The sequence below is a fragment of the Actinomadura luteofluorescens genome (assembly GCF_013409365.1).
GTDB lineage: Bacteria > Actinomycetota > Actinomycetes > Streptosporangiales > Streptosporangiaceae > Spirillospora > Spirillospora luteofluorescens.
Window position 1 is genome coordinate 2610370 of record NZ_JACCBA010000001.1, and the last position, 453991, is coordinate 3064360.

Consider the following 453991-nt stretch of genomic DNA (forward strand, 5'->3'; position numbering starts at 1 on the left):
CTCGACGAGCTTCTTCGGCCACTCGGGGTCGGCGTCCTCGGCGGGCGGGGGCTGCTCCTGCTCGCGCGCCTTCGCCGTGAACGCGGCCTTGCCGACCTGGATCAGCTTCGCGCCGCCCGGCTCGATCAGCCCGTGCCGCTCGAACGCGCCGAGCATCACCGCGTACTGGTACACGCCGAGCTGCGGATGCCGGGCGAGGTCGTCCTTCGGGACGGCGGTCGTGGAGGTCTTGATGTCGATGATGACGGCGCGGCCCTGCTCGTCGCGTTCGGCGCGGTCGATGCGGCCCTTGATGACGACGCGGCCGAGGTCGACCTTGAACGACTCCTCCAGCGCGACGACCTCGTTGGGGTTGTCGCGGTGCCAGGCGAGGAACTTGTCGACCATCGTCGCGGCCTGCTCGCGCTGCTTCTCCGAGTACCACGAACTGCGGAACTCCAGATCCTTCCAGATCTCGTCGAGGCGCCGCGCGACGTGCACCTCGTCGACGCCGTCGTCCGCGCCCGCCATCTCGGCGACGGCATGGACGACCTTGCCCATCGTGCTGTACTCGTTGGGCCCGCCCTCCTGGGCGCCGACCGCCGAGGCGAGCAGCCAGCGCAGCCCGCACGTGGTGAACGCCTCGACCTGGGACGGCGAGATCGCGATGGGCTCGTCCTCGGCGAACGCGGGCCCGCCGTCCGACAGGGCGGTGATGGCGTACCAGTTCTCCGGCCTCGCGCCGCGCACGCCCGCGCGCGCCAGGCGGGCCAGGTGCCCGGCCGCCGCCCGCCGCAGCGGCTCCGGGCGGGCCGGGTCGCCGACGACCGAGCGCAGGTCGGCCACCAGCGCCGACAGCGACAGCCAGCGGGTCTTCTCGTCCAGCTGGGACTGCTCGATCGCGCCGGGCAGCAGCTCGTTCAGGAAGCGGGACGGCCTCTCCTCGGTGTCGTCGCCCCCGACGGCCGTCACCACGAGCCGCCTGCGGGCGCGCGTGACCGCCACGTAGAACAGGCGCCGCTCCTCGTCGAGCATCTTGGCGGCCATCGAGGCCCCGGCGGCGGCGTCCCCGTCGGGCTCGGCGCCGGCCGCGTGCTCGATCAGCTCCTCGACGCCGAGCAGCGACCCGCGCAGCCGGACGTCGGGCCAGACGCCCTCCTGGACGCCCGCGACGACGACCACGTCCCACTCCAGGCCCTTGGAGCGGTGCGCGGTGAGGATCCGGACCGCCTCGCCCTCGGGCGCCTGCTCGGCCAGCGTGTCACCGGCGATCTCCTGGGAGGCGATGTTGTCGACGAACAGCTCGGGCCCCGCCTGGGGAAGCCGGTCCACGAACCGCGCGGCGTGATCGAACAGCGCCACCACCGCGTCGAGGTCGCGGTCGGCCGCCGCGCCGCGCGTCCCGCCCTTGACGCTCTGCTCCAGCAGCACGTCGGCCTGGCCGCTCTCCTGCCACACGGCCCACAGCACGTCCTCGGCGGTGCCGCCGTCGTGCACGCTGCGCCGCGCCACCTCGATCAGGTTCGCGATCCGCTCGGCGGGCGCGCGGACCCTCTCGTTGACCAGCACCAGCTCGCGGGGGTCGTTCACCGCCGCGACCAGCAGATCGCCCAGCGGGCGAGCCTCTTCTCGCGGCCCGCCCGACAGCTCCTCGAGGTCGCGCAGAGCGCGCTTGAGGCGGCGCATCGCGAGCGCGTCGGCGCCGCCCAGCGGCCCGGTCAGGAGGTCCTCGGCCACGACCTCGTCCAGGAAGCCCTTCTTCAGCGCGGCCCGCAGCAGGACGAGGAACGGCCGGACGGCGGGCTCCCCCACCAGCGGCACCTCGTCACCGGCGACGACCACCGGCACTCCGGCCTGGGCCAGCGCCCGCCGCAGCACCGGGACCTGCCGCACGGCGCTGCGCACCAGGACCGCCATCCGCGACCAGGGCACGCCGTCGAGCAGGTGGGCGCGGCGCAGCTCGTCGGCCACCAGCGCGGACTCCTGGCTCTCGGAGTCGGCGATGACCGCGCGCACCTCGCCCTCGTCCAGCTCCTCCACCGGCCGCAGCGCGCGGTGCTCGGCGGCGCCCGCCGACCCGGCGGGCAGCCGCCGCGCGACGCGGCGCGACGCGGTGAGGATCTCGGGCCCCATCCGGCGGCACGTCCGCAGCGCCACCACGGGCGCCGGGTCGCCGCCCAGGGTCGGGAAGCGGGCCGGGAACTCCTGGATGCCGCGCACGTCGGCGCCCCGGAACCCGTAGATCGACTGGTCCGGGTCGCCGACCACGACCAGGTCGCGCCCCTCGCCCGCGAGGTGGTGCAGGAGAGCCTCCTGCGCGGGGTCGGTGTCCTGGTACTCGTCCACGAACACCGCGTCGTAGGCGTCGCGCTCCCGGATCCGCACCTCCTCGTCCGCGAGCATGCCCGCGGCCAGGTGGATCAGCTCGCCGTAGTCGTAGGTGGGGACGGGGTCGAGCAGGAACCGGTCCACGTACCGCTCCATGAACCCGCCGATGGCGGCCCAGTCGTCGCGGCCCCTCACGCGCCCGAGAGCGGCGAGGTCTTCGGCGGCGTACTGCCGCTCGACCGCGCGCAGGGCGAAGTCGCGCAGCTCCTCGGCGAACCCGCGCGTCGCCAGGGCGGCCCTCAGCCGCTCGGGCCAGTCGCGGGCGCCGTCCGCGAGCTCGCCCTCCAGCAGCCGCCGCACCTCCAGCAGCTGCTCCGGGCCGGACAGCAGCCGCGGGGCCGGTTCCTCGTTCAGCACGGCGTCCCGCCGGATCAGCGCGTACGCATAGCCGTGGAAGGTGAGCGCCAGCGGCGTCCGCGTCGTCCGGTGCAGGCGGCCGGTGATGCGCTCGCGCAGCTCCCCCGCCGCCTTGCGGCTGAACGTCAGGACGAGCACCCGCTCGGGGTCGACGCCGCGGTTCTCGATACGGTCGACGACCGCCTCCACGATCGTCGTCGTCTTCCCGGTGCCCGGCCCCGCCAGCACCAGCATCGGCCCGCCGGCATGCTCGACCACCCGCCGCTGCTGCTCGTCGAGCACAGGCGGGACGCTCCGCGCGGGACCCGCGCGTCGCACGAGACGGTAGGAAGCTGACGGCACAACAGTTCATTGGAACAGATCACAGGGACCGTTCTGACCACAACGCACGCATGTCGCTAGAGAGAAATGCGACAAGCAGTACTACCCCGTCCACCTGGCGCGGGCCATGTCGACGCGGCGGCCGTCCGGGCGCAGCGGCGTCCCCTCGGCGCGGTAGTTCTCGTGGGCCTGGAGCTCGTGGCCGCTCGGCGGGTTCCCGTCCGCGCGGATCACCCGCCACCACGGGACGGCGCCCCCGTACAGCGACATCACGCGCCCGACCTGCCGCGGCCCGCCCCGCCCGACCAGCTCGGCCACGTCGCCGTAGGACAGGACGCGGCCCGGCGGGATGCGCTCCACCGCGTCCAGCACCGCCTCGGCGTACTCGTCAGGTTCCGACCACATCCGCTCATTCTCCAGGTTCGCGCTCGGCGCGCAGCAGGACGGCGGCGCCCGCCAGGCCGAGCAGGGACAGCGCGCAGATCAGCAGGTAGGTGAGGACGAGCCCGCCCGAGCGGTGCACGACCTGGACGGGACGGACCGGACCGGCCGCGAACCGCTTCCCGGCCGGCAGTCCCGCACCGCCCGTCCGCGCCGCCGCCAGGGTGTCGGACGCGGCGAGCGCGGCTGCGGCGTCGACCCGCCCGAACCCGACGCCCCGGTCGTAGCCGCGCGCCGGGCGGTTCCCGGTGCTCGCCACGATGGCCTGCGTGACCAGCGCGGGGGCGAGGCCGCGGTGGCGCGACCGGATGAGCGCGGCGACGCCGGACACGAACGCGGTCGCCGGGCTCGTGCCGTCCCCGATCCAGTACCGGCCGTCCGGGCCCGCGCCGATGATCTGCACGCCGGGCGCGGACACGACGACGCCGGAGTTGCGGTTGGAGAACCCGGCGCGCCGGCCCCGCGCGTCCACGGCGGCCACGGAGATCACGCCGGGGAACGACGCCGGGTAGAAGTACCCGGCGGACCCGCCGCCCCCGGGGCGCCGCGCCCCGCGCGGCGGGGCGGACCGGCCTCCCACCCCGCGGGGGTCGTCCTCGGCTCCGCTGTTGCCCGCGGCGGCGACCACGACGACGTTCCGGCTGATCGCGTAGGCGACGGCGTCGCGCTCGCGCGGCGTGGGGTAGGAGCGGCCGAGCGACAGGTTGACCACGTCGGCGCCGTGGTCGACGGCGTACCGGATGCCCTGGGCGATCGTGCCCGTGTAGCGCCCGCCGCCGGTGAACTCCGCGAAGCCCGGCTCGTCGCGCTCCAGGATCACCCGCAGCGACAGCAGCCGCGCCTCGGGCGCGACGCCGACGACCCCCTCGGCGCCGCCGGGGCCGTGCCCGTGCCCGGCGATGATCGACGCCATGTTGGTGCCGTGCAGCCGCTTGGGCGCGACGCCGGGCGGGTTCGCGCCGCGCGTGTAGTCGGGCCCGGTGGTGACGGAGCCCGCGAGGTCGGCCTGCCCCGCGTCCACGCCCGAGTCGAGCACGGCGACGGTCGCGCCGCCGCCCCTGGACGTCGCCCAGGCGCGCGGCACGTTCAGGGACTCCAGGACGGGCGTGACCCCGTCCCGCACCGGGTCGGAGGCGAGCGCGGCGCTTCGGGGCCCGGCGGCGCGGGCCGGCGGGGCGGCGGGGGCCGCGGCCAGCGCCAGCGCGGCGGCCCCGGCGGTCGCGCTCCTCAGCACCGCCCAGCGCCTCAGCACCGCCACTCCCGGGCGCCGCAGCGGACCGGGGCGGGTGCGGTCAGCGGCCGCAGGACGCTCTGGACGAGCTGCGGCGCCAGCTCGGCCGCGTCGGCCGGGGAGCCGCGCATCGCGGGACGTCCGTCGGCGTAACCGGCGGTCGCCGCGACCACGTACGGACCGCGCTGCGCGGCGCTGGACGTTTGCCGGGCGGTGTCGCCGAACCGGGCGGCCACCGAATCCGGGAACGGCAGCGCGCGGAGCCCCGGCCCCTGCCTCCGGGACGGGAACCAGGCGACGGCCTCGCGCGCGGCCCGCTCGTCCGGGAACACGACCACGCCGACCGTGACCGCCAGCCCCTGCGCCTGGTCGAGGTAGGTGGCGCGGAGCGCGGCGCGGCAGCCGCGGGCCGTGAGGGTCCGCGCGAACGCGTCGTCCACGGCCGTCTCGCAGCGGGTGTCGGGACCGATCCCCACCCGGCGGGCCGTCTCGGCGGACGCCTGGCCGAGCCGGTAGGGCAGGCCCGCGGGAAAGATCCGCCCGGCGGTCCAGGTCCGGTAGCGGACGGACGGCTCCGCCGCCGCGGCCGCCGCGCGCTCGGCCGGGGTGGGGGCGCGGGTCAGCTCGGCGGTCAGCCGCACCCCGGCGACGGCGAGGACCGTCGCGCACGCCAGGGCCGCGACCAGCGCGGCCGTCCTGCGGGAGACGCTCCGTCCGCCCGGTTCCGGCTCGCCGTCCGGGGCGGAGATCTCGGCGCGCGACACCAGCGGAGCGTAGCCCAAGGGGGGTCAGGACGGGGCGGCGGGCGGCCGCCCGGGGTGGCGCCGCCGGAACGCGACCGCGAGCGCGATGCCCCCGGCCGTCCCGCCGAGCCCGAGGAGCACGATCACGATGATCAGCGGGCGGACCCAGAAGGGCCGCTCGATGACCTCCACCGGGCCGGGGTCCTCCTTCCCGAACCGCTGCCCGGCGGGCTTGGCCTGCGCCGGGCCGGGCGACGCCGTGGCCAGCGAGTCCGCCGCGGACAGGGCGCGGGCCGCGTGCACCTCCCCGAACCCGACGTTCGGGTCGTAGCCGCCCGACGGGCCGTGCCGGGTGCTCTGGATCAGCGCCTGGGCGACGAGCGCGGGCGCCATCCGGGGGTGCTTCGCACGGATCAGCGCCGCGATCCCGGCGACGATCGCGCTGGCGTCGCTGGTGCCGGAGCTCGCGAGGTACCGGCCGCCCGGGGCCCCGACGGGCAGGCCCGTGCCCGGCGCCGACAGCAGCACGGAGTAGTTGCGGTTGGAGAACGGCGCGCGGGTGTGGCCGGGCTCGGTCGCCGCGACCGCGATCACGCCCGGGAAGGACGCCGGGTAGAAGTACGGCGCGAAGCCGTCGCCGTCCAGCAGCCGGTCCTCGTCGCCGTCGTTGCCGACGGCCGAGACCACCACGACGCCCTTGCCGATGGCGTAGGAGACGGCCTCGCGCTCGGCGGGGTCGTCGTCCCCGCTGCCGAGCGACAGGTTGATGACGTCGGCACCGTGGTCGGCGGCGTAGCGGATGCCGCGCGCCAGCGCGTCGTTCGCGCTGCCCGCCGCCCGGAAGCGGCGGTAGCTGGCGTCCTCCGGCTCGCCGATCGTCCGGACGGCGAGGATGCGCGCCTGCGGGGCCATGCCGATGACCCCGGAGCGGCCGCCGGGGCCGTGCCCCCGCCCGGCGATCAGCGTCGACATCCCGGTGCCGTGGAGCCGCGCGGGCGTCGTCCCGGCGTCGATCCCGGCGAGCATGTTGGGGCCGACGGTGACCTTGCCGCGCAGGTCCGGCTGCGTGGGGTCGACGCCCGAGTCGACGACCCCGACCGTCACCCCGGCGCCCTTGGTCACCTTCCAGGCGGTCTCCATGCCGAGCAGCGCGAGGATGGGACGCTGGGCGTCCCTGACCACGTCCGCGTGCGCGTGGACGGGCATCAGCCAGCTCCCGGCCAGCACCGCCGCTCCCACCGCCGCGGGCAGGCTCCGGCGCCTCGTCCGCCCTCCGCTTCCCCGTGCCCGCCTCAGCATTGCCACTCGGGCAGGTCGCAGTCGGGCAGCGCCTTGGCCGACAGCGCCCGCGCGATCGTGTGGGCGATCTGCGGGGACACCGCGAACGGCTCGCCCGGACGCTCCTTCTTGATCACGGAGGCGGGGCGCCCGTCGGCCTGGCCGGAGGCGGTCAGCACGACGTAGGGGCCGCCGCGGTCGATCGTCCGGTCCTGCCGGGCCTCGTCGGTGAAGCGGGCGGACGCCGTGCCCGGGAACGCGGCGGCGCGCAGGGCGGGGCGGACGGAGCCCGTCCCGTCCGGGCCCTTCGATCCGGGGAGCTCCTTGAAGGCCCGGTCGGCCTTCCACGGGTCGGGGAACGCCACCACGCCGACGGTGACGGCGACGCCCTGCAACTGGTCGACGTAGGTCGCGCGCAGGACGGCCAGGCAGCCGTGCCTGGTGATCGTCGTCGCGATCTCCTCGTCCACGCCCTGGACGCAGCCGGCGTCCGGGACGATCCCCGTCCGGGACGCGTACTCGGTGTGGTTGCCCGTCGGACGGTAGCTGAGCCGGTCGGGGAACACGCGCCGCGCGGGCCACGCCTCCCAGCGCCGCGCGACCTCCTTGTTGGCGGCGATCTGGAGTTCGGCGTTCGTGGGCTCGCGTTCGAGCGTCGTCCACGTCCCGAGGAAGGAGATCCCCGTGGCGACGAGGTAGCAGCAGCCGACGACCAGCGCCGCGATCGTCCACTGGCGGCCGGTCAGCCCGAGGACCGTCGGCGGGCCGGCCGTGCCCGCCGGTCGCGGCGGCGCGCCGAACGGGCGCGCGGGCGGACCGGGTGGTCCGGGCGGGCGGGGGCCGCCGGGCATGCCGGGCGGGTGCGGGGACCGCGGCGGGGGCGGCTGCTGGGAGGGGGGCAGGAATGCCACAACAGCCAAGATTAACGGCGCTTCACGACATTCCGCCTGTCATCCCGCGAAGGCGGCCGGCACTCCTCGCCAGAGCGACGGAGGAGGCCCCTCCTCGGAGGGGCCCCGGTCCGCGCGGTACCGCGGTCAGAGGTCGGGTCCGCGGCTCACTCCACGGAGCGCTTCGCCTCCTTGGCGGCGTCCTTGACCTTCTCGCCGGCCTGCTTGGCGCCGCCGGACGCGCGGTCGCTCTTGCCCTCGGCCTCCAGGTAGGGGTCACCGGACTGCCGCCCGGCCTCCTCCTTGCCCCGGCCCTTGGCCTGTTGCGCCTTGTTCTTCAACTTGTCGAGGAAACCCATGGTTCCTCCTCCTGTACGGAGAGTCGTACAACCGGCTATGCCCCCGATAGCCCGGATTATGCGGTCGTCCGGGTGCCGCGGCGCAGCCGCTCCGCCTCCTCGTGGATGAGGGCCTCGGTCTCCAGGAGCTTCGCCTCGGCCTGCTCCGTGCGCATCGCCGCCCGCTGCTCGCGCGGGCTCGGCTTGCGCCGCCTCCCCGCCGTCCGGCGCCCGGCCCGCTCCCCCTTGAGCCTCTTCATGAAACCCATGCCCGTCACCTCTCCTCACCCGCGGCCGGTCCGGTCGCCGGCCTCGCGCCCGTACGGTGCCCCTTTTATGGCGATCCATTCCGGTACCGGATGAGACACGGGCAACCGTCCGGCGGGCGCCTGCCGGGAATGCCGCAGCACATGGCAAGGTTGTGCCCTGGGAGGACGATGACGTCCCGCCGTCCTTGAACGTCGAGCGCCAGCACAGGAGCATTCACCGTGTCGTTGCCACCTCTGGTCGAGCCCGCCCCGGAGCTCACCCGCGACGAGGTCAACCGCTACTCGCGGCACCTGATCATTCCCGACGTGGGCATGGCCGGGCAGAAGCGCCTCAAGAACGCCAAGGTCCTGGTCGTCGGCGCGGGCGGCCTCGGTTCCCCCGCCCTGCTCTACCTGGCCGCCGCCGGGGTGGGCACCCTCGGCGTCATCGACTTCGACGTCGTGGACGAGTCCAACCTGCAGCGGCAGATCATCCACCGGCAGTCCTCGCTCGGCAAGCCCAAGGTCGAGTCGGCCGCCGAGACCGTCCGTGAGATCAACCCGCTGATCGACGTGGTGGTGCACGACACCGCGCTCGACCGCGACAACATCATGGACATCTTCTCCGGCTACGACCTGATCGTGGACGGCACCGACAACTTCGCCACCCGCTACATGGTGAACGACGCCGCCGTCCTGCTCGGCAAGCCGTACGTGTGGGGCTCGATCTACCGGTTCGACGGCCAGGCGTCGGTGTTCTGGGCCGAGCACGGCCCCTGCTACCGCTGCCTCTACCCCGAGCCGCCGCCGCCCGGCATGGTGCCCTCCTGCGCCGAGGGCGGGGTGCTCGGCGTGCTGTGCGCGTCGATCGGCTCCATCCAGGTGAACGAGGCCATCAAGCTGCTGACCGGCATCGGCGAGCCGCTCGTCGGCCGGCTGATGGTCTACGACGCCCTGGAGATGACCTACCGCTCGGTCAAGGTCCGCAAGGACCCCGAGTGCCCGCTGTGCGGCAAGAACCCGACGCAGACCGAACTGCTGGAGGACTACGAGGCGTTCTGCGGCGCGGTCTCCGACGAGGCCGCCGAGGCGGTCCGGGACTCCACGATCTCCGTGCACGACCTCAAGGCCATGCAGGACCGGGCCGACGACATCTTCCTGGTGGACGTCCGCGAGCCCAACGAGTACGAGATCGTCGCGATCCCGGGCGCCACGCTCATCCCCAAGGGCGAGTTCCTGAACGGCTCCGCCCTGGAGCGCCTGCCGCAGGACAAGAAGATCGTCCTGCACTGCAAGTCGGGCGTCCGCTCCGCCGAGGCCCTCGCCGTCGTGAAGAACGCCGGCTTCGGCGACGCCGTCCACGTCGGCGGCGGCGTCCTGGCCTGGGTCAACCAGATCGACCCCAGCCTCCCGTCCTACTGACGCCCGCCGGAAGGCCCCCGAACCCGTCCCGGGTCCGGGGGCCTTCCGCTGTCCGGGCCCCGTCCGGCACCGCCGCCGGAAAAGCCCCGGTCCAGATCTTGACCGCGTGATCGCCGGTATTTAGTTTGGATCACGATCAAAACCCGGCGAAGGGACGCGACCGTGATACGACGGCGCAGGAACCAACGGAGACGGCGGGCCGCGTTGGCCGGGGTGGTGGGCGTACTGCTCACGCTCGGCGTGCTGCCGGGGGGCATCGCGTCGGCGGAGGCGGCGTCCCCCGGCCGTCCGGCCTTCGACGTCCGGCCGGCCCGCGACGCGATCGGCCGGCTGGTGGGGGCGCGGTACGCGGGCCAGGTGAGCCTGGCGACCCTGCCCGGCACCGGCGGCAGGGACACCTTCCGGGTCTCCGTCCGCCATCGGCGGCTGGTCATCGCGGGCAGCAGCACCCCGGCGCTGCTGATGGGCTTCAACTGGTACCTCAAGCACACGGCCAAGGCCGATATCTCGTGGACCGGCGACCAGCTCGACCTTCCGCCCAGGCTCCCCCTGCCGGCGCAGCCGATCGAGAGGTCGTCCGCCGTCGAGCACCGGTTCGCCGGGAACGACACCGAGGACGGGTACTCCGGGCCGTACCGGACGTTCGAGGACTGGGAACGGCTCATCGACGTCTACGCCCTCCACGGCGTCAACGAGATGTTCATGCCGGTCGGCACCGAGGCCGTGTACTACGAGACGCTGAAGTCGTTCGGCTACTCGGCGGACGAGTTGCGCGGGTGGATCCCGGGCGCCGGCTACCAGCCGTGGTGGCTGCTCCAGAACATGTCCAACTTCACCTCGCCGGTCGGCGAGGACCAGATCCGCGCCCGCGCGGAGCTCGGCCGCAGGATCGCCGACCGGATGCGGCGGCTGGGCATCACGCCGGTGCTCCCGGGCTACTTCGGCACCGTCCCGGCCGGTTTCGCCACCCGCAACCCCGGCGCGGTGACCGTGCCGCAGGGCACCTGGGAGGGCATCGCCCGGCCCGACTGGCTGGCGCCGACGAACCCGGTGTTCGCCCAGGTCGCCGAGCGGTTCTACGGGGTCCAGGACCGGCTGCTCGGCCGGTCGACGATGTACAAGATGGACCTGCTGCACGAGGGTGGGAAGGCCGGTTCCATCCCCGTGGGCCAGGCTTCGGTCGCCGTCCAGGCCGCGCTGGAGAAGGCGCACCCGGGAGCGACCTGGGTGATCCTCGGCTGGCAGAGCAACCCGCGCCCCGAGACCATGGCCGCCGTCGACCGGAGCAGGATGCTCGTGGTGGACGGCCTGTCCGACCGGGCGCTCAAGGTCGACCGCGACGCCGACTGGAAGGGCGCGCCGTACGCCTTCGGATCGATCTGGAACTTCGGCGGCAACTCCACCGTCGGCGCGCCGATCAAGGCCTGGAACGAACGGTTCTGGGACTGGCGGGCACGGTCGGGAAGCGCCCTGGACGGCATCGCGATCATGCCGGAGGCGAGCTACAACAACCCCGTCGCGGTCGAGTTCCTCGCCGAGCTGCCCTGGCATGACGGCCCCGTCGACCTGCACCGGTGGTTCGACGAGTACGCCGACGCCCGCTACGGGGGCGTCGACCCGCAGGCCCGCGCCGCCTGGCGGGTGCTGGCCGGCACCGCGTACGCGATCCCCCCGACCGGCGGCCGCTCGTCCGGGCACGGCGGGCTCTTCGCCGCGGAACCGAACCTGGCGACGACCAGGCCGCACCGGTGGGCGCAGGCCGCGTTCGCCTACGACCCCGCCGCGTTCGCCCGGGCCCTGCCCGCGCTGCTGGCCGTCCGCCCGTCGCTGCGGCGCGGCGACGCCTACCGCTACGACCTGGTGGAGGTGGCCCGCGCGGCGGCCGACGACCGGTCCCGGACCCTGCTGCCGCAGATCAACGCGGCCTACCAGGCCCGCGACCTCACCGAGTTCTCCCGGCTGGCCGACGTCTGGACGGGTTACATCAGGGCCCTCGACGACCTCGCCGGCACCGACCGGTTCCACACGGTCGGGCCGTGGCTCCAGCGTGCGCGGCAGGCGGCCGCGAACCCCCGGGAGGCCGCGCAGCTGGAGTACGAGGCGCGCAAGCTGATCACATCGTGGGGCGACCGCGACACCGACCTGCACGACTACGCCTACCGCGAGTGGTCCGGCGTGCTGCGCGACTACTACGCGCCGCGATGGGAGCGGCTGTTCGACGGGCTGAAGACCGAGCTGCGCACCGGCACGACCGCGCCGCCGGTCGACTGGTACGCCATGGCCGACGCGTGGGCGAAGGACCGCGGCGAGTACCGGACGAGGCCGGTCGGCGACACCCACACCGAGGCGTCCCGGATGCTCCAGCGGCTCAGCGGCGACGTCTACGACCTGCGGCTGTCGCTGCGCCCGCAGGGGTCGGTCTCCGGCTCCGCCGCGGTGGCCGCCTCCGTGACCAACACCAACCTCTTCGCGCCGATGAGCGGGCTGACCTTCGACGTCGCCGCGCCCGCGGGCGTGCAAGCCCGTCCCGCCGGCCCCGAGCAGGGGCAGATCGATCCGGGCGCCACGCTGGAGCGGTCGTGGACGCTGCACCGCACCGGCGACCTCCCGGACGGGACGACGCAGGTCACGGTGCAGGTCACGGTCGGGTTCGACCAGGCCGGCCGGCACGTGGTCCGCAAGGCGGCCGCCGTGCTGCCGGTGGCCGCGGACGGCCGCGTCCAGCTCAGCGACCTGCCGTTCTCCTACGCGCGCAACCACGACGGCATCTACCCGGTGGCCCGCGACACCGTGACGCCCGCCACCCCCGAGGGCGACGGCAAGCCCATCCGCCTGGACGGGACCGCCTACAGCAAGGGCCTCGGGACGAACGCGAACGCCGACGTGCGCGTGGAACTGAGCCGCGGCTGCCAGAGGTTCACGACCGTCGTCGGGATCGACGACGCGATGAACCACGCGGCCGACGGTGACGTGGTCGTCCGGGTCTTCGGCGACGGCCGGCTGCTGCACGAGTCCGGCGTGCTGCGCAGCGGGCTCGCGACCTCCGGAGCGGAGGCGGTCCGGCTCGACGTCGACGTGACGGGCGTCCAGCAGCTGCGTCTCCAGGTCGACCAGTACGACGCGAACCGCTGGTTCGACGCCGTCTCGTTCGGCGTGCCGACCCTCGCCTGCACCTCGCCGCCGCCGGCCCGGTGAGCCGTTCCCCGGGCCCGTGTCCGCAGGCGGACGGGCGGGCCCGGGGACTTCGCCGATCCCTATACCCTCCAACCACAGGGGGCGGCACGGCGCGGCGGCGCCGCGGCGCGCGGGGAAGGCGAGGATGAGCAGGCCCGTCCGGATCACCGAGAAGGCGACTCCCGCCGTCCTGCGCGAGCGCAACACCGAGCTCGTCCTGCAGAGCGTGCTGGCGGGCGGCGGCACCGTGTCCCGCGCCGACATCGCGCGGTCGACGGGCCTGGCCCGCGCCGTCGTCTCGCAGATCATGGAGGGCCTGGTGGCGCGGCGGCTGGTGGTCGAGGAGACCGCCAGGCCGAGCGGGCGCGGCAAGCCGGCCACGCTGCTGCGGATCGACACCGGCCGGCACTGCCTGCTCATGGCCGACGTCCGCCCCGCCGAGGTGCTGGGCGGCGTCGTCGGGCTGGACGGCGCGATCGGCGCGACGGCGCGCACGGCACTGCCCGCCCGGCCGGGCGGCGCGGACGTGGTGGCCGCCCTCGTCCCGATGCTCAGGACCCTGGCCCGCGACGACGGGCGCGCGGTGCTGTCCGCCGGAGTCGCCGTCCCCGGCATCGTCTCCCCCGAGCAGCGCGTCATCGAGGCGCTGCAGCTGCGCTGGAAGGACGTCGACCTGGCCGGTCCGCTGGCCGGCGCGCTCGGGCACGAGGTCGTGCTCGTCAACGACGCGACCGCCGTGGGGATGTCCGAACTGTCGGTGCAGAGCCGGGCCGGTGACAGCGTGATCGTGCTGCACATCGCCGGCGGCATCGGGTCGGCGGTCCTGCTCGACGGCCGCGTCCACCTCGGCGAGCGGCAGCGCGCGGGCGAGGTCGGCCACATCGACGTCGGCGTCAGCGACCGCCGGTGCGAGTGCGGCAGGCGAGGGTGCCTGGAGACGGTCGCGAGCCTGCCGGCCGTCCTCGACGGAGCTCCCGTCGAGGAGTTGGACGCCGTCTCCTCGCCGGGTGACGCGCCCGCGACACCGGAGCTCGAGGCGCTCGCGGCACGGGTCGACTACGCGGGGAAGAGCCTCGCCGCCCTGCTCTGCGTCCAGGCCGCGATCCTCGACATCGGGGACGTCGTGATCGACGGACCGGTCCGCCGGGCGGGCGAGCGCCTGCTCGACGCCATCGAGCGGGAACTGGCCGTGCGGCTGCCGCCGAGCGACGTCCGCCGCCCGCGCTTCTCCACGATGGCGGAGCACAGCATCATGCACGGCGCCGCCGCGACCGCCATGCACCACCGGCTCGGCGTCATCTGGCACAGCGCCTGAACCGGGTCATCCCCTGACCGGCGCGTAGGTCAGGCCGAGCTCGACGGTCACCTCGCGCAGCATCAGCTCGAACATCGGCGCGGCGTCGCTCAGCGCGAACTCCAGGTGGCCGAAGACCTCCAGGCTGACGCCGCCCTGGAGCCTGATCCAGCACTTGAGGAACTGCTGGATCACCCCGAGCGGCAGGCCGATGCCGAGCACGTCGTCGCGGTAGCGGCGCAGCTCCTCGCGCAGGCCGGGGTCGATCTCCTCCTCGGCCATCACCGGGAACGGCTGCTTCCTCCACAGCTCCAGGAACAGGGACATGAACGTCCAGCCGAACTGGCGGGCGCACTCCTCGGCGAAGTCGACCTCCTCCTGGTGCGCGGCGCCGCGCACGGGCGTGCCGAACAGCAGCGAGTACTCGCGGGGATGCGCCAGCGCCCAGAGGCGGAACTGGCGGGCCACCGTCATGAACTTGCCGCTCATGTCGCCGCTCGGCACGTCCTCCATGGCCGCGTGCAGGTCGCCGTTCAGCTCGGTGAACAGGTCGCCGACCAGGTGCCGCAGCAGCTCGCCGTGGCTGCCGAAGTAGCGGTAGAGCGCGGGGGCGGTCATGCCCATCTCGCGGGCGATGGCGCGCAGCGTCACCGCGTCGGGGCCCTCCTCCACGAGGATCCGCCGGGCGGTTTCGGTGATCTCTTTGACCGTCGCCGCCCGCTGACGGTCGCGACGCGATGCCACCTCGCCCCCCTCTCTGCCGGGTGCCCGGCCGTCTCTCCGGCCGCCCTCGCATGATTCCGCAAAAACACCCTTGACGACAGCTAACACTGTATGCAAAGTTAACGCTGTTCTCAGTTTACGGCGTTCACTGAAATTACTCAAGGTTACGGAGTTGGGGGAGAAGCGTCATGTTCGATCGATGGGGCAGGTGGGTCCACCGGCGCAGGCGGTGGGTCCTCGCCGCCGCCGGCGCGTTCCTGGTGTTCGCCGCGGTGTGGGGCACGGGCGTCTTCGGCGCGCTGACCTCCGCCGGCGGCTTCGACACGCCGGGCAGCCAGAGCGCGGCGGCCGAGCGGATCGCCGAGCGCGACCTCGGCCGGGACGCGGCCGACGTCGTGGTCCTCTACCAGGGCGGGACGACGGTCGACGACCCGTCCTACCGGGCGTCGGTGGAACGCGCGCTGGCCGCGCTGCCGCCGGGCAAGGTCGCCAAGACCAGCACCTACTGGACGACCCACGCGCCGCAGTTCGTCAGCGAGGACCGCAAGGCGACCTACGCCGTCCTGCAGCTCGCCGGCTCCGACGAGGCCGCCCGGGAGGACGCCTACAAGGCGATCCGGGACGACCTCGCCGAGGTCGGCGGCGGGCTCACCGCGAAGGTCGGCGGGGCGGTCGGCACCGGGGTCGAGATCAACGAGCGCGTCTCGTCCGACATCGGCCGGGCCGAGGGCATGGCGATGCCGGTGCTGCTGGTACTGCTCGTGCTGATCTTCGGCGGGCTGGTCTCGGCGAGCCTGCCGCTGCTGGTCGGCGGCCTGGCCATCCTCGGCTCGTTCACCGCCCTGCACGCGCTGGCCTACGTCACCGACGTGTCGATCTTCGCGGTCAACATCACCACCTTCCTCGGGCTCGGCCTCGCGATCGACTACGGCCTGTTCATGGTCAGCCGGTTCCGCGAGGAGATCGGCCGGGACGGCGCCTCCGCCGAGGACGCGCTGGCCGCCACGATGGCCACGGCCGGGCGCACCGTCGCGGTCTCCGGCGTCACGGTCGCCGTGTCGCTGTCCGGGCTGCTGCTGTTCGACCAGAACTTCCTGGTCTCGATGGGCTACGGCGGCATCGCGACCGTGCTGGTGTGCATGGCCGGGGCGCTGACCGTGCTGCCCGCGCTGATGGCCGTCCTCGGCCCGAAGGTGAACGCGCTGCCGATCCGCCGGCGCCGGGCGCCCGCCGCCCGGTCCGACGGCTGGTGGGGACGGGTCGCGCGCAGCGTGATGCGCCGCCCGGTCGTCTACATGGTCGCGACCGTGGCGCTGCTCCTCGCGCTCGGCGCGCCGTTCCTGCGCATCAACTGGGGCGGGGTGGACGCCAAGGTGCTGCCGGACGGCGCGGACGCGCGGGTCGTCTCCGAGACGCTGGAGTCCCGCTTCGCCCGCAACGCCACCAGCCCGATCGAGGCCGTCGTGACCGGGACGTCCGACCGGGCCGCAGTCCAGGCGTACGGGGCCCGCCTGGACGCGCTGCCCGGCGTCACGGACGCGACGGTGACCGGCGCCGGCGGGACGACGACCCGGATCGCGCTGCGCTACGACGCCGACCCGAACTCCGGCGCCGCCCGCGACCTCGTCCAGCGGGTCCGCGACATCCCGCCCCCGCCCGGCGCGCGCGCCTACGTCGGCGGCGAGACGGCCGACGTGGTCGACCAGGTCGACAGCATCGGCTCGACCCTGCCCTGGCTGGCCGTGCTCGTCGGCGGCGCCACGTTCCTCCTGCTGTTCCTGGCGTTCGGGTCGGTGCTGCTGCCGCTGAAGGCGATCGTCATGAACATGCTGTCGCTGTCGGCCACCTTCGGCGCGGTCGTGCTGGTCTTCCAGGACGGCCACCTGTCCGGGCCGCTCGGCTTCACCGCGACCGGCGCGATCTCCCCCGCGATGCCGATCCTCATGCTGGCGATGCTGTTCGGGATCTCGATGGACTACGAGGTGTTCCTGCTGTCGCGGGTCCGCGAGCAGTACGACCTGACCGGCTCCAACACCGCGGCCGTCGCCGCCGGCGTGCAGCGCACCGGCGCCATCATCACCAGCGCGGCGGTGCTGTTCATCGTCGTGATCGGCGCGTTCGCGACGTCCGGCATCACGTTCATCAAGATGACCGGCGTCGGGATGGCCGTGGCGATCCTGCTGGACGCGACGATCGTCCGGGCGCTGCTCGTGCCCGCCACGATGCGGCTGCTCGGCCGCGCGAACTGGTGGGCGCCCGGGCCGCTCGCCCGGTTGTACGGCCGGTACGGGATCCGGGAGGGCGACGCCCCGGCCGCGCCCCCGTCGCGGCTGGAGCCCGTGGGCTGACGACCCGCCCCGGTGGCCGGCACGCCGAAGTGCCGGCCACCAATCGCCCCGAACCGCTTGTGGTCTCCTTCACCCGGCGCAAGACTGAACGCCATTCCACCGGCCGCACCCTCGCGTGACGCATTCCGCGACGGCCACGCCCGGCGGATCCCCGAACCCTTCCCGTGCCGGGATGTTCCTTTGGAGGCACCATGTCCGTGCTGATGGCCACCGAGGCCGACACCGCGCTCGCCCACCTGGAGCGGCTCACCGACGCCCTGCGCTCCGCCGGCTGGGCCGTCGAGGTCTCCGCGCCCGCCGACCGCCGCCCGACCGCGCACATCGCCGACCCGCGCCTCCCGCGGGTGAACGAGAGCGTCATCGCGGTGCGGGAACGTTCCGGCGACGGCTGGTCCTACTGCTACGGCTGGGGCGAGCGGATCGCGCCGTGCGCCGACCCGTCCGCCGCTGCCGCCGCCGTCGGCCGGGTCCTCGCCGCCCGTCGCGACAACTGAACCGCCCGGCGCACGCGGCCGTCCTCCCACCGATCGGGGGGATGCCGTTCTCCGCTCCGGGGGCATGCTCATGAGCCACCGAGCCCGGACGCCGCCGCCACGCACGCGGCGTCCGGCGCCCCGCACCACGGAGAGGAAGCGCCATGCGAACGCCCGTCCGCGCCCCCGTCCTGTTCGCCGCGTCCGCGCTAGCGGCGTCCGGTGCCGCGCTGGTACCGCTAGCCACCCCGGCCCTCGCCCGCCCGAGGCCGCACGCGATCGTCGTGCGCGGCCCGGACGCCGTCCACGACCAGGCCTTCCGGAACGCGAAGACCAGGGTCGCCGTCGTTCGTGACCGCCACCGGACCTGGGTCTCACTGCGGGTGTGGGGAATGCCGCGCGAGGCGGCCGGACGGACGTTCGGCGCCCACGTCCACGTGAACCGGTGCGGGCCGAAGCCCGGGGACGCCGGGCCGCACTACCACAACCCCGACGCGCCGCCCGGGACGCCGATGCCCGAGATGGAGGTCTGGCTCGACGTCACCGTCCGGCCCGACGGGCGCGGCCACTCCCGCGCCTCCGTGCCGTGGCGGGTCGCGGAGAAGGCCGCGGGATCGCTCGTCGTGCACGCCAAGCCCACCGACCCGAAGACCGGCGACGCGGGCGCACGGCTGATCTGCACCACCGTCCCGTTCTGAGCCGTCCCGTCCGCAAGCCGTCCCGACCCTGCCGCCGGCCGGTCCGGCGGCGGGGTCACGCCGACTTGCGGCCGCGGCTCTTGGCCGGCTCCTTCTTCGCGCCCGACTTCGACGGCGCGGACTTGCGCGCGGCGGGCTTCTTCGCCGGCGCCCCCTTGCCGGACGCCGCCTTCCCCGCCTTCTCGCCGCGGCCCTTCTTCGCCGCCTCGACGCTGGCGCGCAGCGCGCTGAGCAGGTCCGCGGCGGGCTCCTCCTCGCCCTCCTCGGCGGGCCGCGCCACCTCCCGGCCCTCGACCTTGGCGTCGATCACCGCCTGGAGCGCCTCCCGGTAGGCGTCCTTGTACTCGCCCGGGTCGAAGTCGCCCTCCATCGACTCGATCAGCGACGTCGCCATCGACAGCTCCTGCTTGCGGACCTCGATGTCCTCCTCCAGGAAGGGGAACTCGGGCGCGCGGACCTCGTCCGGCCACAGCATGGTCTCCAGGACGAACACGCCCTCGCGGACCCGCAGCGTCGCGAGCGACTCGCGCTGCCGCAGCGCCACCTTGACGATCGCGACCTGGCCGGAGGTCTCCAGCGCGTCCCGCAGCAGCACGTACGGCTTGGCGCCCTGCGCGTCGGGCTCCAGGTAGTAGGACTTCGCGAAGAAGATCGGGTCGACCTCCTCGCGCTCCACGAACTGCAGGACGTCGATCCGGCGGCTGGACGACAGCGGCAGGTCGGCGAAGTCCTCGTCGGTGAGGATGACCATCTCGCCGCTCGGCAGCTCGTAGCCCTTGGCGATGTCGGAGTAGGGCACCTCCTCGCCGTCGACCGTGCACACCCGCTTGTACTTGATGCGCCCCCCGTCCTCCCGGTGCACCTGGTGGAAGGCGACGTCCCGCTGCTCGGTCGCCGAGTAGAGCTTCACCGGTATGGTCACCAGCCCGAAGGAGATCGCGCCCTTCCAGATACTGCGCATGATCCGTCCTTACCCAGCACGTTCCTGCCCCTAGCGTCGCAACGTCGTTCGATTTGCGCCAGAAGGGCGTCGTGATCCTTTCCCCGCGCGGCGGGACGGGGTAAGACGGCGGTATGACCATGCCGTGGCCCGTCGAGCCGATGATGGCCTCCACCGGAGACCTCCCCACCGACGGCGGGAAGTGGGGCCTGGAGCTGAAATGGGACGGCGTGCGCGTCCTGTCGCACGTCTCCGCCGACGGCGTCCGCGCCGCCGGGCGGCGGGGCGGCGAGGTGACGAGCCGCTACCCCGAGCTGTCCGCACTCGCCGACCTGCTCCCCGACCACGACGCCGTCCTGGACGGCGAGGTCGTCGCCTTCCAGGAGGGACGCCCCAGCTTCGAACGCCTCCAGCGCCGGATGCACGTCCAGCGCCCCGACCCCCGACTGATCCGCGAGGTGCCCGTCCGCTACGTGGTCTTCGACGTCCTCTTCCTGGACGGGCACGAGCTGTACGAACTCCCCTACGCCGACCGGCGCTCGCTGCTGGCGGAGCTGGACCTCGCCGGCACCGGCCCCGTGGAGGTGCCCCCGTACCTGCACGGCGGTGACCGGCTCCAGGTGGAGGAACTGCTCGCCTTCACCCGCGAGCAGCAGATGGAGGGACTGCTCGCCAAACGCCTCGACTCGCCCTACCGCCCCGGGCGACGCGTCGACTTCTGGCGCAAGGTGAAGAACTTCATGACGCGCGAGGTCGTCATCTGCGGCTGGAAGCCCGGAAAGGGCCGGCGCGAAGGCGGCGTGGGTTCGCTTCTGCTAGGCGAGTACGACGTGAAGGGGCTGCTGGGTTTCGTCGGGCACGTCGGCACCGGTTTCAGCGACCGCGTACTGGACGAGCTGTACGAGACACTGTGGCCGCTGCGCCGTCCGACGAGCCCCTACGACGAGCCCGTTCCGCGCGAGTTCGCCCGTGACGCCCAATGGGTTGAGCCCCGGCTCGTCGGGGAGGTCGCCTACAGCGCCCGGACCAGGGACGGCCGCCTCCGCTTCCCGTCCTGGCGGGGCCTGCGTGACGACAAGGACCCCCTGGAGGTCACGAGTGAGCAGTAAGAAGACCGCCGTCGACGTGGACGGCCGTCAGCTCTCCCTCTCCAACCTCGACAAGAACCTGTATCCGGAGTTCACCAAGGGCGAGGTCATCGACTACTACGCCCGCGTCGCCCCGGTCATGCTCCCCCACCTGCGGGACCGTGCCGCGACCCGCATCCGCTGGCCGGACGGCGTCGACGGCGGCAAGTTCTTCGAGAAGAACGCGCCCTCCCACACCCCCGACTGGGTCCGCACGGCGACGATCCCCACCCCCGGCAGTTCCAAGGGCCGCGACACCCTCGACTTCGTCGTCGTCGACGACCTGCCCACGCTCGTGTGGTGCGCGAACCTCGCCGCGCTGGAACTGCACGTCCCGCAGTGGAAGGTCGGGCCGCGCGGCAAGGTGCACACCCCCGACCTGGTGGTCTTCGACCTCGACCCGGGGCCGCCCGCCACGATCGCGGAGGCGTGCGAGGTCGCCGCCCTGCTGCGCGACGTCCTCGCCGAGGACGGCCTGGAGTCCTACCCGAAGACGAGCGGCAAGAAGGGCCTGCACCTCTACGTCCCCATCGAGGAGCCGAAGGAGGCCGAGCGGACGTCCGAGTACGCCAAGACCGCCGCGCAACGCCTGGCCGACGAGAACCCGAAGCTGGTCGTCGCGAAGATGGAGCGGCGGCTGCGCAAGGGCAAGGTCTTCGTCGACTGGAGCCAGAACAACCCGGCCAAGACGACCGTCGCGCCCTACTCGCTGCGCGCCGGGGACCGCCCCTCGGTCTCGACGCCCATCACCTGGGACGAACTGGAGTCGTGCGGGGACGCCGCCGATCTCGTCTTCGGCCCCGAGGACGTCCTCGCCCGGGTGGACGAGCACGGCGACCTCCTGGAACCGCTTCTGAAGGACCACCGGCCGCTGCCCTGAGCGACTTCGGCGATCTCGCGTGCCCTATGTGTTCGAATCGGCACTCTCCGGGACCGCGTTCCGTCACCATGGTGCGTGGGGACACCACGGGTGGAAGGAAGAAACCGTTGTCGCACAACCATCACTACGATGCCGTGGTGCTGGGCGGGGGGACCGCGGGGGAGCTGGTCGCGACCGGCCTCGCCCGCGCGGGAAGGGACGTGGCGCTCGTCGAGAACCGCCTCGTCGGCGGGGAGTCGCCGTACTTCGCGTGCGTCCCGTCCAAGTCGCTGCTGCTGTCGGCGCGCCGCGGCGAGACCTGGGAGATGGCCCTCGCCCGCCGGGACGGCCTGGCCGGCAACCGGGGCGACGACCCCGCCGTCGCGCGGATGGCCGAGGACGGCGTGACCGTCCTGCGCGGCCGGGGGCAGGTCCTCGACCGCGGCCGGATCGAGGTGGACGGCGCCGTGCACGGCTTCGGCGACCTCGTCGTGTGCACCGGCAGCGAGCCGGTCATCCCGCCCGTCGAGGGGCTGGCCGACGTGCCGCTGTGGACGAGCGCCGAGGCGCTGTCGGTCCCCGACCTGCCGCGCCGGCTGGTGATCCTCGGCGGCGGCCCGGTCGGCTGCGAGCTGGCGCAGGTGTACGCGGCGTTCGGCTCGCAGGTCGCGGTCGTCGAGGCGTCCGGGCGGCTGCTGACCGCGGAGGCGCCGTTCGCCGGGGAGGTGCTCGCGGACGCCCTGCGCCGGATGGGCGTCGACCTGCGGCTCGGCGCCGCCGTCGCCGACGCCGAGCGCAAGGACGTCGGGCTGCGGCTGTGGCTGACCGACGGCGGGACCCTCGACGCCGACCGCGTCCTCGTCGCCGCCGGGCGCCGCCCCCGCGTGGAGGGCCTCGGGCTGGAGAACCTCGGCATCGACGTCACCCCCGGCCAGGGCATCCCCGTGGACGAGACGTGCCGGGTGCCGGCCGGCGCGGGCGGCGTGTGGGCGGCCGGCGACGTCACCGGCGTCGCCCGCACCACGCACGCCGCCCGCTACCAGGCGCAGGTCGCGCTGTCGAACCTGCTCGGGCACCGGCGCGAGGCCGACTACCGCGCCATCCCCCGGGTCGTCTACACGACGCCCACCGTCTACTCGGTGGGTATCTCCCCCAGGCAGGCGGAGGAACTCGGCATAGACATCCTCACCGCCGGGTACGACCTCGCCGCGACGGCCCGGGCGGCGGTCGAGGCCGACGAGCGCGGCCGGGTGGAGCTGTACGCCGACCCCACCCGCGGACTGCTGGTCGGCGCCGCCGCCGCCGGACTCCACGCCGAGGAGTGGATGAGCGAGATCGCCCTGGCCATCCGCGCGGAGACGCCGCTGAGCCTGCTGGCCGACGTCGTCCACGCGTTCCCGACCCACGGCGAGTCCGTCGAGGCGCCGCTGCGGGAACTGGCCGGACGGCTGTGAACCCCGAGACGGCCGCAACCCTGAGGCGGCCGTGAACCTGGAGGAGGACCCCGGATGAGCGAGACCGACGACCTGGAACAGCCCGCGCCCGACGACGCCAACGAGGCCGACGCGGCCGAGCAGCGCACCGCCCTCGGCGACGAGGAGCGCGTGGAGCGCGGTCCCATCCCGGACGACGCGAACGAGGCCGACGCCGCCGAGCAGCGGCGGGAGGTCCGGCTGGACGAGGACGACTACCGGTGACCCGCCCTGGCCCCCGGCACAGGAAGGAAGGTTGCCAGAAGATCGGGGCGGGACCGCTCCCGGTTCCGGCGGGAATACACTGACCTGCGCGATGCGACGACGGCGGGCGGTGCCCGTGACCAACGGAGTTACTCGCGCGTAGGATGATGAGATTGTTTCCCGGTGACGGACGACCCCCATCCGTCCCCACGATTCGGTGATCGGAGAGTGTGGTGACCGCGACCCCGGACGCCCGCCCCCGTGGCACGAGGCTGCCGCGACTGGCGCGCCGCAAGCAGCTGCTCGGCGCGGCCCAGGAGGTGTTCGTCGCGCAGGGGTACCACGCCGCGGCGATGGACGAGATCGCCGAGCGCGCGGGCGTCAGCAAGCCCGTGCTGTACCAGCACTTCCCGGGCAAGCTGGAGCTGTACCTGGCGCTGCTGGACGAGCACGCCGAGGCCCTGGTGAAGATCGTCCGCGAGGCGCTGGAGTCCACCACGGACAACAAGCTGCGCGTGCAGGCGAGCATGCAGGCCTTCTACGACTTCGTGGCGGGCGACGGCGAGGCCTACCGGCTCGTCTTCGAGTCCGACCTGCGCAACGTCGCGCCCGTCCGGGCCCGCGTCGACCGCGCCAACCAGCAGTGCGCCGAGATGATCGCCCAGGTCATCGCCGAGGACACCAACGCCCCCGCCGAGGAGGCGCACCTGCTCGGCATGGGCCTGGTCGGCATGGCCGAGGTCAGCGCCCGCTTCTGGCTCTCCCAGCACCGGGCGATCCCCAAGGACACCGCGGAGAAGATCATCGCCCGGCTGGCGTGGCGCGGCATCTCCGGCTTCCCGCGCACCACCGACCAGAGCTGACGCCGCGCGCGGCGCGACCGGCGCCGCGGGCCCGGACCGACCCCGTCCACCCCGCGGCAGGGGGACGTTCACCCTCGGCACAACCGGGCGGCGCCACCGCGCGGCGATCTCCGTGCGACCATCGGAGCGGGCCCGCCGGCGGTCGGCGGGACCGACGACGGGAGGCATCGCGTGCAGGTTCGCATCGGGGTCCAGAACGTGGCCAAGGAACTGGTGGTCGACACCGACCAGACGGCCGACGAGGTCCAGAACGCGCTCGGGGCGGCGCTCGCCGACCCGCACGGCGTGCTGGTGCTGAAGGACCGCCGCGCCGGCCGGGTCGTCATCCCCGGGGCCCGCGTCGGCTACCTGGAGATCGCCGAGGACGAGCAGCGCAGCGTGGGCTTCGGCACGCAGTACACCTGACCCGCGCGCGGCGCACCGCGCGCCCAGGGCACCTGGGGCAGGCCCTCCACCAGCGGCTTTACCTCGTTCCCCGCGCGTCTTGACTTGATTTTTGTTTCAACTTGGATGGAGGGGCATACCGATCACCGACCTCGGGCGACCGGCCCACGGAAAGGAAGGTTGATCGACATGCTCACGACGATCCTCTGGTTCATCGTCGTCGGTGCCGTCATCGGTGCCCTCGCGCGGCTGGTCGTGCCGGGCCGCAACCCAATCGGCATCCTGCTCACGATCCTCGTCGGCATCGCCGGCGCGATCCTCGGCGGCGTCGTCGCGGACGCGCTGGGGGCGGGGATGCTCGTCGCCTTCGTCTTCGCGGTGGTGATCGCCGCGCTGGGCGTGGCCGCGCTCACCACGATGAACACCCGCGGCCGCGGCCGCGGCCACGGCTGGCGGACCCGCCGCCGGAGCTACTGACCCCCGGCACCACCCCGGCGCAGGCCCCCGCCTTCCACGGCGGGGGCCTGCGCCGTCGTGAGATGTCCGGATGTGGCCGTCCTCGCCCCGGCTCCGACCGGTCCGGAGGCCCCGCCGCGCCGGGTGCGTAACGCCTGGCGGGCCGGGGACGGAATAGATGAAACCATGGAAACGTTGGGTCGAGTGACCGGCTATTGGTGTAGGCAATCAACGGTCGGTACACTGCGTCGCGGAGTGTGACCGCACGCAGCCACAGTGAGTGACTGCTTTCAACCCCTGACTGCGGTCGCCGGAAGATTTTGAGCAACGGCTGGTCCCTCCCGCGCGAGCGCGCGGCCACAGGAACGGCGGAGACGCCGGTTCGGCGGTTCACGCCGGCGAGCCGCGCCGCACCCGGGAGTCGGAGACCCCGCATATTGGAGGCTGAAAGCCCTGACTACCTTTCGTGAACTCGGGGTCGTACCCGAGATAGCAGACGCCCTCGAAGCCGAAGGCATCGTGGAGGCGTTCCCCATCCAAGAGCTCGCCCTGCCGATCGCGCTGGGCGGCCACGACATCATCGGCCAGGCCCGCACGGGCACCGGCAAGACCCTCGCGTTCGGCGCCGCGCTCCTGCAGCGCATCGAGCACGGCGGCCGCGAGCCGCGCGCGCTCGTCGTCGCGCCGACCCGCGAACTGGCCCTCCAGGTCACCGACGACCTGCTCGTCGCCGGCGGCAAGCTCGGCACCCGCGTCCTGTCGGTGTACGGCGGGCGCGCCTACGAGCCGCAGATCGAGGCGCTGCGCGAGGGCGTCGACGTCGTCGTCGGCACCCCGGGCAGGCTCCTCGACCTCGTCAAGCAGAAGTACCTCGACCTGTCCAAGGTCGGCGTGCTGGTGCTCGACGAGGCCGACCGCATGCTCGACCTCGGCTTCCTGCCCGACATCGAGCGGATCATCGACCGGATCCCGGCGCGGCGGCAGACCATGCTGTTCTCGGCGACGATGCCGGGCGAGATCGCCGCGCTGTCGCGCCGGTACCTGACCCGCCCGACCAACGTCCGGGCCGAGTCGCACACCGAGTCCGACGCGACGCCGCAGGTCGTCCAGCACGTCTTCCAGGCCCACCAGATGGACAAGCCGGAGATGCTGGCCCGCCTGCTGCAGGCCGAGGGCCGCGGGCTGACCATGGTCTTCTGCCAGACGAAGCGGGCGTGCGACCGGGTGGCCGCCGACCTCGCGCAGCGCGGCTTCGACGCCGCCGCCGTGCACGGCGACCTCGGGCAGAGCCAGCGCGAGCGGGCGCTGCGCGCGTTCCGCAACGGCAAGATCGGCGTGCTGGTGGCCACCGACGTGGCGGCCCGCGGCCTCGACGTCGACGACGTCACCCACGTCGTGAACTACGAGTGCCCCGACAGCGCCGACACCTACGTGCACCGCATCGGCCGGACCGGCCGCGCGGGCAAGGAGGGCGTCGCCGTCACGCTCGTCGACTGGTCCGACCTCAGCCGGTGGAAGCTGATCAACGGCACGCTCGACCTGCCGTTCGCCGCCCCGGAGGAGACCTACTCCACGTCCCCGCACTTCTTCGAGACCCTCGGCATCCCCGCGGGCACGAAGGGGACGCTGCCCACCGACCAGCGCAACGGCCGCGCCGGGCTGGACGCCGAGAAGCTGGAGGACATCGGCGAGACGGGCAAGGTCCGCAGCCACGACCGCGGCCGCGACCAGGACCGCGACCGGGAGCGGGAGCATCCCCGGCCGCGCCGCCGCAAGCGCGACCGTGCCCGCACGCGTGCGGGCAAGCCGGTCGAGGCCGCGGCGGGGGAGGCCGAGACCACGGCGGACGACAACGTCGTGGACGCGGTCGCCACCGAGCGCAAGCGCAGCCGGAACCGCCGCCGCACCCGCGCCGGCAAGCCGGCCGCGACCGCGGGCGGCACCGCGGAGGCGTCGCAGACCGCCTGATCGGCGGCGGAACACCCGACCGCGAGACTCGTGTCAGTCCCGCGGTCGCGTTCCGTCCGGGCCTCTCCCCTCGCGCAGCCTGAGGGCGAGGCCCGGATGGTCGGTGACGAGGACGGCGACGCGCGGGTCGCGCAGGAAGCGGCGCATCACGGGCTCGGCGTTGACCGTCCAGATCATGGCGGGGATCCCGGCGCGCCCGCACTGGCGCAGCACGCCGACGCGGGCGAGCCGGTGGTTGAGGGCGACCATGTCGGCGCCCGCCCGCCGGATCAGCCGCAGCGGCGCGAAGTCGTGCGCGGCGCCCCGCTCCCACAGGTTGCGGCCGACCGACAGGGCCGTCCGCACCCCGGGGAAGGTCTTCTTGATCTCCACGAGGGACGTGATCTCGCGGGTCGTCACCACGAAGTTCCCGGTGCCGAACGCCTCCACCGCCAGCGCCACGGTCTCGTGCTCGCAGCCGCGCTCCTTGAGGTCCAGATGCCCCTGCGCCCGGCCCGCGATGATCTCCATGGCGTCGCCGGCGAGCGGGACGGGCCGCACCGCGAGCTCCTGGATCCGCTCGTAGGGGAGCCGGTTCAGCCGGAGCCCGGCGATCTCAGGGTCGTGGTGGACGACGAGCCGGCCGTCACCGGTCCGCCTGATGTCGATCTCCACGTACTCGGCGCCGGACGCGACGGCGTCGCCGAGGCCCGTGAGGCCCGCTTCGTCACGGCGGTGGGCGGAGATGGCAGGCAGCGCGACCACGCTGGCGACGCTACCACCGAAGATTTCTTACCGAAGCCCGCAGGCCCCCATTGACTAAGGTTTCCACCGTGAGTACGCCCCGGTTCGTGAGTCTGCCCCCCGGTGTTCGCCGGACGACCGTCGAGACCCCCCGCGGCCCGTTCGCCGCGCTGGAGGCCCTCCCCGGATCGGGCATGCCCGACCGCTGTCCCGCCCTCCTCGTCCCCGGCCTCACCGGCAGCAAGGAGGACTTCCTCGCCGTCCTGGAGACCCTGGCCGCGTCCGGGCGCCGCGTCGTCGCGATCGACATGCGCGGCCAGTACGAGTCGCTCGGCCCCGACGACGAGAGCGCCTACACCCGCGCGGCCCTGGGCGCCGACGTCGCGGCCCTGCTGTCGGCGCTGGGCCCGGACCCCGTCCACCTGGTCGGCCACTCGTTCGGCGGCCTGGTGTGCCGCGAGGCCGTCCTCGGCGGGGCCCGTCCCGCGTCCTTCACGCTGATGAGCTCGGGTCCGGCCGCCATCGGCGGCCAGGCCGCCGCGAGGGCCCGCGCCCTGCGCGACGCCATCCCCGAGCTCGGCATGGCGCAGATCTGGGAGCTCAGCCTCGAACCCGACTACCTCGGCCGGGGCGTCCAGCGCGAGATCGTCGCCTTCCTCAAGGCCCGCACGCTCGGCAACTCCGAGAAGGGGCTGGCCCGCATGGCCGACGAGATCCTCACCGCCCCCGACCGCGTCGACGAGCTGGCCAAGCACTGCGCCGACACCGCCCTGCGCGTCCTGGTCATCTACGGCGAGGACGACGACGCCTGGGACCCGCGCGCCCAGGCCGCCATGGCCGAACGCCTCAACGCACCCAAGGTCGTCATTCCCGGCGCCGCCCACTCCCCCGCGTGGGACGCCCCCGAGACCACCGCCGCCGCCCTCCTCGCCCTCTGGTCCGACACCGAACGCACCCTCAAATAGCCGCGGCCCGGCGGCCCGCGGGCGCCCGGCCCGCGGTCAGGCCTTGAAGTAGTGGCCCGCCTCCAGGTCCTCGATGAGCCCGGGGCGGGTCGGCCGCCAGCCCAGCAGCTCCCGGGTCAGCGCGCTCGACGCCGGTGCGTCGGCGCCGAGCGGGCCCGCCAGCCAGCCGAAGTGCCCGGCCGCGTCCCCGGCGGCGACGGACTCCGCCGGGACGCCGAGACCGCGCCCGACCGCCTCGGCGACGGCGCGCAGCGGCACGCCCTCGTCGGCGTTCGCGTGCAGCACCGATCCCGCCGGCGCCTTCTCCAGCGCGAGCCGGAACAGGTGCGCGGCGTCGAGCACGTGCCCTGCGGGCCAGCGGTTGGCCCCGTCCCCGATGTAGCCGGAGACGCCCTTGTCCCTGGCGATGCCGACCACGCTCGCGATGAAGCCCCTGTCCCCTTCGCCGTGCACGGTCGGGGGAAGCCGGACGACGGACGACCGCACCCCGCGCGAGGCGAGCGAGAGTGCCAGCCGGGCGGTGCCGTGCCGCGTCTCCGCCCCGGGCCCCGGCTCGGACGGGTCGCCGCCGGCCCCGTCCCGTTCGGTCGCCACCCGCCCCGGCGCGAGGCCGAGCAGTCCGGAGGCGAGGACGAACGGCCGGCCGGAGCCCGCGAGCGCGTCGCCGAACGCCTCGACGGCGCGCCGGTCCGCGTCGGCGGCGTCCTGGAACCCGCCCGAGAACGCGATGTCGTGCTTGAACGCCAGGTGGACGACGCCGTCCGAGGCCGCGGCGGCGTCGCGCAGGACCTCAAGGTCGTCCAGGGTGCCGCGGCGCACCCCGGCGCCGGCCGCGGTGAGGGCGGCGGCCGAGGCGTCCGAGCGGGCGAGCCCGGTGACGCGGTGCCCCGCCGCGAGCAGTTCGGGGACGAGCGCCGAGCCGATCCAGCCGGACGCCCCGGTGACGAAGACGTGCATGGGAGACCTCCCGTTGAGCCGCCGGGCACGGTCGTGCCCGGGAACCGCGACTGATGTCAGTCACTGTCATCACCATACACGCGCGATGTCAGTGACTGTCATCGACTAGGATTCCGGCCATGGGGCGATGGGAGCCGAACGCGTGCGGCCGGCTCGAACAGGCGGCGCTGGAGCTCTACGGCGAGCGCGGCTTCGACGGCACCACCGTCGCGGAGATCGCCGGCCGGGCCGGCCTCACCGAGCGCACGTTCTTCCGGCACTTCGCCGACAAGCGCGAGGTCCTGTTCGCGGGCTCGGCCATGCTCCACGACCTGCTGACCATCGCCGTCGCCGACGCCCCGGCGACCGCGGCGCCGCTGGAGGCGACGGCCGCGGCGCTGGAGGCCGCCGGCGCCGTCTTCGCGGGACGCCACGACCACTCCCGCCGCCGCCAGGCCGTCATCGACGCCAACGCGGAACTGCGCGAACGCGAGCTGATCAAACTCGCCACCCTGGCCGGGGCGCTCGCCGGGGCGCTGCGCCGCCGCGGCGTCCCCGACCCGGCCGCGGCCCTCGCCGCCGAGGCCGGGATCGCCGTCTTCAAGGTCGCCTTCGAACGCTGGCTCGGCGACGGCAGCCGCGACCTCCCCCACCACATCCGCGAGTCGCTCGACGAACTCAGGGCCGTCACCGCCGCCAGGTGACCGGAGCGCCGCCTCGGCCGCCCCGCGCGGCCCCTCAGGTGAGATCAAGGCCGTCGAGGGTGGGGATCCGGCCGCTGAGCCAGGTGGTGGACGGGTCGGCCGGGCGGGAATCCAGGTGAGCACTCCGCCCTCGGTCAGGCCGGAGCCAGGGCGTGGACGCCGCGGGGGCGGCGCACCCCCCGATCTCTCAGTCGAGGCAGAACTCGTTGCCCTCGGGGTCGGCCATCACGATGTGGCCCGCTTCGAGCGGCGGCTTCGGATCGTGGCGCCGGAGGCGGGCGGCGCCGTGGGAGGCGAGGCGGTCGGCCTCGGCCTCCAGGGCCGCCATCCGCTCGTCGCCGCCGAGGCCCGGCGCGGCCCGCACGTCGAGGTGCACGCGGTTCTTGGCCTGCTTGCCCTCCGGGACGCGCTGGAAGAACAGCCGGGGGCCGGAGCCGCCGGGGTCGACCACCGCCGAGGCGTCGTTGCGGTTCTCCTGCGGCACCCCCATCGCCTCCAGGGCCTCGTCCCATGACGCGAAGCCGCCGGGCGGGTCCTGCAGCCGGTAGCCGAGGGCCTCGGCCCAGAAGGCCGCCAGCGCGGCGGGGTCGGCGCAGTCGAAAGTGATCTGGACGTCGCGGGCCATGTCAGCTCGCCTCCCGGTGAGTGTGCTTATGGAGATCGCGGAGCAGGCACACCTCGGACAGGTGGTGGATCAGCTCCCGGTTGATGTGCAGGACCAACGCTGCCAGGGGACGCTCGGCGTACGGTCCCTCGGCCTCCCCGCACGGGCGGGCGAGGCCGGTCTCGCCGAGCGATTCGACCCCGGCCAGCCACGTCGCGTACTCGGCGTCGAGCTGGGCCAGCGCCTCGTCCGCCGTCGCGGCGTACTCGAACGCCCGGTAGTCGGTGGGCGGGCGCCCGAAGTGCGCGGCGCTGCGCACCGCCAGCACGCCGACGATCACGTGCGCGAGCCGCCACGCGATCGTCGTGAAGGGGGCCGGGTCCGGGGCCGGCATCGCGAAGTCGATGGTCATCGCAGAGCCGCCCCGCCCGGGCGGGCGCACGCTCCAGCAGCCGGGCACCGGCTCCCAGAAGTACTCGTCGTCGGTGAGTCCGCTGATGCGAGGACGCAGCTGGTTGTCCCAGTGCCAGGCGATCTGGTCCCGGAGCAGCGGATTCCAGGTCTCGGTCATGAACCCACTGTCGCCCCAATAGCGGACAGGTACGGTCCGCGTTTCGTGCGACGATGGACGCGTGAGTGTCGAGGCGACGACCGAGCGGGTGCTGCGGCTTCTGGGGCTGCTGCAACGGCGGCCGTCCTGGACGGCGTCCGCCCTCGCCGCCGAGCTGGGCGTCACCGACCGCTCGGTGCGGCGCGACGTGGAGCGGCTGCGCGCGCTCGGGTACCCGGTGCACGCGACGGCGGGCGTGGGCGGCGGCTACCGGCTGGGCGCGGGCACCCGGCTGCCGCCGCTGCTCCTGGACGACGAGGAGGCGATCGCGACGGCGGTGTCCCTGCGGATGGCGTCCGGCGGGACGGTCGCCGGGGCGGGCGAGGCGGCGCTGCGGGCGCTGGCGAAGCTCGACCAGGTGATGCCGCCCCGGCTGCGCGCCGAGGTCCGGGCGGTGCACGGCGCCACCGAGACCCTCGTGGGCCCGGGCGTCCAGATCGACGCCGAGCTGCTGGTGACGCTCGCGCGGGCCTGCCGCGACGCGGTGCGCGTCCGGTTCCGCTACCCCGGGCGGGACGGCGCGGAGCGCGAGCGCACGGTCGAGCCGGTGCGGATGGTCGCCACGGGACGCCGCTGGTACCTGATGGCGTGGGACGCCGACCGCGACGGCTGGCGCACGTTCCGGCTGGACCGGATGCGCGGGGCGGTGGCGACGACCTGGCGGTTCCGGCCGAGGGAGCACCCGGACCCGGTCGCCTACGTGCAGCATGCCGTGACCGGGGCGCCGTACCGGCATCTCGCGCGCATCCGGGTGCACGCCACGCCCGACGAGGTGCGCGAGCTGATCCCGCCCCAGGTGGGACGGGTCGAGGACGATCGCGACGGCTGGTGCGTGCTCGTCGTCGGCGGGGCCGACCTGGACGTGCTCGCCCTGCACACGGCCCGGCTGGGCTTCGACGTGGAGGTACTGGAGCCCGCCGAACTACGAGAGGCCGCCGCCCGCCTCGCCCGCCGCCTGGGGCGTGTCGCGAAGTGAGGTCGGCCCAGCGCGCGAACGCGTGACCTGGCCGGTGCCGCGAAGCCGGAGGCGAGCGGCACCGGGCAGATCGCGAAGCGATGCCGCGTTCGCCCAGGCCCGGTCACGTAGCGAGCCGCCAGGCGAGCGAAGTGGGCCGGGCCTTGGAAACACAGCCTGGCGGGCCTTGCCGGCTAGGGCGCCGGCTGGAGATGGACGAGGATCATCCAGGTGCGGTCGTCGCGCGTGTAGGCGGCGCGCACGCGGTAGCGGCCGGGGGCCAGGTCGATGTTCAGGTGGTTGCCGGGTTCGGGGGTCGCGCCGGGCCAGGCGGAGTCGAAGAGGACGACGGCGCCGTCCACGTCCCAGCTGAGCTCCTCCTCCCACTCGACGCCGCGGACGGCGCTTCGGGCCGCCTGGAGGAGTTCGGCCTCGGAGTCGGCCGCCGCCCAGCGCAGGAACAGGCGCTCGTCCGGAAGGTAGGTCGTCGTGGCGGGTTCGTCGCCGAGGACGAGGCCCTGCCCGCCGCCGATGCCGACCAGCCCGATGTAGCCCTCGACCGCGCAGGCGCGCCCGTAGTCGCCCCAGGCCTCCACGGGGGCCTCGTCGTCCTCGCCGTCGGTGGCGCCCTCCCAACGGGCCAGCTGGGACGCGGGCGCGGCCAGCAGCGGGCCCCCACCGGACTCGACCCAGTCCATCGGCACACCCTCTCGTCGGTGGAGGCGTCACCTTACAACGCGCGTCGGACACCTTCCCTCTGACGTGGGCATATGCGACGATTGAAGTGGATTGTCACGATGTGACGGTGTGGCGGGAAGAACGGCCGGACGGGGCGCCGCCGCCGAACCTCGCGCGCGGGCGCCGGGCCGGCGAGGGGGAAGTATGCGCAAGGTGGCCGACTGCAGGGACATGCCGAGCGAGATGAACTGCACGCTCACCATCAGCGGCGAGCCGGACGAGGTCGTCCGCGCCGCCGCCGAGCACGCGGCCTCGGTGCACGGGCACGAGGACACCCCGGAGCTGCGGGAGGAGATCCGCACCCACCTGAAGGACGAGCACGCGACGGTCGGAGGCTGAGCCGGATGGGCTTCGTACAGATCATCGACTACCGCACCGACCGCCAGAACGAGCTGGAGGGCCTGTTCGACGAGTGGGCGAAGGCCAGCGAGGGCAAGCGCACGGCGACCCACGAGCTGCACACCAAGGACCGCCAGGACGCGTCCCACTACGTCGACATCGTCGAGTTCCCCTCCTACGAGGAGGCGATGCGCAACAGCGACCTGCCCGAGACCCGGCGCATCGCCGGGGAGATGGAGGCGCTGTGCACCGACGGCCCGCGCTTCCTGAACCTGGAGGTCGTGCGCGACGACCAGCTGTGACCCGGTAGCCATCGGACCGCGGCGGACGAGGACTTCTCACCTTTCGGGGAGGGGGCGGTGTCGTAGGCGGGCTGAGGTAATGACACACTTACCTCAGTTTGTCTCATGGAGGTGTACATGCCGGCGACCGTCCAGCCACCCGAGAGCGTCACCTGGCGCGTCCACATCGACCGGTCCATGTGGATCGGCGGGGTGCGCAGCCTGATGCTCCAGGCGCTGCACCCCATGGCGATGTGGGGCGTCTGGCAGAACTCCAACTTCCGCGAGGACCCGTTCGGGCGGCTTCAGCGCACGTCCGACTTCGTCGGCCTCGGCACGTTCGGCAGCCCGGAGGAGGTCGAGGAGGCCGCCTACCGGGTGCGGGAGATCCATCGGAGCCTGCGCATCCTCAACCACGACACCGGCAGGAAGGAGCGGCTCGACCAGCCCGAACTGCTGCTGTGGGTGCACTGCGCCGAGGTGTACTCCTACCTGGAGGTGGCGCGGCGGGCCGGGCTGCCGCTGACGGACGCCATGGCCGACAGGTACCTGTACGAGCAGCGCAAGTCGGCGACGCTCGTCGGGCTGCACGCCGACGACGTCCCCGGCTGCGTGGCCGAGATGGAGGCGTTCTTCGCCGAGATGCGGCCGCGGTTGCGGGTCACCGAGGAGGCCGCGGAGACCGTCCGGTTCCTCATGTGGCCGACGCTGCCGGACAACCTGAAGTTCCTCTCCCCCGGCAAGCCCGGCTACTTCCCGTTCGGGGCGCTCTGCTACTACTCGCTGCCTGACTGGGCCCGCCAGATGTACGGGGCCCTGCCGGAGGTGCCGCAGCCCGCGGTGACGGCGGCGCTGAAGTCGTTCCGGCTCGCGATGAACTCGGTGCCCGAGCGCGTCCACGACTACGCGTTCGCGAAGAACACTCGCGACATGCTGGACCGCTCCCGGCAGCGGCTCGCGGACGACGGCTACGACCTGAGCAAGGGCCTGTACGGCCTGCGCGACCCGCGCCGCTGGCCCGACCGCCGAGCCCTCACCCCCGCTTGAGGAGCCTTCGGCGTCGGGCTCGCGGGGCGCGGCTCGAAAGCGAGCCGGCCAGGGACTCCTAGACGGCGTCGACGGGGAGCGCCGCCCACGGCTCCTTGCGCGGGGCGGCCTCCCGGCCCTCCGGGCAGTGGCGGGCGAAGTCGCACCACGAGCACAGGTTCCCCGGACGCGGCGGGAACATCTCGTCGTACGGGGCGTGCTCGACCTCCCCTTCACGGGGCTTCGGCACCCCGGCGCGCTTCCCCGCGCCCGCGCGGTAGGCCTCGTCGGCGGCCGCGGCCTCGGCGGCGATCTGCTCGGCGCGCCGGATGTGCCGGGCCAGCGACTCCTCGGTGTGCTCCCACACCGCGACCTCGCCCGACGGCAGATGGTGCAGCTCGACCCGGCGGCACGGGCGGCGCAGGACGCGCGACGCCGCCACCGCGTAGATCGCCATCGCCAGCGAGCCGCGGGCGTCGTCGGCGGTCAGCACGTGCCGCCCGGTCTTGTAGTCCACGACGACCAGCTCGGAGCCGCGCGCGTCCAGCCGGTCGATGCGGCCGGACACCGCGATCCGGTCGGTGCGGGTCGCCACGGTGCGCTCGACGCCGAGCGGCTCGTCGGACGGGTCCAGCCCGGCGACGTACCGCTCCGTCATCTCCCGGGCCCGCTCGCGCCACTGCGCGGACTGCGCCTCGTCCCGGAACCCGTCGGTCAGCCAGCCGCGGAGCAGCAGCCTCCCGGCCGCCTCGGGGCTGCGCTCGTGGACGGGCAGCCGCCACCAGCCGGCCAGCGCGTTGTGCACGCTCGCCCCGACGCTGTTGTGCGCCCACGGCGGCCCCTTGGGCGGCATCGGACGGTCGAGGTACGTCATCCGGTACCGGCGCGGGCAGTCCAGCCACGTGTTCAGCCGCGAAGGCGTGCACGTGTAAAGCCGCTGAGGCATCCCCTCAAAGCCCAGCTGCTCAGCCACCGTTAGTCGTCAGACTCCCGCGCCATGGAGCCCCAGCTCTCCCAGCGGGCGTCCTCGTCGCCGACGGTGGTCTCCTCGCCCTGCGCGGGCAGGACCCGCAGGTCCTTCGGCAGCGGGGTCAGCAGCGCGCCGATCGAGTTGAGCTGCTTGCGCAGGTCCTCGTAGACGCCGCCGACCGAGCCGGGACGGCCGCGGTGCAGGGTGTCGCCGGAGAACAGCAGGCCGAGCTGCTCGCTGATCACGCAGACGCTGCCGGGCGTGTGGCCCGGGGTGTGCACGACCTCCAGCTGCGCCTCGCCGATCTCGAAGACGCCGCCGTCCTCCAGCCAGATGTCGGGTTCGAGGGAGCGCAGCGCCTTGGCGTCGTCCTCGTCGTCCTCCTCCTTGGCGAGGCGGCCGAAGTAGTCGCGCCACAGCAGCCGGTCGGCGCGGTGGAGCGCGATCGGCGCCCAGTCGTCCTCGTCCTCCTCTCCGGCCGCGGCCACTTCGAGGACCACGCTGAGGCGGTGCTCGTTGCCGTCGGTCAGCAGGACGGCCATGACCTCGCGGTCACCGACCTCCTTGAGGATGGCCTCGGCGTCGTTGGCCGGGTCGATCACGATGACCTCGTCGTCGTCGCCGACGATGTAGGTGTTGTTCTCGACGTCGTACTCGGTGTCGTCCAGGGTGAGCTTCCCTGACGTCACCACCTGTTCGATGCGCGCGTCCACGCTTCGCACCCTACCGCGATTCGCCGCGCCGGTCGGGCAGACGGAGATCGCCGCCGGTGGCGGCCGCGCGGAGCGTCTCGAAGGCGTCCGGCGCGGTGGTCTCGGCGCCGATCCGGTCGCCGGTGAACGCCCCGTGGTCGTCGCTGGAACCGGTCGCGGCGAGGCCCAGCGAGGCGGCCAGGCCGCGCAGGCGGGCGCGGTCCTCGGCGGCGTGGTCGGGGTGGTCGGTCTCGACCCCGGCGAGCCCGGCGGCGGCGAGCCTCTCGATCACCTCGTCGCCGAACACGTACCCGCGGCGGCGCGCCCGCGGGTGCGCCAGGACGCACACTCCCCCGGCCGCGCGGATGAGCGCGATCGCCCGCTCCGGGTCGAGCGCGTACCGCTCGACGTAGGCGCGGCCGCCCTGCGCGATCCACCGGGACGTGAACGCCTCGTCCGCCGTCTCGATCACGCCCGCCTCCACCATCGCGCGCGCGATGTGCGGCCGCCCGACCGCCTCTCCCCTGGCCAGCGCGCCGACCATGTCCCAGGTGACGCCGGCGCCGAGCTCGCGGAGCCGCTCCACCATGCCGCGCGCCCGGACCACCCGGTCGTCGCGGATCCTGGCCAGCTCGGCGGCCAGCACCGGCTCCGCCGGGTCGAACAGGTAGCCGAGCATGTGCAGGCTCCGGCCGTCCTCCTTGCACGACAGCTCGATGCCGGGGACGAGCGCCAGGCCGTCCGGGAGGGACGCGGCGGCCTCGTCCCAGCCGGCGACGGTGTCGTGGTCGGTCAGCGCGACGACGTCGACGCCGTTCTCGCGCGCCCGCCGGACGACCTCCGCCGGCGGCCGGGTCCCGTCGGAGGCGTCGCTGTGGCAGTGCAGATCGATCCGCATGGGCCCTTCATACCAGCGGGACGCCGCTCAGTCGTCGAGACGGGGGCTGTAGGCGCCGTAGGGGAGGTCGAGGTCCATGCCCGGCTCGCGGAGGTCGAGCAGGGTGAGGCGCTCCACCATGAGCACCCCGGCGTCGGCGGGCCACAGCACCGCCCACAGCCAGTTCCCCATCGCCTCGCCGACGTAGGCGGCGCGGTCGGGGCGGTCCCCGACCGCCCACATCGGGACCGTCTGCCCGCAGGTCGCGGCGGGGCCTCCGACGTCCAGCCGCACGTGCGGCGGGCCGCCGTTGAAGGCGGTGCCGGGGTCGGGGCCCGCGAGCCCCGCGAAGTGGGCGCCGAAGCCGATGCCCGGCTCCTCGGCGATCAAAACCATGTCGGCGGGGCCGTGCAGCAGCCCCGGCCCGGACACCGCGGCGGCGGTCGCGCGGGCGCCCGAGCGCTCGTCCCCGACCGTGGCGAAGCCCGTGAGGAGCCAGGCCGCCGGAAGCGGCCAGGGCGTCCAGAGGGGGACCCTCGCGTCCCGCAGAGCGACGGCCAGGCCCTCGGGGCCGGGACGGTTCGACGGCTGCCTCGGCAGTACGGCGCCGTGCACGCCGCAGCTCCAGTCGCTCGACCAGAGGCTCGGCGCGCTCAGAGGGCCCGCGCAGCGCGGGCATGTGGGCTCCGCCCTCATGCTTAACCACCCTGCGCGGCGACGTCCCGCCCCGTCAAGGGGCCGCGGGGGTCGCCGCCCAGGAAGCGGCGACACAATGGGGTCATGCGAGTGCGCTGCGTGGGCGGGATCGTGCGGGACGGCGAGGGGCGGTTCCTGCTGGTCAGGCGCGGACACCCGCCGGGCGAGGGCCTGTGGTCGATCCCGGGCGGACGGGTCGAGCCCGGCGAGGACGACCGGGCGGCGGTCGCCCGGGAACTGAGGGAGGAGACCGGTCTGGACGTCCTCGTCGGCGCCCTGGCCGGGACGGTCGAGCGCCCCGGCCCCGGCGTCGTCTACGAGATCCACGACTACACGGCGACCGTGGCCGGCGGGACGCTCCGCGCGGGCGACGACGCCTCCGACGTCCGCTGGGCGGCCCCCGGCGATCTCGGCGCCCTCCCGATCACGCCCGGCCTCCTCGACGCCCTCACCGGATGGGGCCTCCTATGAGGCGTGCACCGGCTCCGTGGCCGCCGTGACCGGCGTGTCGCCGTCTCCGGGGCCCGCCGTGACGGTCCGGACCCGCATCCGCCGGGCCAGCCACACGACGGCGGCCGCGTACAGCAGCATCGGGACGACGTCCGCCGCGACGACCTGCCAGGGGACGCTCCCCTGCTCGATGTCGAGCTCGCCGATCGCCGCGGGCCCGAGGAACGCCGTCAGGTTGTTGAACACGTGCAGGGCGATGCCGGACTCCAGCCCGCCCGTCCGCACCGCGAGCCATGCCGCGATCGCGCCGAACGCGAAGATGTCGAGGATCCCCCAGCCCGTGTAGCCGTGCCCGGCGGTGAACAGCGCCGAGCCCACGACGATCCCCGGCCACGGCGTGCGGAACACGACGCTGAGGGCGCGCCCGACGCGGTTCCTGACGTTCTCCAGGGTGCACGCGCCCACGGCCTGGAGCATCCAGCCGCGGAACGCGTACTCCTCGGCCGCCGACTGGAGCGGCACCAGCAGGATGATGACGATGGCCGGGGCGATGAACCGTCCCCACCCGACCCAGTGCTCGTCGCCGCCCGACTGGTCGTCGATCGCGGCCGAGGCGGCCAGCGACGTCCCGAAGGACACGACGCAGAACAGGATCGCCAGGCCCGAGCAGGCGAGGAGCCAGCGCCAGCGCAGCCGCCCCGCGACCGAGGACAGCGTGCCCGGCCGCCGCCGCTGGACGACCCACGCCGCGGCCAGCACGACCGGCAGGAACAGCGCCAGGGCCCCGAGGTTGTACGCCAGGTCGGCCGTCTGGTCGCCGAAGATCGCGTCGGTGTCCGTCCCGGAGGTGTCGGGGGCCTCGCCCGTGACCACCACCCGGACGATGACGCCCACGATCATCAGCCCGATGGCCAGCCCCAACCCCGCGGCGGCGATCCCGAAGGTCCCCGCCAGCGGGCGCCACCACCGGTGCACCTCGTTGCGCGCCAGCCGGTGGAACGGGGCCGCCTTGGGCGTCGCCACCGTCCAGGGCCGCTTCACCGCCTGGATCCCGTACCCGGGGCCGTAGGGGCCCGGGTGGTGCCCCCCCGGCGGCTGCGCCGGCGCCCCGTCCCAGTACGGCATCCCGGGCGTGTACCCCTGACCGTACGGCTGACCGGGACCGTACGGCTGACCGGGGCCGTGAGGCTGTTGAGGGCCGTAAGGCTGTTGAGCGCCGTAAGGCTGTTGAGCGCCGTAAGGCTGTTGAGCGCCGTAAGGCTGTTGAGGGCCTTGAGGCTGTTGAGGGCCGTGAGGCTGCTGGGCGCCGTGAGGCCGCCCGGCGTCATGGGGCGGCCGGGCCGGTTCCGGGGGCCAGGCGGCGGGCGCCGGAGGCTCGCCCTCCGGCATCGGCTGAGGACCGGACGGCTGCGACTCGCGCTGCGGCTCGCGCTGCGGCTCGCGTCCCAGCTCGGGGTCTAGGGGCGCCCAGCCGTCGCCGTCCCCTGGTCCTGCCACGTGTGGGCCCTCCTGGTCGATCTCGTTTACGTGGGACGAATCGTACGGTGCGTTCAGTTCCCGGACGGATCGAAGCGCTTCGTCCGGGCCATCCCCGCGGCGCGGCCCTTGGCGGCGATGACGAGCGCCATCTTGCGGGACGCCTCGTCGATCATCTCGTCGCCCAGGCGGGCGGCGCCGCGGCCCTCGCCGAGCGAGTGCTCGTAGGCGTCCAGGATCAGCTCGGCGTGGTCGTAGTCGTCCTGGGACGGCGAGAACACGGCGTTGCCCGCCTCGATCTGGGACGGGTGCAGCACCCACTTGCCGTCGAAGCCGAGGGCGGCGGAGCGCTCGGCGACCCGGGTGAAGGCCTCCACGTCGCGGACGTTGAAGTAGGGGCCGTCGATCGCCTGCAGATCGTGGGCGCGGGCGGCCATCAGGATCCGCATGAGGATGTAGTGGTAGGCGTCGCCCTCGGTGTAGCCGGGCGGCTGCTCGCCGACGACGAGGGTCTTCATGTTGATCGACGCCATGAGGTCGCCGGGCCCGAGGACGAGGGCCTCCAGCCGGGGCGAGGACGCGGCGATCGCGTCGACGTTGACCATGCCGCGGGCGTCCTCGATCTGCGCCTCGATGCCGATGCGGCCGGCTGGCAGGCCCGTCGCCCGCTCGATCTGGGTGAGGAGCCGGTCGAGCCACTGGACGTGGGAGGCGTCCGGCACCTTCGGCAGCATGACCGCGTCGAGGTTGGCGCCCGCGCCCTCGACGACCTCGATCACGTCCCGGTAGGCCCAGTGGGTGTCCAGGTCGTTGACGCGCACCACCCGCGTCCTGCCGGTCCAGTCGCCGTCGTTGAGCGCGGCGACCACGGTCGCGCGGGCGCCCTCCTTCGCCGACGGGGCGACGGCGTCCTCCAGGTCGAGGAAGATCTCGTCGGCGGGCAGCCCCTGCGCCTTCTCGATGAAGCGGGGGTTGCTGCCCGGAACCGCGAGGGTGGTACGTCGTGAGCGCATGGCCCCGGATGCTATCCAGCGGTGTGAGACCCTCGTGGCATGGGTCTGAACAGGGCACTGCTGGAGGAGGCGGCCAAGAAGTCGGGGCTGCTGTGGCTGGACCTGCCCGGCCTGCCCCAGCCGCGCGCCGCCTGGCACGTGTGGCACGACGGGTCGGCGTACGTGCTGACCGGCGGGGAGGGCGAGCAGCCGCTCCCGGGCCTGCCGGAGGCCGCGCGGGTGACGGTGATCCTGCGCAGTAAGGACAAGGGCGGGCGGCTCCTGACCTTCGGCGCCGAGGTCGAGCGGGTCGAGCCGGGCTCGCCGCTGTGGGACGAGGTGGCGCCCGTCCTCGCCAAGGAGCGCCTGAACGCCCGGACCCACGAGGGCCAGGTGGAGACGTGGGCCGAGGAGTCGTGGATCGTCCGGCTCACCCCGGCCGACGAGGTCGTGGAGGCGAGCGGGGAGTACGCGACCGTCCGGCCGGTGCCGACGCCCGCGACGACCGCCGGCGCGCCGCCGCGCCTGTACGGCGGCAAGCGCCGCCACGCCGACCGCTAGCCCGTGCTCCGGCGGGGCCTCACGGCGTCAGGCGGCGCCCCTCCGCGAGGGCGCGCAGCTTGTCCGGGTTGGCCACCAGGTGGATGGCCGTGACCCGGCCGTCCGCGTCCACGTCGGCGCTGACCGTGCTGATCGGCCCGTTCGGGCCGTCCACGACCAGGGCCGGAACGCCGTTGAGGTCGACCCGCCGGAAGCGCATGTCGGCCGGATCGACGCCCTCGTAGGGCTGGCCCTCGATGGCGGCGAGGAAGCGCGCGATCTTCTCCGCGCCGAAGACCGCCCGGCGCGGCGCCCGGACCTTGCCGCCGCCGTCGGACCACAGCGCGACGTCGGGCGCGAGGACCTCCAGGAGCCGGTTGAGGTCGCCGCCGAGGACCGCCTCGAAGAACCGCTCGGTGGCGGCGCGCCGCTCGGCGCCGCCCGCCTCGAAGCGGGGCCGCCGCGCCTGCACGTGCTTGCGGGCGCGGGTGCCGAGCTGGCGGACCGACGCCTCGGAGCGGTCCAGCGCGTCGGCGATCTCGGCGAAGGGGTAGCCGAAGACCTCCTTCAGCACGAACACGGCCCGTTCGAGGGGGCTCAGCGTCTCCAGGACGACGAGCATCGCCATCGACACCGACTCCGACAGCTCGGCGTCCTCGGCGACGTCCGGGGAGGTCAGCATCGGTTCGGGCAGCCACGGCCCGACGTAGGTCTCGCGCCGGGCCTGCGCCGAGCGCAGCCGGTCGAGCGCGACGTTGGTGGTGATCCGGACGAGGTAGGCCTTGGGGTCGGCCACGCCGGACCGGTCTCCGGCCGACCAGCGCAGCCAGGCGTCCTGGACGGCGTCCTCGGCGTCGGCCGCCGTGCCGAGCATCCGGTAGGCCACCGCGAACAGCAGGTTGCGGTGCTGCTCGAAAGGCTCTGCGAAGGCGTCGCTCACGGTCCCTCACCCTTTCACGTCCCTTTCGCCCCCCAGACTCCGGGTGACGGCCGGATGTGACATACCCGTCCGGATCAGCCGGGAGATCACGGGTAGTGTCCAGGCCATGAGCGGTGCTCCGTCACGGGTGTTCCTCGCCCGGCTCGCGGGTGTCGCGGTGTTCGACCCGGTGGGAGACCAGGTCGGCCGGATCCGCGACGTCGTGGTCGCGCTGCGCCTCGCGCCGCGCGCCCCGCGGGTGCTCGGGCTGGTCGTGGAGGTCGCCTCGCGCCACACGGTGTTCCTGCCGATCACCCGCGTCACGGTGATCGAGGCGGACGCGGTCGTCTTCGACGGGCGACTGAACGTGCGCCGCTTCCAGAAGCGCGAGTCCGAGACGCTGGTGATCGCCGAGCTGCTGGACCGGACCGTCCGGTTCCGCGACTCCGGCGACGCCGTCTCCGTCGTCGACGTGGCGATGGAGCCGACCCGCACCCGCGACTGGCTCGTCACCAAGGTCGCCGTCCGCCGCACGACGGGCCGGGGCCTGCGCAAGCGCGGCGAGAGCCGGATCGTGGACTGGGACGCCGTGGAGGGGTTCTCCGCCGTCGAGCTCGGGCAGGGCGCGGCCGGGCTGATCGCCGCGTTCGAGCGGATGAAGCCCGCCGACCTCGCCAACATCGTGCACGAGCTGCCGGAGAAGCGGCGTACCGAGGTCGCGGTCGCGCTGGACGACGAGCGCCTCGCCGACGTCCTGGAGGAGCTGCCCGAGGACGACCAGATCGAGATCCTCGGCAAGCTCGGCGTGGACCGCGCCGCCGACGTCCTGGAGGCGATGGGCCCCGACGACGCCGCGGACCTGCTCGGCGAGCTGCCGACCGAGCAGCGCGAGCAGCTGCTGACGCTGATGGAGCCGCGCGACGCGGCCCCCGTCCGGCGGCTGCTCACCTACCCCGACCACTCGGCGGGCGGGCTGATGACGACCGACCCGGTGATCGTCCCGCCGGACGCGACGGTGGCCGAGGCGCTCGCGCTGATCCGCCGCCCCGACCTGAACCCGGCGCTGGCCGCGCAGGTCTACGTGTGCCGGCCGCCGGCGATGACGCCGACCGGCCGCTACCTCGGCACGGTGCACTTCCAGAAGCTGCTGCGCGAACCGCCGCCCACACTGGTCAGCGGGATCGTCGACGCCGAACTGGACCCGCTGCGCCCCACCATGTCGCTGGAGGCGGTCGCGATGTTCCTGGCCACCTACAACCTGGTCGCGGGCGCGGTCGTGGACGAGAACGGGCACCTGCTGGGCTCGGTGACGATCGACGACGTCCTCGACCATCTGCTGCCCGAGGACTGGCGGGAGGCCGCGATGGACGCGGTCGCCGAGGAACCCGCCGATCCCGAGGAAGAGGCTCTGCGGGGGACGACATGACGACCACGACACGCGAGATCACCGCGCGCCTGGACCAGCCGAGGGAGCTGCGCCGGACGCTGCTGCCGCGCCGCCTCTACTACGACCCCGAGTCGTTCGGGCGGGTGTCGGAGCAGATCGCGCGCTTCCTGGGGACGGCCCGCTTCATCGTCTACATGACCGTGTTCGTCTCGGTGTGGCTCGTGTGGAACGTGACGGCTCCGGTGTCGCTCAGGTTCGACCCGTACCCGTTCATCTTCCTGACGCTGATGCTGTCGCTGCAGGCGTCGTACGCGGCGCCGCTGATCCTGCTGGCCCAGAACCGGCAGGACGACCGGGACCGCGTCCAGTACGAGCAGGACCGGTCGCGCAACGAGCGCAGCATGGCCGACACCGAGTACCTCACCCGCGAGATCGCGGGGCTGCGGGTCGCGCTGAGCGAGGTCGCCACCCGCGACTTCGTGCGCTCGGAACTCCAGCAGATGCTCAGGGAGATGGACGCCAAGAAGCCCGTCCCTTAGGCCCCCTCGTCGGCGAGCTTGTCCAGGATGTGGCCGAGGGCGCGCAGGTCGGGCTCGTCCAGCCGGCTGAGGATGTGGTCGCGGACGCCCTGCCGGTAGGTGGGGGCGGCCTCGGTGAGCCGGGCCCGGCCCCGCGCGGTCAGGACGGCGAACAGCCCGCGCGCGTCGCTCGGGCAGGACTGCCTGCCCACCAGCCCGTCGCGCTCCAGCCGGTCGACCAGCCGCGTCAGGCCGCTGCGCGACAGCAGCACGCGGTCGGCCAGGTCGTTCATCCGCAGCCGCCCGTGCGGCGCCTCGCCGAGGTGCACGAGCACCTCGTAGGAGCCGAGCGCGAGGTCGTGGCGGGCCAGCAGGTCGGCCTGCAGCCGGCGGGAGATCTGCGCCTGGGCGCGCAGCATCGTCCGCCACACGATCAGCTCGGCGGAGGCCGAGGCGAGGTCGGTGGTCACGGACCGATGGTAGGCCGGGCGGGCCGCCCGCGCGATGGACGCGCGCGTTCGCGTGCACGTCCGCGTGTACGCCGCGTGTGAGGACGGACACCCTGATTAGCAGGTTGGCGCGTCGGGTTCATACCATGGACGCATGGCCTCCCTTCTGACGACCGAGCGGGTGAACGCGGCTCTCGCCACGGTGCTCGATCCCGAGATCCGCAAGCCCATCACCGAGCTCGACATGGTCAAGAGCATCGACATCGACGCGGACGGCGCCGTCCGCGTCGGCGTCTACCTGACCGTGGCCGGGTGTCCGATGAAGGACACCATCACCAGGAACGTCACGGAGGCCGTGTCCAAGCTCGACGGCGTGTCCTCGGTGCGCGTCGACCTCGACGTGATGAGCGAGGAGCAGCGCAAGGACCTGCAGACCAAGCTGCGCGGCGGGCAGCCCGCCAAGGAGATCCCGTTCGCCCAGCCGAACTCGCTGACCAAGGTGTACGCGGTGGCGAGCGGCAAGGGCGGCGTCGGCAAGTCGTCGGTGACGGTGAACCTCGCCGCCGCGCTGGCCGCCCAGGGCCGCAAGGTCGGGGTCGTGGACGCCGACATCTACGGCCACTCGGTGCCGCGGATGCTGGGCGTGGACACCCCGCCCACCAAGGTCGAAGACATGATCATGCCGCCGAGCGCGCACGACGTGAAGGTGATCTCGGTCGGCATGTTCACCGCCGGGAACCAGCCGGTCGTGTGGCGGGGGCCGATGCTGCACCGCGCGCTCCAGCAGTTCCTCGCGGACGTGTACTGGGGCGACCTCGACATCCTGCTGATGGACCTGCCGCCCGGCACCGGCGACATCGCGATCTCCGTCGCGCAGCTGCTGCCGTCCGCGGAGATCCTCGTCGTCACCACCCCGCAGCAGGCCGCCGCCGAGGTGGCCGAGCGGGCGGGCGCGATCGCCGCGCAGACCCACCAGCAGGTCGTCGGTGTGATCGAGAACATGTCCTACCTGGCCTGCGCGCACTGCGGTGAGCAGCAGCACATCTTCGGCGAGGGCGGCGGCCAGACGGTCGCTGACGCGCTGACGAAGACGCTCGGGACGCGCGTCCCGATGCTCGGCCAGGTGCAGATCGACCCGCGCCTGCGCGAGGGCGGCGACAACGGCGTCCCGCTGGTGCTCTCCGACCCCGACGCCGGGGCCGCCAAGGAGCTGCGCACGATCGCCGACAGGCTCGCCGGCCGCAGCCGCGGCCTCGCCGGAATGTCCCTCGGCATCAGCCCCAAGGGCCGCTGACCACCGCCCGCCCGGGGCCTCCCCGGGCGGGTGTCACGCCGGTTCGGGCCCAGGGGGCCGCCGCGGCCCGGACGGGCGCCGCGGCACAGGCCGAGGGGTCAGGTCGCCTCGTTGTCGAAGGGCGGCTTCTCGCTCGGGTCGAGGCCCGCGGACGTCGCGTACGAGGGCTCGTCGTCGAAGATGCCCGAGTCGTTCTTCAGATAGGTCTCGTCGTCCTCGAACAGGTGCTTGCGGACGAACGTCTTCGGGTTGAGGTCGTTGAGGTCGAAGTCCTTGAACTCGGGGCCGAGACCTTCCTGGAGGTCGGCCTTGGCGCTGTTGGCCATCTCGCGGAACTGCCGCAGCATCCGGCCGGCCTGCCCGGCGACCTGCGGCAGCTTGTCGCCGAAGATGACCAGGGCGAGGACGACGAGCACCGCCATCTCACCGAGTCCGACGTCGAACAACCCGTCCTCCAACACACGGCCGGCCGCTCGCGCGGCCGACCCCACACATCCCGAAGGGGACCGGCCCAGAGACGGGCCGGTCCCCCCAGCGTATCCCCAGCCCGGATGAACCGGACTTGAACATCAGTGCCCTGGGCATCTTTCAAAGTGGCCTCGGCCTCGCGCGCGAACGCGTGACCTGCCCGGTGCAGCGAGGCCGGAGGCGAGCGGCACCGGGCAGATCGCGAAGCGATGCCGCGTTCGCCCAGTACCGGTCACGCAGCGAGCCGCCAGGCGAGCGAAGTGGGCCGGGACTGTGAGAACACTGCCCTAGTCGGAGCTCAGGGTCACCTGGGCGGTGGCCTCCTTGCCGCCGCGCTGGTAGGTGAGGGTGACGCGGTCGCCCGGCGCCCGGCTGCGGATCTGGGCGATCAGGTCGGTGGCGTCCTCGATCGGCTTGTCGTCCACCTTGGTGATCACGTCGCCGGGCTTGAGGCCCGCCTTGTCGGCCGGGCCGCCCTTGGTCACCGGGTCCTGCCCGTTGACCGGCTGCGGCATGATCCGGGCGCCGCCCTCCTGGTAGCGGGGGTCGGGCAGCACGCCGAGCTTGGCCTGCTTGACGGTGCCGGTCCGGATGATCTCCTCGGCGATCCGCTTGCCCTGGTTGATCGGGATCGCGAAGCCGAGGCCGATGCTGCCGCTCTGCTGCTCCCCGCCGAGCGACTGGCCGCCGAGCGTCGCGATCGCGGTGTTGATGCCGATCACGCGGCCCTTCGCGTCCACCAGCGGTCCGCCCGAGTTGCCCGGGTTGATCGCGGCGTCGGTCTGGATGGCGTTGAGGTAGGACGCGTCGCCGCCGCCGCCCTCGCCCCGCGTGGGCACGGCCCGGTTCAGCGAGCTGACGATGCCGGTGGTGACCGAGCCCTGCAGGCCGAGCGGCGAGCCGATCGCGATCACCGGGTCGCCGACGGCGATGGCGCTGGAGTCGCCGACCGGCAGCGGGGGCAGCGAGTGCTGGCCCTCGGGCTTCAGCACGGCGACGTCCGAGCTCGGGTCGGCGCCCTTGATCGTGGCGGGCAGCGTCTTCTTGTCGTTGAAGACGATCTGGATCTGGCCGCCGCCACCGCCGCCGCCGGAGGCGACGTGGTTGTTGGTGATGACGTAGCCGCCGTTGACGATGAAGCCGGTGCCGCCGATCTCGCCCTGCGACGACTGCACCCGGATCATCACGACGCTCGGCAGCACCCGCTGCGCGACGCCCGCGACCGAGTCCGGGGGACGGCTCTGCACCTTGGTGTCGTTGCTGTTGCTGCCGCCGAGGCTCACCGGGCCGTTGTCGTCGTCCCCGCCCGTCGCGATCACACCGATCCCGGCGCCGACGGCACCGGCCACCAGCGCGACGATCAGCGCGACGACGGCGAGGAGCCCGAGGCCCGGCCCGCCGCGCGAGGAGGACGGGGGCGCCGGGACCGGCGCCCAGTTCGGCCCGGTGCCGCCGGGCGGCATCCCGTAGCCCGCCATCGGGCGCGGGCCCGGGCCGCCGGGCGGCGGCGGGCCGGGCGGCGCGGGCGGCGGACCCATCGGCGGGCGGCCGGGAGCGGGCGGCGGCGGCCCCTGGTGGGACTGCTGCGGCCAGCCCCCGTACGGGCCGCCCTGCGCGGCCCTCGGGTCCTGGTTGTGCGGGACGAACCCGGGCCGCATCCGGTCGTCGGGCGCCTCCACGGGCGCCTTGTCGAGCGGGACGGGCGGCGGCGGCTGCGGCATATCGCGCGGCGGCACGTCCTGCAGCGGCACCTCCTGCGGCATGTCCGCGGCGGCCTGGGAGAGCACGTCCTCGCTGGTGTCGGGCGGTCCGCCGAGCGAGTCCGGCGGCGCGAACCCCCCGGCGACCAGGCGGTCGCCCTCCTCGCCGGCGTCGCGCCCGTCGCCGCTCGCGGGGCCGGCCCCGGCGCCGTCCTCGGCGCGGGCGGATCCGGGCTCGGGGTCGTCGGCCTCGTCCGCCGGCTGCTCCACGGGGATCCCCTGGTCGGTCACCGTCTCGGGAGGAGCCGCCGCCTCCTGCCGCTCAGGCTCCTGCCCGGGGACGACGTCGTCGTCCTCCGACGGCGCCCTCACCGGGCCGCGGTTGTCTTCCGTCATCCCCATCTCTCCTACCGAGCATGGTCCTCGTTATCGGTGCTCATGCTGCCCCGCGGGGCATGTGGCGAGCATAAGACTCGCCGCCAATACCCATATCTCGGGTCAATCGAACGGATTCACCGCCGCGACCAGGCGGCGGGCACCGCGGGAGAGCCGCGCCCAGAACGGCGCGGAGTCGCGCGGCATGTTCAGCGCCACCGCCGTGGCCGTGCTCTGCGGGGCGTCCGTCACGACGGTGTAGACGTAGCCGTTCCCCCCGGACACCGCCCAGCGCCTCAGGGACTCGCGGCGGTACACCGTCCTGCCCCGGCGGGCGGTCTTCTGCCAGCCCGCCATGCCGCGCGCGTCGAGGTCGCCGCGCTGCACGAACACCGAGACGGCGGCGAGGCCGTCGGAGTAGCTGAGATGCAGGGCGCCGCCGCCGTTCTCGCGGCGGGCCTCGTGGAGGGTGAGCCGGCCCGGCAGGTCCTTCGGGACGGGCCAGCCGCCGCCGCGCAGCCCGGCGAGGGCGGCGCGGTCCAGCTTCTCGCCCCACGCGCTCGCGGCGGCACGCGCCCCGCTGTTCTCGACGGGGCTGCCCGCGCTCGCCCCGGGGAAGCGGGACGGCCCGCCGAGCGGGCGGGCGAGGGGGGACGGCTCGACCGGCGAGACGGTGAAGCTGATCTCGGTGAAACCGGTGGTGATCACGGGACGGCCGGTGGCGTCGATCAGCTCGCGGTGCAGCATCAGCCCGGTGTCCCGGTCGATCCAGAAGCGCCCGGCGGGGCTGCCGTCGGCGCGGCGCGCCTCGACGACGCGGGCGGCGCGGCCGCAGATCGACGCGTCCGCGGCGCGCACCACCGCGTAGTTGCGGGTCAGCAGCGCCAGCGTCGCGGGCGTGAAGCCGGTGGTGTCCCCGGCGGACGACTCGGGCCGGTACCCCTCACCGGTGAGCCCGGACCGGTACCGGACGCCCGCGCCCGGCGTGTGCGACACGAGGACGCGCGCGGTGGCGGCCCGGCCGCCGCCCCCGGTGGTGAGGAACCGGCGGCCCTCGTAGGGGACGCGGCGGGCGGCGTCGGCCGCGGCGCGCAGCAGGCCGAGGGCGCCCGGGTCGCTGCGGGCGCGGCGCACGGGGGCGGGGTCGCCGGTGAGCGTCCCGGCGAGCGCGAGGGCGCCCGCGAGCCCGCCGGCCAGGACGGCGCTGCGCCGGCACCGCCCCGCCGGGGCCGGCCGCCTCACGGCCCTGGAGAGACCTGGACCTGGTTGACCGGGTCGGTGAGCGGATCGGTCATCGGCGCGTCGCCGGACGTGAGCGCGTGCTCGACGGCGAACCGGTCGAAGGCGGGCGTCACGGCGGGGGTGTCCTGGCGTCCGCCCGCCACGTAGGAGGCGGTGCCGAGGCTGAGGAACAGGGTGGCGGCGCCGACCACGAGGTAGCGGCGCCGGGGCTGGACGCGCATCGCGGCGGCGTGCCCGGCCGGGCGGTTGTCGCGCGGGCGGACGGCGTGCGGCGGCCTGGCGGGGCGGGCCGATGATCGAAGCGGCCGGTGCGGCCGGTGTGAGCGTTGACCCGCGTGCGGAACCGCCGTCTTCGGCGGGACGCCGGCAACGGGCGCGCCGGGGGCCTCGGCCGCGTCGGGAAGGCCGGACAGGTCGGGCAGGGTGCGCAGCCGGCTCAGGAAGTCGGGGGACGGAAGGTCGTCGGTGCCGTCGGTCGCCGGCAGCTCCGACAGGCCCCGCAGCCGTCCCTTGAGCTTGCGCAGCTGGTCGGCCTCTTCCCGGCAGTCGGCGCATCCCGCGAGATGGGCGAGGGCGCGCTCGCGCTCCTCGTCCCCCAGCTCACCGTCGACCAGCGCGGTCAGACGCTCCCCCAGACAACTCACGCCGCCTCCGTCGATTCCGTTCGGTCAGGCGCGCGGTCCCGCCCCGCGCGCGGTGCACAGCTTTACACGCCCTCCGGCAGCGGCCGGACACCGCCCGCCGCGTGCGCGCCTCCGGGCCCGCCTTCGAAGGCGGCCTCACCGCCGGCGGCGGCGACCTGGTAGTCGTTCCGCGTCCCCGGCCGGCGCCGGGTGGGCGCGCGGTGCTCCAGCGCCGAACGCAGCTGCGCCCGCCCCCGGTGGATGCGGCTGCGCACGGTGCCGAGCTTGACGCCGAGGGTCGCGGAGATCTCCTCGTAGGACAGCCCCTCGATGTCGCACAGCACGACGGCGGCGCGGTAGTCGGGGGCCAGCGCGTCGAGCGCGGCCTGGACGTCGGCGTCGAAGTTGTTGTCGTCGAACGCCTGCGCCGGGGTCGGCTCGCGGCCCTGGAGGCGTTCCGCGGCGTCGTCGGCGAGTCCCTCGAAGCGGATGCGCTGGCGGCGCCGGGCCATGTCGAGGAACAGGTTCGTGGTGATCCGGTGCAGCCAGCCCTCGAACGTGCCGGGCGTGTAGTTCGACAGCGAACGGAACACGCGGACGAAGACCTCCTGCGTGAGGTCCTCGGCGTCGTGCTGGTTGCCGGTCAGACGGTAGGCCAGCCGGTAGACGCGGGCGGAGTGCTCGCGGACGACCTCGTCCCAGGACGGCGGCGCCCATTCTGCCTCGGGCGCGTTCTCCCGGGTTCGAGCGGCGTTTCCCAGACCCTGCCTGGCGCCGACCCCAACAGCGCTTCTGAAACTGAGTGCTGCGACTCCCATGGTGCCGGGCTGTTCCTCTCTCGTGAGCCAAGGTCTCGCCTTGGAACGGCACGGTCTCGCCTGGGCTGGGGCGGTTCTGATACCGACTCGGTGCTTGCCTGTGTTGGTAACAACGCACTGAAACGCCAGTTGGTTCCCCTGCAGCGATATGGTCTTTCCAGCATGAGCCGTGCGGGGGTCCCAGGAGGAGGCAGCCATCGACGCCATTGAGGCCACCCGGGCCTATGTGGAGGATTTCCTCCCCGAGGACGAGCCGCTCCAGAACGCCCGGCGCCGCGGCCAGGAGGTCGGCGCGGTGCCGATCGGCCCGGCCGGGGGCGCGGCGCTGCGCTTCGTCGCCACCCTGATCGGCGCGCGGACGGTCGTGGAGGTCGGCTCGGGCTGCGGCGTGTCCGGCGTCTACCTGATGCGCGGCATGCCGAAGGACGCGGTGCTGACCAGCGTCGACATCGAGCCGGAGCACCAGCGGCTGGCCAAGCAGGCCTACCGGGAGGCGGGCCTGTCCGGCTTCCGCACCCGGATGATCATCGGCCCGGCGCTGGAGGTGCTGCCGCGCCTCACCGACGGCGCCTACGACATGGTCTTCTGCGACGCGGCGAAGCGGGAGTACCCCGAGTACCTGGTGGACGCGCTGCGCCTGCTGCGGCCGGGCGGCGTCGTCGCGTTCGACAACGCCCTCTGGCACGACCGGGTCGCCGACCCCGACCGGCGCGACCCCGACACCGAGGCGATCCGCGAGGTGCACCGCATGATCCGCGAGGACGACCGGCTCGTCCCGCTGCTGATCCCGGTGGGCGACGGCCTGCTCTGCGCCGTCAGGCGTGACTGAGGACGCCCTCCGCGACCGGGCCGCCGGGGAGGCCTTCGCGGTCCGGGTGCGGGTCACGTGGCGCGGGATGTGGCGGCTGGCCGCGTTCGTGATCCTCTTCCTGGCGTCGATGGCGTTCGTCGCGGGCGGGGTGATGCGCGGCGCGGGCGCCGGCAGCGTCGCGGTCATGGTGCTCGGGGTCGCCGGGCTCGGCCTCTTCGGGACGGGCCTGCTGGTGTCGGCCGGGCCCATGCTGTCGCGGCGCCCCGTCCTGGAGTTCGACGGCGGCGGGGTGCGGCGCCCCGCGCGCTGGCCGCTGCCGCGCCGGTCCGGTCGGACGCTGCCCTGGGACGAGGTCGCCGCGATCACGGCGCTGCGGCGCGGCGTCGGCGGCACCCGCCGCGGCGAGCAGGACTACCTGGTCTTCCTGCCGACCCCGGAGCTGGCGGAGATGGCCCGCACCTCCGAGCGGGCGCCGCTGGTGGCGCTCACGATGCGGGACGTGCCCGCCACGGCGGCGGCCGTCCCGTGGTGCTTCGCGGTCGAGCCGGGCTGGGACGCGACGCTCCCGGAGATCGTCAAGCAGGCCAGGCGCCGCCGCCGCGTCCCGGTGATCGACCGCCGGAACAAGTGACCGGCCGCTGCCCGGTCAGGCCGTCAGCCAGTCCAGCAGGAGGCGGGCGCCGTAACCGGTGGCGCCGCGGGTGATCTCGCCGTCCTCGGAGGTGGAGCGGCCGGGCCCGGCGATGTCGAGGTGCGCCCAGGGCCGGTCGCCCGTGAACTCGCGCAGGAACAGCGCCGCCGTGATCGAGCCGCCGCCGTAGCCGCCGCGCCCGATGTTGTTGATGTCGGCGACGTCGGAGTCGATCGCGGCGCGGTAGTCCTCCACGAGCGGGAGCCGCCACACGGGCTCGCCGGCGGCCGTCCCGGCCCGGGTGAGCTCCCCGGCGAGGGCGTCGTCGCTCGCGAACAGGGCCGCGTGCTTCAGGCCGAGCGCGACCTTGGCGGCGCCGGTCAGCGTGGCGACGTCCACCACCGCGTCGGGGTCGAGCCGGGCGTCGGCGTAGGCGAGCGCGTCGGCGAGGACGAGCCGCCCCTCGGCGTCGGTGTTCAGCACCTCCGACGTCGTCCCGCCGTAGTGGGTGATCACGTCGCCGGGGCGCATCGACGACCCGGACGGCATGTTCTCCGCCGCGGCGACCAGACCGGTGACGCGGGCGCGGACGCCGAGGGCCCGCAGCGCGCTCATCACGGCGATGACGACGCCGCCGCCAGCCATGTCGGTCTTCATCGTCTTCATGCCCTCGTTGGGCTTCAGCGACAGGCCGCCGCTGTCGAACGTGATGCCCTTGCCGACCAGGACGACATGGCGCGGGGAGGACCCCCCGGCGTCCCCCGGGTCATAGGAGAGCTCGATCAGCCGGGGCGGGCGGGCCGAACCGCCGCCGACGGCCAGCAGGCCGCCGAACCCCTCCTCCACCAGCTCCTTCTCGCCCCACACGCGGACGCCGAGGCCGGACTCGCCGGCGACGCGCTCGGCCTGCGCGGCGAGCCAGGACGGGTCCTTCTCGCCGGACGGGGTGTTGGCGAGGTCGCGGGCGAGGGCGGTGGCGCGGGCCCGCGCGGTGCCGAACTCGATCGCGGGGGCGTCGGACTCGGGGCCGGCCTCGGTCAGCACGGCGAGGGTGCCGAGCGCCTTCTTCGGCGGGGCGGCGCCGATCCTGAACTCGTAGGAGGCCAGCAGCGCGCCCTCGACGAAGGCGGCGAGGTCGCCGCCCGGGACGCCCGCGACGAGCGCCGTGCGCCCCCTGCCGCGGCGGGCCAGCGCGGCGCCGGCCCTGCGCAGGTCGCCGGGGGCCGCCTCGCCCACGCCGTAGAGCAGGAGTTCCCGCACCCGGTCGCCGACGCGGACCTGCGTGGCGACGATCTCGCCGGGCTCGCCCTTGGCCTGGTGCAGCGCGAGCAGCTCGTCCAGCGTGAAGGGGAGGGAGGCCGCCACCTCCGCCGCCGGGGCGGCGGGCCCCGACCGGACGGGCACGGCCACCACCTCGGCCCCGAGGTCGACCGCGGTCTGCGACACGGTGCCGCCGGCGCCGTGGATGCGGGTCTCGATGGGCATGGCGGTGGTTCCCCCTGATCGCTGGATGGTCACGGAAATGGCAAGGGCCCCGGCGTCGTCGCCGGGACCGTCACCAACAGGCCGGGAAGGCCGGGGCCGTCAGCCCACGACGCCCTTGATGGCCTCGCCGAGCTCCTTGGCCTCGTCGGCGGAGAGCTCGACCACGAGGCGGCCGCCGCCTTCGAGGGGGACTCGCATGACGATGCCGCGGCCCTCCTTGGTCACTTCGAGCGGACCGTCTCCCGTCCGCGGCTTCATCGCCGCCATGCGTGCATCCCCTTCCTGAGTAGGGCCGCGGCCTCGCACACCTCTGGCCGCGTGGCCGCGTGTCGCATCCGCGTCATCAGTAGTGGTCCATTATCTCGTCTTCCGGGCGCGAAGTGGTAACGATCAGCCTCCAGATCGGCAGCCGGGGCCCCGGGACGCAGGTCGCGGGCCGTGCCGGGCGTCCCGATCGGCGGGGGCGCGACGCCCGCTCCGCACGGCCGCGGACCGCCGCTCAGGGCGGGACCGCCCTTGCCGGGGCGCGGGTGTTCGTCGAAGGTGGCCTGGGAAGATCTACCCAGGACCGAGAGGACGACGATGCCGGAAACCGTGCTTTACGACGTGACCGACGCAGTGGCCACGATCACACTGAACCGTCCCGACGGGATGAACTCGCTGACCGTCGAGATGAAGGAGGCGCTGCGCGCGACGGTGGTGCGGGCCGCCGCCGACCCGGCCGTCCGCGCGGTGATCCTGACGGGCGCGGGACGGGCGTTCTGCGCGGGCCAGGACCTGCGCGAGCACGGCGACAACCTCGCCGCCGGCCGCGGCCTGGACGACACCGTCCGCAAGCACTACAACCCGATCGTCCTGGCGATCGCGGGCATGCGGAAGCCGGTCGTGGCGGCCGTGAACGGCGTGGCGGCGGGCGCGGGCGCGTCCCTGGCGTTCGCGTGCGACCTGATCGTCGCGTCCGACAGGGCCCGGTTCGCGACCGCGTTCACCGGGATCGGCCTCGCCCCCGACAGCGGCATGTCGTGGACGCTGCAGCGCCTCGTCGGCCGTGCCAAGGCCGCCGAACTGCTGCTGCTGGGCGAGCCGGTGAAGGCCCAGGAGGCCCTGGAGATGGGGCTGGTGACGCGGGTCGTCCCGGCCGACGAGCTGGCCCCGGCGTCGGTGGAGCTGGCGCGCCGCCTCGCGTCCGGCCCCACGGTCTCCTACGGCGCGGTCAAGGCGGCGCTCGACCACGCGGCGACGCACGACCTGGCGTCCGCGCTCGAACGCGAGGCGGAACTCCAGGACGAGTGCGAGAAGACGAGCGACCACCACAACGCGACCGAGGCGTTCCTCAAGAAGCAGCAGCCGACGTTCGAAGGCCGGTAGTCCCTCGGGCTCTCCCTGGGGTGGGGGTGGGGGCTACCCCCGCATGAACCGGGGAGGCCGCGCCAATGCGGGCGGTGGGCGCCCGGCGGTTTGCTGGACGGCATGACGCAGACAGCCGCCGCATTCCTCGCCGGGCAGGTCCACGACCATGTCGCCGTCGCCCGCGACGTCGTCAGGTCCTACGGGGCGGGCGAGAACGAGGTGACCGCCCTGCGCGGCGTCTCGGCGGCCTTCCCCCGGGGCCGGTTCACCGCGATCATGGGGCCGTCCGGCTCGGGCAAGTCGACGTTCCTGCACTGCATGGCGGGGCTCGACACCGTGACGTCCGGCTCGATCACGATCGGGGACGTGGACATCACCCGGCTCTCGCGGACCCGGCTGACGAAGCTGCGCCGCGACCGGCTCGGGTTCGTGTTCCAGTCGTTCAACCTCCTGCCGATGCTGACGGCGGAGGAGAACATCCGGCTGACCGGGCGCCTCGGGAACCGGCGCGCCGACCGGGAGTGGTTCGACACGATCGTGGACGCGCTCGGGCTGCGGGAGCGGCTGACGCACCGGCCGGGCGAGCTGTCGGGCGGGCAGCAGCAGCGGGTCGCGGTGGCGCGGGCGCTGCTGACCCGGCCGGAGGTGCTGTTCGCCGACGAGCCCACCGGCAACCTCGACTCCCGGTCGGGCGCCGAGGTGCTGGGCTTCCTGCGCACCGCGGTGGACGCCTACCGGCAGACGGTGATCATGGTGACGCACGATCCGGCGGCCGCCGCGCACGCCGACCGGGTCCTCTTCCTCGCCGACGGGATGATCGTGCACGACCTGCCCGCGCCGACGATCGACGGCGTCCACGCCGTGATGCGCCGGATGGAGGGCTGACCGGCATGTGGCTGATCGCGCGCCGCTCCTTCGCCGAAAGCTGGACGCGGCTGGCCGCCACGCTGCTGGCGGCGGTGTTCTCCATCGGACTGATCGCGGGCGCCCTGCAGTTCACGCTGCGGGCGCAGGAGGCGGTGTCGGGCAGCGACGCCAGCGAGTACTCCCGCGCCGACGTGCTCGTCCAGGGCGGCTCCGCCGACCCCGACGACCCGTACTCGCCGCCGGACGGCCGGGTCGCGGCGGCCGCCGTGGCCGGACGTCCCGGCGTCGCGGCGGTCGCGGGCGACGCGACGGTCCCGGTGACCGCGAGCGGCGCGGACGGCAAGCCGATCCTGCCGCCCGCCGGGGCGGGCACGTCCCTGCGGCCGTGGACGTCCGACGGCCGCCTCAACCCCTACCACCTGGAGTCGGGCCGCGCGCCCGCCGCCGACGGCGAGGTCGCCGTCACCCGGCACGTCGCCCGCGCGGGCGGGCTCGGCGTCGGCGACACGCTGAAAGTGCTGCTGCCGCGGCAGAGCCGCGACATGAGGATCGTCGGCGTCGTCACCGTGCAGGGGCACAGCGCCGTCGCGAGCGGCGACCTGCTGCTGGCGCCCCCCGGCACCGTCGCGCAGGCGGCGGGCCTCCCGGCGGGGACGTGGCAGAGCGTCTGGGTCAAGGCGTCGGGCGGATCGGTGCCGGCGCTCCGCGCCGCACTGGCGCGCGACCTCGGGAAGGACGTCACCGTCCGGACGGCGGCGGAGGTGCGCCGCGCGCAGTCCGCCGACCTCCAGGGCGCCGGGGCGTCGATCGGCGGCGCCATCGGCATGCTCTCGTCCGTCGCGGTGTTCGTGGGGCTGTTCGTCGTCGCCAACACCTTCGGCACGCTCGTACGGCAGCGGACCCGGCGGCTGGCGCTGCTCAGCGCGATCGGCGCGACGCCCCGGCAGATCAGGCGGCTGATCCGGTTCGAGGCCCTCGCCCTCGGCGCCGTCGCCTCCGCCGGCGGCGTGGCGCTCGGCTACCCGGTGTCGGCCCTGCTCACCCACCTGTTCGCCAACGACGGCTTCGACATCTCCGCCGCCGACGCGCAGTACGGCTGGATCGCGCTCGCGGTGCCCGCCGCCGCCGGCGTGCTCGTCACCCAGCTCGCGGCCCGGCGCGCCGCCAAGCGCGCCGCGAAGATCTCCCCGATGCAGGCTCTGCGGGACGCGAGCACCGAGACGGCGGGCCGCCGCTGGCCGCGCCTCCTCGGCGCCCTGGCGGTGTTCGCCTGCGCCTGGATCTTCTTCGGGGGCGTCTTCGGGATCCGCTACGAGGAGCCGCCCGGCCCCGAACGCACCGCCGGCACCAGCGTGATGACCCTCATGGGCTGCATGACCACCGTGGCGGCACTCGCCGTCCTCGCCCCGTTCTTCGTCGGCCCCCTCGGCGGCCTCGTCGGCCGCGTCGGCATGGCCGTCAGCGGCGAGGCCGGACGCCTCGCCCGCGCCACCATCACCCGCAGCCCCCGCCGCGTGTCGTCGGCGGCCTCGTCCCTCATGCTCGGCGTCGCGCTGGTCGCCTCCACGGCGCTGATCGTCCTGTCGGTGGGCGCGCGGTTCAACGAGGCCGGCCGGGAGGTGATGCGGGCCGACCACGCGGTCACGGCGACCGGAATGACCTCGGACGGGCAGGCGCCCCTCCCCCGCGACGCGGCGCGGAAGGCCGCCGCCGTGCCCGGCGTGTCCGCCGCGGCGGCGCTCACGATGTCGGAGGTCAAGCTCGTCTCTCCCCCGCCCAGACGGCCCTCGCCCGAGGAGGCCCCCGAGCCCTTCTACCTCGCCGTCACGGGCGCCGACCAGAACGCGCTGCCGTCGGTGCTGAAGCTCGGCGGCCGCCTCCCGCGCCTCGGCGACGGCCAGATCGCCCTCACGTCCACGGTCATGAAAGGCCAGCGGATCAAGAAGGGGCAGCGGATCGTGGTGCGCGGCGCCCGCGGCAGGATCGCGCTCACCGTCGCCGCCGCCTACCACGACCCGTCCCACCTGTTCGCCGACCAGGCCCTCGTCTCGGACGCGACGATGGACCGGCTCGACCCCACCGCGGCCGCCCAGGTGGTGCTCGTCCGCGGCGGCACCGAGCAGGCCCTGTCCCGCGCGTTCGCGGACGCGCCGGGCCTGAAGGTCGTCGACAGGGCCGGCTACGTCAAGGCGGCCGCCGACGCGATGACCAAGGGCATGAGCGTCATCTACGGGTTCATCGGCATGGCGCTCGTCCTCGCCCTCTTCGGCATGGCGACCACCGTGTCGATGAGCGTCGCCGAACGGACCCGCGAGTTCGGCCTGCTCGGCGCCGTCGGCGCCACGACGGACCAGATCCGCTCGATCGTCCGCTGGGAGGCCGCGACGGTCGTCCTGCTCGGCACCCTCCTCGGCCTCGGCACGGCCCTGGCCACCGCGTCCCTCCTGCACGTCGCCACAGGCAGCTCGTACCTCGCCCCCAACGCCCCCTGGTGGCTGTTCCCCGCAGTGATCACCGGCGCCGCCGCCGTCACCTTCGCCGTCTCAGCCCTCCCCGCGAAAAGAGCAGTGGCCATCGCCTCGACGCGTTAAGCAGCGCCGTGGCGGTGGCAGTCGGTGAGGTGGTCGTCTACCAGGCCGCAGGCTTGCATTAGGGCGTAGGCGGTGGTGGGGCCTACGAAGCGGAAGCCCTGCTTCTTCAGTTCCTTGGCCAGGGCCTTCGAGGCGTCGGTGTAGGCGGGAACCTCGGACATGACGGTATAGGACGGGGAGTCGGGGTCGGCGTAGCGCCAGGCGGTGGCGGCGAGGCCGCCGGGGAGGTCGAGGGCCGCGCGGGCGTTGGCGATCGTGGCCTCGATCTTGGCGCGGTTGCGGACGATGGCGGCGTCGGCCATCAGGCGCTCGACGTCGCCGGGGCCGAACGAGGCGACCTTCTCGGCGTCGAAGCCGTGGAACGCGGCACGGAAGCCCTCGCGCTTGCGCAGGATCGTCAGCCACGACAGGCCGGACTGGAACGCCTCCAGGCACAGCCGCTCGTAGAGGCCCTGGTCGTCGCGGACCGGACGGCCCCATTCCTCGTCGTGGTAGGCGACGTAGTCGGGCGCCGACAGCCCCCACGGGCAGCGCGCCAGCCCGTCCTCGCCCAGAATCGCGGTGGTCACCCGCCCGTTCTACCTCATGCCTGCGACAGAACGGCGAGGCGGCGCAGCCCGACCCCCATGAACGCCTTCACGACCGGTCCCGCGACCAGCCAGGCGGCGCGGCCGAGGGGGCCGAGGGGCAGGTCGACGCGCTCGGCCCAGACGACGCGGCTGCCGGAGCCCTCCGGGACGACCTTGAAGAACGCCTCGCCGCGCACGACGCGGCCGGTGTGCCGGACCGCGACGCGGCGGCCGTCCCGCCAGTCGGTGATCACCATGGTGTCGAGGAAGCCGACCGGGCCGACGCCCGTCCACGCCCGCAGCTCGTCGCCGACCTTGTCGCCGCCCTCCGCGCGGGTGAACGGCATCCACTCGGCGTGTCGCGGCCAGTCGGTGAGGACGTCGAAGAGCCGCTCGGGCGGGGCCGCCGAGACCGCCTCCGCGTGGACCGCGACCGCGCTCATCTGCTCTCCTCCCCGTCCGGCTCGAAGGACTCCTTGCGGAGCGGCACCCGGGCGGCGGGCTCCTCGATGCCGTGCAGGGCGCCGACCGGGCCCGCCGGTTCGGCGTCGTCGGCGCGCTCGCGGGCGTCGTGGAGCTGCCGTTCCAGGTCCTCCACGCGGGCGTCGCGCTCGTTCAGGGCCTCGGTGAGGCGGTGGAACGCGTCGTCCGTCACATGCGGCTGGTACCCCCACAGAGTCCGGGGGAACCTGAGGCGGGCGCCCTCCCAGCCGACGACGGGCCGCCCCTCGGCGTCCACGCTGACCGGCGGATAGTCGGGATGGGCCTCGGCCAGCTCGCCGCCCCTGCCCATGGCGAGGGCGACGACGGCGCCCAGCACGGCCACGCCGGCCAGGACGAGAACCACGACCACGATCACGCTCCGATCTGACGGCACCCCATCGGGAAGACGATCCCCCGTCCCCGATCGTGCCACGCCCGGCGGCGTGGGGTTGCACGAGCGCGGGGTCCTTCCACCGGGCGCGCCGGTTGCGGACGCGGGCACGGCGCCCCCGGCGAGTCGCCGAGGACGCCGTGCCGGTCACGCCGCGACGGGCGTGCGCGGGTCCGGTCCTCAGCCGCGCAGGCGGTGCCAGGGGCCGGTGATCGCGAACGTGGCCCCCGGGTCGGACTGGCGGTTGGCGAACAGGATCCGCCCGTCCGGGGAGAACGTCACGCCGGTGAACTCGCTGTCATTGAGGGCGTTGCGGGCCATCGCGAACGGCTCGTCCCGGCGGGTGGTGCCGATGAGGTACTGCTCGCCGTCGCCGTCCTCCGCGAGGATCACACCGCCGCCGTACGGGGAGACGGTGATGTTGTCGGGGCCGTCGAAGCGCCCGCCCGGCTTGAAGACGAGCTGGAGCTCGATCTCGCCGCGGTGCGGGTCGTAGGTCCAGACCTGCCCGGCGTGGTCGGCGGCGCCGCCATCGGCCTTCCGGGAGTAGCTGCACACGAAGTAGGCCTTGCCGTGGCCCCACCAGGCGCCTTCGAGCTTCTGGCTCCGCGTGACCGTGTCGAACTGCTTGCGGACCGACGTCTGCTTCGCCGACGGGTCGGGCACCTCCACCCAGCCCGCGCGCAGCCGCGTCCCGGGCTCCTGGACGGCCGACAGGTCCGGGACGCCGGGGACGTTCAGCGCCTCCAGCTTCCCGCCCGACATGTAGGCGTGGTAGCCGCCGCGGTGGGCGCGGGGCCGGAACCGGTAGAAGAGCCCGAACGGCTTGGCGGCGTCCTCGGTCAGGTACGCGGTGAGCGTGTGCGGGTCGACGGCGACGGCCTCGTGCGCGAACCGGCCGAGCCCGGTCAGCGGGACGGGCTCGGTCCTGCGGCCGGTCGGGTCGACCTCGAACACCCAGCCGTGGCTCTTGGTCTGGCCCGTGAAGCCTTCGGTCTCCTCGCAGGTCAGCCACGTCCCCCAGGGGGTCCGTCCGCCCGCGCAGTTGGTGGACGTCCCGGCGAGGCTGACGTACTGCGACAGCAGGTTGCCCTTGCTGTCGACCTCCAGGGTGGTGGTGCCGCCGTTGGCGGCCGGGTCGTAGGTCCACTCGGGACGGCCCACGGCGCGGGTGCCGTTGTTGCTCTGCTCGTGGTTGCGCACCAGCCGGGTGCGGCCGTGGCGGCCGCCGGGGAACGAGGCCATCCCGTCGTGGTGCCCGGGGACGACCACGCCCTCGGAGATGGGCTCGCCCTCCACCGACAGCGTCTTGTAGGAGAAGCCCTCGGGCAGGTCCAGGACGCCCTTGGGGTCGGGGATCAGCGGGCCGTAGCCGTGGGCCTCCCCTGTTTCGGCACCGGCGGACGTCTGGAAGATTCCGTCCAGGCTTCCGGCCAGGGCGATGGACAGCGCGCCGGCCGCGCCGCCCTTGACGACTCCGCGACGGGTCACGGACATGGGCACTCCTTCACGTGAGGGGATCACGCGGGAGCCTGGTCGCCGTCCCTGAACCGCGGATGAACGATCACTGGCCGGGAGGAGAAACCCCAGGACAACGTTGGTCCGCGGGCGCCCCGAGTGCCGGCGCGCGTGCGGAGCGCGGCCTCAGAGGAGCTCCACCGCGGCGTCGACGGCGCCGGCGACGTCGCCGTCCGGCGGATACAGCAGGGACCGGCCCACCACCAGACCCCGCACGGTCGGCGACCGCAACGCACGCCGCCACCCCTCACGCGCCGCACCCTGATCGGCCGCCACCTCACCGCCCAGCAGCAGCGCGGGCAGCGTGGACGCGGCCATCACCCGCTCCATGTCCGCCACCACCGGCACCTTCAACCACGTGTACGCCGACGTCGTCCCCAACCCCGAAGCGATCGCGACCGCACGCGTCATCGCCTCCGGCGACAGGTCATTGCGGACCCGCCCCTCCACCCGCCGGGAGATGAACGGCTCCACCATCGCCATCAGCCCATGCCCGGCCAGCTCCGACACCGCCCGAGCACACGCCTCCAACGTGCGCACGGTCGCCGGGTCGTCATCGTCCACCCGCACCAGCATCTTGCCGCCGTCCAACCCCGACGCCGCGATCGCATCCGCGCCGTAGGCCGTGAAACGGTCATCGATCTCGAACGCCGAACCCGCCAGGCCACCCCGGTTCATCGAACCGATCACGACCTTGCCCTCCAGCACGCCCAGCAGCAGCAGATCCTCGATCACATCAGGCGTCCCCAGCACCCCGTCCACACCCGGCCGCTCCAACGCCATGCACAACCGATGCAGCAACTCCCCACGATCGGCCATCGCCAACGGATCACCACCCACCGCCAGCGCACCCCGAGCCGGATGATCAGCCGCCACCAACATCAACCGCCCCGAACCACCCAGCAACGACGCACGCCGCACCCGCCCCCGAGCAGCCTCCGCCACCGCCCCCGGACGCTCCGCCCGCACCTCGGCCAACCCCGCGATCCGCTCCGCCCGCGCACCCGCGGACGTCACGAGGCCACCCGCCCCACCAGTGCATCGATCATCGTCCACCGTCCCTGTCCGCGACTGCGCGGCGCCGGGTCGCGCCACCGGCACCGCCGAGTCTGGTCAAGATCACGAACGGCTGTCAATCCGCCACGGGGCGCACCATCGGTGCCCCGCACGGGCGACCGTTCAGGCCCCGAGGCCCTTGTAGTCCGCGGCTTCGGCGATGGCGGACCCGGCCAGGTCGAAGCCCTCCACGCACGCCAGGTACCCGGGGGCCTCCCAGTCGCTGCCGCCGGGCTCGCCACCGAGCGGCACGTACGTCCCGCCCGCCTGCCTGACCAGCAGCAGCCCGGCGGCGATGTCCCACGCGTTGATGGACGAGTCGTAGGCCGCGTCCAGCCATCCGGCGGCGACGTGGGCGAGGGTGAGGGCGGCGCTGCCCGGACGTCGCACGGTGGCGAACGCGTCCACCACCCGGCCGTAGCGCCGCAGTGCCTCCTCGCGTCCGAGGCTCAGGTCGTAGGCGCTCGGGTAGGACGTGGCGACGACGGCGTTCTCGTCGCAGGTCGCTCCGCGGCTGTGGATCGGCTGGCCGTTGCAGGTGGCACCGTCCAGGGACGCGGTGAACATGTCGTCGCGCACCGGGTCGTACACCACGCCCGCCACCAGTTCGCCGCCCATGGCCGCGCCGATGGACACGCAGAAGAACGGCAGGCCGACGGCGAAGTTGGCGGTCCCGTCGATGGGGTCGACGAACCAGCGCAGGTCGCCGTCCCCGCCGTCTCCGCCGCCCACGCCGCCTTCCTCGCCGACGACGACGCTGCCGGGGGTGTGCTCGGCCAGCACCTCCCGGATCGTCTCCTCCGCCGCCCGGTCGTGCACGGTGACCGGGTCGTGGATGTCGCGCTTGAGATCGACCTCGGGACGCGACCGGAACGCCGTCCGCAGACGGTCCCCCGTGGCGCGGGCGGCGAGTTCGGCGATCCCGGCGAGCTCCCGCGAGGCGGGGACGTCGACGCTCATTGTTCTCCTTCGATCACGACAAGGTCACGAATGCGCACATGACGACCGTATCCGAGTGCCGCGAGGGGCCCGGGCGGGCCCTTTGTTACAGAGCCTCCGGCTCGGGCAGTGGGTCCCTGTGCCGGATCCGGCGTCGCCGTCCAAGGGAAAGAACATGAGGTACAAGATCGACAAAGGCACGGTCGTCGTGGTGACGGGAGCCTCCGGCGGCATCGGACGCGCCGCCGCGGTCGCGTTCGCGCGCCGCGGGGCCCGGGTCGCCCTCCTGGCCCGCGGGGACGAGGGCCTGGAGTCGGCCGCCTCCGACGTCGAGGCCGCCGGCGGGCGCGCGCTGCCGATCAGCGTGGACGTCGCCGACCCCCGCGCGGTGGACGAGGCGGCGGAGCGGGCCGAGAAGGAGCTCGGGCCGATCGGCGTGTGGGTCAACGTGGCGTTCTCCTCGGTGTTCGCGCCGTTCTGGGAGATCGAGCCGGAGGAGTTCAGGCGCACCACCGAGGTCACCTACCTCGGCTACGTCAACGGCACCAGGGCCGCGCTGCGGCGGATGATGCCGCGCGACCGCGGCGTGATCGTCCAGTGCGGGTCGGCGCTGGCCTACCGGGGCATCCCCCTGCAGAGCGCGTACTGCGGCTCCAAGCACGCCGTCCAGGGGCTGCACGACTCGCTGCGGGCCGAGCTGATGCACGAGCGCAGCGGCGTGAAGCTGACGATGGTGCAGATGCCCGCGGTCAACACGCCCCAGTTCGACTGGGTGCTGAACCGGATGCCGCGCCGCCCGCAGCCCGTCCCGCCCATCTACCAGCCGGAGATCGCGGCGGACGCGCTCGTCTACGCCGCCGAGCATCCCCGGCGCCGGGAGTACTGGGTCGGCGCCAGCACGGTCGGCACGCTCCTCGCCGACAAGTTCGCCACGGGGCTGCTGGACCGCTACCTGGCCCGGACAGGCTTCGCGTCCCAGCAGACCGAGCAGCGCACGCGTCCGGACCAGCCCGCGAACCTGTGGGAGCCGGCGGACGACGCCCCGGGCCACGACCACGGCAGCCACGGGCGGTTCGACGAGCAGGCGCACGCGAGGAGCCCGCAGGTGTGGGCGGGGCGCCACAAGTACCTGGTGGGAGCGGCGACGGCCGGCGCCGCGGCGGGGGCCGCCGCGGGCGCCGCCAGGCTCCTGCGGCGATGACGCACGAGACGACGAAGGAGAGAGCGATGGCGCAGCAAGTGGCCGACTACGTCCTCCGGCGGCTGACCGAGTGGGGCGTGAAGCGCGTCTACGGATATCCGGGCGACGGCATCAACGGGCTGCTCGGCGCGTTCGACCGCGCCGAGGGCGAGCCGGAGTTCGTCCAGACGCGGCACGAGGAGATGGCCGCGTTCATGGCCTGCGGCCACGCGAAGTTCACCGGCGAGGTCGGCGTGTGCGCGGCGACGTCCGGTCCGGGCGCGATCCACCTGCTGAACGGCCTGTACGACGCGAAGCTGGACCACCAGCCGGTCGTGGCGATCGTCGGGCAGCAGAAGCGCCTGGCGCAGGGCACGCACTACCAGCAGGAGGTCAACCTGGAGAACCTGTTCTCCGACGTCTCGGAGTTCTGCCAGATCGTCATGCACCCCGGCCAGATGCGGCACGTCATCGACCGGGCGTTCAAGACCGCCCTGACCACCCGCGGCGTATCGACGATCATCATTCCGGAGGACGTCCAGGAGGCCGACGCGGTGCCGTCGCCGCCCAAGGAGCACGGCTCGGTGTACTCCAGCGTGGGGTGGAGCAGGCCCCGCGTGCTGCCCGACCCCGACGAGCTGCGCAAGGCCGCCGACGTCCTCAACGAGGGCACGAAGGTCGCGATGCTGATCGGCCAGGGCGCCGCCGGCGCCGAGGCCGAGGTGATCGAGACGGCCGAGCTGCTCGGCGCCGGCATCGCCAAGGCGCTGCTCGGCCGCGAGGTCGTCCCCGACGACCTGCCGTTCGTCACCGGTCCCATCGGCCTGCTCGGGTCCAAGGCCAGCGACGAGATGATGATGAACTGCGACGTGCTGTTCATGATCGGCACGAGCTTCCCGTACGCCGAGTGGCTGCCGGACGAGGGCAGCTGCCGGGGCGTCGAGATCGACATCGACGGGCGCATGATCGGCATCCGCTACCCGATGGACGCGCACGTCGTCGGGGACGCGAAGGAGACGCTCCGGGAGCTGATCCCGCTGCTGCGCCGCAAGGAGGACCGCTCCTGGCGCGAGGAGATCGAGGAGAACGTCCGCGCCTGGGACGCGGTCATGGACAAGCGGGCCGCCCAGAGCTTCGAGGGAAAGATCAACCCGCAGGCCGTGGCGCACGAGCTGTCGCCGCTGCTGCCGGACGGCGCGATCCTCACCGCCGACTCCGGGTCGGCCACCAACTGGTGGGCCCGGCACATCAAGCTCCGCGACGGGATGCGGGCGTCGCTGTCGGGCACCCTCGCCACGATGGGGCCCGGCGTCCCGTACGCCATCGCCGCCCGGTTCGCCTACCCCGACCGGCCGGTGATCTGCTTCGTCGGCGACGGCGCGTTCCAGATGAACGGGATGAACGAGATGCTCACCGTGAAGCGGTACGCCGACCGGATGGCCGGCTCGCCGCTGATCTTCGCGGTGTTCAACAACCAGGACCTCAACCAGGTCACCTGGGAGCAGCGCGCGATGGGCGGCGACCCCAAGTACGAGGGCTCGCAGCGCATCCCGGACTTCCCGTACTCGAAGTACGCCGAGCTCTGCGGCCTCAAGGGGATCTACTGCGACGATCCCGGGAAGGTCACCGACGCCTGGCGGGAGGCCCTGGCGAGCGACCGTCCCGTCGTCCTGGAGTTCGTGGTGGACAACGAGATCGCCCCGATCCCGCCGCACATCATGAAGGACCAGGCCAGAAAGGCCGTCAAGGCGGGCCTCAGGGACCCGCAGAAGCTCGGCATCGCGGCCCGCGGCTTCCGCCAGAAGCTGACCGACATGTACGAGAACATGCCGGGCCGCAGGCACGACTGACCGGCGTCCGGAGCGGAGCGGAGGACGACGGTCAGTCCCCCTCCGGGGGTGTGGGGGTCGCCCCCCACAATGACGGACTCCGCCGGCGTCCGGAGCGGAGCGCCAGCGGAGCGGAGGACGACGGTCAGTCCCCCTCCGGGGGCGTGGGGGTCGCCCCCCACAATGACGGAGGCCGCCGGCGGCCGGGTCAGAGTTCGGCTTCGGCGTAGTCCTCGGGGGAGAACTCGATGCGGGGCTGGGACCGCTCCAGGAGGTCGAACGCCTCGGGGACCGAGTCCGTCCAGCCGACGGCGTCCCAGATCTTGGGGCGGGCGAAGCCCTGCTCGGTGAGGCCCTTCATCAGCTCGCGCAGCGGCTCGTAGACGCCGGTCGGGTCGAGGATGACGATGGGCTTGTCGTGCATGGTCAGCACGCGGGCCGTCCACACCTCGAACAGCTCCTCCAGCGTGCCGATGCCGCCGGGCAGGACGAGGAACGCGTCGCTGCGCCGGTCCATCTCGCCCTTGCGGGCGCGCATGTCGGCGGTGACGACCAGCTCGTCGTTGTCCTCGTCGGAGATCTCGACGCTGACCAGCCCCTCGGGGATCACGCCGACCGTGCGGGCGCCGCCGGCCCGCGCGGCGCGGGCGACGGCGCCCATGCACGAGACCTGGGCGCCGCCGCTGACGAGGCTGTGGCCGCGCCGGGCCAGCTCGGCGCCGGCCTCGGCGGCGAGGTCGACGTAACGGCGGTCGATCTTGCCGCTGGACGAGCAGAACACGCAGACGGCGAGGGGTTTCCGGGAGTTCACCCGGCCCAATCTAACCGCTCCGTCCGGTCGGGGCCCGTCGATTTTCCGGCCTAGGCGGTGGCCAGGTCCCTGCGGCGCAGACCGAGCAGGCCGAGGGCGGACAGGACGGCCGCGACCGCGAGCAGCCAGAGCAGCGGCACGGCCGTGAACGCGTGCCCCGGCAGCTTCGGGACGTGGGTGAACGGCGAGACGTCCAGGACCCACTGGTTCAGGTCGAGCCCGGCTCCGAAGAGCGTCACGACCGCGAAGACCCCGACCGCGGCCCAGGCGCCGCCGGTGAGCCTCGGCGCGAGGCCGAACAGCGCGAGCGCGATCGCCGCGACCAGCCACACGGCGGGCAGCTGCGCGAGCGCGGCGAGCAGGACGCGCGGCACCTCGCGGCCGGGGTCGCCGGTGTCCAGGCCGTGCGCGAGACCGGCGGCCAGGCCCGCGACGCCGAGCCCGGCGACCGGGCCGAGCAGCGCGAAGACCAGGTGGCCCGACGCCCACCGCAGCCGTCCGACGGGGGTGGCGAGCAGCGGCTCGGCGCGCTGCGCGGTCTCCTCTGTGCGCAGCCGCAGCGTGGCCGAGACGGCGTAGGCGGCGGCGATCAGGCCGAGCATGCTCATGATCGAGGCGAAGTAGGCGTCGGTGATCCCGCCCTGCCCGCCGAGCCGGGTGAAGATCTTCGCCAGGTCGGGGTTGTCCTTGACCATGTCGCCGACGCCGCCCGCCACCGCGCCGTACACGACGCCGAGCGCGGCGAACCCGGCGAGCCAGCCGTAGAGGGCGCGGCTCTGCAGCCGCCAGCCGAGGCCGAGGGACCCCGAGAGCAGGCGCGGGGCGTCCGCGGAGCCGAGCCTGGGCGGCAGCACGCCCGCTCCCACGTCCCGGCGCGCCGACAGCAGGCCCGCGGCGGCGACGAGGAGGGCGGTGAGCGCGGCGACCGGCAGGAGCGTCCACCAGCGTTCCCCGCCGTAGGCGCGCAGGCGGTTCTCCCAGCCGAGCGGGGACAGCCAGCCCAGCCACGACAGCTCGTTGCCCGCGCCGCCGACGTCGGCGGCCATCCGGACCACGAACGCGGCGCCGAGCGCGGCGATCGCCGTGCCCCTGGCCGCGCCCGCGCCCTCGCTGAGCTGGGCGGTGACGCCCGCGACGGCGGCGAAGACGCACCCGGCGGCGGCCAGTTGCAGGCCGAACGCCAGCGAGCCCGCGAACGGCAGGCCCTGCGCGACCAGACCCGCGGTGAGCAGGGCGGCGAGGACGAGGTTCGCCGCCATCGTCACGGCGAGCGCGGCGGCCAGGCCCGCGCCGCGCCCGGTGACGGTGGCGCCGAGCAGCTCGCGGCGGCCCGCCTCCTCCTCGGTGCGGGTGTGCCGGACGACGGTGAGCACGCTGATCAGCGCGACGACCACCGGGATGAACCCGGACCGCTGGGCGATGATCGCGCCGAGGCTCGTGTCGTACAGCGGCCCGTAGAGGGCGAGGAACGTCGGGTTGTTCCCCGTCGTCCGCCCGTAGGCGAGGCGTTCGGCGGCCGTCGGGTAGAGGCTGTCGGTGGCCGCCACGAAGTTGATCGGGATCAGCGCCAGCACGATGACCCAGGACGGCAGCAGGAACCGGTCGCGGCGCAGGATCAGCCGGATCAGCCCGCCGGTCCCGGTGAGCGACCGCATCGGCGTCGCGCGGGACGGCCGGGCCGCCCGCGCCTCGTGGACCGCCGCGCTCATCGGGCGGCCTCCGATGCGAGCTCGTCCTTGTAGTGGCGCAGGAAGAGCTCCTCCAGCGTCGGCGGGCGGCTGCTCAGGCTCCGCACGCCGACCTCGGTGAGCTGCCGCAGCGCCGCGTCCAGCTCGGGCGTGTCCACCTCGAAGCGGATCTTGTTGCCGTCGATCCGGACGTCGTGCGCGCCGGGCAGGGGCAGCCCGTCCGGGGACGACGCCAGCTCGGCGTCGATGGACGTGCGGGTCAGGTGCCGCAGCTCGTCCAGCGTCCCGGACTCCACCGCGACGCCCTTGCGGATGATCGTCACGCGGTCGCAGAGCGCCTCGACCTCGGACAGGATGTGGCTGGACAGCAGCACGGTCCGGCCGTCGCGCCGCTCCTCCCGGACGCACTCCTGGAACACCTCCTCCATGAGGGGGTCCAGGCCGGAGGTGGGCTCGTCGAGCAGCAGCAGCTCGGCGTCGGACGCCAGCGCGGCGATGAGCCCGACCTTCTGCCGGTTGCCCTTGGAGTAGGCGCGGCCCTTCTTGCGCGGGTCGAGCTCGAACCGGTCGAGCAGCTCGGCCTTGCGCCGCGCGTTCACGCCGCCGCGCATCCGGCCGAGCAGGTCGATCACCTCGCCGCCGGACAGGTTCGGCCACAGCGTGACGTCGCCGGGGACGTAGGCGAGCCGGCGGTGCAGCTCGGTCGCGTCCCGCCACGGGTCGCCGCCGAGCAGCCGGGCGGTGCCCCCGTCGGCGCGCAGCAGGCCGAGCAGGACGCGGATGGTGGTGGACTTCCCGGCGCCGTTCGGGCCGAGGAACCCGTGCACCTCGCCGGGCCGGACGGTCAGGTCCAGGCCGTCCAGCGCGCGGGTCCGGCCGAAGTTCTTGACCAGGCCGGAGAGGGCTATGGGGGGCGTGTTCGTGGTCACCGGTCCTCCTCGTCGAGGGGTCGCCCGCCGGGGGCGGGCAGGTTCTTCAGGGCGGCGCGCGCCTGCGCCACCAGTTCGGGCGACAGGAGCCGGTCGTCGAGGACGTCCAGCATCGCCAGCGCCATGCGGGGGTAGCCGTCGCCCAGGAGGACGTCGGCGCCGAGGGCCCTGGACATGTGCTCGTGCAGGACGATCACGCCGAAGCTCATGCCGGTCAGGACGGTCGCGTAGCCGTGCAGGTCGTCGGTGCTCGGCGCGGCCATGCCGGGGGCGCCGCGTTCGAGCATCTCCTCGCTGAACGCGACCGCGTCGTCGAAGAGCACGGCCGCGGCGGCCGATCGGTCGGTCAGGGCGCGGGCCAGGTAGCGCTGGACCGGCAGGGCCGTCCGCATGGCGATGCCGAGGAAGCTCGGATTGGCCATCCCGCCGCGCAGGGCCTCCTGCTTGGTCTCGCGGATCACCTCGATCACGTGCTCGTCGCAGGCCGCGCGCAGGGCCTCCTTCGTCCCGTAGTGGTGCTGGACGAGGGCGGGCGACACCCCGGCGGCCTTGGCGATGCCCCGGATCGTGGCGCCCTTCACCCCGTGCTCGGCGAACTCCAGCAGGGCCGCGTCCCTGATCCGGGCGCGCCCGGTCAGGTCGTCGGCCCGCTCCCGCGTCGCCATCCCCACCCCCTGTACGGATGTTCAGTTGCCTGTACGCTTGTACACTGTACTCGCGTACAGGCTCCCGTCAACCGGTGCGGGGCGGACCGTCCGGGCGGCGGGTCAGCCCCCGGGAAGCTGGCCGAGCGTCACCTGGACCTGCTTCTTCGAGCCGTCCGGACGCTGGAGCTCGACCTTCACCGTCTGGCCGGGCCTGAGGTCCGCGAGGACGGTCGTCAGCGCCGTCTGGTCGGGCGTCGCGACGCCGTTCACCGAGAGGATCAGGTCGCCCGGCCGGATGCCCGCCTTGGCGGCGCCGCCGCCCTTCTCCACCTCCACGACGGCGACCGCCGAACGCCGGCCGGTCTGCGGGTCGACGATCGTGCGCACCACCACGCCGAGCGCGGCCCGGCCCGAGTTCGACACCTTCCCCGACTCGATGAGCTGCGGAACGATCCGCTTGACCGTGTCGCTCGGCGTCGCGAACCCGATGCCGGGCGCCGCGGCGCCGATCTGCGGGTCGGAGGCCGCCGCGGTGGGGATGCCGATCACCTGCCCGTCCAGCGTGACCAGGGCGCCGCCGCTGTTGCCCGGGTTGATGTCCGCGCTCGTCTGGATGGCGTCGGCGATCGTCGACCCCTGGAAGGCCCCCTCCCCCTTGGTCGACACCGTGCGGTGCAGCGCGGAGACGATCCCGTTCGTCACGCTTCCGGAGAGGCCGAGCGGATTGCCCATCGCCAGCACGATCTGCCCGACCTGCGCCTTGCCGGACTCGCCCCACGACGCCGGTTTCAGCGACACGCCGCCGACCTTGATGACGGCCAGGTCGTCGGCGGCGAACGCGCCGACCATCGAGGCGTTCGCCGGGGAACCGCCGCCGGACGAGGTGACCTGGATCTTCTTCGCCCCGGCGACCACGTGCGCGTTGGTGACGATGTCGCCCTGGGCGTCGAACACGACGCCCGACCCCTCCCCCTGATCGGTCTGGATCTTCACCACCGACGGCAGGACGGCGTCCACGACCTTCACGTACTGCTGCTGCAGGTCCGACCCGGCCCCGGACACCGGGGCCGACGTCCGCACCGACGCCGGCCCCGCGTTCCCGGCCCTCCCGGCGTTCTCGGACTTCCCGCTGCACCCGGCGAGCACCACCGCCCCGGCCAGCGCCGCCGCGCAACCCCTCGCCCTCGCGCTCCTGTCCACGCTCCACCTCCAGAGGGCACCGTTCCCGCCCGCCGGGCGGCGGGCGCCGCGCCGCGCGCGATTTTGCGACGTCATGCCGCAGGCCAGGACCGCACCTGATCTTTGGCGGCCCCGGCGCGCACCGCGCCGCCCGGGAGGGGCCGCGGCCGGTTTCTCGTGATCGGTGAGGGGTAGCCGTCCGACCATGTCGCGCGGAGGCGGGCACGGCGAGAGGGGCCACCGGGGCGTCCCCCACACCGCCGACCTGCGGATCGAGGCGTGGGGGCCGACGCGGGAGGGCTGCGTCGCCGAGGCGGTGGCCGGGCTCGTGGAGTCGTTCGCCGACGTCTCCGGCGTCCGCCCGTCCGGCGGGATCCGGGTGGACGTGCCGCCGGGGCCGGACGCGGACCTGCTCGTCGCCGTCCTGGACGAGGTGATCTACCGCCTGGACGTCGACGGCGTCCTGGTCCTGGACGCCGAGATCGCGGCGGCGCCGGACGGCGGGCTCACCGCCCGGCTCGCGACCGGGGACGCGGCGGAGGCGGTGGCGACGGGCGCCGTGCCCAAGGCGGTGTCGCTGCACGAACTGCGGTTCGGCCGGGACGGCCGCGGCTGGTCCTGCGCCGTGACGATCGACGTGTGACGGGCGGCGCGCCAGACCGCGGCGCGTGACCGGCCCGGTCAGCCCTTCACGACGCCCAGCGGGACGAGCCGGGCGACCTTCCGGCAGAGCCCGGCGCCCTCCCCGGCCTCGACCACGGCGGACACGTCCTTGTAGGCGTCCGGCGCCTCCTCGGCCAGCCCGCGCCATGACGACGGCCGCACGGCGATGCCCCGCTCCTCCAGCTCCGCCCGCAACTCCTTGCCGCTGACGCCGCGCGCGGCCTGGTGGCGGCTGCGCACCCGTCCGGCGCCGTGGCACGTGGACGCGAACGCGGGCCCGCCCGGCACGCCCGTCAGGACGTAGGACGAGGTCCCCATCGTCCCGGGGATCAGCACCGGCTGGCCGGCCTCCCGCAGGTCCGGTGGCAGATCGGGATGGCCGGGCGGCAGGGCGCGGGTGGCGCCCTTGCGGTGCACGCACAGCCGCCGCCGCTCGCCGTCCACCCCGTGCTCCTCGAGCTTGGCCAGGTTGTGCGAGACGTCGTAGACCAGGTCGAGCCGGGCGCCCGCGACCCGCCGGAACACCCGGCGCGCCGCCTGGGCGAGCAGCTGCCGGTTGGCGCGGCCGTAGTTGGCCGCCGCCGCCATCGCGCCCAGGTAGGCGCGGCCCTCGGCGGACTCGACGGGGGCGCAGGCGAGCTGGCGGTCGGGGACCTCGATGCCGTGCCGCGGCATCGCCGCCTCCATCGCCCGGACGTGGTCGGTGCAGATCTGGTGGCCGAGCCCGCGCGACCCGCAGTGGATCATGACGCAGACCTGCCCCGGCCGCAGCCCGAACGCCCCGGCCACGTCCGCGTCGTAGACCTCGGCGACCCGCTGCACCTCCAGGAAGTGGTTGCCCGAGCCGAGGCTGCCGACCTGGCGGGCGCCGCGCTCCACCGCGCGCTCGCTCACCCGGCCGGGGTCGGCGCCCGCGACCGCTCCCGCGTCCTCGCACCGGCGCAGGTCGCGCTCGTCCCCGTGGCCCCGCTCGACCGCGTACCGCGCTCCCCCGGTGAGGATGCCGGTCAGCTCCCGCCGTCCCGGCAGGTGCCAGACCGCGCCCTTGCCCATGCCGCGGGGGATGACGGGGTCGAGGCCGTCCATCAGGTCGCGCAGGACGGGGGCGAGGCCGGAGGCGTCGATGTCCGCCGCCAGCAGCCGGACGCCGCACGAGATGTCGAACCCGACGCCGCCGGGCGAGACCACGCCGCCCTCGCGCGGATCGGTCGCCGCCACGCCGCCGATCGGGAAGCCGTATCCGAGGTGGATGTCGGGCATGGCATAGGAGGCCTCGACCACGCCCGGGAGCATGGCGACGTGGACGACCTGCTCGATCGCGTTCTCGGCGGGCTCCAGCAGCTCCCGCGACGCGAACACCACGCCGGGCACGCGCATGGCGCCGGTCGGCTCGATCCGGAACCGGTAGGGCCCCTCCTCGATCAGGTCGGCGGTCACAGGGCGGGGCTACCCCCGGCCCCGCCCCTCATGCGCCGTCGCAGGTCAGCGCCCGAAGGGTGCACGCGCTCCAGGCGGGTAGCGTGCGAACCATGCTCGCCGAACCCGCGCCCGCGCTGAGCGACCTCGCGCTCGGGCTGGTCGTGGTGGCGCTCGCGGTCCGGCTGGGACGGACGCCGGCGCCGCATCGGCACTGGCGCACGGCCTTCTGGTGGGCCGGGGCCGCGGCGCTCGCCGGCTCCGTCCACCACGGCCTGGTCAAGCACTCGCAGGAATGGTCGGGGCCGAGCTGGGCCCTGATCAGCGCCATGGTCGTCGTCGCGGTGTCCTACCTGCTGGCGGCCACCGTCGCCGAGGTGCTCGGCCCGCGCCACGGCCGGACGTTCTGGCTGCTGCGCTCCGTGGGGATCGGCGCCTACATCGTCCTCGCCGTGACCGGGCACGCCGGGGTCGGCGCCCTGCTCGCCTGCGAGAGCCTGACGATGGTGTGCATCCTCGCGCTCTGGGGCCGGGCGGCCCGGCACCGCCACCCGATGGCCGTCCCGGTGATCGTCGCGCTGGTCGCCAGCGCCGCGGCGGCCGCGACCAAGGCGATCGACCCGAGCGTCACCCGCGGCGTCGCGCTGGACCCGACCTCGGTCTACCACCTCGCCCAGATCGTCGGCATGGTGCTGCTCTACCTGGCGGTCAGCAACCCGCGCCGCCCGGACCGCGAGCGGCGCGCCCTTCCCGGATAGCACGCGGCCGCCCGGGACGGCACGGGCTCGGCGGGTCGCGCGGCACCGGCGGACAGCACTGGCCACGGTGGCACATTCCCCTAACGGAGGTGTCTTCCTTCTGTGCTGAAGGGTGCCCTTTCGGACACGGACGGTCACCGTTAGCTTTCAACCCGTGATCCCAAGCCACCGTCCCCGTGGAGGAAAGCGTTCATGACGGCCATCGCCAGCGTCTACCAGCACGACGTCGCCACCTACTGGAACACCGAGCGCAACCCGGTCAACCTGCGCCTCGGCGACGTTTCGGGGATCTACCACCACCACTACGGCATCGGCGAGGTGGACTGGTCGGTCCTGGAGACCCCGGAGGACGCCCGCGAAGAGGCGGTCATCGCCGAGCTGCACCGGCTGGAGAACGCCCAGGCCCGGTTCCTGCTCGAACACCTCGGCGACATCAGGCCCGACCACCGGCTGATGGACGCCGGCTCGGGCCGCGGCGGATCCAGCATCATGGCCAACGCCGCCTTCGGCTGCCAGGTCGACGGGGTGTCGATCTCCCAGGCGCAGGTCGACTTCGCCAACGGGCAGGCCGCCGAGCGCGGCGTGTCCGACAAGGTCCGGTTCCACTTCAAGAACATGCTCGACACCGGGTTCGAGGCGGGGGCGTTCCAGGCGATCTGGAACAACGAGTCGACGATGTACACCGTCCTCGACGACCTGTTCGCGGCGCACTCGCGGCTGCTGGCCCGCGGCGGCCGCTATGTCACGATCACCGGCTGCTACAACGACGTCTACGGGCTGCCGTCCCGGGCGGTGTCGACCATCAACGCCCACTACGTGTGCGACATCCACCCGCGCAGCGCCTACTTCCGCGCGATGGCGGCCAACCGGCTCGTGCCCGTCACCGTGGTCGACCTGACCGCCGACACCATCCCGTACTGGGAGCTGCGCGAGAAGTCGTCGGTCGCGACCGGCATCGAGAGCGCCTTCCTGGAGGCGTACCGCGACGGCAGCTTCCAGTACCTGCTCATCGCCGCCGATCGCATCTGAACTTTGGACCCGGACCGGTCGCCTTCGGGCAGAGGCAGGTGAGCAGACCATGGACACGACGCACCACGGGTGCAGCGGCCGGCGCGCGCCGCACGGCTCGTCCGCGCAACCCCGGCCGGGGCGGCCGTCCGGGCCGGGGACCGGGGCGGCGGCCCTGCCGTCGCTGATCGCCGCGGCGCGGCCCAGCCGGGAGGTGCCCTACGGCGACCTCCTGGCCGGGCACCATCCGCGCCCGGTCGGCGGCGGCGGGCCCGGCTACGTCGAGCGCGCCTGGGGGGACGGGTCGCACTCGCCGCTCTACTGCCCGCTCCCCGAGCGCGCCGACGACGCCCTCGCCGCCGAGGTCGACGCCCGGCTGGCCGCCTGGGCGCGCGACCGCGGGTTCGACGACCACGAACTCGACGCGCTGGGCAAGGCGGCCTTCGGGCGGCTGGTCACCCTCGCCCACCCCGACACCGACGACCCGGACGCCCTGCTCGTCGCCGCCCAGCTGAACGCCGGATGGTGGGCGGCCGACGACTACTACGCCGACGACACCGCACTCGGCGCCGTGCCCGCGCGGCTGCCGCAGCGCCTCACCCTGGTGATGGCGGCGATGGACCCGGTCCCATCCGCGGGCGAGTTCACCCCGCCGCTGAGCGAGGCCCTCCAGGGGGACGTCGTCCTGCGGATGCTCGGCTCGGCGGTCGGCCACCTGAAGCGCCACGCGTCCCCCGTGCAGGTCCAGCGGATCTGCTACTCCACGTTCGCCATGTTCGTGAGCTGGACGGCCTACGCGGCCTGGCGCGAGAAGGGCGAGGACCCGCCCGCCTGGGAGTACCTGGCGGCGCGCCAGCACGACAGCTTCTACACCTCGATGACGCTCATCGACGTCGTCGGCGGCTACGAGGTCCCGGCCCACCTGTACTACGACCCGCGCGTCCGCCGCGCCGCCTTCCGCGCCGGGACGGCGAGCGTGATCGTCAACGACCTGCACTCGGTGGCCAAGGACGCCGCCGACGAGAACCCGGTCTGCAACCTGGTGCTGCTGATCGCCGCCGACCGGGGCTGCTCGGTGGAGGAGGCGACCGAGACCGCCGTGCGCGTGCACAACGACCTCGTCCGCGACTTCGAGGCCGGCCACCGCGAGCTCGCGGGCGTCCCCTCCCCCGAGCTGCAGCGGTTCCTGCGCGGGCTGCGGGCCTGGATGGGCGGCGGCTTCGAATGGCATGCCACCAACCCGCGCTACCGCGAGGGAGCCTGAGGGTCCCGCGTCGCGGAGGCGTCCGGCGCCGGGCTTTCCCGAATTCGGGTGACGACCAAATCATGTTCGGTCGAGCGGAACGTGTTGATGGTTTTGCCACACGGAGTCAAGGGAGCAGCCAAAGGCCGAATGATGCGCAAGTGTGATCCGGCACGACCGACCGGGCGCGCACCGGAAAAGGCCGCCTGCATTACTCTCTCTGCGTCGCTGTACCCGGGGATGGAGCGAGGCGCACGGTGGAATTCCGTATTCTGCGCAAGAGGCTGGGCATCCGGGCGGGGAGCGGCGAATCCATCGCCGTGCCCCACCCGCACGCCCGCGGGCTGCTGGTGATGCTGCTGCTCGAAGAGGGCCGCCCCGTCCCGGCCGACGTGCTCGTCGAGCGGCTCGCCGACCCCGTCGGCGCGCCGGACCCCGCCGCGACGCTCACGCGGGCCGTCGGCACCGCGCGGCTCTCGCTCCCGCCCGGCCGCCTCGTCACCGAGAACGGCGGCTACCGGCTCGTCCTCGACGGGGACGACGACCTGGACCTGAGCCGGTTCCGGGCCCTCGCCGCGGACGCCCGGCGCCTGCGCGCCTCCGACGCCGCGTCCGCGATCGCCGAGTACGAGAGCGCGCTGGCTCTGTGGGGCGAGGAACCGCTGGGCGACCTGCCCGCCGCCGGAGCCCTGGACGCGACCCGGCGGGCGCTCGTCGGCGAGCGCGGCCAGGTGCGCGAGGAATTAGCAGAGGTGAAGCTCTCCCAGGGCCGGCACCACGACCTCATCGGGCCCGCGCACGGCTGGGTCGCGCAGGAGCCGTCGAACGAGCATCTGCGGAGCCTGCTGATGCTCGCGCTGCACCGGGCCGGGCGCAAGGACGAGGCGCTGCGCCTGTTCGAGGAGGCGGAGGACCTGCTGGCACCGGCCGGGCCCGGGCCCGCCCTCCGGCGGACCGCCGCACAGATCGGCCGCGACGACCCGGGCCTGGACTACCGGCCCCGCCCCGTCCTGGTGCCGCTTCCCGCGGACCGGGCCGCCGACCTGTCCATCGACACCCTCCAGGCCTCCCCCGCCCGCATCTACGACTACTACCTCGGCGGCAAGGACAACTACGCCGTCGACCGCGCGGCCGCCGAAGAGATCATGAAGACGGTGCCCGACGCCCCCGCCGCGGCCCGCGCCAACCGCGACTTCCTGACCCGCGCCGTGCGCCACCTGGCGCAGGCCGGCATCCGGCAGTTCATCGACGTCGGGACCGGCCTGCCCACGCAGGGCAACGTCCACGAGATCGCCCGTGACGCCGCTCCGGACGCCCGCGTGGTGTACGTCGACAACGACCCCGTCGTGCTGGCGCACGGCCGGGCCCTGCTGGAGGGCAGCCCCAGCGTCGCGGTCATCGAGGGCGATCTGCGCCGTCCCGAGGAGCTGCTGGCCGACCCGCGGCTGAACGAGCTGATCGACCTGCGCGAGCCGGTGGGCCTGCTGCTGGTGGCCGTCCTGCACTTCGTCCACGACGACCACGACCCCGCCGGGCTCGTCGTGCGGCTCGCCGGGCGGCTGCCGTCCGGCAGCCACGTGGTGGTCTCCCACGGCTACGACGGCGGCATGGACCCCGGCGACACCGAGCACTCCCGGGCCGTCTACCGCAGGTCGAAGCTGCCGATCTACTCGCGCGGCCCCGAGGAGGTGGCCCGCTGCTTCGCCGGGCTGGAGATCCTCGACCCCGGCATCGTGTGGGTCCCGCAATGGGGCCGCCCGCACCCGGCGCGGCCCGCGCGGGACCCGCAGTGGAGCCACTTCATCGGGGCCGTCGCCCGCAAGCCCTGACCGGCCGGCCCGCCTCACCCCGCCCTGAGAGTGATCACGGTCGGCAGCTCGGCGAACCCGCGCACGTACGGCGAGTTGACGCGCCGGGCCCCGGCCTCGTCGATGTCGTAGTCGGCGGTGCGGGCCGCGAGCTCCTCCAGCGCGACCCGGGCCTCCAGCCGGGCCAGGTGCGCGCCGATGCAGTAGTGCCGCCCCGACCCGAAACTGATCTTGGCGGTGGTGTCGCGGCCCAGGTCGAACCGGTCGGGATCGGCGAACGCGCGCGGGTCGCGGTTCGCCGCGCCGATCAGCAGCAGCATGCGGGCCCCGGCGGGGACGGTCACGCCGTGCAGGGTGAACTCCCCGGTCACCGTCCGCCCGTCGGCCTGCGCCGGCGCCTCCAGGCGCAGCGTCTCCTCGATCCAGTCGCCGACCCGCCCGAACGCCCCGGACGGCCGGTCCAGATGCCGCCAGGCGCAGTGCCAGGCACCCGAGATCAGGTTCGTGGCCGTCTCGTTCCCGGCCGCGATCAGGATGAACAGCACCCCCATGATCTCGGCCTCGGTCAGGTGGTCGCGGCCCTCGGCGACGTCCAGCAGCGCCGACGCGAGGTCGTCGCGGCGCCGCGCCCGGCGCTCGGCGATCAGGCCGCGGAAGTAGCCCACCAGGGCGGGGATCGCGTCGCGGCCCGCCTCGGTCACGTCCCGCACGCCCTGCTCGTGGTGGACGATCGCGTCTGCCAGCCGCCGCAGCTCGCCGCGGTCGGCCTCCGGGACGCCGACCAGCTCGGAGATGACGTCCATCGGCAGCAGCGCCGCGAAGTCGGCCACGAGGTCCAGCTCCGCGCCGCCCGGCCCGGCGCCGGCCAGCGCCCGGTCCAGGTGGCCGCGCGCGATGCCGCGGACCCGCTGCTCCAGCTCGGCGACGCGGCGCGGCGTGAACGCCTTCGCCACGAGCCCGCGCATCCGGGTGTGCTCCGGCGGGTCCATCGCGAGGAACGACGCGTGCGTCCGCGCCTTCGGGCCCCACACCGACGGCTCCAGCAGGATCCCGTTCGCGCTGGAGAAGCGCCGGAAGTCCCGGAACGCCGCGGTCACGTCCGCGTGCCGCGACAGGACCCAGAAATCCTCCTCGTCATTTCGGTAGACGGGCGCGTCCTCTCTTAACTGCGCGTAAACCGGATAAGGGTCCTGCTGAATTCCGTAGTCGTACAGGCTGTACCGCACACCCATCGCAGCCTCCTACCGCCATCGAAAGCCGCGCGCCGACCAGCATCCGCTTTCGGCGCCCTCCCCCCAACCCCAGCACATCATGAACCGGCCCAGGTGACCGATTACGGCCACCCCGCGGTGGACCGTGCCACACCTCCCAAACCCAGCGGGCCCGCGTAATGGTCGAAGAACAGGCGGGCCACCAGGTCGCCGCGGGACGCCGCACCCGACTTGGCGAAGATCGACTTCAGGTGGTCCTGGACGGTGCAGCTCACGCCGGCTGGCCACCCCGGAGACCGAGGATCCCGCGCGCGCCGTCCAGCACCTGCGCTACCGCGTCCTGCGCCCCTGAGCGGGGTTCAGCGCGGCAGCCGAAGGTCCGTGCAGCCGTGCCGCTTGGCGGCGCGCTCGGCGAAGGCGCGCAGCGAGGCCTTCAGGAACGACTTCGTCGGGGCCGCGTACTCGGTGGCATGGGCGACGAAAAGCGCCCGTGCGGTGCTCCCAGGGCAACGCGCGGTGGCCCAGGCGTCGGCGGCGTGGAGACCGGACTCGGCCTTGGTGCCGTAACCGTCGCTGCCGTATCCGCCGTCGTACCTGATGGTCCGCAGCCGCTGCGCGTACGGGCCGAAGTTCGCGTGGAAGTGGTACGCCGCCGCGGAGAAGGCCACGGTCTTGCCGAGGACGCACTCCTCGACCGGCGCCGTCCCGGTGCCGTCCGTCTTCTTGATCCAGTTGACCTCGCCCCGGTCCACGGCGGTCGCGACGGGGATGCCGGCGCAGGTGCCCGTCACGTTCTCGGGGACCGTCTCCCCGTCCGGCCGCGGTACGGGCGGTACCGCACCGCCGGGCTTGGCGTCGCATCCGTAGTGGCGGGCGGCCCGCACCGCTGTGGCGGTGACGAGCCGGGCCGCCTGGCGCGCCTCGGCCGGGCCCGCGAGCGCCTCATCGGAATCCGCGGCCACCAGCACGGACGAGCGCCGATCGGCGCAGGGCAGGACGACCGCGGTGTTGCGCAGATCGGTGTAGCCCTCCCAGCCGCCGCCCAGCGCCACCGGCTGTTCGGCGGAGCCACGGTGCAGGAGGGTGAGGAACCCGGCGGCATCCCCGTCGTTCGTCACCGTGTCGGCGACGTCCCCGATGACGAGGCTCAGCCCGGCGACCTTGCACTGCTCCCAGCGCAGGCCGTCATGCTCCGGGACGTGGCGGTCGCGGCCGAGGCGGCTCTCCTCGTGACCGGTGAAGACGGCGGACTCGGCCTCGGGGACGAGCCCCTGGCAGAAACCGGCGAGCCTGTCCCGGTAGCGCCAGTCCCTGCCGGTGTCGCTGAGCCGGTACCAGCCGAACGCGGCCACGGCGATCACCACCAGCGGCACCACCCCGAACAGTCCCACCCGCCGCAGCACCGGCATCCGCTCCGCGCCCCGCTTCCGGTCGGCCGCAAACCCCTCCGGCACACGGCACAAAGCCCTCTTCCTATCGGCACCGGCATGCACCGTCAAAACCCGTGCCAGGTGCCGTTGAGTACCGCAACGCGCGGACCTGAGTAGGCGCACGGATCGATCAAGCGGCCGGAAGCCTGTTCACTGAGGTCGTGACCACACAGAACACCGCCGCGGGCTCCCGGAAGCGCTCAGGCTGGCGAGTCGCCGCCGCGACCGCGCTCGCCCTGCTCCTCCCCGTCACCGTGCTCGCCTGGATCTGCGTGCTCGCGACCCCCGAGTACGGCCGGTGCCTCACCTACGGGGAGCAGTGCGACCCGGCCTCGGACGTCCTCCTGCCGATCGCCTGGTGGTCCTTCTGGGCCAGCGGCGCCGCCGGTGTCGCCGCACTGCTCCTCCGGTCCACCTGGACGGTGACCGCCCGAATCCGCCCGGCCCTGGTCCTGGGTCAGATGGCCCTCGCGATAGCGACCCCGGCAGCCGTAATGGCCAGCGCCTGACCCCGGCCCCGGCCGCGCCGAGTGAGGTAGGTCACGGGAACCCGGCCGGTCCGGTGAACAGTCCCTGCGTGTGGAGATGAGTATGCGTGCCCGGGTGCACGCCGGGGATCCGGATGCGTTCAGAGAGCTGTTCGACGAACATGTGCGCTCGGTCTACAACCACGCCTTCCGTCTGACCGGGAACTGGTCGACGGCGGAGGACGTGGTGTCATTGACCTTCCTGGAGTCGTGGCGCCTTCGCGAGAGGGTCGACGTCGACGTCGAGGGGTCGCTGCGTCCCTGGCTGCTGGGCATCGCCACCAACGTCGCCCGCAACGTGCGCCGCGCCGCCCGGCGCCACGACGGCGCGCTGGCGCGGCTTCCGAAGGGCGGCGTGGTCCCGGACTTCACCGACGAGACCGCGGGCCGCATCGACGATCGCGAGCGGCTCGCCCTGATGCGCAAGGCACTGGCGGCGCTGCGCGAGCCCGAGCGCGAGGTGCTGGCGCTGTGCGTCTGGTCGGGGCTCGGCTACGCCGAGGCCGCCGAAGCGCTCGGTGTGCCGGTCGGCACGGTGCGTTCCCGGCTGTCGCGCGCACGCAGGAAGCTCGACAGGCTCACGACCGGAGGAGTGCGGTCGCCCGGAGAAGACCGGGAACCGCCTTCCGGCCACGGACAGCAAGAGGGTGACCGCGAGATCGCGGTCCGGTCCGCTCAGGAGAAGACCCGATGAATTCCACCCCGATCCAGCCGAATCCGAACGAGCGCGAGGAGCTGGCCCGGCTGCTGCCGGCGCCGGTGGAGCGGGATCTCCCGGGCGACCGCCGCCAACGACTCCAGGAGTTCGTGATGAGCGAGATCCAGCAGGACCTTCGATCGACCGAGCAGGCCCCGCCCCGCCCCTCAGGACGGCGGCGCGTCCTCCTCGCCGCGGCGGGGACCGCCGTCACCGCCGCCGTCGCCGCAGTGGTGATCGGCACCGTCGGCGCCGGAGGGAGCGGCCGGCCGGACGAGGGTCCGGGCGCGTCCGCCCCGTCCGCACCGTCGGGCCGGCAGGTCCTGCTCGTGGCCGCCGCGAGCGCGGCGAAGGTCCCGGCGGGCGGCGGCGCGTACTGGCACGTCAAGACGACGTCCACCGCTCGTGAGGGCGGCGCCCGCACCTCGCTGGAGAGCTGGACCGGGCGCGACGGCCGAATCTGGTGGAAGGGGGAGAAGACCGGAGGCAAAGTGGTCGTGCTCACCCAGCCTGCTCCGTTCCGGCTCGGTGGGCCCGCCGTGAGCCTCGCCCAGCTCCAGAGCCTGCCGAGCACTCCCGGCGAGCTGAAGGCGTGGATCGCCGCCGCCGTGAAGCGGAGCGACGTCAGGACCGCCACCGGCCGCCCCGACGCCGCCGCGCGGGAGCGCTCCGTCTTCGACGGGCTGCTCTCCCTGGTCTCCCAGCTGCCGGCCCCGCCGAGGGTCCGCGCAGCCGCCTTCCGCGCGATCGCCTCCTACCCCGGTGTCAAGGACCTCGGTGCGGTCAAGGGCGGGCAGGGTTTGTCGATCTCCTTCGGCGGAGGCGGGGAAGCACACCTGGTCGTCGATCCGAAGACGTCCCGGATCACCGACACCGACTTCTTCGTCTCGGCCGACGGCGCGCGGGTCGCGGTACCCGGCGGCGCAGCGATCGTGGCCGAGTGGACGGACCAGGCCCCCAGGTAGCCCGGTCCGCGCGGGGAGAGGCCTCCCGGACCTGCATGATCGGGGCCGGTCATGCAGGTCCGCGGCGCGGGCCTACTCCCCGGCGGTCTCCTTGGCCTCGGCCGCGGCGCGGGTCCTCCGCCGGGGCACCGATCAGATATCTGATCGCCTTTGGTGGCCCGTTCGACAGTAGGGGCCCGGCATTGCCGGGCCCCTACTGGTTCGGGGACCCACGCCGCTCAGGCGCGGGTCTGCACGGTTCTGCGGGGGAACCGTGTGGTCGGGGGCTCGCGCCCGGTTCTGGCTCCACCCTTCAATAGCGGCCCCCCTTGGCCTCACGGTCCAGCGGAGGTGTTCGGCGGTGGGCTGGAGGTGGGTGGTGAGGAGGCGTTGGGCGGTGGGGCGGACCTGGTGTTCCTCGCGGGGTCTGGGCCGTGGGGTGCGGGTTCGAGGGGAGCCGGCCGGTTGTCGCGGGCGGCGCTATAGCGAGCGGCGTTGCGGCGTGCCGCTTCGAGCGTCGTACCGACGGGCGCGCGGGCGCGCGTTCCTGTCCAATTGGACAGGAACGGTCGGGGGCGGTTACCTTCCTGTCCATGTGGACAGGAAGAGAGGTGGCGCCGGGGGCTGATCCGGGCGTCGCGGGACGATCATTCGGCGGACGGCTGCACTACCTCGACTCGATCCGGATCGCCCTCTCGGCGCTGGTGATCCTGCACCACGCCGCCCAGCCCTACGGGCCGGTGGACTGGTGGTACGTCGAGGGGGAGCCCAAGGCGCGGTGGATCGAGGACTTCGCGGTGCTCAACGCACCGTTCAAGATGAGCCTGTTCTTCCTGATCGCCGCGTACTTCCTGCCCGCCGCGGTCGACCGGCGGCACGAGCGCCCCTATCTCGGGCCGCGGCTGCGGAAGCTCGGCGGGCCGATCCTCATCGGGTTCTTCCTCGTGATCCCGGTCCTGATGTTCGCCTACTACCGCGCGTTCCGCGGCTACGGCCCCATCGGGTTCGGCGACTACTACGCGAACGTCTACCTCGGCGCGGGCGAGGAGCCGGCCGGCTGGAGCGGCCCGATCTGGCCGGACCGCCAGTTCGGCCACCTGTGGTTCATCCAGCACCTGCTCGTCTACTCGCTGCTCTACCTCGCCTGGCGAGCGTTCGCGGACCGCGTGCGCGTCCGGCGGGGCGAGGAGGCGCTCCCCGGCGTCCGGGACGTTCCCGAGCGGGTGGGCGGGCTCGCCGTCCTAGGCTTCGCCGCCGTTGTCGCCGTCGGCACGGCGCTGCTGCGCGTCCGCTACGCCGTCGACGAGTGGATGCCGGTCGCGGAGATCATCCAGACCGAGCCCGCCGACCTCGCCCAGCACGTTCCCTTCGTGGTCGCGGGCGTTCTGGCCTACCGGCGCGGCTGGCTGGAGACCCTGCCGGCCCGGGTCGGCTACGGCTGGCTGGCCGCGGCCGCCGCGCTGAGCGTCGGCTATGTCGCCTTCCGGAGCGACCTGACCGGATTCTTCGAGCTGAGCGGCGCGAACGCGGGGCAGTTCGCGTGGGCCGGATACGAGACCGTGCTCTGCGTCGGGTTCGCCCTCGGCATGCTGGTCCTCTTCCGCGATCATGTGCGGGGCACGGGCAGGGCCCAGCGCGCCGCCGCCGACGCGACGTTCGCGATCTACCTCGTCCACCTGCCGATCGTCGTCGGCCTCCAGTACCTGATGCGCGACGCGCCGTTCGGCGCGAGCGGACGTTTCCCGCTCGTGGCGGCGGCCGCCTTCGTGCTCAGCGTCGGGGCCGCGCTGCTGCTGCGGCGCACGCCCCTCGTCCGGGCCGTCCTGTGACGGGGAACTGCGACTACTGTCGCCGGCATGCCGCAGAGACCGTCCGAGCCGTCGTCCAGGCCGAACCGCGGTGAGGCCCGCGAGGCGCTCATCGCCGCCGGCCGCCGCCTCTTCGCCGAGCGCGGCTACAAGGCCACCACCACCCGCGAGATCGCGACGGAGGCGGGCGTGTCGCACGCGCTGCTCCGCTACCACTTCTCGTCCAAGGAGGGGCTGCGCGACGCGGTGGACGAGAACGTCCTCGGGGGGTTCGAGCGAGCGTTCGCCTCGGCACGCGATGAGGGGTTGGAGAGCGGGACCCTGGCCGAGGCGGGGCGCGCGGCGGCCCTGATGTTCGGCGCGGACGAGGAGCGGCGCCGCTACATCCGCCGGGTGCTCGTCGACGGCGACGAGCGGGCGGCCGCGCTGCTCGGCCGGCTGGTCGAGGGCGCCCGGCGGGAGGTGGACCGGCTCCTGGCCGGTCCGGGTGCGCCGCCCGCCGAGGACCGGCGGTGGGCGCCGTACCAGGTCCTGTTCCTCATCCTCGGCCCGCTGCTGCTGGAGCCGGCGCTGGAGGCCGTCATGGGCGGGGATCCGTTCGCGCCGGAGACGCTCGCCGAACGCAGTGCGGCCAACCAGCGGCTCCTCCGGCGCGGCCTCTTCGGCCCGCGCTGACCCGGCGCCCGGACCTGCACGACCGGTCTGATCATGCAGGTCCGCGGCGCGGGGCTACTCCCCGGCGGTGTCGGCGGCCTCGGCCGCGGCGCGGGACTCGATGATCTCCTGCTCGGCCCGGGTGTGGCCCTCAGTGATGATCCTGACGACCTCCTCCGGGTCGTCGGTGAGGTGGAACAGGTCGATGTCCTGCGGCGAGATCTTGCCGGAGGTCAGCATCGACTCCTTGACCCAGTCGAGCAGCCCGCCCCAGAACTTCGTGCCGACCAGCACGATCGGGAAGCGGGTGATCTTCTTGGTCTGGACGAGGGTGATCGCCTCGAACAGCTCGTCCAGCGTCCCGAAGCCGCCCGGCAGGACGACGAAGGCCTGCGAGTACTTCACGAACATCGTCTTGCGGACGAAGAAGTACCGGAACTCCAGGCCGATGTCGAGGTGGTCGTTCAGCTTCTGCTCGAACGGCAGTTCGATGCCGAGACCGACCGACAGGCCCCCGTTCTCGTCGCAGCCCTTGTTGGCCGCCTCCATGATCCCGGGGCCGCCGCCGGTGATGACGGCGTAACCGGCATCGTGCAGGCGGGCGCCGATGTCGACGGCGAGTTCGTACTCCGGGGAGTCCGGCTTGGTGCGGGCGCTGCCGAAGACGCTGACGGCCTTCGGCAGCTCGGCGAGGAGGCCGAAGCCCTCGACGAACTCCGCCTGGATCCGCAGCACCCGCCACGGGTCGGCGTGCACCCAGTCGGCCGGGCCGCGGCTGTCCAGCAGCCGCTGGTCGGTCGTCGTCGGGGGGACGGCCCTCCCCCGCAGCATGGCCGGCCCCTGCCGGCGCGAACGGGAATTCACTTCCGTTGTCATGAAGCCACGGTAATGGGACCCTCAAGCCACGTGCGCATACGTTGCTCGCACTCGGCGATGAGGGGGATCTCGACGTACTCGTCCCGCGTGTGCGCGAGGGTGGGTTCGCCGGGGCCGTAGTTGACGGCAGGGACGCCGAGCTCGGAGAACCGGGCGACGTCCGTCCAGCCGAGCTTGGCGCGGACCTCGGCGCCGCTCGCGGCGGTGAACGCGGCGGCCGCCGGGTGGTTCAGCCCCGGTCGCGCGGCGGACGCGCCGTCGGTGACCGTCACCTGGAAGCCGGCGAAGGTTTCCCGGAGGTACGCCTCCGCGTCGGCCAGGGACTTGTCGGGCGCGAACCGATAATTCACAGTGACGACGCATTCGTCCGGGATGACGTTCCCGGCGACGCCGCCCGAGATGAACACCGCGTTCAGGCCCTCGTGGTACTCCAGCCCGTCCACGACCGGGCGGGACGACTCGTAGGCGCGCAGGACGTCCAGGATCGCCCCGGCCGAGTGGATCGCGTTCGACCCCATCCAGGCGCGCGCGCTGTGCGCCCGCTCCCCCGCCGCGGTGACCTGGACGCGCATCGTGCCCTGGCAGCCGCCCTCGATCAGCCCGCCGGTCGGCTCCATCAGCACGGCGAAGTCGCCCGCGAGCAGCTCGGGCCGGTGCTCCGCGAGGTGCCGCAGGCCGTTGCGCGCGGCCTCGACCTCCTCGCAGTCGTAGAAGACGTAGGTGACGTCGCGGTTGGGCGCCTCGATGGTCGCGGCGAGCCGCAGCGCGACCGCGACCCCGCTCTTCATGTCGGTGGTGCCGCAGCCGTAGAGCCGGTCGCCCTCCACGCGGGACGGGAGGTTGCCGTTCAGCGGGACGGTGTCGAGGTGCCCCGCCAGGACGACCCGTTCGGCCCGCCCGAGATCGGTGCGCGCGACGACGTTGTTGCCGACGCGCTCCACCGCCAGGTGCGGCAGCGCCCGCAGCGCCTCCTCGACGGCCCCGGCCAGGGATTCCTCCCCGCCGCTCACCGACTCGATGTCGACGAGCGCCGCCGTCAGGTCCGCCACGTCCGAGTAGAGATCAAGCCCCATGGTCGAAGGTTATCTATCATCGCGTTCGTGGAGATGCCCGTACTGGAGTGCGCCGTCCACTGGGCGCGTCCCGCCGACGACCCCCGGATGCGCGAACTCCTGGACGACGGGGAGCGCGCCCGCTACGCGCGGTTCCTGCGCGCCGAGGACAAGGCCCGGTTCGTCACCGGACGGTTCCTCGCGCGGACGGTCCTCGCCGAGGCCACCGGCAGGCCCCCGCGCGACCTGCGCTTCACCACCGTCTGCCCCCACTGCGGCGACTCGCACGGCAAGCCGCGGCTGCCCGGAAGCGGCCTGGACTTCTCGCTCTCCCACTCGGGCGACCGCGTCCTGCTCGTCCTGGCCGAGGGCGCCGAGGTCGGGGCGGACGTGGAGCAGGAGAGCGACCGCGACATCGACAGCCTCTCCCGGATGGTCCTCACCGCCGCCGAATCGGAGGTGCTGAGCGCCATGCCCGACCGGAAACGCGGCTTCCATGCCTACTGGAGCCGCAAGGAGGCCCTCCTGAAGGCGACGGGCCACGGCCTGGCCGCCCCGATGACCGCCATCCACGTCTCCGGCCCCGACGAGCCCCCCGAGGTCGTCGCCTGGGAGGGCGAGGCGGCCGTCTCGCCCGTCCGCCTCGCCGACCTGGACGCGGGCCCCGGCTACGCCGCCTCGGCCGCCGTGCTCACCGACCGGCCTCTCAAGATCGCCGAGTTCCCGCTCAGGTGTTGATGCCGTGGTCGCGGAGGATGTCGTTGAGGGACGCCTTGTCGTGGCGCTGCCCCTCCTCCAGCCGCTTGAGGATCAGCACCGCCGGAAGCCCGAACGTGCCGCCCTTGAACTCCTTGTAGCGGGTGCCGCCGACCGCGACGCACCAGTCGGGGACGCGCCCGCGGCTGATCTCCTCGCCGGTCTCGACGTCGATGACCGGCATGGACGCCGACAGGTTCGTGCCCGACCCGACGACGGCGCCGCGCCCCACCCGCGCCCCCTCGACGATCATGGACCGGCTGCCGATCATCGCCTCGTCCTCGATCACCACCGGCTTGGCGTTCGGCGGCTCCAGCACGCCGCCGATGCCGACGCCGCCCGACAGGTGGACGTTCTTGCCGACCTGCGCGCACGACCCCACGGTGGCCCACGTGTCGACCATCGTCCCGGAGTCGACGTAGGCGCCGATGTTGGTGAACGACGGCATCAGCACCACGCCAGGCGCCAGATGGGCGCCCCACCGCGCGATGGCCCCCGGCACGACGCGCACGCCGTCGAGCCGCGTCTTCAGCGGGATGCGGTCGTGGTACCGGAAGTCGCCCACCTGGGAGCGCGCCATGCCGAGCACCTTGAAGCTCAGCAGGATCGCCCGCTTGGCCCGCTCGTCGACGACCACCTCGTCGGTCGAGGGGTCGATCTGGGCGACGCGGGCCTCCCCGGCGTCGAGCTGGTCGACGGCGGCGACGATCGCCGCGCGCGCGTCGGCGTCGTCGGGCGTCAGCTCGGCGCGCCGCTCCCACAACTCGTCGATGCCGCCGGAGATCGGGCTGGTGAACGTTTCGGTCATGCCTCCTGAGCTTACTGGTGGCCATTCCCCAGTACTGTCTTCGCGTGGCTGTTTGGGCGAGGTTGAAGGCACGCCCCGAGGAGGGGGCGGGCGGCGGACGGCGCCGGCGCGGCGGCCGCTGGGCCGCGATCCTGTGCGTCGTCGTGCTGCTGGTGGGCGTGGGCGCCTACGTGGCCTTCCAGCGGGCGCGCCCGTACCTGCACGGGTCCGGGTGCGAGGTGCGCACGAGCCTGGGCAAGATGCCGCTCGACCTGGAGCAGGGCGCGAACGCCGCCACGATCGCCGCCGTCGCGTTCCGCAAGCAGCTCCCCGAGCGCGCCGTGGTGATCGCCTACGCGACCGCGATCCAGGAGTCCCACATCCACAACCTGCCGAACGGCGACCGCGACTCGGTCGGCATGTTCCAGCAGCGCCCGTCCCAGGGCTGGGGCACGCCGGACAAGCTCCGCGACCCCGTCCAGGCCACCAGCAAGTTCTTCGACGCCCTCGTCAAGGTCAAGGACTATCTCGACCGCGACCTGCACGACGCGGCGCAGAAGGTCCAGCGCAGCGCCGACGGCACCGCCTACGCCCAGCACGAGCCCGACGGCAAGCTCCTCGCGACCGCCTTCACCGGCCGCGAGCCCGCCACGGCCCGCTGCTGGTACCCGCCCGACAAGAAGGCGGCGTCCCGCCGCCCCGAGGCCCTCCGCGAGATGCGCCGCGCCTTCGGCAGCCGCCTGAAGGTCGGCGGCCCCGGCCCCCTCAAGGCGGGCGCCCCGTCCGACCCGAAGTCCTGGAACGCGATCCAGGTCACGAACCCCCGCTCGGGCTGGGCGGTGGCGAGCTGGGCCGTGACCCACGCCCAGGCCTACGGCCTGACCGAGGTCCGCTACGCGGGCAAGCGCTGGAAGTCCGACGCCGGCCACGACGGCTGGACGGAGGACAAGAAGGCCCCCCAGACCACCGTCATCGTCCAGTAGCGGAAGAGCCGGCTCACAGGTGGTCGACGGCGTTCAGGCAGCGGGCGGCCTGCGCGCGGAGAGCGCCCGCCAGTTCGGGCGGGCCGTCGTCCAGGTTGAAGTCGGCGTCCACCGATGTGATCATCCACACGAGGGCGGCCGGGGTGTCGGCGCCGACGTGCAGGAGGCAGCTGCGGGAGTCGACGGCCTCGACGACGCCCATGCCCGGCCACACGCGGTCGGCGACGGCCTCGGCGGACTCGTGCAGGGTGACCGTGGCCTGGCAGGTCCACGTCCGGACCGACAGGCGCCGCGCGAGGTAGGCCGCCACGTCGCCGTCCGGGGCGGCGCGGGGCGGGAAGCGCGGACCGGCCGGGAGCCGCGGCCGCATCCGGTCCACGCGGAACGTGCGCCAGTCGTCGCGGTCGCCGTCCCAGGCCACGAGGTACCAGTGGCGTCCGAAGTTGACCACGCTGTGCGGCTCGACCTGGCGGACGGTGTCCCCGCGCGGACCTGCGTAGCCGAACCGCAGCCGCTCGTGCCGGCGGCAGGCGTCAGCGACGGCCATCAGCGTGCCGGCGTCCACCTCGGGGGCGCGGGCGCCGACCCGGACGGTGGCGCGGGCGAGCGTCGCCACCCGGTACCGCAGCCGCGACGGAAGCACCTGTTCGAGCTTGGCGAGCGCCCGCAGGGACGTCTCCTCGATCCCGGCGACGGACCCTCCGGCCGCCGTCCGCAGCCCGAGCGCCACCGCGACCGCCTCGTCGTCGTCCAGCAGCAGGGGCGGCAGCGACGCCCCCGCCCCCAGCCGATACCCGGCCGCGCCCTGGGTGGCGTGGACGGGATACCCCAGTTCACGCAACCGGTCCACGTCCCTGCGAACGGTACGAGTGGTCACGGCCAGCCTTTCGGCGAGCTCGGCACCGGACCAGTCCCCGTGGGTCTGGAGCAGCGACAGCAGCCTGAGCAGCCGCGCGGATGTGTCCGGCATGACCCCACTATGGCAGCCCGCTTAGGACCGAACCCGTCCTAAGCGCTTCCTAGCGTCGTTCTCATGAGTTCCGACCGGGACATCCGTCCCTTCACCATCGACATCCCGCAGGACCGGATCGACGACCTGAACGCGCGGCTCGCGGCCGTCCGCTGGCCGGACGAGCTTCCCGGGGTGGGCTGGGACCACGGCGTCCCCGTCTCCTACCTCCAGGGTCTCGCCGAGTACTGGCGCACCGGCTACGACTGGCGCGCGCACGAGGCCGCGCTGAACGAGCTCCCCCACCACGTCACCGAGATCCAGGGGCAGCGGGTGCACTTCCTGCACGTCCGGTCGCCCGAGCCGGACGCGCTGCCGCTCGTGCTCGTCCACGGCTGGCCCGCGACGTTCACCGAGTTCCTCGACGTGATCCGGCCGCTCACCGACCCACGGGCCCACGGGGGCGACCCGGCCGACGCGTTCCACCTGGTCGTACCGTCGCTGCCGGGGTTCGCGTTCTCCGGCCCGACGCGCAGGCCCGGCGACGGCGACACCACACGCTACGCCGAGGTGGTGGCCGCGCTGATGGACCGGCTCGGGTACGGGCGGTACGGCACGCACGGCGGCGACGTCGGCTCATTCGTCTCGCCCCAACTCGGGAGGATTGCCCCCGAGCGCGTCGTAGGGGTCCACATGAACGGGCCGATGACGTTCCCGTCCTGGGACGGCGGAGACGACGACTACGACGAGGCCGACAAGGAGCGGCTCGCCGTCCTGACCGACCCGTCCGGTGAGCGGTTCGGGTATGGGGCGATCCAGTCGACGCGGCCGCAGACCCTGGCGTTCGGCCTGCACGACTCGCCGGTGGGGCTGCTCGCCTGGATCACCGACCAGTTCCACCAGTGGAGCGACCCGGCCAAGCGGCTTCCGGAGGACGCGGTCGGCAGGGACGCCCTGCTCACCAACGTCACGCTCTACTGGCTGACCGACACGCTGGCATCGTCGATCCGGCTGTACAAGGAGGCGTCGCAGTGGGGCGCCCCCATGGAGAGCTCGCCCGTCCCCACCGGATGCGCGATCTTCCCGGGTGACCTCACGATCCGGGCGCTGGCGGAGCGGCAGCACCGGATCGTGCACTGGGCCGAGTACGACCGTGGCGGCCACTTCGCGGCCATGGAAGCGCCGGACCTGCTGACCGACGACATCCGCCAGTTCTTCCGGAAGGTTCGCTGACATGGGCGCCCGCGAGGCGCTGTCCGCGCGGGCGCTCAACCGCGCGCTCCTCGAACGGCAACTGCTGCTGTGCCGCGCGGACCTCCCTGTGGTGCCCGCCGTCGAGCGGGTGCTCGGCCTCAACGCGCAGGACCCGAACCTGCCGTACCTCGCGCTGTGGAACCGGCTGTCGGCTTTCACGATCGATGATCTGACGGTGGCGATCGAGCACCGCGAGCTGGTGCGCTCGACGTCGATGCGCGCGACGCAGCACCTCCTGTCGGTGGCGGACTTCCGGCTGATCCGTCCGCAACTCGCGCCGCTGCTGCGCCGGGTGCAGCGCACCGCCTTCGGCCGCCGCACCGCCGGCGCCGACCCCGCCGCGCTCGTCACCGAAGCCCGCGACCTGCTCGCCGACGGCCGGACGCTCACCCGTCCCGAACTCGGCAGGCTCCTCGCGCGCCACTGGCCGGACGCCGACCCCGCCGCCCTCGGCTGGTCGGTGCAGTACCTCGAACCCGTGGTCCACCCGGCGCCGAGCGGCACGTGGAACGTCCGCGGCGCGACGCCGTTCGCCCGCGCCGACTGGACAGGCGTCCACCGGGAGCCGACGCTCCAGGACGCGTGCCTGCTGATCAGGCGCTACCTGGCGGCCTTCGGCCCCGCGTCGGCGGCCGACGCCCGCACCTGGTCGGGACTCGGCGGGCTCCGCGAGGTCTTCGACCGCCTGCGCCCCGAACTGCGGGTGTTCGCCGACGCGTCGGGGAGAGAACTCTTCGACCTGCCGGACGCGCCACGTCCCGACGACGACGCCCCGGCGCCCGTCCGCCTCCTGCCCGAGTTCGACGCGACGCTGCTCGCCCACGCCGACCGCACCAGGATGATGACCGCCGATGTCCGCCGCCGAGTCTGCGACGGCGCCGCCGTGGCCGCCACCGTCCTCGTGGACGGCACGGTAGCCGCCACCTGGACGACGAAGACCACCGCCGACACCGTCACCCTGACCGTTCGACCATTCCGCCCACTCTCACCGACGGACCACGCGGCAATCGAGGGGGAAGCCACCAACCTGCTCACCTTCACCCACCCGACCACCCGTCACCGTGTCGACCTGATGCCCATCACTGACGACTGACGAAGAGGCCCGGCGCCGAGCACTGGGTGTCGCAACAAAACGGGCAAAACACGAGGCTCGTCTGCGGAGAGGGGGCGAAATGGGGTCCCCGGAGGCTTTCGCTTGGGCCCTTGGGCCCTAGGGAGCCCGCCAATCTCTGAATAGCGTTCCGCATGTGCGACCCGCTGGAAGTCGCACAGTTCTCGCGGATGAATTCGAGAAGGGACTTCGCGGAATGAGGAAATCAGCAGGGGTGGCGGGAGGAATCGTCGCGGCGGCCTTGGTCGCGGGCGGTGTGGCCGCGGTGGCCCCCGACGACGGCCCCGCCGTCGAGCGCGTGGCGGCCACGTCGAGCGAGTCGGCCGGGAAGAGGGCCGGCCAGCGCTGCGCGATGAACACCAAGGTCAAGAAGGGCAAGTTCGTCGGGACCAAGTACGTCAAGCCCAACCGGCATCCGTGGCGGGTCACGGGCGAGGGCCCGAACTCCTACCTGGAGTACTCCGGCGAGGAGAAGGTCTCCAACAAGATCACCAGTAGTCTCAACGCGAGCTACGAGTCGATCAGCGCGAGCGTCGGATTCGAGGTGAGCGCGGAGAAGTCGACGAGACTCTCCTACCGCGTGAAGCTCACCAAGAAGGCCTTCTACACCATCCAGGTCGTCCAGGGGTTCAAGGGATGGAAGTTCTACGTCTGGCAGGACGTCGGCGAGCTTCGCATGGGCACTCCGCATTCCGGGATCGGCCTCTACTGCGACGTCAGCAAGCGCAACGTCTACCAGGGCGAGGCCGTCGCATACCAGTTCTGGACGCTCTTCAACAAGTGCAGCTACCGCGCGAAGGGAAAGACCAGGAACTGCTCGGCGTGACACGGCGCGACCCCGGATGACCAGGGTCGCCTGGACCGCCCTCACGCCGTCCAGGCGCCCCAGGTCAGACGTCGCGAGTCGCGCCCTGGCATGGCTGGGCGTGGGCAGGGCAGAGCGTCTTGATCCATCCCCGCCCGGTCTCGCTGCCCGGCTCGCCGCAGACCTCGCAGGTGCGGCGGGACTCGTCCCAGGCGGCATGCAGGATCGCCCTGACCCGGCTGCCGAGTTCCCGGCTGATGCCGAACTCGCCGGTGACGGGGTCGACGTACCCGCCCAGATTGACGTCCAGCATTCCCCACTTCTCCTTGACCTGGGACACCTGGTAGTTCGGCAGCACGGCGAGGAGTTCGGCATGGGTCCGCATCAGGATCCCGCGCCACCCGGGCCCGACATAGTTGAGGTACTCGGGTATCTGCCTGTCGGCCACATTCGCCATACCCCCGATTCTGCCCGAAGCGCACTACCGCCAACAGGCTCGCGGTCCAGCGTCAGCTCTCCTCAGGCAATTCGAGCACGTCCGCTCTCACGTGACTCAAGCCCGCCACTCACGCAAACGACTCATCAGATCACGAGCCGCAGCCGGCGTAAGCCTGAGCAACGGCCCGTCCGAGTCCTTGGAGTCCCGAACCAGAACCCGCCCCGACACAGCGGCAAGCTCCACACACTCACCACCACTGCCACCGCTGTAGCTGCTCTTGCGCCACACAGGCAAGCGTTGACGCTGCTGATTCATGGCTGCTCGGCTCGCAGCTGGCTGATCAAGACGCGCGCCGCCTCTAGCGTGAGCCCGAGTTGAGGGCCGTCCGGATTCTTGGAGTCACGGACCAGCAGTCCATCCGAAACAGCGGCTAGTTCCACGCATTCACCGCCGTATCCATCGCTGAAGCTGCTCTTACGCCACGCAGGCAGGCGTTGATGCCGCCGGTTCACGACCGCTCGGCTCGTAGTTGGCTTAGCAGGTTGCGCGCCGCCACCAGAGTGAGTCCGATCCGAGCGCCTTCCGGATCTTTGGAGTCACGGACCAGCAGCCCTCCGGGGCCTGCGGCAACTTCAACGCATTCGCCTCCAGTACCGTCGCTATGGCTGCTCTTCCGCCACCGAAGGTCCAACTGTCCCGAGCAGGTCACAGATACCCCTCACGTACGCGAAGCATGAACTCGATGGATTCGGCCTGACTGAGAGCTTCACCCATCACCAAGTTGAAATGTACACCGGCCTTGAAGAGAACGTCCTTGTCTCCGATGAGTTGGCTGATGTGACCTGCCTCGGTGTACATCAAGTCGGAATCTCGCACGAAGCTCAGCAGTATGAAGCCGCCTCCCAGCGCAAGTGGTGTGATCCTCTCGAAGGGCATGATGAGGACCTGAATGTTGGGCCGCCGAGTCATTTCGACGAGGTGGTCGATCTGTTCCACCATCACCTTGGAACCGCCGACAGGCCTCCGAAGTGCGGACTCGTCCAGGACGAACATCGTTTCCGGCGGGGTCTCGCGCAAGAAGATCCCTTGGCGCTCCATCCGTACGGCGACACGGGCATCAAGGGTTTCAGCCGGTTCGTTCTCGTCCATGATCCCCCGCGCATAGCCCTCGACCTGGAGAAGGCCAGGAACCAACTGGGCTGCAACGCAGCGGATGCCGATCGCCTGCGCTTCCTGCAGCCGGTAGTTGTCGAAGCTGGGGCGTAGGACGCGGTGGCGGCCGGCGCGGCGGATGGCGGTGTGGATGCGGTGGAAGTGGCCGTCGTCCTGGTCCCAGCCGTCGGTCTTGAAGTAGGTGTCCAGGTCGAGGGCGGTCTGCTCGGAGACGGTCTTGTCCGTCTTCTCAAGTTGACAGATCCACTGCGGGGTGCAGCCTAAGGCGTTCGCGAGCTGGCTCTGGGAGAGCTTCGCGCGCTGGCGCGTCCGGCGGAGCTCTTCACTGAAGTAGACGCGCAGCGCGTCGGGGTCTTGCTGGTCACTGGCCATGACGGGGGCCTCCGGCACTCGGTTGGCGGGGGCGTCGGGGGGTGGACGTCCAGTTACAACGGCTTCGTTGCCGACAGTAATCGCCCGACCGCAATCTGTCCCAAGAACCAAGCGAACGCCGACGAGCTCGGCCGTGAAGGGGCAGGTCAGCGCATGAAAGACACGCGAACGGCGGAGATCGAGCGGGACTTCCCCGCCTGGATGGTGTGGACGTCCCAGCGGGGCGAGTACTGGGGCGCGGTTCGACGCGATCCGAGGTCGAGCCTGCCCGCGACCGTCATAGCGGACTCCGAGAGGGAACTACGCGAGGCGCTGGCCACTCAGCCGTCCGCCGGGGAGCTGAGCCGATGAACCCTGCCGCCGGCCTGACGCACTGGATTCCCGGCCTGCAGGTCTGGTACGGCATCTACACACGCTCCTGGTGGGCCTTCATCCCCGGCCCCCCAGACCGCCTACTCGAAGCACCAACTCCAGACCACCTCGCCCAAAAACTCACCGCACTCTCCCTGCGAGCCACAGAACGCCACCTCGCCCCACTCCGGTAACAGCCATGCGGGCCCTAGACGACCGTGTCTGCGATCCCAGCGCAGTTGCGCGGCAAGGCCACTTTCATCCTCGGGTGACCTCGTCGTTCTGCAGCATCACCATGGTTCTGCCGTCCCCACGCATGCGGCAGGATGTAGTCCATGAGCGTTTTGGAGCGGTATCGATCCTTGTTGTGCGAGGAGTACGGCGAAGAACTCACCACTCGCATTTTTGACGACCCCGCGTTTCTCAATTTCGTCGCCGAAATGCATGAGCTGGAGGGCGGCGAGTTGGACGGAGTCGCCTGCGAAGTCGCCTTTCACCTGGTGGAGCACCTGGACGACAACCCGGGTGATTCGGCGAACGACGCCTATGCCGAGCTCCGACGGCGCCTGCATCCCCGGGGTTCAGCCTGAACCTGTGCTCACTATCGTCCTTGACGGCGACGAGCACCTTCAGGCGGGACGCCGTCCCACCCTTCTCGAATAAGCAGGCCCCTGGTAGGACGCTCGTCCACCTCACAGAGGCTCCGCATGCTCTTGCATCGTGTTTCGCTGCCATTGCCACGCCAGACCCTGACCTATGCCACCGGCGTCGTCCGCCGGCACCGCAAGAAGATCGGCAACAAGGTCCGAGCATCACCGCCCGGCCCGAAGTGCGTCAGGTCGATGAGACTGTGCCAACTCCCCTGAGACCGGCCCGCGAGGCGGTCCATCACTCGGGAGCGGGCCATTCCTCGGCCAGGAGCGCGTATGAGAGGCCGTCGAGCCATCCCTTGGTGCGGTGGAGAGAGTCTCTCACCGTGTGCTGCTCGCGGCGCATCCCAACCCGCTCCATCAGCCGCCACGAGGCTTCGTTGTCATAGAAACAGTCCGCTTGCAGGCGACGCAGGCCAAGACTTCCGAAGGCGACGTCAATGAGGGCGCGTACCGCTTCGGTGGCATAGCCCTTGCCTCCGTAAGAGGGATCCAACGTCCAGCCGAGCTCTCCTTGGACGCCTTTCGCCTGGTCAGCGACCTCCTCCTGGGCCCAGGCGTCGTGGATCTGAAGCATCAGATCGCCGATCACCCGGCCGTCCAGTTCGACGATGAGCAGGTCCGCGAGCCGCTCCTCGCGGAGAAAACGCTCACGGTAGTCGTCGTACGTCGTCGTGGCGGCCCCGACCCATTCGTAGACTTCCGGAAGCTGCCGGAAGGCCCAGGTCGCGTCCACGTCGCCGGGGCCAGCCCGGCGCAACAGCAGTCGGTCGGTGAGAATCGGCCAGTCCAGCCTGTCAAGAGGGTGGCGCATGGGCTTCATACTGGCAGAGAGCCTTGGCCACGCAGAACGGGTTACCGCGGGCGACGCCCCAACAACGACGCGGCGATCGCCCTACAGAAACTGATAGGACCCCGGCAGGGTCACGTCACGCCCGGCGTCGTCTTTGACATATGTGACCGCCCCTGTCGTACGACCGTCACGTTCCGCGCGGACGTGGACCAATCCCAACTCCACATCCGCGTCAAGTTTGATCTGGCTACCGTGCGGCAAGCCGATTTCTTTTGGAGGCAGCTTGAAGTCAATCCGGTGACGGTATTACAGCCCCCAGATCCCATGAAGCGGCCACGCGCCGCCAGAAGCGCTATTCAATCTCGGAAAAAGCAGCACCCAACCTCCCACCTCCGACCTCTTCGATACGATCAACCTTCCAAGTCTGATCGCCGACCGAAAAAGTGTCACCAAGGCGCAGGGTGAACTCATTCTCTCCCTCATCTTTGACGAAGAGAATCACCTCCGAGGGATCACCATCTTCTCCCATATTCACGTCGACCAAGCCCATCTTTGTCCCACCTTCCAGATAAGCCTGAGTTCCTTCCTGAAGGGCAACATTCTGAGGTGCCATGATTACTCCGATGTTGCGTAGCGCGGCCCTGCTTCGCGTTTGAACTCTTGGACTGTCATCGCCTCAGGATGCTTTTCACCCCACGGATTGCGCAGATGAACCCGGCCGCCGGCTGACGCACTGGATCCCCAGCTTGCAGGTCTGGTACGGCATCTACACACGCTTCTGGTGGGCCTTCATCCCGGCCCTCCAGACCGCCCGCTCGAAGCACCATCCCCAGACCACCTCGCCCAAAAACTCACCGCACTCTCCATGCGAGCGGCGCAACTAGATCGAGCGGGCTGCGCAACCTCAGCTTTTGCCACGGCGAGTCACTGACGGCACGGTTAACGGGCCGCCGGTTCAAGCAAGCTGTCAAGCTTAGGCAGCCTCGGGTGAAGCCGTGCCTATCACCGATTTACGGCCAGCGGGTGTGCGATCTGCTGATCCAGGCGATCGTCCCACTCCACACTGTTCGCGCGAGGCGCGCAATGCGCCCGGCCGTCAGTCGACCCTAGAGAAAACGGCTCCCCATCGATTTCTCACCGGCTCCCCGATACGATCGAGTTTCCAGGTTTGCTCGCCGATCAGGAAAGAGTCACCCGGGTGTAGTGTGTACTCTTTCTCTTCCTCATCTTTAACGCAGACGACCACCTCCGGAGGGACGCCATCTGTTCCTTCGATCACGCGAACCAGCCCCATCTGCATGCCGCCCTCCAGGTGCGCCTGAGTTCCCTGCCGAAGACCGATATTCTTGCGCGCCATGATCACTCCAGAGTTGAGTAGCAAGTCCGTACATTGCGTTTGAGCTCTTGAACCGTCATCTGAGCAGGGTGATCGATACCCCACGGATTACGCAGGTGCAGCTTACCTTGAGCGTCTATCTTGGTGACTTCGTAGACATGACCGGCGAAGAGGCCTTTTGGAAGACTCGATTCACCTGCCGCTAGCTCGCGAGTTCCCACCAGTACAGGCTTGTCGAGAGAGAGTCGCTGGGCGATCTCATCACCGAGTTGACGGTCCGCACTGCGCCCCTGCCGGTCATAACCACTCGGGAATTGTACCGTCCTGGCCGGAAGCCCCGTGAGCTGTGTGAGCAGTTCAGAGCGTTCATCAGGGGTGCTCCCCTGATTCAGCCGTACATAACCGGTTGGCGCATCCCCAGAATTACCTTGCGCTTTCCAGAGCTGCTTTGCCCTGTCCCAACGTTCAGCGGTCCACGACCTGTCCGCTCCAGCAATCGCCTTCTCCAGAACGGGAGCCCAGGCCGTGTTGGCCAAGGCAGGAGCAAAAACAGGCTTTCCGGGCTCATCATCCATGACCGGCAACTCGGGCGTCACCGTAAGTGTGATCGAGTTTCCAGTCGGCTCGTAGCACTGCTTGGCCCTTGAGTACTTCGCCTCGTGCAAACGTACCTGATAATTACCCTCATCGGTTTCATGTACACAAGAACGAAGGGCCTCTGGCCTAGATGCGGCGACCGCCCCCAAGGTGGCGATGATACCGCAATCGCCCAGTCCCCCTTGCTCCGCCTGCTCACGCTTCGGCATTCCATCGAAAAGCGGAATCCGAGTGCCGTCGGGTTGATCGAGCGGCATTCCATATCGATCTGGAATGAACTCGGGCTCTTCTTCGGGGTCTTGGAAATCCGGGCGGTCGACCACCCCTTCTATTTCCCTGGGGCGGTCGCTCCGATCCAGCTTGGCCGCCCACCGCTTCAGACGATCAGAAATCCCGCGTTCGGGGGCGTACTCATCGGGCTCGGCAATGCCCGCGCCCTCACCAGGCGGTATTTCAGCAAGACCCCTCCCGTTCGGCTCGTCCGAAAGGTCGTCTGAACTCTCAGAGGATGCCGGGAATTCCGGCTCACCGGCAGGGGCGGCTGTAAGGTCTGCGCCCGGCATCTCCTGCCGCTTTGCAGGCTCGTCTACGACTCCGCGCGCGTCCTGGCTGCCACCGTCCGCGGAGGATGATGTCACCGTGGTGACGGGTGCCTGCTCCGGCGCGAAAAGGGGGGGCTGATCCCCCGGAGACTCGATCTCTGTGCGGTCGCCCTCGGCAGACGAAGCAGACTCTCCTAGACCCTCTGCAGGAGGTGGGCTCTCAGGAGCCACGCCCTCAGGCTCCTGCGGCCCTCTCTCCTGGTGAACGAATTCGCGGGCGCGGGCGAGGCTTTCACGGCGGGACGGCTGGTGTGGGGAGCCAGGGTTGTCGGCCGGCAGGGTGTGCTGCTGTTTCGGGGAAACCGGTTCGTCGGGCGCCTCGGGTTTCTCGCCAACGCTTTTGGTCTGGGCGTCAGCGAGCTTGCCGTCACGGTTATCTTGCGACTCGCCGCCGCTTGGCTCCGCGTCGGTCTGCCCGGCCTCCTCGCTCTCGGACTGCTCTTCCTCTCCGCCCTCGCCCTGCTCGGACTCCTCGCCGGACTCGGAGCCGCCTGCTTTCACGTCCGGCTTGGCCGCGTCCTCTTCCCTGTCGGGGGTCTCGGGGCCGCTCGGCTCTTCCTTCCCCTTACCGCTGTCGGCCTGTGGGGAGGAAAGCTTGTCGTCGCGTTCTTCCGGCCCTCGGGAACCGCTGTCTTTGACCGCCACCTGTGATGTCCCGCCCTCTTGCGGGGCAGCTTCCCGGGCTCGGGCGAGGCTTTCGCGGCGGGACGGGTAGCCGGGGGCACCCGGAGTGTCACGCGGGGGCGCGGGCGGCTTGTCAGGCGGATCCGGCCGGTCGGTGTTCTCGACTTTGGTATCGGTCCTGGTGGGATGCTCCATGCCCACGCTGCGTCCCTTCCCCGAGATGTCACCGGCACCGGTTCGCCTCGCCTCATGCAAGCCTGGGCCACCGATGCCGAGCGGGGCCTTCGGCCGGTCGTACCGACGTTCATAAAAGCGCGGATCCGCCGGGATTGCACGTTTCATAGATCGCTGACTTGTAGCGCTGTTTCGATGCTGTGGCGAACCGGCTTTGGGTGCGATGTCATCGTCGCCATTCGCAGCCGGCGCCGCTGACTGAATCGATTGGGTGCTCGGGAACCCGACAGACGTTCAGGGCGAGCGTGTCAGGTCGCGCGGGCCCCGGGCGGTATCGAGGCCCATGAAGCGCAGGCCGCCCGTGTCGGCAGCGTCGCGGAGCTGCTCCGTCGCCCGGTGGTCGCACACGCTGGCCTCAAGGCGTCCACTGGGATGGTTGCGCCACACCGCACGCGGCGCCACGACGGCGGTGAGGTCCGCCGACCAGCGGCCCCTGCGCCGTTCCTTGCCCACCGCAACGGTTGAGGGGAGAAACTGCCCGACACTGTGCGGACGACCGTCCGGGACGGTCTCACGTATAGAACACGTCCATGCCGAGATTCTGCGCTTGGACGGTCATGAACTCGCCGTTCATGCGTATCGCGGGCGCGACCAGTTCGGGCCCGGCGGTCCCGTCGAGCGGAGGGTGGCGCCGCTGGTAGGCGCCGGAGATCGTGACAAGGCTGAGCGCGTGGATGCAGAAGATCAGCGCTAGTTCGTCATCGGAGGTCCAGCGGGACTCCGCGGGGAGCCCTTCCCTCGCTCCGGCGCGCCATCGGTCGAGATCTTGCGCCAGCCTCATGTCGATCTCGTACACCTGCGCGTCGGGACTCGGCGCCAGGCCCATGAGCCGGGCCACGGCTTCGACGATCGCCGGGGTGACGGTGACGATGCCGCCTGCCGTGACGCCTACCAGGATCTCTTTTATCCTCTTCGTCCAGCGCTCTCGGGGCGATCCTTCGAGCGCGGCCCGGACGGCTTCCTGAAGGTCTTCGAGGCTGACGGAGAACTCGGGGTCCTTCTGCAGCCTGTCTCCGAACTCAACGGCACTCGTCCCCTCGGCATGATCGCCGTCGGCGAGGTGCCATGCTTCGATGAGGCGCAGGAGTATGCGGTCTTGATGGTCGAGGGCCGGACGGCTGAGGTCCTTCGTCGTCATGTAGTGATGGACCGCGCCCGCCAGACGTTCCGAATCCTCGATGTCCGATGCGTCGACGGCCGGAATACCATCGTTCAGCCGAGCGCCCAGGACTCTCTTCCAGAGGTCCGAATCCTGTGGGGGGCGGTGGTGGGTCGATGGCGGTATCCACAACTCGTCATCACTTCGCGGCTCACCGCCACGACCGTCTGACGCGTCGGAACGATGCGTTACCGCGATCACTGCCGCCACGTGGACGACTTCCGCGGTGGCCGCCACTCCGATCGACGCCAGCCACAACTTCAGGACCGGCGCCATCAGAGCCGGGAGGAGCAGAGTTGCCAGGTCGGTCCGTCCGGCGTCGGCGTCCTCCTCCCCGGCGGCCAGCCGTTCGGCGAGCCTGCTGCGCTTCGCGCTGTCGGCGACGGCCTCGTGGAGGTCGGCTAACTCCCCGCTGTCGGCCAACGGGGTGAGGACGTCGGCCGCATAGCTTGAGGCCCGGATTTCGGCCAGCAGTTGTTCGGCGTCGTCCCGGGCGAGCAGTTCCTCTATCAGGACCTCGCTTGCGGGGCTGCCGCACAGGTCCGCCAGGAAACGCCTGCTCGGCACGGTGGAGAGCAGGTGCCGGCCGAGCAGGAGGAACCACCGATCGTCGACCATCTTCCTGATGAAGGAGGCGCCCTCGTCGGTCGCGGCGAGAAGGCGTGCGAGTTCCCGTCCGCCTTCGGCGTGGGCGACGGCCCCGGAGCACCTGTTCCGTGCTCTCACTGCCGGCCAGATCGATGAAGATCCGCGAAGCCCAGTCCCAACGTCGGCACAGCAGTGAGGTCGAAAGACTTCGGCCTGCCTCGCAGCCGGCGAGGCTCTCCAGGATTCTCCGTCCTGGGGCGGACGAGGCCAACCCGTGGTTGAGGGCTTTCAAGGGAGCCCCTATGAGGGGGAAGGAGAAGACGACGGAGTCGGCTGGCCCGTCCGCGAGTTTCGTGGCGAGCATATCGCTGTAGCCGTTTGCGACCAGGGCCTCGGCCAGCGCCGCGAAGTCGAGCCTTCTCAGCGCGGACTCGACTACCAGGTCACCTGCTTTGGTCTCGCTCAGATGGTCGGCGAGTTCCTCGGAGCGAGGAAAGAAAAGCGCTCTTTCGATGAGTGGCTTAAAGGAGGTAGGGCTCACGGACAACGATCTGAGGTCGTATCGAAAGTCCGGACGCGGCCTCGCAGAAGGCGCCGGACCGGCGGCACTCGCCCGGATGGCGGCGAGCTCACTGGCGTCCTGGGCCGAGGCGTCCTCTTCTGATCGGGTCTCGAGAAGAGAGATCAGCCTGTTGCGGAGCATGGGCTTCTGCGGCAGCCCGTCCGCGATCAATGCCAGCGACGACCGCGTCCGATCGATGGCCTGGTCGAGATCGCGCCGATTCCGGAGTGCCGCGAATCTGGATTCGTGTGTCAGCGCGAGATTGGCCAGCAGAACCGGCAGAGCCGGATGGACGTCGTACAGCAGATCTGAAACGTCGGAAGCGAAATCGATGGCGGCCTGCTTCAGTGGCTCGTCCTCACCGGTGCCCACCTGCGCAAGTAAGTCGTTGGCGAGAAAGGCGAGATAATGCTTGTCGAACTCCATGCCGGCCCGTCCGTCGATGTGCCGGGCCATGAGGGAGGTCGCGTAGACGAACTCGAGGTCATCGCCTCCTCGCGATCTCGCCTTCGCCCGGCACCAGTGGAACCCGCCCGCCAGCTGGATCATCGGGAGCGGCAGGCCGTCGCGTAAGACGTCCGGGGAATGAACCAGGGACACGAGCTCGCCGAGCGCTTCCGGCCGCGTGATCGGCACGGCGTCGCCCGCCTCGAACTGCTCGATCCTCCGGTTCAACGAGACCGTCGTAGCATCTGGAGACATATGCCGATCTCCGATCCGCGGATTGATCGACTTCGGACGCGCGGAAGACGATCTCAGTCCACCATTATCCGGATAAGCCTACGATACCTGACTTTTACGAGATCAGGGAGGAGTCGTGCGGTTCCCTGCGACCGGCGCGGGCCACGGGCGGGGGAAGCGGAGCGGGACGCGGCCCGCGCGGATCACAAAAGGCGGGCCCGGCTCGACGAATGAAGGCTATCCCGCGTCCCGCCGTTGACCACGTCATGACATGTTCATATGACAAGCCCGGCCCTCCTTTACCTTTGGTTAGGGGGTCGCAAGTCGTGTCGGCCGCCCTTGACGGCGACATATCGGCTCGTGGCCTGATGGATTGGTTGGGGGGCGGCTGGGCGGGAAATCGTGGACGCATGGAGATACCGCGGACGTTGGTGCTGACCGGGCACTTTCCACCGGAGCCCGGCGGTGTGCAGACGTTCACGTGGGAGCTGGTGCGGCGGCTGCCCGCCGAGCGGCTGGTCGTGGTGGCGCCCGCGTGGGCGGGGGCCGCGGAGTTCGACGCCGAGCTCGGGTTCCCCGTCGTCCGGCGGCACGCGTACCTGCTGTTCCGGGGGCTGCGGCGGCTCGTGGTGCGGCACCGGGTCGAGGCGGGGTGGATCACGGCGGCGGCGCCGTTCGGGATGTACGCGCCGCTGGTGCGGGCGGCCGGGGTGCGGTGGCTCGTCGGGTCCGCGCACGGGCAGGAGCTCGGATGGTTCCGGGCGCCGCCGACGCGGGCCGCGCTCAGGGCGGCGGCGCGGTCGTTCGACGTTCTCACCCATCTCAGCGCGACCACGCTGCCGGAGCTGAGGGACGCCGTCGGGGACCGGACGCGGCTGGCGCGGCTCGCCGGGGCCGTGGACACCGTGCGGTTCCGGCCGGGGATGGACGGGTCGGCGGTCCGCCGCCGGCACGGCCTCGGCGACGGGCCGGTGGTGCTGAGCGTCGCGCGGCTCGTGCGGCGCAAGGGCCACGACATGCTGATCCGCGCGTGGGCGGACGTGGTGCGGCGGCGTCCGGACGCCCGGCTGGTGATCGTCGGGGACGGTCCGATGCGGCGCAGGCTCGTCGAGATGGCGGACCGGGAGGCGCCGGGGGCGGTCACGGTGACCGGGCCCGTTCCCGCGGCGGAACTGCCGCGCTACTACGCCGCCGCGAACGTGTTCTCGCTGCCGTGCCGCGACGACCGGGCGGGGCTCCAGACCGAGGGGCTGGGCCTGTCGGTGCTGGAGGCGTCCGCGTCGGGGCTGCCGGTGGTGGTGGGCCGGTCCGGCGGCAGCCCCGAGTCCCTGATCGACGGCCGGACGGGGGTCCTGGTCGACGCCACCGGCCCGGACGAGATCGCCCTGGCCCTGCACCACCTGCTCGGCTCCCCCGCGCACGCCGCCGCGATGGGGGCGGCCGGACGGCGGTGGACGTGCGAACGCTGGAGCTGGGACGCCGCCGCGGCCCGGCTCGCCGCCCTGCTGGAGGGTTCCGTCCCCGACGCGCCGCCGAAGCACGACACACCGGGGATGGAGCCCGCATGGGACTCAGGGAGCAGCTGAACAAGCGCGACTTCCGGCGGCTCATCCTCGGCCAGACGGTGTCCTCGTTCGGCGACTGGATGGGCACGCTGGCGCTGATGTACTTCGTGCTGGAGCTCAGCGACTCCACGACGGCGGTCGGCGGCGTCCTGGTGCTGCGGCTGCTCCCGTCCGCGCTGGGCGCGCCGGTGGCGGCGCGGGTGGTGACGCGGTGGCGGCGGCGGAGCGTGCTGATGTGGGCGACGCTGGTCCAGACGGGCATGGCGGTGGCGCTGCCGATCGTGCCGTGGCTGGGGTGGGTGTACTTCTGGGCCTTCATGATCGAGGTGGCGGGCCTGATCTTCCTGCCGGCCCGGGACGCGTCCATCCCGTTCCTCATCGAGGAGGAGGAGAACCGGCACGACACCGGCACGCTGGAGATCGCCAACGGCATCACGATGGCGACCTCGTACGGGATGATCCCGGTGGGCGCGGGGGCGTTCGGGCTGATCCTGTACTTCTCGCAGCACATCGGCCTCGGCACCCACTGGCGCTACGTGGCGGTGTTCTGGCTGGACGCCCTGACGTATCTGGGCTGCTACTTCGCCATCCGCTCGATCCCCGACCTCGGTCCGGGACCGGCCGAGCGGCGCGAGGTGGAGCGCACCGGGGAGGAGGCGACGACCCGCGGTCTCCTCGCGGCGCTGCGGCTGCCCGTGGTGCGCGGCGTCCTGCCGGGGGTGGCGGTGGTGTCGCTCGGGCTGGGCGCGCTGTTCTCGCTGGGCGTGGTGTTCGTCCGGAACGTCCTGGCCGCGGGGCCGCTGGAGTTCGGGACGCTGGTGGTGCTGTTCGGGGTGGGCGCGCTCGTCGGCCTGCTGATCATCCATCGCAAGGTGCGGAACCTCGCGGTGCAGGTCCGGGTCGGGACGGCCGTGCAGGGCGTGGTGATCTTCTTCATGGCCCTGCTGGGGTCGGTGGCGTGGGCGTTCGTCGGGGCGGTGCTGTTCGGCGCGGCCGCGACCAGTGCCCTGGTGGGCGGCATCACCTACTTCCAGGAGGCGCTCAGCGGCGTCAACCGGAACCTGGCGCTCACGGCCTTCCACGCCGTCCTGCGGTTCGGCCTGGCACTCGCGGCGCTGCTGGCGGGGGCCGCGTCCGACCTTCTGCGGAAGGCGGGCGCGACCCCGCTCGGCCTGTCGCCGTCGCAGTTCGCGCTGGCGGCGTCCGGGCTGATCGTCCTGTTCGGGGCGGCCCTGATCCGGGTGCCCGACGGTGACGGCCCGTCCTCTAGGTGACCGGCACGGGGCCGTCCTCCTTCTCCGGTTCCAGAGCGGACGCCTCGCCCCGGCTGTTGGCGGCGCGCAGGGCCACGACCGCCGCGGCGACCAGGAAGAGGGAGCTTGCCAGCAGTGCCCGGGAGAACCCGCCGGTGAGCGCCTCGGGCATCGGCCTGCGGTCGGCGAGCAGGTCGCCGGTGCGGGCGGTGGCGACCGCGGAGAAGATCGCCAGCCCGAGGGCGCCGCCGATCTGCTGGGACGCGTTGAGCAGCGCCGCCGCGACCCCGGCCTTGTCCGGCGGGACGTTGGCGTTGGCCGCGGTGGTGACGGCCACGAACGTGAACCCGAGCCCGAACGAGGTGACCATCAGGCCGGGCAGCAGGTCGGTGAGGTAGTGGCCGTCCACCGGGATGCGCGACAGCAGGTAGATGCCGGCGGCCGCGAGCAGCAGCCCGGCGATCATCACCGGGCGGGTCCCGGCGCGTCCGATCAGCGGGGCGGACGCGCCCGCGGCGACGCCGACGCCGGCGCAGAGCGGCAGGTAGGCCGAGCCGGTCTCCAGCGGCGAGTAGCCGAGGACGTTCACCATGTACAGGCTGAGGAAGAAGAACATCGACAGGAACCCGGCGACCGCGACGAGCTGGGTGACGTCCGCGGCGGCCAGCCCCCGGATCCGGAAGATCGACAGCGGCACCAGCGGGTTCCGGCTGCGCTGCTCGTTGACCAGGAACGCCGCCAGGATCGCGGCGGCTCCGGCGAGGCCGCCGATCGTGCGGCCCGCGTCCCAGCCGACCTCGGGGGCCTTGACCAGGGTGAACACCAGCAGCAGCATCCCGCCGGTGACCAGGACGGTGCCGAGCGCGTCGAAGCCCGCGAGCCGGGCGGCGCGGCGGTCGCCCTCGACGAGCAGGAACAGCCCGGCGATGACGATCACGCAGACGGGGACGTTCACGAGCATCACCCAGCGCCAGCCGGGCCCGTCGGTGAGCAGCCCGCCGAGCAGGACCCCGGCGGCCGAGGCGCCGCCGCCGACGCCGCCCCACACGCCGAGCGCCTTGCCGCGGTCGCCGCCCTCCTTGAAGGTGGTCGTGAGGATCGACAGGGTGCCCGGCAGCATCAGCGCCGCGCCCGCGCCCTGCGCGAGCCGCGCCACGATGAGCGTCCCGGACGTGGTGGCGAGCCCGCCCGCGATCGAGGACAGCGAGAACAGCGCGGTGCCCGCGACCACGACGCGGCGGCGTCCGAGCAGGTCGGCGAGGCGCCCGCCGAGCAGCATGAACCCGCCGTAGGTGAGCAGGTAGCCGGACGGCACCCACTGCAGGTCCTGGACGGAGAAGTCCAGGTCGGCGCGGATCGCGGGCAGCGCCACGTTGACGATCGAGGCGTCGATGAAGTCCAGGAACGCGATGGCGCACAGCAGGGTCAGGGTGATCTTGCCGCGTCCGGTCGCGAGGAAGGACGGAGGGGAGTCGCTCATGAGACCTCCGGTCGGTGGGCCCGCGCCCGGCGGCCGCCGGGGCACGGGGAGCGCCAGGTTCCACTGGCCGCTTCGTTCCGCGACCCATGAGCGGATCGGGCGGAGGGAGTGTGACGCGGCGGGACGCGAATGAGGTCCAGGTCACATTTCGGCCGCGGATGTCACATTCCGAGGCCCTGCCTTGCTCTGAGTAGGGAGCGCACAGGAGGGCCGAGCCATGTCCGAGAGCACCACGGACGACACCGCGACGCGGGTGTTCGCCGCGCACCGGGAGCTGCTGTTCTCGGTGGTCTACAACATGCTCGGGAGCGTCGCCGACACCGAGGACGTCCTGCAGGACACGTGGCTGGCGTGGGCGGCCCGCAGCGCCGCCGGCGCCCCCGGGGAGATCGAGAACCCGCGCGCCTATCTGGTGCGGATCGCCGTCAACACGGCGCTGTCGCGCCAGGGCCGCGATCAGCCGCCGCCGCGAGACGTACGTGGGACCGTGGCTGCCCGAGCCGCTGGTGGCCCGCGACGACGCGGACGACCCGGCCGAGCGCACCGAGGCGGTCTCGATGGCGCTGCTGGTCGTCCTGGAGACGCTCACGCCGCTCGAACGGGCGGTCTTCGTCCTGCACGAGGTGTTCGGCTACGCCCACACGGAGATAGCGCCGATCCTGGACCGCAGCCCGGCGGCGGTCAGGCAGCTCGCGCACCGCGCCCGGGAGCACGTGCAGGCCCGCCGTCCCCGCTACCAGGCGGACCCGAAGGTGCAGCGGCAGGCGACGGAGCGGTTCCTCCAGGCCGCCCTCGGCGCCGATCTGGAGGCGCTGATGGAGATCCTCGCGCCGGACGTGACCCTGTGGACGGACGGCGGCGGCAAGTCCAAGGCGACCTCGGCCCTGCGTCCCATCCAGGGGGCCGACAGGGTGGCCCGCGCCATCGCCGGGACGACCGCGCGCAGGCCCATGGAGCTGGACATCATCTACCGGACCGTCAACGGCGACCCGTCCGCCGTGCTGTTCAACGAGGACGCGCCGTTCGCCGTCATGGTCCTCGACCTGGACCCGGACGGCCACCGCGTCCGCGGCGTCTACGCCGTCACCAACCCCGACAAACTGGCCCACATCGACGAGGACGACTGACCCAGCGCTCCACCGCCCGCGAGAACTTAACCAAATCAGTCGGAATAGTTGACTTCATGCGCGGGGCCGTGCTTCGCTGAAGCCAGGGTCCGAAGGGGTTCCGCGGTTCGCCCGGATACCGGGCCCGGCGCGGGGTGGCGCCGGGCCCGCCTCCGCGTCAGGGATGCGGCAGGACGCACATGGCGTCGAGGCCGAGGACGCGGTTGAGGCGTCCGAAGGCAAGCCAGGAGCCGATGCACATGCTCAGCTCCACGATCTCCGCCTGGGTGTAGCGGGCGGACATCCGGGCCCAGAACTCCTCGTCCAGGCCGTGGTGGTCGAGGACGTAACGCTCGGCGTACTCGGCGGCCAGGCGGGTGCGCTCGTCGAAGGCCTCGGTGGTGCGCCACTCGGTCACCGCGTCGGCGAACCCCTCCTCGACCTTCTCGCCGTCGCGCTCCGTCCGCCAGTCGAGGCAGAACAGGCATCCGTTCAGCTGGGCGACGCGCAGCCGGGCGGCCTCGAACTCGCGGAGCCCGAGGGTGGTGTGCGCGTAGACGGCGAGGGACAGATTCGAGGCGGCGGGGCCGATGCCCGGCACCATCTCGCCCCACACGTACTGGATCGGGTCCTTGCCCTCGGGGATCTCGATGTTCACGGGCCTGCCCTTCTCACGGCGCCTTCCAGAGTTTGCCCACGGCGGGACGGACGGGAACGTCGAGCGCGTCGTAGAGGCCCGGTTCGGCGTCCACGAGCCAGTCGATGGCGTTCACCAGGCGTCCCGCGGCCGTGGCGTTCCCACCGGCGGCCCGGTTGCCGTGCTCGTCGGTGGCCTCGACCGTGACCTCGATGCGCGGCACGCCCTCGATGACCACGCGATGCGCGCCGTCGCCGTCCGGAGGCACGGGCCAGTCGGGCGCGCAGGACGGGTGGATGCGCGTGACGTGTTCGACGACGATGCGGGGCTCGCCCGCCACGATGCCCTGGACCTCGAACCGCACCGCGCCCTGCGTGCCCTTCTCGAAATCGCCCATGGACGCGGTGGTGATCGTGGCGTCGAGGGGGCGCCGGTCCACGGTCTCGCGGATCTCGTCCAGCTCGGCGCCGAGGGCGCGGGCCATCAGCCTGACCTGCCCGCCCCACACCATCGTCGGGACGGTCGCGGCGAGCATCGGCGGCTCGTAGTCCATCGGCTGGCCCATGCCGACCAGGTACCGGACGGAGTCGGGCTGGTCGTAGGCGGAGTAGTCGAAGATCTCCTGGCAGCGGACGACGTCGATCGTGCCGGCGAGGCCGCTGACCAGCAGCGGCAGGACGTCGTTGCCCCATCCGGGGTCGACGCCGGAGGCGAACAGGGAGCCGCCGCCCTCGGCGATCGCGTCCAGTACCTGCGCGCGCATCTCGGGCGGGGCGCCGCGCTGGTCGTAGAGGGCGTAGAGGGCGGGGGTGACGACGACGGCGCCGGCACGGATCACCTGGAGGACGTCGGCGAGGGCGTCGTCCGGCCGGATGTCGCCCGACGCCGCGTACACGACGGCCTGCGGGCGGGCGGCGAGTACCGCCCCGGCGTCGGCGGTGGCCGCGACGCCGAGGTCGCGGCCGAGGCCGGCGAGGTCGCCCGCGTCCCGTCCGACCTTGGCGGGATCGTGGACGATCACGCCGGTCAGCCGGAGCCCCGGGTGCGCCTCGACGGAGCGGACGGCCAGCCGTCCCATGTTGCCGGTACCCCACACGACCACGGAGATCATGCGCGGAATGTACCAGGTCCCAAGCAAGCACTTGGTAGTCCACATGTGGTCATGAGAAACTCCCGGGTAACTCGTGACGCGCCTCACATTTGGCTATAGAACACGTTCTAATCTCACGAGTGAGGGAGGTCACATGCGTGACTCCACCCCGTCCCTTAGCGTGTCCCGTCGAGGTTTCATCGTTGGAACCGGTTCTATCGTAGGGCTGGGCATGCTCGGCCGGACCGGCGCCGCCGCGGCCCCGGTCCCCGCTCCGATCGCCAACGGCGCCCGCGTCCCCGTCCTCGTCGTCGGCACCGGGTACGGCGGCTCGGTCGCCGCGCTGCGCCTCGCCCAGGCGGGCGTCGACGTCCACATGGTCGAGATGGGCATGACCTGGGACACCCCGGGCTCGGACGGCAAGATCTTCTCGGGCATGCGGTCGCCGGACTACCGCGCCTACTGGCTCCGGACGCGGACCAAGCAGCCCCTCAGCAACTTCCTCGGCTTCCCGATCGACAAGGACGTCCCCAAGTACACCGGGATCCTGGACGCCGAGGACTTCGGCGGCATCCTCGTCTACCAGGGCCGCGGCGTCGGCGGCGGCTCCCTCGTCAACGGCGGCATGGCGGTCACGCCGAAGCGGTCGCGGTTCAGCGCCATCCTGCCCTCGGTCAACGCCGACGAGATGTACAACGTCTACTACCCGCGCGCCAACTCCGGGCTGGGCGTCAACGAGATCGACCGGGCATGGTTCGACACCACCGACTGCTACCAGTACGCGCGGGTCGGACGTAAGCACGCCCAGCGCTCGGGGTTCGAGTTCGTCTACGTCCCGAACGTCTACGACTTCAACTACATGAAGCAGGAGGCGGCCGGCGCCGTGCCGAAGTCGGCGCTCAACGCCGAGATCCTCTACGGCAACAACTACGGCAAGAAGTCACTCCAGAAGACCTACCTGGCGCAGGCCAAGGCCACGGGCCGGGTCGCCATCTCGGCGCAGCACAGGGTGACGTCGGTGTCGCCCGCGTCCGGCGGCGGCTACACGGTCGCCATCGAGCAGATCGACACGACCGGGAACGTCGTGGCGACCAAGACGGTGACCGCCGCACGGGTGTTCTTCGCCGCCGGCAGCGTCGGCACCAGCAAGCTGCTGGTCAAGCTCAAGGCGACCGGCGCGCTGCCCAACCTCAACGGCGAGATCGGGAAGGGCTGGGGCGACAACGGCAATGTCATGGTCGGCCGCGCCAACCACCTGTGGGACCCGACCGGCAGCCTCCAGTCGGGCATGCCGACGGGCGGCATCGACAACTGGGACGCCGGCGGCGCGTTCGCCGAGGTCGCGCCGCTGCCGACCGGGATCGAGACGTACGCCTCGTTCTACCTGTCGATCACCAACACCCCGCACCGGGCCGAGTTCTCCTGGAACGGCTCCGCCGGACGGGTCGACCTCAACTGGCAGACCGCCTGGAAGCAGTCCAGCATCGACATGGCCAAGTCGATCTTCGACAAGATCAACAGCAAGGAGGGGACGATCTACCGGACCGACCTCTTCGGCACCTACAAGATCTGGGGCGACCACCTCACCTACCACCCGCTCGGCGGCGCCGTCCTGAACAAGGCCACCGACAACTACGGCCGGCTGCACGGCCACCCCGGCCTCTACGCCATCGACGGCTCGCTCATCCCGGGCAACACCAGCGTGAACCCGTTCGTCACCATCACCGCCCTCGCCGAGCGGAACATCGAGAAGATCATCGCCACCGACCTGTGATGATCCGCCGGGATCCGGCCACGGGCGCGTGTGGCCGGACCCCCTCTACGGGCAGGCGGGGAACAGCCGTCGCGTCCCCGTCCCGGCCGCGTAGGCGGCGGGATCACTGAACCGGCAACCGTAGTCCGGACGCGCCACCACCGGCGGGCTCGTGGTCACATCACCCGCGGGCCGCGCGCCCCTGCCGATCCAGCGGACGAGATCGTCCCAGGCCGTGGCCGCCTCCACGTTCGAGAACTCGCAGTGCTGGGCCGTCCGGACGGCCCGCTGGACGAGCAGCCTCGACCGGTGGTTCCGCGCGACGTCCCTCGCGTAGATCTGCTCCATGGAGAACGGGACGAACAGGTCCCCCAGCCCGTGCAGGCTCAGGACCGGGACGTCCGGTCGCCCGTTGATGCGCGGCACCTGGGAGAGCCGGTTCGACAGGCGCGCCGGAAGGTTCTCGGCCCGCACCCGCTGGACCGTCCTGTTCACGTCCACCGGGCTGTTCGGCTCGTACCGGGTGAACAGGTTCGTCCCGACCTGGCCCGGGCTCTCGGCGAGGGTGGCGCCCGGAACGGACGGCTCGGCCAGCGTGAACGGGAAGTCCTTCCACACCGCGAACGACTGCTCGGCGCCCGGACGCGTACCGCCCGTCCGGCCGACGACGATCGAGCGGAACTGCTTCCCGCGCTCGTTCGTGGTGTCCGGCCCGCCCGGCCGCAGCACCGCCAGCCCGAGCGCCGCCTCGATCTTCGGGACGGTCACCGTCGCGTACCGGTCGGTGACCGGGTACTCGCGGACCCCCGACAGGTCCTGCGCGACGAGGTTGTAGTCGAGGAAGTAGTCGAACAGTTCGTTGTCGCCGAGCACTCCGCACATGGGCAGAGCGCCGCCGTAATAGCCCGGGAATTGCTCCAGCGAGCGTCCGATGATGTGCCCGCCCATGGAGACCCCGGCGATGATGCGCTGCTTGGGACGTCCCACTTCGCGGGCGAACAACTCGGCCACGTCCCGGGTGCTCAGCACGCCCGCGCGGACGTCATACCCGTTGTCGTAGTAGGACGACGCCGCCCACGCGTACCCCTGGTCGAGAAGGCGTTGCCGCAGGCCGTACTGCGGCGGCTCCACCTTCAGCACGCGGCCCTGCCCCGCATAGCCATGCGCCCACAGCGCCAGCTTGCCGTTCCACTGCGGCGGCACCTCGATGTCATAGGCCGCATGGCGATGGACGCCCTGCATCACCCGCGACGGTTTCCCGTGCACCTGGACGGGCGCGAGCGGCGGATTGTCGATGGTGTATCCGGGAAGCGGCTGGTCGCCGGGAACACGGTCGGCGCGAGCCGCACCCGCCGGGACGACCACCGAGAGAACGAGAGCGGAGAGAACGGCGAGGGGGCGGAAGCGCATGAAGCGCATTACATACCGTCCGGTCGGTAAGAGGAACGCCACGACCGCATCCGGTCTCGCCCCCCGGCGAGCGGACGGCGAGCGGCGCACGCCGAGGCAGCCGCCATGCGGAACGCATTGCACTTCGCGGCGTGCTGCGAACGGTCCCTCCCGTAGCACGCCTAGGGCACCGACCACCGCAACGAAAAAGGGCCACTTCCTCGGCGGCTCCGCGGAGATGTTCGCCAGAACGCCGAAAAGCGTCCGCATCCCGCGCGCCCTCGCCCTGCGTGGGGCAGATTGTAGATCTTGAACCGAACCCCCACCCAGGAGTCCTCCATCGACGAGTCCAACCGCCCCAGCGCCTGGCGCGACGAGGGGTATCGCCCTGAGTCGGCCGAATGGCCCCAACTCTGGTCCCGGCTTCAACTCGGGCAGCCCCTCACGGGAACCGTCGTCTGGGTCCCGCGACCGGGCGCCATCGGGATCGGCGTCGACCTCGGCCTCCCCGTCGGCGGCTTCGTCGACGTCCTCCACCTGCCTCTGGACTCCACGCGGTGGCCCGCCCAAGGAACCACCACCGATTTCACGATCTGGTGGATGGACGAGAGGCCCCAGGTCCGGCTGATGCCCGCCGACCCCCGCTACCGCCGCGAGGACTTCGACGACTGGATCCGGCATCAGAACACCGTGGCGGCCAAGGTCTTCCGCACGGGTGGCGCCGAGACGCGTGACTGATCAGACCGCGTCGGCCGGTCGGCCCTCATGAGACGTCATCTTGAGGATCAGGGGAACCGGCTTATCGCCGTGCTGCGCCGTACAGCGATCCCGCGAGCAGCGTGACACCCGACAGGGCACCGCTGACGAACGGGATCCACTCCACGGACGACGCCGCAGCCATGATCATTCCGGCTGCCCCGAGACCGGACAGCACGACCCCCGGCACCGCGATGGCGCCCCTCTTCCACACCCGTGCCAGCACGACGAAATGCAGGCCGACGATCAACGCGATCCAGGCGACGTTGACCTCCTGCGGCGCGTCCAGCGCCCTCAGCACGGCGATACCGCCGAAGATCAGCGCGAACTCCGCGACCACCACGAGCCCGAACCGCGGCCCGAACCACGCCGGCCGCGCGTCGCCGCGCTCCGTCCCGCCGCGCTCGGTCCCACCGCGCCGGTCCCCCCGGAAGCCGACCACCACCACCGCGGCCAGGCACAGCACCGCCAGGACCCGCAACGCGATCCCGACGGCCCCCGGCAGTGGCTCCCCCGCGTTGGCGAGCACGAAAGCGGTACCAAAAGCGGAACCGACCAGGAGACCGAGCAATTGCGGCGACATGCGGACGATCCTATTGACGACGACCTGCGGCGCAGGACGCCGGCCGCCCCCGGCGACCGCATCACCGTCGCCCGGACCGCGATCGGCGTGATCGGCGCGATGATCGGGGACGAGGTGTGGGTCCCGGAGGTGGCCCGCGTCCTCGCCCTGGAGGGAGCGGAACTCATCGTCCACCCGACCTCGTGGAGCGCCCCGGAGGCGATGCACGTCGCGGCGACCGAACGCACCGAGGAGGTCAGGGTGCACCTGGTGTCGGTCGCCCGGCCGGACTGCCCGGCAGCTCGTACTGGATCTCGACCTTCGGGAGTCCAACGACAAGATGATGGGCCACCACCTGGACCCGCTGGCCAAGCGAACCCCCCACCTGTACTCGATGTTCACCGAGCCCTGATCGAACCGTCGTGCGGGTTCGTTCCGGCTTCACAACACCGTGGCGGAAAAGCCTTCCGCACAGGTAATGACGTAACGCGCCGCTGATCAGATCGCACGCCACTTCGCCTGCCTGGCAATTCCTCTCGTCCGGCTCCCTTGCCGCGGACTACCGCGCCACTCGAAGAGTATTCCAGAACACTATTCGGCAAATTATCTCTTGCGTCCTCAAGAACGCTCCGGACGGTGAACTCCGAAACCCTACAAACAGAGCGGCCGGAGGCCACGATGACAACCTTTGCCGAATACGCGGACGAACTGACCCGCGTCAAGGACGAGCTCGCCGCCCTCGAAGCAGAGCTCGACGGGCTCGGCGACCAGGTCGATCCCCTCGACCGGATCAAGCTCAAGTTCGAGATCGGCAAGGCCCGGCTCGACGTCCTCAAGACGCAGTACGACACGACCAAGACCGAGGTCGGCGTCCTCACGACCGACTTCAACCAGATGAAGAACGAACAGCACAAGCGGATCGGCTACCGCGACACGCTGATCTACACCGCCTTCGCGGTGGTCGCCGGTGCGGCCTACGCCATCACGCAGGGAGCCTCCCTGCTCGTTCTGCTGGGTCTCATCCCGGCGGTTCTCTCGCTCGGGTGGATCTACCTGGCGAACGACACCAAGGTGTGCGAGATCGGCCAGTACGTCCGGTCCGAACTCGCGCCGCGCATGAAGCGGCTGCTGTCCGAGGGGGCGCTCCCCTTCGGGTGGGAGTCCTGGCACCGGGCCCTCCCGGGCCGCCGGACCGGCAAGATCGGTCACCTCGCGGTGACGCTGACGATCTTCTGCGCCTTCCCGGCGACCGCGTTCGCGATCGTCGTCGGGAACCTCTCCACCCTTCCCTCCTGGGTCTTCCCGGTGGGGGGAGCGGAAGCCATCGCCACCCTGTGCATCGGGTGGCTGTTCCTCCGCGCGAACCTCCGCCGGAGGACGCCGCAGGTCGTCGCCGCGAACACCGGCGACGATCTACTCGCGTCCGACTGAGGCAGCGCCTCGGCAGGAACGCATCCACACCCGAAGGGCCCGGCACACCCGGGCCCTTCGACTTTTCTTCATGAGTTCCGGTCAGCGTCTCGCCTGAGAGGAGCCCTCGCTGGAAAGGATTCTGAGAACCAGCGCGGCGATGTTCCAGGCATCGTCGGCTCCGCTGTGGTGGCGGCCCTCCAGGGGAAGGCCGGCGTGGTGCAGCGCCCCGCTCATGCCGAGCCTCCGCTGGAGGCCGAAACAGTCGGTGAAGGCTTGTTTGGCATTGGTGTGTCGCGAGCTGAACGGATAGGCGGCCCGACCGCCCGAACACTGGCGCTCGAACTGCTTTCGGTCGTAGTCGCCCCAACTCGCCCAAGCACGGGACCTCGACCGGTGTTCCTGTTCCAGAACAGCGCACGCCTCCCGGAACTCGACGCCGCCGTCGACCTCGTCCTGCGTCAGCCCCGTCAGCTCGGTGCAGAACGCACTGACCTCAGACCGGACGGGACGGACAAAGGATGCGGTGCTTGGCGACCCGGCGCCGCGACTCCACGTCCACGACGCACAGCCCGATCTCGATGATCTCGCTGACCTGCCCCGGCGGCGGCTGCCCGTCCCAGCAGGTCGCCTCCACATCGACAACATTGAGAAACCGCCCGAACCGCTCCATGGTCCGGCGACGCTATCCGCGCAACCCCGCACCTGGCGACCGTTTTAAAAGCGACCGCCGCACGAAATCCTGGTCAGCGGTGAAGGTCAAGGTCGCTGCGCTTCGCACGAGACAGCAACTCGGCGAACGCCTCACGCCCGAACGCCAGGCGTCCCCCGTCCGGATCCTTGGAGTCCCGCACCCACACCCGACCGCCCTGCCCCGCCAGTTCCACGCAGGCCTCATCGTTACCGCCGCCGGTATAGGAGCTCTTTCGCCAAGTGATCACTCGTACGTCCTCATCGTTCGCTCGATCAGGTCTTTCGAAGCCGCCCGCGATAGGGCCATTGCCCCGATCTGGTCGAACCGTATCGCCAAGACGTCCGCCTGTTCACCGGCCTCGATCAAACGCCCGTCGATCTGCGCCCCGGCATAGGCGATCTCGCGCCCGCATACCCGCAGTACCTGAAAGGGGCCATCGTGTCCCGGATGCCAACCCGCCTCCCGCGGGACGACCCGCACACAGACTCGCGGCAGCTCCGCCACTTCGAGAAGGCGCGCCATCTGCGCTCTCATGACCTCAAGGCCCCCGACGGGGCATTCGAGGACCTCTTGATCCATGAGGATCCAGAGGTGGGGCGGGTCGGCTCTGACGAGGATCTCCTGCCGCTTCATTCGAGCTTTGGTGGTCGCCTCCGCTGCATGTACGTGCCCTGCCGCACGCAGCACACCCTGTGCGTAAGCCTCCGTCTGCACCAGCAAAGGCACGTGCTTGCCATGGAAGACTTTGATGATCTCCGCAGCCATCTCGTATTGGATGTATTGCCGGAACCAGTCGGGATCATGACCCGCACAGGCGAACAGGTGAAGCCGCTCGAAGTGACCGCCGGTGTTCCATGCCTTGTCGAGACACTTCATGCAGGTGTCACTTGGCCGAAAACGGCCCGCCTCCCAGTTCGATACGGTTCCGCGCGTCACTTTGACGACCAAGGCGGTCTGGGCGAGCGAGAGACCGCGCTGCGTGCGGTAAAACCACAGGTCAAAGGCCAACCAGGCCCACAGGGAGGACTTGGGGTCGATGGACTCTCGCACGCTCATCGCTTACTCACAGGTGTATTGACCGCCGACCAATGCACAACACGTTATCCCGCAGTCACTCACAGTGAGACGAGAATTCGTCAACTCGGGATGGCCCTCATGAACGATCTTGAATTCATCATGTCGGCGCACGGAATTCCGGAGGTGCGCCTGACCTTGCTCGCCGTGCCGTCGAGCGTGGTGCTCGCTCGGGAGTTCGTCCGCTACACGCTGACGAACTGGGGTTTCGGCCGTGAAGTGATCGACGACGCGAGCCTCGTCATGAGCGAGATCGTGTCCAACGCCGTCGCGGCGGCCCCCGGGCACCGGATCCGTCTCGGCTGCGCCCTCCGGGAGGGGGCGCCGCTGCTGGAGTGCTGGGACCCGTCCCCCGGTCTGCCGGTCCGGTGTCCACCGTCGCCCACGTCCGAGAACGGTCGCGGGCTCGCCATCGTCACCGCCCTCGCCAAGGAGACCGGCACCCGCCCTTCCGCCACCGGCGAAGGAAAGGTCGTCTGGGCCCTCATGCACGCCTGAAGCCGTTCGCCCGGCGGCAGGCAGGCTCGGCGGCCTCCGGCCCGTGGGTTCACCCGGCCGGTGCCGAAGCGGCTTCTGGAGTGGTCAGGGGCGGGCCGAGGCGAGTCGCCGGGTGAGGAACCGCTCGAAGGTCAGCAGGTCGGGGTGCTGCCGGCGCAGGGCCGGGATGTCGGCCTGGTATCCGGCTTCGGCGAACCACTGGAACATGCGCTCTTCGATCGGGAGCGGCTCGAACCGGGTCGGGGTGCCGGTGACGCGCTCGTAGATCCGGGCGACCTCGGGGAAGGTGAGCTCGTCGCCGGCGAGTTCGATCTGGCGGCCTATGGACCGCTCGGGGTCGTCGAACGCGTCGGCGGCGAAGACGCCGATGTCGTCCGCGGCGATGAACTGCATGGGCTTGTCGGGCCTGACCGGCAGTGACAGCACCCGCTCGTCCCGAGCGTCGGCGTAGTGCAGCAGGTTGTTCATGAAGAAGACCGGGCGCAGGATGGTGGCGGGCATTCCGAGCGCCAGGATGTGCCGCTCGATCTCGGCCTTGCTTTCGAAGTGGTCGATGCCGGTGTCTCGTTCGGCACCGCCCACAGAGCTGTAGACCAGGTGCGCCACGCCGGACTCCTTGGCGATGTCGGCCACCGTCTTGCCCTGACGCACCTCGGCGGCCAGTGTGCGCGGTTCATAGGCCAGTGCCTGGACGCTGAAGACCGCGCGCACGCCGTTCATCGCCTTGCGCAGCGACTCGGCGTCGTCGAGATCGCCCTGGACGAGCACCGCGCCCCCGTCCCGCAGCCCACGGGCGGCGGGGCTGCCCGGGTCGCGCACCAGCGCGTGGACCCGCCGGCCGCGCGCCAGCAGCTGACGGGCGGTGGCGCCGCCCTGATTGCCGGTCGCGCCGATGACCAGGACGGCGTCGGAGGAAGACATGAGTGAATCCTTCTCATTCGGAGTGTTTCGCTCCGAGTAACTTAACTCGGAGCGATCCGCTCCGCAATGGGTATCCTGGACCCATGGCCGAAGCCACCGCACCGCGCAAGCGGGGACCCCAGGCCCGCGCGGCCCGCAACGATCGCGCGTTGATCGAGGCGGCCCGCGAGGTCTTCCTCAGCCAGGGGTTCGACGCGCCGGTGTCCGCCATCGCCGAGCGGGCCGGGGTGGGGATGGGCAGCCTGTACCGCCGCTACCGCACCAAGGAGGAACTGCTCCAACGCCTGTGCGCCGACTCCATGGAGCACCTCGCGGAGGCGGCGAGGGCCGGGCTGGCGATGGACGACCCGTGGCAGGGTCTGGCCTACTACGTCCAGCAGTGCGCACGATTCGGGTTCGGCGCTCTGTCCCCCTTGGCCGGAACCGTCCAGGTCACATCCGAGATGCGGCAGGCCGGCGAACAGGCCCAGCGCCTGGCCGACGAACTGGTCACCCGGGCCCGCGACGCCGGTGTGCTTCGCACCGGCGTGACGTCCATGGACGTCTTCCTGCTCATCAGGCAGTTCGGCCGCCCTGCCGCGGGCCCGTCGCCCCACGGCGAGGAAGAGGTGCGGTCCCGCTTGCTGGCGATCGCGCTGGACGGCCTCAAAGCCCACAACACCGATCCGCTACCGGGGGAACCGCCCGACCCCCAGCACTACCAGGCGCTCTGGAACACCTGATGGAACGTCGGTGGGAGGCGTGGTCGTCGGTGCTTTATTCGCTGGAGGCCGTGAGGTGGGGCCGGTACCGTGGGCGGCATGGCTCTAGGCATCTGGTCGCAGAAGGTTCGGTTCGCCCGCTGACGGCGGCGCCTTCTCACTTCTGAATCCGCGTTCGCCGTCCCGGTCCTGCCGGGCGGGCGTCTGATTCTGCCCGGCTCCACTGCGAGCTGCGGAGCACCCTTTGAGCCTCACCCCTTTTCCCGAGAGCACGTCCCTGCCCGTTCCGGCTGGCGACAAAGCCCATATCCGCGTCCAGGACGTCGCGGTGAGCCGCGGGTCGCGGCGGGTTCTGCGGGACGTGTCGGTCACCGTCTCGGCCCGGTCCCGGATCGCCGTCGTCGGCGAGAACGGCCGGGGGAAGACGACGCTGCTGCACGTCCTCGCCGGTCTGATCCCGCCCGATGAAGGCACCGTGCACCGCGCCGGCACGATCGGCCTGGCCCGCCAGGAACTGGCGGCGCGCGACGGGGAGACCGTCGGCACCCTGACGTCCGCGGCACTGGCCGCCCCGCTCGCGGCGCTCGCCGCGCTGGACGAGGCGACCGAGGCCGTGACCTCGGGTGATCCGGCCGCCGACGACCGCTACGCCGCTGCGCTGGAGGCCGCCACACGGCTCGACGCGTGGGACGCCGAACGGCGCGTCGACGTCGCCCTCGAAGCGCTCGGCGCCTGCACGGACCGTGGTCGCCGGTTGGCGACGCTGTCTGTCGGGCAGCGCTACCGGGTGCGGCTGGCGTGCCTGCTCGCCGCCCGGTACGACGTGCTGCTGCTCGACGAGCCGACCAACCACCTCGACGCGGGCGGCCTGGACTTCCTGACCCGCCGGCTACGTGAACATGACGGCGGCCTCGCCGTCGTCAGCCATGACCGGGCGCTGCTGCGCGACGTCGCCGACCGCTTCCTCGACCTCGACCCCAGCCGCGACGGCAAGCCGCGGCTGTACGCGGGCGGCTATGACGCCTGGCAGGACGCGCGGCGCGGCGAGCGCGCGCGCTGGGAACAGGACTACGAGGAGCAGCAGGCCGAGCAGCGGCGACTGCAGGACGCGGTGTCCAAGGCCCGCGACCGGCTGTCCACCGGATGGCGGCCGGACAAGGGCACCGGCAAGCACCAGCGCCAGTCCCGCGCGCCGGGCGTCGTCCAGGCCCTGAACCGGCGGCAGGACGAACTCCAGGCGCACCGCATCGATGTGCCGGAGCCGCCGCCGACCTTGCGGTGGCCCGACCTGGGAAGCCGCTCGCGAGCACCGCAACTGCGGGCCCAGGGCGTCACCCTCGCCGGGCGGCTGACCGGCCCGGTCGACCTCGACTTGGACGGCGGTGACCGGCTGCTCGTCACCGGACCCAACGGTGCCGGGAAATCCACGCTGCTCGCAGTGCTGGCCGGTTCCCTCCAACCCACGGCAGGACAGGTCTGGAGAGCGAACGACACTCGGATCGCCCTGATCACGCAGGAGACCACCGACCACGATCCCGAACTCACCGCCCGCGAGGCGTACGCCCAGCACGTGGGACGGCTGGTGGCCGGCGGCGTGCTGCGCGATGCCGACATCGTCCCGCTCGGGGCGCTCGGCCTCCTGGACTCCGCCGCGATGAGCGCGCCGACCGCGCGGATGTCGCAGGGCCAGCAGCGGCGCCTCGACCTGGCCCTCGCGCTGGCCGGGCGCCCCGGCCTGATCCTGCTCGACGAACCGACCAATCACCTGTCGTCGGCGCTGGTCGACGAACTGACCGGCGCGATCCGCGCCACCGGCGCCACCGTCGTCATCGCCACCCACGACCGGCAACTGCTGAGAGACCTCGCCGACTGGCCGCACCTGGAGATCGGCCGCCGGGAAGACTGAGGATGTCGCCGTGGTGGTCCGGCCGGTGGCCGGACCACCACGGCGGCCGATCGGCTGGCGGGATCGAGTGTCCAGGTACCGGAAGCGTCGCTCAGGAGACCGATGGAGGGGCGTGGGGCCGGGGATCGTCGGCGCGGGATCGCGGTTCGCAGCGATGCCCTGGACGGTGGGGGTGCTGGTGATCGCTCCGGATCAGGTCCAGCGGGCGAGGGCCACTTCCAGAGGCTCGTAACCGTCGTCCGCCCAGGCGACGTGGCCGTCGGGACGGACGAGGACCGCGTCCACGTCCAGGTCTCCGCGAGGGTGCGAGATGCCGCCGTGGCGCGGTTCGTCGCCCAGTTCCAGGACGGCGTGCCTGCCGGAGTGCAGGACGGCCGGGTCGAGCCCCGGCATGGTGCGGCCGATGAGCGGATGCCGTCCGGGGAGGTCGTAGCGGATGTCGAGACCGGAGATCAGCCCGGCGAGATGGCGGTTGGCCTCGGGGAGCGTCAGGAGGTCGGCCATGATGCCGCGCAGGGCGGCGATGTCCTCGTCGGGGATCAGCAGGACCCCCTGTGCGCGGGTGTTGGCGAGGACGGCCGCCCCGACCGGATGCCGTTCGGCGTGGTAGGTGTCCAGCACCGTGGTGTTGCCGCGCAGGTCGGCGGCCAGTTTCCAGCCGAGGTTGAAGGCGTCCTGGAGGCCGAGGTTGAGGCCCTGCCCGCCGGTGGGCGAGTGGACGTGGGCCGCGTCGCCCGCGAACAGCACGCGTCCGTGCCGGTACTGCTCGACCTGCCGTGAGGCGTCGGTGAAGCGCGAGGCCCACCGGATCTCCAGGACGTCGGGGACGGCGCGGCGCACCTCGTCCAGCGTGACGGGCGTCCCGCGGTCGGCGGTCTGCTGCTCGGGTCCGGCGATCAGGGCCCTGTACAGGCCGTTCTCCAGCGGCAGGACGTTCGCGACGCCGTCCTCGGGACGGTCGAACGAGGGCAGCCGCCACCGGCCGGGGCGCTCCCGCGTGAGGGTGATGTCGGCGACGATCGCGGATACGCGCCCGTCGCGGCCGGGGAACGGGACGTCCAGCAGCTTGCGGATCGTGCTGCGACCGCCGTCGCACGCGACCAGGTAGCGGGCGCGGAACTCCCGCCCGGCGCGGACGGTGACGCCGGCGCCGTCCTGATCGACCCCGGTCACCTCGTGCCCGCGCAGGACCGGGACGCCCAGCTCGGCGAGGCGTGCTTCGAGGTGCTCCTCGACGCGGGCCTGGGGAATGCCGATCTGCCGTTCGCCCCACGGCCCGTAGTCGAGCGGCAGGCCGGCGAAATGCCCGGCGGGGACCGTGTCGACCGCGCGCTTGAGCAGGGGCTCCAGCATGCCGCGCATGTCCAGGATCTGCGCGGAACGGGGCTGGAGGTTGAGCGCCCTGGACTGCCCGGACCGTTCCGGCCGCCTTTCCAGCACCGCGACGTCCGCCCCGGCCAGCGCCAGTTCGCAGGCCAGCATCAGCCCGGTGGGGCCCGCGCCCGCCACGAGCACGTCGGCGGTCATGCCCTCAGGTCCTTCCGCTTGGTGTAGACGAGGTGGAACGCGAACAGCGGCACGGCGATCACCGGCCAGATGAGGTTGAGCATGAGCGGCGCGGCGTCCAGCGGCAGGACGAAGGCGCCGATCACGTGCAGGACCGCGTTCAGGACAGTCGCCGCGCCCCACACGGCGGTCAGCGTCCGCAGGCCCTGCCGGAACCCGGCGTCGTGGTCCCAGCGGGCCTCCCACTCCCGCAGCCCCTCCGGCCCGACCTTGGTCAGGACGAACGAGCGGAACACCACCATCAGCGCGGGACGCCCGTATGCGACCGACGCCAGGAGCCAGACCCCGGCCACGCCCACGAGCATCCAGATCCAGGAGTCGCGGACGAGCAGCGTGCGCGGGTTCCCGGTCAGCAGGGACAGGACGACGCCGAACACCATCAGGACCAGTACGAACAGGGCCGAGTAGTCGACCACACGTCTCCGGACGAACCGGACGATCACCACCAGCACCGGCACGGCCGACGAGGCGACCAGCGCCTGCCACAGGGTCGCGCCCGCCGCGCGCAGCCCGTACAGCACCACCATCGGCAGGACGAGATCGACCGCGATCGGGATCAGCGGGGCCAGCCGCCCGGGGTTCTTCCGCGCGGCCGGGGCACCGGCCGGCCGCGCGTGCGCCGCGGGACTCACGACTCCCCCGCGCGGGTCGCCCGGTCGAACAGCTCCACGAGCTCGCGGGCGTACGCGGCGTGGTCCACGTCCGGCATCGTGGCGACGGCGTCGATCGCGGCGCGCAGGCTGACGGCCATCACGTGCGGGTCGAAGGCGCGGAACTCGCCCTCGGCCTGGCCCGCCCGGAAGAACTCCCGCGCCATCGCCGCGGGCGTGTCCGAGAACGCGACGCCCTCGCCCCCGCGCGTCCCCCCGATGATCTCGACCAGCGCGCGGATGTGCGCGGGGTGGTCGCGCATGAACGCCAGGTTCGACTCGATGTAGGCGGCCAGGGTGTCGCGGCGGGTGGCGGCCGCGTCCAGCCGCGGCCGCATGAACGCGGCCGCGTCGCCCAGCGCCGTGTCGACCACGGCCTGGATCAGCTCGCTCTTGCCCTTGAAGTGGTACGAGATCAGCCGGGTGCTGCTCAGCCCGGCGTGCTCGGCGATCCGTCCGAACGAGGCCTGGCCGTAGCCCGCCTCGGCGATGACCTCGATGGCCGCGGCCACGATCTGCGCTCGCCGCGCGACGGCGGCCGGGGAACGCGCCCCTTCGTTTACTTGCATGAGTAAGAGATTACTCAGCCAAGTAATTCTGTCAATGCCCGCCGCTCCGGACCGAACGCGCGAGGTGCGCGCCCGGCCGAGGTCCGCAGGCCGCAGCCCCGGCGTGACCTGGGCACTCTTGCGAAGAGACTTGGTCGTGTCACCGCCCCGAACAGCACGCAAGAACCCGGGCTTACAGACACGCCCCGGAATGGGGCGTCGCGCTGGGGGCGTTGTAGATGCAATGACTACTACGGTGGAGGAGCGGCGGACCGCGGGTCGCGTCGGCAAGCCCACGGCGTCGCTGACCGATGGCCGGGAGGGCGTCGTCGAGGCGTCGCCCCAGCCCCGGACGCACGAGCACGTCCCGAAGGCCACCATCTGATCATGATCAAGGTGCGCCCCTTTAGGGAATCCGACCGCGCGGAACTGCGCGGGCTGTTCCGGCGCGCGGGTGAAGCGTCCCCGAGCGCCGGCCTGTGGGGTCACGAGGATTCCGAAGCGGCCATCTACCTGGACCCGTACATGGACCTGGCGCCGGACTCACTCTTCGTCGCCGTCCTCGATGGAGCCCTGGTCGGCTATCTGACGGGGTGCCTCGACAGTGCGAAGTTCCCGAGTGAGAGCGAGCGCGTCGGCCGGGCCATCCGGAAGTACCGTCTGGCCTTCCAGCCCAGGAATGCCGCCTTCTTCGCGCGTGCGGCCTTCGACGCGGCGTCGGTCGCGCTGCGGCGGGAGCCCACCGCGCGGGCGTTGCGCGACGCCCTCCGGCCCGCGCATCTGCACATCAACCTGGCACCGGAGGCGCGGGGCACGGGTGCCGCCGACGCGCTGATGGACCGCTGGTTCGACCGGCTCAAGGAGACCGGCTCACCCGGCTGTCACTTGCAGACCCTGGTCGAGAACACCCGTGCCGTGCGGTTCTTCCAGCGCATGGGTTTCGTCGAGCACGGCCCGACCCCTGTCGTTCCCGGCTTCCGGTACGGCGGCAGGCGGATGCATCAGCAGACGATGATCTGGCCCCCTCGATCAGACGGGACCTGAGCCCCCGTCCTGGTCGCCACCTCGGCTTTCCTGGTTGGACGAACCTCCGTGTGGCACCCGCGATGAGTTTCCCGCCCCGCCCCGGTCTACTTGGTGACCCAAAGAAAGCGGAGGCATGAGATGAGCGAGACCACCCGGATCACGCAACTCGCCACGGTCGGGATCCGCGTCACCGACCAGCGGAAGGCGACCGAGTTCTACGTCGATGAGCTCGGCTTCGAAATACGCCGGGACGTGCCGTTCGGGCCCGGTCGCTGGATCGAGGTGGCACCGCCAGGGGCGACGACGACCATCGCGCTCGTTTCCGCAGAGATCCCGGCTGGTATCCGCCTGACGACCACGGACGCCGACGCCGACCACGCGACCCTGCGCGCACGTGGCGTCGACGCGGATGCGGAGGTCATGCGGATGGGGCCGGGAGTGCCGCCGATGTTCTCCGTCCGCGACCCGGACGGCAACACCCTCATTCTCATCCAGGACTCCTGAAAGGGCGATGTCGGTGATGGACGAGCAGTTCACTGCGCATCTGCAGAAGAGCCCGAGCAAGGGCGGCTGGACCTACGTCGTGTGGCCCGGGTCGGCCGAGTACTTCGGCACCCGTGGACGGGTGAGGGTCCGGGGCACGATCGATGACCATCCGTTCCAGAGTTCGTTCATGGCCCTGGGGGACGGCACCCACAAGCTGCCGGTGAAGGCGGACGTGCGCAAGGCGATCGGCAAGCAGGAAGGCGACACCGTGACCGTCCGTCTGCAGGAGTGGTCGAAACCCTAGCCACATTCCCGGAGACGATCGGCTCGATCAGGGGAAGACCGGTTGCGCGGGGGCCGCGGTGTAGACGGTGGCCCAACCTTGAGGGGCTCGGCCGTTGCAGTCCCACAGAAGCTCACGGGCCCTCGGCGATGGGCGGACCCCTCCCCACCACACCGAAGGAGGCGGGATATAACGACAGCATGGACTTTAAATTGGAGCTGGTCGCGGTGCCCGTTTCGGACGTGGACCGCGCGCTGGCCTTCTATACCGACAAGGCCGGGTTCGTCCTGGACCATGACCACCGGGTGAGCGACGAGATCCGGTTCGTTCAGCTGACGCCCCCGGGGTCGGCCTGCTCGATCGCCTTCGGCGAGGGGGTCGTCGAGACGGCGCCCGGCTCCCTCCAGGGCCTGCAACTGGTGGTCTCGGACGCTGACGCCGCCCGAGCGGAGCTTGCCGGACGCGGGGTCGAGGTCAGTGAGGTGCAGGAGTTCCCCTGGGGCCGTTTCGTCTTCTTCCAGGACCCGGACGGCAACGGCTGGAGCGTCCAGCAGCTCGTGTCGCGAGGCTAGACCCACTGAGCCCGGCTCGCGCCGGCGAATGCCTTGGACGGCGAAATCCTCACCGGCCAGGTCTCCATGCCGACCTTTAATGGACCGCCGGACGCCGCTGACGCCCGGGACGCTCTTCCCGAACGCGCAGATCGCCCTCGCCCACCTGGCCCGGACCCTCGCGGGTTACGGCATCGAGGTCGAGGTCATTCCGATCCCGCGCGAGGCCGCACCCTCGGTGGCGGCCTGACCGCCCCGATCGTGTCCGTCGCCGACCGCAACGCGCTGGGGCCTCACACCACGATGTGAGGCCCCAGCTCCCGGTGCGACAATGTGGCGCACATCACAGGCAGGCGCGTCATGTTCGCGGATCCCTTCCCGTCTGGTGTCCCGACCGGGCCTTACGGGCCACGTCGGCGGGAAGGGGAAGCGCGGTGGCGGGACGATGCCGCTGGACGATCGCGGTGGGGTTCGGAAGTTCCCTGATGACGGGGCAGTGGACGGCCGCGATCGGGCTCATCATGCTGGGTGGAGGACTCCTCGCAATGCTCGCGCTGCTGGTCGGCGTGGCCGTCCTGGGACGTCCGGCTCACAGCGGGCGGGCTCTGCACCTCATCGACCGGTTCACCGCCGCCGCGTCCGGCCGTGAGGACGTGACGGCGTGCCGCGGTCCTCACTCGCCATGGGAGGAGGGAGACCGCCTTGAGCCGGGAGAGGACGCCGGATCCTCCTGACGACAAGGCGCTGATCTCCCGCGCCCGCACCGGTGACGTGTCCGCCTACGCGATGCTTTACGAGTGCCACGTGGACGCGGCGCGCCGTCTGGCCCGGACCCTGATCGAAGGGGACGCCGCCGAGGACGCCGTCCAGGAGACCTTCACCAAGGTCCTCGACCTGCTGCGCCGAGGCGACGGGCCGCGGGAGGGGTTCAGGCCGTACCTGCTCACAGCGCTCCGGCACACCGTCTACGACCGCTTCCGGGCCGAAAAGCGACTCCAGTCGACCGGCGAGATCGAGAAGTACGACACCGGCGTCCCGTTCGCCGATCCGCTGCCGGAAGGGTCGACCGCCGCCCGGGCCTTCCGGTCGCTGCCCGAGCGCTGGCGGGTCGTGCTGTGGCATACCGAGATCGAGCGCGCCAAACCCGCCGAGGTGGCGTCACTGCTCGGGCTCACCCCCAACGGCGCCGCCGCACTGGCCTACCGCGCCCGTGAGGGACTCCGCCAGGCATACCTGCAAGCGCATCTCGACGAGATGCGGCCGACACGGCATGAGGAGTGCCGCGAGGCGTTGCGGAGTATGGGCGCGTACGTGCGCGGCGGACTGTCCGGGCGAGAGTCGCTCGCACTCGACCGGCACCTCAGGAGCTGCCCGGACTGCCGGACGGTCCTCGACGAGGCGCGCGACGTCAACGCCACATTGCGGGACGTCCTGAGCCCGCTGGTGTTCGGGGGCCGGGGCGGCAACGGGAGGCCTCGGCGCCGGCGGGACGCTCACCTGGCTCGGTCACAGGACGAGAAGGCTGCTGTGGGTCGCGGCACCGTTGGGGGCCCTCGCGACCGCCGCGGGCGTCGTCCTCGCCTGGCTGGGCTGACCGGTCACCGGAACCGCCGGGCGGGTGCGGGTGCCCTGACGTCCGGCGGATACTTCGATCATGGTTGTGCTGGAGACGGAGCGGCTCGTCCTGCGGCCGCTGACGGGTGAGGATTTCGACGACTACGCTGCGATGCTGGCCGACCCGCAGGTCGTGGGAGGGCTGGCGGAGAGCGTCGGCACCTCGCCTGCTGATGCTTGGCGAAGTCTCGCCTTGTTCATCGGACACCGGGAGATGCGAGGTTACTCCCACTGGGCGCTGGTGGAGAAGGCCACCGGCCGGTTCGTCGGGCGCGCCGGCCCCTGGCAGCCGCACGGGTTTCCAGGGCTGGGGGTCGGCTGGTGCCTGGCACGCGAGCACTGGGGGAAGGGGTACGCAACGGAGGCGGCCCGCGCTTCTCTGGATTACTGCCTCAGGGAGCTGGGCGCAGAGGAAGTCATCTCCGTCATCCTGCCGGGCAACTCCCCTTCGATAGCCGTCGCTGAGCGAATCGGGCACCGCTACCTGCGTGATATCCAGTACCGCGGCCAGACCGTCCACCTCTACGGCCAGCGTCTGAGTTCGAAGTAATTGCTTTGCGGGTGAAATGCGCGCTCGCCTAGGCTCCAGCGGGTGGGACGCACGGTCATCGTGGGCGACATTCACGGCTGCTTCGACGAGCTGATCGATCTGCTGGAGAAGGTGGAACTTCAACCGGACGACCTCCTGGTCAGCGTGGGCGATCTCGTCGACCGGGGCCCGGCGCCCGGGAAGGTCGTCGAGTTCTTCCGCGAGCGTCCGAACTCGGTCGTGGTCATGGGCAACCACGAGCGCAAGCACGTGCGCGGAATCTTCTCCTACGCGCAGGAGATCACGCGCCTGCAAATGGGCGACGAGTACGCCGAGACGGTCGAGTGGATGCGGACGCTTCCGTACTTCTTCGAGAGCGAGGACGTCCGGGTCGTGCATGCGGCGCTGGTCCCCGGTGTCCCTCCCGCCGGCCAGCGGGAGGAGATCCTCTGCGGCACGACCAGCGGCGAACGGGAACTCGCCGCGCTGTTCCCGGACGGCCACTGGCACGACCGCTACACCGACGACAAGCCGGTCGTGTTCGGTCACCACGTCACCGGACGGGAGCCTCTGATCCGCGACGGAAAGGTTTTCGGGCTCGACACCGGCGCCTGCCACGGATGGAACCTCACCGCGTTGTGCGTCCCGGGGTTCACGGTCCACTCGGTGGCGGCACGCGCTGATCATTGGTCCGCCGTCAAGCGCGAATGGCAGTTGCCGGTCCTGAAGGCCAAGGCGTGGAGTGACTTCACGTGGTCGGAATTGAGCGAGAAGGCGGCCCGATTCTCCGGCAAGTCCGATGCGGCATCGCAGGAATGGCTCCGGGCGGTCGAAGAGTGGGCCGCTCGACTGCGAGCCCTGGCTCCCGTTCTGGTCGATGCGGCGCTTCGGGCCTCGGCGGAGCTCACCCCGGACGAGATGCGACGGCATCCGGCTGCACCGATGCTGTTCCAGGCCCGTGGCGGACGGCTCGACCAGACCGCATTGGCCAGGCGGTGCACCACGCCAGGCAGGACGCTGGAAGTGGCGGCCGCCCTGGGAGTCACGGCCCCTGTTTCGCCTGGCTGAAGCATCGCTTTGTGGTAGCGTCCGAACGACTGGTCGGCTACGGACGAGAATGGGAGGTGAGGTTGATGAGCGCCGCGAAGGCCGCTGCCGTGTGCAGCGCCCGCCGGACCATCCTCACGTCCCGGGCCCTGGTCTGACCTGACGTTCACGACCCCCTCAAAGCCCTAGCGGCTTTCGGGCGGTTGCGCTCCGCGCCGATCGGGGCCCTTGTTCAAGGGTCTTCACGTTGTCTCATTCTTTCCCTACCCGGCCGCGCTACGGCTGGGACGATGCATACGAGCGTGCATTCACGCCTCATCACGCCGCCGGGCTGATCCCGGCCCGGTCGGCACGGTCGTGATGACCGTGTCTTCGGCCGCCCCTCTCGAACACGACCGCACCGAGCGGATGCTCGCCCTGCCCTGGGCGAGCCCCCTTCTGGCCACCGGCGCCCTACGCGCCACAGACGGCAAGGGCCGGCACACCACCGCGTGGAGGGAACTGCTGCCGCTGCCCGGCGGCAGCGTCCTGCTGGTCACCCCGGGTCTGCGCTCAATCGGCCTGCACGACGCCCACGAACATCACGCGGCACCTGCGCGCCACCTACCGCTTCAGGGAGCGCCGGCAATGAGCCGCACCGACGCCACCGCCACCACCGCCACCACCGCCACCACCGAGAACAGGACCACCATGCCCACCTGGACCGTTCGCTCCGAGACCGCCGAAGACGTCCCCGCCATCCGCGACATCGTCCTGGCCGCCTTCCCCACCGCCGAGGAGGCCGGCATCGTCGACGCCCTGCGCGCCGACGCGGATGCGTGGATCGACGGCCTGTCGATGGTCAGCACGGCCCCTGACGGCACCCCGGCCGGATATGCGCTGCTCACTCGCTGCCACGTCGACGGGGAGCCCGCGCTCGCGCTGGCTCCGTGCGCCGTACTGCCGTCGTTCCAGCGGACGGGCGCCGGCTCTGCCGCCATCCGCGCCGGCCTGGACGCCGCGCGGGCCATGGGCGAGAACCTCGTCCTGGTCCTGGGCCACGCCGACTACTACCCGCGGTTCGGCTTCGTCCCGGCCTCCCGCTTCGGCATCCGCGCGCCCTTCGAGGTCCCTGACGAGGCCATGATGGCCATGGCCCTGGACGACACCCGCCCGGTCCCGACCGGCACCATCCAGTACCCCGCCGCCTTCGGGGTCTGAAAACACCGGTGGTGCCCCGAGGTCTCCTCGGGGCACCACCGCCGACCACCTGGCTTCGCACCGCCCGGGCCGACCGTGGGCGCCATCCCGTTCCTGACCGCGATTGGGCAGGTCAGGTTGCCATGCACCGGTTTCCTTTCACGGTGAGCCTCAGAGGCACGGGTAGCACGTGCCACTTCCTGAGGGGACAACAACCCATGGCAGATACGAACAAGGCGGCTGTCGAAGCGGCCGCTGAGGCGGACGCGCAGCACGGAAAGCTGCAGGCCGCGGCCGCCGAGTACGTGAGGAACCCGACGCCGGAGAACGAGGCGGCGGCCTTGCAGGCCGCTCGCGAGTCGGCGCCGGCCCAGACGGCGGCCAACCTCGCCAACGCCGAGGCCTGCGGCGACTCGGAGGCCTACGAAAGCTGATCGCCTTCGGCGATCCCGCCAGTCGCCGGTCCTCACGCCCCTGGGCGTGGGGACCGGCACCTTCGGAGACGTCAGGGTCGTGCATGCCAAGGTCTCGGCGCGCCGGGGCCGGCGTGACGCCCGCGGCCTCGGTGGACGGGTCCGTTCACAGGCCGTACACCCTGCCGGGCGGCAGACGGTTTCCGACCTGGGCGACGATCGTCTCGTGGACGCGCCGCAGCCGCTCCGCCCAGTCCGGTTCGCCGACGACCTCGGCACGGTGGTCCAGTACGGCCAGTGCGACCTTCCATTGCCGCACGGTCAGGGCCGGCCGCACGTCACCGGACGGCTGGGTGCGGTACTCGAGCAGGTCGCGGATCTGCAGGCAGTCCTCCACGATGTCGTCGACGTCGCCTCGCTGGGTCTCCAGCAGGGCCGTCTCCTCGACCTCCAGGGAAAGGGCGTTCGCGTCTTCGGCGGGCATCGCCACGGTGAGCGTCTCGGTGGCGCTGCGGTCGGGTCGGGCGACCGGCCGGCCTTCGTCGTCCAGCCGGTAGTGCCAGTCCCGGGCGGCGGCGGCGGGCCACAGCCGCAGCACATGCGCCTGGCTGCGGGGGTCGAGAAACCGAGAGTACAGCCGTAGCCGGTAGTCGCCCGCCCCGCCGTTCAGGCCCAGCGCCAGTACGTCCGAGCCGTCCGCCGCCAGCACGCGGACCCGTGCCACGCGGAAGGGGACGGAGGTCTCGACGACTTCGGCGAACCCGCCGGGAGCCGCGTGCAGCGGAGGCTCGGCGGCCCACTCCTCCACGGTGATCTCCACGGTGCCGGTGGTGGTGCCCGCGTCGATGAGCAGGTCCCCCGCGAACACGTCGAGGGTTCCGTGGCCGCGCCGGGTCCGGTCGGGGACGGCGGGCACATCCTCAGCGGTCGAGATCCGGTACCACGCGTCCTCGATGGTGCGCGCGACGCCTTCGGCGCTGGCAAGCGGCTGCATGCCGGTTCCTCCGTTCACAGGCCGTAGACCGTGTCGGGCGGCAGACGGTTTCCGACCTGGGCGACGATCGTCGCGGAGGCCCGCCGCGCCCGTCCGCTGTCGGCCAGGGAGAGATCATCCGGGCCGAAGCGCCGGGCCGAAGCGCCGGCCCGATCCCCCGGGCCGAGTGCGTCCTTGACCTGATCAGGCTAGAAGCCTTTCGACGCACCGGCGAATGCCTAATGTTGGCGGGGCAGGAGGCATCGCAGGAGTCAGGGTTCTTCTTCGACGGGTGAGGTGAATGGCGAGGCGTCAGGGATTCATGGCGACGGTGGCACGGATGCAGCGCGAAGCCGAGAGCGCGGCGGCGGCGCGGCGGAGGGCGGAGGCGGCCGCGCAACGGGAGGCGGCCCGGGCCCGAGCCGCCTACGAGCGCGCGCGGGCCGCCGATGAGAAAGAGCGCAAACGCCTCTATGTCGAATCCCGGATGGCCGAGGTTGCGGCGCAGAACGAAAGTCTCGCCCAGCGGCTGGAGGAATTGGATTCGATTCTGGTATCGGGCCTGCGCACCGACACCCGATTCGACCTCGAACGGCTCAAGGAAAAGCCGAACGTGAAGCCCTTCGACCCCGGACCGGCAAGCCGCCCCGAAACTCCGCCACTGCAGGAGGCGTTCCTGCCGCCCCCGCAGACGGGCATGTCCAAGCTGTTCGGCGGGGCACGGCACGAGGAACAGGTCCGGCAGGGGCAGCTGAACTACCAGCGGGCCTACGCCGAGCACGCTCAGCGGGAGCAAGCCCGGCAAGCCACGCTGAGTCGCCTCCAGCAGGAACACTCGCGGCGGACTGACGAGGCCAGGGAGCGGGCACGGCGGCAGCACGCCGAGGTCGAGGCGTTCAAGCGGGACCTTGCGGAGGGACGGCCCGACGCCGTCGCCGCGTACTTCGACCTTGTCCTCAACACCGTCCCCCTTCCCGACGGCTTCCCGGCGAAGTGGCGGATGGCGTACGTCCCCGAATCCGCTCAGCTCGTGGTCGAGTACGAACTGCCGACCATCGAGGTCGTTCCGACCGTCAAGGCCTACCGGTACGTCAAGACCTCCGATTCCGTCACCGAGACGAAGCGTCCGGCCACCCAGGTCAAGTCGCAGTACACCTCGGTCATCAGCCAGGTCGCGTTGCGTGTGGTCCGAGACCTGTTCGAAGCCGACGCCACCGGTCACGTGACCACGGTCGTCTTCAACGGCATGGTCGACACCGTCGACGCGGCGACGGGACGTGCCGTCCGGCCCTGCCTGCTGACGTTGCGCACGACCAGGGAGGTGTTCTCCGAACTCGATCTCGCACGGGTCGAACCGGCCGCCTGCCTGAAGCATCTGGGCGCGGGCGTGTCCCGGAACAGCGCCGAGCTCTCGCCCGTCCGTCCCGTGCTCGAGTTCAGCATGGTCGATCCGCGCTTCGTCGAGGAGACCGACATCCTCGGGGAACTGGACGAACGGCCGAACCTCCTGGAGATGAGCCCCACGGAGTTCGAAGGGCTGATCCAGAACCTGTTCGCGCGGATGGGCCTGGAGACGCGGCAGACCAGACCGTCACGGGACGGTGGCGTCGACTGCGTCGCCTACGACCCACGCCCGATCATGGGCGGCAAGGTCGTGATCCAGGCGAAGCGGTACCGGAACACCGTCGGGGTGTCCGCTGTCCGCGACCTCTACGGGACGCTGCAGAACGAAGGCGCGTCCAAGGGCATCCTCGTCACGACCAGCGGCTACGGTCAGGCCTCCTTCGACTTCGCCAAGAACAAACCCATCGAGCTGCTCGACGGCGCGAACCTGCTCTACCTGCTCAAGGAGCACGCTGGAGTGGAGGCCCGGATCGAAGCCCCGAAGGGCTGGCGTGATCCGGACCTCGACCGCGCCGACTCCGCCGCTCCCCCGAGCCCGCTCCGCGCCGGAGCGAACGTCAAGATCTCCTCGCCCGCGGTCGTGTGCGCCTTCGCGCTGCCGTCTCCCGACCACGATCCCTGCGCCCTGCTTCTGAACCCCGACCGCAAGGTCCGGTCCGATGCCGATTTCATCTTCTACAACCAGCCGGTCTCCGCCGATGGCGCGGTCGAAGTGGACACCGCGGCCAGGCAGGTGCGGGTGGATCTGGCGCGGCTGGCCACGGACGTGTCGACCGTTCTGCTGGTCACGAGCGGGCCACCCGGCGGTGTCCGGCTCACCGTGACCGAACGGAGCGGCACCGCCCATGCTCTGGCAGCGGACGCCACGACGGAGACGGTCCTGGTCTGCGCCGAGATCTACCGCCGCCAGGGTGGCTGGCGGCTGCGCGCCGTGGGCCATGGGTACGCGGACGGCCTGGCCGGGCTTGCCAGAGACCACGGCGTCGTCATCGAATGACCGGCAGGGGCGGAACGCTCCGGGTGGGGCGTTCCGCCCGGCGCTGAGGGTCAGACGCCGAGGCCGCGGCCGATGATCTCTTTCATGATCTCGGTGGTGCCGCCGAAGATGGTCTGGATGCGGACGTCCTGGTAGGCCTTGGCGATCGGGTACTCGGTCATGTAGCCGTAGCCGCCGTACAGCTGGACGCAGCGGTCCACGACGCGCTTGAGCAGTTCGGTGTTCCACCACTTGAGCATCGCGGCCTCGTCGGGGGTCAGCTCGCCCCTGCTCTCCTTGACGATGCACTCGTCGGTGAAGGCGCGCGTGACGGTCAGCTCGGTCTTCATCTCGGCGAGCGTGAACCGGTTGTGCTGGAACTTGCCGATGGGACGGCCGAACGCCTCACGCGTCTTGCAGTACTCCAGTGTCTGCTCGAAGGCGCTCTCGGCGGCGGCCTGCGCGGTGGCGCCGATGGACAGCCGCTCGCGGGCGAGGTTCTGCATGAGGTAGACGAAGCCCATGCCCTCCTCGCCGAGGAGGTTCTCCTTGGGGACGCGGACGTTGTCGAAGAACAGCTCGGCGGTGTCCTGGGCGTGCATGCCGACCTTGTCGAGGTTGCGGCCGCGCTCGAAGCCCTCCATGCCGCGCTCGACGGCGAGGAGGCTGACGCCCTTGGCCCCGGCGGACGGGTCGGTCTTGGCGACGACGATGACCAGGTCGGCGAGGATGCCGTTGGAGATGAACGTCTTCGACCCGTTGAGGACGTAGTGGTCGCCGTCCTTCAGCGCCGTGGTCTTGATGCCCTGGAGGTCGGACCCGGCGGCGGGCTCGGTCATCGCGATCGCGGTGACGATCTCGCCGGAGCAGTAGCCGGGGAACCAGCGCCGCTGCTGCTCGGGGCTGCACAGCTGCCGCAGGTACCCGCCGTTGATGTCGTTGTGGACGGCGAAGCCGGGGCCGTGCACGCCGGCCTTCGCCAGCTCCTCGTTGAGGATCACGTAGTAGCGGTAGTCGGGGTCGCCGCCGCCGCCGAACTCCTCCGGCATGTCGATGCCGAGCAGGCCCGCGCGGCCCGCCGCCAGCCAGACCTCGCGCGAGACGATCCCGTCCTTCTCCCACTGCTCGTGGTGGGGCGCGACCTCCTTGGCGATGAAGGAGCGCACCATGTCGCGGAAGGCCTCGTGCTCCTCGGTGTAGATGTCGCGTCCCATCCGCCGGTCTCCCTACGTAGTGCGTGGGCCTGAGTAAGTGCGTGCTGATACACGATTAATGTAACACTGGTGCTGTCACATACCGGGAGGCGGCATGGAACTGACCGTCGACGAGCTGGCCTCGCGCGCCGGGGTCACCGTCCGCACCGTGCGGTTCTACGCCGGGCGGGGCCTGCTGCCTCCGCCGAGGCTGCGCGGCCGGACGGGCCTCTACGGCGCCGACCACCTGGCACGGCTCGAACTCGTCCGGGAGCTCCAGGCGCTCGGGCTCACGCTCGCCTCGATCGAGAAGCACCTCCAGCGGATCCCGCTGGACGCGCCGGCCGAGGACCTCGCCCTCCAGCGCGCCCTGCTGTCCCCCTGGGCGCCGGAGCGCTCCGAGGACCTCGACCGGCACGAGCTGGACCGGCGGGCCGGACGCCACCTGGACGACGAGACGATCGGGCGGCTGGAGGCCCTCGGCGTCGTCGAGCGGATCTCGGACGGCCCGGCGGGCGAGGTGCGGGTCGTCAGCCCCGCGCTGCTCGGCGTCAGCGCCGAACTGGCGGCGCTCCCGCTGCCGCTGGACACCCTGGTCGCCTCGTACGAGGCCGTGGACCGGCACACGACGGCGCTGGCCGCCGAGCTCCAGCAGGTCTTCCAGGACACCGTCGTCCGCCCCTATCGGGCGGGCGGGCGCGCCCCGCAGGAGCGCGAGCGGCTCATGGAGATGGCCGGGAAGCTCAAGCCGCTGATGATCCAGTCACTGGTCACCTCGTTCCAGCGGGCCGTCGACAAGGCGCTCCGCCGGTCGGTCCCCGACTAGCCCGGCCGGCCGCCGATCAGGAGTTCTTCCACTCCTGGCCCTCGTATTCGACCAGGCGCGGGTGGACGAGGGTGTTGACGTCCACGTCGCGGTTCCGGCGGTCCTTGGGGAAGGCCGCCGCCGCCTGGAGCACCGGCCCGTCGAGGAAGCGCAGGTCCGGGACGTCGCGCGGCAGAGCCAGCGCGGGCGGCCGCTTCCCGGGGGACGCCAGGACGAATCCCCAGTCGCCGAAGCTCGGCACGTCCACGTGGTAGGGAGTGGTGGCGAGACCGGCGGCGGCGATGGACTTCTGGATGCTCCAGAACGACTTGGGCGCGAAGTAGGGCGACCCGGACTGCACGACCATTCGGCCGCCCGGTGCCAGCGCCCGCTTCACCATCCCGTAGAACTCGACCGAGTACAGCTTGGCGGTGGACACGTCGTCGGGGTCGGGCATGTCCACGATGACCGCGTCGAACTGCCGGTCCAGGCCGCGCAGCCAGGAGAACGCGTCGGCGTTGACGACCTGGGAGCGCGGGTCCTCGAACGAGCGGCGGTTGAGGGACTCCAGCGGCCCGTACGTCCGGGCCAGGTGGATCATCTCGGGGTCCAGTTCGACCAGCGTCGCGCTCTGGACGTCCCGGTAGCGCAGCACCTCGCGCAGCGCCAGGCCGTCGCCGCCGCCGAGGATCAGCACCCGCCCGTGCGGCCCCGACATCAGCGGGTGGACGAGCGACTCGTGGTACCGGTACTCGTCCACCGAAGAGAACTGGAGGTCGCCGTTCAGGAAGAGCCGCAGGTCCGAGGGGCCGAGTCCGGCCTGCCGCGTGATGACGATCTCCTGGTACCTCGTCCGCTTCGCCACCGCGATCGGGGCGTCGTACAGCGCCTGCCGCGCCGACACCTCGAAGCCGTCGGCGAGCGCGTACGTCCCGCCGAGGACGGCGAGGACGGCGACCATGCCGAGGGCGAGCCCGATCCGGGCGGCGCGGCCGACCTCGCGGCGGAACAGCCACATCACGACCGCCATGCCGGCGACGGCGTTCACGACGCCGACGAGGAGCGCGCCCTTGATGTGGCCGAACGCGGGCAGCAGCAGGAACGGGAAGGCCAGCCCGCCGATCAGCGCGCCCACGTAGTCGGCCGCGAACAGGTCGGCCACCGCCGACCCGGCGTCCTGCTTGCGGATCCGCTGGAGCAGCGTCATCAGCAGCGGGATCTCCGCGCCGATCAGCGCGCCCACCGCGAACGCCACCACCACCAGCGCCGGGACGTACAGGTCGAGCCACGCGAACGCCGCGTACAGCACGAGGACCGACACGCCGCCGATCAGGGCGAGCGCGCCCTCCACGACCGCGAACGCGACCACGGCGCGGCCCTGCAGCGGCTTGGCGGCCAGGGAGCCGACGCCCATCGCGAACACCATCACCGACAGGACGATCGACGCCTGCGTGACGGAGTTCCCGACGAGGTAGCTGCCGAGCGCGACCAGGGCCAGCTCGTACACCAGGCCGCACGCCGCGCACGCGAACACGGCCGCGAGGATCAGCGCGCGCGCCGCCCGCGCCGGGACGCGCGGACTCCCCGGGCCGTCCCGCTCGGGACGGGACGGCTCCGGGGAGGGACCGCCGGTCGGCCGGTCGGCCTGGTCCAGGTCGCGGGACGTCAGGAGACCGCCCCGGCCACGATCGCGGCCACGCCGAGGTCGGCGGCGGCGACGACCCAGCCCGCCGGGTGGATCGCGCCGCCCGTGCCGCCCGCGTCCACGAGGGTGGCGCCGAGCTTGCCGGGCGTGAGCACGTCCAGCAGGAAGAACGCGACGATCATCAGCACGATGCCGATCCCGCCGAACACGGCGGTGTCGACCAGGCCGTCGGTGAGGTCGTTGTCGCTGGTCACGATCGCGGTGGTGACGATCGCGGCGATGCCGAGGAGCTTGGCGGCCAGCAGGAGCGCGGCGCCCCGGTTGCCCTCGGTCCAGATCTGCTTGCCGAGCTTGCCGGGCGTCGTCACCTCCACGACCAGGTAGCCGAGCGCCATCAGGGCGATGCCGACCGCGCCGTAGGCGAAGGTCGCCCCGATCTCGTTAAGGACGTCGTTCATCTGTCGCTCCTCAGTTGCCCCGGCCGCCTCATTTGCCCGAGCCGGGTCCGCCGCCGCGGAACGACGCGGCGCCGCTCCTGGTCCATCCGTTGCTGCCCGGGCTGCTCCAGCGCCCGCTCACGTGCGAGTAGTGGCGGCTGTAGCCGCCGCGCGGGTTGTCGACCGTGATGCGGCTGCCCGTCCCGTTCGGCAGGACGCCGACGACGAGCTTCGGGTAGCGCATGAAGATGCCGCCGTTGGCGCCCATGGTCGCCATGTCGTCCACCCGGTCGATGGGCCGGAACTTGCGGCCGATCTCCGAGGCGACCGTCTGGGGGGCCTTCGGCGACCGGTAGGTGTCGTATCCGACCTTGGTGTACTTGTCGGCGATCCAGGACGACTGCGACTTCCCGCAGCCGCCGAGCGCCGTGGCGGTCAGGACGGCGGCGGCCGCCGCGCCCGCCACCCGGTATCTGCTGTTCATGAGGGTCTCACCAGCCGGCTCCGCGTCATCACGATCTCCCGGGTCTGCGGGTAGGCGTGCCAGGTGCGCCATCCGAGCGCGTCCTCCCGGCCCGCCGCGTCTTCCAGGGCAAGGACGGTGACGGCGTGCGGGGAACCGGGGAACGCCCCGGTCAGCGCGTCACCGCGGTCCGCCAGCCGCGCGCACACGGCCTCGACGGCGCGGGCGAACGCCGTCGCGTCGCTGTGCGCCGCGGTCGTCGCGGCGAAGTCGTACGCCCAGCCGGGCACGCTCGTCGTCGCACGGCCCGGCAGCGGTTCGGCGCGTCCGGGCAGGCACGCCACCGTCTCGCTCAGCGGCCCGGCGATGACCTGGTGGGACGCGCCGAGCAGGCGCAGCTCCACGGTCAGGCCCGCGCGCTCCACCGGCAGGACGGCGAGGGCGTCCATCGGCGGCAGGCCGAGCGCGAACGACAGCCCGTCGGCGCGGGCGTCCGAGTAGGGGGTGTCGAGGGTGGCCTGCAAGGTCAGCTACCGCCCGGGTAGATCGTCATCGATCCGGTCGGGACGCGCTCCCCGAGGCCCGCCTCCCACTGCCCGCCGCCGTACTGCTCGAACGACAGGTACCTGCCGCCCGGCCCCTCGTAGTCGACGTACTCGACGCGGCCCTGCACGCCGACGCCCGTCGTGCCCTCGCTGGTGTAGTCGGCGGTGCCGTGCTCGTCGCGCCGGTACTCGACGCCGTCCACGACGATGCTCTTGTCCCCGGGCCGCAGGTCGCCGATCTCGTGCTCGGTCCACCAGACGACCTCGAGGTCGGGGTCCTCCTCGACGGAGATCCACACCTTGGTGCCCTCGATCGTGTCGGCGTCGAGGAGGTGCTCGCTCCAGGTGAAGCCGCCCTCCTTCAGCCGCAGCGAGCCGCGGACGAAGTAGCGGGTGCCGAGGTACTCCACCATGTCGCCGGCCTTGAGCGCGCGGGGGTCGCCGGCCACCTGGTCCTCCGCGGCGAACGGGTCGCGCGGGACGGCCGGGGCGGGCGCGGGCGCCGGAGCCCCGGACCGGCGCCGCAGGAGGACGACGATGAGCACGACCAAGGCGATCAGGATCAGTGCCAGCAGGATCACTATCGCCGCTTTGCCCACGGCACCTCCATCGTTTCGTCCGTTATAGGGGGACAGACCTGCGGATCCTACCGACTGTGGCCTGTCAAGCCCATACCGCGATCAGACGTATCAAAGGATGATGCGGTTTCGTCCGAAAACGTCGGATTTCAACTGGCCGCGGGGGTGCGGCCGCGCGCTCAGAGGCGGGTCGCGGCGGCGGCGACGCGGGCGTCGGTGGCGGTGAAGGCGATGCGGACGTGCCGGGCGCCGCCCGCGCCGTAGAACTCGCCGGGGCCGACCAGGACGCCGAGGGATGCCAGGTGGGCGACGGTGTCCCAGCAGGGCTCGTCCCGTGTGGCCCACAGGTACAGGGACGCCTCGGAGTGCTCGATGCGGAAGCCGTGCCTCTCGAACGCCTCGCGCAGCACCGCGCGGCGCCGCGCGTACCGGGCCCGCTGCTCGTCCACGTGGGCGTCGTCGCCGTAGGCCACGATCATCGCGGCCTGCACCGGCGCCGGGACGATCATCCCGGCGTGCTTGCGCACCTCCAGCAGCCGCTTCACCAGCGCGAGGTCGCCGGTGACGAACCCGGCGCGGTAGCCCGCCATGTTGGACCGCTTGGACAGCGAGTTCAGCGCGAGCAGCCCCTCGTGGGAGCCCTCGCAGACGTCCGGGTGCAGGATCGAGATCGGCGGGTTCCCCTCGTCCCAGCCGAACTCCAGGTAGCACTCGTCGCTCACGACGACCGCGCCGCGGCCGCGCGCCCACGCCACGACCTTGCGCAGGTGCTCGGCGGGCAGCACCTTGCCCGTCGGGTTGGACGGCGAGTTCACCCACACGATCTTCGGAGCGACCGGGCCGAGGGTCAGCGTGCCGTCGGTCGCGACGGGGTCGGCCCCGGCGAGCCGGGCCCCCACGTCGTAGGTGGGGTAGGCCAGCGCGGGGAAGACGACCTTGTCGCCGGGCCCGGCGCCGAGCAGCGTCGGCAGCCAGGCGACGAGCTCCTTGGTGCCGATGACGGGGAGCACCGCGTCAGGGTCGGCGCCCGTCACGCCGGCGCGGCGCCGCAGCCATCCCGCGACGGCCTCGCGCAGCTCCGGCGTCCCGTAGGTCTGCGGGTAGCCGGGCGCGTCGGACGCGGCCGCGAGGGCCCGTCTGATCGGCTCGGGCGTCGGGTCCACGGGCGTCCCGACCGAAAGGTCGACGATGCCGTCCGCGTGCGCCAGCGCCCGCTCCTTGTACGGCGCGAGCCGATCCCACGGAAAGTCCGGCAGCGTGAACAACGCCCATACCTCCTTGGAGAAACCCGCCGGGCCGCGGTCGTCCCCGACCACGGCCCGGTTCCCGGCGCAGGCGGGCCCGGGGACGCGCCCCGAAGGAGCGCTCCAGACCCGCCGAGATCAGTCGTCCTGGCTCTGCGGAGGCAGCGCGGCGACGATCGGGTGATCCTTGTCGATCTTCCCGACCTTGGACGCGCCGCCGGGCGAGCCGAGGTCGTCGAAGAACTCCACGTTCACCTTGTAGAAGTCCTTCCACTGCTCGGGGACGTCGTCCTCGTAGTAGATGGCTTCAACCGGGCAAACCGGCTCGCACGCACCACAGTCGACGCACTCGTCCGGGTGGATGTAGAGCTGACGCTTCCCTTCGTAGATGCAGTCGACCGGGCACTCCTCGATGCATGCCTTGTCGAGCAGGTCCACGCAGGGCTGCGCAATGACGTAGGTCACGTCAGTGACTCCTCTCGGATTTCCGGCCCCGCCGCACGTCACGGCTCACCGCAAGCTCGCTGTGAATAGTATGGCCACCCCGCGCCCGTCGATTCGACATGGGGGTCCCTACATGTCCGGCCGCTTCGCCGCACGCCTGGTGGTGGCCATCAGTGGCGCGGACGTGGGCCAGCGGATCTCGCTGCGCCGCCGTCTGCCTACGGGAGAGTACAGCGACGTCGTGGGCGTACTCGAATCATGGTCCGCCGGGACGCTCGCGGTGCGCCGCCGCACCGGTGAACTCGTCGAGGTGCCGGAGGCGACCATGGTCGCGGCGAAGGTCGTCCCGCCGCAGCCGCCGCCCCGGCGCCGTCCCCGCCGGGAGGAACCCGAGGACGGCTAAGCCGTGTTTCAAAGTCCCGGCCCACTTCGCTCGCCTGGCGGCTCGCTACGTGACCGTGCCTGGGCGAACGCGGCATCGCTTCGCGATCTGCCCGGTTCCGCTCGCCTCCGGCGTCGCTCCACCGGGCAGGTCACGCGTTCGCGCGGCATGGCCGAGGCGACTTCGAGACAGGCCCTAGCGTCCGCGGCGGGCGCCGAGGACGCCGCGCCGGGCGCGCGGGGGCCGCAGGTGGTGCGGTTCTCCGGCGGCGGGTCAGGGGCTCGGGGTGATGGGCGGGGCGGGGGCCAGACCGCTGGGCGCCGGGCCGCTCGGGGCTCCGGAGTCCGGGGCGCCGGGCACCGGCCCCCTGGACGCCGACGCGTCGGGCGCCGGAGCGCCGGGGGCCGGGGCGCCGGGGGCCTTGCTCGTGGCGGCCGGGCCGGCGGACGATCCGGCGGGCGGCGGACTGGCCGTGACCTGCGTGGGCGGCGCCGTCCGCTCGCTGTAGGACGTGCCGGGCACGAGCCGCCGTCCGGTGAACAGCTCCGAGACGGTCACGAACGTGAACCCGCGTTTGCGCAGTCCGTCCACGACCTTGGGGATGGAGTCGACGCTCGGCTTGTGGATGTCGTGGAACAGGACGATGCCGCCGCTCTTCGGCTCCTTGACGCCGACGCGCGTGTCGCGGGCGACGTCGCGGTAGCGCCAGTCGAGCGTGTCGACGCTCCAGAGGACCAGCGGCATCCCGATCGCGTGTTCCACGCGCTTGTTCGTGGACCCGTAGGGCGGCCGCACCAGCGTGGGCGCGAGACCGGAGGCGTCCTTGACGGCCTTCTGCGTGCGCTGGATCTGGGACCGCACCTCGGCGGACGACAGGGTGGTCAGGTCAGGGTGCGACCAGCTGTGGTTGGCGACCTCCTGGCCCTCCAGGGCCATCCGGCGCACGATGTCGCGGTGGGCGCCGACGTTCTCGCCGAGCATGAAGAACGTGGCGCGCACGCCGTTCCTCTTGAGCGTGTCGAGCAGCCGCGCCGTGTAGGGGCCGGGGCCGTCGTCGAACGTCAGCGCGACGCACTTCACCCGATCGCAGTCGATCTTCCGGGGCGGGGGCGGCGCCGGTCTCGGTGACCGCGTCGCCTGCGCCCTGCCCTTGATCGCGCCGTGCTCCCCGGCGGTCCGCGCCTGCCGCTCCGCGTGGCTGCATCCGGCCGCGAGCAGGAGTCCGGCGCCGATGACGGCACAATTCCTGATCCGCACCAGGCACCCCCGTAACGTGTTACCTCGGGCGGCTTAATACCCTCCGTAACCGATGCAACACGCTTCCCGATGGTCCGGAAAATCAAGATCGTCCTTGGGACGCACCGGGGGATTTCCCCTCCATCATGCGACGGCCCGCTCCCCCGCACGTCACCGGGGTCGCCTCATGCCCGGACGCCCTCCCGGCGGCCGCAGGACGGGCCTTCGGTGGCCGAAGGCGGCCATCGACCGGAGGCACGGACGAGCACCCTCGGTCACATTCACCCCGCCCGTGGCGGGCCGTCCGCGCTGACGGCTCCACCCCGGGCGGCGAGGCTCAGCGGACGGGCCAGTCGGGGACTTCGGGCGGGAGGTCCTTGCTGACGCGCAGCGGGAAGGCGGGGTCGCGCTTCTCCAGGAAGGACGAGACGCCCTCGACGGCGTCGGCGCCGCCGCCGAGCGAGGCCATCAGGCGGGAGTCGGCGATGTGCGAGTCCCACGGGGACGGTGCGGACAGCCCCGACCACATGAGGCGCCGGATCGCGGCGACCGAGACGGCGGAGGTGTTGCCGGCGATCTCGCCCGCCAGCGCGTACGCGGCCGGGAGGAGCTCGTCGGGCGCGTACACGCGGGAGACGAGACGACCCGCCAGGGCCTCCTGCGCGTCGAAGATCCGGCCGGTGGCGGCCCACTCCATGGCCTGCGCGATGCCGACCAGGCGCGGCAGGAACCAGCTGGAGGCGGCCTCGGTGACGATCCCGCGCCGCGCGAACACGAAGCCGAACCTGGCCTTCTCGCTGGCGAGCCGCACGTCCATCGGGAGGGTCATGGTCACGCCCACGCCGACCGCCGCGCCGTTGAACGCGCCGATGACGGGCTTGAGGCAGCGGGCGATGCGGAGCGCGACCGTCCCGCCGCCGTCGCGCGGCGTACCGTCCTCCAGGACGTCGTCCTCCCCCGCGAACATGTCCTTGGACTTGTCCTTGTCGAAGGTGTCGCCGCCGCCGCTCAGGTCGGCGCCCGCGCAGAACGCGCGCCCGGCTCCGGTCACCACGACCGCGCGCACGTCGTCGTCGGCGTCGATCCGGTCGAAGACGTCGAGCATCTCGTTGCGCATGACGAACGTGTAGGCGTTCATCTTCTGCGGCCGGTTGAGCGTGACGGTGGCGACCCCGTCCCGAACCTCGTACTCGATCTCTGCGTACGGCACCCTGCGCACCCTTCTCCAGCCCGGCTGTCAGAATCCGATTCTAGGAAGGTGTCCGTCAGGCGCGGGCTTCGGGGAACATCCGCAGCAGGACGTCCCGGCGCCACTCGGCGAGGTCGCGTCCCGGCGGCGGGACGGGGGCCAGCGTGCCGTCGTCCGCCGGCGCGAGGCGGATCTCGACGCCGGGCGCGAGCTCCTCCGGGATCTCCCCGGTGGCGGCGAGGCGCCGCGCGAGCGCGGCGAGGACGCGCGCCCAGCCCTGCCCCAGGTAGGGCGGAAGCCCGTCGGCGCGCAGTTCCGGGAGGCCCCTCGCGGCCAGCCCGCGGGTGCGCAGGGTCAGGCCGTCCGGGCCCTCGGCCCCGACGACGCGGATCTCGGACGTGACGTCCGCCACGGCATCCCCACCTCACCATCGGTCGGTGTCCGATAAATTGTGACAGTGAACTGGGCCGTGACGACGTACGACTCCGCCTTCGGGTACGTGTCCGCGCACGGTGCGCCCCTCGTCGACCTGCTCGATCCGCAGCCCGGAGAGAGGATCATCGATCTCGGGTGCGGCACCGGCTCGTTCAGCGCGGAGATCGCCGAGCGGGGCGCCGAGGTGCTGGGCATCGACGGCAGCCCCGAGATGGTCGCGCAGGCGACCGCCATGCACGCGGGGCTGTCGTTCATCGTCGGCGACGCCCACGACTTCACCGTGGGCGAGTCCTTCGACGCGGTCGCCTCGAACGCGGCCCTGCACTGGATGACCCGCGACCCCGACGCGGTGATCGGGCGCGTGCACGCGGCGCTGCGCCCCGGCGGCCGGTTCGTCGGCGAGCTCGGCGGCGCGGGCAACTGCGCGGAGCTGATCGTCGCGATGCAGACGGCGTGGCGGGTGTTCGGGCTCGGCGAGCCCGAGCTTCCCTGGTACTTCCCGTCGCCGGCCGCGTACGCGACCAAGCTGGAGGAGGCCGGGTTCACGCTGCGGCTGCTGGAGCACGCCGACCGCCCGACCCGGATGACCGAGGGGCCGAACGGCGCCGCCGACTGGGTCCGCGCCTACGCCTCCCGCGCGCTGGCCGACGTCCCGCCGGAGCTGGTCGACCCGCTGCTCGAACGGGTGAACGACCTGGCCGCGCCCGCGCTGCGCCGCGAGTCGGGGTGGGTCGCCGACTACGTGCGGCTGCGGTTCGCGGCCGTCCGCCGGTCGGACGGCCCCGCGCCGACGCCCTTCGGGCCGATGGCCGCCGACCACCCGCTGTAGGCGCCGCCCTAGGGTGGGAGGCATGCTGCGGCTCCACGATCATCGGACGGGACGGCCGGAGGCACTGCCCGCCGGGCGCGGGCTGCGCGTCCAGGTCGTGGACGGCGCGTACCGCCGCGCGGTCGTCGCCGACCTGCTGCGGCGGGTCGCCGAACGGTCGGGTCGCCGCGTCCGGGTCGTGAGCACGCCGGGCACCGCGACGGGCCTGGACGACTACAACGTCCAGCCGTTCGAGGTGCTGGACGGCGTCCTCCCGGACGCCGACGTCTACGTGTCCGGCACAGTCGACCGGGACGCGTTGTGCCTGGCCGTCCCGCAGGAGGACGGGACGTCGCAGGACCCGTTGACCGCCCGCCTGGCGATGCTGGAAGTCCCCTACCGGGAGCCTCTGGAACTGTCGGAGCGGAGACTGTCGGCGGCCGCGGAGCGGCTGGACGCGTGGCGCGGCAAGGTCGCCGAGTGGGCGACGTCCCCGGGTCGCCCGATCGACCGCGCGTACGCGAACGAGGCGGAGGCCGCGCTGGCCGACGACCTCGGCAGTCCCGCCGCGCTCGCCGTCCTGGACCGGCTCGCCGCCGACCCGGACGTGCCGCCGGGCGCGAAGCTGGAGACGTTCATCCACCTCGACCTGGTGCTGGCGCTCGGGCTGGTCTCGGCGATCGGCCAGGCCTGAGCCGGGAAACGGTCAGGCGTCCGGAACCTCGACGAGACTGCCGTCGGCGACCAGGTCGGCCATCGACCTCCGGAACACGTGCGCCGTCCCGCCGCCCGGCTGCCCGAACCACGGGACGGCCGTTCCCGTCAGGGTCTCCATGGGCCGCTGCAACCGGTAGAGGCGATACGGGCGTTCCCGCCACTCCGGCGGCAGCGACCGCTGCGGATACGGCGTGCGCGCCGCATACGTCACGTTGCCGTCCGGGCCGCCGTAGCGGTCCACTTCCATTCCCTTGGCCAGTTCCATGACGTGGCGGTCGCGCAGGAGCGAGAGCGGCGGCTCGCCCTTGAGCGGCGTGAACGGCCCGTCCCCGACGTTGTGGCGCGGGTCCAGCAGCAGCCGTCCGAGCAGATGCGCCGACGCCTGCTCGGCGTCCTCGAAGACGGCCTCCTTGCGGCGCTCGCCGTCGCGCATCTGGAACACCGACCAGCGGCCCGGCCCCGATGTCAGGCACCAGACGCCCTCGGCCACGTCGTTGACGCGGTAGGCGGCGCGGTCGACGCGGAGCTGGTCGAGGCGGTGCTGGAGCGCCCCCGCCCAGCCGGGCCCTGACCCGGTCGGGGCGCCTTCGGGCGCGGCGCGTCCGGTCACGGCCGCGTTCGCGGCGTCCATGGTCTCCTCGTCCACCTCGGGGACGCGGAACCCGCCGGCCCTGATGTGCGCGACGAGATCGGGCTCCGGCGGGACGCCGTGCTCGGTCAGGTAGTAGGCCACGGCGCCCGACCACACCCACGTCCCGTCGGTGTGGAAGGTCAGCGGCACGGCCGCTCCGCGCGACGGGTCGAGCCGGTCGGGGGCGTTCGAGCGCGCCGCCATGACGGTCGGGGCCTGCCGCAGGTACCCGGCCACGCGGCCGGCCTCGTCCGGCGGGACGGGCGGCCGCGACACGGCGGGACGGCTCCCGTCCGGGCCCGCGTGGTCGAAGATCCTGGCCCGGCGCAGACCGGACCGCGGCGGGCGCGGCTCGTCGTCGTGGGCGAAGCTCGCGCGGCAGCGCACGGCCCCGTCCTCGTACCGGACCTCGAAGTCGATCCGGGACCACGTGGAGCCCTGGAACGCCCGCGTCCCGGCGCGGAGCCGGTCGAGCAGGGCCGCGGCCGCGGCGGGCGCCGTCCAGGACGTCCGGGCGCCGTCGGCGGAGTGGCACGTCATCGCGGGCATCCTGGCGCCCGCCCGGTAGTGCCCGGAGACCCGCTCCCAGAGCGCGGGGGCCTGGTCGGCGATCAGGAGCGCGAACCGGTCCGACAGCAGCTCCCTCTGCTCGGCCGGGTCCATCGGCCCGGCGTCGGGCGCGGGCGGCGCGGCGGGCTCGCGGCCCTCCAGCCGGTCGCGGAGCCAGCCCGGCACGTTCTCGCCGTCCCGCGGCATCACGATCTGGTCGCGCCGCCAGCACTCCACCGGGATCGGCGGGTCCCACAGCGGATCGAAGTCGCGGTTGTAAAGGCACAGCACCGACCCCGGCTCGATGATCATGGTCATCGAGAACCAGCTGCCCCGCTCGGACACGTACCGCGCGCGGCGCAGATCCATCAGCAGGCCGGTCAGCTCATCCGGGACGCCCTCGCCCGCCACGATCCGGCCCTCGCCCGTCAGCACCGCCAGCGCGACGTCGCTCACGGCGACGGTCGCGGCGCAGCGCAGGTCGAGCCGCCGCCACCCGGGCGGGGCCAGCCGCCGCGCGCACTCGGCGATCCGGCTCTCGAACTCCGCGACGCGGTCGTCCTGGCCCGTCACCGCGCGTCCCTCCGTCCCGATGGCTCCCCCTATGGCACCTGATCGGCAGGTTAACCGCACTGATCAATGTATTGCGCGCCGCCCCGGGCACTGGCGACGCTCGCGGGAGGCTACTTTCGTATGTCGTGTCCACCGCTGCACCAGCGTCATCCGTCCCGGCGTCCCCCGGCCCGCCGCACCGCCGGCGCCGCCGCCGTGCCCGCCCGCTGATGTCGGCGGTCGTCACGATCACCGCGCTGCTGTGCGCGCTCGTCGGCGGGATCGGCTGGTACTTCGCCGGCGTCGCCATCGAGGTCGACCACTCCGCCGAGTACCCGCTGACCATCGAGGACGCGGGCAACGGCACCGTCACGCTGCCCCGCGAGCCGGGGACGGAGCGTCCCGGCGCCTGGGCCCTCGTCTGGAAGGGCGGGCGCGCTCTGCTCGGGCCCGTCGTCGGCGGGAACGACGAGCACGTCGTCCGTAAGGTGTCGCCCGTGGAGGGCGCCCTCGTGAAGGACGCCCCCGCGATGATCGACCACTGGATGTACGACGGCGACCCGAAGACGGCGCTCGGGCTGCCGTTCCAGGACGTCACCTATCCGTCCGAGGTCGGGCCCATGCCGGCGTGGCTCGTCCCAGGGACGTCCGACAAGGGCACCTGGGTCATCGGCGTCCACGGGCGCAACGCCGACAAGGCCGAGACGTTCCGCGTCATGCGCACCGTCCACTCACTGGGCATGCCGATGCTGTCCATCGCCTACCGCAACGACGTGGGCGCGCCCCCTTCACAGGACCGCCGCAACCATCTGGGCGACAAGGAGTGGCACGACGTCGTCTCCGCCATGGGCTACGCACGCGCACACGGCGCGACGGGCGTCGTCCTGTACGGGTGGTCGATGGGCGGCGCGATGGCGATGACGACGTTGCAGCGGGATCCGTCGTTCGTGCGCGGCGTCGTGCTTGACTCCCCCGTCCTGGACTGGAGCGCCACCCTGGACAAGCAGGGTGACGCCCGCCATCTGCCCGCCTTCATGACCGGCATCGCCAAGCGCGTCCTGCAGTGGCGCATCGGCATCGACCTGGCCGACTTCGACATGCGCCGGTACGCGCCCCACCTGCGGACGCCGGTCCTGATGTTCACCACCGAGGACGACGCGACCGTCGCCAACGGCCCCGCCTTCGCCTTCGCCAGGAAGGCGCCGCCCGGCACGGTCACCCACATCCCCACGCCGGGCGACCACACCGAATCCTGGAACGTCGACCCCGCCGCCTACGAGCGGTCGCTGGTCGCGTTCCTCAAGAGGGTCGGCTGACCTCCAGCAGGGTCTTGCCGACGGTCCCGCGCGCCTCGATCGCGGCGTGCGCGTCGGCCGCGCCGTCGAGCGGGAACCGCTGCCCGATCACCGGTGTGAGCCGTCCGGCCGCCGCCTCGCGCAGCGCGTGCTCCGTGAACTCCCGCAGTTCCTCCGGCGTGGCCTTGGGCCAGACCAGCGTCACGCCCCGCTCCCGGGCGTCCTCCTCGGGGATGTTCGCCTCCTCCCCGCTCGCCAGCCCGAAACTGACCATCCGCCCGCCCTCCCTGAGCAGACCGAACGCCTCGCGGGCCACGTCACCGCCCACCCCGTCGAACACGACGTCCACCGGCCCGGTCTTCCCCGCCCAGCCCGGCTCGCCGTAGTCGACGGCCTCGTCCGCCCCCAGCCGCGTGGCCGACTCGGTCTTGCGCGCGCCTCCCGCAGCCGCGACGACCGTCGCCCCCCGCGCCTTCGCGAGCTGGACGAGGAGCGACCCGACCCCGCCGGCCGCCGCCTCCACCAGGACGCGTTCGCCTTCACGGATCTGGGCCGCGCGCGTCATCATCACCGCCGTGCGCCCGTCGGCGAGCAACGCGACCGCGTCGTCCAGCGCCAGGCCGTCCGGCACCTCGAACAGGCCCTTCGCGTCCACCGCGGCCTTCTGCGCGTAGCCGCCGGTACCGCCGGTGCTGGTGACGACCCGCCGGCCGACGAGCGCGACGTCCACCCCGTCCCCGACCGCCGCGACCACTCCGCCGACCCCGTTGCCCGGGATCACCGGCGGCTCCCACCGCACCGGCATCGGACCGGTGCCCGACCGTATCTGCGTCTCCACGAACGTGATGTTCGCGAACTCGACCTCGACCAGCACCCGGCCCTCACCCGGCACCGGATCGGGCGCGTCCCCCGCCACCAGCACCTCGGGCCCGCCGAACTCCCTCAACCACACAGCACGCATATCGGCTCCTCCATCAGCTCGTTCACCCAGAGCCTGGTACCTCAAGCAAGGTCGAGGTCAAGCGGGACGCAACGAATCCCTTTTCTCGCCCCACGCATCTCTGTAAGCTTTCGCGCGTATTCGGCCCGTTGTCTGCTGCCGCTCAGGGATGGCGATGCGCATACGTTCCTCCCCTCTGGGGCCTCGCCGCGCCGCCTGCCTGACGGCCGTCCTGGCCGTGTGCACGGCCGCCGGATGCGGCGCCTCCGGGTCGTCCGCCAGCGGCGAACTCTCCCCCAACGGCAGGTTCGACACCGGCGGCACCCCCGCCGCCTCCCCCACCGCGGTCCCGACGGAGCAGCTCTTCAAGACGGTCCTCGCCCGCTACCGCGCCTACCAGGCCGCCTACCAGAAGGCCTACGAGAAGAACGACCCCGCCGGCCTCACCGAGGTCGCGATGGACCCCCTTCTCACCGAGGTCACCGACGACGTCGAGGCCACCAAGGCCAAGGGACAGATCTGGCGATTCGCGAAGACCCTGAACCCCCGGGTCTACGCGGCCTCCAAGGACCGCACGAAGGTCTACCTCATCGACTGCGTCAACACCGTCGCGGGCTACCGCTTCTCCGCCAAGACGGGCAAGCGGACGGGCGGCGGCAAGGGCGGCGCCTACCTCTACCGGTACACCGTCCAGTACGACGGTGATTCCTGGAAGGTCGCCGCTTCCGTCCGGGACCGCACATGCTGACATCCCCCAGAGGACACGCGATGTCTCACACCCCCAACCGGCGCCGCGTCGCGTCCGGCATCACCGTGGCGGCCGCCCTGCTCTCCACCTTCGCGGCCCCGGCCGAGGCCCTCGCCGACGGATGCGGCGTCGCGAACAAGGGCCTCGACTGCAACCTGTCCGGCGTGACCGGCGGGCGCGGCGGAGGAAACGGCGGAGGAAACGGCACAGGCGGATCGGGCGGCGTCAGCGGCCCGGTGGCCCCGCCCGCGCCCGTGGGCCTGACCGACAACCAGGGCGTGGACGGCGTCGACGGCCCCGGCGGCAACGCCCCGCCCGCGGCCCAGCCGCCCGACGTCTGGACGATGATGCAGCGCGCCAGGGCCTCGGCCCCGTTCCCCGTGCCGACCGCCTACACGGCCCCCAAGGACAAGACCTTCGTCCGGCTGCGGACGAACCTCTGGGTGGACGGCTTCACCGTCGTCAAGACCGACCCGATCTCGGAGGGCGGCGTGACCGTCCAGGCGACGGCGACCCCCACGTCCGTCAACTGGAACCTCGGCGAGACCCAGATCACCTGCAACGACGCGGGCAGCAAGAACGGGAAGACCTGCGGCTACACCTACAGGCGCTCCTCGACGGGCCAGCCGGGCGGCGCCTGGCAGATCACCGCCACGATCACCTGGAGGCTCGCCTGGACCTGCACCGGCGCCCCCTGCGGCGGCGGCCTCGACGACTACACCATGACCTCCCAACCCACCCCCCTGGCCGTCAGCGAAATCCAAACCAACACCCACGACTGACAGTGATGATGTTCGTGGTGACGCCGCAGGTGGGTCTGACCCGCCGACTGACTGACGTCTCGACTGTCCTCTTTGGGGATTTGTCGGCCCGCCAGGCGTCATTACGCACGCGGCCGGACGGGCGTTTGTGACCTCATAGGAGCTTGGTTCAGAAGCCCCGTCACTGTCTTGTCCACCCGCCCGACCGGCGCGTGCCGCCCTGACGGACACGCAAGGACGGACACCCCCAGCATGACGCACGATGAGCTCGAGGTCACCGGCGGAGTCGACACCCACGGCCTGACCCACCACGCCGCGATGATCGACGCGGTGGGCCGGCAGCTGGCCGACCGCGAGTTCCCCGCCACCGTCGGCGGCTACCGCGACCTGCTGAAGTGGATGCGCGTCCACGGCACCCTCACCGCCGTGGGTGTGGAGGGCACCGGCGCCTATGGCGCCGAACTCGCCCGGGTCATGACGGCGGCCGGGGTCACCGTTGTGGAGGTGGGCCGGCCGGACCGCAAGATCCGCCGGATGCGGGGCAAGTCCGACCCCATCGACGCCTACGCGGCAGCCACCGCGGCAGCCACCGCGGTGCTGGCCGGGCGGGCCACCGGCGTCCCCAAGAGTCGGGACGGCGTGGTCGAGGCCATCCGCGTCCTGCGGGTCGCACGGCGCAGCGCGGTCAAGGCCCGCACCCAGGCGATGAACCAGATCCGGGGGTTGCTGGTGTCGGCGCCGGCCAGAGTGCGTGAGCAGGTCACGGGACTGAACCGGGCCACGCTGATCGGCGCCCTGGCCCGCCGGCGATCTGTCGGACCCGCCGACGGCCACCAGGGCTGCCCTGCGCCGCCTGGCCCGCCGTCACCAGGCGCTGGACATCGAGATCACCGAACTGGACACCGAACTCGGCCCCCTGGTCCAGCGGGCCGCTCCGGCACTGCTGGAGCTGTTCGGCGTCGGGACCGAAACCGCAGGACAGCTGCTCGCATCGGCGGGGGACAACGCCGAGCGCATGCGCTCGGAGGCCGCGTTCGCCCATCTGGCCGGGGTCGCACCGATCCCCGCGTCCTCGGGCCGCACCCGCCGCCACCGCCTCAACCGCGGCGGCGACCGCGCCGCCAACAACGCCCTGCACACCATCGTGCTGGTCCGCATGCGCCACGACCCGCGCACCCGCGCCTACGTCCAACGCCGCACCACGCAAGGGCTGTCCAAGAAGGAAATCATGCGCTGCCTCAAGCGCTTCGTCGCCCGCGAGATCTATCGCGCTCTGACCAGTACCTCAACCGGGAGCATCACCCAAAACGATCTTGCTCCCGCAGCTTGACAACTATAGGAGCATCCCCGTCCCCATCGACCAGCCGTCAACGCATCCGTCCCATCCACCTCAGTCTTGCCGTGATGTACAAAGTGTGCACTCGGATCACTGTGTGCACTATGGTCGAGGGATGGAGTCCTACCCGATCAAGGAAGCCCGCGTGCGTCTCGGCGATCTCCACGCAGCCGTCGTCCACCGGGCCGCGCACCCCCGTATCACCAAGAACGGCAAGGACCCGGTCGTACTGGTCACCGAGCAGGAGTGGCGGGAACTCCAGGAACTCCGCCTTGAGCGGGCAGCCCGAGAAGCCGATCGGGAGGCCGCGCGTATCCGGCCCCACCTGGAGGCCGGCAAGACCCCGCCGGGTTACGAGGTCTACACCCGTGAGCAGATCGCCTCAGGGGACTGGCTTGCCTGACCACCTCACCATGTCCAGGTTCATCCGGCTGCAAATCGCCGCGATGGCACCGCACTATCGCACCGCGATCCAACTGGTGATCATGTCCTTGCTCAGCGATCCGGTACCGCCTGACGCCAAACCACTCGGCATTGAGGACCTGGAGTTCGCGCACTATGTGGTCACCCGAGACGACATCACGGTGTACTACCTGGTCATGGGCGAGACCGTCGTGATCAACAACGTTCATCCCGACAGCTGAGCCTGTCGAAGTCCTCCTGTCGCTGGATCGCGGCGGAGGAAACGGCGCAGGCGGATCGGGCGGCGTCAGCGGCCCCGCGCCAGGCAGATCACCGCCACGATCACCTGGCGGCTCGCCCGGACCTGCACCGGCACCCCCTGCGGCGGCGGCCTCGACGACTACACCATGACCTCCCAACCCACCCGCCTCGCCGTAAGCGAAATCCAAACCAACACCCACAACTGACCCCACCCCAGCCCGCCGGCCTCCAGCACGTCGCCGCTCGCCGCTCTTCACGACCGCGAGCCCCCGAAACGTAAGGCCCCGCGCTGGTGCGCGGGGCCTCGTCAATGGTCGTCCTCAGCTGCGCGCCCCGCCGGGGGGCAGCGGCCGCTGCGAACAGCTTCTACTTCCTCGACCTACGCGTCTTGGAGGTGTTGCCGTCGTCCTCGGACTCCGTCGAACTCTCAGAGCCCTTGGACTTCGAGTTCGTGGAGTTCGTGGAGTTCGCGGCGTTCTTGGAGCTCGGGCTCGCGGAGGCCGCGGAACTCGGGCTCACGGAAGCCGTGGAACTCGGGCTCTTGGTGCTCTTGCGCTGCTTGTGCTTGTCGTGGTCGGGTTCCCACTCGTACCCCGGTACGCCGTCCTCGCAGTAGCTGTCGGACACCCGGGTGTCGGTGGCGTCCCACTCGCACCAGCGGTCCTCACCGCCGCAGGCGGCCAGGCCCAACACAGCAGTCGCCGAGATCAGTGCCGCTACGAGAGCGGTCCGCATCCTTCGCACTGGCGTGACCTCCGCGAGTTCACCCCCACTGAAGGGTCTTCATCGGGAAGTCACGGCCTTCTCGAACGTCACGGATACGAATGCGGTGGGTTGCAGGAGCTCCTACAGCACGGTGGGGCTGCGGCGTTCGAGTAGGACGACGTCGCGCCAGCGGCCGTGGTGGCGGCCGATCTTTTCGCGGGTGCCGATGGTCCGGAAGCCTGCGCCCGTGTGGAGGTGGAGGCTGGCGGTGTTGTCGGGGAAGACGCCGGACTGGATGGTCCAGATGCCGGCGGTTTCGGTGGAGTCGATGAAGACGAGATCCGCAAGCGCGTCCAGGACCTGCTCGCCGAACTGGAGGGCGCGCCGTCCTGAGGCCGGTTCGCGGCGCGGCGGGTTAGGCGGGGTCAGCCTCCAGGTCGTCGTGGCCAGCCTCGTCGGCAGGGGCGTCGAGGTCGTCGGGGGCGGCCGAAAGGATCGGCAAGGTGGAGGGTTCGACGGTCAGTGCGATGGTGCCGCTGTCTTGCCCGGCCGCGTCGATTCCGGCGGCGGTCCAGTGCACGCTCAGCGGCCCGGCGGTGCCGGGGGCGATGGCCAGCGGAACCGGCTCCAGCACTATCCGGGCATGAGCGCGCAGGTCGATCGGATCGAAGGAGATCCGCACTCCTTCGGGCCGCTGTTCAGCTTCCCAGTTGGTGAGCACCGGGATGTGCGGGCGGTAGGGCGTGGGTATCTGCAGGTGAGAGAAGGAGGCGATCAGCGGTGGGGAGCTGGGAGGAGTGCCGCAGGGCTTGGGCGGGTCGGGCAGGTCCAGGTTCTTGGAGTTGGTCTCCCAGTTCGGATCGATGCACCGAACTTCAGGGCTCTGAACGATCACGGTGACCTCGACCCCGGCGAAGGGCTGCTCGCCGGTGTTGACCAGCGTGAGCGCCAGGTGCGCCGGCCGGTGGTCCTTCAGATCTCCGGTGACGGCATCGCGCACGTCTCGGCGCACTTGTTCCAGATACGCCTCGATCTCGGCCGCGTACTCTTCCCGGCTGCGCGGATCGGGGGGCACCATGGCGCGGGCGGCAGCAGCGGCGAAAAAGCCTCGCGGCTGCGCGCCATCGGTAGCGGCTGCTGGCGGCTCGTACCGGGCCGCCAGCAGCCGCTCGCGCTCGCGCTCGGTGAAGCCGGCCAGCAGTTCGTCCAGCGCCGGCGCGGCCTCGATGCGGGGCGGGTCGGCGACCAGCACGGTGTGCAGCCGGGTCCCGGCGGCGCGCAGGCGGCGTTGGAGCATCTCCCGCTCGTGCTGGTCGGCGCGTTCGGTGTCGCCCGGTCGGCGGATCAGGATGGTGCCGTGGTGGTAGCCGTGCCGCTTGTCCTTCGGACCGTCCGCGGTCTGCGTCTTCTTGGTGATGAACAGGTCCTTGAGCAGGAAGCGGATCGGGTCGCCCGGCTTGGGCGGGCCGATCTCCACCACCAGCACCTCCCGGCCCTCAACGGTGACGTACTCCGGCGTCCAGGTGATCTCGCTGCCGAGGTAGGGCTGCAGGGTCTGCACCAGCCGCTGGGGGTCGACTCCGGCCACTCCCTGCAACTGGCCGGGGCTGACACCGACCAGCAGGTAGGCGTTGCCTTCGCACCACTGCGCGGCCACCTCCGGATCCCGGTTGGCGAAACCCAGGATCTGCCGGACCAGATGCAGCAGCCCGGGCTGCGAGGTCAGGTCCAGCGTGCTCTTCCACTCCACCCACAGCGACTCGTCCTTGTCGTCGGCGGCGCGCACGGCCTCGACCAGACGCCGCAGCTCACTCGGGCGGCGGAACGGACGGGACAGGTCCTCGATCGGAAACGGCACAGCCCGCAACGCTACGCCGGCCACCCGGAGGCGACCAGCGGTTTTGCGTCGAACCGCCCTCTATGGCCAACTGCGGCGGCTGACCGTCCGGTGCGGTCGCCCGGGGCCGGGCGCGTTCAAGGCTGCCGGGCAGGTCCCGGTGCCGGCGGCGGACAGCAGGTGCGCAGGTAGGCCTGCAGCTGCTGGATCGACGCTCGTACTTTGTGAATCCGAGCTTGGCGTACAGCTTGAGGGCAGGCGTGTTTGTGTCCTTGATGTCCCGTAGGACGTACTCCTCGTAGCCGGGCAAAGCCCGCAGGTGCTGCAATGGTGCCTGGCCGACCTCGGTCTCACCTTGTCGAGGAGGTCCACACCGACGACATCTACGCGCGTCTTGCCGAGCTCGACCACCCGGCCAGCTGACCGCCGGTTCAGCTCGTCATCGCCGCACCGACATCGAACTCCGTGCCGAACGGGTCCGTGATGTTCGCGACCCGCCCGTAGATCATGTCGTAGGGCTCGGCCGAGGTCCCACCCGCGTCGACCGCTCGCCGCGCCGCCGCATCGGCGTCGTCCACCTGGAACAAGGTCCCCCAACGGGACTTCGTGGCCTTTGGGTCACCGGCGATGCCGCCGATCTCGTGGCCATCCGGTCTGCGCAGGAACGTGAAGTCGAGCTCAGGCATGTCCGGGTTGGCATCCAACGTGTAGCCGAAGACCGCGACGTAGAAGTCGCGCGCGGGCCCGGATTCCGCGGTGACCAGGTCGTTGCGGAGCAGGGCGTTCGGCTCGTTGACGATCTCGCAGCCGATGTGGGCACCGGCCTGCCACAGTCCACACTGCGCACCGGTGGTGTCCTTGATGATCGCCGTCCGGCCCTGGTCCAGCACGTCCATCGGACCGGTGATGATCGAGCCGCCCGCGTCCCGCGCTCGGGCGGCCGCGGCGTCACAGTCATCCGTCGCGAAGTAGACGTTCCACCAGAAGTCCGTGGCGTCGGGATCGGGGTTCGGCCTGATGGCCGCGACGGGTCTGCCCCGTAGCAAGCACTGGGTGTAGTGGCCGAACTCCGCCGGTCCCACATCGAACTCCCAACCGAACAACGCGCCGTAGAAGGTCATCGCGCGGTCGAGATCCGGGATGCCCAGGTCGATCCAGGTCGGTGTGCCAGCCGGCTGCGTGGTGGTCAGCTCGCTCATCGTCTCTCCTTGTCGTGTCCCCATCTTGTCCCGCATGACCCCGGAACCTAAAGCACCGGTGTAAACCCAGCTCACACCGACGTGGGCTGCCCCCTCCCTCACTTGCACTTCGGGCCGCGCATAGGCCGTGACGTCGTAGCCGCGCTCCAGGAGTTCGACGACGGTCAGGGAGCCGATCGCTCCCGTCGCGCCGAAGACGGTGACGGTCATGCTCAGAACGACCAGGGACCGAACCGGGCCACGGCCACGAAGGCCGCGACGACGAACAGCACGCCGGGGAACGCGATGGCGCCGGGCTCGTGGCGGCGGCGGTGGGCGTTCATCGCCAGGAGCATGGTGATTGCCAGGCCGGTTGCTGCGAGCGGCGTGAGGATCGGGGCGATGTCCAGAGCGGCCGGGAGGATCAGGCCGATCGCGCCGAGGAACTCCGCGGTGCCGATGAAGCGCACGGTGCCGGTCGAGTAGTCCTCCACCCACGGCAGCTTCTCGAGAAGCTTCTCCTTCGACTGGGTCGTCTTCATGACGCCGGCCATCAGGAACATCGCGGCCAGGATCCCCTGGAGCACCCACAGGAACACGTTCATCAGTCAAGGCCCTTCTCGTTCGAGACTTAGTGGCGCGGACGCTCCGGGTCGGTGTTGCGAACGGATTAGTTGAGCACGGTGCGCGGCCAGCGCCTCGGCGATTGGGGCGTTCTCCGTTCCGTCCTCGAGACCGCCGCCGACCAGGATCACCGGGGCCCGTCGCCGTGCCGTGTGTAGCCGATGGTGGTGCCGTCGACGGAGGTCACAGTGTTCATGCTCCTAATTTAGGAGCATTCACACCTGGTGCGCAAGTACACTCGGGTGCATGAGCAAGAAGCGGCTGTTCGACGACCCCTGCGGCATCGCGCGAGCGCTGAACGCGGTCGGCGAGCGGTGGGCGTTGCTCGTCGTGCGGGAGCTGGTCTTCGGCCCGAAGCGCTACTCCGACCTGCACCGCGGGCTGCCGCAGATGAGCCAGAACGTCCTCGCGCAGCGGTTGCGCGAGCTCGAAGCCGACGGCCTGGTGCGGCGAAGGCGCCTGGGACCGCCTGCGCCCGCCGCCGTGTATGAACTCACCGAGCGCGGGCAGGAACTGGAGCCCGTGCTCCGCGCGCTCGCCCACTGGGGCAGCCGCGCACCGCTGCCCGAGGACGGCGCGGCGGAACTGAGCGTCGACGCGCTGCTGTTCGCCCTGCGCGCCACCTTCGATCCGGCACTGGCGGGTGAGCTGTCGCTGCGCTGCCAGCTGGACGTCGCGGGCGATCGGTTCCGCATCACCGTTGCGGGCGGGCGCCTCGAGCTGGACCGCGGTGAGCACGCCGAACCCGAGGCGTGGCTGAACGTGCCGGAGGCGGCGACATTGCGCGATCTGGTGTTCGCCGGTGCGGCGCTGCACGACGCCGTCGAGCGGGCAGACACCGAGGTGACGGGCGATACCGCGCGGCTCGCCGCACTGCTGCGCTGCTTTCCCGCAGCCGTGCGGTATCCGGCGCCACAGGACCCCGGGCCGCCGGATCCCGTGTCGCCGGGCCTCGGGTCACCGAACGCCGAACTCCCGGATCCCGCCGTCAGCGCAGGAAGTCGTCGGGGGTGAGCGGCAGTCCGCGGACCCTGGACACCGGTGGCGAGGTTACGCAGGCCGACAGTTCAGACTCCGCGGGCTCGCGGAACTCATCGCCGAGACGACGACGCACCACTTGGATAGCGACCAGCAGCTCAACGCCTGGCGCTGGTCCAAGACCGAGCATGATCGACTTGTTGCAGTAGCCCATCCCCTAACGGACACGCACATCGGAACGGAATGTCACGCCAGCGTCAGCCGGAACGACCGCCTAACGAGACTTTTCGTTCCGATGCTGGTCGACCCTCCTCCCATGAACCCCAGGCTAGTCGAACATGTTTTCGGTTCCGGCTGCAGGGTGGGAACCGGGCGGGTTCTAGCTCAGGGCGCCAGGACGCGCCGGGCGACCGCGGCGTAGCGGGCGGCCGTGGTGTGGGAGACGTTGAAGACCATTGCCAGGTGCAGCGGGTCCGGCGCCGCGGTCAGCGCCTCGTGCAGCAGCCGGTCGCGGCGGATGCGTTCCAGATCCACCCCGCGCCGGGACACGTGCGCCCTCAGGAAGGCCGACGAGACCGGCCCCTGGCCGAGCGCGGATTTGGCTGACAGCACCAGGTGCGGGTTCGGGGTGAAGGGCCAGGTCACATGGCGGTGGTCAAGCCAGGTCACCAGCGTGCGGTAGGGCAACTCGCCCAGGCGCTGCCGGTGCCCGGCCAGAGTGATGCGCCGGTTGGGCAGGTCGACGTCCGGCAGGGCAAGGAGCCGGATCGCCTTCGGCCGTGCGGCGTGGACGGCGGCCAGGGCGACCACCATCCGTTGCAACGGGGTGGTGGTGAGCTGCTCAACGGCCCGGATCTCCTCCTCCGTCATCGGAAGGAAGCTGGGATCGACGGTGGGCAGGGTCAGCCGGGTCGTGGGATCAGTGAAGATCAGGCCGCTTCGCTTCGCGAAGCGGAACAGCGATCGCAGGGCGTTGATCGCAAGGCAGCGCTGGGCGACCGTCAGCGGATCGAGTCCGGCGGTGATGTCGGTCGCGGTAATCTCCCGCAGATGGCGGCGGCGCACCGCCCAATCCATCAACAACGGCCGGACCGCGCCGAAGTAGGCGTAGATGCTGGAGTGGGCCCGCGGCCGGGACCGATCCTCCCCGTCCAGCAAGACCAGCAGCCACGCGCGCACGTCGTCGGCGAACCCGGCGGGCAGTTGCCCGGTGCGCCGGTCGATCCAGGCGCGGATCGGCGCGACGGTGTCGTCAACGACGATCAACCCGATATCGCTGAGTACCTCGCATATCCGGGGAGTAGACCCGGGCCCCCGCAGGGCGTGGATATCGCTGAGCGTGATCTGCCGGTCCGAGACGGGTCGGGCGAGCACCGCGGTCAGACCGTCGAGGGTCTTGAGCAAGGTCGTAGGCGACCAGCCGTGCAACTCGGTCAGTTCCTGCGCTCGGGCGGCCGCGGCCGCCAGGACGGGATCGTCGGCGGTGAGCGCGGGATGCCGCCAGCGCCCCAGGGGCGCCAGTCCGCGGGCCTGCCGGGCGCGGCCACAAGCGTCACGGCAGCGCCGGTCGCAGAAGAGCCGATCGCGGCGTGAACCTCCCGGCAGCGGACTGCCGCAGTGCCGGCAGTTCACCGGGGCGGCAGTGAGCGACCGCTCCGGGGCCGAGGAGCCACCGAGGGCGCCACCGAGGGCGGCTGCCCAGCGGCTTTGCGTTGCTGGTCATCGGCTTCTGGAGCGGGGACGCTATCAGGTTCAGGCAGCAGCAACTCCTGCACGCCGCAGCCAAGCACGGCGCAGATGACGTCCAACTCGTCCAGGCGGACGCTGTTGGGCTGGCCCGACCACAGTCCCGACATCTTCCCCGCGCTGATGACCATGCCGCGCTCGGCAAGCATCCGCTGCAGTTCGCTGGCCTTCCAGATGCCGCGATTGGCCGCGGCCAACCGCAGGTTCCACTTCATATCAGGCCAGTCCCTTCCATCGGTCGGTCGCGCGCTGCTGCCCCTGCACCCAGGCGTCCTCGACATGAGTGTGGTTGACGTGGACGTATCGGACCGTGGTGCCGGTCCAGGCGTGTCCGAGGAGTTCCTGGATAGCCAGCAGGCTCATCCCTCCCCTGTACAGCTGGGACGCGCAGTAGTGCCGAAGCACGTGCGGAGTGAGCCGACCCGTCCACTCCGGGAGGTGCTTTGTGGTCGCTTTGGCCAGCGACCTGCGGAAAACGTCCGCCGTTACCCGGCAGCTCGAACCGTCCTGGTTCTTGCGCTCAGAGGGGAACAGCGGGGCGCCGGGCCGGGCGTGGTCCAGGTCGAAGTAGCCCCACACGTCCTCGATGAACCAGCGAAGGCTGCGGTCGGCGCCGTTGATGAGCGGCACGAGCCGCTGCTTGGGGCCGCGCCGCCGGGCGCCCTTGCCATGCCGGACGTTCAGCTTCCCGAACCGGCCCAGGTCCCAGCGGACATCGTGCAGATCCAGCACCCGCGCCTCGTTGATCCGCAACCCCACATCGGCCGCCAGGCGCGCAGCCGCGTAGTTGCGCGCCGTGGGCGCGAACTTGCGGCAGACCGCCAGGTCCTGCCGCCACCCGGCGAACAGCGCCTCGATCTCGGCCTCCGAGGGAGGCACCCGCAACTGCAGCTCGATCGACAACTGCGGTCGGTTGATCTCATCCAGCGGGCACTCGACCCGTCGCCCGACGATGTTGTACAGCTCCACGGCATGCCGCAGCTCCAGAAACTGGAAGTACACCGTCAGTGCGCTGGCACGCCCCTTGCGCGTTGCGGGGCTGGCGTCCCGCAGCACCTTGCCGAAGTAGACATCGGCATCAGCCGGCTCCATCTCCCACAGCGGGCGATCGAACCAGCGCCGCATCATCTCCAGCTGAAGCACGTCCGAGCGGATCGTGCCGTCAGCAAGTCCGGCCGAAGACCGCGCAACACGAACCCGGCCAGCACATCGGTCTCGAAGTTGAGGAGCTCTTCCTGGCTCGCCGGAACCCGCTGGTCACGTAGATCACGGACAAGCGCCAGAGTCACCCGAACCTCTTTGACTTCACCTACACCATGGGATCGTCAGGGAGCATGGAGATGTTTCACTCAGGCTAAAGTTTGCTCAGACAGCCCACGGGTCGCTGGGCAGGCGCTTCACCCCAGGTCCAGCGGCGATGGGAACCTGAGCCTCGATTCGAACCCACCGGTTGTTGCTCATCTCCTTTGTGATCGAACAACCCCCCGTCGAATGAGGGGCATCGCGTCCTACCGTCCCCGGAGATGATCAAGATGCAACTCCGAAGCCGTGATGCCGTGCCGGGTCGACGCCTCGCACCTTCATGACGCCCGAGCGCCCCTACGGCGGCCTCGACGAATAGACCATGACCTCCGAGCCCGCCCCCTGGCCGTCAGCGGCCCCGCGGCGCCAGGCAGATCACCGCCACGATCACCTGGCGGCTCGCCCGGACCTGCACCGGCACCCCCTGCGGCGGCGGCCTCGACGACTACACCATGACCTCCCAGCCCACCCCCTGGCCGTAAGCGAAATCCAGACCAACACCCACGACTGACCCGCACCCGGCCTCCGGAACCACAGCCTTCCGTAGCGACGACGCGGACGGCTGCTGGCTGCCCGAAGTCGTATCTCGCTCCTCCGGACTTCGTCGGCAGCCGCTGACCCGCAACGCCACGCGCGACGGCCCGTCTCTTGGCGTCGGGCTCTTCCCCGTCCGGCGGGCCCTCCGCCCTCTCGGCAGTCTCGTCCAGACGTCCACGAGGACGCACCGAGATCTCACCACCGGGTAACTGTTCACCGGGACATCTCATCTGCCCGCCGTGACGCGTCTCACTGGACATTCGCGCCCCACCCCGGACGATTATCGGTGTCGGCACTTAGCGCCGGCCGTAGGAAGCGAACAAGAGGAGGAACAGACGATGGCGAAAACCTTCAACTTCAACCCACCGGACCTCGGCGACGACGAGGAGCGCAGCCAGCCGCGGCAGGGCACGCGGGCGCCGGAAACCGAACAGCAGGTGGCGGAGCGTCAGCAACGCGCCTTCGAGCAGCAGACGACCATGCCCGACCAGGGGTGACGGCAGGGTGAACCTGCCCTAGCCCTGGCGGCTGTGGCCCACGTTCAAGGGGCGACCGGTGCTCACCGCACCGGCCGCCCTTCTTTCGCGTCGCGGCATAGACCCGCTGCAAAAACCTCACTCCCCTGATCTCGGCACCCGTCGTCCCGAGAGTTTGCGGGAGCCCGCCGTCGCCACCCGCGCACGCTGTGTCCGAGAACTCACCCGGCCCACGGCCGGTTCTCCGTCGGCCCCGGGGACCGAGAGCGGCGGACACGGAGCCTCGCGCGGCGGTCAACCTTCCCTTTCGTCCCAGCTGTGGTGGACCCCTACTGATCAGCGACCTGCCCTCCGCAGGGGATCTCGTCCACACCATGGCTGCCAGGCCGAGCAGGCACTCACCCAAGCAGGACGCCGCTAACTGCCTCTTCAGGCAGTAGCACCAACGCGCCTGCCCCGCCGCTTCCGAACGGCCGCACGCACTACTCGCAGAGTGCCGCGCCACCAGCGAGCGCACCCTGATTCAGGCGCTCCGCATTGCGCCGCCGGTCGCGGCGTTGAGGGTCCGTTCGCCCCTACCCGGACTCGTTTCTCTGCCAAGCAGGACGGAAATGGAGGCTCGCCGTCCATCGCCGCTTGCAAGAGGCTCGGGGAAGACGAACGGATGAGAACGCGCCCCCTGGCCTGCCACATGCCATGGTTCAGGGAGATTTCCCAGGACGAGTAACGCTCGCGTAGGGAAACCAGTGCGTCGGCGTCGTTCACGACGTGCTTTCAGGGAGCAGCGCCCATACGGCCTTTCCACCGCCGCCGAGTGGTTGCGTACCCCATTCCTTGACGAGGACGTCCAGCATCGCCAGCCCACGTCCACCCTCGCTCAGAAGGTGGGCCGAACCCGCCATCGGTAGGGCGTTGGAGGAGTCGAAGACTTCCACGACCGTTCCCTTGTCCGCCTGGACGACCCGTACGGTCGTGGTCGCGCTTCTGGTGTGCTGCAAGACGTTCGTGACCAGTTCGGACACCACGAATTTCGCCACATAGGCGTCCTGGCCCCACGTCCCCAGGACGGCCTCGACCCAATCCCGGGCCACCTTTACCGACTCGGCCCGAACCGGCACCACGATCTCCGCGGGGCACTCCATGAACGATCACCTCCGACTTTCGGTAACTCCCCGCACAGAATCCACTCCAAGGCGTAACGTGACCACTAAAGAAAGACAACACACGCACCCCGGTTTCAGAGGGTGTGAGCCGGTGCCAGGAGGTGTGTCACATGGCTGCACGCAAGCCGACCCGTCAGACGATCGCCTTCGGCCAGGAGGTCGTCCGTCTTCGCCACGAAAAGGGCCTATCGCGGCTCGAACTGGCCGAACGGGCCGCCGTGAGCCGCAGCTACATCGCCCAGGTGGAGAACGGGACCACCCGGTGCCGCAGAGACTTCGCCTTACGGCTTGACGACGCTCTCGGCACCGACACCGCTCTCACCGACGTCTGGGACGACATCCTCAAATCTTCCGCCCACCCAAGGTTCTTCGCCGACTTTCCGAATGCAGAGGCATCGGCCGCGTTTCTCCGAGCTTTCGAGAACACGCTTGTCTATGGGCTACTTCAGAACGAAGACTATGCTAGAGCCCTACTTGTCGATGATGCCGCCGTGAACGCACGCTTGCGGCGCCAGTCCATCTTGAGCGGTGACCACCCACCTGTGCTTTGTGTGGTGTTGGACGAAAGCGTGCTACATCGGCTGGTTGGTGGCCCCATAGTGATGCGCAGCCAGTGCGAACACCTTTCGACCGTCTCCGAGATGGAGTGCGTAAAGCTGCAGATCGCACCCATCGCCTACTACCCGGGCGTCCACGCACCCTTCACTCTGGCCACCCAGGAGAACGGCGATGAGCTGGTGCATCTCTCAACTCTGAACGGAGGGCATACTTCTAGCGATTCGGCAGATATACTCTACGCCAGCAAGGCTTTTGCCACCCTCCAGGCACATGCCCTCTCGGTGGCGGAATCTCGAAGCCTAATCCGAAGGGTTCTGAAGGAACGATGGAGCTGAGCTGGAAAAAGTCGAGTTACAGCGACAACCTCGGCGGCAACTGCGTGGAGCTGGCGCAGCTCGGCGAGGACGTGGGCATCCGCGATTCCCAGGATCCGGACGGGCCGAAGCTCCTGCTCGCCCCCACCGCCTTCCGCGCGCTGCTCGCGGACCTCAAGCAGCAGTAAGGCCAGACGGGAGCCCTCGGCCCTGTCCGGTGAATCTCGGTGGCCGGCCCCCTGCCCCCGCTCGGGGCCTCATCAACAAGATCACAGTTTACGGCTGGGGTATCGGAGCGCGATCAGACCCGCCATCGTCGGTTCGAAGCCGCGAACTCGAAGTAGAACGCCTTCAAGCCGCCGTCTAAGCGTGTCTGGCCGGTCGGTTGCCGCTCAAACCCCACTAACAGTTGCCCGGTCTGCTGGGCAACGTCGGACAAGCCCTGCACGGTCTCCCGGCCCCGCAAGGTCTGCGCCATGCACCCCGGGACAGACTGGCCCCTTGGGGAGCGGCCTCGGGTTCTACCGGGCGAGTGCCGGAAAGTCTGCCCGGCGGCGGGGAGACGGCTACGATCACCGCGTTCATATCTGATCATGTTCGGGAGCGGCACATGGTGGGGATCCGGCCCTTGGCTCTTGGTCTGTTGATGGTGCCCGTGCTCGGATTGGCGGCCTGCTCGGGCGGCGACAGCACTTCCGCCGCTGGGAGCGCGGGGAGCGGCGAAAAATCGCCGCGTCCCTCACCTGTACTGCCCTCTTTCAAGGGAAAGACGCTCGACGCCGTCAGCGGCGAGTTGCAGCGTTCCTGGCCCGCCTACACCAGGGCGTTCAAGGCTCTGCCCGACGGTCACCTGTTCGACGGCGAGTCCTACTCCAGCACCTGGGTCGTCTGCACGCAGGTCGAGGACCCTCAGGGGAAGAAGGTGGAGCTGGGCTTCCTGCCCCCGCAGGTGCCCTGCCCACCCGACGGCCGCGTGACCACCTGGCCCGTCGTGCCCGACTTCGTCGGCAAGACCGGAACCGACGCAAAGCAGGCCGCCCTGCGGCTCGGCTTCCCGCTCGTCAGCAGCCAGCCCATCGTGACCGAGGGATACGACGACAGTTCGCACCTGGAACGTACCGTCTGCACCCAAGCCCCTCCCGCCGGCCAGAGCATGCGCCAGCACTACGGCACGACACTGAGCCTGCGGGTCGCCGACAGCAAGGGATCGTGCACCCCATAGCTCCCTCGCCCCATCGGCGGCCTGCTGGAAACTCCAAGCTCGACCTTTGAGGCAGCCGATCCCGTAATACGCCGATCGGGCAGCGGCCGGTGAGCGTGCGCATCACCCTTCCAACATGAGCCGCAGGCAGGCGAGAAGTCTCGCCAGGCATACCGCGTCGCGGCCGCTACTGATGATGCCCAGCGAGGTCGGCGGTGAGGCCGCCTCGCTGGGCATTGGGGGTCAGGCATGGCGCGGTCGTCTGGGCGGCCGTGCCATGTGGGTGGATGGGAGCAGAACGTGGTCAGTTCCGCTCCTGAAAAATGGTCCGCTAGAGACTGCGTCCCTTAGGACAGCCCGGCCGCGCCGAGCGCGATCACGCCGAGCACCATGCTGACGATCGCGAGCCTTTGGTAGGCGAACTTGATGCTCACCAACCTGCTCTTGACCTGGATGTCGTCTTCGCGCACCTCATCGAACGTGAGGGGCGCCTTGTCCTTGCCCGGAGGGGTGTACTGGTGCTTGCCTCGCAAGAACGCGATGAGCTGGCCAGGGCCCAAAGCGGCATAGATCCTAAAGGTCGCCCTGGAGTTCGGGCGGGCCGGCCAGGCCACCTTGAGCAGCAGCACCAGGACGGCGAGCGCGAAGAACACACCGGCCGTCTGGCCGAAGATCTGCGCGAGTTTTCCAGCCTTGTCGAACGCGGTGAAGCCGGCGACGGCTCCACCCAGCGCCAGCGCCATGAACATGCTGGACTTGTTGTCGATACGCGTCAGCTCGGCCAAGAGCGCGGTGCGCTCGGTGTCGAGCTGGTCGGGAATCTGACCGGCGGCAACCTCGGTGGGCGGCTTGGCCACGACCGATTCCCTCGCCGGGCGCATCCGCTGCGGATTCCGAACACGTCCCCTCTGACCCGCGGAAACGGGCCGGATGGCGGACCTCCGGGACCGTTGGACCTGCAAGCGGGAGACTGGAGTGAACGTGGACATGATTGTGTACCCCTTTTGATTTGCAGTGACTCGATATCCATAGCCTAGAGGAAATCCGCACGGCCCGCCGCGCAGGACCACGCCGAGACCAGTGGGTGGCGTCTCTGCGGCTACCGCCAAGGCCTCGGCAAAGCGTTACAGAAAGACGGACTCGTGTTCGCCAGGCGTTACTGCGTAACGCTTGGATATGACGCCAACCGTGCTGAAGAGCGTTGCCGAATTCAGCTTGGTGGGATCAAGAGCGGTGGCCTGGCGTGCGACCTGCGGGCCGGTCCCGGCCGGGGACGATCACCTCTGAAGCGCGCCCCCAACTCAGCACGGGCGCCACACGAATCAGGGAGATGACCACGACCAAGCCGGTCAGCGCCGAGTGCGGTTCGGCGTGTTCTGCAGGATCGTCGATCTTGCGGTTCCTGCCAAGATCGTGCGGGAGCGGCCGGACTCGGTGGCTTTCCGCGTCGTCGGCTCTCGCGTCCAGAATGGGACGGAGGTGGGGATTTGGTTGCGGGGTGGGGGCGGGAACCGTTTAACTGACCTGCCGTGGGCTGGATCAGACGTTCTCCACGCAGCGCCCGGACCGACACGGCTGGGAGGCGTGCTCCTTGGTAGCGTCGCTGATCGCCTTCGCCCTGCTGGTCGCGGTCATCGTCTCACTCGTCTGGCTCGGTGGGAGGGCACTGCGCGGCCACTCGGCGCGGCAGGCCGAGCGCCTGGCCCTTCGGCAGCAGGCCGTGCAGGAGCTCCGCCTTAGGGATGGGCGAGACGGCCACCTCGCCTTCGTCGAGCACGTCTACCAGCGTGCGAGGACGGGCGCCAAGGCAATCCTCGTCTGGGACGCCACCGGCAACCGCCAGGACGCGTGGTTTCACGACTGGCCCAGCATCCCCGCCGGAACCTACCTTCTCCTCGTCGGAACCACCGGTTACGGCCCCCACAACCAAAACCCCCGGGTTTACTACGTCCGCCGCCACCAGGTACTCACCATGATCTGAGCGGCCGGGTCGTGCGCGTCATCGCCGTTCCACTGCGCCGCCCATCCGTCCTCGGCCGTGTCGTCGCGCCGCATTGCCGCGCCTCCGTCCGGACCGAGCGCGAGCGCGAGCAGGTCGGATACGTGGGCGACCGTGCGGACGTAGACACCCATTCGAGAACGTAGCGGCCCTCCAGCGCGCGCAATTCCTGAGTTCGAGCGACCGGCATCGAGCTGCCATTCACAGAGTCCTCCAGTTGCGTCACAGAAATTCCGCGCGGTGGCATCCAGGGCGGCGCCGAGGGAAACGTCACGATGAAACCATGTCGCACATCCGCGATCCCGAGCATCGGTCGCCGGGAGTAGGTCTCGCGCCCCATGTGCGCTTTGAATCTGCTGGCTAGGGTCGGCGCTCATGGAGACCACGGGAGCTGTTCGCCGCCAGGTGGCGGAGCGTAGGCGCGACACCCTGGAGCGGCTCGTCGGCGAACGGGATGTGTGGGTGTCGACAGCGCATCCTGATCATGGCCCGCATCAGGTGCCGCTGTGGTTCTTGTGGGACGGGCGAGCGGTGTGGATGTGCACCGGCGCCGCGTCCGCGACTGCGCGGAACGTCCGCGATGAGCCGCGCGTGCGCCTGGCACTGCCGGACACCTTCGACGTGGTGCTCCTCCAGGGCAAGGCGGAGTGCTTCCCGGACCAGGAGGTGCCCGATGACGCGGCGGAGGCCTTCGCCGCCAAGTTCGGTTGGGACCCACGTACGGAGGACGACCCCTTCGTCTACGTGCGCGTGGTGCCAGAGACCGTGCGCGCCTGGCGCGGCGAGCCGGAACTACGCGGCAGGGTCATCATGCGCGCCGGGACATGGCTCGATTAGCCACCGCTCCAACCCGACCGAAATCGCCAGGTTCGGTTTCTGCGGCGCCCGGTATGGCAGCGTGTGCGGCGGCTGCGGGGCCCGTTAGCGGATGTCGTGGTCGGGGTTGGTCTGGTCGTATCGGTGCCGGGCCTCGGCGATGACGTCGCGATGGGCGAGAGACCAGTCGGCGAGTGCTTTGACCAGGTGGGTGAGGCTGTCGCCGGTCTCGGTCAGGCGGTAGTCGACCTGGGCCGGGACGGTCGGATACACGGTGCGGAGGACGAGTCCGTCGCGTTCCAGCCTGCGCACGGTGAGGGTGAGCATGCGCTGGGAGATGCCGTCGATCGCGCGCTGCAGTTCCCGGAAGCGCCGCGGCCCGCCGGCGAGTTCGACGACCACGAGTACCGACCACTTGTCGCCGATGCGGTCCAGGACCTCGCGGATCCCGCAGTCCGGGTGGCCCGCGCGCCCGCAGGGATCGAGGGCGGCTGGTGCGGCGGTTACCCCGGTGTGCGTGGGTGACATGAAACTGCCTCCTTGTGGCCGGCGCGCGGGCGAATCAAGATCAAGCGTAGTTACCGAAGAGAACCACTACGGAAGACCGTGACACACATGATCTTGGTGACCGGAGCGAACGGGAGCCTCGGCTCGGCGACTCTCGCGGCGCTGCACGCCCGCGGCGCGAGCGCGACAGGCGGCAGCCGCACGCCCAAGGACGGGATGCGGCGCCTCGATTTCGACAACCCCGGCGGCATCGACCTCGCCGGGATGTCGACCCTGGTGCTGGTCTCCGCCGGCTATGCCGAGGACGACCAGGTCGTCCGGCGGCACGCGGCCGTCCTGGACGCCGCCGCCCGTGACGGCGTCCGCCATGTGATCTACACCAGCCTGACCGGCGCGGGCGACCACCTCGCTTTCGCGCCGGCGCACCGCGCGACCGAACGGCTCGTGCGCGCCTGCGGCATGCAGTGGACGATCCTGCGCAACGGCCTGTACGCCGAACTGTTCGGCGCTCTGCTGATGTGGACCGGCGACGGCGTGGAGTCCGCGTTCGGCGACGGCGCCCTGGCCGCGGTCGCCCGTGCGGACCTCGCCGAGGCCGCGGCGATCGTCGCGGAGGATCCGGCACGGCACGGCGGGCGCACCTACGAGCTGACCGGCACGCCGATCACGGCGGCGCAGGTGGCCGGACGGCTCGGAGTCCCCCACCGCACGATCGGCCTGGGCGAGTACCGGCACAGGCTCCTGAACGTGCCGGAACTGCTGCCGTTCCAGCCGCCCATGCTCATCTCGATCGCGACGGGCGTCCGGCACGGCTTCCTCGACGGCACCGGCCCCGACCTCGCCGACGTCCTCGGCCGCCCCGTGAGCGATCCACTGGCCACGGCCGTCGCGGTCGCCTCCGCCATGAGACCGGGAGCAGCCGGATAACGACGGCGAGCATGTCCACTGCGCCGGCATGAGTCCTCCCGGGGCCCTTCTGGGAGGACTCATGTGCGTCGTCGCGCCTGGGAGGCCATGCGGCCAGGGGACCAGGTCCGGCGTGCCGCGGGTCGGGTCAGCCGCCTGACCCGGGGCGGGTTCCGCGCCGGTGACGGCCTTCATCTCCCGGCCTGGGACGTCGACCGGTGACCCGCCGTCGGCGTCGCGGTCGCTGGCGATGCTCCAGTGGCCGATGTCGGTCATCGTGCGTACGCTGGCGCGTCAAGATCGAGATGGGGGGCCGCGGGGCTTATGGGGTGGCGGATCGAGGCCGACGGGTACACGGCGGAGTTCACGGACGATCTGGAGGTCGTCTACCGCAATCCCCGGGGGCGGAGGCTCAAGCAGGCTCCCGAGCAGCTGGGGGGCGCGCCCGGTCTGTCCGCGATGTTCGTGGTGCGGCGGTACCTGAAGCGCCACGAGGAGCAGTGCGGCGAAACGGCGCGCTCGTGGGCGGCTGAGGGGGTGGGCGTCCCCCGCGCGCTGGCGGATGCCGACCCGTTCTGGGCGGAGGCGCTCGACGAGGCGGGCGTCACGCTCACCACGGAGCCGGTCGAAGGCGGGTTGTGCGCGCGGACCTACGTCGGCCCTGACGACCGCAGGCTCACGCAGGTGCTTCGCGAGTCGACCGTCCGCTACCGCGACCTGCTGATGGCGGTGGACGGGTGGGAGCCGGAGGGCCTGTTCGAGACCGGCGTGCCCGTCCCCTACGCCAGCGTGGTCCCCTTCCCCGAGCGCATCATCGAGGCGCACCCCGAAGCGGAGCGGCTCGCGGTGGAGAAGGTCCACACCTTGGAGGTCCGGACCGGGCGCTGGCGCTACTTCTACAAGCCGGCCGTGGAGGAGATCCTGTCGGGCCTGGAGGAGTCGGCGCCCGACCTCCTGATCACTCTCCTGGACGAGGTGGCCGATGCCGCCCTCACCCACGAGCCGAACCTGGCCGCCGCCTGGTTCGGCCGCGCGCGCAAGCTGGAGCGGACGCTGGCGCGTCATCCCGATCCGGAGTGGCTGGCCGACCGCTACGAGGAGCACGCGGAGGTGGTGTCGGCGACGATCCTGCGGGCGTGGGCGCGCGACCTGGGCGCCAAGGGCGCGGCCACGCCGGAGGGCCTCGCCCGCTTCCGCGAGGTGATGGTGTGGCGGGTCGAGGCCGGCGGCGACGTCTACCCGCAGCTCGCCTCCGACCTCCGGAAGATCGCCAAGGCCGCGGGGCTGGATCCCGAGGAGGAGCTCGCGGAGTTCCTGCGGTCCCTCTTCGCCGCGGACGAGGTGTCGCTGAACGACGACGCGTTCTGGAACGACGCGTTGAAGGGCCGCGCCATGGACCTGGTGTCCGGGCCGGAGGCGGCGCGGCGGGCACTGGAACTGCGTCCGGGATATCCGGCCCAAGGACCGCTGTGGCTGAAGCTACTCGACCGCAGCGGCGCCCTGGCGATGCTGGCCGGGGAGACACCCGGCCTCCAGCGCGGGGACGCCGCCGCCTGGCTGGTCGCCCGCATGCAGGGAAGTCAGTGGAGAGACCCGCTCGGCGAGCTCTACGAGGTGGCCGAGCGGATCGCCCCGCGGCTCGCGTCCGACGGGGTGCCGGTGGCGTTCCGCTTCTGGCGGCTCGACGAGACCGGCCGCAGGCGGACGCCCCTGGACATGATCGACATGCTGCTGGAGCACGGTGTCCCCGTCGCCGACCCGCCGGAGCGGCTCGGCCCCGCGTTCCTGCCCGACCTGGTGATCGACCGCCGCCCCGGGCTGCGGCACGTTCTGGCGGACGAGCGGTTCGCGCGCGAGCTGCGCGCCCGGGCGCGGGGCGACCTCGACATGACCGTCGGGGACCAGGCGTCCAACACCTGGTACGAGCCGCACGAGACCAAGGGCTGGGGCAAGATCCCGGTGCTGTTCGACAACCCGATCGGGCACGAGGAGGTGCGCGCGTGGTGCGCCCGCGAGCGCGCCCTGCTGCGCAAGGGCGTCGACCTGTACGGGCTGCGGATGCTGCTGGCCCGGTTCGTGCACGTGGGCGTGGCCGTGGATCTGCTGCTCAAGGACGCCGAGACGGCGCGGGAGTTCGCGGCGGTGGACGTCATGGCGCTGCTCATGGCCGACCTGCCGGACGACTTCACCCGCGAGCGGGTCGAGGAGCTGATGAAGCTCCTGGAGCCCCACTACATCAACCGCGCGGTGTCGGGGCCGAACTTCGTGGCCCTTTCCAAGGCGCTGCCGGAGCTGAAGGAGCAGGACAGGGAAACCTTCGACAGGGTCGCGTTCTCGCTGGTCACGGCGGTCAACTGCCGGGTGGGGCTGGAACGCCTCGTCCGCCGCCTCACTCCGGGAGAGGAGGCGAAGGAGGCCCCGAAGGAGAAGGTCGACCCGGTCGTGCGGCAGTGCGGCTGGCTCATGGACCTGGCGGGCTCCGGCACGCCCGTCTGGGACGGCGACATGGGCACGCCGAGCGGCAGGTTCGACGGCAACCTGATCGGCCTGGAACTCCGGCCGAACCACATCAACACCGCCGTGCACACCGGCGTCCCCTCAAGGTCGAGGGCGCGTTCGTACCAGAGGCCGGCCGCCTACGCGTCCTACCCCTTCGTGTCGGGCGAGCCCGGCCGCTGGCGGGTGGTGCGCTGCGAACTGCCCGAGGACACGAAGGGCGGCATGGCCATGCCAGGGATGGCGTTCCGCACGCCCACGTCCGTCGCCCTGGTGGTGAGCGCCAAGTACGGGGTGCCCCCGGAACGGCTGCTCCTGGAGTACGCGCCCGAGGGGAAGTTCGCCGAGGAGGGCCCGCTGGCAGCGGCCGGTGCGCGCCTGCTCGACGCCTGCGTGCTGGAGCCGGTGCGCTCCCGCGACTGGTTCGCGCGTTTCAGTGAGCTCTGGCGCGAACGGGACCGTCCTCAGATCAGCCCTGAACTGGCGGCCGCGTTCGCGGAGAAGACGGGCCTGTCGCAGACCGAGGCGGCCGTCGTGCTCCAGGGGGCGGTCTCGTCCGCGCCGTACCAGCTGGGTGAGGACGACCCCGTCCGGCTGGTCCACTTCGGTTCGGGGTGGAACTCGGAGACGGGCCAGGTGAAGGAGGGCCTCAGGGCGCTGCAGCCGGCCGAGTTCTACACCAGGCTCTACGAACGGCTCCTGCCGGACGACCCGGAGGACCTGTGGACGTCGGGCCCGGCGGTCGACCGCGCGCTCGCGTGGTGCTCGGAGCGGTCGGGGGCCCCGTTCCCCGTGCCCGCCGGGCTGCTGCCCCGCGCGCTCAAGGAGATCACGCAGCCCAAGGGCGAGGTTCCGGTGCCGCGCGCGGACCTGAACGCCCCGTGGCCGTGGCGGAGCGGCCGGGCACCGCTGCGGCCGTGGGTGCTCATCGGCCGTGTCGCCGCCGGCGCGGACTGCCTCGCGGACGGCTCGGCCTTCGCCGGAGAACCGGACCCGCTCGCCCTGCCGCGCATCGCCGCCTGGCTCGCCTACCGCACCCCGGCCGGCGATCCGCTGCGCCCCGCGATCGGAGCCGCGATCTCGCGGCTGCGCGAGGCCTGCGGTCCGCGCACCCTGTTCTCGCTCCAGAGCAACTACCTCATGGGCGACCCGCCGCCCACCGACGTGCTCACCGCCCATCCGGCGGTGACGCTCGTCGAGGACGACGTCCTGCGCCTCCGCCACCTGCGGGTGGATCCCGCCGCGGTGAAGGGGCCGGACGACCCGCTCCTCGACATCCTCGACGACTACTACGACGCGACCCTGCCGTCCCAGGTGGTGCCCGGCGGTTCCGGGCTTCCCGCACTGGCCGACCTGCGTCTTCTCCTCAGCGACGACTTCGCCGCGCTCGGCGCGCACCTGGCCGGCGACGCGGACCTGGCGCCGGGCTGGGAGCAGTACCCGGCGCGCTCGGTGCCGCACCTGGTGGAGGAATGCGCGGAGACCCACCGGCTGGGCGAGGACGCGGCTGCCCTGTACCTGATGCTGCTCGCCCTGCCCGACCCGTCCGACCGCAACGTGAAGGAGTGGACCGGCTGGAAGCCCACCCGGTTCAAGGCGGCGGTGGCCGAACTCGGTGGTACGGGCCTCGTGCTGAGCGCCACCAGGGCGCGTGCCGGACGCTCGCTGTTCGTGCACGGCGCCTGGCGGGAGCACAAGGCGCCGCGCCTTCCCATCGAGGTGCCGAAGATCCGCCTGCTGCCGATGGCGGACGAGCGCCGCTCCCTGGCGAACATGGCCGCCGTCCCGTCCGGGCCCGTCCCTGTCCTCTTCGACCGCGCGTGGAGGAACGCGCAGCCCCGCGGGCCGCGGTAGGCCCCAGCGCGGGTGGTCACCAGCTGATCCGGGCCGCCACCGGCAGGTGGTCGCTGCCGGTGGCCGGCAGAACCCACGAGCTCCGCGGCTTCACGCCGCGGACCAGGATCTGGTCGATCCGCGCCATCGGGAACGCCGCAGGCCAGCTGAACCCGAAGCCGTCCCCGGCCTCGCGCTGCGCCGAGCGGAGCCGCGCGGTGATACCGGCGAATGCGCGGTCGTCGCCGGTGCCGTTCAGGTCGCCGAGCAGCACCACCCGCTCGTTCTTCTCGGCGGCGACGGCCTCGGCGAGCGCCTGCGCGCCCCTGTCCCGGTGGGTCGTCCAGAAGCCCGCTCTGGGATTCACGCGGACGGAGCCCAGGTGGGCCACGTACACCGCCAGCGGTCCGCGTTCCGTGGCGACCGTGGCGCGCAGCGCCCGGTTGTCGTGCAGCTTGACGTCGGCCGGCTTGGTGGCCCCCAGCGGCCCGACGTCCGTCTTGATGTCGACCGGCCGGACGTCCGACAGCGGCAGCCTGCTCCACAGCCCGACCGTGCCCTGCACCGTGTGGTGCGGGTACGCCTCGGCCAGCCCCCTCTCGTACGTGCCCCTGGCCTGCTCGGACAGCTCCTCCAGGGCCAGCACGTCCGCGCCGGAGGCGATGAGGTCGCGGACGGTGCCGGAGGGGTCGGGGTTCTCGGCGCCGACGTTGTGGCTGACCACGGTGAGGTCGCCGCCCGGGTGGGACCTGTCGCCGAGCAGCCCGCCGAAGAGGTTCAGCCACACCAGGACCGGCAGGAGAAGCGCGGCCACCCCGGAGGCGGAGCGGCGCCACAGCGCCCCGGCCAGCAGGACGGGGACGAACAGGCCGAACCACGGCAGGAACGTCTCCACCAGGCTGCCGAGGTTCCCGATCCGGTTCGGGATCTCCGCGTGCAGCAGCATGAGGAGGCCGAGCAGCAGCGCCAGCGCCGCGAGCACCGGGCCGCGCTTCCAGGGCCCCGGCCGGGAGCCCATGCGGATCGCCCGCCGGATCCCCGCACGCCAGGAGGGCCCGGGGCCGGCCTCCCCGGTCTCCACCGTGTCCACCGGCGTCATCGTCTGCCCCTGCTCACTGACGGTCACGGCTGCGTCCCCGGGGCCTGGTCGTGGTCGGCTTTCAGGCCGACGGCGAGGAGCCGGCGATTCCGGGGGGACGTCGTTCGTGCCGATGGTGGGGTTCGAGCCATGCCGCTAGTCAAGGCGGCGCGGTGTTGCCGGCGCGTATGCGGTTTTCGATATGCCGACGATATGCACCGGCTCGTAGCATCGCGAGCATGGGTGTGTCGACCGTCGAGGACGAACCCGCGCTGGCAGAGCTCATGGACAGGCGCCCGGGTCTCAGCGCCCGGCTCAAGCTCACCATCAGCTATGCCGGGTTCCTTCTGCTGGGCGGCGCTCTCCTGCTGGCCGTGGTGTGGGTTTTCGTGCTGCGCTGGATGCGCGATGTCGACGCCGGAGCCATCCAGAGGAGGGCCGGCATCGTGATCGTGCTCGGGCCCGACCGCTCCCAACTCCTGAGCGGCTTCTACCCCGCCGCGGCAGCGGCGATGGGCTTCCTCCTGGTGTTCGGCCTTCTCGGCGGGTGGTTCCTCTCCGGCCGGATGCTCGCGCCCCTCACGCGGATCGCGGACGCGGCACGGTTGGCCTCGGACGGGTCACTGTCGCACCGGATCCGGCTGCAGGGCCGCAAGGACGAGTTCCGCGAACTCGCCGACGTGTTCGACAACATGCTCGAACAACTCGAATCGCACGTCGCCGAGCACCAGAGGTTCGCCGCGAACGCGTCCCACGAGCTGCGCACCCCGCTGGCCATCTCCCAGACGCTCCTCGACGCCGCCCGCGACGACCCCGCGCGGGACCAGGGCGAGCTCATCCAACGCCTCCAGACCGTCAACACGCGGGCGATCAACCTCACCGAGGCGCTCCTGCTGCTCAGCCGCGCCGACCGCAAGAGCTTCACCCGCGAGGCGGTCGACCTGTCCCTCGTCGCCGAAGAGGCCGCCGAGACGCTGCTCCCCCTCGCCGAGCAGCGCCGGATCACGCTCGACGTCACCGGCGAGAAGGCCCAGGCCCTGGGCTCCGGGGAGCTGATCCTGCGGCTGGTGACCAACCTCGTCCAGAACGCCGTCGTCCACAACCTCCCGGACGGGGGCACGGTCACGGTCCACACCGAAGCGCTGCACGACGCGAGCGTGCTGCGGGTCGAGAACACGGGCCGGCCGGTCCCGCCCGACCTGCTGCCGACCATCACCGAACCCTTCCAGCGCGGAACGCAGCGCACGCGCGCCGACGGGCACGCGGGCGTCGGCCTCGGGCTGGCGATCGTGCACAGCATCGTCCGGGCCCACGACGGGACCCTCGACCTCACCCCCCGCCCTACCGGCGGCCTCCTCGTCACGGTCCGGCTTCCTGGGGGGCACGCGGGGGCGTCCCACCAGGCGCCGTCCGCGAGCGGGGCCGGCAAGATCCGTTGAGGGTCGCCTAAAGGGGCCCGGTGAAGGCGCCGGCGGCGGCGGCAAGGGCGGCGGCCCTGGCCGCCTGGCCGGGCAGGCGCGGGTCGGGCGGCGTGCGCAGGAGCACCAGCTCGTGGTACAGCGGCGCGGTGGCGGCGACGAGCAGGCGCCGGGCGTCGGTGCCCGGTGGCAGCTCGCCGCGCCGGACGGCCCGGCCGACGACGATCTCGCAGCGGGTGTAGCGGTCCTCCCAGAGCCGCCGCTGGGCCCGGGCGGCCTTCCCGGAGCGGAACGAGGCGGCGATCAGGGCCGCCATGATCGGCGGCTCCGCGGCCATGGCCGTCTGGATCTCCTCGTTCAGCGCCGCCAGGTCGCCTTCCAGTGAGCCGGTGTCCGGGGGGCGCCAGTCGTCGTCGCCGGCCGCGTCGAGGACGTCGGCGAGCAGGCCGCCGACGTCGCCCCAGCGCCGGTAGACCGTGGCGCGGTGCACGCCCGCGCGGGCGGCGACGGCCTCCATGGTGAGCCCGTCATAACCGTGTTCGCCCAGTTCGGCGCGGACCGCGTCGAGCACCTGCGCGCGGGTGCGGGCGGTCCGGCCGCCGGGGCGGGCCCGCGGCACGGGCGCGGCGGCGTCTGGTGGCGCGTCTCCTGGAGTCATCGCAGGTGGTCCGGTTGCTCGGTGGGGCGACGTCATGACAGGATCCTAATGTAACACTTGTCGCATTAGTGGAGACAGACCTCTCCGGCAAGGAGGCGAATCGCCGTGCCACTCGTCCCCGCGGACCCGACCGTGGTGCATCCGATGCCCGAGCAGCCGCGGGTGGTGCTGCTGAAACCGCTGGTCACCTCGCCGCTGATCGAGGTCGGGGACTTCTCCTACTACGACGACCCGGACGATCCGACCGCGTTCGAGACCCGCAACGTGCTGTACCACTACGGCCCGGAACGGCTGGTGATCGGGAGGTTCTGCGCGCTGGGCGAGGGCGTCCGGTTCATCATGAACGGCGCCAACCACCGCATGGACGGGCCGTCGACCTTCCCCTTCCCGATCATGGGGGGCTCCTGGTCCGAGCACTTCGACCTCATCACCGGCCTGCCCGGACGGGGCGACACCGTGGTCGGCCACGACGTCTGGTTCGGCTACCGGGCCACGGTGATGCCCGGCGTCCGCATCGGCCATGGGGCGATCGTCGCGTCCGGCTCCGTCGTCGTCGACGACGTCCCCGACTACGGCATCGTCGGCGGCAACCCGGCCAGGCTCATCCGCCGCCGCTACGGCGACGCCGACGTCGACCGCCTGCTGGCGCTGGCCTGGTGGGACTGGCCCCTGGACCACATCACCGAGCACGTCCGCACGATCATGTCCGGCGGCATCGACGCCCTGGAGGCGGCAGCACCCCAGATGAAATGAGCCCGCCGTCCCTCCACCTCCCGACCCGGAATCGAGCCGCCAGGATGCCTGCTCCGTCCTCTCCCACCTCGTTCGCCGACTGGCTCGGCGGCGACGCCGTCCCGCTCACCCACCTCGATCCCGAGGCGCCGTTGGACGACCTGGAGCCGCTGCGCGGCATCGTCGGCGACGCGCGCGTGGTCGCGGTCGGTGAGAACTCCCACTTCATCACCGAGTTCTCGCTCATGCGCCAGCGGATCCTGCGGTTCCTCGCCGAACGCTGCGGATTCACCGTCCTGGCCTTCGAGTACGGCTTCAGCGAAGGCTTCCCGCTGGACGACTGGGCGCAGGGGAAGGGCACGGACGATGATCTGTCCGCCCTTCTCGCCGAAGCGATCCCGGTGGGGGTGGAAGAGCCCCTGCGCTGGATGCGCCGGCACAACGCCACGGCCGAGGCGCCGGTGCGTTTCGCCGGGATCGACATCCCGGCGGCAGGCGGATCCCTGCTGCCCGCCCTGACGCCGGTCGCCGCATACCTGCGCCAGGTCGACCCCGAGATGCTCCCGGTGATCCAGGAGGCCATGCGGATCGCCGGGTCGTTCGCCGGCGCCTCGGCGGCCGCGGCCGCACCGGCCTGGACGCGCCTGGCCGCGGCCGAGCAGGACGCTCTCAGCGCGCTCCTGATGCGCGTGCTCATCCGGTTCCGTGCCGTCGCCCCGCTGTACCTGTCCCGTGGTGACCAGCACAGTTACGACGTCGCCCTGCGTCGCGTCGAGGCCGCCTGCCACGCCGACTACGGCTTCCGCGCCATGGCCGGCCTGTACGCGGGCAGCGGCCTGACCGCCGACACCTCGGCCCGTGACGTCTACATGGCCGGGTCGGTGCGGTGGCATCTGGAGCACTTCGGGCCCGGGACGCGCATCGTGCTGGCGGCCCACAACGCCCACATCCAGAAGACGCCGGTCTCCTTCAACGGCCAACTCACGGGCCTCCCCATGGGGCAGCATCTGCACGACGCCATGGGCGATGACTACGTCGCCCTCGCCCTGACCAGCGTCACCGGACACACCGCCGACATGCGCCCGGACGAGAACGCCCGCTTCGGTTTCGCCGTCGACGCGACCGCGCTGCGGCCCCCCGAGCCGGGCAGCGTCGAGGCCGCCTTCGCCGAGGCCGGGCTGGGGCTGAGCATCGCCGACCTCAGCAGGTTTCGTACGCGGGATTCCGGCGATCACGGGCCCGGCCGCGTCCGGATCCAGAGCGCCTACGTGGAGACCCCCGTCCTCGACGCGTTCGACGCCGTCATCAGCACCCCGACCTCCACAGTCGCCGACTATCTGCGTTGACGGCGGTGGTCGTCGTGGGCCGAACCGCAGGAGCGGCCCCAGGGGGCCCACTCCTGCGGGGGGGGTTCCAGCCGGCCGGGGACGGCCGGCCGTTCAGTTGATCAGGCGCCGTCTCGCAGCGCCTCACGCGCCACCCGCATCTCAGGGGTGACCTTGTTACGCGGGTCGTTCAGCGACTCCACGAGCGTCTGCCCGGCCTGGCGGTTGCTCACTTTGGCCGCTTGCCAGGCGCCTGCCTCCACGACGGGGTTGGACGTACGCAGGGCCAGGAGGATGTAGTCCTCGGCCTTGTTCCCGCAGGCCCGCTGTGTCTCGGCGAGCCTCCTCTGCTCTTCTTCTGCTCGCCTTCGGCTTGATGCCATGACAGGCTCCTTCGGATGTCTTGTTTGCAGTAGCTGGACGGCTCGTGACGACCCGTCCAGACCACTACCGTCCCGCCCTCCCGTCCATCGTCAACGCGCCGCCCGCAGGGCCGCCGGGTGGTTCCGTGGCGCGGCGGGCCGAGGGAAATCCCGCCGCCACCTGGTCGTCTGCGGCGTACAGCACGGGCAGGCGGGGGCGGCGCTGGTAGGCTCTCGGCCGATACGTGGGCGGTAGTGAGTGACATGGTGGCCCGCCCCGGCGTGACGCCGCCGGTACCGGAGCGGCGCAGGATTCCGTCCGCCCGCACGTCCCACAGTTAGGTTCCCGGTGTCGCTCTCTCTTTCGGCCGTCCGCCGCAACTGGCTGTTCTGCGCGGCGCTGCTCGTGGGCGTCGTGCTGCGGGTGCTCGCCATGGTGGGCTTCCGGAGCGTGCTGTGGTTCAACGACAGCTACGACTTCGTCCGGATCGCGGACGGGCCGTTCCCCCACCCGCTGAGGCCGTCCGGGTACGGGCTCTTCCTGTGGGCGCTGAAGCCGTTCCACAGCCTGGCGCTGGTGACGGTTCTGCAGCACGCGGCGATCCTCGGGCTGGCGGCCCTCGGGTACCGGATGCTCGTCCGCGACTTCGAGGTGCGGCGCACGTGGGCGGCGCTGGCGGTCGCGCCGGTGCTGCTCGACTCCTTCCAGGTCGAGCTCGAGCATCTGCTGCTGTCGGACACCCTGTTCACCGTCCTGGTGTTCGGCGCGATGCTGCTGCTGGCCAAGCCGGGTGAGGCCGGGTGGCGGCGGGCCGCGCTGGTCGGGGCGCTGCTCGGCGTGGCGGCCGTCACGCGGACCGTGGGGGTGCCGCTGTTCCTGATCGCCGTCCTCTACCTGCTGCTCAGGCGGACGCGGTGGCCCGTGTACGCGGCGCTCGCCGTGACTTTCGCGCTGCCCGTCGGGGCGTACGCGACGTGGTTCCAGCAGGAGCACGGCCGGTTCCAGATGACGGGCGTGGACGGCATCTTCCTGTGGGGGCGGACGGCGGCGTTCGCCGACTGCGACGCGTTCACGCCCCCTCCGGATCTGGCACGGCTGTGCCCCTACGGCGCCAAGGACGACCGGCCCGCCTCGTCCCACCAGATCTGGGAGGACAACTCGCCGACCGGCTGGTCCAACGGGCAGGCGTTCGACGAGGAGACGAACGCGCGGGCGCAGCGGTTCGCGCTGTGGGCGATCAAGAACCAGCCGCTCGACTACCTGCGCGTGGTCTCCTACGACTTCTTCGTCCGGACGTTCTCGTGGCACCGGACGCGGTACCCGACCGTGGGCACCGAGGCCAGGTACCACTTCCCCACGCGGCCGACGGCGCGCAAGCCGGAGCTGCCCGTCTACGGGGGCGGCGACCGGGGGGCGGTCGTGGAGGAGTACTCCCACGGAACGGGCCGCACGCACGTCGTCGAGCCGTACGCCGGTGTGCTGCGCGGCTACCAGAGGCATGTGAGCGTCCCGGGGACGGTGCTCGGCGCGGTGCTGCTCGCGGGCGCGGCCGGGATCGTGTGGCGGCGGGCGCGGGCGCGGACGGCGCTGTTCTGGACGTCCGGTGTCGCCCTCCTGGCCATCCCTCCGATCACGGTCGACTTCGACTACCGCTACATGCTGCCCGCCCTGCCGTTCGCGTGTTTCGCGGCCGCGCTGGCGTGGGGCCGCCGTCCGGTCCCGGCCGCGCCGGAGGGCGAGCCGGTCGAGGCGGCGCCCGAAGTTCAGCCCGCGGACGCCTGACGTGGAGATGAGTACGAGAGCGGATGTCGCCGCGCGGCGGCCGACAGGATCATTGGACGCATGCGTCGCTTCGTGATCCCCCTGGTCGCCCTGCTCGCCGCCGGCTGCGGGCAGCTGGGCCAGAGTCCGGAGTCCGTGGCCGCCGACGACGCGCGCAAGGCCGCCGAGCGGGCCGGGGACCGCGCCTACGACTCCCGGGTGCGCCCCGCGCGTGACATGGGGCACCGGGCGGCGGACCTCGACGGCGTGGAGGTCATGCGGGTGACCGGCGTCTCGACTGCCGGGGACGGGGTGCGGCTCGTGCTCCGGACATCCGGGACGGCACCGGACGGCGGCTGGTTCGCGACCTCGACGATCACCGTGCGGCGCTGCTTCGAGCTGCGGTTCTCGACCAGCACCGAATGGCAGCGGTACGGGACCCGGCAGGTGGCGTGCCCGGCCGGGGGGCCGCTCGCGTTCGGGCCGTGGCCGAAGGCACCGGAGATCCCGTCCGAGCGGCTGCGCAAGGCGCTGCCCCGCGTCCCGAAGGGAGGCAGGGCGGACGAGGCGAAGGTCCGCGCGGCGGTCGGGTCGCTGCGTCTCGACCCGGCGATCCGGCGCGAGTTCGCCACCAAGGGCGACGTCGTCGGCGTGGTCCTCAGCGTGAAGCCCTACGGGTCGGACGTGTTCGACTGCGTCCTGGCCCGCGTCGCGCCCGGCCGGACCAGCGTGTGGACGCCGCCCCGCGTGCAGCGGACGGCGGGTGAGGCCGGTTGCAGCGCCGGCAACGCCATCGATCCCCTTCCGCCGCCGCACTGAGTCCGCGGCGTCACCCGTCCTGGGGGCCGAGGCGGGCGGCGGCGACCTTCTTCGGGACGACCATGCGCCACGCGTCGATGACGAGTTCCTCCATCTCGGCCTCGTCGAGCGCCGCCGTCCACGCGTGCACCCAGTTGAAACGCATGTCGGACTCACCTGGCAGGTGGAACTTGTCCGGCTCGGATTCGACGAGGGCGAGCCGCTCCTCCTTGGGGAACGCGAAGCCCATGACGGTCTCGTCGCGCGAGAAGGCGATGTAGACGATGGAGCCGACGCGGAACTTCACCCGGTCCCTGATCAGGTGCTCGGACGTGCGGGGCAGCGTCGCCGCGAGGGCCCGCACCTGCTCGACGGTGATCATCCTGTCCTCCTGTGGCCGCGGTCCTCCCAGCAAAGCACCCCGGAACGGGTGATCTTGTTAGATTTGCCGGGTGAACGAACTGGTGCGCTGGCAGACCGAGAACGGGACCATCGTCGTGGAGACCGACGACCTGGAGCCGGGGTTCCAGTCGGTGTCCCGCGCCGGCGATCTGATCCACGACGCGGCGGGCAAGCTGGAGGACGCGTTCCAGAACGTCCGGGACGCGGCGCAGACGGCGCTCTCGTCGCTGCGCGGAGGCGACCTGAACCCCGACGGGATCGAGCTGGAGTTCGGCGTCAAGCTCAACGCGGCGGCCGGGGCCGTCATCGCGAAGACGACCGCCGAGGCCCACCTGAAGGTCAAGATGACGTGGGGGCGGCCGCGGACCGAGGAGGAGGCGTAGCCGCATCGTGGACGACTGGCAGTGGCGCGCCTGGGTCGGCCCGCCGTCCGGCGGCAAGCTCGGCGCGGCGTTCCTCGTCACCGCCACGCGGCTGCTGACCTGCGCCCACACCGTCCACGGCCTACCGGAGGCGCGCGTCGGGTTCCCCGGCCTGCTGGAGGACCTGCCCGCCAGGGTCGTGCGGCGCGGCGACTGGGAGCAGCCGGGCGACCCCGGCGACGTCGCCGTCCTGGAACTGCGCGAGCCCGTCGCGCTGACCCCCGCCACGCTGGCCGCGCCGGACGGCCTGCACGAGGGGAGCCTCGGCGGGCGGACGTTCGGGGTGTGCGGCTTCCCCCGCCGTCCCGACCAGAACGAGCGGCACGCGTCCGTGACGACGTCCCCGCATCGCGGGATGCGGCGCGAGTGGTGGGAGCTGAAGACCGGCCAGGGCGACTGGCTGGAGGAGGGCTACAGCGGGTCCGCCGTCTACGACCCCGCGACGGGCGAGGTCATCGGCATGGTGACGAACGCCGAGCTGCGGCAGGGGGGCCGGGCCGACCTCGGCTGGATGCTGCCCGTCGGACACATCCGTACCTACTGGGAGGAACTGGACGACCTGCTGCCGCTCCGGTGGCTCACCCCCGAGGCCCGCCGCGAGCTGCGGGAACTCCTGGACGGCGTCCGCTACACCGACCCGCTCGCCGCCGACCTCGAACGGATCACCGGCCGGTGCGCGTTCGGCGGTTTCCGGTCGGCCTGGGGGTCGGTGCGCTACGTGGCCGAGGGCTGGGCGCAGGACCGGCTCGTCCAATACGTGGCGGCGCTCGGGCGGCACTTGCCCGGCCCCGCCCGCCCGCGGCTCGCCGCGTGGTCCGCGCGGCACCTGCCCGGCGCCGCGCCCGCCGCCCCGCGCCGGGGACCCGCGTCGGTGATCGTCCGGCTGGAGCGGGCCACGTTCGACAACGCCTTCGACGTGACCGTGCACACCTGGATCGACGGCGCCGAGGGGCCCGGGCGGCCGACCGAGCGCGTCCCGGACCGGCGGGTGCGGCCTGTGGTCGAGGCGGGCGTGGCGGCGCTCGCGCCCGCGCTGTTCGGCCGCGACTGGATGATCGAGTTCGCGGTGCCGGAGGGCTGGCTCGGCAAGCCGTTCGAGCAGTGGCACGTCGACCCGCGCAACAAGATCCCCATGCGCAGGTACCCGGTGGTGGTGCGGGACGTGGAGCGGCTGCGGCCCGACTCCTTCCGCCGCGACCAGGCCCACCACCGCTGGCGGCTGCTGAACGAGCGCGGCCGCAGCGACCCGCGTCCCATCGCGTGCGACGCGCCGCGCAAGGGCAGCGACTTCCAGGACTGGCTGGAGGCCAACATCGACTTCTGCGTCCTGGTGTACGGGTCGCGTCCGGTGAAGAGCTGGCTGACGGCCGCGCTCAACAACGGCATCCCCGTCATGATGTGGACGCGCACCCCGTGCGACGCGTCGTCGCACGGGGACTGCCGAGGGCACCGCGTCCTCGACGAGCTGACCGCGGCGGTCGGGGACCGGCACCCAGGCGACCTCCCCCAGCTGGCGCTCGCGCTGCGCAAGGCCGCGCTCGTCGCCCCCAAGGGCGCGCCGCACTGCGGGCGCGAGCTGACGCTGCTGTGGGACGATCCGTCCCGGCTCCCCGACCCCCCGCTCGCGATGGAGGTATAGGTGCCCGACTGGCTGCTCTACACAGGGAGCCGGCGCACGCACGACGGCGTCGACCGGCTGCCCCCGCCGCCGCCGTGGCGCGCGTTCGACGGCGGGCCCGCCCTGGAGCCCCCGTCCGGCGGCTCGGGCAGTGAGCACCTCGCGACCACGTACCGTCCGTCCGACGATGCCGTGCAGCAGGTCAACGCCGCCCTGTACCTGCGCCGCCCGCTGCTGGTGACCGGGCCGCCCGGCACCGGGAAGTCGACGCTCGCCTATGCCGTCGCCCACGAACTGGGACTCGGCCCCGTCCTGCACTGGCCCATCACCAGCCGGACCACGCTCCGCGACGGCCTCTACCAGTACGACCCGCTCACCCGCCTGTACGCGGCCGGGCGGCACGACGCGGCCGGACAGGACGCCGCGCGCGAGGAGGACATCGGCCGCTACATCCGCCTCGGCCCCCTCGGCACGGCGCTGCTCCCCTACCGGCGGCCGCGCGTCCTGCTGGTCGACGAGATCGACAAGAGCGACATCGACCTGCCCAACGACCTGCTCACCATCTTCGAGAAGGGCCAGTACGAGCTGCCCGAACTGACCCGGCGGGCCGATCCGGTCGCCGAGGTCATGACCGCCGACGGGCCGGGCGCGCGGGTCGCCGTCACCGCCGGGACCGTCCGCTGCCGCGCGTTCCCGCTGGTCGTGATGACCAGCAACGGCGAGCGCGAGTTCCCGCCCGCCTTCCTGCGCCGCTGCGTGACCGTGGAACTGCGGCAGCCGGCGGGCGAGGCCGAGCTGGCGGCGATCGTCCGCGAGCACCTCGGGCCGCTCGCCGACCAGAGCGACGACCTCGTCCGCCGCTTCTTCGAGCGCTCCGCGTCCGGCACGCTGGCGACCGACCAGCTCCTCAACGCCGTCTACCTGTGCCGCCACGCCGACACCGAGGACCGCCGCGCCCTGGCCGACCGCATCATGCCCTACCTGACCGGGCCCGTCGATGACGATTAACCGGCTCCGGGACGTGCTGTCCGCGATCGGGCCGCCGCCGGACGCCCGCGAACTGAGCGAGATGCTGTGGCTCGCCTGCCACATCTCCCCGTCCGGGGAGCGGCCCCCCGCCGTTCCGCCCGTCCCGCCACCGGCCGTGGACGAACCCGTGGACGCCCCCGGCCCGCTCAAGCCGCCGGAACCCGCCGCCCCGCGCCCGCCCGAACCGCTGACCGAACTCCACCCGCGCCCGGACCCCGGAGCGGAACCGGTGGGCCGCGCGTCCGAGGTGCTCGTCCCGACCGCGCCGATGCTGGCCGACCCCCTCGGCGTCCAGCGGGCGCTGCGCCCGTTGAAGCGGCGCGTCCCGTCCCGGCACCGCGCCGAACTGGACGAGGACGCCACCGCCGCGCGCATCGCCGACACCCGCCTGTGGGCGCCCGTCCTCGTCCCGTCGCCCGAGCGCTGGCTCGGCCTCAGCCTGGTCGTCGACACCGGCCCCACCATGCGGCTGTGGCGTCCCCTCGCCCGCGAACTGGCCGAGACGCTGCTCCGCCAGGGCGCCTTCCAGGACGTCCATCTCAGCTACCTCGGCGAGAAAGGCCACGTCGCTTCCACACCCGACGCGCCGCCCCAGGACCCGGGGACGCTCCTGGACGCCTCCGGGCGGCGGGCCGTCCTCGTCCTCAGCGACTGCTCGGGCCCCCACTGGTGGAACGGGCGCGCCGTGCGGGCCGTGCGCCGCTGGGCACAGGCCGGGCCGACCGCGATCGTCCAGCCGCTCGCCGAACGCCTCTGGCGCCGCACCGCCGCCCCGACCTCGCCCGGCCTCGCCGCCCTCCCCCGCCCCGGCGCCCCGAACACCGACCTGCGCTTCGCTCCCTACGACGGCGCCGCCGGGCCCGGCGTGCCCGTCCCCGTCCTGGAGATCGCGCCGCGCTGGTTCGGCGCGTGGGCCCGCCTGGTCTCCGGCTCCGACCCGCAACCCGCCGCCGTCGCGATGCTGCCGGACCGCCCGTCCGGGGCGGCGCCGGTGCGGCGCGAGCGGGAACTCCCGATCGCCGAGCGCGTCCGCCGCTTCCTCGCCACCGCGTCCCCGGACGCCGCCGAACTCGCCGCCCACGTCGCGGTGTCCGTCCCGTCGCTGCCGGTGATGCGCCTGATCCAGCACCGGATCCTCGGCGGCTCCGGCCCCGGCCAGCTCGCCGAGGTGCTGCTGAGCGGCCTGCTCCGCCCCGCCGGCGGCGTGCGCTACGAGTTCGTCCCCGGCGCCCGCGAGGCCCTCCTCGACACCCTCCCGCGCCCCGAGGCCCTGCACACCCGGCACGTCCTGGAAGCCGTCTCAGCCGAGATCGAGCGCCGCGCCGGAACGTCCGCCGAGACGTTCCGCGCCCTCCTCCCTGCCGACGGCGGCCCCGTCGTCCTCACCGCCGAAACCGACCACTTCGCCCTCCTCACCCCCCAGGCCCGCTCCCACCTCGTCCCCGACCCCATGACCCCGCTGCCGAGCCCGGCCCGACCCCCGACCCTGCTGGACCTCGCCGACGTTCCCCTCTTCGAGCTGGCCGGCGACGGCTGGCCCCGCCATCCGCGCCCGACGGTGATCGGTGTGGACGGCGAGGACCCGGTGTCGGTCGACGTCCTGCACGGCGAGCCCGCCCTCCCGCACGGCCTGATCAACGGCCCCCGGGCGGTGCGGGGAGCGCTGCTGCGCACCCTCGTCATGGGCCTGGCGCTCGATCACTCCCCGAGCACGCTGAACTTCGTGTTCGTCGGCTACAACGGGGGCGCGTCCTTCACCGAGCTCGGGCAACTTCCTCACGTCGCGGCGAGCGCCACCACCGAACGGACCGACTCGCCGCCGTTGGGCAGGCTTCCCGAGGCCCTGGAAGCCGAGCGGGAGCGACGCGAGTCCATCCTCCAGAACGCCGGGGTCACCTCCTGGGACGAGTACCAGGAGGCCATCGCCAGCGGCCGTCCACTGATTCCGCTGCCCGCCCTCGTCGTGATCATCGACGACGCCGGACCGTTGCTGCACGCCCGGCCGGAACTCCTCAACCCTCTGGCCGAGCTCTGCGACGCGGGACCGGCACAGGGGCTCAGGTTCATCTTCTGCTCCCCGAACGACGCACCCACGCCGCCGGGCCTGTCCGGCTACGCCGGCTGGAACGTCGGCTTCCCCAGTCGGATGGGCGATCACCTCGCCTTCGTTCACATCTTCGCGCAGGAGGCCCGCCCCGCCTTCGAGCCCGCACGCATCTCACCCGACGAATGCGCCCTCCTCTCCGGGATGATGCGACAGCGCCCAGAGAGAGCAAACGAACTCACGTGGCCCGAAGGACCTGCGGAACCCGCGGATAGGGAGCCGGAGCCGCCCGCCCGGCCCGGGGCCGTCTCCAAGTTCGACGTGCTGCGGTTGAACGGCGGCGGGCCGAGCGGAATGTTCTCCGAGGCATGGGCGCAGCCGGCCGACACCCCGCGCGATCCGGCGATCGGGTACGGGCCGGGCGGCCATCCCCTCAGCCTGTATCCGCTCGACCGCTCCTCGGGCATTCCGCACGGCCTGGTCGTCGGCAGCCCGGAAGCCCGCCAGAAGGTCGTGCGCGCCGTCACCCTTGCCCTCACCGCAGGGCACTCCCCGGCAGACCTGCAATTCCTCTTCGCCGGGCTGGGCCAGCACCCCCTCGGCGACCCCATAGACCTTCCGCACGTCCTCTACTCCGAGGAAGAACTGCTGGGCTCGCCGGAGAGACTCCGGCGGTTCTTCGAGTTCCTGTCCGACGAGCTCGAAGCACGTTCCGCGGGCCCGCCGCAGGACGTGTCGCGGCCCTGGAATATCGACGCCGACGAGTTCAATCTCGGCGAGATGTACGAGCGGTTCCGCCAGGACCCTCATTCGGTCAGCCGGGCCTGGTGGGACTTCTTCGAGGATTACCAGCCGGGCGAGCAACTCTCAGCCCTACCGACCCCGCCCGAGACGCGGCCGCGCCTGCTGGTCGTGGTCGACCTGTCGCTCACGTTCCCGTCCAGCAGGCGCGAGGTGGGCGAGACGCTCCTCTCGCTGGCGCAACGAGGCAGAGCGCTCGACGTCCAACTGCTGCTCACCTCGTCCACCGTCGAGAACACCACCATCTGGGATCGCTTCCTGCCCCTCCTCGGCTGGCGCATCGCGGCGGACCACCTCCCGCCCGACCAGCTCCAGCGCGTCCTCGGCCAGGCGAACCTCCAGTTCCCGGACGGCGAACCCACGGCCTACTTCCTCGCCGGAGGCGGCTCCCCCCAACGCTTCACCGTGGCACCGGAACCCCCTCGCGCCACCATCGCCGACTTCGTCCGACGCACACGCGCGCCCCAACAGGGCTCGTCGGCGGACAGCATCGGCGTCGAAGACATCGGCCGCATGTTCGCCGAACTGGACGCGGCGATCGAGAACGAGCGCAGGATGATGGGGGGCGAGCCCTTCGACGGCGCGACGGTACAGGCCGCCCTGCAGGAGATTCTTTGGGGCGATGCCGACACCCTGCGTTCAGGCAGGGGGCTCACCCTCAGGAATCTCGTCTTCCCGGCTCCGTTCAGGCCGGAGATGATCGTGACGGCGAGATTGTACGGAAAAATGCTGAACGAACTCGGGCTCCTGTCTCCGGGCACCCTCTCGATCCGCCCATTTCACGAGCTGTACAGACTGAGAGGCGATCCCCGGGACCGACCGGGCCTCCTCTCGGCTTTTCGCGGTCACATCCTCCTTGTTCGGGACGAGGCGGTGCCGACGCCGACTGGCGAGTCGGCGCGCCTGTGGCTCTCCGACACCCTTAACTCAGGGCTGGCCCAGGGGGCAGAAGGCCCCTTGGTCATTCTTTGCGGAGAACCGGAGGAGCTGAGCGCGAGGCTGGTCGGATTCGTACTCGAGTCGAGGTATGTGCGCGCTTTCGAATCGGTCCCCCCACCGCCGCGCACTCGGCCTTCGCGGGGCCGGACCATGCGGCTCGGGAGCGATCCGGAGACGGGCGAGTCCGTCATCCTGGATTTCGACGTCGACCGCCATCTGCTCATCAGCGGTCCGTCCCGTCCCGAGAAGGCGGCTCTAGTGGACGGCATCGTCGACAAGCTCGCTGCGAGCGGCAACGGACAAGAGCGCCTCATCTACGTCCTGGACACGGGGACGAGCCAGCGCGACCGTAAGAAGGCAAGGGCGTGGCAACGGAGGGGTGTGCGGCACACCGGGTCGCCGGGCGACTTCCGTACGCTACTGACGGAGGCCTCGGGGAGCCTCAGAACCCATCCCCCGAGCGATGGTGGCCCGGAGATCCACCTTGTCGTGGCGTCCCATCCGGACACGCGCAGGAACCACGACTCCCTGGCCCAGGTCGTCCCCCATCTGGGAGCGCTGCTCGATGAGGACGTCCACCTCGTGCTGGCGCTCAACGACCTCGGCGCCCCGGGGCCGTTCAGACCCGTGATCGCCAGGCTCCGGCAGCTCGACTCGCCCGTCTTGCTGACCCATTACGTCGGCGGCGCCGAAGCCTCTCTCTGGGACCTGCCCGTCTCGTCAGTGGGACCGCTGTTCGGAGACCATGCGCTGCTGGCGCGTCCCGGGCGGCAGCGGCGCGTCCGGCTCGACGGCGTCGGCCGATGATATTGGATCGAGCTGTCCATAACGTGTTATGGTGAGCCCATGGCACGGCCGAGGAAGTTCGATGAGGGGCTGGCCGTGGAGGCGGCCATGCGGGCCTTCTGGGCGGACGGGTACGAGGCGACGTCAACGCAGGAGCTGTGCGCGGCGACCGGGCTCGGGCGCAGCAGCATCTACAACACGTTCGCCAGCAAGCGCGACCTGTTCGTCAAGGCGCTGACCCACTACATGGACGTGCGGACCACCCGGCTCGTCGACCATCTGCAGGGCGGCGAGGGGACGGTGCGCGAGCGGCTCCGGGCGGTCATGGACTGGGCCGCCGAACCCGACGGGGACGACCCGTCCGGGTGCCTGGTCGTGAACGCGACGGTGGAGCTCGGCCCACACGATCCCGACATCGCCGAGCGGCTCGAACGGGACCGGCGGCGGCGGTTCGCCACGCTCAAGGCGGCGATCGAGGACGGGATGCGCGCCGGGGAGATCGACGCCGCGAAGGACGCGGGCGCGCTGGCGCACTTCATGATCTCGACGATCAGCGGCATCCAGGTGGCCGCGCGGGGCGGCGCCGGCCCCGACGCCCTCAGGGCCGTCGCGGACACCGCGATGCTCTCCCTCTGATCCGGGCGGCCGGCGGGCCGCCCTTTTTCACGCCCCGATTTTGTACTGATCTATCCAATACAGGAGGACCGATGCCACTGGCCGTCTACGTGCTGGGGATGGCGATCTTCGCGCAGGGCACCTCGGAGCTGATGCTGGCGGGGCTGCTGCCGGGCATGGCGCACGACCTCGGCGTGTCCGTGCCGGCCGCCGGGTGGCTGATCTCGGCGTTCGCGATCGGGATGCTGGCCGGGGCGCCGCCGCTCGCCGTCCTGACGCTGCGCTGGCCGCACCGGCGGGCGATGCTGGCGTTCCTCGCGGTGTTCGCGCTGACGCACGTGGTCAGCGCGCTCACGCCGGGGTACTGGACGCTGTTCGCGATGCGGATCGTCGGCGCGATCGTGTACGCGGGGTTCTGGGCGGTGGCGGCGGCGACCGCCGTGAACCTCGTACCGCGCGACGCGCGCGGGAAGGCGATGGGCGTCGTCGCGGGCGGCCTCACGGTCGCGGCGATCGTGGGACTGCCCGCCGGGACGGTGGTCGGGCAGCATCTCGGCTGGCGGGCGGCGTTCTGGGCGGTGGCGGCGATGTCGGCCGCCGCGATGGCGGGCGTGGTCGCGACGATCCCCGCCGCGCGGCCGGACGCCGCGCCGCCCCGGGTGCGGGACGAGGTGCGCGCGATGGCCGTCCCCCGCCTGTGGCTGCTGTACGGGACGACGGCCGTGGCCACGAGCGGGCTCCTCGCCGTCTTCGGCTACCTGGGCGCGTTCCTGACGGAGACGACGGGCATCGCGGAGGCGTGGGTCCCCGGCGTGCTGGCGCTCTACGGAGCCGGCGCGCTCATCGGGATCACGCTCGGCGGGCGGACGGCCGACCGGTGGGGCGTCCAGACGCTGTACGCGGGCTTCGCCGGACTCACCGTCGTGTCCGTGCTGCTCGCCCTGACGGCGAGATCGCCCCTTCCCGTGGTGGTCCTGGTGTTCCTCCTCGGGTTCGTCGGATTCGGGACGAACCCGACCCTCAACTCGCGGGCGTTCGGGCTGGTGGACGGCGCGTCGACGCTGGTCGCGGCCGGGAACGTCGTCGCGTTCAACATCGGCATCACGGTGGGCCCGTGGCTCGGCGGGCTCGCGATCGGCGCGGGGAGGGGCTACCCGTCCACGGCCTGGATCGGGGCGGCCCTCGGTGCCGCGGCGATCGGCACCGTGGCGATCGGCGCCCGCACGCGCGGCGGGGCCCGGAGGCGCTCCGCAGGGGAGGCCGAGCCGGCCAGGTCCACGATCAGCGCGTGAGGGGGCCGGCGGTCAGGAGCAGGAGGCCGCGCGGAACGCCCACAGGGCGCGCCGGCCCGGGTGCTCCGCCAGGGTGAAGATGCGGTGGCGGCCCCGGTGGCAGGACAGGTCCTCCGGTCCGTAGGAGACCGTGCGGCTCCGCACGGGGGCCCAGCCGCGCCCGGTGTAGCGGGTCGAGAAGAGCCGGCCGCGCTTGCCGCTGCGGCTCTGGGTGAACCACCACTGCCCGTGCGTCCTGACGGCGCCCTGGACCCTGTCCACGGGGAGCCGCGCGCCTCCGTCGGCGCTCGCGACGCCGCCTCCGGCCAGTGACTCCAGTGGCCAGGAGACCACCCGTCCCCGCGGCCAGTTCGGGCGGCAGTACTCGCCCGCGATGAGGACGTGCGGCCACGTGGTGCGGTCGACCGCCGTCCACGACATGCGCAGCGGGCCCGAGCCCCGGCACTTGGCGCCGACCCGGCCGCGGGCGAAGTGCCAGCTGCTCGTCTGGGCCATCACGTACCGGAATCCGTGGGCGTAGTAGGTGCCGCCGTACAGCCCGATCCGGTCGGCGTGGCGTGTCGAGCCCGCGTTGCTCGCGGTCAGGTCGAAGATCTGCCGCATGTCGAACTCGCGCAGCCCGTGCCGGGTGTCGGCGACGTACAGCTTGTCGCCGTACCAGGCGATGCCGCCCGCGTGGATGCCGACGTCGGTGTAGGTGGGCCGCCCGTCCCGCATCTCCGGCGCGACGAGCAGGACGTGCCGGTACGCGCGCCGGTCGGGGTCGACGAACGTGAGCCTGACCCGGCCGCCGTTGTGCCACGACACGAGGATCGGCCTGACTCCGCCCGCCCATCCCTCGCGCGCCGCGGCGTCCGAGACGGTCGTGACGCCCTGCGGGACCCAGTTCCTGGTGGTGCTGTCCGCCCCGTCGAAGCAGTAGACGAGCGAGCCGGCGGGCACCCCGGCCGCCCGGCCGCAGCCGCCGCCGAGCCTGGCGCGGCCGGACGAGCGGAGCAGCGCGGCGACGCCGGTCCTGCGGAGCCTGCCGCCGAGCGCCCTGACCGTCCCGCTCCGGTCGGTGCCGCGCCGCAGATCGAAGTCGCGCGGGTTCAGCGGTGCCGCCACGGTCCACGCCTGCGCCGCGGTCCCCGCCCTCGGCTCCGCCGGTGCGGGCACCGCGTGGGCGATGCCGGGGGTGGCCGCCGCCAGGACACCCGCGGCGACGGCCGCCGTCCCCGGCCACCGGACCGCCGTCACTGTGCGTTGCAAGATCATCACAGTTCGGCATCTACCCAGGCGGGACGCCTCGGACGACCCCGACATGACCTAGGGAGGGACAACTTATGTTGCGCGGCCCATTACTTCGGCGGCGTCAACCCGCGCGCCGCCCCCGGCGTCGCGGACGGGACGGCCCCCGCCTGGGGGGCCGTCCCGTCCGGGGGCCGGTCAGCGCAGGGCGCACGTCCCCGAGTCGGACTTCGACGGGTCGCTCTCCGAGGTCCCGGTCAGGCTGAGCCGCGCGTGGCGGGCCGCGCCCGGCTTCGCCTTCGCCCAGACCTCGACCATCGTGCGGCCGTTCGCCGGGGCGGTGGCCAGCTCGTTCGGCAGCCACGTCGTCCAGCCGTCACCGGACACGGCCGCCTTGAGGCGGAACACGTCGGAGCCCTGGCGGCCGTCGCCGCCCCGGCCCGTGTTGGTGAGCGCCATCGTGCACTTCGTCCAGCCCGCGCCGGTCGGCCGGGCGGGGCCGGAGTCGACCCGCACGCCGCGCCTCTGCGGCCCGGCACCGTCCAGCGAGCCGACCGCGACCGTGTAGGACAGGACGCCCTTGCGGTCACGCCTGAGGTTCAGGACGTAGAAATGCAGCCGGTTCGCCTGGTCGACGTACTCGTACTCGCTGCCGGAGTTCGTCCCTGCGTGGTAGAGCGCGTCCGAGAGCTGCCGGTAGTCGCCGATCGTCATCTTCTTCGGGGTGCCGTCGGGCAGGACGAAGTCGACCTTGTCGATGTCCTGCGGGTTGGCGTCCTCGACCCAGATGAACGGGGCGCGGTCCTGGTCCTTGGTCTTGGCGAGCAGGACGCCGGAGTCGGGCGTGAAGGAGTCGGTGCCCATCCGGTCGACGACTTCGAGGGTGTAGTTGTCGTAGCCGCCGCCGTCGCACAGCGGGTCGGTGCCGGTGTCGCACTTGGGGCTCTTGTCGCCGCCCTCGCCGAGCTTGACGTTGATGCCGGTGAGGCCGCCCTTGCCCGGGTCGACCGACCGGGCGGTCACGTTGGCCACGACCATCCCGGACGCGGCGAGGGCGTCCCGGCTGAGCTGGAGCACGTTGCCGCCGTCCACCATGCCGAGCTTCAGCTTGTTGCGGAGCATGTGCTGCGCGCCCATGGACCCGCCGCCCGTCGCCGGGATCGTCCACCGGCTGTGCGGTCCGCCCGGCCCGTTGAACGTGCCGCGGCTGAGCATGTCCCACGGGCCGCTGTAGGCGCGGCGCGGCGGGTCGCCGTAGGGGTTGTTGTAGTTGTCGCCGATGCCGAGGATGTGGCTGAACTCGTGGGCGTACACCGACATGCCGGAGCTCTCGGCCTGCGTCGAGGAGACGCCCGGGATGGCGTTCGGCCAGATCGTCGAGCCGGCCTGCCAGGACGTCCAGGGGACGTACCGGGTCTTCACCCAGTTCGTCAGGCCCGGGTCGCCCGGCCCCCACTCGTCCGGCACCTGCTCCTTCGTGCCGAACTTCATCTCGCCGAACTCCTGCCAGGTGGACGACTCGTCCTGCCCGGCGCTGAGGAAGAAGACGAAGTCGAACTTGCCCGCCGCCTCCTCGCCGACGTCGGCGACCCACGCGTCCCGCGCGTCCTTGCGCAGGTCGCGGTTGCAGGTGTCGCCGGCCGGGCATCCCGTTCCGCCCTGCATGCCGTCCACGCCGTACTCGTGGTCCTTGGCGGGCATCTGGTAGGCGCCGAACCCCGTCAGGTTCACGCCGAACCGGCCGCCGGAGTCCTCCATCCAGTACTCGTGGAGGGTGTGGCCGTGGTTCAGGTCCTGCGGCTTGTTGAGGAGGTCCTGGTAGAACTTCGCCACCTGCGCGCGCGGCACGTCGCCGACCTTGACCGGGTTGCCGAAGACCGACGAGTTGACCGGCTGCGTGACCTCGAACGGCTGGTTCGCGTAGTCGGCGAGGACGACCGCGACGTTGAAGTTGCGCACCGACCCCTTGCGGGCCGGGTCCGCCCACGAGGTGCCCGGGATCGCGGTGTAGTCGTCCCAGGTCATCGTGTCGGGAAGCTCGTAGTTCTGGGGGTCGATCGGGCGCGGGGCGCCCGCCGCGAACGCCTGGGCGGACGGCTGCGCCCGCTGCCACGGCTGCGTCTGCGGCCAGTGCCGCATCTGCCAGGGGTTCGCGGTCGGTTTCGGGACCCGGGGCCCCGGCTGCGCGGCGGCCGGGACGGCCGCGAGTCCCACGACCAGCCCCATCACCGCCGCGGGCACCAGCAGAATCTTCTTGGCGCGCATGTCTCCCCTACCTCAGGTGGGTTGCGGAGAGACGCTATGGACGGGCGGTTCCTCCCGGCTACGGCCGAGATATACGATCTTGCGACGGACGCCCTGTCATTTCACGCCATGGGCGCAGGTCAGAGCGGGAGTTCGCGCTCCGCGACGACGATGCCGTCCTCGTCGCTGTAGAGCCAGTCGCCCGGACGGAACTCCACGCCGCCGAACGCCACCGGGACGTCGGTCTCGCCCGCGCCGTCCTTGGCGCTCTTGCGCGGGTTCGATCCGAGGGCCTTCACGCCGAGGTCCATCCCGCGCAGCGCCGCCACGTCCCGGACCGCGCCGTTGATCACGACCCCGGCCCAGCCGCCCGCCACCGCCGAGGCGGCGATCATGTCGCCCATCAGCGCGGACGCCAGCGACCCGGCACCGTCCACGACCAGTACCCGGCCCTCCCCCGGGGTGCCCAGCCGCCGCTTCACCAGGCCGTTGTCGCGGTGGCAGCGGACGGTCGCGACCGGACCGGCGAACGCCGTCCGCGCGCCGTACTGCCGGAACTGCGTCTCGCAGCTGCGCAGCTCGTCCCCGAAGTCGTCGATGAGGTCAGCGGTCGCGAAGTCCATGGCGGCAGCCTACTGGCCGGTAATGGCTCAGGCCGACGGCGCGTCGGTCGGGCGGCCGATGAGCCGGGACAGCACGATCGCCGTCTTCGTCGCGGTGATGTTGTCCTCGCGGCGCAGCCGTTCGAGGGCCTGCTCCAGATGCTGGATGTCGCGGGCCCGCACGTGCACGAGCGCGCTGGCGTCCCCGCTGATCGTGTACGCCGCGACGACCTCGGGATGGCCGCGCACGCTGGAGTAGATCTGCTCGGGGGACGTCGCCCCGGTGCAGAAGATCTCGATGAACGCCTCGGTCGTCCAGCCGAGCGCGGCCGGGTCGACCACGGCCGCGAAGCCGTTGATCACACCGTCCGCGCGGAGCCGGTCGACGCGCCGCTTCACCGCGGGGGCCGACAGCCCCACCTTGTCTCCGATCTGCGCGTACGAGGCACGCCCGTCCTCCAGCAGACGCGCAACGATTCGCCGGTCGAGCTCGTCAAGACGCAACAAATAACACCCCCCGAGTCGGTTTTCGTCATTGGTCGGCAGTCAATTCCGAACATACGCTGGGTACGGACCGGCGGCCACTCGATCCCGCCGGTCCCCTCCCCCTCGGCACCGGGCGCGCGCCCGGTGACCCCGCCATGCCCCGGCCCGACCGGCCGGGCCGAGCCGCGAAGGAGCGTCGTGACGCCGACCGACCAGCTGCGAGCGATGTCCGAGGACCACAGCGCGCACAACTACCACCCTCTCCCCATCGTGGTCGCCGAGGCCGACGGCGTCTGGCTGACCGACGCGGAGGGCCGCCGCTACCTGGACATGCTGGCCGCCTACTCCGCCGTCAACTTCGGGCACCGTAACCCGCGGCTGACCGAGGCGGCGCGCCGGCAGCTCGACCGCGTCACGCTGGTGAGCCGCGCGTTCGACCACGACCAGTTCGGCCCGTTCGTCACCGAGCTGGCCGAGCTGTGCGGCAAGGACATGGTGCTGCCGATGAACAGCGGCGCCGAGGCCGTCGAGACCGCCCTGAAGACGGCCCGCAAGTGGGGCTACGAGGTCAAGGGCGTCCCCGCGGGCGAGGCGAACATCATCGCGTTCGAGGGCAACTTCCACGGCCGCACGACCACCATCATCAGCTTCTCCACCGACCCCGACGCCCACGACTCCTACGGCCCCTACACGCCGGGCTTCCGGACCGTCCCGTACGGGGACGTCGAGGCGCTCAAGGCCGCGATGGACGCCAACACGGTCGGCGTGCTGATCGAGCCGATCCAGGGCGAGGCCGGCGTGAACGTCCCGCCGAGCGGGTTCCTGCGGGCCGTGCGCGAGCTGTGCACGGCGGGCGGCGCGCTGATGATCGCCGACGAGATCCAGTCGGGCCTCGGCCGCACCGGCACCACCTTCGCGGTCGAGCACGAGGACGTCGTGCCCGACGTCTACATCCTCGGCAAGGCCCTCGGCGGCGGCATCATGCCGGTGTCCGCGGTCGTCGCCGACCGGGACGTCCTCGGCGTGTTCAGGCCGGGCCAGCACGGCTCGACGTTCGGCGGCAACCCGCTCGCCTGCGCCATCGGCCGCGAGGTCATCGCGATCCTCAAGAGCGGCGAGTACCAGGAGCGCTCCCGGACGCTCGGCGCGCACCTGCACGACCGGCTCGGGCGGCTGCCCGGCGACCTCGTCCGCGAGGTGCGCGGCCGCGGCCTGTGGGCGGGCGTGGAGCTGCACGGCAAGGCCCGTCCGGTCAGCGAGCGGCTGATGGAGCTCGGCGTCCTCGCCAAGGAGACCCACGAGACCACGCTGCGCCTCGCTCCCCCGCTGGTCATCGAGCGCGACGAGCTCGACTGGGCGCTCGACCAGCTGGAGATCGCCCTCAAGGGCTGATCGCGGGACCCGCCTACAGGGCGGGGAGCACCGCCGGTCAACGGCGCCCGGCGGCGCTCCCCGCCGGCCCCTCGTTTCCGTCATCGCAAACCCGGGTCTCCTCCAAGCCTCGGCCAGTGCCCGCCCGGCGAGGGGCCTCCGCCGCCCTCCACCGTGAGGGTGAGGGGATGCTGCGGAACAGGAGTCGGCGCCGGGTGATCATCGGATGCGGGGGGCTGGCCGTCGGCCTCGTGCTGCTGCTCGCGGGCGGTCTCTACGTCCTGCAGCGCTTCTACGACGGCGAGGTCAGGCGCGTCGCGGGCGCGCTGCCGACCGCCGGCGGGCGCCCCTCCTCCAGCGGGCGCGGCGAGAACTGGCTGCTGATCGGGTCCGACCGGCGCGCCGACATGCCCTCGATGGGCGCCCGCGCCGACACGATCATGCTGGTGCACCTGTCCGGGCGCGGCGACCGGGTGTCGGTGATCGCCATTCCCCGGGACGGCTGGGTGCCCGTCCCCGGGCACGGCCCCACCAAGATCAACGCGGCGTTCGCCTACGGCGGGCCGTCGCTGCTGATCCGGACGGTGGAGCAGCTCACCCGCGTCCGCGTAGACCACTACGCCGCCCTGGACTTCGGCGGGTTCGTGAAGATGACCGACGCCCTCGGCGGCGTGGACGTCACCGTCACCAAGACGACCCACGACCCCATGCACGACCGGACCTGGCAGGCCGGACGGCACCACCTGGACGGCGTCGAGGCGCTCGACTTCGTCCGGCAGCGCTGGAACCTGCCGGGCGGCGACCTCGACCGGATCAAGCGGCAGCAGGCGTTCCTGCACGCGCTCGCCGCCAAGGCGCTGGACACCCGCAACCCGATCAAGATCGACCGGTTCGTGCGGGCCGCGACGCGCTCGGCCACCGTGGACGACTCGGTCACGTCCGGGACGCTGCGCGGGCTGGCGCACCGGCTGCTCCGGACGTCGCTGATGGAGTACCTGACGGCCCCCGTCGACCGGACGGCCGAACGCGACGGGCAGAGCGTCGTCCTCCTCGACGACGAGGGCGTCAGAGAGCTGTTCACCGCGGTCCGGGAGGACCGGGTGGGCGACTACGTGTCCCGCAACGGCGCCGCCAACACCGTGGACTCCGTGCGCTGACCTGCCCGGATATGCCCTTTTTCGCATAGAGATGGCGAAGACGGTCTGAGTGGATTAGTCTACGTGGACTAATCGAGTTCGACCATAAGGGCCTCAGGTATGTCCCGACCCATCACGCCGCTCGCGCTGACCGTGCTGCGCATGCTGTGCGACGGGCCCATGCACCCCTACGAGATGCAGCAGCGCATCCGCGACCACGCCTACGACCAGGCCGTGAAGATCACGCACGGGTCGCTCTACCACTCGGTGGAGCGGCTCGCCGCGGGCGGGCTGATCGAGCCGCTGGAGACCAGCCGGGAGGGCCGCCGGCCCGAGCGCACCGTCTACGCCGTCACCAGCGCCGGGCGCGACGCGGCGCAGTTCCGGCTCGCCGAGCTGCTCGTCCGCCCCGCGGAGGAGTTCCCGCTGTTCGGCACCGCCCTGGCGTTCATCAACCTGCTCCCCGAGGACGAGGTCGCCCGGCTCCTGCGCAACCGGGCCATCGCCCTGGAGGCGGCGGTCGCGGGGCACCAGACCGCGCACGACTCGCTCCGCAAGCAGGGCATCGAACGCTACAAGCTGATCGACCAGGAGTGGCTGATCGCGCGCCTGCGCTGCGAGCTCGACTACGTGCGGGCGCTCGTCGGGGACCTGGAGTCCGGCCGGCTCACCTTCAACGACACCGAGCCGCGGGCCATCTGCCACCCGCGGCCTCGGCCACGACGCACCGACGAGATGGGGGCCTGATGAAGAGATGGAGCGGAAATCCCTGGGCGATCCTGCTGACGCTCTCCCTCGGATTCTTCATGACGCTGCTCGACCTGACGATCGTGAACATCGCGATCCCGAGCATGATCGACAAGCTTGACGCCTCGCTGGACGAGGTCCTGTGGGTCGTCAACGCCTACGTCCTGGTGCTGGCGGTGCTGCTCATCACCGCCGGCCGCCTCGGCGACCTGTGGGGCAAGAAGAACCTGTTCATCGCCGGTGTCGCACTGTTCACGCTGTCCAGCCTGGTGTGCGGGATCTCCCAGGACCCGGCGCAGCTGATCGCGGCCCGCGCCGTGCAGGGGCTCGGCGCCGCGCTGCTGATGCCGCAGACCATGTCCATCATCATCAGCGTGTTCCCGCCGGAGCGGCGCGGCGCCGCGCTCGGCGTCTGGGGCGCGGTGGCGGGCGTGTCCACCATCGCCGGGCCGACCGTCGGCGGGCTGCTGGTCACCAGCCTGGACTGGCGGTGGATCTTCTTCGTGAACCTGCCGATCGGCGTCCTCGTGCTGGCCATGGCCGTGCCGATCCTGCCCGGCCACACCCGCACCGTCCGGCACCGGTTCGACGTGGCGGGCGTGCTGCTGGCCTCCGCCGCGCTGTTCTGCCTCACGTTCGCGCTCACCGAGGGCCAGAAGTACCAGTGGAACGAGGGCATCTGGGGCCTGATCGCCGCCGGGCTCGCCCTGTTCGTGATCTTCGTGGTCTACCAGCGGGGACGCCAGGACCGCGAGCCGCTCGTGCCGTTCTCGCTGTTCAAGGACCGCAACTTCACGATCCTCAACCTCGTCGGCGCGGCCGTCTCGATCGGCATGATCGGCCTGTTCCTGCCGATGACGATCTACCTGCAGTCGGTGCTCGGCTTCAGCGCCCTCAAGGCGGGCCTCGTCATGGCGCCGTCGTCGCTGGTGTCGATGCTCCTCGCCCCGGTCGCGGGCCGGATGTCGGACCGCATCGGCGGCAAGTTCATCCTGATGGCCGGCCTGACCCTCTATGCCGTCGGCATGGCGTGGATGGTGATCCTCGCGCAGGTCGGCACGGACTGGACCGCGTTCATCGCCCCGCTCGTGGTGTCCGGGTTCGGCATCGGCGGCGTGTTCGCGCCGATGGCCACCGAGGCGACCCGGAACGTCCCACCGCGCCTCGCGGGCGCCGCGTCCGGCGTCAACAACACGATCCGGCAGGTGGGGTCGGTGCTCGGCAGCGCGGCCGTCGGCGCCGTCCTGCAGAACCGGCTCGCGTCGTCGCTGCGCGACGAGGCGGCCACCCGTTCGGCGGCCCTCCCGCCCGACGTGCGCGGCGGCTTCGTGCAGAGCTTCGCGGACGCCGCCAAGGGCGGCCTGGAGGTCGGCGCGGGGCAGAGCGGGGCCCGGCAGCAGATGCCGCCCGGCGTCACGCCGAGCGTCGCGCACCGCGTCCAGGAGCTCGCCGGCCAGGTGTTCTCGCACGGATTCGTCCACGCGATGAAGCCGACGATGTGGCTGCCGATCGGCATCGTCCTGCTCAGCGCCGCCGCGTGCCTCACCCTCAAGGGCCACAACGCGGGCACGCCCGTCCACAAGGACGCCGAGCCCGCCTCCGTGGCGAGCTGAGGCGCCGCTAACCGCGAGAGGAACGGCCCGCCCTGCCGAGCATCCATTCGCCCGGCGGGCGGGCCGGCGGCACCAGCATGATCCCGACCACCGCGGCGACCATGCCGCCGACGACGAACAGATAGCCGGGCAGCGTCGCCGAGACCACGAGATCGCCCTCGGGGCGGCGCAGCTGCAGGAAGAACACCACGACGCCCCAGACCAGCGCGGGGACGAACGCGCCGAGCCGCCCGCCCATCGCCTTCCCCGACGCCCACGCCATCAGGAAGACCAGCGCGACCAGGACGATCGACACGAGCGGGACGGGGCCGACGGACCAGTCCTGCGCGAACGCGCCGACCACGCCGAACACCCCGCCGAGGATGCCGAGCGCCGCGTAGGCGGCTCCGGAGACGAACGCGTCACCGGGCCCCTCGCCGTCTCCCGGCTCCAGGGCCGACGCGCCGGCGCCCTCCTCGGACGCGGGCTCGGCGTCGGCGGGCCGGGCGGCATCGGGCTCGGCGACGCTCGCCCGGGCCTCGGCGTCTTGCGCGCCGGCGTCCGCCGGGACGCCGTCCTTGGCGAGCCGCACCCGGGCCTGGTCGTCCTTGTCCACGGTCGCCAGCGTACCGGGGCCCGTCAGTCCCCCGCGCTCGCCAGACCGGCGAACAGGTCCCGCTCGCGGCGGCCGGAGCCGACCGGGCCGAGCTCGCCCGCCTGGAGGATGAAGTACTCGGTGCCGAACGCCTGCTGCCCCAGGTTGTTCGACAGCGCGAAGAACGGCCCGACCTGCTCGGGCGCGACCGTGATCTGGGTGTGGTGGGCGCGCAGCGCGGCCAGCTTGGCGGGCAGGTGGGCGCGCGCGTCCACGACCGTGGTGACCTCCCCGTCCGGGACGCCGGAGCCGAGCTCCTCCAGCCCGGCGACGCGCGCGAACGGCAGCCGGGCCTCCCGCATCACCGCGATCGCGCGGGCGAGGACCGTGCGCGGGGCCGCGTAGGCGTAGACCTTGGCCGCCCGCCACGGCTCGGCGCCGTCCTCGTGGGCGGGGTCGGCGGCCAGCTCGAACGCCCGCCACGTGACGCGGTTCGCCTGGATGTGGTCGGGGTGGCCGTAGTTGCCGCGCTCGTCATAGGTGACGATCACCTGCGGGCGGACCTCCCGGATGACGGTCACCAGGTCCCGCGCGGCGGTCGTGACGTCCGCCTGCCAGAAGCAGCGCGGGTCGTCGTTCGTGGGGGCGCCCATCATGCCGGAGTCGCGCCAGCGACCCGGACCGCCGAGGAAGCGGTGGTCCCGGACGCCGAGCGCCTCGCAGGCCGCGGCGAGCTCGCCGATCCGGTACTCGCCGAGGGCGTCCTCCTTGTCGGAGGCCAGGTGGCGCAGATCTTCGGGGATGACCTCGCCCTCCTCGCCCAACGTGCAGGTGACGAGGCAGACGTGGGCGCCCTCGGCGGCGTATTTGGCCATGCTCGCCCCGGTCCCGATGGACTCGTCGTCCGGATGGGCGTGGACGAACAGGATCCGCGGCTCCTTCATAGTCCACGAGCCTACTCAGGGCCCGGCATCGCGGCGATGACCGCCCTGCCCCGCGCATCCCGGAGGACCGTCGCCGGGCCCCGGTCAGCCGCCGGTGCCGGTGCCGCCCGCGCCGGTGCCGCCGTCACCGCCGCCACCGTTGCCGCCGCCGCCCGTGCCGCCGCCGGTACCGCCGCCGCCCGTACCGCCGCCACCCGGCGAGGAGGGCGTGGTCGACGGCGTCTCGGTGGTCGGCGTGTCGGTCGGGGTCTCGGTGGTCGGCTGCTCCTGCGTCGGCCGGGACGTCTGGGGCGGCGGCGTGTTGCGGTGCGTCCGGGTGCGGGTCGGCGCGGGGGCCTCGGGCTCCTCGGTCGTCGGCGTCTCCGAGACCGTCCCGGAGTCGGTGACCACCGGGGTGGCCGGGTCGTTCGAGGAACCGTCGCCGCCGCCCTTGGCCGCCATGAACAGGCCCACGACCAGCGCCAGCACGGCGATCGCGGCGACCGCGCCGAAGATCGGCGCCTTGGACTTGCGCTCGGGCTCCCAGTTGTCGTACCGGGCGCGGCCGGCCCCGGTCTGGGGCCCCGCCGGCGGGAGGGTCCCGGTGTAGTCGCGGGGCGCGACGTGAGGCGCGCCGCGGCCCGGCTGGGTGGCGCCCGCCATCATCCCGGCGCCGGCGAGACCGCCCGCGGCGAGCGTCGACCCCTCCGCCAGCATCGTGGTGGCCTGGGCCGGGTCGTCCATGCGGGTCTGCCCGGCGCCGCCCGGGCCGCTGCCGATCAGCGCCATCATGATCTGCTGCGCGGTGGGCCGCCGCTCCGGTTCCTTGACCAGGCAGGCCCCGATCAGCCGGTGCAGGTCGGGGGGCACGCCGTCCAGCGACGGCGGCTCGTGCATCACCCGGTTGATCACCGCGACGACGGTGTCGTCGCCGAACGGGGGGTGCCCGGTCGCGGCGAACACGATCGTGGTGGCCCAGGCCCACACGTCCACGGCCTCGGTGAGGGTGGCGCCCGCCACCTGCTCGGGCGCCATGTAGGACGGGGTGCCGATCGCCTTGGTCGCGTTGGTCTGCCCGGTGTCCAGGGCCCGCGCGATACCGAAGTCGATCACTCGGGGGCCGTCCGGCGCCATGATCACGTTGTGCGGCTTGAAGTCGCGGTGCACGATCCCGGCCTGGTGGATCGCGACCATCGCGGTCGCGGTGCCGATCGCGAGCCGGTCCAGCGGCGCACCGCTGATCGGGCCGGTCTCGGTGACCTGCTTGTACAGCGACGGCCCCGGCACGTACTCGCTGGCGATGTAGGGCTGGTCGCCCGCGACGTCGGCCTCCAGGACCTGCGCGGTGCAGAACCGGGCCACCTGCTTGGCCGCCTGCGCCTCCCGGACGAACCGGTTGCGCGCCATCGTGTCCCCCGCCAGGTCGGCGCGCAGAAGCTTGATCGCGGCGCGGTTCCCGGAGGCGTCGACCCCGCCGTAGACGACGCCCTGGCCGCCCTCGCCGAGCCTGTCGACGATCTCGTAGGAACCGAGCCGCCGGGGGTCTCCCGGCTGCAGCTCAGGCATTGACAACTCCTCAGCCCGCGACGACGAAAGTGCTTGGGGAAGCTTTGAGCTTACGCGAGCGCGGACACGGGCACGGGACATTCCCGTCCACCACGCGACGACCCGTGATCATAGAGGGCAGGAGGCCGCCGTGCTCCGCAGTTCCAGACCGTCCTGGCAGACTCGGCTGCCATGAGCATCAGCTATCCGCGGCAGAGCGCCCGCACGCGACGGTTCAGCCTCGGCGTCCCGCGCGCCTTCCAGATCGCGCCGGACGGGACGCGCGTCGCCTTCCTGCGCACCCGGGCGGGGGACGACCCGGTGACCTGCCTGTGGACGCTGGACACCGCCACCGGCGAGGAGGAGTGCGTCGCCGACCCGGCCGCGCTGGACGTCCCGGGCGAGGAGGACCTGCCCGCCGAGGAGCGGGCCCGGCGCGAGCGCGCCCGCGAGCAGGCGGGCGGCATCGTCGGGTACGCGACCGACCGCGCCATGGGGCAGGCCGTCTTCACCCTGGGCGGGCGCCTGTACGCCGTCGACCTCGGCACCGCGCTCGTGCGGGAGCTGCCCGCCCGGCCGCCCGTCTTCGACCCGCGCCCCGACCCGGCGGGCCGCCGCGTCGCCTACGTGTCGGGCCGCACGCTGCGGGTCGTCGAGCTGGAGGACGGGGAGGACCGCGCGCTCGTGGAGCCCGAGTCCGGCCAGGTCTCCTACGGTCTGGCCGAGTTCGTCGCGGCGGAGGAGATGGGCCGGATGCGCGGCCACTGGTGGTCGCCCGACGGCGGGACCCTGCTGGTCGCGCGGGTGGACGAGACCCCGGTGCAGCGCTGGCACATCGCCGACCCGGCCAACCCTGACCGGCCGCCGTCCGAGATCGCCTACCCGGCGGCCGGCACCCCGAACGCCCTGGTGTCCCTGGTGCTGCTGAAGGTGGACGGCGGGCGGATCGCGGTGGCCTGGGACCGCGGCATGTTCCCCTACCTCGTGACCGCCACCTGGGACCGGCACGGCCTGCTGATCGTCGTGCAGTCCCGCGACCAGCGCTCCCAGCGGGTGCTGCGGGTCGATCCGACCAACGGCGAGACGGCGCTGCTGCACACCGAGCACGACCCGATCTGGACCGAGGTCATCCCCGGCCTGCCCGTCCGCACGCACGGCGGCGACCTCGTCTGGGCCACCGAGGACGCCGAGACCGACACCCGCCGGCTCACCGTCGCGGGACGGCCCGTCACGCCCGGCGGCCTCCAGCTGCGCTCCGTGCTCGGCGTGGACGGCGAGTCGATCCTGTTCACCGCCTGGGAGGAGCCCACCGAGGTCCACCTCTACTCCTACGAGGGCGGCGAGGTGACCCGGCTCAGCGAGGGGCCGGGCGTCTTCGGCGGCACCCGGTCCGGGGGCGTCACCGTGGTCTCGGGCGCGCGGCTGGACCGCCTCGGTTCGCAGGCCGAGGTGCGCACGCCGGCCGCGGTCCACCCCGTCGCCTCGTTCGCCGAGACCCCGGTGATCACGCCGCGGGTGGAGCTGCTGCGCTCCGGCGACCGCGAGCTGCGCACCGCCGTCGTGCTGCCCACCGGCTGGGAGCGGGGCCACGGCCGCCTGCCCGTCCTGATGGACCCCTACGGCGGGCCGCACGCGCAGCGCGTCCTCGCCGTCCAGCGCTCGTACTGCGAGGCGCAGTGGCTCGCCGACCAGGGCTTCGCCGTCGTGATCGCGGACGGCCGCGGCACCCCCGGACGCGGACCCGCCTGGGAGCGCGCCGTGCGCGGCGACTTCGTCGGGCCCGTCCTGGACGACCAGATCAGCGCGCTGATCGAGGCGGCCCGCAAGCACCCCGCGGCCCTCGACCTCGACCGCGTCGGCATCCGCGGCTGGTCGTTCGGCGGCTGGCTCGCGGCCCTGGCCGTCATGCGGCGCCCGGACGTCTTCCACGCGGCCGTCGCCGGCGCCCCGGTCACCGACTGGCGCCTGTACGACACCCACTACACCGAGCGGTACCTGGGCCACCCCGACGAGGAGCCGGAGAACTACGCCGACAACTCCCTCCTCGGCATGGCCGCCGACCTGAAGCGGCCACTGATGATCATCCACGGCCTGGCGGACGACAACGTGGTGGCCGCCCACACCCTGCGCCTGTCCTCGGCCCTCCTGGCCGCCGGCCGCCCGCACACCGTCCTCCCCCTCTCGGGCGTCACCCACATGACCCCGCAAGAGGTGGTCGCCGAAAACCTCCTCCACATCCAGGTCGCCTTCCTAAAGGAGTCTTTGGCGAACCAGTAGCCACGAGAAGGCGACTCAGCTCCTCCAGGAGGCCCATAGGGCCGCATATGAACCTTGGGTGGCCAGGAGCTCTTCGTGGGTGCCCAGCTCTGTGATGCGGCCGTTCTCGACTACGGCGACGCGGTCGGCGTCGTGGGCGGTGTGGAGGCGGTGGGCTATGGCGACGACGGTGCGGCCGTCCAGGACGGCGGCGAGCGAGCGTTCGAGGCGGCGGGCGGCGCGCGGGTCGAGCAGGGACGTCGCCTCGTCCAGGACGAGCGTGTGCGGGTCGGCGAGGACGAGCCGGGCCAGGGCGAGCTGCTGGGCCTGGGCGGGCGACAGGGTCTCGCCGCCCGAGCCGACGACGGTGTCGAGGTCGGGGCCGTCCCAGTCGACGGCGGCCAGGACCTGGCGGACGTCGTCGTCGGAGGCGCCCTCGCGGGCCATCACGAGGTTCTGGCGGAGGGTGCCGCGGAACACGTGGTGCTCCTGGGTGACCAGCGCGACGTGGCCGCGCAGGTCGTCCAGGGGCAGCCCGACCAGGGGGACGCCGCCGCCCGCGCCCACGGTGACCTCGCCCGCGCGCGGCCCGTCGACCCCGGCGAGCAGGCGGCCGAGCGTCGACTTGCCCGCGCCGCTGGGCCCGACCATCGCCAGGCGCTCGCCCGGCCGCAGGTCGAGGTCGACGCCGTGCAGGACGTCGTGGCCGCGGCGGTAGGAGTAGTGGACGTCGCGCGCCGAGATCTGCTCGCCGGTGGGCCGGTCCCCGTTCGGCGTGCGGTCGGGCGGGACGTTGCCGACGCCGAGCAGCCGGGCCAGGGAGGCGCCGCCGAGCTGCAGCTCGTCGAGCCACTGCATGAGCGTGTCCACCGGCTCGATGAGCTGCTGGGCGTAGAGGGTCGCGGCGGTCACCTGCGCGAGGGTCGCCATGCCGTTGATGTAGAGCAGGCCGCCGACAAGCAGCGTCGACACGACCGGCAGGACGAAGCTCATCTCCATCACCGGGAACAGCACCGTGCGCAGCCGCAGCGTGTACCGCTCGATCGTGTAGGACGCCGCGATGTCGGCGTCGCCGCGCTCGTGCCGGCGCCCGGCGAGGCCCAGGGCCTCCACGGTCCGGGCGCCCTGGACGGTCTCGGTCAGCCCGTCGGCGATGCGCGCCCACGACGCGTTCTCGCGCAGGTAGCCCTTGTGGGCGCGGGGCAGGTACCAGCGCATCACCGCGACCAGCATCGGCACCGCGACCAGGGCGGGCAGCGCGACGAGCGGGCCGTTCAGCATCAGCGCGGCGACGGTGAACCCGCCGACGACGACGGCGACGAGGGTCTCCGGCATCGCGTACCGGACGGAGGTGCTCAGCGTGTCGACGTCGCGGGAGGCCCGGGTGACCAGGTCGCCGGTGCCCGCGCGCTCGACCGTGGACAGCGGCAGCGCCATGACGCGGTCGACGAACTCCTCGCGGAGTTCGGCCAGCACCCGCTCGCCCAGCTTCGCCGACGTCAGGTAGGCGTACCGGACCAGCACGCCCTGGACGATCACGAACCCGGCGATGGCCAGGCCGGTGGTGTCGATGTCGGCGCTGCCGTCGCGGACGCCCTCCACGAGCGAGCCGAGCAGCCGCGGCGTGACGAGCCCGGTCAGGGCGGCCAGCGCGTGCAGGGCCAGCACTCCGGCGAGGTCGCGCGGGTGCCGCAGGACGAGCCGGCGCGCGTAGGCCCGCACCTGCGCGGGCGTCGCGACCGGCAGGATCTGTGCGCTCACGTTCCCGCCCTTTCCGCTGCCTCGCCCCTGGTGACGGTCGCCGCGTAGCGGGGCTCGGCGTCCAGCAGTTCCCGGTGCGTCCCCTCCGCGACGACCAGGCCGTCGCACACGAAGGCGACGCGGTCCGCACGGTCCAGCATCAGCGGGCTCGTCGTGCACACCACGGTGGTGCGGCCCGCGCGCGCTTCGCCGAGCCTTTCGGCGATGCGCGCCTCGGTGTGCGCGTCCACCGCGCTGGTCGGCTCCACGAGGACGAGGACGTCGGGGTCGGCGGCGAGCGCCCTCGCCAGGCGGAGGCGCTGCTGCTGGCCGCCGGAGAACTCCCGTCCGGCCTCGGCCACGTGCGCGTCGAGCCCGACCGAGTCGACGACGTCCTCGGCGCAGGCGGCGTGGATCGCCGCCCGCAGCGCGGGCTCGCCGGCGCCCGGCGCGAGGGACTCGGCCAGCGGGCCGGAGAACAGCCGGTCCTCGTTGACCGCGACCAGGATCCGCCCGCGGACGTCCTCGACCGCGCGCAGCGGGACGCCGCCGAAGTCGACCTCGCCGTCCTCGTACCGGCCGAGGCGGTCGGCGACGGCCTGCGCGTCGCGCGGGTCGGCGGCGGCGATCGCGGTGAACCGGCCCGGCCGCACGACCAGCCCCGAGGCGATGTCGACCAGCTCGGCGTCCGCCGCCGGGCGGGCCGTCCCGGTGGCGGGCAGCTCCGGGTCGAGCCGCAGCAGCGCGGTGACCCGGCCCGCCGCCACCAGCCCCTTGGTGATCTTGCCCGCGGCCTCGCCGAGGGTCTTCAGCGGGACGATCAGGAACACCGCGTACCCGTAGAAGGCGACCAGCTCGCCGACGCCGATCTGCCCCCGCGCGGCGAACCGGGCGCCGGCCCAGGTGACCAGCGCGATCAGCAGGCCGGGCAGCAGCACCTCGGCGCCGTTCATCCGCGTCTCGGCCCGCGCCACCGCCACCCCGGCCGCGCGCACCCGCTGCGACTCCGCGCGGTAGCGGCCGGAGAACAGCGCCTCGCCGCCGATGCCGCGCAGCACCCGCAGCCCCGCGACCAGGTCGGTGGCGTGCGTGGCCAGCTCGCCGACCAGCTCGCGGTGCGCCTGCTCCCGCTCGCGGTAGGGGCGCAGCAGCGGCGCCGCGGCCACCAGGATCAGCGGGACGCCGACCAGCACGATCAGGCCGAGCGGCGGCGACGTCGACAGCAGGATGCCGGCCACGACGACGATCGCGACCACGGCGCCCGAGCCGCGCGCGATGATGTCGACGGTGTCGCCGATGTGCGACACGTCGGAGAGCCCGACGCTCACCACCTCGCCGGCGCTGAGCCGCTTCGGCAGCGTCGAGCCGAGACGGGTGGCCTGCCGGGTGACGAGCTGGACGGTCCGGTACGCGGCGGAGAGCCAGTTGAACGCGGCGAACCGGTGCCGGAGCACGCCCGTCACGGCCTGCGCGGCGCCGAGGCCGAGCAGGACGGCGGCCCACGTCACGAGGGCGCCCTCGTCCCGCGCCGCGACGCCGTCGCCGATGGCGCGGCCGAGCGCGGCGGGCATCAGCGCCTGGCTGAGCATCCAGGCCACGCCGAAGAGGGCGCCCGCGGTCACGCTGCGCCACTGGACGCGCAGCAGCGACAGCAGGTAGCGGGCGGGGGATCCGCCGTCTCCGCGGGCGGCGCTCCAGGGGTCGAGGTACGTCGCTCGCCCTCGCGCAGCGTGGTCGGGGCCGCCAGGATCTTTCACCGGCAACGACTTCACCCGACGAAGGTTATGCAGCGGAACCCTCTGTGCACGAATGGTTTTTCAGCAGCGGAAACGAGTTTCGGTCCGTCCGGAAACGCCGACAAAGGCGGGCGCAGGGGGTGCGCCCGGACGTGGGGACACGCTAAGGTCGTCACCGTACGGAGCGACGCTTCCTCCGCTCCACGAGCCGGGACACGTGGCGGCCGAGCCCGAGCCGCCGCCCCGGCGCGGCCCGTACCGCTCCCTGCGGCCGCAGGGACGAGCGGGACGACACAGTCGTTGCCAGTGCCGTCGCCAGCCCGACATTCCGGAAGCCCTGTGAGCACCATCAGTCACCAGACGCATCCCCTCATGCCAGGTACCGAGGACAGGATCGAGCTGCTCCTCATCGACGACGACCCCACCGACGTGCTCATGGTGGAGAAGATGCTCGCCGACAGCGGCCTGGACGCGGGGATCACGGTCGCCCACGACCTGGACGCCGCGAGGCGCATGCTGACGCGGCGCACGCAGTGCATCATCGTCGATCTGTCCACGCCCGGCATCGACCGGCTGGAGGGGCTGCGGCGGGTGCTCGCGCTGTCCGGTCCGGCCGCCGTCGTGGTGCTGACCGGCCTGGAGGACGGCCGCCTCGGCGTGCAGGCGGTCGCCGCGGGCGCCGAGGACTACCTGGTCAAGCAGGAGGTCGACGGGCCGCTGCTGGCCCGCGCGATCCGCTATGCCATAGAGCGCAAGCGCTCGGAGGAGACCGAGCGGCGGCTCGTCGAGGCCCGCATCCTCGGCCGCGAGAACGCCCGGCTGGAGCGCGGCCTGCTGCCGGTCCCGCTGATCGAGGACCCGACGCTGCGGCACCACACCCGCTACCGGCCCGGCCGCCGGCGCGCGCTGCTCGGCGGCGACTTCTACGACACCGTGCAGACCGAGGGCGGCGCCGTCCACCTGATGATCGGGGACGTCTGCGGGCACGGCCCCGACGAGGCGGCCCTCGGCGTCCAGCTCCGCATGGCGTGGCGGACGCTCGTCCTCGCCGGGCACACCGGCGAGCAGCTGCTCGGCACCCTCGACACCGTCCTCGGGCACGAGCGGCGCAGCGAGGAGATCTTCACCACCCTCTGCATGGTCACGATCGCGCCGTCCCGGCGGACCGCCCGGATGCACCTCGCCGGGCACCCCGCGCCGCTGCTGTTCCGCGGGGCGCCGGGCGCGGGCGGCGAGGTCGCGGCGCTGCCCGACTACGCGCACGGCCCGGCGCTCGGCCTGGTGCCCGGCGCCGAGTGGCCGACCACCGAGATCGACCTCGGCGAGTCCTGGGGCCTGATGCTCTACACCGACGGCCTGATCGAGGGCCGGGTCGGCGAGGGCTCGGACCGGCTCGGCACCGACGGCCTGGTCGGCCTGGCCCGCACCGCCCGCGCCCGGGGCGCGGCCGGACGGTCGCTGATCGACGCCCTGGTGACCGAGGTGGAGCGCCTCAACGGCGACGCCCTGACCGACGACCTCGCCGTCCTGCTGCTGTCGCGGCAGGCCGGGCCGGACGGTCCCGGGCGCTGAACACAGGCCCCTGACCTCCGTCAATGTCTTCTGGGTCACTCCCAGGCAGAGTTCCCGCACCCCCTGTGAAGTCCCTCACCCACGGTGGTGTCACGGAACGGACACAAGCCGCGCCCAGCATGTGTTCATAGCCTGCGGCTATCGCCACAAGTGCGCTCATGACTTGGAACGAATCGCCGAACCGGACATAGCGTGCAGGCCGTGGCTATAGCGATACCTGCGATCTACCGATCGACCGTCGGCAAGAAGGCCGTGATGGCCGTCACCGGCGGCATCCTCGTGCTGTACCTGGTCGCGCACATGATCGGGAACCTGAAGATCTTCCTCGGCGCGGAGGATTTCAACCACTACGCCGAGTGGCTGCGCACGATGGGCGAGCCCGCCGTGCCGCGGCGGACGGTGCTGACGGTCATCGAGCTGGTGCTCGGCGTCTCGGTCGTCCTGCACATGTGGTCGGCGGTGTCGCTCGGCAAGCGCGCGGCGCACGCGCGTCCCGTCAAGTACCAGTCGAAGAAGAAGTCGCACGCGCAGGGCTACGCCGTCCGGACGATGCGGTACGGCGGGATCATCATCGCCGTCTACATCATCTGGCACCTGCTCGACCTCACGTTCTTCGCCCTGAACCCCAAGGGCGCCGACGCCACCCCCTACGAGCGGATGGTCGCCGACTTCGACCCGTCCCGCTGGTACATCACGGTCTGGTACGTCGTCGCGATCCTGCTGGTGGGCCTCCACCTCAACCACGGCATCTGGAGCGCCTTCCAGACGCTGGGACTGCGCACGCCGCGCAGCCACAACGCCCTGCGGGGCCTCGCCGCGACCACCGCCGCGCTCGTCACGCTCGGCTTCGTCGCCGTCCCCGTCTCCATCACGTTCGGATGGGTGAGCTGATCCATGGCAGCTGACGACATGACCCACGGCTACTACACGTCCGGCGAGCCGATCGCCGACGCCAAGGCCCCGGCCGGCGCCATCGAGGAGCGCTGGACGACCCGCAAGTTCGAGGCCAAGCAGGTCAACCCGGCCAACAAGCGCAAGAAGAAGATCATCATCATCGGCACGGGGCTGGCCGGCGGCTCGGCCGGGGCCACCCTCGGCGAGGCCGGCTACCACGTCCAGCAGTTCTGCTTCCAGGACTCCCCGCGCCGCGCCCACTCGATCGCCGCGCAGGGCGGCATCAACGCCGCCAAGAACTACCGCAACGACGGCGACAGCGTGTACCGGCTGTTCTACGAGACGGTCAAGGGCGGCGACTTCCGGTCCCGCGAGTCCAACGTGTACCGGCTCGCCGACATCTCCCGGCAGATCATCGACCAGTGCGTCGCGCAGGGCGTCCCGTTCGCCCGCGAGTACGGCGGCCTGCTCGACAACCGCTCCTTCGGCGGCACGCAGGTCTCCCGGACCTTCTACGCGCGCGGCCAGACGGGCCAGCAGCTGCTCCTCGGCGCCTACCAGGCGCTGATGCGGCAGGTGGACGCCGGGAACGTGGAGCTGTACCCGCGGCACGAGATGCTCGACCTGATCATGGAGGACGGGCGGGCGCGCGGCGTCGTCGTCCGGAACCTCATCGACGGCGAGATCAAGCACTACACGGCGGACGCGGTGGTGCTGGCGTCCGGCGGCTACGGCAACGTGTACTTCCTGTCCACGAACGCGATGGGCTCGAACGTCACCGCGTCCTGGCGCGCCCACCGGCACGGCGCCCTGTTCGCCAACCCCTGCTACACCCAGATCCACCCGACGTGCATCCCGGTCAGCGGCGACCACCAGTCGAAGCTGACGCTGATGTCGGAGTCGCTGCGCAACGACGGCCGCGTGTGGGTGCCGAAGAAGGCCGGCGACACCCGCAGGCCCTACGACATCCCCGAGGACGAGCGCGACTACTATCTGGAGCGCATCTACCCGTCCTTCGGCAACCTCGTCCCGCGCGACATCGCCTCCCGCGCGGCCAAGAACGTCTGCGACGAGGGGCGCGGCGTCGGCCCTGGCGGGCTCGGCGTCTACCTCGACTTCGCCGACGCGATCGCGCGCCTCGGCCGGGACAAGGTCGAGGCCAAGTACGGCAACCTCTTCGAGATGTACGAGCGCATCACCGGGGAGAACCCCTACGACACCCCGATGCGCATCTACCCCGCCGTCCACTACACGATGGGCGGCCTGTGGGTGGACTACGACCTGGAGTCCACGGTCCCGGGCCTGTTCGTCATCGGCGAGGCGAACTTCTCCGACCACGGCGCGAACCGGCTGGGCGCCTCCGCGCTGATGCAGGGCCTCGCCGACGGCTACTTCGTCCTGCCGAACACCATCGGCGACTACATCGCCCGCAACAGCCTCCCCCCGGTCGCCGAGACGGCGATCGGCGAGGCGCAGGAGCGGGTGCGGACGCGCATCGAGCGGCTGCTGTCGATCGACGGCGACCGCTCCGTCGACTCCTTCCACCGCGAGCTCGGCCACATCATGTGGGAGTACTGCGGCATGGAGCGCACCGAGGAGGGGCTGCGCAAGGCGCTGGACCTCATCCCGGCGCTGCGCGAGGAGTTCTGGACGCGCGTCAAGGTCACCGGCAAGGGCGAGGAGCTGAACCAGCAGCTGGAGAAGGCGGGCCGCGTCGCCGACTTCTTCGAGCTGGCCGAGCTGATGGTCGTCGACGCGCTGCACCGCGCCGAGTCCTGCGGCGGCCACTTCCGGGCCGAGAGCCAGGACGAGGACGGCGAGGCCAAGCGCGACGACGACAACTTCGGCTACGTCGCCGCCTGGGAATGGGCCGGGGAGGACGCGCAGCCCGTCCTCCACAAGGAGGCCCTCAACTTCGAGTACGTCAAGCCCACGCAGAGGTCGTACAAGTAATCATGAAGCTCACACTGCGCGTCTGGCGCCAGAGCGGCCCGCAGGACAAGGGCGGGATGGTCGAGTACAAGCTCGACGACGTCTCCCCCGACGCCTCGTTCCTGGAGATGCTGGACGTCCTCAACGAGAAGCTCATCGCCTCCGGCGAGGAGCCCGTCGCGTTCGACCACGACTGCCGCGAGGGCATCTGCGGCATGTGCTCGCTGGTCATCAACGGCACCCCGCACGGCCCGGAGCGCGCCACCACCACGTGCCAGCTCCACATGCGCAAGTTCAAGGACGGCGAGGTCATCGACGTCGAGCCGTGGCGGGCCAAGGCGTTCCCGGTCGTCAAGGACCTGGTCGTCGACCGGTCGGCGTTCGACCGGATGATCCAGGCGGGCGGCTACATCACCGCGCCGACCGGCACCGCCCCCGAGGCGCACGCGACGCCCGTCCCGAAGCCCGACGCCGACCGGGCGTTCGAGGCCGCCGAGTGCATCGGCTGCGGCGCCTGCGTCGCGGCCTGCCCGAACGGCTCGGCCGCCCTGTTCCTCGGCGCCAAGGTCACCCACCTCGGCCTGATGCCGCAGGGCCAGCCCGAGCGCTGGGACCGCGTCGTGTCCATGCTGGACACCCACGACGAGGAGGGCTTCGGCGGCTGCACCAACACCGGCGAGTGCACCGTCGCGTGCCCGAAGGGCATCCCGCTGGACGTCATCGGACGGCTGAACCACGACTACCTGAAGGCGACCGCCGGAGGGAAGAAGCGGTAGAAGGCGCCCCGCGGCCGCCCCTTGTTCTCGGTCCCGCCCGGAGTACCGGGCGGGACCGTTCTAATGTGTCCGCATGACGGTCACACTCCTGCCCTACCACCAGGACGAACGCCTCCCCGGCGCGTCCTTCCCCCTCTCCGGCCTCGACGTCGTCGCCGTCACGCCGGAGCTCCCCGGCGGCGACGTGTGGCAGCGCGTCGCGGCGCTGTTCGCGCCGGTCGTCGACGAGGTCGCCCGCCAGATCGACGGCGGTTCGATGCCGCGCGTGGTGTCGGGCGACTGCCTGACCGCCGAGGCCGTCCTCGCGGGCGTGCAGAAGGCCGGGGTGGACGCCTCCGTGGTGTGGTTCGACGCGCACGGCGACGTCCACACGGTGGACAGCTCGACGTCCGGCTACATCGGCGGGATGCCGCTCCGGCAGATCCTCGGCGCCGACACCGCGCTCCTGCCCGACCGGCTGGGCCTGCGCACGCTGCCGGAGGACCGCGCCGTCCTGGTGGACGCCCGCGACCTCGACCCGGCCGAGGCGGAGTTCCTCGCGTCCTCGCAGGTGAAGCGCTGCCCGGTCGGCGACGTCGAGCTGCCCCCGGGGCCCCTGCTGCTGCACATCGACGTGGACGTCATCGACGCCGCTGAACTGCCCGGGCTGAAGTTCCCCGTCGGCGAAGGGCCGTCCCGCGACGCGGTCGTCGCGTCCGTCCACCGGATCATGGCCACCGGCCGCGTGGCCGCCCTGGACGTCGCCTGCCCCTGGCATCCGCCGCGGGACGGCGACGACGCCATCCGCGCCCGGCTGCTCAAGGATCTCCTGACCGCCTGATCCGGCCGCCGGCCGGTCCGCTCAAGCGCTTCGACAGGTGCTGATCTTGCCGTAACATGCGCCGCACATGCATGAGGGGGTGCATATGCACGAGCTAATGCACTGTGCAGGCGGCGCCGGCCCGGCGGTGCACCGGACGATCCTGTGCCTGGACGTCGAGGGCTACGGGCGCCGCACGAACGGGGACCAGCTCGCCGTCCGCGCGGGCTTATACCGCGCCCTGCGGCGGGCCCTCGACGAGTCCGGCGTGCCCGCGGCCTCCTGCTACTGCGAGGACCGGGGCGACGGGGCCATGATCCTCATCCGGCCGGACGTGCCGAAGGAACTGGTGGCCGGCCGGTTCCCGGCGCGGCTGGCCGCCCTGCTGGAGCGGCACAACGGCGGCGCCCCGCCGGACGCCCGCATCAGGGTCCGCGTCGCCGTGCACGCCGGCGAGATCCACCACGACGACCACGGCGTCGCCGGAACCGCGATCAACACGGCGTTCCGGCTGCTGGCCGCCGACCCCCTCAGGGACGCGCTGCGCACCTCCCCCGGCGTCCTCGCGCTGATCACCTCCGGCTGGTTCTTCGAGGAGGTCGTGCGGCAGAACCCCGCGTGCCGCGCGGCCGCCTTCCGTCCCGCGCAGGTCGCGGTCAAGGAGCTCCGGGAGCGGGCCTGGATGCGGCCGCCGGACACCTGGCCGCAAGAGGACACCGCCCACGCCCTCCGGCTGCTCGCCCTGCACCCCGGCGCGGAGATCTCCGTCCCGGCCGCGGCCGCCCTCATGGACGTCCCCGACGCCGAGGCGCGGCTCCTGCTCGGCGACCTCGGCGTGGTGGAGCGCGCCGAGGGCCGGTACGGCGTGCCCGACCCCGGCCCCGGCTCAGGGCTCGCGCCGCAGGAGCGCTCGGCCGCCCTCCGCCGCCTCCTCGGCTGGTATCTCGGCACCGCCGACAACGCGCGCCGCCTGCTGTGCCCCGACCGCATCACCGCCCCGCCGCTGCCGGACGAACCGCGCCGCGCCCTCCGGTTCGCCACCGCCGACGAGGCCCGGCACTGGTGCGAGACCGAGCGGCTCAACCTCGTCGCCGCCGCCCGCGCCGCCGCGGCCGAAGGCCACCACGACATCGCCTGGCGGCTCCCCCTCGCCCTGTGGGCGTTCTTCTTCCTCCGCGGCCCCCGGACCGACTGGAGCGAGGCGCTGCGCAGCGGTCTGGCGTCCGCGCGCCTCCTCGGCGACGAGCTCGGCATCGCCTACGTGCTCGGCGGCCTCGGCTACGCCAGCCAGAACCGGTGGCGTTTCGAGGAGTCCGCCGAGCTGTTCACCACGGCGTGCGAGGTGTTCTCCCGGCTCGGCGACGTCCGGGGCGAGGCGTGGGCCCTGCACGGGCTCGGCTACGCCTGCCGCCGCCTCCAGCGGTACCGCGAGGCCGTCGCCCACCACCGCCGGTCGGTGCTGCTGGCCGCGGCGGTGGGCGACCGCCGCAACACCGGGCGCGCCCTGACGGCCCTCGGCTACGCCTATGCCGGGCTCGCCGACTTCGGCTCGTCCCTCGACCACTTCGAGCAGGCCCACGGCATCGCGCTGGAGGCCGACGGGCGGACCCTCGGCTGGACCCTGCACGGCCTCGGCTACGCCCACCACGGCCTGCGCCGCCTGCACACCGCCATCGTCCACTACGAGAAGGCGCTGGACGTCTTCCGCGAGTTCGGCGACCGCTCCGGCCAGGGCGAGACCCTCTACAACCTCGGCCGCGCCCACATGCAGATGTCCCGCCCGGACGCCGCCCGCGACTGCTGGCTGCGCGCCCTCGCCATCTTCGAGGACCTCCAGACCCCGCACACCGCCGGCGTCCTCGCGCGCCTGCGCTCCCTCGATCCGCGATCATGAAGGGATGACCCTCCAGCAGCACATGCGCCGGGCCGCCGAGGACTCCCTGCACGCGTTCCCCGAGGCCCTCCGCCCCGACATCTACGTCATCTCGCTCCGGATCTCGCACGGCGAGTTCTCGACCGTCAACGAACTCTGGGACTACCCCTACGACCCGTACATGGCGATCGGCTACAACACCGAGAGCAACGTCCGGCAGAACCTCGAAGGCGCCTCCGCGGACCCGCTGGAGGTGCGGTGGAGCTACGCCTACATGCTGCTGGAGGAGTCCGCCCCGGCGGGCCACCACCCCGCCGACCCCGAAGGCGGCGCCCTCTACCTGGAGGAGGTGAAGCGCCTCGGCCTCTGGTACGAGCCCGGCGACGACGACGCGGAAGAGGAGCAGGACGAGAAGCTCTGCGCCCACTTCGACGACCTCTGCATCGACGCCGCGCGCCACCTGCACTCCACGGGCCTCGTCCAGAAGATCCTGGGCCGCGAGGTGCCGATCGTCCTGTTCGACATGTTCCGCATCATCGAACCCGGCGCCACCCAGGCCGCCAACCCGCCCCACCTCGTCCCCGCCGACTACCTGACCCTCCAGCAGGTCTGACGGCCCGGCTGTGTTTCAACGTCCCGGCCCACTTCGCTCGCCTGGCGGCTCGCTACGTGACCGGGCCTGAGCGAACGCGGCATCGCTTCGCGATCTGCCCGGCTCCGCTCGCCTCCGGCATCGCTCCACCGGCCAGGTCACGCGTTCGCGCGCGCGGCCGAGGCCACTTCGAGACAGGCCCCTAGGCGTTAACGAGAGTCTCGACGCCGGCGGGGAGGCTGCCGGCCAGGGCGGCCTCCACGAGGAAGGTCTGCAGAGTCTCCTGGAACGCCCGGGCGGCGTGGGTGAGCTCGACGTCCTTGCGGTGCGCGAGCGCGATGGTGCGGAGCAGGCCCGGGCCGTGGCGGCCGCGGCGCGCCTCCTCGTCCGCCAGGACGAGCGGGGTCCCGCGCAGGCCGGGGCGTCCGGCCAGCACCATGCTGGGGACGACCGCGATGCCGAGCCCGACCTCCACGAAACGCAGGACGGCGTCCATCTCGCCGCCCTCGACCGCGAACCTCGGCTCGAACCCGGCGGCCCTGCACGCGCTGATCGTCGCCTCGCGCAGGTCGTATCCAGGACGGAACATCACCAGCGGGCGGTTCTGCAGGTCCTCGATGCGCAGGTACGAGCGGCGCGGGAGCGGCGCGGCCTTCGGGGAGCGCTCCGGGGCGCCCGGCTCGGGCCCCGCCGGGGAGGCCACCACCAGGTACTCGCGCAGGATCGGCGTGGTGTCCAGGGGCGGGTCGCCGTGCAGGGGGAGGATGACCAGGGCCATGTCGAGCGAGCCGCGCGTCAGCTCCCGGACGAGGTCCCGCGAGCCGCCCTCCTCGACGAGGAGCTGGATCCCGGGATAGGTGTCGTGGAAACGGCGCAGGACGTCCGCCAGCAGGCCTGCGCACAGGGACGGCGTCGCGCCGAGCCGTACCCGCCCACGCTTGAGGCCGACCAGCTCCTGCACTTCCAGGCGGGCCGTGTCGACATCGGCCAGTATGCGCTTCGCCAGCGGGAGCAGCGCCTCACCGGCGGGAGTCAGAGTGATGTTGCCCCGCGCGCGGCTGAACAGCGACACGTTCAGCTCGTTCTCCAGCGCGCGGATCTGCTTGGACAGCGAAGGCTGCGCGACGCGCAGCAGCTCGGCGGCCTGCGTGAAGTGGCGTACCTCGGCGACCGCGACGAAGTAGGCGAGCTGCTGCAACTGCACCCTGCACAGCGTACGGGTCGCCGTTGCGCGCCCTCCGGGCGCACCGGGTTAGCGCGCGTGGCGGCGTAAAGCCTGGAGGTCGTGGACGATGAGGCGGCGGCGGCCCGTCTCTATCCAGCCGTGCCTGCGCAGCGTGCGCAGGGCCTTGCTGACCGCCTCGCGGGACGCGCCCACCCAGCCCGCCAGCTCCTCCTGCGACAGGTTCAGCGTGATCTGGACGCTGTCGCTGCCCGCGGCGTCCGTCCGGCGGTCGTAGGGCACGCCGAAACGCTCCGCCAGCTCCACGAGGCGCTGCGCCACCCGTCCCGTCGCGTCGAACATGCCGAACTCGACGCGCTTGCGGTCGGCGTCGCGCCAGCGATGGCACAGCATCCGCATGATGAGGACGGAGACGCGGCCGTGGGCCTGCAGGAACATCATGAACTCGTCGGCCGTGACCGCGAGCGCCCGCACCGGTTCGAGCGCCGTGACCGTCGCCGACCGGGGCAGCCCGTCGATCGCGCCGACCTCGCCGAGCAGCGCCCCCGGGCCGCGCACCGCCAGGACGGTCTGGCCGCCGTCCTCCCGGTAGGCGCACGCCTTGACCCGGCCCTGCAGCAGGATCGCCACCCAGCCGGGATCCTCCCCCTCGGCGAAGAGGGCCTCTCCCCGGTCGAACTCGCGGACGCGGCCGCAGGCCGCCAGCTCCTCGCGTTCCGCCGGGGTGAGATCGCCGAGGAACGAACCTTCGAGGACGCTCATGCCCACAACGCTAAAGGGCCTGGAGCGTTCCCGCCTCCCGGGAAAGAATCACGGTTCAATCACGCGTTGTGTGCACTTATCCCTACTCGAACATTCGAGGGTGCGCCAGTGTTGGACGCGGCGTGTACGGCCGGTGGTCGTCCAGGCGTCCACGACGTTCACGGGGAACGGCGGAACGGCGGGCGGCGGGCCGGGGGCACGCCGCCCGCCGGGCCACGGAGCGCCGCCTGCCAGAACGGCGTCCCGTGACGGGAAGCGGCGGAAAGACGCGAACGTCCCCCGTCGCGCGGGGCGGCGGGGGACGTTCGCGAAAAGCCGGGCAGGCCGGGCGGGCAGGTCAGGCGGACGGGGTGTCCTCGCCCTTGCGCACGATGCCGAGCTTGCTGCCGAGCCACACCAGCGGGTCGTACCTGCGGCCGACGACACGCTCCTTCATCGGGATCAGCGCGTTGTCGGTGATCTTGATGTGCTCCGGGCAGACCTCGGTGCAGCATTTGGTGATGTTGCAGAAGCCGAGACCGTGGTCGTCCTGCGCGATGTTGCGGCGGTCGGCCTGGTCCGCCGGGTGCATCTCCAGCTCCGCGATCCGCATGAGGTAGCGCGGGCCCGCGTACTCGGGCTTGTTCTCCTCGTGGTCACGGATGACGTGGCAGACGTTCTGGCACAGGAAGCACTCGATGCACTTGCGGAACTCCTGCGAGCGCTCGACGTCCACCTGCTGCATGCGCAGCTCGCCCGGCTTGGCGTCCCCCGGGTCGAACGAGGGGACCTCCCGGGCCTTCTGGTAGTTGTACGACACGTCCGTGACCAGGTCGCGGATCACCGGGAACGTGCGGACCGGGGTGACGGTGATCGTCTCCTCCGGGTCGAAGGTCGACATCCGGGTCATGCACAGCAGCCGCGGCATGCCGTTGACCTCCGCGGAGCACGACCCGCACTTGCCGGCCTTGCAGTTCCACCGGACGGCGAGGTCGGGCGCCTGCGTGGCCTGCAGCCGGTGGATGATGTCGAGGACGACCTCGCCCTCGTTCACCTCGACCGTGTAGTCGGTGAGCTCGCCCGCGCCGTCGTCGCCGCGCCAGACCTTGAACTTCGCCTCGTAGCTCATCGGCCGTCCTCCTCGTTCTCCGCGGCGTCGGCGGCGGCCGCGTCCGGCTCCGGCGCGTCCTTCTCCTCGCCGGCGGGGGCCTGCCCGGCGGGGGGCGTCGGCAGCTCCTCGGCGCTCAGGTACTTCTTCAGCTCGTCGTTGTCGAACAGTTCGAGCAGGTCCGTCCGCATCGGCGTCAGCGGCTGGCGCCTCAGCTCGACGTGCGGGGAGGACGGGTCGCCGGCCAGCGAGCAGACCAGGTTGATCTTCCGCCACTCCGCGGACATGCCCGGGTAGTCGTCGCGGGTGTGGCCGCCGCGGCTCTCCTGGCGCTCCAGCGCCGCCTTCGCGACCGCCTCGGACACCAGCAGCATGTTGCGCAGGTCCAGCGCGAGGTGCCAGCCCGGGTGGTAGCCGCGCCCGTCGCCGACCGCGACGGGGTCGACGCTGACGTTGGCGACCCGCTCGCGGAGCTTGCCGAGCGACGCGATCGCCTGCTGCAGCTCCTCCTCCTTGCGGATGATGCCGACCAGCTCGTTCATCGTCTGCTGGAGCTCGGCGTGGACGGCGTAGGGGTTCTCGCCGCCCTCCCGCTCGAACGGGGCCATCGCCTCGGCCGTCGCCGCCTCGATCTCGGCGTCGGGGACGGCGGGACGCGCGGGAAGGGCGTCCACGTACTCCGACGCGCCGAGCCCCGCCCGGCGGCCGAACACCAGCAGGTCCGACAGCGAGTTGCCGCCGAGCCGGTTCGAGCCGTGCATGCCGCCGGAGACCTCGCCCGCCGCGAACAGGCCGGGCACCTTGGCCGCGCCGGTGTCGGGGTCGACCTCCACCCCGCCCATCACGTAGTGGCAGGTCGGGCCGACCTCCATCGGCTCCTTGGTGATGTCGACGTCCGCCAGCTCCTTGAACTGGTGGTACATCGAGGGCAGCCGCTTGACGATCTCGGCGGCGCCGCCCGGCATCCGGTCGACGACGGTGAGGAAGACCCCGCCGTGCGGCGATCCCCGTCCCGCCTTGACCTCGGAGTTGATCGCGCGCGCCACCTCGTCGCGCGGCAGCAGCTCGGGCGGGCGCTTGTTGTTGTCGGGGTCGTCGTACCAGCGGTCGCCCTCCTCCTCGGTGGTGGCGTACTGGTTCTTGAAGACCTCGGGGATGTAGTCGAACATGAACCGCTTGCCCTCGGAGTTGCGCAGGACGCCGCGGTCGCCGCGCACCGACTCCGTCACGAGGATGCCCTTGACCGACGGCGGCCAGACCATCCCCGTGGGGTGGAACTGGACGAACTCCATGTTCAGCAGCGATCCGCCCGCGAGCAGGGCCAGCGCGTGCCCGTCCCCCGTGTACTCCCAGGAGTTGGACGTGACCTTGAACGCCTTGCCGATGCCGCCGGTCGCCAGCACCACCGCGGGCGCCTCGAACACGACGAACTTCCCGGTCTCCCGGACGTAGCCGAACGCGCCGCAGACCTTGCCGTCGTCGTCCTTCAGCAGCCGCGTGACCGTCGTCTCGGCCCAGACCTTCAGCTTGGCCTCGTAGTCGCCGTGCTCGGCGTGGTCCTCCTGCTGGAGGGCGACGATCTTCTGCTGGGCGGTGCGGATCAGCTCCAGGCCCGTCCGGTCGCCGACGTGCGCCAGCCGCGGGTACTCGTGCCCGCCGAAGTTCCGCTGGCTGATCTTGCCGTCCTTGGTGCGGTCGAACAGCGCGCCCCACAGCTCCAGCTCCCAGATGCGCTCCGGGGCCTCCTTGGCGTGCAGCTCCGCCATCCGCCAGCTGTTCATGAACTTGCCGCCGCGCATGGTGTCGCGGAAGTGGACCATCCAGTTGTCGTTGGCGTTGACGTTGCCCATCGCCGCGGCGGCGCCACCCTCGGCCATCACCGTGTGGGCCTTGCCGAACAGCGACTTGGAGATGATCGCGGTCTTCTTGCCCTGGAGGCGCGCCTCGATCGCCGCGCGCAGCCCGGCGCCGCCCGCGCCGATCACCACGACGTCGTAGAGGTGCCTCTCGATCTCAGTCATGATTCCTTGGCCTCAGTTGAAGATGCGCAGGTCGGAGATGGTGCCGCTGGCGACCAGCGCGACGTACAGGTCCGCTGCCACCAGCGAGCCCAGGGTGATCAGGGCGTACATCCCGTGGCGCTGGTTGATCTTGGACACCCAGCCCCACATCCGGTAGCGGAAGGGGTGCTTGGAGAAGTTCTTCAGCCGGCCGCCCACGATGTGCCGGCACGAGTGGCACGACAGCGTGTACAGCCACAGCAGGACCACGTTCGCGACCAGGATGACCGTGCCGAGCCCGATGCCGAACCCGCCGTCCTTGCCGTGGAAGGCGCGGACCGCGTCCCAGGTGTTGATGAGGGAGATGGCGAAGGCGGCGAGCCAGAAGTACCGGTGCAGGTTCTGGCCGATCAGGGGGAAGCGGCGCTCACCGGTGTACTTGCCGTGCGGCTCGCGGACGGCGCACGCGGACGGCGACGCCCAGAACGAGCGGTAGTACGCCTTGCGGTAGTAGTAGCACGTCAGCCGGAACAGCAGCAGGAACGGCAGCGAGATCGCCGCGAAGGGGATCCAGCCGCGGGTGGCCGCCGGGAGGAAGGTGCCGAACTCCGCCGCGTCGCCCGTGTGGCCGTCCACCGTGACGTTGTTGCAGATCTCGTTCAGGCACGGGGAGTAGAACGGCGTCAGGTAGTGGTACTGCGGCACGTAGAAGGCCGAGCCCCAGAAGGCGCGGACGGTCGCGTACACCACCCATGCCGTGAAGATCACGAAGGTCGTGACCGGATACAGGCGCCAGTTGTCCTTGCGGAGGGTGCGTTCCTTGATCTGGGCGCGCGACTTGGCCGGCGCCTCCACAGTGGTCATCGATCGCTCTCCTGAGCTCGGGTCGTCGTGTCCCCGTACCACGGTCCGCGCGCACCATGCGGCCGTCCGCGCCCTGGCCGGCGGCGGGGCGCCCCCGGCCGGGCCGCGCGCGGCGGCCGGAGACCGTGCCGCATGCGGGCGGTGACGCCTCGTGTGCGCTTCCAGTGGAGCGACCCTACGCCACCCGCCAGGAGCTGTGACATACATAACAGGCACACCCGCATGTGACCCTGACCACAGACTTTAGCCCGCTCAAAGCCCTTTCGCGGCCCCCGGAAGCCATAACCAGTCGTTATGATCAAATTGAATCGAGACGAGACCGCTACGGCATGACCGCGCGGTCGCCTCGTCCGTCCTCCGCCGCGGGCTCCTTCAGCACGGTCCGGGCGAAGTGCGCCTCGGCCTCGCTCGTACGGCCGGCCCCGTAGACCCGCAGCACCTCGGCGAGGTCGGGGAAGCGGCCGGCGATCAGCCCGGCGGCCGCCTCGATCTCGGCAGCGGACGCCACCTCGCGCAGCAGGGCCTGGACGAGCCGCGCCGGCTCGGCCGCGGCGCGCCCGCCCGCGCGCTCCGCCGCGCCCTCGCGGCCCGCCGGCGCGGGGCCGGCGGGAACGCGCCCGGAGACCGCGCCGCGCATCCCCGACGTGGTGGCCGCCGAGTCCGCCTTGATCTCCTCCAGGCGCGCCTGGATCCCGGCGGGGCTCAGCGCGTCGAAGCCGGGCCCGGCGACGAGGTCCTCGACGGCCATCAGCCGGTGCAGGACGGCCGGATTGCTGATCTTGGCGCGCTGGCCCGACATCAGCTGGGAGAGCATCGGCGCCGACAGCCCGAGCACGCCGGCGAGCCCCGACTGCGACATCCCGAGGCGGTCGAGCAGCGGCCGGACGCGCTCGCCGAGCGGCTCGCCGTACCACTCGGTCTGCAGCGCGCGGTTCCGGACGATCGTGTCCTCGGCGACGCTCACCTCTCCGCCCCCCTTGACGATTTACAGATGCAAACGCTAGATTCACGACCGCACACGGAACTGCGGCGCACGACGTCATGGTGCCACGGAAAACAGCATTTGCATATGTGACAGATCGAAAGGGAACGACGATGGGCCTGGCACATCGCCTGACCGCCGCCACCGCGACGGCTCTGCTCCTCACCGGCGGCCTGGCCGGCTGCGACCTGCCGGGGACGGGCGGGTCCGCGTCCTCGTCCTCGCCCTCGTCCCCGTCGGGCGGCAGGAAGGCCGAGGGTTCCCTCGGCAAGGCGAGCTTCGACGACGTCTCCAAGCCGTTGGTGAAGGGCACCTTCGACAGCCCGATGGCCCAGGGCGCCAAGATCGACATCGCCCTCATGGGCCTCAAGGCCAAGGGACAGCTCGCCACCCTCACCGCCCAGCTCACCCCGCACGTCCCCGTCGGGGACACGGTCCGCCTCAACGCCTACCGCCTCAACGGGGAGCACGGCCTCGGCACCTCGCTGATCGACGCGGTCAACCTCAAGCGGTACGTCGTGGTGAAGGACTCCGCCGGCAAGGAGCTCCAGACCGACGAGATCTTCACGCACATGACCAACGGGCAGACCACCCCCTTCTACTTCACGTTCGCCGCCCCGCCCGAGAACGTGAAGACCGTCGACGTGCAGATCGGCACGTGGCCCACGTTCCGCGACGTCCCGGTCCAGCGGTGAGCCGCGTGCGCCGCCCGGCCGTCCTCGCGAGCGCCCTGGCCCTCGTGCTCGCCGTCCCGGCCGTCGCCGGGGCCGACCCCGGAGTGCCGGAACCGAACCGGTCCCAGAGTGTCCTGTCCATCGACGCCGGCACCTCCGTGCACGGCATCGACCTGCGGGAGGCGGTCATCCCCCTGGAGGAGGAAGAAGGCGACGGGGGGCAGGTCACCGTCCGCATCTCGGCGGACGTCCTGTTCGACTTCGGCAAGGCGACGCTCACCGCCACCGCCCGCCGCCGCATCGCCGAGCTGGCTCCCCGCCTCCGCGGCGCCCGGGGCGCCGTCCAGGTGGCGGGGCACTCCGACTCCATCGGGGACCCCGCCTACAACCTCTCGCTGTCCGAGCAGCGCGCCGAAGCGGTCAAGGCCGAGCTCGCGAACGCCCTGACCGGGACGAGCACGCGGATCGAGGCCAAGGGCTACGGCGAGACCAAGCCCGTCGCCCCCAACGAGCAGGGCGGCAAGGACGACCCCGCCGGCCGCGCAAAGAACCGCCGAGTCGAGATCACCTACGAAAAGAGCTGACGATGGTCCGGAGGGACGACATCGGGCGGCGGGCGCCGCGAGCACTCGCCGTCACCCTGGCGGCGGGTCTGTGCCTGGCCGCGTGCGGAGGCGACGGGCGACCCGAGCGAGCCGGAGGCGGGCACGACCGGACGGGCGGCGCCCCGGCGACGCCCGCCGCGACGCCCACTCCGGAGCCGTCGAGCTGCCCCGGCGGCGGCCGGCTGATCGCAGCGGTCGAGATCCCGGCCGTGCACGGCGACCCGGTGCGGATCCCCGAGGCCGTGATCGGCGGCCAGAGGATCCCGGCCGTCACGATCCCGGGCGTGGACATCCCCGCCCAGCGGGTCCCGGCCCAGTGCGTCGAGCACAGGCCCGCCCCGGGCGGCTGCCTCGGGGCGGTCAGCATCCCCGGGACCTCGATCCCGGCCGTGACGATCCCGGCCGTGCGGATCCCCGGGGTCAAGGCCCGCGGGATCGACGCACCGGCGGTCGAGCAGGCGGCCGTGTCGAGCAAGTCGGTCAGCCAGCCCGCCGTCTCCAGCGCGGAGGTCTGCCAGAGCAAGCCGTCGAAGAAGGGCGAGTACGTCAGCTCCGTGTACCGGTCCGGGGTCTACCGCAGCGGGCTGTACCGCAGTTCGGCCTACCGCAGCGGCCTGTACCGTCCGCGTACCTGCAACGACCAGGGGGAATGCCTGCCTTCGGTGTCCGTGCCCAGCGTCACGGCCCCGGGCGTCAACATCCCCGGCGTCAGCGTCCCCGGGGTGTCCCTCAAGTCCTACGTTGCCGGGCCCGGGCAGGTCATCAAGGGCGACGACAGCATCGCCTACAACATCGAGGCGGACGTCCTCTTCGACTTCGGCGAGGCCGAGATCAAGCCCGCCGCGGCGGCCGAGCTGGGCAAGATCGCCAAGTCGCTGGGCGAGGAGGTCCCGGACCGCGCGACCGTCCAGGTCGACGGCCACACCGACGCCAAGGGCGACACGGCGTCCAACCAGGCCCTCTCCCTGCGCCGCGCGCAGGCCATCGTCGACTGGCTGGCCTCCGAGGGCGGCATCGCCCGGTCCCGCCTCAAGGCCACCGGCTACGGCGAGACCAAGCCGGCCTCTCCCAACACCAAGCCGGACGGTTCCGACGACCCCGAGGGCCGCGCCAAGAACCGCCGCGTGGTCATCTCGGCCGCCCGGTAGCGCCCGCACGCCGCCCAGCGTCCGAACCGTCACCTTCGACGCGGGCCCCTTCGGGCAGATCCCCGACGTCCCCGTGCGGTGAACGTCCCGCTCACGCGGGTGCGGGCGGCGGGCCCAGGTGGTCGAAGATCTGCAGGGGCTCGCCGTCCAGCGTGCGGACGGGGAAGCGCAGCTCCAGCCGGCACGCGGCCAGCGCCCGGCGCCCCGCGTCGGCGTGGGCGGGACGCTGCCCCGGGTCGGCCGCGCACAGATGGGCGACCACCGCCCACAGCAGGGGCGGCACACCGGGGGGCGCCGCGCCGATCCGCTGGCGCGGCTCGGGGTCCCCGGCGCCGGTCAGCATCCGCCAGGCGACCATGCCGGCGGCGTACAGGTCCTGGCGCGGGCCGGGCCGGTCCCAGTCGAGCACCTCGGGGGCGAGGTATCCCGGCGTCCCCACGGTGAAGCCGGTGGTGGTGAAGCGCTGGTCGGCCTCCCCCAGCGCGATCCCGAAGTCGGCGAGCCGCACGTGCGGCGCCCCGACCGGACTCGGCTCCAGCAGCAGGTTGGCGGGCTTGACGTCCCGGTGGACGACCCCGGCGCCGTGGATGTGGCTCAGCGCGGCCAGCAACTGGTCGAGGACCTCGGCCGCGTACTCGGGCGGAAGCCTGCCGTAGTCACCGAGGAGCGTCTCCAGCGAGCCCCCGCGCACGAGGTCCATGGCGAGGAGGACGTCGTCGTCCGCCATGCACGAGGCGTAGGGGGTCAGCACATGGGGGTGCGCCATGCGCAGCGCCCGTTCCCGGACGACCCGCAGCATCGACGTCGGTCCCGGCTGCCGGACGAGCTTGGCCGCGCAGTACCGTCCCGCCGCGTGGTCGTAGGCGCGCCACACGCGGCTGGTCCCTCCCGCTCCGATCCGGTCGAGCATGGTGAACCGCCCGCCGATCACCCACCCCGAGTTCACGGCACCGATCGTACGGAAGACCACACGCCCCGGGACGCCAGATTTACGCACGCCTGTCAACAGAACGGCCGTTCTGCGCATCTAACACAGGGAGGTACGGGCTTCCCTGCCCGGTGGCCTCCTTAGACTGACGGATCACGCAGACCACGTGCCCTCCCCAGGGCCCGCCCCGAGACGGGACCGATGAGCGACAAAGACCCGCGCCGCGACGACCTCGCGGGGGACGAGGCCGCCCGCCGACCACCGGCGGCTCCGGAGACGCCAGGCGACGCCGTCCCCGGCTCCCCGGAGGACGGAAAGAGCGAGGACACCGAAGAACCGACCGGCGGGACGGAGTCGGCCGCGTCCGGCGACGAGGCGGATGAATCCGCGCCCTCCGATACCGCGGCCCCGGCCCGGCGGGCCGGCCGGCGGCGGAAGGGGCTGCGGTGGGTCGCGATCGGCGCGGCCGCGCTGCTGCTCGTCGCGGGCGGCGGCGCGGCGTGGCTCTACCACGACCTCGTAGGCGGGATCGAGCAGAAGCACGTCAGCGACAAGCTCGGCGTGAACCGGCCGAAGAAGCTGAACAAGTCGCTCAACATCCTCCTGATCGGGTCCGACACCAGGGAGGGCGAGAACTCGGAGTACGCGGTGCCGGGGATGGCCGGGGCACGGTCGGACACCACGATCCTGCTGCATCTCTCGCCGAACCGGGACCAGGCGGTCGGGATCAGCTTTCCGCGCGACTCGATGGTGAAGATGCCGTCGTGCAAGAAGGAGAAGGGCGGCACCGTCCCGGCGCAGTTCGGAATGCTGAACGCGGCGTTCGCGTATGCGGGGCCGACGTGCACGTGGAAGACGCTGGAGTCGCTCACCGGCATCCACATCGACCATTTCGTGCAGGTGGACTTCGCCGGGTTCAAGCGGATGGTGGACGCTCTGGGCGGCGTCGAGATCTGCGTCGACAAGCCCGTGAGGGACCCGAGGGCCGAGCTGTACCTGAAGGCCGGGAAGCAGACCGTGAAGGGCGATGACGCGCTCGGCTACGTGCGTGCGCGCTACTCGCTCGGTGACGGCTCCGACCTGGAACGCATCGAGCGGCAGCAGAAGTTCATGGCCGCGGTCGTCGACAAGGCCACCAGCGGGTCCGTCCTCAAGGATCCGGCGAAGACGTACAAGTTCCTCAAGGCCGCGACCAAGTCGATGACGACCGACGACGACCTGGATCTGGCGGGGATGCGGAAGCTCGCGGACGGGTTGAAGGGGATGAGCGCGGGCCAGGTGCGGTTCGTCACCGTCCCCGTGGAGGGGTACGCGCCGGACCCGAACCGCGTCCAGTGGAACGAGGAACTCGCGAAGCCGCTGTTCGAGGCGGTCCGGCACGACGACGACCTGCCCGCGGAGCCGGCCAAGCCCGCCCGGCCGGCTCCGGCGCCGCCCTCGCCCGGCAAGGTGCACGTCACCGTGGTCGACGCGGGCGCCAAGGACAAGCAGGTCGAACGGGTCGTGAACCAACTCCGGCGGCGCGGGTTCGCGGTGGCGAAGAAGGTCGAGAAGGCCGCCGCGGCACCGGAGAGCCGCCTGGTCTACGCGCCGGCGGCCGAGGCGCAGGCGTCGGCGCTCGCGCGGGACGTCCCGGACGCTCTGCTCACCTCCGAGACCACCGGACCGCCGGACGGCGTCCGGCTCGTCATCGGAGCCAAGGGGCTGCGGCTCGCGCCGCCCGCCATCAACAGGATCGGCGGGGGCGTCAAGGCCGGCCGCAAGCTCTGCGGCTGAGCCTCAGCCCACGGCGGACAGGATCGCCGCGAGCGCCCCGGCGAGCATGTAGGGCCCGTACGGGAACTCGCCCTTGCGCGACCGGCGGACGATCAGGATGCCCAGGGCCACGAGGCCGCCGAGCAGGTAGGTCGCCAGGAGGCCGATCAGCCACGCGTCCTGCCCGAACCAGCCGAGATAGAGGCCGAGCACGCCGGACAGCTTGACGTCCCCCATCCCGATCCCGGACGGGACGAGCAGCGCCTGCGCGAAGTACACCGCGAACAGCGCCGCCATCCCGATGAGCGCGTGCTCGAAGCGCCGCAGGCCGTCCTCGGTGAACGGCGCGGCCGCGGCGAGGAGCGCCGCCGCGACGCCATAGGAGGGGAGCGTGAACCGGTCGGGCAGCCGCTTGACCCCGACGTCGATGAAGCCGAGCAGGGTGCCCGCGGCGGCGAGGTACAGCAGCGCGGGCAGGACGGGCTCGTACCCGGCCCGCCAGCCGAGCAGGCCGAACAGGGCCGCCGTGACCAGGCCCATCACGATCCGGCGCCGGCGCGGGACCTCGCCCACGTACGGCGCCGCCAACGGCGCCGCGAGCACACCGATCACGAGCCCGACGGGCACCAACACGAACGCGACCATCGCCCCTCGTCCCGATCCGGACTCCGCACCGCCCCCGGCACTTTAACCCCCCGGACGAGGCGCCCACCCCCGCCTCCGGAAGGCCGGGCGGCGGTCAGCGGCGGTAGTAGCGGCGGTCGTAACGGCGGTCGTAACGAGGGTGATAGCGGTCGTCGTAGTCGTCATCACCGTTGATCAGAAGCCAGACGAAATAGAACAGCAGCAGCCCGGCGAGCACGCTGCCGATGTCGATCGCGCCGCCGCCGGTGAACTTCTTGTGCGTCGCGACGGCCGTGCAGACATGGCGCTTGCACTTGGCGTCCTTGTGCTCGTCCCGCCATTCTTCGGGCGGTGACTCCACGCGGACGTGCGGCTTGTCGTCGATCAGTACGGCCGTCTGCCGGACACCGTCCTCCACCGCGGTGGCGCCGGGCTCGAAGTACTTTCCCGCATGGATCTTGGGTCGGTCCTCGTAGATCGCGTTGACGGCCTTCGCCTGCAGCCAGGAACGGTTGGCCACGCAAATGATCAGCACGATGCCCATCATCACGAGAAGCACGATGCGGGCTATCAGCCCGATACAGCCCAGCCCTGGACTCCGACGGTAGAACACACTGAGGACCCGTCCGGAGACGGGCCGAAGGCGCAACCGCACCTGATCGGCGCCCCCACGGGGAGTTGCCGTCCGCGCTCGCGGCCGGACGGTAGACCCCGCGAGTGGCCTTCCCGGCTCTCGCCACGCAACCAAGACCGAAGGAGTACTTGCATGACCCTCAACGGAATCATCGGCCACCGTCCGCAGCCGTTCCTCGAGTTCGAGATGGGCGTTGCCGCGCCCGCCTTCGCGGGGGACGAGCGGTGCACGTACGGGGTTCCCACGGCCGCGACGGTCGAGGCCGCCGTGCAGGGCATCTACGCCACGCTGTCCTCGCGGAAGCGGAACACCGTGCTGGCCCTCGCGACGGACCTGATCGCCGTCACCAAGGGGCGCTGGCAGCCGGAGCCGGGGGTGTTGCGGCACCACGAGGCCGCCTACACCCTGACCCTGGGCTGGTTCCAGGACGGAGGCTTCTGCTACCCCTTCATCACCGTGACCAGCCGGGCCCCCGAGATGCCCGCGCTGCCCGAGGCGGGTTCGATCAGGAACTGGCTCGGGCGGCTGGTCTCGCACACCGTCCGGTGCGGCGCCGTCGGCAACGGCAGCAGCGGCAAGACCTTCTGGGCCGTCGTGGACTTCCAGGAGATCTGATCCCGACCTGAACGACGCCCGGTATCCAGTGATCCGGGTGATGCAGTGGCCGGCCGCCATCCCCTCACGGGGTGGCGGCCGGTTCTTCTTCTGGGGTGAACCGCACATTTCGCGCCCGATGCGAAGAAGCCGGCTACCGATTCGGACGAGCTCCGAACGGTGCGTCATGCGGGCCCTCACGGCCCGTCATTTTGTTCATTTTTGTTGAGATTGTTCACATTTAACGCAAATGAAAGAGGCACCGATATGTCCAGCCCGGACAACAAGGTCGAAGTGACGGGCGGCGTCATCCAGCCCGAGACCGCCGACACCTACGACCTCGTCGTGGACGACGACCTCCAGGTGCAGATGAAGCCCGCCAAGAAGAAGTGACCGCTGCGGCCTCGAAGGCCGCGGAGATCTGATCGGCAGCCGCTCTCGTCCCGGACTTCCGGGGCGAGAGCGGTTCTTTCTTTTCGCGCGGCGGCGGCCCGGGTCAGTCGCGGAGACGGACGCGGCAGGCCAGGTGCAGGGCGAAGAGGGTGTCGGGGTCGGTCAGGTCGGCGCCGAGCCTCTCGACGATCTTCCTGATCCGGTAGTTGACCGCGTTGGGGTGCAGGGCCAGCCGGGACGCGGCGGCCTTCAGCGAGCCGCGCGCGTCGAGATAGGCGCACAGCGTCGCGATCGCCTCGGCCGAGCGCCCCGGCCCGAGCGCGTCGAGGGGCCGCAGCAGGTCGTCCACCACCCGGCGGCTGAGCGGCGAGGCGGCGATCTGGGCGAGCACCCGGTTGATGCCCGCGGCGTCGAAGGCGTGGACGAGTTCGCCGGAGCGGACGGCGATGGCCGCCGCGGCGCGGGCCTCCGTGGCCGACTGGCGCAGGCCCTCCACCCCCCGCTGCGGCGTCCCGATCCCGAAGCGCAGCACCGTGCCGGGATGCTCCTCGGCCACGGCCGCGCGCACGGCCTCGATCAGCCGCAGGGCGCGCGGCGGGCGGATCTCGGCCCGGGCGGTGCCGACCAGCACGATGTCGGCGGCGAGGCGGGCGAGGTTCCACGACTCGCCGGACGGCAGTTGGGCCTGGTGGGTGCGCAGGGTGAGGGTGTCGAACAGCCGCCGCCGTTCCGCGAGCTCGGCGGGGTCCGGGCCGGGCGGCCGGTCGGGGGTCATCCAGACCACGGTGTGCAGGTCGTCGACGGCCAGGCCGAGCAACCGGGCCCGGTCGGCCAGCGCCCCCGCCTGGGCGCGCTCGCTGACGATCAGCTCGGTGAGGATGTCGGACCGGGTCTGGCCGGGCGCGGTCGCCCGCTCCAGCGCGTGCTGCCGCAGCCGGCCGATCGCGGCGGCCACCGCCGGGAGCACCAGCCGTACGGCGTCGTCGGGCGGACCCGTCACGCCGCCCTGGCGGCGGCCCCCCACCCAGATCGGCTCGACGCCGGCCGGTCCCGCCGCATCGGTCGTCGTCAGGGTGCGGCCGAGCACGGCCCCGACCCGTTCCAGCAGCAGGGCGGAGCGGTCCCCGCCCCCGTCGTCGCCGGACGGGTCGCCCATTTCGCGGACGATCCGCAGCGCGGCCTGCGCGCGGGCGAGCGAGTCGGCGGCGTCGCCCCGGATGACCTGGCCGAGGTAGAGCACCACTTCTGCGACGTCGCAGTCCTCCTCGGCCGCGAGCACGGCCAGGCGGGCCCGCTCGGCCAGGCGGGCCGCGGTGATCGGCAGCGTTCCGCAGCCGATGAGCACCAGCGCGGGCACGCCGCGCTCGGCGGCGGTCCGGACGGCGATGTCGAGCTCGTATCCGGCGGCCCGCGCGGCCGACCGGCCCGTCACGACGACCAGCGCCCCCTCCGGGGCCCGCTGGAGCCGCGCCAGGGCCTCGACCGCGGTCACGGAGGTGAGCGGCACGGCGTCGGCCGGGCCGGCGAGCAGGGTGAGCGGGATCCGGGAACCGGCCCCGACCAGGTCCGAGACGAAGGACACGCCCGCATTGTGCCATCGGCACAAACGTTCGCGAAACCTTGTGCCCCCCACCCTTCCGCCAGGTCAGACGGTGGGACCATTCTTCCAGCATGCAGATGACACCTTCGAGGACCGGTCACGTGACGCTCGACGACGTTCCGGCGCTCGCCCGCGGCTGCGCGATCCTGGGAACCGGGGGCGGCGGGGACGTCGAGACGGGCACGCTGACCGCGGTCCGGGCGATCGACGAGTACGGCGAGGTGCCGCTCATCCCGCTGTCGGAGGTGCCCGACGACAGCCTCGTGCTTCCGCTGTCGGGGATCGGAGCGCCCACCGTCGCCCACGAGATGCTGATGAGCGGCGAGGAGCCGCTGCTCATCCGGGACGAGGTCGAGCGGATCCTCGGCCGTCCCGTGGCCGCGGTGATGGCCTGCGAGATCGGCGGCTCCAACGGCGTCGGGCCGGTCGGCTGGGCGGCGCGGCTCGGCCTGCCGCTGGTCGACGCCGACGGCATGGGACGGGCCTTCCCCGAGGTCCAGATGGTCTCGATGTACGTGGCGGGACGGCCGGTGAACCTCGTCGTCCTGGCCGACGTGCAGGGCAACGTCACCACGGTCCGCCCGATCGACGGCCTGTGGTCGGAGCGCATCTCCCGCGCGGTGTGCATCGCCAGCGGGGCGTCGGCGCTGATGGCCGACTACGTGCTGACCGGCGCGCAGGCGCGGGGCGCGGTCATCGAGGGGACGGTGAGCAAGGCCCTCGCGATCGGCCACGCCGTGCAGGAGGGCGCCGACCCGCTCGGCTCCCTGTGCGCGACGCTGGACGCCAGCGTCCTGATCACCGGGAAGGTCATCGACGTCGAGCGGCGGACCGGCGGCGGGTTCGTCCGCGGCAGCCTGGTCATCGACGGCACCGGCGACGACCGCGGCCGGCTGCTCCGGGTGGAGATCCAGAACGAGAACCTGATTGCGCTGGAGGACGGCCGGGCGCGCGCCTGCGTCCCCGACCTGATCACGGTGGTGGACGCGCAGACCGCCGGCGCCATCTCCACCGAGTCGCTGCGCTACGGACAGCGGGTGGCGGTGCTGTCCTGGCCCTGCGACCCGATCTGGCGGACCGAGCGCGGTCTCGCCACGGCCGGCCCGCGGGCCTTCGGCTACGACATCGACTACACGCCCGTGGAGGAGCTCAACCATGGCTGACCGTACGTCCGGCGGCACCGTCGCCCGGGACCTGCGCATCGGCGTCGACGTCGGCGGCACCAACACCGACGCGGTCGTCCTCAGCGCCAAGGGCGAGGTCCTGGCCAGGACGAAGCAGGCGACCAGCGCCGACGTCTCCTCGGGCCTGCACACGGCGCTGACCGCGGTGCTGGACCAGCTCGGCGACGACGTCCGGCGGGTGGGCCGCGTGATGCTCGGCACCACGCACGCCACCAACGCGATCCTGGAGCGGCGGGGGCTCGGGAAGGTCGCCGCGATCCGGCTCGGCGGCCCGGCCACCACCTCGGTCCCCCCGGCGCAGTCCTGGCCGGCGGACCTGTCTGCGGCGATCACGGCGCGCACCGCCGTGCTCCCCGGCGGCCACTACGTCGACGGCCGCCCGATCTCCAAGCTCGACCCGGGCGCGCTGCGCGCCGTGCTCGCCGACGTCGCGGGCGAGGCCGACGCGATCGCGCTGACCGGCGTGTTCAGCCCCGCCTTCGCCGACCAGGAGCTGGAGGCCGCGGAGATCGCCCGGGAGGAGCTCGGCGACGCGGTGCCCATCTCGATGAGCCACGAGATCGGCACGCTCGGGCTGCTGGAGCGCGAGAACGCCACGATCCTCAACGCCTCCCTCTACCGGGTCATCAGCGCGGTCTGGGACGGGCTGCAGCACACGCTCGCCGAGCGGGGCCTGGACGTCACCACCTACTTCGCGCAGAACGACGGCACCCTGATGGCGATCGACTACGCCGTCCGGTATCCGGTGCTGACGATCGGCTCCGGGCCGGCCAACTCCATCCGGGGCGCGGCGTTCCTGTCCGGCCTCACCGACGCGATCATCGCGGACGTGGGCGGCACCTCGACCGACTTCGGCGTGCTGTACGCGGGCTTCCCCCGGGAGTCCTCGGCGGGCGTCGAGATCGGCGGGGTGCGGACCAACTTCCGGATGCCCGACATCCTCGCGCTCGCGCTCGGCGGCGGCACCGTCATCGGGCCGGACGGGGCGGTCGGGCCGCAGTCGGTCGGGTACCGGATCACCGAGAAGGCGCTGACCTTCGGCGGCGACACCCCCACCATGACCGACGCGGGCGCGCTGGCCGGCCGCGGCGCGCCGACCGGCACGCCGGTCCCGGAGCGGCTGCACGGCGTGCTCGGCTCGGCGGTGCGGACGGCCGACCAGATGCTGGCCGACGCGGTCGACCGGATGACCCTCGGCAAGACCGACCAGCCGCTGATCGCGGTGGGCGGCGGGGCGTTCCTGATCCCCGACGCCCTGGACGGCGTCGCCGAGGTCATCCGTCCCGCCCACGGGGACGTCGCCAACGCCGTCGGCGCGGCGATCGCCATGGTCAGCGGCACCATTGAGACCATCATCCCGGCAGGCGAGGGCCGCAGGGAGGCCATCGCCGAGGCGTCCGGGGTCGCCGGGCGCCGGGCCGTGCAGGCCGGAGCCGATCCGGCCGGAGTGGAGGTCGTGGAGATCACCGAAGTACCGATGAGTTATCTGCCCGAACCCGCGCTGCGGCTGCGGGTCAAGGCCGCCGGCCCGCTCGGCAACCTCTAGTCCGGCCCCCACTCCCCCGTCCGGTCCCCCTGCAAGGAGAACCCGTCATGTCCTGGCGCATAAGATCACTGGCGCTCGCGGCGGCGGTCGCCGTGACCGTCACCGGCTGCTCGGGCGGAGCCGTCCGCAAGGCGGCCTCGACGTCCAGCACGTTCGTCTACTCGTTCAACCTCAACGTCGTCACCGACTGGGACCCTGCGACCTCGTACTCCAACGAGATCATCGCGATGCAGAACGTCTACGAGTCGCTGACCCGGTACGACACCAAGTCGAAGAAGGTCGAGCCGCGGCTCGCGACCAAGTGGGCCTCCTCCGACGGCGGCAAGAAGTGGACGTTCACCCTGCGGGACGGCGTGAAGTTCCACACCGGGACCGCGCTCACCTCCAGCGCCGCCAAGGCCGCGATCGAGCGGACGATGAAGATGAAGGGCGGCGCCGCCTACATCTGGGACCCGGTGAAGTCGATCGAGACGCCGGACCCGCAGACGCTGGTCTTCGAGCTGAAGTACGCGGCGCCGCTCGACCTGGTCTCCTCCTCCGGCTACGCCTCCTACATCTACGACACGAAGGCGCCCGGCGGCGGCGACCTGAAGGACTACGTCGCGAAGGGCCACGACACCGGCACCGGCCCGTACACCGTCGCCTCCTGGAACAAGGGGCAGGAGGCCGAGGTCCGGCTGAGCCAGGTCAAGGACTACTGGGACGGCTGGAAGGGCTCGCACTACACCAGCGTCGAGTTCCGCAACACCCCGCAGGTCACCACCGCGTGGCAGCAGCTGCAGGCCGGTGACGTCACCTACGTGCACAGGCTCAACCCTCAGCTGTTCGCTCAGGCGAAGGGGATGAAGGACCTCAAGACCGACTCGGTGCCGTCGTTCCAGAACCTCATGGCGTTCTTCAACACCGAGGCCGGTCCGCTGAAGGACGTCAAGCTCCGCAAGGCGGTCCAGGCGGCGATCGACTACAACGGCCTCGTGTCGACGCTGAAGGGTTCGGGAACCGCCGCCAGCGGTGTCGTCCCGACCGGGCTGACCGGCGCGACCCCGGGCCTGGCCGGGCGCCAGGACACCGCGCAGGCGACGCGGCTGCTGAACGAGGCCGGGTACGGGCCCGGCAAGAAGTCGCTGACGCTCGACCTCACCTACGCCCAGGGCGACGACGACCAGCAGAAGTTCGTGACGCTGCTCAGCTCCGCGCTCAAGAGCCTGAACGTGAAGCTCCAGGCCAAGCCGATGCAGTGGGACGCCCAGTGGGACCGCGCCAAGAGCAAGGACGCGTCCAAGCGCCAGGACGTCTTCGTCATGTACTGGTACCCGGACTACCCGGACGCCTACAGCTGGTTCCTGAACCTGTTCCGCTCGGCCGACCCGGTGAACTTCAACCTCACCTACCTCGACGACTCCGCGGTCGACGGTGAGATCGACAAGCTGCCGGAGCTGACCGCCACGAACCGGTCCGCGGCGGAGGCGTCGTACGCGTCGCTGCAGCGCAAGCTCCTGGTCGACCAGGCGGTCGCCGCGCCGCTGTTCGTCCAGCAGTACCAGCGGGCGTACTCGGCGGACGTCGACGGCTACACCGACGACCCGGCCTACCCCAACGTCGTGTTCGCGCACGAGCTCACCCCGGCCGCGTGACATGACCCGCTACCTGCTCCGACGCCTGGCACAGGCCGCGTTCGTCGTGGCCGGTGTCGTGGTGCTCACCTTCGTGGTGATGCGGCTGGTCCCCGGGGACCCGGCGGTGACCTACGCCGGGCCCCGGGCCTCCGCCGCCGAGCTCGCCCGGACCCGCGCGGAACTCGGCCTGGACGACACGCTGCCCGTCCAGCTCTGGGACTACCTCTCCTCGCTGGTCCAGGGCGACTGGGGAATCAGCCTGCACACCCGCCAGGACGTGCTGGGCGACATCTCCACCGCCTTCCCGGCCTCGCTGGAGCTGGTCGGCACCGGCGTGATCATCGCGGTGCTGGTGGGCATCCCGCTCGGGGTGCTCGCCGCCCGGTTCCGGGGCCGGCCGGCCGACGGATCCATCCGGATCACCTCGATGGCGGGCGTGTCGGTGCCGGTCTTCCTGCTGGCGCTCTTCGCGCAGAACGTGTTCGCCACCAAGCTGGGCTGGCTCCCCGTCGCCGGCGAGTACGACCCCTCGCTGGACGGCACCAGCCCGCTGCACCTGTACACCAACATCACGGCGGTGGACGCGCTGATCACCGGGAACTGGCCGATCCTCGGCAGCACCCTGGCGCACCTGGCGCTGCCCGCCGCCGCGATCGCGGCCTACCCGACCGGCGTCGTCGCCCAGATGACCCGCGCCGCGCTCATCGAGGAGTCGACGCAGAACCACGCGCGGCTGGAACGGGCGCTCGGCTTCACCCGATGGCAGGTGCTGACCCGGTTCTCGCTGCGGCCCGCGCTCAGCCCGGTGCTCGCGCTCCTGGCGCTCGTCTTCGCCTTCTCCCTCGTGAACGCCTTCCTGGTCGAGGCCATCTTCAACTGGCCGGGGCTCGGCCGGTACGCCGCCGACTCGATCCGCTCCTCCGACGCCCCCGCCATCGCGGGCGTCACCATCGCGATCGCGTTCACCTACGTCGTCGTCAACCTGCTGGTGGACCTCGCGCAGGCCGCCATCGACCCGCGGGTGAGGATCAGATGACCGCTCTCGACGCCCCCGCCGCGCCGCTCCGGGAACGGCCCGTGCACCGGGTCATGCGGGCGGCCCGCACCGACCGGCTGGCCGCCGTCGGCGCCGTGGTCCTCGCCCTGATCGTGATCGCGGCCCTCGCGGCCCCGCTGCTGGCGCCCTACCCGGGCGACGGGACCGACGCGACCCACCCCGCCGAGGCGCTGCGGGCGCCGGGCGCCGAGCACTGGTTCGGGACGGACGGGGTCGGCCGCGACCTGCTCACCCGGGTGCTCTACGGGGCGCGCACCTCGCTGACGATCGCCGTCTCGGTGCTCGCGCTGTCGGCCGTCATCGGCGTGCTGCTCGGCGTCGTCGCCGGCTACGCGGGCGGCATCGTCCGGGACGTGATCATGCGGATCACCGACGTGTTCCTGGCCTTCCCGGCGCTGCTGCTGTCGGTGGCGCTGGCGCTCGTGCTGCACCCGGGGACGCAGGGGGCGATCATCGCCATCACCGCCTCCTGGTGGCCCTGGTACGCGCGGATGAGCGCGGTCGCCGCGACGTCCATCAGATCGCGCGGCTTCATCGACGCGGCCCGCTGCCTCGGCGGATCCCGGACGCGGATCGTGCTGCGGCACGTCCTGCCCAACTCGCTGACCCCGGTGCTGGTCCAGCTGTCCCTGGACGCGGGCGGGGTCATCCTCACCACCGCGGCGCTGTCGTTCCTCGGCCTCGGCCCGCAGGAGCCCACCGCGGAATGGGGGCTGATGGTCCAGCAGGGGCAGAGCCTGTTCACGACGAACTGGTGGGTGGTCGCCTTCCCCGGCCTGGCCATCGTGGTCACGGCGTTCTGCTTCAACGTGCTCGGCGAGGGCCTGCGGTCCGCCCTCGACCCCCGGCGGGAGGTCACCCGATGAAAGCGGTGCTCACTGCGGAGAACCTGCGGGTGCGGGCCGGCGACCTGCTGCTGGCCTCGCTCGACGAGCTGAGCGTCGGTCCCGGCGAGTGCGCCGCGATCGTCGGCGAGAGCGGGTCGGGGAAGACCACCGCCCTGAACGCGATGCTCGGGCTGACCGACGGGCTCCAGGTCAGCGGACGAATCGTCGTCAACGGCACGGACGTCGTGACGGCGGACGAGCGGACGCTGGCGAAGATGCGCGGCTCGGTCATCGCCCTGGTCAGCCAGAGCCCGCAGGCGTCCCTCAACCCGACGATGCGGCTCGGAACCCTGCTCAAGCGGGTGCTCGCCCGGCACGGCCTGCGCGGCGCCGAGGCCCGCGAGCGGACCGAGGAGGCGCTGCGCAGCGTCCTGCTCGACCCGGGGCTGCTGCGCCGCTACCCGCACCAGGTCTCCGGCGGCCAGGCGCAGCGCTTCGCCATCGCGATGGCCGTCGCCCTGCGCGCCGACGTCATCCTCGCCGACGAGCCCACCAGCGCGCTGGACGTCACCGTGCAGGCAGCGGTCCTGAACCTGCTGGCCCGGTTGCGCGACGAGCACGGCATCGCCCTGGTCTTCGTCTCGCACGACCTGGCCGTGGTGTCCGGCATCGCCGACCACGTCGTCGTCATGCGGCAGGGCAGCGTCGTCGAGGCGGGGCCGGCCTCCGACGTCCTGCACAGCCCCTCCGCCGCCTACACCCGGGAACTGCTCGACGCGGTCCCCGCGATCGGGGAGTGACCATGCTCAGCGCGGACAACCTGACCGTCGCCTACGACCGCACCCCGGTGGTGCGCGGTGTCTCCCTCACGGTGCCGGAGAACTCCGGTGTCGCCGTCATCGGGGAGAGCGGATCGGGCAAGACGACCATCGCGCGGGCGCTGCTCGGGCTGGTCAAGCCCCGGCAGGGCCGGGTGCTGTTCCGCGACCGCGACATCGCCCGGCTCGACCGGCCGGGGCGGGCGCTGTACCGCTCGCAGGTCCAGCCGGTGTTCCAGGACGGCAGCGAGGCCCTCGACCCCCGGATGCGCGTCGGCGCCTCGATCTCCGAGGCGCTGCGGGTCCGGCGGCGCCGCTCCGGCGGCGAGCCCGCGGGGAAGGACGGGGACCTCCCGTCGGTGACGGAGCTGCTCACCGACGTCGGCCTCGATCCTTCCCTCGCCGGGCGCCGCCCGCACCAGCTGTCCGGCGGGCAGCGGCAGCGCGTGGTCATCGCGCGGGCGCTGGCGGTCGACCCGCGGCTGCTCGTCCTGGACGAGCCGACCAGCGCCCTGGACGTCACCGTGCAGGCCCACGTGCTGGACCTGCTGGCGGGCCTGCGGGACGAGCACGGGCTGAGCTACCTGCTGATCACCCACAACCTGGCGATCGTCGACCGGCTCTGCGACACCGTGCACGTCCTGTTCGCCGGGCGGATCGTGGAGTCCGGTCCGATCGGGACCGTGCTCGGCGCCCCGGCCCACCCCTACACCGCCGCGCTGCGCGACGCCGTCCCCCGGCTGGGCACGGCGAAACGGACCGCGGGCGCCTCGGACGCGCTGGCCGCCGCCGAAGGCTGCCCCTTCCGGCACCGCTGCCCCATCGCGGTCGACCGGTGCGCGACCGAGGACCCGCGGCTGCTGCCGCTCACCGGCGAGCACAGCGTCGCCTGTCACGTGGCCGTTTCGGCCGAGGAAGGCGGCGCCGTTTCAGCAGGGGAGGGCGAAGCGGCCTCGGCCGAGACCGACGGAACGCGGTCCGGCGCCGAGCTGTGAAAGAAGGGACGGCGGGAGGACTGGTCCTCCCGCCGTCAGATGGATGCGTGGCGCTGGCCGGCGCCATGCCGTGGTCGCTTCCACGGTTCGGGGGCGCGGGTTGGCCGGCCCGGCCCCGAATCGTGGTCGGTGATGCGCAGAACCGTCAGGCGGACGATGCGGCCGCCGCCGCGGCCGTCACGTGGACGACACGTCCGGCGACTTCAGCAGAGCGAGGCGAACCTCCTCCTCGGCCGTCCTGACCGCGGCCTCGGCCGCGTCCTGCTGGGCCTCGGCGGTCTCCGCCTGGGCCGCGAGCCTGCCCGCCTCGGCCCGGATCTTCGACGCCGAGCCCGCCGCCTTCTTCGCGTCGGCGCGAGCCTTCGCGAGCCGGGCCTCGGCGACCTTGCGTTCGGCCAGGGCGACGGCCTTCTCGCAGTCCCCGTACTCCTGGGTCAGCCGTTCGAGCGTCTCCAGGACCGCGGCGCGCTCGTCCAGAGCGTGCTTCAGGACGGCCTCGGGCGTGGCCGACGACAGCTCGATGAGCGGCGCGTGGCTCCGGTCCCTGAGGCTGAAGCTCATCTGGGCGACCGCGGCCGCGGCCACCGTGATGACGGCGACCCCGGCCCACTGGATCGGCATGAGCCGCGTGTCCAGGAAGGCCAGCCCGACGAGCGTGGCGATCAGCGGGCTCGCGGTGAGGAACACCGCATACACCGAGTCGCCCGCGAGCTCCCTCGCCGGCATCTGGATGATGCGGGTCAGGGTGTTGTTCAGCAACCCGACCAGCATCGCCCACATGACGACCTGCCAGCTCAGGAAGGTGAAGCCCCCGGTGAGCATGACGATGCCCCCGGCGACCAGGCCGACGGACAGCGTCGACCAGGCGATCACCTTCTCGGTGTGGAACCGGCCCGCGCCCTGGATGAGGCGGTCGGTGACGGGCAGGTACAGGGTCCTCAGGACCCCGGCGCCGAGGGCGCAGATCACGCCGATCAGGTAGCCGTCTCCCGCGGCCGGCCCGTCCCGCTGGACGAGCAGGACCACGCCGAGCGCGGCACCCGCCGCGAAGAGCGTGAGGAGGGCGGCTCGCCCCCTGCTCCCGCTCCTGAACCCCGCGATGACGGGGATGAGAAGCGGGACGGCGTAGTACATTCCCCCGGCGACGCTGAAGGGGATGAACGACAGGGCCGCGAACAGCAGCGCCTTGTCGGTTCCGATCACCCCGAACGTCATCAGGGACAGGATCCGCCGTGAGCGTGCCGGCATCTCGGCGGCCGGCCTGTCGTCTCCGCCCTTCCCCGTGAGTTTCCAGAGGAAGATGCGGAGCAGGAGAAAGAGGCCGCCGAAGGTGGCCTCCAGCGCCGTCGCCTGGTGCACCTGCAGACCGTTCGCGCCGATCAGCCGGGCGTCCAGGAGGGCCTTGCCGGACGCGGAGCTGAGCCGGTCCGCGCCTCCGAGCGCCACCCCCAGCCAGGGGTACCGCCTGTTTTCAGACTTCTTGTTTGTCATTTCCGGAACTCCTCGTGCGAGGTGCGCACAAAGGGAACCGGTCGTGACCCGGCTCCCTTTGCCGCACCGATGAATGGGTGCGACTCCGTGGAGCCGGGTCGTTCTCAACGATCTTCGTGCATGCCGGCTCGGCTGCGAAGACCTGCAGGTTGCCGCCAGATGAACAGGCTCTTACGAAACACTCGTGACGCCATTTCCGGCACTACGTTGCAATAGCGCAAGCCCTTCCTGGAAAGCGGCGGCGTCGTGAACCGCCGGCAAGGGCGCGCAGAAACGGCGGGAGACCGTCCGGAAGAACTCCCCGGAGGCTCCCGCCGTTTTCGTCGAGCGCTGGGCGGACGGTCGCGGGCCGGGCAACGCGGCCCAGGCGCACAGGTCGCCGGCGAACCCGTCCGAAAAAGAAGAACGGCCGGTCTGGCAAGACCGGCCGTTCAGAGGTGACGGTCGTCCGGGGTTTCCCCCGGACGACCATCGAGAAGCGAAGGGGAGTGGCGCTCCCTTCCGCTCGGTGCTCAGGTCGGAGGCGGCCAGCCTCCGACCCTCACATGAGGTCCGTGCCACGCTCGGCTCGGACACATACGGGTTCGTCGGAATCGACGGAGGGTTCGGCCAACCCCCCTTCTCATCCGACTACACCGCAGTGCCCGCCTAGACAGGAGCCACAGTTTCGTCCGTGTGAAGTGGAGGCGGCCGTTCCTCACCTCACACCGGACTAGCCGCGACGCCTGCCTGGGCCGACACGCGGTCTCACCGATGCGAAGAGAGTGGCCGAACTCCCTCCGCAATCGGCTTGACCGGCATCTGCCGAGGGCCGACACCACGCTTCGCCGAACGCGAGAGAGAGGACTGGCCGGCCCTCACACTCGCATCCGCCTACACGCGGTGCCGGTTAAGGCCGGTTTCTCAGGAACTGCTGTCCTACTCGGCGGCGAGGTCGCCGCCGAACTGGATGGTGCCCGTCCGACTCATGCCGACCTTGCGGGCGGCGAGGTCGAAGTCGAGCTCCTCGGCGTCCGAGATCAGCACGCTCTCACCGCCGATGACGGTGAGGATGCCGACCCCGTGACGACCGATGAAGCGCCCGTCGCGGAACGTCCCCCCGGCGACGTTCTCGACCTCGACCGAGACCTTGTCGTCCCGGTAGGTGAGGCCGCGTCCGTCGCGGATCTGGACGCCCCCGGCGGTGAACTCCATCCCGGCCGTGGAGGCCAGGCGGAGCCTGCCGTCGTCGGGGCGCGAGAGGGGGTCGCCCCCCGGGTGCTGGGCGTTGCCCCGAGCCGGCGGCTCCATGGGGAGTCCGCCCGCACGACGCAGCCACCGGCTCTTCCAGTCGACGGGCGGAGCCGACGGCTGCCCGTAGATCTGACCGAGCGGAGCCGACGGGTGCTCCTGGCCGTCGTCCAAGCGGACGGCGGCGTGCCCGGCGGTCGCCTCGGTGGTCACCTCGGCGGTCGCCTTGGCGCCCTCCCGGACCCGGATCACCATGAAGGCGAAGCCCGAGACCATGAGGATGCCGATCGCGTTCACGACCGAGATGTCCTGGTTCTCGGACATCAGCCCGAAGTGGGCACCGATGAACCCGACGATCCCGCTCACGATCGGGCTGAACGCGAACATGACGCCCTGCGTGCTCGGCTTCATGTGCTTGGCGGCGCGGTTGATCAGGAGGATGGGAACCACCATCACGAACAGCGCCGCGAAGACGCCCTTGCCGACGGTCGCCAGGACGGACCCGAGGGTCACGTCACCGGCCACCCAGCTCCAGCCCGCGAGGGCGGAAACCACGATCGCCACGAGGGCGATGACCGGCATGGCGCGCAGGTTGGACAGGAGCATGCCCCGGTCCTTCTTCGCGTCGTCGTCGCCGAAGGCGCTCAGGCACTTCGGGATGTTCCAGAAGTGCCAGGCCGCGCACGCGGCGCCCAGCACGCCCCAGATGGAGAACTGTGCGCCGTTCCACGGCTCGGTCACGCCGACGATGCCCACCAGGACACCGGCTCGCAGCCAGATCGGCTTCCAGTGGCGCGCCCTGATGTCGTCCAGGAGCCCCACGCTGACCGGGCCGAGCGCCATGATGGCGCTTGCCGCCCCGATACCGATCAGCTGGCCGGCGAACGGCCACCCCAGGTTCACACCCAGGTTGCCGCCGGTGATCCGCCAGATCGCCTTCTTCTGGTCCTTGTTCCAGCCGGACCTCCACCCACGCGCCGGCCGCACGATGGCCAGCAGGATGAGGGTGCCGGGGACGACGATCCAGAAGCTGCCCTGGAGCGCCGCCATCGCGGTGATGACGGAGATACCGATCGCCTGGCACAGGAAGGCCAGGTTCATCTGAACCGGGCCTCGCGCCCTCCCGCCGGCCTCAGCCGGCCGAGGGCTCATGACGGTTGATGACATACGTCACCGACCTCCCTTTCGTTGCGTCCCACCCGGCTCGACACCGGGTGGTTTTTCTGTCCCGCCTTCCCCTGAGGGGTCAAGGCGGGCCGACTGATGGGTCGGCACGGTTAACCGTCCGGAAACACGCCGCGATGGCAACCCGGCATCTCCTCGCGGACCGGAACCGGAGCCGCCCTCCGGGCGTCCGGGCGCGGCCCCGTACCTGACCGGCCGGTCAGTCGTGCGAAGAGTTGCGTCCCTGCCCAGGTCAGGGACGGTCTTGGGGTGAGAGCGCTCCTGGCTTCGCCAGGGCGATCTCACCCGAGTGGCGTCGCGGACGCCACAAAACCAAAGGACATGGAAGGAGTGTGCCCTGTGCGTAAAAGGGCGCGCGAAGCCTCGGAACCTCGAGGCTTCAATAACACCGCCGTAAGGGCGGTTCTGCGGGTGGTCCAGTTCTTCCTGGACCTCGCGCGCTGGCCGTACGGCAAGGGGGCCACCTGCTTCACCGTCCTCACGGACGGGGGGCGGGAGGCCTTGGAGGCCATCCTCGACAGGATCTGGTGGACCATCTTCCTGCTGGACCTCGACGGGAGCTGCTGGGAGATCGTGCGGCACCCCGACGAGCCCTGCGTGAAGTGCCAGCTCCACAAGGAGCTGGCACGGCTGGGGAGGCGGGCGTACCTGGTCGCGTTCCTCACCGGACGGGCCGTTGCTCAGCTTCGGAAGTTCGGGATGCTCCTCCGGCGCATCGTGGCCTTCTGCCAGTTCGGCGCAGAGAAGTGGGAGAAGGGCAAGCAGCAGGACCTGGTCCTGGTGCCGCCCGGACTGGACCACGCAATCGCGGAGCTGCGCGCAAGGCTGGCTCTGGCCGGCCTGGCGGTCAGCATCGAGGAGAAGAGGCACGGAGTCGCGGGCCACTGGGCCCTCGGCACCTCCATGACCGGCATCGAGCAGGTCATGGCGCTGTTCCAGCAGGTCGCCGACGAACTCGGCATGGCGTGCCACCCGGGCAACGGGGTGGTGGAGCTGACCCCCAAGGGTCTCAACAAGAAGGTGTCCGGCACCGCGATCATCCGGCAGTTCGTCGGGGACGAGGTGCTCGCCGACTTCGTCGACACCTTCACCGACGAGGAGCTGGTGGTCTACCGCCAGCTCTGCGCGCACCTGGGGACGCCCAAGCGGAAGAAGGTTCTCCGCCTTCAGAAGCTCTTCAGGTTCGTGTACGTGGGAGACAGCGCCCCCGACGTACCTGTCGGCCAGCTGTTCCGGTACCTGCGTGACCGGGGCTACCACGTCCTGCTGGTGGTCGTGGCCGGTCACCAGCCCCTGGAGGAACTGGCCGATGTCGTCGTGGGCGACTCGGACGGTACGCTCCACGTCCTCCGGGACGTGGGGATCCACGCGCGCCCCTGGTGGCGCCCGGGCCGTAGCCATTCCGGCAAGGCCGCCTGAGATGGTCTCCGCCTAGGCGGAGACCAGACCCCCGGGCGTATGTCCGGGGGTCACTCATTTGCCGCTTCACCCCAGCTTCGTACGGTCTTGGATGAACCCTTGTGTTCGCTCGGCGCGGTCGTTCCGCACTTCTCTCCTTCGTGTGGACGGCCTCTTCTGACGGGGGTATGGATGCGCGAGCTGGTTGCCGGTGGGAATGTTGCGCTGCCCGGCGGTGCGATCTCGATCGAGGTGCCGGGGCCGTTCGACCTGTCCGCGCTGATCACCGGTGACGAGCGGAAGGTCGGCGGCGACCAGGACTTCGTCTTCTACAACCAGCCCTCGGCGCCGGGGGCCCGGCTGGGAGCCGGGGCCGTCATGGTGGATCCGCCGCGGCTGCGGGCCGGAGCCAGCCGGGTCACGGTGGTCGTCAGCGCGGCCGATTCCGGGACCCCCCTGAGCCGCCTGCCCGCTCCCACGCTGCGGGCCGTCGGGAGCGACGGCGCCGTGGTGGCCCGGTTCAGCCCGCCGCCCCCGGGGACGGAGACCGTCCTGCTGCTGGTGGAGATCTACCGGCGCGGTGACCAGTGGAAGCTGCGCGCGATCGGCCAGGGATACGCCGACGGCCTGGCCGGGCTCGCCCGCGACTTCGGCGTCGACGTCACCGACGACGGCTCCCAGGCCCCTCCCCCGCCCCCGGCCATGCCGCCCCCGCCCCCGGCCATGCCGCCCCCGCCGCCGCTCCCCCCTTCGCCGGCCCCCTCCCGGCCTGCCCGGCGGGCGGTGTCCGTCCGGCATCTGAACCCCTTCGCCCGCGAGGTCGCCTCCCGGCGGGCCCGGAGCGGGCTGCCGCCCGCCACGCTGGACGGCCGGCTGACCGCCGCCGCGCAGGCGCACGCCGCCGTCATGGCCAGGAAGCGCCGGCTCGACGCCGAGGGACCGGACGGCACGTCGGTCTTCGACCAGGTCACCCTGCACGGCTACGTCTACCTGACCGTCGACGAGCAGTTCGTGTCCGGGCCGCGCGACCTGGAGGAGTTCACCCGGTACTACCTGGACGGCGGGCAGGCGGCCGAAGCCCTGCGCAACGGGGACCTCTGCGACGTCGGCATCGGCCACGCCGAGGGGAGGGGACGCGACCGCGACCTCTACTGGACGATCCTGTGGGCGACGCCGTTCTCCCCGGCCGGCCGGTCGCGGTTCGCCGCCGAGGTCGTCTCGCTCACCAACGCCCACCGGGCCGCCCACGGGCTCCGGCCGCTCGCCGACGATCCCTGGCTGACCGCGGCCGCCCAGGCGTACAGCGAGGACATGACCGCCCGCCGCTTCTACTCCCACACCTCCCCCGAGGGAACGCAGCCCTGGGACCGCGCCCGCGCCGCCGGGTCCACCCACCTCGGCATCGGCGAGAACATCGCGTGCGGCCAGCGTTCCCCCGCCGAGGTCGTCCAGGGCTGGATGGACAGTCCCGGCCACCGTGCCAACATCCTGAAGCCCGACTTCACCCATATCGGGGTCGGTTTCCAGGGGGGCGGCAAGGCGGGGACCTACTGGACGCAGCTCTTCGGCTCCGTGTAAGCGGTCGCGCTTCGTTTTTCCGCCCGGTGGCGGCCTGATGGCGTTGCCGGTCGCCCCGAGCACCGCACGGTCCTCTTTGCCCGGTCCTCGGACCGGGCCGTCCACACGAAGCGTGCGGACGAGCGACGACAAAGAAAAGGGAGGGATGGCACATGTCATTCCCGATCAGGCGCTACCTCGCGGAGCCCCTGTGCCAGCAGGTGCCGGAGTTTCCGCAGGTGCTCAGGCGGGTGTCGATGGCGGCGGGCGCGAGCCGCGCCGGCCTGCGGCGCGAGGTCGGCGGCCCCCGCCGGCCGCTGCGCGGTGCCTCGCTGGAGGCGTGCCTCCGACTCGAGACCATGGTGAACGGGCTGGACCTGCGCGGCGTCTTCCCCCAGCAGGAGGCCATCGTCAGCACCACGGCGATCGGCTCGGACAGCCCCGCCTACGCCGGTTACCGCAACGGCGACGAGGTGGACCACTGGCGCATCGAAGGCGACCTGGACCACGCGTTCGGGACCGCGCCCGAGGTCATCACGCTCCTCGTGGGCGCGGGCTGCATGCGCGACCGGCGGCGTCCGTTCGCCTGGACGTCGGAGACCAGGGTTTCGCTGGAGTCACTGGCCTACGCGCGGAACCTGGCGCACCTGGAGCAGCGCATCGATTCCGTCGGCTTCGGCCCGAAGGGTTCCCGGCTGGGCACGCGGGAGTCACTGTGGCTCCTCGCCGGAAGTGTCGCGAAGCTGGTTCAGGCCCTGCCCGACGGGCCCAGGGTGCGGCTGCTGCTCCGTGTTCCCACCGAGGAGCACTGGCTTCCGCTGCTCCCCGCCCTGCACCGGGACTACGCCTCACCTGAACTGTGCACCAACTGGTTCGGGAGGACGAGGCGAGACCGCCGTCTCTTCAAGGAATGGTTCTCCAAACTCCTCGAAGAGATGCTGGGCGAGCACCTGCACCGTGTGGAGGTGCTCGCCTATGACGCGCTTCACGACGTCGGGAGGCTGCTCGAAGCGGCGGTCGCCCGGGGTGAGAAGCCGACGGCGGCCGGCCTTCTCGCCGAGCTGCGCGGAACGGACGAGCTCTGGGAATTCGTCCTGCGTCCGCGCATCTGGGAGGGGGTCAGGAACGAACTCGACACCGCGCAACGGTTCGCACCGGTGGATCCCTCCCGTCTGGAGGGCCTCGCCGGGCTCGTCCACGCGGCCGACGTCGTCGACCTGCTGAAGTACGGCAGCGACGGCCCGGCCATCGTGGTCGACGACGCGGACGCCGCGCGGCGCATGATCGGCCTGGCCGAGCGCTTCGCGCGGCGCCACCCGGACGGGCGGTCCCGGATGGCGGCGGTCGGGCCGCTGGGCAAGATCCTCGGCGGGGCGCCGGGGCCGTACGGCCCCTTCGCCCAGTTCCAGGGAGACGCCCACCGAATGATGGTCGTCCCCGAGTCCGGGGACTCCCCCCATGGCGAGTGGGTGCCGACCGGCGACCTGCTCCGCGAGCTCTACTTCCTGCGGTGACCGCACTGGAGTGAGCCCTACCCCGGTGCCCCGGTGCGGGCGGCCTCGTGCCGTCCTCACCGGGGCACTTCCCGTGCGGCCGCCCGGTGGCCCTCCCCACCACCGCAGTTGCCGTTCCTCCTCCGCTTCGCACGGTCGTCCTTACCTGCCTTGTTCACGGGACCGGCAGATTCCGCATCAATCGAAATGGGGGAACGAACGTGTTCACAACCCGATTCACAAGGGCTCCCGCAGTACGGGCCCTGATGGCCGTACTCGCGTGGCTCATGGTCGCCGCGGCCGTTTCCGTGGCCGCTACGGCGCTGCCCGCGGCGGGCGCGCACAAGGCCCTCTGCATGATCACGGCGGCGACCGGCGTCACCGCCCTGCTCTTCCTGCTGGCCGTGCGCCGGCCGTGGCTCCGCAGGCGCCTGGACGTCGCGGCGGTCGGCGAGCTCGGCCTCCTCGCGACCTGGACCTGGTACCGCGAGGAGTGCCTGCGTCTCGCGATCTACTCCACCTTCGCCACCCTGATGGTGCTGTGGGCGGCCGATCCGCACCTGGTTCCGATCGCGGCGATGGGCGAGGACCGCCGCTGGTCCCTGCTCTTCGCGGGAACGGCGGTCTTCCTCTACTACCGGGCCGCGAAGGCGATCCGGGCCATGCGGCACAGGATGTGGTGGAGCGGCGCCGGCCACCACCCCGTGCTGGGCGTGGTGCTCGGAAGCCTGCCGAACATCATCTTCAGCCTGCTGGGCCTGGTCTTCATGGCTCTGTCCACCTGGCAGGTCGTCCTCCCCTGCGTCATCGCGGGGGCAGCCGCGTTCTTCGCCGCGCTGACCACCCTCTGGGCGGTCCCCACGGCGAAGAACTGACCGAACGCGCTCCCAAGGCGCGGGAGCGACCCGAAGGCGGGGAGGAGTCATCCTCCCCGCCTTCATCGTTTCTCCGGCCCCGCCGCCCGGAGTTGCCGCCGACGACCGGCTCGGCACGGTCGTCACTGCGTGGCTCGGCCACGCCGTTCCGAGAAGGCTCGGGACGTGTCACCGGTTCTCGCGACCCGGTGCGCGTCCCGACCTCCCAGGTCAGGACGCGCATCGGGTTCACGGAACCACGAAACGCGCCCCGGCTCGGTCCGGGACGCACACAAAGGAGAGATGGCCTATGGCCAGTATCATCGGCCGCCTCGGCCGAGTGCCGGGAGTCGGGCTCGTGGTCACGGTGATCGTGTTCTACGCCCTGATGGGCGGAGACGCGGTCAGCGGCCTCGTCATCGGCGAGGCATCCCCCCTGGTGGTGGCCGTCATGGCGGGCGTCTTCGGCACCACTCCGCTGGTCCTGCTGGCGGAGCGCGCCGCGCTCCTTCGCCGAGGCAGGCGCAAGCTGCTGCGGGAACTCGGAGCGGGACCGCTGATCAACCGCATGGCGGTCAGCAACACCTTCGTGATCCCGCTGACGCTGCTCTCCCTGCAGCGGCTGGAGGCGTTCGGGACCGTCATCGCGCTCATGTGGCTCGGTCCGCTGGCGGTGGCGATCCTGAAGATGGCGTTCGGTACTCCCCGCAGGCTCTCCGGCCTTCTGTGGCTGCCCCTGGCCGCGCCCGGGATGCTGATCCTGACCCGTGTGTGGGAGGGCAGGGCCGACGCCCTGGGTGTGCTGTTCGCAGCCGGCGCCGCGGTGTGCTACGGCAACTTCCTCTACACCTACGGCGGTCTGGGGAAGGCGCTCGGCAAGAGGGTTGACGTGGCGATCGCCGAGTCCATGATGCGGTCGACGGCCGCGCTCACCGCGCTGTCGGCGATCGTGCTCACCACGCTCGCCGCCTTCGGCACGACGGTCCCGGGCATCACACCCGGTTCCGACTGGCTGACCTGGCGGGTGGTCGGCTTCACCTGCCTGTCCGGTCTCCTGACGGGGTTCGTCGCTCAGGTCGGGCAGAACCTGATCTTCGGGCGCGGGCTCATCAAGGAGGCCACGTTCGCGGTCCTGACCGCCGTCGAGCCGACGGTGGCCCTATCGCTGGACTGGGCGGTGCTGGGGCACACGCCGACCGGTCTGGACCTGGTCGGCGCCGTCCTCGTCACCCTGGCGGGGGCCGGCTGCTACTACCAGCTCGAAGTCGGCGGCAAGCCGCCGGCCTGGCTGGTCACCTGGTCGCGGAACCGCGCGGCCGCCATGAGGGCGGCGGCGCGACGCCGTGATCGAGGCGGGAAGGGCGACCTCTCCGCCTGATGCGGTCGGCGGCCGTCTGACGGCCGCCGGGCCACCCGTGAGGCGGGGACGGAGCACTGCTCCGTCCCCGCCTCTTGCTGTCCGCCCCGGTCCCGCCAATCCGGTTGTTACTTCGATTACACCGACGTCATATCGAATTCCACTTGCCGATCGGCTTTCGATCGGCACAGTCACCTATGCGTGGCTCAACCACGTGAGTGGCTTCCGAGTCACGCCGTCCGGACTCAGTCCCGGGCGCAGTACAACCAAAAGGAGGGTTGCTCATGGCAGCCGCAACTCCGGATTCCGGCGGTCTCATCCGCTGGACCACCGAGTCGGACCCGGAAGGACCCGGCTCATCCCGCATCACCCCCGTCCTGCTCACGGGACAGGAGCCCATCCGGATCACGCCGGACTGGCTGTGGTCGCCCACGTCGTTGAAGGGTGCCCTCGGGGACCTGAACTTCGCCAAGGGCAAGCCCGCAGGCAGGGCACGCCGTAAGGTCGAGGACCTGGCAAGGGGTCTTCGACTGTCGGCGGATCCGGACACCGTCGCGGACGAGAGCGTCGTCTACGAGCTCCGGCTCGGAAACGACCGCTCTCGGTACATGCAGGGCGCCTACGCCGGGTTCAACCTCGGCAGGGCCTCCGAGCACGTGCACATCGCCGGCGAGCCGGGCAAGGTTCTGGCCGACAGGCCGGACACCGTGTCCATCGTCCTCGGTGGCTGCAACGGCTCCAGCAGGGCGACGATCTCGACCAACCCGGAGGGCCGGCGGACTTCGTTCCAGCTCGGCGGCTACGGTGCGGAAGGGAACGCGGACGAGTTCATCACCTCGGCCGGATTCGTCCCGTGGCTCTCCTTCTACGAGGAGAACCTCGCGTGCCTGGCGGCCACGTTCGCCGGGAACGTGATGGTCCACTCGCCGGAGAGCACCCGGTACTCGGTCGTGATCGACGTGCCGTGGAGGGCCTACTGGCTGTACATGCTCTCCGCGGTGCAGCGGGGGCAGACCTCCGCCCGCGCCTACAAGCGCTGGCGCGAGGAAGTCACCCGGCGAAGCCGTCTCGGAAGCGACCGCACCGTGGACATCCTTCGGGAGGTCCTCGGTGACCGGTTCGACCGGACGGAGATCATCGACCAGGACGAACTCGCACCGCTCGGCGAAATCCTGGAGGACATGGAACCGGGGCGCGCCCCGGACGTCCAGGCCCTCGTGGACGCGATGCGGAACGCGGGGGACGAGCTCTGGAACCTGCTCCTGGACCCGGAACTCCGGAGCCAGGTGAAGGTCAAGGGCAGGTTCCTCGATCCGGAGATCCGCACGGTTCAGGAACTGTGCGGAACCTCCTACGTGGTGGCGGTGCTCCGGCGGATGCTCGCCGGCGCCGTCATGTCGGTCAACGACTACGTGGAAACGACCATCGAGCAGTACGTGCAGGCATGGACCGACGTCCTCGTCCAGCACGGCCGGCTCGCGTTCCGCGGCACGTCGTTCGCCGTGTACCCCTTCTCGCACTTCGTCCCTCTCGAAGAGGGGGGCGTCATGTACCGCAGGGACCCGGGACGTGTCGTGACGGTCAACGACCGCGACGGCATCTCGGGCTTCGATCACGGATGGTGGCTCGACCCGGTCGAGCTGCTTCCGGGAAGCTACCTGCGGTAGCCGCCTAGCGGCCACCGAAGGGAACCACCGTCTCCGGTGGAGTGGCCACGGCCGCTCCACCGGTGACACCCACGCTTCCTCCTGCCGGAGGGAGTAAGCACACCGGTGCCCCGGTGGGGACGGCTCACGCCGTTCCCACCGGGGCATCACTTGTTCTGGGCCGGCGGCCGGATTCCAGGCAGAAAAGGCGCCCCACGTCGTCGACGTGAGGCGCCTTTGTTCGGCGTCCGGGGACCCCGCCGGTTCACGGCGGGGTCGTCCAGGCGCATTCCGGGTGATCCGGCCGTGGGACGGCCAGATTGGGCTGGCGTTCGACGAGTCGCTCGTCGAAGCCCTCGTCGCCGGGGAAGCCCGCGGCGCCCTCGGCCCACATGAGCTGGCGGTACTCGGGCAGCCGGCCGTCGTAGAACGCACGGGCGACGCGCAGCGGCGGCGAGCCGTGCCAGCTGCCGTGGACCTTCACGGTCTTCACCTTCAGCGACGTCAACTCGGTGTCGACCTCGTCCAGCGCCGGCAGATCGTGCCCCATCGCGATGACGGCCGCCCGGAGGGCGTCATGGCTTTCCGGACGGGGAAGGCCACAGATCACGAATTCCGGCGAGGTGAAGGTGTGCCATTGGCCCACCGTGAAGGAACACGCCGGCCGGTCGTTCCGCACGATCGTCCAGCGGCGTGAGATCACCTGCTTCACGATGTCGTCGACCTCCGGCTCGCCCGTCCATTTCCGGCGGTGCAGCAGACAGGCACAGTTGATCCGGACAGGCTCGGTCATCGGCATTCCTCCTCTTGTTTGTCGGGACTCACTGGAAACCGTCCGGGCGGCGCCGTCCCCGACCACGGCGCCGTCCCCGACCACGAGGGCGCGCGCGGGGATCGGCGTCGACGCGCAAGGCGGCGTGGAGTGACGAGCCGCGGGGCGTGAATCACGGACGGTCGGGATGAAGGACCGATGACGAGTGGGATGCCATGAGAAGCGATCAGCCGGACTACTACGAACTCCTCGGCGTGGAGCGGACCGCGGAACCGGAGGAGATCACCCGGGCGTACCGCCGGGCGATGCGCGCGGTGCACCCCGACGCCAGCGGCACTTCCGGCCTGTTCCGGCTGGTCAAGACGGCGTACGACACGTTGAAGGACCCGGCGTCCCGGGCCGCGTACGACGCCCGCGGCCGGACGGCCCCGCCCGAGCCGCCTCGCTCCCGGCCTGAGCCGGACCCGGCCCCCGAGCCCGGGCCCGACCCGCGGCAGGGGCAGGGGCAGCAGAACGGGGCGCGGCAGGAAGGCGCGAGATCCGGGGGCCCCTCCGGCACCCCGCCGCCCGGTCCCTCCTTCACGAAACCGCAGGCGCCCGCGCCGGCATCGGCCCTGCGCGTACGCCCCCGGTTCGGCTCCCACTGGATCCGGGTGGCGGCCGTCGCCGTCTGGGCGGTGGCGTTCCTGGCCGCGGTGTACGTGCTGTGGCCCGCCGGGCTCCCCGTCGGGTTCCTCCTCCTGCTGGCCTTCCCTCTGGTCGCGATGCCGCTCATCGCCCTGGAGTCCACGCTGCGGTCCCTGTCCTGGCTCTGGGCCGTGTGCGTGCTGACGTTCGCGGGGGGCGCCGCGCTCGCCGCGGCCGAGACCGAGGGCGGCGCCTTCTGGACGCTCTGCGGCGTGCTGCTGGGGCTCGCCGTGGGCGGCGCGGGGCTGGCCGCGGCGCCGTACCTCGTCCGGAAGGGCCGCGAACTGGACCGGCTGATCGCCCCCGATTCGCTCGAATACCAGGTCTTCAACGTGCCCGGCGCGGGCCTCGACGGCGACCTCTCGCGCCAGGTGGTGGCGCGGGAGAGCGCCGCCGGGCTGGAGAGGCTCGCGCGCCTCGACGGGGTCCGGATCGTGCACGCGCTCATGGCGCCGCAGCCGTCCGGGCGGGCCCCGCACTACGTCGAGCACGTCGTGCTGCGGGGCGACCGGCTCGCCGTCGTCATGGCCCGCCGCTGGCCGGCCGGGACCTACGCCTGGACGAGCAAGGGCGCGCTCACGACCATCGGGCGCCCGTTCCCCGGCGGCGACACCGGCATCGGCGCCGCGGTGAAGGAGATCCGCAAGGTGGTGCCGCGCCGCGTGCGGGTCCGCGGGTTCGTCGCCGTGCTGCCGGACGATCCCGCGCCCTCGTCCCGGGTGAGGTTCCCGGAGCCCGAGTACGGCGACCTGCTCGCCGGCGACCTGGAGCAGGTCCGCGAGCGGATCGCGGACTGGCTCGGGCAGGGCGCCCCGGTCGTGGACCGGCGGGTGCTGGCCGCGCTGCTGCCCCATCTCCGCCGCCCCTGAGCGGGCGGGGCGTCAGCAGAGCGGAGCGCGGGCCCCATCGGCGCAGAGCCGGTCGACGGCCTCCGACACCGTGCTGACCGGCACGATCCTCAGCCCGGTGCCCCTGGCCGCCGCGACGGCGTCGGACCGCTGCCAGACCGGCACGAAGAACACCTCCATGCGCGCCTTCACCGCGGCGCGCACCTTATCGGGGACGTCGCCGACGCCGGTCACAGCCCCGCCGAGTCCGATCGCGCCCGTTCCGGCGATGCGGCGCCCTCCGGTCAGGTCGCCCGGGGTGAGCGCGTCGAGACGGGCCAGCGCCAGGATCAGCCCCGCCGACGGCCCCTCCACGGGGCCGAGCGGGTAGGCGGTGACCGAGACGGTGGGGCCCGCCTCCGTCCCGGTGAGCCGGGCGACGGACATCTTCCGGACCTCGGCGCTCCCCCACGTGGCGGCGGACGTGTGCGGGACGACGAGCACCTGCACGGTCGAGCGCCCGGCGATCGCCGTCTCAAGGTCGGCCAGGGCGCGCAACGGGGTCAGGGCGCCGCCGCCCGTGCCCGCCGCGAGGAGGACGTCGCCGGGGTGCAGGCCGCTGCCGCGGGCCGCTCCGCCGACCGCGCTCACCTGCAGGCCGGCGGCGCTCACCGGTGTCCGCCCCGCGGCGAGCTGGGCGGCGACCAGCGCGGCGTGCGTCTGGGCGGTGCTCATCGCGTCGCCGTCCGGCGCGGGGCCGGCGCCGCCCTGCCCGCCGCCGTGCCCGCCCTCGACGTTCCGGATCAGGTGGTCGCCGGCCAGCTCGGCCTTCCCCCACTGGAACCAGTTGGCGCGCCGCACGCGGACCGTCATGACCGACCAGGACCCGCCCTCGGGGCTTCCGACCCGGATCGCCGGCCCGGGACCGACGCGGTTGTACGGTGAGCCGCCCAGCCCGAAGACGGTCAGGACGACGACGGCCGCGATCACGCCGTACAGGATCTGGCGCCCCACCGGCGCCCTCCGCTGCTCGCTGCCCCTCCGGATGACGGTCGCACCCCCGTTATCATGGCGCCATGGCGCGGATCCTGGTCGTAGATGATGACGCGCGTCTCGTCAAGCTCGTGTCGGGTCTGCTGCGCAAGCGCCATTACCAGGTCGAGTCGGTGGCCAACGGGGAGCTGGCCCGGCTGGCGCTGCGGCGCGGCGACATCGACCTCGCACTGCTGGACATCAACCTCCCCGACATCGACGGGCTGTCCCTGATCGACCAGTTGCGCGACCAGGGGAACACCACGCCGATCATTCTGCTGACCGCCCGCTCCGAGCCGCACGAGCAGGCGCTCGGGCTGCGGCTGGGCGCGGACGACTACGTCGTCAAGCCCTTCCACCCGGAGGTGCTGATCGCCCGGATCCAGGCGCTGCTGCGGCGCAGCGCGGGAAGCATCGCCCGGCACTCCGGCGAGACCCGCGGCGACCTGATCGACATCCCGCCGGTGCGGGTCGACTTCACGGCCCGGCAGGTGTTCAGGGAGGGAGCCGAGGTGCGGCTGGCGCCCATGGAGTACGCCGTCCTGGAATTCCTGGCGGTCAACCGCGGCCGGGCCGTCTCGAAGGAAGAGATCATGCTGCACGTGTGGGGCACCGACCGGGGCGTCTCCCGGACGCTGGCCGAGCACGTGTCCCGGCTGCGCCGCAAGCTCGGCGACGGCGTGATCGTGACCCGGACGGGCTTCGGGTACCTCATTCCGGCCGCTCCGGAGGATTCCGCAGCCACAGCTCGGTGACCAGGACGTTCTGCGCTTCGAGCCGGCACCACATCTGGTCGCCGTCGGACTGCATGGTGGCCCGCCACCGGGCCAGCCCCAGATGGTCGCCGACACCGCTGGTCACGCGGGCCGGCCACGGCAGCCCGATCCGGGCCCGCATCGGTTCCAGTTCCGAGCGGGTCAGGTGCCGGGCGACCGAACGCACGGTGTGGACGGTGAACTCGCCCTGCTCGCGTGCCGAGACCTGCTGGTGGGCGAGCACGCCGAGCAGGGCGGTGTGGGTCCGGACGGTGTCGGCCACGATCCGGTCCGCCTTCTCGCCGGGCGAGCGCGCCTCCTCCAGCTCGGTGAGCAGCCGGGCGAGCCCGTCGATCGCCGAGCCCAGCATCTTCGCGTCCTCGTCCCGGTTCCCGTGGACGGTCTCGCCGAGCAGCCCCGCGGTGACCGAGGCGATCGTGAGCTCGCCCGCCATCCGGTGGGCGAAGCCCCGGGTGAACCTGTCATGCCACAGCTCCGGAGGCGTCTCCGCGTCGTGGCCGATGATCACAGCGGACGCCGCGGTCAGCGGGATCGCGGTGTGCGCGCCGCTGGTGAAGACCGACCGCCAGGTCAGCGCCTGGCCGGCCACGACGAGCGTGTCCCGGTCGAGGGTCCCCCCGGCCGGACCGCTCAGATCCTCTACGCCGCAGGGCGGGACCCCCGCCCGGGCGTGCACGACCACCGGCACCACCGGGGTCGCCTCAGGCCTTCTCCGCGGCGGCCTTGTCGGCCACGAGCTGGTCGAGCGCCTCGCGCAGGTCGGTCCCGGTCTTGACGACCCGGACGTAGTGCCCGGTCAGCCGCCCGGCGAGCTGGGCGTTCAGGCCGCCCTCCCCGATACCGCCGGAGAGCTGGTGCTCCTCGACGGCGACGATCGCGTTCCCGCGCTCGGCGAGGGCGTCGGTGACCTGCACCGGGTTCATGGCGTTGACCAGGAAGGCGGCCGGGTCCCGGGCGTACTCGATGATCTCCAGGCGCTCCCTGCCGTAGCCGTGGTTCAGCAGGCTCTGGGCGCCCTTGAGCCGGCTCGCGCCGCGGCCGATGCACGCCCCGCGCGCGTCGACGCCGGTGACGGTGGGCGCCACGGCGATCTTCGTCTTGGTCCCGGCGACCCGGGCGATGGCCTTGATGACGACCTTGCCGTTGAGCAGCTCGTCGACGAACCCGGCCAGCAGGCGCTCGACCAGCTCGGGCGCCGTGACCGAGAGCATGAGCCGCTCGGAGCCCGGGGACTGGCCGGCGGAGACGCCGACGACCAGCGCGATGACCTTGCTGCCCTGCGCCAGTTCGGGCGGGGCGGCCCCTTCCGGGAGGTCGAACGCGTCGGCGCGCGGCAGAAGGGCGTCGCGGGCCTCTCCGGTCGCGACGTCATAGACGGCGCAGCGGAAACCGTCCGGTCCGCTCGACTTGATGTGGGCGGTCACCGTCGTCCCGACGAGCGGGGATTCGAGACCGAGATCGCTGAGGATCGTTTGCACCGTCACTCTTCCTTTCGTTGGCAGACGAGGCCCGTGGCGTCGCCTGTTCCTACCGCAGCCTAAGCGCGTACCCCCTGACCTCTAGAGTCCGTCGCTTCCGCGATCCGCAACCCGACGCGGCGAACTGGTTGCGAGTTCCATGTCACGGCACACCGGGCGTACACCAAACAACCATCAGCAAGGCAACAGAAGATCCATGGGTGGTCAATTTTCTGTCAACGAACTTGTCGCGGCGTTGCCTTCCCGGACAGTTGCGCCCCCTCCCGGCGAAGCGCTCAACTGCGATCTTCCGCCCGCGCCCGTCCGCGCACCCCCGATGTCCGGCCGACAAAGAGCCTCGCGACCGTCCGAGCGGCCTGCGAACGTATCAACGATCTGTTTCGGATCCGACCGTTCCCGGGCCGCCCGGCATCGAACGTGCATAGCTACAACTCCAGCCTCGCAATCCCGACTAGCCGAGGGAGACGGATGGACATCGAGCAGCCAGCGCGTGGCGAGCGCCCCACCGCCGACGAGTTCCGTACCCGCAACGACGAACTCTTCGCGCGGCGCCACGAGCTCCAGGAGCGGCTCACCGCTTTGCGCGCACGGGCCGACACCGGTGAGATCGACATGCTCTCCGAACTGGTGCTGCGGCGGGTCGAGCGTGAGTTCGACGACCTCACGCTGGAGATCATGATCGCGAACTTCGGCCTGGTGCGCAGGTACGTCACCATGTTCACCTCGAAGTCCAGCGAGCACATCGAGGACTTCGAGAGCGCCGGCAAGGTCGGGCTGCTGTGGGCGATCGCCTCCTACGACCCGAACCGCGGCCCCTTCGCCAGCTGGGCCTTCAAGCCGATCCAGCGGGAGGTCCTGCGCGCGGTGCGGGACGCCGACCACCCCAACCTCAACCCGGGGGACTTCGAGAAGCGCCCGGCCATCCTGGCCGCCGAGCGCGCGTTCCTCGAGGAGGCCGGGCCGGACGCCCCGACCGACCACGCCGACATCGCCCGCCGCGCCGGCGTGACCGAGGCCCAGGTGCGCCGCGTGCTCGACGCCCCCCGGCTGGACAGCCTGCACACGGTCGCGGGCGGCCCGGGCGAGGACGACGTCGCGTGGGAGGACCGGCTCCCCGACTCGGCCCCGAGCATCGAGGACGAGGTGCTCCTGCGCTTCGACCTGCGCGCCCTCAGCAGCCGCGGCTTGCCGTTGCTCGACCCCCGCGAACGGTACGTACTGACGCGCCGGTTCGGACTGGACGGCGAGCCGGAGCAGGCGTTGCGCGTCATCGGCGAACGGCTCGGGCTGTCCCGCGAAGGGGTGCGGCAGATCCAGCAGAAGGCGCTGGCCAAGCTGCTCCAGCCCGTCGTCGAGACACCCGAGGGCGCCCGGAGAATCGAAGGACGGGCAGGATGAACGACGGACGGGAGCACGCGGGCGGCCCCGGTTCGGGGCAGGCCGGCGGCGCCGGGGAGGCGTCCTCGTGGGTCATCATCGACGACACCGCGGACGCCGGGGAGGAGCCGGCGGCCGCCGCGAAGCCCGCCGCCCCCGCGTCCGAACGGCCGGAGGAGAGCCCGAAGCCCGCGCAGGGCGACCCCTGGGCCTCGCTCGGGACCTGGGACTCCTGGAGCGCCGCCCCGGGGGCGCCCACCGAGGCCCCCGGCGATGCCTGGAGCGCTCCCAGCGCCGCGCCCGGCTCCAACGCTCCCTCTGGACGGCCGAACACCCGCCCCGGCCCACCGGCGAACCCGCCGAGCCCCCAGCAGAACGTCCCGCCGCGCCCGCAGAACAACGTCCCGCCAAGCCCCCAGCAGAGCCTCCCGCCGAACCCGCCGCAGCACACCCCGCCGCGCCCCCAGCAGAGCCTCCCGCAAAGCCCGCCGCAGAACACCCCGCCGAGCCCCCAGCACAGCGTCCCGCCGAACCCGCCGCAGGGCCTCCCGCCGAACGCGCAGCACAGCTTCGCCCCGAACCACGGCGCGCCTCCGAACCACAGCGCACCGCAAAACCACAGCGTGCCGCCGGGCCACGGCGCACCGCCGAACTACGCCGTGCCTCCGGCCACGCCTCCCGGATCGCCCTTCGGCGCCCCGGCGAGCGCTCCCCATGCCGCCGCTCCCGGTGTCGGCCACCAGCCCGCGAGCGCACCCGGTGCGCCGCCCGCCCCGGCGCCGCACGGCTTCCCCGAGGCCGGTGGCGCGTTTCAGCCGGAGCCGGCCGCGGGCTGGGCGCAGACCGGTGACCAGAGCGGCGCCGCCGGTACCGCGCAGAGCGGCTGGTTCTTCGACGAGCACACCGAAGACGACGTCCTCCCGGACGAGCCAGAGCCGATGGAAGCCGGAGGCGCGGCTCGCCGGTCGCTCGCCGGTCGGCTGCCCAGGCCCGGCACCTTCGACCTCATGCCCACGCTCGTCACCTTCTTCATCACCTGCTTGGGCGTCCTGCTGGTCATCGCCTCGCTCATGTGGCGTCCAGACCTCCCGTAGCAGCGACCCGCACGCCCGGGGAGCCCGGCCGGCGGCCCGGACCGGCCGGTCAGGCCGGGGCCGCGTTCCAGAGGCTCCGCATCGTCTCCCGCGCCTCCTCCGCCGCGCCGAAGACGCGTGGAGCGCGGTCGAGGACCGCCTGCAGATCCCGCGCGGAGCACACCCACACACCGGCGGGCGTGCTGAACGGCCGATTCCGCATCCCCGGCACGCACACGACCGCCAGGACCGTCCTGCCGCCCAGCTTGCGGGACAGCCTCCGCGCCTGGTTCGCCGCCTGCCGGGCCGGGTCGCCGTGCAGCACGCGCTTGCCGACCCGCATGGTCCCGCCCTCGGCGGAGACCCGGCCGTGCCCCGTCTTCACCTCGATCGCCGCGGCCCCGCAGCCGCGGGTGAAGACCACCGTGTCGCAGTCGCCTCCGCGGGAGCCGAGCACGAGCCCGTAGGCCGCCGCGACCGACTCGGTGCGCCGGACGGCCGCCCGCACCTCACGCTCGGACCGCGCGCCCACGGACGACCGGCGGGCCTGCCCCAGCGACCGCGTCGCACGCGTCCACGCGTACGCGCAGCCCGCCGCCGCGGCCACCCCGGCGACGGCCGCCGCCACCCTCAGCGCACCCGCGTCCAGGAGGAGCGCCCCCAGTAGGGCCCCCGCGGCCGTGACGGCCAGCGTGGCGGCCCCGGCCGCGTAGAGCGACATCCGGGTCCGGTGACGCCACATCTGCCGGGAGACGAAGTCTCCGGCCCGTCCGACCTCGTACATGGATCTCCCTTGGACACTCGACTCCGGGGCCGCGGACGGGCCGCGGACGGGACCGCGACGGGGGCCGCGGATCAGGCCCGGGCGCGGAGCCGTTTGCGGCGGGCCGCCTCGGCCTCCGCACGGCGCGGCGTGGGCCGCCCCTTCGCGTCCCGCGGGCCGCGCTCGGCTCCGCCGTCGTCGCGCCCGCCGCCCCGCGGCCGGGCGCCGCGCCTCCGGATGTTCCTCAGCGCCCTGAACCAGACGACGCTCTGCTCCGACCCGTCGCGGACCACGTCCAGGACCTCGCGGCCGAGCCACCGGCCGGCCCGCCGGACGAGACGCCAGATCGTCAGCGCCATGCCGGCGATCATGAAGTTCAGCACCGCGGCCAGCCCGGCCACCTGGCCCCAGGCGGCCGCCTCGCGCACCCCGCACCGGCCGGTGCTGAAGAGCCCGCCGGGGCACTCGCCCGGCACCAGCACCACGAGCGCTCCCGCGGCCGCGGCGAGGGCGCACAGCGCGGCGGCGGCGGTGAACCTGCCGATCGTCTTCTTCCAGCGGCGGTGGAGCCGCACGTTCAGCCGGACGACCGCGGCGGCGGCGACGCCCGCCGCGCCGGCGGTGACGACGTCCCCGAGGTCGAACGTGACCACGTCCCCGTACTGGAGGACGAGCATCCCGATCGAGAGGCCCGCGAGGACGAAGCCGAGCAGTAGGACGATCGAGGCCTCCAGCGCGATCGCCAGGGGGTCGAACCGGCGTGCCCGCGCCTCGCCCTTCGAGGGCGCCTCGCCCTTCGAGCGCGCCTTGCCGTCCGCCCGTGCCTTGCCGTCCGGGCGCGCCTCGTCCTTCGGGCGGCGCCGCGGCGGCCTCACACCGGCCCCCGCGTCCCCTGCGGGGCGCCCAGCGGCATCGTGACCGGCACGCCGGGCAGGGCGGGCGGCTGGTAGCGGTCCAGCTCCTGCTTCCGCATCGGGATGATCACGTACTCGACCCGGCTGGCCGGCTTGTTGACCCGCAGGTACCCCTCACCGGTGCCGAGGGCCCGCAGCTCCTTCGGGAAGACGATGAACTGCTCCTCCCCCATGGCCTGCAGGTTCTGGGTGTGGCCGTCCTGGCCGACCCGCTCGCTGAACTTGTTGTTGTCGCGCATGCCGAGGAACTCCGCGCACTTCTCCGCGGCCTCGGGGGACGACTGGGCCATGGCGATCAGCCAGTTGATGTTCTGCGTGAGCCGCGACCAGTCGTCGCCGTCCTTGTCGATCCAGTCCGTCGGCCCCTGGGTGCACAGGATCATGTTGAACAGCGCGGACCGGACCCGGGACAGCATGTTCATGGCGATCTCGCGGTCGATGAAGTTCGCCTCGTCCACCACGATGAGCCGCGGCTTGTCCTTGGGAGCGCGGCCCTGGATCCGCTGCGCGGCGTACACCGACAGCCGCTGCAGCGCCGAGGAGGACAGGATCTTCGCCATGTCGGGCTGGCCGAGGGAGTTGAGGCCGATGTAGGTCAGCCCCTCGCGCCGGACGTCGATCATCTGCCGCTCCCCGCCGGGGACCAGGATGCGGCGGCCCGCGCCGGAGTCGTACAGGCCGGTCAGCTTGGTGCCGAAGCTGGCCGCGGAGACGCCCTCGTCGCGGGACGGCCGGAGCACGTTGGTGTAGCGCTCGGTGCAGTGCCCGAAGCCGCGGACCCCGTCGATCGCGAGGACGTGCTCCTTCACGGCGCCCTTCATGTTCTCGCCGTGCTCCATGATCTTGCCGATCTCGAGCATGTTGGGCGGATTGAACCGGTCCGGCGCGATCTCGGCGGCCTCGTGGAGCATCTGGACGACCTGCTGGAGGACCTTGCGGTTCAGGGCCTGCCAGTACGCGTCGTCGAACTCGACCATCGTCATGATGGTGTCGAACGCCTCGTCGGCGGACATGCCCGCGAGGGCGTTGAACCAGAAGGCCGGCTGCTCGTCGCCGAGGGCGATCTCCTGCATCGGCATGCGGTGGGCCTGCGCGTAGGCGCGCAGGAAGTCGCGCAGACCGCCGGGCTCGGTGTCCTCCTTCATGTCGAGGACGGTGACGTCGAAGCCCATGTCGAGCGCCGCCCCGATGATCCACATCAGCGTGACGGTCTTGCCGCTGCCGGTGGAGCCGACGACGGCGCCGTGCATGCCCATCTCCGCGGTGCTCAGCCACACCGGACGGTCCTTGGCGCCGAGCCCGATGGGGATGGTCTTGGCCTTGATCGGGGTCTTCCTGGCCTTCTCCGTGGCGTACGGGCCGTGCACCGCCGGGATGTCGGCCACGGTGACCCGGGTCGCCACCCGCTTCTTCAGCATCTCCCGGCGGCCGTCCCGCGGAGTGATCGGGTCGTCGACCAGTTCCTTCTGCCGGAACCAGGTGCCGTCGAACAGGTCGACGAACTTCTTCTTCTTGCGCAGGAAGGCCGAGAGCGTCATGACCGCCGATCCCCGGGCCCTCCCGACGATCAGTCCGAAGAGGCCCGCGAGCACCGCGGTCAGCGACAGCAGCACGGTGACGGGCACCTTCCCGGGCTGCCCCGGGCCGAAGTCGGCGAAGCTCGCCAGCCAGTAGCCGTACGCGTAGGCGTTGTCCTTGGCCCGGAGGGCGAGACCCACCACGCCCGCCAGCGCCACGATGACCCAGTCCCGGCGGGCCAGGAACCGGCGCAGGGAGATGAGCAGGACCCAGGCGCAGAGGGCCGGGATGAGCACGGCCAGGATGACCGCGAACACCAGCAGGACCATGGTGGGAAAGACGTAACCACCACCGACCAGGTCCGTGGACCTGTCGTCCGGCCGGCCCCTCGGGTCCGCCATCTTCACTCCTTACGCTGAGGTGCCTGCGTCAACCGCCGCTGTTGCCGACCTGGTCGACGCTTGTGAAGATCTTGCCTACGAGGCTGCTCATCATCTTGACCCCCTGGACGGTGAGTCCGAGGTTGAACAGCATCCCGCCGATGAGCAGAGCGAAGATGAGCGACTTGAACGCCTCGCCCGGACGGCCCCGGCCGATGCCGTTGATCATCCGGAAGACTCCGAACACGACGATCACGACCGCGATCGCACCGCAGATCGCGACAAGCGCCTTGCCCGCCGGCGAGCTGAAGAAGCTGTCGGCCCCGGTCTGGCCGAGTTCGGGTCCCGCGAGTATGTGAAAACCAGGAACTGACATCCTTTTTCCCTCCATGGTCTGAGGTCCCGGTCAGTTGTTCAGTGCGTTGCTGTAGGGGTTCAGTTCCGCTGCGGAACCTGCAGGCCCCCACGCGAGCACCGGCGGCTGCGCCCCGCTGGCTCCCACCAGCAGGTCGAAGTCGGCGAAATTAGTGAATGGTTTGACGTTCCCCTTCTTTCCAGGGACCGTCCCGGATTGTTCGGCTCTGGCAAGCATGATCCTCACCCGGACGACGAGCTGGTCGTCGAGCGTCTTGATCGCCGAAAGGATCTGCACGGCCTGGGAGGAGTCCGCCAGGCGGAACCCCGAAAGGCCTTCGTAGCGGTGCTTGGGGTCCTGGTCACCGGTGACGGCCAGCAGTGCCGTCGAATCACCCGTGGCGTAGGCCGCCGCCCATCGCAGAATCTGGTTTTTGGACTCGGTGCTTACTTCCGTGGTCAGCTGCCGGTAATTGGTGTAGTCGCCGGTGCCCTTGGGCTTGCCTGTGCCGTTCTTCCAGACCGAGAAGGCGGGAGAGGCCGCCAGGCGGGGGCCCGAAGGGTCGAGCAGCACCGGCACGTCCAGCTGAAGCACATGCGCGCTCATCGGCGGCGTCTCGCTGGCACCGGGCGAGGGGCTGCCCTGCGGGCCGGCCGTCGTGCTCGGAGACGGCGTACCGGTCGTGCCCGCCTGCGGAGCCGCACCTGACGGGGACGCGGCCGCTCCGCCGGACGGTGGCGCCGAGGCCCCGCCGGACGGGGTCGCGGAAGCTCCTCCGGACGGGGTCGCGCTCGGCCTGCCGCCGGCCGCCGGGGACGGACTCTGCGTCGCCGCCTGGTCGTTCAACACGACGAGGTAGTGGTGGATCTCGAAGTCGGTGAAGCCGAGCTCCTTCGTCCCGAAATGCCGGGGAGTGAATCCGACCCAGTTCAGCGCCCGGTAGTCGAGCGGGGCCGAGGTCCCGTCGGGGGCCTCCACGGACGCCGCCTGCGGGTCGAAGGAGTCGGCGCGGGGCACGTCCTGCACCCGGCCGGCCAGGAAGTTCATCGCGGCGGTGTACGACAGGTCGCGACCCTGCGGTGTGACCGCGGACAGGTCCGGCTTGCTGCTCCCGCTCGTCAGGGCGACGAACACCGCGACGATGCTCAGTGCCGCGGCCAGGAACAGCGCGATCAGGATCCTCCTGGCCCGCCTGCGAGCGGTCGGCTCACTGGAACGCCGGGCGGGCACCATGGTGAAACGAGTGGGTGACTGTTCCGGCATCGTCCCTCCTCTATTTGTCGTGTTGCAGCCAGGACCGTGCGGCCCTCACGCCGATGCGCAAGTGCCTGCCGTGCTCACCCGCGACGGCGATCCTTGCGGCCCCGCCCGCGGCCGCTGGAAAGCTGGGTGGACGCCGTCAGCGCGCGTCCCTTGCGGCGGGGAGCCCGCAGCCGGTTCGCCCCGGGGATCTCCTGCTGCGGGTAACCGCGCGAGTCCCAGCGGACCGCGTCCACAGGGACGCCCCCGGGCAGCATGCGCACCTTGCCCGCGGCGGTGCGGCGCAGCGGTGAGATGCCGATGTACAGCCGGACCGGCCGGCCGTCCACGTAGAGCCTGCGGTTGCGGGTCCCGTTGATCTGCAGGCCCATCCACGTCGCCAGCGACTCCCCGTTCAGCGGGGACAGGCTGACGGACGCCCAGCCGGCCGCTCCGCCGAGCACCGGGCCGTACATCAGCGCGTTCAGCCCCGGGCCGAAGACGAGGAAGGAGATCAGGAACCCGAACGCCGCCCCGACGACCACGGCGATGAGCGTGGTGAGCCTGAGCGTGCGGGGCAGCGTGATGTCCTTGTTCAGGCTGCCGATCACCGCGGGCGGCGGCTTCAGCATGTTGGTGGCGGCCAGCATCGCCGGCCCCCTGACGCGGTCGTCCTCCTCGCTCATGCCTCAAACCGTGCGGGGTTGCCCCCCGGACGCCATAACGATTCGCGACACGTCGCCGCACTCCGGTTGCCCGGACCCGCCCGCCCGCGACGGTCAGAGTCATGCCGAAGTTGACCGACTACGCCCGCGAGGGCTTCCGGCGGCGGCGCCTCGTCAAGGAGACCGAGCTGCCCGAGTGGTGGAACATCGCGGTATGGGCCGGTGTCGGTGGCATCATCCTGATGCTTCTGGTCAGTGCGGTGTTGGACCGCGGCGGCTCCTCCGGCGCCGCCCCTGCCGCGAGCCGGGCGCCGCGCTACCAGGTCCAGACACTCGACCCCCGGGGCCTCACCGCCTCACCGAGCCCGGGGGAAGGGACGCCCACCCCCTCCGGGGGCCCGTCGCAGGTGCTTCCGACGGGAGCCGCGGCCAGCAACTTCACCGCCACCGCCGCGACCAGGGTCCCGATGACGGACGGCGGCGCGACGGTCGTCCCCGCCGGCGCGCTCAACGTGGCCACCGCCTCCGCAAGGGCCATCGTGACCGGGAACTGGAAGGGCATCCCCGTCATCGGCACGGCGCGGCCGACTCCGGCCAAACCCATGCCGCGGGGATCGGTGGTGCGGGGGATCACCGTCATGGATCCCACGAAGACCGGCAACAGCCAGTACCGGTTCAGCGCGACGATCACGCACCCGGGCGGGGCCCGGCCGGACGTCGTCGAGCTCCTGGTGGAGCCGGACGGAAACGGATACGCGGTCCGGGCGGGTTAGCACACCCGTCGACCGCGATCCGCCTTCCCCTTGCCCTGAACACGAATCATCGGACGGTCAATTTCGATCGTCTCCCGCGCCCGGGGGGTGAGCGCAGAGCCGAGCAAGGTACCGGAACCGAGGTAGCGGCTAATGCCCTGGATGGACGAGGACAGCAGCCCGTGGAAGGGCTCCGAGGTCTCACCGCGGCCTCTCGACGGCGATGAACTGCAGGACGGCCCGTCCTCGGCTCCACCACAGCCGACGGCGCTGCAGCCTGTGGTGAACGGCGAGCCGCCGGAGGATCTGGCCGAGCTCGCGCCGGAAGAGATCGCCACGCTCGGTTCGGACCCCCGGCTCGCCGCGGCGGCCCAGCAGCCGCAGAACGTCTCCGACATCCTCAAGGAGCAGTCGGCGATCGACCGCGGCCCGGACGGGAAGGGAACGAACCCGTACGGCGACGCGGCGCTGCGGGGCGGGCCCGTCCAGCTCAACAAGGACAACCCGCTCGGCATGCAGCGGGCGCTGGACGTCGCCGCGAAGGCCGCGCAGCTGGCCAAGGACCTCAAGGCTCCGCCCACCGGCACGCCGTCGGAGCAGGCGCCCCAGAGCGACCCCAGGGAGGGGCTCAAGAGGGCGGCCGGCGACTTCGCCGAGGGCAAGCTGCGCGAGGCGGCCGCGAAGAAGGGCCTCCCGGCCAACTACGTCCCGTCGATGCCGGAGGGCGACAACCTCGGGGAGAAGGGCCTCAACCTCCTCGGGCAGGCCGCCGACATCGGCGCCCGCGCCCTGTCCGACCGGTACGCGCCCAAGGTGTACGACGGCGTCAAGGACTCCGGCGCCGGCGGTCGGGCGCTGGACAAGTTCGAGCAGTCCAAGCTCGGCCAGAAGATCCCGAAGTCGTTCATGGACGGTTTCCGGCGCCGGAAGGGCGGCGCCCCGAACGCGGCGGCAGCGGGCGCCGGCCAGAAGGGCAAGGACCAGAGGGCCTCCGGGCAGAAGTCCGAGAAGGATAAGAAGCACGGCAAGCTCAAAATGCTGCTGGCCGCCAGCCTTCCGGTCCTCATCCCGTTCCTCTGCATCATCCTCATCGCCGGGATGATCCTGGGCGTCAACGTCGACGACGACGTCCCGGAGTCCCAGCCCGAGCAGACCTCGGACACCAAGGTCGCCGAGTACTTCCCCGGCAACTGGCAGCGGATCCTCAAGCAGGCGTCGGAGCAGACCTCGGGGAGCGCGCAGGACTACTCCGAGGTCCCCTGGACCATCCTCGCGGGCCTCGCCAAGGCGCAGACCGACTTCGCCCGCTACAGCCCGTACGACAACGTCGACCGCGACCCCGGCCGAAAGGCGAAGGAGGTCCCCGGCGGGGACGGCTCCGGCGGGGACGGCACCGGCGGCGTGGACGTGAACGTCAGCAACACGGTCGGCGCCGGGCCCGGTCCGGTCGAGGGGATCACCGGCGCGGGCTCGGCCGCCACCGTGCCCGGCACCGGGAGCGACCACGTCGCGCCGCCGGACGGCGATCTCAGCCACCAGCTCGGCTGGTTCCTCTGGGCGCTGCGGATGCAGGAGTCGAACGGCGTCTACGACCGCAACGCCGGGACGAACCAGAGCACCGCCTGCGGCGCCTACCAATACATCACCAGCACCTGGAACAACTACGGGGGCTACGCGAGGGCGTGCCTGGCTCCGCCGAGCGTGCAGGACCGGCGGGCCAAAGAGGACGTCCTCAGGATGTGGAACAAGTACCACAAGTGGCAGCCGATCGCGGTCGACCACTTCACGGGGAGCTGGGGCCCCAACCCGGAGAAGTGGGACCAGTGCCCAGGGGCCTGCGACTTCAACCCGACGGCCTGGAAGTACGTCGACGGCGTCATGACGAAGATGCGGGCCGCGGCGCAGGCGCACCCGGCCGGTTCCGGCGCCGCGCAGCCCGCCTCGTACCACGTCCGGCCCGGCGGGCCCCGGACGCAGACCGCCGCGCTCCGCGCCGGCGCGGACGCGCCGGAGACCGGGGGCACCGGCCCTGCGCGCCTGGGGATGCGACGTCGAGGACCCGGATCCCGACATCGGCGGCAAGGACGACCAGGGCTCCGGACCGTACCTGCTCACCCCCGCGGCGTCGGGTCAGATGCGGATGCACGGCATGAATCCGCAGAACCCGTGCCAGTCCTCCTACTTCGTGGCCTTCGAGCTCGTCAAGGCGGCGGAGAGGGTGCACCGGGACCCGAAGAGCCCCAAGTGGAAGGCCGACGGCAACGAGAAGGACCAGGAGAACGCCCGCAAGTACTGGAGCAAGGTCATCGCGACCTCCGGCATCTTCATGGAGCGCACCGCCAGCCCCGGCGGGGCCTGCGCCGTCCCCCCGCCGGACGACCCCGAGAAGCCGTGGTCGGTCAGCTTCAAGATCATTTCGATCTGGCGCTGCGAGACCAACCGGCTCCAGAACCTCTACCTGGTCACCGGCGCCAAGTACCAGGAGGGCGGGTTCAAGTACTCCGTGCAGGAGAACCGGCCCGCCGCCGTCGAGACCCTCGTCAACGAGGCGATGTCGGTCAGCTACGGAGCCGGCAAGTGGAAGACCGACAAGTGCGAGAACGGCAAGGACTCGCGCCAGGGCATCTTCCCGATGACCAAGGAGGAGGCGGAGGAGGCCGGCGTCGAGGACCGGTGCGACGTCGACAAGAACATCGCCGGCGCCGCCAAACTGGTGCTGTCCGTCGAGAAGGTCCCGCCGGAGGAGCGCCCCAACGGCATCGGGCCCTTCCAGCCGATGATCGGCGGCTGGCAGAAGCTCAGCATCGCCATGGGCACCGACCTCAAACTGTTCTCCCAGATCGGCCCCGGGCAGAACAACTTCGAGGCGTCGGACAAGTGCCTCACGGTGATGAGGAAGTTCCTCACCGACATCGCCCCGTTCGCGACCGAGTTCGCGTCGCTGAAGAAGCCCCCCGGCGACGACAAGGTGTACAGCGAGTGGAAGCCGAAGCTGGACAAGGTGGAGGAGGACCACGGGATCACCGACCCCGGCATGGACCCCGCCTGCATGATCGGGTCCTGGGCCCCCGGCTTCAACAACACGCTCGCCCAGATCGCCACCGACCTGGCGGGCAGCGGGGCGAACGGCGCCAACCTCAGCGGCCTGGGCAACTACTACCAGGGCCGGGAGGACGCCAACAAGGAGACCCCGCCGGTCGTCGGCGAGGACACCCTGGTCATCCCGCGGCTGGCGCTGCGCCCGCTGAAGCCGGTCGGCGCGCCGGTCGCCCCGGACGCGACCGAGGCGTGGAGCCGGCTCGGCAACACCGAGGGCGTGCTGCTCCCGCTGGAGCAGATCGCCGTCGAGTACGCCTGGTTCTTCGGCGGCGTCATCCCGCCGTTCAACAGCGCGGGCAAACTGATCGGCTCGCTCGCCACCGGCGGGGGCGGCGCGGTGGACAACGGCACCGTGCAGGTCACGGTCGGGCCTGACGGCTGCCCCGAGAACGCCCCGGACAACACCCTGCGCGAGGGGGCCAAGGAGATCGGGATCCGCAAGCTGTGCGTGGACTCGGTGGCCCAGGCCCGCACGCCCCAGGCGGCGATGGCCATCAAGTGGGCCCTCACCCACCTCGGCTGGCCCTACGCCCCGCTCGACTCCGGCAAGCGGAACGACCCCGGCTGGGCCGACTGCTCCAGCTTCGTCTCCCGGGCCTACCGCGACAGCGGCGCCATCAAGAACCTGTACCCGCAGGGCACCAACGCCCCCGTCACCACCACGTTCGTGGGGGCGCGCTGGACGCACAAGATCACGCTCAGCCAGGCCAAGCCCGGAGACCTCGTGGAGCCGCACTCCGGCCACGTGGCCATGCAGCTCGCCGACGGCTACAAGGTGCACACCAACCAGACCGGGGACGTCTCCAAGGTGGAGCGCGCCTACTCCAGCGCTTACTGGGTCGGTTGGATCGACCCCAGCAAGGTGTGAAACGCTCCCTCCCGACGGCCGCCGATTCCGCGTGATGATGATCACGCGGAATCGGCGTAACGGCCTTTTTCATTATGCCGGCGCTCCGTTCACGAGACCTGCCCAAAAACGGCCACGGTGCACCTTTCGCTTGCGCACACGGTGCGCTGTGCGCGACAATTGATGAGCACATCGCAAACAGAGCCGACCCGGCCCCGTTCGCATCTCATCAGACGCGTACAGAAGCCGGGTCCATCACCCGGCTTCTCGCGCCTTCACCGAAAGGAAACACCGTGAACAGCGCGCAGCCGAAAAACCGACGCATCCAGCTCATCGTCCTGGCCGTCGTGGCCGCACTGGCGACCGCCGGCCTGGCGTTCGCTCTGGTCATGAACACCGGCTCGGACAGCGCCAGCGACCGGACCGACCCCAAGCCCAGCGCGACGGCCCCGGCGAACCAGAACGAGCCCCGCGAGGTCATCGCGATGGTCGAGCACGGCGAGCAGCACGCCCTGCTGAGCTTCAAGATCTACCCCCAGGGCGGTCAGGTCACCGGGACCTACACGCTGGTGCACTTCGACGGCAGCGGCCGCAAGGTCGAGTACCCGAAAGACCAGCCGTTCAACGGCTCGGGCACCGGCAACTCGGTCGAGCTCAACGGCCTGGGAGACCTCGGCCCGGTCAAGGGCACGCTCTCCCCGGACGGAACCAGCCTCACGTTCGACCAGACCTTCGGTGTGGAAGAGACCGTGTGGCAGGTCATCGGCTCCGAGAGCGTGTTCGACGGCAAGGTCGACGAGTACGCCAAGCGGTTCGAGTCGTGCTCCAAGAAGCACGACTACAACCCCTGCGAGGGCGTCAGCTGAACGCCTACGCAGGCGCAGGTTCCCCGAACCTGCGGGAACACGACCCGAACCCCGACGACGACCGGCCTCCACCCCCCAGCGGGGCGGAGGCCGGTTCTACTTTCGGCTCCCGGCGCCTTGGGGCCAGGTCCTGTCCGCGGAGACCTCGGCCACGCGCGCGAACGCGTGACCTGCCCGGTGGAGCGAGGCCGAAGGCGAGCGAAACCGGGCAGATCGCGAAGCGATGCCGCGTTCGCCCAGGCCAGGTCACGTAGCGAGCCGCCAGGCGAGCGAAGTGGGCCGGGCCTGAGAAAACACAGCCGCCAGGCGAGCTACGTGGGCCGGGACTGAATAAACACGCCCTAGGTCCTGGACATCTCGTCCCGGTACATGTCCCGCAGCACCCTGCGGATGTCGACCGGGGTGTTCGCGTTCGCCGCCAGCCGGGGGTCGACCTGGGTCATTCGCCTGCTGTCCTGGAGCGACCGCTCCAGGTCGCTCAGCCGGTCCATCACCGCCTGGTTCTCCGAGCGTTCACCGCGGCCCTGCCTGTCGAACACGTCCCGCAGCTCGTCGAGGCTGCTGAGGATCCCCGCCGCGGCCCCCGAGTCGGTCGGCCGCTGGGAGATGGCGCCGACCAGCCTGTCGATCTCCTGGTGCACCTGCTGCTGCGCCTGCTGGTTGCTCTTGGTGATCTGGTCGGCGAGCCGCGTCAGCTCACCGGCGTCGATCATGCTGTTCGGATCGGCCATCTGCACCCGCAGTTCGCAGACGCCGCGCGCGTTCCTGGACGCGTCGACCGCGTCCCGGAACATGGCGCTCAGCCTGTCGACCTGCTGGGCGGCCTCCTGCTGCGCCTGGGTGAGCCGGGCGTACTCCGCTCCGAAGTCCGGCCCGCTTATGCCTCCCGCGGCCCTCGTGTCGTGCAGCTGCTTGGTCTCCAAGGCGACGCTCACCATGGAGCGGATCTCCCCTTCGAGCTGGCGCTGGAGGTTGCCGGCCGACGCGAAGGTGCCGTCCGGCATCTCGATGCGGATCCTGTTGAAGTCTCCGATCTCGTTCCGCGCGGCGGTCATCACGCCGCTCACCGCGTCCAGGTCGCGCCGCTGGCGGATGTCGGGGGCCGGCATGTCGACGTCGCTGGCCCACTCCCGGGCGGCCTCGACGGCGGCGACCTCTCCCCGGCGGGGCGCGATGCTGATGCGGGAGAGCTCCTCGTCCTTGCCCCCGTCGAGCCAGCGCTCCACCCGCACCTTCACCTCGGGAAGGCGCGTGTCGAACCCGTGGGCCTCCAGGACGTTGACGATCTCGCCTTCGTCGGTGACGTAGCCGCGTTCCCTGAGCTGCGCCGTCATCCGGGCGATCTGCTGGTCCTGGTTCTCCAGGACCCCGTCGGCGGTCATCTGGGGCCGCCGGTCGCGGGCGGGCAGGAACAGGTGCGGCATCATGCCCAGCTGCTCGGCGGTGATGCCCTGGGGCCGGCCGTTCGCGAACTCGACGTTGGGGGCGAGCAGGCCCTGGTTGCTGACCTGGAGCTGGCTGGCGTTCAGGCCCATCGCACTCGCCGCGTCGGCGAGCGCCCGCATCTTCTCCTCGTCGTTGACGAATCCGGTGAACTCCGGGTGGAGCCCGCCGGGCTGTCCCTGGCCCCACTGCCGGGCCCGCAGCATGTTCAGGCCCTCCTCGGCGTGCTCGCCCATCAGCCGCCGCTGCTCCTCGGAGTCGCTGACGCGGATGATGTTGCGGTGCCAGTCGTCGGCCTGCCGCAGGCCCGTCCGGGCGCTGTTCGCCGTGGGCATGCCCGCCGCGGAGATCGCGTCCATGCCCGTCCCGTCGCCGCCGGCCCCGGAGCGCGCGCCCCTGATCCCGTTGACGCCGGCCTGGATGCCGCGCCCGGCCGCCGCGGAGCCGGTGAAGGCCATCAGCGGCAGCGTCGCCAGCACCGCCGGCGGCGCCACCATCGTCAGGCCCGCCAGACCCGCGGTCAGCCCGGCGTACGCGGCCGCACGCTGCGCGGGCGACCCGGAGGCGGCCTTGCGCTGCAGGGCGTTCACACCGTGCTGGAGCTTCGCGCGGCCGCCGTCGTACTTGTCCTTCGCCCAGTCGGTGATCGGGCGGGTGGCTCGCTGCGCCCCCTTCTTCGCCGCGCCGGCGACCGCCCTCGTCGCGCGGTTGTTGAGCATGCGCCGCTGCAGCGACCGCTCGTCCAGTGCGGCCAGCCGCATCTTGCCCACGCCGAGGCGGCCGAGGCGCTGGGACACCTGCTGGCCGGCGTTGCGCGACAGCCTCCGGTCACCGCTGCCCCGCAGCACGATGGCCGAGGCGAATCCCGTGGCCCCCGAGGTGGAGGAGATGTCCCCCAGGCTCAGGATCTTGCTGATCTTCTTGAACAGGAACAGCGCCACCAGGGGGGCCGCGCCCTGCGCGACCTGCTGGAAGAAGTTCGGCGTGCCGTCCTTGGTGGTTGCCTCGATGGCCTGGTATGTCGTATCGGTGAGCATGGTCAGGAACGTCAGGGCAAGGGTGAAGAGGGCGTCACCCGCCGCCGCCGCTCCGGTGAGTTTGAGCAGTCTCATCCCTTGCGGCAGGCCCGCTCCTATGAGGAGCAATGTCAATGGCAATATCATGACAAGTCCCGCCAAACCCACACTGGACACTGTCATACCGATCGCCATTGGTCCCATGACGAACAGGAAGACGAAGGCGACGATCATCGACAGCAGGCCCTGGGTGAGCCGCTGGGCCTGGTTCTTGCCCAGCCAGGCGCTGACGAAGTTCCAGTCGGCCTGGCAGGCGGGCTCGCTCGCGTAGCAGTTCCCCAGCTTGTCCTTGAGCTCGTCGTCGCCGTTGAAGTAGAACGTGCCCATCGTGCCGTTGTCGCAGAGGAAGCAGAGCACGTCGATACCGGCGACGCTGAACTGGTGCCCGCTCTTGTCGTCCTCGTAGGTGACGTTGCTGTAGAGCTTCTCGCAGGCCTTCGCCTTGTCCTTGGTGTCGGTGGCCTTGTCCCACTGCGGGATCGTGTGGGCGCTGCCGAGCCCGTCGTCGTTGGCCTTGCAGGCGCCCCAGGCGATCATGATCATCTGCTCGTCCGCGGCGGGGTCGATGAAGTACCCGCGGGCCGAGTTCGACGTGGTGGTGCCCTTGCCGTGGCCGGTCGCCAGGTCGTAGGCCTCCAGCTTGTTCTCGGTGCTCACGTCGGCGTTGGCCTCGAGCCAGCGGCAGGACGCGTGGGCCGGTGAGGGGAACTGCTTCGTCCCCTCGCCGAACTGCGCGGCCTGCCAGGAACGAACGAGCGAGATCTCCCACATCTTGCTGACCTGGACCATCGCCTGTTTTCCACTGGCGAGTGAGGTCTCCTTGTTCCGGGCCATGTACTCGTCGTTGAGCTTGTCGTCGAATTTCGCGCAGGTGACCGCGCCCGCTCCGCCGTCCGGGTGGCCGTCGTAGAACACGGGATTGTTGGCCACGCCGTCGTTGACCCTGCCGATCTTCTGCAGGTCGTAGAGCGAGTCCGCCGCGGTGGTGAACCAGCCCTGGACGGTCGCGGCCATCCAGGGCATCGTGTACGCCGCCGTCGGGTTGTCCTGGTGCTTGTCGGCCTGGTTACCGATGAAGAAGATCAACCCGTTGGCGGTCAGGAACACCATGACCAGGCGTATCGCGGCCGCGGGCCCCCGGCGATGGCCGCTGCTGGACCAGCGCCGGATCACCGCCGCCATGACGAAGATCCACGAGGGGATCAGGAACCAGGCCGCGTACAGGGAGAAGGTGCGCACGACGGAGTTGATCGGATCCGCCGCCCGGCAGATCATGTCGAACGAGTAGCCGAAGCCCATGAGCGAGCCGATGATCCGCCAGCAGAGCCCGCCCGCCATGAACATCAGGCTGGCGATCATCGAGACGAACCGCTGGGTCTTGAAGATCCGGGCGTTGTCCACCACGAAGAGCTCGAAGGACGTCCACCGGTGCAGCGGCAGGAACTCCCTCGCCTCGCTGTAGGCCTCGCAGGCGTCCCGGTTGATGTCGTAGGTGGGCTCGTCGTCCGGGGCCGCCGCGAGCAGGCGCCCGCCGGCGCCCGGCACGGTCTGCGCCGCCGGCGCGGAGGAAGCGCCGGGCACAGTGGAGGCGGCGGGCGCTGAGGAATTGGCGGGCAGGGAGACAGCGGCGGGCGCGGCGGCGTTCGACGACCGGCCGCCGGATCCGAAGCCCTCGGTCTGCCCGGAGAGCAGCGCGAGGCCGCCGAAGACGGTCAGCGCCAGCACCCACACCAGCAACTGGAGTCCGCGGCGCGGGCGCGGGGGTGCCGCAGTCGCGCCGCCCGGCTCCGCCTGGACCGAACGGCTTCGCTTCCGCGGGTCGCCGCGGCGGGCCGTGCCGGGCCTCAGCCGACGAGCCATGGGTTCTCCTCCCCCGTCTGCGGCGGCGCGGCGGTGACGTCATGTCCCGTGTGCGGCGCGGCGCCGATGTCCTGCCCCGGGGCCACGCCGTTCTGCCCGGGCGGCGCGGTCGCGCCGGGATCGCCCATCCGCGCGGCGGCGGCGACGGCCGCCTCGTACTCGGCCCGCTCGGCCTCCTCGCGCTCCCTGCGGGCCTCCTCGCGCTTGCGGCGGTCCTCCGGGTTCGTGCTGTACGCCTCCGCGGCCTCGGGCGGCGTGGGGCCGAGGACGACCTGGGCGTGCCGTCCGAACAGGTCGCGGAAGATGCCGCGCGCCCAGCGCGCGGGCTTGCCGTCCTCGGGTGGCAGCGGGCCGAACTCGCGGATCTGCGCGAGCCGTTCGGAGGTCGGGTTCAGGCCGCAAAGCCGCAGCGCCGTCTCGGCCTCGCGCTTCTCGTTCAGCTTCAGCACCAGCACCCGGCTGAGGTAGGACTCCAGGTCCTTGGTGACCACGTCCGCGATCCGCTGGGTGAGGAACACCGGCATGATGTTCAGCGACCGGCCCTCACGGGAGATGCGCTGCAGCGAGGCCAGTCCCTCGGCCTGCGACAGGAAGGTCCACGCCTCGTCCACGATCAGCACGCCCGAGCGGTTGGCGATGAGGATCTCCAGCGAGGCGCGGATGACCAGGCGCACCGCCGCCAGCGCGATGCGCTCCGACACCGAGTACTCGCTCGGCGTCTTGCCCTCCGGCAGGCCGAGCTCGCGGTCGAAGTCGACCAGCGTGAGCCGCTGCGACATGTCCAGGCGGGGCAGCGGCTGGAGGGCGATGCCGAGGGAGAACATGGAGGACGCCTCCATCTGCTGCTCCACCAGGCTGCGCACCCGCTCCGCGTCGTCGCCGGGGACGTACTTCAGGGCGTCCCAGACGCAGCGCGCGCCGTTCAGCGCGCCCCGCTTCAGCCCGGAGCCGAGCGCGAGGCGCTCCGACAGCGTCAGCCCGTCGCGGGAGTCGTCCAGCGCGGACAGGATGTGCACGTTCGCGATCTCGGCCGCGATCGTCGGCGGCGCGTACCGGAACGGGTCGAAGGCCCCGGGCGACTCCTCCAGCGCCGACATCGACACCCGGCCGGCGGGGATCCCCAGCCGCTGGACGTAGTCCACCATCCCGTAGAGCGAGTCGCCGCCCTTCGGGTTCACGAAGATCACCGGTAGGCCGTTCAGCGCGGCCTGGGTGGCGACGGACTGCGCGAAGAAGGTCTTGCCGCTGCCCGGGTCTCCGAAGATCCCGAAGACCGGCGGCAGGTTCTTGCGGGGGGCGCCGAGCGGGTCGACGAAGAACGGCGTGCCGTCCGGGTCGATGAGCCCGCCGTAGACGCCGAGGTCGTCACCGAGGTCGGAGAACGCCTGGAGCCCCGCGTGCGACACCATCGGCACGTTGACGTCCTGCAGGAACGGGTTCACCCGGACGGAGGAGCAGGGCAGGGTCTCCTCCAGCGCCTGGATCTGCCGGTGCTCCAGCGCCTTCATCTGGATCCCGTAGTACTGGGCCAGGAACTCCATGTAGGTCTCGGTGGCGTCGGTCATCTCCCGCGCCATGATGAAGCTGCACCGGGCCAGCATGGGCTGGTTGGAGTTCGCGAGGTAGTCCTCGACCTCCTTGGCCTGCTGGAAGGTCTGGGAGAGCTCGACCTTCTCCAGGTCCTGGGTCTTGCGCTCCTCCTCCATGTTGGACATGATCCGGCGCTGCGCCCGGCGGGCCCTCGCCCGCGTCAGGTTCGCGGGTTCGAGCTCGGCCCTGATCGAGATGACGTGCGGGGCGTCGCCGGGGTGGCTGATCACGTCCAGCGCCCACTGGGCGTCGGGCGACGGCATGATCGGCTGGTCGAACCGCATGACGGCGGCCATCTCCAGCTCGCCGATGCCGGTGACGTCAAGCCGGGTCGGCATCTCCTCGATCACCGCGTCCGGGCCCCGCCCGAGGTTGTACCAGGACTCCAGCTGGTCGAGCTCCTGCCGGGTCGGTTCCTGCGCGTCCGCCCGCTTGAAGATGGAGACGATGTGCTCCATGTCCTTCTGGTAGTCGGACAGGTCGGGGACATCGTCGGCCATGGAGTCCTTGACCAGGTCGGTCAGGGCCTTCACCGTCCCCATGCCGCCCTGCGAGCCCTTGCCGGCGCGGGACGTCTTGTCCATGAGCGACGACCGGAGCTGCACGCCGACGAACAGGACGCGCTTCGGGGCCAGGAAGCCGAAGGCCTCGGCCTGGTAGGCGCGGAGCTCGTCGGTGTTCTCCTTCGGCGGGGTGACGAGGTCGTCCCAGGTGATCGAGACCAGGTGGATGTTGCGGTTGTTGGACAGGGTCGCCAGACCGCCCACGGGCTGCCGCGACGTCCGGCCGAGGTCGCCCAGGAGCCGGGACAGCGGCGCCGCCATGGACAGCTGCTCCGCCGGGTCCTCCCATTTCATCGGCGACAGGCGCACGGTGCGGTAGATCCACACCTCGCCGTTGTAGCCGACGTAGACGCCGTCGCTGGTGCGCCAGGCGTACGGAGTGGTCCACATGGTGGCGGTGTCGGCCTCGGAACGGCCTGCGCGGCTGGTCCCGGTGAGACGTCCGAGCGCCGCCCTCAGGTTGACCATGTGCTGTCATCTCCCTGGTCGTGTTGGCTCTCAGGGAGACAGTCCGGCATCCGGGGCTGGCGGCATCCGTCATTGTCCGCACAGTCGCTATTAGAGATTCCGGCCGCTTCGCCGACCGGGTGACAACCAGAGCGCTGAGGACACTGAGTGATGGCAACTGCGCCGAACCTCGTCGTCGCGGGGGACCCGGGCGTCGCCCGGAGTTTGCGGGATACCGGTCGGTTCTCCGCCGTGTACGACGCCGCCTCCGCGGCGGAACTCCGCGACCTGTCCAAGAGCGGGCGGGTCGGACCCCCCGCCGCCTTCATGTTCGCCCCGGGGTTCGTCGAGGACCTCCCGGGCGCCGGCGTGTCCGTTCTGGCGAACGGGCTGGCCGGCCGCGGGTTCACCGTGCTCGTGCACGGATACTTCGCGGAACGCGGCGACACCTTCGATCCGGGCGTGCACGTCATCGGCGGGCAGCTCAAGATGTCGGACCTGCTGGCACTGTTCGGCATCTCCGGCCCTGCCCCGGCCAAGCCCGCCGCACCGCCCCCGGCGGCCACGCCACCGGCCGCACCACCGGCCACACCACCGACCACACCACCGGCCACACCACCGACCGCACCACCGGCCGCGTCCCAGGCACCGTCTGCCGGGCAGCAGCGACCGGCGGCCCAACCGTTCACGGCCGCCCAGCCGCCCGCCGAGCAGCCACCCGCCCAGCAACCGCCTGCCGCCGCCCAGCCCTCCGCCGGCGGCTGGAATCCGAATCCGGCGCAGCCTCCGTCCTTCGCGCAGGCGCCCGGGACGGTGCCGCCGCAGGCCGCCGAACCGCCCGCGCCCTCGGCCCCGCCTCCCGGCCACCAGCCGTGGCCGGCGGCCGCGCCGGGACAGCAGGGGTTCGCGGGGCAGCAGCCCGTCCCGGGAGGCCACGCGGAGCAGGTTCCGGAAGCGGGGCCCGCGACGGGGCACGACCAGCACCCGATGCCGGCCCAGCCGACCTCGAACGGATGGCCGGGGCCGCAGCAGACGCCGGCGGCCGCGCTGGTCAGGGCCGAGGAGCCCGCCCCGGCCCTGGGGCGGGTCATCGCCATCGCCTCGGCCAAGGGCGGCGTGGGCAAGACCACCACGGCCGTGAACCTGTCGGTCTACGCGGCCAGGCACCTGCACGCCGCCGGCCGGCCCGGAAGGGTGGCGCTGGTCGACACCAACTTCCAGCAGGCCGACGTCGCGCGGTACCTGAACGTGGAGGCGCCGACGATCCTCGACATGCTCCGGGCGAACGGATCGCTCAGGGTGGAGAACGTGCGCAACCATCTCGCGCACATCGCGGACGCCGACCTGTTCACGCTGCTCGGGCCGCAGGACGTCACCATGGCCGACCCGGCGCTGATCAACGCGGTGCTGTACCGGCGGATCATCACGGTGCTGCGGCAGGCGTTCGACTTCGTGTTCGTCGACACGCCGGTCGCCGAGCTCTACCACATGACGTTCACCGACCTGGTCCTGCCGGAGGCCGACGCGATCCTGGTCCCGGTCGAGCCCAACCGGGTGACACTGGAGGCCGCGCGCGCGTGGCTCAGCGCGATCACCATGGCGCGGCACTCCCGGAGCGGCGGCGTCGACCCCGAGAAGCTGTCCCTCATCCTCAACCGGGCCCGCACGGACGTGGACTGCAGCCCGGAGGACGTCATGGACCTGATGCCCGGCTGGCGGTTCGTCGGCATGATCCCGGAAGACCTGGAGTGGACGCAGGCCGCGAACAACCGCCGGCTGAACGCGCTGCGGATCGGCCCGGACCTGGAGACGACCTTCCGGGAGATCCTCCAGTTCGTCACCGGGGACCCGGTGTTCGGCCAGTCCCTGGCCGCGCAGCCGGGGGCCGGCCGGGGCGGCATCTGGAAGCGGCTCCTCGGCATGGACCCCAAGTGATCAATCTCGAACCGGCCCCTACTCACGAGAAAGGAAGCGGCCATATGGCAGCGCAAAATGAGCCCGCCACCGGAATGGACTTCTGGGCGGCCATCGGCGTCGGCCAGGAGGAGGACGACGGGCCGGAAGAGCAACCCTCCCAGGACAAGCTCCTCGTGACCGGTGCTCCCGCCCCCGCCGCACCGGCGGACACGGGCACCGCCACGAGCCCCGAGACGGGAGCCGGCCAGCAGAGCCCGCAGGACGACTGGGCGTCGCTGTTCTCCGCCTGGGACGACTCCGCCAACGGCGCCGCCCCCGCGTCGGGGCAGCCGTCCGCCGGAGCACCGTCCGGCCAGGCGGCGGCCGGAGCGGGCGGTGCGCAGGCTCAGGCGCCAGCGCCCCCGCCGGCGCCCGCCCCGAAGCCGGAGGCACAGGAGCAGTTCTGGAACCAGGAACCGGCGAAGCCCGCGAACGCGCCCTCGGAGCAGCCTCCCAGGGACCCTGAGGTCGTGCCGGGCGCCGACGCTCCGGAGCCGGGCGGCGCCGAACAGGCTTCCCCGTCCGCGCAGGCTTCCCCGTCCGCGCAGGCTTCCCCGTCCGCGCAGGATCACCGGATCACGCGCAGCACGCCTTTCGGAACGGGCGGGCAGGCCGCTCAGACCGCGGCACCCGCCCAGCCCGCCCAGCCCGCCCAGCCCGAGCAGGCCCCGCAGCCCGAGCAGGCAACGCACACCGCGCAGCCCGCGAACGAGTCCGTGGAAGCCGCCGCGGCCCAGCCCCCGCCCGCGGCGGACCCGGCATGGGCCACCGCGGAGCGGATCGCCACCACGCTGCGCCCCCGGGTGGCCGAGCTCTGGCTGGAGGTTCTCACCCGGCACACGGGCGGGGACCCGGCCATGGCCAGCAGGGTCTACCACGTCCTGAACGGCACCCACCTGCTCGGCGAGCTGATGCGCGACGAGACGATCGACGAGGTGCACGTCCACGGGACCCAGGTGACCGTCTGCGGAGCGCGCGGCATCCGCCAGATCCCGGGGTTCCCGAACCTCGCCGCGTCCCGCCGGGCCGTCAAGACGATCACTGCCTCGCGGGAGAAGCGGGGCCTCGTCGTCTCGAAGGTGAACGACTCCGTCGTGATCAGCCGGCGCGACGGCGTGGTCCCGAAGACCAACGCCCTCGTCGCCAGCGGCGTCGTCAGCGGGGACCAGCTCGCCCGGATCCGGCAGGCGCTGCAGCAGATGCAGGCCGTGACCGTGACCGGTCCGGCCGCGCGGATCGTCATCCGCGCGCTCGCCTCGCTGATCCCGGAGGGCAGCCGCGTCTTCCTCGGGGCGTACGCGACGCTGCCCCCCGGGTGCGTCACGGCGGTGAGCCCGATGGAGGCCGACTACGTGCTCGGCGTGCGCCCGGGCGCGGTGGCCGAGGAGATGGCGGGCGCGGGGCAGGTCGGCGCTCTCATCGCCAACCCGGAGACGCAGCTCGCCGCGGCGCTGCGGTTCGCCGTCACCGGACCGTCCGCCGCGCCGGAGCGGCTCGTCGAACGCTGACCGCACGGCACCGGGCGCGACCCGCGCCCGGTTCCCGCGCGACCCGCGAGGGGGCGCCGCCCGCCGTCCACGGCGGGCGGCGCCCCCTCGCCTTTCAGCCCAGGCGCACGGCGCGCTCGTGCTTGCCGTCGCCTATCTCCAGCACCTTCGCACACGCCGCGGCGTCGGCCAGCGGCGCGATGAGACGGGCCAGCGGGGTGCGCTGCGGAGTCCCCGGAATCTCGTCCAGTTCGGTGATCCGGCAGACCCCGGCCTCCCCGTGCAGCTCGAAGCCGCGGACGGGGTGGGCCCAGATCTTGCCCTGCGCGGTGTCCATCACCGGCACCGCCTGTTCACCGGGTGCGACGGCCAGATCCCCTAATACCCAGCCGGTCTGCCGCGCCGCCTCGGCGTAGGCGATGACCTGCTCCAGGTCGCGCCGCAGCCGGGGGACGCGGGAGCCGTCGAAGGTGACCGGCGGGCGGGCCAGCGCGACGGCGTCGTGGCAGCCCAGCCTGCCCGCGATCTCGGCGACCCGATCGAGGACACTGCGGTGAACGTGGCCCACCTGCTCTCCATCCACGGTCAGCAGCACCACGTCCACGCGGCCCTGCGAATCGGCCATCGGTTCCCCCTGCCCGGCGGTCCCGGCCGCCAGGGACGGCTCAGGCTGGACGCATGTCCACGACGCGGTCGGAGTCCAGGATGAAACTGGCGGCCTCGTCCGGGGTGACCCCGAGGACGTCGATGACCAGGCGGATCGGGCCGACCTTCTCGGCATCGCAGCGGTGGCACCTCGTCCGGTTGTCGCCGTACACCTTCATCGAGGGGTTCTGGTCGCCGTTGCTGTGCCTGCTCGGGCGCGGGCAGTGCCACAGGTTCCCGTCGTCGGAGGAGGAGCCGAGGCGCGTCAGCACCGTCCGGACGTCCACCGACTTGGCCTCGGAGATCCGCTTGTTGTGCGGCGACACGGGGACGGGCGGGACCATGTCGGCGCCGCGGCGCCCGGCCCGCAGCTCCTGGCGGTACTTGGCCGCCTCGCGCCGCAGCTTCTCCAGGTCGATGCCCTGGGTCGGGTCGTCCTTGGTGACGGGCGCGGGCTCGTTCCCGGTGGACAGGTAGGGGAACCGGTCGTCGGCCCGCCGCCGCAGCGCCGCGACGAGCACGAACGTGGCCAGCGCGTCCCGGGCCGAGGGCGGCGGGACCATGCGCAGCCGCGCCGCGTACCGGATCACGGTGACGGCCTCCGGCGTGACCAGCTGCTGGGCGCCGGAGCCGACGTGGACGGTGGGGAGGGCTCCGCCGTCCTCGCCGCCGACCTGGCCCCACTCCAGGTATCCCGGAGGCCGGCCCGCGTCGGGGAAGGCCTCCCCCTGCGGGTCGAGGCGCGAGAACTCCAGGACGGTGCCGCCGGCGTAGGCGTCGACGCGGCGGCCGGCGAAGCCGCACAGGGCCGCGTACGGCACGAGGCAGTTCGGGTCCTCGGGCGCGAGGTAGATCACGCGCGACCGGAAGTCGGCCGCGGTCAGGCCGCTCGCCCGCAGGCCGGCGATGGTCGCGGCGATCACGTCCTGGTCGTCGCCCGGAACCAGGTCGACCGACTTGACCCCTTCGATCGCCGGCGGTGAACCGGTGGTGCGAACGGCCAGCACGTAATCGGTCAACTGGTGCATCTGGGTCTCCTTTGTAGTGTGCTTCGCAGGGGCGCGGCCCCGAGTGTCACGCATGACCGTCCACGCGACACGGCGAGCCGCATGCTTTATTTGTCAACCTGTTCGTCGGCGGCCCCCGTCCGTCCTCTGGTACTTGCCGATCCGACCTGGCCCGAAACGGTTATGACTGAAGAGTGGACACCGGCCGGGGCGACCGGTGCCGCACCTGGCCGGTACCGGCCGGGTGCCGACGTTACCGCCGGCCGTTCGCTCGGCCGGTGGCAGGACACGGAGAAGGGTGCACAGTGCCAACGCAAACCAAGGAAGAATTCTACGTCCGGCGCCTCTTCGACGACGACGTCCCCGTGTTCGTGGACGCGACCAAATACGTCCGGCAGGACACCCCGTATCCCCTCAGCGCCAAGAAGTCGCTGAAGGCGACCTGCGGGGTGCGGACGGACAATGAGGTCCTGGCGTTCAGCCTGCGCAACTACACCGGCAAGCAGGCCGAGCGGGAGGTCGAGCACGTCGAGAGCACCGTCGGCGGGCGGGTGACGGCGCAGAACCAGCTGCGGCTGCGCATGCCCCGCAGGACCCTGCACGGCCTGAACGAGACGGCGCGGGCCCTGTCGGTCGTCCTCGGCGACGAGGTCATCACCGAGCTGGACGGCGACCTCTACGTCCTGACCCTCGCCCGCAACGGAGGCGAGGGGGCGCTGACCCTGGCCGGGAAGCTGACCAGGTCGGAGGGCGGCTTCGACCGGACCGACGTCAGCGACGCCGACACCGAGTTCGAGCTCCCCGTCGCGGGGGTCCGGCTGCGGATCTTCCTCCGCTCCCCCGTCCGGGACCGCATCATCGCCTACGGGTTCAGCGGCTACCTCACCCGCAAGCCCGGCGAGATGGAGACGGTGACCCGGGCGACCGCGCTGGCCATCAACAGCATCCTCGGCCTGGCGACGTTCCGGATGCTGTCGCAGCTGGAGCACGTCGACGTCCCGGCGGTGCCGCGGGGCAACGCCGTCCGTCCCCGCAAGCCCGCCGAGCAGGTGACCTTCACGGTCCCGGCGCTGCTGTTCGCCGATGACGGGACGCCTGCGGCCCGCGGCCGCGTCGCCGCCGAGATCGACCTGGACCAGGTCGACCCGGTGACCGGCGGCCTGCAGCTGCACGTGACGGCGGGCGACCAGCTGGAGTGGAACCCGGCGGTGGCCGAGGCGGTGAAGTTCGAGTCCTACGAGCGGGTGCTCACCGAGACCATCGGCGCCATGCTCCACTCGGCCGTGGGCGTCGACACGGTGCGCGACCTGGCCTACGACATCATGCTGGGCGACCTCGGGGCCGAGGGCATCGCCCGCCTGCGCGCCGCGACCACCGACCTCCCGGGCCTGGCCGCCAAGCCCAACCAGGCCGAGGTGCGGTCCGCGCAGCCGGCCAGCGGGGCTCCGGCCGCCTGACCCCCGGCGCGGTCCGGCGCCGCGCCTCGCAGCGTTCGCGCGGGCCGGTGGTGCCAGGATCCTGGCACCACCGGCCCGAACGTCCGCACGGGCCCCCGCGCGATACGGGATCGTCGCGCGGCGGGTTCCGGCGAGGGGCCGGGGCAGGCTCTAGAGTCTCCGTGTAGCGGTCCCCACACTGGAGACGACGGTGATGACGAACCCACCGGATCCTGGCCATCCTCCGCGTCCGCAGCCGCCCGGCGGGCCGGGCGGGCCCTACGGTCCACCGCCCGGCGGACCTGCCGGTCCCTTCCCCTCCGGCCCCGGCCCGGGTCCCGTCCCCGGTCCGCGCCCGCCAGGCCCGGCCTCGGGCTTCCAGGACCCGCCGCAGGGGTGGGCGCCTCCGCCCGGCCCGCCGGGCGAGAGGAATCTGGTCGGGGCGCTGTTCGACCTCAGCTTCGACACCATGATCACCACTCGGGTGGTGAAGATCCTCTACGTGCTCGCGCTGATCCCGATCACCCTGTTCTCGCTGCTGATGGCGGTGTACGGGATCGCGTGGCTCGACGACAGCGCGGCGCTCGGCCTCATGCTGCTCCTCGGGTCCCCGTTCGCGTGGCTCTCCGGAGTGTTCGCGACCCGGATCGCCATGGAGTTCGTCGTCAACCAGTTCAAGATCAGCGAGTATCTTCGGGCCATCAAGGACAAGGGCTAGACGGGACTGCTGTGGGCGAGTTCGATGGCACTCCGCCGCGGGACACCCGGCGGGATGCCGGGACGACGCGGCGGGACGCGGGGGTGCCCGGGCCCCGCCCGGCGTCGTCGACCCGGCGGGAGGGGCACGGTCCCGGGGATCCGCTGATGCGGCTTCCGGCCGTGCTCGGCGAGCGGTACACGGCGGTCGCCGAACTGCCCGTGCAGGGCGCCGAGTCCGACCTGCTGCTGGTGCGCGACGGCGACGGCGCCGAGTTCGTGGTGAAGATCTTCCGCCGCGGGTACCGGGCCGACCGGGAGGTGTGGGCGAAGCTGCCCGCGCTGGACGCGCCGAACGTCCTGCGCATCCTGGAGACCGGGCACGCCGACGGCCGCGACTACGAGATCGCCGCCTACGCGCCGGACGGCAACCTGCGGGCCCTGATGGACGAGGGGCCGCTCACCGCGGAGGCGGTCGGCGGGGTCGCCGCGCAGCTCGCCGACGGCCTGCGCGCGCTGCACCGGGCCGGCATCGTCCACCGGGACCTCAAGCCCGAGAACGTCCTGGTGCAGGCCAGGGAGCCGCTCCGGCTCGTGATCGCCGACTTCGGGCTGAGCCGGGTCCTCGACCAGAGCGTGGTGTTCGCCTCGTCGTCGCGGACGCTGGCCTACGCGGCGCCGGAGTCGCTGTCCGGCCAGGTGTCGCCCGCGCGCGACTGGTGGTCGCTCGGCATGATCGTCCGGGAGCTGGCGACGGGCCGGGCGCCGTTCCAGGGGCTGAGCGAGACCGTCGTGGTCGACCATCTCGCGACGCGGCCCGTCAGCGCGGACGACGTCCCCGACCCGCGGCTGCGGCTGCTGTGCCAGGGGCTGCTGACCCGCGACCCGCGCGAACGGTGGACGGGCGAGCAGGTCCGGGAGTGGTCGGACGGCGGTTCGCCGCGGGTCGCCGAGGAGAGCGTCCCGGCGGGCTCCGGGCTGCCGTTCGCCGGACGGCGCTACACCGGCAGGGGTGAGCTGGCGCGCGCGCTCGTCCAGAACTGGGACCACGCCGCCCAGTACTTCTTCGGGCGGGGCGAGACCGGCGAGGCGTGGCGGAGCCTGCGGGAATGGCTCGCGGAGATCCCCGACGACAGCCGCATCGCGCTCGTCGACGCCCACCTCATGACGACGCTGCCGCCCGACGTCAAGCTCCTGCACCTAGTGCGGTGGCTGGATCCGGCGGTCCCCCCGCACTACCTCGGCCGCCGGATCACCGCCGCCGACCTGCCCGGGCTGGCGGGCCTGGCCGCCGACCGGCGCCACGCCGACCACCGCGTCGCCTGCCTCATCGGGCGGGCGCTGTGGGAGCACCGCCTGCTGCCCGTCCTCGCCGGGTTCGCCGGGGGCGAGGAACTGGCCGGGGTCGACGAGCAGTGGCGCGCGCACGTGTCGGCGTGGAACGACCTGGCGCGCTGGCTGCGCGAGCAGGGCGCCGCGCCGCCGGGTCTGGCCGGCCGGCTGCCCGACGCCGGCGCGGAGGAACCGCCCGCCGTGCTGCTCGCCCTGCTCGCGCTGGCGGCGCGTCCGGACGAGACCCACCGGCTGATCGCCGAGGGCGCGGCGCGGGCGCAGGCGCCCGTCTCCGAGCAGGTTCCGTGGTTCGCCTGGATGGTGGACGGGGCCGGCGACGATCCGCTGCGGCTGCTCGCCGTGGCGCGGGCGGCGCCCGAGGCGGTGGCGGAGAGCGAGTCGCGGACGCGCGAGCGGCACGCCGCCGAGCAACGCGACGAGGCGCTGCGCACGCACCGGGCCGACCGCGAACGGCTGCGGCTCGCCGGGCGCGGCACGGCCATGGCGAAGGCCGTCGCGCTGACGTCGCCGCTGCTGCTGTTCTGGCTCCTGGGCAGCTGGGTCATCGGGTCGCTGTTCGGCGGCGGCAAGGACGACGGCACGGCATCGGTCGGCCTGCACAGTTCCTCTTCGGGCCTCTCCTTCGGCTTTCTGGCCGTCATGGCAGTGCTCGCCTGGGCGGTGCACTGCGGCAGCGAGGTCTTCGTCGCCCGTGCGCAGGGGAGCGACTACCTCCCCCACGGCCCGTGGGCGATGCTCTCGGGCATCCTCGGAGCGGGCGGCCGCGGGCTGTCGACGGCGTCCCAGACGATGACGGGCGCCGCGCAGCGGACCGGGCGGCGCGGCTGCGGGTGCGTGCTCGCCGCCGCGACGGTGCCGCTGCTGCTCTTCCTCCTCCTGCTCGCGGCGGTGACCTCCATCGCGAGCCTGCTGTGGGTCCTCGTCCTCATCGCCGTCCCCGTCGCGCACGCCGTCGCGGCCGGGGTGCGGCTGCACCGCTGGCGCCAGGAACGGACGATCGGAGAGACCCCATGAGCAGCGGGATCGACGCGGACATCGCGCTGGACGCGGCGGTGGTGCTGAGCCTCGGCATGACCCGCCTGCTCGGGCACGGAGCGGGCCTGGCCGGACGCGGCGCGGAGGCGCTGGCCGAGCTCGCCGCCGGGCGCGCCGAGGCGCGGGCGTCGGCGCTCGCCGAGGTCCGGACGCACGAGCGGGCGCTGCGCGAGGCGGTGGAGCGCGACGCGCGCATCGCCGCGCTCGCCGGGACCCGGGCGAAGCTCGGGGCGAAGGTGCCGCTGCCCGACCGGCTCGACCCGGCCGGGAAGTCCGCAGCGAAGCTGACCGCCTGGTGCGCCGCGACCGACCCCGTCCTGGACGAGGCCGAGCGGCGGCTCTCCGAGCACCTCGCCGCCCAGGTCGGCACGCAGATCTTCGGCGTCCCCGCCGAGGGGCTGGCGGCCGGCGTCGCGGACGGCGCGCCGCCGCCGCGGGCCGGCGACGTGCGCGAGCACCTCGAACGGATCGTGGCGCGGCTGCTGCCCGACGCCGAGGAGGCGGAGCGGCGGGACGTCGCGGAGGCGGCGCGGCTGCTGGCCGGCGCCGCGACGCCGGCCGACGCGGAGGCCGTCCTGCACGAGGTGCGGCTGCGGATCCAGGAGGCCAACCGCCGCACCCGGGAGCGGCGGGACGAGGAGCGGCGGCGGGCGGCCGAGCGCGACGCCGCCGAGCAGGCCGAGGCCGAGCGCCGGTACGTCCTCGACTCGATCACGACCGCGTTCGAGGACATGGGGTACGAGGTCCAGGCCGGGTTCGAGACGCTGACGGCCGAGGACGGCACCGTGACGCTGACCAAGGGCGCCTGGCCCGACCACAGCGTCCGGATGCGCGTGGACGACGCGGCGCACGTGCGCGCCTCGATGGTGCGCGAGCGTCCCGCCGAGAGCGAGGACGACCGCCGGGTGGACGTCGAGCGGGAACGGGAGTGGTGCGAGGCGTTCGAGGCGGCGCGCGACCGTCTGGCCGGCGAGGGGATCCGCTCGGAGGTGGCGTGGCGGCTGGAGCCCGGGGTGCGTGAGCTGCCCGTTCCGGCGGAGGCACGGCAGACTAGGGGCCGTGCCGGCCAACGCGAACGCTCCCGCGAGCGTCACAAATGAGATGCGCGGGGGGCGCTCGGACGGAGTGGAGTGACTAGATGAGCATTGATTCGCCGACCCTCGGGGGGCGGTTGCAGGGTTGGCCGCCGTTCATCCGGGAGCTGGACGCGACCCTTTCGGTGCACTCCCAGTACGTCCTGTCGGGCAACCTGCACGACAGCTTCCTCGCGCCGTCGTCGGACGGCGGACCGGCAGCGCTGCTGCCGCTGCGGGCCCTGCTGTGGGAGACGCTGCGCTCCAGCGGCGCGTCCTTCATGGCCGTCTACGACCCGGTCGACGGGCTGCAGATCGTTCCCGGCCCGAACGAGGCGTCCGGGACCGAGGCGGCGTCGGCGGCGGAGTCGCTGCTCGGCAAGATCAAGGCGGACGAGAAGCCGTCGCTGGAGGGGCTGACGCGGCATCTGGCCGCGATCGCCCGGCCGCAGGAGAACGTCCGCGCCGCGTTCGTGATCGACTCGGCGTCGCGCATCGCCCGGACGCCCACCGACCTGGAGCCGGCCGAGCGCGACTTCTTCCGGTTCTGCGCGAAGCTGTCGCGCAGCGCGCGTCCCGTCCGGGTGACGGGTGCGCGGCCGAAGCCGCTCTACAACCCGGTCATCTGGCTGGTGGAACGGCCGGGCGACCTGCCGCCGTGGCTGACGGCCGACAACGAGAACATCCGCGAGATCGCGATCGCGCGCCCGCATCTCGGCGACCGGCAGGAGACGGCGCGGCTGCTGGCCCGCGCGTTCGGGGTGAGCGACGTCGGGGCGGACGAGGTGGCGGCCGCGGCGTGCGACGCGTTCGCCGAGCAGGCCGACGGGCTCACCCTCCAGTCGATGATCGAGGTGACCCGGCTGGCGAAGGAGCGCAACGTAGACCTCGCCGACCTGCCGGACGCGGTCCGCACCTACAAGCTGGGCGTGCTCGACAATCCGTGGAGCCGCGGGCACCTGCGGCGCCGGGTGCTGGACGGCGAGAAGCGCGTCCCCGAACGGGTGATCGGGCAGCCGCAGGCGGTCACCAAGACGCTGGACATCCTCAAGCGGGCGGTGCTCGGGCTGTCGGGGGCGCAGGCGACCAGGTCCGGCAGCCGCCCGCGCGGGGTGCTGTTCTTCGCGGGCCCGACGGGCACCGGCAAGACGGAGCTGGCCAAGGCGATCACCGAGCTGGTGTTCGGCGACGAGTCGGCCTACCTGCGCTTCGACATGAGCGAGTTCTCCGGGGAGGGCTCCGGTGACCGGCTGATCGGGTCGCCGCCCGGCTACGTGGGGCACGAGGCCGGCGGCGAGCTCACCAACGCCGTCCGCGAGGACCCGTTCCGCGTGATCCTCTTCGACGAGATCGAGAAGGCGCACCCGCGGATCCTGGACAAGTTCCTGCAGATCCTGGAGGACGGCCGGCTCACCGACGGGCGCGGCAACACGGTGCACTTCTCCGAGTCGATCCTCATCTTCACCTCCAACCTCGGGATGTTCGTGCCGGGGCGGGACCTCACGGCCCGCGACGGGGCCGCGTACGGGGCGCCCGACCGTGTGCAGAACATCACACCCGGGATGTCCTACGAACAGGTCGAGCAGCGCATCAAGGGCGCCGTCGCCGACCACTTCACCGCGGTCCTGAACCGGCCGGAGCTGCTCAACCGGTTCGGCGACAACATCGTGGTGTTCGACTTCATCTCCGGCGAGGCCGCGCACAAGATCTTCGACCTGCAGTTCGCGAACATCTGCCGGCGGGTCACCGAGGAGCACCGCCTCGTCCTCGCCGTGAAGGGGGAGGCGCTGCAGACGCTCCGCGAGTGGTGCACGGAGGAGCTCGACAAGGGCGGGCGCGGCATCGGCATGGCCCTGGAGTCGCACTTCGTCAACCCGCTGGCGCGGGCGCTCTTCGACCGGGAGCTCGTCCCGGACGAGAAGGTCACCGTGACGGGGATCCGGCGCGAGGGCAGCATCGTGCACCTGGACCTCCAGTGAGCGCGGGCCGTCCCCCCACGGCCGCCGACGCGCCCGCAGAGGCGGCCGGAGACGGCTCCGGCGAGACGCTCCTGCTCGCCAAGGCGCACTATCCGGTGACCACACTCGGCCCCGGCACACGGGCGGGCATCTGGACGCAGGGCTGCACGCTGCACTGCAACGGCTGCCTGTCCCGGGACACGTGGGACGCCGACCCGGGAAGGGCGATCCCCGTCGAAGCGGTCCTAGGATGGCTCGCGTCCCTTCCCGAACCGGTCGACGGGGTGACCATCTCGGGCGGCGAACCGTTCCAGCAACCGGCCGCGCTGGCGGCCCTGGTGCGGGGCATCCGCGCGTGGCGGGACACCCGCGACCGTGAGACGATTGCGTTGGACATATTGGTTTACAGCGGATATGTCTACTCTCGGCTCTCGCGCGCCGCTGTGACGCGCGAGATCGTGGACATGTGTGACGCCGTGGTCACGGGGCCGTACGTCGACCGGCTCAACCCTGGGGGGCGACACTCCGGGGAGGGCTCCCTACTCTGGAGGGGTTCGGCCAACCAGCGCGTCGTGCCGGTGTCCCCCCTGGGACGCGAGCGGTACGGGGCAGTGGACAACGTCGGCGAAACTGATGGAAGAGGGCCCCGAGTACAGGTGTCCGTGGACGAAGGGCCGGAGGGAAAGCGGGTGTACTACATCGGGATCCCTCGAAGAGGTGACATGGAGCACCTCACGTCGAGGCTCGACCGCGCCGGGGTGCGCTCGGGGGATGTGTCATGGCGACCTTGAACTGTCCGGTCTGTGACGAACCGTTCCAGCCGGGGGATCTGCTCTGCATGAGCTGCGGAGCCAACCTGGCGCGCGCCGGTGGCGGCGCGCACCAGCAGGGCCCGGGCGGGTACGAACCGCAGCGGATTCCGCCGCCGCCGGGGCCGCAGCAGGGGGGCCAGCAGTACGGCGCCCCGCAGGACCAGTACGGCCAACCGCAGCACGGGCAGCCTCAGCACGGCCAGCCGCAGCACGGGCAGCAGCAGTACGGCCAGCCGCAGTATGGGCAGCAGCAACAGCAGCCGCCCGCGGACCCGTGGGGTGCCCCGCAGCAGCAGCAACCTCAGGACCAGTGGGGTGCTCCGCAGCAACAGCAGCAGCCGCAGGACCAGTGGGGCGCGCCGCAGCAGCAGCCGCCCCAGGACCAGTGGGGCGCGCCGCAGCAACAGCAGCCGCAGGACCAGTACGGGCAGGGTCAGCACGGCCAGCCCCAGTACGGGCAGCCCCAGCAGGGCCAGCAGCAGTACGGGCAGCAGCAACAGCAGCAGCCGCCCGCGGACCCGTGGGGCGCGCCGCAGCAACAGCAGCAGCAGCCTCAGGACCAGTGGGGCGCGCCGCAGCAACAGCCGCCCCAGGACCAGTACCAGCAGCAGTACGGCGCCCCGCAAGACCAGTACGGCGCCCCACAGGACCAGTACGGCGCGCCGCAGCCCGGCCCGGCCGACCACCAGTACGGCCAGCCGCAGCCCGGCCAGCAGCAGTACGGGCAGCCGCAGCACGGGCAACCGCACGGGCAGCCGCAGCACGGGGGCCAGCCGCCGCTGCCGCCGCACGGCCGCGAGGCGACGCTGCTGCCGCACGAGCACAACCAGGGCCAGCAGCGGCCGCCCACGCCCGACAGCACGGCGTTCATGTGCCCGTACTGCGAGGCGGTGCTCTCCAACCCGGGCGCCGCGCAGTGCGACTCGTGCCTGCGCCCGCTGCCGCAGAAGGGCACGCCCGTCCTGCGCGTCCAGTTCCCCACGGGCGAACTCAAGGTCTCGGTCGGCCAGCACCTCGTGCTCGGCCGTGACGCGGGCCAGTCGCCTGTGGCGACCACGTTCACGCAGTACGACAACGTGTCGCGGCGCCACTCGACGGTGTGGCTCGACCCGTCCGGAACCGCGTGGGTGCGCGACGAGGGCTCCACCAACGGGACGTTCGTCAACGGCGAGCGGCTCCCCCGCGGCGTGGACGCTCCGCTCCGCGACGGCGACCAGCTCCGCCTGGCCGCCGACGTCACGGGCACCGTCCAGCTGAGCTGAGCGGCACATAGCGAAGGGGCGGCCCCGCGGTTCTCAGAACCGCGGGGCCGCCCCCTTTGTCACTTCGGTGCTCAGCCGGCGCGCTTGGTGCGGGCCCGCGTGCGCTCCCGCTCCTTGGCGTCCAGGACGACCTTGCGGATGCGCACGGCGGTCGGGGTGACCTCGACGCACTCGTCCTCGCGGCAGAACTCCAGGGCCTCCTCCAGCGACAGTCGGCGGGGCGGGGTGAGCCGCTCCAGCTCGTCGCCGGTGGACGACCGCATGTTCGTGAGCTTCTTCTCCTTGGTGATGTTGACGTCCATGTCGTCGGCGCGGGAGTTCTCCCCGACGATCATGCCCTCGTACACCTCGGTGGTCGGGCCGACGAAGAACGTCCCGCGCTCCTGGAGGTTGGTGATCGCGAAGGCCGTGGCGGCGCCGGACCGGTCGGCGACGAGCGAACCGGACGGGCGGGTGCGCAGCTCGCCGAACCAGGGCTCGTAGTCCTCGAAGACGTGGTGCGCCATGCCGGTGCCGCGCGTCTCCGTCATGAACTCGGTACGGAAGCCGATCAGGCCGCGGGCCGGGACGAGGAACTCCATCCGGATCCAGCCCGTGCCGTGGTTCGTCATGTGCTCCATGCGGCCCTTGCGGACCGCCATCAGCTGCGTGACGGCGCCGAGGTACTCCTCGGGGATGTCGACGGTGAGCCGCTCGACCGGCTCGTGCTTCTTGCCGTCGATCTCCCGCGTGACGACCTGCGGCTTGCCGACCGTCAGCTCGTAGCCCTCGCGGCGCATGTTCTCGACCAGGATCGCCAGGGCCAGCTCGCCGCGGCCCTGCACCTCCCAGGCGTCGGGACGCTCGGTCGGCAGCACCCGGATCGACACGTTGCCGACGAGCTCGCGGTCGAGCCGGTCCTTGACCATCCGGGCGGTGACCTTGGTGCCCTTCTCGCGGCCCGCCATCGGCCCGGTGTTGGTGCCGATCGTCATGGAGATCGCGGGCTCGTCCACCGTGATCAGCGGCAGCGGGCGCGGGTCGTCGGGGTCGGCGATCGTGTCGCCGATCATGATGTCGGGGATCCCGGCGATGGCGATGATGTCGCCGGGCCCGGCCTCGTCCGCGGGCTTGCGGGTGAGCGCCTCCGTCATCAGCAGCTCGGTGATCTTCACCCGGTCGACGCTGCCGTCGTGCCGGCACCACGCGACCTGCTGGCCCTTCTTGATCGTGCCGGCATGCACCCGGCACAGCGCGATCCGGCCCAGGTAGCTGGAGGCGTCCAGGTTCGTCACGTGCGCCTGGAGCGGGGCGTCGGGGTCGTAGGACGGCGCGGGGATCGTCTCGGTGATGACCTTGAACAGCGGCTCCAGGTCGTCGCTGCCGGGCATCGCGCCGTCGGCGGGCTTGTCGAGCGAGGCCCGCCCGGCGCGGCCGGACGCGTACACGATCGGGAAGTCGATCTGGTCCTCGTCGGCGTCGAGGTCCATGAACAGCTCGTAGGTCTCGTCCACGACCTCGTCGATGCGCGCGTCGGGACGGTCGGTCTTGTTCACGACCAGGATCACCGGCAGCCGCGCGGCGAGCGCCTTGCGCAGCACGAACCGGGTCTGCGGGAGCGGGCCCTCGCTGGCGTCGACCAGGAGCACGACGCCGTCCACCATGGACAGGCCGCGCTCGACCTCGCCGCCGAAGTCGGCGTGTCCCGGGGTGTCGATGATGTTGATGGTCAGCCCGTTGTGCAGGACCGCGGTGTTCTTCGCGAGGATCGTGATCCCCTTCTCGCGCTCCAGGTCGTTGGAGTCGAGCACGCGGTCGTCGACGTCCTGGTTCTCGCGGAAGGCTCCGGACTGCCAGAGCATGGCGTCGACCAGCGTCGTCTTGCCATGGTCGACATGGGCGACGATCGCGACGTTACGGAGGTCGTCGCGCGTGGAGATGGGCATGCGGGTTCGCCTTGCGTGAGAGTTCGGGAGTCGCCGCAGACGTGCGGCCGGACCCATTCTACTTGGCCGTGCGTACCACCCACTCCGAGCCGTTCGTCCCACCCGTCGCAGGGGCCTCGATTGGCCAACTTTGCGCATCCTTTGTAATCTGCCCGAGATCCGGTCGTCCGGAGTCCCACCCCCCGGGACTGCGACCGGAACGCCGAATCTCCCGCACGACGGGAGAACCGGGGACCCATCACCTCGGGGTGAATCGACGTTCGTCGTAGGGCGACTCCTGGCCCGAACCCGTCAGCTAACCCGGTAGGCGCACGAGGAGAGGAGAACACCGGCTTGGCTCCGGATCCCCATCGGCGGCGTCGCGTCCTGCCCACCGCCACCGCGACCCTGCTCCTGATCGGCCTCGGCGCCACCGCGCCGGACCTCGCCCACGCCGCCCAGCCGTTCCGGCCCGCCTCCGCGCCCCTGGCGCCGAGCCCCACGCCGACGACGGAGAAGGGCCTGCGCAAGAGCCTCGACGCGCTGAACGAAGAGGCCGAGATCCTCACGGAGAAGTTCAACAAGGCCCGCGTGGAGTTCAACAAGGCCCGCAAGGCCGAGCAGGACGCCACCAGGGAGGCCGAGCGGCTGCGCGCCCTCGCCGAGCCCGCCCGCCAGAAGCTCGGAAGCCTAGCCGCCGCGAACTACATGGCCGGCGGCCCCGACGTCCTCTTCGGCTCCGGCGCCTCCGCCGAGGGCCTGTCCGACCGCGCCTTCCTCGCGCAGAGCCAGGCCACCGCCGTCCTCGCCCTGAAGAAGCAGATCGACCAGGCCGACGCCGCGGAACGCACCGCGAAGGCGAAGACCGCGCAGGTCAAGAAGGCCTGGGACGACGCCAAGAAGACCCGCGAGGCCGCCAAGACCAAGGTCGCCGAGGTGATGAAGCGCCTCGACAAGCTGACCACCACCCACGCGAGCGACCCCCGCACCGGCCTCAGCGCCACCGTGAAGGGCTCCGGCCTCCCCGCCAAGATGGCCCGCAAGGCCCTCACCAAACTCGGCTCCCCGTACGTCTGGGCCGCCGCCGGCCCGAGCAGCTTCGACTGCTCCGGCCTCGTCGTCTGGGCCTACGCCCAGGTCGGCAAGCCCGGCCTCCCCCACTACACCGGCGACCTGTTCGCCATGGGCTCGAAGGTCTCGCGCGGCGCCCTCCGCTCCGGCGACCTCGTGTACTTCGGCGGCAACCTTCACCACATGGGCATCTACCTGGGCGACGGCAAGTACCTCCACGCCCCCCAGACCGGCGACGTGGTAAAGATCTCCAAACTCTCCGACCGCTCCGACTTCGCCGGCGCGAACCGTATTTCTTAGCTTTTTTCTCCTCCTTCGGGCCTAGCGGCCCTCCATCGTCGATAAAAGCGGGCGATCGCTGGCATCGCTCCGTCTCGCCTGGCGGCTCGCTGCTGTGCCTATGGCAGTGCTCTCCTCCTTCGGGCCTTGGCGGCCCTCCATCGTCGAGCACCGCGGGCGATCGCTGGCATCGCTCCGACTCGCCTGGCGGCTCGCTGCGCGATCAGGTTCTCGCAAGCTCGAACCTGCCTTCGGACGCGATCGCAACCGTTGGGTTGCTGCGTGGTTGCTGTGTCGGCTGAGGTCGGCGCGTGCGGTGGCGTGGCTAGGTGAGGCCTTGTTTTGCTAGGGCCTCGATCACTGGGCGGTCGCCGGGGAGCCAGTTGAGGTTTTGGAGTTCGGGCGGGGTCAGCCAGCGGAGTTGTAGGTGCTCCAGGGCTTGCGGCTCGCCTTCTACCAGTTCGGCCGTCCAGACGCGCAGGACGGCGCGGGTGCTGAGGCGCCAGTCGCCGCCCACGCGGCGGCCCAGGCGTACCTTGACGGCCAGTTCCTCGTGGCACTCGCGCACCAGGGCGTCCTCGTCGGACTCCCCGGGGTCGACCTTGCCGCCGGGGAGCTCCCAGCCGCCCGCCATGTGCGGCGGCTCGGCGCGCTGGGCGGCCAGCAGCCGCCCGTCCGCGAGGATCGCCGCCCCCACCACCACGAGATCGATCGTGATCAGCTCCTCTCCCTGTTCGTGATCAGACCGCGGCGCCCGTCTTCCCGGTTCCGTTCCCCCGGAGGGAGTCGACCAGTCGCGTGGCGTCGCGGACGATCTCCTCCAGGTGGTCGCCGTGCGCCCCGCGCCAGTACACCTGGCCGCACCCGGCGCAGCGGCCGTAGACGTCGTAGCTGCGGCGCGTGCCCGACTGGAGCTCGCGCTCGATCTCCTGCTTGTCGACCGGGACGAGCTCGCCGTTGCAGGCGGTGCAGCGCGTCCACGGGCGCAGGACGGGCGCGAAGCGGTCGAGCAGGTCGCGGAGCTGGTCGTCAGGGCGCGAGCCGCGGACGTAGGCGCCGAACCACAGCGCGCGGCGGCGCAGGAGGCCGCGGTCCTGGGTGAGCAGGACGCGGCGCTCCTCGTTGGCCTGGACGACCAGCGCCGGGTCGTCCATGTCGTTGTGGTAGGCGGTGTCGAGGCCGAGCAGGCGCATGCGCCGGGCCAGCGTGCCGAGGTGCACGTCCAGGAGGAAGCGCGGGGCGACCTGGCCCGGGTCCAGCGGCACGGGCTGGGGGCGCTCCACCGCCGCCACGCGGACCTCGGCCCCGGCCTCCGGGCGCGTGGCGGGCCCGGCGGGCTCGCCGTCGGCGGTCATCGGGCCCGCCTCGGGCAGCGGCACGCCCAGCGACTCCACGAGATGCCCCAGCGTCGAGGTCCCGTCGTAGGGCACCCGCACCTCGGGCTCCCGCCGGGGGGCGGGCAGGAACATCAGCAGATCGTCGGCGACGCGGATCGTTATCTCCACGCCGATCAGCATGCCACGCGCGGCCGACGTTCAGGCCGCCGTCACGTGCGCGGCGGAGTCCGCCAGGGACGCCAGGAGGGCGGGGACGTCGCAGCCCACCAGCGCTCCCCCGCGCTTGACCACGCGTCCGCCCACGAGAACGGTGTCGACGCTGCGCGTGTCCGCCGACAGGACCACGGCCGCGATGGGGTCGTGGGCCGCCGCGAGGCCGAAGGCGTCCGTGCGCAGGACGAGGAGGTCGGCCTGCTTGCCGGGGGTCAGCGATCCGGTGACGTCAGCGAGCCTCGCGGTCTCGGCGCCCTCGATCGTGGCCGTCCGCAGGGCGTCGGCGGTGGTGAAGCCCGCGCCGGCGCCGTCCGGGCGGCCGCGTTCGAGGACGTAGGCGGCGCGCATGACGCTGAACATGTCGCCGGGGCCGGAGGCGACCGTGTCGGCGCCGAGCCCGGTCGGGGCGCCCGCGCCGCGAGCACGGCCGGTGGGCGGGGCGCCGATGCCCAGCGCGGCCTCGACGGCGGGGGTGACCGACACGGTGCCGCCGCTTCCGGCGATCCGTTTCAGCTCCTCGTCGGTGTAGAAGTTGGCGTGCACGTACATGGCCGGGTAGTCCATCAGTCCGTTGGCGTCGAGGAACGCCAGGCCGCGCGCGGCGCTCTCCGCGCCGTGGCCTCCCATGTGCACGGTGACCGGCAGACCGAGGTCGCGGGCCGTCCGCCATTCGGTGAGGGCGCGCTCGTCGCCAGCGATCTCGGGGCCGAGCGCGGCCATCGCCATCGTGACCGTGCCGCCGGACCCGAAGTTCTCGCGGTGGACGCGGCCGGTCTCGGCGGCGAGGTCGCCGTCGCCGCCGTGGCAGTACCCGAACACCGCCCTGATGCCGGACGCCCGCAGCGCCGCGATGTTCGCCTCGGTGTGGGCCGGGCTCAGCTGGATGTGCGACCAGTCGACCAGCGTCGTGATGCCGGAGTCGAGGCACTCCAGGGAGCCGGCGAGCGTCCCGGTGTACACGTCGTCCGGCCGGTACCGGGGCGCCAGTTCGCCGAGGACGCGCCGCAGGTAGGCGGGGAGGTCGCTGTCGGGAAGGATCGCGCGGATCCCCGCCTGCCAGGTGTGGCGGTGGGTGTCGACGAAGCCCGGCATGACGATGCGCCCGGTCGCGTCGATGGTCTCTGCGCCGTCCGGCGCGGCCAGGCCCGGGCCGACCGCGGCGATGCGGCCGTCCTCGACGAGCACGTCGGCGTTGCCCAGCACGGTCGGTTCGGGGGCGGTGTCGATGACGAGCCCGTTGGTCAGCAGGAGAGTTTTTGTCATGCGCAAAAGCTTACGAGTTAGCTTTTCTGAAAGCAACCGATGAAGCGAGTACGCTCGGGGGGGTGCAGGACGAGAGCGCGCGCAGGGACGAGATCGACTCCGTGGCCGACGCGTGGCGGCGGGACGGGCTGACCGAGCCGCTCCTCGCGATGCTGGAACTGAGCAAGCGCGCCGGGCGCGTCGCCATGCTGGTGCAGCAGGCCCTCCGCGGGCCCCTGGCCGACCTCGGCCTCACCTACGCCGAGTTCGAGGTGCTGACCGTGCTGCGCCGGGAGGGCGAGCCCTACCGGCTGACGCCGAGCGAGCTCACTCGGTCGGCGTTCCTCACCTCGGGCGGCACGAGCAACGTCCTGCAGCGGCTGCAGAAGGCCGGCTACGTGGAGCGCGAGGCCAACGCGGGCGACGCGCGCAGCCGGTTCGTCCAGCTCACCTCGGAGGGGCTGCGCGTCACCGAGCGGGCGCTGGCCGCGTCGGGGGCCGCGCACGAGGACGTCCTGGCCCGGGTGCCGCAGGAGGACGTCCGGGCCGCCGCCGACGCGCTGCGCGAGGTCCTGCTGGTCGCGGGCAGGCGCCGGTTCCGCTGAGCGCGCCGGGCGGCTACTGGCGCGCGGCCAGCTCGGACACCTTCTTCTTGAAGTCCGGACGCGCGAGCGGGCGCGTCACCCCGATCCAGTTCGGCTTCTTGTAGGTCTTCACGCCGATCGCGGGCACGCACGCCGAGCAGCTCGCCACGATCATCTTGCCGCCGCCGATGACCATCCCGACGTGGCCGGGGTTGTCGGGCGAGGTCCCGGGACCGGAGTTGAAGAACACCAGGTCGCCGGGCTGCTCCTTGCCCTTGGCGATCTTCACGCCGAACGGCCACTGCTCGAACGTCGTGCGCGGCAGGTTCAGACCGACCTGCCGGTAGGCGGCCTGGATCAGGCTGGAGCAGTCGTAGGCGTCCGGGCCGTTCGCCCCGAACACGTACGGCTTGCCGCGCTGCGCCATCGCGAACGCGATGATCGTCTTGACGAGGGCGCCGACGTTGGCGGGCAGCTCGTTGTCCTCGCAGTTGATCCCGTTCGCCTGGACGGCCTTGAACTCGCCGCCGACGTAGCGCTTCGCCCAGTCGAGGACGAGGTCGACGTAGTCCCACGAGTGGTTGTACTGGAAGATCGCGGTGCGCATGCGCTCCGGGGCGCCGTTGTGCTTGAGGTAGGCGGCGGCGGTCGGGACGGCGTCCGCCGGGTCGTAGCGGTCCTTCTTGCCGTCCTTGTTGCCGTCCACCGCGAACGCCTTGAACGTCGCGGCCAGGAACTGCATGGGGCCGCCCGCGCCCGCGTAGTTCTCCCCGCTGGAGACGCCCGGCATCGTCGACCTGCCGTGGTCGGTCTCGACCTTGCCGACGCCCGCCAGGACGTTCCACGGGATGCCGTACTTCTTGCCCGCCTCCTGGTACAGCTTCAAATAGTCGACGGGGACGGACTTCGCGTCGGCCGCAGCCGCGGGCTGCGCGCCGGCGCCGGCGACGTTCACGCAGCCGCCGCCACCGCCGATCCCGCCGCCGAACAGGAACTGGCTCGCGCCGAACAGGATCGGGACGAAGACCAGCGCCACGAACATCACCGCGGCGACGCCGAGGGCGCCGACGAGCAGCAACCTTCGCGGACTCATCCCGTGTCACCCGCCTGTCCGGCGTCGGCGGGCTCGAACGAGAAGACCCTCAGCGTGCCGCCGTCCCTCGTCACCGTCACCGCGTACTGCTTGCTGTCGCTGCTGGTCCGCCCGTTCTTGGTGACCTGCTGCCGGCCGGTCACCAGGAAGATGATCGAGTTGTTCTCGATGTCGCGGACCTCGTCGAGGGACGCCGCGCCCTGCGCGACGAGCTGCTCGCGGCGGCGCTCCTCCACCATCCCCGGCGTCGCCACGCCCTGCCCGAGCCGCTGCCCGAGCTCGGAGGTGGCCAGGCCGGCGAAGCGCGCCACGTAGGTCTGGGGGGCCTCGTCGTAGCGGTACGTGCCGTACGCGGCGACGAAGCGCTGCGCCAGGTCGGCCGCCGTGGCGAACTCCTGCCGGGAGAACGGCAGCAGCCGGTAGACGTCGAAGTCGTTCGGATCGACGGGCTTCTCGATCCCCGGCGGCGGCGACGCGGGGGCCTGCGGTCCCTGCGACGCCGTCGTCCTCGGACGGGCCTGCGGCTCGTCATCGGACCCGCCCGAGGGCGAGGCCACCGTCAGGTAGACGCCGACCGCCGCGAGCAGCGCGACGAGACCCGCGAACAGCAGCTTGCGCCGCCGGTCGTTCAGGTTCATCACTCGTCCCGATCCGGCTCACTGGACCGCCGGTCCACCGGACGCAGCCAGAACGGGATCGGGGGGCTGGCGTTGGAGCCGCCGCCCCTGCCCCACAGCGGCGGGGGCGCCTCCTGCCCACCGGGCTCGGGACGCGAGGGCCTGGAGCCCCCGCCGGAACGGCCGCGCTGCCGGGGGACGTTCCCAGACCCGCCGCCGGAACCACCCGAACCGCCGTTGCCGCCGCCGAACCAGCCGCCGCCACCGCCGCCGGAGCCGCCCGAACCGCCGTTGCCGCCGCCCGAGCGCCCGCGGCCGCGCGCTGCGGAGCCGCCCGAGCGTCCGCCGCCACCGCCGAACCAGCCACCGCCGCCACCGCCGCCGGAGCCGCCCGAGCCACCACCGGAGCCGCCGCCCGAGCCGCCGCCGGAACCGCCGCTGCCGCCCGAGCCACCGCCGCCACCGGAGACGCCGCCGCCCTTTCCGCCGCGCCCCGTCCAGGACGTCGGGCGGATGGTGCCCTTGCCGGAACTCGACCCGCCGCCACCGGCGTCCTCACCGTCGCCGCCCTTCGCGACGGTGACGCCGCCGGGCTTGGCGGCCGCCCTGCCGCCGTCCGTGCGGCGGTCGCCGAGCGCGCCCGCCCTGGTCGGCAGGTTCAGCGGAGGAGCACCGCGCCGGGACCGGCCCTGCGCCGCCGCGGCGCCCGCGCCGCGCGGCTTGGCCGCGAGCACCGGCGCGTCCTCGGGCGACTGCTCGGTGCCCGCGCCGGGCGCCGACCGGTCGCCCGCGGCGACCGTGCCGGCCACCACGCCGCCCGTCAGGCCGCCCGCGACGGCGGCCGCCATCGCCGGATCGTTCTTGGCCTTGCGGAACATCTGGTACGCCGCCACCGGCGGCATCGCCTCGGTGCTCTTGCGGGCCGCCGCGATCGACTTGTCGAGTTCCGCCTCGCCCTTGCCCCGCGCCCCGACCGCCGAGTAGCCGACGGAGGCGAACAGATGCTGGAACGGCTTGCGGTACACGAACGCCGCGAACGTCACCAGCGCGATCAGCACCACCTGGAGGCCCCAGGGCAGCGTCTCGCCGAGGATCAGGCTGTACGCCCACAGCAGCAGCGACAGCACCCCGATGAGCGCGGCCTGCTTCAGCAGCATCGACAGCAGCAGTTCGAGCCAGCGGATGGCGACGACGCGCCCGACGCCGGGATGGATACCGATCCCGAGGAAGATCGGCCCCGCGACGAGGAGCAGCAGGAACGCGATCTTCACGACGATCAGCGCGAGCGCGATGACCATGATGAGCAGGCCCGCCACCAGCGCCGCGAACAGCGCGATGAGCGAGACGCCCAGCCGGTTCTGCCAGTCCTTGCCCTGGAAGAGGGCGTAGTTCTGGGGATGGTTGTCCTTGATGTCTTTCGTGACGTCCTTGTAGGCGTCGGACTTCTTCCCCAGGTCGACCTTGTTCGTGCCGTAGGTCTCCGGGAGGTCGACCGCCTGCGACCACAGCAGCTTGTCGGCGTTCTGCTTGATGATCTTCGCGTTGGGGTCGCTGGTGCCGAACTCGCCCTGCAGCCACGGCTTGCAGACCAGCGCCACCCACAGCGCGTTGGCGTTGCGGGCCGTCGGGTCCATGTCCTTCGACGTGGCGGGATCGGGCTTGCCCTCCGGGACGGGAACGCACGTCCCGCCCTTGGTATCGCTCGGTGGCAGCGCGGCGCTGAACGCGGCGCTGGTCGCGTCGGACACCGTCTTGCCGAGCGTGGTGAAGTCCGCGGGCCGGGTGATCAGCCAGGTCAACGCCACCATCGCGGCGACCATCCAGACCACGCCCTCGGTGACCTTGCTCGCCCGCTTGCGGACGATCCCCCACCAGGCCAGCCACATCGCGCCGAGGATGATCACCCACGACCAGTAGCGGGCGTTGAACGTCTTGCCGATGTTGGTGATGACCCCGTCGACGGTGTCCTTCAGCCAGCTCAGCAGCGACTCCGACGCGGCCGCCTGGTACACGCTGATCGTCGTCCGGTCGACCGTCCGGACGAGGGTGAACACGGTGTTCGCGATCGCGTTGCCCATCATCGACACCGCGTCCGAGCAGCCCATGTCGACCGCGTACCAGGTCTGCCCGGCGGTGCCGTACCGGTCGTAGTACGTGAGCTTCTCGACCGGGGTCTTCCGCAGCTTCTCGTTCGGGTAGTCGGGCGGCTTGATCATGCCGTCCGTCCCGGATCCGTACTGCTCGGGCGCCGGATGGTCGGCCGGGCTGCACGCGTCGTTCAGCGGGTTCGGCAACTGCGGCACCGACGCGGACGCCGGAGACAGCGGACCCAGCATGAACAACGCCATGACGACCAGCAGCATCACCGAGCGGCGGGTGCGCGGCGCGCTTCGGCGGCGCCTCGGGCGACGCCGCAAGGCCTTGCGGTCGATTCCTTCGCCGGGCGTGCGCTGCAGGCGCGCCGTCCCGTCGCGGGAACCCATCATCGGGAGACCTCCTCGGCCTCGGCCCCCGCGGCGGTGAGTTCGGACGTGCCCGGACGGGACCGGGTCGGGTTGGTGTCCAGCCAACGCTGCAGTTCCTCGGAGATCAGGTCGACGCCGATGCGCCCCGCTCGGCCGTCGAGGTCACGGAAGATGCATTCGCCGTTGCCGAGGTTGCGCAGCACGGCCTTGTGCTCGTCGGACGCCTCGACCCCGAGTAGGGACATGACGTTGCCGACCTCGACCCGCTCGGTGGAGCGGAACGAGAACACCGAGGACAGGCAGTTCGTCACCTGTTCGTTCAGCAGGTCCCCCGCGTTCTGGGAGACCAGGATCAGCGCGGTGTTGCGGGAGCGTCCCATCCGCGACACCTCGGGCACCAGCTTGGCCCCCTCCGGCGTCGAGGTGATCGCCCACGCCTCGTCCAGGAAGATCGCCTTCGGGAGCCGCCGGTCGAGGCCGTGCATCAGCCGCCGCGCGAACTGCGACACCAGGTACATCAGCGCGACCGACAGCCGCTGCTCGTAGGAGTAGTCCTCCCGCGGGATCGTCACGTCCGGCAGGGTGAGCCCGCCGAGCGTGAACACGGTCGTCCAGCCGGCGCTGTCGATGCGCTCGCCGCCGGACGGATCGAAGCACAGCCGCGCGAGCCGCATCTCCGACATCGAGCGCAGCACCGCGCCGAGGTTCTTGGACGCCGGGTCGTCGGCGCCCTCCAGGTGGTCGACCACCCGGCCGAGCGAGGGCCGCTCCCCGTTGGCGACCGCGCCGACCGCCTGGATCATCGCGGACTCGCGCTCCTCCGACATCCGCGGCAGCAGCAGCCGCAGCGTCTCGGTCGCCATCATCTTCTTGGTGGCGAGGTCGTCGCCGAAGGAGAACGGGTCGAGCAGGCCGGGCGCCGCCGAGCCGAGCGGCAGGATGCGCGCCCTCCTGCCCCGCGCCTTCAGCAGCTCCACGAGCGCCTCGGCGTCGCCCTTGGGGTCGATCGCCGCGATGGTGACGCCGCGCAGCGCCATCTGGTAGATCAGCAGCAGCGCGAGCGTGGTCTTGCCGCCGCCGGGCTCACCGGTGATCGCCACGGCCGTCGGCCGGTTGCGCGCCGCGGCGACGAGCGGGTCGAAGTGCACGATGGCGCGGGCCCGGCCGAGTGTCTCGCCGATGTAAGGGCCGATCCAGCCCTCTCCCTCGTCGTCCGAGCGGTCGCCGAGGTCGACGGTCGCGACCGGCATGCCTCCCGCGATGGTGCGCAGCGGCTGGCGCTGCGCGTAGGCGTTCAGCCGGATCTGGTCGCCGGGCAGCGACTCCAGGAACAGCGAGAACTGGTCGCCGGTCGAGTTGACGACGTCGATGCCGATGTCGCGGTAGTGCTCCACGACGGCGTCCACGCGCTGCGCGAGCAGGTCCTCGGTCGGCGCCGACACGATCAGCCGGTGCCACCCGTAGACGAACGGCAGCCGCTCCTTGGTGATGCCGTGCTCCAGCATCCGGGCGGCGTCGATCTGCTCCGCGAGCGCGATCGGCGCCTCCGCGCCCGCCTCCCGGATGTGCTGGTCCATGTCGCGGGCGTGCGCGAGCTTGCGCGAGACGTCCTTGGACGCCTTCGCCGGCGGGATCAGCTTCATCCGCGCGCTGATCTCGACGGGGAACGGCAGCGCGTCGGCGTAGTGGAACCAGGGCTCGCCGTCCGGGAACGGCATCATGTCGGGGAACCGCGCGAACGACAGGTACGCGACGTACGACGCGGCCGTGGCACCGCCGCCCGCCCCGGTGAAGTTCGGCTGCTCGATCCGCAGGTACGAGCGCCCGTTGTGGATGGCGCCCTCCACCAGCGACTCGATCTCGCCCTTGCCCCACGTCCGGCGCGGGACGGCGGACGGCGGCGGATCGGCCAGCGACCCCGTCACCGCGTGCTGGAACAGCCACGCGACCTCGTTGGAGGTGGCGTGCCTGGCGTACAGGGCGGAACCGCCGAGCGCGCGGCCGACCCGCTCGGACTGGTCCGTCCAGCGCGCGATCTCCTTCTTGTCGACCGCGTCGTCGTGCACGCCGAGCACGCTCTCGCTGCGCTTGTAGGCCCTCAGCAGCTGCGCCAGGACGCCGCCCGACAGCTGCGCGCCCATGCCGCGCGGGCCGAGCCGCACCCCGAGGTAGACCTCCTTGGTCCAGAAGTCCTTGGCCCACACGTGGGCGTAGGTCTCCTCCAGGTACTCCCGCCACCCGGCGCCGCCGTCGGACGTCCCGTCCAGCGCCAGCGCCCACTCGGCCGCCGGATACGTCCGGTGCCCGATCCGCAGGTGGACCTCGGCGTCCGGCATGCGGATGCCGGCCAGCGCGATGGTGATGTTGGTGGCGAGCGCCTCGCGCTCCTCACCGGTCGTGAACTCGTAGGACACCGTGGGGAGCCGGAAGTAGGCCCAGGCGGCGCTGTCGGTCAGCAGGACGCGGTCGTCGAAGTACCGCACGGCCAGTCGGCTCGACTTGCTCATGCCGCCCTCCCGACGCCGGTTCCGATCAACGATTCTCTCCACCGCCGGGCGGCCGCACAGGGCTGCCCGGGAGAGTGTTCGCCATCCGGACGGTCATGAACGTCAGGCGCGTCCGCCAGCAATGCCCGGTTCACTGCGGTCTCCGCTCGATGCCCGCGAGGGGCGCTCATCGGGTGGCCTCCTGCTCCTGCTGAAGCTCCTGGTAACGCTCGGGCATGACGGTGAAGCCGCCGGCCACGACGCCGGCGAGGGCAAGATAGGCACGCCGCGTCGGCGTGCGCAACGACTTCAGCTCGTTGCGCGGCGCGCGGTCCATGCTCAGGTGATCATCCCACGGGATGCGCACCAGCGCCCGGCAGCGGCCCCGCGCCACGGCCTCGGCCTGCTCGACGTCGTCCATGCTGCGGCGGCTCACCCCGTTGATGACCGTCACCGCGCGGGACCGCAGCTCCTCGTAGCCGTGGCCGTCCAGCCACTCGAACGTCATCGCGACGGCGCGGGGCGCGTCGGCGCTCGCCGGCGCGACGAGGACGATCTGGTCGGCGTAGGGCAGGACACGCGCCACCACGGCGGCGGCCGCGTCCAGCAGCGTCACCGAGTAGAACTTGTCGAGCGTGCGGATCGCGAGCGCGTAGTCGCGGTCGTCGAGCGCCTGCAGCGGGTTCTTGCCCGCCGCGATGACGTCGAGGCCGGACTTGGCCTGCGAGGTGTAGCGGCGCATCGCGGTGAGGCTGGACACCTGGTCGGCGCGCGTGATGAGGCCGGTCAGCGTCTCGTTGGTGTCGCTGCGGGTGCGCCGCGCGAGCGCGCCCGGCCCGGGGTTCACGTCGATCGCCACGACCGGCTCGCCGTTGTGCTGCGCGAACGTGTGCCCCAGCATCAGCGCCGTGACGGTCTGCCCGGCGCCGCCGGTGCAGCCGAGCACCACGACGTGCCGCGTCCCGTGGAACGGCTGCTGGATCCGCTGCTGGTAGTCGGCGTCGACCTCGCCGTGCCCGCCGCCGACGGCGTGGATGAGCCGCCGGAGCCCGCCGGACGTCACCTCGTGCTCGGGACCTGGCGGGGTGATCGCCGGACCGGACGGCGGGGGCGCCGGAGGCGGCGGCAGCGGCCGCGGGCGGACGGGCGAGGCGGGCTGCGAACGCACCTCCCGCGGCGGCGCCTCCTCCTCCACCGGGCGAGGGGCCTCCACCGGACGCGGCGGCGCCACGGGTGGGACGTTCTGCGCGGGCGGCGCCACCGGCTCGGGAGCGGTGCCCGGCCGCTGCGGCTTGGACAACCCCTTCGACCAGGGCCTGGGCGGCTCCCGCAACACTCCGGGCTGCTCCGCCGACGCAGCGGGACGCACCGGCGGCGCCTGCGGCGGCACGGGCCGCTCCGCCGACGCAGCAGGCAGTTCGGGCCGCGTCTCTTCCCGCTCCACCGCCCCGGGCGGCCGCTGCACCGTCCACCCAGGCCGCAACTCCGGCGGCACCGCCCGCACAGGAAGCTGCGCCGGGGGCGCGGAGGGCTGCTCCGGCGCGACAGGCGGCTGCGCCTGCGCCGCAGGACGCTCCGGACGCGCGAAGGGCCGCGCCGAGGGCGCGGGGGCCTGCTCCGGCCCGGCGGGCGGCTCCGAGTGCGCGGGGGATTGCCCAGGCTCGACGGGCGGCTCCGCCTGCGCGCCAAGCTGCTCCGAACGCGCGGCAGGCCGCTCCGGGGGCGCGGGGGCCTGCTCCGGCGCGACAGGCGGCTCCGCCTGCGCCGCAGGACGCTCCGGACGTGAGAAGGGCCGCGCCGAGGGCGCGGGGGCCTGCTCGGGCAGGGCGGGCGGCTCCGCCTGCGCGCCGAGCTGGCCCGAACGCGCGGCAGGCTGCGCCGGGGGCGCGGGGGCCTGCTCGGGCGCGGTGGGTGGCTGCACATGCGCGGCAGGCCGCTCCGGACGTGCGGGGCGCTGCTCCGGGGATGCAGGGGATTGCTCCGGCGCGGCGGGGGGGTGCACATGCGCGGCGGGGCGCTCCGGGCGTGCGGGGGGCTGCGCCGAGGGCGCTGGGGCCTGCTCCGGCGCGGTGGGCGGCTGCGCCTGCGCGGCGGGGTGCTCCGGACGTGCGGAGGGGGGTGCTGGGGGTGTGGGTTGTTGGGGGGTGGCGCCGAAGGCGCCGGGGACCAGGGGGACGTTGGGGCGGGTGGGTGAGGGGGGCTGCTGGTCCGGGGCGCGGGTGCCGGCGATCTTTCTGTCGCCGGGCTCTCCGTTGAAGGCCTGCGTCGCGCGGACGCGCTCGCCGTCGGCGGCGTGGGCCTGGTCGGGCTCGGTGGGCGGCTGCCGCGTGACGCCGTCGCCGGGTTCGGCGGGGCGCACCCAGCGGACGCTCGGCGCCGCGGGCTCGTTCTCGCGCGGGGGCGGCTCGGGGGTGCCCGCGATCTCCTCGGCGGCCCCGGGGGCGGGCTGCTGGGGGACGTCGGGCCGGGTGTCGCCGACCGGGACGGCCTGCCAGAACTCGGCCTGCTCGCCGGGGCGGCGGACGCCTGAGGCCAGGGCTCGCTTGCCGGAGCCGGGGGGCGGTGCGGGCGGGGGGACCTCCAGCCGTGGCGTCGCGGGAGGCTGCTCGACGCCGGCGGGGAAGGCCAGGACGTCGTCCTCGTGCGAGATGTCGCGGGTCGTGCGGCGCCACGCCTTGGGCGGGACGAGGGGCTCGGGCGCGGCGGGCGGGGCGGCGGGCTCGGGGGCCGTGGGGAACGGCGCCGCGGGGAGGGCGGCGGGGACGGCCTCGCGCTGGGCCGCGTACTCGACCAGCGACGGGGCGGTGGCGGCGACCGCGGGGCGCGGAATCAGGACCGGGGTCGCGGCGGGGGCCGCGGCGGGTTCCGGTTCGGCGGCGCGGCGGCGGGCGCGGCGGCGGGTCTTGATCGCGGCACGTTCCATGGCGGCGGCCGGGGCGGGGCTTCCGGTGCGCCGCCAGACGCGGGCCACGATGACGACCTCGTCGGGCTCCTGGATGGGGGTCAGGCGGCACCAGGTGCGGGGTTCGGCGAGGTAGCGGCTCTGGGAGAGCAGCAGCTCGGTGAGCCTCTTGCCCTCGATGACGGGGCGGGTCGCCAGCCAGGTGAGCACGCCCGGCGGGACGATGTAGAGCACGTGCCAGGGGGAGGCGAAGGGGATCCCGACGAGCCGGAGCAACCCGATCCACGGCACGAAGACGCCGAGGAAGACGCCGATCTGGACCAGCGGCAGCGGCATCGGAAGCCGCAGGTCGTACAGCTTGTAGAGCCGCTTCTCGATGCGCCAGATGTTCGTGTACGTGGGTAGATCCACGCCCTACTCCCCTAACTGCGCGAGCACCGTGCCGCCTGACGACCTCCGCCCGAGGTCAGGCGTTCACGCCTGGGGCCTCGGCGATCGCCTTGGCCGTGGTCTCGATGATGTCCGGTACGTGAAAGGCCGCTCCGATTCCGGTCGCCGGGCAGAGGGTGGTGGTGCTCACTTCGCGGCCTCTCATGATGCGTTCGGCTGCGTGGTGCCGCGAATGTCTTGGACGAGCCAGGTCGTCCCCTTTTTCACCATTGCAAGCTGGTAGCTCTGTTCGAGCTCACCGCCGCCGCCTCCCGCGGGCTGCCACACCACGGTCGCGGTGACGGTGCGCGAGCCATCAGGCCCCCTCGGCGCGACGACCTCCTTGACCTGGACGAAGACGACGGACTTGGCCATGCCGGCGATGGTCGCCCCGTTGGAGAAGCGGGACAGGGCCGCCTGGTTGCCGTTCGCGTACTCCTGGAAGAAGGTGCTGAGGAAGGGCTGGAGCTCGGTTTCGAGCGAAGTGTCGCGGTCCTGGACGCCGTCCTGGGGAAGCTGCGCCTTGGTCGGAGGCGGGAGCAGGGCGGGACGGGCGGAGACGACCAGCGAGCCGCTCCGGTCGGCGTACACCGGGACGGCGAGGCGGAGCCAGCGGTCGGTGGTGCGGGCCAGGAGCGTCACGGTGGCGTTGCTGGCGTCGCGGGCGTCGACGCCGGCGACCTGGACGGACTGCACCTGCATCTTGCCGACGCCGTTCCAGCCGTACTGGGCGTCGGCGCCGTCGGGCAGGAACGTCCGCAGCTGCGCCTCGCGGGCGGGCGCCGTCTTCTGGTCGAAGTTGAGGTAGACGTTGGCGAACTGGAGGGCGAAGGCGCCCGCGGCGCTGCTGGGGAACCCGGCGCTCCTCGGGGTCTTGGCCGGGGTGCCGCCGCTGGGCGTGTCGTCGGCGTTGAATCGTTCGAACGGGGCGCGGATGCCGTTGACGAGGATGACGAGGATCAGGGCCCACAGCACGGCGCGGCCGACCCAGACCCACCAGCGCCCGCCGGAGCCGCCCCAGCGGCCCCCGGCGCCCCCGCCGCGCGAACCGCCGCCGGACCGTCCGCGGCCGCGCTCGGGCAGGTCCCACGGGTCGGCGGACGACGCGAGCGCCCGGCCGGGCGCCGCGGTCTCCTCGACTACGGCGGTGTCACGGCCGCGTCCCACGGCCGACCTGCGAGCCATCCTGCCTCCGCTCGCGCCTCGCCCCCGGTCGGCGCGGTCCTGTTGCCCGGTCATGTCGGTGGCTTTTCCGAACCCACCTCGGGCCCAGGGTAACCACGGGCGTCAATTGTTCCAGCGCATCCCAGCGAAACACAGCCCCGGCACGCGGTTGCGGATAATGCAATCCACCTCAGCAGGAACGGGGAGGATTGCCAAACGGTGACGTTCTCCTACCCAGGGCTCCGAAGGGTGCGCAAGCCTAGGTAACGGACAAGCGGGACGCCTCAGAAGTGAGTCGGTCACGGGATGGCGACGGTACCCGCCATTCGCCGCGCCGAAATAACCGACATGACGCTACAAAAGCGACACTGAGCACTAAAACACCCAGCTCATCCGGCACGTGGGCCGCAGGGGCATCCCGTGTCGCCAAAATCACACGGATCACGACGCCTTCCCGGCCCACGGCGGGCCGCGATGGGCCGCGATGGGCCGCGATGGGCCGCGATGGGCCGCGGTCAGACGTTGAAGCGGAACTCCACGACGTCGCCGTCCTGCATGACGTAGTCCTTGCCCTCCATGCGCACCTTCCCGGCGGTGCGGGCGGCGGCCATCGAGCCCGCCGCGGTCAGGTCGCCGAAGGACACGATCTCGGCCTTGATGAAGCCGCGCTGGAAGTCGGTGTGGATGACGCCGGCGGCCTCCGGCGCGGTGGCGCCCACGGGGATCGTCCAGGCGCGCGACTCCTTGGGCCCCGCCGTCAGGTACGTCTGGAGACCGAGGGTGGCGAACCCGATCCGGACGAGCTGCGACAGCCCGGACTCCTCCTGCCCCATCCCCTGCAGCAGTTCGAGCGCCTCGTCGTCGGGCAGCTCGATCAGCTCCGCCTCGATCTTGGCGTCCAGGAAGATCGCCTCGGCGGGGGCGACCAGGGAGCTCAGGCGCTCGCGCAGGGCCTCGTCGGTCAGCTCGCTCTCGTCCAGGTTGAAGACGTAGAGGAACGGCTTGGCGGTGAGCAGGTGCAGCTCGCGCAGCAGCTCCAGGTCGACCCCGGCCGGCCCGGCGCCCGCGAACAGCGTGACGCCGTCGTTCAGGAGCTTCTGCGCGGCGTTGACGGCGTCGACGACGGCGAGCTTGTCCTTGTCCTTCTTGGTCCGGGCCTCCTTGTCGAGGCGCGGCAGCGCCTTCTCGATCGTCTGGAGGTCGGCCAGGATCAGCTCGGTGTTGATCGTCTCGATGTCGCGGGACGGGGCGACGTCGCCGTCCACGTGCGTGACGTCCGGGTCGTCGAACGCCCGGATGACCTGGCAGATCGCGTTGGTCTCCCGGATGTTGGCGAGGAACTTGTTGCCGAGCCCCTGCCCCTCGGACGCGCCCTTGACGATGCCCGCGATGTCGACGAACTCCATCGTCGCCGGGATCACCTTCTGCGAGCCGTACAGCTCGGCCAGCACGGTCAGCCGCGGGTCGGGCACCCCGACCACGCCGACGTTGGGGTCGATGGTCGCGAACGGGTAGTTGGCGGCCAGCGCGTCGTTCTTGGTCAGCGCGTTGAAGAGCGTCGACTTGCCGACGTTGGGCAGCCCGACGATTCCGATGGAGAGGCTCACGGCCGTCAAGTTTATGGGCGCTCGCGGACCCCTCGGGCTGCCCGGAACCTCCGTACGGCCTCCCTCTGGTGAACACTGGGCCAAATGTCCGGTGACGCGGGGCATCCCGGCGCGTCGCGGTCGCCGAACGCGGACGCGCTGTCACGATGAGCGGATGGACCTCGCGCTGTTCGCCGGACTCCTCGTCGGCGCCGTCTTCGGCGCCGTCGCCGGGTACGCGCTTGCGACGGGCAGGCAGGGCGCGCTGATCGCGCGGGCGCGCGCGGCCGAGGAGAAGCTCGCCTACGCCGAGGAGCGGATGGCCGAGCACTTCGAGAACCTGTCGGCCAAGGCCCTGGACGCCAGCAACCAGCGGTTCCTGGAGCTGGCGGACGCGCGGCTCAAGGCGGCCGGCGTCGAGGCGGCCGGGGAGCTGCAGCGGCGCCAGCAGGCCGTCGAGCACCTGGTCGCGCCGCTCAAGGAGACGCTCGCCAAGGTGGAGGAGCAGCTCCGCGAGGTGGAGACGGGGCGCCGCGAGTCGCACGCCATGCTGGCCAAACAGGTCGACTTCGTCCGGCAGAGCTCCGACCAGCTCCGGCGCGAGACGCAGTCGCTCGTGCGGGCGCTCCAGCGCCCGGAGGCCAGGGGACGCTGGGGCGAGCTCCAGCTCCGCCGCGTCGTGGAGCTGGCCGGGATGACGCACCACTGCGACTTCGACGAGCAGGCCGGCGCGGTCACGGCCGACGGCACGGTCCGTCCCGACATGGTGGTGCGGCTGGCCGGCGGCAAGAGCATCGTGGTCGACTCCAAGGTCTCGCTGGCCGCCTACCTGCAGGCGGCGGAGAGCGGCGACCCCGTGCGGCTGGACGCGCACGCGCGGCACCTGCGCGACCACGTCGACCGCCTGTCGGCCAAGTCGTACTGGCAGGCGTTCAGCCCGGCTCCGGAGTTCGTCGTGCTGTTCATCCCGGGCGAGGCGTTCCTGGCGCCCGCCCTCGACCGCGACCCCGGCCTGCTGGAGTACGCGATGAGGCGGCGCGTGCACATCGCCACGCCGACCACCCTCATCACGATGCTGCGGACGGCGTCCTACGCGTGGCAGCAGGCGGCCCTCTCCCGCAACGCCCGCGCGGTCTTCGATCTGGGCCGGGAGCTGTACGAGCGGCTGGGCACGATGGGGCAGCACGTCGACGAGCTCGGCCGCGCGCTGACCGGCGCCATCAAGTCCTACAACCGGACGGTCGGATCCCTGGAGACGCGCGTTCTGGTCAGTGCGCGCAAGCTGAACGAGCTCGGAGTGGTGGACGACGGCCTGGAAAGCCCCCATCCTGTCGAGGAGAGCCCCCGCGCTCTGTCCGCGGCCGAACTGACCGCATACGACGAACTTTTCGACGACGAGGACCATCTGCCTGATCGGGACCATTCCCGGCCTGGCCCCGCCGCGGGTGCGGCGGGTCCCGGCGGGCGCGTCCCCGAGCAGGGCGATCCGCGGAACGTCCAAGAGCGGAACGGGCCGGGGCGTGTGGGGGGTCCGCCTCCCACGGGGAAGAGGTGGCGATGAGTTCATCGACGGTACGCGACGCGCCGGGCGGCGCCTCGGCGTCCCCGGATCGTCCGGCGCGGCGCCGGCGCGGCGGTCCGTCCCGCTCGGAGTCGGCCGGCCCGGTCACGCTGACCGGCCGCGGCGGCATCGTGGTCATGTTCGCCGCCGGGGTGTTGTGCGGGCTGCTGTCGCGGTGGTTCGGCGTGCCGCTGCTCGCCGGCGCCGGGTTCGCGATCGGCTGCGCGCTCGCCGCGTTCGCGACCCGTCCCGCCGACCTGCTCACGCTCGTCGTCAGCCCGCCGCTGGTGTTCCTCGCCGCCACGCTCACGGTCGTGCTCGTCACGACGCTCGGCGAGGGCTCGCTGCTGCGCGGCGTCACGGTGGGCGTGTTCACCGCGCTCGCGGCGACCGCGCCGTGGCTGTTCTTCGGCACGCTGCTCGTGGTCGTGATCTGCCTGGCGCGCGGCGTCCTGACGAACGCCCGGGAGCTGCACGACAAGCTGGTCGGGGTGCGCCTCTTCGAGAAGGAGGAGAACGAGAACCCCGTCCGGTGGGACGAGTCCCCCGGCACGCCCAAGGAGGGCCGCCACGCCCGCAGCGACCGGCCGCCCTCCGGGGGCGCGGGTTAGACGGGCGTGATGCGCAGGTCCTTGCGGAGCTCCTTCGGCAGGGAGAACCGCATCCTCTCCTCGACGGACTCGATCTCCTCGGCCTCGCCGTAGCCGCGCTCGGCGAGCCAGGCGAGGACCTCCTGGACGAGCTCGTCCGGGACGGACGCGCCGCTCGTGACGCCCACCGTGGCGACGCCCTCAAGCCAGGCCGGGTCGATCTGCTTGGCGTAGTCGACCAGGTAGGCGGCGTCGGCGCCGTGCTCCTTGGCGACCTCGACCAGGCGGACGGAGTTGGAGGAGTTGGTCGATCCCACCACGATGACGAGCTGCGCCTGCGCCGCCATCTCCTTCACCGCGACCTGCCGGTTCTGGGTGGCGTAGCAGATGTCGTCGGAGGGCGGGTCCATCAGCTTGGGGAACCGCTCGCGGAGCTTCTCGACGGTGGCGACGGTCTCGTCGACCGACAGCGTGGTCTGCGACAGCCACGCGACCTTCTCGGGGTCGCGGACGGTCACGTTGGCGACGTCGTCCGGGCCGTCCACGAGGTGGATGTGGTCGGGGGCCTCGCCGGTGGTGCCGATGACCTCCTCGTGGCCCTCGTGGCCGATCAGCAGGATGTCGTAGTCGTCGGCGGCGAACCGGACGGCCTCCTTGTGGACCTTGGTCACCAGCGGGCACGTCGCGTCGATGGTGCGCAGGTCCAGGCCCCTGGCCTCCTCGTGCACGACGGGCGCCACGCCGTGGGCGGAGAACACCACGATGGAGCCCTCGGGGACCTCCTCGGTCTCCTCCACGAAGATCGCGCCACGCTCCTCCAGCGTCTTCACGACGTGCACGTTGTGGACGATCTGCTTGCGGACGTAGATCGGGGCCCCGTACTTCTCCAGGGCGATCTCGACCGCTTGCACGGCCCGGTCGACGCCCGCGCAGTAACCACGCGGCTTGGCGAGCAGGACACGGCGCTGGGTGGAGGTCATGGGTCCATCGTACGAGGGGCCGGGCTGTGACCGACTCCACGGCACGCTTTGCCAGAATTCCATTCACCCCGCGTGACCAGGGTCGCACCGATGGGGCAGAGTGAGTGGGGACCGGAGACGAGGCAGGAAGAGGAACGTCCGATGAGGAAATCGCCGCGCCGCCTCAGTGAGCAGGTCCGCGAAACGGTGGGCGAGCAGGTCCGGGATCTCCCGCTGCACGCCGTCCGGCTGGCCATGTTCGGCGTCGGCCGCGCACTGCTGCTCACCGACCGGGTGACCAGGGACTACAAGGAGATCACCGAAGGCGGCGGTGTGAAGCCGGTGGCCCTGCGGCTGCGCGACGACGTCCAGCACACGGCCGGGAAGGTCGTCGGGCTGGTCTCCGAGCGCGTCCGCGGTGAGGAGCCCGAGGCCGGGCCCGCTCCCGAGCCCGCGCGCCGCACCAGGCCCGCGGCCGCCCGGAAGGCCACCGAGGAGATCTCGGTCGGCAAGCCCGGCGCCGGGGAGGCCCACAAGCCGAAGCACGCCCGCCCTGGACCGCCGCCGAAGCCCGCCAAGCCGGGCGCGCTGGGCAGGCACCACGCCAAGGCGGGGGGCGAGGCCGGTCCGGCCGCCGCGCCGGCGCCGAAGCCGGTGCCGTCCGAGCCGAAGCCGGAGCCCGCGCCGCAGGCCGAGCCCGCCCCGAGCCCGAAGGCCGCCGAGCCCGCCAGGCCGAAGCCGAAAACCGCCGAGCCCGCCAAGCCGAAGCCGGCCGAGGCTCCGAAGGGCAAGGCCGCGGAGAAGAAGGCGGACGAGGCCGCGTTCGAGCCGAAGCCGGAGGCCAAGCCCGCCGCGCAGGCGGAGGCCGCGCACATCGCCGAGGATCTCCCGGTGCCCGACTACGACAGCGCCACGCTGCCGCAGCTGCGCGCGCGCCTTCGCGGCCTGTCCGCCGACCAGGTGAAGCTCCTGCGCGAGTACGAGCGCAAGCACGCCGGCCGTGAGGACGTCATCCGCATGTACGAGCGCCGCATCGCCAAGCTCAACGGCCTCAGCTGAGCGGTACGAGCAGGAAGGGAGCCCCCGGAGCGTCCGGGGGCTTCTTCCGTTCCGGGGGCGGTCAGGCGGCCGCCGGGGCGTCCTGGAAGGCGTGGTCGACGTCGACCCGCTCCAGCGGCGCCAGGTGCCGGCGGCGCACCGCGAGGATGCCGATCGCGACGGCGCAGCACGCGGCGCCGACGACGTAGGGCAGTTTCGCGTCGACCTCCTCCGCGAGCTTCGTCGCGATGAACGGGGCGAGGGCGCCGCCCATCCACCGGACGAAGTTGTACCCGGCGGACGCGACGGGCCGCGGGCTGTCGGAGACCTCCATGGCGGCCTCGGTGAACGCGGTGTTGTTCAGCCCGATCGGGATGCCGGACAGGACGGTGCAGGCGATGATCCCGCCGTGCCCGAGGAACGCGAGCCCGAACTGGAACACGATCAGCAGCGCCAACGCCAGGTACATGACCCGGACGGTCCCGATGCGCCGCTGGAGCATGGGGGCGCCGAACACCGACGCCAGCGCGACCATCACGCCCCAGCCGAAGAACACCAGGCCGATGCCGTGCGCGCTCATCCCGAGGACGAACGGAGTGAAGGCCAGGATGGTGAAGAACGCGTAGTTGTAGAAAAGCGCGGTGAAGGCCGTGGTGGACAGGCCGCCGTGCGCCAGGGCCCGGATCGGCGCGCTCAGCCGGGTCTTCTCGGCGGGCTTCGGCGTGGGCTTGAGCAGCGTGCCGATCAGCAGGAAGCCGACCGCCATGAGCGCGGCGGTGCCGAAGAAGGGGAACCGCCAGTTCATGTCGCCGAGCAGAGCGCCGGCTAGCGGCCCGAGCGAGATGCCGATGCCGAGCGCCGCCTCGTAAAGAATGATCGCCGACTCCGCCCCGCCCGAGGCAGCGCCGACTATGACCGCGAGCGCGGTAGCGACGAACAGGGCATTGCCGAGGCCCCAGCCCGCGCGGAAGCCGACGAGCTGCCCGACGGTCCCGGACGTCCCGGCGAGGGCGGCGAACGCCACGACGAGCGCCAGCCCGATCAGCAGCGTCCTCTTCCCGCCGATCCGGCTGGACACCCAGCCGGTGACCAGCATCGCCACCGCGGTGATCAGGAAGTAGCTGGTGAACAGCAGGGACACCTGGCTCGGCGAGGCGTCCAGGTTCTTCGCGATCGCGGGCAGGATCGGGTCGACGAGACCGATGCCCATGAAGGCGACGACCGCGGCGAAGGCCGTCGCCCACACCGACGTCGGCTGCCTGAGGATGCCGCCGCCCTTCGGGGTCGCCGAGGGCTTCGCGTGCATGAGTACCTCCGTGTGTTCAGGGTGCGCCGAAGAGCTTGTCGAGGGCGGGCAGCGCCGCGGCGACCGCCGCGCGCTCCTCGTCCGTCAGCTCCGCGAACCGCTCGGCGAGGAAGCCGATCCGGCGCTCGCGCCCGGCGGCCAGCCGGTCGCGTCCGGGCCCGGTGAGCCGGGCGGTGACGACGCGGGCGTCGGAGCCGCTCCGGCCGCGCGCGACCAGCCCGTCGCGCTCCAGCCGGTTGATCTGCGCCGTCATGGTCGGCAGCCGGACGCCGTGCTCGGCGGCCAGCTCCGTCATCCGCCGCGGCCCGTGCTCCAGGGAGCCGAGCACGGACAGCTGCTGGCTGGTGATCGGCTGGTCGGCGCTGACCTGCCGGAGCATCAGCACCACGTGGCGCAGGCGCCGGTTGAGCTGCTCGGCGAGCTCGCGTTCGGATGCGGTCACGGCGTTCTCCTCGACATTACTTAGCCAGTCTAAGTTAGCTTGACTAATCTTCAGTGGTCCGGGACGTGTCTCTTCGGTCACACCGGATTCTGCCGGTGCGGGCGACGTGGGGGCCGGTGGGGCGGGGTGCGCCGTAGGCTGCCTGCATGGCTATGGAGACCACGGCCGAATCACCGGTTCCGGTGCGCACCGTCCTGCAGGCGGTGAGCGGGTGGATCGGCAGGCTCGGCCGCATCTGGGTGGAGGGTCAGATCACCGACCTCAACGCCCGCGGCGGCACGGTCTACATGACGCTCCGCGACCCGGTGGCGAACATGTCGGTGCGGGTCGTCGGCCCGCGCGCGGTGTTCGAGGCCGCCGGGCCGGCGGTCACCGACGGCGCCCGCGTCGTCGTGCACGCCAAGCCCGACTTCTGGATCAACCGCGGGACGTTCTCGCTCAGCGTGCTGGAGATCAGGCCGGTCGGCGTCGGCGAGCTGCTGGCCCGGCTGGAGCGGCTCAAGCGCGTGCTGGCGTCCGAGGGGCTGTTCCGGCCCGAGCGCAAGCGCCCGCTGCCCTTCCTGCCCGGCCGGATCGGGCTGATCTGCGGGCGCGACTCCGACGCCGAGCACGACGTCCTGCAGAACGCGCGGCGGCGCTGGCCCGCGGTGGCGTTCCGGGTGGAGAACACCGCCGTGCAGGGCTCGTACGCGGTCGGCGAGGTGATGGAGGCGCTGCGCGTGCTGGACGCCGATCCCGAGATCGATGTGATCATCATCGCGCGCGGCGGCGGCGCGATGGAGGACCTGCTGCCGTTCTCCGACGAGGCCCTGGTCCGCGCGGTCCACGCCGCCCGCACCCCGGTCGTCAGCGCGATCGGGCACGAGCAGGACAGCCCGCTCCTGGACCTGGTCGCCGACGTCCGGGCCTCCACCCCGACCGACGCCGCGAAGAAGGCCGTGCCGGACGTGCGCGAGCAGCTCCAGCTCGTCCGGCAGCTGCGCGACCGGGGGCGGCGGTGCCTGTCCGGTGCGGTGGAACGGGAGCTGGCGTGGCTGCGGTCGGTGCGCTCGCGGCCCGCGCTGGCCGACCCGGTGCGGGAGATCGAACGGCAGTCCGAGCAGGTCGCGGCGCTGCGCGACCGGGCGCGGCGGTGCCTGTCGGCGGCGCTCGACCGGGCCGGGGACGAGCTCGGGCACACCCGCGCCCGGCTGCTCGCCCTCTCCCCCGCCGCGACGCTGGAGCGCGGATACGCGATCGTCCAGCGGGAGGACGCGTCGGTGGTGCGGGAGTCGGCGTCGGTCAAGGACGGCGAGCGCCTGCACGTGCGGCTCGCCGACGGGCGGCTCGGCGTGAGCGTGACCGGCCGGGAATGAACCGTGCTGCGCCGCCCGAGGGACGGGCGGTCGTCCGGGGGATGAGAGGGTGGGCCGGTGGCGGACGACAAGGGGACGGCCGAGAAGCCGTCGTACGAGCAGGCGCGCGACGAGCTGGCCGAGGTCGTGAAGCGGCTGGAGGCCGGCGGCCTGACGCTGGAGGAGTCGCTCGGCCTGTGGGAGCGGGGCGAGAGGCTCGCCGCGGTCTGCGAGGAGTGGCTGGAGGGCGCCCGCGCCCGGCTGGCCGCGGCCCTCGACCGGCCGGACGACGGGGACGCCGCCGCCCCGTTCTGAGGCTCAGGAGGCCGGCGTGGCCGTCGTCGCGGGTGTCGGGCCCCCGGTCTTCGCCTGCTCCTTGAGCGACCCGGCCAGGACCGCCAGCTCCGCGTAGGACGCGGTGCCGGTGACGACGAGGCTGACCCCGTTCGGAAGCGTCCGGGCGAGGGTGTTGGCCTTCTTGTCCTTGCGGTGGTACTTGGTCCAGGTGGCGCCGTTGACCTGCTGCGTCCCGACCGGCTGGCTACTGTTGGCCATGCGCGGGACGTACTGCGACGCCTTCTCGTTGCTCTGCTCCAGCGCCGCGTACTCGTCGCTGGGCGTCACGAACCCCAGGTGCCAGGCGACCGGGTCCTTGCCGCCGGAGCCCAGGCCGTTCACGCGCGAGCTGTTGGGACGCCAGGTGGCGGGCAGCCCCTCGGGCGCGTGGACGGTGTAGGGCGCGTCGTTGCGCATCGCCCACAGCTGCGAACCGTAGTCGACCGTCGGCAGGACCTCCTTGTCGCTGCGCGGCGAGACGACGTAGACCGCCAGCACGATCAGCAGGCAGGCGCCCATCGCCATGGTGAAGCCGCCGAGGCCGGTGGTCAGCCGCTTGTACACGCCGGGGCTCACCTCGACCACGGGGCGTCCCGCGGGCGCTTCGGGCGCGGCCGGGGCGGCCTCGGTTCCGGTGGCGGAGGATGGGGTCTCGTCGGTCACCCCTCCAGGATCCCCCACCCTCAGCGCTGCTCCGTACCGGGGTTGCGGATCGTGCCGACGATGACCATGATCTTGTCGGCGAGCCGGCGGGCGGCGTCCTCGTCGTCCAGCAGCGAGATCTCCGACACCGCGCCCGCCATCGCGCCCGTGAGCACCGTGACCAGGGCCTCGTCCACGCCGCCGTCGGCGGTGTGGAACAGGGCGGCGTTGCGGCGGGCCCACTTGTTCAGGCGCTGGCGCATGACCCGGTCGAACCCGGGGGGCCCGTCGCCGGAGATGAACAGCCGGGCGACGTCCCGCTCGTCCAGGCAGCCGTTGAGGTAGGCGCCCGCGCCGGCGATGAACTGCCGCATCGGGTCCTTCTCGCCGGCCTCCCGGACCGCGTTGATCGCTTCGCGGGTGCGCTCCTGCTGGCGTCCCTGGAAGTCCTCGAACAGCGTCAGGTACAGGTCCGCCTTGCCGTTGAAGTGGTGGTAGAGGCTGCCCACGCTGGCGCCGGCCTTGGCGACGATGTCGGTCACCGCGGCCTGGGCGAAGCCGGACTCGCAGAAGACGTCCCTGGCCGCGGCCAGCAGGGCGCCGCGGGTGGCGGCCCCGCGGTCGGAGGTCCGCGCGGGGCCGTCGGCGGGCCGCGCGCCCCCGTTCTGAGTCACCCCGCCGGACGGGACGTCGATGTCGCTGCTCATGACGCCTGAGATTACGCCCTCTCCCAGGGGGAAACGATCCCTTGTCCGTGCCGCCGTGGTTTCACGGCTCCGCACCGTGCTCGTTCCGCCCGCGCCAGGACACCTGTTCGACCCCGTGCCCGGATGGCCCGCGGCCCGGCTGGTCTGGTCCAATTTGTGGCCTGCCATCCGATCCACGGAGAATCCGAGGCACCACCGACCGAAGGGGCTGCCCCGCCATGTCCGATGAGACCACCGTTTCCTCCCCCCTCGCCACCGAGCCGTCGGCGCCGGACCGCAACCTCGCGATGGAGCTGGTCCGGGTGACCGAGGCCGCCGCGATGGCCGCGGCCCGCTGGGTCGGCCGGGGGGACAAGAACGGCGCCGACGGGGCCGCCGTGAACGCGATGCGCCAGCTGATCAACACGGTGTCCATGCGGGGCGTCGTCGTGATCGGCGAGGGCGAGAAGGACAACGCGCCGATGCTGTACAACGGCGAGGAGGTCGGGGACGGCTCCGGCGCCGAGTGCGACGTCGCCGTCGACCCGGTGGACGGCACCCGGCTGACCGCGCTCGGCATGAACAACGCGATCGCGGTCCTGTCGGTGGCGCCGCGCGGGTCGATGTTCGACCCGTCGGCGGTGTTCTACATGGAGAAGCTGGTGACCGGTCCGGAGGCGGCGGGCGCCGTCGACATCGAGCGCCCGATCGCCGACAACATCCGCGCGATCGCCCGCGCCAAGGGGTCCTCGCCGCACGACGTGACGGTCTGCATCCTGGACCGGCCGCGGCACGAGGGCATCGTCAAGGAGGTGCGGGAGGCCGGGGCGCGGATCAAGTTCATCCTGGACGGCGACGTGGCCGGCGCGATCATGGCGTGCCGGCCGGGCACCGGCGTGGACCTGCTGCTCGGCATCGGCGGCACCCCGGAGGGCATCATCGCCGCGTGCGCGATCAAGGCGCTCGGCGGGGTGATCCAGGGCCGGCTGTGGCCGCAGGACGACGAGGAGCGGCGCAAGGCCACCGACGCGGGCCACGAGCCGGGCCGGGTGCTCACCACCGACGACCTGGTGACCTCCGACGACGTGTTCTTCGCCGCGACCGGCATCACCGACGGGGAACTGGTGGACGGCGTCCGCTACAGCAAGGGCACGGCGGTCACGCACTCGCTGGTCATGCGGTCGCGCAGCGGCACCATCCGGACGATCTCCAGCGAGCACCAGCTGAGCAAGCTGCGCGCCTACAGCGCGATCAACTTCGACACGGCGGTGTAGGGGGCGCGGCGCTACCGGCGGCGGCCGAGGCGGTTGCGGACGCGGCTGCGCAGCGGGAGCCGCGGAGCCCGCGCCCGCACCGAGCCGAAGATCATCGTGCCGCCCACCTCGATGGTCGGCCCCTCGGCCGCGGGGCGGGCCCGCAGGTCGCGGGTGCTGAGGATGGTGCGGCCCGTGACGTCCACGCGGACGCCCTCGGGGACCAGGAGCCGGATCCGGCCGCCGAGCACCAGCGAGTCGACCACGATGTGGCGGCGCTGCAGGACGGCCTCGCGCAGGTCCAGCTCGACCGTCCCGAACAGGGCCAGGAGCGGGAGCTTCACCGGGACGACCCAGCGCCCGTCGCGGCGGGTGCGGCCGAAGAAGACCGAGACCGGGCGGTCGTCCACGAGGATGGGCTGCGCCTCCTCGGGGCTGAGGTCGCCGGTGAGCCCCGTCAGCTCGCCCAGGGTGCGGGCGGCGTAGACGCGGGAGACGCGCTCGGAGTGCTCCTCCATGGTGAGCCGCCCGTCCGCGAGGGCCTCGCCCAGGACGGCGGCGACGCGTTCCCGGTCGGCGTCGGACGCGCGCAGGTCGCGCACGTTGGTGACCTTCTCGGTCGCCGGGCGATGGGGGACGTCCACACAGGAGAGGGTATCCCCCGGCGGGGACGGCCCCGCGGGAAAACGGGTGGGGATTCGTCCCTCCTATACCTAGTGTGAGAGGTATGACCTTGCATCGTGCCCAGATCGCGGCTGCCCGCGAGGGCACCGGCACGGCGGCGATCAGCCTTCGCGGCGTCGTGAAGCGGTTCGGCGACTTCGCCGCCGTGGACGGGCTCGACCTGGAGGTCCCGTCCGGGGTCTGCCTGGGGCTACTCGGCCCGAACGGCGCCGGCAAGTCGACGACGATGAAGATGCTGACCGCGCAGGCGATCGCCGACGAGGGCACGATCCGCGTGCTCGGCTTCGACGTCCCCCGGGAGTCCAAGCGCGCGCGGGCGGCGATGGGCGTCGTCCCGCAGCAGGACAACCTCGACGAGGAGCTGACCGCGCGCGAGAACCTGGAGGTGTTCGCGCACCTGTACCGGGTGCCGCGCAGGGCGCGGCGCGCGGCGGTGGACGACGCGCTGGCGATCGCGCACCTCACCGGGCGCCAGCTGACCAGGGTGGACGACCTGTCCGGCGGCATGCGGCGCCGGCTGCTGATCGCCCGGGGGCTGGTGCACCGGCCCGCGCTCGTCCTGCTGGACGAGCCGACCGTGGGCCTCGACCCGCAGGTGCGGGCCGAGCTGTGGGGGCTGATCGACGGGCTGCGCGCCGGCGGCACGACCGTGCTGATGTCGACGCACTACATCGAGGAGGCCGAGCGCCTCGCCGACGAGTGCGCGCTGATGTCGCACGGCAGGGTCATCGCGCGGGGCACGCCGTCGGCGCTGGTCGCCGAGTACGCGGGCGAGCGGGTCGTCGAGCACTACGGGCCGCCGGACCGGCTGACGGAGGTGGAGCGGGTCGCGCGGGCGGCCGGGCTGCCGACCCGCCGCACCGGGCCGTCGGTGTCGGTGCTGAAGGCCGAGACCATCGCGCCCTCGGTGGAGGACGAGCTCGGCCCGGACGGCGTCCGCCGCGCCTCCAACCTCGAGGACGTGTTCGTGGTGCTGACCGGGGAGCGTGTGGATTGACCGCCCAGGCGGAAGCGGTGCGGGCGGAGCGGGCGCCGCGGCTGCGGCGGTTCGAGACCGCCCCGGTCCGCGGGATCTGGCGGCACGAGCTGGCCCTCTACAAGCGGTACTGGAAGTCGCAGTCGTTCGCCTCGATGGTGGAGCCGACGTTCTTCCTGCTGGCCTTCGGCTACGGGTTCGGCTCGATGGTCGCGGTGATCGGCGACTACCGGTACCTGGACTTCGTGGCGACCGGCGTCGTCGGGACGGCGGCGCTGTTCACCTCGGTGTTCCCGGGGATGTTCAACGGCTACATCAGGCGCGTGTTCCAGCACACCTACGACGCGATGCTCGCCGCGCCCGTGGACGTGCACGAGCTGGTGACGGCCGAGGCGCTGTGGATCGCGGCCAAGTCGGCGGTGTACTCGTGCACCCCGCTCGTCGTGGCGCTGTTCTTCGGCCTCGACCCGTCCCCCGGGATGCTGCTGGTGCCGTTCGTGACGTTCTTCACCGCGCTCGGCTTCGGGCTGTTCGGCATGTGGACGTCCTCGGTGGTGCCGTCGATCAACTCGTTCGACTACGTGATCACCGGCGTGGTGACGCCGCTGTTCCTGATCGCCGGGACGTTCTTCCCCATCGACGCGCTGCCCGGCTGGGCGCAGAAGGTGTCGCACCTCAACCCGCTGTACCACTGCGTGCAGCTGGTCCGGGACGCGGTGTTCGGCCTGCGCCCGCTCGCCGACCTCGGGCACCTCGGCGCGCTGGTGCTCTTCGCCGCGCTGATGTGGATCATCGCGGTCCGGGGGATGCGCAAGCGCCTCATCGACTGACGCTCCCCCGCCCATTGACCTGGGGCGTACCCTGTCCCTACGCTGACGCGAATCTTCTTCACATTGCGTCCGCCTAGGGTGCGCAGCCAGAGAGGTCGGGGCGCATGAGCGAGGGCACCACCGCCCGGGACCGCCGGGCCCGGTTCGCCGCGTACACGGCGTTCGCCGTCCAGGGGCTCTGCTTCGCCTCGCTGGTGACACAGGTACCGAAGATGCAGGAGGCGCACCACCTCAGCGACGCGACGCTGTCGCTGGTGCTGCTCATGGTGCCGCTGGTCGCGGGCGTCGGGAGCGTCGCCTCCGGGGCGCTGTTCCAGCGGCTCGGCAGCGGCCCGGTGCTGCGCGTCTCCCAGCCCGCCGTGGCGGTCACGATCGCCCTGATCGGCCTCACCGGCGACAACGACCTCGCCCTCTACCTGGCCGTCGCCGCCTTCGGCCTGTTCGTCGGCGCGGTGGACGCGTCGATGAACGCCCAGGCGATCGCCGTCGAGCGCCGCTACGGGATCAGCCTGATCACCGGGTTCTACGCGGTGTGGAGCATCGCGGGGATCCTCGGCGGCCTGTGGGCGTCCCTCACCAACAAGCTGGACCTGTCGCTGTTCACCGGCTTCGCCCTCGCCGCCGCCGTCGGCGTCGCCGCCTCGCTCGCCACCGGCGGCCGCCTCTACCGCCGCGGGGAGGAGGGGGACGGGCCGACCGCCGCCGAGCTCAAGGCGGCCGGGCGCAGCGTCCCGTGGCGTCCGATCCTGATCGTGGGCGCCGCGATGGCCGTCGCCTACCTGGCCGACTCTGCGATCTCCAGCTACGGCGCCAAATACCTGGACGACGAGCTGTCGGCGAGCGACTGGGTCGCCCCGCTCGGCTACGTCGCCTACCAGATCACCATGGTCGTCAGCCGCGCCGTCGCCGACCTCGCCGTCCGCCGCTCGGGCCCCGTCACGGTGGTGCGGATCGGCGGGCTGGTCGGCATCCTCGGCATGGCGGGCGTGGTCGCCGCGCCCAGCGCGCCCTTCGCCATCGCCGCGTTCGCGCTCGCCGGACTCGGCCTGAGCGTGATCGCCCCGGTGTCCTTCTCCGCCGCCGGACGCGTCGACCCGACCGGCCTCGGCATCGCCGTCTCCCGGGTCAACATCTTCAACTACGTCGGGTTCGTCCTCGGCGCCGCCGTGGTCGGGGCCATCGCCCCGCTCAGCACCGACCACGGCCTGCGCATCGCCTTCATCGTTCCGTCGGTCCTGATCCTGGTCGTCTTCGCCACCGCGAAGGGATTCGCTGTGTCCTCCCAGGGGGGCGACCCCCTGGGACCCCCGTCGCGAGCCGGGCGATCCTCACGCCACAGTGCGGGCTACCGCGCCCGTGCGGATTCGTGACGTGTCGCTGCGGTCGCACCGTGTCCTCCCAGGGGGCGACCCCCTGGAACCCCCGTCGCGAGCCAGGCGATCCTCACGCCACGGTGCCGGTTTCCCGCGCCCGCGCGGGTTCGTGACGTGTCGCTGCGGTCGCCCGGCTCGACGGGTCGGGCGACCTCCAGGCGCCTAGAGCGCCTTCCAGCCACCCGACCCGCACCATGCCCACCCAGGGGGGCGACCCCCTGGAACCCCCGTCGCGAGCCAGGCGATCCTCACGCCACGGTGCCGGTTTCCCGCGCCCGTGCCGGTTTGTGACGTGTCGCTGCGGTCGCCCGGCTCGACGGGTCGGGCGACCTCCAGGCGCCTAGAGCGCCTTCCAGCCACCCGACCCGCACCATGCCCACCCAGGGGGGCGACCCCCTGGAACCCCCGTCGCGAGCCAGGCGATCCTCACGCCACGGTGCCGGTTTCCCGCGCCCGTGCCGGTTTGTGACGTGTCGCTGCGGTCGCCCGGCTCGACGGGCCGGGCGACCTCCAGGCGCTAGAGCGCCTTCCACCCACCCGACCCGCACCGTGTCCCCAGGGGGCGACCGTCAGACGTCTTCGGCCAGGGCTGTGATGGCGCGTTCGCCTTCGGCCTGGGCCTCCTCGGGGGACATGTCCTTCAGGGCTTGGCTGAGCGCCACTTCGGCGGCGTCGGCCGCGGCCCGGAGCGTCACGGCGTGCTCCTGTGCCCGTTCGAGGTCGCCCAGACCGACACAGTCGAAGGCCACCTGCGCGTCATGGCCGGCCATCTTCAACTGCCGCGCGGCCTCTTCCAGACTCATGCATTCCTCCTACACCGGGGATGCTGTTCTTACCCTCCATCACCATGGGCAACCGCGTGACCCAGCAGTTGCGCGGCTTTGACCAGGCGGGGCTCCGAGAGGCCCGCGTAGCCGAGGACGAGCGCGGGGGGCGCCTCCTCGGCACGGCGCGGCGACCACATGGCGCGGGCGCCCGCGACCGACACCCCGGCTCGCGCGGCCCGCTCCACGACCTCGTCCTCGTCGCATCCGCCCGGCAGCTCCACGTAGAGGTGGATGCCCGCTGAGACGCCGTGAACCCTGGCGCCGGGCAGGTTCTCGGCGAGCGCGCCGGCGAGGGCGTCCCGCCGGGCCCGGTACCGCCTCCGCATGGTGCGCAGATGCCGGTCGTAGCCCCCGCCGCGCAGGAACTCGGTCAGCGCGTACTGCTCCAGGACGGGCGCGCCGAGGTCGGTGTTGGTGCGGTGCTCCCGCAGGCCCTCGGCGAGGAACGACGGCGCGAGGGCCCAGCCGAGGCGCAGGGCCGGGGCGAGCGACTTGCTGACCGAGCCGAGCAGGACGACCCGGTCGGGGTCGACGCCCTGGAGGCAGCCGACGGGGTCGCGGTCGTAGCGGAACTCGGCGTCGTAGTCGTCCTCCAGGATCACCCCGTCCACGTCGCGCGCCCAGGCGATCAGCGCGGCGCGGCGCGCCGGGGACAGCACGACGCCGGTCGGGTACTGGTGCGCGGGCGTGACGAGCACGGCGCGGGCCTGGGTGCGGGCGAGCGCCGCGACGTCCACGCCCTCCTCGTCCACGGGGACGCGGACGAGGCGGACCCCGGCGGCGGCCAGCATCGGCAGCTGCCGGACGCTGGTGGGGTCCTCGACGGCGAGCGCGGTGTGACCGTCGGCGCGCAGCTGGCCCAGCAGGCCCGACAGGCCCTGCGCCACCCCGTTCATGATCACGATCCGGCCCGGGTCGGCGTGCGCGGCGCGCACCCGGCCGAGGTAGGACGCGAGCTCGGCGCGCAGGTCCGGGACGCCGGCCGGGTCGGGGTAGCCGAGCGCGTCGTGCGGCAGGGTGCGCAGCGCCGCGCGGGCGGCGGAGATCCAGCGCTCGCGGGGGAACGCCGAGAGGTCGGGCTGCCCCGGGGTCAGGTCGTACAGGACCGCCGGTTCCGCCGGGCGCTCGGCCGACGGGGGCCGCGGGCGGGACGGCGGCGGCCCGCTCCCCTCGTCGGGACGGGCCAGCGGCGCGATGCGGGTGCCGTCGCCGCGCCGCGCGATCAGGAAGCCCTCGGCGGTGAGCTGCTCGTAGGCGGTGACGACGACACCGCGGGAGACGTCCAGGTCACGGGCCAGGTCGCGGCTCGACGGCAGCCGGGTCCCGGCGGTCAGCCGGCCGGAGCGCACCGCCGCGCGGAAGCCCGCGGCGATCTGCGCGGCCAGCCGCCCGGCGGACCGGTCGAGGGAAAGATGAAGGTCGGTCACATGACTCTCAGCGTCAAGGGGCGGTGTGGACGTCACGGAGAGGGTATTGGTCCAGATTCAGATGGATTGATTGGCTCTGTCCGGTGGACCAAGGGCGCCCTAGCGTTCGGTCCATGAACACCTCCCAGAAGCGCGGCATGGCGGGTGCCGGGGCCGCGATGTCCCTCGTCGGCACGCTGACCGCCGTCTCGGCGACCATCTCCGGCTATCCCGTCTTCGGCGGTCAGGCCGCCCGGTACGCCGCGGCCGCGCTGGTCCTGCTGGTCGTGGCCCGCCTGGCCGGAGGGCCCGCGCGCCGGCCCTCCGCGCGGGACTGGCTGCTGCTGACGGCGCTGGCGGCCACCGGGCTGGTCGCGTTCAACGTCTGCATCGTGCTGGCCACCCGGGACACGAGCCCCGCCACCGTCGGCACGGTGATCGCGACGGTCCCGATCGTGCTCGCGGTGGTCGGGCCGCTGCTGGACGGGCGCCGCCCCGCTCCGGCGATCATCGCGGCGGCCTGCGTGGTCGCGGCGGGGGCGGCGCTCGCGAACGGGCTCGGCAGCGGGAGCGGCCGCGGGCTGCTGCTCTCGCTCGGCGCCCTCGCCGGGGAGGTGGGCTTCTCGCTGCTGGCCGTGCCGCTGCTGCCGCGCCTCGGGCCGCTGCGGGTCTCGGCCTACTCCGCCGCGCTGGCCGTCCCGATGCTCCTGGCGGCCGGCCTCGTCGCGGACGGCACGGCGCTGCTGCGCGTCCCGACGCCCGGCGAGCTGGCAGGCTTCGCCTACCTCTCGATCGTCGTCACCACGATCGCGTTCCTGCTCTGGTACGACGCCATCGGGCGGCTCGGGGCCGACCGCGCCGGGCTGTGCGCGGGCCTGATCCCGGTCAGCGCGGTGGTCACGACCGTCGCGCTCGGCATCGGCCGGCCGGAGCCGGCCGATCTGGCGGGCGCCGCCCTGGTCGCCGCGGGCGTCGTGGTGGGCCTGCGCGCCCGGGTCGCCCCCCGTGGGTCCGCGCCCGCCGAGCCCGTAACCTGTGAGGCGGCCCCCATCGGAATCGCGCGAGGATCTGCCTGAGATGCCTGAGTTCTCCTTCACCGACCTGCTCCCGCTCGGCCCGGACGAGACCGACTACCGGCTCCTGACCTCCGACGGGGTCTCCACGTTCGAGGCGAACGGGCGGACGTTCCTGCAGGTCGAGCCGGAGGCTCTGCGGCTGCTCACCGAGACCGCGATGCGCGACATCGCCCACCTGCTGCGTCCGGCGCACCTGGCGCAGCTCCGCCGGATCCTGGACGACCCCGAGGCGTCCCCGAACGACCGGTTCGTCGCGCTGGACCTGCTGAAGAACGCGGGCATCGCGTCCGGCGGCGTCCTGCCGATGTGCCAGGACACCGGCACCGCGATCGTCATGGGCAAGCGCGGCCAGCACGTCCTGACGGACGGCGACGACGAGCGGCACATCTCGCGCGGCGTGTACGACGCCTACACGAAGCTGAACCTGCGTTACTCGCAGATGGCGCCGGTGACGATGTGGGACGAGAAGAACACCGGCTCCAACCTGCCCGCGCAGATCGAGCTGTACGCGACGCCCGGCGACGCCTACAAGTTCCTGTTCATGGCCAAGGGCGGCGGCAGCGCCAACAAGTCCTTCCTCTACCAGGAGACCAAGGCCGTCCTGAACCCCAAGCGGATGATGTCCTTCCTGGAAGAGAAGATCCGCTCGCTCGGCACGGCCGCGTGCCCGCCGTACCACCTGGCGATCGTCGTGGGCGGCACGTCCGCCGAGTACGCGCTGAAGACCGCCAAGTACGCCTCCGCCCACTACCTGGACGCGCTGCCGGCCGAGGGCTCGCCGCTCGGGCACGGGTTCCGCGACCTGGAGCTGGAGCTCCAGGTCTTCGAGCTGACGCAGAGGCTCGGGATCGGGGCGCAGTTCGGCGGCAAGTACTTCTGCCACGACGTGCGGGTGATCCGGCTGCCGCGGCACGGCGCGTCCTGCCCGGTCGCGATCGCGGTGTCGTGCAGCGCCGACCGGCAGGCCCTCGCCAAGATCACCGCGGAGGGCGTGTTCCTGGAGCGGCTGGAGACCGACCCCGCCCAGTACCTGCCCGACACCACCGACGAGCACCTGGACGACGACGTCGTCTCGATCGACCTGAACCGCCCGATGGCCGAGATCCGCGCGGAGCTGACCCGCTACCCGGTCAGGACGCGGCTGTCGCTCACGGGCCCGCTCGTCGTGGCCCGCGACATCGCGCACGCCAAGATCAAGGAGCGGCTGGACGCGGGCGAGCCGATGCCGGCGTACCTGCGCGACCACGCCGTCTACTACGCGGGCCCGGCCAAGACGCCCGAGGGCTACGCGTCGGGCTCGTTCGGGCCGACCACGGCCGGCCGGATGGACTCCTACGTCGAGCAGTTCCAGGCCGCGGGCGGCTCCCTCGTCATGCTGGCCAAGGGCAACCGGTCCAAGCAGGTCACCGACGCCTGCAAGGAGCACGGCGGCTTCTACCTGGGCTCGATCGGCGGCCCCGCGGCGCGGCTCGCGCAGGACTGCATCAAGAAGGTCGAGGTCCTGGAGTACCAGGAGCTCGGCATGGAGGCCGTCTGGAAGATCGAGGTCGAGGACTTCCCGGCGTTCATCGTGGTGGACGACAAGGGCGAGGACTTCTTCGCCGACACCACCGGACCCGTGCTCAGCATCGGCAGGCGCTGACGTCCGGGGGCGTCCCGCGGACCCCGCGCAGGCCCGCGGGACGGCGGTCTCCGAGGGTTTCTTGTCGGTAGGTCACAGTATTGGGCCAAAATTCGCGTTGGTGCTGAAGTCTCCCCGATGACCGGCTGGCTACTCCGGTATCTTTTCCGCCATGTCACAGTCAGAGCGCCTCGTGCTAGCGACGCGCTACCGGCTGGTCTCGGAGATCGGTCAGGGTGCCAACGGCACCGTGTGGCGGGGGCACGACGAGCTCCTCGACCGCGCCGTCGCGATCAAGGAACTGCGGCTCCCCGACAACCTCGCCGAGGACGACCGGGTGGTCTTCTACCGCCGTACCCTCCGGGAGGCGCGCGCGCCCGCACAGCTGCGCACGCACTCCATCGTCGAGGTCTACGACGTGGTCATCGAGCAGGGCCGGCCCTGGATCGTGATGGAGATGATCGAGGCGCCCAGCCTCGAACAGCTCATCGAGCGCTCGGGGCCGCTGCCGCCCGAGCGGGTCGCGCACATCGGCCGCGCCCTGCTGGACGCCCTCAACACCGCGCACAAGGCCGGGATCGTGCACCGCGACCTGAAGCCGAGCAACGTGCTGCTGGACGGCGACCGCGTCGTCCTCACCGACTTCGGGCTCGCGTTCTCCTCGGAGTCGGCGAGCCTCACCAAGACGGGCCACTTCATGGGGTCGCCCGCGTACGTGGCGCCCGAGGTCGCCGCCGGGGAGAAGGCGACCCCGCGGTCCGACCTGTGGTCGCTCGGCGCGACGCTGTACGCGGCGCTGGAGGGCCGCCCGCCGTTCGAGCGCGAGAACGTCATGGCGACGCTGTCGGCGCTGGCCAACGAGTCGACCCCCGCCCCGCAGAACGCCGGCGTGCTCGCGCCCGTCATCACCGGGCTGCTGGAGAAGAACCCGACCCGGCGGCTCAGCCACGCCCGCGCGGTCGACCGGCTCGAACGGGCCCTGGCGGGGCCGCGCTCGGGGCGCCGCGCGCCGACCCCCCGCTACCGGCTGATGGTCGTGATCGGGCTCATCGGCGCGACCGTCGCCTCCTGCGGCATCGGCGCCACCGCCCTCATCGTCGGCATGATGCGGGAGAGCCCCGGCCCCTCCCCCACCGCCACCGCGTCCGGCCCGGCGAGCGCCACCCAGGCCGCCGCGCCGCCCGGCGCCGCGACCAGCACGCTGGTCGTCCGGGCCCGCACCGACTCCTGCAAGATCTTCGTGTCGGTGCCGGGGGCCGCGATGACCGTGCTCAGCGACGAGACGCTGAGCATGGGCGAGGCGCGCCGGTACGACCAGCCGCGCATCAACGCGGTGGTCTACGACGCGTCCGCCTGCGACGTCTGGGTGAACGGGCGGCAGAAGCCCGCGGGCAAGCCGGGCGAGCGGCAGAACTACACGCTGAACAAGGAGTGATCCGCGCCTCACGCGGGAATGCGTGACCCACTGACGGGGCTGCCCTTTCAGGCGGCAGCGGACGACGGCGGCCGCCGAAGTCGAGTGGGAGGCGTTCCATGGGCGAGCAGGGGTTCCGGGTCGAGCACGACTCGATGGGCGAGGTCCGGGTGCCGGCCGCGGCCAAGTGGCGGGCCCAGACGCAGCGCGCCGTGGAGAACTTCCCGATCTCGGGGCGGACGCTGGAGGCCTCGCACATCGCCGCGCTCGGCCAGATCAAGGCCGCCGCGGCGGTCGTCAACGCCGAGCTGGGAGTCCTCGACGAGGACCTCGCCGGCGCCGTCGCCGAGGCCGCCCGCGAGGTCGCCGCCGGACGGTGGGACGACCAGTTCCCGATCGACGTGTTCCAGACCGGGTCGGGGACGTCGTCCAACATGAACGCCAACGAGGTCGTGGCGACGCTGGCGCAGGAGCGGCTCGGCCGCCCCGTCCATCCCAACGACCACGTGAACGCCTCACAGTCGTCCAACGATGTGTTCCCCTCGTCCATCCACATCGCGGCGACCGGGGCCGTCGTGAACGATCTGATCCCCGCGCTGCGGCATCTGGAGGCCGCGCTCGCCCGCAAGGCCGACGAGTTCGCGACCGTCGTCAAGTCCGGCCGCACCCACCTGATGGACGCGACGCCGGTGACGCTCGGGCAGGAGTTCGGCGGGTACGCCGCGCAGGCCCGGCACGGCGCGGAGCGGCTGGAGGCCGTCCTGCCGCGGCTGGCGGAGCTGCCGCTCGGCGGTACCGCGGTCGGCACCGGGATCAACACACCGGAGGGCTTCGCGGCCCGCGTCATCGCCGAGATCGCGCGGGCCACCGGGCTGCCGCTCACCGAGGCCCGCGACCACTTCGAGGCGCAGGGCGCGCGGGACGGCCTGGTGGAGGCCAGCGGCGCGCTGCGCACGGTCGCGGTGAGCCTCACCAAGATCGCCAACGATCTGCGCTGGATGGGGTCGGGGCCGCGCGCCGGGCTCGCCGAGATCCGGCTGCCCGACCTGCAGCCGGGCTCGTCGATCATGCCCGGGAAGGTGAACCCGGTGATCCCCGAGGCGGTGGCGCAGGTCGCCGCGCAGGTCATCGGGAACGACGCGGCGGTCGCGTTCGGGGGCGCGTCCGGCAGCTTCGAGCTGAACGTGATGCTGCCGATGCTGGCCCGCAACGTGCTGGAGTCGATCACCCTGCTGGCGAACGCGTCCCGGCTGCTGGCCGACCGCTGCGTGGACGGCGTCGAGGCCGACGTGGAGCGGATGCGCGAGTACGCCGAGTCCTCACCGTCGATCGTGACGCCGCTGAACCGCTACATCGGGTACGAGGAGGCCGCGAAGGTCGCCAAGCAGGCGCTGCGGGAACGCCGCACGATCCGCGAGGTCGTGCTGGAGCGCGGCCACGTCGAGGAGGGAAGGCTCACCGTCGAGCAGCTGGACCAGGCGCTCGACGTGCTGGGGATGACCGGCGCGGCCCGCCGCTGAGGGGGCGGCGCCCCGCCCCGGACGTCCTGCGCGTCCCAGCCGCCGCGCAGGACGTCCGGGACGCGCCGGGCCGATCAGTACCAGCCGACGGACTGCGAGTGCGACCACGCGCCGCACGGCGTTCCGTAGCGGTTCTTGATGTAGCCGAGCCCCCACTTGATCTGGGTGGTGGCGTTGTTCTGCCAGTCGGGTCCTGCGCTGGCCATCTTGGAGCCGGGCAGGGCCTGCGGAACTCCGTAAGCGCCCGAGGAGGGATTGGACGCGTGGACGTTCCAGTGGCTCTCCTTGTTCCACAGGTTCACCAGGCAGCCGAACTGGCCGCTGCCGCTGAACCCGTAGCTCGGCATCAGCCGCTTGGCGATCGCCTGCGCCTCGCCGGCGGGGACCGGGTCGCCGGTGGGTCCGCCGGTGCCGCCTCCGCCGGTCTTCTTCTTCTCCGGCGTCTTGGTCGGGATCGGCTTGCCCTTGGGAAGCAGCGAGGGGCCCTTCTTGCCGCCGTCCTGGCGCGTCGCGCGGGAGGCGCGGTCGAGCGCCAGCTTCTTGCGCTGCTGCTCCAGCACCTTCGGGTCGATCTTCGGCGGCGCGGCGGCGTCGGCGAGCTGCTTGGTCGGCTTGACGGTCTGCGTGCCCTCGTCGCCGGAGCCGCCGGTCAGCGCGAACGCGGCGACAGCGCCGCCGCCGAGCAGGACGGCGGCGCCCGCGGCGACCACCGCGATCCGCACGCCGTTGCGGCCGCCGGAACCGTCCTTGCGGCCGCCGGAACCGCCCTTGCGGCCGGCGCGGCGGGGGCCGCCCGGCCCGGAGGAGATCTCGTCGCCGTGTCCGCCGGTGGAGACGCCGGTGCGCAGCGGCTCCTGGAGGGCCTGGAGCCCGAGCGTGTCCCCCGCGGGGGCGCCCGCGCGGGGGCCGGTGCCGGCGACGCGCACATCGTCCTCGTGCGGCGCCTCGGGCCCCTCCGCGGAGGGGGCAGGCGGCTGCGCCGGGTCGGCCGCGGCCATCGACGCCTGGCGGGGGTCGAAGCTCTGTCGATCGTCTCGCCTAGGGGACCCGGGACGGTCTCCGAACAAGGCGGTCCTTCCGACGGTCGCACGCGCATGGACACGCGCACGAACTGTTTCCACCCCGGTCCGCCCGCCGCCGGTCGTCCGGCGGCCTCGAACCCGGGACGGCGCCTCGCACGTCGCGCGCGTCAAGAGGGGGCGCGCTCCGGGCCGGCACCGCACTGGGGGTGCTTACGGGGAGACACAATGCCCCAGCCCGAGGGCTCCTCCGCAACCAAAACGAGATGAATGCGGCTGATGGGGCGATTGTCAACCCGGCCGGACCCCTGCCGAAAACCCGGATGGACCTGCGGTTCTCCACTCGCGCGGCAGAAAATGTGACCTTCGCCACATATCTACACTCCGAGGTTTAACGATCACCCTCCGTAGGAAGATGAACGGCGTTCTGAGACGCGGGGACCCCGGCGGCCGTCACGGTCCGCCGGGGCCCTCGGGACGTCCCGGTCAGACCCCGACGTCGCCGAGCATGTCGGTCACGAGCGCCGCGATCGGCGAGCGCTCCGACCTGGTCAGCGTCACGTGCGCGAACAGCGGGTGGCCCTTCAGTCGCTCCACCACGGCCGCGACGCCGTCGTGCCTGCCGACGCGCAGGTTGTCGCGCTGCGCCACGTCGTGGGTCAGCACGACCCGCGACCCGGCGCCGATCCGCGACAGGACGGTGAGCAGCACGCCGCGCTCCAGCGACTGCGCCTCGTCCACGATCACGAACGCGTCGTGCAGCGACCGGCCCCGGATGTGCGTGAGCGGCAGGACCTCCAACATGTCACGGTCCACGACCTCGTCGACGACCTCCGGCGTCGTCACCGCCGAGAGGGTGTCGTAGACCGCCTGCGCCCACGGCGACATCTTCTCGTTCTCCGAACCCGGCAGGTAGCCGAGCTCCTGGCCGCCGACCGCGTACAGGGGGCGGAACACCACGACCTTGCGGTGCTGCCGCCGCTCCAGCACGGCCTCCAGCCCCGCGCAGAGGGCGAGCGCCGACTTGCCGGTGCCGGCCCGCCCGCCGAGCGAGACGATGCCGACCTCCTCGTCCATCAGCAGGTCCAGCGCGATCCGCTGCTCCGCGGACCGGCCGCGCAGCCCGAACACCTCGCGGTCGCCGCGCACCAGCCGCACCGACTTGTCGGGCTGGACGCGGCCGAGGGCCGAACCGCGCTCCGACAGCAGCCGCAGCCCCGTGTGGCAGGGCAGGTCCCGCGCCTCCTCCAGGTCGGTGGTGCCCGCCTCGTACAGCTCCTCGACGGCCCCGGCGGTGACCTCCAGCTCGCGCATCCCGGTCCAGCCGGACTCCACGACGGCCAGCTCCGCGCGGTACTCCTCGGCGGCGAGCCCCACCGCGGACGCCTTCACCCGCATCGGCAGGTCCTTGGAGACCAGCACGACGTCGCGTCCCTCGCGGGCCAGCCACGCGGCCACCGACAGGATCCGGGTGTCGTTGTCGCCGAGCCGGAACCCGTCCGGCAGGACGCTCGGGTCGGCGTGGTTCAGCTCGACGCGGAGCGTTCCGCCCTGGTCGCCGAGCGCCCCCTCGACCGAGACGGGCTCGTCCAGCCGCCCGTGCCGCAGGCGCAGGTCGTCCAGCGTGCGCAGGGCCTGGCGGGCGAAGTAGCCGAGCTCCGGGTGGTGCCGCTTGGCCTCCAGTTCCGTGATGACGACGACGGGGAGTACGACCTCGTGCTCGGCGAACCGGGTCATCGCCCCCGGATCGGCGAGCAGGACGCTGGTGTCCAGGACGTACGTGCGCCGGTCCGGTTCCCTGCCGGGGACGGCGCCCCCGAGGTCCCCGGAGGTCTCCGGGACGGAGGCCCCGGAAGGGATCCCGGACGGGCCGGGACGGCGCGCGGAGGTTGTGGCCACTCGATCTCCCTGGATATGGGGGAACTGCCGGTGGCGCGCAGGTCCGCCCGCGCAGGGGCGGTGGTCCGCAGGGGACGGTCAGGTACCGTAGCGCCGGTGCCGCGCGGCGTAGGAGCGGATGGCCCGCAGGAAGTCGACCTTGCGGAAGTCCGGCCAATGGACTTCGCAGAAGTAGAATTCCGAGTGGGCGCTCTGCCAGAGCATGAAGCCGGAGAGACGCTGCTCCCCCGAGGTGCGGATGACCAGGTCCGGATCCGGCTGGCCGCGCGTGTAGAGATGCTCCGCGATGTGCTCCACGTCGAGGATCTCGGCGAGTTCCTCGATGCTGGTGCCACGACTCGCCTGCTCGATGAGCAGTGAGCGCACCGCATCAGCGATCTCACGCCTACCTCCATACCCAACCGCGACGTTCACAATCAGGCCGGGTGCGCTCGATGTGGCCTCTCCCGCATCTTTCAGGACGCGGGCCGTCTTATCGGGCAGCAGGTCGAGGGCGCCGACGGGCTTGACGTGCCAGCCGTCGGCGGCGAGCTTGCGGACGGTGTTCTCGATGATCGCCAGCAGCGGTTCGAGCTGGTCGGGGGGCCGGTTGAGGTTGTCGGTCGACAGCAGCCACAGCGTGACGTGCTCGACCCCCGCCTCGGCGCTCCACTGGAGCAGCTCGGAGATCTTCTGGGCGCCGCGCTGGTGCCCGGAGTTGACGTCGGCCAGCCCCATCGACCTGGCCCAACGCCGGTTGCCGTCCAGGATCACGCCGACGTGCCGGGGGGTGACATCGGTGGGCAGATCGGCCTCGACGCGCCGCTCGTACATCCGGTAGACGGCGTCGCGGACGGCCGCGTACGGGCCGCTGCGGCGGAGGGCGGAGATGAGCCGCCCGCCCTCGGCGGGACGCCGGCGCACGCCGTCCCTCCGCGCGCCGCGCGGCATCCTGGTGCGCGGCTCTCCCGTACGCCGAACCCCCATATGGGCTTCCCTTCGAGCGACCGACCCTGGCGGAAAGTCGCTCAATTATGGCCCGACGGCGACACTTCTCCCACCGTCCCCGTGACGCCAGACTAACGCGCGGGGCGCGCCAGACGGGGCGGATGGCCTGCTCTGGCCCGGTCCGCCTCGGCCAGCAGATCGGCGAGAAAACGCGCCAGTTCGGCCGAGGTGAGGACGGCGCGGACGCCGCGCCCGCTCGCCCCCCACGCCTCGATCACGGCGCGCCGCGCGACCCGCCACCGTCCCGCCGCGGACTGCTGGCGGCCGACCCACATCGAGGACGTGCGCAGGGAGCAGCGCAGCTCGCCGGTGCTGAGCACGTCGCCGCGGTCGCGGTACCGGAAGGCGAACAGCTCGGGTTCGCGGGCGGTGTCGCCGGGGGCGGGATCGGGGAAACGGTCGTCGGGGTCGGGCCAGCGCGCCGACTGCGGGGACCCGTCGGCGCGCGCGGCGGCGACCCGGGCGGCCAGACCGGCCAGGAAGTAGCCGCACCGCTCCCCCACCGCCCCGAACGAGTCGCCGTCGCGCCACAGTTCGAGCGTGACCTCGAAAGGGGTGCCGCCGCGGTCGAGCGAGGCGATCGGGACCACCGCGAGGTCGGACCCGTCCAGGCAGCGCAGCCCCAGCATCCCGTGCACCTCCCGCCCGCGTCCGGCCCGCCTCCAGGCACAGTAGGGGAGGTCGCCACCATGATCACACCCAGTGATCATCGCGATCGGGTAATGGTTGCCGCGGGCCGGCCGGGCCGGCCGGGCCGGCCGGGCCGGCCGGTCAGGCCTGCGGGCCGGCGGCGCGGGCGCGCTCGACGTGCTGCAGGGCGCTGCGCAGCTCCGACAGCCACTCGTCGGTGTTCTTGCCGACGAGCCGGACGCACCAGGCGAGCGCGTCGCTGCGGCTGCGGGCGACCCCGGCGTCCACGAGCGTGTCCAGGACGCGGCGCTCGGGCTGCCGCAGCCGCGTCATGACCGGCACCGAAAGGGTCGTGAACATCTCCCGCCCGCCATCGCACTCCACCCCCCAGGACACCTTGCGGCCGAAGCGCTGCTCGGCCTCCCGGGCGATGGAGATCCGCCGGTCGCGGGTCTCGTCTCGGAAGCGCTGGACGTGCCCGGCGACGACGCCCGCACGCTCGGCGCCGGACGCCTCGGCCGCGGCGGCCGGGACGGGCAGCGTGCCGACGACCGCGACCTCCTCGCGGTCGACGACGACCTCGGGCGCGCCCTCGAACCAGTCCTCGGGGAGCCGTCCGGTGAACCAGCCGCGCAGCTGCTCCGCCGCTTCGCTCGTATTCATGTAATCAAAATTACAACCTAGCCCGGGGGATGCGCCAGCCCTCGCCTCGATTGACAACCACCTCCATTTGATAGTTACTTTCATTTTGAAGACACAATCATTTGGAGGTGGCGGTCATGACGGTGGGTCACCGGCGGCGCTGGTTCGGGCTGGGCGCGCTGGCGCTGAGCATGCTGGCGCTCGGCTTCGACATGACGATCCTCAACGTGGCGCTGACCACGCTGTCGGAGGAGCTGCACGCGAGCACCAGCGAGCTGCAGTGGATCGTGGACTCCTACCTGCTGGTGTTCGGGGCGCTGCTGCTCCCGGCCGGGCTGCTCGGCGACCGGTTCGGCCGCAAGCGGCTGCTGGTGGCGGGCCTCGCGGTCTTCGGCGCCGCCTCGCTCGCCGGGGCGTTCGCGGACGGCCCCGGCGGCGTCGTCGCCGCCCGCGCGTTCATGGGGCTCGGCGCGGCGGTGGTGACGCCGCTGTCGATGTCGATGCTCCCCGCGATCTTCCCGCCGGAGGAGCGGACCCGCGCCGTCGCGGTCTGGTCGTCGGCGATGGCGCTCGGCCTGCCGCTCGGCCCGCTGCTCGGCGGCTGGCTGCTGGAGAACTTCTGGTGGGGGTCGGTCTTCCTGGTCAACGTGCCGGTCGTGCTCGTCGGCGGCGTCGCGGTGGCGCTGCTGCTGCCCGAGACGCGGGACCCGTCCGCGCCCCGGGTGGACGGGGCCGGCTCGCTGCTGTCGATGGCCGGCGTCGTCGCGCTCGTGTACGGGGTCATCGAGGCCCCGGTGCGGGGCTGGGGCGACGCGGTGGTGCTGGTGTCGTTCGCGCTCGCGGCCGTCCTGCTGGCCGGGTTCGTCCTGTGGGAGCGGCGCGCCGCCGCGCCCATGATGGACATGGCGCTCTTCCGCGACCCCGGGTTCGCGTGGGCGGTGGTCGCCGCCGTCACCGCGAACCTGATGATGGCCGGGGCGCTGTTCGTCCTGCCGCAGTACCTGGAGGCCGTCCAGGGCAACGACGTGTTCGGCACGGGCCTGCGGCTGACGCCGATGCTGCTCGGCCTGCTCGCCGGCGGGATCGTCACCGACCGGGTCGCGCACCGCGCCGGGCACAAGCCGATCCTCGTCACCGGGCTGCTCGTGCTCGCCGCCGGCTTCGGGTGGGGCGCGCTCACCACGGCGGGCGACGGCTACTCCGCCACCGTCCCGTGGCTGCTCGTCCTCGGCCTCGGCTGCGGCCTGACCATCGTCCCGGCGATGGACGCGGTCCTCGCCGCCCTGCCGGCCGCCCAGGCGGGACGCGGCTCGGGCCTCGTCCAGACGCTGCGCCAGACGGCCGGGACGCTCGGCGTAGCGGGGCTCGGCAGCCTGCTGTCGGCGCTCTACCGGGACCGCGTGCCCACCGGCGGGCTGCCGCCCGAGGCGGCGGGCGCGGCGCGCGACTCCATCGGCGGCGCCGTCGCCGCCGCCGCGCGGCTGGACGACGCCGCCCTGCTCGCCTCGGCCCGGGGCGCCTACGTCCACGGCATGGACGCGGTGTTCGCCGCCTGCGGCGCCGCCGCGGCCGCGGCCGCCCTGCTCCTGTGGATCTTCCAGCCCGGGCGGGCGCGGGAGGGTGCGGCCCCCGCCGCCGATGCACGAGAATCGGACCATGAGCACGTCGTCCCGTGAGCACGCCATCGACCGGCTGGAGGACCGGCTCGCCCGGCTCCCGCTGCGGGAGCGCAAGAAGCTGCGGACCCGCCGGACGATCCAGGACCACGCCCTCCGGCTGTTCGGCGAGCAGGGGTACGACGAGACGACCGTGGAGCAGATCGCGGCGGCGGCCGAGATCTCGCCGAGCACGTTCTTCCGCTACTTCCCCACCAAGGAGGACGTGGTCGTCACCGACGAGTACGACCCGATCATGGCGGAGGTCATGCGGGGCCAGCCGGCCGGGATGCCGCCCATCGAGGCGCTGCGGGCCACGCTCCGCGAGATGCTCCCGCTGATGTACGAGACCGACCTGGACGTGGTCAACGTCCGGCTGCGGCTCACCGCCCAGGTCCCGGCGCTGCGCGCCCGCACGTTCGAGTCGCTGCGCGAGGGCACGCACGCCATGCTGACCGAGGTCGTCGGGCACCGGACCGGGCGGGGGGCCGGCGACCCGGACGTGCAGACGTTCACCTGGGCCGTCCTGGGCGTGCTCCAGGCGGCGATGTACCAGTGGGTGGACGGACGCGCGACGACCGAGGAGCTTCCCGAGATCGTCGACCGCAACCTGGAGTTCCTGGGCCGCGGCTGCCCGCTGTGAACCGGCGCCCGGGCCGGGCGGGTCAGCGCGCCAGCGCGGCGGCCATCTTGGGGCTGACGCGCACGGCGCCGCGCATGTTGCGGGTGTAGACGTTCTGGACCTGCACCACGGTGCCCGTGCGCGGAGCCGCCAGCATCTTGCCCTGGCCCAGGTAGAGGGCGATGTGCGAGATGTAGCCGGGCGCGGTCGGGTCGTTGGCCCAGATGAGCATGTCGCCCGGCTCGGCCTTGCTGTAGGGGACGACCCAGCCCGCGCGGGCCTGGTCGGCGGCGACGCGCGGGAGCCGGATGCCCGCCCTGGCGAACGCGTACTGCATCAGGCCGGAGCAGTCGTAGCCGCCCTCGGCCTCGGACTCGCCGCCCCACACATACGGCCAGCCGAGCCGCGTGTAGGCCGCCTTGATCACGGTCCGGACCTGGCCGGCCGTCATGACCTGGCCGTTCGCCGTCGGCACGTTCCCGGACTTCGGGAAGTCGATCTCGGGGTTGACCGCGACGGCCCTGGCGCCCTTCGGCAGCGCCTTGCGCAGCTTCTTGATGAACGTCTTCGGCGCGGTCTTCGGGACGCTGACCAGCATCGCGTTGCCGGTCGGCAGCCCGAGGGCCTGCGCGGTGGCGTGCGAGACGACCGCGTCGACGTCGCTGACGCCCATCGTCGCGTACGCGCCCACCCGCAGCTGCGACTGGTGCTGCTTCCCTCCGACGGGCACCTGGCTGCCGAGCTCGACGCCGCCGTCGCTGCCCATCGTGAACGAGATGGCGACGTCGCCGGAGGCCACGTTGCGCCAGAGCGCGTCCGACTTGGCGGTCGGCTTCGGCGTGTAGTTGCGGAACGTGGACGGGTCGACGCCCATCAGCCCGACGCGCTTGCCCGCGACCATGCCCTGCACGGCGTCGACGACCTCGACGCCCTTCACGCCCTTGGCCTCGCGGACCTTCTGGACGAACCCGGCCGGAAGCGTGGTCGGCGCCGCCACGAGGACGTGCGGGGTGAGCCGCTTGCCGAGCGGCGCGACCGCCGTGGGCGACAGGCCGGTGCTGCCGGACGCGGCCACGAACCTGGCCCGCTGCTCGCCGGGCGGCGCCTTCGCGGGACCGTCGTCGCGCGCGACGAGGACGGCGGTGTTGGCGGCGAGCGTCGTCAGCACGGAGACGCCGATGATCGTCGGTAGCATCCGGCGGTTCGGCTTGCCCACTGCCACGCTCCCTCGATGGTCGCCCTGCGCCGGCTCCTGACCGGGCACCGGACACGACTATGACTCACATCGTCGGCCATCGTCCAGATACCCGGGGCGCCCTGTGACACCCTCGTCCGCTCTACCCCGTTGGGTCAGGAGCGTCCCTGTTACTCAGTAGTAACAGCCCGGCCATCTGAGATCAAGGTCACGCTGCCACAAAGTGGATCGTCAGTCCAATTGGCCACGTAGTTCGCGGTTCAGCTCGGCCTGGGTCGTGACGGGCAGCCGGCAGACGAACCCCCGGCAGACGTACGCGGCGGGCTCCCCCTCCACCAGGCCCCGCCCCTCCAGCAGCGGCACGCCCTCGGCGTCCGGCGGGCCGGCGCTCACCACCGCGCCCGGGGCGACCGCCATGAGGGCCGTCCGGTGCAGCGCGCGGGTGCGCTCGTCGTCCGGATCGCCGATCACCGCGATCTCGACCGGGCCCGCCGCGCGGGCCTCGGCCACCGCGAGGCCCCAGCCCGCGAACCGCGCGTGCTTGCCGGCGAGCGCCGCGGCGGGGGCCAGCGCGTCCTCCGCCGCCTGCCGGTGCCAGTCGGACCCGGTCAGCGCGGCGAACGACAGCAGCGCCCCCGCCGCCGCGAACTGCCCCGACGGCGTCGCGTTGTCGGTCGGGTCCTGCGGGCGCCGGAACAGCCGCTCGGCGTCGTCGGCCGTGTCGTAGAAGCCGCCCTCCCCGTCGCCGAACCGTTCGAGGACGGTGTTCAGCAGCTCGCCCGCCAGCCGCACCTGGCGCGGGTCGCCGGTGACCGCGTGCAGGGCGAGCAGCCCCTCGGCCACGTCGGCGTAGTCCTCCAGGACACCGGCGTTCGCTCCGGCCGTCCCGTCCTTGGACGTGCGCGCCAGCCGGCCGTCCCGCAGATGGACCTCCTCCAGCAGCCGCGCGACCTCCTCGGCCGCCCGGACCAGGTCCGGCCGGTCGAACAGCGCGCCGCACTCGGCCAGCGCCGCGACGGCGAGCCCGTTCCACGCCGCCACCACCTTGTCGTCCCGCGCCGGCGGGATCCGCTGCGCGCGGGCCCCCAGCAAGGCGGTGCGCACACGCTCGTACCGCTGGGCGTCATCGGGGTCGCTCAGAAGCTGGAGGACGGAGGCGCCCTGCTCGAACGTCCCCGTCACCTCGAACAGCGTCTCCGCGAACGCGCCGTCCTCCTCCCCGAGCACCTCGCGCAGCTGCTCGGGCGTCCACACGTAGTACCTGCCCTCCACGCCCTCGCTGTCGGCGTCCAGCGCTGAGGCGAGACCGTTCTGGTCGGTGCGCAGGTCTCGCAGCATCCAGTCGCACGTCTCCAGCGCGATACGGCGCGCGAACGGCGAACCCGTCAGCCGCCACCAGTGCGCGTAGACGCGGGCCAGCAGAGCGTTGTCGTAGAGCATCTTCTCGAAGTGCGGGACGACCCACCGCTCGTCCACCGAGTACCGCGCGAACCCGCCGCCGAGCTGGTCGTACATCCCGCCGCGGGCCATCGCCTCCAGCGTGCGGGACGCCATCTCCAGCGACTCCCCGTCACCCGTGCGCGCGTGGTGGCGCAGGAGGAACTCCAGCGCCATCGACGGCGGGAACTTGGGGGCGCCGCCGAACCCGCCGCGCACCTTGTCGTAGGAGCCCGCGAGCACCTTCACCGCGTGCGCGAGCACCTCGTCGCCGGGCGCCTCCGTCCCCGCGAGGCCGGACCCGCGCGAGGTCAGGGCCTCGACGACCTGCTGCCCCTGCTGGGCGACGTCGTCGCGCTGCTCCGTCCACGCCTTGTGGACGGCCTGCAGCAGCGCGCGGAACTGCGCCCGCGGGAAGTACGTCCCGCAGTAGAACGGATGCCCCTCCGGCGTCATGAACACCGTCATCGGCCAGCCGCCCTGGCCCGTCATGGCCTGGGTCGCCTCCATGTAGACGGCGTCGATGTCCGGGCGCTCCTCCCGGTCGACCTTGATGTTCACGAACAGCTCGTTCATGGCCCGCGCCGTCTCGCCGTCCTCGAAGGACTCGTGCGCCATCACGTGGCACCAGTGGCAGGCGGCGTATCCGACGGAGAGCAGGACGGGGACGTCGCGCCGCCGCGCCTCGGCGAACGCCTCCCCGGTCCACTCCCACCACTCCACCGGGTTGCCGGCGTGCTGGAGCAGGTACGGGCTGGTCGCGTCCTTGAGCCGGTTCATGCCCCCGATCCTGCCCGATCCGGCCGCCGCCTCACTCCCCCCGCGCCCGCGCGGCGAGACCGGCCAGGGCCGACTCGATGGCGCGGTGGAAGGTGGGATACGCGTAGATCATCTCGCGGAGGGCGGCGGTGGGGGTCTCGGTGTGGACGGCCACGGCCAGGAAGCCGAGCACCTCCCCGCCGGACGGGCCCGCGGCGGTGGCGCCGACCAGGGTCCCCCACTCGACGTCCTCGACGAGCTTGACGAAGCCGTCGTTGCCGGCCTTGTGGATCCAGCCGCGGGTCGACTCGGGGATCGGCGCGACGGCCGTGCGGACCGGGAGGTTCTGGTCGCGGGCCTGGGCCTCGGTCAGCCCCACGGACGCGATCTCGGGGTCGGTGAAGGTGACGCGCGGCACCGCGCGGTAGGCGGCGGGCGGCCCCTCCTCGCCGAGGACGTCCCGGACGGCGACGGCCGACTGGTACATGGAGACGTGCGTGAACGCGCCCATGCCGGTGATGTCGCCGATCGCCCACACGCCGTCGGCGGCGCGCAGGTGGCCGTCCACGGAGATCCGGCGGGCGTTCTCGTCCAGGCCGACGGCGCCGAGGCCGAGGCCCCGGAGGTTGGGGCGGCGGCCGGTCGCGACGAGGAGGCGGTCCGCGACGAGCGTCTCGCCGCCGAGGCGCATCGTGAACTCGGACCCGTCGTGGGTGACGCCGGTGACGTTCACGCCGGTGCGCACGCCGATGCCCTCGCGCTCGAACACCTCGCGCAGCAAAGCGCCGGCCTCGGGCTCGTCGTTGACGAGCAGGTGGTCGGCCGCCTCGACGACGGTGACGCGGCTGCCGAAGCGGGAGAAGACCTGCGCCATCTCGACGCCGACCACCCCGCCGCCGAGGATGAGGAGCGACTCGGGGGCCTCCATGGCCTGGACGGCTTCGCGGTTCGTCCAGTAGGGAGTCTCGGCGAGTCCGTCGATGGGCGGGGCCGTGGGCGAGGTGCCCGTGTTGAGCACGATGCCGCGCCGGGCGCTGAAGACCTGGCCGTCCACGGTCACCTCGCGGGGGCCGGTGATGCGGCCCCGTCCGCGCACCAGCCGCACGCCCTTGCCGGTGAGGCGGTCGGCGGCGGCCCTGTCGTCCCACCCGTCGGTCGCCTCGTCGCGGATCCGGGCGGCCACCACCCCCCAGTCGGGCACGGCGGACGCCTCGCCCGCCATCCCGGGAACGCGGCCGGCCTCGGCGAGCAGCCCCGCGGCGCGCACCATCATCTTGGTGGGGACGCAGGCGTAGTAGGGGCACTCCCCGCCGACCAGCCGCGACTCCACCCCGACGACCGACAGGCCCGCCTCGGCGAGCCTTCCCGCGGCGTCCTCTCCCCCGGGCCCGAGACCGATCACCACGACATCGACTTCGTCAGCCATGCCCTGGGTCCTGCCCACCTGCCCTCAGGTCAGACGGCGCGACGGCAGCGGGATCCGGTCCAGATCGTGGACGAGGGTGATGTCACCGCCGAACGCGGCGGACGCCTCGTCCGCGAAGCGGTGCTCGTCGGCGGCGGGATAGCGCTCGGAGAAGTGGGTGAGGACGAGCCGCCGCACGCCCGCCTCCGCGGCCACCGCGCCCGCCTGGGCGGCGGTGAGGTGCCCGTACTCGGCGGCCAGGGCGGCGTCCTCGCCCAGGAAGGTGGACTCGATGACGAGCATGTCCACCCCCGCGGCCAGTTCGCGGACGCCGTCGCAGAGCCGGGTGTCCATGACGAACGCGACCTTCTGCCCGGGACGGGTCACGCTGCACTCGTCCAGCGTGACGGTGCGTCCGGCGGGCGTCAGGACCTGCCCGTCCTTCTGGAGGCGGCGGATCAGCGGCCCTTGGACGCCGCGGGCGGCGAGCTCGTGCGGCAGCATCGTCACGCCGTCCGGTTCCTCCAGCCGGTACCCGTACGCCTCCACGGGATGGGACAGCCGCCGCGCGACCAGGCTGAACGGGGCGCCCCCGGTGTCGAGCGCCATCCGCTCGCCGGACACGGGCCGCTCGCGAATGACGTCGGTGTCGCGGAACGCGGCCGCGTACCGCAGCCGCTCCCAGTAGGCACGGCCGCTCGCCGGGAACGCCGCGTCCACGGGGTGCGCGACGCCGTCGCGGGCGATGCGCTGGACGATCCCCGGCACGCCGAGGCAGTGGTCGCCGTGGAAGTGCGTCACGCAGATCCAGGTCACGTCGTTCGCGGAGAGCCCCGCGTGCGTCATCTGCCGCTGCGTCCCCTCCCCCGGGTCGAACAGGACGCCGTGCCCGTCCCAGCGCAGCAGGTAGCCGTTGTGGTTGCGGGACCTGGTGGGCACCGCGCTGGCGGAGCCGAGGACGGTGAGATCGCGAACGGACATCCCCCCATGGTGCCGGTCGCAGGGCCGTGCAAGCGCTTGGTTATTCTGTGCGCGATGCAGACGACCTTGGGAGGGCCCGTTGGCCGGTAGCAAGCGCGACAAGATCAAGATGACGCCGGAGGAGGTGGCGGACTACCTGGCCGCCAACTTCAAGGTGCAGGTCGCGACCGTCGGCAAGGACGGCGAGCCCCACCTGGTGACGATGTTCTACACGCTGTACGAGGGCAAGATCGCCTTCACCACGTACAGGTCCTCGCAGAAGGTGATCAATCTGCGCCGCGACCCGACCATGACGTGCCTGGTCGAGGACGGCGTCGAGTACAACGAGCTGCGCGGCGTCGCCCTCTACGGGCGCGGCCTGGTCATCGAGGACCCCGAGCCGCGGTCCAAGGTCGGCATGGTCGTCGGCTCCCGCATGGCGGGCCTGCCCGTCCCGGAGATGGGCGAGCCGGTCGACCCGGTGATCGCCGAGGGCATCGAGCAGGCGCTGGCCAAGCGCGTCCTCATCGTCATGGAGCCCGACCGGGTCGTCAGCTGGGACCACGGCAAGGTGTAGGCCCCGCCCCGGGCCGGGCGGGTCAGGCCGGGCGGGTCAGCTCCCTGGCGCGGTCCAGGGCGGCGCGCTCGGCCGCGCCGTCGCCGCGGAGGCGGGCGGCGTCGGCGATGTGGACGAACATCGCTGCCTGCCCGCCGACCTCGTCCAGCCGGCGCAGGATCTCCAGGGCCTGGCCGAAGAAGTTGACGGCCGCGACGGGACGGCGCGCGCGCAGGTAGGCCTCGCCGAGGCTCTCCAGCGCGCGGGCCCGGCACGGCTCGTCCGGCTCCGGCAGGGCGGCGAACTCGTCCGGCAGCGGGCCGAGCAGCCCGATCGCCCGGTCGAGGTCGCCGCCGCCGATCAGCGCCCGGGCGAGGTCGTGGCGCGCCACCAGCACCGCGTGGGGGTCGCCGCCCCGCTCGGCGAGGCGCAGGGCCTCCCCCAGCGTCTCGGCCGCCTCCGCCCAGCGCTCCCGCTCCAGCAGGGCCAGCCCCTCCGCCTCCACCTCACCGGTGGCCGCGCCGGCGAGATGCCGGTCGAGGGCGTGGCGGACCGCCGCGGGCGGGAGATCGCGGTCGGCGTCGTCGGAGTTCGCGCGCACGTCGAGGGTCCTCCCCGGACGCGGCGGCCTCCAACCGGGAGGGGCCCGGCGGGGGTCAGGCGTCGTCGTCGGAGGGCTTGGCCGCCGTACCGGCCCTGGCCGCCTTGGCCGCCTCGGCGCGCTCCCACTCCTGCTGCCTCAGGTCCGCCTCGCGGGGCGCCTGGATCTTCTTCATCTGCTTGCCCATCGATCGGATCAGGAAGACCGTCGCGGCCAGCAGGAGGAGGAACACGACGAAGCCGAGGACGCCGGGGCTGACCGTGTCGTCGTTCAGCGGCATGGCGTAGACGGCAGGCATCACAGACACACCTTCTCCCGGATGCCGGCGAACAGGTCGTCCTCCGGCAGTTCCGTGTCGACCAGGGACCTGGCCAAATGGTAGTCCTCGGTCGGCCATGCCTCGCGCTGGACGTCCAGCGGGACGACGAACCAGAACCCGTTCGGGTCGATCTGGGTGGCGTGGGCGAGCAGGGCCTGGTCCCTGGTCTCGAAGTGGTCGGCGCAGGGGACCCGGGTGGTGACCTCCCACTTCGCGCGCGCGTCGCCCTCCTCCTCGAAGCGCTTCAGCCAGTCGCCGTAGGGCGACTCCAGGCCGGCCTTCTCCATGGCGGAGTGCAGGGCGAGGATGCGCTCCTTGCTGAACGTCATGTGGTAGTAGAGCTTCAGCGGCTGCCAGGGGTCGCCCGTGCCCGGGTAGCGCTCAGGGTCGCCCGCGGCCTCGAACGCCTCCACCGACACCTCGTGGCACTTCACGTGGTCGGGGTGGGGGTAGCCGCCCTTCTCGTCGTAGGTGAGCATCACGTGCGGGCGGAACTCGCGGACCGCGCGCACCAGCGGCTCGGTCGCGGTCTCCAGCGGCTCCAGCGCGAAGCAGCCCTCCGGCAGCGGCGGCAGCGGGTCGCCCTCGGGGAAGCCGGAGTCGACGAACCCGAGCCAGCGCTGACCGACGCCGAGGATCTCGCGGGCCCGCGCCATCTCCGCCTCGCGGACCTTGCCGATGTCGGCCTTGACCTCGGGGCGGTCCATCGCGGGGTTCAGGATGTCGCCGCGCTCGCCGCCAGTGCAGGTGACGACGAGGACCTCGACGCCGTCGGCGACGTAGCGCGCCATCGTGGCCGCGCCCTTGCTGGACTCGTCGTCGGGGTGCGCGTGCACCGCCATGAGACGCAGGGGCTCGTCGCCGCCGCACGGCCGTTCGAGCGCCGCGCCGTCGAAGACGCCGGACGTACCGTCGATGACCTCGGACACTTGGGGGTCTCCCTCTCCGGACTGTTGAGCGGACCCCGGTTCGAGGCACGCGCCATGACAGACGAGAATGAATTGTCCCTGACAACACCAGAACCCCGCACGAGGATTCCCGCCATGACGACGAGCGTGTCGAAAGCAGCGGCTCCGGCCGAGTCCCGGCGGAGCCGTCTCGGCCTGGTGGCCGTCGGCCTCCTCGCGGCGGTGATGGCGGCCGGCTTCGGCATCCTCGCCGCGCACACGGGGCAGACGCCCGGGATCGTCCCGCAGACCGTCACCTACGACATCACCGACACGTCGGTCGAGATCAACTACACGGTGGCCAAGGGGAAGGGCGACGACGTGCGCTGCACGGTGGACGCCTACGACACCGACTTCGCGGTGCTCGCCCAGAAGGAGGTCTCCGCCCCGCCCGGGACGTCCAGCGTGAAGGGCGCGGAGACGCTGCAGACGCCGCGGCGGGCCACCGGGGCCAGGATCCGCGACTGCCGCAAGGTCTGACACCCCGCCCCGGGGACGCCGCCACCGGGCGACCGATACGCCCGGTGAGTGACGAGACACGGTTTGGCGGATTGCGGACGCCGTGTTCAGGGAACCTTTACCCGCACACACCGGATAGGCTAGAGGTTTCACCCAGCCGCACTTCATGTCGATGTGACGCCCGCCCGCGGGGGCGGGTGAGATCGCACCATGTGGATGAGGAGTACCCGTGACCGAGACCCGCGCTGACAACGTCACCTGGCTCACCCAGGAGGCGTACGACCGGCTCAAGGCTGAGCTGGACCACCTGTCGGGCCCGGGCCGCATCGAGATCGCTCAGAAGATCGAGGCGGCGCGGGAGGAGGGCGACCTGCGCGAGAACGGCGGCTACCACGCGGCCAAGGAGGAGCAGGGCAAGATCGAGGGCCGGATCCTCCAGCTCCAGGGCATCCTGGAGAACGCACGCGTCGGCGAGGCCCCGCGCACGGAGGGCGTCGTCGGGCCCGGCATGACCGTCACGGTCTCGTTCGAGGGCGACGACGAGGAGGTGACGTTCCTGCTCGCCTCCCGCGAGGAGGTCGGCGCCCCCATCGACGTCTACTCCCCGAAGTCGCCGCTCGGTGCGGCCATCGACGGCAAGAAGGTCGGCGAGAAGGCCACCTACAACCTCCCCAACGGCCGCTCGATGACCGTTGAGGTACTCGACGCCACCCCCTACGGCGGCGCGTAGCCGCCGCTTCGACACTGCGGAGGTGAAGACCGCCGGGCGGACACCGCCCGGCGGTCGTTGCTTGTGCGCCCCTACCTGGGCGGACGCCCGCGGGGCGGTCCGTCCCCGGCGGGGCCGGACACCGCGCGGACGAGCGGGAGCGTGCGGTACGGGATCTGGTTGGCGAGGGAGATCACCGAGGAGGCGCGCTCCACGCCGGCGACGTCCACGATGACGTCGATCACGCGCTGGAGGTCGGTATTGCTGCGGGCGACGATGCGGCACAGCATGTCGCCGGGGCCGGTGATGGTGTGGGCCTCGATCACCTCGGGAACCTGGGCGAGCCGGGCCGCCACCGGATCGTGGCCGCCCGCCTGCCGCAGCTGCAGCGTGACGAAGGCCGTCACCCCGTAGCCGAGCGCGGCGGGGTCGATCTCCGGGCCGTGGCCGGCGATGACGCCGTCCCGCGCGAGCCGGTCCAGCCGCGCCTGCACGGTGCCGCGGGCCACCCCGAGCCGCCGGGACGCCTCCAGGACGCCGACCCGGGGTTCGGCGGCGAACAGCTCGATCAGCCGGCCGTCCAGTTCGTCGATCGGCACGGCACCCTCCTGTGGTCGTGGTCACCATGTACAGAGCGACCGGTCGGATCGTAGGTGCACTGTACAGATTGACCAGTGTTTCAAGCCGCTCTTGCGCACCTTGCAGGCACATGTCGAGATTAGGTGGCATGGATGAGTTTCCGGTCAAGGGTATGGACGCCGTCGTCTTCGCCGTCGGCAACGCCAAACAGGCCGCCCACTACTACTCGACCGCGTTCGGGATGCGCAGGGTCGCCTACCGGGGCCCGGAGAACGGCAGCCCGGACGAGGCGGTGCACGTGCTGGAGTCGGGCGGCGCCCGGTTCGTGTTCCGCGGCCCGGTGAAGGCGGGCACCGAGATCGGGCGGCACATCGCCGAGCACGGCGACGGCGTGGTGGACCTCGCGATCGAGGTGCCCGACGTCGAGCACGCCTACCGGCACGCGCTCGCGAAGGGCGCCACCGGGCTGGAGGAGCCGCACGTCCTGGAGGACGGGTACGGCAAGGTGACGGTCGCGGCGATCGCCACCTACGGCGACACCCGGCACACGCTGGTCGACCGCTCCAACTACACCGGCCCCTACCTGCCGGGGTTCGAGCCCGCCGAGCCCATGGTGGAGCCGGTGGGCAAGCGGTTCTTCCAGGCCATCGACCACTGCGTGGGCAACGTCGAGCGCATGGACGAATGGGCTGACTTCTATCACCGTGTCATGGGCTTCACCGACATGGCGGAGTTCGTCGGCGACGACATCGCGACCGAGTACTCGGCGCTGATGTCCAAGGTCGTCGCGGACGGCACCCGCAAGGTGAAGTTCCCCCTGAACGAGCCCGCGGAGAGCAGGCGCAAGTCGCAGATCGACGAGTACCTGGAGTTCTACGGCGGGCCGGGCGTCCAGCACATCGCCCTCGCCACGAACGACATCCTGGCGTCGGTCGACCGGATGCGCGCCGCGGGCGTGGAGTTCCTGGAGAGCCCCGACTCCTACTACGAGGACCCCGAGCTGCGCGAGCGCATCGGCCAGGTGCGGGTCCCGATCGAGGAACTGCAGAAGCGCCGGATCCTGGTCGACCGGGACGAGGACGGCTACCTGCTGCAGATCTTCACCAAGCCCGTCCAGGACCGTCCGACCGTGTTCTTCGAACTGATCGAGCGGCACGGCTCGCTCGGCTTCGGCAAGGGCAACTTCAAGGCCCTGTTCGAGGCGATCGAGCGCGAGCAGGAGCGCCGCGGCAACCTGTGACACCGCGACATCCGTGACACCGCGACACCCGTGACACTGCGGCGAGCCTCGACGTCGCGGTGTCACGGACTCGGGGGACCCGGCCCCGGACGCCCACGCGTCCGGGGCCGGTCGTCGCCCGGGCGACCGCGCGCCGCCCGTACCGGGCACACTGTGGGTCCATGAGCGAACCACCCCAGGACACCCCCAACCCGGACAGCGGCTGGCAGCCGCCGGACCGGCCGCCGGGCGAGGCCCCCGCCACGCCCGAACGCCCGCCGCCGTACCAGGGCTCCTACGGCGGGCCTCCGCCCCAGGCCGTCCCCGCCGCCGGCTACGGCCACCCCGGCGCTCCGCCGCCGCAGGCGCCGCCCGTCCCCGGCTACGGCCCTCCCGGCTACCACCACCCCGGTCAGCAGGGCCCGCAGGACGTGTTCGCCGGACGGGGCGCGCGGCTCGGCGCCGGAATCCTCGACAGCTTCGTCGTCGGCCTCGCGGCGACACCGGCGGTCCTGTTCTCGATCCGCTGGGACCGGATCCAGGACATGGTCGAGTCCGGGGAGCCGATGACCAACCCGCTGGACCTCTACAACATCCCGCGCCTCGTCACCGGGTACGCGATCGCGTTCCTGCTGGGCTTCGTGTACTTCACCGTCCTGCACGCCCGGTGGGGCCAGACGCTCGGCAAGAAGGCGTTCGGGATCCGGCTGGTGCGGGCGGCCGACCTGTCCGCGGTGAGCTGGGGCCAGGCGCTCGGCAGGCAGGCCTTCGTCTACGCCATCAGCGTGACGACGGGCGCGCTGAACCTGGTCACGCCCGCCGCGGGGATCCTCGGGCTCGTCGGCCTGCTCGACAACGCCTGGATCCTGTGGGACGAGAAGCGCCAGGCCCTGCACGACAAGGTGGCCGGGACGGTGGTGGTGAAGGCGACGCCGTGGACGCCGAACCCCTACGCCCGCGAGCGGTCCGGGTCCTGAACGGCTCCGGCAAGGGCCGGGCCATGCGGGGGTAAACATTCCGGCTCCACCCGGGCGCGGCAGGGTTGGCCCGCGGTGACGCGGCGACCCTCACGGCATGACGCAACCGCCGCACGACCCCGCGTCCAGGCGAGAGCCGGACGACGACCGGCCGCACGAGGAGCAGGAGCGCCCCGACCGGCCGGGCCCCTACGGCGGCCCCCCGTACGGCGGCCCGCAGCCGTACGGGGAACAGCCGCAGGGGCAGCAGCCCCCGTACGGCGAACAACCTCCCTACGGCGAGCAACCCCGATACGGCGAGCAACCTCCGTCCGGCGAACAGCCTCCATACGGCGAACAGCCCCGGCACGGTGAACAGCCTCCATATGGCGAACAGCCCCGGTACGGCGAACAGCCTCCGTACGGCCAGCAACCTCCGTCCGGCGAACAGCCTCCCTATGGCGAGCAGCCCCGGTACGGCGAGCAGCCTTCGTATGGGGAGCAGCCTCCGCGTGAAGGCCAGCAGCCGCCCGGTGGTGGGGAGCAGTACGGTCGGCAGGCCTACGGGGAACAGCAGCCCTATGGAGAACAGCAGTGGGGCGGGCAACAGTGGGGGCAGCAGCCCCCTGGCGGGCAGCAGCCCTACGGCCAGCAGCCGTACGGTGAGCAGGGGCAGTGGCAGCAGCAGCCGTACGGGGCCCAGCCTGGGTACGGGCAGCAGCATCCGGGCTACGGGGCGGGCGGTTACGCGCACCCCTCCGGGGAGCTGGCGAGCCGCTGGGCGCGGCTGGGCGGGGGCATCGTCGACCTCGTCATCATCGGCATCGTGACGGGCCTGATCTCGATCCCGTTCGTCAACTGGAACAACGTCGTGAACCCGGAGCCGGGCACCTCCATGTACGACGGCGCCCGGGTGGGGACGAACGCGATCAGCGTCGTGCTGGCGTTCTTCTACTTCTGGCTGATGCACGCCAAGTGGGGCCAGACGCTCGGCAAGATGCTGGTGCGGACGCGGGTCGTCCGGGCCGACGACGGGCAGGCGATCACGACCGGCCAGGCGGCGGGGCGGTCCGCGTTCTACAGCGTGCTCGGGGGCATCTGCGGATGCATCGGCCTGATCGACGTCGCGTGGATCCTCTGGGACCAGCGCAAGCAGGCGCTGCACTGCAAGGTGGCGCAGACGGTCGTCGTCAGGGCCGACCCGTACCGGCCCAATCCCTACGCCCATCGCTGAGATCGCCCGCGCCGGCGGGCCTTCCGGAGCCGTTCGAGTTGCCGGGCGGGGCCTCGTCCGGGCAGGCTGGACGGCGTGCATATGGCCGGAAACTCCCCCAGCCCCCGTCGTAACGGCTCAAGGGCCGTCCGCGGCGTCGCGTTCCGCGGCGTCCCGGGGCTGGCCGCCCTCGCCGTCGCGGGGTCGCTGACCGCAGCCTGTCAGACCCCGTTCGACGACCCGGGCGCTTCCGGCCCGCCCAAGGGGCCGGTGGTGAACGGCCCGGCGGGCCCGACGACCGCGGGCGACGACTACGTGCCGGGCAACGGCAACGGCGGCTACGACGTCCAGCACTACGGGCTGAAGCTCACCATCACGCCGGACGGCCCGAAGCAGCTCGACGGCGTCGCGACGATCACCGCGAAGGCGACGGCGCGGCTCGCCCGGTTCAACCTCGACCTGACCGGCCTGGACGTGTCCTCCATCAAGGTGGACGGCGCGGCCGCGCGGCAGCAGCGCGGCGGCGGCGAGCTGGAGGTGACGCCCGCCAAGCCCCTGGAGAAGGGCAGCACGTTCACCACCGTGATCGCCTACTCGGGGACGCCGCGCCCGGTGTCGGACCCGGTGCTCGGCCGGTACGGCTGGATCCGCACGTCCGACGGCGTGTTCGTGGCGTGCCAGCCGAGCGGTGCGCACACCTGGTTCCCGAGCAACGACCATCCGAGCGACAAGGCCACCTTCGACTTCGAGATCACGGTCCCGCAGGGGCTGACGGCGATCGCCAACGGCGAGCCGGACTCGCCGCCGCAGGACTCCGGCGGCGCGACGCCCGGATCGCCGCCGGGCCTGCCCGGCGGGCCGCCCACCGACACCCCGCCCACCGAGCCGACCGACGGCCCGACGGACGGCCCGGGGGTCGTGCCGGTCGCCCACCGCGCCGGGGCGGGCGCCACCACGACCTCGAGGTGGCGGGTCAAGGACCCGATGGCCACCTACCTGGCGACCGTCGACGTCGGCCGGTTCGCGGTGCGGACGGGCCGGACGGCCGGCGGCGTCCCCAACATCACCGCCGTGGACGCGAGCACCTCCGGCGTGAACATCGACCAGTTCCACCAGCTGAACGGCCGGGTCATCGACGAGTGGTCGAAGCTGTTCGGCCCGTACCCGTTCTCCTCGACCGGCGGGCTGATCGACAACGCCGACGTCGGCTTCGCGCTGGAGACGCAGACGCGGCCGGTGTACGGGGCGTTCGGGCTCCAGCCGACCATCGTCGCGCACGAGCTGGCGCACCAGTGGTTCGGCGACAGCGTCAGCCTGTCGCGCTGGCAGGACATCTGGCTGAACGAGGGGTTCGCGACCTACGCCGAGTGGCTGTGGGACGAGAAGACCGGCGGCCGGACGGTGCAGGAGCACTTCGACGAGGCCTACAGCGGCATCGGCGGCGGGGAGCTGTGGGACGTCCCGCCCGGCGACCCCGGGCGCAAGCAGATGTTCGGCCGGTCGGTGTACGACCGGGGCGGCATGACGCTGGTCGCGCTGCGCGGACGGGTCGGCGAGGACGTCTTCTACAAGATCCTCCAGACCTGGACCAGGGAACACCGGCACGCCTCCGGGACGACGAAGCAGTTCATCCAGACGGCGAACCGGGTGTCGGGCAAGAAGCTGGACGCGTTCTTCGACGACTGGCTCTTCAAGAAGGGCCGCCCGTCCAAGTGACCGGGTGACCTCGGTCTGCGGCGGGTGAAGGCCCGGCCAGGAAACGGGAAAGCCCGGCCGGTCACCGGCCCGGCGGGGCGGGCGCACCGCCATCATCGGCCTGATGAACGGGCCTTCTCGGCGGATGAGCGCGGCCTTGACCGCCGCGATCCTGGTCGGGTCGCCCGGCGCCGCGTCCGCGTCCGAGGATCCGGGCGCCGCGGCGGAGCGGCGGGCGGCCGCACCTTGTCCACAGCCCTTGCCGCCCGCCGTGCCGCCGCCGGACGGGTGCGGCACCCCCTCGCCGGGAGCGGCGGGCCTGGGCGACCCCTACTTCGGGGACGCGGGCAACGGGGGCTACGACGTCTCCCACTACGACGTGGCGCTGGCCTACGCGGGCGTCAGGACGGGAGCGGTCGACGCGACGGTGACGGTCACGGCGACCGCCACCCAGGACCTGTCCGCGTTCGACCTCGACTTCCGCGGCCCGGAGATCACCGCCGTCACCGTGGACGGCCGGGAGGCGCGCCACCGCCGCGCCGGCCGGGAGCTGGTGGTCACGCCGGCCGGGCCGATCCGCGCCGGGCGCGCGTTCCGGGTCGCCGTCCGGTACGCGGGCAGGCCGGTGCCGGTCGGGAACAAGACGTTCGGCTCCTACGGGTGGGTGCCGAGCAAGGACGGCGCGGTCGTCGCCTCCGAGCCGGACGGCGCGTCGACCTGGCTGCCGGTGAACGACCATCCCCGCGACAAGGCCACGTACGCGTTCCACATCACCGTCCCGAAGGACCTGCGGGTCGTGGCGAACGGGCGTCCCGGCCCCGTCCGCACCGGCGGCGCGACCGCCACCTACGAGTGGGCCGAGGACGCGCCGATGGCGAGCTACCTGGCCACGGTCGCCATCGGACGGTTCCAGGTGCGGCGGACCGAGGTGGACGGCGTCCCGGTGATCACGGCCGTGGACCCGGCGTTCCGGTCGGCGGCCAAGGGGCTGGAGAGCACCACCGTCAAGGTGATGAGGTGGGCGGCGCCGCTCTTCGGCCCGTACCCGTTCGCGACGGCGGGCGGCATCGTCGACGACCCGAAGCTCGGCTACGCCCTGGAGACCCAGGAACGCCCCGTCTACGGCGGCTTCGCGCCGGACGAGGGGTTCGTCGTCCACGAGATGGCCCACCAGTGGTTCGGTGACAGCGTCGGGCTGCGCGACTGGAGCGACATCTGGCTGAACGAGGGCTTCGCGACCTACGCCGAATGGCTGTGGCGCGAGCGCACCGGCAGGGACTCGGCGGAGAAGATCTTCAAGCGGTACTACGCGCTGCCCGCGAGCTCGCCGATCTTCAGTCCGCCGCCGGGCGCGCCGGGCGCCGCGAAGATGTTCGGCTTCTCCGTCTACGTCCGCGGCGCGATGACGCTCCAGGCGCTCCGCGACCGGGTCGGCGACAAGGCGTTCTTCACGATCCTGCGGACCTGGACGGCCGAGCACCGCCACTCCACGGCCACGACGCCGCAGTTCATCGCGCTGGCCGAACGGGTGTCGGGCCAAAGGCTCACGGCACTGTTCCAGGCGTGGCTCCGTTCGGAGACCAAACCGCGGAGTTGGTGACCAGATGCCGGGTCCAGCCATAAAAACCTCACCCGACAGGCAGATTCGATACCAAATCGCGCTTGTGCGGACCCCGTTCACGAGAAAGTCTTGAGCGCGGTCATGACGGTCCACCGAGGCTACCGAGGACGAGGTCGATGAGCAGAACCCCCAGAGCGCTGGTGGCCGTGACGCTGGGCGTCGCGGCGAGCCTCGCGGTGACCGCGGCGCCCGCGGGCGCCGCCGAGCGGTTCACCCCCGGGGCGCCCGGCGCGGGCGACCCCTACTTCCCCGACATGGGCAACGGCGGCTACGACGTCGCCCACTACGACATCGGCCTGAAATACGATCCCGCGACCAAGGGCATCCAGGCGGTGACCCGCGTGACGGCGCGAGCGACGCAGAACCTGTCGCGGTTCGACCTGGACTTCCTCGGCCCGCTGAAGATCTCTTCGCTGAAGGTCGACGGCCGCGCCGCGTCCTACACGCGCACGGGCGCCCAGGAGCTGGTCATCACCCCGCGCAAGGGGATCCGCGACCGCCGCTCGTTCACGGTGACCGTGGCGTACTCCGGCGTCCCCCAGACGATCAACGACGATGCGCTGGGCGTGTCCGGCTGGGTGCCGACGCCCGACGGCGCGGTGATGCTCAACCAGCCGTTCGGCGCGGCCACCGTCTACCCGGTCAACGACCACCCGACCGACAAGGCGACCTACACCTACACGCTGACGGCCCCGAGCGGCCTCACCACGCTCGCCAACGGCGACCCGCGCGGCAAGCGGAGCGCGGGCGGCTGGACGACCACGCGCTGGGACGTCCGCAACCCGATGGCCAGCGAACTCGCCATGATCGCGATCGGCCGGTACGACGTGCTCACCGGACGGACGAAGGCGGGCATCCCCAACCTGACCGCCACCGATCGGGCGATGGCCATCAAGCCGGAGGACGCGAAGAAGTTCCACGACCAGACCGCCGAGGTCACCGACTTCCAGAACGGGCTCTACGGCCGCTACCCGTTCACCTCGACCGGCGGGATCGTCGTCAAGGCCGGCGTCGGCTACGCGCTGGAGACGCAGGGCCGTCCCGTGTACGACCTCGGGCGCCGTCCGGGCAGCATCCCGAGCACCGGCCTGCTCGCGCACGAGCTGGGCCACCAGTGGTTCGGCGACTCGGTCTCCCCGGCGAAGTGGGCCGACATCTGGCTGAACGAGGGCTTCGCGACGTACTCCGAGTGGCTGTACGCGGCGGCGCACGGCGGCCCGACCGTCCAGAAGCAGTTCGACGAGACCTACGCCACGCCCGCGAGCGACGGCCTGTGGAAGGGCAAGGTCGCCGACCCGGGCCGCGACCACATCTTCGACGGTCTCGTCTACGACCGCGGCGCGATGGCCGTCCACGTGCTGCGCACGAAGATCGGCGAGCGGGCGTTCTCGCAGTTGCTGAAGGCGTGGCCGGCGGCCTACCGGTACGGCAACGCCTCCACGAAGGACTTCGTCCGCTTCGCCGAGCGCCTGTCCCGCAAGGACCTGGACGCCTGGGCCAAGGCCTGGCTCTACTCCGAGGGCAAGCCGTCCCTGTAGGACCCCGCTCGACGGAGACACCGCACCCTCACGCCGAGCCGACCGCGTGGCCGGGGCCTCGAACTGGCCTCGGCCACGCACGCGAACGCGTGACCTGCCCGGTGAAGCGAAGCCGAAGGCGAGCGAAACCGGGCAGATCGCGAAGCGATGCCGCGTTCGCCCAGGCCAGGTCACGTAGCGAGCCGCCAGGCGAGCGAAGTGGGCCGGGACTGAGAAAACACAGCCGCCAGGCGAGCGAAGTGGGCCGGACTGCTAAAACACCCCCCTAGCTCAGCGTGAGGGTGTAGCCCTTCTCGCGGAGGCGGCCGATGACGTCCTCGGAGTGGTCGGCCCCGCGGGTCTCCAGGTGCATGAGCACCTCGGCCTCCTCGACGTGCAGGCGGGCCGCCATGCGCTCGTGCATGACGTCCAGGACGTTGACGCCCATCTCGGCCAGCTCGCTCAGCAGGGTCACCAGGGCGCCCGGACGGTCCTTCAGGCGGCAGCGCACCACCAGGTACCGTCCCGCGCCCGCGAGACCGTGCCGCAGCACCTTCGACAGCAGCAGCGGGTCGATGTTGCCGCCCGACAGCAGCACCACGACGGGCGGCTCGACGGCGTAGGCGTGCTCCAGCAGCGCCGCGACGCCCGCCGCACCCGCCGGCTCGACGACCTGCTTGGCGCGTTCGAGGCACAGCAGCAGGGCCTGGGAGATCGACTCCTCGGTCACGGTGACCACGGCGTCCACCAGTTCGGTGAACATGGCGTAGGTCAGTTCGCCCGGACGGCCGACCGCGATGCCGTCCGCCATCGTGCGCTCGATCCCGATCTGGGTCGGCTTGCCCGCCGCGAGCGAGGGCGGGAACGCCGCGGCCCGCTTGGCCTGCGCGCCGACGAGCTTGACGTCCCCGCCGCCGGTCTCCTTCGCCAGGCCCTTCACCGCCGCCGCGACCCCGGCCAGCAGCCCGCCGCCGCCCACCGGCGACACGAGCGTCCGCACCTGCGGGTACTGCTCCATGACCTCCAGGCCGATCGTGGCCTGCCCCGTGACGACGTCGGGATGGTCGAAGGGGTGGATGAACACCGCGCCGCACTCGTCCGCGTACTCCTGCGCGGCGATGAGGCAGTCGTCCACGGTCGGCCCCGGGAAGACGACTTCGGCGCCGTAGCCGCGGGTCGCGGCGATCTTCGGCAGCGGGGCGCCGACCGGCATGAACACGGTGGCCTTGCAGCCGAGCATCGAGGCGGCGAGCGCGACGCCCTGCGCGTGGTTGCCCGCGCTCGCCGCGACCACGCCGCCCGCCCGCTCGCGCTCGCTCAGCCGCGCGATCCGCACGTACGCGCCCCGGATCTTGAAGGAGCCGGTGCGCTGCAGGTTCTCGCACTTCAGCAGGACGGGCCCGCCGATCTGCTCCGACAGCACCCGGGAGGGGATCAGCGGCGTCGGGACGGCCACCCCGCCCAGCAGCTCCCGGGCGGCGCGGACGTCGTCGACACCGACCGAGGCCAGACCGACGTCACTCTCGCTCGCTCGCGGGGGGACGACCCCCCACACCCCCCGGGTCGCTTCGCTCATGTGTTCATCCTCGCACGCCGGACTTATCCGGCACTCCAATAACGATCTTGGGCGTACACCAGGGCGGCGGCGCCGACCAGGCCCGCGGTCTGCCCGAGCTCGGCCGGGACGATCCGCAGCCGCCGCGCGAACTCCATCCGCGCGTGCTCGCCGAACGCCTCCTCCAGCGGGTCGAACAGCAGCCGCCCCGCCTGCGACAGCCCGCCGCCGATCGCGGCGACCTCCAGATCGCACAGGTGCGTCGCGGACGCGATCGCGATGCCGAGGGCGCGGCCCGCGCGGCGCATCGCCGCGCCCGCGACCGGGTCGCCGCGGCGGGCGTCCTCGGTCAGCTCCACGCCGGTGGCGTCCGCGCCCACGGGCCGCCAGCCCTGCTCCCGCGCCCACGCCACCAGCCCCGGGCCGCGCGCGACCGCCTCCAGGCAGCCCCGGCCCCCGCATCCGCAGGGCGGCCCGCCGGGCTCGACGATGACGTGCCCGATGTGCCCGGCGTTGCCGCTCGCGCCGTTCACCAGGCGCCCGCCGAGCATGAGCCCGCCGCCGACACCGGTGGACACCACCATGCCGAGGACGTTGTCGTGCCCGCGGCCCGCGCCGAGCCAGTGCTCGCCGATCGCGACGCAGACCGCGTCGTTGTGGATGCGGACGGGCAGGCCCGGGTACCGGGCGCGCAGCCGCTCGCGCAGCGGGAAGCCCCGCCACGCCGGGATGTTCAGCGGGGACACCTCGGCCGCCGGCCAGGTCATCGGCCCTCCGCAGCCCACCCCGACGCCCGCGAGGGGCGGCTCCCCGGCCCCGGCGGCGACCTTGGCGAGCAGCGCCTCCAGCGCCCGCCACAGCTCCTCGCCGTCCACCCCCGGCGCGTTCGGGGTGGGGGCCCGGTCCTGGGCGGTGACGCGCCCGTCGGGCTCGACCAGCGCGGCGGCGAGCTTCGTCCCGCCGATGTCCACCGCGAGCACGGCGCTCAAACGCCCTCCTCGGCCCGGCCGAACGCGAGGATCGAGGCGGTGAAGCCGTGCACGTGGTTGCGCCCCGCGACCGGGCCGATCTCCCCCGCCGCGAAGAAGCCGCCCACCCCGGCGGGGCCGAAGGCGCGGTCCAGCACCTTGGCGTCGTGGTCGGAGTCGGGGAACATCGCCTGCCCGCGGCCGTTGCAGGAGATCAGCAGCGCGCCCTCGACCGGCGCGAGGTCGAACCGCTCCAGCAGCGCGGCGAGGTCCTCCTCGGCGGCGCCCGCGTCCCGCACCTGGAACCGGACGGTGCGCCCCACGTCCACCACGTCGCCGATCGCGATGGCGCCGGTGTCGGTGTCGGCGCCCACGACGCCGCGGACGAGGAAGTCGCCGTGCTCGTGCACGTCGGCGTACTCGTTCATCGCGACGCCGATCAGCAGCCCGCGCCCGGCGAGCTCCTGCTCCTCCTCCGGCAGCCCGAGGACGATCTGCTCCAGCTTCTCCAGCGCCGGCACGCCCGCCAGCTCGTACAGGACGTTCTCCTCGGCCCTGGTCACCACCATGTCCGGGCCGATCGGACGTGCACCCTGGCTGACGACCGTGGCGGCGGCGACCGCCCCGCCGATCACCACGCCGACCGCGCCCTCCCGGTACACCTCGCCGCCGACGAACAGCCGCGCCTCGCCGTGCCCCGTCTCGCCGAGCCCGCTGCCCTCGGCCAGCCCGCCGACCAGCGGCAGGCCGGGCAGGGCCTCGTCCGAGCGCTCCACGAACGCGTCCACCGGGAAGCTGTACGGATCGGCCAGCAGCACGCCCACCACGTCGTCGTCCTGCGCCTCCGGCATGCCGACCACGATGAGCCGGTCGTCGCCCTTCAGCGTCTCCAGCCGGAACGCGTCGAGCCGCGCGCCGGGCAGCACCGCCGCCCACGCGCTCACCGCGCCGCGCTCCTCCACCCCGCGCCCGGCCCCGATCACACCGGACGCGCTGCACCCCAGCACCAGCGCGGGACCGGCCGCCTGCTGCGCGGCCTGCGCGGCCTCCTCGATCTGCTCCGGGTCGTCGCCGGTGACGAACACGCACACCAGGTCGGGCGCCGCGCTGAGCGGTGCGAGCGCCTGCTCGACCGCCGTCGTGGCGGCGCTGGACAGATCGGGTCCGAGGGCCAGGCCATCACCGAATCGCGCCATCGGCGCCGCCTCCCTCACTCCGTTCGCCGGGTCGCTTCACACCACCAGTCTCCCCCTCCGCGCCCGTTCCACCCAAACCCCGGCGGGACGGGACGGGGCGGGCGAATCCCCGGCGGGGGTGCGATCGCGCGGACCGGCGACGTAGTGTCGGTCGCGTGCGTTCATCCACACCACGCGAGTCCTCCTCCGGCGAATCCGCACCCCGCGAATCAACGCTGGGCGCGCTGCGCTCCACCGGCCACGTGCGGCTTCCCGTCAAGGCCGAGATCCGGCGCAACCTGCTCGACCGGCTGAGATCCGGCGAACCGCGCTTCCCCGGCATCCTCGGGTTCGACGACACCGTCCTGCCCCACCTGGAACGCGCCCTGCTCGCCGGGCACGACCTGGTGCTGCTGGGCGAGCGCGGGCAGGGCAAGACGCGGCTGATCCGCACCCTGGTCGGGCTGCTGGACGAGTGGACGCCCGTGGTGGCCGGCTGCGAGATCAACGACCACCCGTACGCCCCGGTCTGCGTGCGGTGCCGCCGGCTCGCCGGCGAGCTGGGCGACGAGCTCCCCGTCGAGTGGAAGCACCGCGACGACCGCTACGGGGAGAAGCTCGCCACGCCCGACACCAGCGTCGGCGACCTGATCGGCGACGTCGACCCGATCAAGGTGGCGGAGGGCCGCACGCTCGGCGACCCGGAGACCGTGCACTTCGGGCTCGTCCCGCGCACCAACCGCGGGGTCTTCTCCATCAACGAGCTGCCCGACCTCGCCGAGCGGATCCAGGTGGCCCTGCTGAACGTCCTGGAGGAGCGCGACGTCCAGGTCCGCGGCTACGCGCTGCGGCTGCCGCTGGACGTGCTGCTCGTCGCGTCGGCCAACCCCGAGGACTACACCAACCGGGGGCGGATCATCACCCCGCTGAAGGACCGCTTCGGCGCCGAGATCCGCACCCACTACCCGCTCGAACTGGACGCCGAGCTCGCGCTGATCCGCCAGGAGGCCGACTTCGCCGACCTCGCGGGCCTGCCCGCCGAGGTGCCCGACCACCTGGTCGAGATCATCGGGCGGTTCACCCGGCTCGTCCGCGAGTCGACGGCGGTGGACGCGCGGTCGGGCGTGTCGGCGCGGTTCGCGCTCGCGGGCGCCGAGACCGTCGCGGCCGGCGCGGTGCGCCGCGCGGCGCTCACCGGGGAGGAGCACGCCGTCGCGCGGGTCTGCGACCTGCCGGCCGTCGTGCCGTCGCTGATGGGCAAGGTGGAGTTCGAGGTCAGCGAGGAGGGCCGCGAGCAGGAGGTGCTGGAGCACCTGCTGCGCCGCGCGGTCGCCGAGACCTACCGCCGGACGCTGGGCGCCGCCGACCTCACCGGCCTGCTCGACAAGTTCGACTCCGGGGACAGCGTCGAGTCGGGCGAGCTGGTGCCGGCGCGCGAGCTGCTGCGCCGCACCGGCCAGGTGCCCGGCCTCGCCAAGATCATGGAAAGGCTCGGCATGAGCGGGGAGTCCCCCGGGCAGGCCGCGGCGGCGATCGAGTTCGCCCTGGAGGGCCTGTTCCTCAGCCGGCGGCTCTCCAAGGACGTCGCCGAGGGACGGTCCGACGGGACGGCGACGTACCGGACGTGACACCACGTCCCGAGGCCTCCACGCGCGAGGGGATCCGATGAGCCGATACCGCTACGGCGCCTACGAGGACGGGCCCGACCCGCTCGCGCCGCCCTACGACGTCCGCGACGCGCTGGACGCCGTGGGCGACTCGGTGCTGGACGGCACCCGGCCGGACGACGCGCTCCGCGAGCTGCTGCGGCGCGGCCTGCCCGGCGCCGAGGGTCGCCGGGGGCTCGACGACATGCTCCGCCAGGTCCGGGAGCGGCGCCGCGCCCTGCGCGACCGGGGCCGCCTCGACGGGACGCTGGAGCAGGCCCGCGCCCTGCTCGACACCGCGATCGGGCAGGAGCGGGCCGAGCTGTTCCCCGACCCCAGCGACGACGCGCGGCTGCGCGAGGCGGAGCTGGACACGCTGCCGTCCGACACCCCGCAGGCGATCCGGCGGCTGTCGGACTACGACTGGCGCTCCGCCGCCGCCCGCCGCACCTTCGAGCAGCTCAAGGACCTGCTGCGCCGCGAGGTCCTCGACGCGCAGTTCCAGGGCATGAAGCAGGCCCTGGAGAACCAGGACCCGGCCGCCATGCAGCGGGTCAAGGACATGATGGCCGACCTCAACGCGATGCTGGAGCGGGACGCGCGCGGCGAGCACACCCAGGAGGACTTCGACCGGTTCATGGGCGAGTACGGGGACATGTTCCCCGACGATCCGCAGAACCTCGAAGATCTGGTCGACTCGCTGGCCCGCCGCGCCGCCGCGATGGACCGGCTGCTCGCCTCGCTCAGCCCAGAGCAGCGCGCCGAGCTGGCCGGGCTCATGGAGCAGGCCATGCAGGACGCGGGCCTCGCCATGGAGATGACCCGGCTCGGCGACGCGCTGCGGGCCCGCCGCCCCGACCTCGGCTGGGGGCAGCCCGAGCAGATGAGCGGCGACGACCCGCTCGGCGTGGGCGACGCCACGACCGCGCTGGCGGAGCTCGCCGACCTCAGCGAACTGGAGGCGGCCCTCGGGCAGGACTACCCCGGCGCGCGGCTCGACGACATCGACGAGGACGCCGTCCGGCGCGCCCTCGGCCGCCAGGCCGTCGACGACCTCGCCGCGCTGCGCCGCATCGAGGCCGAACTGGAGCGGCAGGGCTACCTGCGGCGACGTCGCGGGAAGCTGGAGCTGACGGCGAAGGCGGTGCGGCGGCTCGGCGAGACCGCGCTGCGCCGGGTGTTCTCCCAGCTGGCGTCCGGGCGGCAGGGCGACCACGACCAGCGGGACGCGGGCCAGGCCGGCGAGCTGACCGGCTCCAGCCGCGAATGGCGGTTCGGCGACGAGCAGCCCCTCGACGTGGTCCGGACGGTGAGCAACGCGATCCGGCGCAGCGCCATGGAGCGCGGCGTCCCGGAGGGCGGCACCGGCCTCGTGCCCCCGCCGGCGGGCGCGAAGGTCACCGAGCCCGCGCCCGCCTCCGACGCCGTGGCGGTCGGCGGGAACGGCGGCCGGCGCCCGGACGGCGTGCGGCTGAGCGTGGACGACTTCGAGGTGCACGAGACCGAGCGCCGCACCGGCGCCGCGGTCTGCCTGCTCGTCGACCTGTCCTACTCGATGGTGCTGCGCGGGACGTGGGCCGCCGCCAAGCAGACCACGCTGGCCCTGCACACCCTCGTGACCAGCAAGTTCCCGCAGGACGCGATCCAGATCATCGGGTTCTCCAACTACGCGCGGGTGCTGCACCCGACGGAGATGGCGGGCCTCGACTGGGACATGGTGCAGGGCACCAACCTGCACCACGCCCTGATGATCGCCGGACGGCACCTGGACCGGCACCCCGACTTCGAGCCGATCGTCCTCGTCGTCACCGACGGCGAGCCCACCGCGCACCTGCGCCCGGACGGCCGCTCGCTGTTCGACTACCCGCCGTCCACCGACACGCTCGTGCTCACCCTCGCCGAAGTCGACAAGATGACCCGGCGCGGCGCCTGCATGAACTTCTTCATGCTCGCCGAGGACCGGCGGCTCGTGTCCTTCGTGGAGGAGGTCGCACGCCGCAACGGCGGCCGCGTCTTCGCCCCCGACGCCGACCGCCTAGGCGAATACGTCGTCAGCGACTACCTAAGACTGAGGCGTACTTAATTGCTTTCTGGCCGGCTCAGCCGTTCCAGACCATCAGGGCGAGGATCACCAGCCAGATCAGCGCGACGACGCCTGACATGGCCGCCAGCCGCCCCCGCTCCACCTGGGCGATCTCGCCTGTGTCGGCCGCCGGTCCCGCGGCGGGGGCCTCGGCCTCCGTAGCGCCGCCCACGGCCTCTCCGGTCTCCCCGGGCTCCTCGGGCTCCTCGGGCTCCTTGGCCTCCTTGGCCGCGGCGGGACGGACCGGGACCGCCGCGGGGGCCGCCTCGGCCGCCGCGACCTCCAGCAGATGCACCGCCTTGCGCTGGTCGCGCTCGACGATCAGCAGCAGCACCAGCGCGACGACGAACAGCGTCATCGACACCGTCAGCCACACCTCGGCGAGATCGCCCTTGGCCAGCCCGAGCCCGATCAGGAAGATCCCCAGCGTGCCGATCCCGTAGATCTGGGTGGTCCGGTGGAGGTAACGCACCACCACGACATTGCGCTTGCGGATGTAGCGGGGGGTGGACATCGTGGCCGCGGTCAGCGGCCCCAGCGTGAAGATCGCGAACCCGATGTGGAGAAGGAGCAGGATGCGGTCCGAAGTCGACATGAGCCGACCATAGCCCGCACCGCCCCGACCCTCACCGCAACCACGCGACGACCCCGCCGAGCGACCTCAGCCGACGCCGCAACCACGCGACGACCTCAATGGCCGCGATCGCGTCCGAAGGCAGGTTCGAGCGTGCGAGAACCTGATCGCGCAGCGAGCCGCCAGGCGAGCCGGAGCGATGCCAGCGATCGCCCGCGGTGCCCGACGATGGAGGGCCGCCAGGCCCGAAGGAGGAGAGCGCCGCCATAGGCACGGCTGGCGGCCATGTCCGGGGTCGTCGCGCTGATCTGGCTGGTGATCCTCGTCCTGATGGTCTGGAACGGCTGAGCCGGCCCTACTCCCCGGGGTTCAAGCGCTTTTTGAGCCAAGCCAGGATCGTCGGGTAGACGCCCTCGTCGCCGAGCATGTCGGAGGCGTGCATGTCGCCCTCGATGGTCTTGACGGTCGCCGGGACCCCGGCGGCGCGCAGCGCGGTCGCCAGGCCGGTGCTCTGGGTGACCGGGACGAAGTCGCCGGTGGCGTGCATCAGCAGCATCGGGGCGTCGTCGGCGGAGACGTGCGTGACGGTGCTGGCGTCGTCCAGCTTCGTCCAGCAGTCCGGGGCGGCGGCCGCACCGGGCACGCAGTGGACGAGGTCGACCACGGCCCGCCGCAGCTTGCGCTCGGTGAACGAGGCGCCCGGCTTCGCGCCGTCCTGGAAGGCCAGGAAGGGGTTGTTCGGCGGCGACAGCGCGATCACGCCGCGGACCTGGCGGGTGCCCGCCCCGAGCGTGCCGAGCTGCGTCGCGAGGTGCCCGCCGGCCGACGAGCCCATGACCGCGATGCGGTTCGGGTCGACGTTCCAGACCTGGGCGTGCTTCTTGACGAAGTCGAGGGCCGCCATGGCGTCGTCGCGCTGGGCGGGCCACTGCGCCTTGGGCGCGAGCCGGTAGTTGGCCGACAGGACGACGAAGCCCTGGTCGGTCAGCCGGCGCGCGAAGTACTTCCAGCCGCCGCCCTTGTCGCCCTCCAGCCAGTAGCCGCCGTGCAGGAGCAGGACGGCCGGGCGCGGCGTGGCGCGCGGCCCCGGCTTGCGCCAGTAGGCGTCGATCTTCTGGGCGGGGAGCTTGCCGTAGGCGTAGGTGCGGAACCGCGGGAGCTGCGGCGTCACCATCACCGCCTGCGCGGTGACGGTGCCCTCCGGCTCCCCGTCCGTGCCGGCCGGGCCGCCCTCCGTCGGCGTCGCGGACGGCGCCGCCGGCGACCCGGTGCCGGGGGCCCCGGTCTCCGGCGCGCCGGACGGGGTCCCCTCCGTCGGCTCGGACGGGACGGACGGAACGGACACGCTCGGCGTCGGCGCCGGCTCGTTCGCGTGGGCTCCCACGGGAACGGTCACGGCGGAGACACACGTAGCGGCGAACGCCGCCCCACAGACCAGTACTTTGCGCACCCCGGGCCCTTTCTTCACGAACCTGGCGCGCTGAGTATAGATGTTTTGATCAAGTCCGGTGGGGAACGGTCAGGTGATTCTCAGGTGAGCGCCTGCTCCAGGTCGCGGATCAGGTCGGCGGCGTCCTCGATGCCGACCGACAGTCGCACCAGGTCGGAGGGCACTTCCAGCGGCGATCCGGCCGCCGAGGCGTGCGTCATCCGGCCCGGGTGCTCGATCAGCGACTCGACGCCGCCGAGGGACTCGCCGAGCGTGAACAGCTTCGTGCGCTCGCAGACCCGGACGGCGGCCTCCTCCGACTCCATCCGGAACGAGACCATGCCGCCGAACGCCTTCATCTGCTTGGCCGCGACCTCGTGGCCCGGGTGGTCCGGCAGCCCCGGGTAGAGCACCTGCCGGACGGACGGGTGCCGCGTCAGCAGGTCCACGACCCGCTCCGCGTTGGCGCAGTGCCGGTCCATCCGCACGCCGAGCGTCTTGATCCCGCGCAGGGTGAGCCAGGCGTCGAACGGGCCCGCGACGGCGCCCATGGCGTTCTGGTGGAAAGCCAGCCGCTCCCCGAGGTCGGCGTCCGCGGCGACGAGCGCGCCCCCGACGACGTCGGAGTGCCCGCCGATGTACTTGGTGGTGGAGTGGACGACGACGTCCGCGCCGAGCTCCAGCGGCCGCTGGAGGTAGGGGGAGGCGAAGGTGTTGTCGACGGCCAGCAGCGCCCCCGCGTCCCGGGCGACGGCGGCGAGGGCCGCGATGTCGGCGATGCCGAGCAGCGGGTTGGTGGGCGTCTCCACCCAGATGATCTTCGTGTCGGGGCGCACGGCCGCCCGCACCGCGGCGATGTCGCCGAGCGGCACCGGGTCGAACTCGACGCCCCACGGCTGGGCGACCTTCGCGAACAGCCGGTACGTGCCGCCGTAGGCGTCGTTCGGGACGATCACATGGGAGCCGGGCCTGCAGACCGTGCGCAGCAGCGCGTCCTCGGCGGCGAGCCCGGAGGCGAACGCCAGCCCGCGCGCACCGCCCTCCGTCTCGGCCAGGCATACCTCCAGCGCGGTACGCGTCGGGTTGGCCGATCGGGAGTACTCGTAGCCGCCGCGCAGCCCCCCGATGCCGTCCTGCTTGTACGTCGAGACCTGGTAGATCGGCGGGACGACCGCGCCGGTGGCCGGGTCGGGCTCCTGCCCGGCGTGGATGGCCAGGGTCTCGAACCCCCGTTGAACCTCGTTGTCCATGGGTACGAGGCTATCCACTCCCCGCCCCTCCTAGAGGAGGAGAGGCTCCCCCGGAGGTATCACCCCGCATTTCGGCGCTGCGGGTGACCCCCGCACGGTGTCCGGTCTCTACTGTTTTACAGGTATCCCTACGACCGTGAATTTAAGGAAGCCCCATGTTCGCTCGGCTCGCGCGCTTCGTCGTGAGACACCCGTGGTGGACGATCGTGGCCTGGCTCGTGGCCGCGGTTCTCATCATCGCCCTCTCCCCCAAGCTCACCACCGAGTCCGACCAGGGCGACTTCCTGCCCTCGAAGTACGAGTCGGTGCAGGCGCTCAAGATCGCCGAAAAGGCGTTCCCGCAGCAGGAGGACACCTCCTCGCTGATCGTGGTGAAGCGGACCAACGGCCAGGCGCTGACGGCGCAGGACACCGCCAAGGTGAACGAGGCCGCCAAGTCCCTCAACGCCAAGAAGCCGCCGACCGTCCTCGGCTTCGCCACCGGCCCGCAGGCCGTGGCCCCCAACAAGGCCGTCCAGGTGATCATGGTGCCGATGAAGGGCACCTCGATGGACGACAGCAAGAAGCAGGGAGAGGCGGTCAAGCAGATCCGCAAGGACCTGCCCACCCTGCTGAAGGGCAGCGGGATGGAGGCCAAGGTCGGCGGTGACGTCGCCGGCTTCGTCGACAACGAGGACTCCTTCAACAAGTCCTTCGAGATCGTCGGCATCGCCACCTTCGTGCTGATCATCGGCCTGATCCTGCTGATCTTCCGGGCCCCGCTGGCGGCGATCCTGCCGATCGTCGTCATCACCGTGACCATGCAGGTCGCGATGGGCCTGATCGGCGCGGCCTCGAAGATCTTCGGGTTCTCCGGCGACGACAGCCTCAGCACCATCATCCTGATCGTGCTCTTCGGCATCGGCGCCGACTACTACCTGTTCCTGATGTTCCGGTTCCGCGAGCGGCTGCGGGCCGGCGACGACAAGAAGACCGCGATGATCACCGCGGTGGAGCGGGTCGGCGAGGTCATCTCGTCCGCCGCCGCCGCCATCGCCGTGACGTTCCTGGTCCTGCTGCTCGCGACGTTCGGCGTCTTCAGCGCCTGGGGCCCGTCCCTGGCCATCGCCGTCGTCGTGATGGGCATCACCTCGCTGACGCTGTTCCCCGCGCTCGTCTCGCTGCTCGGCACCGCCGTCTTCTGGCCGTCCAAGGCGTGGAAGAAGCAGCCGAAGGGCCGGTTCTCCACGGCCATCGGCCGGGGCGTCGGCAAGCGCCCCGCCCTCGCCGCGGCGGCGTCCGGGCTCGTCCTGGTCGTGCTGGCGCTCGGCACCCTCGGGTTCAAGGCCGACTACGACTTCGCGGCCGGCTTCCCGCAGGACACCGAGTCCGCCCAGGCGACCAAGGACATGGAGAAGGGCTTCCCGCCCGGTCTGACCACCCCGGTCCAGGTGTTCATCAAGAGCCAGAACGGGCAGCCGGTCAGCCAGCAGCAGCTCCAGACGTTCAGCAAGGACGTCGAGAACGCGCCGGGCGTCGGCAAGGTGCAGCCTCCCGTCCCCGGCCAGGACAAGACCGTGGCCCGGGTCGACCTGGTGCTGAAGCTCAACCCGGCGTCCAACAAGGCGATCAGCCTGGTCAAGGACGACCTGACGCCCGCCGTGCACAAGGCGGCGCCGGAGGGCACCCGCGCCTACGTCGGCGGGCCGACGGCGATCTTCTCCGACATCAACACGGTCAACAACCGCGACCTGTCGGTGATCCTGCCGGTGGCGGCGGTGCTGATCGCGCTGATCCTGGCGCTGCTGCTGAGGTCGGTGGTCGCGCCGCTCTACCTGGTGGTGGCCGTCCTGCTCGGCTTCGCGGCCACGCTCGGCTCCGCCGTGTACGTCTTCCAGGGCGCGATGGGCGAGGCCGGCGTCACCTTCCAGCTGCCGATCGTCCTCTACCTGTTCGTGCTGGCCATCGGGACGGACTACAACATCCTGATGACGGCGCGGCTGCGCGAGGAGGCCAAGGAGGGCCACGAGCCGCGCAAGGCCGCGGCCCTGGCCGTCCAGCACGGCGGCCCGACGGTCGCCGCGGCGGGCCTCATCCTGGCCGGCACGTTCTCGGTGATGATGCTCGCGCCGGTCTCGATGCTCCAGCAGATGGGCTTCTCGGTGGCGATCGGCATCGCGCTGTCGGCCTTCGTGATGTCCACCTTCCTGGTGCCGGGCCTCACCGCGATGCTGGGCCACCGGGCCTGGTGGCCGGGCCACGGCGACGAGCCGAAGAAGCAGCCGCGGCCGAACGACACGCGGGAGGACTTCGCCCCGTCCGGGTACCGCGGCTAGCCGCGGCGCCCCCGAGACGTCGGGTTGCGGGGGCCGGCCCATAACGCCGCCCACCGGCCGGGCCCCGCAACCCGACATTTGAACGGACGAGCGCCTGGAGATCACCGATCTCCAGGCGCTCGTCCGTTCGCGCTCGCCGCGGGTCAGCCCGTGGCGTCGGACAGGAAGGCCAGCAGGTCCTGGCGGGTGATGAGGCCCTTGGGCTTGCCGTCCACGAGGACGACGGCGGCGCCGGACTTCTCCAGGACGCCGACGGCCTTGCTGACCGGCTCGCCGGAGCCGAGCGTCGGCAGCGGCGCCGCCATGTGCGCCTCGACCGGCTCGGTCATCTTGGCCTGGCCCTTCACCATGATGTCGAGCAGGTCGGTCTCCCCGACCGAGCCGACCACCTCGGCCGCCATGACCGGCGGCTCCTCCTTCATCACCGGCAGCTGCGACACCTCGTACTCGCGCATGATGGCGATCGCGGTCTGCACGGTCTCGTGCGGGTGGACGTGCACGAACTCGGGCAGCGTGCCGCCCTTGCGGGTGAGCACCTCGCCGACCCGCGCCTCCTCGGTGGAGGGGGTGAGGAAGCCGTAGTCCGCCATCCAGCTGTCGTTGAAGATCTTGCCGAGGTAGCCGCGGCCGCCGTCGGGCAGCAGCACCACGATCACCGCGTCCGGATCGGTGCGCTCGGCCACGCGCAGCGCGGCGACGACGGCCATCCCGCAGGACCCGCCGACGAGCAGCGCCTCCTCGCGGGCGAGGCGGCGGGTCATGGTGAAGGAGTCCTTGTCGGACACCGCGATGACCTCGTCGCAGATGTCGCGGTCGTAGGTCTCGGGCCAGATGTCCTCGCCGACGCCCTCGGTGAGGTAGGGGCGGCCGCTGCCGCCGGAGTAGACCGAGCCCTCCGGGTCGGCGCCGACGATCCGGACCCGCCCGCCGGAGACCTCCTTGAGGTACCGGCCGACGCCGCTGATCGTGCCGCCGGTGCCGATGCCCGTGACGAAGTGCGTGATGCGGCCGTCGGTCTGCTCCCACAGCTCCGGCCCGGTCGTCTCGTAGTGCGACCGCGGGTTCTGCGGGTTGGTGTACTGGTTCGGCTTCCACGCGTCGGGGATCTCGGTCACGAGGCGGTCCGAGACCGAGTAGTAGGAGTCGGGGTGCTCGGGGTTCACCGCCGTCGGGCAGACGACCACCTCGGCGCCGTACGCGCGCAGCACGTCGATCTTGTCCTTGCCGACCTTGTCGGGGCAGACGAAGACGCAGCGGTAGCCGCGCTCCTGCGCGACGATGGCGAGCCCGACCCCGGTGTTGCCGGACGTCGGCTCGACGATCGTCCCGCCCGGGCGCAGCGCGCCGGACTTCTCGGCGGCGTCGATCATGCGGACCGCGATGCGGTCCTTCACCGACCCACCGGGATTGAAGTACTCCACCTTGGCGAGCACCTGCGGTGCCCGGCCGCCGCCCACGCCGGCGGTCACCTTGCGCAGCCGAACGAGCGGGGTGTTGCCCATCAGTTCGACGAGCGAGTCGTGTACGTGCACCGCGACATCCTTGTCGTTCAGTGTGTTGATCCTGAGGTTGCGTCCCTGTTCCGCCGCCGGTCACGCGCGCGAACCGGCGCAGGGACCGGAAGGTTTCCCGTTCCCGACGGTAGCCGAGATCGGCCACCGCAGGTATCGCGACCCTTGCGCGCGGGTAGGAACTTATTCACGGAGGGTCAGCGCAGCATGTGGAGAGCATTCACCGCCCGCCGCATCGCGGCCGCCGCCGCCTACGGCGGAGGAGGCATCACCGCGCTCGGCGGCATCACGTTCGGCCTGCTGCTGATGCAGGCCAGGCTCGCCCGCAGGACCATCCTCGCACGCCCGAACGGCGACCCGCCGATCGCCGACGGGCTGTACGGCGGGACGCGCGACGGCGAACCGCTCTCGCTCGTCATGCTGGGCGACTCCACCGCCGCCGGGCTCGGCGTGCACACCCCGGACGAGACGCCCGCGGCGCTGCTGGCGACCGGGCTGTCGGCGATCGCGGGACGTCCCGTCCGGCTGACGAACGTGGCCCGCTCCGGTTCCCGCTCCCAGGCGCTCGGCGGGCAGGTCGACCGGGCCCTGCAGACCCGTCCCGACGTCGCCGTCATCATGATCGGCGCCAACGACGTGACGGGGCGGGTCCCGGCCGCCGAGTCCGTCCGCCACCTCGCCCGCGCGGTGGAGCGGCTGCGCGGCGCCGGCGGCGAGGTCGTCGTCGGCACCTGCCCCGACCTCGGCTCCGTCAAGTCGCTGATGCCGCCGCTGCGCTGGTTCGCGCGGCGGGCGAGCCGGCAGCTCGCCGCCGCCCAGACGATCGCCGTCGTCGAGCGCGGCGGCCGCTCGGTGTCGCTCGGCGACCTGCTCGGCCACGAGTTCGCCGCCGACCCCCTGGCGATGTTCAGCGAGGACCGCTACCACCCCTCCGCCCGCGGCTACGCCGCCGCGGCGGCCGCCGTGCTGCCGTCGATGGCGTCCGCGCTCGACCTGGGCCACGACCTGTCCGCGCACCTGACGGCGGACGTCCTCCCCGTCTACCTCGCGGCCGCCGAGGCCGCCGAGCGGGCCGGCACGGAGGTCAGCGGCGCGTCGGTCGCCGGGCACGACCGCGGCCCCCGGGGCCGCTGGGCCACGCTGCGGCGTCCCCCGCTGCGCCGTCCTCCGCTGCGCCTGCCCTGGCGCCACTCGGAGCCGGGGCCCGCCCGGTCACCGGTGGCGGGCCCCGGCCGTCCGGGGCTCCGGCCGGCCCTGCGCCCGCACTGGCGGTGGCCTGACCGGTGGCGTCGGTCCCACCCTCGGGTGCCGGACGTCCCGGGCACATGGGGCGGCGGTCACCAGGCCACCGGGACCCCGCCCAGGTGAGCGCGGTAAGCCCGCACTTATTGGACGCGCCGTCCATCAGCTCCGGGGGGCGGCGTGTACGCCGCGGGGGCCCAGCGGCTAGATTGCTGGTGACCGGTGAGTAACACCGTTGGCCGCTGAGAAGGAGACCCGCACATGCCCGAGGCAGTCATCGTCGCAACCGCGCGCTCGCCGATCGGGCGCGCCTTCAAGGGGTCGCTCAAGGACATCCGGCCCGACGACCTCACCGCCCAGATGATCACGGCCGCGATGGCGAAGGTCCCGCAGCTGGACCCGGGCCAGATCGACGACCTGCTGCTCGGCTGCGGCCTGCCCGGCGGCGAGCAGGGCTACAACATGGCGCGCGTGGTGTCGGTCCTGCTGGGCTGGGACAACGTGCCCGGCGCCACCATCACCCGGTACTGCTCGTCCTCGCTCCAGACGACGCGGATGGCGCTGCACGCGATCCGCGCCGGTGAGGCCGACGTCATCGTCTCGGCGGGCGTCGAGACCGTCAGCCGGTTCTCCAAGGGCAGCAGCGACGGCCTGCCCGACACGCAGAACCCGCTGTTCGCCGACGCGCAGGGCCGCACCGCCAAGGCCGGCGAGGGCGGCGCCGCCGCGTGGCACGACCCGCGCGAGGACGGCGCGCTGCCCGACATCTACATCGCGATGGGGCAGACCGCCGAGAACGTGGCGGCCCTGCGCGGCGTGTCCCGGCAGGCGCAGGACGAGTTCGGCGTCCGGTCGCAGAACCTCGCCGAGAAGGCCCTCGCCAACGGGTTCTGGGAGAAGGACATCACCCCGGTGACGCTGCCGGACGGCTCCGTCGTGGCCAGGGACGACGGCCCCCGTCCCGGCACCACCTACGAGAAGGTGTCGCAGCTCCAGCCGGTGTTCCGCCCGGACGGGACGGTCACCGCCGGCAACTGCTGCCCGCTGAACGACGGCGCCGCCGCGGTCGTGGTCATGAGCGACACCAAGGCCGCCGAGCTCGGCATCACCCCGCTGGCCCGCGTCGTGTCGACCGGCGTCACCGGCCTGTCCCCCGAGATCATGGGCCTCGGCCCGGTGGAGGCGTCCCGCAGGGCCCTCGCCAAGGCCGGGATGACGATCGACGACATCGACCTGGTCGAGATCAACGAGGCGTTCGCGGCGCAGGTGCTGCCGTCCGCCGAGGAGCTCGGCATCGACCACGACAAGCTGAACGTCAACGGCGGCGCCATCGCGGTCGGTCACCCCTTCGGCATGACGGGCGCGCGGATCACCTCCACGCTCCTCAACGGCCTCCGGTTCCACGACAAGCAGTTCGGTCTGGAGACCATGTGCGTGGGCGGCGGCCAGGGCATGGCCATGGTCCTGGAGCGCCTCTCCTAGAGGTAAGCCCGGTCTTACCTGGGGAAACGGAACCCAGACCTGCGCACGGTGGCCCGCGCGGAACCGCCCTCGGGCGGCTCCACGCGGGCCACCTGCGCGTTTCCGGGGATCATCTCCGTTACGGACGATCTACGTAACGCAATAGATAGGTCCCCGTTAGGGGGTTGTCACATGCGGAGAGGTGTTGCAGAGTCGGCAGGAAGAGCCCCGCGACCTGGAGGTGCCAATTGTCACTGAACCACTCGCCGGAAACGCACAGCAAGCTGATAGCCCGCATTCCGCAAGTCACCGGACGTGACATCCCCGAGTGGTTCACCACGATCGAGAACGGGCCCTCGTTCACGCGCTGCGAGGAACGCAGCACCTGGCTGGCCGAGGAGCACAACCTCTCCCACGGCTACGCCGCGGCCCTGGTCCGCGAGCACGAGCGCACGCGCCGCGCCCGCCACTACTGAGCACGCGCCTCCTCCGGGAGGGCGCGCCCGTCGAACTTCATAACGAACGTTGCGGGATCCCGCCAGAGGATGCCCCCGCCGTCGTGCCGCTGCGCGCCACGACCTTGGCGCAGAGATCCCGCACAGATCAGCCCCACGCCGTCCCGGCGCGGGGCTGATCATCGCGTGGGCGCTAGTCGCGCCCGGAGAAGTAGCTGAGCAGCCGCAGGATCTCCAGGTAGATCCACACCAGGCTCAGGACCAGCCCGAACGCGCAGTACCAGGCGAACTTCTCGGGCGCGCCGGTCCGGACCCCGGTCTCGACGGCGTCGAAGTCGAGCAGCAGGAAGAAGCAGCCGACGAGGATCGCGGCGACGCTGAAGACGTAGGCGAGCGGGCTGCCGGGGTCGCGGATCCCGATCCCGTGGTCGCCGCCGAACAGGTGCACCACCAGGTTGACGATCATCAACCCGATCAGCGCGAGCCCGGCGGCCATGACGAACCGGGCGAACTTGGGCGTGACCCGCACGATGCGGAGCGCGTAGACGGCGAGGGTGGCGCCGAAGGCCAGCGCCGTCCCGACCACCGCCTGGAAGACCACGCCGTGGTAGATGTCGTTGTAGGAGTGGCTGATGAGGCCGACGACGACGCCGTAGACCGCGGCGAACGCCAGCACGGTCGCCGCGTTCGCCTTGCGGCCGAACGCGATGAACGCCCAGATGCCGATCTCGGCGATGAGCGCCACGACCAGCACGGGCGCGGCGAGCGAGGTGGGCACGAGCGCCCACGCCAGCGCCGCCGTGATCATCAAGGTCACGAGCGTGAGGAACCCGCGGACGACGACGTCGTCCATGGTCATCGGCCGGGTGGCGGCCGGCGCGTATCCGGGCGCGGCGTACGCGGCCCCTCCGTAGGGCTGCGCGCCGTACCCTCCGGCCCGCTGGTCGAAGGCGTTCCCCCGGAACGCGGGGTTTCTGCTCTCCATCAGGTCTCCACTTCGGCCGACGTGACCCCCCACTCTAAACCGCGTTCCCCCCACTTGATCAGCCCGAAACCCGCCACACCAGCCACGCACCCACCTAACCCCAGCAGCAAAGGCGAAGCCGAGCCCCAGCGGACACGCACAGACCCCCCGCCAGCAAAGGCGAAGCCGAGCCCCAGCGGGGAAACGCACCCACATCAGCCCCCGCGACCGCGAAGGCGAAGCCGAGCCCGCGACCGCGAAGGCGAAGCCGAGCCCGCGACCGCGAAGGCGAAGCCGAGCCCGCGCGAGGGCGAAGCCCGAGCATCGGGGGTTCCAGGGGGTCGCCCCCCTGGGCAGACACTGCGAGCCCCCGCGAAGCCGATCCAAAGATCGGCGAGCAGGGTTGGCTGCACGTGCCCCTGGTCGGACTCGAACCGACACACTGGCTCTTTTAGGGAGCCCGCCTCTGCCGTTGGGCTACAGGGGCGGCGTCATCATATCGAGTCAGTGGTTGTCATCGCCGTCCTCAGGGGCCGTGAGAGTGGAGCTCCTGCGGCCGGGTTCGGCCAGTGGAACGGTCCGGCCGGTCAAGGACGGTTGTCAGATGTCGTGCTTGCGGCCGGCGGCGAGCTCGAACTCCTGGCGGGGCCATTCGAGTTCTCCCAGCGAGACGATCTCGCGGCGGAAGAACGCGGCGAGGGTCCAGTCCATGGTGATGCGGAACTTGCGGTTGACGGTCGGCATCCGCGACAGGTGGTAGGTGCGGTGCATGAACCAGGCGGGGAGGCCGCGGAGCTTGAGCCCGTAGACGTTGGCGACGCCCTTGTGCAGGCCGAGGCCGGCGACCGAGCCGACGTAGGCGTGCACGTACGGTTTGCGGGGTTTGCCGCGCAGGTCCGCCACGATGTTGTCGGCGAGGCGCTTGGCCTGGCGGACGGCGTGCTGGGCGTTGGGGGCGGTGAAGTCTCCGGTGTCGGTGAGGTCGGGGACGGCGGCGTTGTCGCCGGCGGCGTAGACGCCGTCGAGTCCTTCGACGGTGAGTTCGGCGGTGGTCCTGATGCGGCTCTTGTCGTCGAGGGGGAGGTCGCTGTCCTTGACGACGGGGTGGGGTTTCACGCCGGCCGTCCAGACGAGGGTGCCGGCTTCGAACTCCTCGCCGTCGCTCAGCACGATGCGGCGTTTCTCGGCGGACTTCAGCAGCGTCCTCATCTTGATCTCGATGCCGCGGCGGCGCAGGGCCTCGGCGGTCCAGCGGCCCATCTCGGGGCCGACCTCGGGGAGGATGCGGTCGGTGGCCTCGACCATCATCCAGCGCATCTCCTTCTCGTCGATGGTCGGGTACCAGCGGCAGGCGTCGCGGGCCATGTCCTCCAGTTCGGCCATGGCTTCGACGCCCGCGAATCCGGCGCCGACGAAGACGAAGGTGAGGGCGCGTCTGCGGACGGTCTCGTTGTCCGGGTTGGACGCGGCGATGTCGAGCTGGTGCAGGACGTGGTTGCGCAGGAAGATCGCCTCTTCGACGGTCTTGAAGCCGATCCCGCATTCGGCGAGGCCCGGGATGGGCAGGGTCCGCGAGATGGAGCCGAGGCTGACCACGAGCAGGTCGTATTCCACGTCCCGTTCCGGGACGCCGGCGGTGTGGGCGCCGGCAGGCCGGATGGTGACCCGTCTGGAGGCGTTGTCGATCCGCGTCACGAACCCGTTGACGACGCGGCAGCGGTTCAGGACCTTGCGCAGCGGCGCGACGACGTGGCGGGGCTCCAGGTTCCCCGCGGCCGCCTCGGGCAGGAACGGCTGGTAGGTCATGTAGGACTGCGGGTCGATGACGGTGACGGCGACCTCGCCGCGGCGGAGTTCGCCGCGCAGCCTCTTCTGCAGGCGCAGGGCCGTGTACATCCCGACGTATCCGCCGCCGACGATCACGATCTGTTTCGTGCACTGGATTGGCATATCCGGAGCGATACCCGCTTCTGTCGCGGGCTCACGTCTTGGGGGGAGGTGCGAACTTCCTCGCCGCGCCCGACATCTCATCCGATGTTCCACCAGAAAGGGAGACTGCGAGGTCAGGGCCCGACGGGGGCGCCAAGCGGTCGCGGGCGGCGGATCGGTGCAGGGGCCGGTCCGCCGCGCCACGGCCGCTTGGCCAAGGCCCTGCCTCGCGGTCAGACTCCTGGTGGGGACAGCTCTCATTGGGGGATGCGATGCCACGAGTCATCTGGGGGACATTCGCCGTCGCGGCCGTCACCGCTCTCGCGGGGTGCGGCGGGGGCAGCTCCAACGCCGGGCGCACGTCGTCCGGAGGGGACGGTCCGACGGCGCAGTCCGGTGGAACGAGCTCCAGCCCGTCCGGTCCGGCGACGGGTGGTGGGAGGACCCCTGCCGTCAGTCCCGGAAGCGGGGGAAGCGCGCAGGAGCCGCGCTGCACCACGGGAATGCTCGCCGCGTCACTCAGCGGTCTCGACGCGGGCGCGGGCAACCGCTACGTGACGCTCACGCTGACCAACAAGTCCGGGAAGCACTGCCGGACCGGCGGCTGGGCGGGACTCCAGCTCTCCGGCGCGGCCGGGCGGATCCCCACCAAGGTCTTCCGCGAGGGGACGGCGCGCACGATCGTGATCCCCAACGGCGGCCGCGCCTACGCGCGGCTGCACTGGGCGGTCGTCCCCGCCGACGACGAGACGGGGACGACCTGCGAGCCCGTGGCGGACACCCTGAAGGTGATCCCGCCGAACCAGACCGAGGCCGTGAGCGCGATGTGGAAGTACGGGCCGGTCTGCCAGCACGGCGAGATCCGGCTGACGCCTCTCGCGACGACTCCTCCGGCCTAGTGGTGGTCGCGGGCGCGGACGAAGACCGCGTCCAGCATGTCCTCGGTGACCCGGCCGGTGAAGGTGTTCTGCTGGCTCGGGTGGTAGCAGCCCAGCAGCAGGACGGGGTCGCGCCGGGCCGCCGACGGCGGTGGCACCAGCTCGGCCTCGGCGCCGTGGCCGAACTTGGGCCGGGGGCGCGGCACCGCGTACCCGGCCTGCTTCAGCGCGGGCCACACCCCCTGCCAGGCGAACCCGCCGAGGCACACCACGCACCGGACGCTCGGGGCGACCTGCTCGACCTCGCGCGCGAGCCACGGCAGGCAGGTCGTCCGCTCCAGGGGCGTCGGCTTGTTGTCGGGCGGGGCGCAGCGGACGGTCGCCGCCATCCGCGCGCCGATCAGCCGCTGCCCGTCGCCCGCGTGGACGCTGGTCGGCCGGGCCGCCAGCCCGACCCGGTGCAGGGACGCGAACAGCCAGTCGCCCGAGCGGTCGCCGGTGAAGATCCGGCCGGTGCGGTTGCCTCCGTGCGCGGCCGGGGCCAGCCCGACGATCAGGATGCGCGGCCGCTCGTCGCCCCATCCGGCGACGGGGCGGCCCCAGTACCGCTCGTCGGCGAACGCCCGGCGGCGCTGGACGGCGACCTTCTCCCGCCACTCCACGAGCCGGTCGCAGGCGCGGCACACCGACTGGCGGGCGCACAGCTCGTGCAGATCCGGCGCCCCGGCGGCCAGCTCGGCGACGTCGCCGGCGTCGCGGGCGACGGGGGTCGCGGGGCCGGCGGGGTCTTCAGGCCACCCTGACCCGGGCGGCACGAACGGAGGGTTGGCGGGCGGCATACCACCGATCGTCCCACGCCACGGCCGGTGGCCGGGTTCCGCCCATGGCCGGTGGGAGGCGGGTCCGGTCGGTACGATGCGTTCGCCGGTCGGGGAGGCGGGTGTCCCGGCACGCGCGTTGGGCGAAGCGGGAGGCAGGAGTGTCGCAACCGGGCTGGTACCCCGACCCGTACGGCACGGGCAGCCTGCGCTGGTGGGACGGGGCGAACTGGACCGAGCGGCTGAACCCCGAGCCCGACCGCCCGCCCCGGCTCCCGCGCCGGGAGCAGCGGCAGGACACCGGGCCCGGCGGGACGCGCCACGCGGCCCCGCACGTGCCGACCTGGGACCGCGCTCCGTCCGTCCCCTCCCTCGACGTGAACGTGCGCGGCCTGCACCTGCACGCCGACGACCAGGGCGTCGCCTACGGGAACGCCTCGCTCACCTGGCCGCGCGTGGAGTGGGTGGCGTACTGGGCGGCGGAGCGGCCGGCCGGCCACGGCCACGCCGCCGGGGCCCAGTGGATCTTCCAGGCGGGGCGGTACCCGTTCCGCGGCGGTCCCCGGGTGGAGGTGGTGATCGAGGCGGGCGCGCTGCCGGGCCGCCCGCCGGGGCCGGACGGCGAGCCGGAGCGCGTCTGGGGCGGGCTGATCCAGCTCTGCCAGGAGTACGCGGAGCCGCGGCTCGTCGAGGAGCTGGCCGGCCGCGTCCGCGCGGGCGAGTCGGTCGACGTGGCGCAGGGACTGACCGTCCATCCGGGCGGTGTGCGCGGCAACCGGGTGTCGCTGAGCTGGTCGTCGATCTCCGCGGCGACCGTCGACCGGGGCCGGGTCTGGATCCAGCAGGCCGGCAGCACCGCGCCGATCCTCTACGTCCCGCAGCAGAACCCGAACGCCGTGCTGATCCCCGCACTACTGGCGCGACTCAAGCACCAGGGCTAGAGCCGGGCCCGACCGTCCCGAAGCGGCCTAGGCCACGCGCGCGAACGCGTGACCTGGCCGGTGGAGCAAAGCCGAAGGCGAGCGAAACCGGGCAGATCGCGAAGCGATGCCGCGTTCGCCCAGGCCAGGTCACGCAGCGAGCCGCTAGGCGAGCGAAGTGGGCCTGGACTGAATTAGCACAACGACCAGGCGATGCCGTCGAGGATGTCGTGCTCACTGACGACGACGGCCCCGAACCCGTACTCGCGCATGATCCGGTCGAGGATGAGCGCGCCCGCGCCGATCACGTCGACGCGGCCGGGGTGCATGACGCCGAACTCGGCGCGCTCGGCGCGGGTGGCGTGCAGCAGCCGCCGGGTCACCTCGTGCACCTGGCCGGCGGTGATCCGCGCCAGGTGGATGCGGTCGGGCTCGTAGCGCGGCAGGTCGAGCGCGATGCCGGCGACCGTGGTGACGGATCCGGCGAGCCCCACGAGGGTGCGGGCCTCGTCCACCGGGACGGCCTCCCGGACGGTGGCGAGCGCGGTGTCGATGTCGGCGGCGGCGTTGGAGATCTGCTCGGGCGAGGGCGGGTCGTCCCTCAGGTGCCGCTCGGTCATCCGCACGCAGCCGATGTCGATGGAGCGGGCCGCGTCCGCCGAGGAGCTGCCGAGCACGATCTCGGTGGACCCGCCGCCGATGTCGACGACGAGGTAGGGGCGGGCGGGGCGCAGTTTCGCCAGCTCGCGGGTGGCGCCGGTGAACGACAGCCCGGCCTCCTCGTCCCCGCTGATCACCTCGGGGACGACGCCGAAGATGTCGACGACGCCGCTGACGAAGTCGGCCCGGTTGGCGGCGTCGCGGGTCGCGCTGGTCGCGACCACGCGGGTCTTGACCGGCCCGTGCCCGTCGCCGTGCCGCTCGATCAGCTCGGCGTACCCGCGCATCGCGGTGAAGGTGCGCTCCAGCGCGGCGGGCGAGAGCCGCCCGGTCTGGTCGACGCCCTCCCCGAGCCGGACGATCTCCATCCGCCGTTCGACGTCGGTCAGGGTGCCGCCGCCCTCGCCGTCGCCGCCTCCGGCCGTGATGTCGGCGATCAGCAGGCGGACCGAGTTGGTCCCGCAGTCGATGGCCGCGACGCGCGTCACCGCGCCTCCCCGGGTTCAGGTTCCGATTCGACAGGTTCCACGGATTCGCTCTGGACGCAGGGCCCCGAGCGCCACCAGTCGGGCAGCGCGTCCAGGGCCTCGCGGCCGAACGGGTTGACGCCCGGCACGGCCATCTCGTGCGCGACGAGGGCGTGCAGGCACTTGACGCGCTCCGGCATACCGCCGGCGCTCTGCATGCCCTCGGGAAGCGGTTCGACGCCGTCCTCGCGGGCGGCCTCGTCGCGGCGGCGCAGGTAGTCGTCGTGGGCGGCGGCGTACTTCGCCGCCAGGGACGGGTCGTCGGCGAGCCTGGCCTGCATGTCGCGCATGACGCCGCTCCCCTCCAGGGTCCCGATGGCCGAGGCCGCCTTCGGGCACGTCAGGTAGAACAGCGTGGGGAAGGGCGTCCCGTCCGGGAGCCGCGGCGCCGTCTCGATCACGGCGGGCAGCCCGCAGGGGCAGCGCCCCGCCACACGGCGGACGCCGCGCGGCTCGCGCCCGAGCTGGGCCGCGACCGCGGCCGTGTCACCTGCATCGATCATGTATCCACCCGCGGATCCGGGGATCCGTTCTCCTCGGCGCCTCAAGGAACGTCAGCGGGGCCTGTCGGCGGCCTCCACCGACCGCCACAGCGTCTCGTACCAGGGCGGCCTGCTCTCCGTTCCGCCCCTGCGAGACTGCTGCCCGTCCCCTTCACCGCCGTCCAGGACGATGTAACACTTCACGTCAGGACGACAGTAATGGAGCCGCCGCGTCGCCTCACGCTCAATGTACGACTTGTCGCCCAGCTGTTGCTTGCGTTGGGCGAGGATCTCGACGTGGCGGCGGGACACCGCCTCCTGCCGGCGCAGGTCGGCGATCTCCTTGCGCTGGGCGATGTACTCCCGGACAGGGTAGGCGAGGCTCAGCGCGATCGCGCACATCACGACCGCGAGGATGGCGGCGCGGCTCGTCAGCGCCGGGTTCGAGCGGCGGCTCCGGCCGCCCCGCGCCCCGTGCTCGCCGCGGTCGGTCTCGTGGTCGTCGCCCTGCGCCATCGTGTCCCCTGCCTGTGGCTCGGCTGCCGGAACCCGGTCGCCCGGCGGGACGGGACGCCGCCCCGCCGGGTCACGCGGCTCAGCCCTGCGCGTCGAAGCGCGGGAACGCGGCGGCGCCGGCGTAGCGCGCGGCGTCGTCCAGCAGCTCCTCGATGCGCAGCAGCTGGTTGTACTTGGCGACCCGGTCGCTGCGGGCGGGGGCGCCGGTCTTGATCTGGCCGCAGTTGGTCGCGACGGCGAGGTCGGCGATCGTGGTGTCCTCGGTCTCGCCGGACCGGTGGCTCATCATGCAGCGGTAGCCGCTGGTCTGCGCGAGCGAGACGGCGTCGAGGGTCTCGCTGAGGGTGCCGATCTGGTTGACCTTGACCAGCAGGGCGTTGGCGGCGCCGGACTTGATGCCGCGGCCGAGCCGCTCGGGGTTGGTGACGAACAGGTCGTCGCCGACGAGCTGGACGCGGTCGCCGACGGCGGCGGTGAGGCCCTCCCAGCCGGCCCAGTCCTCCTCGTCGAGGGGGTCCTCGATGGAGACGAGCGGGTAGTCGCCGAGCAGCTCGGCGTAGTAGGCGGCCATGTCGTCGGCGGACCGCTTGGTGCCCTCGAACGCGTACTGGCCGTCGGCGTGGAACTCGGTGGCGGCGACGTCGAGCGCGAGGGCGATGTCGCGGCCGGGGGTGAAGCCGGCCTTGCGGATCGCCTCCAGGATGAGGTCGAGGGCGTCCCGGTTGCTCGGCAGGTCGGGGGCGAAGCCGCCCTCGTCGCCGAGGCCGGTGTTCAGGCCCTTGGACTTCAGCACCGACTTCAGCGCGTGGTAGGTCTCGGCGCCCCAGCGGACCGCCTCGGCGAAGGTGGCCGCGCCGATCGGCGCGATCATGAACTCCTGGACGTCGACGTTGGTGTCGGCGTGCGCGCCGCCGTTCAGGATGTTCATCATCGGGACGGGCAGCAGGTGCGCGTTCGGGCCGCCCACGTACCGGAACAGCGGCAGGCCGGCGGAGTCGGCGGCGGCCTTGGCGACGGCGAGGCTGACGCCGAGGATGGCGTTGGCGCCGAGCGCGGACTTGGCGGGGGTGCCGTCGAGGTCGATCAGCAGCTGGTCGATCAGGCGCTGGTCGGAGGCGGGGTAGCCGACGAGCTTCTCGTCGATGGTCTCGTTGACGGCCTTGACGGCCTTGCGGACGCCCTTGCCGCCGTAGCGCTCGCCCCCGTCGCGCAGCTCGACCGCCTCGAACTGGCCGGTGGAGGCGCCGCTCGGGACCGCCGCGTGCGCCTCGGTCCCATCGGCGAGCAGCACCTCGACCTCGACGGTCGGGTTGCCGCGGGAGTCAAGGATCTCCCGGGCGATTACGGCCTCGATCGACGACACGGGGAACCCCCTGATGGTGCGGATGGTCGGTGCGGTCACCGAGCCTATCCGCGCGGCCCCGCCGACGCCCAACCGCCTCGCCGTTGCCCGGCATGCGGCGTACATAGAGGACGGCGGCGGCGAAACCACCCCGCCGCGGCGACCGCATCGTGCCAGGAACGCGACTTGACGCGGAGAACGCCCGCCTTATCTACTATGCAGGTCAAACAGACTTGATTGATAGGGAAAGATGACAATGCATCGTGGACTCCGCGGGCGCATCGCCGCCGTGGCACTGACCGCATCGGTCGCAGCGGGCACGCTCGGCGCCTGCGGCGGCGACGATGGGGGCTCCGGCGGGGACGCGGCCCCGCTGCGGCTCGGCTACTTCCCGAACATCACCCACGCGACCGCCCTCGTCGGCGTCGAGAAGGGCATCTTCGCCAAGCACCTCGGCACCGCGCCGAAGACCGCGACGTTCAACGCCGGCCCGGCCGCCGTCGAGGCGCTGTTCTCCGGGGCGATCGACGCGACGTTCGTCGGGCCCAACCCGTCCATCAACGCCTGGTCCAAGTCGCACGGCAAGGCGGTCCACATCATCTCCGGCGCGGCCTCGGGCGGCGTCTCGCTGGTCGTCAAGCCCGGGATCAAGGGCGTCCAGGACCTGCGCGGCAAGAAGATCGCGACCCCGCAGCTCGGCAACACGCAGGACGTGGCGCTGCGGTACTGGCTGAAGAAGAACGGTCTCGCCGCGAACAAGGACGGCAGCGGGGACGTCAAGGTCGTCCCGCAGGAGAACGCCCAGACGCTGCAGACGTTCGCGCAGGGCGACATCGACGGCGCCTGGGTGCCCGAGCCGTACGCCTCGCGGCTGATCCTGGAGAACAAGGGCGAGCGGCTGCTGGACGAGAAGTCGCTTTGGCCCGGCGGCAAGTTCGTCATCACCAACCTGCTCGTCAGCCAGGAGTACGAGAAGAAGCACCCCGAGCAGGTCAAGAAGCTCCTCCAGGGCGTCGTGGAGGCGACCGACTACATCACTCAGAACAAGGCGGACGCCGAGAAGGTCACCAACGACGCCCTCGCCAAGCTCAGCGGCAAGCCGCTCAAGCAGGACGTGCTCGCCGCGGCCTTCAAGGAGATCGACTTCACCACCGACCCGGTCGCGTCCTCGCTGGTCGCCGGCGCGGCGCACGCCGAGGAGATCGGCCTGCTGGACAAGACCGACCTGGCCGGGATCTACAACCTGGCCCCGCTCAACGACGTGCTCAAGGCGGGCGGGAAGGCACAGGTCAGCGACCGATGACCGCGGACACGGCGGTCCGGCTCAGCGAGGTCTCCAAGGCGTTCGGGACGGGCGGATCGGCGCTCCTCGCGCTCGACAGGGTCTCCCTGGACGTGGCGCCGGGCGAGTTCACGTGCCTGGTCGGCGCGTCCGGCTGCGGCAAGAGCACGCTGCTCAACCTGGTCGCCGACCTCGACCGCCCGAGCGCCGGGACGATCACCAAGGACGGCGCGCGGGTCGCGCTGATGTTCCAGGAGCCCGCGCTGTTCCCGTGGCTGACCGCGACCGGCAACCTCGAACTCGCCCTGAAGGCGCGGGGCGTCCCCCGGGGCGAGCGGCGGAGCCGGGCGGCCCGGCTGCTCGACTCGGTGCACCTCGGCGGGTTCGCGGGCCGGCGCCCGCACCAGCTGTCGGGCGGCATGCGGCAGCGGGTCGCGCTCGCCCGCGCCCTGGCCCTCACCGAGGACGACGCGGGCGACGGGCAGGGGACCGTCCTGCTGATGGACGAGCCGTTCGGCGCGCTCGACGCGATGACCCGCGACCTGCTGCACGACGAGATCGAGCGGATCTGGCGGGAGCGCGCCCTGACGGTGCTGTTCGTCACCCACAACGTCAGGGAGGCGGTGCGGCTCGGCGACCGGGTGGTGCTGCTCAGCAGCCGCCCGGGCCGGGTCGTGCAGGAGTTCCCCGTCCCGATGGAGCGGCCGCGGCGGATCGACTCGCCCGAGGTCGCCTCCCTGGCCGGGACCATCACCGACCGGCTGCGCGAGGAGGTCGTCCGGCATGGCGCATGACACGGTGCAGGGGGAGGCGCGCCTCGAACGCGAGATCGCCGGGCTGGACGCGCTGGAGCTCGGCGGCACGACGCGCGCCCGGCTCCTCCAGCGGGCGTGGTCGGCGGTGTGGCCGATGCTGGCGGCCGTCCTCATCGCGCTCGCGGCGTGGCAGCTGGTCGTGTGGAGCGGCTGGAAGGAGCCGTGGGTGCTCCCCGGCCCCGGCGACACGCTCCCGGTGTTCTGGGACCAGCTCACCTCGGCGCGGTTCTGGGACGCCGTCGCGCTGACGATGCGGCGGGCCGTCGTCGGGTTCGCCTTCGCGGTGGCCGTCGGCGTGGTGGTCGGCGCGCTGGTGGCGCGGTTCCGGGTGCTGCGCCGGGCGTTCGGATCGCTGATCACCGGGCTGCAGACGATGCCGTCGATCGCCTGGTTCCCGCTCGCCATCCTGCTGTTCCGGCTCAGCGAGAGCGCGATCCTGTTCGTGGTGATCCTCGGCGCGGCCCCGTCGATCGCCAACGGGCTGATCGCGGGCGTCGACTACACGCCGCCGATCCTGCTGCGCGCGGGGAAGGTGATGGGGCTGCGCGGCCTCGCGCTGTACCGGCACCTGATCATGCCGGCGTCGCTCCCGTCGTTCGTCGCGGGGCTGAAGCAGGGCTGGGCGTTCGCGTGGCGCAGCCTGATGGCGGGCGAACTGCTGGTCATCATCGGCGACACGACCTCGCTCGGCGTGCTGCTGTCGCAGGCCAGGGAGCTGAACAACACCGCCGACATGATCTCCTACATGCTGATGATCCTGATCCTGGGCATCGTGATCGACCGGCTGTTCGGTCTGGTCGACGGAGCCATCCGGCGCCGCTGGGGCCTGGACGAAGGGTCGGCCTAGAAACTTTTACCCGCCGGCCCGGGTGGAGTCCGCCCTGGTCAGGTATGTAATCCCGGTACTGGCATGCCGCGCAGCGCACCGGGGAGGTCGTCATACGCGTCCGGCTCCGCCGGCCGAGGAGCCCGAGCGGCTGGATCTGGCGAGCCGTGCTGCGTCACCCGGAGATCCGGTTCCGGGTGACGGTGGCGGCCTCGCTGATCGCCTTCGTGCTGTCGTCGGCGCTGAGCGCGGTGCTGCTCATCCAGATCAGGCAGACCGCCTACGTCGACCTCCTCCGGGTGATGGCGCGCGACAACCGGCGGACGGCGACCGCGATCGAGACCGGGCAGTTGACCCTGGACATCTCCCCCACCACCGAAAGCCTCCAGCAGGTGGTGAACCAGCGGGGGGAGGTCGTCGCGGCCACGCCGCGGATGCAGGGCCGCGCCAGGGTCAGGTTCCCGCCGCCCGACCCCTTCGATGAGCGCCGGATCGGCCAGGTCTGCGACATCGACGCACCGGGGGCCCGCTGCTTCGTGATCTTCGAGCGCCGGGTGGGGGTGGGACCGGACGCGCTCTACATCATCTCGCTGGCCCCGGCCCAAGGGCCGCTGCCGCGTCCGGTGCTCGGCTCGCTGGTCCTGCTCGGCGTCCCGTTCCTCACCTTTCTCGCCGGCTACGGAACGTGGCTGTCGGTGACCCGCGCGCTGCGTCCGGTCGACCGGATCCGCCGGGACCTGGACGAGATCACCGCCACGGACCTGGAGCGCCGCGTCCCGGAGCCGCACCGGCGCGACGAGGTGGGGCGGCTCGCCGAGAGCGTGAACGCCACCCTGGACCGCCTGGAGGAGGCGGTCGCGCGGCAGCGCGCGTTCGTCTCCGACGTCTCGCACGAGCTCCGCAGCCCGCTCACCGCGCTGCGCATGGAGCTGGAGCTGGCGCTGTCGGCGCCGGAGGACACCGACGTCCCGGCCGCGCTGCGCGCCCTCCTCGTCAACACCGAGCGGCTGTCGGCGGTGGTGGACGATCTGCTGGCGCTCGCACGGCTCGACGCCGACAGCACCTTCGCCCGCGAACGGGTGGACCTGACCGAGATCGTCGACCAGGAGGTGCTGCGCCGCCCGCGCCGCGCGCAGGTGACGGTGCTGGCGGAGGGGCCGGTGACGGTGCGGGGCGGGCGCAGCGAGCTGTCGCGGCTGCTGACCAACCTCATCGACAACGCCGACCGGCACGCCTCCTCAGAGGTGACGGTGATCCTGCGCCCGGAGCCGCCCTCCACCGCGGTGGTGGAGGTGATCGACGACGGCACGGGCGTCGCGCCCGAGGACCGCGAGCGGGTGTTCGAGCGGTTCGCGCGGCTGGCGGAGGGCCGGCACCGCGACGCCGGCGGCACCGGCCTCGGTCTGGCGATCTCCCGCGACATCGCCGAGGCGCACCGCGGCTCGCTGATCCTCACCGACCGCATCGACGGCGTCCCCGGCGCCCGCTTCGTCCTGCGCCTCCCCCGCGACGACTCCCCGGGGTAGCCGCCCCCGCGGGGACGGCCACCTCCGGTGAACCGGTCGTCAGGCCAGGTCGGCGGCGGTCACCGAGACCTCGATCTCCTCGGTGGGCGCGACGCCCATGGCGCCGGCCAGCCTGCGGAAGGCGCGGGCCTCGTCCGGACGGCTCCGCCGCTCCAGGGTGCGGGCCAGCGCCTCGTAGGCCCAGCCGTTGCCCGGGTCCAGCTCGACCAGCCGGCGGAACGTCTCCTCGGCGCGGCCGAGCTGGGCGCTGTGGAAGTAGGCGCGGCCGAGCAGCTCGACCGCGGCGCGGTTGCCCGGCTCGCCGGCGGCGATCGGGGCCAGCATGCGCGCCGCGCCCGCGTAGTCCCGGGCGTCGAAGAACGACGTCGCGCGCTCGAACTCCTCGTAGGTGGTCATGCCTGCGGAACCGGGGGCGGACGGGGTTTGTTCCCGGCCGCCCCCGGGCGCTCAGGTCATCCCGAGATCGCCGCGCAGCCGCTCGCGTTCGGCCTCCAGCAGGTCGATCTGCCCCTGCAGCTCCTCGCGCTGGGCGAGGTACTGGCCGGAGTCCACCATGTCCGTGGGGTCGCCGGACGGCGACGGAAGGTCCGCGCGCAGCCTCCGCAACGAGTCCTCGATGTCGCGGAGCCGGGCGCGCCGGTCGTCTTCGGTCTCACTCTGGTTCATGTGCCTCCTCCTCCGGCTCTGCATGCCCGCGCGGCCGCCGTCCTCACCTCGGCGGCGGTGTCAGACCCGCAGGACGGTCTTCCCGCGCGCGCCGCCCATCCGGTTGTCGGCCAGGGCGTCGGCCGCCTGCTCCAGCGGGACCTCCCGCTCGACCCGGACGCGCAGCGCGCCCGAGTCGATCAGGTCGCTGAGGCGTTCCAGCAGCTCGGCGGACGGCTGTCCCTGCAGGTTGACGCCGCGCAGCCCCTTGGCCTCCATCGAGTCGGGGTTCACCGACCAGGTGGTGGAGATGTAGGTACCGCCGGGCCGCAGCAGCTGCACGAGGTGCTCGGCCGACCGGTTGTCGCCGGCCATGTCGAGGATCGCGTCGATCCCGTCGGAGTGGACGGCGAGCACCTGCTGGTTGAGGTCGCCCGCGGAGTGGTCGACGGTCTCGTCCGCGCCGAGGCGCCGCATCGTTCCCGCCATGTCGTCGCGGGCGGTCGCGATGACCTTGGCGCCCGCGCGGGAGGCGAGCTGCACCGCGCCCTGCCCGACGCCGCCGGTCGCGCCCACCACGAGGACGGTCTGGCCGGTGTCGATCCGCGCCTGGTCCACCATGGCGAGCGCGGTCGCGCTCGCGGTCGGCACCGCCGCCGCCTGCGTGTAGATCATCCCTTGCGGCATCCGCGCGACCGGGCCGTCCTCGCGGACGAGGACGTACTCGGCGTAGCTGCCGAGCCCGCGCTCCACCATGCCGAAGGCCCCGTAGACCTGCTCGCCGTGCCGCAGCCGGGTGACGCCCTCGCCGGCCTCCTCCACGACGCCCGCGCCGTCCCGGCCGAGGATCAGCGGGAACGGCACGTCGACGGAGTCCTTGAGCATGCCCTCGGCGATCTTCCAGTCCAGCGGGTTCAGCCCCGCGGCGATCACCCGGACCAGGATCTCGCCGGGCCCCGGCTCCGGGCGCGGCAGGTTCATGAGCGCCGGCGTGGCGCCGTACTCGGACACGGCGATGGCTCGCATGACGATGGTCCCCCGAAACGGATCAGCGCGGGACGCCCGCGTCCCGCTGTCGATCTTCCCGTACCGATCTACCCGCCGGTCGGACGATCACACGTCGGCGCAGGTCACGCGGGGGCCTGCTGCGGCGGTCCGCCGGGGTCGGGGGTCGGTGTGACGGGCGGGCCGCCTCCCCTGCGCTGCCCGCCGGGGCCGCGCCCGGCGCCTTTGCTGACGTACAGGGTGATGGTGTCGCCGGGCTCGGCCGACGCGGGCGACAGCCCGGCGACGGTCCCCTTCGGGAACCGGCGGGACTCCACCGGCGCGCCGATCCGGGCCTTGAAGCCGGCGGCGCGGAGCCTCGCGACGGCCTCGCCCGGCTTCATGCCGCGCACGTCGGGCACCCTGGCCCGGTCCTCACCGGAGCCCCTGCTGAAGTAGCGCGACGGGGGCCGGTGGAACGAGGACGGACCGGTGCGCGACAGCGCCCCGAGCATGCTCTGCCGCCAGATCGGCGCCGGGATCGTCGCGCCGAACACCGAGCCGTAGCACCGGCCGTCCATGCACAGGTTCTCCATGGGGTGCTTGTAGCCGCCCCGCGGGTCGCCGACCCACACGGCCGCCGCCAGGTCCGGGGTGTACCCGGCGAACCAGGCGGCGGAGAAGTTGTCGACGGTCCCCGTCTTGCCCGCGGCGTCGCGGCCGAGGCCCATGCCGCGCGCGGTGCCCTTGGTCAGGACGCCGCGCAGGACGTAGTTGACGGCGTCCGCGACGCCCTCGTCCATCGCCTTCTCGCAGTGGCGCCCCGGCACCTTGAGCTTCTTGCCGGACGCGCCGCGGATCTCCCGGATCGCGATCGGCTCGCAGTAGCGGCCGCGGGCGCCGAACGCCGCGTAGGCCGCCGCGAGCCGCAGCGGGGAGACGGGGTTGAAGCCGAGCGTGAACGAGGGGTACTGCTCCAGCGGCTTGCCGTTCGCCTGCTTCATCCCGAGCCGTTCGGCCATCCTCACGGTGTCGCAGAGGCCGACCTTCTTTTCCAGGGCGAGGAAGAACGTGTTGACCGAGTGGTGCGTCCCGGTGACGAGGCTGAACTGCTTGCCGCCCTCGCCGTCGGCGGAGTTGCGCAGGGAGGCGGACGGGTCGCCGACGCGATCGCCGTCGCAGTTGCGGTAGCCGACGGGCGTGTACGCGCGCGGCGCCATCATCCGGGTCCCGAACGGCATGCCCTCGTCCAGCGCCGCGGCCAGCGTGAACGCCTTGAACGTGGACCCGGCCTGCATGCCGATGCTGGAGCCGTGGCTGGCGTCGGCGGCGAAGTTGATCCACGTCTTGCCGCGGTCGCGGTCGGGGCCGAGCTCGCGGTCCACGGCCATCGCCTTGATCTCGCCGGTGCCCGGCTGCACCATCGCCTCGGCGGCGGCCTTGTGCGCGGAGTTCTTCGGCGGGACGTGCCGGTCGACGGCGCGCTGCGCGGCCCTCTGCGCCCGCCGGTCCAGGGTGGTGCGGATCGTCAGCCCGCCGCGCTTGAGCAGCTTCTCCCGGTCCTCGGCCGTCTCGCCGAACACCCGGTCGGTGAGGATCTCGCGCTGGACGTAGTCGCAGAAGAACGGGGCGTCGCTGGTGACGCAGCCGCTGTGCACGTTGGCGACGTCCAGCCTGACGGGCGCCCGCTTGGCCTCGGCCGCCCTGGCCGGATCGAGCCAGCCGAGCTCGGCCATCCGGGTCAGGACGGTGTCGCGCCGCTGCCGGGCCGCGCCGGGGTGGCGGATCGGGTCGTAGGCGTAGGGGTAGCGGACGACGCCCGCGAGCAGCGCCGCCTCCGGCAGCGTCAGCTCGGAGGCGTGCTTGGAGAAGTAGTGCCGGGACGCCGCCTCGACGCCGTAGGCGCCGTCGCCGTAGTAGGCGATGTTGAGGTAGCGGCGCAGGATCTCGTCCTTGCTGAACCTCTTCTCCAGCGCGACCGCGTACTTCAGCTCACGGATCTTGCGGGCGGCCGAGACCTCCCGGGCCTCCTGGCGCTCGGCGTCGGTGTCGGCCTGGGTGAGCAGCAGGTTCTTCACGTACTGCTGGGTGATGCCGGAGCCGCCCTGCGTCACCTGGCCGCTGCTGAGGTTGCTGGCGAGCGCCCGCAGGGTGCCCTGCGCGTCGATGGCGCCGTGCTCGTAGAAGCGGCTGTCCTCGATCGCCAGCACCGCCTGGCGCAGCACCGGGGCGATCTTCTTGAACGGGACGTCGACCCGGTTCTGGTAGAAGAACGTGGCGAGGGTGGAGCCGTCCGCGGCGAGGATCTTCGAGCGCTGCGGGACGCCCGAGGTGCTCAGCCCGTCCGGCTCGGCCTCGAACCACCCGGCGGCGTCGCGTGCGCCGACGCCCGCCGTGCACGCGGTCGGCAGCAGCATGAGCGCGACGAGCAGGCCGGCCAAGCCGCCGAAGGCGCCGAGGCCGCGCAGCGCGCGCGCCTTCTCGGCGCGGGTCGTCGACGGGGTGAGCAGGCGGCGGCGCCGCGCGGCGGGGGCTCCCCGCCCGGGATCCCCAGCGTCACTTCCGGCCTCGGTCGGCACGCGCTCAGAGTAGACGCGCCTCCCCGAGCGGACCACCCCATCGGCGAGGTTCCGCCCGTTATCCCCCGATTCAGGGCTCGCGCCGCTCCCACGCTCGGACACGCTCGCGGAATACCCGGGAAACGGCCCGCAACTCCGACTCCGCGTCCACTCCCTGCTCACCCGCCTCGCGGACCAGCGCGAACAGCCGTCCGCCCAGCCCTGCCCCGGCCTCCTCCGCCAGCCCCTCGGCGAGGCCGGACGGGGCGCCCATGCGCGCGGCGCGGCGCTGCAACTGCGCGGCCAGCGACAGCGCGGGCTGGCCCATCGGCACCCCGTCGAGCGCCGAGGCGTCCGCGCCGCTCTTCTCCGCCCGCTCGGCCGCCTTGATCTGCTCCCAGTTGGCGTTGACCTCGTCGGCGCCGGAGACGGTGACGTCCCCGAACACGTGCGGGTGCCGCCGGACGAGCTTGTCGACGATCGCGCCCGCCACGTCGTCGATCGTGAACCCGGTCCCGTCGTCGCGCTCGGCGGCCACCACCGAGTGGAACGCCACCTGCATCAGCACGTCGCCCAGTTCCTCGCGAAGCGCGCCGTAGTCGCCCTCCTGGACGGTGTCGAGGACCTCGTACGCCTCCTCCAGCAGGTACGGGACGAGGGTGGTGTGCGTCTGCTTGCGGTCCCACGGGCACTCGCGGCGCAGCGTGTCCATCACCGACACCAGGTCGAGCAGCCGCGCGCCGGGCAGGTCGTAGGAGCCGTGCAGCACCTCGACGTCCAGCGGGTCGTCGACGACCAGGGCCCCGATCCCGCGCATCAGCGCCTCGTCGCCCTCGGGAGCGGCCGCCCACAGGACGTCCGCGCGCCGGGCGTCGGCCACCAGGACGGCCGGGTCGGGCTCCTCCACGAGATCCGGGACGACGCCGGCGTCGAGGAGCGCGGGCAGCAGCGGATGCCCGTCGCGGAGGCGGACGGCGTCCGCCGACCGGAGCGCGTCCCAGGCCCGCCAGGTCAGCAGGCCCGGCGCGACCCGGTGCGTGGTCGCCAGCACGGTCAGGCTCATGGGACTCAGATACCCGAATCGGGGCTGGACAGCCGGTAGACGATCGGGGCGACCTCGAACTTGGCGGGGTCGTAGTGCCCGTAGCGAGGGTTGACCTGGATGTGCATGCCGGCGGCGGTGCGCTGGAACAGCTCGTTCCACTGCCGTCCGGCCTGCTCGGTCGCCGGGTTCAGCCGGTTGTTCAGGTCGGCGCCGTAGCGCTGCATGACCGCCAGCTGCGTCGCCACCAGCCGCGCCAGGTCGCGGGCGTGCGCGCGGGGCAGCCCGCTCGCCAGCGTGATCGACTGGGCCCCGCCCTGGCGGTCCAGGGCCTGGAGCGCCCCGTCGACCTGCCCACCGGTGACCTCGACCCCCGCCCGCCGCGCCACCCGGTCGGCGACCCTGAAGTTGATCAGCAGGGTGAGCGCGCCCTGCAGGTCGGACTCGGAGTCGCCGGCGACCTGCGGCGCCGGATTCGCGGGGTTGGCGCGCAGCTCGTTGGCCGCCGGGTCCGAGCGGAACTGCGAGCGCCAGTCGCGGACGGTCTGGGTGAGGGTGGTGACGGTGATGCGGTCGTCGCCGACGAGTGCGGCGGTGCCGACCTTCGGGGAGCCGCCGCAGCCGGCCAGCGCGACGGCCGCCAGCACGACCGCCACCGCCGCCTTCACGGACTTACCAGGCACGGATTCCTCGTCTCGTCGCTAGATCGGGGCGGCGCCAGCCTAGCGCCGCGCCGGGGACTCCAGGAACAGCGCGTCCACCAGGTCGGTCGCCCACTTCAGCAGCTCCTGGTCGCGCAGCGGGCGGCCGCCGATCTGCGCGGTCTTCGGCGCGGGCACGAGCAGCGTGTCGGTCGCCGGCTTCAGGATGCTCTTCGGGTACAGCCGCTGCAGCCTGACCTGCTTGGAATCGGGCAGGTCCACGGGCGTGAACTTGACGAAGGTGCCCTGGAGGGTGACGTCGCTCAGCCCCGCCTTGCGGGCCCTGGCCCGGAACCGGGCGACCTCCAGCAGGTTCAGCACCGGGACGGGCAGCGGGCCGAACCGGTCCTTCAGCTCCTCGTGCACGGCGCCGATCTCGTCCTCGGAGGTGATCGCGGCGATCCGCCGGTAGGCGTCCAGCCGGAGCCGCTCGCCCGGCACGTACTCGTGCGGCAGGTGCGCGTCGACGGGCAGCTCGACCTTGGTCTCGACGGCCTCGGGCTCGCCGCCGCCCTCCTTCAGCTCCCGCACCGCCTCGCCGACCATCCGGACGTACAGGTCGAACCCGACGCCCGCGACGTGCCCGGACTGCTCGGCGCCGAGGATGTTGCCCGCGCCGCGGATCTCCAGGTCCTTCATCGCGACGTACATGCCGGCGCCGACCTCGGTGTGCTGCGCCAGCGTCGCGAGCCGCTCGTGCGCGGTCTCGGTGAGCGGCTGCTCCGGCTGGTAGAGGAAGTAGGAGTAGGCCCGCTCCCGGCCGCGCCCGACGCGCCCGCGCAGCTGGTGCAGCTGCGACAGCCCGTACATGTCGGCGCGGTCGACGATGAGGGTGTTGGCGTTCGGCACGTCCAGCCCGGACTCCACGATCGTGGTCGCGACCAGGACGTCGTAGTTCTTCTCCCAGAAGTCGACCATGACCTTCTCGAGCTCGTGCTCGTTCATCTGGCCGTGCGCGACCGCGATCCGCGCCTCCGGGACGAGCCGCGCCAGGTTCGCCGCCACCTTGTTGATGGAGCGGACCCGGTTGTGCACGAAGAACACCTGGCCCTCGCGCAGCAGCTCCCGCCGGATCGCCGCGGCGATCTGCTTCTCCTCGTACGGGCCGACGAACGTCAGGACGGGGTGGCGCTCCTCCGGCGGGGTGAGGATCGTCGACATCTCCCGGATGCCGGTGAGGCCCATCTCCAGCGTCCGCGGGATCGGCGTCGCCGACATGGCGAGCACGTCCACCTGCGTCCGCAGCCGCTTCAGCTCCTCCTTGTGCTCGACGCCGAACCGCTGCTCCTCGTCGATGACCACCAGGCCGAGGTTCTTGAACCGGGTCTGCGACGACAGGATCCGGTGGGTGCCGACCACGACGTCCACCGAGCCCTCCGACAGCCCGCTCAGCGTCTCCCCGATCTCCTTGTCGGACTGGAACCGGCTGATCGGCTTCACCACGACGGGGAACGCCGCGAACCGCTCGGCGAACGTCGACAGGTGCTGCTGCACCAGCAGCGTCGTCGGCACGAGCACCGCGACCTGCCGCCCGTCCTGGACGGCCTTGAACGCCGCCCGCACGGCGATCTCGGTCTTGCCGTAGCCGACGTCGCCGCAGATCAGCCGGTCCATCGGGACGGGCCGCTCCATGTCGCCCTTCACCTCGTCGATGGCGGCGAGCTGGTCGGGCGTCTCGTTGTAGGGGAAGGCGTCCTCCAGCTCCCGCTGCCACGGGGTGTCGGGCGCGAACCCGTGGCCGGGGCTCGCCATCCGCGCCGAGTAGAGCCGGATCAGCTCCCCGGCGATCTGCTTGACCGCCTTGCGGGCGCGGGACTTGGCCTTCTGCCAGTCGGCGCCGCCGAGCCGGTGCAGGCTGGGCGCCTCGCCGCCGACGTAGCGGGTGAGCTCCTCCAGCTGGTCCGTCGGGACGAACAGCCGGTCGCTCTTGGCGTACTCCAGGATCAGGTACTCGCGGGTGGCGCCCTGCACCGTCCGGCTGACCATCTCCACGTAGCGCCCGACGCCGTGCTGCTCGTGCACGACGTAGTCGCCCGTCCTGAGCTGGAGCGGGTCGATGCCGCCGCGCCGCCGCGACGGCATGCGCCGCGCGTCGCGCGTGGACGACTTCTGCCCCGACAGGTCGGTCTCGGTCAGCACCGCGAGCTTGACCGACTCCCAGGTGAACCCGTTGTCGAGCAGCCCGGTCGTGACCGTGACCACCGACGGCTCGGGCTCGGCGGCCAGGTCGGCCAGCCGCGCGCCGACGCCCTCCTCCCGGGCGAGCTGGACGAGCCGCTCGGCGGGCCCGTGCCCGGCGGTGACCAGCACGACGCGCCAGCCGCCGTCCGTCCAGCCCTTGAGGTCGCCGACGACGCGGGAGGTGTCGCCGCGGTACGCCTCCGCCGGCTGCACCCCGAGGCTCAGCGCCTCCGCGCCGCCGTCCGGGGCTCCGCCGTCCGGAAGGCCGTCGGCCGCGCCCGCCGCCGCCAGCGGGCTCAGCGCCGTCACGCTCCACCGCGGCAGCCCCAGTTCCGTGCTGTGCTCGCGGACCTCCTCCAGCGAGCGGAACGCCGCGGCGCCGAGGTCGATGGGCGCCTCTCCCCCGGCGGCGGCGTTGACCCAGCTCGCCTCCAGGAACTCCTGGCTCGTGCGGACCAGCTCGACCGACCGGGTGCGGATCCGCTCCGGCTCGCAGACCAGCAGCGCCGATCCGTCCGGCAGCAGGTCGGTCAGCAGCTCCATGTTCTCGGCGAGAACGGGCGAGAACGCCTCCATGCCCTCGACGGTGTCGCCGTCGGCGATCCGGCCGAGGATCTCCTCCAGGGCGGGGTGCTCCCGCGCGAGCAGCCTGGCGCGCTCGCGCACCTTCTCCGTCAGCGGCAGCTCGCGGCACGGCGGCGCCCACAGCCCGCCCTGCGCGACCTCCAGGGAGCGCTGGTCGGCGGCCTTGAAGTAGCGGATCTCCTCGACGGTGTCGCCCCAGAACTCCACCCGGAGCGGGTGCTCCTCGGTGGGCGGGAACACGTCGAGGATCCCGCCGCGCACCGCGATCTCGCCGCGCTTCTCCACCAGGTCGACGCGGTGGTACCCGGCCTCCACCAGGCGCCGGACGGCGTCGTCCATGTCGGCGTCCTCGCCGGAGGCCAGCCGCACCGGCTCCAGGTCGGCGAGCCCGGACACGATCGGCTGGAGCACCGCGCGGACCGGCGTCACCACGACGTCCAGCGCGCCGCCCTTGGCCGAGCCGTCCCCGCCGGGCGGGCCGCCCGCACCCGGGTGGACGAGACGGCGCAGCACCGCCAGCCGCTGCCCGACCGTGTCCGAGCGCGGCGACAGCTTCTCGTGGGGCAGCGTCTCCCACGCCGGGAAGTGCGCGACGCGCCCGGGGTCGAGCAGGCTCGACAGGGCGGCGGTCAGGTCCTCGGCCTCGCGGCCGGTCGCGGTCACCGCGAGCACGACGCCCTCGCCGTCCTCGCCCAGGCGGCGGCTCAGCGCGGCGGCCAGGATCGGCCACAGCGCGGCGGGCGCGACGATCTCCCGGTCCGTGCGCGGCCGCGCGAGCGCGTTCCGCAGACCGGGGTCGGTGCACGCAAGGTCAACAAGTCCAGAAAGCGTCATTCGCGATATCCGCCCGCATGATCGCCCCGAGGCAGGGCAGCCCGAAAAGCCGGAATCCTTCCGGACCCCGGTACCGCGTACCAGCGTACGCGGCCCGGGCGGCGCTCGGTCAGGTGCCGCCGAAGGCGCCCGTCCACCAGGGCGCGGCTCGCCGTCCGTGCCCTGACCGGCACGGACGGCGACACGGCCGGCGCCAAGAAAAGGCAAATAGCGGACGGAGCGCAGCCAGGCGATTACGCTGCGAGATTGTGACCGATCTGCGTACGTCGCCGGTCAACGGCGGCGATCTCTTCTCAGAACGCGCCCGCCAGTACGCCCTAGAGAAGCCCCTGCAGCGGATCCACGTCCTCGAAGCGGGCTGCGGCTGGGGAACGGGCCTCGACCTCGGCGACCGCGACCGCGACGTCACGGGGGTCGACCTGGAGTCCCCGGAGCTGCGCGCCTACACCTGCGAGCGGCCCGACCTCGACGCCTGGCACCTCGGCGACCTGCGCACCGTCCCGCTGCCGCCGCGCGCCTTCGACATCGTCCACGCCTCGTACCTGATCGAGCGCGTCCCGCACGCCGAGCTGGTGCTCGACCGGTTCGTCGCCGCGCTGAAACCCGGTGGGCTGCTGCTGGTGCACCTGCGCGACCGCGACACCGCGTTCGGGTTCCTGGACCGCACGCTCCCCGGCTGGCTGCGCGCGTCCGGCCGGCGCCGCCTCCGCCCGGGGCGAGCCCCGGCCGCCGACCGCCCGCGGCGCGCCCGCGGCGCCCACGCCCGCGTCCCGCACCCGGCGGGCGAGGGCGGGGCGGCCGGTATCGCGCCCCTGGGCACCGGGCAGGCCCCGGCGGGCGAGGCCCCGCCCGCCGCGCCCCGGCCGGTGCCGGTCGTCCGGACGAGCCCGCCCCCGGCGATCTACGACCGGGTCGCGTCCCGGTCGGGCCTGCGCTGGTACTGCGTCATGCGCGGGCTGGTCGTCGCCGAGGAGTACACCTCGCGGCAGGCGCTGGAAGCCCTCGGGGCCGGAACCGGCCTCGCCGACCTGCTCTGCCGGCTGGTGTCGGCGGTCACCCGGGGGCGCCTCACCGCGGACCACAGCGAGGTCACCTTCGTCATCCGCAAGCCCGAGAACCGCTTCGCGCGGGTCATCTGAACGGGGGCGGCGGGCCGTCCGCGCGGGGGCGGACGTGCGCGCGGCCAGGCCGGGGCAGTATTTTTCCTGCGAAAACCCTGCTCGCCACGGACGAGCCCGGCCGTCTCGCCGGGCGGGATCGGAGATCGCGGTGACCGCCGAAGCCGGCCTTCCCGACACGCTGCGCGACCTGCCCGCCTGGACCCCGGACCCGGTCGAGCTCGCCGACCTCGAACTCGTCCTCGCGGGGGTGTACCGCCCGCTGACGGGCTTCCTCGGCTCGTTCGACACCGCCATGGTGATCGCCGGAGGACGGCTCGCGGACGGCACCCCGTGGCCGGTCCCGGTCACGCTCTCGGTCCCCAAGGAGCTGACCGGCCACGAGCGGATCGTCCTGCAGGACCCCGAGGGCGTGCCGCTCGCGGTGCTGCGGGTCGGCGAGGCGTGGCAGGACCCGACGACCCAGGGGTTGCGGCTCGCCGGGCCGCTGGAGGCCCTCCGCGCCCCCGCGCACGGACCGTTCCACCGCCTGCGCCGCCGCCCGGACGAGCTCGACGCGTTCGAGGGCGCCGTGCTCGCGGTGGCCACCCGCGAGCCCCTGCACCGCAAGCAGCTCGGCCAGCTCCGCCAGGTCGCCGAGCGGCTCGCCGCGAAGGTCCTCGTCCTGCCGCTGCTGGGCGGCGAGCACGACGAGTCCCTCGTCCGGGCGCTGCTCGGCGTGCGCAAGGAGCTGCCGGACGGCGCCCAGATCATCCCCGTGCCCCTGCCGGCGCGCGGCGACCAGGAGCGCGACGTCCTGCTCCGCGCGCACGTCGCCGCCGCCTACGGGGCCACCCACCTGCTCGCCGAGCGGGAGATGGCCGGCACCGCCGTCCCGCTCGTCGTCCCGGAGCCGTGGGCCTACGACGCCGACGTGGAGGTCTGGCGGCCCGTCGCGCGCATCGAGCCCGACCACGTCCAGGCGGAGCTGACCCCCGAGCGGCTGAACGAGCTGCTGGACGCGGGCGAGCCCGTCCCCGACTGGTTCACCCCGCCCGCCGTCGCCGCCGAGCTGGCGCTGGCGCGCCCCCCGAAGCGCTCGCGCGGCATCACGGTGTTCTTCACCGGCCTGTCCGGCTCCGGGAAGTCCACGGTCGCGCGCGGCCTGGCCGACGCGCTGGTGGAGCGCGGCGGCCGGACGGTCACGCTGCTGGACGGCGACGTCGTCCGGCGGATGCTGTCGGCGGGCCTGACGTTCTCCCGCGCCGACCGCGACCTCAACATCCGCCGCATCGGCTTCGTCGCCGCCGAGATCACCCGGCACGGCGGCACCGCGATCTGCGCGCCGATCGCCCCCTACGCGGCCACCCGCGCCGAGGTGCGGCGGATGGTGTCCGCCGTGGGCGACTTCATCCTCGTGCACGTGGCGACGCCGCTGGAGGAGTGCGAGCGGCGCGACCGCAAGGGCCTGTACGCCAAGGCCCGCGCCGGGCAGATCCCCGAGTTCACCGGCATCTCCGACCCCTACGAGGAGCCGGACGACGCCGACCTGACGCTCGACACCGCGCGGCTGTCACCGGACGAGGCGGTCGCCCAGGTCCTCGATCTGCTGGTCGGCGGCGGCTGGGTGCGGGCGGAGTAGCCTCCCCCGTCCCATTCGCCCCTCCCTACCCGGTATTTCCTGATCCGGAGGGCATCACCTATCGTGTTAACCATAATTCCTACATGACAGGTAGGTCATGCCGATGGACTTCGATTGGACGATGGCGCTCGGCTCGTTCCTCGTCGCCATCATCGTGGGGCTGACCGGCATGGGCGGCGGCGCCCTGATGACGCCGATGCTCGTGACCTTCTTCGGAGTGAGCCCGCTCGCCGCCGTGTCCAGCGACCTGGTCGCCGCCGCCGTGATGAAACCGGTGGGCAGCGCCGTCCACTACCGGCAGGGCACGATCAACATGCGGCTGGTGGGCTGGCTGTGCGCCGGCTCGGTGCCCGCCGCGTTCTCCGGCGTCCTGCTGGCCCGCGCGCTCGGCCACGGCCACTCCGTCGAGAACGTCATCGGCAAGGCGATGGGCGCCGCCCTGATGATCGCGGCCGTGGGCCTGGTGCTGCGCGGCTACCTCGCCCACCGGGGACGCGGCGGACCCGCCGCGGACGGCGACCGCACCCCCGAGATCATGGTCCGGCCCGTCCCGACCGTGCTGATCGGCGTCGTCGGCGGCCTCGTCGTCGGCATCACCTCGGTCGGCTCCGGCTCCCTCATCATCGTCGCGCTGCTCGCCCTCTACCCGGCGCTCAAGGCCAACCAGCTCGTCGGCACCGACCTGCTCCAGGCCGTCCCGCTGGTCTTCGCGGCCGCCATCGGCCACCTGCTGTTCGGCGACTTCCGCATGGAGGTCACCGCCGCGCTGCTCGCCGGGTCCGTCCCCGGCGTCTACCTCGGCTCCAAGATCTCCTCCCGGGCCCCGAGCGCCCTGATCCGGCGGGTGCTGGCCCTCGTGCTGGTCGCCTCCTCGCTGAAGATGTTCGGCGTCGCGCCCGCCCCGCTCGCCTGGATCATGGTCGTCCTCACCGCCGCCACGGTCGCCGCCTGGCTCGTCCTTCGCCAACGGACCGCGCCGCGCCGGGATACGCTGCCCTCTCCGGTCGTTTCCCCCGGCGTCGCCGGTGCCTCAGGAGAGCAGAGCGAACGTGGACCCACGATGGCCGCATGACACCGTCGGCGTCCTCGGCGTGCGGCCCGCCCGCGCCGACGCTCCGCACGGCTCTTTGAAGCGCACCGCGACGGACTGAACGACCGGGCACCGCCCGTCCCCCTCCCGGCTCCGCCCCGCCCCGGCGGCGCCGGCCCCGGGCGACCGCCCCGCGCGCAGTTCCGCTCGCACCTTCGAAGGAGTCCAGTGCCCCCAACCGGAAAACACGTCCTGCTGATCGGGTCGGCGGGCGGCCATCTGACCCAGCTCCTCGCGCTCGAACCCTGGTGGCGGTCGCACGAGCGCTCCTGGGTGACGTTCGAGTCGCGCCACGCGGAGTCCCTGCTGACCGGTGAGCAGGTGTCGTGGGCGCACCAGCCCACCACCCGCAACATCCCGAACCTGCTCCGCAACACCCGGCTCGCCTGGCGGCTGCTGCGGCGGACGCGGCCCGACGTCGTCGTCTCCACGGGCGCGGGCGTCGCGTTGCCCTTCTTCGTCCTCGCCAAGCTGATGCGGATCCCGGCCGTCTACATCGAGGTGTACGACCGCATCGACTCGCCTACGCTGACCGGACGGCTCTGCCGTCCGTTCGCGTCGCTGTTCCTGGTCCAGTGGGAGGAGCAGCGCCGCTTCTACTCGAACTCCGTCGTTGTGGGGAACCTGCTGTGAGCGACCTTCCGCTGGTGCTCGTGACCGTCGGCACCGACTACCACCGCTTCGACCGGCTGATCGAATGGGTGGACCGCTGGTACGCCGAGACGGGGCGGGGCCGCGTCCGCTGCGTCGTCCAGCACGGCGCCTCCCGCGCCCCCGAGCACGCCGAGCCGCGCGACTTCCTCGACCACGTCGAGCTGCTGGAACTGATGGAACGGGCGACCGCCGTCGTGACCCACGCGGGCGCCTCGACGATCGGCGAGGCGCGCCGCCTCGGCCGGTTGCCGGTCATCGTGCCGCGCGACCCGGCCTTCGACGAGATCGTCGACGGCCACCAGATCGACTTCCTGCGGCGGATCGAGGAGAAGGGCCTCGTCGCCTCCTGCGCGGACGAGAAGGACCTGCGCGCGCGGCTCGACCGGCTGCTCGACGAGCCTGACGCCTTCCGCCTCGCGGAGGGAGACTCGGGGGCGGCGCAGGCCGCCGCGGTCCGGCGGACCGGTTCGCTGATCGACACGCTCATGACCGTGCGCGGCGGGACGTCCGCGCTCCCGGCGCGGGCTCCGGCCCCCGCGGCCGGGGAGCCGGAGGAGTACCCGAGCGTCACCGTCGTCATCGCCACCCGCAACCGCCCCGAGCTGCTGCGCGTCGCGCTCGAATCGATCCTCGCCCAGGACTACCCGGGCGACGTCGACTGCCTCGTCGTACACGACCAGAGCGAGCCCGACGACACCGTCGCCGTCGACAAGCCCGGCCGCCGGGTCTCGGTCATGGTCAACACCCGGTCGCAGGGCCTCGCCGGCGCCCGCAACTCCGGCATCCTCGCCGCCGGCGGCGACCTCGTCGCGTTCTGTGACGACGACGACCGGTGGCTGCCCGGCAAGCTGACCGCGCAGGTCGCGGCCCTGCGGACGGCGCCGGACGCCGGCCTCGCCTGCTGCGGCATCCGCGTCCTGTACGACGACACGAAGGTCGACCGGGCCCTCGACCGCCGCGAAGTCACCTTCACCGACCTGCTGTACTCCCGCCTCACCGAGTTGCACCCCTCGACGTTCCTGCTCCGCAGGGACGCGCTGGTCGATCGGATCGGCCTGGTGAGCGAGGAGGTGCCGGGAAGCCACGGCGAGGACTACGAGTTCCTGCTGCGCGCGGCCCGCGACCACGCGATCGTCAACGTGCCCGAGGTGCACGTCGAGGTCCTGTGGCACAAGCAGTCCTACTTCGCGCAGCGCTGGCGCGTCATCGCCGACGCCCTGGCGTGGCTGCTGGAGCGGTTCCCCGAGTTCCGCCTGGCACCGGCCGGTTACGGCCGCATCGCGGGGCAGGTCGCGTTCGCGGAGGCCGCGTCGGGACGCCGCCGGTCGGCGCTGCGGTGGGCCCGCCGCACCGTCCGGGCGAACTGGCGGGAGCCGCGCGCCTACCTGACCGTCGCCGTGGCCTGCCGACTGATCAAGGCCGACCGGATCGTCCGGTTCCTGCACCGCCGGGGGCGCGGCATCTGACGCCGCCGGGGGCCCGGCCGTCACCGGCCGGGCCCCCGGGCCGTGCGTTGCCTCAGCTGGGCAGCAGGGAGGCGTTCACGAGCGCGCCGCCCTTCGCGCAGTCGATCGACCGCAGCGTCACGTCGCCCTTGACGTGCGGCCGGCAGGTCCAGCCGGCCGAGGTGAGCGGCTTGCCGTCGTAGCCGTAACCGCGGACCTCGACCTCGGCGATGTAGCCGAAGTAGGTGGTGAAGACGGTGCGCACCTGCGAGCAGGACGCCTTGCCGCGCATGACCTTCAGGCCGTACTGCGCCGCCTGGTTGTTCTGGGCGGTGCCGCACACGGCCCCGGAGCCCCCCACCTTGGGCGGGTAGAGGTAGGGACGCGTCTGCGAGACCGGAGTCGGTTTCGCCGGCGGCTTGGCGCCGCCCTTCGACTTGTCGCTCTCGCCCCCGGCCGGCTGGTCGGAGGCGCCCGCGGAAGCGGGGGCGCTCGGGTCGCTGGGCTCGGGTCCGGCGGACTTGCCGTCGCCCCCGCCGCCGCACGCGGACGCGGCGGGCAGCAGAACGGCCGTCACAAGGCAGGCCGCCATGGTGCGCCGTGAAAACAGCATCTGGGAATCCCCCACTTCTCACGATCAGCTGACCCGGTAGAAGCGGTACCAGGGGTCAAGGAACCTTATGCCATCCGGCTCGGGCCCTTGGCCACTTCCCGGCATCTCGGTCGGGGCGGCCACATCCGGCAACGGCGCCGTGACCGCGCTTCGCGGGCGAGCGGCGGATGCCGCCACCGGCGGGCCGGTAGACTCGCGCGGAACCCCCGACCGGATCGCACAGGAGTCGTCGTGCCCACGTCCGAGCCACTGCGCGAGCTCATCGTCCGGCTGTGGGGCGAGTCCGGCCCGAACACGCCGGTCCTGGCGACCCTCGGCGACCTTCCCGCCGGCTACCGCCCCATGGAGAGCTACGCGGTCGTACCGAGCCCCGCCAACGCGCGGTTCCTCGTTCCGATCGCCGGCCACGCCGCCGCGGCGGCAACCCTGACCTGCTACAACCGGCTGCGCTCCGGGCAGGTGCGGGCGACCCGGCGGGTGCTCGGCGCCGGGTTCCGCACGGGACTCGCCCAGCGCCTGCTGCGGCACCGGCTGACCGTCGGCCTGCGCTCGGACATCCCCGCCGGACAGGCCGCCGACCACCTGCTCGGCGAGCACCTGCGCCGGGTGCTGGACGTCCCGCGGATCGTCTTCGGGCTGGGCGTGCGCCCCCTCGACCCCAACGGCAAGCCGACCCTCCAGGTCTTCTCGGGCGACGGCGCACCCCTCGGCTACGCGAAGATCGGCTGGAGTCCCGCCACCAAGGAGATGGCCGCGACCGAGGCGGCGGCCGTGGAGGCCGTCGGTGCCGCGCTGGCCGCGTCCGGTCCCGGGACGGGCGGGCCGCGCCCCCACGTCCCCGCGCTCCTGCACCACGGCCCGTGGCGCGACCTGCTCATCACGGTGACGGCGCCGCTACCGGCCCGCGTGAGCGGCCATGCCGACCCCGACAGCCCACCCGAGCCGGGGTTCACCCTCGCCGTCGCCGACAGCGCGTCCTCGGGCTGGGAGAGCCTCACCGACACGGCGTTCTGGCGGCGGCTGCGCGACGGCGTCGCCGCCATGGGCGACGAGCCCCGCCTCGCCGAGGCCATGAGCGCCGTCATGGACGGTCTCGCCGACCGGCACGGGGAGTCGAAGCTGCGCATCGGCCGCTGGCACGGCGACTGGGTCCCGTGGAACGTCGGCCACCACGCCGGCGACCTGCACGTGTGGGACTGGGAGCACAGCGCCACGGGCGCGCCGGTCGGCCTCGACCTGCTGCACTGGCGCTTCCAGGTCGCCCTCGTGCTGCGCGGCGCCCCGCTGGACGCGGCCGTCGCCGCCGTCGAGAGCGCCGCCCGGGACGAGCTGGAGGCGTTCGGCGTGGCGGCGGAGGCCCGCGAGCTGATGGCGCGCCTCTACCTGCTGGAGATGTTCGCGCGCACGCACCGGCTCAAGCTCGGCGGCGGAGGCTGGAACCCCGCCCTGTTCCCCGCGATGCTCGACGTCCTCGCACGCTGGCGGCTGTGTTGATTCAGTCCCGGCCCACTTCGCTCGCCTTGCGGCTGTGTTTCAAAGTCCCGGCCCACTTCGCTCGCCTTGCGGCTCGCTACGTGACCGAGCCTGGGCGAACGCGGCATCGCTTCGCGATCTGCCCGGTTTCGCTCGCCTCCGGCTTCGCTGCACCGGGCAGCTCACGCGTTCGCGTGCGTCGCTGAGGCCACTTCGAGACAGCCCCCTAGCGCCCTCTGTCCCCTGCCTGGGCCGCGCCCTTCGGACAGTAACCCGGAAACGGAGCGGGCCCGGGCTCGGCTTGCGCCGAACCCGGGCCCGATCACGGTCCGGTCTGCCGGTCAGGGTGACGCGACCGCCGTCGAAGCGGAGCGGTTGCCCCCCGCGTCGATGGCCCGCACCCAGTAGTTGCCACCGGGCTCGGTGACGTCGAGGTGCCAGCCCGCCGTGACGCCGATGACCCGGTCGTCACGGATGACCTCGTACTTGACGCCCTCGTTCTCCGCGGGCGCCTTCCACGAGACCTTCACCCCGCCGCCGTCGGAGGCCACCTTGAGGTCCGTCGGTTTCGCGGGCGGCGTCGCGTCCTGCTGGCACACGCGCGTGAATCCGCCGGCCCATTGATAGCCGGTGCTCAGCCAGGATCCGCGGTTGATGTCGCCGCCGATCCACATGCAGCCCTGAGCGTCCTTGGTCATCTCCCACGGCCCGTTGCCGGCGCGGGTGGCGATGCTCGGCAGGAAGTCCGACACCGGCTCGGCGGTCTTGCCGTCGAACGCGCCGACCGCGTTGATGGACTGGATCTGCGACCAGGTGGTCGGCGTCGGCCAGGCGTCGCCGTCGTGGTAGAGGAAGTTGTAGCAGTGGCAGCTCGCGTAGACGATGCCGTTGATCTCCACCGCGGCCTGGAAGTCGCCTCCGGTCTTGGCGATGACGGTGTGGAGCCGCTCGAACTTGCTCTTGGTGTAGGCGCTGAGGACGTGCTCGGAGCCGCCCACCCAGACCTTGTCGCCGAACTCGCGGATGATCTGCTGGTACTGCTTGTCGACCGTCGGCGTGCTCGGGTGCCAGTTCTGGTCGTCCAGCCCGGCGACCTGGACCGCCGGAGCGGCCGTGCCGATCACCGCGATCTTCCGCGCGGGCTTGGAGTTCACGCTGGTGAAGTAGCCCGAGTAGTAGACCCGGTCACCGGTGGGGTTCGCGTCCAGCTCCATCACCGAGCCGTTGAAGGCCGGCTTCCACGTCCCGTCGGGCTTGCCGTCGGAGACGCGGACGCGCGCCGCGCGTCCCACGGAGATCGGAGAGCCGATCGGGTTGCCGCCCGCGATCCGGGTGAAGTTGCCGCCCACGTACAGCCAGTCGCCCTGCAGGTCCAGCGCGCGGGCCATGGCGGCGCCGCCCGTGGAGTTGGTGACGTTGGCCTGCCATCCGGCGGCGTTCTTGCCCGTCGCGAGGTCGAGCGCCACCAGGCCGGTGGTGTTGGCCGCGTCGTTGGCCTTGGTGAACTCACCGGCGACGATCAGCTTGCCCCCGGCGACCTGCAGGTCCCAGACGCCGCCGTTCAGCTTCGGCCGGAACGAGGACTTCCACTCGCCCGTCGCGGTGTCGAAGGCGGCCAGGTACGACTGCTCGACCTTCTCACCGGAGGCGGGCGACGCGCCCTTCTGGACGTACTTGAACTCACCGCCGACGTACATGGTGTTGCCGGACACGGCCATGCCCTGCACCTCGAGGTGCGCCTCGCCGGTCCCGCCGCTCACGACACCCGTGACGCCCCAGGCGCCGCCGGAGGTCTTGTTGCTCATCAGCGGCTTCTCGCTGGCGGACGGCGTGCCCGAGTCGGGGACGGCCGGGTACTGCAGGTCGGTCAGCTTCGGCCGGATCCACACCTGGGCGAACGGGATGGTGTTGCCGCCCGAGACGCCGGACCGCCACAGGTAGCTGGTCGGGCTGTTGTCGCCGGCCGTGACGTACGACCGGTAGGAGAAGCCCCGCTGCCAGCTGTTCTGCTTGGTCTCGAAGGTGTAGAACCCGTGGGTCGGCCTGAGCAGGCTGTCCTTGGTGACCTGCCTGGTGTTGCCCCCGCTGTAGTCGGTGCCGTCGAAGGAGACGGACGACAGCGGGTGCGACGGGTCGGCGTCGAACGTCCAGGACCACGGCGCGGCCTTCTGGAACTTCCACAGCATGTTCTGCCACTTGGTGCCGCCGGCGTCGGTCGCGCGCCGGATCCGCACCCCGTCGGGCAGGTCGTCGACCGTGTGGCCGTTCAGCAGCCCGTCGATGGTCTTCGCGGGCAGGGTGGCGGGGGTGAACGCGGCCGTGCCGGTCGGGCTGTTGCGCACCGACGCGGCGCCGTTCTGGCCGGGGAAGGCGAAGTTCCAGCCCTGCCGGCCGCGGCCGACGAGCACCCAGCCGCCGCCGTCGGTGGTCATGTCGCAGTAGAACTGGTCGGGCGCGATGAGCTTCGGCGTCTGCAGCCAGTAGATCCCGTCAGTGCTGGAGGGGAACTGCTGCTTGATGGCCCAGCAGGAGGCCGCGGCCCGGGCGGAGGTCTTTCCGTCCCGCTGCACGGCCGCCGCGCTGAGCGACGCCGACCGGTCGCCGCCCTGCGCGGACACGGTCGCGACGACCGTGCCGGTCAACAGCGCCGCGGTGGCCGCTATGGTCACGACGCTCCTGCGGTACCGGACACCGCGCAGGAAACGCAATCGATCTGGCATGTACTCCCCCGGGGGATTCGACGGAGGGGATGGCGCTGAGCAGGTGTTTCCACTGCCGCTCCGGGCGCCACGCATGAGAATGACGCAACGTTAGTGCAGGTGGAGACTACCGGTCAACGAAATCCAGAATCCTGGAATAGTAATGTGAACAAGGTCCTAGCGCGTTCCAGAAGGCGGGAAAAAATCCGCGCCACAACTGTAAACCACGCCGCGGGTTCGAGCGTCGCGCCCGCTCAGCTCGGCCAGCCGAAATCGACGCCGAGCCACTCGAACAGCTCTCGATTGTGCGGCCGGTAGAACTCGGTGAGCTCCTGCTTGACCGCGGCGTCCATCGGCGGCGCGGGCAGATGGTTGTGCCGCTCGGCGCTCCGCAGCCGGTGCGGGGGCAGCCCGAGGAAGCCGCAGGCGCGGTCGAGCGCGGCCTGCTCGTCGGCGTACATCTCCTCCGCGGACATGATCAGGAAGTTCTCGCGCGGGTAGTACTCCCGCCACTGCTCCAGCTGCGGCAGGTAGACGCCGCGGTCGCGGTAGCTGTGGAAGTCGTGCGCCTCGCTGTAGTACAGCGGCTCGGCGCGCATCCGCTCGACCTCGCCGCGCAGCCGCTCGGGCTCGGCGGCGAGCGCCTCCTCGAACCCGAGGTCCTCCACGCCCTTGCCGACGGCCTCCCAGTAGTGGGAGTAGGCGCGCTTCACCGGATCGCGCAGCACGACGACGACCTTGAGGTCCGGCATCCGCTCGTGGATCCGCTCGGCGGCGAGCGGATAGTACATGTAGTAAGGGCACGCCTCGCCGGTCAGCGGGCGGCTACCCGCCTTCTGTTCGAGCCGGTCGAGTTCGCCCTCGGTGGCGAAATGGGATCGGTACCAGACATCGCCCTTGGCATAGTTCACGTAGAAGTACCAGGGGCTTTTCAGCCCGCGCGACGCCGGGAACATCGGCATGACCAGCGGATGCTGGATCAAGTAGTTCCACAGCGACGTCGTTCCGCCCCGTTTAGTGCCGATCACCATGAAGTCGGGAAGATGGCGTTGATCCGCCGTCCGCATGCCGTACGTCCGGGTGACGGAATTGGCCATGTCCTTGAAGGCCCGCGGCGAACGATCCTTCAGACCGGAAACCAGACCCCTGGTCATGCACTCTCCCCCTGTCGGGCGCCGCGGTTGCGGACCGCGCCGAGGAACTCGGCACCCCCCAGCGAGTGCCGCAGACGCCACAGCGTAGCGGCGTATCCGGCGCAGGCGACGACGGCGTAGAGGACGAAGACCGGCGCCGAGGTCCCGAGCACGGTCCGCAGGGCGACCCCGGTCAGGCCGAACCACGCCAGCGCCCACAGCCCGGTCACGGCGACGCGCCGCACGTCCAGCCGCAGCCCGAGCAGGTAGCGGACCTGCAGCGCGGCCGCGACCGTGTCGATCAGCATCGCCACCGCCCAGGCCGCCGCCGCTCCCGCGATGCCGAACGGCGGGACGAGCAGCAGGGTCAGCACGATGTTCACCGCCAGGGCGACCGACTTGTTGGCCAGGCTCCAGGAGCTCTTGCCCCCCATGAGCAGCACCGTCTGCACGTTGCCGGCGCCGAGTGCGAGCAGCATCGCGCCCGCGAGCACCGCCAGCGTGACGGCGCCGCCCGTGAACCCCTCGCCGAACAGCGCCAGCAGGAACGGGCCGAAACTGGCCAGCACCAGGTAGATCGGCCAGGACGCGAGGACGACCCACCGGGTGGCCAGCGAGTTCAGGTGCCCGGCCCGGTCGCGCTCGTCCCGCGCGAGCATCGCGGCGACCTGCGGCGCGATCGCGATGCGGGCGGCCTGGAGTACCAGCGTGCCGGTGCTGACGAACCGGTTGGCGGTGGCGTAGACGCCCGCCTCCTCGCTGGACACCAGCATCGCGACCAGCGGGACGTTGGCCCACACGAGGGCGATCTCGACCGCGGCGGCGACGCCGCGGGGGCCGGAGAACGCCCAGAACTCCCGTCCCGTCGACCCGCGCCGCGTCCCGGCCTCGCCCGTCGCGGCCCCGGCCGTCGCGTCGCCCGGCCGGTGGCCGGCCTCGGCACGGGGCACCATCCGCCACAGCACCAGGACGGCCGCGACGAACGACGCCGCGATCGGCGCCGTCCAGGCGACCATGACTCCGGCGGCCCCCAGGCCGAGCACGAACACCAGGCCGACCAGCAGCGGGCGGGCGCCGGGCAGGAGGACGTTGTTGATGAGCGAGTAGGCGGTGACGCTCCCGAGCCCGCGGGTGCCGCCGAGCGCCACCCGGGTCAGGGCCATGAGCCCGAGGAACGGCGCGGAGATCCGCAGCAGCGTCACGGCCGTGCCGGCGTCCGCCGGGTCGACGAAGCGGTCGGCGATCCAGGGTGCCGCCAGGTAGGCGCCCACCGAGCACAGCACGCCGACGACCACCACGGGCACGTGCGAGACGATCATGAGCCGGCGCAGCTCGTCCACCCGGCCGAGGGCGCGCAGCCGCGCCGTCGTCCGCACCAGCCCGGTGTCGGCGCCCAGCTCGGCGATCTCGGCGACGATCGTGAACAGCGCCACGACCACGAAGAACACGCCCGCCTCGGCGACGCCCAGCGTCCGGGCGACGACGACGGTGAGCAGGAACCCCGAGGCCGCCGCGATCACTGAGCTGACCAGGCCGATCGCCCCGCCGCGGGCGAACTCACGCAGGTCGCGGCCGTGCCGCCGCCCGCCCCCGCCGGTCCCCTGGTCAGCCTGCGGCAACGCCGCGGTCATCCGCGCCTCCCGCCTTTCCTTCGGCCGATCCGCGCAGGATCAGCGCACCCGCCACGAAGACCAGGATCAGTTCGGTCTGGTCGAGGCTGTAGTAGAAGAGCATGAACGATGCCATCACCACCACCGCGTGGAGCCACAGCAGGGAGTCGGGCGTGACCCTCCGGGTGCGCATCGAGAGCAGCCACAGCCAGCCGCAGAAGAACACCAGCCCCGGAAAGCCGTAGGAGAACATGAGGTGCCAGAACTCGCCCTGGGTCCCCACTGACACCACGTAGGTCTCGGACGGTCGCGGGGCGCCGTACCCGAGCACCGGCGAGTCGAGCGTCCGCACGAACGCCTCGCCGTAGAGGCCGAGGCGGTCGTTGGTGGTCGAGCTGTACTCCGTGCGGCTGTCGATCCCCGAGCCGACGCCGGACAGGAGCGCCGCGATGCCGCCGACCACCATGAGCGCGATGACCATCGCCGGCCACCGGGCGTGCCCGCGTCCGAGGTAGCGGAGCGCCGTGTAGAGGACGCCGACCACGATCGCCAGGAACATCCCGCGGTTCAGCGTCGCGAAGGCCGGGACGAGCGAGGCCGCCATCAGGCCGATGAGCGCCAGCCGCAGGAGGAACCGTGCCTGTGTCACGTAAAGGATGACGAAGGGGAACAGCAGGGCGTAGTGCGCGCCCCAGGCGTTGGTGTACGGAAAGGGCGCGCGGGGCCGGTTGTAGGGGGCGGGCGCGCCCCAGGGCTGCTGGATCTCGGCGAACTGCGGGTGCACGAGGTCGTGGACGTACTCGTTGCCCCCGATGGCGCCGGGCAGGATCCGCTCGAACGGGGTGGTCAGCCCCGTCTTCGGCATCAGCACGCCGAGGAAGCCGCCGATCACCACCCACACCCAGAAGACGACCACCATCCCGAGCGCGCGGCGGATCGGCAGCCGCTTCACGGAGCAGTTGTAGGCGTAGACGAACACGACGGTCGCGGCCGCGTAGTTCATGAAGGTGAAGATGAAGCCGACACCGCGCCCGAAGCTGTCGATCTGGGTTCCGGACGCGATCACCCAGACCAGGAAGAGCGCCCAGAGCCCGAACCGCCGGGGTGCGCGCGTCCCGCCGCGCAGCATCAGGTGCAGCGCCATCACCGACGCCGCGATCGGCGCCGCGAACGCACCGAGGCCGAGCAGCCACCAGACCGGGAAGCCGACGAACAGCAGGCTCAGCGGCCAGGCCGGCAGATCCTTGCGGTCCGACTCCTCGGGGGTCTCCTCGCGCGGCCCGGACCCGGCGAACCGCCGCCGCGAACCCGACCTGCCCGGCCGGGGCGGCGCGGCCGGGCGCCGCGGCGCGGTCGTGACCAAACTCGCCTCCCCTACCTTCCGGAACCCCGTCCGGTTGACCGGAGGTTGACCGGAGTCATCCGTTTCCGACCGGCAAGAGGATACGAACCTTACACTCGGAGGCCGAGCCTACGCCCCTGCGCCAGGGGATCGCGCCGGCTCGGGGCGGGCCGCGATCGGGGAGAGTGAGCAGTGGACGAGCGCTGGTATCAGAGGCGGTCGGTGCTGGGTGGAACGGCGTTCGCAGCGGCGGGCGTCACCGTGGGCGTCGCGGCGGAGACGCTGCTCGGCCCCGGGCCGACCCCCGCCGCCGCCGAGCAGACGGGACCCTGGACGTACGTCCCGCCGGGCGGCTCCATCCAGAGGGCCATCGCCGGCGGCGCCACCGCCGTCATGCTGGGGCACGGCGAATACCCCCTGACCGAGCCGCTCGTCCCCACGCGGGGCTGCACGATCCGCGGCGCCGGGCAGCGGACCCGCCTGCGCGCGGCCCGGTCCATGGACGCGATGATCGCCATCGGGGACGGCCGGTCGGTCGACGGTGTCTCCATCTCCGACCTGGTGCTCGACTGCGCCGACCGGGCCGGGATCGGCATCGACCTCGACATCACCGGCACCAGCCGGTTCTACAAGGGCGAGCCCGACGCGGTGTGCCGCCTGGACAACCTCGCCGTCTACATGCCGGCGCTGGACGGCGTCGCCTACCGCGGCAGCGACACCCAGGCCTGCGTGACGAGCCGCGTCAGGGTCCGCCAGGCGGGCCGGTACGGGTTCCGCGTGGAGGCCCCCGACAGCTGGTGGATCGCCTGCGAGGCGACCACGCGGCGGCAGACCGGGTCGAGCGCCGGCTTCTACGTCGGCCCGCCCATCCCCGGCTCCGACGGGATCGGCGGCGCCAACAACTTCTTCCAGGCGTGCAAGGCCTGGTACTGCCGCGACTACGGCTGGCACGTCAAGGGCGAGCGCAACAAGTTCATCGGCTGCGAGTCCCAGGACACCCGCGCCCACGGCTGGTTCATCGAGGCCGACCGCAACGTCTTCACCGGCTGTGTGGCCGACACCTCGGGCTCCCGCGACCTCGGCGCGGGCGCGAACGAGGCCGACGGCTTCTTCGTCGGCCAGGGCGACCAGACGTCCCTGGTGGGATGCCAGGCGTTCGACCGCAAGCCCGCCGGGCAGGCCCCGCAGCAGCGCTACGGCTTCAACGTCCCGGCCGCCATGGCGGACCAGGGGCGGGTGGCGGGCCACACCGGATGGGACAACCTCACGGGCCTGCTCAACCGGCGCTGACCGCACCTGCCGGACGGCGCTGACCGCACCTGGCCAGGCCGCCGGACGGGCCCCGTGGCCGCCGCGCGCGGGACGTCGCCGTCACCCGCCGTTCAAGGGTTCGCCATCAATGGGCCAAGGTATCTTGGACCGGACTCCGACGGGGAGTGGACCGCGCGCGGGGCGCGCACGGCGAGAATCGACGGCTGCGAGAGGAACACCCGGCTAATGGACTCCACGGCGAAGGCCGATTCCACGGAGCTGGCGGAATACGCGGCCATGCTCCGGCGGCGGTGGTGGGTGGTCGTCGCCGGAGCGATGCTCGGACTGGCGATCGCCGGCGCCGGCCTGGTGCTGCTGCCCAAGTCGTACGTGTCCACGGCCATCGTGCAGGTCACCGCCACCGATCCCGAGGTGCCCAAGAGCAACGGCGGCAAGAACGACTTCAGCCTGGAGACCGAGGCGCAGCGGCTGCGCTCCACCGAGGTGACGAGCCTCGTGCAGAAGCGGATCGGCGCGTCCGACTCGCCGCTGGCGCTCGGCCGCCGCGTGCAGGTCACCGTGCCGCCCAACTCGTCCGTCCTCGTCATCGAGTGGGCGGCGGCCAGCTCGGGGAAGGCGCGCGCCGGAGCGCAGGCATTCGCCGAGGCCTACCTCCAGAACCGCAACCAGAAGGCGGTGCAGCGGCTGCAGAGCCAGGCCGCGGTGCTGGAGAAGCAGATCAACGACGTCCGCACCAAGCTCGCGACCGCCGGGGCCACCCAGCGACGCGTGCTGAGCGCCCAGATCAACGCCTTCAGCAACAAGCTGACCGACCTGCAGGTGGCCGCCGCGAACGTGGACGGCGGCGAGATCATCACCAGCGCGTCGCCACCCGCCGGGCCCTCCAGCCCCGACCCCGTCAAGTTCCTGCCGAGCGGCCTGGCCGGCGGGCTGCTGCTCGGCATCATCCTGGCGATCATGTACGACCGGTTCGACCGGCGCGTGCGGGTCGCCGGGGACGTCGAGCGCGTCCTGGACCTGCCCGTCCTGCTGTCCATCCCGCAGCGGCGCGGCAAGGAGGAGCTCGGCCTGCTGCCCGCGCGCAGCCGCAGCGGGCAGAACTTCCACGAGCTCGCGCACGAGCTGACCGCGACCCTCGGCCACGGCAACCACGTCATCCTCGTCACCGGCGCCGCGCCCGGCCCCGGCTCCAGCATCGTGTCGGTGAACCTCGCCGCCGCGCTCGCCCGCACCGGGTCCAACGTCCTCCTGGTGTGCGCCAACCTCCAGTCGCCGCTGGCGGCCGACCTGCTCGGGCTGCACCGCGGGGCCGGGCTGTCGGAGCTCCTGCTCGCCCGGGTCGAGCTGCGCGACGTGGTGCGCCGCAACCACGCGCTGCCGTCCCTGGCCACCATCACCCCCGGCGCCGACGTCGACCTCGCGGCCGAGATGCTGCAGCGCGAGCAGATGGCCCGCCTCATCGGCTCGCTGCGCGAGAAGGCCCGCTTCACGGTCGTCGAGGCCCCCTCGACCGAGCTCGGCGCCGACGCCCAGGCCCTCGCCGACCTGTCCGACGCCGCCCTGATCGTCGTGGAGACCCCGCGCACCAAGTACGCGCAGATCCGCGACGGCGTCCGCCGCATCCACCGGATGGGCGCGGCCGTGCTCGGCGCGGTCGTCCTGCCGAAGCAGGACGAGATCGCCGTGACGACGCCCGCGCCGTCGCTGCCCCGCGAGCCCCGCGACATGCCTCCGCGGCGGCGGGACGGCTCGGCGGGCTCGGGAGCCCAGCTGCCGGCCCCCATGCCGGCGCCGTCCGCGCCCAAGGAGCCGCGCCGCGCCGCGGCGCACGCCGCGCGGGAACCGGGCCCCCGGCGCGACCCGCTCACGGGCGAGGCCGACCAGCCGCGCCCCCGCAAGCACGCGCGGCCCGCCGCCCCGGACGCCGGCCCCCTCGACGACCAGGACAAGCCGAACGACAAGACCATCACGCTCAGCAAGGTGAACCTGGACGCGTTCGTGCCGCCCGACGACGCCGTCTCCCCCGCGGCCGACACCCTGACCGACAAGGCGGCGCAGAAGGTCAACCGCCCCCGGCCTCCCGAGGGCGGGGCGTAAGGGAAGCGCGACCGGTACCGCTCGGCCGGTTCCGGAGAGAACGGACCCAGCCGCCGCGGGGCCAGCGGGCCCCGCGGCGTCCGGTCAGCGCGCGCCGGTGATCATTCCGGCGGCGACGGTGTTGTTGGTGGCCTCGTCGATCAGGATGAAGCCGCCGGTGAGGCGGTTGCGGCCGTAGTCGTCGACGAACAGCGGCTGCGTCACCCGCAGCGAGATGCGGCCGATCTCGTTCAGGCCGAGGGAGTCGGCCTGGTCGTCGCGGTGCAGGGTGTTGACGTCCAGCCGGTAGTGCAGCTGCTTCACCATCGCCTTCGCGGTGCGGGTCGTGTGCTTGATGACCAGCTTCGTGCGCGGGGCGAGGGTGCGGTCCGGGGTCATCCAGCAGACCATCGCGTCGATGTCCTGCGCGACCTCGGGCCGGTTGTTCGGACGGGCGATCATGTCGCCGCGGGAGATGTCGATGTCGTCGGCGAGGCGCAGGGTCACCGACATCGGCGCGAACGCCTCCCCGACCGGCCCGCCCGGCCCGTCGATGTGGGTGATCGTCGTGGTCAGCCCGGACGGCAGGTGCACCACCTCGTCGCCCGGCTTCAGCACGCCGCCCGCCACCTGGCCCGCGTAGCCGCGGTAGTCGTGCAGGTCGGGATCCGTGGACGCGTGCGGCCGGACCACGTACTGCACCGGGAACCGCACGTCGATCAGGTTGCGGTCGGAGGCGATGTGCACGTGCTCCAGATGGTGCAGCAGCGACGAGCCCTCGTACCACGGCATGTTCACGCTGCGCTCGACGACGTTGTCGCCGTGCAGCGCCGAGATCGGGATGAACGTCAGGTCCGTGACCTCCAGCTTGGAGGCGAAGGACGTGAACTCGTCGACGATCCGCTCGTACACGCCGCGGTCGTAGTCGACCAGGTCCATCTTGTTGATCGCCACGACCAGGTGCGGGACCTGGAGGAGCGTGGTGAGGAACGCGTGCCGGCGCGACTGCTCCAGGATGCCCTTCCGGGCGTCCACGAGGATGATCGCCAGGTCGGCGGTGGAGGCGCCGGTCACCATGTTCCGGGTGTACTGGATGTGCCCCGGGGTGTCGGCGATGATGAACTTGCGGCGCGGCGTCGCGAAGTACCGGTACGCCACGTCGATGGTGATGCCCTGCTCCCGCTCGGCCCGCAGGCCGTCGGTCAGCAGCGCCAGGTTCGTGTACTCCTCGCCGCGGTCGGCGCTGGTCTTCTCGACCGACTCCAGCTGGTCCTCGAAGATCGACTTGGAGTCGAACAGCAGCCGGCCGATCAGCGTGGACTTGCCGTCGTCGACGCTGCCGGCGGTGGCGAACCGCAGGAGGTCCATCGCCTTGGCCGGCCGGTCCCCGGCCGGACGGCCCCCGGCGAGCCCGTCGTTCGCGCTGGCCATCAGAAGTAGCCCTCCTTCTTGCGGTCCTCCATCGCGGCCTCGCTGGTGCGGTCGTCGGCGCGGGTCTGGCCGCGCTCGGTGATCCGCGTCGCCGCGATCTCCTCGATCACCTCGTCGAGCGTCACCGCGTTCGACTTCACCGCGCCCGTGCAGGACGCGTCGCCGACCGTCCGGTACCGGACGGTCGCCGCGAACTCGGGCTCGTCGTCGCCGCGGTTCGCGAAGCCCGTCTCGGCGTCCAGGAGCAGCCCGTCGCGCTCGAACACCTGCCGGCTGTGCGCGAAGTAGATCGGCGGGAGTTCGAGCTCCTCGCGCCGCACGTAGTCCCAGATGTCGAGCTCGGTCCAGTTCGACAGCGGGAACACCCGGACGTGCTCACCCTGCACGATCTTGGTGTTGAACAGGTTCCACAGCTCCGGGCGCTGGTTCTTGGGGTCCCACTGCCCGAACTCGTCCCGGAAGGAGACCACCCGCTCCTTCGCGCGGGCCTTCTCCTCGTCCCGGCGCGCGCCGCCGAACGCCGCGTCGAACTGGTGCTCCTCGATGGCGTCCAGAAGCGGGGTGATCTGGAGCCGGTTCCGGGACGCGCGGCGGCCCTTCTGCTCCACCACCCGGCCGCTGTCGATCGCGTCCTGCACCGACGAAACGATCAGCCGGACGCCGAGCTCGCCGACCCGGCGGTCCCGGAACTCGATCACCTCCGGGAAGTTGTGGCCGGTGTCGACGTGCATGACCGGGAAGGGGATCGGGGCGGGCCAGAACGCCTTCTGCGCCAGGCGCAGCATGACGATGCTGTCCTTGCCGCCGGAGAACAGCAGCACCGGCCGCTCGAACTCGGCCGCCACCTCCCGGAAGATATGGATCGACTCGGCTTCGAGGACGTCTAGCTGGGACAGCAGATAATCGCAACGCTGCATGGTCTGGGGCTCTTTCCACGCTGTTCTGGCAGATGCAACCGGTGGCACGGAGACGGGCACATGCCTTCCCACCGGGTCGAAACGCCGGCCCGCGCCGGTGCGGTCCCGCCCTGGGGGCGGACCGGTCACGGCAGCGCGCCGCTTACTTCCCGGATGCCGGTCAGCAGCGTTGACGCCGACATGGGATGGCACACCAGGATATCCGGGAGCCGGGGGTCCTCACGGTTGTAGCGCAGCGGCGCCCCGTCGACCCGGGACGCGTGCGCCCCGGCGCCGAGCGCGACGGCCGCCGGGGCCGCCGAGTCCCACTCGAACTGGCCGCCCGCGTGCACGTAGGCGTCCACCTCGCCGAGCAGCACCGCGGAGATCTTCGCGCCCGCGGATCCGATCGGCACCAGCTCCACCTCCGGCTCGATCGCCTCCGCCAGCCGCCGGACGAACTCCGGCGGCCGCGTGCGGCTCACGGCGATGCGCAGCTTCTCCGCGTCCGGCGCCGGAACGTGCAGCGGCACCTCGCGGGGCGGCGGCGTCCCGGCGGGCCCGGCCGTGACGGGGTCGGGGTCGGCGAGGTCGGTGCGGACGAGCGAGGCGCCGCCCACCGCGTCCGTGCGGAGCGTCAGGCCCTGCGCCGGCAGCGCGACGGCGCCGGCCGCCAGGCGGCCGTCGCCGTACGCGTCCCGCTCCCACAGCGCCACGTGCACGGCCCAGTCGCGGCGGCCCTCCTCGGAGAACTCGCGGGTGCCGTCCAGGGGGTCGACGATCCACACGCGGGAGGCCGTGAGCCGCTCCGCGTCGGCGGTGTTGCGGGTGGGGGCGCGGTCGTCGCCCCGGGACCGCTTCCCGGCGACCGAGGACCGCCCCTCCTCGGACAGGACGGCGTCACCGGGACAGCGCTCCGCCAGCGCCGCCATCAGGTACTCGTGCGCTCGCAGGTCGCCGGTGTCCTTCAGGGCCCTCGCGTCGGCGAAGCCCATCTCGTCCCGCACGCCCAGCAGCAGCCGGCCCGCCGTCCCGGCGAGCTCGGCCGCGAGCGAATGATCGTCCGCCGCCCCTGCCTCGGTCATCTGAGATCACATTCCCGACTCGACTGGTCTGCTCGGTCTACTTTCTCATGCCCGCCGCATCCGCCTCGGGACGAGGTCCCGCCCAGCGGCCCGCACGCCAGTGTTCCGGCCGCGCCGCGGCGCGGGCAGCGCCCTGTCGTGTTCTCGCCGGGGCTCGGCCGCCGCGCACCGCACGCCGCGGCGGCCCGCTCAGTACGCGCCGGAGCCGCGGAAGACGGCCGACCAGGTCTTCCACATGATCTGCAGGTCCAGGACGAGGGTCCAGTTGTCGACGTACCGCAGGTCGAGCCGGACCGACTCCTCCCACGACAGGTCCGAGCGGCCGCTCACCTGCCAGAGCCCGGTCAGGCCCGGCTTGACCACCAGGCGGCGGTAGACGTCGCCGCCGTACTGGGCGACCTCGTCGGGCAGCGGCGGGCGCGGGCCCACGAGCGACATCTCGCCGCGCAGCACGTTGAACAGCTGCGGCAGCTCGTCCAGCGAGTACCGGCGCAGCCGGCGGCCCACCCGCGTCACCCGCGGGTCCTGCCGGATCTTGAACAGCACCCCGTCGTTGTCGTTGGCGGCCAGCAGCTCCATCCGGCGCGCCTCGGCGTCGGCGACCATCGTGCGGAACTTCAGCACCGTGAACTCCCGGCCCCCGCGCCCGACGCGCGTCTGCCGGAACAGCACCGGGCCGTCCCCGGACATCTTGATCAGGACGGCGATCAGCAGCAGCAGCGGGCTCAGCGCCACGATCCCGCCGAGCGCCACGACCCGGTCGACCAGGCCCTTGAGGACCTTGCGGCCGCCGTCCAGCTCCGGGTGCTCCACGTGCAGCAGCGGCAGGCCCGACACCGGGCGGATCGAGATCCGCGGGCCGGTCACGTCCATCAGCGCGGGCGCCACGACCAGCTCGACGTCGTTGCGCTCGATCTGCCACGCCAGCCGTCGCAGCGCCACCCCGTCCATCTCCGGGCACGCCAGCACGGCCACCGAGTCGGCGCCGATCCGGTCGGCGACCGCCGCCGCCTGGCCGAAGTCGCCCAGCACCGGGACGCCCTCCACCTCGGCGACCGCGTCCTCGCCCGAGGCGAGCACCGGCGGCAGGCACACGGCCACGATGTCCATCCCGTGGTACCGCTTCTTCTGCAGCAACCGGATCAGGTCGGACACCGACGTCCGGTGCCCGACCGCGACGACCCTGCGCATGTACTCGCCGTGCCACCGCTTCTTGTGCAGCCACTTGCGCAGCCGGTAGCGCGCCAGCAGCGCCAGGAACGTCCCGAGGGGCAGCGCCATCACCACGTAGCCGCGCGCGACGTCGGTCTTGGTGGCGTAGGCCAGGATGGCGACCACCGCGGTGAGGATGAACCCGGCGCGCAGCACCCGGTGGAACTCCTCGTACCCGACGCCCACGTAGCGGGGCTGGTACGCGCGGCACAGCAGCAGCGTCGGGAGCCAGACCACGGGGAGCACCACGGTCAACGCCACGTACGGCGCGTCCAGTTCGTTGGGGACGCCCGGGAACCTGAGCACGAAGGCGATCACTCCGGCCATCAGCATGCTGGCGAAGTCGAGGGCCCGCGCGAGCCGCCGGTAGGTCCGGCTCCAGTTCTGCGACGCCGCGCGCTCGTGCTCATGGCGAATCGATGACTCGGCCTGGACCTTGTCAACGACGGCCATAAATCACTCACCAATCCTGTGTAACGCGCGCCCCGTCAGCGCGATTCACACCGAAGACGGCTGAACGTCGCCCGAGGTTCACATGGAACCTGAACCTCGATCGGCCTGCATCTTACGTTCCCTTTGCCATGGTCACGGACGGAACGCGGCTATCACTTGGACAACGCGCCCGAACCGCCCCGGGCGCACACGAAAAAGGCGTCACACCGCCTTGATCGCGGCTGCTCACCGGCCCTGAGGCCGGATCCGGTCACCCGACCGAATGTGTTCGGTCACCCCGCGTGAAAACCTTTTCGGACGGCATCGCCGCCCGACACCGTCGGTGATAACGCGGTGACCCGATCGAAGAGCCGAAAAAGCAGGTCACACCCGATTCGGCCCTCCTTCACCAGACGGTTCGAACGGTCCCCGCCGCCTTTCCTGCCGCGGATCCGGTCAGCCGGCGTGGAAGGCGTTCTGCGCGGCGGCCAGCCCGTCGGTCAGCAGCGCCTCGACCGCGTCCGCCGCCCGGTCGACCTCCAGGTCGAGCTCCTTGCGCTCTGTCGCGGAGAAGTCCTTCAGCACGAACGCCGCCGCGTCCATCCGACCCGGGGGCCGCCCCACGCCGAACCGCACGCGCGGATACTCCTTCGCGCCCAGCGACCTGGTGACGGACCGCAGCCCGTTGTGGCCGTTGTCACCACCGCCCTGCTTCAACCGCACCGCGCCGAACGGGATGTCGAGCTCGTCGTGGACGACGACCACCCGCTCCACCGGCACCTTGTAGAAGTCGCGCAGCCCCTTCACCGGGCCGCCCGACTCGTTCATGAAGGTGCGCGGCTTGGCCAGCACCACCCGCGTTCCCGCGAGACGGCCCTCCAGCACGTCGGCCCGCGCCCGGTGCGACTTGAACCTGCCCCCCGCGCGCGCCGCGAGAACGTCCAGCACCATGAACCCCGCGTTGTGCCGGTTCTTCGCATAGGACGGCCCGGGGTTGCCCAGCCCCACCACGAGCCAGAGATCCGCGTCCACCCGCACTCCTCACACGCGAGCACGGCCCCCGCCGATGCGCGCACCCGCGGGGGCCGTGGACGTTCCTTGTGACCGGCCGTCCGGCTCGGCCGCGCACCGGGCGGCCCGGCCCGGCGGCACCGCCGTCACTCGGAGGCGGTCTCGCCCTCGCCCTCGGGGGCCTCGGCCTCGGCCGCGGCCGCCTCGGCCGCCTCGGCCTCCGCCTCGGTCTCGGTCGCGCCGGCCGACACGGTCGCGTCGGCGATCTGCAGGACGAGGGCCTCCCCGTCGACCTGCAGGGTGACGCCCGACGGCAGCTTCAGGTCGCCGGCCAGCACCTGCGTGCCGACCTCCAGGCCCTCGATGGACAGGTCCACGGCCTCGGGGATCTTCGTAGCCTCCGCCTCGACCGACACCTGGACCAGCTCCTGCTGGACGACGCCGCCCGCGACCACGTCGCCGACCAGGTTGACCGGCAGGTCCACGACGACCTTCTCGCCGCGCTTCACCAGCAGCAGGTCGACGTGCTCCAGGAAGCCCTTGACCGGGTCGCGCTGGACGTCCTTCGGCAGCGCCAGCTCGGCGCCGCCGGAGAGGCCCTCGATGGTCAGCAGCACGTTCGGCGTCTTCAGGGCCAGCATCAGGTCGTGGCCCGGCAGCGCGATGTGCTGCGGGTCGGTGCCGTGACCGTAGAGGACGGCGGGCACCTTGCCGGCCCGGCGGGTGCGCCGCGCGGCACCCTTACCGAACTCGGTGCGCGGCTCGGCGGCAATGCGTACCTCGGACACGGCGAAAACTCCTCGTTGTTGCTTCCACGGCCGTCCGTCGTCGGACGTCCGCTACGGACGATGCGTTGCGTTCCTGGCGCGCCGTCGAAGGGCGGGCGCGCTCGAAGATTCGTTTGCGTTCCCCGGGGAGTGCGGCCCCTGTGCGGGCACCGCACTTGAACGTCCTGGGGCATACGCGGTTGCACAAGTCTAGCCCAAGACCGCAACGCCCAACGCCAAGGCCCTGCCTGCGCCACGGCCCCCGCCGCGGTCTCCTCCGTGGCCGCCGGCGGGCGCCGTGCCGTGCCCGGGACGAGGGTTCAGCTGTGGCCGCCGAACAGGCTCGTGACCGAGCCGTCGGAGAACACCTCGTTGATCGCGCGCGCGACCAGCGGCGCGATCGACAGCACCGTGAGCTTGTCGAACTGCTTCTCCTCCGGGATCGGCAGCGTGTTGGTGAGCACCACCTCGGAGATCCGGGAGTTCTTCAGCCGGTCCACCGCCGGGCCCGACAGGACGCCGTGCGTCGCCGCGACGACGACCTTGGTCGCGCCCTGGTCGAACAGCGCGTCCGCCGCCTTCACGATCGTCCCGCCGGTGTCGATCATGTCGTCCACCACGACGCAGGTGCGGCCGGCGACCTCGCCGACCACGTCGAACACCTTGACCTCGTTGGCCACGTCCGGGTCGCGCTTCTTGTGGATGATCGCCATCGGGACGCCGCCCAGCCGGTCGCTCCACCGCTCGGTGACCCGCACCCGGCCCGCGTCCGGCGCGACCACGGTGACCTGGGAGGTGTCCAGCCGGCTCTCGAAGTGCCGCGCCAGCAGGTCCAGCGCGAACAGATGATCCACCGGGCCGTCGAAGAAGCCCTGGATCTGCGCGGTGTGCAGGTCGACGGTGATCAGCCGGTCGGCGCCCGCCGTCTTGAACAGGTCGGCCATCAGCCGGGCCGAGATGGGCTCGCGGCCGCGGTGCTTCTTGTCCTGCCTGGCGTAGCCGAAGAACGGCGCCACCACCGTGATCCGCTTGGCCGACGCGCGCTTGAGCGCGTCCACCATGATCAGCTGCTCCATGATCCACTGATTGATGGGAGCCGTGTGACTCTGGACCACGAAGGCGTCGGAGCCGCGGACCGACTCCAGGAACCGCACGAACGTCTCGCCGTTGGCGAAGTCGTAGGCGGACGTCGGCGTCAGCTCGACCTGGAGGTTGTCGGCTACTTCCCTGGCCAGGTCAGGGTGGGCTCGGCCGGTGAAGAGCATCAGCTTCTTCTGGCCGCTCGTTTTTATCCCACTCACCTCTGACAACTCCCCCTCATTGGAACTGTGCCCTACATGTGGGTTGTTGTCCCCACCTCCCGCGCACCAAAGAGCCGGCGCGCGGGTCGTCTTGTCATCGAGCCGCTCTCCGGTCGGGCGGCTCTGTGTTGTTCCGGAAGACGCCGTCGTCCTCCACCTCCCCGCCCTGAGGCGGGGCAGTCCTCTTCGGGCGCGCTAGGGCGCGCCCTCCTCGCCGGTCCTGGCCCGCCGGGCCGCCTCGGCCGCCGGCGTCCCCGGCCGCTTCCGCTCGACCCAGCCCTCGACGTTGCGCTGCCGCCCTCGCGCCACCGCCATCGCCCCCGGCGGGACGTCCTGGATGATCACCGAGCCGGCCGCCGTGTAGGCGCCGTCCCCGATCGTCACCGGCGCCACGATCATGTTGTCGCTGCCGACCTTCACGTGCGACCCGATGACGCTGCGGTGCTTGTCCACGCCGTCGTAGTTGACGAACACCGAGCTCGCGCCGATGTTCGAGCCGGCGCCGATCTCGGCGTCGCCGACGTAGGTCAGATGCGGCACCTTGGTGCCCTCGCCGATGTCGGCGTTCTTGGTCTCGACGTACGTCCCGACCTTGGCCCTGGGCGCGAGCCTGGTGCCGGGCCGCAGGTAGGCGTAGGGCCCGACCGAGGCCTCCGGCCCGATCCACGCCCCGACGCACACCGCGTTGGTCACCGAGGCGCCGGCGCCGACCGTCGTGTCGGTCAGCGTGCAGCCGGGGCCGACCCGGGCGCCCTCGCCCAGGTGCGTCCCGCCGTGCAGCTGCGTCCCCGGGTGGATCTCCGCGTCCGGTTCGGCGGTGACGTGCACGTCGATCCAGGTGGACGCCGGGTCGATGACGGTGACCCCGGCCCGCATGTGCGCTTCGAGGATCCGGTCGTTCAGCTGCCGGCGCGCCTGCGAGAGCTGGACCTTGTCGTTGACGCCCTGGGTCTCGACCCAGTCGGCGGCCAGGTGGGCGCCCGCCCGGTGGCCGTCGCCGCGCAGGATCGCGACCACGTCGGTGAGGTACTCCTCGCCGCCCGCGTTGTCGGTCGTCACCCGCTTCAGCGCGTCGGCCAGGAGCGCGCCGTCGAACGCGTACATCCCGACGTTGATCTCGTTGATGGCGCGCTGTTCTCCGGTGGCGTCCTTGTGCTCGACGATCGCCTCGGCGCTGCCGTCGGCCGCCCGGATCATGCGCCCGTAACCGGTCGCGTCCGGCATCTCGGTCGTCAGCACGGTGACGGCGTTGCCCTCGTCCTCGTGCGCCTGGACCAGCGCCCGCAGCGTCTCGCCCCGCAGCAGCGGGTGGTCGCCGTTCGTCACGACGACCGTCCCGTCCAGGGCGCCGGTCTGCTCCAGCGCCATCCGCACGGCGTGGCCCGTTCCGCCCTGCCGCTCCTGCACGGCGGCCTCGGCGTCGGGGGCGTGCTCGGCGAGATGCTCGACGACCTGCTCGCGCCGGTGCCCGACGACCACGACGAGCCGCTCGGGCTCCAGCTCGCGGGCGGCGGCCAGCACGTGGCCGAGCATGCTGCGCCCGCACAGCTCGTGCAGCACCTTCGAGGTACGGGACTTCATCCGGGTGCCCTCGCCCGCGGCGAGGACGATGACGGCGGCCGGGCGGCTCGCGGCACTCACAAGGAGGCTCCTCGGCATCGCGGACGGGGATCGGTCGCGGGCCCGCCCACCTGCGACATCACGACACGGCAGGCCGGGGCGAACCCGACACGGGCAGGATACCGCCCACCCCGCTCCTGTCACCCCATCGCCCGCCCCGGACCCACCGGTCGGGCATCTCCGACAGCTCCGGCGCAAGGACTCGAACCTTGTCTAAGGGCACCAAAAACCCTTGTGCTGCCAATTACACCACGCCGGATCAAAGCAGACGGATCCGGACAGAGCCGCGAACCGACCGGCCCCCACGATACCGACACACGCCCTGGAGAGCCCACCTCGTTAGGCCATCCACCCGTTCGCACCCTCCCGGGCGCACTATGGTCGTTTTGTCCGGATCGGTTTAGAACGTGCGGCACCGAGCAAGTCAACAGCGTGCCGGTCGGCCAGGGCCCGACCGGACGGCGCGAACGCGCAGGTCGCGCCGCCCTGCCGCGAGCGACCCGCCGACCCCTGTTGCGCACGAGAGTTATGTGGCCAAAGAGGCAGTTTCCCCCTGAATTTACCGTTCGGCTCTGCACAACTTACGGACTCGTAGGTTACGTTGGCGTAGGTAAGACTGCCCCGAGTCACGGGAAGAAGTGATGACGCATGACGACAGCTCCGGCCATGGATCCACCTCGCCCGCAGCGGCGTCCCGAACTCGCGCCCCAGCAGCGCGGCAACGGAGAACGGGTGCTGATCGCCACGTTCACCGCGCTGCCCTTCCTGGCACTGTTCGCCGCCGTCCCGCTGGCCTGGGGGCGGTTCCTCGGCTGGACGGACGTCGCGCTCACGGCGGTCTTCTACCTGCTGTCCGCGGGCGGCATCACGATCGGCTACCACCGGTACTTCACCCACGGCTCGTTCAAGGCCACGCGCGGGCTGAAGATCTTCATGGCGCTGGCCGGGAGCCTGGCCATCGAGGGCCCGGTCATCACGTGGGTCGCCGACCACCGCCGGCACCACAAGCACTCGGACAAGGAGTTCGACCCGCACTCGCCGTGGCGTTTCGGCGACGACTGGAAGGCCCTGGCGAAGGGCCTGGCCTGGGCGCACTACGGCTGGCTGTTCGACGCCAACAGGACCTCCAAGCAGCGGTTCGCCAAGGACCTGCTGAACGACCGCGACATCCGGCGCATCCACCTGGCCTTCCCCGGCCTGGTCGCGGCGTCGTTCCTGCTCCCGGCCGTGATCGGCGGCCTGGTCACCATGTCGTGGATGGGCTTCCTCACGGCGCTGTTCTGGGCCGGGTTCGTCCGGATCACGCTGGTGCACCACGTGACGTGGTCCATCAACTCGATCTGCCACACCTTCGGCAAGGAGGAGTTCGAGGTCCGGGACAGGTCGCGCAACGTGTGGTGGCTGGCGATCCCCTCGCTCGGCGAGTCGTGGCACAACCTGCACCACTCCGACCCGACCTGCGCGCGGCACGGCGTGCTGAAGGGGCAGGTCGACATCAGCGCGCGCATCATCTGGGCGTTCGAGAAGATGCGCCTGGCCCATGACGTCCGGTGGCCGAACGCCGACCGGCTCGCCGCCAAACGCACGAAGCAGGCGGTTTGACCGCCACAATTGATCCCGTGACAGATCCCGCTCCCAGGACCCGCAGAAAGCGGATGACGGGCAAGGAACGCCGCGAGCAGCTCCTCGAGATCGGCCGGACGCTGTTCGCCGAGCGCGGGCTGGACGGCACCTCGGTGGAGGAGATCGCCTCGGCGGCCGGGGTGTCCAAGCCGGTGGTGTACGAGCACTTCGGCGGCAAGGAGGGGCTCTACGCGGTCGTCGTCGACCGGGAGTTCGAGCGGCTGCTGGGCCTCGTCACCGACTCGCTGAACTCGGTGGTCCACTACCGGAGCAAGCTGGAGAGGGCGGCGCTGGCGCTGCTGGAGTACATCGAGGAGCACCCCGACGGGTTCCGCATCCTCGTCCGCGACTCCCACGGCGGGACGGGCACGGGCAGCTACGCCAGCCTGCTGAGCGAGATCGCCGGCGAGGTGGAGCACATCCTGGCGCAGGAGTTCGACCGGCACGGGTACGACGACAAGTTCGCGCCGCTGTACGCGCAGAGCCTGGTCGGCATGGTGGCGCTGACGGGCCAGTGGTGGCTGGACGTCCGCAAGCCGCACCGGGAGGACGTGGCCGCGCACATCGTGAACCTGGCGTGGAACGGCCTGTCCGGGCTGGAGCCGAGGCCGTCGCTGGACCCGCGCCGCCGCCGCAGGGAGCTGGAGCGGCAGGAGAAGCGCGCGGAGAAGGCCGCCGCCAAGGCCGGGCGCGCCGAGGAGAAGGCGGCGGCGAAGGCGGAGAAGGCCCACCGCCGGGGGCGGCGCGACTTCGGGGAGATCGTCGACCCGTCAGCCTGAGGGCCGCAGGAACTCCAGCCGGTTCCCCACGGGGTCGTCGGCGTAGAAGCGGCGGTGGCCGGGGAACATCTCGTCCGGCGTGACCTCGTGGCCGGCGGCGCGCAGGCGCTCCGCGAGGGCGTCGAGGTCGTCGACGAGCAGGCCCGGGTGGGCCTTGCGGGCCGGCCGGAAGCCCGGCTCGATGCCGAGGTGGAGTTCGACGCCCGGGCCGCGGAACCAGGCTCCGCCGCGCCGCGCGAGCGCGGGCGGCTTGGGGACCTCGGTGAGGCCGAGGACGCCGCCGTAGAAGGCGCGGAGCCGGTCCTCGCTGCCGGGCGGGGCCGCGAGCTGGACGTGGTGCACGCCAGTGATCATGGTTGCCTCCGGACCTGACACCGGCGGCCGCCCGGAGTTCGTCCGGGAGGCCGCCGGCAGGGGTCACCGGTCTCGGGTCGCGAGCCGGGATTCGCGGACGCCGCCCATCCGCCGGAGTCGGCACACCGCAGGGGAACGAGTCGCTTCCCCCGGCCGGGCGGGCGGCATCCCGTCTAGGGGGTGGTGGCGATCACGAAGATCCTCCGGAACGGGAAGACGGTGCCGTAGGGGGCCGCGGGGTAGGCGCGCCTGAGCCGCTCCGCGTACTCGGCGAGGAACTCCTCGGCCTCGGCGGGCGGCAGGGCGGTGAGGACGGGACGCAGCGCGCTGCCCTTGACCCATTCGAGGACGGGGTCCTCGCCGTGCAGGATCTGCGCGTAGGTGGTCTCCCAGGCGTCGACGGCGCATCCGAGGCGGGCCAGGAGGTCGACGTATCCGGCCGGGTCGAGGACGGGGGCGTCGTGCTGCAGGTGGGCGAGCCTGCCGCGCCACCGTTCGGAGCGGCCCATCTCGCGGAGCAGGACATGGCTGGGCGCGCCGAAGTTGCCGGGGACCTGGAAGGCGAGGCGGCCGCCCGGGGCGAGGGCGCCGACCCAGCGGGGCAGCAGCTCCGGATGCTCGGGGATCCAGTGCAGGACGGCGTTGGAGATCACGAGGTCGAGGGGCCGCTCGGGCTCCCAGGCTGCGACGTCGGCGACGCGGAAGGCGAGCCGTCCCGGGATCTCGTGCGCGCGGGCCGCCGCGATCATCTCCGGCGAGCTGTCGAAGGCGTCGATGACGGCGTCCGGCCAGCGGGCGGCGAGGGTGGCGGTGAGCTCGCCGCTCCCGCAGCCGAGGTCGGCGACGCGGGCGGGCGCGGCGCCGCCGAGCCGCGCGGCGAGTTCGGTGAAGGGCCTGGCGCGCTCGTCGCCGAAGACCCCGTACTGCGCGGGGTCCCACACGGCCGCGGTTTGTCTCGACATCAAGAGACATCATGCCCCGCGCATATCTTGATGTCAAGAGTCTTGGTCCGTGCCCTGCCGGCCGGTCACCTGACGGATGCGCCCCCGCGAACGGCGCTCCTAAGCTCACCGGCATGACGGACGACAACAGCGGGTGGGCGCTGGCCCTCGGCCCCGGCGGGCCGGTCGGAACGGCGTGGCTGCTCGGCCTCGCGGCGGGGCTGCGCGCGGCGGGCCTGGACCCGGCGGGCGCGGGCCTCATCGTCGGGACCTCGGCGGGCGCCATCGCCGGCGCGGCGATCGCCGCCGGCCGGGACCTGGCGGCCCTGGAGGAGCTGCCGTCGCGCAGCGGCCCCCCGGCGCCGGCGGACGGCTCGGTGATGGCGCGGGTCTTCGAAGTGGCCGGCGTCCCGGGACTGGAACCGGACGAGACCAGGCGGCGGATCGGACGGCTGGCCCTCGACGCGGCCGCGCTGCCCGCGGAGCGCCACCACGCGAGCATGCGGTACCTGGTCGGCACCGACACCTGGCCGGACACCCGGCTCCTGATCACCGGGGTGGACGCGGAGTCGGGCGAACCGGCGCTGTGGGACTCCTCCAGCGGCGTCCCGCTGTCGCTCGCGGTGGCCGCGAGCAGCGCCGCGCCCGGCTTCGCCGAGCCGGTGCCGATCGGCGGGCGCCGCTACCTGGACGGCGCGTTCGCCGGATGGTCGGCGGCGGAGCTGGCGCAGGGGGCGGGGCCGCTCGTCGCGCTGGAGCCGATGCCCCACATGCGCGGCGGCGAGACCGTCCGGATCCTTCCGGACGCGCGGGCGCTGGACGCGTTCGGGGAGAACCTCGGAGACCGGTCGCGCTGGACGCCCGTCTACCGGGAGGGCCTCCGGCAGGCACCGGAGGCCGCCGAGCGGATCGCCGCCGTGCTTGCCGCCGGGCACTGATCGCGCCCCGTGTTTCTCGATATCAAGACAGGTAGGGTGTCGGCATGCGCGATGAGGTCGACAGGCTTGTCGAGGCGTGGAACACCGAACGTCCAGACCTGGACGTCCGGCCGCTGCAGGTCCTCAGCCGCGTCTCCCGCCTGGCCCGCCACCTCGACCGCGCCCGGCGCGCCGTGTTCGCCGACCACGGCCTGGAGCCGTGGGAGTTCGACGTGCTCACTGCACTGCGCCGGGCGGGCGCCCCCTACCGGCTGAGCCCGGGCCGCCTCCTGCACGCGACCCTGGTGACCTCCGGCACCATGACGAACCGCATCGACCGGCTCGCGGCGGCGGGCCTGGTCGAGCGGCACCCCGACCCGCAGGACAAGCGCGGCGTGCAGGTCTGCCTCACCGACGCGGGCCTCACCCGCGTCGACGCCGCCTTCACCGACCTCCTCGGCCGCGAGCAGGCGATCCTGGAAGCCCTCTCCCCCGACCAGCGCGAAGCCTTGGCCGACCTCCTGCGCACCCTGCTCATCCCCTTCGATGCGTGATCTCCCAGGGGTAGCGACCCCCCTGGAACCCCCCGTCACGAGCCGGGCGATCCTCACGCCACGGTGCGGGTTTTCGTGCCCGTGCGGGTTTCGTCGTGGCGCTGCGGTCGCCCGGCTCGACGGGTCGGGCGACCTCCAGGCGCCTAGAGCGCCTTCCGGCCGCCCGACCCGTGGGCTGGCTCAGGTCCCCGGCTCAGGTCCACTCCAAGAGCGTTAATACGTGGCACTTCCAAGAGTGTTTGGCTTGGCTCCTTTGAGCTTGGGGTTAGGGCGTCAGGGCGGATTCCAGAGTGGCGGCCAAGGCGCAGAGGTGTTCTTCGGTGCCGGCGCGGCCGATGAGCTGGACGGACGTGGGCAGGTGCGAGCCGGGCAGCGGGACGGGAAGGGCGAACGCGGGGAGCCCGGCGACGTTGGCCTGGCCCACCAGCGCGGTGAGGACGAGGTCCGACTCGTCCGCCTCGTCGGGTTCCGGAGGCAGGCACGTCAGGACCGGCAGGGCGATCGCGGTGTGCCGGGCGAGGATCGCGTCGAGTTCGGCCCTGATCGCCTTGCGCATGGCGAGCGCCCGGTCGAGCAACCCGGCGCCGGACACGTCGATCATGTGCTGGATGCGGCGCGCGATGCGCCCGCTCAGCAGGTCCGGGGCGGCGAGGAGGTGCCCGTTCCGGCGAGCGGCCTCGTCGCTGATGATCAGGCCGTTGGCGGTGGCGGCGTCGGCGTAGTGCTCGGACCTGACGTCGGTGAAGGGGCCGAGGCGGCGCAGGGCGTCGTCGACGGCGGCGTCGATCGCGGGGTCCACGCCGTCCACGCGCAGGCGCGCGATCGTCCCCGGGGCCCCGAACGCCGACGGGTCGTCGGGGGCGGGCGTGAAACCGGGTTCGAGCAGGCGCATCCCGAGAACGACGGCGGCGACGTCGCGGCCCATCGGCCCGACGACGTCCAGCGTCGGCGACAGCGGGTACACGCCGTCCAGGGAGACGCGGCCGTTCGTGGTCTTCAGGCCCGCGATGCCGCAGCAGGCGGCGGGGATGCGGATCGACCCGGAGGTGTCGGTCCCGAAGGCGACGTCGGCCTCGCCGGTGGCGACGGCCACGGCGGAGCCGCTGGACGACCCGCCCGGCACCCGCGACGGGTCGAGCGGGTTCACCGGCGTGCCCGTCCACGGGTTGATGCCGTCCGCGGCCATGCACAGCTCGTTCAGGTTGGCCTTGCCGGCGACGCGGGCGCCCTGCGCGCGGGCGGACGCGACAACGGGGGCGTCCGCGGCGGCGGGCTCGGCGCGCTCGGCGACGGCCCGGCAGCCCGCGGTGGTGGGCAGCCCGGCGACGTCGATCGCGTCCTTGACGGCGAGGCGCGGTCCGCCGCCCGGCTCGTCCGTCCTGAGGATCCAGGTCGTCATCCCGGGATGATGCCCGGTGCGCCGGGAAATCGCCAGGAACGTCCTGCTAGCCGAGATCCTCGGCGAGCATGAGCCACTCCTCCTCGACGCCGGCGGCCTCCGCCTGGATCTCCTTGAGCCGGGCGTCCAGCTCCTGGAGCTTGGCGTAGTCGGTGGCGTGCGCGGCGAGCTGCTCGTGGAGGGCGGCCTGCTGCCCGGCGAGCTTCTCCAGGCGGCGTTCGAGGCGGTCGAGCTCCTTGCGGGCCTTCCAGTCCTGGCCGCCCGCCTTGGGCTTGGGAGGCGCGGAGGCCGGCTCGTTCCGGACGGCGCCGGGCTTGGGCGCGGTTCCGGCGGCGCGGCGTTCGAGGTACTCGTCGACGCCCCCGGGCAGCAGCGACACGCGGCCGTCGCCGAGCAGCGCGACGACGTGGTCGGTGATGCGCTCCAGGAAGTACCGGTCGTGGCTGACGACGACGAGGGTTCCGGGCCAGCCGTCCAGAAGGTCCTCGACCTCGGTGAGGGTCTCGATGTCGAGGTCGTTCGTGGGCTCGTCCAGGAGGAGGACGTTCGGTTCGCCCATCAGGAGGCGGAGCAGCTGCAGGCGGCGGCGTTCGCCGCCGGACAGGTCGCCGACGGGCGTCCACTGCCGGTCGCCCGGGAAGCCGAGCCGTTCGAGGAGCTGGCTCGCGGTCCATTCGCGCTTGCCGACGGTGATGCGGCGGCGGATCTCTTCGACCGACTCCAGGACGCGCCGGGACGGGTCGAGGTCCTCCAGGTTCTGCGACAGATGCGCGAGCTGGACGGTCTTGCCCTGCACCACGGTGCCGGAGGCCGCCTGGACGGAGCCGTCGAGGAGGCGCAGCAGGGTGCTCTTGCCGCTTCCGTTGACGCCGACGAGACCGACCCGGTCGCCCGGGCCGAGCCGCCACGTCATGCGCTGGAACAGGTCGCGGTCGCCGAGACGGACGCTGACGTCCTCGATGTCGTAGACGGTCTTGCCGAGCCGCGCGGTGGCGAACCGGGTCAGCTCCACCGAGTCGCGCGCGGGCGGCTCGTCGGCGATGAGGGCCTGCGCGGCGTCCACCCGGAACTTCGGCTTGGACGTGCGGGCCTGCGGGCCGCGGCGCAGCCACGCCAGTTCCTTGCGGAGCAGGTTCTGCCGCTTGGCCTCGGTGGCGGCGGCGATGCGGGAGCGCTCGGCCTTGGCGAGGACGTAGGCGGAGTAACCGCCCTCGTAGCGTTCGACGCGGCCGTCGACGACCTCCCACGTGCGGTCGGTCACCTCGTCCAGGAACCAGCGGTCGTGGGTGACGACGAGCAGCGCGACTTTGCGGCCCCTGAGGTGCCGGGCCAGCCAGTCGATCGCCTCGATGTCGAGGTGGTTGGTGGGCTCGTCCAGAAGGAGCAGGTCGGACTCGGGGACCAGGAGCCGGGCCAGCGCGACGCGGCGCCGCTCCCCGCCGGACATGCCGGCCAGCGGCGCGTCCAGGTCCAGGTCGGCGAGCAGGCCGCCGAGGATCTCGCGGACGCGGACGTCGCCCGCCCACTCGTGCTCGGCGCGGTCGCCCACCACCACGGACCGGACGGTCGCGCTCTCCGGGAATTCGTCCCGCTGGGTCAGGTAGCCGAGCCGGATCCCGCGCGCGTGCGTGACGCGCCCGGCATCGGGCTCGGTCTCCTGGGCGAGGACGGACACGAGGGTGCTCTTGCCGCCGCCGTTGCGGCCGACGACGCCGACGCGGTCGCCCTCGTCCAGGCCGAGGGACACGGCGTCGAGCAGCGGTTCGGGCCCGTAGGCCTTGGCGACGTTCTCAAGATTGATCAGATTCACGGCGCCTTCAAGCGTAGGGCACCGCCCGAACGGCGCGCCCCGCCCGGACGATCAGTTCGGGGGCGCCATGCCCGAGGGTCCGGGCTGCTCCGGACGATCCGGCTGATCCGGTTGCCCGTACTGACCCGGCTCCCCGTACTGGCCGGGTTGGCCGGGCGGCCCGTACTGGCCCTGCTGCCCGTACTGACCAGGTTGGCCCGGCTGACCAGGCTGGCCCGGCTGGCCCGGCTGGCCCGGCTGGCCGGGCGGCCCGTACTGGCCCTGTTGGCCGTACTGACCAGGTTGGCCGTACTGGCCGGGCTGACCCGGCTGGCCGTACTGGCCGGGCTGACCCGGCTGGCCGTACTGGCCGGGCTGCTGCGGCGGGTACAGGGCGCCGGGCGGCCGGTACGCCGTGTCCTTGGACTTCGATGATCTCGTGGCGAGCACCACCACCAGGGCCACGACGCCGACGACGACGATCAAGAAAAGGATCACCAGGAGCATCAGGAACGTCATGCCGTGGCCCGTTTCGCTCATGTTCGCCGATCTTGGGGGGGCGAATCGATGGGTCGAGGCGACCGCGTCCCGGCCGCGCGGCGAGCCTACTGCCCGGCCGCCTCCCCCGGCACCACGGAGCCGGGGGCCACGGGGCCCGGCGCGGCGGAACCCGGCAGGGCGGAGCCCACTCCGGCGGAGCCCGTCCCGGCCGCCACCACCTTGTCAGGGGCGTTGCGGCGGAGGTCCCGGTCGCGGCGCACCGCCAGCAGGACGAGCGTCGCCAGCACGACGATCGCCACGAGGCCCAGCATCCCGGACAGATACGTCATCGTTCCACCTCGCCGGTCGGGTCAGTCCCGGAGGAACCGGTGTCACGGATAGAAGACGCGCTCCGCGACCCCGGGGTTCGCTTGTGTGACGATGGCAGCTACCGGGACAGGGCCGTCCCACCGTCCCGTCAGAGGAGTGTGGCGCCGGGGACGGGTCCGTGGGCCCGGACGATCTGCTCCGCGACGCCGGCGGAGTCCAGCTCGTCCGCGAGCCCGGCGGCGTCCTCCTCGGTCTCGGCGAGGAACGCGCAGGTCGGGCCGGAGCCGGAGACGAGCGCCCCGATCGCGCCGAGCTCGCGGCCGGTGTCGAGCGTGCGGCGCAGCGACGGGCGCAGCGACAGCGCGGCGGGCTCCAGGTCGTTGAACAGCGCGGCGCCGAGGGCCTTGGCGTCCCCGGTGGCGAGCGCGGTCATCAGCGCCTCGGACACGGTCGGCCACGCGGCCGTCTCCCCCGCCGCCAGGCGCAGCCGGTCGCACTCGCCGTAGACGGCGGGCGTGGACAGTCCGCCGTCGGCGGTGGCGAACACCCAGTGGAAGGTGCCGCGGGTCAGGGCGGGGGTGAGCCGCTCGCCGCGCCCGACGCCGACGGCCGTGCCGCCGAGGACGGCGAACGGGACGTCGCTGCCGAGGTCGCCGCCGAGCTCCATCAGGTCGTCGCGGGTGAGCGCGGGCTCCTCCCGGTCGTCCCAGAGCCGGGCGCAGGCGACGAGCGCGGCGGCGGCGTCGGCGCTGCCGCCCGCCATGCCGCCCGCGACCGGGATCGCCTTGCGGATCGAGAGCCGCACGGCCGTCTCGACGCCGAGGCGCGCGGCCACGAGCCGGGCCGCCCTCGCGGCGAGGTTGTCCTCGCCGGTGGGGACGCCGCCGACCGCGACGCGCGCGTGCGGGGCCGCCCGGACCTCCACCGCCAGCCGCTCGGCGGGCTCGGCCGTCACCTCGTCGAACAGGGACACGGCGTGGAACACGTTGACGAGGTCGTGGTAGCCGTCGTCGCGGATCGGGCCGACGCCCAACTGGAGGTTCACCTTGGCGGGGACCCGCACCGTCACTGCGCTCACTCGCGAAACCCTACGGGACCCTCAGCCGCCACTGGTGACGGGGAGGTTGCGGGGGTTGAAGTACGGGGTCGTGGCGAGTTCGCGCAGCGCCGAGGTCGCGTGCTTGTCGCCGGTCACCGAGTAGGAGCGGCGCCTGTCGCGGGCGTTCTTCGCCTGCTCGTCGGAGTTGAAGTACACCACGGCCTTGACCTGCGGGTCCTGGAGGGTCTTGGCGGCCTCGCGGAGCCACTCGGCGCGGCGCGGGCCGTAGGACCTCGGCACCCCGAACTCGGCGATCATGATGGGCTTGTGGCGCCCCCGGGCCCACTCCATGAACAGTTTCACCGCCTCCGACAGGTCGCGGTAGTCGTAGTCGGCGCCGGGCTGGGCGTCGGCGCAGATCCAGTCGACCTGGTCGTCGCCCGGGTAGTACGAGCCGGCGTTCGCACCGCTGAAGCCGCGGGCGGTGGGGCACCACACCCACGCGACGTTGTCGACGTTCTCCCGCTTGAAGATCGCCCGCAGGTGCTTCCACGCGGCGACGAAGTCGGCCGCCGTGTGGACGCTCTTCTGGCCGGTCGCCTTGTCCATGTCACGCGACCAGCGCAGGAACACGGGCTTGCCGAGGGCCTTGACGGCGCGGGCGCGCTTGGCGATCAGGTCGTCGTGCTCGCCCTGGACGATCTCGCGAGTGTCGCCGCCGTCCCAGGTCAGCAGCAGGTAGCGGTTCCCGTCCGCGACGGACTTCTCCAGCCCGCCGGGAAAGTCGCTCTTCCAGCCGCGGTAGCTCTGCACGATGTCGAGCCGGCGGCCGAGCCGCTGCTCGAAGCCGGCGACGGGCGCCATGCCCGGCTTGCCGGCGTCCTTGCCGGACGGCGTCGGCGACTCCGACCCGGAAGGCGACTGCGACGGCGAGCCCGAGTCCGAAGGTGAACCGGAGGGGGACGGCGAGGCGGACGCGGAGTGCAGGCCGGTGCCCTCCGGCACCCAGGCCCCGAAGTAAGCCCCCTGGGCCGGCGGGACCGGCGCCACGCCCGCCCGCGCGGTCGTCGTGATCCTGGGTGCCGCGCCGGCGCCGCCCCCGCAGCCCGCCGCGACCGTGGCGATCAGGCCCGCGATCGCGAGCAGCGCCGTCCCCACGATCGGCACCCGGGTCCGCGCCGCCCGCGCACGCGCCTTCACATCGACCTCCGGCTAGTACTGATGCTGTCTCATCCCCCGCGGGGAGCCCTCGCCTCGGCGGTTCGAGGGTGATCGCCCCGGCGAGAAGGACCATACTCGGCAATCCGGGCAAAGGCGGCCACGTTCAGCGCTTCGCCCCGGGTCCGCGGGTCGACGCCCGCGGCGCGCAGCGCCTCCTCGGCGGCGGCCGCCGACCCCGCCCAGCCCGCGAGGGCCGCGCGCAGCGTCTTGCGGCGCTGCGCGAACGCGGCGTCGACCACCGCGAACACCTCCCGCCGGGACGCCGCGGTCGGCGGCGGGTCGCGGCGGGTGAACGCCACGAGCCCGGAGTCGACGTTCGGCGCGGGCCAGAACACGGCGCGCCCGACGGCCCCGGCCCGGCGGGCGTGCCCGTACCAGGCGAGCTTCACCGACGGCACCCCGTAGATCTTGGAGCCGGGCGCCGCGACCATCCGGTCGGCGACCTCGGCCTGCACCATCACCAGCGCGGACCGCAGCGACGGCAGCGTGGCCAGCAGGTGCAGCACGACGGGGACGGCGACGTTGTAGGGCAGGTTCGCCACGAGCGCCGTCGGCGCCGGCCCCGGCACCTCCGCGATCCGCATCGCGTCGGCGCGCACGACCTCCAGCCGCTCCGCGAGGTCCGGTTCCCGGGCGGCGGCCGTGGCCGGCAGCTCGGCGGCCAGCGCTTCGTCGATCTCCACCGCGAGGACCCGCCGCGCCTGCGGCAGCAGCGCCAGCGTGAGCGACCCCAGGCCCGGGCCCACCTCGATCACGACGTCATCGGGGTCGAGCTCCGCGGCCCGGACGATCCGCCGGACGGTGTTGGCGTCGATGACGAAGTTCTGCCCGAGCGTCTTCGTCGGCCTGATGCCGAGCCGCCCGGCGAGCTCGCGCACGTCCGCCGGGCCGAGCAGGCCCCTGGTGTCCCCCATACGACAAGTCTCCCCTGTCATCGCGCGGGCCCGTCCCCCAGGTCCCCGCCGGCGCCGGTCAGGAGAACAGGAACTTCCCGCAGTTGGGCCACTGGCCCTGCCAGCGGCCGTTCACCCGGTTGTAGAGCATCTGCGCCCGGTAGGTCTGCTCGGCGGAACTGGCGTCCGACGGCTTGCCCGAGCCGCCGACCGACGCCCACGACGACAGGGAGAACTGGTAGAGCCCGTAGTACCCGGCCGGGTTCACGGCCTTCGGGTTGTTGTGGGACTCGCAGTTGGCGAGCCCGCGCCAGTTCAGCCGCGTCACCGAGCCGCTGTTCGCCGACTTCGGCCCCACCGCGATGATCTGCGCGACGGGCCTGCGCTTCACCTTCCTCGCGAGGACCTTCGTGACCTTGCGGCCCTTGCGCCGGACGTAGGCCACCTTCACGAGGGTGATGCCGGGGCGGCCCTTGCGCAGCTCCTTCTCGCTCCACGGCGGGACGGACGAGCTCTTCTTGCGGACCGTCGGGGCGGTCGTCTTCACGACCTTGGTCACCGGCTCCGACAGCAGCCGCATGATCTTGATGACGTCCCCGGCGGGCTTGTCGGCGGCCGGCTCGACCAGGTCGTGCGGGCCGAGCGCGATCTTCGCCTGCTCCAGCACCTGGCCGACGGTCGCGCCGGTCGTCATGGTCTCGGTCTTCTTCGCGTCGACCACGATGACGACCTTGCGCGGCGCGGGGGCGCTGGTGCGCGGCGCGTCCGCGACGACGCCGTTCTTCGGGGCCGCCGATCCGCCGTCCCCGCCGCACGCCGAGGCGAGCAGCGCGGAGGCCAGCAGGACGGCGAGGGGCGCGAGCACGCGAGGCGCGCGCGTGCACGGCGCGGATGGGGAAGGCACGGGGAGTTCCTCCAGGGAGCCGGGCTCGGGGGGCGCCCGTCCAACGGCCAGAGATTAGAGGTCCCCGCCCGCCGCCGCCACCGCAACGCCGTCACTCGCCCTATTTGCCCGATATGCGTGCACCCGGGCCCCGCCCCGCCGCCCGGGTGCACGCGACTCACCAGGGGCCGAAGGCGCGCTCCCCGTTCGCGGCGATCGCGGTGCACAGCTCCGCCAGGTCCACGCCCTTGACCTCCGCCATCGCGCGGACGGTGTGCGGGATCAGGTACGAGGCGTTCGGCTTGCCGCGGTGCGGGATCGGCGTCAGGAACGGCGCGTCGGTCTCCACGAGCAGCAGGTCCAGCGGCGCCGCGCGCAGCGCCTCCCGCAGGGGCTCGGCGTTCTTGAACGTGACGTTCCCGGCGAAGCTCATCAGGTAGCCGCGGTCGGCACAGACCCGCGCCATGGCCGCGTCGCCGGAGTAGCAGTGGAAGACCACCGTGTCGGGCGGGCCCTCCTCCTCCAGGATCGCCAGCACGTCGTCGTGGGCCTCCCGGTCGTGGATGACCAGGGCCGTGCCGGTGCGCTTGGCGATGTCGACGTGGGCGCGGAAGGAGCGGTGCTGGTCCTCCTTCGGCGCCCAGTCGCGGTAGTAGTCCAGGCCCGTCTCGCCGATCGCGCGGACCTTCGGGTGCGCGGCCAGCCGGGCGACGTCGGCCAGGACGGCGTCGCTGATGCCCGTCGTCTCGTTCGGGTGGATCGCCACCGCCGCGTACACGTCGTCGAACTCGCCCGCGACCTCCACCGCGAACCGGGAGGACGGAAGGTCGCAGCCGATCGTGACGATCCGCGCGACGCCCGCCGCCTTCGCCGACCTCAGCTGCTCGTCCACCGGCGTCTCGACGATGTCGAGATGGCAGTGGCTGTCGAAGACGTCGACGGGCAGGCGCTCGGGCAGCGGCGGATAGGAACGCGGGGCCTGACCGTCCCCCTCCTCGGTCACGCCTTCTGCTCCAGCCGGGCGAGTTCCTCGTCCACCACCGACGTCTCCAGCTTCTTGAACAGCGGCACCGGCTTGGCCAGCGGGACGCCCGGCTTGATCGGCATGGACTCCCAGCGCGCCTCGGTCGCGTAGTCGCCGGTGAGGACGCGGTAGTCGGGGCCGCCCTCCTCCGACACCGTCTCCAGCTCGGGCATGCCGCTCCACACGCCCTGCCCGCCGAGCATCTCGTAGACCTTCTGCGAGGAGTTCGGCAGGAACGGCGTCAGCAGTGTCTTGGCGTCGTCGACGACCTGCAGCGCGGTGTGCAGGATCGACTTCACCCGCTCGGGGTCGTCCTTCAGCTTCCAGGGCGCCTGGTCCGACAGGTACTTGTTGGCGTCGCGGACGACGTCCAGCGCCTCGGTGATCGAGTTCTTGAACCGCGACCGGCCGAGCTCGGCGCCCACGGCCCCGAACGCGGCGCGGCTGCGCTGCAGCAGCGCCCGGTCGGCGTCGGTGAGGTCGCCCGCCTCCGGGATCGCGCCGAAGTTCTTCGCCGCCATGTTCACCGAGCGGTTCACGAGGTTGCCCCACGCCGCCACCAGCTCGTCGTTGTTGCGGCGGACGAACTCCGACCACGTGAAGTCGGTGTCCTGGTTCTCGGGGCCGGCGACGGCGACGTAGTAGCGCAGCGCGTCCACGTCGTAGCGCTCCAGGAAGTCCTTCACGTAGATGACCACCTGGCGGGACGAGGAGAACTTGCGGCCCTCCATCGTCAGGAACTCCGACGACACGACCTCCGTCGGGACGTTCAGCGCGCCCAGCGAGCCGGGCGTGCCGCCCTTGTCGCCCTGGCCGCCGTAGCCGAGCAGCATCGCCGGCCAGATCTCGGCGTGGAAGACGATGTTGTCCTTGCCCATGAAGTAGTAGGACAGGGCCTCAGGGTCCTGCCACCAGGCGCGCCACGCCTCGGGGTCGCCGGAGCGCCGCGCCCACTCCACCGACGCGGAGAAGTAGCCGACGACGGCGTCGAACCAGACGTACAGCTTCTTGGCCGGGTTGTCACGCCAGCCGTCCAGCGGGATGGGCACGCCCCAGTCGAGGTCGCGGCTGATCGCGCGCGGCTGCATGTCGTCGAGCAGGTTCAGCGCGAACTTCAGCACGTTCGGCCGCCACTGGCCCTGCTTGCCCCGCAGATAGCGTCCGAGGACCTCGGTGAACGCGGGCAGGTCGAGCATGAAGTGCTCGGTCTCGGTGAACTTCGGCGTCTCGCCGTTGATCCGCGACACCGGGTTGATCAGGTCGATCGGGTCGAGCTGGTTGCCGCAGTTGTCGCACTGGTCGCCGCGCGCCCCGTCGTACCCGCAGATGGGGCAGGTGCCCTCGATGTAGCGGTCCGGGAGCGTCCGGCCGGTGGACGGCGAGATCGCGCCCATCGTCCTGGTCGGGAAGATGTAGCCGTTGTCGTACAGGCCCTTGAAGACCTCCTGCACGACCGCGTAGTGGTTCAGCGTCGTGGTCCGCGTGAACAGGTCGTAGGACATCCCGAGGCCGTACAGGTCCTCGGCGATCACGGAGCTGTAGCGGTCGGCCAGCTCGCGCGCCGTCACGCCCTCCTTGTCGGCCTGCACCTGGATCGGGGTGCCGTGCTCGTCGGTGCCGCTGACCATCAGGACCTTGTTGCCCGCCATCCGCTGGTAGCGGCTGAACATGTCGGCGGGCAGCGCGAAACCGGAGACGTGCCCGATGTGACGGGGCCCGTTGGCGTACGGCCATGCGGGCGCGGTCAAGATATGACGGCTTGACGAGGACATGGAATCAAGGGTAGTCGCGTCACGGAGGCCGCGGCACGCGAGTAACCTGGCTCGGCGTCACAGCAGGACCAGCGGAGGCGGGAACCCAAGGCATGGCCCAGACCACGTCCGATCAGGCGGTCGCCCGGGACGCCGGCGAGGCGGAACCGGACGCGCCCTCCCTCCCCTCCCGCCTGCTGGGCCGGGTGCGGCGGACCCGGCGGGTGGTGTGGCTGTCGCTGCTGGTCGCGGCGTCCGCGGTGCTCGCCCAATGGGTGACCATGACGCCGCCGCTGTACTTCGACCCGTACTACGTGTGGCTCGCCGCCCGCGACTGGCCGCACGTCCCCCTCACCCAGTGGCCGTTCGACGAGGTCCCGCACCAGGTCACCCGCATCGGGCTGGTGCTCCCGGCGCGGCTCGCCCAGGAGGTCCTCGGCGACGGCCAGGCCGCCTACTTCACCGTCGCCGCCCTCGGCGGCGCCGCCTTCTTCGTCGGGACGTACCTGGTCGTCAGGTCCCTGTTCGGGGACGTGGCGGGCCTGGCGTCCGCGGCGGTCCTGCTGGTCCACCCGTTCTTCACCATGACCAACCCGTTCGGCCACGAGATCACCTGGTCGACCGGGGTGATGCTGCCGGACATGCCGGGCGCCGGGCTGTTCACCCTCGGGATGGCGGGGCTCGTCGTCGCGAGCCGCAGAACCGGCCGGGCGCAGACGCGGATGCTGCTGGCCGCCGGGGTGCTCCTCGGCACGTCGTTCCTCGTCCGGGAGTTCCTGGCCTTCCTCTTCCTCGCCATCCCCGCCTACCTGGCGCTGCTGCGGATCCCGTGGCGCCGCAACGTCACGGTCGGCGCGCCGATGCTGGCGATCCTGCTGCTCAACTTCCTCCACAACCAGCTGGTGTGGGGCAGCCCGCTCGCCGGGCTCATGTCGGCGGCGGGGCACGGCGGCCAGTCCCGCGACTACGTCACCCGCTCGCTCGCCGCGCGGTCGTTCCTGCGCGCGATGCACGAGTGGAACCCGCTCGGCCTCGTCTTCACCGCCGCGCTGGCCCTCACGATCGTCGGCTGGGCCCTCACCCGCGACCGGCGGCTCGCGCTGGTCCTGGTGTGGTTCTTCACCCTGGCCGTGCCGCTGACGCTGCTCTCCGGCGTCCTCGACCCGAACGACATCTCGCTGCGCGCCTGGCTCCAGCGGTACTGGTTCGCGGTGCTGCCCGCGCTGCTCGCGGGCGGGTCCGGGTCGCTGATCCTGATGTTCCGGATGCTGCCGTCCGGCCTGGTGTCACGGCTGCGGCTGCGGACGGTCGTGGCGCCCGTCCTGCTGGTCGCGCTCGGCGCGACGTACGCGGTGGCGGCCGTCCGCGCCGTCCCGGAGCTGCCGCGCGACAGGGCGTGGAACGAGCTGCGCGGCTACCTCGGCGGCCACCGCGACATCACGCTGATCTGCGCCGACCGGCGGCTCGCGCAGACCCTCACCTTCTACACGCGCGACGTGTGGGGTCGCCCGGTCTGGCGCGGCGAGATCCGCGACTTCCCGCACTACCTGCCGGTCCCGCGCAACGCGATGGAAGGGCCGATGCTCTACACGCGCTGGCGCGGCATGGAGTCGCAGATCGGCGGCGGCTGGCGCCCCGACCCCGCCCAGGGCTGGACGCTCATGTGGCGCTCCTCGGACGGAGTCCTCCAACTCTGGAATCCCCCCGCAGGGAGCACCCCCGGGAGCTAGGGCTTGCCTCGAAGTGGCCTCGGCCACGCACGCGAACGCGTGACCTGCCCGGTGGAGCGAGGCCGGAGGCGAGCGAAACCGGGCAGATCGCGAAGCGATGCCGCGTTCGCCCAGGCCAGGTCACGTAGCGAGCCGCCAGGCGAGCGAAGTGGGCCGGGACTGAATCAACACAGCTCTGTGATTCAGCCACGCAGCCAGGCGACCCAGTCGCCCTCGGCGGTGCGGCGGCTGGCGACGACGTGCCAGCCGGGCGGGGCGCCCTTCGGCCATGACGCGGTCGGTGGAGCGTTCTTCGGCCAGGCCAGGACGACCAGGTCGGCGTCCTGCGGCGGCGCGGTCCAGCGCGCGTCGAAGACGCTGCCGTCGCTCCACCAGGCCCAGTAGTACTGGGAGAGCCGGATCGTCCACCAGATGTTCCAGTCGACGGCGATGGACCGCTGCTTCTCCAGGTCCACGGTGCCCCGCAGGTCGGTGTAGGCCGTCTCGGCGCGCACCAGCGGCTGCGCGATGCGTTCGGTCGCGGTGACGCACATGGCGAGCGCGACGGCGGCCAGCAGGCCCGCCAGCAGCAGCGGGCCCTTCGAGCGGCGCGGCCGCAGCAGGACGGCCGCCGCCGACAGCGCGAGCAGTAGGAGCCCGGTCAGGGTGGCGCGCCAGAGGTGGAACGCCGTCCAGTCCCAGGTCAGGAACGACGTCTCCGGGAAGTCGTAGGCCGTGTAGGTGTACCGGCTGAGCAGGCCGCCCGCGTACCACTGGACGACGCTCGCGGCGACGACCGTCAGCGCGGCCGCCGCGCCCGCCGCCCAGAGCAGCGTCCGCCGGGAGGCGCGCATCAGGACCGCGATGCCGACCGCGAACAGCGCCGGCGTGACGCTGGCCAGGTAGCGGCCGTAGACGTAGTTGCCGATGCGGTACTCGACGGGCAGGGCCGCCGACGTCGCGAACGCGATGCCCGCCACGAGCCCGACGGCCGCGAGCGCCAGCGCCCGCACCGGCCCGGGGGTGGCGCGGCGGACCGCGAGGAACACGGTCGCGACGAGCCCGAGCGCCGCCACACCGCCGGTCGCGACGGACTGGTACCAGACCTGGCCGGTGCCGAGCGAGAGCATCCAGCCCCACCCGTCCAGGGTGGTGAGGCGCTTCACGACGTTGCCGCCGAGGTCGTTGTCGCCCTGCGGGTACATGTGCGGCAGCAGCGACCGGTTGAGCAGCATCCCCGCGGCCGTCGCGGCGGCGAGGGCGAGCACGGCGGCGGACACGGCGCGCCAGGACCGCC

419 protein-coding genes, 2 tRNA genes, 4 pseudogenes and 1 riboswitch (2 of these 426 running past the window's edge) are annotated in these 453991 nt (G+C 72.2%); of the genes and pseudogenes, 204 read left to right on the top strand and 221 right to left on the bottom strand.

Annotation, left to right across the window (positions count from 1 at the left end):
- The 8 genes from BJY14_RS11985 to BJY14_RS12020 all read right to left on the bottom strand — a co-directional run.
- Positions 1-3006 carry the 5' portion of an ATP-dependent helicase gene (locus BJY14_RS11985; protein WP_179843681.1) on the bottom strand. The gene continues 120 nt to the left of window position 1, outside the view, so 3006 of the gene's 3126 nt are visible here — the first part of the coding sequence; it begins with the start codon at positions 3004-3006; the stop codon falls past the left edge of the window.
- A gap of 141 nt (positions 3007-3147) precedes the next feature.
- Positions 3148-3450, bottom strand: coding sequence for an MGMT family protein (locus BJY14_RS11990; protein WP_179843682.1), 303 nt, complete (start codon positions 3448-3450; stop codon positions 3148-3150).
- A 4-nt stretch (positions 3451-3454) separates the two neighbouring features.
- The gene (locus BJY14_RS11995) at positions 3455-4738 is read right to left on the bottom strand and encodes a S8 family serine peptidase (RefSeq protein ID WP_312879156.1); all 1284 of its coding nucleotides are present in this window, start codon (positions 4736-4738) and stop codon (positions 3455-3457) included.
- Positions 4732-5481, bottom strand: coding sequence for a hypothetical protein (locus BJY14_RS12000; RefSeq protein ID WP_179843683.1), 750 nt, complete (start codon positions 5479-5481; stop codon positions 4732-4734). Before BJY14_RS12000 ends, BJY14_RS11995 begins: the two co-directional genes overlap by 7 nt.
- Before the next feature lie 24 nt (positions 5482-5505).
- Positions 5506-6699 carry a S8 family serine peptidase gene (locus BJY14_RS12005; protein WP_312879157.1) on the bottom strand — a complete coding sequence of 398 codons (1194 nt, stop codon included), beginning with the start codon at positions 6697-6699 and terminating at the stop codon, positions 5506-5508.
- 53 nt (positions 6700-6752) lie between these two features.
- Entirely contained in the window at positions 6753-7649 is an 897-nt protein-coding gene (locus tag BJY14_RS12010) for a hypothetical protein (RefSeq protein WP_179843684.1), read from the bottom strand.
- A gap of 146 nt (positions 7650-7795) precedes the next feature.
- Positions 7796-7987 carry a CsbD family protein gene (locus tag BJY14_RS12015; protein WP_179843685.1) on the bottom strand — a complete coding sequence of 64 codons (192 nt, stop codon included), beginning with the start codon at positions 7985-7987 and terminating at the stop codon, positions 7796-7798.
- Positions 7988-8043: 56 nt separating this feature from the next.
- Positions 8044-8235 (bottom strand): hypothetical protein, encoded by a 192-nt coding sequence (locus BJY14_RS12020; protein WP_179843686.1) that lies wholly within the window; start codon positions 8233-8235, stop codon positions 8044-8046.
- 219 nt (positions 8236-8454) lie between these two features.
- Between BJY14_RS12020 and moeZ the strand changes: the two genes are divergently transcribed.
- The 3 genes from moeZ (at position 8455) to BJY14_RS12035 (ending at position 14125) form a co-directional block, all read left to right on the top strand.
- On the top strand, positions 8455-9636 hold the full coding sequence (gene moeZ, locus BJY14_RS12025) for an adenylyltransferase/sulfurtransferase MoeZ (protein ID WP_179843687.1): 1182 nt from the start codon (positions 8455-8457) through the stop codon (positions 9634-9636).
- 213 nt (positions 9637-9849) lie between these two features.
- Positions 9850-12831, top strand: coding sequence for an alpha-N-acetylglucosaminidase TIM-barrel domain-containing protein (locus tag BJY14_RS12030; RefSeq protein ID WP_312879786.1), 2982 nt, complete (start codon positions 9850-9852; stop codon positions 12829-12831).
- A 124-nt stretch (positions 12832-12955) separates the two neighbouring features.
- A complete protein-coding gene (locus BJY14_RS12035) occupies positions 12956-14125 on the top strand; it encodes an ROK family transcriptional regulator (RefSeq protein WP_179843689.1) in 1170 nt (389 codons plus the stop codon).
- 6 nt (positions 14126-14131) lie between these two features.
- Here the strand turns inward: BJY14_RS12035 and BJY14_RS12040 are convergent, their stop codons facing one another.
- The gene (locus BJY14_RS12040; RefSeq protein ID WP_179843690.1) at positions 14132-14848 is read right to left on the bottom strand and encodes a TetR/AcrR family transcriptional regulator; all 717 of its coding nucleotides are present in this window, start codon (positions 14846-14848) and stop codon (positions 14132-14134) included.
- 167 nt (positions 14849-15015) lie between these two features.
- Between BJY14_RS12040 and BJY14_RS12045 the strand changes: the two genes are divergently transcribed.
- The 3 genes from BJY14_RS12045 (at position 15016) to BJY14_RS12055 (ending at position 18346) form a co-directional block, all read left to right on the top strand.
- Positions 15016-17175, top strand: a complete 2160-nt coding sequence (locus BJY14_RS12045; RefSeq protein WP_179843691.1) for an MMPL family transporter — start codon at positions 15016-15018, stop codon at positions 17173-17175.
- 191 nt (positions 17176-17366) lie between these two features.
- On the top strand, positions 17367-17669 hold the full coding sequence (locus BJY14_RS12050; RefSeq protein WP_179843692.1) for a hypothetical protein: 303 nt from the start codon (positions 17367-17369) through the stop codon (positions 17667-17669).
- A 143-nt stretch (positions 17670-17812) separates the two neighbouring features.
- The gene (locus BJY14_RS12055; protein ID WP_179843693.1) at positions 17813-18346 is read left to right on the top strand and encodes a superoxide dismutase family protein; all 534 of its coding nucleotides are present in this window, start codon (positions 17813-17815) and stop codon (positions 18344-18346) included.
- Between the two features lie 55 nt (positions 18347-18401).
- Here the strand turns inward: BJY14_RS12055 and ku are convergent, their stop codons facing one another.
- The gene (gene ku, locus BJY14_RS12060) at positions 18402-19307 is read right to left on the bottom strand and encodes a non-homologous end joining protein Ku (RefSeq protein ID WP_179843694.1); all 906 of its coding nucleotides are present in this window, start codon (positions 19305-19307) and stop codon (positions 18402-18404) included.
- 113 nt (positions 19308-19420) lie between these two features.
- On the opposite strand from ku, the gene ligD (BJY14_RS12065) reads away from it, so the two are divergent.
- The 8 genes from ligD (BJY14_RS12065) to BJY14_RS12100 all read left to right on the top strand — a co-directional run bounded on the left by ligD (BJY14_RS12065) (position 19421) and on the right by BJY14_RS12100 (position 26619).
- Positions 19421-20395, top strand: a complete 975-nt coding sequence (gene ligD, locus BJY14_RS12065; RefSeq protein ID WP_179843695.1) for a non-homologous end-joining DNA ligase — start codon at positions 19421-19423, stop codon at positions 20393-20395.
- Positions 20385-21293 carry a non-homologous end-joining DNA ligase gene (gene ligD, locus BJY14_RS12070; protein WP_179843696.1) on the top strand — a complete coding sequence of 303 codons (909 nt, stop codon included), beginning with the start codon at positions 20385-20387 and terminating at the stop codon, positions 21291-21293. Before ligD (BJY14_RS12065) ends, ligD (BJY14_RS12070) begins: the two co-directional genes overlap by 11 nt.
- A 107-nt stretch (positions 21294-21400) precedes the next feature.
- Positions 21401-22726, top strand: a complete 1326-nt coding sequence (locus tag BJY14_RS12075; protein ID WP_246395884.1) for a dihydrolipoyl dehydrogenase family protein — start codon at positions 21401-21403, stop codon at positions 22724-22726.
- 54 nt (positions 22727-22780) lie between these two features.
- The gene (locus BJY14_RS12080; RefSeq protein ID WP_179843697.1) at positions 22781-22969 is read left to right on the top strand and encodes a hypothetical protein; all 189 of its coding nucleotides are present in this window, start codon (positions 22781-22783) and stop codon (positions 22967-22969) included.
- Between the two features lie 212 nt (positions 22970-23181).
- Entirely contained in the window at positions 23182-23811 is a 630-nt protein-coding gene (locus BJY14_RS12085; protein ID WP_179843698.1) for a TetR/AcrR family transcriptional regulator, read from the top strand.
- 171 nt (positions 23812-23982) lie between these two features.
- Entirely contained in the window at positions 23983-24216 is a 234-nt protein-coding gene (locus BJY14_RS12090) for a DUF3107 domain-containing protein (RefSeq protein WP_179843699.1), read from the top strand.
- Positions 24217-24384: 168 nt separating this feature from the next.
- Entirely contained in the window at positions 24385-24672 is a 288-nt protein-coding gene (locus tag BJY14_RS12095) for a GlsB/YeaQ/YmgE family stress response membrane protein (protein WP_179843700.1), read from the top strand.
- Between the two features lie 498 nt (positions 24673-25170).
- Positions 25171-26619, top strand: coding sequence for a DEAD/DEAH box helicase (locus tag BJY14_RS12100; protein WP_312879160.1), 1449 nt, complete (start codon positions 25171-25173; stop codon positions 26617-26619).
- 33 nt (positions 26620-26652) lie between these two features.
- On the opposite strand, the gene BJY14_RS12105 is transcribed toward BJY14_RS12100, so the two are convergent.
- Positions 26653-27363, bottom strand: a complete 711-nt coding sequence (locus BJY14_RS12105) for a glycerophosphodiester phosphodiesterase (protein ID WP_179843701.1) — start codon at positions 27361-27363, stop codon at positions 26653-26655.
- Between the two features lie 68 nt (positions 27364-27431).
- On the opposite strand from BJY14_RS12105, the gene BJY14_RS12110 reads away from it, so the two are divergent.
- Positions 27432-28307: an alpha/beta fold hydrolase gene (locus BJY14_RS12110; protein WP_179843702.1), complete on the top strand. Its 876-nt coding sequence runs from the start codon at positions 27432-27434 to the stop codon at positions 28305-28307.
- A gap of 36 nt (positions 28308-28343) precedes the next feature.
- Here the strand turns inward: BJY14_RS12110 and BJY14_RS12115 are convergent, their stop codons facing one another.
- Positions 28344-29264: an SDR family oxidoreductase gene (locus BJY14_RS12115; RefSeq protein WP_179843703.1), complete on the bottom strand. Its 921-nt coding sequence runs from the start codon at positions 29262-29264 to the stop codon at positions 28344-28346.
- A gap of 119 nt (positions 29265-29383) precedes the next feature.
- Here BJY14_RS12115 and BJY14_RS12120 point away from each other — a divergent pair, with 119 nt between their 5' ends.
- Positions 29384-29947 carry a helix-turn-helix domain-containing protein gene (locus BJY14_RS12120; protein WP_179843704.1) on the top strand — a complete coding sequence of 188 codons (564 nt, stop codon included), beginning with the start codon at positions 29384-29386 and terminating at the stop codon, positions 29945-29947.
- Between the two features lie 187 nt (positions 29948-30134).
- Here BJY14_RS12120 and BJY14_RS12125 read toward each other — a convergent pair whose 3' ends face one another.
- Positions 30135-30572, bottom strand: a complete 438-nt coding sequence (locus tag BJY14_RS12125; RefSeq protein ID WP_179843705.1) for a VOC family protein — start codon at positions 30570-30572, stop codon at positions 30135-30137.
- A gap of 1 nt (position 30573) precedes the next feature.
- Positions 30574-31122 carry a DinB family protein gene (locus BJY14_RS12130; protein WP_179843706.1) on the bottom strand — a complete coding sequence of 183 codons (549 nt, stop codon included), beginning with the start codon at positions 31120-31122 and terminating at the stop codon, positions 30574-30576.
- 61 nt (positions 31123-31183) lie between these two features.
- Between BJY14_RS12130 and BJY14_RS12135 the strand changes: the two genes are divergently transcribed.
- Positions 31184-32137 (top strand): helix-turn-helix transcriptional regulator, encoded by a 954-nt coding sequence (locus BJY14_RS12135; RefSeq protein ID WP_179843707.1) that lies wholly within the window; start codon positions 31184-31186, stop codon positions 32135-32137.
- Between the two features lie 173 nt (positions 32138-32310).
- Here BJY14_RS12135 and BJY14_RS12140 read toward each other — a convergent pair whose 3' ends face one another.
- A complete protein-coding gene (locus tag BJY14_RS12140) occupies positions 32311-32814 on the bottom strand; it encodes an Imm21 family immunity protein (RefSeq protein WP_179843708.1) in 504 nt (167 codons plus the stop codon).
- Positions 32815-33007: 193 nt separating this feature from the next.
- Between BJY14_RS12140 and BJY14_RS12145 the strand changes: the two genes are divergently transcribed.
- From BJY14_RS12145 to BJY14_RS12155, 3 genes are all read left to right on the top strand, one after another.
- Positions 33008-33193 carry a DUF1059 domain-containing protein gene (locus BJY14_RS12145; RefSeq protein WP_218905312.1) on the top strand — a complete coding sequence of 62 codons (186 nt, stop codon included), beginning with the start codon at positions 33008-33010 and terminating at the stop codon, positions 33191-33193.
- A gap of 5 nt (positions 33194-33198) precedes the next feature.
- Positions 33199-33495, top strand: coding sequence for a hypothetical protein (locus BJY14_RS12150; RefSeq protein WP_179843710.1), 297 nt, complete (start codon positions 33199-33201; stop codon positions 33493-33495).
- Positions 33496-33612: 117 nt separating this feature from the next.
- On the top strand, positions 33613-34521 hold the full coding sequence (locus BJY14_RS12155; RefSeq protein WP_179843711.1) for an oxygenase MpaB family protein: 909 nt from the start codon (positions 33613-33615) through the stop codon (positions 34519-34521).
- Positions 34522-34579: 58 nt separating this feature from the next.
- On the opposite strand, the gene BJY14_RS12160 is transcribed toward BJY14_RS12155, so the two are convergent.
- The 4 genes from BJY14_RS12160 to BJY14_RS12175 are packed head-to-tail and all read right to left on the bottom strand — an operon-like array spanning position 34580 to position 37735.
- A complete protein-coding gene (locus BJY14_RS12160; protein WP_179843712.1) occupies positions 34580-35446 on the bottom strand; it encodes a RecB family exonuclease in 867 nt (288 codons plus the stop codon).
- Between the two features lie 29 nt (positions 35447-35475).
- Positions 35476-36183 (bottom strand): MBL fold metallo-hydrolase, encoded by a 708-nt coding sequence (locus tag BJY14_RS12165; RefSeq protein ID WP_179843713.1) that lies wholly within the window; start codon positions 36181-36183, stop codon positions 35476-35478.
- Positions 36184-36193: 10 nt separating this feature from the next.
- Positions 36194-37060: a PHP domain-containing protein gene (locus tag BJY14_RS12170; protein WP_179843714.1), complete on the bottom strand. Its 867-nt coding sequence runs from the start codon at positions 37058-37060 to the stop codon at positions 36194-36196.
- A 27-nt stretch (positions 37061-37087) separates the two neighbouring features.
- Positions 37088-37735 (bottom strand): DUF6758 family protein, encoded by a 648-nt coding sequence (locus BJY14_RS12175; RefSeq protein WP_179843715.1) that lies wholly within the window; start codon positions 37733-37735, stop codon positions 37088-37090.
- Positions 37736-37819: 84 nt separating this feature from the next.
- On the opposite strand from BJY14_RS12175, the gene BJY14_RS12180 reads away from it, so the two are divergent.
- Positions 37820-38206, top strand: a complete 387-nt coding sequence (locus BJY14_RS12180; protein ID WP_179843716.1) for an NUDIX hydrolase — start codon at positions 37820-37822, stop codon at positions 38204-38206.
- Here BJY14_RS12180 and BJY14_RS12185 read toward each other — a convergent pair.
- Positions 38201-39310, bottom strand: a complete 1110-nt coding sequence (locus BJY14_RS12185) for a CPBP family intramembrane glutamic endopeptidase (protein WP_179843717.1) — start codon at positions 39308-39310, stop codon at positions 38201-38203. The genes BJY14_RS12180 and BJY14_RS12185 overlap by 6 nt on opposite strands.
- Before the next feature lie 165 nt (positions 39311-39475).
- Here BJY14_RS12185 and BJY14_RS12190 point away from each other — a divergent pair, with 165 nt between their 5' ends.
- Positions 39476-39646 (top strand): hypothetical protein, encoded by a 171-nt coding sequence (locus BJY14_RS12190; protein WP_179843718.1) that lies wholly within the window; start codon positions 39476-39478, stop codon positions 39644-39646.
- 89 nt (positions 39647-39735) lie between these two features.
- Here the strand turns inward: BJY14_RS12190 and BJY14_RS12195 are convergent, their stop codons facing one another.
- Positions 39736-40674, bottom strand: a complete 939-nt coding sequence (locus BJY14_RS12195) for an HpcH/HpaI aldolase/citrate lyase family protein (RefSeq protein ID WP_179843719.1) — start codon at positions 40672-40674, stop codon at positions 39736-39738.
- A 39-nt stretch (positions 40675-40713) separates the two neighbouring features.
- Here BJY14_RS12195 and BJY14_RS12200 point away from each other — a divergent pair, with 39 nt between their 5' ends.
- Positions 40714-41214, top strand: coding sequence for a hypothetical protein (locus BJY14_RS12200; RefSeq protein ID WP_179843720.1), 501 nt, complete (start codon positions 40714-40716; stop codon positions 41212-41214).
- A 19-nt stretch (positions 41215-41233) separates the two neighbouring features.
- Here the strand turns inward: BJY14_RS12200 and BJY14_RS12205 are convergent, their stop codons facing one another.
- Complete coding sequence (locus tag BJY14_RS12205; RefSeq protein ID WP_179843721.1) at positions 41234-42133, bottom strand: RNA polymerase sigma-70 factor; 900 nt, start codon at positions 42131-42133, stop codon at positions 41234-41236.
- 106 nt (positions 42134-42239) lie between these two features.
- Here BJY14_RS12205 and BJY14_RS12210 point away from each other — a divergent pair, with 106 nt between their 5' ends.
- Together BJY14_RS12210 and BJY14_RS12215 are read left to right on the top strand one after the other, a co-directional pair.
- Positions 42240-43538: a magnesium transporter MgtE N-terminal domain-containing protein gene (locus tag BJY14_RS12210; protein ID WP_179843722.1), complete on the top strand. Its 1299-nt coding sequence runs from the start codon at positions 42240-42242 to the stop codon at positions 43536-43538.
- Positions 43535-44038, top strand: coding sequence for a DUF1003 domain-containing protein (locus tag BJY14_RS12215; RefSeq protein ID WP_179843723.1), 504 nt, complete (start codon positions 43535-43537; stop codon positions 44036-44038). Before BJY14_RS12210 ends, BJY14_RS12215 begins: the two co-directional genes overlap by 4 nt.
- Here the strand turns inward: BJY14_RS12215 and BJY14_RS12220 are convergent.
- A complete protein-coding gene (locus BJY14_RS12220) occupies positions 44035-44487 on the bottom strand; it encodes a MarR family winged helix-turn-helix transcriptional regulator (protein WP_312879161.1) in 453 nt (150 codons plus the stop codon). The genes BJY14_RS12215 and BJY14_RS12220 overlap by 4 nt on opposite strands.
- Positions 44488-44620: 133 nt before the next feature.
- Here BJY14_RS12220 and BJY14_RS12225 point away from each other — a divergent pair, with 133 nt between their 5' ends.
- Positions 44621-45760, top strand: coding sequence for an Mrp/NBP35 family ATP-binding protein (locus BJY14_RS12225; RefSeq protein WP_179843724.1), 1140 nt, complete (start codon positions 44621-44623; stop codon positions 45758-45760).
- A gap of 98 nt (positions 45761-45858) precedes the next feature.
- On the opposite strand, the gene BJY14_RS12230 is transcribed toward BJY14_RS12225, so the two are convergent.
- The 5 genes from BJY14_RS12230 to sigE all read right to left on the bottom strand — a co-directional run bounded on the left by BJY14_RS12230 (position 45859) and on the right by sigE (position 50986).
- Entirely contained in the window at positions 45859-46206 is a 348-nt protein-coding gene (locus BJY14_RS12230; protein ID WP_179843725.1) for a sec-independent translocase, read from the bottom strand.
- Between the two features lie 309 nt (positions 46207-46515).
- On the bottom strand, positions 46516-48324 hold the full coding sequence (locus BJY14_RS12235) for a S1C family serine protease (RefSeq protein ID WP_179843726.1): 1809 nt from the start codon (positions 48322-48324) through the stop codon (positions 46516-46518).
- 102 nt (positions 48325-48426) lie between these two features.
- Positions 48427-49545 (bottom strand): MucB/RseB C-terminal domain-containing protein, encoded by a 1119-nt coding sequence (locus BJY14_RS45100; protein ID WP_312879163.1) that lies wholly within the window; start codon positions 49543-49545, stop codon positions 48427-48429.
- Positions 49542-50189: an anti-sigma factor family protein gene (locus tag BJY14_RS45105; protein ID WP_312879164.1), complete on the bottom strand. Its 648-nt coding sequence runs from the start codon at positions 50187-50189 to the stop codon at positions 49542-49544. Before BJY14_RS45105 ends, BJY14_RS45100 begins: the two co-directional genes overlap by 4 nt.
- Positions 50190-50251: 62 nt before the next feature.
- The gene (sigE, locus tag BJY14_RS12245) at positions 50252-50986 is read right to left on the bottom strand and encodes an RNA polymerase sigma factor SigE (protein WP_246395886.1); all 735 of its coding nucleotides are present in this window, start codon (positions 50984-50986) and stop codon (positions 50252-50254) included.
- A 169-nt stretch (positions 50987-51155) separates the two neighbouring features.
- On the opposite strand from sigE, the gene BJY14_RS12250 reads away from it, so the two are divergent.
- Both BJY14_RS12250 and BJY14_RS12255 read left to right on the top strand, forming a co-directional pair.
- Complete coding sequence (locus BJY14_RS12250) at positions 51156-51815, top strand: O-methyltransferase (protein ID WP_258941383.1); 660 nt, start codon at positions 51156-51158, stop codon at positions 51813-51815.
- Positions 51808-52428, top strand: a complete 621-nt coding sequence (locus tag BJY14_RS12255; protein WP_312879166.1) for a hypothetical protein — start codon at positions 51808-51810, stop codon at positions 52426-52428. The genes BJY14_RS12250 and BJY14_RS12255 overlap by 8 nt, the downstream gene beginning before the upstream one ends.
- Before the next feature lie 15 nt (positions 52429-52443).
- On the opposite strand, the gene BJY14_RS12260 is transcribed toward BJY14_RS12255, so the two are convergent.
- Together BJY14_RS12260 and BJY14_RS12265 are read right to left on the bottom strand one after the other, a co-directional pair.
- Positions 52444-53913: a leucyl aminopeptidase family protein gene (locus tag BJY14_RS12260; protein WP_179843728.1), complete on the bottom strand. Its 1470-nt coding sequence runs from the start codon at positions 53911-53913 to the stop codon at positions 52444-52446.
- Positions 53914-54012: 99 nt separating this feature from the next.
- Complete coding sequence (locus tag BJY14_RS12265; RefSeq protein ID WP_089314488.1) at positions 54013-54180, bottom strand: DUF3117 domain-containing protein; 168 nt, start codon at positions 54178-54180, stop codon at positions 54013-54015.
- Between the two features lie 315 nt (positions 54181-54495).
- Here BJY14_RS12265 and BJY14_RS12270 point away from each other — a divergent pair, with 315 nt between their 5' ends.
- From BJY14_RS12270 to BJY14_RS12280, 3 genes are all read left to right on the top strand, one after another.
- Entirely contained in the window at positions 54496-55281 is a 786-nt protein-coding gene (locus BJY14_RS12270; protein ID WP_179843729.1) for an enoyl-CoA hydratase-related protein, read from the top strand.
- 102 nt (positions 55282-55383) lie between these two features.
- Positions 55384-56148 (top strand): ABC transporter ATP-binding protein, encoded by a 765-nt coding sequence (locus tag BJY14_RS12275; protein WP_179843730.1) that lies wholly within the window; start codon positions 55384-55386, stop codon positions 56146-56148.
- 5 nt (positions 56149-56153) lie between these two features.
- Positions 56154-58721 carry an FtsX-like permease family protein gene (locus tag BJY14_RS12280; RefSeq protein ID WP_179843731.1) on the top strand — a complete coding sequence of 856 codons (2568 nt, stop codon included), beginning with the start codon at positions 56154-56156 and terminating at the stop codon, positions 58719-58721.
- Here BJY14_RS12280 and BJY14_RS12285 read toward each other — a convergent pair.
- From BJY14_RS12285 to BJY14_RS12310, 6 genes are all read right to left on the bottom strand, one after another.
- Positions 58718-59290: a DNA-3-methyladenine glycosylase I gene (locus tag BJY14_RS12285; RefSeq protein ID WP_179843732.1), complete on the bottom strand. Its 573-nt coding sequence runs from the start codon at positions 59288-59290 to the stop codon at positions 58718-58720. The two genes, BJY14_RS12280 and BJY14_RS12285, sit on opposite strands and share 4 nt — an antisense overlap.
- Positions 59291-59304: 14 nt before the next feature.
- Complete coding sequence (locus BJY14_RS12290) at positions 59305-59733, bottom strand: SRPBCC family protein (RefSeq protein WP_179843733.1); 429 nt, start codon at positions 59731-59733, stop codon at positions 59305-59307.
- Positions 59730-60149, bottom strand: coding sequence for a hypothetical protein (locus BJY14_RS12295; protein WP_179843734.1), 420 nt, complete (start codon positions 60147-60149; stop codon positions 59730-59732). The genes BJY14_RS12290 and BJY14_RS12295 overlap by 4 nt, the downstream gene beginning before the upstream one ends.
- A gap of 195 nt (positions 60150-60344) precedes the next feature.
- Positions 60345-61661, bottom strand: coding sequence for an alkaline phosphatase PhoX (locus tag BJY14_RS12300; RefSeq protein ID WP_179843735.1), 1317 nt, complete (start codon positions 61659-61661; stop codon positions 60345-60347).
- A gap of 147 nt (positions 61662-61808) precedes the next feature.
- A complete protein-coding gene (locus tag BJY14_RS12305; protein ID WP_312879167.1) occupies positions 61809-62699 on the bottom strand; it encodes a Cgl0159 family (beta/alpha)8-fold protein in 891 nt (296 codons plus the stop codon).
- A 162-nt stretch (positions 62700-62861) separates the two neighbouring features.
- Entirely contained in the window at positions 62862-63698 is an 837-nt protein-coding gene (locus BJY14_RS12310; protein WP_179843736.1) for an inositol monophosphatase family protein, read from the bottom strand.
- Between the two features lie 154 nt (positions 63699-63852).
- Here BJY14_RS12310 and BJY14_RS12315 point away from each other — a divergent pair, with 154 nt between their 5' ends.
- The gene (locus BJY14_RS12315) at positions 63853-64878 is read left to right on the top strand and encodes an SDR family oxidoreductase (RefSeq protein WP_179843737.1); all 1026 of its coding nucleotides are present in this window, start codon (positions 63853-63855) and stop codon (positions 64876-64878) included.
- A 26-nt stretch (positions 64879-64904) separates the two neighbouring features.
- A complete protein-coding gene (locus BJY14_RS12320) occupies positions 64905-66707 on the top strand; it encodes a thiamine pyrophosphate-requiring protein (RefSeq protein ID WP_179843738.1) in 1803 nt (600 codons plus the stop codon).
- Positions 66708-66894: 187 nt separating this feature from the next.
- On the opposite strand, the gene BJY14_RS12325 is transcribed toward BJY14_RS12320, so the two are convergent.
- From BJY14_RS12325 to BJY14_RS12345, 6 genes and pseudogenes are all read right to left on the bottom strand, one after another.
- Positions 66895-67497 carry an LOG family protein gene (locus BJY14_RS12325; protein WP_312879168.1) on the bottom strand — a complete coding sequence of 201 codons (603 nt, stop codon included), beginning with the start codon at positions 67495-67497 and terminating at the stop codon, positions 66895-66897.
- 50 nt (positions 67498-67547) lie between these two features.
- The gene (locus tag BJY14_RS12330) at positions 67548-69206 is read right to left on the bottom strand and encodes an ABC transporter permease (protein WP_246395887.1); all 1659 of its coding nucleotides are present in this window, start codon (positions 69204-69206) and stop codon (positions 67548-67550) included.
- Entirely contained in the window at positions 69203-69682 is a 480-nt protein-coding gene (locus tag BJY14_RS47950; protein ID WP_446678451.1) for an ATP-binding protein DrrA1-3 family domain-containing protein, read from the bottom strand. Before BJY14_RS47950 ends, BJY14_RS12330 begins: the two co-directional genes overlap by 4 nt.
- Before the next feature lie 6 nt (positions 69683-69688).
- Positions 69689-70033, bottom strand: a pseudogene (locus tag BJY14_RS47955) (ATP-binding cassette domain-containing protein); the annotation flags it as partial.
- A 77-nt stretch (positions 70034-70110) separates the two neighbouring features.
- A complete protein-coding gene (locus BJY14_RS12340) occupies positions 70111-70779 on the bottom strand; it encodes a TetR/AcrR family transcriptional regulator (protein WP_179843740.1) in 669 nt (222 codons plus the stop codon).
- A gap of 102 nt (positions 70780-70881) precedes the next feature.
- On the bottom strand, positions 70882-71961 hold the full coding sequence (locus tag BJY14_RS12345; RefSeq protein ID WP_312879170.1) for a S1C family serine protease: 1080 nt from the start codon (positions 71959-71961) through the stop codon (positions 70882-70884).
- 184 nt (positions 71962-72145) lie between these two features.
- Here BJY14_RS12345 and BJY14_RS12350 point away from each other — a divergent pair, with 184 nt between their 5' ends.
- Positions 72146-72583 carry an archease gene (locus BJY14_RS12350; protein WP_179843742.1) on the top strand — a complete coding sequence of 146 codons (438 nt, stop codon included), beginning with the start codon at positions 72146-72148 and terminating at the stop codon, positions 72581-72583.
- Between the two features lie 38 nt (positions 72584-72621).
- Here BJY14_RS12350 and BJY14_RS12355 read toward each other — a convergent pair whose 3' ends face one another.
- Positions 72622-74040, bottom strand: coding sequence for an RtcB family protein (locus BJY14_RS12355; RefSeq protein WP_312879171.1), 1419 nt, complete (start codon positions 74038-74040; stop codon positions 72622-72624).
- A 92-nt stretch (positions 74041-74132) separates the two neighbouring features.
- Between BJY14_RS12355 and BJY14_RS12360 the strand changes: the two genes are divergently transcribed.
- The 4 genes from BJY14_RS12360 to BJY14_RS12375 all read left to right on the top strand — a co-directional run bounded on the left by BJY14_RS12360 (position 74133) and on the right by BJY14_RS12375 (position 78857).
- Positions 74133-74777, top strand: coding sequence for a DUF6962 family protein (locus tag BJY14_RS12360; protein ID WP_179843743.1), 645 nt, complete (start codon positions 74133-74135; stop codon positions 74775-74777).
- Between the two features lie 192 nt (positions 74778-74969).
- On the top strand, positions 74970-75806 hold the full coding sequence (locus BJY14_RS12365; RefSeq protein WP_179843744.1) for a geranyl diphosphate 2-C-methyltransferase: 837 nt from the start codon (positions 74970-74972) through the stop codon (positions 75804-75806).
- A gap of 49 nt (positions 75807-75855) precedes the next feature.
- Complete coding sequence (locus BJY14_RS12370; RefSeq protein WP_179843745.1) at positions 75856-77049, top strand: family 2 encapsulin nanocompartment cargo protein terpene cyclase; 1194 nt, start codon at positions 75856-75858, stop codon at positions 77047-77049.
- A 236-nt stretch (positions 77050-77285) separates the two neighbouring features.
- Complete coding sequence (locus BJY14_RS12375) at positions 77286-78857, top strand: SAM-dependent methyltransferase (protein WP_312879172.1); 1572 nt, start codon at positions 77286-77288, stop codon at positions 78855-78857.
- Between the two features lie 14 nt (positions 78858-78871).
- Here the strand turns inward: BJY14_RS12375 and BJY14_RS12380 are convergent, their stop codons facing one another.
- The 3 genes from BJY14_RS12380 to BJY14_RS12390 all read right to left on the bottom strand — a co-directional run bounded on the left by BJY14_RS12380 (position 78872) and on the right by BJY14_RS12390 (position 81501).
- Positions 78872-80068, bottom strand: coding sequence for a cytochrome P450 (locus BJY14_RS12380; RefSeq protein WP_179843746.1), 1197 nt, complete (start codon positions 80066-80068; stop codon positions 78872-78874).
- A gap of 101 nt (positions 80069-80169) precedes the next feature.
- Positions 80170-80322, bottom strand: coding sequence for a hypothetical protein (locus BJY14_RS12385; protein WP_179843747.1), 153 nt, complete (start codon positions 80320-80322; stop codon positions 80170-80172).
- Positions 80323-80406: 84 nt separating this feature from the next.
- On the bottom strand, positions 80407-81501 hold the full coding sequence (locus BJY14_RS12390; protein WP_179843748.1) for a hypothetical protein: 1095 nt from the start codon (positions 81499-81501) through the stop codon (positions 80407-80409).
- Positions 81502-81638: 137 nt separating this feature from the next.
- On the opposite strand from BJY14_RS12390, the gene BJY14_RS12395 reads away from it, so the two are divergent.
- From BJY14_RS12395 to BJY14_RS46465, 5 genes are all read left to right on the top strand, one after another.
- Complete coding sequence (locus tag BJY14_RS12395; RefSeq protein ID WP_179843749.1) at positions 81639-81986, top strand: hypothetical protein; 348 nt, start codon at positions 81639-81641, stop codon at positions 81984-81986.
- Between the two features lie 82 nt (positions 81987-82068).
- Entirely contained in the window at positions 82069-82698 is a 630-nt protein-coding gene (locus BJY14_RS12400) for an RNA polymerase sigma factor (protein WP_179843750.1), read from the top strand.
- A complete protein-coding gene (locus BJY14_RS12405; protein WP_179843751.1) occupies positions 82695-83666 on the top strand; it encodes a CU044_5270 family protein in 972 nt (323 codons plus the stop codon). Before BJY14_RS12400 ends, BJY14_RS12405 begins: the two co-directional genes overlap by 4 nt.
- 572 nt (positions 83667-84238) lie before the next feature.
- Positions 84239-85474 (top strand): acyltransferase family protein, encoded by a 1236-nt coding sequence (locus tag BJY14_RS12410; RefSeq protein ID WP_179843752.1) that lies wholly within the window; start codon positions 84239-84241, stop codon positions 85472-85474.
- A 27-nt stretch (positions 85475-85501) separates the two neighbouring features.
- Entirely contained in the window at positions 85502-86128 is a 627-nt protein-coding gene (locus tag BJY14_RS46465; protein WP_179843753.1) for a TetR/AcrR family transcriptional regulator, read from the top strand.
- Between the two features lie 54 nt (positions 86129-86182).
- On the opposite strand, the gene BJY14_RS12420 is transcribed toward BJY14_RS46465, so the two are convergent.
- Together BJY14_RS12420 and dapE are read right to left on the bottom strand one after the other, a co-directional pair.
- The gene (locus tag BJY14_RS12420; protein WP_179843754.1) at positions 86183-86983 is read right to left on the bottom strand and encodes an LOG family protein; all 801 of its coding nucleotides are present in this window, start codon (positions 86981-86983) and stop codon (positions 86183-86185) included.
- On the bottom strand, positions 86980-88056 hold the full coding sequence (dapE, locus tag BJY14_RS12425) for a succinyl-diaminopimelate desuccinylase (RefSeq protein ID WP_179843755.1): 1077 nt from the start codon (positions 88054-88056) through the stop codon (positions 86980-86982). Before dapE ends, BJY14_RS12420 begins: the two co-directional genes overlap by 4 nt.
- 33 nt (positions 88057-88089) lie before the next feature.
- Here dapE and BJY14_RS12430 point away from each other — a divergent pair, with 33 nt between their 5' ends.
- On the top strand, positions 88090-88773 hold the full coding sequence (locus BJY14_RS12430; protein ID WP_246396696.1) for a 4'-phosphopantetheinyl transferase family protein: 684 nt from the start codon (positions 88090-88092) through the stop codon (positions 88771-88773).
- Here the strand turns inward: BJY14_RS12430 and BJY14_RS12435 are convergent.
- Complete coding sequence (locus BJY14_RS12435) at positions 88763-89599, bottom strand: 2,3,4,5-tetrahydropyridine-2,6-dicarboxylate N-succinyltransferase (protein ID WP_179843756.1); 837 nt, start codon at positions 89597-89599, stop codon at positions 88763-88765. The genes BJY14_RS12430 and BJY14_RS12435 overlap by 11 nt on opposite strands.
- A gap of 44 nt (positions 89600-89643) precedes the next feature.
- Here BJY14_RS12435 and BJY14_RS12440 point away from each other — a divergent pair, with 44 nt between their 5' ends.
- On the top strand, positions 89644-90561 hold the full coding sequence (locus BJY14_RS12440) for a hypothetical protein (RefSeq protein ID WP_312879174.1): 918 nt from the start codon (positions 89644-89646) through the stop codon (positions 90559-90561).
- Between the two features lie 13 nt (positions 90562-90574).
- On the opposite strand, the gene BJY14_RS12445 is transcribed toward BJY14_RS12440, so the two are convergent.
- On the bottom strand, positions 90575-91531 hold the full coding sequence (locus tag BJY14_RS12445; RefSeq protein WP_179843757.1) for a helix-turn-helix transcriptional regulator: 957 nt from the start codon (positions 91529-91531) through the stop codon (positions 90575-90577).
- Between the two features lie 63 nt (positions 91532-91594).
- On the opposite strand from BJY14_RS12445, the gene BJY14_RS12450 reads away from it, so the two are divergent.
- The 3 genes from BJY14_RS12450 to BJY14_RS12460 all read left to right on the top strand — a co-directional run bounded on the left by BJY14_RS12450 (position 91595) and on the right by BJY14_RS12460 (position 94701).
- Complete coding sequence (locus BJY14_RS12450) at positions 91595-92743, top strand: epoxide hydrolase family protein (RefSeq protein ID WP_179843758.1); 1149 nt, start codon at positions 91595-91597, stop codon at positions 92741-92743.
- 1 nt (position 92744) lies between these two features.
- Positions 92745-93857 (top strand): winged helix DNA-binding domain-containing protein, encoded by a 1113-nt coding sequence (locus tag BJY14_RS12455; protein WP_179843759.1) that lies wholly within the window; start codon positions 92745-92747, stop codon positions 93855-93857.
- 232 nt (positions 93858-94089) lie between these two features.
- The gene (locus tag BJY14_RS12460) at positions 94090-94701 is read left to right on the top strand and encodes a hypothetical protein (protein ID WP_218905319.1); all 612 of its coding nucleotides are present in this window, start codon (positions 94090-94092) and stop codon (positions 94699-94701) included.
- A 64-nt stretch (positions 94702-94765) separates the two neighbouring features.
- Here the strand turns inward: BJY14_RS12460 and BJY14_RS12465 are convergent, their stop codons facing one another.
- From BJY14_RS12465 to BJY14_RS12485, 5 genes are all read right to left on the bottom strand, one after another.
- A complete protein-coding gene (locus BJY14_RS12465) occupies positions 94766-95137 on the bottom strand; it encodes a TraR/DksA family transcriptional regulator (RefSeq protein ID WP_179843761.1) in 372 nt (123 codons plus the stop codon).
- Between the two features lie 96 nt (positions 95138-95233).
- Entirely contained in the window at positions 95234-95434 is a 201-nt protein-coding gene (locus BJY14_RS12470; RefSeq protein WP_179843762.1) for a DUF397 domain-containing protein, read from the bottom strand.
- Positions 95431-95631, bottom strand: a complete 201-nt coding sequence (locus tag BJY14_RS12475; protein WP_179843763.1) for a DUF397 domain-containing protein — start codon at positions 95629-95631, stop codon at positions 95431-95433. The genes BJY14_RS12470 and BJY14_RS12475 overlap by 4 nt, the downstream gene beginning before the upstream one ends.
- The gene (locus BJY14_RS12480) at positions 95628-95828 is read right to left on the bottom strand and encodes a DUF397 domain-containing protein (RefSeq protein ID WP_179843764.1); all 201 of its coding nucleotides are present in this window, start codon (positions 95826-95828) and stop codon (positions 95628-95630) included. Before BJY14_RS12480 ends, BJY14_RS12475 begins: the two co-directional genes overlap by 4 nt.
- On the bottom strand, positions 95825-96664 hold the full coding sequence (locus BJY14_RS12485; RefSeq protein ID WP_179843765.1) for a helix-turn-helix domain-containing protein: 840 nt from the start codon (positions 96662-96664) through the stop codon (positions 95825-95827). Before BJY14_RS12485 ends, BJY14_RS12480 begins: the two co-directional genes overlap by 4 nt.
- A 153-nt stretch (positions 96665-96817) precedes the next feature.
- On the opposite strand from BJY14_RS12485, the gene BJY14_RS12490 reads away from it, so the two are divergent.
- Both BJY14_RS12490 and BJY14_RS12495 read left to right on the top strand, forming a co-directional pair.
- Complete coding sequence (locus tag BJY14_RS12490) at positions 96818-97015, top strand: hypothetical protein (RefSeq protein ID WP_179843766.1); 198 nt, start codon at positions 96818-96820, stop codon at positions 97013-97015.
- A 335-nt stretch (positions 97016-97350) separates the two neighbouring features.
- Complete coding sequence (locus tag BJY14_RS12495; protein WP_179843767.1) at positions 97351-97605, top strand: hypothetical protein; 255 nt, start codon at positions 97351-97353, stop codon at positions 97603-97605.
- Positions 97606-97903: 298 nt separating this feature from the next.
- On the opposite strand, the gene BJY14_RS12500 is transcribed toward BJY14_RS12495, so the two are convergent.
- The 6 genes from BJY14_RS12500 to BJY14_RS12525 form a co-directional block, all read right to left on the bottom strand.
- Positions 97904-98479, bottom strand: a complete 576-nt coding sequence (locus BJY14_RS12500) for a GNAT family N-acetyltransferase (protein WP_179843768.1) — start codon at positions 98477-98479, stop codon at positions 97904-97906.
- A 331-nt stretch (positions 98480-98810) separates the two neighbouring features.
- Positions 98811-99071 carry a DUF6406 domain-containing protein gene (locus BJY14_RS12505; RefSeq protein ID WP_179843769.1) on the bottom strand — a complete coding sequence of 87 codons (261 nt, stop codon included), beginning with the start codon at positions 99069-99071 and terminating at the stop codon, positions 98811-98813.
- A gap of 483 nt (positions 99072-99554) precedes the next feature.
- A complete protein-coding gene (locus BJY14_RS12510) occupies positions 99555-99815 on the bottom strand; it encodes a DUF6406 domain-containing protein (protein WP_179843770.1) in 261 nt (86 codons plus the stop codon).
- 2 nt (positions 99816-99817) lie between these two features.
- Positions 99818-101638 (bottom strand): C2 family cysteine protease, encoded by a 1821-nt coding sequence (locus BJY14_RS47180; RefSeq protein ID WP_179843771.1) that lies wholly within the window; start codon positions 101636-101638, stop codon positions 99818-99820.
- Between the two features lie 447 nt (positions 101639-102085).
- Positions 102086-102304 (bottom strand): JAB domain-containing protein, encoded by a 219-nt coding sequence (locus BJY14_RS12520; protein ID WP_179843772.1) that lies wholly within the window; start codon positions 102302-102304, stop codon positions 102086-102088.
- A gap of 58 nt (positions 102305-102362) precedes the next feature.
- Positions 102363-103736 (bottom strand): hypothetical protein, encoded by a 1374-nt coding sequence (locus BJY14_RS12525; protein WP_179843773.1) that lies wholly within the window; start codon positions 103734-103736, stop codon positions 102363-102365.
- Positions 103737-105251: 1515 nt separating this feature from the next.
- Here BJY14_RS12525 and BJY14_RS12530 point away from each other — a divergent pair.
- Together BJY14_RS12530 and BJY14_RS12535 are read left to right on the top strand one after the other, a co-directional pair.
- Positions 105252-106427 carry a glycosyltransferase family 4 protein gene (locus BJY14_RS12530; RefSeq protein ID WP_218905321.1) on the top strand — a complete coding sequence of 392 codons (1176 nt, stop codon included), beginning with the start codon at positions 105252-105254 and terminating at the stop codon, positions 106425-106427.
- Positions 106406-107680 carry an MFS transporter gene (locus BJY14_RS12535; RefSeq protein WP_179843774.1) on the top strand — a complete coding sequence of 425 codons (1275 nt, stop codon included), beginning with the start codon at positions 106406-106408 and terminating at the stop codon, positions 107678-107680. The genes BJY14_RS12530 and BJY14_RS12535 overlap by 22 nt, the downstream gene beginning before the upstream one ends.
- On the opposite strand, the gene BJY14_RS12540 is transcribed toward BJY14_RS12535, so the two are convergent.
- Entirely contained in the window at positions 107673-109139 is a 1467-nt protein-coding gene (locus BJY14_RS12540) for an MFS transporter (protein WP_179843775.1), read from the bottom strand. The genes BJY14_RS12535 and BJY14_RS12540 overlap by 8 nt on opposite strands.
- 298 nt (positions 109140-109437) lie before the next feature.
- Between BJY14_RS12540 and BJY14_RS45120 the strand changes: the two are divergent.
- Positions 109438-109524 (top strand): annotated as a pseudogene (locus BJY14_RS45120) (hypothetical protein); the annotation flags it as partial.
- 94 nt (positions 109525-109618) lie between these two features.
- Positions 109619-110266, top strand: a complete 648-nt coding sequence (locus tag BJY14_RS45125) for a sigma factor-like helix-turn-helix DNA-binding protein (protein WP_312879175.1) — start codon at positions 109619-109621, stop codon at positions 110264-110266.
- 157 nt (positions 110267-110423) lie between these two features.
- Here the strand turns inward: BJY14_RS45125 and BJY14_RS12550 are convergent, their stop codons facing one another.
- Positions 110424-110903, bottom strand: coding sequence for a carboxymuconolactone decarboxylase family protein (locus tag BJY14_RS12550; RefSeq protein ID WP_179843776.1), 480 nt, complete (start codon positions 110901-110903; stop codon positions 110424-110426).
- Between the two features lie 13 nt (positions 110904-110916).
- Positions 110917-111993: an NAD(P)H-dependent amine dehydrogenase family protein gene (locus BJY14_RS12555; protein ID WP_179843777.1), complete on the bottom strand. Its 1077-nt coding sequence runs from the start codon at positions 111991-111993 to the stop codon at positions 110917-110919.
- Between the two features lie 211 nt (positions 111994-112204).
- Here BJY14_RS12555 and BJY14_RS12560 point away from each other — a divergent pair, with 211 nt between their 5' ends.
- A complete protein-coding gene (locus tag BJY14_RS12560; RefSeq protein WP_246395889.1) occupies positions 112205-113746 on the top strand; it encodes a GMC oxidoreductase in 1542 nt (513 codons plus the stop codon).
- 45 nt (positions 113747-113791) lie between these two features.
- Here the strand turns inward: BJY14_RS12560 and BJY14_RS12565 are convergent, their stop codons facing one another.
- Positions 113792-115135: an alpha/beta hydrolase gene (locus BJY14_RS12565; RefSeq protein WP_218905323.1), complete on the bottom strand. Its 1344-nt coding sequence runs from the start codon at positions 115133-115135 to the stop codon at positions 113792-113794.
- 288 nt (positions 115136-115423) lie between these two features.
- On the opposite strand from BJY14_RS12565, the gene BJY14_RS12570 reads away from it, so the two are divergent.
- Positions 115424-115852 (top strand): hypothetical protein, encoded by a 429-nt coding sequence (locus BJY14_RS12570; protein ID WP_179843780.1) that lies wholly within the window; start codon positions 115424-115426, stop codon positions 115850-115852.
- A 61-nt stretch (positions 115853-115913) separates the two neighbouring features.
- Here BJY14_RS12570 and BJY14_RS44385 read toward each other — a convergent pair whose 3' ends face one another.
- Entirely contained in the window at positions 115914-116453 is a 540-nt protein-coding gene (locus BJY14_RS44385; protein WP_218905325.1) for a hypothetical protein, read from the bottom strand.
- Here BJY14_RS44385 and BJY14_RS47695 point away from each other — a divergent pair.
- Together BJY14_RS47695 and BJY14_RS12585 are read left to right on the top strand one after the other, a co-directional pair.
- Positions 116442-116930 carry a nitrilase-related carbon-nitrogen hydrolase gene (locus tag BJY14_RS47695; protein ID WP_218905328.1) on the top strand — a complete coding sequence of 163 codons (489 nt, stop codon included), beginning with the start codon at positions 116442-116444 and terminating at the stop codon, positions 116928-116930. The genes BJY14_RS44385 and BJY14_RS47695 overlap by 12 nt on opposite strands.
- A gap of 180 nt (positions 116931-117110) precedes the next feature.
- Complete coding sequence (locus BJY14_RS12585; protein WP_179843783.1) at positions 117111-117863, top strand: AAA family ATPase; 753 nt, start codon at positions 117111-117113, stop codon at positions 117861-117863.
- A gap of 81 nt (positions 117864-117944) precedes the next feature.
- On the opposite strand, the pseudogene BJY14_RS12590 reads toward BJY14_RS12585, so the two are convergent.
- The 4 genes and pseudogenes from BJY14_RS12590 to BJY14_RS12600 all read right to left on the bottom strand — a co-directional run.
- Positions 117945-118319: pseudogene (locus BJY14_RS12590) on the bottom strand (3'-5' exonuclease); the annotation flags it as partial.
- A 19-nt stretch (positions 118320-118338) separates the two neighbouring features.
- Complete coding sequence (locus BJY14_RS47185; protein WP_312879821.1) at positions 118339-118479, bottom strand: hypothetical protein; 141 nt, start codon at positions 118477-118479, stop codon at positions 118339-118341.
- 109 nt (positions 118480-118588) lie between these two features.
- Entirely contained in the window at positions 118589-118783 is a 195-nt protein-coding gene (locus tag BJY14_RS12595; RefSeq protein WP_179843784.1) for a DUF397 domain-containing protein, read from the bottom strand.
- Positions 118780-119592 carry a helix-turn-helix domain-containing protein gene (locus BJY14_RS12600; protein WP_179843785.1) on the bottom strand — a complete coding sequence of 271 codons (813 nt, stop codon included), beginning with the start codon at positions 119590-119592 and terminating at the stop codon, positions 118780-118782. The genes BJY14_RS12595 and BJY14_RS12600 overlap by 4 nt, the downstream gene beginning before the upstream one ends.
- 99 nt (positions 119593-119691) lie before the next feature.
- Here BJY14_RS12600 and BJY14_RS12605 point away from each other — a divergent pair, with 99 nt between their 5' ends.
- Positions 119692-120108, top strand: a complete 417-nt coding sequence (locus tag BJY14_RS12605) for an ATP-binding protein (protein WP_179843786.1) — start codon at positions 119692-119694, stop codon at positions 120106-120108.
- An 84-nt stretch (positions 120109-120192) separates the two neighbouring features.
- On the opposite strand, the gene BJY14_RS12610 is transcribed toward BJY14_RS12605, so the two are convergent.
- A complete protein-coding gene (locus BJY14_RS12610; protein ID WP_179843787.1) occupies positions 120193-121029 on the bottom strand; it encodes an NmrA/HSCARG family protein in 837 nt (278 codons plus the stop codon).
- 83 nt (positions 121030-121112) lie between these two features.
- Here BJY14_RS12610 and BJY14_RS12615 point away from each other — a divergent pair, with 83 nt between their 5' ends.
- On the top strand, positions 121113-121751 hold the full coding sequence (locus tag BJY14_RS12615) for a TetR/AcrR family transcriptional regulator (RefSeq protein ID WP_179843788.1): 639 nt from the start codon (positions 121113-121115) through the stop codon (positions 121749-121751).
- 223 nt (positions 121752-121974) lie between these two features.
- Positions 121975-123636 carry an ABC-F family ATP-binding cassette domain-containing protein gene (locus BJY14_RS12620; protein WP_179843789.1) on the top strand — a complete coding sequence of 554 codons (1662 nt, stop codon included), beginning with the start codon at positions 121975-121977 and terminating at the stop codon, positions 123634-123636.
- A 192-nt stretch (positions 123637-123828) separates the two neighbouring features.
- On the opposite strand, the gene BJY14_RS12625 is transcribed toward BJY14_RS12620, so the two are convergent.
- The 3 genes from BJY14_RS12625 to BJY14_RS12635 are packed head-to-tail and all read right to left on the bottom strand — an operon-like array spanning position 123829 to position 126421.
- A complete protein-coding gene (locus BJY14_RS12625; protein WP_179843790.1) occupies positions 123829-125163 on the bottom strand; it encodes an FAD-dependent oxidoreductase in 1335 nt (444 codons plus the stop codon).
- Entirely contained in the window at positions 125160-125834 is a 675-nt protein-coding gene (locus BJY14_RS12630; protein WP_179843791.1) for a VC0807 family protein, read from the bottom strand. Before BJY14_RS12630 ends, BJY14_RS12625 begins: the two co-directional genes overlap by 4 nt.
- A complete protein-coding gene (locus tag BJY14_RS12635) occupies positions 125831-126421 on the bottom strand; it encodes a TetR/AcrR family transcriptional regulator (protein ID WP_179843792.1) in 591 nt (196 codons plus the stop codon). The genes BJY14_RS12630 and BJY14_RS12635 overlap by 4 nt, the downstream gene beginning before the upstream one ends.
- A 223-nt stretch (positions 126422-126644) precedes the next feature.
- Here BJY14_RS12635 and BJY14_RS12640 point away from each other — a divergent pair, with 223 nt between their 5' ends.
- The 12 genes from BJY14_RS12640 (at position 126645) to BJY14_RS12700 (ending at position 133549) form a co-directional block, all read left to right on the top strand.
- Positions 126645-126785 carry a hypothetical protein gene (locus BJY14_RS12640; RefSeq protein ID WP_179843793.1) on the top strand — a complete coding sequence of 47 codons (141 nt, stop codon included), beginning with the start codon at positions 126645-126647 and terminating at the stop codon, positions 126783-126785.
- A gap of 2 nt (positions 126786-126787) precedes the next feature.
- Complete coding sequence (locus tag BJY14_RS12645; RefSeq protein ID WP_179843794.1) at positions 126788-127444, top strand: GNAT family N-acetyltransferase; 657 nt, start codon at positions 126788-126790, stop codon at positions 127442-127444.
- A 120-nt stretch (positions 127445-127564) separates the two neighbouring features.
- On the top strand, positions 127565-127930 hold the full coding sequence (locus tag BJY14_RS12650) for a VOC family protein (RefSeq protein WP_179843795.1): 366 nt from the start codon (positions 127565-127567) through the stop codon (positions 127928-127930).
- 16 nt (positions 127931-127946) lie between these two features.
- Positions 127947-128216, top strand: coding sequence for a DUF1905 domain-containing protein (locus tag BJY14_RS12655; RefSeq protein WP_179843796.1), 270 nt, complete (start codon positions 127947-127949; stop codon positions 128214-128216).
- A gap of 179 nt (positions 128217-128395) precedes the next feature.
- Positions 128396-128767 carry a VOC family protein gene (locus BJY14_RS12660; protein WP_179843797.1) on the top strand — a complete coding sequence of 124 codons (372 nt, stop codon included), beginning with the start codon at positions 128396-128398 and terminating at the stop codon, positions 128765-128767.
- 79 nt (positions 128768-128846) lie between these two features.
- Positions 128847-128996: a hypothetical protein gene (locus BJY14_RS12665; protein ID WP_179843798.1), complete on the top strand. Its 150-nt coding sequence runs from the start codon at positions 128847-128849 to the stop codon at positions 128994-128996.
- Between the two features lie 184 nt (positions 128997-129180).
- Complete coding sequence (locus BJY14_RS12670; RefSeq protein WP_179843799.1) at positions 129181-129480, top strand: hypothetical protein; 300 nt, start codon at positions 129181-129183, stop codon at positions 129478-129480.
- Positions 129449-130450, top strand: coding sequence for a sigma-70 family RNA polymerase sigma factor (locus tag BJY14_RS12675; RefSeq protein ID WP_179843800.1), 1002 nt, complete (start codon positions 129449-129451; stop codon positions 130448-130450). The genes BJY14_RS12670 and BJY14_RS12675 overlap by 32 nt, the downstream gene beginning before the upstream one ends.
- On the top strand, positions 130401-130910 hold the full coding sequence (locus tag BJY14_RS12680) for a GNAT family N-acetyltransferase (RefSeq protein WP_179843801.1): 510 nt from the start codon (positions 130401-130403) through the stop codon (positions 130908-130910). Before BJY14_RS12675 ends, BJY14_RS12680 begins: the two co-directional genes overlap by 50 nt.
- 42 nt (positions 130911-130952) lie before the next feature.
- Positions 130953-131957 carry a metallophosphoesterase family protein gene (locus BJY14_RS12685; protein WP_179843802.1) on the top strand — a complete coding sequence of 335 codons (1005 nt, stop codon included), beginning with the start codon at positions 130953-130955 and terminating at the stop codon, positions 131955-131957.
- A 669-nt stretch (positions 131958-132626) separates the two neighbouring features.
- Positions 132627-133136 (top strand): GNAT family N-acetyltransferase, encoded by a 510-nt coding sequence (locus BJY14_RS12695; RefSeq protein WP_179849335.1) that lies wholly within the window; start codon positions 132627-132629, stop codon positions 133134-133136.
- Between the two features lie 197 nt (positions 133137-133333).
- Positions 133334-133549 carry a hypothetical protein gene (locus BJY14_RS12700; protein WP_179843803.1) on the top strand — a complete coding sequence of 72 codons (216 nt, stop codon included), beginning with the start codon at positions 133334-133336 and terminating at the stop codon, positions 133547-133549.
- A gap of 145 nt (positions 133550-133694) precedes the next feature.
- Here BJY14_RS12700 and BJY14_RS12705 read toward each other — a convergent pair whose 3' ends face one another.
- Positions 133695-134522, bottom strand: coding sequence for a hypothetical protein (locus BJY14_RS12705; protein ID WP_179843804.1), 828 nt, complete (start codon positions 134520-134522; stop codon positions 133695-133697).
- Between the two features lie 319 nt (positions 134523-134841).
- Between BJY14_RS12705 and BJY14_RS12710 the strand changes: the two genes are divergently transcribed.
- Entirely contained in the window at positions 134842-136902 is a 2061-nt protein-coding gene (locus BJY14_RS12710) for a restriction endonuclease (RefSeq protein WP_218905330.1), read from the top strand.
- 50 nt (positions 136903-136952) lie between these two features.
- Here the strand turns inward: BJY14_RS12710 and BJY14_RS12715 are convergent, their stop codons facing one another.
- Positions 136953-138095 carry an acyl-CoA dehydrogenase family protein gene (locus BJY14_RS12715; protein WP_179843806.1) on the bottom strand — a complete coding sequence of 381 codons (1143 nt, stop codon included), beginning with the start codon at positions 138093-138095 and terminating at the stop codon, positions 136953-136955.
- 94 nt (positions 138096-138189) lie between these two features.
- On the opposite strand from BJY14_RS12715, the gene BJY14_RS12720 reads away from it, so the two are divergent.
- Positions 138190-138900: a MerR family transcriptional regulator gene (locus BJY14_RS12720; RefSeq protein WP_179843807.1), complete on the top strand. Its 711-nt coding sequence runs from the start codon at positions 138190-138192 to the stop codon at positions 138898-138900.
- 16 nt (positions 138901-138916) lie between these two features.
- Here BJY14_RS12720 and BJY14_RS12725 read toward each other — a convergent pair whose 3' ends face one another.
- From BJY14_RS12725 to fdxA, 7 genes are all read right to left on the bottom strand, one after another.
- Positions 138917-140413, bottom strand: a complete 1497-nt coding sequence (locus tag BJY14_RS12725; RefSeq protein WP_376770000.1) for a polyamine aminopropyltransferase — start codon at positions 140411-140413, stop codon at positions 138917-138919.
- Positions 140414-140544: 131 nt separating this feature from the next.
- Positions 140545-140982 carry a DUF350 domain-containing protein gene (locus BJY14_RS12730; RefSeq protein ID WP_179843808.1) on the bottom strand — a complete coding sequence of 146 codons (438 nt, stop codon included), beginning with the start codon at positions 140980-140982 and terminating at the stop codon, positions 140545-140547.
- 28 nt (positions 140983-141010) lie between these two features.
- Positions 141011-141445: a DUF4247 domain-containing protein gene (locus BJY14_RS12735; RefSeq protein WP_179843809.1), complete on the bottom strand. Its 435-nt coding sequence runs from the start codon at positions 141443-141445 to the stop codon at positions 141011-141013.
- Positions 141442-141948: a DUF2617 family protein gene (locus tag BJY14_RS12740; RefSeq protein ID WP_179843810.1), complete on the bottom strand. Its 507-nt coding sequence runs from the start codon at positions 141946-141948 to the stop codon at positions 141442-141444. The genes BJY14_RS12735 and BJY14_RS12740 overlap by 4 nt, the downstream gene beginning before the upstream one ends.
- A 2-nt stretch (positions 141949-141950) precedes the next feature.
- Positions 141951-142568, bottom strand: coding sequence for a DUF4178 domain-containing protein (locus BJY14_RS12745; RefSeq protein WP_179843811.1), 618 nt, complete (start codon positions 142566-142568; stop codon positions 141951-141953).
- 158 nt (positions 142569-142726) lie between these two features.
- Positions 142727-143812: a succinyldiaminopimelate transaminase gene (gene dapC, locus BJY14_RS12750; protein ID WP_179849337.1), complete on the bottom strand. Its 1086-nt coding sequence runs from the start codon at positions 143810-143812 to the stop codon at positions 142727-142729.
- A 117-nt stretch (positions 143813-143929) separates the two neighbouring features.
- Entirely contained in the window at positions 143930-144256 is a 327-nt protein-coding gene (fdxA, locus tag BJY14_RS12755) for a ferredoxin (RefSeq protein WP_131759039.1), read from the bottom strand.
- A 112-nt stretch (positions 144257-144368) separates the two neighbouring features.
- On the opposite strand from fdxA, the gene BJY14_RS12760 reads away from it, so the two are divergent.
- Complete coding sequence (locus BJY14_RS12760) at positions 144369-144638, top strand: putative acetyltransferase (RefSeq protein ID WP_179843812.1); 270 nt, start codon at positions 144369-144371, stop codon at positions 144636-144638.
- Positions 144639-144890: 252 nt separating this feature from the next.
- On the opposite strand, the gene BJY14_RS12765 is transcribed toward BJY14_RS12760, so the two are convergent.
- From BJY14_RS12765 to BJY14_RS12775, 3 genes are all read right to left on the bottom strand, one after another.
- Complete coding sequence (locus tag BJY14_RS12765) at positions 144891-145874, bottom strand: polysaccharide deacetylase family protein (RefSeq protein ID WP_312879178.1); 984 nt, start codon at positions 145872-145874, stop codon at positions 144891-144893.
- A gap of 316 nt (positions 145875-146190) precedes the next feature.
- On the bottom strand, positions 146191-147063 hold the full coding sequence (locus tag BJY14_RS12770) for a crotonase/enoyl-CoA hydratase family protein (protein WP_179843813.1): 873 nt from the start codon (positions 147061-147063) through the stop codon (positions 146191-146193).
- Positions 147064-147118: 55 nt separating this feature from the next.
- Positions 147119-147454: a hypothetical protein gene (locus tag BJY14_RS12775; RefSeq protein ID WP_179843814.1), complete on the bottom strand. Its 336-nt coding sequence runs from the start codon at positions 147452-147454 to the stop codon at positions 147119-147121.
- A gap of 45 nt (positions 147455-147499) precedes the next feature.
- Between BJY14_RS12775 and BJY14_RS12780 the strand changes: the two genes are divergently transcribed.
- Together BJY14_RS12780 and BJY14_RS12785 are read left to right on the top strand one after the other, a co-directional pair.
- On the top strand, positions 147500-148306 hold the full coding sequence (locus BJY14_RS12780; protein ID WP_179843815.1) for a class I SAM-dependent methyltransferase: 807 nt from the start codon (positions 147500-147502) through the stop codon (positions 148304-148306).
- A gap of 22 nt (positions 148307-148328) precedes the next feature.
- A complete protein-coding gene (locus tag BJY14_RS12785) occupies positions 148329-148979 on the top strand; it encodes a cysteine--tRNA ligase (protein ID WP_179843816.1) in 651 nt (216 codons plus the stop codon).
- Between the two features lie 12 nt (positions 148980-148991).
- Here BJY14_RS12785 and BJY14_RS12790 read toward each other — a convergent pair whose 3' ends face one another.
- Complete coding sequence (locus tag BJY14_RS12790; protein ID WP_312879179.1) at positions 148992-150755, bottom strand: TNT domain-containing protein; 1764 nt, start codon at positions 150753-150755, stop codon at positions 148992-148994.
- 125 nt (positions 150756-150880) lie between these two features.
- On the opposite strand from BJY14_RS12790, the gene BJY14_RS47190 reads away from it, so the two are divergent.
- Complete coding sequence (locus tag BJY14_RS47190) at positions 150881-152050, top strand: alpha/beta hydrolase family protein (RefSeq protein ID WP_179843817.1); 1170 nt, start codon at positions 150881-150883, stop codon at positions 152048-152050.
- Here the strand turns inward: BJY14_RS47190 and BJY14_RS12800 are convergent.
- Positions 152034-152990, bottom strand: coding sequence for a zinc-binding dehydrogenase (locus BJY14_RS12800; RefSeq protein ID WP_179843818.1), 957 nt, complete (start codon positions 152988-152990; stop codon positions 152034-152036). The genes BJY14_RS47190 and BJY14_RS12800 overlap by 17 nt on opposite strands.
- A gap of 154 nt (positions 152991-153144) precedes the next feature.
- Here BJY14_RS12800 and BJY14_RS12805 point away from each other — a divergent pair, with 154 nt between their 5' ends.
- The 7 genes and pseudogenes from BJY14_RS12805 to BJY14_RS47195 all read left to right on the top strand — a co-directional run bounded on the left by BJY14_RS12805 (position 153145) and on the right by BJY14_RS47195 (position 157575).
- Positions 153145-153717: a hypothetical protein gene (locus tag BJY14_RS12805; protein ID WP_179843819.1), complete on the top strand. Its 573-nt coding sequence runs from the start codon at positions 153145-153147 to the stop codon at positions 153715-153717.
- 20 nt (positions 153718-153737) lie between these two features.
- The gene (locus tag BJY14_RS12810) at positions 153738-154499 is read left to right on the top strand and encodes a hypothetical protein (RefSeq protein ID WP_179843820.1); all 762 of its coding nucleotides are present in this window, start codon (positions 153738-153740) and stop codon (positions 154497-154499) included.
- Between the two features lie 231 nt (positions 154500-154730).
- A pseudogene (locus BJY14_RS12815) lies at positions 154731-155808 on the top strand (IS110 family RNA-guided transposase).
- Positions 155809-155929: 121 nt separating this feature from the next.
- A complete protein-coding gene (locus BJY14_RS12820; RefSeq protein ID WP_179843821.1) occupies positions 155930-156217 on the top strand; it encodes a type II toxin-antitoxin system Phd/YefM family antitoxin in 288 nt (95 codons plus the stop codon).
- A gap of 10 nt (positions 156218-156227) precedes the next feature.
- Positions 156228-156458 (top strand): hypothetical protein, encoded by a 231-nt coding sequence (locus tag BJY14_RS12825; protein ID WP_179843822.1) that lies wholly within the window; start codon positions 156228-156230, stop codon positions 156456-156458.
- 329 nt (positions 156459-156787) lie between these two features.
- Entirely contained in the window at positions 156788-157093 is a 306-nt protein-coding gene (locus BJY14_RS12830; RefSeq protein ID WP_179843823.1) for a hypothetical protein, read from the top strand.
- Positions 157094-157380: 287 nt separating this feature from the next.
- On the top strand, positions 157381-157575 hold the full coding sequence (locus BJY14_RS47195; protein ID WP_218905332.1) for a hypothetical protein: 195 nt from the start codon (positions 157381-157383) through the stop codon (positions 157573-157575).
- A 22-nt stretch (positions 157576-157597) separates the two neighbouring features.
- On the opposite strand, the gene BJY14_RS12840 is transcribed toward BJY14_RS47195, so the two are convergent.
- The 3 genes from BJY14_RS12840 to BJY14_RS12850 form a co-directional block, all read right to left on the bottom strand.
- On the bottom strand, positions 157598-159064 hold the full coding sequence (locus BJY14_RS12840) for an AlbA family DNA-binding domain-containing protein (RefSeq protein ID WP_179843824.1): 1467 nt from the start codon (positions 159062-159064) through the stop codon (positions 157598-157600).
- Positions 159065-159450: 386 nt separating this feature from the next.
- Complete coding sequence (locus BJY14_RS12845; RefSeq protein ID WP_246395891.1) at positions 159451-160428, bottom strand: VOC family protein; 978 nt, start codon at positions 160426-160428, stop codon at positions 159451-159453.
- Positions 160429-160430: 2 nt separating this feature from the next.
- Positions 160431-160802: a DoxX family protein gene (locus BJY14_RS12850; protein WP_179843825.1), complete on the bottom strand. Its 372-nt coding sequence runs from the start codon at positions 160800-160802 to the stop codon at positions 160431-160433.
- 265 nt (positions 160803-161067) lie between these two features.
- Here BJY14_RS12850 and BJY14_RS12855 point away from each other — a divergent pair, with 265 nt between their 5' ends.
- Positions 161068-161835, top strand: a complete 768-nt coding sequence (locus BJY14_RS12855; protein WP_179843826.1) for a winged helix-turn-helix transcriptional regulator — start codon at positions 161068-161070, stop codon at positions 161833-161835.
- A gap of 348 nt (positions 161836-162183) precedes the next feature.
- On the opposite strand, the gene BJY14_RS12860 is transcribed toward BJY14_RS12855, so the two are convergent.
- The 3 genes from BJY14_RS12860 to BJY14_RS12870 all read right to left on the bottom strand — a co-directional run bounded on the left by BJY14_RS12860 (position 162184) and on the right by BJY14_RS12870 (position 164688).
- Positions 162184-163203, bottom strand: coding sequence for a site-specific integrase (locus BJY14_RS12860; protein WP_218905334.1), 1020 nt, complete (start codon positions 163201-163203; stop codon positions 162184-162186).
- 224 nt (positions 163204-163427) lie between these two features.
- A complete protein-coding gene (locus tag BJY14_RS12865; protein ID WP_179843827.1) occupies positions 163428-163760 on the bottom strand; it encodes a helix-turn-helix domain-containing protein in 333 nt (110 codons plus the stop codon).
- A gap of 1 nt (position 163761) precedes the next feature.
- Positions 163762-164688, bottom strand: a complete 927-nt coding sequence (locus BJY14_RS12870) for a tyrosine-type recombinase/integrase (protein WP_218905335.1) — start codon at positions 164686-164688, stop codon at positions 163762-163764.
- Between the two features lie 1034 nt (positions 164689-165722).
- Between BJY14_RS12870 and BJY14_RS12875 the strand changes: the two genes are divergently transcribed.
- Positions 165723-165881 (top strand): hypothetical protein, encoded by a 159-nt coding sequence (locus BJY14_RS12875; RefSeq protein ID WP_179843828.1) that lies wholly within the window; start codon positions 165723-165725, stop codon positions 165879-165881.
- Between the two features lie 740 nt (positions 165882-166621).
- Here the strand turns inward: BJY14_RS12875 and BJY14_RS12880 are convergent.
- Positions 166622-167002, bottom strand: coding sequence for an ATP-binding protein (locus tag BJY14_RS12880; RefSeq protein WP_179843829.1), 381 nt, complete (start codon positions 167000-167002; stop codon positions 166622-166624).
- 131 nt (positions 167003-167133) lie between these two features.
- Here BJY14_RS12880 and BJY14_RS12885 point away from each other — a divergent pair, with 131 nt between their 5' ends.
- From BJY14_RS12885 to BJY14_RS12895, 3 genes are all read left to right on the top strand, one after another.
- Positions 167134-167916, top strand: a complete 783-nt coding sequence (locus tag BJY14_RS12885) for a helix-turn-helix domain-containing protein (RefSeq protein WP_179843830.1) — start codon at positions 167134-167136, stop codon at positions 167914-167916.
- Positions 167907-168083 carry a DUF397 domain-containing protein gene (locus tag BJY14_RS12890; protein WP_179843831.1) on the top strand — a complete coding sequence of 59 codons (177 nt, stop codon included), beginning with the start codon at positions 167907-167909 and terminating at the stop codon, positions 168081-168083. The genes BJY14_RS12885 and BJY14_RS12890 overlap by 10 nt, the downstream gene beginning before the upstream one ends.
- 422 nt (positions 168084-168505) lie before the next feature.
- Complete coding sequence (locus BJY14_RS12895) at positions 168506-169117, top strand: PASTA domain-containing protein (protein ID WP_179843832.1); 612 nt, start codon at positions 168506-168508, stop codon at positions 169115-169117.
- 326 nt (positions 169118-169443) lie between these two features.
- Here the strand turns inward: BJY14_RS12895 and BJY14_RS12900 are convergent, their stop codons facing one another.
- On the bottom strand, positions 169444-169953 hold the full coding sequence (locus tag BJY14_RS12900; protein ID WP_179843833.1) for a Pycsar system effector family protein: 510 nt from the start codon (positions 169951-169953) through the stop codon (positions 169444-169446).
- A 734-nt stretch (positions 169954-170687) separates the two neighbouring features.
- Between BJY14_RS12900 and BJY14_RS12905 the strand changes: the two genes are divergently transcribed.
- The gene (locus BJY14_RS12905) at positions 170688-171077 is read left to right on the top strand and encodes a hypothetical protein (protein WP_179843834.1); all 390 of its coding nucleotides are present in this window, start codon (positions 170688-170690) and stop codon (positions 171075-171077) included.
- Here BJY14_RS12905 and BJY14_RS12910 read toward each other — a convergent pair.
- The gene (locus tag BJY14_RS12910; protein WP_179843835.1) at positions 171041-171229 is read right to left on the bottom strand and encodes a hypothetical protein; all 189 of its coding nucleotides are present in this window, start codon (positions 171227-171229) and stop codon (positions 171041-171043) included. The two genes, BJY14_RS12905 and BJY14_RS12910, sit on opposite strands and share 37 nt — an antisense overlap.
- 241 nt (positions 171230-171470) lie before the next feature.
- On the opposite strand from BJY14_RS12910, the gene BJY14_RS12915 reads away from it, so the two are divergent.
- Positions 171471-171932, top strand: a complete 462-nt coding sequence (locus BJY14_RS12915; RefSeq protein WP_179843836.1) for a pyridoxamine 5'-phosphate oxidase family protein — start codon at positions 171471-171473, stop codon at positions 171930-171932.
- Positions 171933-172016: 84 nt separating this feature from the next.
- Here the strand turns inward: BJY14_RS12915 and BJY14_RS12920 are convergent, their stop codons facing one another.
- A complete protein-coding gene (locus BJY14_RS12920; protein WP_179843837.1) occupies positions 172017-172439 on the bottom strand; it encodes a winged helix-turn-helix transcriptional regulator in 423 nt (140 codons plus the stop codon).
- Positions 172440-172526: 87 nt separating this feature from the next.
- On the opposite strand from BJY14_RS12920, the gene BJY14_RS12925 reads away from it, so the two are divergent.
- Positions 172527-173345, top strand: coding sequence for an NAD(P)H-binding protein (locus BJY14_RS12925; protein WP_179843838.1), 819 nt, complete (start codon positions 172527-172529; stop codon positions 173343-173345).
- A gap of 303 nt (positions 173346-173648) precedes the next feature.
- The gene (locus BJY14_RS12930; RefSeq protein ID WP_179843839.1) at positions 173649-177674 is read left to right on the top strand and encodes an HU family DNA-binding protein; all 4026 of its coding nucleotides are present in this window, start codon (positions 173649-173651) and stop codon (positions 177672-177674) included.
- A gap of 16 nt (positions 177675-177690) precedes the next feature.
- On the opposite strand, the gene BJY14_RS12935 is transcribed toward BJY14_RS12930, so the two are convergent.
- The gene (locus BJY14_RS12935; protein ID WP_376770041.1) at positions 177691-178671 is read right to left on the bottom strand and encodes an endonuclease/exonuclease/phosphatase family protein; all 981 of its coding nucleotides are present in this window, start codon (positions 178669-178671) and stop codon (positions 177691-177693) included.
- 299 nt (positions 178672-178970) lie between these two features.
- Between BJY14_RS12935 and BJY14_RS12940 the strand changes: the two genes are divergently transcribed.
- On the top strand, positions 178971-180170 hold the full coding sequence (locus BJY14_RS12940; RefSeq protein ID WP_281382080.1) for a sensor histidine kinase: 1200 nt from the start codon (positions 178971-178973) through the stop codon (positions 180168-180170).
- Between the two features lie 7 nt (positions 180171-180177).
- Here BJY14_RS12940 and BJY14_RS12945 read toward each other — a convergent pair whose 3' ends face one another.
- On the bottom strand, positions 180178-180807 hold the full coding sequence (locus BJY14_RS12945; protein WP_179843840.1) for a TetR/AcrR family transcriptional regulator: 630 nt from the start codon (positions 180805-180807) through the stop codon (positions 180178-180180).
- A 144-nt stretch (positions 180808-180951) separates the two neighbouring features.
- Here BJY14_RS12945 and BJY14_RS12950 point away from each other — a divergent pair, with 144 nt between their 5' ends.
- Entirely contained in the window at positions 180952-181560 is a 609-nt protein-coding gene (locus tag BJY14_RS12950; protein ID WP_218906379.1) for a CatB-related O-acetyltransferase, read from the top strand.
- A gap of 44 nt (positions 181561-181604) precedes the next feature.
- Entirely contained in the window at positions 181605-182885 is a 1281-nt protein-coding gene (locus BJY14_RS12955; RefSeq protein ID WP_179843842.1) for an erythromycin esterase family protein, read from the top strand.
- A 101-nt stretch (positions 182886-182986) separates the two neighbouring features.
- Here BJY14_RS12955 and BJY14_RS12960 read toward each other — a convergent pair whose 3' ends face one another.
- Complete coding sequence (locus BJY14_RS12960) at positions 182987-183247, bottom strand: hypothetical protein (RefSeq protein ID WP_179843843.1); 261 nt, start codon at positions 183245-183247, stop codon at positions 182987-182989.
- A 328-nt stretch (positions 183248-183575) separates the two neighbouring features.
- On the opposite strand from BJY14_RS12960, the gene BJY14_RS12965 reads away from it, so the two are divergent.
- Positions 183576-185009, top strand: a complete 1434-nt coding sequence (locus BJY14_RS12965; RefSeq protein WP_179843844.1) for a hypothetical protein — start codon at positions 183576-183578, stop codon at positions 185007-185009.
- A 60-nt stretch (positions 185010-185069) separates the two neighbouring features.
- Positions 185070-185807: a translation initiation factor IF-2 gene (locus tag BJY14_RS12970; RefSeq protein WP_179843845.1), complete on the top strand. Its 738-nt coding sequence runs from the start codon at positions 185070-185072 to the stop codon at positions 185805-185807.
- A 10-nt stretch (positions 185808-185817) separates the two neighbouring features.
- On the opposite strand, the gene BJY14_RS12975 is transcribed toward BJY14_RS12970, so the two are convergent.
- Positions 185818-186168 carry an MmcQ/YjbR family DNA-binding protein gene (locus tag BJY14_RS12975; protein ID WP_179843846.1) on the bottom strand — a complete coding sequence of 117 codons (351 nt, stop codon included), beginning with the start codon at positions 186166-186168 and terminating at the stop codon, positions 185818-185820.
- Between the two features lie 70 nt (positions 186169-186238).
- Between BJY14_RS12975 and BJY14_RS12980 the strand changes: the two genes are divergently transcribed.
- From BJY14_RS12980 to BJY14_RS13005, 6 genes are all read left to right on the top strand, one after another.
- Positions 186239-186571: a CU044_2847 family protein gene (locus BJY14_RS12980; protein WP_312879185.1), complete on the top strand. Its 333-nt coding sequence runs from the start codon at positions 186239-186241 to the stop codon at positions 186569-186571.
- 7 nt (positions 186572-186578) lie between these two features.
- Positions 186579-188249: a VMAP-C domain-containing protein gene (locus BJY14_RS12985; RefSeq protein WP_179843847.1), complete on the top strand. Its 1671-nt coding sequence runs from the start codon at positions 186579-186581 to the stop codon at positions 188247-188249.
- On the top strand, positions 188250-189236 hold the full coding sequence (locus tag BJY14_RS12990; protein WP_179843848.1) for an AAA family ATPase: 987 nt from the start codon (positions 188250-188252) through the stop codon (positions 189234-189236).
- The gene (locus BJY14_RS12995) at positions 189226-193848 is read left to right on the top strand and encodes an SAV_2336 N-terminal domain-related protein (protein WP_179843849.1); all 4623 of its coding nucleotides are present in this window, start codon (positions 189226-189228) and stop codon (positions 193846-193848) included. Before BJY14_RS12990 ends, BJY14_RS12995 begins: the two co-directional genes overlap by 11 nt.
- 39 nt (positions 193849-193887) lie before the next feature.
- Positions 193888-194463: a TetR/AcrR family transcriptional regulator gene (locus tag BJY14_RS13000; RefSeq protein ID WP_179843850.1), complete on the top strand. Its 576-nt coding sequence runs from the start codon at positions 193888-193890 to the stop codon at positions 194461-194463.
- A gap of 71 nt (positions 194464-194534) precedes the next feature.
- Positions 194535-195734, top strand: a complete 1200-nt coding sequence (locus BJY14_RS13005) for a Cmx/CmrA family chloramphenicol efflux MFS transporter (RefSeq protein ID WP_179843851.1) — start codon at positions 194535-194537, stop codon at positions 195732-195734.
- A 12-nt stretch (positions 195735-195746) separates the two neighbouring features.
- Here the strand turns inward: BJY14_RS13005 and BJY14_RS13010 are convergent, their stop codons facing one another.
- From BJY14_RS13010 to BJY14_RS13025, 4 genes are all read right to left on the bottom strand, one after another.
- Positions 195747-196985 carry a hypothetical protein gene (locus tag BJY14_RS13010; protein ID WP_179843852.1) on the bottom strand — a complete coding sequence of 413 codons (1239 nt, stop codon included), beginning with the start codon at positions 196983-196985 and terminating at the stop codon, positions 195747-195749.
- Positions 196986-197162: 177 nt separating this feature from the next.
- Entirely contained in the window at positions 197163-199229 is a 2067-nt protein-coding gene (locus BJY14_RS13015; protein WP_179843853.1) for a M6 family metalloprotease domain-containing protein, read from the bottom strand.
- A 119-nt stretch (positions 199230-199348) separates the two neighbouring features.
- On the bottom strand, positions 199349-199831 hold the full coding sequence (rraA, locus tag BJY14_RS13020; protein ID WP_179843854.1) for a ribonuclease E activity regulator RraA: 483 nt from the start codon (positions 199829-199831) through the stop codon (positions 199349-199351).
- 27 nt (positions 199832-199858) lie between these two features.
- Complete coding sequence (locus BJY14_RS13025) at positions 199859-200314, bottom strand: Lrp/AsnC family transcriptional regulator (protein ID WP_179843855.1); 456 nt, start codon at positions 200312-200314, stop codon at positions 199859-199861.
- Positions 200315-200521: 207 nt separating this feature from the next.
- Here BJY14_RS13025 and rocD point away from each other — a divergent pair, with 207 nt between their 5' ends.
- From rocD to BJY14_RS13045, 4 genes are all read left to right on the top strand, one after another.
- Positions 200522-201688, top strand: a complete 1167-nt coding sequence (gene rocD / locus BJY14_RS13030; RefSeq protein WP_179849343.1) for an ornithine--oxo-acid transaminase — start codon at positions 200522-200524, stop codon at positions 201686-201688.
- Positions 201689-201882: 194 nt separating this feature from the next.
- Positions 201883-202824, top strand: coding sequence for an LCP family protein (locus BJY14_RS13035; protein WP_179843856.1), 942 nt, complete (start codon positions 201883-201885; stop codon positions 202822-202824).
- 99 nt (positions 202825-202923) lie between these two features.
- Positions 202924-203550, top strand: a complete 627-nt coding sequence (locus tag BJY14_RS13040; protein ID WP_179843857.1) for a PadR family transcriptional regulator — start codon at positions 202924-202926, stop codon at positions 203548-203550.
- Entirely contained in the window at positions 203550-205163 is a 1614-nt protein-coding gene (locus BJY14_RS13045) for a DHA2 family efflux MFS transporter permease subunit (protein ID WP_179843858.1), read from the top strand. The genes BJY14_RS13040 and BJY14_RS13045 overlap by 1 nt, the downstream gene beginning before the upstream one ends.
- 7 nt (positions 205164-205170) lie before the next feature.
- On the opposite strand, the gene BJY14_RS13050 is transcribed toward BJY14_RS13045, so the two are convergent.
- From BJY14_RS13050 to BJY14_RS13060, 3 genes are all read right to left on the bottom strand, one after another.
- Positions 205171-205758: a DUF6113 family protein gene (locus BJY14_RS13050; protein WP_179843859.1), complete on the bottom strand. Its 588-nt coding sequence runs from the start codon at positions 205756-205758 to the stop codon at positions 205171-205173.
- A 23-nt stretch (positions 205759-205781) separates the two neighbouring features.
- Positions 205782-206681 carry an N-acetyl-1-D-myo-inositol-2-amino-2-deoxy-alpha-D-glucopyranoside deacetylase gene (mshB, locus tag BJY14_RS13055; RefSeq protein WP_179843860.1) on the bottom strand — a complete coding sequence of 300 codons (900 nt, stop codon included), beginning with the start codon at positions 206679-206681 and terminating at the stop codon, positions 205782-205784.
- A gap of 84 nt (positions 206682-206765) precedes the next feature.
- The gene (locus BJY14_RS13060; RefSeq protein ID WP_179843861.1) at positions 206766-208226 is read right to left on the bottom strand and encodes a serine/threonine-protein kinase; all 1461 of its coding nucleotides are present in this window, start codon (positions 208224-208226) and stop codon (positions 206766-206768) included.
- A gap of 171 nt (positions 208227-208397) precedes the next feature.
- Between BJY14_RS13060 and BJY14_RS13065 the strand changes: the two genes are divergently transcribed.
- Complete coding sequence (locus tag BJY14_RS13065) at positions 208398-210482, top strand: S9 family peptidase (protein ID WP_179843862.1); 2085 nt, start codon at positions 208398-208400, stop codon at positions 210480-210482.
- A 15-nt stretch (positions 210483-210497) separates the two neighbouring features.
- Here the strand turns inward: BJY14_RS13065 and BJY14_RS13070 are convergent, their stop codons facing one another.
- A complete protein-coding gene (locus tag BJY14_RS13070) occupies positions 210498-212222 on the bottom strand; it encodes an ABC transporter ATP-binding protein (protein ID WP_179843863.1) in 1725 nt (574 codons plus the stop codon).
- Entirely contained in the window at positions 212219-213973 is a 1755-nt protein-coding gene (locus BJY14_RS13075) for an ABC transporter transmembrane domain-containing protein (RefSeq protein ID WP_312879186.1), read from the bottom strand. Before BJY14_RS13075 ends, BJY14_RS13070 begins: the two co-directional genes overlap by 4 nt.
- 303 nt (positions 213974-214276) lie before the next feature.
- On the opposite strand from BJY14_RS13075, the gene BJY14_RS13080 reads away from it, so the two are divergent.
- The 7 genes from BJY14_RS13080 to BJY14_RS13110 all read left to right on the top strand — a co-directional run bounded on the left by BJY14_RS13080 (position 214277) and on the right by BJY14_RS13110 (position 222396).
- Positions 214277-215509 carry a PP2C family protein-serine/threonine phosphatase gene (locus tag BJY14_RS13080; protein WP_376770001.1) on the top strand — a complete coding sequence of 411 codons (1233 nt, stop codon included), beginning with the start codon at positions 214277-214279 and terminating at the stop codon, positions 215507-215509.
- 201 nt (positions 215510-215710) lie between these two features.
- Complete coding sequence (locus BJY14_RS13085; protein ID WP_179843865.1) at positions 215711-216400, top strand: succinate dehydrogenase cytochrome b subunit; 690 nt, start codon at positions 215711-215713, stop codon at positions 216398-216400.
- Positions 216401-216418: 18 nt separating this feature from the next.
- Entirely contained in the window at positions 216419-218356 is a 1938-nt protein-coding gene (locus BJY14_RS13090) for a fumarate reductase/succinate dehydrogenase flavoprotein subunit (protein ID WP_179849345.1), read from the top strand.
- 2 nt (positions 218357-218358) lie between these two features.
- The gene (locus BJY14_RS13095) at positions 218359-219111 is read left to right on the top strand and encodes a succinate dehydrogenase/fumarate reductase iron-sulfur subunit (protein WP_179843866.1); all 753 of its coding nucleotides are present in this window, start codon (positions 218359-218361) and stop codon (positions 219109-219111) included.
- A gap of 73 nt (positions 219112-219184) precedes the next feature.
- Positions 219185-219931 carry an arginase family protein gene (locus BJY14_RS13100; protein ID WP_179843867.1) on the top strand — a complete coding sequence of 249 codons (747 nt, stop codon included), beginning with the start codon at positions 219185-219187 and terminating at the stop codon, positions 219929-219931.
- A 97-nt stretch (positions 219932-220028) separates the two neighbouring features.
- Positions 220029-221804 (top strand): tetratricopeptide repeat protein, encoded by a 1776-nt coding sequence (locus BJY14_RS13105; protein WP_179843868.1) that lies wholly within the window; start codon positions 220029-220031, stop codon positions 221802-221804.
- Between the two features lie 4 nt (positions 221805-221808).
- On the top strand, positions 221809-222396 hold the full coding sequence (locus tag BJY14_RS13110) for a hypothetical protein (protein WP_179841653.1): 588 nt from the start codon (positions 221809-221811) through the stop codon (positions 222394-222396).
- A gap of 181 nt (positions 222397-222577) precedes the next feature.
- Here the strand turns inward: BJY14_RS13110 and BJY14_RS13115 are convergent, their stop codons facing one another.
- The 6 genes from BJY14_RS13115 to BJY14_RS13140 form a co-directional block, all read right to left on the bottom strand.
- Complete coding sequence (locus tag BJY14_RS13115) at positions 222578-223579, bottom strand: LysR family transcriptional regulator (protein WP_179843869.1); 1002 nt, start codon at positions 223577-223579, stop codon at positions 222578-222580.
- 48 nt (positions 223580-223627) lie between these two features.
- Complete coding sequence (locus tag BJY14_RS13120; RefSeq protein WP_179843870.1) at positions 223628-224320, bottom strand: Crp/Fnr family transcriptional regulator; 693 nt, start codon at positions 224318-224320, stop codon at positions 223628-223630.
- A 337-nt stretch (positions 224321-224657) separates the two neighbouring features.
- Positions 224658-225428, bottom strand: a complete 771-nt coding sequence (locus tag BJY14_RS13125) for a succinate dehydrogenase/fumarate reductase iron-sulfur subunit (RefSeq protein ID WP_179843871.1) — start codon at positions 225426-225428, stop codon at positions 224658-224660.
- On the bottom strand, positions 225425-227428 hold the full coding sequence (locus BJY14_RS13130) for a fumarate reductase/succinate dehydrogenase flavoprotein subunit (RefSeq protein WP_179843872.1): 2004 nt from the start codon (positions 227426-227428) through the stop codon (positions 225425-225427). The genes BJY14_RS13125 and BJY14_RS13130 overlap by 4 nt, the downstream gene beginning before the upstream one ends.
- A 12-nt stretch (positions 227429-227440) precedes the next feature.
- On the bottom strand, positions 227441-228271 hold the full coding sequence (sdhC, locus tag BJY14_RS13135; RefSeq protein ID WP_179843873.1) for a succinate dehydrogenase subunit SdhC: 831 nt from the start codon (positions 228269-228271) through the stop codon (positions 227441-227443).
- Positions 228272-228593: 322 nt separating this feature from the next.
- Complete coding sequence (locus BJY14_RS13140; protein ID WP_179843874.1) at positions 228594-229235, bottom strand: helix-turn-helix domain-containing protein; 642 nt, start codon at positions 229233-229235, stop codon at positions 228594-228596.
- Positions 229236-229366: 131 nt separating this feature from the next.
- Here BJY14_RS13140 and BJY14_RS13145 point away from each other — a divergent pair, with 131 nt between their 5' ends.
- From BJY14_RS13145 to BJY14_RS13155, 3 genes are read left to right on the top strand one after another with little or no spacing between them, the layout of a single operon-like run.
- Positions 229367-229948: a hypothetical protein gene (locus BJY14_RS13145; protein WP_179843875.1), complete on the top strand. Its 582-nt coding sequence runs from the start codon at positions 229367-229369 to the stop codon at positions 229946-229948.
- Complete coding sequence (locus BJY14_RS13150) at positions 229945-230511, top strand: OmpA family protein (protein ID WP_179843876.1); 567 nt, start codon at positions 229945-229947, stop codon at positions 230509-230511. Before BJY14_RS13145 ends, BJY14_RS13150 begins: the two co-directional genes overlap by 4 nt.
- 2 nt (positions 230512-230513) lie before the next feature.
- Positions 230514-231680: an OmpA family protein gene (locus BJY14_RS13155; RefSeq protein WP_179843877.1), complete on the top strand. Its 1167-nt coding sequence runs from the start codon at positions 230514-230516 to the stop codon at positions 231678-231680.
- 91 nt (positions 231681-231771) lie between these two features.
- Here the strand turns inward: BJY14_RS13155 and BJY14_RS13160 are convergent, their stop codons facing one another.
- On the bottom strand, positions 231772-232626 hold the full coding sequence (locus BJY14_RS13160) for a serine/threonine-protein kinase (RefSeq protein WP_179843878.1): 855 nt from the start codon (positions 232624-232626) through the stop codon (positions 231772-231774).
- 183 nt (positions 232627-232809) lie between these two features.
- On the opposite strand from BJY14_RS13160, the gene BJY14_RS13165 reads away from it, so the two are divergent.
- Positions 232810-234384: an LCP family protein gene (locus BJY14_RS13165; protein ID WP_179843879.1), complete on the top strand. Its 1575-nt coding sequence runs from the start codon at positions 232810-232812 to the stop codon at positions 234382-234384.
- A gap of 3 nt (positions 234385-234387) precedes the next feature.
- Here BJY14_RS13165 and BJY14_RS13170 read toward each other — a convergent pair whose 3' ends face one another.
- Positions 234388-235008 carry a prepilin peptidase gene (locus tag BJY14_RS13170; RefSeq protein ID WP_179843880.1) on the bottom strand — a complete coding sequence of 207 codons (621 nt, stop codon included), beginning with the start codon at positions 235006-235008 and terminating at the stop codon, positions 234388-234390.
- A 94-nt stretch (positions 235009-235102) separates the two neighbouring features.
- Complete coding sequence (locus tag BJY14_RS13175; RefSeq protein WP_179843881.1) at positions 235103-235537, bottom strand: hypothetical protein; 435 nt, start codon at positions 235535-235537, stop codon at positions 235103-235105.
- A gap of 216 nt (positions 235538-235753) precedes the next feature.
- Between BJY14_RS13175 and BJY14_RS13180 the strand changes: the two genes are divergently transcribed.
- Both BJY14_RS13180 and BJY14_RS46475 read left to right on the top strand, forming a co-directional pair.
- The gene (locus tag BJY14_RS13180; RefSeq protein ID WP_179843882.1) at positions 235754-236236 is read left to right on the top strand and encodes a hypothetical protein; all 483 of its coding nucleotides are present in this window, start codon (positions 235754-235756) and stop codon (positions 236234-236236) included.
- A gap of 246 nt (positions 236237-236482) precedes the next feature.
- Entirely contained in the window at positions 236483-236608 is a 126-nt protein-coding gene (locus tag BJY14_RS46475; RefSeq protein WP_281382081.1) for a hypothetical protein, read from the top strand.
- A gap of 103 nt (positions 236609-236711) precedes the next feature.
- Here the strand turns inward: BJY14_RS46475 and BJY14_RS13185 are convergent, their stop codons facing one another.
- Positions 236712-238190 (bottom strand): PucR family transcriptional regulator, encoded by a 1479-nt coding sequence (locus tag BJY14_RS13185; protein WP_179843883.1) that lies wholly within the window; start codon positions 238188-238190, stop codon positions 236712-236714.
- Between the two features lie 119 nt (positions 238191-238309).
- On the opposite strand from BJY14_RS13185, the gene BJY14_RS13190 reads away from it, so the two are divergent.
- Genes BJY14_RS13190 through BJY14_RS13220 form a run of 7 tightly spaced genes read left to right on the top strand, consistent with a single transcriptional unit; the run spans position 238310 to position 246251 of the window.
- Complete coding sequence (locus tag BJY14_RS13190) at positions 238310-239371, top strand: S-methyl thiohydantoin desulfurase domain-containing protein (RefSeq protein ID WP_312879188.1); 1062 nt, start codon at positions 238310-238312, stop codon at positions 239369-239371.
- Positions 239364-240938, top strand: a complete 1575-nt coding sequence (locus BJY14_RS13195; protein WP_179843884.1) for a hydantoinase/oxoprolinase N-terminal domain-containing protein — start codon at positions 239364-239366, stop codon at positions 240936-240938. Before BJY14_RS13190 ends, BJY14_RS13195 begins: the two co-directional genes overlap by 8 nt.
- A gap of 47 nt (positions 240939-240985) precedes the next feature.
- Positions 240986-242572 (top strand): ABC transporter substrate-binding protein, encoded by a 1587-nt coding sequence (locus BJY14_RS13200; protein ID WP_179843885.1) that lies wholly within the window; start codon positions 240986-240988, stop codon positions 242570-242572.
- A 1-nt stretch (position 242573) separates the two neighbouring features.
- The gene (locus tag BJY14_RS13205) at positions 242574-243590 is read left to right on the top strand and encodes an ABC transporter permease (protein WP_179843886.1); all 1017 of its coding nucleotides are present in this window, start codon (positions 242574-242576) and stop codon (positions 243588-243590) included.
- Positions 243587-244477, top strand: coding sequence for an ABC transporter permease (locus BJY14_RS13210; RefSeq protein WP_246395893.1), 891 nt, complete (start codon positions 243587-243589; stop codon positions 244475-244477). The genes BJY14_RS13205 and BJY14_RS13210 overlap by 4 nt, the downstream gene beginning before the upstream one ends.
- A complete protein-coding gene (locus tag BJY14_RS13215) occupies positions 244474-245238 on the top strand; it encodes an ABC transporter ATP-binding protein (protein ID WP_179843887.1) in 765 nt (254 codons plus the stop codon). The genes BJY14_RS13210 and BJY14_RS13215 overlap by 4 nt, the downstream gene beginning before the upstream one ends.
- A gap of 2 nt (positions 245239-245240) precedes the next feature.
- Complete coding sequence (locus BJY14_RS13220) at positions 245241-246251, top strand: ABC transporter ATP-binding protein (RefSeq protein WP_218905338.1); 1011 nt, start codon at positions 245241-245243, stop codon at positions 246249-246251.
- Positions 246252-246428: 177 nt separating this feature from the next.
- On the opposite strand, the gene BJY14_RS13225 is transcribed toward BJY14_RS13220, so the two are convergent.
- A complete protein-coding gene (locus tag BJY14_RS13225; RefSeq protein WP_179843889.1) occupies positions 246429-247742 on the bottom strand; it encodes a DMT family transporter in 1314 nt (437 codons plus the stop codon).
- 918 nt (positions 247743-248660) lie between these two features.
- Positions 248661-250073, bottom strand: a complete 1413-nt coding sequence (locus tag BJY14_RS13230; RefSeq protein ID WP_179843890.1) for a DMT family transporter — start codon at positions 250071-250073, stop codon at positions 248661-248663.
- Between the two features lie 495 nt (positions 250074-250568).
- On the opposite strand from BJY14_RS13230, the gene BJY14_RS13235 reads away from it, so the two are divergent.
- From BJY14_RS13235 to BJY14_RS13260, 6 genes are all read left to right on the top strand, one after another.
- Entirely contained in the window at positions 250569-251576 is a 1008-nt protein-coding gene (locus BJY14_RS13235) for an HAD family hydrolase (protein WP_179843891.1), read from the top strand.
- A 171-nt stretch (positions 251577-251747) separates the two neighbouring features.
- Positions 251748-253133 (top strand): CAP domain-containing protein, encoded by a 1386-nt coding sequence (locus tag BJY14_RS46480; protein WP_179843892.1) that lies wholly within the window; start codon positions 251748-251750, stop codon positions 253131-253133.
- Between the two features lie 152 nt (positions 253134-253285).
- Complete coding sequence (locus BJY14_RS13245; RefSeq protein WP_179843893.1) at positions 253286-254626, top strand: hypothetical protein; 1341 nt, start codon at positions 253286-253288, stop codon at positions 254624-254626.
- Between the two features lie 245 nt (positions 254627-254871).
- Entirely contained in the window at positions 254872-255480 is a 609-nt protein-coding gene (locus BJY14_RS13250) for a hypothetical protein (RefSeq protein WP_179843894.1), read from the top strand.
- Between the two features lie 289 nt (positions 255481-255769).
- Entirely contained in the window at positions 255770-256837 is a 1068-nt protein-coding gene (locus tag BJY14_RS13255) for a DMT family transporter (protein WP_179843895.1), read from the top strand.
- Positions 256838-257100: 263 nt separating this feature from the next.
- Entirely contained in the window at positions 257101-258483 is a 1383-nt protein-coding gene (locus BJY14_RS13260) for a hypothetical protein (protein ID WP_179843896.1), read from the top strand.
- A gap of 244 nt (positions 258484-258727) precedes the next feature.
- Here BJY14_RS13260 and BJY14_RS13265 read toward each other — a convergent pair whose 3' ends face one another.
- The gene (locus BJY14_RS13265; protein WP_179843897.1) at positions 258728-259255 is read right to left on the bottom strand and encodes a DUF4262 domain-containing protein; all 528 of its coding nucleotides are present in this window, start codon (positions 259253-259255) and stop codon (positions 258728-258730) included.
- A 194-nt stretch (positions 259256-259449) separates the two neighbouring features.
- On the opposite strand from BJY14_RS13265, the gene BJY14_RS44405 reads away from it, so the two are divergent.
- Positions 259450-260790, top strand: coding sequence for a J domain-containing protein (locus BJY14_RS44405; RefSeq protein ID WP_218905340.1), 1341 nt, complete (start codon positions 259450-259452; stop codon positions 260788-260790).
- A gap of 12 nt (positions 260791-260802) precedes the next feature.
- Here the strand turns inward: BJY14_RS44405 and BJY14_RS47200 are convergent, their stop codons facing one another.
- Positions 260803-261762 (bottom strand): S16 family serine protease, encoded by a 960-nt coding sequence (locus tag BJY14_RS47200; protein WP_179843898.1) that lies wholly within the window; start codon positions 261760-261762, stop codon positions 260803-260805.
- Between the two features lie 62 nt (positions 261763-261824).
- Here BJY14_RS47200 and BJY14_RS13280 point away from each other — a divergent pair, with 62 nt between their 5' ends.
- Positions 261825-262535 carry a response regulator transcription factor gene (locus BJY14_RS13280; protein ID WP_179843899.1) on the top strand — a complete coding sequence of 237 codons (711 nt, stop codon included), beginning with the start codon at positions 261825-261827 and terminating at the stop codon, positions 262533-262535.
- Here the strand turns inward: BJY14_RS13280 and BJY14_RS13285 are convergent.
- Together BJY14_RS13285 and BJY14_RS13290 are read right to left on the bottom strand one after the other, a co-directional pair.
- On the bottom strand, positions 262492-263247 hold the full coding sequence (locus BJY14_RS13285; RefSeq protein WP_179843900.1) for a hypothetical protein: 756 nt from the start codon (positions 263245-263247) through the stop codon (positions 262492-262494). The two genes, BJY14_RS13280 and BJY14_RS13285, sit on opposite strands and share 44 nt — an antisense overlap.
- A gap of 10 nt (positions 263248-263257) precedes the next feature.
- Positions 263258-264034: a hypothetical protein gene (locus BJY14_RS13290; RefSeq protein ID WP_218905342.1), complete on the bottom strand. Its 777-nt coding sequence runs from the start codon at positions 264032-264034 to the stop codon at positions 263258-263260.
- Between the two features lie 468 nt (positions 264035-264502).
- Here BJY14_RS13290 and BJY14_RS13295 point away from each other — a divergent pair, with 468 nt between their 5' ends.
- Positions 264503-265432: a sigma-70 family RNA polymerase sigma factor gene (locus BJY14_RS13295; RefSeq protein WP_179843902.1), complete on the top strand. Its 930-nt coding sequence runs from the start codon at positions 264503-264505 to the stop codon at positions 265430-265432.
- Complete coding sequence (locus BJY14_RS13300; RefSeq protein WP_179843903.1) at positions 265429-266505, top strand: hypothetical protein; 1077 nt, start codon at positions 265429-265431, stop codon at positions 266503-266505. Before BJY14_RS13295 ends, BJY14_RS13300 begins: the two co-directional genes overlap by 4 nt.
- A 49-nt stretch (positions 266506-266554) precedes the next feature.
- Here the strand turns inward: BJY14_RS13300 and BJY14_RS13305 are convergent, their stop codons facing one another.
- From BJY14_RS13305 to BJY14_RS13330, 6 genes are all read right to left on the bottom strand, one after another.
- The gene (locus BJY14_RS13305) at positions 266555-267268 is read right to left on the bottom strand and encodes an NERD domain-containing protein (RefSeq protein WP_179843904.1); all 714 of its coding nucleotides are present in this window, start codon (positions 267266-267268) and stop codon (positions 266555-266557) included.
- A gap of 71 nt (positions 267269-267339) precedes the next feature.
- Positions 267340-268122, bottom strand: a complete 783-nt coding sequence (locus BJY14_RS13310) for a hypothetical protein (protein WP_179843905.1) — start codon at positions 268120-268122, stop codon at positions 267340-267342.
- A complete protein-coding gene (locus tag BJY14_RS13315) occupies positions 268119-270080 on the bottom strand; it encodes a helicase HerA-like domain-containing protein (RefSeq protein ID WP_179843906.1) in 1962 nt (653 codons plus the stop codon). Before BJY14_RS13315 ends, BJY14_RS13310 begins: the two co-directional genes overlap by 4 nt.
- A 28-nt stretch (positions 270081-270108) precedes the next feature.
- Positions 270109-270435, bottom strand: a complete 327-nt coding sequence (locus BJY14_RS13320) for a hypothetical protein (protein WP_179843907.1) — start codon at positions 270433-270435, stop codon at positions 270109-270111.
- Positions 270436-270465: 30 nt separating this feature from the next.
- Positions 270466-271677 (bottom strand): hypothetical protein, encoded by a 1212-nt coding sequence (locus BJY14_RS13325; protein WP_179843908.1) that lies wholly within the window; start codon positions 271675-271677, stop codon positions 270466-270468.
- A 74-nt stretch (positions 271678-271751) separates the two neighbouring features.
- Positions 271752-272339 (bottom strand): hypothetical protein, encoded by a 588-nt coding sequence (locus BJY14_RS13330; protein ID WP_179843909.1) that lies wholly within the window; start codon positions 272337-272339, stop codon positions 271752-271754.
- Positions 272340-272440: 101 nt separating this feature from the next.
- On the opposite strand from BJY14_RS13330, the gene BJY14_RS13335 reads away from it, so the two are divergent.
- Positions 272441-273091, top strand: coding sequence for a hypothetical protein (locus tag BJY14_RS13335; RefSeq protein ID WP_179843910.1), 651 nt, complete (start codon positions 272441-272443; stop codon positions 273089-273091).
- 180 nt (positions 273092-273271) lie between these two features.
- Here the strand turns inward: BJY14_RS13335 and BJY14_RS13340 are convergent, their stop codons facing one another.
- Together BJY14_RS13340 and BJY14_RS13345 are read right to left on the bottom strand one after the other, a co-directional pair.
- On the bottom strand, positions 273272-274606 hold the full coding sequence (locus tag BJY14_RS13340; RefSeq protein ID WP_179843911.1) for a hypothetical protein: 1335 nt from the start codon (positions 274604-274606) through the stop codon (positions 273272-273274).
- Positions 274607-274740: 134 nt separating this feature from the next.
- Positions 274741-275094: a hypothetical protein gene (locus BJY14_RS13345; RefSeq protein ID WP_179843912.1), complete on the bottom strand. Its 354-nt coding sequence runs from the start codon at positions 275092-275094 to the stop codon at positions 274741-274743.
- A 125-nt stretch (positions 275095-275219) separates the two neighbouring features.
- On the opposite strand from BJY14_RS13345, the gene BJY14_RS13350 reads away from it, so the two are divergent.
- Both BJY14_RS13350 and BJY14_RS13355 read left to right on the top strand, forming a co-directional pair.
- Positions 275220-277037 (top strand): NlpC/P60 family protein, encoded by a 1818-nt coding sequence (locus BJY14_RS13350; protein ID WP_179843913.1) that lies wholly within the window; start codon positions 275220-275222, stop codon positions 277035-277037.
- 272 nt (positions 277038-277309) lie between these two features.
- Positions 277310-277882: a hypothetical protein gene (locus BJY14_RS13355; protein ID WP_179843914.1), complete on the top strand. Its 573-nt coding sequence runs from the start codon at positions 277310-277312 to the stop codon at positions 277880-277882.
- Between the two features lie 341 nt (positions 277883-278223).
- Here BJY14_RS13355 and BJY14_RS13360 read toward each other — a convergent pair whose 3' ends face one another.
- Complete coding sequence (locus BJY14_RS13360; protein ID WP_179843915.1) at positions 278224-282261, bottom strand: hypothetical protein; 4038 nt, start codon at positions 282259-282261, stop codon at positions 278224-278226.
- Positions 282246-284882 carry an ATP-binding protein gene (locus tag BJY14_RS13365; protein WP_179843916.1) on the bottom strand — a complete coding sequence of 879 codons (2637 nt, stop codon included), beginning with the start codon at positions 284880-284882 and terminating at the stop codon, positions 282246-282248. The genes BJY14_RS13360 and BJY14_RS13365 overlap by 16 nt, the downstream gene beginning before the upstream one ends.
- Positions 284883-285032: 150 nt before the next feature.
- Between BJY14_RS13365 and BJY14_RS13370 the strand changes: the two genes are divergently transcribed.
- Both BJY14_RS13370 and BJY14_RS13375 read left to right on the top strand, forming a co-directional pair.
- Complete coding sequence (locus tag BJY14_RS13370; protein WP_179843917.1) at positions 285033-286796, top strand: CpaE/TadZ family protein; 1764 nt, start codon at positions 285033-285035, stop codon at positions 286794-286796.
- 44 nt (positions 286797-286840) lie between these two features.
- On the top strand, positions 286841-288325 hold the full coding sequence (locus BJY14_RS13375; protein WP_179843918.1) for a hypothetical protein: 1485 nt from the start codon (positions 286841-286843) through the stop codon (positions 288323-288325).
- Positions 288326-288419: 94 nt separating this feature from the next.
- On the opposite strand, the gene BJY14_RS13380 is transcribed toward BJY14_RS13375, so the two are convergent.
- Both BJY14_RS13380 and BJY14_RS13385 read right to left on the bottom strand, forming a co-directional pair.
- On the bottom strand, positions 288420-288929 hold the full coding sequence (locus tag BJY14_RS13380; RefSeq protein WP_179843919.1) for a hypothetical protein: 510 nt from the start codon (positions 288927-288929) through the stop codon (positions 288420-288422).
- 40 nt (positions 288930-288969) lie between these two features.
- The gene (locus BJY14_RS13385) at positions 288970-289977 is read right to left on the bottom strand and encodes a hypothetical protein (protein WP_179843920.1); all 1008 of its coding nucleotides are present in this window, start codon (positions 289975-289977) and stop codon (positions 288970-288972) included.
- Positions 289978-290261: 284 nt separating this feature from the next.
- Between BJY14_RS13385 and BJY14_RS13390 the strand changes: the two genes are divergently transcribed.
- From BJY14_RS13390 to BJY14_RS13415, 6 genes are all read left to right on the top strand, one after another.
- Positions 290262-291413, top strand: coding sequence for a hypothetical protein (locus BJY14_RS13390; RefSeq protein WP_179843921.1), 1152 nt, complete (start codon positions 290262-290264; stop codon positions 291411-291413).
- A 193-nt stretch (positions 291414-291606) separates the two neighbouring features.
- The gene (locus BJY14_RS46485) at positions 291607-292110 is read left to right on the top strand and encodes a DUF4282 domain-containing protein (RefSeq protein WP_281382082.1); all 504 of its coding nucleotides are present in this window, start codon (positions 291607-291609) and stop codon (positions 292108-292110) included.
- Between the two features lie 146 nt (positions 292111-292256).
- Positions 292257-294455: a serine/threonine-protein kinase gene (locus BJY14_RS13400; protein WP_246395895.1), complete on the top strand. Its 2199-nt coding sequence runs from the start codon at positions 292257-292259 to the stop codon at positions 294453-294455.
- The gene (locus BJY14_RS13405) at positions 294452-295576 is read left to right on the top strand and encodes a response regulator receiver protein (RefSeq protein ID WP_179843924.1); all 1125 of its coding nucleotides are present in this window, start codon (positions 294452-294454) and stop codon (positions 295574-295576) included. The genes BJY14_RS13400 and BJY14_RS13405 overlap by 4 nt, the downstream gene beginning before the upstream one ends.
- A gap of 38 nt (positions 295577-295614) precedes the next feature.
- Positions 295615-297528 carry an AAA family ATPase gene (locus tag BJY14_RS13410; protein WP_179843925.1) on the top strand — a complete coding sequence of 638 codons (1914 nt, stop codon included), beginning with the start codon at positions 295615-295617 and terminating at the stop codon, positions 297526-297528.
- 95 nt (positions 297529-297623) lie between these two features.
- The gene (locus tag BJY14_RS13415) at positions 297624-298298 is read left to right on the top strand and encodes a 4Fe-4S single cluster domain-containing protein (RefSeq protein ID WP_312879787.1); all 675 of its coding nucleotides are present in this window, start codon (positions 297624-297626) and stop codon (positions 298296-298298) included.
- Here the strand turns inward: BJY14_RS13415 and BJY14_RS13420 are convergent.
- Positions 298202-299137, bottom strand: coding sequence for a hypothetical protein (locus BJY14_RS13420; RefSeq protein WP_179843927.1), 936 nt, complete (start codon positions 299135-299137; stop codon positions 298202-298204). The two genes, BJY14_RS13415 and BJY14_RS13420, sit on opposite strands and share 97 nt — an antisense overlap.
- Positions 299138-299188: 51 nt before the next feature.
- Here BJY14_RS13420 and BJY14_RS13425 point away from each other — a divergent pair, with 51 nt between their 5' ends.
- Positions 299189-299581 carry an FHA domain-containing protein gene (locus BJY14_RS13425; RefSeq protein ID WP_179832769.1) on the top strand — a complete coding sequence of 131 codons (393 nt, stop codon included), beginning with the start codon at positions 299189-299191 and terminating at the stop codon, positions 299579-299581.
- Positions 299582-299652: 71 nt separating this feature from the next.
- Here the strand turns inward: BJY14_RS13425 and typA are convergent, their stop codons facing one another.
- Entirely contained in the window at positions 299653-301506 is a 1854-nt protein-coding gene (typA, locus tag BJY14_RS13430) for a translational GTPase TypA (RefSeq protein WP_179843928.1), read from the bottom strand.
- 190 nt (positions 301507-301696) lie between these two features.
- Positions 301697-301832, top strand: a riboswitch (cyclic di-AMP (ydaO/yuaA leader).
- A 7-nt stretch (positions 301833-301839) separates the two neighbouring features.
- On the opposite strand from typA, the gene BJY14_RS13435 reads away from it, so the two are divergent.
- Positions 301840-302856 carry a C40 family peptidase gene (locus tag BJY14_RS13435; protein WP_179843929.1) on the top strand — a complete coding sequence of 339 codons (1017 nt, stop codon included), beginning with the start codon at positions 301840-301842 and terminating at the stop codon, positions 302854-302856.
- A gap of 304 nt (positions 302857-303160) precedes the next feature.
- On the opposite strand, the gene BJY14_RS13440 is transcribed toward BJY14_RS13435, so the two are convergent.
- Genes BJY14_RS13440 through BJY14_RS13450 form a run of 3 tightly spaced genes read right to left on the bottom strand, consistent with a single transcriptional unit; the run spans position 303161 to position 305648 of the window.
- On the bottom strand, positions 303161-303547 hold the full coding sequence (locus tag BJY14_RS13440; RefSeq protein ID WP_179849348.1) for a (deoxy)nucleoside triphosphate pyrophosphohydrolase: 387 nt from the start codon (positions 303545-303547) through the stop codon (positions 303161-303163).
- A 28-nt stretch (positions 303548-303575) separates the two neighbouring features.
- A complete protein-coding gene (locus tag BJY14_RS13445; protein ID WP_376770042.1) occupies positions 303576-304334 on the bottom strand; it encodes a Mut7-C RNAse domain-containing protein in 759 nt (252 codons plus the stop codon).
- A gap of 36 nt (positions 304335-304370) precedes the next feature.
- Positions 304371-305648: an amidohydrolase family protein gene (locus BJY14_RS13450; RefSeq protein WP_179843931.1), complete on the bottom strand. Its 1278-nt coding sequence runs from the start codon at positions 305646-305648 to the stop codon at positions 304371-304373.
- A gap of 62 nt (positions 305649-305710) precedes the next feature.
- Between BJY14_RS13450 and BJY14_RS13455 the strand changes: the two genes are divergently transcribed.
- Positions 305711-306232 (top strand): MarR family winged helix-turn-helix transcriptional regulator, encoded by a 522-nt coding sequence (locus BJY14_RS13455; RefSeq protein ID WP_218905344.1) that lies wholly within the window; start codon positions 305711-305713, stop codon positions 306230-306232.
- Positions 306233-306245: 13 nt separating this feature from the next.
- On the opposite strand, the gene BJY14_RS13460 is transcribed toward BJY14_RS13455, so the two are convergent.
- The 7 genes from BJY14_RS13460 to ychF form a co-directional block, all read right to left on the bottom strand.
- Positions 306246-307304 carry a C40 family peptidase gene (locus BJY14_RS13460; protein ID WP_179843932.1) on the bottom strand — a complete coding sequence of 353 codons (1059 nt, stop codon included), beginning with the start codon at positions 307302-307304 and terminating at the stop codon, positions 306246-306248.
- Positions 307301-307942 carry a hypothetical protein gene (locus BJY14_RS13465; RefSeq protein WP_179843933.1) on the bottom strand — a complete coding sequence of 214 codons (642 nt, stop codon included), beginning with the start codon at positions 307940-307942 and terminating at the stop codon, positions 307301-307303. The genes BJY14_RS13460 and BJY14_RS13465 overlap by 4 nt, the downstream gene beginning before the upstream one ends.
- Positions 307942-310407 (bottom strand): type IV secretion system protein, encoded by a 2466-nt coding sequence (locus tag BJY14_RS46490; protein ID WP_179843934.1) that lies wholly within the window; start codon positions 310405-310407, stop codon positions 307942-307944. The genes BJY14_RS13465 and BJY14_RS46490 overlap by 1 nt, the downstream gene beginning before the upstream one ends.
- Positions 310404-312893, bottom strand: a complete 2490-nt coding sequence (locus BJY14_RS13475; RefSeq protein WP_179843935.1) for an ATP-binding protein — start codon at positions 312891-312893, stop codon at positions 310404-310406. The genes BJY14_RS46490 and BJY14_RS13475 overlap by 4 nt, the downstream gene beginning before the upstream one ends.
- Positions 312894-313059: 166 nt before the next feature.
- On the bottom strand, positions 313060-316185 hold the full coding sequence (locus BJY14_RS46495; protein WP_179843936.1) for a TcpE family conjugal transfer membrane protein: 3126 nt from the start codon (positions 316183-316185) through the stop codon (positions 313060-313062).
- 180 nt (positions 316186-316365) lie between these two features.
- Positions 316366-317388 carry a conjugal transfer protein gene (locus BJY14_RS13485; RefSeq protein ID WP_218905346.1) on the bottom strand — a complete coding sequence of 341 codons (1023 nt, stop codon included), beginning with the start codon at positions 317386-317388 and terminating at the stop codon, positions 316366-316368.
- Positions 317389-317882: 494 nt separating this feature from the next.
- Positions 317883-318974: a redox-regulated ATPase YchF gene (gene ychF / locus BJY14_RS13490; RefSeq protein WP_179843937.1), complete on the bottom strand. Its 1092-nt coding sequence runs from the start codon at positions 318972-318974 to the stop codon at positions 317883-317885.
- Between the two features lie 154 nt (positions 318975-319128).
- On the opposite strand from ychF, the gene BJY14_RS13495 reads away from it, so the two are divergent.
- Both BJY14_RS13495 and BJY14_RS13500 read left to right on the top strand, forming a co-directional pair.
- Positions 319129-320514, top strand: a complete 1386-nt coding sequence (locus BJY14_RS13495; RefSeq protein ID WP_179843938.1) for a DNA recombination protein RmuC — start codon at positions 319129-319131, stop codon at positions 320512-320514.
- Positions 320511-321125 (top strand): DUF6542 domain-containing protein, encoded by a 615-nt coding sequence (locus tag BJY14_RS13500; RefSeq protein ID WP_179843939.1) that lies wholly within the window; start codon positions 320511-320513, stop codon positions 321123-321125. The genes BJY14_RS13495 and BJY14_RS13500 overlap by 4 nt, the downstream gene beginning before the upstream one ends.
- Here BJY14_RS13500 and BJY14_RS13505 read toward each other — a convergent pair.
- Positions 321122-322084: a 4-hydroxy-3-methylbut-2-enyl diphosphate reductase gene (locus BJY14_RS13505; RefSeq protein ID WP_179843940.1), complete on the bottom strand. Its 963-nt coding sequence runs from the start codon at positions 322082-322084 to the stop codon at positions 321122-321124. The genes BJY14_RS13500 and BJY14_RS13505 overlap by 4 nt on opposite strands.
- A 141-nt stretch (positions 322085-322225) precedes the next feature.
- Between BJY14_RS13505 and BJY14_RS13510 the strand changes: the two genes are divergently transcribed.
- Complete coding sequence (locus tag BJY14_RS13510) at positions 322226-323122, top strand: DUF8129 domain-containing protein (RefSeq protein ID WP_179843941.1); 897 nt, start codon at positions 322226-322228, stop codon at positions 323120-323122.
- A 61-nt stretch (positions 323123-323183) separates the two neighbouring features.
- Here BJY14_RS13510 and BJY14_RS13515 read toward each other — a convergent pair whose 3' ends face one another.
- Both BJY14_RS13515 and BJY14_RS13520 read right to left on the bottom strand, forming a co-directional pair.
- Positions 323184-324407 carry an MFS transporter gene (locus BJY14_RS13515; RefSeq protein ID WP_179843942.1) on the bottom strand — a complete coding sequence of 408 codons (1224 nt, stop codon included), beginning with the start codon at positions 324405-324407 and terminating at the stop codon, positions 323184-323186.
- A 16-nt stretch (positions 324408-324423) separates the two neighbouring features.
- Positions 324424-324849 carry a MarR family winged helix-turn-helix transcriptional regulator gene (locus BJY14_RS13520; RefSeq protein WP_308206494.1) on the bottom strand — a complete coding sequence of 142 codons (426 nt, stop codon included), beginning with the start codon at positions 324847-324849 and terminating at the stop codon, positions 324424-324426.
- Between the two features lie 146 nt (positions 324850-324995).
- Between BJY14_RS13520 and xseA the strand changes: the two genes are divergently transcribed.
- Positions 324996-326204, top strand: a complete 1209-nt coding sequence (xseA, locus tag BJY14_RS13525) for an exodeoxyribonuclease VII large subunit (protein ID WP_179843943.1) — start codon at positions 324996-324998, stop codon at positions 326202-326204.
- A 57-nt stretch (positions 326205-326261) separates the two neighbouring features.
- Positions 326262-326498, top strand: a complete 237-nt coding sequence (locus tag BJY14_RS13530; protein WP_179843944.1) for an exodeoxyribonuclease VII small subunit — start codon at positions 326262-326264, stop codon at positions 326496-326498.
- Positions 326499-326501: 3 nt separating this feature from the next.
- Here the strand turns inward: BJY14_RS13530 and BJY14_RS13535 are convergent, their stop codons facing one another.
- On the bottom strand, positions 326502-327182 hold the full coding sequence (locus BJY14_RS13535; protein ID WP_179843945.1) for a DUF4245 domain-containing protein: 681 nt from the start codon (positions 327180-327182) through the stop codon (positions 326502-326504).
- 20 nt (positions 327183-327202) lie between these two features.
- A complete protein-coding gene (locus BJY14_RS13540; protein WP_179843946.1) occupies positions 327203-327868 on the bottom strand; it encodes a TetR/AcrR family transcriptional regulator in 666 nt (221 codons plus the stop codon).
- A 218-nt stretch (positions 327869-328086) separates the two neighbouring features.
- Between BJY14_RS13540 and glpX the strand changes: the two genes are divergently transcribed.
- Positions 328087-329121: a class II fructose-bisphosphatase gene (glpX, locus tag BJY14_RS13545; protein ID WP_179843947.1), complete on the top strand. Its 1035-nt coding sequence runs from the start codon at positions 328087-328089 to the stop codon at positions 329119-329121.
- 11 nt (positions 329122-329132) lie between these two features.
- On the opposite strand, the gene BJY14_RS13550 is transcribed toward glpX, so the two are convergent.
- Entirely contained in the window at positions 329133-329744 is a 612-nt protein-coding gene (locus BJY14_RS13550; RefSeq protein WP_312879193.1) for a DUF1707 SHOCT-like domain-containing protein, read from the bottom strand.
- An 83-nt stretch (positions 329745-329827) separates the two neighbouring features.
- Here BJY14_RS13550 and BJY14_RS13555 point away from each other — a divergent pair, with 83 nt between their 5' ends.
- From BJY14_RS13555 to BJY14_RS13565, 3 genes are all read left to right on the top strand, one after another.
- Positions 329828-330781 (top strand): ABC transporter ATP-binding protein, encoded by a 954-nt coding sequence (locus tag BJY14_RS13555; RefSeq protein ID WP_179843948.1) that lies wholly within the window; start codon positions 329828-329830, stop codon positions 330779-330781.
- Positions 330778-331590, top strand: coding sequence for an ABC transporter permease (locus BJY14_RS13560; protein WP_179843949.1), 813 nt, complete (start codon positions 330778-330780; stop codon positions 331588-331590). Before BJY14_RS13555 ends, BJY14_RS13560 begins: the two co-directional genes overlap by 4 nt.
- A 104-nt stretch (positions 331591-331694) precedes the next feature.
- Complete coding sequence (locus BJY14_RS13565; protein WP_179843950.1) at positions 331695-332960, top strand: MFS transporter; 1266 nt, start codon at positions 331695-331697, stop codon at positions 332958-332960.
- A gap of 572 nt (positions 332961-333532) precedes the next feature.
- Here BJY14_RS13565 and BJY14_RS13570 read toward each other — a convergent pair.
- Both BJY14_RS13570 and pdxR read right to left on the bottom strand, forming a co-directional pair.
- Positions 333533-333766 (bottom strand): hypothetical protein, encoded by a 234-nt coding sequence (locus BJY14_RS13570; RefSeq protein WP_179843951.1) that lies wholly within the window; start codon positions 333764-333766, stop codon positions 333533-333535.
- Between the two features lie 29 nt (positions 333767-333795).
- A complete protein-coding gene (pdxR, locus tag BJY14_RS13575; RefSeq protein WP_179843952.1) occupies positions 333796-335217 on the bottom strand; it encodes a MocR-like pyridoxine biosynthesis transcription factor PdxR in 1422 nt (473 codons plus the stop codon).
- 113 nt (positions 335218-335330) lie between these two features.
- Between pdxR and BJY14_RS13580 the strand changes: the two genes are divergently transcribed.
- From BJY14_RS13580 to BJY14_RS13595, 4 genes are all read left to right on the top strand, one after another.
- Positions 335331-336272, top strand: coding sequence for an EamA family transporter (locus BJY14_RS13580; protein ID WP_179843953.1), 942 nt, complete (start codon positions 335331-335333; stop codon positions 336270-336272).
- Position 336273: 1 nt separating this feature from the next.
- Complete coding sequence (locus BJY14_RS13585; protein ID WP_179843954.1) at positions 336274-337914, top strand: fumarate hydratase; 1641 nt, start codon at positions 336274-336276, stop codon at positions 337912-337914.
- Between the two features lie 151 nt (positions 337915-338065).
- The gene (locus BJY14_RS13590; RefSeq protein ID WP_179843955.1) at positions 338066-339328 is read left to right on the top strand and encodes a serine/threonine-protein kinase; all 1263 of its coding nucleotides are present in this window, start codon (positions 338066-338068) and stop codon (positions 339326-339328) included.
- Positions 339329-339426: 98 nt separating this feature from the next.
- On the top strand, positions 339427-340827 hold the full coding sequence (locus BJY14_RS13595; protein ID WP_179843956.1) for a class II fumarate hydratase: 1401 nt from the start codon (positions 339427-339429) through the stop codon (positions 340825-340827).
- A gap of 74 nt (positions 340828-340901) precedes the next feature.
- Here BJY14_RS13595 and BJY14_RS44410 read toward each other — a convergent pair whose 3' ends face one another.
- From BJY14_RS44410 to abmR, 5 genes are all read right to left on the bottom strand, one after another.
- Positions 340902-341825, bottom strand: a complete 924-nt coding sequence (locus tag BJY14_RS44410) for an aggregation-promoting factor C-terminal-like domain-containing protein (protein ID WP_218905349.1) — start codon at positions 341823-341825, stop codon at positions 340902-340904.
- Positions 341826-342332: 507 nt separating this feature from the next.
- Positions 342333-343619 carry an RNA 5'-3' helicase PhoH2 gene (phoH2, locus tag BJY14_RS13605; protein ID WP_179849353.1) on the bottom strand — a complete coding sequence of 429 codons (1287 nt, stop codon included), beginning with the start codon at positions 343617-343619 and terminating at the stop codon, positions 342333-342335.
- A gap of 204 nt (positions 343620-343823) precedes the next feature.
- Positions 343824-344648 (bottom strand): isoprenyl transferase, encoded by an 825-nt coding sequence (locus BJY14_RS13610; protein WP_376770002.1) that lies wholly within the window; start codon positions 344646-344648, stop codon positions 343824-343826.
- A 155-nt stretch (positions 344649-344803) separates the two neighbouring features.
- Complete coding sequence (locus BJY14_RS13615) at positions 344804-345361, bottom strand: hypothetical protein (RefSeq protein WP_179843958.1); 558 nt, start codon at positions 345359-345361, stop codon at positions 344804-344806.
- A 142-nt stretch (positions 345362-345503) separates the two neighbouring features.
- A complete protein-coding gene (gene abmR / locus BJY14_RS13620; protein ID WP_179843959.1) occupies positions 345504-346025 on the bottom strand; it encodes an ATP-binding transcription factor AbmR in 522 nt (173 codons plus the stop codon).
- Positions 346026-346141: 116 nt separating this feature from the next.
- Between abmR and BJY14_RS13625 the strand changes: the two genes are divergently transcribed.
- Together BJY14_RS13625 and BJY14_RS13630 are read left to right on the top strand one after the other, a co-directional pair.
- Positions 346142-347680, top strand: coding sequence for an MFS transporter (locus tag BJY14_RS13625; RefSeq protein ID WP_179843960.1), 1539 nt, complete (start codon positions 346142-346144; stop codon positions 347678-347680).
- Entirely contained in the window at positions 347661-348302 is a 642-nt protein-coding gene (locus BJY14_RS13630; protein ID WP_179843961.1) for an acyl-CoA-like ligand-binding transcription factor, read from the top strand. Before BJY14_RS13625 ends, BJY14_RS13630 begins: the two co-directional genes overlap by 20 nt.
- Positions 348303-348324: 22 nt before the next feature.
- Here BJY14_RS13630 and BJY14_RS13635 read toward each other — a convergent pair whose 3' ends face one another.
- The 4 genes from BJY14_RS13635 to BJY14_RS13650 all read right to left on the bottom strand — a co-directional run bounded on the left by BJY14_RS13635 (position 348325) and on the right by BJY14_RS13650 (position 354058).
- The gene (locus BJY14_RS13635; protein WP_179843962.1) at positions 348325-349497 is read right to left on the bottom strand and encodes a C40 family peptidase; all 1173 of its coding nucleotides are present in this window, start codon (positions 349495-349497) and stop codon (positions 348325-348327) included.
- A 210-nt stretch (positions 349498-349707) separates the two neighbouring features.
- Entirely contained in the window at positions 349708-351693 is a 1986-nt protein-coding gene (locus BJY14_RS13640) for a thioredoxin domain-containing protein (protein ID WP_179843963.1), read from the bottom strand.
- 31 nt (positions 351694-351724) lie between these two features.
- Positions 351725-353098 (bottom strand): dihydrolipoyl dehydrogenase family protein, encoded by a 1374-nt coding sequence (locus BJY14_RS13645; protein ID WP_179843964.1) that lies wholly within the window; start codon positions 353096-353098, stop codon positions 351725-351727.
- A gap of 24 nt (positions 353099-353122) precedes the next feature.
- On the bottom strand, positions 353123-354058 hold the full coding sequence (locus BJY14_RS13650) for a ribonuclease Z (protein ID WP_179843965.1): 936 nt from the start codon (positions 354056-354058) through the stop codon (positions 353123-353125).
- 79 nt (positions 354059-354137) lie between these two features.
- Between BJY14_RS13650 and BJY14_RS13655 the strand changes: the two genes are divergently transcribed.
- Positions 354138-354614, top strand: a complete 477-nt coding sequence (locus tag BJY14_RS13655) for a pyridoxamine 5'-phosphate oxidase family protein (protein ID WP_179843966.1) — start codon at positions 354138-354140, stop codon at positions 354612-354614.
- A 22-nt stretch (positions 354615-354636) separates the two neighbouring features.
- Here BJY14_RS13655 and BJY14_RS13660 read toward each other — a convergent pair whose 3' ends face one another.
- From BJY14_RS13660 to mca, 3 genes are read right to left on the bottom strand one after another with little or no spacing between them, the layout of a single operon-like run.
- Positions 354637-355194, bottom strand: a complete 558-nt coding sequence (locus tag BJY14_RS13660) for a tetratricopeptide repeat protein (RefSeq protein WP_179843967.1) — start codon at positions 355192-355194, stop codon at positions 354637-354639.
- A 55-nt stretch (positions 355195-355249) separates the two neighbouring features.
- Positions 355250-355492, bottom strand: a complete 243-nt coding sequence (locus tag BJY14_RS13665) for a hypothetical protein (protein WP_179843968.1) — start codon at positions 355490-355492, stop codon at positions 355250-355252.
- A complete protein-coding gene (gene mca, locus BJY14_RS13670; protein ID WP_179849354.1) occupies positions 355492-356355 on the bottom strand; it encodes a mycothiol conjugate amidase Mca in 864 nt (287 codons plus the stop codon). Before mca ends, BJY14_RS13665 begins: the two co-directional genes overlap by 1 nt.
- A 201-nt stretch (positions 356356-356556) precedes the next feature.
- On the opposite strand from mca, the gene BJY14_RS13675 reads away from it, so the two are divergent.
- On the top strand, positions 356557-356940 hold the full coding sequence (locus BJY14_RS13675; RefSeq protein WP_179843969.1) for a DUF4307 domain-containing protein: 384 nt from the start codon (positions 356557-356559) through the stop codon (positions 356938-356940).
- 208 nt (positions 356941-357148) lie between these two features.
- Positions 357149-357649 (top strand): transcription elongation factor GreA, encoded by a 501-nt coding sequence (gene greA, locus BJY14_RS13680; protein WP_179843970.1) that lies wholly within the window; start codon positions 357149-357151, stop codon positions 357647-357649.
- 71 nt (positions 357650-357720) lie between these two features.
- Here the strand turns inward: greA and BJY14_RS13685 are convergent, their stop codons facing one another.
- Positions 357721-358227: an Lrp/AsnC family transcriptional regulator gene (locus BJY14_RS13685; protein WP_179843971.1), complete on the bottom strand. Its 507-nt coding sequence runs from the start codon at positions 358225-358227 to the stop codon at positions 357721-357723.
- Positions 358228-358355: 128 nt separating this feature from the next.
- Here BJY14_RS13685 and hppD point away from each other — a divergent pair, with 128 nt between their 5' ends.
- From hppD to BJY14_RS13715, 6 genes are all read left to right on the top strand, one after another.
- Positions 358356-359447: a 4-hydroxyphenylpyruvate dioxygenase gene (gene hppD, locus BJY14_RS13690; RefSeq protein WP_179843972.1), complete on the top strand. Its 1092-nt coding sequence runs from the start codon at positions 358356-358358 to the stop codon at positions 359445-359447.
- 161 nt (positions 359448-359608) lie between these two features.
- Positions 359609-360403 (top strand): RDD family protein, encoded by a 795-nt coding sequence (locus BJY14_RS13695; protein WP_179843973.1) that lies wholly within the window; start codon positions 359609-359611, stop codon positions 360401-360403.
- A gap of 97 nt (positions 360404-360500) precedes the next feature.
- The gene (locus BJY14_RS13700) at positions 360501-361616 is read left to right on the top strand and encodes an RDD family protein (RefSeq protein ID WP_179843974.1); all 1116 of its coding nucleotides are present in this window, start codon (positions 360501-360503) and stop codon (positions 361614-361616) included.
- An 81-nt stretch (positions 361617-361697) separates the two neighbouring features.
- Complete coding sequence (locus BJY14_RS13705; protein WP_179849355.1) at positions 361698-363311, top strand: M1 family metallopeptidase; 1614 nt, start codon at positions 361698-361700, stop codon at positions 363309-363311.
- Between the two features lie 103 nt (positions 363312-363414).
- Entirely contained in the window at positions 363415-364890 is a 1476-nt protein-coding gene (locus BJY14_RS13710) for a M1 family metallopeptidase (protein ID WP_246395899.1), read from the top strand.
- 137 nt (positions 364891-365027) lie between these two features.
- The gene (locus BJY14_RS13715) at positions 365028-366449 is read left to right on the top strand and encodes a M1 family metallopeptidase (protein WP_179843975.1); all 1422 of its coding nucleotides are present in this window, start codon (positions 365028-365030) and stop codon (positions 366447-366449) included.
- 265 nt (positions 366450-366714) lie between these two features.
- Here BJY14_RS13715 and ilvA read toward each other — a convergent pair whose 3' ends face one another.
- From ilvA to BJY14_RS13730, 3 genes are read right to left on the bottom strand one after another with little or no spacing between them, the layout of a single operon-like run.
- Positions 366715-368004: a threonine ammonia-lyase gene (ilvA, locus tag BJY14_RS13720; protein ID WP_179843976.1), complete on the bottom strand. Its 1290-nt coding sequence runs from the start codon at positions 368002-368004 to the stop codon at positions 366715-366717.
- A 23-nt stretch (positions 368005-368027) separates the two neighbouring features.
- Positions 368028-368963: an ROK family protein gene (locus tag BJY14_RS13725; protein WP_312879788.1), complete on the bottom strand. Its 936-nt coding sequence runs from the start codon at positions 368961-368963 to the stop codon at positions 368028-368030.
- Positions 368964-368968: 5 nt separating this feature from the next.
- Positions 368969-370147 (bottom strand): FIST signal transduction protein, encoded by a 1179-nt coding sequence (locus BJY14_RS13730; protein ID WP_179843978.1) that lies wholly within the window; start codon positions 370145-370147, stop codon positions 368969-368971.
- Positions 370148-370302: 155 nt separating this feature from the next.
- Here BJY14_RS13730 and BJY14_RS13735 point away from each other — a divergent pair, with 155 nt between their 5' ends.
- Together BJY14_RS13735 and BJY14_RS13740 are read left to right on the top strand one after the other, a co-directional pair.
- A complete protein-coding gene (locus BJY14_RS13735) occupies positions 370303-371754 on the top strand; it encodes a sigma 54-interacting transcriptional regulator (protein ID WP_376770003.1) in 1452 nt (483 codons plus the stop codon).
- A 37-nt stretch (positions 371755-371791) separates the two neighbouring features.
- The gene (locus BJY14_RS13740; RefSeq protein WP_179843979.1) at positions 371792-373855 is read left to right on the top strand and encodes a vWA domain-containing protein; all 2064 of its coding nucleotides are present in this window, start codon (positions 371792-371794) and stop codon (positions 373853-373855) included.
- Between the two features lie 16 nt (positions 373856-373871).
- Here the strand turns inward: BJY14_RS13740 and BJY14_RS13745 are convergent, their stop codons facing one another.
- From BJY14_RS13745 to BJY14_RS13755, 3 genes are all read right to left on the bottom strand, one after another.
- The gene (locus BJY14_RS13745; protein ID WP_179843980.1) at positions 373872-374450 is read right to left on the bottom strand and encodes a hypothetical protein; all 579 of its coding nucleotides are present in this window, start codon (positions 374448-374450) and stop codon (positions 373872-373874) included.
- Positions 374451-374784: 334 nt separating this feature from the next.
- Positions 374785-375825: an alpha/beta hydrolase gene (locus BJY14_RS13750; protein WP_312879197.1), complete on the bottom strand. Its 1041-nt coding sequence runs from the start codon at positions 375823-375825 to the stop codon at positions 374785-374787.
- A gap of 134 nt (positions 375826-375959) precedes the next feature.
- Positions 375960-377108 (bottom strand): cystathionine gamma-synthase, encoded by a 1149-nt coding sequence (locus BJY14_RS13755; protein ID WP_179843981.1) that lies wholly within the window; start codon positions 377106-377108, stop codon positions 375960-375962.
- Positions 377109-377263: 155 nt separating this feature from the next.
- On the opposite strand from BJY14_RS13755, the gene BJY14_RS13760 reads away from it, so the two are divergent.
- Positions 377264-379423, top strand: a complete 2160-nt coding sequence (locus BJY14_RS13760; protein ID WP_179843982.1) for an MMPL family transporter — start codon at positions 377264-377266, stop codon at positions 379421-379423.
- Between the two features lie 143 nt (positions 379424-379566).
- Here the strand turns inward: BJY14_RS13760 and BJY14_RS13765 are convergent, their stop codons facing one another.
- A complete protein-coding gene (locus tag BJY14_RS13765; RefSeq protein WP_179843983.1) occupies positions 379567-380955 on the bottom strand; it encodes a cystathionine beta-synthase in 1389 nt (462 codons plus the stop codon).
- Positions 380956-381141: 186 nt separating this feature from the next.
- On the opposite strand from BJY14_RS13765, the gene BJY14_RS13770 reads away from it, so the two are divergent.
- From BJY14_RS13770 to BJY14_RS13780, 3 genes are all read left to right on the top strand, one after another.
- On the top strand, positions 381142-382302 hold the full coding sequence (locus tag BJY14_RS13770) for an SGNH/GDSL hydrolase family protein (RefSeq protein ID WP_179843984.1): 1161 nt from the start codon (positions 381142-381144) through the stop codon (positions 382300-382302).
- 135 nt (positions 382303-382437) lie between these two features.
- Positions 382438-383658 carry an acetyl-CoA C-acetyltransferase gene (locus BJY14_RS13775; protein WP_179843985.1) on the top strand — a complete coding sequence of 407 codons (1221 nt, stop codon included), beginning with the start codon at positions 382438-382440 and terminating at the stop codon, positions 383656-383658.
- 227 nt (positions 383659-383885) lie between these two features.
- On the top strand, positions 383886-384113 hold the full coding sequence (locus BJY14_RS13780) for a DUF4287 domain-containing protein (protein WP_179843986.1): 228 nt from the start codon (positions 383886-383888) through the stop codon (positions 384111-384113).
- A 172-nt stretch (positions 384114-384285) separates the two neighbouring features.
- Here the strand turns inward: BJY14_RS13780 and BJY14_RS13785 are convergent, their stop codons facing one another.
- The 3 genes from BJY14_RS13785 to BJY14_RS13795 all read right to left on the bottom strand — a co-directional run bounded on the left by BJY14_RS13785 (position 384286) and on the right by BJY14_RS13795 (position 387006).
- The gene (locus BJY14_RS13785) at positions 384286-385077 is read right to left on the bottom strand and encodes a Bax inhibitor-1/YccA family protein (protein ID WP_179843987.1); all 792 of its coding nucleotides are present in this window, start codon (positions 385075-385077) and stop codon (positions 384286-384288) included.
- A 393-nt stretch (positions 385078-385470) separates the two neighbouring features.
- A tRNA-Leu gene (locus BJY14_RS13790) sits at positions 385471-385543 on the bottom strand.
- A 113-nt stretch (positions 385544-385656) separates the two neighbouring features.
- Entirely contained in the window at positions 385657-387006 is a 1350-nt protein-coding gene (locus BJY14_RS13795) for an NAD(P)/FAD-dependent oxidoreductase (protein WP_179843988.1), read from the bottom strand.
- Positions 387007-387488: 482 nt separating this feature from the next.
- On the opposite strand from BJY14_RS13795, the gene BJY14_RS13800 reads away from it, so the two are divergent.
- Positions 387489-387884, top strand: a complete 396-nt coding sequence (locus tag BJY14_RS13800; protein WP_179843989.1) for a DUF4232 domain-containing protein — start codon at positions 387489-387491, stop codon at positions 387882-387884.
- Here the strand turns inward: BJY14_RS13800 and BJY14_RS13805 are convergent.
- Entirely contained in the window at positions 387881-388702 is an 822-nt protein-coding gene (locus BJY14_RS13805; RefSeq protein WP_179843990.1) for a uracil-DNA glycosylase, read from the bottom strand. The genes BJY14_RS13800 and BJY14_RS13805 overlap by 4 nt on opposite strands.
- 140 nt (positions 388703-388842) lie before the next feature.
- On the opposite strand from BJY14_RS13805, the gene BJY14_RS44415 reads away from it, so the two are divergent.
- Positions 388843-389622 (top strand): DUF2510 domain-containing protein, encoded by a 780-nt coding sequence (locus tag BJY14_RS44415; protein WP_218905350.1) that lies wholly within the window; start codon positions 388843-388845, stop codon positions 389620-389622.
- A gap of 173 nt (positions 389623-389795) precedes the next feature.
- Here BJY14_RS44415 and BJY14_RS13815 read toward each other — a convergent pair whose 3' ends face one another.
- The 4 genes from BJY14_RS13815 to eno form a co-directional block, all read right to left on the bottom strand.
- A complete protein-coding gene (locus tag BJY14_RS13815) occupies positions 389796-390749 on the bottom strand; it encodes a Ppx/GppA phosphatase family protein (RefSeq protein ID WP_179843991.1) in 954 nt (317 codons plus the stop codon).
- Positions 390746-391291, bottom strand: a complete 546-nt coding sequence (locus BJY14_RS13820) for a DUF501 domain-containing protein (protein WP_179843992.1) — start codon at positions 391289-391291, stop codon at positions 390746-390748. Before BJY14_RS13820 ends, BJY14_RS13815 begins: the two co-directional genes overlap by 4 nt.
- A 51-nt stretch (positions 391292-391342) precedes the next feature.
- Positions 391343-391786 carry an FtsB family cell division protein gene (locus BJY14_RS13825; RefSeq protein WP_179843993.1) on the bottom strand — a complete coding sequence of 148 codons (444 nt, stop codon included), beginning with the start codon at positions 391784-391786 and terminating at the stop codon, positions 391343-391345.
- A 79-nt stretch (positions 391787-391865) separates the two neighbouring features.
- Entirely contained in the window at positions 391866-393149 is a 1284-nt protein-coding gene (gene eno, locus BJY14_RS13830) for a phosphopyruvate hydratase (protein ID WP_179849359.1), read from the bottom strand.
- 235 nt (positions 393150-393384) lie between these two features.
- Here eno and BJY14_RS13835 point away from each other — a divergent pair, with 235 nt between their 5' ends.
- The 4 genes from BJY14_RS13835 to BJY14_RS13850 all read left to right on the top strand — a co-directional run bounded on the left by BJY14_RS13835 (position 393385) and on the right by BJY14_RS13850 (position 397577).
- Positions 393385-394431: an ABC transporter substrate-binding protein gene (locus BJY14_RS13835; RefSeq protein WP_179843994.1), complete on the top strand. Its 1047-nt coding sequence runs from the start codon at positions 393385-393387 to the stop codon at positions 394429-394431.
- A complete protein-coding gene (locus tag BJY14_RS13840) occupies positions 394428-395204 on the top strand; it encodes an ABC transporter ATP-binding protein (protein ID WP_179843995.1) in 777 nt (258 codons plus the stop codon). The genes BJY14_RS13835 and BJY14_RS13840 overlap by 4 nt, the downstream gene beginning before the upstream one ends.
- Complete coding sequence (locus BJY14_RS13845; RefSeq protein WP_179843996.1) at positions 395194-396072, top strand: ABC transporter permease; 879 nt, start codon at positions 395194-395196, stop codon at positions 396070-396072. The genes BJY14_RS13840 and BJY14_RS13845 overlap by 11 nt, the downstream gene beginning before the upstream one ends.
- Before the next feature lie 146 nt (positions 396073-396218).
- The gene (locus BJY14_RS13850) at positions 396219-397577 is read left to right on the top strand and encodes a sensor histidine kinase (RefSeq protein WP_312879199.1); all 1359 of its coding nucleotides are present in this window, start codon (positions 396219-396221) and stop codon (positions 397575-397577) included.
- A 39-nt stretch (positions 397578-397616) separates the two neighbouring features.
- Here BJY14_RS13850 and BJY14_RS13855 read toward each other — a convergent pair whose 3' ends face one another.
- The 7 genes from BJY14_RS13855 to mfd all read right to left on the bottom strand — a co-directional run bounded on the left by BJY14_RS13855 (position 397617) and on the right by mfd (position 407107).
- Entirely contained in the window at positions 397617-397973 is a 357-nt protein-coding gene (locus BJY14_RS13855; protein ID WP_179843997.1) for a tetratricopeptide repeat protein, read from the bottom strand.
- Between the two features lie 51 nt (positions 397974-398024).
- Positions 398025-398243 (bottom strand): hypothetical protein, encoded by a 219-nt coding sequence (locus tag BJY14_RS13860; RefSeq protein ID WP_179843998.1) that lies wholly within the window; start codon positions 398241-398243, stop codon positions 398025-398027.
- A gap of 60 nt (positions 398244-398303) precedes the next feature.
- Complete coding sequence (locus BJY14_RS13865) at positions 398304-399248, bottom strand: NADP-dependent oxidoreductase (RefSeq protein ID WP_179843999.1); 945 nt, start codon at positions 399246-399248, stop codon at positions 398304-398306.
- Positions 399249-399352: 104 nt separating this feature from the next.
- On the bottom strand, positions 399353-401785 hold the full coding sequence (locus tag BJY14_RS13870) for a penicillin-binding protein (RefSeq protein WP_312879200.1): 2433 nt from the start codon (positions 401783-401785) through the stop codon (positions 399353-399355).
- 70 nt (positions 401786-401855) lie between these two features.
- On the bottom strand, positions 401856-402827 hold the full coding sequence (locus tag BJY14_RS13875) for a nucleoside triphosphate pyrophosphohydrolase (RefSeq protein ID WP_179844000.1): 972 nt from the start codon (positions 402825-402827) through the stop codon (positions 401856-401858).
- A gap of 5 nt (positions 402828-402832) precedes the next feature.
- Positions 402833-403489: a hypothetical protein gene (locus BJY14_RS13880; protein WP_179844001.1), complete on the bottom strand. Its 657-nt coding sequence runs from the start codon at positions 403487-403489 to the stop codon at positions 402833-402835.
- Positions 403490-403528: 39 nt separating this feature from the next.
- Positions 403529-407107, bottom strand: a complete 3579-nt coding sequence (gene mfd / locus BJY14_RS13885) for a transcription-repair coupling factor (protein WP_179844002.1) — start codon at positions 407105-407107, stop codon at positions 403529-403531.
- Between the two features lie 248 nt (positions 407108-407355).
- Here mfd and BJY14_RS45165 point away from each other — a divergent pair, with 248 nt between their 5' ends.
- The 5 genes from BJY14_RS45165 to BJY14_RS13910 all read left to right on the top strand — a co-directional run bounded on the left by BJY14_RS45165 (position 407356) and on the right by BJY14_RS13910 (position 413056).
- On the top strand, positions 407356-408246 hold the full coding sequence (locus tag BJY14_RS45165; protein ID WP_312879201.1) for a methyltransferase domain-containing protein: 891 nt from the start codon (positions 407356-407358) through the stop codon (positions 408244-408246).
- Between the two features lie 130 nt (positions 408247-408376).
- On the top strand, positions 408377-409846 hold the full coding sequence (gene cysC / locus BJY14_RS13895) for an adenylyl-sulfate kinase (protein WP_179844003.1): 1470 nt from the start codon (positions 408377-408379) through the stop codon (positions 409844-409846).
- Positions 409847-409949: 103 nt separating this feature from the next.
- On the top strand, positions 409950-410918 hold the full coding sequence (locus BJY14_RS13900; RefSeq protein ID WP_179844004.1) for a sulfite exporter TauE/SafE family protein: 969 nt from the start codon (positions 409950-409952) through the stop codon (positions 410916-410918).
- A gap of 186 nt (positions 410919-411104) precedes the next feature.
- Complete coding sequence (gene pssD / locus BJY14_RS13905) at positions 411105-411569, top strand: PssD/Cps14F family polysaccharide biosynthesis glycosyltransferase (RefSeq protein ID WP_258941099.1); 465 nt, start codon at positions 411105-411107, stop codon at positions 411567-411569.
- Positions 411566-413056 (top strand): glycosyltransferase, encoded by a 1491-nt coding sequence (locus BJY14_RS13910; RefSeq protein WP_179844005.1) that lies wholly within the window; start codon positions 411566-411568, stop codon positions 413054-413056. Before pssD ends, BJY14_RS13910 begins: the two co-directional genes overlap by 4 nt.
- A 52-nt stretch (positions 413057-413108) precedes the next feature.
- On the opposite strand, the gene BJY14_RS13915 is transcribed toward BJY14_RS13910, so the two are convergent.
- The gene (locus BJY14_RS13915) at positions 413109-413648 is read right to left on the bottom strand and encodes a hypothetical protein (protein WP_179844006.1); all 540 of its coding nucleotides are present in this window, start codon (positions 413646-413648) and stop codon (positions 413109-413111) included.
- Positions 413649-413879: 231 nt separating this feature from the next.
- Here BJY14_RS13915 and BJY14_RS13920 point away from each other — a divergent pair, with 231 nt between their 5' ends.
- Positions 413880-415142 carry a hypothetical protein gene (locus BJY14_RS13920; protein ID WP_179844007.1) on the top strand — a complete coding sequence of 421 codons (1263 nt, stop codon included), beginning with the start codon at positions 413880-413882 and terminating at the stop codon, positions 415140-415142.
- Positions 415143-415462: 320 nt separating this feature from the next.
- Here BJY14_RS13920 and BJY14_RS13925 read toward each other — a convergent pair whose 3' ends face one another.
- The 4 genes from BJY14_RS13925 to BJY14_RS13940 all read right to left on the bottom strand — a co-directional run bounded on the left by BJY14_RS13925 (position 415463) and on the right by BJY14_RS13940 (position 421926).
- Positions 415463-417790: a fibrinogen-like YCDxxxxGGGW domain-containing protein gene (locus tag BJY14_RS13925; RefSeq protein ID WP_179844008.1), complete on the bottom strand. Its 2328-nt coding sequence runs from the start codon at positions 417788-417790 to the stop codon at positions 415463-415465.
- A gap of 284 nt (positions 417791-418074) precedes the next feature.
- Entirely contained in the window at positions 418075-418974 is a 900-nt protein-coding gene (locus tag BJY14_RS13930; protein ID WP_218905353.1) for a sulfotransferase domain-containing protein, read from the bottom strand.
- A complete protein-coding gene (locus BJY14_RS13935; protein WP_179844009.1) occupies positions 418971-420584 on the bottom strand; it encodes an MATE family efflux transporter in 1614 nt (537 codons plus the stop codon). Before BJY14_RS13935 ends, BJY14_RS13930 begins: the two co-directional genes overlap by 4 nt.
- The gene (locus BJY14_RS13940; protein WP_179844010.1) at positions 420559-421926 is read right to left on the bottom strand and encodes an O-antigen ligase family protein; all 1368 of its coding nucleotides are present in this window, start codon (positions 421924-421926) and stop codon (positions 420559-420561) included. The genes BJY14_RS13935 and BJY14_RS13940 overlap by 26 nt, the downstream gene beginning before the upstream one ends.
- Before the next feature lie 171 nt (positions 421927-422097).
- Between BJY14_RS13940 and BJY14_RS13945 the strand changes: the two genes are divergently transcribed.
- Both BJY14_RS13945 and BJY14_RS13950 read left to right on the top strand, forming a co-directional pair.
- Positions 422098-423195 (top strand): hypothetical protein, encoded by a 1098-nt coding sequence (locus BJY14_RS13945; protein ID WP_179844011.1) that lies wholly within the window; start codon positions 422098-422100, stop codon positions 423193-423195.
- Positions 423196-423402: 207 nt separating this feature from the next.
- Positions 423403-425274, top strand: a complete 1872-nt coding sequence (locus BJY14_RS13950) for a tyrosine-protein kinase domain-containing protein (RefSeq protein WP_179844012.1) — start codon at positions 423403-423405, stop codon at positions 425272-425274.
- 84 nt (positions 425275-425358) lie between these two features.
- Here the strand turns inward: BJY14_RS13950 and BJY14_RS13955 are convergent, their stop codons facing one another.
- The 9 genes from BJY14_RS13955 to BJY14_RS13995 form a co-directional block, all read right to left on the bottom strand.
- On the bottom strand, positions 425359-426621 hold the full coding sequence (locus BJY14_RS13955; protein WP_179849364.1) for a sulfate adenylyltransferase subunit 1: 1263 nt from the start codon (positions 426619-426621) through the stop codon (positions 425359-425361).
- Positions 426622-426683: 62 nt separating this feature from the next.
- Complete coding sequence (cysD, locus tag BJY14_RS13960; protein ID WP_179844013.1) at positions 426684-427601, bottom strand: sulfate adenylyltransferase subunit CysD; 918 nt, start codon at positions 427599-427601, stop codon at positions 426684-426686.
- 125 nt (positions 427602-427726) lie between these two features.
- Positions 427727-428665, bottom strand: coding sequence for a 3'(2'),5'-bisphosphate nucleotidase CysQ (locus tag BJY14_RS13965; RefSeq protein WP_179844014.1), 939 nt, complete (start codon positions 428663-428665; stop codon positions 427727-427729).
- A gap of 189 nt (positions 428666-428854) precedes the next feature.
- Entirely contained in the window at positions 428855-430330 is a 1476-nt protein-coding gene (locus tag BJY14_RS13970; RefSeq protein ID WP_179844015.1) for a sugar transferase, read from the bottom strand.
- Positions 430331-430765: 435 nt separating this feature from the next.
- The gene (pth, locus tag BJY14_RS13975; protein WP_179844016.1) at positions 430766-431341 is read right to left on the bottom strand and encodes an aminoacyl-tRNA hydrolase; all 576 of its coding nucleotides are present in this window, start codon (positions 431339-431341) and stop codon (positions 430766-430768) included.
- Positions 431342-431466: 125 nt separating this feature from the next.
- Positions 431467-432108 (bottom strand): 50S ribosomal protein L25/general stress protein Ctc, encoded by a 642-nt coding sequence (locus tag BJY14_RS13980; RefSeq protein ID WP_179844017.1) that lies wholly within the window; start codon positions 432106-432108, stop codon positions 431467-431469.
- 299 nt (positions 432109-432407) lie between these two features.
- Positions 432408-433388 carry a ribose-phosphate diphosphokinase gene (locus BJY14_RS13985; protein ID WP_141578287.1) on the bottom strand — a complete coding sequence of 327 codons (981 nt, stop codon included), beginning with the start codon at positions 433386-433388 and terminating at the stop codon, positions 432408-432410.
- Between the two features lie 195 nt (positions 433389-433583).
- Positions 433584-435029 (bottom strand): bifunctional UDP-N-acetylglucosamine diphosphorylase/glucosamine-1-phosphate N-acetyltransferase GlmU, encoded by a 1446-nt coding sequence (gene glmU, locus BJY14_RS13990; RefSeq protein WP_258941085.1) that lies wholly within the window; start codon positions 435027-435029, stop codon positions 433584-433586.
- 166 nt (positions 435030-435195) lie between these two features.
- Positions 435196-435267 (bottom strand) — tRNA-Gln (locus BJY14_RS13995).
- A 389-nt stretch (positions 435268-435656) separates the two neighbouring features.
- Between BJY14_RS13995 and BJY14_RS14000 the strand changes: the two genes are divergently transcribed.
- Both BJY14_RS14000 and BJY14_RS14005 read left to right on the top strand, forming a co-directional pair.
- Positions 435657-436610, top strand: coding sequence for an acyl-CoA desaturase (locus tag BJY14_RS14000; RefSeq protein ID WP_179844019.1), 954 nt, complete (start codon positions 435657-435659; stop codon positions 436608-436610).
- 17 nt (positions 436611-436627) lie between these two features.
- A complete protein-coding gene (locus BJY14_RS14005; RefSeq protein ID WP_312879204.1) occupies positions 436628-437410 on the top strand; it encodes a TetR/AcrR family transcriptional regulator in 783 nt (260 codons plus the stop codon).
- Here BJY14_RS14005 and BJY14_RS14010 read toward each other — a convergent pair.
- Entirely contained in the window at positions 437402-437764 is a 363-nt protein-coding gene (locus BJY14_RS14010) for a VOC family protein (protein WP_179844020.1), read from the bottom strand. The genes BJY14_RS14005 and BJY14_RS14010 overlap by 9 nt on opposite strands.
- A gap of 173 nt (positions 437765-437937) precedes the next feature.
- A complete protein-coding gene (locus BJY14_RS14015) occupies positions 437938-438726 on the bottom strand; it encodes a trans-aconitate 2-methyltransferase (RefSeq protein ID WP_179844021.1) in 789 nt (262 codons plus the stop codon).
- 113 nt (positions 438727-438839) lie between these two features.
- Between BJY14_RS14015 and BJY14_RS14020 the strand changes: the two genes are divergently transcribed.
- Positions 438840-439643 carry a patatin-like phospholipase family protein gene (locus BJY14_RS14020; protein WP_179844022.1) on the top strand — a complete coding sequence of 268 codons (804 nt, stop codon included), beginning with the start codon at positions 438840-438842 and terminating at the stop codon, positions 439641-439643.
- A gap of 44 nt (positions 439644-439687) precedes the next feature.
- Positions 439688-440176: a MarR family winged helix-turn-helix transcriptional regulator gene (locus BJY14_RS14025; protein ID WP_179844023.1), complete on the top strand. Its 489-nt coding sequence runs from the start codon at positions 439688-439690 to the stop codon at positions 440174-440176.
- Between the two features lie 265 nt (positions 440177-440441).
- Here BJY14_RS14025 and BJY14_RS14030 read toward each other — a convergent pair whose 3' ends face one another.
- The 10 genes from BJY14_RS14030 to metG all read right to left on the bottom strand — a co-directional run bounded on the left by BJY14_RS14030 (position 440442) and on the right by metG (position 451006).
- Positions 440442-441575, bottom strand: coding sequence for an amidase (locus BJY14_RS14030; protein WP_179844024.1), 1134 nt, complete (start codon positions 441573-441575; stop codon positions 440442-440444).
- Positions 441576-441621: 46 nt separating this feature from the next.
- Entirely contained in the window at positions 441622-443385 is a 1764-nt protein-coding gene (locus tag BJY14_RS14035) for an ABC-F family ATP-binding cassette domain-containing protein (RefSeq protein ID WP_179844025.1), read from the bottom strand.
- Positions 443386-443436: 51 nt separating this feature from the next.
- Positions 443437-443904, bottom strand: a complete 468-nt coding sequence (locus tag BJY14_RS14040; RefSeq protein ID WP_179844026.1) for a hypothetical protein — start codon at positions 443902-443904, stop codon at positions 443437-443439.
- Between the two features lie 65 nt (positions 443905-443969).
- Positions 443970-444194, bottom strand: a complete 225-nt coding sequence (locus BJY14_RS14045; protein WP_179844027.1) for a hypothetical protein — start codon at positions 444192-444194, stop codon at positions 443970-443972.
- Positions 444195-444322: 128 nt separating this feature from the next.
- Positions 444323-445243 (bottom strand): 4-(cytidine 5'-diphospho)-2-C-methyl-D-erythritol kinase, encoded by a 921-nt coding sequence (locus BJY14_RS14050; protein WP_179849366.1) that lies wholly within the window; start codon positions 445241-445243, stop codon positions 444323-444325.
- 30 nt (positions 445244-445273) lie between these two features.
- Positions 445274-446413 carry a glycoside hydrolase family 26 protein gene (locus BJY14_RS14055; RefSeq protein WP_312879207.1) on the bottom strand — a complete coding sequence of 380 codons (1140 nt, stop codon included), beginning with the start codon at positions 446411-446413 and terminating at the stop codon, positions 445274-445276.
- A gap of 29 nt (positions 446414-446442) precedes the next feature.
- Positions 446443-447348 (bottom strand): 16S rRNA (adenine(1518)-N(6)/adenine(1519)-N(6))-dimethyltransferase RsmA, encoded by a 906-nt coding sequence (gene rsmA, locus BJY14_RS14060; RefSeq protein WP_179844028.1) that lies wholly within the window; start codon positions 447346-447348, stop codon positions 446443-446445.
- A gap of 58 nt (positions 447349-447406) precedes the next feature.
- The gene (locus BJY14_RS14065) at positions 447407-448231 is read right to left on the bottom strand and encodes a resuscitation-promoting factor (RefSeq protein WP_258941073.1); all 825 of its coding nucleotides are present in this window, start codon (positions 448229-448231) and stop codon (positions 447407-447409) included.
- A gap of 157 nt (positions 448232-448388) precedes the next feature.
- Complete coding sequence (locus BJY14_RS14070; RefSeq protein WP_179844029.1) at positions 448389-449213, bottom strand: TatD family hydrolase; 825 nt, start codon at positions 449211-449213, stop codon at positions 448389-448391.
- On the bottom strand, positions 449210-451006 hold the full coding sequence (gene metG, locus BJY14_RS14075) for a methionine--tRNA ligase (protein ID WP_179844030.1): 1797 nt from the start codon (positions 451004-451006) through the stop codon (positions 449210-449212). Before metG ends, BJY14_RS14070 begins: the two co-directional genes overlap by 4 nt.
- A 92-nt stretch (positions 451007-451098) precedes the next feature.
- Here metG and BJY14_RS14080 point away from each other — a divergent pair, with 92 nt between their 5' ends.
- Positions 451099-452715, top strand: a complete 1617-nt coding sequence (locus tag BJY14_RS14080; protein WP_179844031.1) for an ArnT family glycosyltransferase — start codon at positions 451099-451101, stop codon at positions 452713-452715.
- A gap of 182 nt (positions 452716-452897) precedes the next feature.
- Here BJY14_RS14080 and BJY14_RS14085 read toward each other — a convergent pair whose 3' ends face one another.
- Positions 452898-453991, bottom strand: partial view of a hypothetical protein gene (locus tag BJY14_RS14085; RefSeq protein ID WP_179844032.1) — the 3' portion only. Its footprint extends 736 nt past the window's final position; 1094 of the gene's 1830 nt are visible here — the last part of the coding sequence; its start codon lies beyond the right edge, outside the window; its stop codon occupies positions 452898-452900.

What these genes read in the sequence shown, in the direction of transcription:
- BJY14_RS11990 (WP_179843682.1), bottom strand. Translation starts at nt 3,450, where the DNA reads ATGTGGTCGGAACCTGACGAGTACGCCGAGGCGGTGCTGGACGCGGTG.
- BJY14_RS12015 (WP_179843685.1), bottom strand. Translation starts at nt 7,987, where the DNA reads ATGGGTTTCCTCGACAAGTTGAAGAACAAGGCGCAACAGGCCAAGGGC.
- BJY14_RS12020 (WP_179843686.1), bottom strand. Translation starts at nt 8,235, where the DNA reads ATGGGTTTCATGAAGAGGCTCAAGGGGGAGCGGGCCGGGCGCCGGACG.
- BJY14_RS12035 (WP_179843689.1), top strand. Translation starts at nt 12,956, where the DNA reads ATGAGCAGGCCCGTCCGGATCACCGAGAAGGCGACTCCCGCCGTCCTG.
- BJY14_RS12045 (WP_179843691.1), top strand. Translation starts at nt 15,016, where the DNA reads ATGTTCGATCGATGGGGCAGGTGGGTCCACCGGCGCAGGCGGTGGGTC.
- BJY14_RS12050 (WP_179843692.1), top strand. Translation starts at nt 17,367, where the DNA reads ATGTCCGTGCTGATGGCCACCGAGGCCGACACCGCGCTCGCCCACCTG.
- BJY14_RS12055 (WP_179843693.1), top strand. Translation starts at nt 17,813, where the DNA reads ATGCGAACGCCCGTCCGCGCCCCCGTCCTGTTCGCCGCGTCCGCGCTA.
- ku (WP_179843694.1), bottom strand. Translation starts at nt 19,307, where the DNA reads ATGCGCAGTATCTGGAAGGGCGCGATCTCCTTCGGGCTGGTGACCATA.
- ligD (WP_179843695.1), top strand. Translation starts at nt 19,421, where the DNA reads ATGACCATGCCGTGGCCCGTCGAGCCGATGATGGCCTCCACCGGAGAC.
- BJY14_RS12080 (WP_179843697.1), top strand. Translation starts at nt 22,781, where the DNA reads ATGAGCGAGACCGACGACCTGGAACAGCCCGCGCCCGACGACGCCAAC.
- BJY14_RS12095 (WP_179843700.1), top strand. Translation starts at nt 24,385, where the DNA reads ATGCTCACGACGATCCTCTGGTTCATCGTCGTCGGTGCCGTCATCGGT.
- BJY14_RS12115 (WP_179843703.1), bottom strand. Translation starts at nt 29,264, where the DNA reads ATGCACGTCTTCGTCACCGGGGCGTCCGGCTGGATCGGCTCGGCGCTC.
- BJY14_RS12120 (WP_179843704.1), top strand. Translation starts at nt 29,384, where the DNA reads ATGGGGCGATGGGAGCCGAACGCGTGCGGCCGGCTCGAACAGGCGGCG.
- BJY14_RS12125 (WP_179843705.1), bottom strand. Translation starts at nt 30,572, where the DNA reads ATGGCCCGCGACGTCCAGATCACTTTCGACTGCGCCGACCCCGCCGCG.
- BJY14_RS12130 (WP_179843706.1), bottom strand. Translation starts at nt 31,122, where the DNA reads ATGACCGAGACCTGGAATCCGCTGCTCCGGGACCAGATCGCCTGGCAC.
- BJY14_RS12140 (WP_179843708.1), bottom strand. Translation starts at nt 32,814, where the DNA reads ATGGACTGGGTCGAGTCCGGTGGGGGCCCGCTGCTGGCCGCGCCCGCG.
- BJY14_RS12150 (WP_179843710.1), top strand. Translation starts at nt 33,199, where the DNA reads ATGGGCTTCGTACAGATCATCGACTACCGCACCGACCGCCAGAACGAG.
- BJY14_RS12155 (WP_179843711.1), top strand. Translation starts at nt 33,613, where the DNA reads ATGCCGGCGACCGTCCAGCCACCCGAGAGCGTCACCTGGCGCGTCCAC.
- BJY14_RS12160 (WP_179843712.1), bottom strand. Translation starts at nt 35,446, where the DNA reads ATGCCTCAGCGGCTTTACACGTGCACGCCTTCGCGGCTGAACACGTGG.
- BJY14_RS12170 (WP_179843714.1), bottom strand. Translation starts at nt 37,060, where the DNA reads ATGCGGATCGATCTGCACTGCCACAGCGACGCCTCCGACGGGACCCGG.
- BJY14_RS12175 (WP_179843715.1), bottom strand. Translation starts at nt 37,735, where the DNA reads ATGAGGGCGGAGCCCACATGCCCGCGCTGCGCGGGCCCTCTGAGCGCG.
- BJY14_RS12180 (WP_179843716.1), top strand. Translation starts at nt 37,820, where the DNA reads ATGCGAGTGCGCTGCGTGGGCGGGATCGTGCGGGACGGCGAGGGGCGG.
- BJY14_RS12185 (WP_179843717.1), bottom strand. Translation starts at nt 39,310, where the DNA reads ATGCCGTACTGGGACGGGGCGCCGGCGCAGCCGCCGGGGGGGCACCAC.
- BJY14_RS12195 (WP_179843719.1), bottom strand. Translation starts at nt 40,674, where the DNA reads ATGCGCTCACGACGTACCACCCTCGCGGTTCCGGGCAGCAACCCCCGC.
- BJY14_RS12200 (WP_179843720.1), top strand. Translation starts at nt 40,714, where the DNA reads ATGGGTCTGAACAGGGCACTGCTGGAGGAGGCGGCCAAGAAGTCGGGG.
- BJY14_RS12210 (WP_179843722.1), top strand. Translation starts at nt 42,240, where the DNA reads ATGAGCGGTGCTCCGTCACGGGTGTTCCTCGCCCGGCTCGCGGGTGTC.
- BJY14_RS12215 (WP_179843723.1), top strand. Translation starts at nt 43,535, where the DNA reads ATGACGACCACGACACGCGAGATCACCGCGCGCCTGGACCAGCCGAGG.
- BJY14_RS12225 (WP_179843724.1), top strand. Translation starts at nt 44,621, where the DNA reads ATGGCCTCCCTTCTGACGACCGAGCGGGTGAACGCGGCTCTCGCCACG.
- BJY14_RS12235 (WP_179843726.1), bottom strand. Translation starts at nt 48,324, where the DNA reads ATGACGGAAGACAACCGCGGCCCGGTGAGGGCGCCGTCGGAGGACGAC.
- sigE (WP_246395886.1), bottom strand. Translation starts at nt 50,986, where the DNA reads ATGGGAGTCGCAGCACTCAGTTTCAGAAGCGCTGTTGGGGTCGGCGCC.
- BJY14_RS12260 (WP_179843728.1), bottom strand. Translation starts at nt 53,913, where the DNA reads ATGCCCATCGAGACCCGCATCCACGGCGCCGGCGGCACCGTGTCGCAG.
- BJY14_RS12265 (WP_089314488.1), bottom strand. Translation starts at nt 54,180, where the DNA reads ATGGCGGCGATGAAGCCGCGGACGGGAGACGGTCCGCTCGAAGTGACC.
- BJY14_RS12270 (WP_179843729.1), top strand. Translation starts at nt 54,496, where the DNA reads ATGCCGGAAACCGTGCTTTACGACGTGACCGACGCAGTGGCCACGATC.
- BJY14_RS12275 (WP_179843730.1), top strand. Translation starts at nt 55,384, where the DNA reads ATGACGCAGACAGCCGCCGCATTCCTCGCCGGGCAGGTCCACGACCAT.
- BJY14_RS12280 (WP_179843731.1), top strand. Translation starts at nt 56,154, where the DNA reads ATGTGGCTGATCGCGCGCCGCTCCTTCGCCGAAAGCTGGACGCGGCTG.
- BJY14_RS12290 (WP_179843733.1), bottom strand. Translation starts at nt 59,733, where the DNA reads ATGAGCGCGGTCGCGGTCCACGCGGAGGCGGTCTCGGCGGCCCCGCCC.
- BJY14_RS12300 (WP_179843735.1), bottom strand. Translation starts at nt 61,661, where the DNA reads ATGTCCGTGACCCGTCGCGGAGTCGTCAAGGGCGGCGCGGCCGGCGCG.
- BJY14_RS12310 (WP_179843736.1), bottom strand. Translation starts at nt 63,698, where the DNA reads ATGAGCGTCGACGTCCCCGCCTCGCGGGAGCTCGCCGGGATCGCCGAA.
- BJY14_RS12315 (WP_179843737.1), top strand. Translation starts at nt 63,853, where the DNA reads ATGAGGTACAAGATCGACAAAGGCACGGTCGTCGTGGTGACGGGAGCC.
- BJY14_RS12320 (WP_179843738.1), top strand. Translation starts at nt 64,905, where the DNA reads ATGGCGCAGCAAGTGGCCGACTACGTCCTCCGGCGGCTGACCGAGTGG.
- BJY14_RS12330 (WP_246395887.1), bottom strand. Translation starts at nt 69,206, where the DNA reads ATGAGCGCGGCGGTCCACGAGGCGCGGGCGGCCCGGCCGTCCCGCGCG.
- BJY14_RS12340 (WP_179843740.1), bottom strand. Translation starts at nt 70,779, where the DNA reads ATGGCGACGCGGGAGCGGGCCGACGACCTGACCGGGCGCGCCCGGATC.
- BJY14_RS12350 (WP_179843742.1), top strand. Translation starts at nt 72,146, where the DNA reads ATGTCGCGCGGAGGCGGGCACGGCGAGAGGGGCCACCGGGGCGTCCCC.
- BJY14_RS12360 (WP_179843743.1), top strand. Translation starts at nt 74,133, where the DNA reads ATGCTCGCCGAACCCGCGCCCGCGCTGAGCGACCTCGCGCTCGGGCTG.
- BJY14_RS12365 (WP_179843744.1), top strand. Translation starts at nt 74,970, where the DNA reads ATGACGGCCATCGCCAGCGTCTACCAGCACGACGTCGCCACCTACTGG.
- BJY14_RS12370 (WP_179843745.1), top strand. Translation starts at nt 75,856, where the DNA reads ATGGACACGACGCACCACGGGTGCAGCGGCCGGCGCGCGCCGCACGGC.
- BJY14_RS12380 (WP_179843746.1), bottom strand. Translation starts at nt 80,068, where the DNA reads ATGGGTGTGCGGTACAGCCTGTACGACTACGGAATTCAGCAGGACCCT.
- BJY14_RS12400 (WP_179843750.1), top strand. Translation starts at nt 82,069, where the DNA reads ATGCGTGCCCGGGTGCACGCCGGGGATCCGGATGCGTTCAGAGAGCTG.
- BJY14_RS12405 (WP_179843751.1), top strand. Translation starts at nt 82,695, where the DNA reads ATGAATTCCACCCCGATCCAGCCGAATCCGAACGAGCGCGAGGAGCTG.
- BJY14_RS12410 (WP_179843752.1), top strand. Translation starts at nt 84,239, where the DNA reads ATGTGGACAGGAAGAGAGGTGGCGCCGGGGGCTGATCCGGGCGTCGCG.
- BJY14_RS46465 (WP_179843753.1), top strand. Translation starts at nt 85,502, where the DNA reads ATGCCGCAGAGACCGTCCGAGCCGTCGTCCAGGCCGAACCGCGGTGAG.
- BJY14_RS12420 (WP_179843754.1), bottom strand. Translation starts at nt 86,983, where the DNA reads ATGACAACGGAAGTGAATTCCCGTTCGCGCCGGCAGGGGCCGGCCATG.
- dapE (WP_179843755.1), bottom strand. Translation starts at nt 88,056, where the DNA reads ATGGGGCTTGATCTCTACTCGGACGTGGCGGACCTGACGGCGGCGCTC.
- BJY14_RS12430 (WP_246396696.1), top strand. Translation starts at nt 88,090, where the DNA reads ATGCCCGTACTGGAGTGCGCCGTCCACTGGGCGCGTCCCGCCGACGAC.
- BJY14_RS12435 (WP_179843756.1), bottom strand. Translation starts at nt 89,599, where the DNA reads ATGACCGAAACGTTCACCAGCCCGATCTCCGGCGGCATCGACGAGTTG.
- BJY14_RS12445 (WP_179843757.1), bottom strand. Translation starts at nt 91,531, where the DNA reads ATGCCGGACACATCCGCGCGGCTGCTCAGGCTGCTGTCGCTGCTCCAG.
- BJY14_RS12450 (WP_179843758.1), top strand. Translation starts at nt 91,595, where the DNA reads ATGAGTTCCGACCGGGACATCCGTCCCTTCACCATCGACATCCCGCAG.
- BJY14_RS12455 (WP_179843759.1), top strand. Translation starts at nt 92,745, where the DNA reads ATGGGCGCCCGCGAGGCGCTGTCCGCGCGGGCGCTCAACCGCGCGCTC.
- BJY14_RS12465 (WP_179843761.1), bottom strand. Translation starts at nt 95,137, where the DNA reads ATGGCGAATGTGGCCGACAGGCAGATACCCGAGTACCTCAACTATGTC.
- BJY14_RS12470 (WP_179843762.1), bottom strand. Translation starts at nt 95,434, where the DNA reads ATGAATCAGCAGCGTCAACGCTTGCCTGTGTGGCGCAAGAGCAGCTAC.
- BJY14_RS12485 (WP_179843765.1), bottom strand. Translation starts at nt 96,664, where the DNA reads ATGGCCAGTGACCAGCAAGACCCCGACGCGCTGCGCGTCTACTTCAGT.
- BJY14_RS12490 (WP_179843766.1), top strand. Translation starts at nt 96,818, where the DNA reads ATGAAAGACACGCGAACGGCGGAGATCGAGCGGGACTTCCCCGCCTGG.
- BJY14_RS12495 (WP_179843767.1), top strand. Translation starts at nt 97,351, where the DNA reads ATGAGCGTTTTGGAGCGGTATCGATCCTTGTTGTGCGAGGAGTACGGC.
- BJY14_RS12500 (WP_179843768.1), bottom strand. Translation starts at nt 98,479, where the DNA reads ATGCGCCACCCTCTTGACAGGCTGGACTGGCCGATTCTCACCGACCGA.
- BJY14_RS12505 (WP_179843769.1), bottom strand. Translation starts at nt 99,071, where the DNA reads ATGGCACCTCAGAATGTTGCCCTTCAGGAAGGAACTCAGGCTTATCTG.
- BJY14_RS12510 (WP_179843770.1), bottom strand. Translation starts at nt 99,815, where the DNA reads ATGGCGCGCAAGAATATCGGTCTTCGGCAGGGAACTCAGGCGCACCTG.
- BJY14_RS12530 (WP_218905321.1), top strand. Translation starts at nt 105,252, where the DNA reads ATGGAGATACCGCGGACGTTGGTGCTGACCGGGCACTTTCCACCGGAG.
- BJY14_RS12535 (WP_179843774.1), top strand. Translation starts at nt 106,406, where the DNA reads ATGGGACTCAGGGAGCAGCTGAACAAGCGCGACTTCCGGCGGCTCATC.
- BJY14_RS12540 (WP_179843775.1), bottom strand. Translation starts at nt 109,139, where the DNA reads ATGAGCGACTCCCCTCCGTCCTTCCTCGCGACCGGACGCGGCAAGATC.
- BJY14_RS12555 (WP_179843777.1), bottom strand. Translation starts at nt 111,993, where the DNA reads ATGATCTCCGTGGTCGTGTGGGGTACCGGCAACATGGGACGGCTGGCC.
- BJY14_RS12560 (WP_246395889.1), top strand. Translation starts at nt 112,205, where the DNA reads ATGCTCGGCCGGACCGGCGCCGCCGCGGCCCCGGTCCCCGCTCCGATC.
- BJY14_RS12565 (WP_218905323.1), bottom strand. Translation starts at nt 115,135, where the DNA reads ATGCGCTTCCGCCCCCTCGCCGTTCTCTCCGCTCTCGTTCTCTCGGTG.
- BJY14_RS44385 (WP_218905325.1), bottom strand. Translation starts at nt 116,453, where the DNA reads ATGTCGCCGCAATTGCTCGGTCTCCTGGTCGGTTCCGCTTTTGGTACC.
- BJY14_RS12585 (WP_179843783.1), top strand. Translation starts at nt 117,111, where the DNA reads ATGACAACCTTTGCCGAATACGCGGACGAACTGACCCGCGTCAAGGAC.
- BJY14_RS12600 (WP_179843785.1), bottom strand. Translation starts at nt 119,592, where the DNA reads ATGAGCGTGCGAGAGTCCATCGACCCCAAGTCCTCCCTGTGGGCCTGG.
- BJY14_RS12605 (WP_179843786.1), top strand. Translation starts at nt 119,692, where the DNA reads ATGAACGATCTTGAATTCATCATGTCGGCGCACGGAATTCCGGAGGTG.
- BJY14_RS12610 (WP_179843787.1), bottom strand. Translation starts at nt 121,029, where the DNA reads ATGTCTTCCTCCGACGCCGTCCTGGTCATCGGCGCGACCGGCAATCAG.
- BJY14_RS12615 (WP_179843788.1), top strand. Translation starts at nt 121,113, where the DNA reads ATGGCCGAAGCCACCGCACCGCGCAAGCGGGGACCCCAGGCCCGCGCG.
- BJY14_RS12625 (WP_179843790.1), bottom strand. Translation starts at nt 125,163, where the DNA reads ATGACCGCCGACGTGCTCGTGGCGGGCGCGGGCCCCACCGGGCTGATG.
- BJY14_RS12635 (WP_179843792.1), bottom strand. Translation starts at nt 126,421, where the DNA reads ATGCAAGTAAACGAAGGGGCGCGTTCCCCGGCCGCCGTCGCGCGGCGA.
- BJY14_RS12640 (WP_179843793.1), top strand. Translation starts at nt 126,645, where the DNA reads ATGACTACTACGGTGGAGGAGCGGCGGACCGCGGGTCGCGTCGGCAAG.
- BJY14_RS12645 (WP_179843794.1), top strand. Translation starts at nt 126,788, where the DNA reads ATGATCAAGGTGCGCCCCTTTAGGGAATCCGACCGCGCGGAACTGCGC.
- BJY14_RS12650 (WP_179843795.1), top strand. Translation starts at nt 127,565, where the DNA reads ATGAGCGAGACCACCCGGATCACGCAACTCGCCACGGTCGGGATCCGC.
- BJY14_RS12655 (WP_179843796.1), top strand. Translation starts at nt 127,947, where the DNA reads ATGGACGAGCAGTTCACTGCGCATCTGCAGAAGAGCCCGAGCAAGGGC.
- BJY14_RS12660 (WP_179843797.1), top strand. Translation starts at nt 128,396, where the DNA reads ATGGACTTTAAATTGGAGCTGGTCGCGGTGCCCGTTTCGGACGTGGAC.
- BJY14_RS12665 (WP_179843798.1), top strand. Translation starts at nt 128,847, where the DNA reads ATGGACCGCCGGACGCCGCTGACGCCCGGGACGCTCTTCCCGAACGCG.
- BJY14_RS12680 (WP_179843801.1), top strand. Translation starts at nt 130,401, where the DNA reads ATGGTTGTGCTGGAGACGGAGCGGCTCGTCCTGCGGCCGCTGACGGGT.
- BJY14_RS12695 (WP_179849335.1), top strand. Translation starts at nt 132,627, where the DNA reads ATGCCCACCTGGACCGTTCGCTCCGAGACCGCCGAAGACGTCCCCGCC.
- BJY14_RS12700 (WP_179843803.1), top strand. Translation starts at nt 133,334, where the DNA reads ATGGCAGATACGAACAAGGCGGCTGTCGAAGCGGCCGCTGAGGCGGAC.
- BJY14_RS12705 (WP_179843804.1), bottom strand. Translation starts at nt 134,522, where the DNA reads ATGCAGCCGCTTGCCAGCGCCGAAGGCGTCGCGCGCACCATCGAGGAC.
- BJY14_RS12710 (WP_218905330.1), top strand. Translation starts at nt 134,842, where the DNA reads ATGCAGCGCGAAGCCGAGAGCGCGGCGGCGGCGCGGCGGAGGGCGGAG.
- BJY14_RS12715 (WP_179843806.1), bottom strand. Translation starts at nt 138,095, where the DNA reads ATGGGACGCGACATCTACACCGAGGAGCACGAGGCCTTCCGCGACATG.
- BJY14_RS12720 (WP_179843807.1), top strand. Translation starts at nt 138,190, where the DNA reads ATGGAACTGACCGTCGACGAGCTGGCCTCGCGCGCCGGGGTCACCGTC.
- BJY14_RS12730 (WP_179843808.1), bottom strand. Translation starts at nt 140,982, where the DNA reads ATGAACGACGTCCTTAACGAGATCGGGGCGACCTTCGCCTACGGCGCG.
- BJY14_RS12735 (WP_179843809.1), bottom strand. Translation starts at nt 141,445, where the DNA reads ATGAACAGCAGATACCGGGTGGCGGGCGCGGCGGCCGCCGCCGTCCTG.
- BJY14_RS12760 (WP_179843812.1), top strand. Translation starts at nt 144,369, where the DNA reads ATGTCCGGCCGCTTCGCCGCACGCCTGGTGGTGGCCATCAGTGGCGCG.
- BJY14_RS12785 (WP_179843816.1), top strand. Translation starts at nt 148,329, where the DNA reads ATGCTGCGGCTCCACGATCATCGGACGGGACGGCCGGAGGCACTGCCC.
- BJY14_RS12800 (WP_179843818.1), bottom strand. Translation starts at nt 152,990, where the DNA reads ATGCGTGCTGTGTGGTTGAGGGAGTTCGGCGGGCCCGAGGTGCTGGTG.
- BJY14_RS12805 (WP_179843819.1), top strand. Translation starts at nt 153,145, where the DNA reads ATGCGCATACGTTCCTCCCCTCTGGGGCCTCGCCGCGCCGCCTGCCTG.
- BJY14_RS12810 (WP_179843820.1), top strand. Translation starts at nt 153,738, where the DNA reads ATGTCTCACACCCCCAACCGGCGCCGCGTCGCGTCCGGCATCACCGTG.
- BJY14_RS12820 (WP_179843821.1), top strand. Translation starts at nt 155,930, where the DNA reads ATGGAGTCCTACCCGATCAAGGAAGCCCGCGTGCGTCTCGGCGATCTC.
- BJY14_RS12825 (WP_179843822.1), top strand. Translation starts at nt 156,228, where the DNA reads ATGTCCAGGTTCATCCGGCTGCAAATCGCCGCGATGGCACCGCACTAT.
- BJY14_RS12830 (WP_179843823.1), top strand. Translation starts at nt 156,788, where the DNA reads ATGGTCGTCCTCAGCTGCGCGCCCCGCCGGGGGGCAGCGGCCGCTGCG.
- BJY14_RS12845 (WP_246395891.1), bottom strand. Translation starts at nt 160,428, where the DNA reads ATGACCGTCACCGTCTTCGGCGCGACGGGAGCGATCGGCTCCCTGACC.
- BJY14_RS12850 (WP_179843825.1), bottom strand. Translation starts at nt 160,802, where the DNA reads ATGAACGTGTTCCTGTGGGTGCTCCAGGGGATCCTGGCCGCGATGTTC.
- BJY14_RS12855 (WP_179843826.1), top strand. Translation starts at nt 161,068, where the DNA reads ATGAGCAAGAAGCGGCTGTTCGACGACCCCTGCGGCATCGCGCGAGCG.
- BJY14_RS12865 (WP_179843827.1), bottom strand. Translation starts at nt 163,760, where the DNA reads ATGAAGTGGAACCTGCGGTTGGCCGCGGCCAATCGCGGCATCTGGAAG.
- BJY14_RS12875 (WP_179843828.1), top strand. Translation starts at nt 165,723, where the DNA reads ATGGCGAAAACCTTCAACTTCAACCCACCGGACCTCGGCGACGACGAG.
- BJY14_RS12880 (WP_179843829.1), bottom strand. Translation starts at nt 167,002, where the DNA reads ATGGAGTGCCCCGCGGAGATCGTGGTGCCGGTTCGGGCCGAGTCGGTA.
- BJY14_RS12885 (WP_179843830.1), top strand. Translation starts at nt 167,134, where the DNA reads ATGGCTGCACGCAAGCCGACCCGTCAGACGATCGCCTTCGGCCAGGAG.
- BJY14_RS12890 (WP_179843831.1), top strand. Translation starts at nt 167,907, where the DNA reads ATGGAGCTGAGCTGGAAAAAGTCGAGTTACAGCGACAACCTCGGCGGC.
- BJY14_RS12895 (WP_179843832.1), top strand. Translation starts at nt 168,506, where the DNA reads ATGGTGGGGATCCGGCCCTTGGCTCTTGGTCTGTTGATGGTGCCCGTG.
- BJY14_RS12910 (WP_179843835.1), bottom strand. Translation starts at nt 171,229, where the DNA reads ATGGGTGTCTACGTCCGCACGGTCGCCCACGTATCCGACCTGCTCGCG.
- BJY14_RS12915 (WP_179843836.1), top strand. Translation starts at nt 171,471, where the DNA reads ATGGAGACCACGGGAGCTGTTCGCCGCCAGGTGGCGGAGCGTAGGCGC.
- BJY14_RS12920 (WP_179843837.1), bottom strand. Translation starts at nt 172,439, where the DNA reads ATGTCACCCACGCACACCGGGGTAACCGCCGCACCAGCCGCCCTCGAT.
- BJY14_RS12925 (WP_179843838.1), top strand. Translation starts at nt 172,527, where the DNA reads ATGATCTTGGTGACCGGAGCGAACGGGAGCCTCGGCTCGGCGACTCTC.
- BJY14_RS12930 (WP_179843839.1), top strand. Translation starts at nt 173,649, where the DNA reads ATGGGGTGGCGGATCGAGGCCGACGGGTACACGGCGGAGTTCACGGAC.
- BJY14_RS12935 (WP_376770041.1), bottom strand. Translation starts at nt 178,671, where the DNA reads ATGGGCTCCCGGCCGGGGCCCTGGAAGCGCGGCCCGGTGCTCGCGGCG.
- BJY14_RS12940 (WP_281382080.1), top strand. Translation starts at nt 178,971, where the DNA reads ATGGGTGTGTCGACCGTCGAGGACGAACCCGCGCTGGCAGAGCTCATG.
- BJY14_RS12945 (WP_179843840.1), bottom strand. Translation starts at nt 180,807, where the DNA reads ATGACTCCAGGAGACGCGCCACCAGACGCCGCCGCGCCCGTGCCGCGG.
- BJY14_RS12950 (WP_218906379.1), top strand. Translation starts at nt 180,952, where the DNA reads ATGCCCGAGCAGCCGCGGGTGGTGCTGCTGAAACCGCTGGTCACCTCG.
- BJY14_RS12955 (WP_179843842.1), top strand. Translation starts at nt 181,605, where the DNA reads ATGCCTGCTCCGTCCTCTCCCACCTCGTTCGCCGACTGGCTCGGCGGC.
- BJY14_RS12960 (WP_179843843.1), bottom strand. Translation starts at nt 183,247, where the DNA reads ATGGCATCAAGCCGAAGGCGAGCAGAAGAAGAGCAGAGGAGGCTCGCC.
- BJY14_RS12970 (WP_179843845.1), top strand. Translation starts at nt 185,070, where the DNA reads ATGCGTCGCTTCGTGATCCCCCTGGTCGCCCTGCTCGCCGCCGGCTGC.
- BJY14_RS12975 (WP_179843846.1), bottom strand. Translation starts at nt 186,168, where the DNA reads ATGATCACCGTCGAGCAGGTGCGGGCCCTCGCGGCGACGCTGCCCCGC.
- BJY14_RS12995 (WP_179843849.1), top strand. Translation starts at nt 189,226, where the DNA reads ATGACGATTAACCGGCTCCGGGACGTGCTGTCCGCGATCGGGCCGCCG.
- BJY14_RS13000 (WP_179843850.1), top strand. Translation starts at nt 193,888, where the DNA reads ATGGCACGGCCGAGGAAGTTCGATGAGGGGCTGGCCGTGGAGGCGGCC.
- BJY14_RS13005 (WP_179843851.1), top strand. Translation starts at nt 194,535, where the DNA reads ATGCCACTGGCCGTCTACGTGCTGGGGATGGCGATCTTCGCGCAGGGC.
- BJY14_RS13015 (WP_179843853.1), bottom strand. Translation starts at nt 199,229, where the DNA reads ATGCGCGCCAAGAAGATTCTGCTGGTGCCCGCGGCGGTGATGGGGCTG.
- rraA (WP_179843854.1), bottom strand. Translation starts at nt 199,831, where the DNA reads ATGGACTTCGCGACCGCTGACCTCATCGACGACTTCGGGGACGAGCTG.
- rocD (WP_179849343.1), top strand. Translation starts at nt 200,522, where the DNA reads ATGTCCGAGGACCACAGCGCGCACAACTACCACCCTCTCCCCATCGTG.
- BJY14_RS13040 (WP_179843857.1), top strand. Translation starts at nt 202,924, where the DNA reads ATGTCCCGACCCATCACGCCGCTCGCGCTGACCGTGCTGCGCATGCTG.
- BJY14_RS13045 (WP_179843858.1), top strand. Translation starts at nt 203,550, where the DNA reads ATGAAGAGATGGAGCGGAAATCCCTGGGCGATCCTGCTGACGCTCTCC.
- mshB (WP_179843860.1), bottom strand. Translation starts at nt 206,681, where the DNA reads ATGAAGGAGCCGCGGATCCTGTTCGTCCACGCCCATCCGGACGACGAG.
- BJY14_RS13060 (WP_179843861.1), bottom strand. Translation starts at nt 208,226, where the DNA reads ATGCCTGAGCTGCAGCCGGGAGACCCCCGGCGGCTCGGTTCCTACGAG.
- BJY14_RS13065 (WP_179843862.1), top strand. Translation starts at nt 208,398, where the DNA reads ATGAGCATCAGCTATCCGCGGCAGAGCGCCCGCACGCGACGGTTCAGC.
- BJY14_RS13090 (WP_179849345.1), top strand. Translation starts at nt 216,419, where the DNA reads ATGACCCACGGCTACTACACGTCCGGCGAGCCGATCGCCGACGCCAAG.
- BJY14_RS13095 (WP_179843866.1), top strand. Translation starts at nt 218,359, where the DNA reads ATGAAGCTCACACTGCGCGTCTGGCGCCAGAGCGGCCCGCAGGACAAG.
- BJY14_RS13100 (WP_179843867.1), top strand. Translation starts at nt 219,185, where the DNA reads ATGACGGTCACACTCCTGCCCTACCACCAGGACGAACGCCTCCCCGGC.
- BJY14_RS13105 (WP_179843868.1), top strand. Translation starts at nt 220,029, where the DNA reads ATGCACTGTGCAGGCGGCGCCGGCCCGGCGGTGCACCGGACGATCCTG.
- BJY14_RS13110 (WP_179841653.1), top strand. Translation starts at nt 221,809, where the DNA reads ATGACCCTCCAGCAGCACATGCGCCGGGCCGCCGAGGACTCCCTGCAC.
- BJY14_RS13120 (WP_179843870.1), bottom strand. Translation starts at nt 224,320, where the DNA reads ATGAGCGTCCTCGAAGGTTCGTTCCTCGGCGATCTCACCCCGGCGGAA.
- BJY14_RS13125 (WP_179843871.1), bottom strand. Translation starts at nt 225,428, where the DNA reads ATGAGCTACGAGGCGAAGTTCAAGGTCTGGCGCGGCGACGACGGCGCG.
- BJY14_RS13130 (WP_179843872.1), bottom strand. Translation starts at nt 227,428, where the DNA reads ATGACTGAGATCGAGAGGCACCTCTACGACGTCGTGGTGATCGGCGCG.
- sdhC (WP_179843873.1), bottom strand. Translation starts at nt 228,271, where the DNA reads ATGACCACTGTGGAGGCGCCGGCCAAGTCGCGCGCCCAGATCAAGGAA.
- BJY14_RS13145 (WP_179843875.1), top strand. Translation starts at nt 229,367, where the DNA reads ATGGGCCTGGCACATCGCCTGACCGCCGCCACCGCGACGGCTCTGCTC.
- BJY14_RS13155 (WP_179843877.1), top strand. Translation starts at nt 230,514, where the DNA reads ATGGTCCGGAGGGACGACATCGGGCGGCGGGCGCCGCGAGCACTCGCC.
- BJY14_RS13165 (WP_179843879.1), top strand. Translation starts at nt 232,810, where the DNA reads ATGAGCGACAAAGACCCGCGCCGCGACGACCTCGCGGGGGACGAGGCC.
- BJY14_RS13170 (WP_179843880.1), bottom strand. Translation starts at nt 235,008, where the DNA reads ATGGTCGCGTTCGTGTTGGTGCCCGTCGGGCTCGTGATCGGTGTGCTC.
- BJY14_RS13180 (WP_179843882.1), top strand. Translation starts at nt 235,754, where the DNA reads ATGACCCTCAACGGAATCATCGGCCACCGTCCGCAGCCGTTCCTCGAG.
- BJY14_RS46475 (WP_281382081.1), top strand. Translation starts at nt 236,483, where the DNA reads ATGTCCAGCCCGGACAACAAGGTCGAAGTGACGGGCGGCGTCATCCAG.
- BJY14_RS13195 (WP_179843884.1), top strand. Translation starts at nt 239,364, where the DNA reads ATGGCTGACCGTACGTCCGGCGGCACCGTCGCCCGGGACCTGCGCATC.
- BJY14_RS13200 (WP_179843885.1), top strand. Translation starts at nt 240,986, where the DNA reads ATGTCCTGGCGCATAAGATCACTGGCGCTCGCGGCGGCGGTCGCCGTG.
- BJY14_RS13205 (WP_179843886.1), top strand. Translation starts at nt 242,574, where the DNA reads ATGACCCGCTACCTGCTCCGACGCCTGGCACAGGCCGCGTTCGTCGTG.
- BJY14_RS13210 (WP_246395893.1), top strand. Translation starts at nt 243,587, where the DNA reads ATGACCGCTCTCGACGCCCCCGCCGCGCCGCTCCGGGAACGGCCCGTG.
- BJY14_RS13215 (WP_179843887.1), top strand. Translation starts at nt 244,474, where the DNA reads ATGAAAGCGGTGCTCACTGCGGAGAACCTGCGGGTGCGGGCCGGCGAC.
- BJY14_RS13220 (WP_218905338.1), top strand. Translation starts at nt 245,241, where the DNA reads ATGCTCAGCGCGGACAACCTGACCGTCGCCTACGACCGCACCCCGGTG.
- BJY14_RS13225 (WP_179843889.1), bottom strand. Translation starts at nt 247,742, where the DNA reads ATGACAAACAAGAAGTCTGAAAACAGGCGGTACCCCTGGCTGGGGGTG.
- BJY14_RS13230 (WP_179843890.1), bottom strand. Translation starts at nt 250,073, where the DNA reads ATGAACCTGGCCTTCCTGTGCCAGGCGATCGGTATCTCCGTCATCACC.
- BJY14_RS46480 (WP_179843892.1), top strand. Translation starts at nt 251,748, where the DNA reads ATGCGCGAGCTGGTTGCCGGTGGGAATGTTGCGCTGCCCGGCGGTGCG.
- BJY14_RS13245 (WP_179843893.1), top strand. Translation starts at nt 253,286, where the DNA reads ATGTCATTCCCGATCAGGCGCTACCTCGCGGAGCCCCTGTGCCAGCAG.
- BJY14_RS13250 (WP_179843894.1), top strand. Translation starts at nt 254,872, where the DNA reads ATGGCCGTACTCGCGTGGCTCATGGTCGCCGCGGCCGTTTCCGTGGCC.
- BJY14_RS13255 (WP_179843895.1), top strand. Translation starts at nt 255,770, where the DNA reads ATGGCCAGTATCATCGGCCGCCTCGGCCGAGTGCCGGGAGTCGGGCTC.
- BJY14_RS13260 (WP_179843896.1), top strand. Translation starts at nt 257,101, where the DNA reads ATGGCAGCCGCAACTCCGGATTCCGGCGGTCTCATCCGCTGGACCACC.
- BJY14_RS13265 (WP_179843897.1), bottom strand. Translation starts at nt 259,255, where the DNA reads ATGACCGAGCCTGTCCGGATCAACTGTGCCTGTCTGCTGCACCGCCGG.
- BJY14_RS44405 (WP_218905340.1), top strand. Translation starts at nt 259,450, where the DNA reads ATGAGAAGCGATCAGCCGGACTACTACGAACTCCTCGGCGTGGAGCGG.
- BJY14_RS13280 (WP_179843899.1), top strand. Translation starts at nt 261,825, where the DNA reads ATGGCGCGGATCCTGGTCGTAGATGATGACGCGCGTCTCGTCAAGCTC.
- BJY14_RS13295 (WP_179843902.1), top strand. Translation starts at nt 264,503, where the DNA reads ATGGACATCGAGCAGCCAGCGCGTGGCGAGCGCCCCACCGCCGACGAG.
- BJY14_RS13300 (WP_179843903.1), top strand. Translation starts at nt 265,429, where the DNA reads ATGAACGACGGACGGGAGCACGCGGGCGGCCCCGGTTCGGGGCAGGCC.
- BJY14_RS13305 (WP_179843904.1), bottom strand. Translation starts at nt 267,268, where the DNA reads ATGTACGAGGTCGGACGGGCCGGAGACTTCGTCTCCCGGCAGATGTGG.
- BJY14_RS13315 (WP_179843906.1), bottom strand. Translation starts at nt 270,080, where the DNA reads ATGGCGGACCCGAGGGGCCGGCCGGACGACAGGTCCACGGACCTGGTC.
- BJY14_RS13320 (WP_179843907.1), bottom strand. Translation starts at nt 270,435, where the DNA reads ATGTCAGTTCCTGGTTTTCACATACTCGCGGGACCCGAACTCGGCCAG.
- BJY14_RS13325 (WP_179843908.1), bottom strand. Translation starts at nt 271,677, where the DNA reads ATGCCGGAACAGTCACCCACTCGTTTCACCATGGTGCCCGCCCGGCGT.
- BJY14_RS13330 (WP_179843909.1), bottom strand. Translation starts at nt 272,339, where the DNA reads ATGAGCGAGGAGGACGACCGCGTCAGGGGGCCGGCGATGCTGGCCGCC.
- BJY14_RS13335 (WP_179843910.1), top strand. Translation starts at nt 272,441, where the DNA reads ATGCCGAAGTTGACCGACTACGCCCGCGAGGGCTTCCGGCGGCGGCGC.
- BJY14_RS13350 (WP_179843913.1), top strand. Translation starts at nt 275,220, where the DNA reads ATGAATCCGCAGAACCCGTGCCAGTCCTCCTACTTCGTGGCCTTCGAG.
- BJY14_RS13360 (WP_179843915.1), bottom strand. Translation starts at nt 282,261, where the DNA reads ATGGCTCGTCGGCTGAGGCCCGGCACGGCCCGCCGCGGCGACCCGCGG.
- BJY14_RS13365 (WP_179843916.1), bottom strand. Translation starts at nt 284,882, where the DNA reads ATGGTCAACCTGAGGGCGGCGCTCGGACGTCTCACCGGGACCAGCCGC.
- BJY14_RS13370 (WP_179843917.1), top strand. Translation starts at nt 285,033, where the DNA reads ATGGCAACTGCGCCGAACCTCGTCGTCGCGGGGGACCCGGGCGTCGCC.
- BJY14_RS13375 (WP_179843918.1), top strand. Translation starts at nt 286,841, where the DNA reads ATGGCAGCGCAAAATGAGCCCGCCACCGGAATGGACTTCTGGGCGGCC.
- BJY14_RS13380 (WP_179843919.1), bottom strand. Translation starts at nt 288,929, where the DNA reads ATGGCCGATTCGCAGGGCCGCGTGGACGTGGTGCTGCTGACCGTGGAT.
- BJY14_RS13385 (WP_179843920.1), bottom strand. Translation starts at nt 289,977, where the DNA reads ATGCACCAGTTGACCGATTACGTGCTGGCCGTTCGCACCACCGGTTCA.
- BJY14_RS46485 (WP_281382082.1), top strand. Translation starts at nt 291,607, where the DNA reads ATGACGAACCCACCGGATCCTGGCCATCCTCCGCGTCCGCAGCCGCCC.
- BJY14_RS13400 (WP_246395895.1), top strand. Translation starts at nt 292,257, where the DNA reads ATGCGGCTTCCGGCCGTGCTCGGCGAGCGGTACACGGCGGTCGCCGAA.
- BJY14_RS13405 (WP_179843924.1), top strand. Translation starts at nt 294,452, where the DNA reads ATGAGCAGCGGGATCGACGCGGACATCGCGCTGGACGCGGCGGTGGTG.
- BJY14_RS13410 (WP_179843925.1), top strand. Translation starts at nt 295,615, where the DNA reads ATGAGCATTGATTCGCCGACCCTCGGGGGGCGGTTGCAGGGTTGGCCG.
- BJY14_RS13425 (WP_179832769.1), top strand. Translation starts at nt 299,189, where the DNA reads ATGTGCCCGTACTGCGAGGCGGTGCTCTCCAACCCGGGCGCCGCGCAG.
- typA (WP_179843928.1), bottom strand. Translation starts at nt 301,506, where the DNA reads ATGCCCATCTCCACGCGCGACGACCTCCGTAACGTCGCGATCGTCGCC.
- BJY14_RS13450 (WP_179843931.1), bottom strand. Translation starts at nt 305,648, where the DNA reads ATGACAAAAACTCTCCTGCTGACCAACGGGCTCGTCATCGACACCGCC.
- BJY14_RS13460 (WP_179843932.1), bottom strand. Translation starts at nt 307,304, where the DNA reads ATGAGTCCGCGAAGGTTGCTGCTCGTCGGCGCCCTCGGCGTCGCCGCG.
- BJY14_RS13465 (WP_179843933.1), bottom strand. Translation starts at nt 307,942, where the DNA reads ATGAACCTGAACGACCGGCGGCGCAAGCTGCTGTTCGCGGGTCTCGTC.
- BJY14_RS46490 (WP_179843934.1), bottom strand. Translation starts at nt 310,407, where the DNA reads ATGATGGGTTCCCGCGACGGGACGGCGCGCCTGCAGCGCACGCCCGGC.
- BJY14_RS13475 (WP_179843935.1), bottom strand. Translation starts at nt 312,893, where the DNA reads ATGAGCAAGTCGAGCCGACTGGCCGTGCGGTACTTCGACGACCGCGTC.
- BJY14_RS13485 (WP_218905346.1), bottom strand. Translation starts at nt 317,388, where the DNA reads ATGGCTCGCAGGTCGGCCGTGGGACGCGGCCGTGACACCGCCGTAGTC.
- BJY14_RS13495 (WP_179843938.1), top strand. Translation starts at nt 319,129, where the DNA reads ATGGACCTCGCGCTGTTCGCCGGACTCCTCGTCGGCGCCGTCTTCGGC.
- BJY14_RS13500 (WP_179843939.1), top strand. Translation starts at nt 320,511, where the DNA reads ATGAGTTCATCGACGGTACGCGACGCGCCGGGCGGCGCCTCGGCGTCC.
- BJY14_RS13505 (WP_179843940.1), bottom strand. Translation starts at nt 322,084, where the DNA reads ATGACCTCCACCCAGCGCCGTGTCCTGCTCGCCAAGCCGCGTGGTTAC.
- BJY14_RS13510 (WP_179843941.1), top strand. Translation starts at nt 322,226, where the DNA reads ATGAGGAAATCGCCGCGCCGCCTCAGTGAGCAGGTCCGCGAAACGGTG.
- BJY14_RS13515 (WP_179843942.1), bottom strand. Translation starts at nt 324,407, where the DNA reads ATGCACGCGAAGCCCTCGGCGACCCCGAAGGGCGGCGGCATCCTCAGG.
- xseA (WP_179843943.1), top strand. Translation starts at nt 324,996, where the DNA reads ATGGCTATGGAGACCACGGCCGAATCACCGGTTCCGGTGCGCACCGTC.
- BJY14_RS13540 (WP_179843946.1), bottom strand. Translation starts at nt 327,868, where the DNA reads ATGAGCAGCGACATCGACGTCCCGTCCGGCGGGGTGACTCAGAACGGG.
- glpX (WP_179843947.1), top strand. Translation starts at nt 328,087, where the DNA reads ATGTCCGATGAGACCACCGTTTCCTCCCCCCTCGCCACCGAGCCGTCG.
- BJY14_RS13555 (WP_179843948.1), top strand. Translation starts at nt 329,828, where the DNA reads ATGACCTTGCATCGTGCCCAGATCGCGGCTGCCCGCGAGGGCACCGGC.
- BJY14_RS13565 (WP_179843950.1), top strand. Translation starts at nt 331,695, where the DNA reads ATGAGCGAGGGCACCACCGCCCGGGACCGCCGGGCCCGGTTCGCCGCG.
- BJY14_RS13570 (WP_179843951.1), bottom strand. Translation starts at nt 333,766, where the DNA reads ATGAGTCTGGAAGAGGCCGCGCGGCAGTTGAAGATGGCCGGCCATGAC.
- BJY14_RS13580 (WP_179843953.1), top strand. Translation starts at nt 335,331, where the DNA reads ATGAACACCTCCCAGAAGCGCGGCATGGCGGGTGCCGGGGCCGCGATG.
- BJY14_RS13585 (WP_179843954.1), top strand. Translation starts at nt 336,274, where the DNA reads ATGCCTGAGTTCTCCTTCACCGACCTGCTCCCGCTCGGCCCGGACGAG.
- BJY14_RS13590 (WP_179843955.1), top strand. Translation starts at nt 338,066, where the DNA reads ATGTCACAGTCAGAGCGCCTCGTGCTAGCGACGCGCTACCGGCTGGTC.
- BJY14_RS13595 (WP_179843956.1), top strand. Translation starts at nt 339,427, where the DNA reads ATGGGCGAGCAGGGGTTCCGGGTCGAGCACGACTCGATGGGCGAGGTC.
- BJY14_RS44410 (WP_218905349.1), bottom strand. Translation starts at nt 341,825, where the DNA reads ATGGCCGCGGCCGACCCGGCGCAGCCGCCTGCCCCCTCCGCGGAGGGG.
- BJY14_RS13615 (WP_179843958.1), bottom strand. Translation starts at nt 345,361, where the DNA reads ATGCTGGGGCTGCGCTGCCTGGACGGGTCCGACCTCGCGGTGGTCCCG.
- abmR (WP_179843959.1), bottom strand. Translation starts at nt 346,025, where the DNA reads ATGAATACGAGCGAAGCGGCGGAGCAGCTGCGCGGCTGGTTCACCGGA.
- BJY14_RS13625 (WP_179843960.1), top strand. Translation starts at nt 346,142, where the DNA reads ATGACGGTGGGTCACCGGCGGCGCTGGTTCGGGCTGGGCGCGCTGGCG.
- BJY14_RS13630 (WP_179843961.1), top strand. Translation starts at nt 347,661, where the DNA reads ATGAGCACGTCGTCCCGTGAGCACGCCATCGACCGGCTGGAGGACCGG.
- BJY14_RS13640 (WP_179843963.1), bottom strand. Translation starts at nt 351,693, where the DNA reads ATGAACCGGCTCAAGGACGCGACCAGCCCGTACCTGCTCCAGCACGCC.
- BJY14_RS13645 (WP_179843964.1), bottom strand. Translation starts at nt 353,098, where the DNA reads ATGGCTGACGAAGTCGATGTCGTGGTGATCGGTCTCGGGCCCGGGGGA.
- BJY14_RS13650 (WP_179843965.1), bottom strand. Translation starts at nt 354,058, where the DNA reads ATGTCCGTTCGCGATCTCACCGTCCTCGGCTCCGCCAGCGCGGTGCCC.
- BJY14_RS13665 (WP_179843968.1), bottom strand. Translation starts at nt 355,492, where the DNA reads ATGCCTGCCGTCTACGCCATGCCGCTGAACGACGACACGGTCAGCCCC.
- mca (WP_179849354.1), bottom strand. Translation starts at nt 356,355, where the DNA reads ATGGCGGTGCACGCGCACCCCGACGACGAGTCCAGCAAGGGCGCGGCC.
- BJY14_RS13675 (WP_179843969.1), top strand. Translation starts at nt 356,557, where the DNA reads ATGACGACGAGCGTGTCGAAAGCAGCGGCTCCGGCCGAGTCCCGGCGG.
- hppD (WP_179843972.1), top strand. Translation starts at nt 358,356, where the DNA reads ATGGATGAGTTTCCGGTCAAGGGTATGGACGCCGTCGTCTTCGCCGTC.
- BJY14_RS13695 (WP_179843973.1), top strand. Translation starts at nt 359,609, where the DNA reads ATGAGCGAACCACCCCAGGACACCCCCAACCCGGACAGCGGCTGGCAG.
- BJY14_RS13700 (WP_179843974.1), top strand. Translation starts at nt 360,501, where the DNA reads ATGACGCAACCGCCGCACGACCCCGCGTCCAGGCGAGAGCCGGACGAC.
- BJY14_RS13705 (WP_179849355.1), top strand. Translation starts at nt 361,698, where the DNA reads ATGGCCGGAAACTCCCCCAGCCCCCGTCGTAACGGCTCAAGGGCCGTC.
- BJY14_RS13710 (WP_246395899.1), top strand. Translation starts at nt 363,415, where the DNA reads ATGAACGGGCCTTCTCGGCGGATGAGCGCGGCCTTGACCGCCGCGATC.
- BJY14_RS13715 (WP_179843975.1), top strand. Translation starts at nt 365,028, where the DNA reads ATGAGCAGAACCCCCAGAGCGCTGGTGGCCGTGACGCTGGGCGTCGCG.
- ilvA (WP_179843976.1), bottom strand. Translation starts at nt 368,004, where the DNA reads ATGAGCGAAGCGACCCGGGGGGTGTGGGGGGTCGTCCCCCCGCGAGCG.
- BJY14_RS13730 (WP_179843978.1), bottom strand. Translation starts at nt 370,147, where the DNA reads ATGGCGCGATTCGGTGATGGCCTGGCCCTCGGACCCGATCTGTCCAGC.
- BJY14_RS13740 (WP_179843979.1), top strand. Translation starts at nt 371,792, where the DNA reads ATGAGCCGATACCGCTACGGCGCCTACGAGGACGGGCCCGACCCGCTC.
- BJY14_RS13745 (WP_179843980.1), bottom strand. Translation starts at nt 374,450, where the DNA reads ATGTCGACTTCGGACCGCATCCTGCTCCTTCTCCACATCGGGTTCGCG.
- BJY14_RS13755 (WP_179843981.1), bottom strand. Translation starts at nt 377,108, where the DNA reads ATGGACAACGAGGTTCAACGGGGGTTCGAGACCCTGGCCATCCACGCC.
- BJY14_RS13760 (WP_179843982.1), top strand. Translation starts at nt 377,264, where the DNA reads ATGTTCGCTCGGCTCGCGCGCTTCGTCGTGAGACACCCGTGGTGGACG.
- BJY14_RS13770 (WP_179843984.1), top strand. Translation starts at nt 381,142, where the DNA reads ATGTGGAGAGCATTCACCGCCCGCCGCATCGCGGCCGCCGCCGCCTAC.
- BJY14_RS13775 (WP_179843985.1), top strand. Translation starts at nt 382,438, where the DNA reads ATGCCCGAGGCAGTCATCGTCGCAACCGCGCGCTCGCCGATCGGGCGC.
- BJY14_RS13785 (WP_179843987.1), bottom strand. Translation starts at nt 385,077, where the DNA reads ATGGAGAGCAGAAACCCCGCGTTCCGGGGGAACGCCTTCGACCAGCGG.
- BJY14_RS13795 (WP_179843988.1), bottom strand. Translation starts at nt 387,006, where the DNA reads ATGCCAATCCAGTGCACGAAACAGATCGTGATCGTCGGCGGCGGATAC.
- BJY14_RS13800 (WP_179843989.1), top strand. Translation starts at nt 387,489, where the DNA reads ATGCTCGCCGCGTCACTCAGCGGTCTCGACGCGGGCGCGGGCAACCGC.
- BJY14_RS13805 (WP_179843990.1), bottom strand. Translation starts at nt 388,702, where the DNA reads ATGCCGCCCGCCAACCCTCCGTTCGTGCCGCCCGGGTCAGGGTGGCCT.
- BJY14_RS13820 (WP_179843992.1), bottom strand. Translation starts at nt 391,291, where the DNA reads ATGATCGATGCAGGTGACACGGCCGCGGTCGCGGCCCAGCTCGGGCGC.
- BJY14_RS13825 (WP_179843993.1), bottom strand. Translation starts at nt 391,786, where the DNA reads ATGGCGCAGGGCGACGACCACGAGACCGACCGCGGCGAGCACGGGGCG.
- BJY14_RS13835 (WP_179843994.1), top strand. Translation starts at nt 393,385, where the DNA reads ATGCATCGTGGACTCCGCGGGCGCATCGCCGCCGTGGCACTGACCGCA.
- BJY14_RS13840 (WP_179843995.1), top strand. Translation starts at nt 394,428, where the DNA reads ATGACCGCGGACACGGCGGTCCGGCTCAGCGAGGTCTCCAAGGCGTTC.
- BJY14_RS13845 (WP_179843996.1), top strand. Translation starts at nt 395,194, where the DNA reads ATGGCGCATGACACGGTGCAGGGGGAGGCGCGCCTCGAACGCGAGATC.
- BJY14_RS13855 (WP_179843997.1), bottom strand. Translation starts at nt 397,973, where the DNA reads ATGACCACCTACGAGGAGTTCGAGCGCGCGACGTCGTTCTTCGACGCC.
- BJY14_RS13860 (WP_179843998.1), bottom strand. Translation starts at nt 398,243, where the DNA reads ATGAACCAGAGTGAGACCGAAGACGACCGGCGCGCCCGGCTCCGCGAC.
- BJY14_RS13865 (WP_179843999.1), bottom strand. Translation starts at nt 399,248, where the DNA reads ATGCGAGCCATCGCCGTGTCCGAGTACGGCGCCACGCCGGCGCTCATG.
- BJY14_RS13875 (WP_179844000.1), bottom strand. Translation starts at nt 402,827, where the DNA reads ATGAGCCTGACCGTGCTGGCGACCACGCACCGGGTCGCGCCGGGCCTG.
- mfd (WP_179844002.1), bottom strand. Translation starts at nt 407,107, where the DNA reads ATGACGCTTTCTGGACTTGTTGACCTTGCGTGCACCGACCCCGGTCTG.
- BJY14_RS13900 (WP_179844004.1), top strand. Translation starts at nt 409,950, where the DNA reads ATGGACTTCGATTGGACGATGGCGCTCGGCTCGTTCCTCGTCGCCATC.
- BJY14_RS13915 (WP_179844006.1), bottom strand. Translation starts at nt 413,648, where the DNA reads ATGCTGTTTTCACGGCGCACCATGGCGGCCTGCCTTGTGACGGCCGTT.
- BJY14_RS13930 (WP_218905353.1), bottom strand. Translation starts at nt 418,974, where the DNA reads ATGACCAGGGGTCTGGTTTCCGGTCTGAAGGATCGTTCGCCGCGGGCC.
- BJY14_RS13935 (WP_179844009.1), bottom strand. Translation starts at nt 420,584, where the DNA reads ATGACCGCGGCGTTGCCGCAGGCTGACCAGGGGACCGGCGGGGGCGGG.
- BJY14_RS13950 (WP_179844012.1), top strand. Translation starts at nt 423,403, where the DNA reads ATGGACTCCACGGCGAAGGCCGATTCCACGGAGCTGGCGGAATACGCG.
- BJY14_RS13955 (WP_179849364.1), bottom strand. Translation starts at nt 426,621, where the DNA reads ATGGACCTCCTGCGGTTCGCCACCGCCGGCAGCGTCGACGACGGCAAG.
- cysD (WP_179844013.1), bottom strand. Translation starts at nt 427,601, where the DNA reads ATGCAGCGTTGCGATTATCTGCTGTCCCAGCTAGACGTCCTCGAAGCC.
- BJY14_RS13965 (WP_179844014.1), bottom strand. Translation starts at nt 428,665, where the DNA reads ATGACCGAGGCAGGGGCGGCGGACGATCATTCGCTCGCGGCCGAGCTC.
- BJY14_RS13970 (WP_179844015.1), bottom strand. Translation starts at nt 430,330, where the DNA reads ATGGCCGTCGTTGACAAGGTCCAGGCCGAGTCATCGATTCGCCATGAG.
- BJY14_RS14000 (WP_179844019.1), top strand. Translation starts at nt 435,657, where the DNA reads ATGACGACAGCTCCGGCCATGGATCCACCTCGCCCGCAGCGGCGTCCC.
- BJY14_RS14010 (WP_179844020.1), bottom strand. Translation starts at nt 437,764, where the DNA reads ATGATCACTGGCGTGCACCACGTCCAGCTCGCGGCCCCGCCCGGCAGC.
- BJY14_RS14015 (WP_179844021.1), bottom strand. Translation starts at nt 438,726, where the DNA reads ATGTCGAGACAAACCGCGGCCGTGTGGGACCCCGCGCAGTACGGGGTC.
- BJY14_RS14020 (WP_179844022.1), top strand. Translation starts at nt 438,840, where the DNA reads ATGACGGACGACAACAGCGGGTGGGCGCTGGCCCTCGGCCCCGGCGGG.
- BJY14_RS14025 (WP_179844023.1), top strand. Translation starts at nt 439,688, where the DNA reads ATGCGCGATGAGGTCGACAGGCTTGTCGAGGCGTGGAACACCGAACGT.
- BJY14_RS14030 (WP_179844024.1), bottom strand. Translation starts at nt 441,575, where the DNA reads ATGACGACCTGGATCCTCAGGACGGACGAGCCGGGCGGCGGACCGCGC.
- BJY14_RS14040 (WP_179844026.1), bottom strand. Translation starts at nt 443,904, where the DNA reads ATGAGCGAAACGGGCCACGGCATGACGTTCCTGATGCTCCTGGTGATC.
- BJY14_RS14045 (WP_179844027.1), bottom strand. Translation starts at nt 444,194, where the DNA reads ATGACGTATCTGTCCGGGATGCTGGGCCTCGTGGCGATCGTCGTGCTG.
- rsmA (WP_179844028.1), bottom strand. Translation starts at nt 447,348, where the DNA reads ATGGGGGACACCAGGGGCCTGCTCGGCCCGGCGGACGTGCGCGAGCTC.
- metG (WP_179844030.1), bottom strand. Translation starts at nt 451,006, where the DNA reads ATGTCCTCGTCAAGCCGTCATATCTTGACCGCGCCCGCATGGCCGTAC.
- BJY14_RS14080 (WP_179844031.1), top strand. Translation starts at nt 451,099, where the DNA reads ATGGCCCAGACCACGTCCGATCAGGCGGTCGCCCGGGACGCCGGCGAG.